Here is a 452512-nt window from a genome sequence, read left to right on the forward strand (position 1 = left end):
TATTCGGCCTCGACGAAGAAGCCAGCCCCGATGCCATCGAAATCTACGTGCATCGCCTTCGCAAGAAACTCGACGGTCAACCGGTGGCGATCGTGACATTCCGTGGTCTCGGCTATCTGCTGGAAAGTCGCGATGCATAAGCCCAGCAGCCTGCGCTGGCGGTTGCTGTGGAACCTCGCGTTGCTGCTGGTGGTGCTGATGCTCGCCAGTGGCTTGAGTGCTTACTGGAATGGACGCGAGGCGGCCGACACGGCGTATGACCGTACCTTGCTGGCGTCGGCGCGAACCATCGCTGCCGGTCTGTCGCAACGTGACGGCAGCCTCAGTGCCGACGTGCCTTACGTGGCCCTCGATACCTTCGCCTACGACAGCGCCGGGCGGATCTATTACCAGGTCAACGACATCCACCAGAAGCTGATTTCCGGCTACGAAAACCTCCCCGGCCCACCGCCCGGCACCCCCAGGACTGATGACTACCCGGCCTTGGCGCGCTTTTATAACGCGACTTATCGCGGACAAAACGTGCGTGTGGTCAGCCTGCTCAAAGCCGTGACCGAACCCAACATGAACGGCATGGCGGAAATCCGCGTCGCCGAGACCGATGAAGCCCGGGTCAGCATGGCCCGCAGTCTGGCCGCCGACACCTTGTTGCGTTTGGGCATGTTGGCGATCGGCGCGTTGCTGTTGGTCTGGTTCGCGGTCAGCGCAGCGTTGCGACCGCTGGAGCGTTTGCGCACCGCCGTCGAAGAGCGCCAACCCGACGACTTGCGGCCATTGCCGCTGGTAGAAGTGCAGCATGAGTTGTGGCCGCTGGTGCGCGGGCTCAACCATTTCACCGAGCGCCTGCGTGGTCAGTTCGAGCGACAGGCACAGTTCATCGCCGACGCCGCGCATGAATTGCGCACACCCTTGGCGGCGTTGAAGGCGCGACTTGAATTGGGCTTGCGTTCAAATGACCCGCAGGTCTGGCGCACGACGCTGGAATCTTCCGCGCAGGGCACCGATCGCCTGACCCATCTGGCCAATCAATTGCTCTCGCTGGCGCGTGTCGAGAACGGCGCGCGGGCGATTGCCGAGGGCGGGGCGCAATTGCTCGATCTGAGTCAGTTGGCCCGGGAACTGGGCATGGCCATGGCGCCACTGGCCCACGCCCGTGGTGTTGCGCTGGCGCTGGAGGCGGATGAACCGGTGTGGTTGCGCGGCGAGCCGACGTTGCTCAATGAGTTGCTGAGCAACCTGGTGGACAACGCACTGGCGCACACGCCACCGGGCGGCAACGTGATTTTGCGCGTGACGGCGCCGGCGGTGCTTGAGGTTGAAGACGACGGACCGGGGATTCCTCTGGAAGAGCGTGATCGGGTATTCGAGCGCTTTTACCGACGTAATCAGCAGGTCGCCGGTTCGGGGTTGGGGCTGGCGATTGTCGGTGAGATCTGCCGGGCGCATCTGGCGCAGATCACGTTGCATGACGGTGAGCAGGCGGGGTTGAAGGTGCGGGTCAGTTTTATTGCTGGCTAAATTGGCGAGGGCCTTTGTGGCGAGGGGATTTATCCCCGATCGGCGACCGAGCAGTCGCAGTTCGGAAAGTACGGTCTGTCGGGAAAAATCGGATTGCATATTTTGGGGTCGCTTCGCGACCCATCGGGGATAAATCCCCTCACCACAGCGATCAGTAAAACATCGTCCGCGATTCTTCCAGATCCTCGCACAACGCCTTGTTCTCCGGGTCGATCCCAAGCTTTCTGAATGCCGGAACCGTGAGTGGGTCAATCCGCGCAAACGGATGATCACTGCCCTTGTGGCAATACAGGCTCGCCACTTGCACCAGATCGACGTAATCGATCTCTGCCGAGTCGCGCTTGAAGTCCTGATACAACCCCGGCAACTCCACCAGCCGCTCCGGAAACTCCCAGACGCGCAGCAGTTTGTCGCCCAGCAATGGGTGAAGCTGGTCGATCACATGGTTGAGGCTGACCGGGTCCGACAGCAATTCGTAGTGATCTTCGGCGTAGGTCAGAATCGGCAGCACACCGATCTGATGCACCAGACCGCCCAGTGCTGCCTGATCGGGTTTGAGCTGAGTGTAGCGACGGCACAGCGCGTAGCTGACCCCGGCGATTTCCAGGCTCTTGCGCCAGACTTCACGCATCTTCTGTTCCACCACATCGGAACTGGCGTGGAAAATCTGCTCCATCACCAGGCCGATTGCCAGGTTGCTGCTGTAGTTGATGCCCAGGCGAGTGATGGCGGTGTGCAGGTCGGTGACTTCCTGCGCCGCGCGCAGCAGTGGACTGTTGACCACCTTGATCAGGCGCGCAGAAAGCGCAGTGTCACGGCCAATGACTTTGCTCAGGTCGCTGACGCTGATTTCCGGGTCTTCAGCGGCCTTGCGAATTTGCAGGGCCACTTCCGGCAGTGTTGGCAGAACCAGGTCATCGTTATCGATGGCCTCAACCAAATCCTGTTGGATCTTATCCGCCAGTTCGTTCATTTATGCTCTCTAGGGTGTTGCAACAAATGCTGCGATCAGCGCTGGATTTCGCGGTCGCGATCCAGTTCGTAGGGCAAATCGAGCAAGTGCAGCGCTGGCCCCTCAAGGCTGCCCACATGCAGATCGCCCGCTTCGGCAGCTTCGGCCTGCAACACCGCCAGCAGTTCAATGTTTTTCCCGGCATTGGCAGCCAGTACGACTTCACCGATCGAGCTGTTGTGGCTCGGCGCGAACAACGGGGTGCCCGGTTCCGGCAATTCGGCGGCGTCCAGGCTCACGCGATACAGACGACGCTTGAGCTTGCCCAGGTATTGCATGCGCGCGACGATTTCCTGGCCGGTGTAGCAACCTTTCTTGAAACTCACGCCGCCAACGGCTTGCAGGTTGAGCATCTGCGGGATGAACAACTCGCGGGTGCTCGGCATGACCTGACCGATACCGGCGCGGATCTGGCCCAGCAGCCACTGGTTCAGCTCGCCTTCAGGCAGGACGGCGGACAGCCTGGCTTTGATGGATTCAGCTTGATCGACGGGTACCCAGAGTTCGGCACGCTGCGGCGAAACGCGGATCGCGATCAGGCCTTCGTTACGCGCGACACTGTCGGTTTCGGCGGACAGATCCAGGCCGAGCCTGGCCAGTACGGCGTCGCCATGCTCCAGGCCGAAGCGCACCCATGAGCCACTTTCGTCAGTCAGTTTGGATTTGGAGAACACTGCGTACTTTTTCAGGTCCGCCAGTTGCGGTTCGAGCAGTTCGCTGGCCATCGCCAGCAGCACGCCGTCACCTTCGAGCAGAATGCGGAAACTCGACTGCATCCGGCCTTTTTGCGTGCAGCGCGCGCCGAGGCTGGCCCGGGTGTCGCTCAGGTAATTGATATTGCAGGTCAGCTGGCCTTGCAGGAATTTTCCGGCATCCGCGCCGCGAACCGCGAGAACGCCTTCATGAGACAGGGTGCAGAAAAAAGCAGAATCGGCCATGGGTCATCGCAGGGTAAATAGACTGGGGCACATCATAAGGGCGCGTTGTTGAAATGGGTAGTTGATAAAGGATCGGTGGTGCCCGACCAAAGCCGACTGTGCGACTTGCGCACGGGCTGTATACTTGCCGCCAAATTTGAGGAGGGCCCCATGGCCGAAGTCGAACAAGTTGAACTGAATCGCCTCTTTTGGCACAGCCGTCGCGGCATGCTTGAGCTTGACGTATTGCTGGTGCCGTTCGTGCAGGAGGTCTACGCGACGTTGAACCAGGTGGATCGCGATCTGTATGTGCGTCTGCTGACGTGCGAGGATCAGGACATGTTCGGCTGGTTCATGGAGCGCAGCGAGTCTGAAGATCCTGAGCTGCAACGCATGGTTCGCATGATCCTGGATCGTGTCCAGCCCAAGTAATTCGTTCGAATGCCGCTGGCATGCCTCACGGCAGTTGCTGGCGGCGTATCTGTTGGCCCAGGCGTTCGCTTTGGGTTCGTTGTTTCTGCTTTCGATTCCACTCTGGGCCAGTCTCCTTGGCGCTTTCGCTTGCCTGCTTCACGCCTTTTACGTGATGCCACGGCAGATTCTGTTGAGTCATCCCAGTGCTTTTTGTCGCCTGCGTCGGGATGCCGATGGCTGGCAACTGTGGAATCAGGCTGATGGCTGGCAAGCGGTGCAACTGCGACCGGACAGCCTGGCGCTGCCGCTGATCGTGGTGCTGCGTTTTCGCTTGCGCGGAGAATGGCGGGTCAGATCGATCTGCGTACCACGCGACTCGCAGGCGGCGGATCTGCACCGGCGCCTGCGGGTTCGGCTCAAGTTCAGCCGGCGTAGGTGGGCGGCACCAGAATAGTGTCGAGCGCCTCGGGCAGCAGGTCCGGATAGTCGAGGGTGTAATGCAGGCCGCGACTTTCCTTGCGCTCCATGGCTGAGCTGATCATCAGTTCAGCAACTTGCGCGAGGTTGCGCAGTTCGATCAGATCGCGACTGACTTTATAGTTGCTGTAGAACTCGTCAATCTCGTCCAGCAGCAGGCGCACGCGGTGTTGAGCCCGTTGCAGGCGCTTGTTGGTCCGCACGATGCCGACGTAGTCCCACATGAATCGCCGCAACTCATCCCAGTTGTGCGCAATGATCACGTCTTCGTCAGAGTCGGTCACCTGGCTGGCGTCCCAGACGGGCAGGGCGTCCGGCGCGGTAACAGCGTCCAGTTGCGCAAGAATGTCCGCCGCCGCCGAGCGGGCGTAGACGAAGCACTCCAGTAGCGAATTGCTGGCCATGCGGTTGGCGCCGTGCAGGCCGGTGAAGCTGGTTTCGCCAATAGCGTACAGCCCTGGCACATCGGTGCGGCCATGTTGATCGACCATCACGCCGCCACAGGTGTAGTGCGCTGCCGGTACGACCGGGATCGGCTGTTTGGTGATATCGATGCCAAAGCCCAGGCAGCGCTCATAAACAGTCGGGAAGTGAGTCTTGATGAAGGCTTCGGGCTTGTGGCTGATGTCGAGGTAAACGCAATCCACGCCCAGACGTTTCATTTCGTGGTCGATGGCACGGGCGACGATATCGCGGGGTGCCAGTTCGGCGCGTTTGTCGAAGCGGTACATGAAGCGTTCGCCGTTCGGCAACTTCAAGTGCGCGCCTTCGCCACGCAAGGCTTCAGTAATCAGGAAACTCTTGGCCTGCGGGTGATAGAGGCAAGTGGGGTGGAACTGGTTGAACTCCAGATTCGCTACCCGACAGCCAGAGCGCCAGGCCATGGCGATGCCATCACCGCAGGCGCCGTCGGGGTTGCTGGTATAGAGGTAGACCTTGGCTGCACCACCGGAAGCGAGAATCACGAAGCGCGCGCCGTAGGTGTCGACTTCGCCAGTGGCGCGGTTCAGCACGTAGGCGCCGAGGCAGCGTTCGCCGTCCAGGCCCAGGCGTCGTTCGGTGATCAGATCGACCGCCACCCGCTGTTCCAGCAGTTCGATGTTCGAACGTTCTTTGGCCTGGGCCAATAGAGTTCTGAAAATTGCGGCGCCGGTGGCATCCGCCGCGTGGATGATGCGCCGATGACTGTGGCCGCCTTCGCGAGTCAGGTGGAATTCGAATCCACCGTCTTCAGTGCCCGATTGTTCGTCGCGGGTGAACGGTACGCCTTGGTCGATCAGCCACTGGATGGCTTCACGGCTGTGCTCGACGGTGAAGCGCACGGCGTCTTCATGGCACAGGCCCCCGCCCGCATTAAGGGTGTCATCGACGTGGGATTCGACAGTATCCGTATCGTCGAGCACGGCGGCGACGCCACCTTGCGCCCAGAATGTCGAACCGTTGGCGAGATCGCCCTTGCTCAATACGGCAATGCGCAAATGACCCGGCAGGGTCAGCGCGAGACTCAAACCGGCAGCACCGCTGCCTATGACCAGAACATCATGTTGGAATTGTTGGCTCATTACAGGATTCCGCTCAAAGCGACCCGGGTCGGGGTTGGCGCAAGACAGCTGGATCGGCGAGTCAAGACAGCCACACAGCCCACTAGTATATAGAGGGGTGGGGCGGCACAATAGCCGAGCCTATATGGCATTGTGAAACTACTGTGACGGGAAAAATCGGGTGCTTCGTCGGAAGATTTTTCCGCAGGTTTTGGGAAAAGACGACTGTATCGGCGGTGAAACACGCTTTTTCCGTTCAGGGTCGCCCAATGTGCAGTGGGTACGGCTATAAATAATTGGAACTTTTGCCAAAGGCCCAAGATCAATAGTCGGTGCCAGAAACAAGGGACAGTGTCGGCTTCAGTGCGGAATCTGTGGTTGGGGTTCCTGCCGGCGAAACCGATGACAAGATTATTCGCGCAGCCGGTTTATCCCGAGCTGCGTTTTTCGTGCGTGCCAAATCAGAGCCCGCAGGAAACTTGCTTGGAGGGGGAGAACTTTTGCGAAAAGCCCGAGTCTATGTTTGCAAGTCTGGTCGTTTAGTTATGCAAGTCTCCTTCGGGCTTATCGAGGAGTGTTCATGCTAACCCAGGAAGAGGATCAGCAGCTGGTCGAACGCGTTCAGCGTGGCGATAAGCGAGCTTTCGATCTGCTGGTGCTGAAATATCAGCACAAAATTCTCGGGTTGATCGTGCGTTTTGTGCACGACACCCATGAAGCCCAGGACGTGGCTCAGGAAGCCTTTATCAAGGCGTATCGAGCACTTGGAAACTTTCGCGGCGACAGTGCGTTTTATACGTGGCTGTACCGTATTGCCATTAACACGGCAAAGAATTACCTGGTTTCTCGCGGCCGTCGGCCGCCAGATAGTGATGTAAGTTCCGAAGACGCAGAGTTCTACGATGGCGATCATGGCCTCAAGGATCTCGAGTCACCAGAACGTGCATTGCTGCGGGATGAGATCGAAGGCACCGTCCATCGAACCATCCAGCAACTGCCAGAGGATTTGCGTACGGCTTTAACTTTACGTGAGTTCGATGGTCTGAGTTACGAGGACATTGCGAGCGTCATGCAGTGTCCGGTGGGTACCGTGCGCTCCCGGATTTTCCGCGCCCGGGAGGCCATCGATAAAGCCCTGCAGCCGTTGTTGCAGGAAAACTGAGACAGCGGCGACAGCCAAGAGAGGAACGCCATGAGTCGTGAAGCCCTGCAGGAATCGCTGTCCGCAGTGATGGATAACGAAGCGGACGAACTGGAATTGCGTCGAGTGCTCAATGCACTGGACGACGTCGATACCCGTGAGACCTGGGCTCGTTACCAGATCGCTCGGGCAGCTATGCACAAGGATCTGCTGCTGCCACGTCTGGACATTGCTGCGGCAGTATCTGCTGCACTGGAAGACGAGACGGCTCCGGCCAAAGTATCTCGCAGCCCATGGCGCAACCTCGGCCGTCTGGCTGTTGCAGCCTCGGTGACTGTTGCCGTTCTGGCGGGTGTTCGTCTGTACAACCAGGACGAAATCGCTGGTGTCGAACTGGCACAGCAATCCAATCAGCCAACCCTGGCCACCCCACAGGTCAAAGGTCCGGCTGTTCTGGCAGGCTATAGTGAGAGTTCGGAAGCCACTGGCCCAATGGCCAACGGCGTATTGCAAGGTCAACCAGGCTGGCACGATCAGCGTCTGCCAGGCTACCTGCGTCAGCACGCCCAACAGGCAGCGCTGAAAGGTACTGAAAGTGCATTGCCGTATGCACGTGCAGCAAGCCTGGAAAACCGTTAAGGAGGATCATGCGCGCCATACCTCTACTTTCGCTTCTGCTCAGTGGCTGGTTCATCGTTCCAGCCCACGCCGATGAGGCCCAGGATTGGCTGACCCGACTGGGCCAGGCCGAGCAGCAGCAAAGCTTCCACGGCACCTTTGTTTATGAGCGTAACGGTAGTTTTTCTACCCATAACATCTGGCATCGCGTCCAGAATGGCCAAGTCCGCGAGCGTTTACTCCAGCTCGACGGCTCGGCTCAGGAAGTCGTGCGCATTGATGGGCATACTCAATGCGTCAGCGGCACCCTGATTGCCGGACTGGGGGATTCTCCCAACTCGGCCGCTCGTCCTCTCGATCCGCAAAAGCTGAAAAACTGGTATGACCTTGCCGTCATTGGCAAGTCGCGCGTGGCCGGGCGAGACGCAGTGATCGTATCGCTGACGCCTCGTGACCAGCACCGTTACGGGTTCGAGTTGCATCTGGACAAAAGGACCGGTCTGCCATTGAAGTCGCTGCTGTTGAACGACAAAGGGCAGTTGCTCGAACGATTCCAGTTCACCAGCCTCGATACCGATGATGTACCGTCGGATAAAGATCTTTTGGCTGCCGCTGATTGCAAGCCGATTACCCTCGACAGCGACAAGGCCTCTGCCGTAAAGACTGCTCAGGTATGGCATTCGGACTGGCTGCCGCCGGGCTTCGAGCTGACCAGCAGCACCTCGCACAAAGATCCTGAAACCAAGACTCAGGTCAACAGCCTGATGTATGACGACGGATTGGCTCGCTTTTCGGTTTTCCTTGAGCCATTGAATGGCGCTATGGTCACCGATACCCGTACTCAACTCGGTCCGACCGTCGCTGTATCCCGTCGCCTGACCACGCCAGAAGGCGAAATGATGGTCACCGTGGTAGGCGAGATTCCGATCGGCACTGCCGAACGAATTGCTCTATCGATGCGTAATACTGATGGCGCTGCAACCAGCAAGCAGTGAGCTGATTTCAGTCATTACCATTTCTTCGTCGAGACGGAGATGAAATGTTTGCTGAGCATTTTCATTTGCAAATAACCCGAAAGTTTTTTATAGGTCAGAGCCTCACGGCTCTGGCCTTGTTTGTTGTTCCTGGAATAAAAGTCCCGGCCAGTGGTTGCCGGTGATTTTTGTTCCATATCGCTTAAACCTGCTCGTCGTAACGGGAGCTGTATGTCGATACCTAGCTTGAAGTCTTATCTCTCCATTTTCGCCACCGTGCTGGTGCTCGGTCAGGCGGTCCCGGCTGCGCAAGCGGCCGATTTGCCTGATTTCACTCAGTTGGTTGAACAGGCCTCGCCTGCCGTGGTGAACATCAGTACCACGCAGAAACTGCCCGATCGCAAAGTGAACCAGCAGATGCCTGATCTCGAAGGCCTGCCGCCGATGCTGCGCGAGTTCTTCGAGCGCGGCATGCCGCCTCAGCAGCGTTCGCCAGGTGGTGGTCGCCAGCGTGAAGCGCAATCGTTGGGCTCGGGCTTCATCATCTCTTCTGATGGTTACATCCTGACCAACAACCACGTGATTGCCGATGCCGACGAAATCCTCGTGCGTCTGGCTGATCGCAGCGAAATGAAAGCCAAGCTGATCGGCACCGACCCGCGCTCCGACGTGGCGTTGTTGAAAATCGAAGGCAAGGATCTGCCAGTGCTCAAGCTCGGCAAGTCCCAAGACCTGAAGGCGGGCCAGTGGGTCGTGGCAATCGGTTCGCCTTTCGGCTTCGACCACACCGTGACCCAAGGTATCGTCAGCGCCGTGGGTCGAAGCCTGCCGAACGAAAACTATGTGCCGTTCATCCAGACCGACGTACCGATCAATCCGGGCAACTCCGGTGGCCCGCTGTTCAACCTGAACGGTGAAGTGGTCGGGATCAATTCGCAGATCTACACCCGTTCCGGCGGCTTCATGGGTGTGTCGTTCGCGATCCCTATTGACGTGGCGATGGACGTTTCCAATCAGCTGAAGAGCGGTGGCAAGGTCAGTCGCGGCTGGCTGGGTGTGGTCATCCAGGAAGTGAACAAGGATCTGGCCGAGTCGTTCGGTCTTGAGAAACCGGCCGGCGCGCTGGTAGCGCAGATCCAGGATGACGGCCCGGCGGCCAAGGGCGGTCTGCAAGTGGGCGACGTGATCCTCAGCATGAACGGTCAGCCGATCATCATGTCTGCTGATCTGCCGCATCTGGTCGGCGCGCTGAAGGCGGGGGCGAAAGCCAATCTGGAAGTGATCCGTGAAGGTAAGCGCAAAAACGTCGAGCTGACGGTTGGCGCGATTCCTGACGAAGACAAAGAGCTGGATGCGCTGCCGAAGTCCGGTGCTGAAACCAACAGCAACCGCCTTGGTGTCTCTGTTGGCGAACTGACCGCCGAACAGAAGAAAACCTACGACCTCAAAGGTGGCGTGGTCATCAAGGAAGTGCAGGACGGTCCCGCGGCCCTGATCGGTCTGCAACCGGGTGATGTCATCACTCACCTGAACAATCAGGCCATCAGCTCCAGCAAGGAGTTCGCCGAGATCGCCAAGGCATTGCCGAAGAATCGTTCGGTGTCGATGCGGGTCCTGCGCCAAGGGCGTGCGAGCTTCATCACGTTCAAACTGGCTGAATAACCGCTGGTAGATAAAAAGAAACCGCCTCGAAAGAGGCGGTTTTTTTATGCCTGAAGCTTTTGTGCTGACGGGTAATGATCAGCCCATCATGTCCTTGATCATCCGCTCCTGCTCCATCAGCTCGCGCTGACGTGCGTCGATGCGCGACGACAGCGGGAAGTTGCTGCCCGCCTTGCGCTTGGCAAAATCGAGCTGTTGAATCGCCTGACGATAGTCGCCGACGAGTGCAAAGTATTCGGCACGCGCCTGATGCAAACCGATGATGTTGCCCGACAACCCACGGGTTTCGGCGACCTGATACCAGACATCCGGATCATCCGGGCGTGTTTTGAGCAAGCCTTCGAGCGCCTTCTCGGCATCGGCGGCGCGGTTCTGTTTGAGTAGAAGATCCACGCGAACCTGATTCAGCGGATAGTTGCCGGGATATTGCGTGAGCATCCGCTCGACCCGCGACTGTGCATCGGGCAATCGATTGTTGGTGATGTCCAGGTCGACTTGCGCCAGGTTGTAGATGATTTCGTTCGGCGATGTCGCCAGCAATTGCTTGAGATTCTCGCGTGCCTCATTCAACTGACCGCCCTTGATCTGCGCAATTGCCAGACCGTAGCGTGCCACGTCGTTTTTCGGGTTTTCGTCCAGCTGCGCGCGAAAACGCTTGGCGCCCAATCCTGGGGTTTCTTCGTAGATCAGTTGCACGCGTGCGCGGATCAACTGATAGCGCTTGGAGTCTTCAATGCCGCCCGGTTTGGCTTGCTCGGCGCGGTTGCGGGTGTCGGCAATACGCGATTCGGTAACCGGGTGAGTCAGGAGAAACTCCGGTGGCTTGGCGTCAAAACGATATTGGCGCATCAAGCGTTCAAACATGGTCGGCATCGAACGCGGGTCGTAACCGGCCTTTTCCAGATTGAGGATGCCGATGCGGTCAGCTTCCTGTTCATTCTGGCGAGAGAAGGTGCGTTGCGATTGAATCGCTGCCGCTTGAGTGCCGGCGATGGTCGCGATGCCAGCATCACCGCCACCCGCCGCTGCGATCACAATACCGGCCAGCAGCGCGGCCATCATCGGCACCTGCATCCGCTGCGAGGCTTCGACGCCGCGGGCAAAATGGCGTTGCGACAAGTGAGCCAGTTCGTGCGCCAGTACCGAAGCGTATTCGCCCTCGGTCTGCGCGTTCAGAAACAAACCACCGTTGACCCCGACCACCCCGCCCGGCGCTGCGAAGGCGTTGAGCTGCGGGCTGTTGATCAGGATGAATTCGAGGCGCCGGTCGGTGACCTGACTGGTCTCAACCAGCTTGTAAACGCTGGATTCGACGTAGTCCTTGAGCTGCGGATCGTTGAGCTGTGAAACCTGGCTGCGCAACATGGCCAGCCAGGCGCGACCGAGCTGATATTCCTGTTGTGGCGAGACAATGGCAGAACTGGCGTCGCCGAGTGACGGCAGATCGTCGGCAAAGCCCGGTGAGGCGAGCAGGCAAGCGAGCGTCAGCAGGGTAGGGCGCAGAAAAGTCATGCACAAAGCCTTAGAAGACAAAGACCTTACTGTAGCCGGACACCGAAGCTGCGACCAGATATTCTAGGCAGCTCGACTGACCTGATCCGGAGTGACGCAATGACTGACGCTGTAGCCCATGACGTGGAACTGGACGCCAGTGGCCTGAATTGTCCGTTGCCGTTGCTCAAGGCAAAAATGGAACTCAACAAGCTCCAGAGCGGCGCCGTACTCAAGGTGATCGCCACGGATGCGGGTTCGCAGCGCGACTTCCGCACCTTTGCCCGATTGGCCGGTCATACGCTGCTGCGCGAAGAAGACGAGGCGGGCGTCTACCGTTACTGGTTGAAAAAAGCCTGAAACCGACAGCGTAAAAGACCTAAGGATTATTGATGTTCAAAGTGTTACGCGACTGGATTCAGCGCTATTTCTCCGATGAGGAAGCCGTGGTGCTGGCCGTTCTGCTGGTGCTGGCCTTTACCGCCGTGCTCACCCTCGGTGGCATGCTGGCGCCGGTATTGGCGGGGATGGTGCTGGCGTATCTGATGCAGGGGCTGGTGGTCACGCTGGAGCGTCTGCGGGTCCCGGGTGGTGCGGCGGTGGGATTGGTGTTTGCGCTCTTTATGGGCGTGCTGATGCTATTCATCGTCGTGGTGCTGCCGCTGCTCTGGCATCAGTTGATCACGCTGTTCAACGAACTGCCGGGCATGCTCGCCAAATGGCAATCGCTGCTGTTGCTGCTGCCGGAGCGTTACCCGCATCTGGTGTCCGATGAGCAAGTGCTACAGGCGATCGAAGCGGCGCGCGGCGAAATCGGCAAGTTTGGCCAGTGGGCGCTGACCTTCTCGCTGTCGAGCTTGCCGCTGTTGGTCAACATCATGATCTATCTGGTGCTGGTGCCGATCCTGGTGTTTTTCTTCCTCAAGGACCGGGCAATGATCGGTGAGTGGGTGCGCGGCTATTTACCCCGTGAGCGGGCGCTGATCACTCGGGTCGCGCAGGAAATGAATCGGCAGATCGCCAATTACATTCGCGGCAAAGTCATCGAGATCGTGATTTGCGGTGGCGTGACTTACATCGCGTTCGTTGCGCTCGGGCTTAATTATGCTGCGCTGCTGGCGTTGTTGGTCGGTGTGTCAGTGGTGGTACCGTACGTCGGCGCGGTGGTGGTGACCGTGCCAGTGTTGCTGATTGCGCTGTTCCAGTGGGGCTGGAGCGATCAGTTCATTTATCTGATGGCGGCCTACGGAATCATCCAGACGCTGGATGGCAACGTGCTGGTGCCGCTGCTGTTCTCGGAGGCGGTCAACCTGCACCCCGTGGCGATCATCTGCGCGGTGCTGTTGTTCGGCGGGTTGTGGGGATTCTGGGGGGTGTTCTTTGCAATTCCGCTGGCGACGCTGTTCAAGGCTGTGCTGGATGCGTGGCCGCGCAAGGAGCCGGTAGTGGCGCCGCTGCTTTAAAGCGTTTCTTTGGTGAGGCTTTTGGCCTCATCGCTGGCAAGCCAGCTCCCACAGATTTCGTGTGTGCCGGAAACCCTGTGGGAGCTGGCTTGCCAGCGATGGCGTCAGTGATAACGCCACAAAAACATCAGGCTTTATCCAGGTCCTGAGCCGCAGCCAACACCGCATCCACATGCCCCGGCACTTTCACGCCGCGCCATTCCTGACGCAGCACACCGTCCTTATCAATCAGGAAGGTGCTGCGATCAACGCCCAGATATTCCTTGCCATACAGCTTCTTCAACTTGATCACGTCGAACAATTGGCACACGGCCTCGTCCTTGTCGCTGATCAACTCGAACGGAAACTCCTGCTTGCACTTGAAGTTCTCGTGCGACTTCAGGCTGTCGCGGGAAATGCCGAAGATTTCCGTGTTGGCAGCCTGGAACGCTGCGTACTGATCACGAAAGCCCTGACCTTCGGTGGTGCAACCGGGGGTGCTGTCCTTCGGATAGAAGTAGATCACCACTTGCTTGCCTTTCAAGGCAGACAGGCTGACGGTTTGCCCGCTGGTGGCAGGTGCTTCGAAATCCGTAACCGGTTGGTCGATGACAACGGCCATGAAAGCTTCCTTACATTGGGTTTTGTGGGCGCCAAGGCTCGATCAGTGCGTCGAGGTTCATCGCGTCGGCGAAATCGAGGAACTGGTCGCGCAGCCAACTGATCTGGGTGCCGGCCGGCAGGGTCACGGTGAACGTGGCGTTGAGCATGGTGCCACCGGTCTGCGGTGCCTGATACGTGTCGCAGGTCAGGTTTTCCAGCTCGACGTTGTGGTCCATGAAGAACTGGCACAACTCATTGATGATGTCCGGGCGATAAGCCGAGCTGACGTAAGCCACGTATGGCAGCGCCTGTGGCCGATTTTCCAGCGCCGCGCTGCGCACCACGTTGACGGTGAAGGCGTGCTTCTTGGCGAGCCCCGACAGGCTGCCTTCCAGGCGCGCAAGGGCGTCCCAGCTGCCAGAGATCTCGAGGATCAGCGCGCTGCACTCGCCGTGGCGGGTCAGGCGTGAAGTAACCACGGCGCAGCGATTTTCATGGCTGGCGCGGCACAGGACGTTAGTCAGCTCCATGGGGTTGGCGCCGAGGGCACTGATGACAAGGAATTGTTCGCGGACTGTGGGGGTGGACATGCAGCATTCCTAAAGCGATGAGCGGTCGGTAGGTTACGGACGTTGGGCGCCGGGCTGCGCCAGTGTGTGCCGATTCGGGCGGTCCGTTCAAAATGCCCCGGCATGCGCTCGCGGCTCGCTCCACTATAGCGGGAGCGCGTCGATGCGACGCAGGAACGGGGTCTGGGAGGCCGAAAAGGGAGGCTGGAACCCGGCGTACAAGCTGATCAGTACCGATCAAAGTCTGAAGGGTAGCGAAAAGCGACGCCAAGGGGAATGGCGGCAGCGCAGTACTTCGCTTGTGCAAGCATCTTGGCGCCAGTACCATTACCGCTCTCTTTTTCCGGCAGGAGCGGTTTCATGATTGCGGGCAGTATGGTGGCACTGGTCACTCCCATGGATGCACAAGGGCGTCTTGACTGGGACAGCCTCAGCAAACTCGTGGACTTCCATCTCAAGAACGGCACCCATGCCATTGTCGCGGTCGGTACTACCGGCGAGTCGGCAACCCTTGATGTAGAAGAACACATCGCCGTCATCAAAGCCGTGGTCAAACAGGTTGCCGGGCGCATCCCGGTCATTGCCGGCACCGGCGCCAACTCGACCCGTGAAGCCGTCGAGCTGACCCGCAACGCCAAAGAAGCCGGCGCCGATGCCTGCCTGCTGGTTGTTCCGTACTACAACAAGCCGACCCAGGAAGGCCTGTACCAGCACTTCAAGCACATCGCTGAAGCGGTCGACATTCCACAGATTCTCTACAACGTGCCTGGCCGCACGTCTTGCGACATGCAGGCCGAGACCGTGATTCGCCTGTCCACCGTGCCGAACATCATCGGCATCAAGGAAGCCACCGGCGACCTGAAACGTGCCAAGGCGATCATCGACGGCGTGAGCAAGGACTTCATCGTGCTGTCCGGCGATGATCCGACCGCAGTCGAGCTGATCCTGCTGGGTGGCAAGGGCAACATCTCTGTTACAGCCAACGTCGCCCCGCGCGAAATGGCTGATCTGTGCGAGGCCGCGCTCAAGGGCGATGCCGACACCGCACGGGCCATCAACGAAAAACTGATGCCGCTGCACAAGGACCTGTTCATCGAAGCCAACCCGATTCCGGTGAAGTGGGCTTTGGTTGAAATGGGCCTGATGCACGAAGGCATCCGCCTGCCGCTGACCTGGCTGAGCGCACCTTGTCATGAAACGCTTCGCACGGCCCTGCGCCAGTGCAGCGTCCTGGTTTAATTGAGGAAGTACAACGCATGAAGCGAATGGCCGGACTTTCCGCACTTGCCTTGATTATCTCCAGCACCAGTGGCTGTGGATGGGTCTGGGGGCCGGAAGGTTATTTCCGCGACCGTGGTAGCGATTACCTGCAAGCGCAACAGACTGCACCGATGCAACTGCCACCGGATGTCAGCACCTCCAAGCGTCTGGATCCGCTGCTGCCGATCCCGCGTAACGTCGCTGACGACACCGCCCAGGGCGAATACATCGTTCCACGTCCACAGCCGTTGTCGGCCATCGCCGATGCGACCGACTACTCGCTGCAGAAGAGTGGCGATTCGCGTTGGGTCATGGCCCAGCATCCACCGGCTGAAGTCTGGCCAGTGGCGGTGCAGTTCTTCCAGGACAACGGTTTCCGTCTGGATGAACAGCGCCCGCAAACCGGCGAATTCACCACCACTTGGCAGCATTCCGATGAACTGTCCGCCGCCATGGCCAAGCGCCTGAGCGCGGCGGGTGTCGCCAGCGACAGCGAAACCCGCGTTCGTGTGCGTATCGAACCGGGCGTGCAGCGCAACACCAGTGAAATCTACGTGGTCAGCGCCGAGCGTCCTGCCGGCAGCACCGCCGACGTCGCCTTCACCAATCGTTCGGTCAATACTGGCCTGGACGCAGCGCTGGTCGACGACATGCTCGCGAGCATGAGCCGTATCGCCGAGAAGGGCGGTTCGGTATCGATGCTGGCGTCGCGTGATTTCGATACACCGAGCCGTGTCAGCCTCAGCGAAGACGGCAGCGGTAACCCGGTATTGAACGTCGGTACCGATCTGGACCGTGCCTGGTCGAGTGTTGGCCGCGCGCTGGAACAGGGCGAATGGCGCGTTGAAGACATCAACCGCAGCCTGGGCCTGTACTACATCAACCTGGCCGAAAAAGCCGAGAAGAAAGACGACAAGCCTGGTTTCTTCAGCAGCCTGTTCGGCAGCGCGCCGAGCAAGGAAGAAGTCGAAGCCCGTGCCGAGCGTTATCAGGTTCGTCTGAGCAAGGTTGGCGAGAACATTCAGGTGACCGTCGAGAAAAACATCAACACCGTCGCGCCGGCTGAAGTGGCGCGTAAAGTGTTGAGCGTGATTCAGGACAACTTGGGCTGATCAACCATGCGTTTTGCCGTTCTCGGCAGCGGTAGCCAAGGGAACGGCACGCTGATCGCCAGTGCTGATACGTATGTGCTGGTGGATTGTGGTTTTTCCCTGCGGGAAACCGAAAAACGCCTGTTGCGCCTGGGGGTGAACCCGGCGCAACTGAGCGCGATACTCGTAACCCACGAACATGCCGACCACGTGCATGGCGTGGGTTTACTGTCTCGGCGCTACAATCTACCGGTCTACCTCAGTCGCGGCACACTGCGCGGGATGCGCAAACCGATTGAACCCGCAGGCTTTCTGGCCGGCGGCGAGCAACTGCAGATCGGTGCGCTGAATATCGGGGTCATTGCCGTGGCCCATGATGCGCAGGAACCGACCCAGTATGTATTCAGTGATAACGAGCAGCGGCGCTTCGGCCTGCTGACCGACCTGGGTTCCTACTGCGAGCGGGTGCTGGACGGTTATCGGGATCTCGATGCGTTGATGATCGAATCCAACCATTGCCGCGACATGCTGGCCCGCGGTCACTATCCGTACTTTCTCAAGCAACGGGTGGGCGGCGAGCTGGGACATTTGAACAATCATCAGGCGGCATTCCTGGTGTCCGAGTTGGGTTGGCAGGGCTTGCAACACCTGGTCCTGGCCCACCTGAGCAGCAAGAACAACTTGCCGCAGCTGGCCCGGCAATGTTTTGTCGACACCCTCGGGTGCGACCCGGACTGGCTGCAACTGGCCGATCAAGATTCAGGGCTCGACTGGCGCCACATCGCCTAGCCCACCTACTTAGCAAGCGGAGCCCATCATGGAAAAACGTGAAGAACTCTACCGCGGCAAAGCCAAATCGGTTTACAAGACCGACGACGCTGACCGCTTGATCCTGCTGTTTCGCAACGACACCTCGGCGTTCGACGGCAAGCGCATCGAGCAGCTCGACCGCAAAGGCATGGTGAACAACAAGTTCAACGCCTTCATCATGCAGAAACTCGAAGCGGCCGGTATTCCGACCCAGTTCGACAAATTGCTGGCCGACAACGAAGTCCTCGTGAAGAAACTCGACATGATCCCGGTTGAGTGCGTCGTGCGTAACTACGCCGCCGGCAGCCTGGTAAAGCGCCTGGGCGTCGAAGAGGGCATGAAGCTCAACCCGTACACCTTCGAGCTGTTCCTGAAGGACGACGCCAAGGGCGACCCGTTCATCAACGAATCCCACGTCGTGGCATTCGGTTGGGGTACCGCCGAGCAACTGGTTCGCATGAAAGAACTGTCGCTCAAGGTCAACGAAGTCCTGACCAAGCTGTTCGACGACGCCGGCCTGCTGCTGGTCGACTTCAAGCTTGAATTCGGTGTGTTCAGTGACGGCTCCATCGTCCTGGGCGACGAGTTCAGCCCGGACGGCTGCCGTCTGTGGGACAAGGACACCAAGAAGAAGATGGACAAGGACCGCTTCCGCCAGGGCCTCGGTGACGTCATCGAAGCCTACGAAGAAGTCGCCAATCGTCTGGGTGTACCGCTTTAATCGACGCAAGCATCTGATAGCACGAAGAAATTTTCGAAAGAGGGTTTGCTTTCGGTAAAAGTGTTGTTATGATGCGCGCCGTTGGAGAGATGCCAGAGTGGCCGAATGGGACGGATTCGAAATCCGTTGTACCTTCACCGGTACCTAGGGTTCGAATCCCTATCTCTCCGCCATTACATAGAAAAAGCCCCGTAGCTGAAAAGCTACGGGGCTTTTTTGTTTTCGGTGCCTTGGAAAAGCCCCACAGAATTTACTCTGTGGGGCTTTTCCATGTCTGCAGGGTCTAAAACTCCCCGCAATCAATCACTCACGGCTGCGAGTGCCCCAGCTTCCGTTTGATCAATTCATACACATCCTTATGCGTCGAGTTGTGCAGCGTCTTGTCCTTGCATGCCGAGCTAAGGAAGGTTTTCACTTCGTCCTTGGCATGTGGGTAGAGGCCGGCGACATAGTCCGCTTCGTGTTCTTGCGAGCAGTTGAAGTGCTTGTCGTCTTTCGCTTTGTCTCTAGCCATTTTTACGGCTCCTTTCGAGTTCGATTGATCAGGTGGAACAGGGCCGGATTGCCCCATACGACGGTCAGCGTAGAGGCGTTGGGATAACTAGCCACTGGTTCGAACAAAAAAGGAAAGGGCTGTAGGACGCAGTCGTGCATTGGCTCTCGCGGTTAAATCTCCTTGACCGGCGTCTCTCCCGTTGCACCCTTGATCAGCGCGATCACATGCAAACAATCCGCCTTGTTCACATACGACTCGCCGCTGGCGATGGTCTCGTGATTGCCCGCGCGCAGCCTCCAGCGCCATTGGCCTTTGCCGGTGCTTGGGGTGCCTCTGGATTGCCTGTAAATCTCGAAATACATTCAGTTCGCTCCATGCGATTTGTGCGTGCGACAGCCTGTGTGGCGCATCGACGCAAGCCTAGCGCAGGCGGGTGTTTTGGCTATCGGACATTTGTTTCCAATCGTTCGCGGATGTTTCTGAGGAGTGCGGACTAGAGCGCCGGGTCAGGCCTCTGGTTTGGCCGAAATGACGCCGTTTGACCCTTGCAACGCCGTCGACGCTACTGCTTAATACGGGACGGCTCATGGCGTCGAAAATCTTTCGTCGACCGACAAACACTATAAAAAGAGCACTCCTTTGACTGAGCACGGAACGCAACAGGCCGTTCGGGTGACGTTATCGCTGGTTGTCCCCGTTTTTAACGAGGAGGACAGTCTCGACACGTTTCTCCTGCGCATAGATGAGGTCTTTCAGACCCAGCCGTCAATTGACCTTGAAATGGTGTTCGTCAATGACGGCAGCACTGATACCACGTTGCAGCGTTTACTTGAGCGCCAGCAGCGAGACTCGCGCCTGCGCATCGTCGATCTGAGTCGCAACTTCGGCAAAGAGGCGGCGTTGTCTGCCGGTTTGCAAATGGCGACGGGGCAGATCGTGGTGCCGATCGATGCCGATCTGCAGGATCCGCCTGAAGTGATCCTGCAAATGATCGAGCGCTGGCGGGAAGGCTACGAAGTGGTGCTGGGCCATCGCATCAGTCGCCGCAGCGATACCTGGGCCAAGCAGACCTCGGCGCACTGGTTCTATCGCCTGCACAATAAAATCGCCGAACAGCCATTGCCGGAGAACGTCGGCGACTTCCGCCTGATGGATCGTTGTGTGGTCGATGCGTTGCTGACCTTGCCGGAGTCCCGACGCTTCATGAAAGGCTTGTTCGCCTGGGTCGGATTTCGCACCACTCACGTCGATTACGAGCGCCCCGAGCGCGTGGCCGGGCACAGCAAGTTCAACGGCTGGCGACTGTGGAATTTTGCCCTGGAAGGCATCACCAGTTTCAGCACCGAACCGTTGCGGATCTGGACGTACATCGGGGCACTTGTGTCGCTGGTGTCGTTTGCCTTCGCCATTTTTATCGTGGTGCGTACGCTGGTCCACGGTGTCGACATGCCTGGTTACGCCTCGCTGATGGTCGCGGTCACGTTCCTTGGCGGCCTGCAATTGATTGGCATCGGTGTGCTCGGCGAGTACCTGGGCCGCACTTATATCGAATCCAAACGCCGGCCGGTTTATCTGGTGCGTCGCGTCTACGACCCCAAGGACTGACACATGGATCTCAAGGAAACCGACATCCTCGGCGACAGCATCGGCGAGCATTGGTATTACTGTTCCAAAGCGGCAGCCACCCGTCGCTTGCTCGGCGATGCGCCGATCAAGCGGATTCTCGATGTGGGCGCCGGTTCCGGGTTTTTCTCCCATCATCTGTTGAGCCAGACCGATGCGCGTGAGGCCTGGTGCGTGGATATCAGCTACCCCGTTGATTCAGATGCAACCACCACCGGCAAACCGGTGCATTACCGGCGCGGCATCGAAACCATTGACGCCGATCTCGTGCTGCTGATGGATGTCCTTGAACACGTCGATGACGACCTCGGTCTGCTCAAGGAATACGTCGACAAAGTGCCGTCCGGCAGCCGTTTTCTGATGACGGTGCCGGCGTTCCAGTTTCTCTGGAGCGGTCACGACGACTTTCTTGAACACAAGCGCCGCTACACCCTGGCACAGTTCGAGACACTGGCTCGCGATGCCGGCCTGACGGTGCAGCGCGGTGCCTATTATTTCGGCGCGGTGTTCCCGATTGCGGCGGCACTGCGTTTGCTGCCACAGGGCCCGCAGACTGCAACGCCACGCTCGCAGCTCAAGCGTCATCACCCGCTGGTGAACTCGGTGCTCAAGGCCCTTTGCAGCCTGGAGCTGCCATTGATGCGCACCAATCGCCTCGCCGGTTTGAGCGTTTTTGTGCTGGCGCAAAAACCGTGACCTCAGCGGAAAAATCCCTGTTGATCCAGCGCGGTTTGCGTTTTGCCTTGACCGGGATTTTCGTCACTGGCTTGCATGCCCTGGTCGCGGTGCTGTTCATCAATTTCATCGCCCCTCAGCCACCGCTTGCCAACGGCGTGGCTTTTGCCGTCGCGACCGTCGTTTCCTACGTGATCAACACCACCTGGAGTTTCTCGGCCCGGCTGCATGGCAGAACCCTGATGCGTTTTCTGCTGGTATCGCTGGGTGGGTTTTTATTGGCGATGTTGGTTGCCTGGGCTGCGCAAATGGCCGGGCTCCACTATCTGTTGGGCATCGGTGCGGTGGCGCTGACGATTCCGGCATTCACTTTTGTGCTGCATAACTTCTGGACGTATCGATGAAGGTTTCGAACACCCATCCGGCCCTCGCGTTGCTACCGATCCTGCTGGGCGTGCTGGTGTTCTTCCTGGTGATCGGTCCACAGGCGCTGGATCCGCAGAACATCGCTTGGTTGAAGGACGGTGATCCGGCAACGCATTACCTGGGCTGGGTGAATTTCCGTCATTCGCCCTGGACGTTTCCGCTCGGGCTCAACCCGTCGTATGGGTTGGAGCTGGGCAGCGCGATCATCTTTTCTGACTCCAATCCACTGATGGCGCTGCTGTTCAAACCGTTCAGTGGCTGGTTGCCGGACACCTTTCAGTATTTCGGAATCTGGTTGCTGGCCTGTTTCGTTTTGCAGGCCTGGTTTGCCTGGCAATTGCTCGGGTTGATGACTGATAACCCCGTGCTTCGACTGCTGGGCGCGGGGCTGTTGGTGTTTTCTCCGCCGATGTTTCTTCGTACCGGAGGGCACTTGTCCCTGGCCGGACACTTCCTGATTCTGGCGGCCCTTTACCTGGCGCTGCAGCCGATGCTCCAACGGCGGCGCCTGGCATGGGGCACATTGCTGGCCGCCACGGCACTGGTGCATGCGTATCTATTGGTGATGGTGGCGCTGATCTGGGTGGCGGATGTGCTTGGCAAACTTTGGGTCGGCAAACTGACCCGACGTCAGGGCCTGATCGAGTTCGCCAGTCTGTTTGCCCTGGTCGGCGTGTGCTGCTGGCAAGCCGGGTATTTCAGCATTGTCGACGGCGCGGGCGGTGGCGGGTTTGGCTGGTATCGAATGAATCTGCTGTCCCTGGTCGATTCGGATGGCTGGTCATATGTTCTGCCAAACCTTGCCAACGGCGGCGGCGATTATGAAGGCTTCAATTATCTGGGCCTCGGGGTTCTGTTATTGCTGTCATTGGCGAGCATCGCCTGGTTCAGAAGCGGCATTTCCTTGAAGGCGTTGCTGCGCAGCCGGCCCTGGTTGGTGTTGGCGATGCTGGGATTGACCCTGTTCGCACTGTCGAACCAGATCGGTTGGGGCACGCACACGTTCAGCTATCCGCTACCCAAAATCCTAGAGCGTCTGGCGAGTATTTTTCGCGCCTCGGGTCGCATGTTCTGGCCGGTGTTTTACGCCATCGTCGTGCTGCTGGTGTTCTTCGTCGTGCGTGGTTATCGCGCGCGCACCGCCATCGGTTTGCTAGCACTGGCGCTGGTGGTGCAAGTGGTGGATACCCGCATTGCCTGGGCGAGTTTGCGGGCGGCGAAAATGCTGCCACCGACATCCACCTGGGCCAGCCCCATGCATGATCCTTTCTGGGACAGCGCCGCGGCTCATTACAAGAATATCCGCGCGATGATCCCGAAAAATCAGCCCGATCAGTGGCAGGCCATCGCCGATTTCGCCGCTGCTCATCGATTGCAGACCGATGCCGTGTACATGGGGCGCATGAGTCCTTCTGTCCTCGAACGCACCCAGCTCGATGCGCAGCGCAGGCTGGCGACGGGCGATTACGAGGCCGACTCGCTGTACATCATTGATGATGAGGCGTTGGACGCGGCCATCAACAGTGTGCACAGCGACACTGACCTGCTGACCCGCGTAGACGATTTTGTTGTATTGGCACCGGGCTGGAAACACTGCAATCAATGCCTGGCGATGGTTGATGAGGGGCGGGCAATGTCCTCGATTCCGTCCAGCCAGTCAGGGCTGGTGCAGACATTCAATCGTAAAAGCCGACAGCTGACCAAGGGCTGGGCGGCGCCTGAAACCTGGGGTACCTGGAGCGAAGGGACGGAGGCTGAAATCACCCTGCGGGTGAAGCCGGATACCCAAGTGATCGTGCTGGAGGCACTGGCATTCGTGATGCCGCCAGGTCTTACCCAGCGGGTCATCGTCAGCATCAATGGTGAACAGGTGTTGTCGACGCGTCTGACGCAGGTGCAAGACAACCGGCTGGAAATTCCGCTCAGTACGGCCATCCGCGAGACGTTGGGCAAGGAGGGGCTGCTGAAACTTCAGTTGCATCTGCCCGATGCCGTCAGCCCGCAACAGCTGGGCTTGAATGATGATGCGCGGGTCATGGGGCTGGGGTTGAAAACGCTGACCGTCCACTAAGCGCTGAAACACTGTGTGGATGCTGATGGACGCCAGGCCCAAGGACTTTCTACACTGCCTCCAGTCTGGGGATCAGGGGAGCAATGGATGAATCGAAATGAACTGCGCAAGGCTGACATCAACCTGATGGTGGTGTTCGAGACCTTGATGCTCGAACGCAATGTGACCCGGGCGGCGGAAAAGCTTTTTCTCGGCCAGCCGACCATCAGCTCGGCGCTCAATCGCTTGCGCTCGATGTTCAACGATCCATTGTTTATCCGCGTCGGCCATCGCATGGAGCCTACGGCCCGTGCCGAAGAACTGTTTCGTCATCTCTCGCCGGCGCTCGATTCGCTGTCCGTCGCGCTGAGCCTGACGCACAATTTCGATCCTGCTGTCAGCAACATGACCTTTCGCATCGGCTTGTCCGATGACGTCGAGTTCGGCCTGTTGCCACCCTTGCTGCGCGCCCTGCGCCAGGAAGCGCCGAAAGTCGTGTTTGTGGTGCAACACGTCGATTACTGGCGGATTCCCGACTTGCTCGCAGCGGGTGATATCACCGTGGGCATCAGCCAGACCCGTGGTTTGCCGGCGAATGCCAAACGCAAACTGCTGCGGCATATCCAGCCGAGTATCCTGCGTGCCGATGCATCCGACTCACCGTTGACCCTCGATGAATACTGCTCGCGCCCCCATGTGCTGGTTTCCCACACGGCGAACATCAGTGGTTACGCTGACGAGTGGCTCGCCGAACTCGGTCGCACCCGGCAGGTCGTGTTGTCAGTGCCGCAATACAGCGCATTGCCTGCCTTGTTGGCCGGGACGGATCTGATTGCCAGTCTGCCGGATTACACCGCCGAGGCCATGGCTGCGTCCGGATTGCTGTTCAAAGAGCCGTTTCCTTTCAAGACGCCGATGCTCGATCTATCGATGGTCTGGCTCAGTCACGTCGACAGCGACCCGGCCGAACGCTGGTTACGTTCGCGGCTGGAAGCGTTCATGAGCGAGCGCCCCCTCACCGCGCCTTGAAATCACTGCAGTCAGGCGCGACAGCGCCTGCAGGGATTTGCAAAACCGGCATTGGTGAAGCTTCAGGCGACTTCCAGTTCGCTGCACACCTTGATCACTTGCTCGCGCAGCCAGATGTTGGCGCTGTCATGGTCGGCGTGCTGGCTCCATTGCATGTCGAGGGTGAACCCCGGCAGGCCATTCGGCGCCTCACAGTGATTGAAGATGGCTTCTTTGGTCAGTAAACGCTGGATGCGCCGGGGCAGGGTGAGGATGAAATCGGTGCCGGTAATCATTTTCAGTGCGGCGCTATAGCTGTTGGAGCGTGCCACGATCTGACGTTTCTGCGCCTGCCGTGCCAGCCAGCCATCGACCATGTTGGTGGTGGACGTCCAGGGTGTCGGAAAGACATGCCGGCGTTCGGTGAAGGCTTGCAGGCTCAGACGTGGTTCCAGTGGTGTGGCACGTTTATCGAAGACGCAGACCAGATCATCTTCAAGCAGCATCCGCGACTTCAGGTCAGTGTGATTGCGGTGAAAGTTCGGGCCGAAACTGATCACCAGGTCGAGACTGCCGTCACGCAGTTCATCGGCCGGCACGTCGGTTTCGAACTTGTGCATGTTGACCATCACCGGCAAGTCATCGTAGTCGAAACGCTTCAACAGACGCGGCAGGATCAGTTGCTCGAAGTACTCCGGGGCGCAGATGTTGAAGGTGACGGCTTGCCGGCTCGGATCGAATGCCGGGGCACCGGCGTGGCACAGGTTGATACTTTCGAGGATTTTCTGCACATGGCCGTACATGCTGCAGGCCTTGTAGGTCGGGCGCATGCCGGTACGGGTGTTGATGAACAGCTCGTCTTCGAAACTGGTACGCAGTTTTTTCAGGCAATAACTGACGGTGGATTGACTGACGAACAGCGTTTCCGACACATCGGTGACGCTGCTCTGCTCATACACGGCGATAAACACCATGAGGTCCTGCATGTCGAGCTTTCGAAGCAAGTTACTGTTCAGCATCCGTACTGTCTCGCTGTGCTCCTTGCGCTGAATCCGCGCAAACGTGTGCGAACGATCCTAACGGAACGATAGTGCTAGGAGAAACCCCTGTAGGACATTTCACGGACAGTTGTGGGACAGAAAGTTTTAGCAACACGACGTCGCTGAATAATCCGCGCAAAGATGGCCAGAGGCCTCTAGCTCATGGGCTTCTGCGATCATCGAATATGCTGCGTGTAATGTCGCGGATCAAAGCGCAGCACCATCAGCAGCATGACCACCATCACCGCCGTCAGCGACCACCACGCCCATTCGAAGCTGCCGAGTTGATCACGAACCATCCCCGCCAGAAGAGGGGAGAGGCCGGCAATCAGATAACCAATGCCTTGCACGAAAGCGGTAAGGCCGCCGGCACGCTGTGGATTGTCGAGGTGGTCAAGCGAGACGATCAGGCTCATCGGAAACAGTCCGCCAATACCCAGCCCCAGCAGACAGGGCCACAGCAGGCTGAGATGGTCTGGGCTGAGGATCAACCCGCAGAAGCCGACGATGATCAATCCGAGCAGCGCCATCAACACCACGCGCCGGTCACGACTGCGATTGGCGATGGCCGGAACCACCAGGCCGGAAATCACCTCCATGGCCGTCAGAAAACCCAACAGCAGACCGGCGTTCTGTTCACTCCAGCCTTTTTCAACGTAGTACGGCGCCAACCAGGCGAGCACACAGGTGTAGGACGCCGTCCCCAGACCGAAGAAGACCGCGAGTAACCAGGCGCGGGAATTGGCGAAAAACGATTCTTTCTTCGCGGCAGCGCTGACGGCGTTTGGCAGATGGGTGCGTTGTGACCACCAGAACAGCAAGGCGAACAACGCCAGCGCTGCCCAAATGGCCAATCCGAGGCGCCAGCTTCCGGTTTGCACCATCACCAGTGGGGCGAACGAGGCGGCAATGGCCGCGCCGCCCATGATCGAGGTCACGTACAAGCCCATGCACAGCGCCACGTTGTCCGGGAAACGTGCTTTTATCAGCGCCGGCATCAACGCCTGAATCAGCGCGATGCCGATTCCCGCCAGCACCGCGCTGATAATCAGCTCCGCCGCAGAATCGACAAACAGCCGCGCCAGTGTTGCCAACCCGATGATCAGCAGCGACAGCAGCACTGTGCGCTGCTCACCCAGACGCTGACTGATGCCGATGCCGAAAAACATCGCCATGCCCATGGCCATCACCGGCAGCATGGTCAGCAGCGACGCGAGGCTGTAACTCAACGGGATATCGCCGCGAATGGCCGAGAGCAATGGCCCGACCGCGGCCATCGATGGACGCAGATTAAGTGCGACCAGAATGATGGCGAGCATCAGCCAGAGAGCGGGGCGGGCGGTGGTGCGGACGTTTTCCATCTTCAGACCTATGAGCGAGAGGCTGACAATTAGGCGCCCGGCTGTCGCACCGGACAAACCAGAAAATCCCGAGCAGTATTTAAAAAGTCGATAACACTTCTCTCCTTGTGGGAGGGGGCTTGCTCCCGAAAGCGGTGGGGCGGTCACCCTCAGTGCGGAATGTGCCGACCTCTTCGCGAGCAAGCCCGCTCCCACAGAAAAGTGTCTGGTCCAAAACTTAACCAGAACTGAATCATTCTCAAATACTTCACAAGTTCGCGTTATAGCCACCTGCCAACTAATCGTTGGCGTCTTTTTCACAAAAAATTGATGGTTGCCTGCCTAAAGTTTGTTATGCCTCGGTTAATGAATTTTTCACAATTAACCCAGGCGCTTCTTTTCAGGAATTGCCCACCTCTATGTTGAAGTTAAAAACCGTGCGCCCGGAATGGGTAACGTTGATTGCCAGTGCCTTTCTTTTGCTCGGTTTCAACTTTGTGCTCTGGCAGCATTTGTTCGAGATTACTGCGGCGGATGGCAAAGGCATCGCCATGCGCGTGGCTTTCGCCGTGATGATCTTTGCCGCGTTCAACATCGTGCTGACTTTTCTGGCCTTTCGTCCGCTGCTTAAACCCATCCTGACTTTGATGTTCTTGATCAGCGCCGGCGTGGCTTATTTCATGAGCCAGTATGGCGTGATGATTGATGCGGGCATGTTTCGAAACTTCGCTGAAACCAATGTCACGGAAGTGCGTGACTTGTTGTCGCTGAAGTTGTTTATGTATGTCTTGTTGTTAGGCGTTTTACCGTCGTGGTTGTTATGGAAAGTTCCAGTCACCTATCGTCGCTGGCATCACGAACTGCTCAGTAAAGTTGTCGTCAGTGTGGCGTCGGTGGCGGTCATCGGTGGTGTGGCGCTGGCCAACTATCAGGGATTGTCTTCGCTGTTTCGTAATCACCATGAACTGCGCCTGATGCTCGTGCCGAGCAACTACATTGGCGCGTCGGCCGGTTACCTGCGGGAGCAGGTCGTCTCGGCGCAGCAACCGTTCGTGAAAATTGGCGAAGACGCACAACGCAACCCGGATCTGAAAGTCCAGCCGCGCAAATCCCTGACCGTACTGGTGGTGGGGGAAAGTGCCCGCGCAGAGAACTTCGGCATCCTCGGTTATGGCCGTGACACCACGCCGAAACTGGACAAGGAAGCCGGGCTGATCGCTTTCACCGATGTGCATTCCTGCGGCACTGAAACCGCGGTCTCGGTGCCGTGCATGTTTTCCAACATGGGCCGCAAGGATTACGACGCGAGTAAGGCGAAGAACGAAGAAGGCCTGCTCGACGTGCTCAAGCGTGCCGGCATCGACGTGATCTGGCGCGATAACCAGTCCGGCTGCAAAGGCACCTGTGATCGAGTCACCGTGCAGGATGTCAGCAACTTGAAGGATCCGGCGCTGTGCGCCAACAGTGAGTGCCGCGACGAAATCCTGCTGCAAGGTCTGCAAGGCTTTATCGATCATCTGGACAAGGACACCGTGCTGGTCCTGCATCAGATGGGTAGTCACGGCCCGGAATACTTCAAGCGTTATCCAAAGGAATACGAGCACTTCACGCCGGTCTGTGAAAGTAACGCGCTGAACAATTGCAGCCGCGAAAGTATCGTCAACGGTTACGACAACACCCTGGTCTATACCGATCATGTGCTGTCGAGCCTGATCGATGTGTTGCGCAACAATCAGGACAAAGTCGATACGGCGATGTTGTATCTGTCTGATCACGGTGAGTCGCTGGGCGAGTACAACTTGTTCCTGCATGGCACGCCTTACATGCTGGCACCCGAGCAACAAAAGCATGTGGCGATGCTCGCGTGGTTCTCCGACAACTATCAAAAGGCTTATTCGGTCGACACCCATTGCCTGCAAATGAGTCGTGACAAACCGTTGAGTCAGGACAATCTGTTCCACTCGATGCTTGGCCTGCTGGAGGTGCGCAGCAAGGTCTATCAGCCGGATCTGGACCTGTTTGCCGGATGCCGTGGCGCGGTGATTGACGGCGTGCTGGCCAAGGACTGAGCCGTTTAGGGCCCGTCGTTCTGACCCGACGGGCCTGTCCGTTTCCTCTGTCAGACTATTCTTGCTCTTTGGCAGGACATTTCGTTACAGCTCTTGCCCTTCGCAGGCGCGTAAATCGCCAGTGGCGATATATACTGCGCGCCATTCTTCAAGGGAGAGCCGTGTGGCCATCGATATTCACTGGATTCGCGACAACGAAAGCCTCGCGCAATTTTGCGCCGAGTGGCAGCAGCTGCCTTTCGTGGCCCTCGACACCGAATTCATGCGGGTCGACACCTTTTACCCGATTGCCGGCCTGTTGCAGGTCGGCGACGGCAAACGCGCCTACCTGATAGATCCGCTGACCATCAATGCCTGGCAACCGCTGGCCGCATTGCTGGAAAACCCGGCAGTGCTCAAAGTCCTGCACGCGTGCAGCGAAGACCTCGAAGTCCTGTTGCGCCTGACCGGCAGTCTGCCGGCGCCGATGTTCGACACGCAACTGGCCGCTGCCTATCTGAACCTAGGGTTCTCGATGGGCTATTCGCGACTGGTGCAGGAAGTGCTCGGTATCGAACTGCCGAAAGGCGAAACCCGCTCCGACTGGCTGCAGCGTCCGTTGTCCGACACGCAAATCAGCTACGCCGCTGAAGATGCCGTGCATCTGGCGGAGGTTTTCGTCCAGCTGCGGCCGAAACTGTCTGACGACAAATTCGCCTGGGTGTTGGAAGACGGCGCCGAACTGGTCGCCAACCTGCGTCGCGAAACCGACCCCTACGAGGTCTATCGCGAAGCCAAACTGGCGTGGAAACTGTCTCGCGCGCAACTGGCTGTGCTGCGTGAGCTGTGCGCCTGGCGTGAAAAAGAAGCCCGTGCCCGCGATCTGCCACGCAACCGCATCGTTCGTGAACACTCGCTGTGGCCGCTGGCGCGTACCCAACCGGACAACCTCGCCGCGCTGGGCAAGATCGAAGACATGCACCCGCGTACCGTGCGTCAGGACGGTCAATTTCTGCTTGATCTGATCAAGCGCTCTGGCAGTGTGGGGCCTGATCAATGGCCGCCTGCTGTAGCAGAGCCATTGCCGATCGAAGCGGCAGCGTTGATCAAACAACTGCGCGCATTGGGCCAGGCTGAGGCCGAGCGTCTGGGCATTGCCCCAGAGCTGATGCTGCGCAAGAAAACCCTCGAAGCGCTGGTCAAAAGCGGCTACCCCGAGGGTCCTTACCAATTGCCTGAGTCGTTGCGTGGCTGGCGCCGCGAACTCATGGGCCAGAAGCTGCTCGACAGCCTGGCCACCGCCGGAGAACAGCCTTGAAACGTATTTGCTCTATTTACCAAAGCTCGAAGCGCAAAGGCATGTACCTCTATGTGCTCAAGAGCGATGAATTGGAACGCGTGCCCGAGGCGTTGATGGCGGCTTTCGGCAAAGCCATATTTTCCTTCAGTCTGGTGTTGACGCCTGAGCGCAAACTGGCCAGTGAGGACATCGTCGTGGTCCTGGAAAACCTCGACAAGCAGGGCTATCACCTGCAAATGCCACCGGCCGAGGACGAGTACATCGAGCACTTGCCCGAAGAGTTGCTGCGCCGCAACGACCCGGTCTGATCGGCGAGGCCCTGTTCTGGGCCTCTGTTAACCCTGGAACTGTTTTTACCGCGATGGCCGCCCTGAAAGCGGCGGCTGTCTGCACGGTTTGCGAAAGGTTTGAAGATGCGCGTTCTGATTGCTGAACACGACCACGCGATATACGCCCGGCTGCTGCGTCAGGCAGCGCCGGAGCTTGAAGTATTGACCAGCGGCGACTCCGCTGAACTGGCCCGTCAGGCCGCCGATTGCCCGGTGTGGCTGGGGCAACCGGATCTGCTCGCGACCCTGTTGCGCCAGGGCCATCAACCGCAATGGCTGCAATCGACCTGGGCCGGCATCACGCCGCTGCTCGCTGATGGCTTGCGTCGGGATTACCGCTTGACCCGCGCGGTGGGGATTTTCGGCCAGGTGATGGCCGAATACGTGCTGACCTACATGCTCGGCCACGAACGCGAAGTGCTGGCGCGGCTGGTCAGCCAGGTCGAGCGCAAATGGGACAACCGCACCGGCCAGAGCCTGGTCGGACGCAAGGTGCTGATCGTCGGCACCGGTGACATCGGCCAGAGCGTTGCGCAGTTCCTGTTGCCGTTCGGCGTCGAACTGTACGGTATCGCCAGCAGCGCCCGTGAGCAGGCACCGTTCGTTGAAGTCGGCTCGATGGCGGATCTGCCGCGTCTGGTGGGCGAGGTCGATTACGTGGTCAACCTGCTGCCGAACACCGAACACACCCACGATATCTACGACGCGGCGCTGTTCAAGCAATTCAAGCCGACCGGGTTGTTCATCAACGTCGGGCGCGGTGTGGCGGTGGTTGATGCGGATCTGGTGGAGGCCTTGAAGGAAGGGCATCTGGCGGGCGCGGTGATCGACGTCTGCCGTCAGGAACCGTTGCCGCAACGTCATCCGTTCTGGACGGCCTGGGGTTTGCTGTTGACCGGTCACAGCTCGGCACCGACTTCACCGGCGTTGATGGTGCAGTTGTTTGTCGAGAATCTGCGGGCGTATCAGGCGGGTGAAGCGTTGCGCGGGGAAGTGGATTTCAACCGCGGTTACTGATTCACGCAAACAATGCAGGAGTGAGCCTGCTCGCGATAGCGGTGTGTCAGACAACATTAATGTCGACTGACACGGCCTCATCGCGAGCAGGCTCACTCCTACAGTTGTTTTGCGTTGTGGCTTAGAGGGTGAAGTCGCCTTCTGCCGCGAGTTCGCTCAACGGGCGACGCGGGCTCGGCTCTTCACGCGCTTGCAGGTAATCCGCCAGCGTCGATTTGTCGCCAAGTTTGCCGACGGCCACTGCCGCATGCAGCGCATAACCCTCAGGAATGTTCAGCTCTTTGCGCGTCAGCTCCTGATCGAAGCCGGCCATGCCATGGGTATGCCAGCCGCTGATGCTGGCTTGCAGCGCCAGATGACCCCACGCCGAACCGGTGTCGAAGGTGCTCCACAGCGCCGGCGTTTCTTCAGTGGCGCCCGGCACGGCGAAGGTGGTTTTCGAGATCACGATCACCAGCGCCGAAGCGTGCTGCGCCCAGCCACGGTTGAATTCGTTCAGCAGACCGAGAAAACGCTCCCAGTTCGGCGTATCGCGACGTGCGTACAGAAAGCGCCACGGCTGCGAGTTGTAGGCCGATGGCGCCCAGCGCGCCGCTTCGAAAAAGCTCAGCAGGGTTTCTTCCGGGATCGCTTCACCGGTAAAGGCGCGGGGCGACCAGCGGTCGGTGAACTGTGGGTGAATGGCGTATTCGGCAACGCGAGGGTTGGCACTCATCAAGAAATTCCTTGCTACGTTTGAGTAAAAGATTCGAACGAAAACCCGGCGGGATCAGTTGCGCTGAACGATGGGGTTTTCCGAGCCGTGTCAGTTCACCGGGATGCAACGTGGTCGAGCGTTAATGGCTCCCGGGCAAGGCTCCTGCGACTGGCAAAGCTACGCGCCGTCACAAAAACTGACAAGTGCTGCGCAACCGGCAGTCGCCAGCGCTTGGCCCGCAAGGCCTGGGGCACTAGACTGGCGGCCTTTTCACCACCTGATGTTGATGCTTGAGCCATGGTCGCCAAAGTCGAACCGTTCTGGAAACGCAAAACCCTCGATCAACTGGATCTGGAGGAATGGGAATCGCTGTGCGACGGCTGTGGTCTGTGCTGCCTGCAAAAACTCGAGGATGAAGAGGACAACAGCGTTTATTACACGCGCATCGCCTGCAAACTGCTCGATCTGAAAACCTGCCAGTGCAGCGATTACCCGAACCGCATCAAGTTTGTCCCGGATTGCATCCAGCTCACCCCGGGCCAGGCCGAAGAGTTCAAATGGTTGCCGCCGACCTGCGGCTATCGTCTGGTCAGCGAAGGCAAGGACCTGCCACTCTGGCATCACCTGGTCTGCGGCGACCGCGACGCGGTGCACCACGAGCGGATTTCGCAGTCCGGGCGCATGCTCGCCGAGGGCAGCGTGCCGGAGGATGACTGGGAAGATCACCTGATTTTCCGGGCGGGTTAAACGCTCGCAAATCCAGATTTCAACAAGGAGTGGGTATGGCTGTGGGATTGCAGCGGGCGTTGATGGTTGCGCTGTTGGCGCTCAGCGCGCCGGCATGGGCGGCGAAGAAAGTCGATCTGGATTACCACGTACGCCTGTTGCCACAGAGCGATCAGGCTGAAGTGCGCCTGACCCTGGCCAAAGGTGAAGCGGTGCGCAGCCTTGATTTCGACCTCGGCGACGGCAGTCATTACAGCGACTTCAAGGCGGACGGCCAATGGCTGCTGACGCCCGGCAAACAGGCCCGTGGCGTCTGGCGTCCGACCAGCGACAAGGCCAGCCTGACCTATCGCGTGCGCATCAGCCACGGCCGCAAGAGCGGCAGTTTCGACACCCGTATGACGTCAACCTGGGCGTTGATGCGCGGCGACGAACTGGTGCCGTCGGCCAAGCTCGATCAACAGGACGGCACCGAACTGGTCTCGCGCCTGCAATTCGAACTGCCCGAGGGCTGGAAAAGCGTCGAAACCGCCTGGCCACGCATCGGCAAGAACAAATTCCGCATCGACAATCCCTCTCGTCTGTTCGATCGCCCGACGGGCTGGATGCTTGCCGGCCATCTCGGCAGCCGGCGCACGCGCCTGGGTGAAACCGAGGTCACCGTGGCGTCGCCGCAAGGGCAGGGCATGCGGCGGATGGACGTGCTGACGTTGTTGACGTTTGTCTGGCCGCAGGTACAAGCGCTGTATCCGCGTCATCCGACCAAGTTGCTGATCGTCGGCGCCAATGACCCGATGTGGCGCGGCAGCCTCGGCGCACACGAGTCGATCTATCTAAATACGCGCCTGCCGCTGGTCAGTGAAAGCGGCAGCAGTGCCTTGGTGCGTGAGTTGGCGCAGGTGTTCGGCCGGATCAATGATGAGCAGCGCAGCGACTGGATCAGCGAAGGGTTTGCCGAGTATTACGCGATCGAACTGGTGCGCCGTGCCGGTGGTATGAGCGATGAGCGTTATCAGGCGTTACAGGCGAAATTGGCCAAGGACAGCCAGAAGGTTACAACCTTGCGCGGCGAGCAGATCAGCGCGGCGCAGGTGGCGAAAGCGGTGGTGGTGTTGCAGGAACTGGATGGCGAGATTCGTTTGAAGACACGCAACAAGCGCTCGCTGGATGATGTGCTGCGTGGGGCGATGCATTTGGGGACGGTGAGTACCAAGGAATTTGTGCAACTGGCCGAGAGTGTTCTCGGCGAGTCTTCCAAAGTCCTCGATACCGCGTTACTTCAGTAACGCCGCCATCGCTGGCAAGCCAGCTCCCACAGTGTTTTAGGTCGGACACAAAATATGTGATCACCACAAGACCTGTGGGAGCTGGCTTGCCAGCGATGGGGTCATCAGCCCCAAAGCAAATTCTGGATCAAACCCCGGCTTTCGGCGATTTCACAGAATCATTGCCGGTAACGGTGGCGGTACTGGTCGCTGCTTCGGCATTGGCCTTCAGCTTGCTCAGTTCTTCCCCGGCTCGCTCGATCTTCGCCCGCACGTTATTCATGTCCTGACGGCTTTTCTCGTACAGGCTTTTCACCGAACTGTGTCCGGTAATCCCACGAGCCATGGCCACGCCGCCAATCGCCACCTGAATCAACCCGAACACCCCGCCACGGCGCAGGCCCTTGCCGACCATGATCACGCCGCCTGCCAAGGATCCGATGCGCTCCCAGCCTTCCACGTTCTGCTCGGAACGGCTCTGGAACGGGGTGGATTCGATACGCTCGACACGTTTGAGTTCGCTCATGATCTTTCTCCAGGCAATGAGTAATGGATAAACAAGCTGACTGCCAGAGCGGTCCGCTTGTTCCATCGGATGTGCGACGCTTCAGCGGAATTTCGGCCCGGAGCGGGTATTCAGGCCCTTGGCCATGCGGTCGTAGAGCACGACGTTGACCGTGGCGGCGAGGTTCATGCAGCCCGTGGTCGGGATGTACACGACGTCTTCGCACCAGTCGCGAATCTCTTTGTCCAGCGAGCCGTCTTCGGGGCCGAAGATGTATAGGGCGCGATCAGGGTGGGTGTATTCCGGCAACGGACGGGCGCCTTCGACCAGTTCCACGGCGACGGGAACGCAGTTTAGCGGGAGGATCTTTTTCAGATCATCGATGCCGATCAACGGGATGTCGTAGTGCACGCGTTTGGTATCGGTGACGAAATCGGCGGCGCGTTCATAGCGCTTGCCGGTGTAGAACACCGACGCCACGCCGTAACAGCCTGCGGCGCGCATCACCGAACCGACGTTCTCCGGTGACTTGGGGTTGTACAAACCAATGCAGCTGTAACGTTTGTCTGCCACGAGCGGGGTGCCTTCGGGAAAAAGAGCGCGATTATACGGGGATTGGGGGAGGGCGGGCAGATTCAGGATTTGCGCTGTCTGCTCTGACCTCATCGCTGGCAAGCCAGCTCCCACAGGTATCTCGGGTGTACACAAAATTTGTGAGCGACCAAAATCATTGTGGGAGCTGGCTTGCCAGCGATGAGGCCAATTCAGGCGATGAAGATCAGTCTTCTTTCTTCATCAACCCGGCCAGCGCGGCGAACGGGTTGTGCGTTGCCTTGGCGATTTTCGGCGTGCTCAGCGAGCCTTCGCTGAAATACTGCTGGTCGGTGTAGCGCGAGTGCTCGTTGTCGTGGCAGTACAGGCACAACAGCTCCCAGTTCGAGCCGTCCTGCGGGTTGTTGTCGTGATTGTGGTCGCGGTGATGCACGGTCAGTTCGCTCAGGCGCTTGCCGGAAAACTCGCGGGTGCAGCGGCCACAGACGTGCGGATACATCTTCAGGGCCTTGTCGCGGTAGCCCATTTCCTTGTCGCGCTGGTTGTCGGCGAGGATGCGATCCAGCTTCGACGTGTTGGTTGGGGTGGACGAACTCATGGGTTCACCTTTGTAAAAGACTAATGACGGTTATGTGCAGAGTTTAGCTCAGCCCTTGAGTTTCTCGGCAATCCAGATCGTGTGGCGGGTGCCCTTGTTGCCGTGGGCGAACACCTGCACTTCCTCAGCCTTGAAACCGGCCTTCTTCAATTTGTCGGAAAACAGCCGATCGGCGCTGGCCGACCATACGGCGAGTACGCCTTTGGGACGCAGGGCCTTGGCACAGGCATTCAGACCAGCGGCGGAATACAGCCAGCTGTTGGCCTTTTGGGTCAGGCCTTCGGGGCCGTTGTCGACGTCGAGCATGATCGCGTCGAAGCCGTTCGGCTCGCTTTGCAGCACCTTGGCCACATCGTCCTGACGGATCACCGTGCGCGGATCAAGCAATGGCCGCCCGGACTTTTCGCCGAGCGGGCCACGGTTCCACTCGACCACGCCGGGCACCAGCTCAGCGACCACCACTTCGGCGGTTCTACCCAGATGCTTGAGCGCCGAGGCGAGGGTGAAACCCATGCCGAGCCCACCGATCAGCACCCGCGAGTTCGGCCGGCCAGCCACCTTGCGACAAGGAATCTCGGCCAGCGCATCTTCGGAACCGTGCATACGCGTGTTCATCAATTGCCCGCCGTCGCCGCCCTGGATCTTGATGACGAAATCCTCGCCATACTCGAACAGGCACAGGGCACCGCCGCTTTCAGGGATCGGGGTGGTGTCGAGCAGAACGAAACGTTTCATGGAAATCTCTACAAGGGGGAAGGCAAGCAGGCCCGTTGGGAGTAGCCTGAGCGCAGACTAAGGCCAACGGAGCCCTTGATGAAGCGCACCATTCTAACGGTCATTGCCCTGGCCGCGCTCTCGATTACTGCCGTGCAGGCACAGCAGGTTGTTCCGGTCAGCCCGGCGCCGCAGCCTGGCTCGCCTGGAACCGCGACACCGACACCGTATCCGCAGATCACGCCGATCAACATTCCCAAGTCGGGCGCCGGCAGTGGCAGCCCGCCGCTGGTGCCGATCGAAATGCCCAGTCCGCCGAGCAAGGATCAAGCGGTGCCGGGCATTGAACCGAGCGGCACCAAGGCCAAATCCCCGGGCGGTTAAATCTGCTGCGCCGCCAATTGGCCGTCGGCCATGCGCAGGCGTTTGGAGAGAGAGACGGCGAGGGCGCGGATGATCTTGGCGGCGATCTTCGGCGCGTCGTTGAGCATTTTTTCCAGCGAGTCCTTGCCCAGGTTCAACAGTTGGCAATTGCTCGCTGCCACGCACGTCGCAGAACGCCTTTCGCCGTCCAGCACGGCCATTTCGCCGAACGCCCGACCGCTGCGCAGGGTGGCCATGGTGATGACCTGGCCGTCGGCGCCGGTTTTCTGCACGGCGACCTGGCCGGTGTGGAGGATGCACATGAAGCTGCCGGCATCGCCCTCGCGGAAAATCGCTTCGCCTTCAGCCACGGTGCTGATGCTGAAGTAGCCGGATGCCGCTGCGAAATCGGCCAGTTGCAATTGATCGAACAGGCCGCAATCCATCAGCCAGTCGCGAATTTCGTTGTTGAGTAAGGTGGGTTCTGACATGTCGTGGCAATCTTTTTGTTTTCACATTTTCGAGGCTGTACACGGATCCCGTGGGAACCCTTTTTGTGGTGAGGGGATCGGTTTTCACGGAGATCTGTGAGGTATCGGCCTCTTGGGTCTGGAGTTAAGACCCAAGTGACCGACGGAGTTCCTCAGACGATGCCCAAAACCTTGAACACAAATGCGTATTCGAGCGCTACGTCACGTAATCCCTGATAACGCCCGCTCATTCCGCCATGGCCGGCGCCCAATTCAGTCTTGAGCAGCAGCACATTGTCGTCGGTCTTCGTCGCGCGCAATTTTGCCACCCACTTGGCCGCTTCCCAGTACTGCACGCGGCTGTCGTTGTAGCCGGCGATCACCAGCGTTGCCGGATACGCCTGAGCGCTGACGTTTTCGTACGGTGCATAGGCCTTGATCCGATCATAGACTTCCGGTTCCTGCGGGTTGCCCCACTCGTCGTATTCAGTGACGGTCAGCGGCAGCTCCGGGTCGAGCATGGTGTTGAGCACGTCGACGAACGGCACTTCGGCAATCGCCACACCGAACAGATCCGGGCGCTGGTTGAGCACCGCGCCGATCAACAGACCACCGGCGCTGCCACCGCTGATCGCCAGTTTTTCCGCCGTGGTGATGCCGTTGAGGATCAAAAACTCGGCGCAGGCGATGAAGTCGCTGAAAGTATTGTGTTTGTGTTCCTGCTTGCCTGCGCGATACCAGGCTTCACCCAGTTCACCGCCACCGCGTACGTGGGCGATGGCGAAGGCCATACCACGATCGAGCAGACTCAGACGTGCGTGGGAAAACCACGGGTCTAGGCTCGAACCGTAAGCGCCATAACCATAGAGATACAGCGGCACCGGTTTGCCGACCATTTCGCGTTTCATCACCAGGCTGATCGGCACCAGCGTACCGTCCGGCGCGCTCGCCCACAGGCGTTGGCTGACGTAAGCGTCGGCATCGAACGGGCCGAGCACCGGGGTTTCTTTCAGGACGGTCTGTTCGCCGCTGGCCAGTATCAATTGGCGGACCTGAGCCGGGCGATTCAACGCCTCATAGCGCAGGCGAATGCGGTCGCTATCGAATTCCAGGCTGTTTTGCACGTAGAGGCTGTAGGCCGCGTCCGGCAATTGCACGCGATAAGGCGCCACGCCGTGTGGGTGAACTTCGATGATTGGCAAGCCACCTTCGCGCAGGCTCAGGGTCATGGCCTCGCTGTTGAGGCTCACACCGTCGAGCATCACTGTGTCGCTGTGGGCGATCAGCTGTTGCCAATCGGCCTCCGTCGGCACCACGCCAGTGTCTGGCGCCTGATACAGGGCGTAGTTGATGCCATCGCGGTTGGTGCGGATAAACCATGTCCATACGCCATCGAGCAGGCCATGGTCGACGTCGTATTCGTGATCCTCGACCCGTGGCGCCAGGCAAGCGAATGGCAACTGCGGCTGGTTGGCGTCCAGCGCCCAGACTTCGCTGGTGGTCTTGCTGCCCAGGGACAGCAGCAACTGCTGTTCGGAGCTTGCCCGGTAGCAGTGCAGGAAGAAACGCCCGTCCGGCTCGTGGAAAACTTCTTCGGCAGCGGTACCGTCGAGGCGGTAGCGGAACAGTTTGTGCGGGCGATGGGTGTCGTCGAGCACGCCGAAGAACAGCGTCAGGCTGTCGTTGGCCCAGGTCATGCTGCCGTCGCAGTCTTCGAACTCCAGTTCGCTGACTTTGTCGTTGGCCAGTTCTTTGACGAACAGCGTGTAGATCTCATCGCCCGAGGCATCAACGCTGTAGGCCAGACGCTGGTGATCGGGGCTGATGCTGAACGCGCCCAGCGAGAAGAAACCGCCATTGGCCAGCACGTTCGGGTCGAGCAACAGTTGCTCGCGGCTTTCATCGAGGGTCAGGCTGTCGTCCGCCGGACGCGGGCAGCGGTAGTGCCGGGCGTATTCGTCACCGGCAGTGGTGCGCGTGTAATACAGATACGGGCCCCACGGCGAGGGCAGGGACAGGTCGGTTTCAAGAATCCGGCCCTTGATCTCTTCGAACAGGCTTTCGCGCAGCTCGGCCTGATCGGCGGTTTGCGCTTCCTGGTAAGCGTTTTCGGCCTTGAGGTAGTCGAGCACCGCGTCGGTGTCACGCTCCTGCAGCCAGGCATACGGGTCGGCGCCGGGTGCCTTGTGGGCAATCGGGGCACTGATGACGTTGGCGGATACGGGCATGGAAGGCTCTCGGACAATGTTCGGAATAGGGTTTTTCGCGAATCCGGGTATCACCGCAAACCCTGTGGGAGCGAGCCTGCTCGCGAAAGCGGTGGGTCAGACAACAATGTTTCAACTGACAGTCCGTATTCGCGAGCAGGCTCGCTCCCACAGGTCGTGTGTCTATTGGGACAAGCCTGACGGGCGAAAAGTCGTTACTATAAGCGCCTCTTTGCCTGCCTTGCCATGGACACCATGACCGAGAACGACTATCTGATCGCCTGGGGCCTCTACGCCTTTGCCGCTGTAGGCTGCCTGTTGGTATGGATGCGCCTGACCACCTGGATGTGGCGCTGGCTGCGCGAACCGTTGCGCGTGTTGATGGCGGTGTTGCTGTTCAGCCCGACCATCATTGATCCGGTGAAGGAAAAGGTTGCGCCGGCCATCGCCATCACCGCATTGGATCTGGCCTTCAAGGTCGGTAACAACGCCTGGCGCGCAATCTCCGATCTGTTCATGTACGGCATGATCGCTTTTGGCATTTACCTGATCTTCGTGTTGATCCGCTTCCCGATCGAGCGCGCTTCCAGAGCTCGCCGCGAACAGGCTGAAGCCGCCAAGGCAGCGGCCCGGTCAGAGGATCGAGACGACGATCAACCGTTCGGTGGTGCCGGTGATGATCGTTATGGTCGCCCGCCAGTGCCGAACAATCCGCAGCGCATGCGGGTCGAGCCGCGTCTGTAATCCGAGAGTCCGCACATGTGTGAATTACTGGGCATGAGTGCCAACGTGCCGACCGATATCGTGTTCAGCTTCACCGGCCTGATGCAGCGCGGCGGTCGCACCGGCCCGCACCGCGACGGTTGGGGCATCGCTTTCTATGAAGGCCGTGGCCTGCGGCTGTTTCAGGATCCGGCGGCGAGTTGCGAATCGGAAGTCGCCAACCTGGTGCAGCGTTACCCGATCAAGAGCGAAGTGGTCATCGGCCACATTCGTCAGGCCAACGTCGGCAAGGTCTGCCTGTCCAACACTCACCCGTTCGTCCGTGAACTTTGGGGGCGCAACTGGTGCTTCGCGCACAACGGCCAGCTCGCCGATTTCACCCCGATCAAAAGTTTCTACCGCCCGGTCGGCGATACCGACAGCGAGGCGGCGTTCTGCGATTTGCTCAATCGTGTGCGTGCAGCATTCCCGGAACCGGTCGATATAGAAGTGCTGCTGCCGGATCTGGTCGCCGCGTGCGCCGAATACCGCAGCAAAGGCGTGTTCAACTGCCTGCTCAGCGATGGCGACTGGCTGTTCTGCTATTGCTCGACCAAACTGGCGCAGATCACCCGACGTGCACCGTTTGGCCCGGCACGCCTGAAGGACGTCGATGTGATCGTCGACTTCCAGGCGGAAACCACGCCCAACGACGTGGTCACGGTGATCGCCACCGAACCTCTGACCGAAAACGAAACCTGGACCCGCTACGAACCGGGCCAATGGAGCCTGTGGCGACGCGGCGAATGCGTCAGCCAAGGCAAGACCGAATAAGGATTGCACCCCATGTTGCTCAGTTATCTACGGCTGGTGTTGTTTGCGGCGGGCCTGTTGATCGGTGTCCAGGTGCCGGGGTTCATCAGCGATTATGCGAAACGCGTCGAGGCGCATCTGATCGAAGCGCAGACCGGCCTGCGCGGGTTTCAGGGCACTGCCGAGCAGTTTTTCAAAGGCGACTTGCAGGCGCTGGTTGCGCATTACCGCGCCAGCGAAGATCCGGTATTTCGCAGCGACGCCGACAGCCTGAGCACCTTGCTCAATCGTCAGCTGGCGCTGGACAAGCAATACCAGGCGATGCAGGGCCCGTGGTACATCCGCTTCCTGCAAGTGGTGCTGGCCGCTGATCCGGACATCCGCAAGGAAACCTGGAATGGCTACAGCTACCAGATTCTGCTGACGCCAGAGGCGATGATCTGGGGCATGAGTGGCGCGCTGCTGCTGTCGTTCGGGATTGAATGTCTGTTCCGTCTGATTGACTGGGTGGTGCTGGGCGGCAAGCGTCTGCGCCAGAGCCGGCCGATCGAAGATCGCGACGTGCGCGGTCTCTGATGATCGTTCCCACGCTCTGCGTGGTAACGCCTCAACGGACGCTCCGCGTTCGGCTTTCGAGGGACGCGGAGCGTCCCGGGCTGCATTCCCACGCGGAGCGTAGGAACGATCAATCAGTCAGTGAGGGAGGGTGATGTAGTTTTCACCCACTTTGTCCGCATACCCCGCCAACACCTGCTGACACAACGTCACAATCTCCTCGACCCACTCCACCCCCACTCGCCACGACACCACCACCTGCAAGTCCGGCGGCCGCTGATCAATGGCCAACAATGTCAGTTCCCCCCGCGCCAATTCCTCCGCCACCAGCACGGGCGGTAACACGCCAATACCAAATCCATCACGCAACAACCGCGTAATCGCCGATACCGAATTCACACAATTCAATCGCGGCGCCAGCACGCCATTTGCCTGCATCAACGCCAGAATGTCCTGATGCGGCCGCGAGTTTTTCGAATAGGTGATGATCCGTTCCTGCGCCAGTTCGGCCAGATCGGCGTACTCGCGGTTGTAGATCGAATTGCTGGCGACAATCCAGCCCAGCGGATGGCTGGCCAGCTCCAGGCTGCGCACGCTTTCATGGCGCACCAGATCGGTTTGCAGGATCAGATCGAGAAAGCCTTTTTGCAGCTGATCGCAGAGGTTCAGCGAGGTATCCGCCACCAGCTCGATTTCCACGCGTGGATAGAGATCGGTCATCTGCGCCACCAACGGGCTCAGCCAAGTGTGGATCACCGTGTCCATCACCCCGATACGCACCCGGCCGACCTTGCTTGAACGGGTTTCGATCGATTGCTTGAGCGCACTCATGGTGTCGAGCATCTGCTCGGCATAGTCCAGCACTTTCAAGCCTTCGGGCGTCAGGCTGACCCCGCGAGAATCACGTAAAAACAGCTTCACCCCCAGCTCACCTTCGAGCACCGCGATACGGCTGGAAATCGACGCCTGGGTGGTGAACAGCTTGTCGGCGGTCAGGCGAAAACTCTTCAGCCGGGCGACCCAGACAAAGGTCTCGAGAAACTTCAGGTTCATGGCAAAGGCTCGGGTGACAAATTTTTCTTATGCCTAAGGCGGGTTTTTATTCGTTGGACGCAGCAGGGCGGCGCGCCCAAAAATCGGCGCATCCGGTTCCCACGATAGGCGTCGCGGGATCTGCGAACAAGACCAATAAAAACCTGCGGAGATTTGCCATGAGTGCTCCCGACACCATTGATTTACCCAAGGCAGCGGCGCGTCCGGGGCCGTTCGACTGGTACCGCAACATCAATCAACAGGAGCGCCGCACGTTCTGGAGCTGCAAGATCGGTTACGGTCTGGACGGCATGGACACGCAGATGCTCAGCTTCGTGGTGCCAACGCTGATTGCGATGTGGGGCATCACCACCGGTGAAGCCGGGCTGATCCACACCAGCACCTTGATCGCCTCGGCCATCGGCGGCTGGGTTGCCGGCATCCTTTCCGACCGCATCGGTCGCGTGCGCACCCTGCAACTGACCGTGTTGTGGTTTGCCTTCTTCACCTTCCTCTGCGGCTTCGCCCAGAACTACGAACAATTGTTGATCGCCCGCACCCTGATGGGCTTCGGTTTCGGTGGCGAATGGACCGCCGGTGCGGTGCTGATCGGTGAAGTGATCCGCGCCAAGGATCGCGGCAAAGCGGTGGGCATGGTGCAATCCGGTTGGGCTTTGGGTTGGGGGCTGACGGCGATTCTGTATGCGCTGTTGTTCTCGGTGCTACCGCCGGAAGACGCCTGGCGCGCGCTGTTCATTCTCGGCATCGTCCCGGCGATTTTCGTGATTTTCGTCCGTCGACTGGTGAAAGATCCGGAGATTTACCGCGAAGCCAAGGCTGCACAAACACCCGACAACCCGGCGAAGTTCTACGAGATTTTTGCCCCCGGCATGCTCTTCACCACATTCCGTGCCTCGCTGCTGACCACCGGTGCGCTAGGTGGTTACTACGCAATCACCTCGTGGCTGCCGACCTTCCTGAAAAATGAACGCGGCTTGAGCGTGCTCGGCACCGGCGGCTATCTGGCCATGGTGATCGTCGGTTCCTACGTCGGGTATGTGATCAGCGCCTATCTGACCGATCTGCTGGGGCGCAAAAAGAACTTCGTCCTGTTCTCGGTGGGCTCGTTCACCATCGTTCTGCTGTACACGCAAATGCCGGTCAGCAACGCTGTGATGTTATGGCTGGGCTTTCCGTTGGGCTTTTTTGCTTCAGGGATCTTCAGCGGCATGGGCGCGTTTCTCACCGAGCTGTTTCCAACGCGGATTCGTGGTTCCGGGCAAGGCTTCTGCTACAACATCGGCCGCGCGCTGGCCGCATTGTTTCCGCTGCTGATCGGTTTGCTCAGCCAGAAAGTGCCATTGAGCATGGGCATTGGTGCGTTCGCTGCAGTGTCCTACGGCGTGGTGATTCTCGCGGCCTTTAGCCTGCCGGAGACTCGCGGCAAGCAACTCGATGCACAGTAACTGCTAACCTGCGAGGCACTGCCCGGCGGGCAATGTCCTACGGATAGAAAGACAAAAAGCTACAGGAGTGTTTACCGTGAGCCGCCTGTTATTGAACTGCGACATTGGCGAGAGTTTCGGCAGCTGGACCATGGGTCTGGATGCCGAAGTCATGCCCTTCATCGATTGCGCCAACGTCGCCTGCGGCTTCCATGCCGGCGACCCGAGCATCATGCGCAAAACCGTCAGCCTGGCCCTGAGTCACGGCGTGCAGATCGGCGCCCATCCTGCCTATCAGGATCTGGTCGGCTTCGGCCGCCGTTCGATGGCGTACTCCGCGCAGGAACTGCAAGACATCCTGCATTACCAGATCGGCGCCCTCGACGGCATTTGCCGCGCCCAGGGCGGGCGAGTCAGTTACGTCAAACCCCACGGTGCGATGTACAACGACATGATGGCGAACCCGGCGCAATTGCGCGCGGTGATTCAGGCCGTGGCGGCTTACGACCGCAGTCTGCCGCTGATGCTGATGGCCACTCGCGACAATCGCGCTGCGCAGCAGATCGGTGATGAGTACGGCCTCACGCTATGGTTCGAGGCCTTCGCTGATCGCGCCTATGACAGCGCCGGCAAACTGGTTTCACGGCAACTGCCGGGCGCGGTGCATCACGATCCCGAGATCATCATCGAACAAGCGCTGAAGATTGCCCGTGGTGACAATCTGATCGCCAACGATGGCAGCGCCTTGCGCCTGCAAGCCAACACCCTCTGCGTACACGGCGACAACGCCAGTTCGGTCGCCGCCGTGCAACGCATTCGCGAGGCCCTGAATCAGCAGGATGCGCAATGAACCCAAGGATTGAAGTGGTGGCACTGGATTGCCTGATGCTGCGTCTGTTCGATGAAATTGCCGAGGCCAACATGCCGTGGATGCTGGCGGCCAGCGAGCGGTTGCGTCAGGCTTTCGGCACGCAGTTGATTGATCTGGTGCCGTCCTATACGACGTTGATGGTGCATTACGACCTGACTTCATTGAATCCGAATCAGGCGCGGGAGTTGATTGCGCAGGCGCTGGTCGACCTGTCGCCGAATGCGCGAACCGGCGGCCAGTGCCATGTGCTGCCGGTCTGGTACGACCTGAGTGTCGGACCGGAACTGAGCTTGCTCGCCGAGCGCAGCGGTCTGGCGCTGGAGGAGGTGATTCGCCGTCACAGCGCCAGGGAATATCAGGTGTTCGCGCTCGGCTTTGCGCCGGGTTTCGCTTTCATGGGGTTGGTCGAAGAGATTCTGGCGGCGCCACGGCTGAGCACTCCACGGAAAAAAGTCGCGGCCGGCAGCGTCGGGATCGCCGAACGCCAGACCGCCGCCTATCCCGTGGTCTCCCCCGGCGGCTGGAACCTGATTGGCCGCACGCCCGCAAAGCTGTTTGACCGCAACCGCGATGGCTACAGCCTGATGCAACCCGGCGACACCGTGCGTTTCGAAGCGGTGAGCCATGCCGAATTCATCCGTTTGGGCGGCGATGACACGCCTCTGGAGGCGCAGGCATGAGCCGACTGAAGATTGAAGCGAGCACGCCGCTGTGCCTGTTGCAGGACGCCGGACGCTTTGGCGTGCGGCATCTGGGCGTGACCCAGGGCGGCGCGGCGGACGGGTGTTCGATGAGTTGGGCCAATTGGCTGCTGGGCAATGGGCTGGACGTGCCGGTGGTCGAAATTACCCTTGGCGGGTTTGCCGTGGTGGCTGAGGAGGACTGCTTGCTGGCATTGGCCGGAGCCGATCTCGGCGCGCAGATCGACGGGCAGCCAGTGGCGCCGTGGCGCAGTTTCAAACTGGCCCGAGGGCAGAAGTTGCAGTTCACTCAGCCGCTGCTCGGCGCCCGTGCTTATCTTGCCGCACCCGGTGGATTCGACGCGCCGAAGGTGTTGGGCAGCAGTGCTACGGTGGTGCGCGAAGAACTCGGCGGTCTGGATGGCATGGGCTTGCCGTTGGCCAAAGGTGCGACGCTGACTTATCAGGGGCACGCCTTGCTGGTTCGTGAGGTGCCGATGGAATATCGTCCGGATCTACGGCTGAATACGCCGCTGGATCTGGTGCTCGGTGCACAGATCGGCGAGTTCAGCGGGCAGAGTCTGTTTGATCTGTTCAACAGCGCGTGGACGCTCGACAGTCGCGCCGATCGCATGGGCATTCGCTTGCTCGGCAAGGCGTTGCAGTATCACGGCCAGCCGATGATTTCCGAGGGTATTCCGTTGGGGGCCGTGCAGGTGCCGCCGGATGGGCAACCGATTGTGCTGCTCAACGATCGGCAGACCATTGGCGGCTATCCGCGATTGGGGGCGCTGACGCCGTTGGCGTTGGCGCGGCTGGCGCAGTGTTTGCCGGGGGCCAAGGTGAGGTTGAGGCCGGTGGTGCAGGACGTCGCGCACCGGGAGCATGTCGAGTATTTGCAGCGCTTTATCAATCGCTAAAAGCATCGCGGGCAAGCCCGCTCCCACAGTGTCCGAGTTGTACTCGAAATTTATGTACACCACCGATACCTGTGGGAGCGGGCTTGCCCGCGATGGCGCCAGTCCAGACAACAACAATTATTTGGACAGAAACCGCATCCCTTCCTCAAGCCCACGCAGGGTCAGCGGATACATTTGATCCTCGATCAAATCGCGCACGATATTGGTCGACGAGGTATAGCCCCACGTATCTTTCGGATACGGATTGATCCAGATGAGCTTCTTGTACTTCTCCATGAAGCGCTGCATCCACAGGTAGCCCGGCTCTTCGTTCCAGTGCTCGACGCTGCCGCCTGCCTGGGTGATTTCATAAGGTGCCATGGCCGCGTCGCCAATGAAGATCACTTTGTAGTCGGCGCCGTACTTGTGCAGTAGATCCTGAGTCGAGAAACGCTCGGAAGTGCGGCGCATGTTGTTCTTCCACACCGATTCATAAATGAAGTTGTGGAAGTAGAAGTACTCCAGATGCTTGAACTCGGTCTTGCAGGCCGAGAACAGTTCTTCGCAGATCTTCACGTGCGCATCCATCGAGCCGCCGATGTCGAACAGCAACAGCAGCTTCACTGTGTTGCGCCGTTCCGGGCGCATCTGGATGTTGAGCAGGCCGGCGTCCTTGGCGGTGTGGTCGATGGTGCCGTCGATGTCCAGTTCTTCCGCCGCGCCCTGGCGAGCAAATTTACGCAGACGGCGCAGGGCTACCTTGATGTTGCGCGTGCCCAGTTCCACCGAGTCGTCGAGGTTCTTGTACTCGCGCTGATCCCAGACTTTGACTGCTTTGCCTTGGCGTTTGCCGGCATCGCCGACCCGAATGCCTTCCGGGTTGAAACCGCCGGAACCGAATGGGCTGGTGCCCCCGGTGCCGATCCATTTATTACCGCCGGCGTGGCGCTCCTTCTGTTCTTCCAGGCGCTTCTTGAACTCTTCGATCAGTTTGTCCAGGCCGCCGAGGGACTGGATCTGCGCGCGTTCTTCGTCAGTCAGCGAGCGCTCGAACTCCTTGCGCAACCAGTCTTCGGGAATCAGCGCCTGCAAGTGATCGTCGAGTTTTTCCAGACCATTGAAGTAGGCGCCGAACGCGCGGTCGAACTTGTCGAAATGCCGCTCGTCCTTCACCAGAATCGCCCGCGACAAGTAGTAAAACTCGTCCATGTCGGCGAAGGTTACGCGCTGTTTCAGCGCGTTGATTAGGTCGAGCAGCTCGCGCACCGACACCGGTACCTTGGCTGCACGCATTTCATTGAACAGGTTGAGCAACATGGCATCAGCCTCTTAGCGGGTGCCGCGACGGCTCATGAACGCCAGACGCTCAAGCAGTTGCACGTCCTGTTCGTTCTTCACCAAGGCACCGGCCAGTGGCGGAATCGCTTTGGTTGGATCGCGTTCACGCAGCACGGCTTCGCCGATGTTGTCGGCCATCAGCAGTTTCAGCCAGTCGACCAGTTCCGAGGTCGACGGCTTCTTCTTCAGACCGGGAACCTTGCGCACGTCGAAGAACACGTCCAGCGCTTCGCTGACCAGATCCTTCTTGATGTCGGGGTAATGCACGTCGACGATTTTCTGCAGGGTGGTGCGGTCGGGGAAGGCGATGTAGTGGAAGAAGCAGCGGCGCAGGAAGGCGTCCGGCAGCTCTTTCTCGTTGTTCGAGGTAATGATGATGATCGGGCGCTTCTTGGCCTTGATGGTCTCGTCGATCTCGTAAACGTAGAACTCCATCTTGTCGAGTTCTTGCAACAGGTCATTCGGGAACTCGATGTCGGCTTTGTCGATCTCGTCGATCAGCAGAATGACCCGCTCTTCGGACTCGAAAGCCTCCCAGAGTTTGCCTTTCTTCAGGTAGTTGCGCACGTCATGGACTTTTTCATTGCCCAGCTGCGAGTCGCGCAGACGGCTCACCGCGTCGTACTCGTACAGGCCCTGATGAGCCTTGGTGGTCGACTTGATGTGCCAGGTGATCAACTTGGCGCCGAACGATTCGGCCAGTTGCTCGGCGAGCATGGTCTTGCCGGTGCCCGGTTCGCCCTTGACCAGCAGCGGCCGCTCCAGGGTGATGGCGGCGTTGACCGCCAGCTTCAGGTCATCGGTGGCGACGTAGGCCTGGGTGCCTTCGAACTTCATCTGCTAATCCTCGAACGGTAACGCCGACCTGACGGGCAGGGCGGGGGCGAAATAATCGGATGCCCCGACTATAACGCGCAGCCCGGTCGACTGTGAACGCAGACGGCTTATTCAGTCTCTGAATGGGGCGTCACATGTTGACTCAGTCTCGGCGCTTGGCCAGTATTTTTACTCCGTCGATTTGGCGATAGCCTCTGGGCACAGCGTATTACCCGCTACATGAGGGCATTCTGTGGCGAGGGAGCTTGCTCCCGCTGGGCTGCGAAGCAGACCCACCGCGTCCATTCCAGGGTTTTAATATATGTCACCCATAAAACGCCCCCGCTTGTCAGCTGTCACTGCACATCCAGGTTTCCTACTGGCACTGACCTTTATCAATGGCCAACGAGTGACAGTCGATCTGAATCGGGATATCCATACTTATCCAGGTCTAGATCCATTACTCGATCCGGAAGTCTTTGCGACCGCTCGTATGGACGATGATGGCTGGTCTGTTGAATGGCTAGCCCCGGATATTCAAATCGGTGCAGACACTCTTTATATCGATGCATTTTCAGCTTCAAACCCTAACCCGCATCCGGCTTAGGCCGCTCATACCGGGCATTAAATGCCTGAACGAAACCGTTGCGTAAAATCTGCAAAAACGCCTCGAACGCGCTGATATTTTGCTGATGCACGTTGCCGCTGAGTTCGACCTTGGTAGCGAACTGGTTCTTTGCCTGATTCTTCAGCACAGTCTCGGTGCCGCCGACGATTGCCTCCCACACCGAGCGGAAGATGCTTTTGTTCTTGTTTTCGACGTCCTGCTGCCAGTTGAACACTTCGACATCGCGCAGCAGTGGCTTGATGTAGCCGCTGACCTGGGCTTTTTTGGCCTGGGCTTCGATGACCACGTCACCGTGGCCGGCGTTGAAGTCGAACTTGCCGTAGGCCGAGGCGAAGTCGTTCATGCTTTTGAGTTCGATATCTTTGGCGCGCAGGCGGAATTCAAAGTCTTCGAAGTTGCTCAACGGGTCGAAGGTGGCGGTAGTCTCCAGCGGCGCGTGGCCGAGCAGTTTGGCCTTGCCTTCGAAGCGGGCATCGCGTTTGCCTTCTTTGTCGACCACGTTGGTCAGGTTGTAAATGCTGGCGTCGACATTGGTGGCATTCATGTTCACCGGTGGCTTGGAGTTGAAGTTGCGGAAGCTGATTTTGCCGTCGTGAATCTGCACTTCGTCGAGGGTGATCGGCAGCAACTTGCCCAGTTGCGCGCGCCAGTCGGTACCCTGACCGGTCTGGGAGTTCTGCTTGTTGGCGCCACCGTCGACAAAGTTGATTTCGGGATTGAAGAATTTCACCTGCGCCACCACCGCATGGTCGTACCACAGCGAATGCCAGCTCACGGCCAGATCGATCAGCGGCGCGTTAACGAAGGGCACCGGAACCTTGCCGTCGACCTTGACGATTTTCAGACCGTTGATCTTGTAGGCGCCGCGCCATAGCGCCAGGTCTACGTCGGTGATCTGGCCACGGTAATCGCCCATGTTCGCCAACTTGTCGTTGAGGTAATCGCGTACGACATAAGGCAGAGCGATGTGCAGGGCAATCAACAACACGACGATGACGGCGATAATCCCTAATGGCCAGCTGTAACGACGTTTCATGACGGCAATTCCCGAACGATGTAAGCGATTGACTGTTGCCGGCCGCAGACGTTCGACCCGACTGGACTGCAATGGGCAACAGGCATACCGTGGGCGCTGAATTCAACGCTGCATAAGGACCCAGCCATGAGCCGTATTTTTGCTGACAACGCCCATTCCATCGGTAATACGCCGCTGGTGCAGATCAACCGCATCGCGCCACGTGGCGTGACCATCCTGGCCAAGATCGAGGGGCGCAACCCCGGTTATTCGGTGAAGTGCCGGATCGGCGCCAACATGATCTGGGACGCCGAAAGCAGCGGCAAACTCAAGCCGGGCATGACCATCGTCGAGCCAACGTCGGGCAACACCGGCATCGGTCTGGCCTTCGTCGCCGCCGCCCGTGGTTACAAACTGATGTTGACCATGCCGGCGTCAATGAGCATCGAGCGGCGCAAGGTCCTCAAGGCTTTGGGTGCCGAGCTGGTGCTGACCGAACCGACCAAAGGCATGAAAGGCGCGATCGAGAAGGCTGCCGAGATTGTTGCCAGCGATACCGGCAAATACTTCATGCCGGCGCAGTTCGACAATCCGGCCAACCCGGCCATCCACGAAAAAACCACCGGCCCGGAAATCTGGAACGACACCGATGGCGCCGTCGATGTGCTGGTGGCTGGCGTCGGCACGGGCGGAACGATTACCGGTGTTTCGCGGTATATCAAGAATACCCAGGGCAAACCGATTCTGTCGGTGGCGGTGGAGCCGGTGTTGTCGCCGGTGATCACCCAGACGCTGGCGGGTGAAGAGGCCAAACCGCTGGCACCGCACAAGATTCAAGGCATCGGTGCCGGTTTCGTACCGAAGAATCTGGATCTGGCCATGGTCGACCGGGTCGAGCAGGTCACCGACGAGGAGTCGAAGGCGATGGCCCTGCGCTTGATGCTGGAAGAAGGCATCTTGTGCGGTATCTCCTGCGGTGCAGCGATGGCGGTTGCCGTGCGCCTGGCGGAAACCCCGGAAATGCAGGGCAAGACCATTGTCGTGATCCTGCCGGACTCCGGTGAGCGTTATCTGTCGAGCATGTTGTTCAGCGATCTGTTCACCGAGCAGGAGAACCAGCAGTAACCCGGTAAAGCAAAGGACCGCAGTACAGGCTGCGATCTTTTGATCTTTGACTCAGGTCAGCCACCGTTCAGGACCGTTATGTTAATAAATGCTTTATTGCGCAATTCTTAATACTGAATATTAGGTTTAACGGGTTTTTCCCCAGGCCGGTAGTGTTTATCATGGCCGGCTGCCATGCCGGGTAAAGGGCGTGCGCAGTGTTGTCTTTATTCAAGGAGTCGTTGATGACCTTTTCGTTAGCCGCCAAGGTGTTGGTGTTGCTGCTGTTTGTGGGCAGCATCCTTTACGTGCATTTGCGCGGCAAGGCGCGCCTGCCGGTGCTGCGCCAGTTCGTCAACCACTCGGCGCTGTTCGCGCCGTATAACGCCCTCATGTATCTGTTTTCCGGCGTGCCGTCCAAGCCGTATCTGGACCGCAGCAAGTTCCCGGAACTGGATGTGCTGCGCGATAACTGGGAAACCATTCGCGACGAAGCCATGCACCTGTTCGACGAGGGTTACATCCGTGCGGCGGAGAAGAACAACGATGCCGGTTTCGGTTCGTTCTTCAAGAAGGGCTGGAAGCGTTTTTACCTCAAGTGGTACGACAAACCGCTGCCGTCGGCAGAAACCCTGTGCCCGAAAACCGTCGCGCTGGTCAGTGCCATTCCGAACGTCAAGGGCGCCATGTTCGCGCTGTTGCCGGGCGGTAGCCACCTCAACCCGCATCGCGATCCGTTTGCCGGCTCCCTGCGTTATCACCTCGGTTTGTCGACGCCAAACTCCGACGACTGCCGCATCTTCGTCGATGGTCAGGTCTACGCCTGGCGCGATGGCGAGGACGTGATGTTCGACGAAACCTACGTACACTGGGTCAAGAACGAAACCGACAAGACCCGCGTCATCCTCTTCTGCGACATCGAGCGGCCGCTGAGCAACCGCCTCATGACCCGCATCAACCGCTTCATCAGTGGCTGGCTCGGCCGCGCGACCGCACCGCAGAACCTCGACGACGAACGCGTCGGCGGTATCAATCAGGCTTACGCCTGGAGCAAGAACTTCAGTGACAAGTTCAGCGGCGTGGTCAAGCAGTGGAAGCGCCGTAACCCTAAGGCCTACCGCGTTTTACGGCCGGTGCTGGCAGTGGTGGTGTTGACGTTGCTCGGGTATTGGCTGTTTGGATAAAAGCCGCCGGCAATAAAAAACCGCTCCTTGTGAGCGGTTTTTTATTGCCTGCAAGTCAGCGCCGTCCGGCGAGGACGTCGGGTTCGTTGTCGATCCCTGTAATCAGTAGCTGAAGAAAGCGCTGCTGATTGGCTGATAGCTCGGAGGAGTCAAGCTTTTCGTCCGTTTTGGTTGATCGTTTCTTAATGGGGGATTTTTTCACAGATTTACGCATGCTCCCGCCCTCGTTGATCATTACTTGAACAGTTTTCACGATACTTTACTCTCCACTGTGAGGACAAGGCGGCCTTCCAAATCAAATTTGAAGCCGAGTTTTGTATAAACAGGAATTGCTCCTTGTATCGGTTCCTGGACTTCAATGCACTTACTGCCGATTATTTGCGCAAACTCATCGATGGCCATCATCGCCAAAACCGCAATACGCTTTTTAAGTGGGTGCGCGCCGGGTCGCCCCTCCAATCGCACGATTCGAATTCGCTGACGGCTTTTGTTTGGATTGACGAAACAAAGTCCGCATAGCTGTTCTTCAAACCAGATCGCGATATCCAGGGACAAGGGCTCTCGTGACTTCCATGCGGCAATCTCTCGCCAGCAAAAATGCGGATTCTCCCAAAGCTCAAACGCGCTCAGTGCTAGGGCATCGATAGGTTCGAAGCGTATCTTCGAAAAGTCTTGTCCTGCTGAAAGTTGTAATAGAGCAGTGGCGATACTTGCCTGCCTCCTGGCGAGCGACCGATACAACTGATAGCGCAGATAACTCCGTTCCCTTGGCATATGACTTCGAGCATTCCATGTCTCCCCATCGATAGGTGTTGCGGTTGCTCCACAGCCTATTCAGCCGTCATCCATTCGTCGTTACCGGCCCTTTGCCCAAATCATTGCAATCCATGTCCCACGCTGGTTATAGTCGGCGCTCGCGAGAGTCATCACTCTCGTTTCCATCCTCGGAAAAAGATCAGCCCCAATGCCTGCATCCCTCATCAACGCGGTAGTCGATTCAGCGGTCAACGCTGGCGTCGTGCCGTGCGGGAATCAGCAGCCAAAGCAGATCAGTCATTACCCCCCACCTGTCAGTAGCACGCCGGTGTGCGCAGTCGTATCACCGCCGGGCGTTGGCGTTTCGGGCTGATCGGCAGTTTCTGCTGACCCCTGTGCCCGCCTGAAAAAACCTACTGAATTTCAGCTTCGGCTGAGTTGGCTTTTTGCCTGACTACAGGTGGTATTCATGTTTGTCCTTTCGAAAAAAACCGCGCTCGCGGCGGCGTCCACGAGCCTGTTCGTTCTGTTATGGAGCAGCGGTGCGATCTTCTCCAAATGGGGCCTGGCCCACGCGTCGCCCTTTGCCTTTCTGCTGATCCGTTTCGTCATTGCCCTGTGCGGGCTGGTGCTGCTGGCGCCGTTGCTCAAGTTGAAACTACCCAAGGGCGGCAGGCCGATGCTGTATGCAATGGCCACGGGCATGGTGTTGTTGGGCGCTTATCAGATTTTCTATCTGCTGGCGCTGAACACCAAAGTCACACCGGGGGTAATGGCGACGATCATGGGCGTGCAGCCGATTCTCACGGTGGTATTGATGGAGCGGCAGCGTTCGGCGAGCCGGATGTTTGGTCTGGCGTTGGGGTTGGCCGGGTTGATCATGGTGGTTTACCAAGGCATTGGTTTGGCCGGGATGTCGTGGGCGGGGATGCTGTTTGGCTTGCTGGCGCTGGCGAGTATGACGCTGGGGTCGATCATGCAAAAAAGCATCACCGACAATCCCCTCGGAACGTTGCCGGTGCAGTATCTGGCGGGCCTGTTGCTCTGCGGGATCTTTGTGCCGTTCCAGCCGTTTCACTTCGAACACAGCGCCGGTTTCATCGTGCCGGTGCTGTGGATGGGGCTGGTGGTGTCGGTGCTGGCGACGCTGTTGCTGTATCGCCTGATCGCACGGGGCAATCTGGTGAATGTCACCAGTCTGTTCTATCTGGTGCCGGCGGTGACGGCGGTGATGGACTATCTGATTTTCGGCAATCGCCTGGCTGCGTTGAGCGTGCTGGGGATGCTGTTGATCATCGTCGGTCTGGCGTTCGTGTTCCGTAAAACCGGCTGACCTGTAGGGTGATGGCGGCCGAACAGCCGCCATCGCGGGCAAGCCCGCTCCCACAGGGTTTTGTGTTGAACACCCATGATGTGGACGACATCAATCACTGTGGGAGCGGGCTTGCCCGCGAAGACTGAATCAGCAACGCCGCAAAATCATCGGGCTGGCGCTGCAGAAGACTTCACCACCGCCGGCTTCAACACCAGCCACAACGCCAGCGCAATCAACACCCCGCCATACAGATGCGCCATCGACAGCGGCTCATCGAGCAGCAACGCACCCCACAACACGCCGAACGCCGGAATCATGAAGGTCACGGTCATTGACTTCACCGGGCCGATGGAGCTGAGCAGCCGGAAGTAAATGATGTAGGCAAACGCCGTGCAGCCGAGGCCCAGGCCCAGCAGCGACAGCCAGACACTCCAGCCGCCCCAGCTTGACGGTGGTGCGGTGATCACGCTGTAGCTGAACAACGGCAGGAGAAACAGTGAAGCACCGAGCATGCTGCCGACCGCCGAGAGTCGACTGTCTAGCCCACCACTCTGATCCAGCCAGCGCCGGGTGAGGAAGCCAGCGAAACCGTAGCAGGTGGTAGCGAGCAGGCAGGCGAGGGCGCCCATCAGCAGTTCCAGATCGAAGGCCACCGGACCTGCGCGCGTGAGCACGCCGACGCCGAACAGGCCGAGGAACACGCCGGTCAATTTCGCGACGGTCAGTTTTTCACTGAAGAACAAGCCGCCGATCAGCACGCCCATCAGCGGTGTGGTGGCGTTGAAAATCGCCGAGTAACCGGCCGGCAACACTTGGGCCGCCACCGAATACAGCGTCGCCGGAATCCCCGAGTTGATCACCCCGAGCAACATCACGGTTTTCAGCTTGCCTTTGAAATCCCAACTGATGCGCATCAACCCGAGGATCACCAGCAGGCCGACGGCAGCGATCGACACACGGAAAAACGCCGTCGGAATCGTGCCGATCACCGGCGCAATAATGCGCATGAACAGAAAACTCGCGCCCCAGATGGCCGCCAGCGACAACATACGGAAAATATCGACTGGGCTCACGACGGGCCTCCTTCCTAGATCGGGACGAGAGTGTTGCCGAGCACCTTGCCAATGGCAACCGCCAATCGGGCAATTAATTTTTCCCGACCACTGCCCGGCGAAAAAACGCACTGACGTACGCCTGTGCTTCAGTTTTGGCAGAAATTGCACTTCTCCTCAGGTCTGTTCCGTGGCTAAGCTCAAGCCTTCCGAATGCACGTTGAGGTCTTATCTATGCCGCAGCCATGGCCCGCCACCGACATCGCCCGCATGATCCTCGACGGCTTTGACGACTACCGCGAGCATTTTCGCCGGATCACCGACGGTGCCCGGGAGCGTTTCGAGCAGGCGCGCTGGCAGGAGACCCAAACCGCGTCGGCGGCGCGGATCAACCTCTACGAAGAAAAGGTCAGCGAAACCATCGCCCGCCTGCGCGAGTATTTCGATGACGAAGCGCTGATGAATGTCAGTTGCTGGCCGCTGGTGAAAAGCGCCTACATCAGCGTCATCGACCTGCGCTTCGACGATGAACTGTCCGAGACCTGGTACAACTCGATTTTCTGCGGGCTGTTCAGCCATGACCTGATCAGCGACGGCTGCATGTTCATCCACACCACGCGCCCGAGCCTGCGGCGTGCCCGGGCCGCGCAAACCCGCACCTACAAACCCCAGGGCCAGTTGTCGGGGATGCTCGCGAGCATTTTTGCCGACTACCGCTTCAGTGAGGATTACGCCGACCTGCCGGGCGACCTGCGCCGCCTCGAAGCGCAACTGCGCGAGAACCTGCCGGACTGGGTGTGCAAGGACCCGGAACTGAGCGTCGAGCTGTTTTCCTCGGTGCTGTACCGCAACAAAGGCGCGTACCTGGTCGGGCGCATCTATACCCGCGACGAGCAGTGGCCGCTGGTGATTCCGCTGCTGCACCGCGAGGGACGCGGGATTCAGATCGACGCGCTGATCACCGACGAAGCCGATGTGTCGATCATCTTCTCCTTCACTCGTTCGTATTTCATGGTCGATGTGCCGGTGCCGGCGGAGTTCATCGGTTTCCTGCGGCGCATCCTGCCGGGCAAGCACATCGCCGAGCTGTACACCTCGATCGGCTTCTACAAACACGGCAAGTCCGAGTTCTATCGGGCGCTGATCAACCACCTGGCCAACACCGACGACCAATTCATCATGGCTCCCGGTGTGCGCGGCATGGTCATGAGTGTGTTCACCCTGCCGGGCTTCAACACCGTGTTCAAGATCATCAAGGACCGTTTTTCGCCGTCAAAAAACGTCGACCGCGCCACGGTGATCGAGAAGTACCGACTAGTGAAGAGTGTCGACCGGGTAGGGCGCATGGCCGATACCCAAGAGTTTGCCGATTTCCGTTTTCCGCTGAGCAAGTTCGATCCGGCGTGCCTTGAGGAATTGCTCGAAGTCGCACCGTCTACGGTCTCGGTGGAAGGCGATACCGTGCTGATTCGCCACTGCTGGACTGAGCGGCGGATGACGCCGCTCAACCTGTATCTGGAAAACGCCAACGAAGCGCAAGTGCGTGAGGCGCTGGAAGACTACGGTCTGGCGATCAAGCAATTGGCGGCGGCGAACATCTTTCCCGGCGACATGCTGCTGAAGAACTTCGGCGTCACGCGGCACGGGCGTGTGGTGTTTTATGACTACGACGAGATCTGCTTTCTGACCGAGGCCAACTTTCGCCACATTCCGGCACCGCGTACGCCGGAAGACGAAATGGCCTCGGAGCCGTGGTATTCGATCGGGCCGCTGGATGTGTTCCCTGAGGAGTTTCCGCCGTTTCTGTTTGCCGATTCGGGGCAGCGCAAGTTGTTCGATCAGCTGCATGGGGAGTTGTATAACGCCGATTACTGGAAGGGGTTGCAGGAGGCGATTCGGGCGGGAAAGGTCATCGACGTCTTTCCGTATCGGCGCAAGGGCCTGGATAACGAATAACTCCCCCTGAACACATTGTGGCGAGGGGATTTATCCCCGATGGGGTGCGAAGCCCCCCAAAAACCATTCAACTCAGACGCCCCAGATCGACTTTGATATCCAGTCGGCGACTGCTGCGAAGCCGATCGGGGATAAATCCCCTCGCCACAAGAGCACCTCGCAGTCGTGTTCAGTGCCGCAAATCTGCGACAATCCGCCCCCTGCACAAATAGACGACCGAATTGCGTACCCGATGACCGACGAATCGCCCTCCATCGACAAACTGCTGAAAAACCTCGATCACGCCATGCTCGCCGACCGCCACCGGCTGCGGCGGCAGTTGCTTGAGCTGCGCAAGAAACCTGACGAAGCCAAGCTGGCCCAGTGGGTGACGCGCATGCAGGCGTCCTGTGATCAAGTGCTGGCGCGCCGCGCCAGCCTGCCGGTGATTCGTTACGACGACAGCCTGCCGATTGCCGCCAAGCGCGACGAAATCAAAAAAGCGCTGGAACAGCACCAAGTGCTGATCATCGCCGGCGAAACCGGTTCGGGTAAAACCACCCAGTTGCCGAAAATCTGTCTGGAAATCGGTCGCGGCCAGCATGGCCTGATCGGTCATACCCAGCCACGGCGGATCGCTGCCCGCAGTGTCGCCAGCCGCGTTGCCGAAGAACTCGCCACGCCGCTCGGGGCGCTGGTCGGCTATCAGGTGCGTTTCGAGGATCAGAGCGATTCCAACACCCTGATCAAACTGATGACCGACGGCATTTTGCTCGCGGAAACCCAGAATGACCGGTATCTGGAACGCTACGACACGATCATCGTCGACGAAGCTCACGAACGCAGCCTCAACATCGATTTCCTCCTCGGTTACCTGAAAACCCTGCTGCCGCGTCGCCCGGACCTGAAAGTCATCATCACCTCGGCGACCATCGATCTGGAGCGCTTCTCCAAGCACTTCGACGATGCGCCGATTGTCGAAGTCTCCGGCCGCACCTTCCCGGTGGATACCTGGTATCGCCCGCTGACCCTTGAGCAGGACGAAGAGGGCAACCGCGTCGAAGACGACCTGACCGTGGATCAGGCGATCCTCGCCACCCTCGATGAAATCGCCGCTTACGAGCGCAGCGAACGCCGCAGCCCTGGCGATGTGCTGGTGTTCCTGCCCGGTGAGCGCGAGATCCGCGATGCAGCGGACATGCTGCGTAAAGCCCAGCTCAAACACACTGAAATTCTGCCGCTGTACGCACGCCTGTCGCCGGCCGAACAGCAGCGGATTTTCCAGTCGCACCCGGGCCGTCGTGTGGTGTTGGCGACCAACGTTGCTGAAACCTCGTTGACCGTGCCGGGCATCCGCTACGTGATCGACAGCGGCACTGCGCGCATCAGCCGTTACAGCTATCGCGCCAAAGTGCAGCGTTTGCCGATCGAAGCGATTTCCCAGGCCAGCGCCAACCAGCGTAAGGGTCGTTGCGGTCGGGTTGAGCCGGGCATCTGCATACGTTTGTACAGCGAAGAAGATTTCCTCGGCCGTCCGGAATTTACCGATCCGGAGATTCTGCGTACCAACCTTGCAGCCGTGATCTTGCAGATGCTCCATCTGCGCCTCGGCGAGATCACTGCATTCCCGTTTATCGAGCCGCCGGACGGCAAGGCGATCAGCGACGGTTTCAACCTGCTGCAAGAACTCTCGGCGGTGGATCGCAACAGTCAGCTGACGCCATTGGGCCGCCAACTGGCGCGTCTGCCGGTGGACCCGCGCATGGGCCGCATGCTGCTCGAAGCGGCGAAGCTCGGCAGCCTGCAGGAAGTGCTGATCGTCGCCAGTGCCATGTCGATTCAGGATCCGCGCGAGCGTCCGCCGGAGCGTCAGCAAGCTGCCGACCAGGCCCACGCGCAATGGAAAGACACTGATTCCGACTTCGCCGGACTGGTCAATTTGTGGCGCGGTTTTGAAGAACAGCGCCAGGCCCTTACCGCGAGCCCGCTGCGCAACTGGTGCCGGAAGAACTTCCTCAATTACCTGCGCCTGCGCGAGTGGCGCGATTCCCACCGCCAGTTGAGCCTGATTTGCCGCGACATGCAGCTGAGCCTCAATAAAGAGCCGGCGGATTACCCGAAACTGCACAAAGCGGTGCTGGTCGGCCTGCTCAGCCAGATTGGCCAGAAAACCGAGGACGGCGATTACCTCGGCGCCCGTCAGCGGCGCTTCTGGATTCATCCGTCGTCGGGCATCGGCAAGAAGCGTCCGCAGTGGCTGATGACCGCCGAGCTGGTGGAAACCACCAAGCTTTATGCGCGCATGGTCGCCAAGATCGACGCCGACTGGATCGAGCCGTTGGCCGGGCACCTGATCAAGAAAAACCACTTCGAACCGCACTGGGAGAAGAAGCGCGGTCAGGTCGTGGCGTTCGAGCAGATCACCCTGTTCGGGCTGATCGTGGTTGGCCGTCGACCGGTGCATTACGGCCCGGTCGATCCGGTGGTGTCGCGTGAACTGTTCATCCGTGAAGGTCTGGTGCGTGGCGAGATTCAGTCGAAAGCCAAGTGCCTGAGCGCCAACCAGCGATTGCTGGAGCAGCTCGACGAACTGGAAGCCAAGGCTCGTCGCCGCGATATTCTTGCCGACGAAGAAACCCTCTACGCGTTCTACGATGCGCGGCTGCCGGCAGAGATTCATCAGACGGCGACGTTCGACAGTTGGTATCGCATCAACAGCCAGAAAGATCCGCAGCTGTTGATCATGCGCGAAGAAGACGTACTGGCCCGTGAAGCCAGTGAAGTCACTGCGCGTGACTACCCGGACACCCTGCACATTGGCGATCTGGAACTGGCGCTGACCTATCACTTCGAACCCAACCACCCGCGTGACGGCGTAACCCTGCGCGTGCCGGCGCCGCTGCTGCCGATGCTGCCGCCGGAGCGTCTGGAATGGCTGGTGCCGGGAATGATCGAGGCCAAGTGCATCGCGCTGGTGCGCAACCTGCCGAAGGCGCTGCGCAAGAACTTCGTGCCGGTGCCGGACTTCATCAAGGCTGCGCTGCAACGCATGACCTTTGCCGACGGTTCATTGCCGCAGGCGCTCGGGCGTGAGCTGCTGCGCATGACCGGTGCGCGGGTCAGCGATGAGGCGTGGGCCGAAGCTGAGCAAGGCGTCGAAGGGCATCTGCGGATGAACCTGGAAATCGTCGATGGCCAAGGCAAATTCCTCGGCGAAGGACGTGATCTCGCTGAGCTGACCGCGCGTTTTGCCGAAGCCAGTCAGGCGGCGTTGGCAGTGCCGCAGAGTGCGAAAAGTCAGCAACCGGTGGAGGCGAAGGTCTTCGCGCCAGTGGCGGAAAAGACTCAACAGAAGATCGCCGGGCTGTCGATGACGGTCTATCCGGCGCTGGTGGAAGAGGGCGGCACGGTCAAGGAAGGGCGGTTCTCGACCCCGGCCGAAGCCGAGTTCCAGCATCGTCGTGCGTTGCAGCGTCTGTTGATGCAACAACTGGCCGAGCCGGCCAAGTTCCTGCGTGGCAAATTGCCGGGGCAGACTGAACTGGGCTTGCTCTATCGCGAGTTGGGCCGGGTCGATGCACTGGTCGAAGACATTCTGCTGGCCAGCCTCGACAGCTGCATTCTGGAGGGTGAAGACCCGTTGCCGCGAGATGGCGCCGGGTTGGCGGCACTGGCCGAACGCAAACGCGGCAGTTGGACCGAGCACGCCGAGCGTGTGGCGCGGTTGACCCTGGACATCCTGAAGATCTGGCACGGTCTGCAAAAACGCTTCAAAGGCAAGATCGATCTGGCGCAAGCCGTGGCGTTGAACGACATCAAGCAGCAGATCAGCCATCTGGTTTATCCGGGGTTTGTCCGGGAAACGCCGATGCAGTGGCTTAAAGAGCTGCCGCGTTACCTGAAGGCAGTCGAGCAGCGTTTCGAAAAACTCGGCGCGCAAGTGCAGAAGGATCGCGTCTGGAGTGGCGAACTCGCCGGGCTCTGGGCGCAATACCAGACTCGCGCGGCCAAGCATGCCCAGGAAGGCAAACGCGATCCGCAGCTTGAGCTGTATCGCTGGTGGCTGGAGGAATACCGGGTTTCGCTGTTCGCCCAGCAGTTGGGCACGAAAGTACCGATCTCCGACAAACGCCTGAACAAGCAGTGGACCCAGGTCGAACCGTGAAGCTGATCGTTCCCACGCTCTGCGTGAGAACGCCTCTGGGGACGCTCCGCGTCCAGTGACGCGGAGCGTCACGGGCTGCATTCCCACGCAGGAGCGTGGGAACGATCATCCGTGTTGATTTTGAGAAAGGCGCCAAAAGCCAACGTTTATGGCAAACTTCGCGACCATAAACGCCGGTTTCGCGACCCAGAGCCTTTGGCGCGGTCACGGAGCGGAATAAAGCGATGCCAGGTTTGCGTCCCCCCTGATGGGAATAGACCCTTTGTGTGTTGGTACGACGGTTCCAGCACTTTCTGCCTGAACAGATTAGAGAAACGACCATGCATAACGTCGTCATCAGCGGCACCGGCCTGTACACCCCGGCCAACAGCATCTCCAACGAAGAGCTGGTGCAGTCTTTCAATACCTACGTCGCGCAGTTCAACGCGGACAACGCCGACGCCATCGCCAGCGGCGAAATCCAGGCTCTGACCGAATCCAGCGCCGCGTTCATCGAAAAAGCCTCGGGCATCAAGAGCCGCTTTGTCATGGACAAGGACGGCATCCTTGACCCGCAGCGCATGGCCCCGCGTCTGCCGGAGCGCTCCAACGATGAATGGTCGGTACTCTGCCAAATGGCCATCGGCGCTGCCGAACAAGCCTTGCAGCGCGCCGGCAAAACCGCCGCTGACATCGACGGCGTCATCGTCGCCTGCTCCAACCTGCAACGCGCCTACCCGGCCATCGCCATCGAAGTCCAGGAAGCGCTGGGCATTCAAGGCTTCGGTTTCGACATGAACGTGGCCTGCTCGTCGGCCACTTTCGGTATCCAGCAAGCCGCCAACACCGTGCAACTGGGCCAGGCCCGGGCAATCCTGATGGTCAACCCGGAAGTCTGCACCGGTCACCTGAACTTCCGTGACCGCGACAGCCACTTCATCTTCGGCGACGCCGCGACTGCGGTGATCATCGAGCGCGCAGACACCGCGACCTCCAAACACCAGTTCGATGTGGTCAGCACCAAACTGCTGACCAAGTTCTCCAACAACATCCGCAACAACTTCGGTTTCCTCAACCGCGCGGCGGAAGAGGGCATCGGCGCCCGCGACAAGCTGTTCGTGCAGGAAGGTCGCAAGGTGTTCAAGGATGTCTGCCCGATGGTCGCCGAACTGATCGCTGCACATCTGGAGGAGAACAAGCTCAACGTCGGCGACGTCAAGCGTTTCTGGCTGCACCAGGCCAACCTGAGCATGAACCACCTGATCGTGCGCAAACTGCTCGGCCGCGAGGCTACCGAAGAAGAAGCACCGGTAATCCTCGACACCTACGCCAACACCAGCTCCGCAGGTTCTGTGATTGCTTTCCACAAGTATCAGGATGATCTGGCGAGCGGTTCGCTGGCGGTGCTGAGTTCGTTCGGTGCGGGTTACTCGATCGGCAGTGTGATTCTGCGCAAGCGTTGAAAAGCGGTTTAATTTCCGCTTAATCGCGCTGATCTTTCCTACATCCGAATCGGCTGCAACGCTGTAGTTTTCGGAAATCGCGGCAGGAGACGCTTTTGGCGAATCCTGCCGCAGTCATTTTCGACGTCGGAACAAGGAGATTGATGGATGGCGGCTGACGACACCCAACTGCTCGCACGTTTGCTGGCAGGCGAGCAAAAGGCTTTCAAGGAACTGGTCACGACGTATCAGAGCGCGATGCGCGCTGTCGCGTATGCGATTGTTGGCCAGCGTCACGTCGAAGAAGTGGTGCAGGATGCCTGGCTGTCGGTGGTGCGCCATATCGGCAGCTTCGAGGGCCGCTCCAGTCTCAAGACCTGGTTGCTGACCATCACCGCCAACTCGGCCAAGAGTCGTTACAAACTCAATCGCCGCGAAGTGCTGATGGATGACCTGCCGTCACCCCACGGCACCATTGACGACGACCGTTTCTCGCCCGGCGACGGCCATTGGCTGGTCGCACCATTTGCCTGGCACCAGGACACCCCCGAAGCGCTGCTGACCGAAGGCGAACTGCGCGAATGCCTGGAGCACACGCTGTTGAGCCTGTCGGAACTGCAAAGCAGTGTGTTGCTGCTGCGCGAACGTCAGGGTCTGGAGCTGGAAGAGATCTGTAATCTTCTGGAGATCTCGCTCTCCAATGTCCGCGTGCTGCTGCATCGGGCACGTTTGAAGGTCTTTGCGACCGTGGAGCATTTTGAGGAGACAGGAGAATGTTGACCTGCAAGGAGCAAGTGGCGCGTTCCAGCGATTATCTCGATGGCGAACTGAGTTTTCGGGAAAACCTGATGGTGCGCCATCACCTGATGTTTTGCCCGAACTGCCGGCGTTTCATTCGTCAGATGCGTTTGATGCAAGCCACGCTGAAGGCGATGCCGGAAAAAGCGCAAGAGGGTGTGGATGCCTTGGCCGAGCGCCTGGCTGAACAGCGCCGAAAAGACAAGCCCCTGTAGGAGGGCATTTGCATACTGCAAAAATAGCCCGGCGTGGGTGAAGCGAACGGATGATGGGGATCGCCCCACCCGCGCCAGACTACAGGGTGACGCGTTTTAGAACTTGGCCTCCGCATCCAGCTGCAGGGTGTTGGCCTCTGCGTCACGCTGAGTACGGCTGGCGAAGTCAGCCTTGGTCAGGAAGTAGGTAGCGCCGATGGCGAAGTTCTTGTCGATGTCGTAACCGACCTTGAACTTGTGACCGCGCGAACCAGTGGTGCCGTTGGCGAAGTCGGAGTCGGTGAAGGCGCCGACCACGGCGTTGCGCTGAACGTCACGATAGTTGTAATCGAGGTTCAGGCCGAAGACTTTCGACTTGGCACCCAACAGCCACGCGGTGTCCTGATCGGTCACCGCATCGTTGTTCTTCACGTATTGGCCGTAGAACGACAATGGCATCGGCAGACCACCGATGTCGACCTGGCTGAACCCTTCATACAGACGGAATTCGTTGTTGGCCGAGTTGCCGTTGACCGCCAGGGCGCACGGCGTGGAAGTGCCGGTGCAACGGCTGTCTTCATCGTTCTGGTAGGCGTAGATGCTGCCGCCCAAAGTCACTTTCAGGTTGTCGGTGATGTTGAAGCGGCTACCCAACTGACCGGAAGTCAGACGCAGGTCGTGACGGAATTGCACGCCATCGCCATCGACGTTGTCCTTGAGGTTGTAGTTACCCAGGCTGCCGAACAGTTCGGCGCTGCTGCCCAGCGGGTATTTGTAGGTAACGGCCAGACCTTCCGGGTTGATGTCGCTGTCCCAGATCACGTCGCCCATGCTGACCCACGGTTGCAGCATCTTGCCGCCGATGATGTGCAGGTTCTTGATCTGATCGGGGTGGTAGTCGATGTAACCGAGGTCGAGCCAGATCTGCTTCTTGTCGAAGTAGTTGTCCTGGTCCTGGTTGGTCGAACGGGCATCATCGCCGCCGCCGGTGGCGATACGGATACCGGTGTCGACTTGCGGGTTGATCTCGGTGTAGGCACCGAGGCGGGCACGGATACGCTGACGGTCCTTGTCGCGGCCACCGTTGTTCGGTTCGCCGTCGATCTTGATGGTTTCCTGACGGAAACGCACATCGCCCTTGAACTGGGTCTTGGCGGCCCAGGCCAGTTTCTGGTCGAAGGCGCTTTGTTCATTGGTCTTCTTCGCGACAGCCGCGACTTGTTCGTTGGTCTCTTGCTGCGCCTGCTGCGCGATTTGCTGAGCCTTCTGATCCTTGGCCAGTTCAGTTTGCAGTTCAATGTACTGCGCCTGGGAAATCGAACCGTTAGCCTTGAGCATGTCGAGCAGTTTGGCGTCGACTGCAGCACTGGCCGGAACACTCATGGCCAGCAACAGGCCACCGCACAGGGCCGCCGCAGTTTTCGTGGAAGCAAGACGCATAGCAATCTCCGAAGATGAGAGGGATGGCTGAACCATCCTGGGCACAACCGACGGTTGAAGGTCGGAAAACAGTGTCCGGGTAGAACCCGGCGCTCTAAAAACAGGCGCCAGTATCGCGATGGTTTATGACAGAGCAGTGGCACAGTGATGGCAGGTTGATGACGGTGCGCATTTGCCCTGAACTATTGATCTAGAGCGCTGTCGGCCGATTGCGGGTGTGCAATGCAGCGCAATCGGCGATACTCGCCGGGCGCTGAAACCCAGTTGTGGAGAGCTTGTCGATGCCGTTGCAATGCCTGCAAAACCTGTCTGAAATCGCTCCGGCGATGTGGGACGCGCTGGTGCCCGACACTCAGCCATTTCTGCGTCACGCCTTTCTCAGCGCTCTGGAAGACAGCGGTAGCGTGGGCCCCCACACCGGTTGGCAGCCCGAGCATTTGCTGCACATCGAAGACGGGCGATTGATCGCGGCGTTGCCCAGTTATCGCAAATGGCATTCCTATGGCGAGTATGTGTTCGATCATGGCTGGGCCGATGCCTGCGCGCGTGCCGGAATCGATTACTACCCCAAGCTGTTGACGGCGGTGCCGTTCAGTCCGGTCAGCGGGCCGCGGCTGTTGTCCGCCAACGTCGAGCACGGTTTCGAGTTGCTCAAGAGCCTGCCGGGTTATCTGGAAATCGAAGGGCTCTCCAGCGCGCACATCAATTTCACCGATCCGTTTACCGATGCCGCAATGGCCGAGCAGCCGGGCTGGCTGCAGCGCATCGGCTGTCAGTACCACTGGCAAAATCGCGGATATCGCGACTTCCAGGATTTTCTCGACGTGCTCAGTTCGCGCAAGCGCAAGCAAATGCGCAAAGAGCGTGAGCAGGTGGCGGGGCAGGGCTTTGAATTTGAATGGCTTGAGGGGCGTGAACTGGACGAGGCGCAATGGGATTTCGTCTACGCCTGCTACGCCAACACCTACGCGGTGCGGCGACAAACGCCTTACCTGACCCGGGAGTTTTTCAGTTTGCTGGCCGAACGCATGCCCGAGGCGATCCGTGTGGTGCTGGCCAGACAGGGCTCACGGCCGGTCGCGATGGCCTTCAGTCTGGTGGGGGGCGACAGCTTCTACGGGCGTTACTGGGGTTGTCTCGCCGAGTTTGATCGACTGCACTTCGAGACCTGTTTTTATCAAGGCATGGACTACGCGATCGCCAACGGTTTTCAGCGTTTCGACGCGGGCGCTCAGGGCGAGCACAAGTTGATTCGCGGTTTTGAACCGGTGATCACCCATTCGTGGCACTACCTGCGCCATCCGGGTTTGAAAGCGGCGGTGAAGGATTTCCTGCACCAAGAACGCGCTGGCGTGCTGGCCTATGCCGAAGAGGCCAGAGCAGCCTTGCCCTACCGCCAAACATAGATCCTTGTAGGAGTGAGCCTGCTCGCGATGGCGGTCTTTCAGTCACCTCATCACTGTCAGGCGGACCGCTATCGCGAGCAGGCTCACTCCTACAAAGGGATTTCCGTGTCTTCAGGACTCCTCTTTGCCCAACCAGCGATAGATCCCGCCACCGACTACCGCGCCAATCAGCGGCGCGACCCAGAACATCCACAACTGCGCGATCGCCCAGCCGCCGACAATCAGCGCCGGGCCAGTGCTGCGTGCCGGGTTGACCGAAGTGTTGGTCACAGGAATCGAGATCAGGTGAATGAGCGTCAGTGCCAGACCAATGGCAATCGGGGCCAGCCCCGCCGGAGCGCGTCTATCGGTGGCGCCGAGAATGATGATCACGAACATCGCGGTCATCACCAGTTCCGTGACGAAACCTGCGGCCATCGAATACTTGCCGGGGGAGTGTTCGCCATAACCGTTGGAGGCCAGACCGGCGGCGATGTCGAAGCCTTCCTTGCCGCTGGCGATGTGCGCGATCAGCGCTGCCGCGAGGATCGCCCCGAGTACCTGGGCAATGATGTAAGCAGGCAGTTCTTTGGCCGGAAACCGACCGCCGACCACCAGCCCGACCGAGACCGCCGGGTTGAGGTGGCATCCGCTGATGTGGCCAATGGCGAACGCCATGGTCAGTACCGTCAGACCAAACGCCAGGGCGACCCCCAGCACCCCGATTCCCAAAGGTGATGAAGCGGCGATCACGGCGCTGCCGCAACCTCCCAATACCAACCAGAATGTACCCAACAACTCAGTAACTGAACGTTTGAACAGAGACATGAGAGAGTCCTTGATAGACGTGCTATCGAGACCGCATCGAGTTGTGCATCCCTGCAGACTTACGACAGGTTCCGTGCTGGAGCCTTGGCTGAGTACAGCAGGGTTTTTATGGATTTCCAGCGGCCACAAAAAAACCGCCAGCGCCCGTGGTTAAAGGGCTGTGGCGGTTTTATCCAGTCGAGATTCGGCGAATCCCCTGTGATGATCGTTCCCACGCTCTGCGTGGTAACGCCTCAAGGGACGCTCTGCGTCCAGTGACGCGGAGCGTCACGGGCTGCATTCCCACGCGGAGCGTGGGAACGATCATGAGAAGATCAATCGATCCCGACAAACCCCCCGGTCTGGTGCGCCCACAGCCTGGCATACAAGCCGCGATGCGCCAGCAACTCGGCATGGGTGCCGCTTTCGGCAATCTTGCCGTTCTCCAGCACCACCAGCCGATCCATGCGCGCGATGGTCGAGAGGCGGTGGGCAATCGCGATCACGGTTTTGCCCTGCATCAGGGTTTCCAGGCTTTCCTGAATCGCCGCTTCGACCTCCGAGTCCAGTGCCGAGGTCGCTTCGTCCATGATCAGGATCGGCGCGTCCTTGAGCAGCACGCGGGCAATTGCGATGCGCTGACGCTGGCCGCCGGACAGCTTCACTCCGCGTTCGCCAACGTGCGCATCGAAACCGGTACGGCCTTCAGCGTCCGACAGCAACGGAATGAACTCATCGGCACGGGCTTTGTGCACTGCGTCCCAAAGCTCTGCATCCGTTGCGTCGGGTTTGCCGTAGAGCAAATTGTCGCGGATCGAACGGTGCAACAGCGAAGTGTCCTGAGTGATCATGCCGATGCGCGCGCGCAGGCTCTCCTGGCCGACTTCGGCGATATTCTGCCCATCGATCACAATGCGCCCGCCTTCGACGTCGTACAGGCGCAACAGCAGGTTGACCAAGGTCGATTTGCCGGCGCCGGACGGCCCGATCAGGCCGATTTTTTCGCCCGGTTTGATGGTCAGGTTGAGGTCGCCGATGATGCCTTTCTTCTTGCCGTAGTGAAAATCCACGTGCTCGAAACGCACTTCGCCACGGGCCACATCCAGCGGTTTGGCCTGTTCGTGATCAGTGACGCTGACCGGTTGCGAGATGGTCCGCAGACCGTCCTGCACCATGCCGATGTTCTCGAAAATGCCGGTGACCACCCACATGATCCAGCCGGACATGTTGACGATGCGGATCACCAGGCCGGTGGCCAGGGCAATCGCGCCAACGCTGATCAGCGACTGCGTCCACAACCACAGCGCCAGCGCAGTGGTGCCGACGATCAACAAGCCGTTCATGGCGGTGATCGCCACGTCCATGCTGGTGACCACGCGGCCGGCCATTTGCGCCTTGACCGTTTGTTCTTCGATGGCTTCCTTGGCGTAGTGCTGTTCGAAATTGGTGTGGGCGAACAGCTTCAGCGTGGCGATGTTGGTGTAGCCATCGACGATCCGGCCCATCAGTTTCGAGCGCGCGTCAGAGGCTTCCACCGAGCGATCCTTCACCCGTGGCACGAAGTAATACAACGCGCCGATGTACGCGGCGATCCACGTCAGCAACGGGATTATCAGGCGCCAGTCGGCCTCGGCGAACAACACCAGCGAACTGATCGCGTAAATCACCACATGCCACAGCGCATCCACCGCTTGCACCGCCGAGTCACGTAGCGAGTTGCCGGTCTGCATGATGCGTTGGGCGATGCGTCCGGCGAAGTCGTTCTGGAAGAAATTCAGGCTCTGCTTGAGCACGTAGCTGTGGTTCTGCCAGCGGATCATGCTGGTCATGCCCGGACTCAGGGTCTGATGTACCAACAGGTCGTGCAGGCCAAAGAAGATCGGCCGCAGCACCAGCGCAACCACCAGCATCCACGTCAGTTCGAGGGCGTGGTCGCTGAAGAAATTCGGGTTCGGTGTGCCTTGGGCCAGGTCGATGATGCGGCTCAGGTAACTGAACAGTGCCACTTCGATCAGCGCGGCGAACAGGCCGACGACGAGCAGGGCGGCAAAACTTGGCCAGACCTGCTTCAGGTAATAGGTGTAGAAGGGGAGAACGCGGTCCGGCGGAGACGCCGTCGGGGCTTCACGAAAAATGTCGATCAGTTGTTCAAAACGGCGATAGAGCATCAGATAACCGCCCGGAGCACGGGCTCTCCTTTTATCGGTGTGAGCGGCGCGGGATCAGGCCAGCGCCGCTCGATACGCCCTGCAGAGCTTAGTCGATGACTTTGGCCGACTTGATGATCACAGGGTCGACAGGCACGTTTTGCATGCCGCTTTTAGTGGTGGTCTGCGAGTTGACGATGATGTCGACCACGTCCATGCCCTTGACCACTTTGGCGAACACCGCGTAACCGGCATCACGACCCGGATCGAGGAAAGCATTGTCAGCCACGTTGATGAAGAACTGGCTGGTGGCCGAGTCAGGGTTGGAGGTGCGCGCCATCGACAAGGTGCCGCGAACGTTGTGCAGGCCGTTACTGGCTTCGTTCTTGATCGGTGCCTTGGTGTCTTTCTGCTGCATCTGCGGGGTGAAACCGCCACCCTGAGCCATGAAACCCGGGATCACACGGTGGAAAATCGTGTTGGTGTAAAAGCCGCTGTTGACGTAATCGAGAAAGTTTTTGGTACTGATCGGCGCCTTGACCGGGTCCAGCTCGATTTCGATCTGGCCGTTGGTGGTGTCCAGCAGCACGTGTGGTGCCTTGGCTGGCGTGGCCGCCATCAGGTTGGCAGCGAACAGCACGGTACCGGCGGCGAGGGCGAGTTTTTTCAGCATGGGTCAGTGATCCTGAGATTGAATATCGGCTGCGGCGAGAAACTCCAGCAGCGTTTGATTGAAACGTTCGGGTTGATCGAGCGGGGTGGCGTGGCGTGAATCGGCGATCACCACCAGCCGCGCATCGGGCAGCAGTTTTACATAGGTTTCTTTCAGTGCCACCGGTGTGTAGTCACGGTCGGCGCTGACGATGAGGGTTGGACAGGTCACTCGGGAAAGTCGTTCCTGAACCCCCCAGCCCACAATCGCATCGAAGCTGGCGAGATAAGCACGTTTGTCGTTTTTTGCCCAGCGTTCGGCCATTTTCTGCCGCAGATCGGCCTGTTCGGGTTTCGGGAAAAGTTTGCCGCCGAGGGCTTTGCCGATGGTCGCCAGGCTCAGCACGCGCATCAGGCTCCAGCGCTTGAACCACTGCCAGTAGTCGTCGCGGCTGCGCAGTTTCACCTCAGGCGCACTGTTGACGATGGTCAGGCTTTTGAGCAGTTGCGGCTGATCGACGCCGAACTGGAAGCCGATCATCCCGCCCATCGACAGCCCGACGTAGTGCACCGGGCCGAGGTTCAAGTGCTCGATCAGCGCCAGCATGTCGGCGCTGAAACCGGCGATGCTGTAGCGCTCGCGGGGCTTGTCGGAGCGGCCGTGGCCGCGCACGTCAGGGACGATCACCCGGTAGTGGGCGGCCAGCGCCGGGATCTGCATTTCCCAGTCCAGCGTGCTTGAACCGAGCCCGTGAACCAGTAGCAACGGTGTGCCGTGGCCATATTCCTCGTAGTGCAGATTGCAACCTTCATGCTCGAAATACGCCATCGGTGAACTCCGTGTCAGGCTTGTTCGGGGGCGGCGAACGGTGCGTCCAGCGGCAAGGTGTCGAAGGTACGCAGCAATTCAATGAGGATTTGCGTGGCCGGGCCCAGCGGTTTGTCCTTGTTCGAGTACAGATAGAAACTCGGGTTGCGGCTGCCGCCCTGATCCAACGGTAGCAGCTTGAGCGTGCCTTCTTTCAATTCCCGTTCGATCATGTGTCGCGGCAGCCAGGCGAAACCCAGGCCGCTGCTGACAAACGTCGCGGCGGTGGCGAGGCTGCCGACGGTCCAGCGCTGCTCGGCGCCGAGCCAGCCAACGTCCCGTGGTTGTTGGCGGCCGGAGTCGCGGATCACCACCTGCATCTGGGTTTCCAGGTCCTGGAAGCTCAGCTCGCGATTGAGCCGATGCAGGGCATGGTCGGGATGGGCCACGGCGATAAACTCGACGTCGCTCAATTCCGCGCCGAGGTAGCCGGGGATGCCCATGCCGGTGATGGCCAGATCGGCCACGCCTTCGAGCAGCACTTCCTCAACGCCGGACAATACTTCCTCGCGCAGACGCACGCGGCAGCCACGGCTCTGCGGCATGAACGCGGTCAACGCGCGGACGATGCGTGCGCTCGGGTAAGCCGCGTCGACCACCAGCCGCACTTCGGCCTCCCAGCCTTGTTCCATATGGTGGGCGAGGTCTTCCAGTTGGCTGGCCTGTTTCACCAGTTGCCGCGAGCGGCGCAGCAACACGCCGCCGGCTTCGGTGAGCACCGCTTTACGCCCGTCGATGCGCAGCAACGGCACACCAAGCTGATCCTGCATGCGGGCGACGGTATAGCTCACCGACGATTGCGAACGGTGCAGGGCCTCGGCGGCCTGCGCAAAGCCGCCGTGGTCGACCACGGCCTGCAATGTTCGCCATTGATCAAGGGTCACGCGGGGCGCTTTCATCAATAGCTCCTCTTGTCCTAAGCTGGCGGTCCCTCATGGAGACTGCCGAATGAAAAAATTCTGTTGTGTGTTGCTGGCGCTGCTGCCGCTGACGGCGTTTGCGTATCCGATCGATGTGCAGAAAAACCTCAACGGCATGAAGATCGATTACGAGTCCTTCGATACGGACAACGACATCGGCTCCATACGAGTGAGCAACTACGGTGATGTCGATGCGACCTGCAAAGCGGTGTTCAACAATGGCCCGGAGGCGCCGCGCACCCGCACCATCGATGTGCCTGCCGGCAAACATAAAAACGCCACGGCCAAGTTCACCCGAGAGATCATCAAGCTGCGCATCAACCTGACCTGCACCCCGAAATAACAGTCGATCTCTTGTAGGAGTGAGCCTGCTCGCGATAGCGGTGTGTCAGCTACATCGATATTGACTGATACACCGCTATCGTCGGAACGCCGCCCGGAGCCGGCTCACTCCTAAAGGTATGGTCAGCTTATAAACGAAATTATCGATGCTTTATAGCAATTATTTGCGCTTTTTCATCGATTCGACTCTGTTTAACCTTCACTCCATCGACCTACAACATTCTCGGATGGAGGCTACACAACATGTCCCGCGTTCTGATCATCGAAAGCAGCGCCCGCCAGCAAGACTCGGTATCCCGTCAACTGACCCAGACCTTCATCAGTCAGTGGAAAGCCGCGCACCCTGCCGATCAGATCACCGTACGTGACCTCGCCGTGAAGCCGGTGCCACATCTGGACATCAATCTGCTGGGCGGCTGGATGAAACCCGCCGAACAGCGCAACGCCAACGAACAATCCTCGCTCGACCGCTCCAACGAATTGACTGATGAATTGCTGGCCGCCGACGTACTGGTCATGGCCGCGCCGATGTACAACTTCGCCATCCCGAGCACCCTCAAGGCCTGGCTCGATCACGTATTGCGTGCCGGCGTGACCTTCAAGTACACCGAAACCGGTCCGCAAGGCTTGCTCAGCGGCAAACGTGCCTATGTGCTCACCGCACGGGGCGGCATCTACGCCGGTGGCCCGGCTGATCACCAGGAACCGTACCTGCGTCAGGTCATGGGTTTCATCGGCATCCACGACGTGACCTTCATTCACGCCGAAGGCATGAACCTTGGCGGCGACTTCCAGGAGAAAGGCTTGAATCAGGCCAACGCCAAGCTGTCCCAGGTCGCTTGATATGTTAATCGCCAGATAATCGCCGATTGTTTTAGTGACCTGGCGCAACCCCTTCAAGGCTCTACGCGCATCGAACCTCCCTTTGCACTTGTTGCTCCTGAGTGCTGTAGCCCGATTGAACGCCTTAGCGAGATCGGGCTTTTTTTTGTCCACGATTCAGTGAACGACGTAGAACCCCTGTAGGTGAGCCTGCTCGCGATGGCGGTCATTCAGACACATCAAATTGCCTGACACACCCTCATCGCGGGCAAGCTCGCTCCCACAGGGGATTTGTGTTGTTTGAGGGTTCGCGGTCTGGCGCAAAACCCGCTATCGTCGCCGCCATTCGAAACAGAGGCGACCATGGGCTATCTACTTTTTGTCACGCTGATCCAGGCGTTTTCCTTCAGCCTGATCGGCGAATACCTGGCTGGGCATGTCGACAGCTACTTCGCAGTGCTGGTGCGTGTGGTGCTGGCCGGGCTGGTGTTCATCCCGCTGACGCGCTGGCGCTCGGTGGAACCGGCGTTCATGCGCGGCATGCTGCTGATCGGCGCGTTGCAGTTCGGCGTGACCTACGTCTGCCTGTATCTGAGCTTCCGCGTGCTGACGGTGCCTGAGGTTTTGCTGTTCACCATCCTCACGCCGCTGCATGTGACGCTGATCGAAGACGCGCTGAACCGCCGCTTCAATCCGTGGGCGCTGATTGCGGCGCTGGTGGCGGTGGGCGGCGCGGCGGTAATTCGCTTCGACCGGATCAACCCTGACTTCTTCATGGGTTTCCTGCTGCTACAACTGGCCAACTTCACCTACGCCGCCGGGCAGGTGCTGTACAAACATCTGGTGGCGAAACACCCGAGCGATCTGCCGCATTACCGGCGCTTCGGTTTTTTCTACCTCGGTGCATTGGCGGTGGTCTTGCCGGCATTCCTGATGTTCGGCAAGGCCAACTTCCTGCCGGAAGCGCCGTTGCAATGGGGCGTGTTGCTGTTTCTCGGCCTGGTCTCGACGGCGCTCGGTTTGTACTGGTGGAACAAAGGCGCGTGCATGGTCAACGGCGGCACGCTGGCGGTGATGAACAACCTGCATGTGCCGGTGGGGCTTTTGCTCAACCTGCTGATCTGGAATCAGCATGAGGAACTGGGCAGGTTGTTCCTTGGCGGGAGTGTGATTCTGGCAGCGGTGTGGATCAGCCGGTTGGGTATCCGCAAATCTGCGGCCACCTCATAATCCCCTGTAGGAGTGAGCCTGCTCGCGATCGCGGTGTCTCAGTCAATATTGATTTGTCTGACACACCGCCATCGCGAGCAGGCTCACTCCTACAGTTTTGATCGGTGAAGTTACATCAGATGTTTTTCAGGTTCGGGAATGTGGCTTGCGCCCAACACCGCCGGCAGCAACCCGGTACGCAAATCCCCACCACTCGGCTGCTGATACAGGCTCAACCCAAACTCCGGCAGCACCGCCAGCAGATAATCAAAAATATCCCCCTGAATCCGCTCGTAATCGGCCCACACCGTGGTGGTGGTGAAGCAGTAGATCTCCAGCGGAATGCCCTGCGCCGTGGTCTGCATCTGCCGGACCATGCAGGTCATGTTCGGTTGCACCTCCGGGTGACTCTTCAAATACGCCAGCGCATAAGCGCGAAAGGTGCCGATGTTGGTCATGCGCCGGCGGTTGGCCGACATTGCCGCGACGTTGCCCTGCGCCTCGTTCCACGCCTTGAGCTCGGCTTTCTTGCGGCTCATGTAGCCGGTCAGCAGATGCACCTGGCTCAACTTCTCTTCTTCATCGTCACGGATGAAACGCACACCGCTGGCGTCGATGAACAGGCTGCGCTTGATCCGTCGCCCGCCGGACTGCTGCATGCCGCGCCAGTTTCTGAACGACTCGGACATCAGCCGCCAGGTCGGGATCGAGACGATGGTCTTGTCGAAGTTCTGCACCTTGACCGTGTGCAACGTGATGTCGACCACGTCACCATCGGCGCCGACTTGCGGCATCTCGATCCAGTCGCCGACCCGCAGCATGTCGTTGCTGGTCAGTTGCACGCTGGCAACGAACGACAGCAGAGTGTCCTTGTAGACCAACAGAATCACCGCCGACATCGCGCCAAGACCGGACAGCAGCAACAGCGGCGAGCGGTCGATCAACGTGGCGACGATGATGATCGCGCCAAACACGTACAAGACCATTTTTGCCAGTTGCACGTAGCCTTTGATCGAGCGGGTACGGGCGTGTTCGGTGCGCGCGTAGATGTCGAGCAAGGCATTGAGCAGGGCGCTGATCGACAGCAGCAGGAACAGAATGGTGAACGACAGCGCGACGTTGCCAAGGAACGTCATCGCGGTTTTGCTCAGTTCGGGCACCAGGTGCAGGCCGAACTGGATCACCAGCGACGGCGTCATCTGCGCCAGGCGCTGAAACACCTTGTTGTGGCGAAAGTCGTTGATCCAGTGCAGGGACGGCTGGCGACCGAGCATGCGACTGGTGTGCAGGATCAGATAACGCGCCACTCGTCCGAGTACCAGCGCGATCACCAGCAGCAAGGTCAAGGCGAGGCCGGCCTGCAGGAACGGATGCTGTTCGAGGGTGCCCCAGAGGTCCTGGGCTTTGAGCCAGAGCTGTTTGAAATCCATGAGAGAAACGATTCTTCTGTAAGACGCGATGGGCAATTAGAGCATTTAAGACGCTGTGTATTACCGTTAGAGACAAATCGAGCAACAAAAAAGCCACTGATTACGTCCGTTTGTATAAAGAAACTCGGCCTGAGCGCTCGAAACCGGTAACCTATGCAGCTGTTTTTTTGCATATCTTCGAGGTAGCACCCGTGTTTTCCCAATTCGCCCTGCACGAACGCCTGCTTAAAGCTGTGGCCGAGCTGAAATTTGTCGAGCCAACGCCTGTGCAAGCCGCGGCCATCCCGCTGGCGCTCCAAGGGCGTGATTTGCGGGTGACTGCGCAAACCGGTAGCGGCAAAACCGCCGCTTTCGTCCTGCCGATCCTCAATCGCCTGATCGGCCCGGCCAAGGTTCGCGTCAGCATCAAGACCCTGATCCTGCTGCCGACCCGCGAGCTGGCCCAGCAGACTTTGAAGGAAGTTGAACGCTTTTCGCAGTTCACCTTCATCAAGTCCGGCCTGATCACCGGCGGTGAAGACTTCAAGGTGCAGGCGGCGATGCTGCGCAAAGTGCCGGACATCCTCATCGGCACCCCGGGCCGGATGATCGAGCAACTCAACGCCGGCAACCTCGACCTCAAAGAAGTCGAAGTACTGGTGCTCGACGAAGCCGACCGCATGCTCGACATGGGTTTCGCCGAAGACGTCCAGCGTCTGGTCGACGAATGCCCGAACCGTCAGCAGACCATGCTGTTCTCCGCCACCACCGGCGGTTCCGGCCTGCGCGAGATGATCGCCAAGGTGCTGAACAACCCTGAGCACTTGCAGCTCAACGCGGTCAGCCAGCTGAACTCGACGACCCGTCAGCAGATCATCACCGCCGACCACAACCAGCACAAAGAACAGATCGTGAACTGGCTGCTGGCCAACGAGACCTATCAGAAGGCCATCGTCTTCACCAATACCCGCGCCATGGCCGACCGCATCTACGGGCGTCTGGTGGCTCAGGAATACAAGGCGTTCGTGCTGCACGGCGAAAAAGACCAGAAGGATCGCAAACTGGCGATCGATCGTCTGAAGCAGGGCGGCGTGAAGATTCTGGTCGCAACCGACGTCGCGGCCCGTGGTCTGGACGTTGATGGTCTGGACCTGGTGATCAACTTCGACATGCCACGCAGCGGCGACGAATACGTACACCGTATCGGTCGTACCGGCCGCGCCGGTAACGACGGTCTGGCGATCTCGTTGATCTGCCACGGCGACTGGAACCTGATGTCGAGCATCGAGCGTTATCTGAAGCAAAGCTTCGAGCGCCGCACCATCAAGGAAGTCAAAGGCACCTACGGCGGACCGAAAAAGGTCAAGGCCTCGGGCAAAGCTGTCGGCGTGAAGAAGAAAAAGACCGACGCCAAGGGCGACAAGAAGAAAACCGCCGCCAAGACGCCGACCAAGCGCAAGAGCGTCAACCGCCCGAAACCGGACTCTCTGGTGAGCAGCGACGGCATGGCCCCGCTCAAGCGCCGCAAGCCGGCAGAGCCTGCGGCTGAGTAAGTCGATTCAGGCACACAGAAAAAACCCGGACAATGTCCGGGTTTTTTTTCGTCCAGCGTTTGTCAGTTGCCCAGCAGGCCGCTGGTGTCGGCATCAAAGCGCTGTTTCGCCTGAGCAGCCGCCGGTTTCAATGCAGCGAGCAGGGCAGCCTCGCTGTACAACCGAGTGACGGCCAGGTCCCTGGGCGTCGGCTCGATCGGGATCAGCAGCTCTTCACCGTCAGCATGCAGCCAGATCGCCACAACGTTGAGCGCAGATACAAACAACAGCCGCAGCTCCACGGTTTTGCCCTGCAACTGCGGCGATTGCTCTGCCAGTTTCAGCGCACCCACCGTGGCGGCGGCGAGGTCGCCGTGGTTCAACGAGGCGAACTCGACATGCCCGCGCACTTCAGCCAATTGTGCATCGGCAATCGTTACGCCATCGGCAAACACCAGGTAATGCCAATCGCCGATTCGCGCGTTCTGCAGACCTTTGCCGTTGTTCAGGTCGTCCAGACTGAGCGAGTAGCCACGATAAGCCTCGCTGAGACTGATCTTCGCCGCAGCGGCGTTGGCGAATTGGCGGTTGACGCCAAAGCCCCGGGTTTGCAGGGCGGCTTGCAGTGCCGGACGCAAGGTCTGTACGCCGTTGGAAGGCGCCTTTGGATAAGTCAGTTGCATGATGTCGCCCTCCTAGTTTTTTACGGTGAAGTAAGTGTTGGTCCAGTTGCCGCCGCCGTTGTAGGAACGGGGGAAGGCATTCAGGGCGCGGGTCGAGTAGCCGTAGATCGAGTCTGCGACCAGCACGTAATCGCCATTGGTGCCGTAGATCGTCAGGAAATGCGCACCGCCGCCGTACCAGGCGCAACGCAGGCCGACCGGTCGGCCCATGCTGATCTGGTTCTGGATGGCCGGCATCTGCAGCGAGCCCTGATTCATGCCGTTGTAACTGCGGGTGATCCGCAGCGCGGTGTCCAGATAGCCATAGACGTTGCACGGCCCGGGTTGATTGCAGCAGTTGCGGTCCAGTGCCGAGCTGGCGACCCCGCACTGGGTCCAGTTTCCAGTGCCGTAATAGTTGCCGACCGAGGCGGAAACGGCGGCCCAGCACCAGTTGGTCTGGGTCTGCTTTTGCATGCTGAAGTTGAGACTGGCGGCCAGCGCGTTGACCTGTGCAGCGGCTTCGACTTCAACCAGTTGCGGGTCGAGAAGATGGCCGATCAGGCATCGTGGCAAAGTTTCGCCGGTAAATCGGGTTGCTTCTGTGGTTAACATTTTCAATCCTCCATGAGTGAAAACAAGCGTCCAGCTTGTATGGGTGTTGCGGTATTACAGAGCGATCGGTATTCAACGGTTGCCATCTCCGATGGCCGGTGCCGATCTCCTTGCTCGATGTAACCGTAGTCATGAATATGCATTTGTGCAAATAAATAAATGCATTGATGCATTTTCATGATCGAAAGATTGCAGCCTTCGGCAGCTTCTACAGGGTTCGGTGTAGGCGCTGCCGAAGGCTGCGATCTTTAGCTTTTTAGCTTTCGGTTTTCTTCTCTGCTGTATCCAGTTCTTTCAAGCGCTGATCAATCAACTGACACTTGTCCGGGAGATCCGCACTCGCCGTGCCCAGATCCATCTTCTGCAACTCAGCGTTGATTTCCTTGGCCTTGGCTGGATTCTGCTCGGTGAGCTTGGCGACTTCCTTGGCCAGTTGTTCGCGTTTGGCGGTGGCTTCTTCCGGCGTGCAGGCCCAGACGGGCAGGGCGCAGGCAAGAGTGGCGGCGAGGGTGAGCTTGATCAGGGTTTTCATCGTGGCAGGCCTCAGTTCCGGTTAAGGCGGGTTAACCGGTTGAGGCCTGGGTGGCGGGAAAAGTTCAGAATCTGTACTTGCCTTTCAGTCTCCATGGCAGCAACTGGACTTTGCTTTTGCCTCATACCGATCATGATGACGAACCCACTCCATGATCTCGTCCTCATTGCGGCCCTTGGGTGTGAGATCGAGGTAGTTGTAGGCGCCAACCAACATGTCCAGGCCACGGGCGTAGGTTGAATAGGTATGGAATATCTGGCCTTTATCGTTGCGATAAAAAACGCTTAGCCCCGGCATCTCTTCCTCGGCACTGTCGGTCTTTTCATAGTTGTACGTAGCCTTTCCTGCAGCCACATCCCCAGCCCGGGCACAAACACCGAAGTCATAGTTGAAGTCGCAGCCTTCTGAAGACACCCAGTCAAACTTCCAGCCCATCCGCCGTTTGAAATCCTGAAATTCGTTGAACGGCGCGTGGGAAACAGCAACGACAGCGATGTCGTGATGGGCCAGGTGCTGGTTGGCGCCATCAATGTGGTCGCTGAGGAATGAGCAGCCCTGGCAGCCTTCTTCCCAATCCTTGGCAAACATGAAGTGGTAAACCACCAACTGGCTGTGTTTACCGAACAGGTCCGCCAGTTTCAGTTCGTCGTTCGGGCCCTGAAAGTGGTACTCCTTGTCCATCTTCACCCAGGGCAAGGCGCGGCGTTCGGCGCTGAGCCGATCGCGTTCCCTGGTGAAGGCTTTTTCGTTGGCCAGGTGTTGTTTGCGGGCGGCGAGCCATTCTTCGCGCGACACCACCGGATGATTCTCAACGTTCATGATGATTTCTCCTGCGGGGTTGAAACCGTCTGTTTCAGACTAGTCGTTTAACCCTCGGGGAATTCGACAGACCGCCGGTCGGTCATCTCGCAAAACGCGGCTGAACGGCTGCGGCAGGCTCGGGTCACAACCTATGACAGCGCCATAAACCATGCGCACCGGAGGTTGAATCAGGATGACGACTTATAAGTGGGATTTGATTGAGCGTTTGCTGCACGAAGTGCAGAACAGCGCTGGCGAAAGTTTCGCGCCTCGAAAATACGCCGAGGACTATGCGGCGGAGAAAGCCAATTCAGGTGAACAGATCGAGAATCTGGATCATCTGAAAACGCTGGCCTGTGAGTATGAAGGTCTGCTGCTCGACCGCGGGTATATCGCGCCGCGCCCGGACCACGAAGGCAGTACCGGCAACAATTTCATTCTGACCCCGCGCGGATCCAGCCTGCTGAGCCTGATCGACAGCAGCATCCCCGGCAATGATCATCCGCGCCAGGTGCTGGATGAGCAGGATGATGCGCTGGATGAGGCGACATTTGATGAAGTGGCGTCCAAAGCCCAGATTGCCTGAGTTTACGCAGATCGCCCTGTAGGAGTGAGCCTGCTCGCGATCGAGGTGTGACAGCCACATAAACAGCGCCTGTCACACCGCGATCGCGAGCAGGCTCACTCCTACAATTGAAATACGTAATGCTCAGGGTTTTTGCTTGGCCTTCAGACACTTCAAGTCATTGAAATCCTTCCGTACACCCTCGATCTTCTTCAACAACCGCTGACGCTGCTGCGGCGTACTTACCGCCATCAAGTCCACCGCCAGTGCGCGTCCCTGCGCCTCGGTATCGGCAAAGGCTTTGCGATAATCCGCTGTCCATAAACTCTCGCGATTGACCAGAAGTGTTTCGATTCGTTGTGGGAACTCCGGGCTGTTACGCTGCGCGACGGCGGCGCTGAACTGCTTTTGCCAATGCGCACGATTGGCGATCCACTGGGTGTTCTGATCGCCCAGCGCCGTTGACCAGGCCATCACCCGTTGTTCCTGAGGCGCGCTCAAAGGGCCGAGCCAGTCGTTCAGGCGTTTATCCATGCGTGCAGCGCGTTCGGCGATCTGTTGGCTGAGCGGTGGCTTGAGGTATTCCTGCTGACGTTTGCGCAGATCCTTGGCAAACGCGTCGTTCATTTCCGCGACCTGCTTGTCATCCAGCCCCTGCAACAACTCGATTGCAGACGGAGTGATTTCTCGTGCGGTTTCAGCGATGGCCTGTTTGGCTTCCACGGTGCGCGACTGAAGTGCTGCGTCGGTGACCTGATTGGTTTCGACCATGGTCTGCAAGCGATCCAGCCAATCCAGATAGCCTGGCAATTGCGTGGTGCAGTGCCAACTCAGGTGTTCCTTGAGTCGCTCGTTGAACCAGTCTTTCTGCTCGCCGTTCATGTCCACATAGTCGCTGAGCGTCCACGGGATGATCACGTCGAGGTTGCGATAGGCCAGGCCGACGCGACTGCAGGCGCCGAGGGCGAGGGTGAATATCAACAGGGCGGCAATGTTTTTGAACCAGCGAGACATGGGCCAATCCTTGCATGAGCCTGGCTTCGAAAGTCTGATTCCTATGTGAACGCAGAAGGTGTGCGGCAGTTCAGCCGATCAATAGAACGCGCGTTCGGCCTTGAGCGTGACGAGGCCGTCGCACTCGCTGTTATGGCCGGAGTAGGCCGAGCAATCGCTGCCGCTGAGGCTGGAATTGCTGTAGATCAGGTCCAGATTGACGCCCATGATCGGACGCGAGAATTTCACCGACCAATCGGTGAAGCTGCTGACGTAGCCACCGTCCACAGCGACCGGTGTGTTCAGTTGGTGGGTGGTGTATTTCATGCTGACGCCAATGCCAAATGGCTGATTGCCGCCAAGGTCGGCGAACAGGGTGTTGTTCTGTTTGTCCGGATCGTTGCTCAAGGCGATGCCGAATCGGCTGCCGAGCAGGGTCAGGCCACCGAACAGTTCCTGGCTGTCGAGGGTATCCACCTTGGGATAGCTGTAGTGAATCATCCCGACTTCATAGCCAAGGGTGTTATCGAAGGGTTGTTTGAAGCCGACGTAGGAATCGATCTCGAGGTTTTTGCCCGGAGTGATGCCCATGCTCGGTGCGTACTGGCCAACATAGAGCCCACTGTTATGGCTCAGATCGAGGCCGCCGTGGAATGAACCGACCGCCGCGGGTTTGACCAGGCCTTGGGCCATGCTGCGGCTCGGAGTGGTGCCGAGTTTGAGGTCGAAATCGCCGAGCTCACGCTGGAAAATCTGCGCGTGCGCAGTCGTGCATGCCAGCAGGCCTACAAGCAATAAACAGGATGTTTTGCGCATGCGTCACTCCATGAACAGCGAGCGCTGGCCGGCGGGCCTGCTGAAACGCTTGATCTAGACGCGTGCAAGGATACCGGCGAATGATCGGCATTGAAGGCCGTTCGTCGATTTATACAAGTTTGATTAAACAGAGGGTGGGTGTGGCGAGGGTGCCAGTCCAGACGCTTCGAAGCTCAAAGCGCCTCAGGACGGGTGTATTACCGGTGTTACTTCTTGCCCAGGCTGATCTGCTTGGACGGGCCGAACGTCTGGCCGCTGACGCCTTTGGCAATTTGCTGAATCTCGCCGCCGGACTTGAGGAACGCTGCGATCTGATCGTTGATCGATTCGCTGGTTTCAACGGCTGGAGCTGGCTTTGCTTTGCTGGTGGATGCTTTTACACGCATGGCGGCCATTAACCTGTAGAAAAGTAACTCGGCCAGGCATCGTACAGGAATAACTTGACAATAGCTTGGTAAATATCCTTCGGAATAACCCAGTGCGTTGCTGCATTATTCTCGATTCAATACTCGAAATATCCGGCTAACCTGCTGTTTTAAATAAGAACATTGATGTTCCGTGGCGCCTTGATGCTCGATCGCGAGGCGCGAAATCAGACTGACGAGCGGCAGGTCGCCGGCCCGCGACCGAGGAAAATCAAGGCTTGTCACAGAATTTGCGGCCTCGCCGGTTTGCCCGCGAACGGACGCGGCAAAACCGGGTAGAATGCCGCCCACGCAATGAGGGTTCTGGAAAATGGCTTTAGTCGGGCGTTACAACAGTTTGCAAGTGGTTAAACACACTAACTTCGGTTTATATCTGGACGGCGGTGCCGACGGCGAAATTCTTTTGCCCAACCGTTATATCCCTAAAGATATTCCCAGCGAAGATGAAGACTGGCTCAACGTATTTATTTATCTGGACAGCGAAGACAAACTTCTCGCTACCACGGAAAAACCAAAAGTTCAGGTGGGCGAGTTTGCCAGTCTGAAAGTTGTTGAAGTCAACAGCATTGGCGTATTCCTCGATTGGGGTTTGCCGAAAGATCTGTTGCTGCCGTATTCCGAAGAGAAGCGGCAGATGACTGTCGGCGAGTACTGCGTGGTGCACGTCTACCTCGACAAGCACACCCGCCGCATCACCGCCACCGCGCGTCTGGATCGCTACCTCGACAAGACCCCGGCCACGTACAGCGCAGGCCAGGAAGTTGATCTGCTGGTCGCCGAAGCCACCGACATGGGCTTCAAGGCGATCATCAACAACAAGCATTGGGGTTTGATTCACAAGAATGAAATCTTCAAGTTCATGCGCTCCGGCATGCGTGAAAAGGGTTTCATCAAGGAAGTGCGCAGTGACGGCAAGATCAGCCTGAGCCTGCAACCGGTCGGCCAGGAAGCGGCCAGCAGCCTGTCGTCGAAGATCCTCGCCAAATTGCGCGAGAACGACGGCACGCTGGCGGTCAGCGACAAGAGCGATCCGGCACTGATCAGCAGCCTGTTCGGCGTCAGCAAGGGCAACTTCAAGAAGGCCATCGGTTCGCTGTACAAGGATGGCAAGATCGTCATTCACGCCGATCGCATTGAACTAACCTGAGCCTGGTGTGGCCCATGTTGCATGGGCTCACAGGAGGTCGGGTAAATGAAAAAAGCGTTGATTGCCTACGTCGCCACGTTGGTGACGTTTCTTTTGCTTGACGGCATCTGGCTCGGCCTGCTGATGGCACCGACCTATCGCGAACTGCTCGGTCCGCTGATGCTCGAAAAACCGCTGCTGGTTCCCGCAGCGGTTTTTTATTGCCTGTATGTTTTTGGTTGTATCCAGTTTGTGGTGTTGCCCGCGCTCAGTTGGCAGCACGCGGCGCGGATGGGAGCGTTGTTGGGGCTGGTGGCGTATGGGACGTATGACCTGACCAATTGGGCGACATTGCGCGGCTGGTCGGTGCAGGTGACGTTGCTGGATTGGGGGTGGGGAACGTTTGCCACGGCGGTGGCTTGTACGGTCGGGTTTTGTGTGGCTCGGCGGTTTGCTGTTTCGAAGCGTTGAGTTGTGCTGCTTCGACCGTCCTCATCGCTGGCAAGCCAGACTCCCACAGGGTTTTGTGCCGAACATAGAATCTGTAGACACTATGCAACCCTGTGGGAGCTCGCTTGCCAGCGATTGACGGCGCAGCCGACAGCCATTCACCGCTGACGCAACGGAAGAATTAAATGTCTTTTCCAGACGGCTTTTTCTGCCGCACTGGTGAATAATCGACGCCATCACTATTCGCCCCGGACATCGATCCGGGGCTTTGTTATGACCATTGGATGGCCTGCCATGTTGTGTGTGTACGAGGTGTTGCCGTGAGTATCGAGCGGCGCAATGCCGATAGTTTTGCCCTGCAAGTGATGATTGGCCTGTGCCTGATCTGGGGCGTGCAGCAAGTGATGATCAAGTGGGCGGCGCCCGACATTGCGCCGGTCATGCAAGCGGCGGCGCGCTCGGGCATTTCCGCATTGCTGGTAGGACTGCTCATCTGCTGGAAGGGCGGTTGGAATCAGGTCGGCAAGACCTGGCGCGGCGGCTTGTTGGCCGGTGCGCTGTTCGGCCTGGAGTTCTTTTTCATCGCCGAAGGCCTGCAACTGACCACGGCGGCGCACATGTCAGTGTTCCTCTACACCGCGCCAATCTTCACCGCGCTGGGCGTGCACTTCCTGTTGGCCAGCGAGCGTTTGCGGCCCTTGCAGTGGCTGGGGATTTTGCTCGCCTTCATCGGTATCGCGATTGCCTTCGCTGGCGGCGTGTCGTGGGACAACCTCGACCGGCGGATGCTGCTGGGGGACGCCTTTGGTGTCTTGGCTGGCGCCTGTTGGGGCGCGACGACGGTGGTGGTGCGCGCTTCGCGGTTGTCCGAGGCACCGGTAACGCTGACCCTGTTCTATCAATTGATCGTCGGCTTTCTCGGCCTGTTGCTGATCGCACTGTTCAGCGGCCAGATTACTCATGTCAGCCTGACTACAGTGGCAGTGGCCAGCGTGTTGTTTCAAGGCCTGGTGGTGTCGTTCTTCAGTTACCTGGTGTGGTTCTGGCTGCTGCGCCGTTATCTGGCCGCCAACCTCGCGGTGTTCTCGTTCATGACGCCGTTGTTCGGCGTCACCTTCGGCGTGTTGCTGCTCGGCGAACACCTGAGCCTGAACTTTGTCATCGGTGCGGTGCTGGTATTGCTCGGCATCACTTTTGTCAGCGCCGAGCAGTGGCTGCGTCGGCGTTTGCGCAAAGCGCTCGGCCAGCGCTAGTCGATTGCCGCGCCAGGCCACCGGCCATCAACAAGCCGCTGCCGGCGATCACCAGCGCAGGCTGCAAACCACCGCTGAAATGGCTGCTCAGCGCGGCCAGCAACGGGCCGCTGAGCTGGCCGACGGCAAAGCAAGCGGTCAACATGCCGGCATTGCGCTGGGTGGCATGCGGCGCCAGCTCCCGGGAGCGTTGCATGACCAACTGCATGCAGGCCAGAAACGGAGTGCCGCAAAGAACCACACCCAGTGCCAGACCCCAACCACTGCCCAACAGGCAGGCAAAAACCCCGGCGGCTTGCAGCCACAGCGTCGCAGTCAACCAGTGGCGCGTGGTCGCCGGATCATGCCGGCGCAGACTCACCAGCAGCACACCGATGGCCGCACCAAGGCCGAAGCACGGCCAGAACAGATCCGCTTGCCATTGCCCGTGAAACTGCGCGTTGGCCATCTGCGACAGAAACGTCGCCGGGATGATGTAGCCGATGCCGTACAACGCGTAAATCACGGCCAGACGGGCAATGCCGCGATTGGCTGGATTGATGGAAGTCGTTGCAACGATGGGCGCGGCGACCGGTTGCGGCAAAAAGCGCCAGACGCCGAGCATCATCACCAAGGCCGCCACGGCATAGATCAGCCACAACGTCGCCGACGTCTGCTGCAACAGATGTGAGACGAGTGCCAGCAATCCCGTCAGAAAAATTCCCAGACCTGGTCCGGCAAACACCAATGCGCCCAACCGAGGACGCCCTGCCGCCGCAGCCAATGGCTGGCTCAGTGATGTGATCATCACCAGAACCCAGGCACTCGCCACGCCGGTACCGAAGCGTAATACCAGATGCGACCAGAAACCGTTGGCCCAGAACGATGCCAGCGTCAGCAGCACGCACAGCCACAATCCGCCGTGCAGGCGACGCTGCACCTGCTCGGGACGGCGGGCGAACATTGCATCCACCGCACCCAGCAAATAACCGAGGTAGTTGGCCGCCGCAATCAGACCGGCGGCCGTCAGGTCAAACTGCCCTTCACTGAGCAGATGCGGCATTTGCGGTGTGAGAGCGAAACGGCCGATGCCCATGGCCATCATCAGAGCGACGAAGCAAGCGGATAAGCGAATCAGCGGCGACATGGTCTGGATTCCTTTAGAGGATCAATGACCGTCAGGCTAAGACTGATTGACTTTCTTTAAAATTGAATAATAGTGAGTAACTTGTTCTGTTCTGGAGAAAGGTCGTGGAATTCAGCCAACTGCGGATTTTTCAGGCCGTTGCGCAGGAAGGGTCGATCACCCGCGCCGCCGAACGCCTGCACCGAGTGCCGTCGAATCTGTCGACCCGGCTTAAACAGTTGGAGGAGCAACTCGGCGTAGAGCTTTTCGTCCGCGAACGTCAGCGTTTGCAGCTGTCGCCTGCGGGAAAAGTCTTGCTGGACTACACCGGCAAACTGTTTGCCCTGCGTGATCAGGCCACTGCGGCGGTGATGGGTGGGCAGCCGGCGGGGGATTTTGTTCTGGGTACGATGTACAGCACCGCAGCGATCCATTTGCCGGCGTTGCTGGCGCGCTATCACAAGCAGTACCCGGCGGTGAACCTGCAAGTGCAGTCGGCACCGAGCGGCGAACTGCTCGAAGGCTTGCTCACCGGTCGCCTCGATGCGGCTTTGGTGGACGGCCCGCTGGAGCTGGCCGGGCTCGATGGCGTGCCGCTGTGCGAAGAGCGCCTGGTGTTAATCACGGAAATCGATCATCCACCGGTTCGCAGCGCTGCGGATGTTGAAGGGCGCTCGGTGTTCACGTTCCGCCAGGGCTGCTCCTACCGTATGCGCCTGGAGGCGTGGTTTGCCCACGCCCATGCGGCGATGGGCCGGGCGATGGAAATCGAGTCCTATCAGGGCATGCTTGCTTGTGTGGTGGCGGGCAGTGGCGTGGCGCTGATGTCGGAGTCGATGCTGGCCAGTCTGCCGGGGCGCGAGAACGTTGCCGTGCATCCATTGGCCGAGCCGTTCGCGGGTGCGACAACGTGGCTCATGTGGCGCAGAGGCATGCTTGGCGCCAACCTCAACGCGTGGATTGAAGTGCAGCAAGCCGTCTATCCTGCGGCTCTGAATGAAAGCCGGGAAACGGCTTGAACGAATGGACAGGAATTCTGTTCAATTCAGTAACAGATCATTGCGGATTTCGCCGAGCATTGCGTAGGACTTCGGACTATTATCAGTGCGAAGCGGCCTCAGAATTCCGGCCGCTCAGCACCACCCTGAAGGGGGCATGACGATGAAAGAGAAAATTCAGAACTGGCTGCACGATTTAGGTGTTGCCCTCGGCTTGATCGAACCGCCTCTGCAACCCGTACCGATTCGCACAGACGACGAACAGCGTCGGCGCCAACCGCGTCGGCGCTAGGCAGACGTAAGCATCAAGTGAATGGGGTTATTTGTGGCGAGGGGATTTAGCGAAACGTCGCACCGCCCCGATGGGCTGCGAAGCAGCCCCATTTGCAGCAATCACATTCTTACAGGTCGAACCGGGTTTAATGGTTTTGGGGCTGCTTCGCAGCCCATCGGGGATAAATCCCCTCGCCACAGGGATCTCCAGCATCCTGACAGATGTATTTGGCAATCCCTCTCAATGCCGCCCGATCTCCAGTAAAAACCGGCTCAAGTCATTCGCGGTCTTTGCGGTCTTGAGCATCCGGTCTTCCTCCGCCGTAAACGCCGTCAGTCCGAATTCATCTTCCAGATGAAAGATCAGATCCTCGATATCAGCTTTCTCCAAACCCAGTTGCACCAGGCTGGTGTTGTCATTGAATTCGCGGGTTTCCAGCAGGCGCCGAATATATCGGTGCACGGCGGCACGCACGGCAGCTCTTCTCATGGCAGCTATTTCTGATTGTTGTTTTGCTTGATTACAGCAGGCGTCACGCGTGCCCGCGTAACCACTCGTCAATCATCGAACGCAAATGCTCGCCGGAGAAACTGCCGAAATGCCCGCCATGCACGGTGCGGATCGGCAATGCCTGCAAACGCCGCAGACTGGCCGCATAGTCATCCAGATTCGAATGGTAGGCGTCTTCGATCAACGGCCCGTCGTAGATGATGTCGCCACTGAACAGCGTTTGTGTCGCCGCTTCATACAGGCTGATCCCGCCCGGCGAATGCCCCGGCGTGTGCAGCACTTGCAGGCTGCGATCGCCCAGATCCAGCACATCGCCATCCTCGACAAACCCGGTCGCCGGCGCGGCTTTGACCCGGTACTCGGCGTAGCACAACGGGCAATCCGGATGCGCCTCGAACATGTCATCGCCGACGAAAGCGCGGCTCAGATCATTCTCGCCATCGGGCGCTGCCAGAATGTCCGCCTCGGCCGGATGCACCAGTCGTTCAGCGAATTCGTGATGCCCGGCGATGTGGTCGAAATGGCAATGACTGGCCACTGCCACCAACGGTCGCTCGGTAATCCATGGCAACTGTTCGCGCAGGCTGACAAGCCCTGAACCGCTATCGAGCAACAGGTCTTTGTCGCGGCCCTGCACATGCCACAGGTTGCAGCGGTAGAACGGTCGAATGTGCGGCTCATGAATCAACCGGATGCCGTCACTCAGGTGCTGCACTTCAAACCACTGATCGCGAGAAACAATCTTCATCAGCACATTCCTTCAGGCGTAAAAAAACGAGTGTGGCAACCGACGCCACACCCGTCGAAGAAAGCATCAAGTCGTTATGTTTCAGCTTAGATCGCGCTGGCCACGGTCGCCGGGCGAGGGGAGACCAGGCTGACCACCACGAAACTCACCAGACCGACAGCCAGGCTGTAGTAGATCGGCGTGTTGGCGTCCAGACCGTCCTTGAACATGAACAGCAGCGCGGTGGCAAAGCCCAGGCCCATGCTGGCGATGGCGCCGGCGGTGGTCGCGCGTTTCCAGAAAATCGCCCCGATCAACGGGATCAGCATGCCGCCGACCAACAGGTTGTAGGCGAGGGTCAGGGCGCTGATCACATCGTTCACCACCAGCGCGATACCGAGCACGACGATGCCGGTCAGCAGGGTGAACAATCGGTTGATGCCCAGGCTCGACTGTTTGCCGCCACGCAGTTTCGGCAACAGGTCTTCAGTCAGGGTGGTGGCAGCGGCGAGCAGGCCGGCGCTGGCGGTGGACATCATTGCCGCGAGTGCCGCAGCGATCACCAGACCACGGATGCCGTCCGGCAGCGACAGTTTGACGATGGCGGCGAAGGCGTTGTTGACGTTGTCCAGATCCGGGATCAGCACGTGCGCGGCCATGCCGATCAGCGCGCAGGCCAGGCCGTAGAGGATGCAGTAGATACCTGCAATGCTGCCGGCGTATTGCGCGACTTTGGCGGTCTTGACGGTGAACACCCGTTGCCAGATGTCCTGACCGATCAGGATGCCGAAGAAGTAGATCATGAAGTAGGTGATGATCGTGTCCCAGCCGATGGTGGTGAAGCTGAAGGCAGTGGCCGGCAGTTTCAGCACCAACTCATCCCAACCGCCGACGCGGTACAGGCAGATCGGCAACAGGATGAACATCAGGCCAACGGTCTTGATGATGAACTGGACGATGTCGGTCAGGGTCAGCGACCACATGCCGCCAATGGCCGAGTAGACCACCACCACACCACCGCCGAGCAACACCGAGATCCAGAACGGCAGGCCGAACAGCACTTGCAGCACGGTGCCGATGGCGAGGATCGAAGTCACGCCGATCATCAGCGCGTAGGCCAGCATGATCGCCGCGCTCGCCGAGCGGGCCATCGGGTTGTAGCGTTTTTCCAGGACCTGGGTAACGGTGTAGATCTTCAGTTTCAGCAGCGGTTTGGCGAGGAACAGGTTCAGCGCGACGATGCCGCAACCGAGTGCCGCGCACAGCCAGAAACCGGAGATGCCGTGCACGTAGCCCAGACGCACGGTGCCGACGGTGGATGCGCCACCGAGCACGGTCGCGGCCATGGTGCCCATATACAGGCTCGGGCCTAGGTTACGACCGGCCACGAGAAAGTCCTCGTTGGTCTTGGCCTTGCGCATGCCGAAGTAGCCGAGCAAGAGCATGCCGGCGGCGTAGATGAGGACGACGAATAAATCCAAAGCCATGATGGCGTGTCTCCGATTGTCTTTTTTATGGTGAAACAAATTTGGTTCAGTGGTGCTGCCCTTTGTAGGCCTTCGCCTGCTCGCGATAGCGGTCTGTCAGTCACATCTTTATTGGATGTGCTGCAGTTATCGCGAGCAGGCTCACCCCTACAGGGGATCTGCGTCAGGCAGCCTGGCGCAGTTCAGGTTTTTCCACGATTTGGCTACGCGCATCCGTCGGGCCGAACACTTCGCGCGGTTCCGGAAACAGGCTCAGCAGCGTCAGGTACACCACCGACGCCAGACCGAGGGTCACCGGCAGACTGATGTCGATGCCACCGGCCATTTCGCCCAGCGGGCCAACGAATTGCCCCGGCAGGTTGACGAAGCACAGGCCGACCGCCGCGCTCGGAATCCACGCGCCCAGACCACGCCAGTTCCAGCCGTGGCTGAACCAGTAGCGTCCGCCCTGTTCGCCACGGGTGAACACTTGCAGGTCATCCGGGCAGTAGAAGCCGCGACGTACCAGCAGGCCGATGATCATGATCACCATCCACGGGGTGGTGCAGGTGATGATCAGCACGGCGAAAGTCGACACGCTCTGCACCAGGTTTGCCGCAAAGCGCCCGATGAAGATGAAGGCAATCGACAGCACGCCGATCAGCAGCGTCGCCTTGACTCGCGACAGCACCCGTGGGAACACGCTGGACATGTCCAGCCCGGTGCCATACAGCGAGGTGGTGCCGGTGGACATGCCGCCGATCACCGCAATCAGGCACACCGGCAGGAAGAACCAGCTCGGCGACACCGCCAGCAGACCACCCACGTAGTTGTTCGCCGCGATGTAGTCCGGCGCCTTGATCGCAACGATGGTCGCGGTGGCCAGGCCGAACAGGAACGGGATGAACGTGGCGATCTGCGACAGCACAACCGCCGCCATGATCCGCTGCTTGGAGGTGTCACGCGGGATGTAGCGCGACCAATCGCCGAGGAACGCGCCGAAGGAAATCGGGTTGCTCATCGCTACCAGCGCGGCGCCGATGAACGCGGCCCAGAAACCCGGCTGACCGAGGCTCACCGTGCCGGCGTAGTTGACGTCGAAAGGACCGGCGAAGGCGAAGATGCCCAGCAGGAACAACAGGCTGGCGCTCCACACCGCGATCTTGTTCACCCACAGCAAGAAGCGGAAGCCGTAGATGCACACGGTCAGCACCAGAATCGCGAACAGACCGTAGGCCAGGCCCAGAGTCAGGTCGGTTTCCGGCAGACCGATCAGGCGTTTCGCACCACCGATCAGCGCATCCCCCGAACTCCACACCGAGAGCGAGAAAAACGCGATAGCGGTCAACAGTGACAGGAACGAACCGACGATCCGCCCGTGCACGCCGAAGTGCGCACCGGACGACACGGCATTGTTGGTGCCGTTGAGCGGGCCGAACAGGCCCATCGGTGCGAGGATCAGCGAGCCGAGCAGCACGCCCGCAACAATCGCCCAGATGCCGGCCTGAAACGACAGGCCGAACAGCACCGGGAAACTGCCGAGCACGGCGGTGGCAAAGGTATTCGAACCGCCGAAGATCATCCGGAACAAGTCCGTCGGGCCTGCGCTGCGTTCGTGGTCCGGGATCTGTTCGACCCCGTGGGTTTCAATCTGCGTAAGGCTTTGGTCGTTGTTGTTGTTATTCATGATCTGCTCCGATCATAAAGGCGCGTTCATCGTGCGTGAACGTCACCTGTCTTGGCTAAGGGGATGGCAGCCCTTCCGGCATTGCGGACAAATGTTCGTGGCAGGCCAGCCAATGGCCTTGTTGTTCTAGGCTCGACGCTTGTTTCGTGAAAACAATCGTCTCGCGCTCCTGGCTGAAGTGTTGCTCCCCTTGCATGCGCAGCTCGGTGGCCACGTCATGGATGAAAATCGCCACGTCACCTTGCAGGCTGACGAAGGCGTTGCTCGAAGTGCACGACAGCACTTCAAAGCCATCCTCGGCGCGCCAGCTGTCCCACAAGGCCTGATAGGCATCGCGCGACAGCAAAGGCTGTTCGAGGGTGTAGAAGACGAAACTTGCGTCGGCGCTGAACGCGCCGAAGTAAGCTTCGCGATCGTTGCGGGCGAACGCGGCCACCAGATCGGCGGCCGCTTGCAAAACCTGATCACGTTCGTTCATGACCCGATCCTCAGCGATGGACCACGCCAGGCAGTACGCAGAGCATTTCGTACAGCAGGTTGGCGGCCAGCAGCGAGGTGTTGCCGGTGGTGTCATAAGCGGGCGAGACTTCTACCAGATCGCAACCGATCAGGTCGAGGCCTTGGCAGCCGCGCACGATTTCAATCGCCTGAATGGTCGTCAGGCCACCGATTTCCGGGGTGCCGGTGCCTGGCGCCCAGGCCGGGTCGATGCCGTCGATGTCGAAGCTCAGGTACACCGGACCGCCGCCGACTTTCTCGCGCACTTCGGCCATCAGCGGGGCCAACGACTTGTGCCAGCATTCTTCGGCTTGTACGACGCGGAAGCCCTGATCGCGGCTCCAGTTGAAGTCGTCAGCGGTGTAACCCTGCGCACGCAAACCAATTTGCACCACACGGTCGCAGTCCAGAAGGCCTTCTTCGACGGCGCGACGGAAGGTCGTACCGTGGGCGATCTTCTCGCCGAACATGTGATCGTTGACGTCAGCGTGGGCGTCGATGTGTACCAGACCGACCTTGCCGTGCTTTTTATGAATCGCCCGCAGGATCGGCAGGGTGATGGTGTGGTCGCCACCCAGGGTCATCGGGATCACGTTGTGCTCGAGGATATTGTCGTAGGCTTCTTCGATGATGCGCACGGCGTCGAGCAGGTTGAAGGTGTTGATCGCCACGTCACCGATGTCGGCCACCGACAGCGAATCGAACGGCGCAGCGCCGGTGGCCATGTTGTACGGGCGGATCATCACCGATTCGGTGCGAATGTCGCGTGGCCCGAAGCGGGTCCCGGGGCGTAGCGAAGTACCGATGTCCAGTGGCACGCCAACAAAGGCAGCGTCCAGACCGGCAGCGGTAGGTAGGTGTGGGAGTCGGAGCATGGTGGCGATGCCGCCGAAGCGCGGCATTTCGTTGCCGCCCAGTGGTTGGTGAAGAATCTTGTCCACGGGTAGGGCCTCATCGTCTTTGTTTTATTTATGTCGGCGCGCCGTTCACGGGAGGTCGGGCGCCGCTGTGGGGCCGATTCTGCGAAATGTAGTGGAGGGGAAGAATCGCTACGGGCAAATACTTAGTTCAGATTTTTCTAAACTAATGCCAGACTTCCCCACCTGCTCGTTCCCATGCTCCGCGTGGGAATGCATCCACGGACGCTCCGCGTCCAGCCGTACTCGCAGGTGACGCAGAGCGTCACGGGCTGCATTCCCACGCAGAGCGTGGGAACGATCCTTGGAGTAGACATGGCCAACGCTTTACCCGACCTGAAACTGTTGCGCATTTTCGTCAGCGTCGTGCGCCATCAGGGTTTCGCCAACGCGCAACAGGAACTCAACCTGTCGACCTCGGCGATCAGCACCTACATGAGCCAGCTCGAAGCCGCGCTCGGTCTGGTGCTGTGCCATCGCGGGCGTGGCGGGTTCAGCCTGACCAGTAAAGGTGAGCTGTTCCATCAGGAAACACTGCGCCTGCTCGCCGAACTCGAAGGTTTCGAGCAATACGCCGCCGCGCTCAAGGGTGAACTGCGCGGCACGCTCAATCTCGGGGTCATCGACTCCACCGTCAGTGACAAGGCCTTGCCGTTCGCCGAAGCCATCGGCGCCTACAGTCAGGAACATCCGGCGGTGCATTTGCATCTGTCGGTGATGAGCCCGTATGAACTGCAACTCGGCGTGCAGGACAACCGCCTCGATCTGGCCATCGGTGCGTTTTCCACGCGCATGAGCGGTCTGGTCTACATGCCGCTGTACCGCGAGCAGCACTGGCTGTATTGCAGCAGCCGGCACCCGTTGTTCAACGAGCGGCGCATCCCTGAGCAGGTCATCACCCAGCAACGCATGGTCGGACGCGGTTACTGGAGTCAGGCGGAATTGGCCCGGCACGGCTTCAAACACAGTGCGGCGACCGTGGAAAGTATGGAAGCGCAGCTGATTCTGGTGCTGTCCGGCGCCTACATCGGTTACCTGCCGGAGCACTACGCTCAAGCCTGGGCGGACAAGGGTGATTTGCGTGTGTTGCTGCCGGCGACCTTCGGTTATCAGGCACCGTTTTCGATGATCATGCGCCGGGGCCGCAGCCGTGAACCGCTGATTCAGACCTTCCGTGATTTGCTCAAAGCCCAGCTCAATCAGGCCTAGCTTGTAGGAACAAGAAGTATGTCCAGACCTCAATGCCCGCGCTGCCTGCGCCCCGAAACCCATTGCCTGTGCGCGCTGATCCCCCGTCTCGACAGCCGCACCCGGGTGTTGCTGTTGCAGCATCCGAGCGAGGTCAGTCATGCGCTCAATACCGCGCGTTTGGCGGCGCTGGGTTTGACCAATGCCGAACTGATTGTCGGTGAGGTGTTCGAGGATTTGCCGGCGTTGCTGAACCGGCCGGGGTATCAGGCGCGGTTGTTGTTTCCGGCGGATGATGCGCTGCCGATGCAGGCGTATGGCGAGTCTGATGAACCGTTGCTGCTGGTGGTGCCCGACGGCACCTGGCGCAAGGCGCGCAAGATGTTGCACCTCAATCCGCTGCTGGCGGCGTTGCCACGGGTGACGCTGGCGCAGGGCGGTGTGTCGCGCTATCGATTGCGCAAGGCGCCGGGGCCGGGGGCGTTGTCGACGATCGAGGCGATTGTGCAGGCGCTTGAAACTCTCGAAGCACCGACTACGTTTGCGCCGTTGCTGAGGCCGTTCGAGGCGTTGATCGAGGGGCAGATTGCGGCGATGGGGGAGGAGGTTTTTCAGCGCAATCATGCTGAAAAATGATCAGTGCCTTTGCTGGCCTCATCGCTGGCAAGCCAGCTCCCACAGGTCCTGAGGTGTTCACAGATTTTGTGTTTGACCCGGATACTGTGGGAGCTGGCTTGCCAGCGATGAGGCCATTCAATTCACCACAAAATCCGGATATCTCTACCGTTCACGCATCGCCTCGGTCCGCGCCTTCAGCACCGGTTTCAGCAGATAATCCAGCACACTTTTCTCCCCGGTAATAATGTCCACCGTCGCTACCATTCCCGGAATGATCAGCAGCGGTTTCACATCCCCGCCCAAATGGTTTTTATCGGTTCTCACCTGAATCAGATAGAAGCTGTTGCCCTTGTCATCGGTGATCGTGTCCGCACCGATCAACTCAAGCTTGGCACTCAACCCGCCGTAAATCGTGTAGTCGTAAGCACTGAACTTGACCATGGCTTTCTGGCCCGGATGCAGGAACGCCACATCCTGCGGCCGCACCTTGGCCTCGATCAGCAGGTTGTCTTCAAGCGGCACGATTTCGACCATGTCGCTGCCCGGCTGGACCACGCCGCCGATGGTGTTGACCTTGAGTTGCTTGATCACCCCGTGTACCGGCGAGGTCACGGTGGTGCGGCTGACACGGTCGTCGATGGCGATGCTGCTGGCAGTGATTTTCGACAGGTCCGTGCGTTTCTCATTCAGCTCTTTGGCGGCCTCGGAGCGGAAGGTCTGCTCGGACTCGTCGATCTTGCTGCGGATCTCGGCGATCGCCGATTCGGCCCGGGGAATCGCCAGGGTTGTCGCGTTCAAGGACCCGCGAATTTCTACCGCGCTACGCTTGAGCCGGAGGATTTCCACCGGGGACACCGCGCCGGTTTTCACCAATGGCTCGGACATGTTCATCTCTTGCTGCAGCAGCGCCAGACTTGAGCTGAACTGGCCTTGCTTGGAGCGGAATTCAGCCAGTTCCTGAGTCTTCTGGCGCAATTGTTCGCTCAAGGTGCGCTGTTCGCTGGCCAGACGCCGTTGCCGTTGCTCGTAAAGCGAGCGCTCGTCTTCTGCCACTTGCGGTGCTTTGGCGATCACTTCATCAGAGAGTTTGAACGGCCGGCCCTCGGCTTCCGCTGACAGCCGTTCGACCTGGGCCGTCAGTGCATAACGATCCGCTTCGCTTTCGCCCTTGTTCGAGCGAAACCGGGTGTCATCCAGGCGCAGCAGGGTGTCGCCCTTGTTCACCATTTGCCCCTCGCGGACAAAGATTTCAGTGACGATCCCGCCCTCAAGGTTCTGGATCACCTGGACCTTGCTCGACGGAATCGCCTTGCCTTCGCCCATGGTCACTTCTTCAAGCACCGCGAATTTGGCCCAGACCAGCGCCGAGATCAGCAATCCCGCCGCCAGCCACACGGTAATCCGCGACCAGCGTGGCGAATCCTGCAACGAGGCGCCGGCGGTTTCCGGCATGAACTCGGCCTCGGCGCTTTTGCCGAAACTGTCGAAGTAGCCGCGTGATTTGCCATCGGATGCAGCAGACATGGCTTACTCCTAGACTGCCGCCGAGCCGACACGGCCCTTGCGCAGTGCATCGATGACTGCTTCTTTCGGACCGTCAGCGACGACCCGGCCGTTGTCCAGCACCAGCAAGCGATCCACCAGGCTCAGCATCGAGGTGCGATGGGTGACCAGCAGCAGCGTCTTGCCTTGCACCCATTCGTGCAGCTTCTGGCGTAACTGGTCTTCGCTGCTGTTATCCATGGCGCTGGTGGGTTCGTCGAGCAGCATGATTGGCGGGTCGAGCAACAGGGCTCGCGCCAGCAACACGGCTTGACGCTGACCACCGGAGAGCAATTGCCCGCGCTCGCCGACGGGGCGGTCAAAGCCTTGCGGGTGCTGACGGGCGAGTTCGGTGACGCCGGTCAGTTCGGCAACTTCGAGCATGCGTGAGTCGCTGATGTAGCGCGCGCCGAGGGTCAGGTTGTCGCGCAGACTGCCGGCCAACAGTGGCAGATCGTGGGCGACGTAACCGATCTGCTGGCGCAGGTCGGCGACGTCCAGTTGCCGCAGGTCGAGGCCGTCGAGCAGCAATTGGCCTTCTTCCGGTTCATAGAAGCCCATCACCAGCCGCGCCAAAGTACTTTTGCCGGAACCGCTGCGACCGATGATGCCGACCCGTTCGCCAGGTTTCAGACTGAAACTGACATTGCTCAGGGCCGGCGCATTCTGCCCGTTGTAATGAAAGGTCACGCCGTTGACGTCGAGCGCGCCTTGCAGTTGCGTACGTTCCAGCGGCCGCTGTTTGCCGTCGCGTTCTTGCGGCAGAGCCATCAGCGCGTCGGTGCTCTTCATGGTCAGTTGCGCTTGCTGATAACGGGTGATGAGCCCGGCGATCTGCCCCAGCGGCGCGAGCACGCGACTGCCGAGCATGTATGTCGCCACCAGCGCGCCGACGCTGAGGTTGCCGGCGATGATGCTGTAGACCCCGGCAACAATCGTCGCCATCCCGGAAAACTGCTGGATGAACAGCGTGCCGTTGGTGGCCAGCGCCGATAGATTGCGCGCGTGGCTGTCGAGGCGGGTGAGGGCGCCGTGGGTGCTTTCCCATTTGTGCTGGCGCTCGCTTTCGGCGCTGCAAGCCTTGAGGGTTTCCAGACCGCCGAGGGTTTCGATCAGCAAAGCCTGGCGTTCGGCGCCGAGGCTCAAACTCTTCTGCACGGTGTCGCGCAGACGCACCTGAATGGCCAGGGCAAACATGATCGTGATCGGAAACGCCAGCAGCGGAATCACCACCAGCCAGCCGCCGAGCAGGCCGATCACTACCAGCATCAACACCACGAAGGGCAGGTCGATCAGACTGGTCAGGGTCACCGCCGTGAGGAATTCGCGCAGGCCCTGGAAGTCATGAATGCTCTGGGCGAAACCACCGATGGTCGCCGGCCGCGCCTTCATCGACATGCCGGTGATGCGCTCGAACAATGTCGCGGATAGGATCACATCGGTTTTCTTGCCGGCGGTGTCCAGCAAGTGCGCGCGCACCACCCGCAACACCAGTTCGAAACCGGTGCCGATCAGCAGCCCGATCGACAGCACCCACAGGGTCGAGGTGGCCTGATTCGGCACCACGCGGTCGTAGGTCTGCATGACGAACAGCGGCACCATCAGGCCCAGAAGGTTGATCAGGAAACTGGCAAGGATCGCGTCGCTGTAGAGCCATTTCGACAGCTTCAAAGTGTCGCGAAACCACGCATGCACTCGCGGCACCAGGGGCGAGCGCAGGTCTTCAAGTTCGTGGCGGGGCCGGGCGAACAAGGCCTGGCCACTGTAGTGTTCGCTGAGTTCTTCGCGGCTGACCCATTGCTCGCCGCCATCGGCTTCGCTGGGCAAAATCAGGGCTTTGCCGTCATCGCCAAAACGCCGCAACACGGCGGTGCGGCCGTCGTTGAGCAGTAACAGGATCGGCAGGTTCAGTGGCGAGATATCTTTCAGATCACGACGCAGCAAACGCGCCTGCAACCCGGCCCGGGCGGCGGCGCGGGGCAACAGATCGAGGCTCAGGCGTTGTTTGTTCAGGGGCAGCCCGGCACTCAGGCTGGCGCGACTGACCGTCGCGCCATGGAGTTTGCAGAGGATCAACAGACCGTCGAGTAACGGATCATCGAAGCTCAGCCGCGGATCGACCCCGGAATGGCCGGGTTCCATGCTGGTCATATTGATCGCCTCTGTTGAACGGGCACGGGAATCCACACATTGATCGTTCCCACGCTCTGCGTGGGAATGCCTCTAGGGACGCTCTGCGTCCATTGACGCGGAGCGTCACGGGCTGCATTCCCACGCGGAGCGTGGGAACGATCAGATCGCAGCCTTCGGCAGCGCTTGCATAAAGGGTTATTTCAGCTCGGGCAGACGTGCCTCGTTTTTCACCTCGGTCGCGGCGATCGCATCGGCAGGCAGCACCACCCGTTGTTTGCTCAGCAACTGGCCCATGTTCGCCAGCACGCGGTACATCGAATATTCCTCGGTGTAGCGGATTTCGGTGTAGCGGCGGTTGGCGTTGTAGAGCTCGTTTTCGCTGTCGAGCAAATCGAGCAGGGTGCGTTGGCCAAGGCCGAACTGATCCTGATAGGCGGCGCGTACACGCTTGGTGGTTTCAGCGTATTCGCGGGCGGTCGGGGTCTGTTTCTTCGCGTTGAGCATGGCGTTCCAGGCCAGGTGAATGTTCTCGTTCAACTGACGCAAGGCGTTGTTGCGGATGTCCATCGCCTGATTGATCTGGTGCGCATCGGAGGCCAGTCGCGCCTTGTCGCTGCCGCCACGGAACAGGTTGTAGTTCATCACCACACCCACACGCCATTCGTTGTCGTGACCCTCATCGCCTTGCACGTTGTTGTTCGCGCCCACCGCAGCTTCTGCGTCGAAGCGTGGATAGAAAGGTGACTTGGCGACTTCGTACTGGCTCTCGGCCGATTGCACGTCGGCCTGTGCGGATTTCAGATACGGGTTGTTCTCGACCATGCTCTGCTGGGCTTCCGGCAGGGAGGTGGGTAACTCGCCACGGGTCGAGGCCGGGGTTTCCAGCTCATCGGGCATGCGCCCGACCACGCTGTAGAAGTTTGATTCGGCATCGGCCAGATCGACTTCGGCGGTGTCGAGGTTGTTCTGTGCCAACGCTTTACGAGCGACCGACTGATCGGAGTCAGCGGTGCTGCCGACGCCGCGCTCGGTGCGCAGGCCGATCTGATCGTTGACCCGCAAGTGCGCCTGCAGGTTGTTCCGGGCCAGCGTCACCAGTTCGCGGCGCTTGAGCACTTCGAGGTAGACCTCGATGGTGCGCAGGGCCAGATCCTGGGCGGTGCCTTGCGCGTAGTACGCGCGCGAATTGGACACGCCTTTGGTCCGTTCGACCTCGTTGGCGGTGTTGAAACCGTCGAAGAGCATTTGCCGCAGACGCAGCTCAGACTGGGTGTAATTGAGGATCTCCGTGTGGTGATTACCGAAGGCCCGGGTGTTGGTGTTGTCGCTGTAGCCGCGACCATAGGCGGCGTTCAAATCGACGGACGGGTAGAAGCCGCCCTTGGCAACTTTGACTTGTTCATCAGCCGACAGGCGTGCGTCCACGCGCGAAGCCAGTTCCGGGTGGGTCGCAATCGTGCTTTGGATCGCCTCGGTGAGGTTCATGGCCTGGGCTTGAGAAGTGCAAGCCATGGCCAGCAAAACCGCGCTGCAGAGGGGGGTTAGAACGCGCATGGGTGCATCTCCCTGAGTCCTGATGGTGTGTAACTGTCGCCAAATATTTGACGATATTTTTAGGTGTAGGCGTTTCACTCTTGTAACAACAGAGCTAAGAACATCCTGAAGCGTAGCTAAGAAAAAATTTTCATAAGGCTTATGCCGAAAAAAACTTATGCGCTTTGTAAAAAGCGGCACATTGTTCAGCACGAAAGCCTTTGTTTTATGCGCTTTAGGGAGTGCAAAAAGGCTTGAGGAAAGTTCCACTCACTTTGCGACATACGGCGAAGTACTGCTGAAGGGGAGGGACGCGTAGCGACGGATGAGCGACATTTTTTTGTCACTCGGGTGATTCACCATCGTTACGTAGCGTTAGTGGGCGTGCTGCCTTGAACAGGGTTCGGAAGTGCTTGATAGCACTGAAGTTTCCGTAAGGTGCTACCTGCGAAACGAACTGTCGAGGGTGCGAGCGTCGCCCCCGACAACCCGATTGAGCCATGGGCTGCTTCGCTTACCAGTGCCGACGGTGGTCGGCAGCGGAGGATTTCACATGGCAACGCTCATCGGTACGGTTACTAAAGTCATTGGCCAGGTTTTCGCTCAGTCAGCCGACGGTACAAAACGCGCACTGGTTGAAGGGGATCGCTTGTTTGCGGGCGATCAACTGATCACCGGGGCGGAAGGCGCCGTTGCCGTTCATCTGCAAAATGGCCAGGAATTGACCCTGGGCCGCGACAGCAGCCTGACCATGACCAGCCAGTTGCTGGCCGATCAGGCGGCGCATGTCAACGCGCCCGAAGTGCTGACCCCGAGCGAGGCGCAACTGACCGACGTCGAGCAGATCCAGAAAGCCATCGCCGCCGGTGACGACCCGACCAAATCCGCTGAAGCCACTGCAGCCGGCCCCAATGCACCGGGCGGCGCGCCGGGTGAATTGGGCGGCGGGCACAGTTTCGTTTTACTGACCGAAGTCGGCGGGCGGGTCGATCCGATCATCGGTTTCCCGACTGCCGGGTTCGGCGGTATCCCCGAGTTTCCCGAAGAACGCCACAACGCGGTCATCGACAACGGTGACAACACCGTGCCGGTGGTGCCACCGCCACCGGTCAACAATCTGGTCACCCTCAGCGGCCTTGCCGTGCCCGGCGGCGAGTTGACCCTCAATGAAGCCAATCTGCCTGATGGTTCGGCCGCCAATCCCGGCGCGCTGACCCAGAGCGGCAGCTTCACCGTGTCGGCGCCAGACGGGTTGAGCAGCCTGAGCGTGGGCGGCATCAGCCTGATCAACGCGGGCGTGGCTGTCGGCTTTCCACAATCGATCACCACGCAACTGGGAAACACGCTGACCATCACCGGATACAACCCGGCGACCGGCGTGGTCACTTACAGCTACACCCTCAACGGCAACGAAACCCATGCCGCCGGCGACGGCACGAACAACCTCAGCGAACAGTTCACGGTGATTGCCGGCGACAGCAACGGCGACAGCGCCACTGGCACGCTCGACGTCAACATCACCGACGACGTACCGAAAGCGGTGGATGACAGCAACACCTCGACAGCCTCGGAAACCTTGCTGACGCTGACCGGTAATGTCCTGACCAACGATGTACAAGGCGCCGACCGTGTGGCCACCGGCCCGGTTACGCCCGGTACGTTCACCGGGACTTACGGCACTTTGGTGTTGAACGCCAACGGCACTTACACCTACACGCTGAACACCAGCGACGCGGATTTCAAAGCCTTGCACGGTGGTGGCAACGGCACGGAAACCTTCGCCTACACGATCACCGATTCCGACGGCGACACCAGCACCGCGAACCTGGTTTTGCAGATTCACAACAACGATGATCCGGTGGTCATCAACGGCTTGAACGTCGAGGGCGGGGAGCTGACGGTTTACGAAAAAAATCTCAGCGACGGCAGCGCGCATGATGCAACCGCACTGACGCAAAACGGCACGTTCACCATCACGGCACTGGACGGTGTCGCCACCCTGACGGTGGGCGGCATTGCCGTGGTCACCAACGGCGTGGCAGCAGGCTTCCCGCAATCGGTCACCACACCGCTGGGCAGCACGCTGACCATCACCGGTTTCAACGAAGCGACCGGTGTTGTCAGCTACAGCTACACCCTGGTCGACAACGAAGCGCACCCGACCGCCAACGGCGCCAATACACTGCCTGAGCAGTTCGCCGTCACCGTGGTTGATGACAACGGCACCACCGCCAATGCCACCCTCGATGTAAACATCATCGATGACCTGCCAAAAGCCGTGGACGACAGCAACACCACCACTGCTTCGGAAACTCAACTGACACTGACCGGCAACGTCCTGACCAACGACGTGCAAGGCGCCGACCGTGTGCCGACGGGTGAAAATGCCGGGCCGATCACGGCAGGTACTTTTACCGGCACGTACGGCACGCTGGTGCTGAACGCCAACGGCACTTACACCTACACGCTGAACCCGACCGACGCTGACTTCAAAAACCTGCATGGCGGTGGCAACGGGACCGAAACCTTTACCTACACCATCACCGATTCCGACGGCGACACCAGCACCGCGAATCTCGTCTTGCAGATCCACAACAACGACGATCCGGTGGTCATCAGCGGTCTCGATGTGAATGGCGGCGAACTGACGGTTTACGAGAAAAATCTCAGTGACGGCAGCGCGCCTGATGCAACCGCACTGACCCAAAACGGCACGTTTACCATCACCGCGCTCGATGGCGTCACCACGCTGACCGTCGGCGGCATTGCCGTCGTCACCAACGGCGTCGCCGCAGGCTTCCCGCAATCAGTCACCACACCGCTGGGCAGCACGCTGACCATCACCGGTTTCAACGCAGCAACCGGCGTGGTCAGCTACAGCTACACCCTGGTCGACAACGAAGCGCACCCAACCGCCAACGGCGCGAACAACCTGCCTGAGCAGTTCGCCGTCACCGTGGTCGACGACAACGGCACAACCGCCAACGCGACCCTCGATGTGAACATCATCGATGACCTGCCAAAAGCCGTGGACGACAACAACACCACCACCGCTTCGGAAAGCCAACTGACACTGACCGGCAACGTATTGACCAACGACGTGCAAGGCGCCGACCGTGTAACTACCGGGCCGGTCACCGCCGGCACTTTCACCGGGACCTACGGCACCTTGCAACTCAATGCCAACGGCACTTACACCTACACGCTGAACACCAACGACGCCGACTTCAAAAATCTGCACGGCGGTGGCAACGGTACTGAAACCTTCACCTACACCCTCACCGATTCCGACGGCGACACCAGCACCGCCAACCTCGTCTTGCAGATCCACAACAACGACGATCCGGTACTGCTCAATGGTCTCGATGTGAACGGTGGCGAGCTGACGGTCTACGAGAAAAACCTCAGCGACGGCACCAGTCCCGATGCGCCGGCATTGACCCAGAGCGGCACCTTCACCGTGACCGCCCTCGATGGCCTGCAAACCCTCACCGTGGGCGGTATCGCCGTGGTGACCGGCGGCGTCGCCGCAGGCTTCCCGCAATCGATCGTCACGCCACTCGGCAGCACGTTGACCATCACCGGTTACAACGCAACCACCGGTGTGGTCAGCTACAGCTACACCCTGGTCGACAACGAAACCCATCCGAACGCCAACGGTGCCAACAGCATTACCGAGAACTTCAATGTCGTCGCCACGGACACCGACGGCAGCACGGCCAGCGGCCAGATCAACGTCAATATCGTCGATGACCTGCCCAGCGCTCATCCCGACGCAGCCTCGGTGGCGGAGGGCGGTACGGTCAGCGGCAACGTGCTCGAAAATGACATCGGCGGCGCTGACGGCCCGGCCGCGACTGGCGCAGTAGTGGGCGTACGCGTCGGTGCCGACACTTCGACTTCTGCCATCGGAGGCCTGAACGCGCAAATCAACGGCACCTACGGCTACCTGACCCTCGATGCCAACGGCAACGCTGTTTATCACAGCAATCCGAACACCGTGAACGGCCCGGGCGCGGTGGACGTGTTCACCTACACCGTGCGCGATTCCGACGGTGATGAAAGCACCACCACCATCACCATCGATGTCGCCAACAGCAAGCTTTACGCGACCAGCGACACCGACGTCACCGTCTACGAAAAAGCGCTCGACCTGACCAAGGACGGCGCCGATCTGGCCCCCGGTACGGTCACCGGCAGCGATCCGAGCAATACCGGCGAAACCGCGTCCGGCACGCTGGTCGGCTCGGTCACCGGCGCCGTCGGTGCGATCAGTTATGCGCTGGTCGGCAGTGCCACCGGCAACTATGGGCAGATCGTCCTCGACCCCAACGGCACCTACACCTACACTCTGACATCGCCGGCGACCACCACGCCGCACGCCGACGACGGGGCCAACACCCTGACCGAAACCTTTACCTATCAGGCCACCGATTCGCTGGGCAACGTCGTCACCAGCACCATCGTCGTCAGCATCGTCGATGACGTGCCGAAAGCGGTAAACGACAGCAACGCCAACACCGCCTCGGAAAGCCAACTGACGCTGACCGGCAACGTGCTGACCAACGACGTGCAAGGCGCCGATGTCGTCGCGACCGGGCCGAATGCCGGTCCGATCACGCCCGCCACGATCGTCGGGACCTACGGCACCCTGGTACTCAACGCCAACGGCACTTACACCTACACGCTGGATACCAGCGACGCCGACTTCAGAAATCTGCACGGCGGTGGCAACGGCACCGAGACCTTCACCTACACCCTGACGGATGCCGACGGCGACACCAGCACCGCCAATCTGGTGCTGAACATCCACAACAACGACGATCCGGTGGTGCTCAACGGCCTTGACGTCAATGGCGGCGAACTCACCGTTTACGAGAAAAACCTCAGCGACGGCACCAGCCCCAACGCACCGGCCCTGACCCAGAGCGGCATCTTTACCGTCACCGCGCTCGATGGTCTGCAAACCCTCACCGTTGGTGGCATTGCCGTGGTCACCAACGGCCTGGCCGCAGGCTTCCCGCAATCGGTCGTCTCGCCGCTGGGCAGCACGTTCACCATCACCGGTTACAACCCGGCGACCGGCGTGGTCAGCTACAGCTACACATTGGTGGATAACGAAACCCACCCGAACGCCAACGGTGCCAACAGCCTCACCGAGAACTTCAACGTGGTGGCGACCGACACCGACGGAAGCACCGCCAGCGGCCAGATCAACGTCAACATCATCGATGATCTCCCCACCGCCAAAGCCGACACCGGCTCGGTGGCGGAGGGTGGCACGGTCAACATCAGCGTGCTCGGCAACGACGTCACCGGCGCCGATGGTGCTGCGGCGGGCGGTGCCGTGGTGGGCGTGCGCGCCGGCAGCAACACCGCGACGTCGGCAATCGGCGGCCTCAACAGCAACATCAACGGCGCCTTCGGATACCTGACCCTCGATGCGGCGGGCAACGCCGTCTACCACAGCAACCCGAACTCGGTGAGCCCACCCGGCGCCACCGATACATTCACCTACACCATCCGCGACAGTGACGGCGATGAAAGCACCACCACCATCACCATCAATGTCGCCGACAGCAAACTGGTGGCCTCGGTCGATCAGGACGTGACGGTCTACGAAAAAGCCCTCGACCTGACCAAGGACGGCGCGGATCTGGCCCCCGGCACGGTCACCGGCAGCGACCCGACCAACACCGGCGAAACCGCCACCGGTACCCTGGTCGGCGCGGTCACCGGCGGCACGGGCGCGATCACCTATACGCTGGTCGGCAGCGCCACCGGCACTTACGGACAGATCCAGCTCAACGCTGACGGCACCTACACCTACACGCTGACCTCGGCACCGAAAACCACGCCGAATGCCAACGACGGGGCGAACACCCTGAGCGAAAGCTTCACCTACAAAGCCACCGATGCGTTGGGCAACAGCACTACCAGCACCCTTGTCGTCAACATCGTCGACGACGTGCCCAAAGCCGTGGCGTCGGATCGTTCGGTGGCGGCGGTGGAGATCGATTCCAACCTGCTGATCGTTCTCGACATCTCGGGCAGTATGGCCGACGCCTCTGGCGTGCCCGGCTTGTCGCGGCTGGCGCTGGCCAAGCAGGCGATCAGTGCCTTGCTCGACAAGTACGATGATCTTGGCGATGTGAAAGTGCAGCTCGTTACCTTCAGCAGCAACGCTACCGACCGCACCTCGGTGTGGGTCGATGTGGCCACGGCGAAAACCATTCTCGCCGGCCTCACGGCGGGCGGCGGCACCAACTACGACGCGGCCGTGGCGGTGATGCAGACCGCGTTCAACACCTCGGGCAAACTCACCGGGGCGCAGAACGTCGGCTACTTCTTCTCCGACGGCAAACCCAACGAGGGCGACATCAACGCTGCCGACGAAGCGGCGCTGAAAAACTTCCTCGATGCCAACAACATCAAGAACTACGCGATCGGCCTGGGCAGTGGCGTGAGCAACGCCAACCTCGATCCGCTGGCGTATGACGGCATCACCCACACCAATACCAACGCGGTGGTGGTGACGGATCTCAACCAGCTCAACTCGGTGCTGTCCGGCACCGTGGAAGGCGCGCCGGTTACCGGTTCGTTGCTGGGAGAGGGCGGTACGTTCGGCGCCGATGGCGGCTTCATCAAATCCATCGTCATTGACGGCACCACGTACACCTACGATCCAAAAGCCAATGGCGGACAGGGCTCGCTGGTCGCCAGCGGCGGCACCAACCATGGCACCTTCAACACCGTGAACAACACGCTGAGCATCGCCACCAACAACAGCGGGACGCTGGTGATCAACCTCGACACCGGTGAATACAGCTACACCTCGCAGAAAACCACCGCGGTGGTGATCACCGAAAACATCGGTTTCACCCTCAGCGACAACGACGGCGACCTCGCCAGCTCGACGCTGACGGTGAAAGTGATCCCCAACGCGCCTCCGGTGGCGGCGGACGACCACGTCATCACTAACGTGCTGTCGAGCAACATCGTGGTGCCGGGCGAGTTGTTGCTGGCCAACGACACTGATCCGAATGGCGACACGCTCAACGCCACGCCAACCAGTTTCAATACCGGTTGGGCGGCGAAGGGCGCGGACTTCACCGGCAGCGGTGCGATCACCTTCAACGGCACCGGGAATACGGCGGCCAACCAGAGCCTGGCGGATGTGCGCAATGCGTTTGCCGCCAACACCGCAGCGATGACCGCCGTGCTGGTGGTCAGCGGTTACCTCGGCGCGGTGACCAACGCCAATGCCAACGATGAAGACCTGATCACCGTCAAACTGAAACAGGGCGAAACTCTCAACCTCGATCACAACCTGGCGGCCGGGCACATCACCATGGAGTACTCGCTCAACGGCGGCGCGTTCGTCGGCATCGCCGATGGCGGCACCATCACCGCCAGCGCCGACGGCACGTATCAGATCCACGTGACCAACATCACCAACACCAGCGGCAGTAACACCAACGCTGCGGAAAACTACCAACTGACCATGACGGTCAACTACGCCGGGGCCCACGACATCACCCCGGACTTCAACGGTACCTACACCGCCAACGACAACCACGGCGGCAGCGATACCGCTGCTGTGACCATTACCTATCAGGATGGCCACACCCTCACGGGCACTGCCGGGGATGACATTCTGGTGGCCGGCACCGGCGACAACATCCTCAACGGTGGCGATGGCAATGACGTGCTCACCGCAGGCTCGGGCAACAACGAAATGCATGGCGGCGCTGGGAATGACTTGCTCTACAGCGGCCCGGGCAACGACTTGCTTGACGGTGGCACGGGGATCGACACCGCAAGCTACGCCCACGCCACGGCCGGCGTGACGGTCAACCTCGGCCTGCTCGGCGCGCAAAACACCGTCGGCGCAGGGACGGACACCCTGACCGCTATCGAAAATCTCGTCGGTTCGAACTTCAACGACACCCTGACCGGCGACAACAATAACAACGTGATCAACGGCGGCCTGGGCAACGACATCCTCAACGGTGGCGGCGGCGATGACCTGCTGATCGGCGGCATGGGCAACAACACGATGACGGGCGGCGCAGGGGCCGACACCTTCCAGTGGCTCAAAGGCAACAGCGGCCACGACCTGATCACCGACTTCACCCCCGGCACCGACAAGCTCGACCTGTCGCAACTGCTGCAAGGTGAAAACGGCACCACGGCGTCGCTGGATGACTACCTGCACTTCACCGTCACCGGCAGCGGCGCGTCGGTGCTCACCAGCATCGATGTCAGCGCCATGGCCGGTGCCACGCCGAACCAGACCATCGATCTGGCCGGCGTCAACCTCGCCAGCCACTACGGCGTCACGCCGGGAGCGGGTGGCGTGGTTGCCGGTGGCCATGACACGGCGACGATCATCAGCGGCATGTTGAATGATCATTCGTTGAAGGTGGACACCGTCTGATCGAGGCCTGAAACGACAAAACCCGCCGCCCCTATTGAAGGGGCGGCGGGTTTTTTTCGCCTGATGGAATTGCGTTGCTTACTGGCCAGTCTTCGCGAAAAAGCTCGCTCCCACAGGTTCGGTGGTGTGACAGAGGTTTGTGATCGACACAGATAGCTGTTGGCGGAGGGCTTGCTCCCGAGAGCTTCAGCAACCACGGTCGAGGGCGCGATCGGTTAAACGCTGTCGTTTATCGGGTGTAGGCCTGCTAATCGGGATTTTCTCCGACGAACGGTAGCAATACCTGTAATTTCTGACAGTTGTCGCTTTTGAGTGATGCGCGCTAAATGAAGCCATTCAACACACGCCTGCCGCAGTTCGACAATGTGCGCAACGCGGGCTTCAACATTCGTCAGGGATTACGTGCGATGTCTGCCACCAATACGCCGAACGATCAAATCACTCCTCAGGGCGAGCCGCTCGCCGATATTCCAGCACCCAAAGTACCTTCGGTGCTGGACCCGGATGATCCTGCGGGACTTCTTCCTCTGCGTGCGCTGGGGCAGCCTCTGCAGGTCACGTTCGAAGGCGTGGATTTCACGACGGTTCCCAATCGTACCGACAAAGTGGAACTGGGCTTCAGAACGCGCGGCGCAGCCTTTGTTCCGGTGGATTTTCGCGAGTACCCATCCAATGTCCCGGTGCAGCAGCCGCAGACTCTTAGCGTACCGAAAGATCTTTTAAGCCATGGGGTCTATGACGTATCCATTCGCTTTTACCCCAGCGGATCTGAGGCCAACGCTTCGGAATCCTTAAAAAAACAGATCACCATCGACACCTACAAGCCCAATTTCGGCAACCAGCCCGATGCGGTCATTTTTCCTGACGAGCTGAACGGTGTCATCACAGAAAGCTATTTGACGCAGCACGGGCAGGTCATCGTCGAAGTACCGTTTTACACCGATGTAGCACCGGGCGATCGAGCAGTCTATTTCTGGACGGACAAGGAAGATCCGCTCGACAGCGACGTCGAGATCCGCGAACAGGAGTTCAGCGCTCAGGACATTATCGACAAACGTCTGTTGATCACTGTGTATGCCGACGAGATCCGCCCTTGGGGGCACGGTGATCGTTTTATGTATTACCGGCTCAGGGATCTTGCGGGCAATATCGGGCCCAACGCCAGGCGAGCGAAAATCTTTGTCGATCTGTCGCCGCTGCCAGGTAAGCTGCCTCCTCCTCGCGTGATATTGACGCGTAATCTGCTTGATCGGCAGCAGGCTCGTGAAAGCGTCCAGGTACTGATAGATCCTTATGATTTTCCGGATGCTGCCCATCGGGTTGCTATCGACTGGGACGGAACAACGCTGGCAGAAATTCCGGTCGATCCGACGGACTTCCCGCTGCAAACCACTGTTCCGTGGACGGCGCTGCATGCGCGTGGCGATGGTCCGTCACGGCCCAAAGTGAGTTATCGCATTCGTCTGGCAGATGGCAGCTACACTGCGCCTTCCTCCGACATTTCTGTCGCGTTGAATTTGACCATTGCCGGTCAGGATCATGTACACGCCCCGGCGTTGCTCAATGAAACCCTGGCTAAAGTGGAAATTCGCGGGCAGAAGTCTGATCTTCCCGACAAGCTACGCAGTATTGATTTCGGCTTGCCGGCGCGAGCGATATTGACGCTCTACGACAATCCTCAGCCCTTTGAGGAAATAGACGTGTACTGGGGGCAGATTCCGACGCCGGTTGCCACGTACACGGTGCAAGCCAGTGATGGCGCCGGCACGCCCATCGAGGTGGAGATTCCTTGGCAGTACATTCAGCCAGACCTGCAGAATCCGAAGTTACCGGTTTACTACGTTACCCGTAATGGGGTGAATGACCAGCATGCTCGAAAGACTGAGGTAGAGGTGGCGATCGTCGTCATCGAAAATCTCGACGAGCCGACATTCCCCCATGCCGGAAAACAAGTCGAATTGCACTGTTGCTCCAAACCTCGTTTGTGGGAAGGCGTCACCGTACATATTCCGGCCAACCCTCTCTTTGCAGAGAAGGATGAAGTTATTGTGCATTGGCAGGGCTGTCTGGGACCGAACGGGACTAATCCTATAGTCGATGCCTATGACGAATTGCCAAAACAAATCGAGTTGGCGGATATCCAAAATGGCTTTGATCTGGTCGTCACTGATTACGAACGGCTTATAGCACCCATGGTGAATAATGCTTCCGCACTTGTTTACTATGTGTTGTATAAACAGGACGGCACGATTGGCAGGTCACGACCTGAATTTGTAATTATCAATAGAACCATGCCTAGCGGCATAGTCTGTTCGCCGATGAATGAGGTTTATTGCCCGGAATAAGTTTTTTCGTGCAAATAAAGCAGTAAATAAATGACAGGCAGTAACGGGTCGAAGTTTCGATTCGGAGGTCATGTTGTGTCGAAAAATAGAGTTCAAATATCTGCTTTAATATCAGGAGAGTGACAAAATGACTGTCCATGAAAAAAATACCCAAGGCGAGCCCGGCAGGGCGGCAATGAAGGCCATCCGCGCAACCCGGGCGTCACGCGCTCCAACGCCACCGAAACTACAGGGTTTGCTGGATAATGTATCAGGTGACGATGACAACAAACTACCGAAGGCTCGGCAGGGTTTTCCTAACGAAGTTATTATCGAAAACGTTCTGGATATCAATCCTGTCCCTCCACCTAATCGCGACGTAAAGTTGCAACTATTGTGGAATGGCATGGAAGTGGGCGATCCCATCATAGCGAAGACTCCGGTAACTACTCAGCAGAAACTGGTATTGCCGGGTCTTGAGACGAGTGCAGAAGGTCGGTTTGCATTGAGCTATAGATTGACCTATGTCAGGGATGTATATGATTTTCCAGTTCCGGAATTTATTCTGATTGATAAGGAGCCGCCGAATAAAAATATCGCTGGTGAGCCAATTGAATTACCGACTCCGTACGAGGACGGTCGTATAACAATAGAGCGATTGGCAACCGACCCTGATCTTGAGTTGACGATCCCGCTGCATCCCGATCGACGAACCGGGGATACTGCCCGTGTCTATATGGGCGAGAGCTTTCCGGGCACGATCGTCGACACCTATATTGCCCCCGACGACGGTAGCGCTGCTATGACGGTCACACTGACGAAGGCCCGGATCGAAGCCGGGGGTGAGGGGAAACGAATCATTTATTACCAATGGCAGGATCGCGTTGGCAATGAAGGACCGCCTTCACATGAGCTGGACGTTCTGGTTCTGCTGACGCAGCAGCCCACTAACCTGAAGCCTCTTGAAGTGCCTGAGGCGCCGGGTCCCGATAACCTCATCACTATCAAGGATGCGTACCCTGATGTGGGCGTTATCATCCGCGCGTATGACAATGTTGGCGCGATGGATGAGGTAGCGCTGACGTGGGATGGCATTCCACAGCCACGCAAAAGGTCCGTTGATGGTTTTCCGATGATCTTCGACGTTCCTTACGACCATGTGAAACTCAAAGGACTCGGGGAAAGGCCTGTCAGCGTCACCTACTCGATATGGCGTAGCACGCAGGAATATCCTGAAAACACGGTTGTGCCGGTGAAGGTCGACCTTCGGCGTCCTGGTACCCCGCCACCTGATCCAGAAGATCCGGAAACAGGCAACCCGAACTTGAGCGTGGTAAGGGTTCAAGCGGCAGTCACTGGCGATCCCAATAAATTTGAGCTCGTCGATGCAGGGATTGACGGCACGGCGAGTACAGTCATTGATAAAGTTCGAGAAGTTGGTGACGTCTATCAACTCTACTGGGGGGACGTAGCTGTTCCCGGTCCTGGAGGGGTGTATACCGTGACCGGTAGTGAAAATGACGACGATCCGGTTCCGTTTACCATTCCACACGCATTTATTACTGCACAGGGTAATGGTCAGGCAATTCCCGTACATTACAAGATTACCAATCCCGCATTGCCCGACAATAATCCAAACCCGTCACTTCGACAGCCAGTGAGCGTTTACGTCGTGCCCGTCACCTTGCCAGAGCCAAAGATCAACTTTACTTTCATGATTGGAAGTAGCGAATACTTGGACTGTGGGTCGCTGAGAAATATTGCCGGACAGGGACATGTAGCCGTTGTGACGGTTCCGGGCGGAGCGCCTTTGGAGTTGGGCATGGACTTGGAGTTTACCTGGACTGGCGTGGGCTGGGATGGAACAGATCCTGTTCCAATCACACCTTATGAATTTACCAAAAAACTTGCCAACGAAGAACATCGAGACGGATTCACTGTGTATTTACCTTACGACACCGTCTTGAAACCGATCATAGACGGCAGTGGGAGCATTGAATATTCAGCTTTAGTACAGGGTCGGTCTGAGACTTCTGATAAGCACGAAGTTCAAGTGATTGCACGCACAGGCGACGGAGGTATGTGCCCGATCCCGACTGTTCGTTAATCGGTGTAACGAAAAAGGAAGATGCAAATCTTCCTTTTTCATTTGTGCTACAGGTTTTTATGATGTGGGGTTTCGCAATGGAAGCGATGTGCGGATTCGGCGCGAGCGCGGGATAAAACCTCATGCAATATGAGACTTTTCCTACATTTTGTGGGTGGCACTTCCTATTACTCTGCTTACATCAAAGAATCTGTTTTTTAACACTCATACCATCGGAGAGAATTATGAGTTGTAAAAAGTCGAGAGGGCATTTTCTGTGCGCCGGCCGAGTAACCCTTCTGATGTTTTCACCTTTGTTTTTTGTCAGCTCGCCCCTGATGGCATTGACCATCGTGGGGGCGGGGGAAAGTCGAAGCATAGACAACGCCACGCCAACTGATAATTACCTGGTGAACAGCGGCGGTATCCTGAACGCCCATAATGCTGGTACTTATGAAGTTCTCGTTCAGTCCGGTTCGACAATAAATGCGACAGGGGGCACTTTCGCCGGTCGCAATGGCAATAGTGGTATTACCCTCTCGAACAGTCAGGCAACGTTGATCGGAGTAACGCTCACCAGTGATGACGCCGCACTGACGCTGAGGCGCCAGGTGGGAACGCTTACCGGTTCTGCTGCCGTAGTGACAGACAGCGTCCTGCGCGGTGGAATAGCGGGTGTTGCGATTACAGGATTGAGTACCCTCGAACTTAATGGCGGTGAAGTCACGGGTACCCTTGCGGACAGCGTCGGCATCGAATTTTTTGCAGGTACGGTTCGGGCGAACGGCACAATTATCAGTGGTGACGCCAACGGTGTGCGGATGGCCCTGAGTGGTCAAGGGTTGGCAGAGACCGATCTGACGCTTGATGGCGCAACACTTGAAGGGCGGTTATCGTCAGCCATTCTTGTCGAGGAAGGGGTGCAGGCGGATATTCATGTTCTGAACAACTCGAAATTGCTCGCTGGCAATAACATCCTGCTCGATGTGCAAGGTGCTTCAACGGTTACCATGGCAGTTGCCAACAGCACGTTGCAAGGCAACATCAACATTGCGGACGGCAGCACCGCCAACCTCACTTTCGACCAGGGCCAGATGACCGGCGACGTGCTGGTCGATGGCAGTTCCTCAGCCAGCGTGACCTTGCAAAACCAATCACAGTTCACCGGTCGCCTGGACAAGGTCGCCAGCGTCAACATCGACAGCCATTCGAACTGGACGCTAACAGGCAACGACTCGATCGGCGCCCTGGGCATGAATGGCGGCAGTGTCACCTTTGGCGCCGCTGATGCGCCCGCCACCTATTACCAATTGAATGTCGGCGCGCTGTCTGGCAATGGCACCTTTGTCATGAAGGGGGATTTTGCTACGGGAGAGCATGACTTCCTGAATGTGGTCGGCGCATCAGCGGGTGACTTTGCTCTCGCGGTGGCGGCGTCGGGCCTGGATGCGGTGTCGCCTCAGCAATTGACGCTGGCACGCACCAGCAGTACCAATGGTGCGCAGTTTGCACTGGCGGGCAACAGTGTGGTCGACGTCGGCACCTGGTCTTACAGCCTGGCCAATCGGGAAAACGGCGAAGGCGGCAGGGACTGGTTTCTTGACCCTACCACCGCCGTGATCAGCCCTGGCGCGCGTTCAGTGCTGGCACTGTTCAATACCGCGCCCACCGTGTGGTACGGCGAGTTGAGCTCGTTGCGCAGCCGCATGGGTGAGCTGCGTTTCAACGGCGGTCAGGCCGGTGGCTGGATCCGTACCTACGGCAACAAATACAACGTGGCCGACGGTTCGGGAACCGGTTATCAGCAACAGCAGCAGGGCCTGTCCCTTGGCGCCGACGCCCGGATAGGTGAAAGCCAGGTGTTGGTCGGTGTGCTGGCGGGCACGAGCCAGTCTGATCTGGATTTGAATCGTGGCACCTCGGGCACGGTGAAAAGCTATTACGTCGGCCCGTACGTGACCTGGCTCGACAGCGACACCGGTTACTACGTTGATGGCGTGCTCAAGTTCAACCGCTTTCGCAACGAATCGAAGGTCAACCTGAGCGACGGCAGTCGTACCAAGGGCGATTACGACAACTGGGGTGTGGGCGGTTCGGCGGAATTCGGTCGGCATATCAAACTGGCTGACGGTTACTTCATCGAGCCTTTCACGCAATTGTCGGCGGTGCAGATACAGGGCAAACGCTACACGCTGGACAACGACATGGACGCCGACGGCGATCGCATGCGTTCACTGCTCGGCAAGGCCGGTGCCACGTTCGGGCGTAACTTCGGTTTCGGTAACGGCGCTGTCGCGCAGCCTTACGTGCGCGCGGCGATTGCTCATGAGTTCGCCTCGAACAACGAAGTGAAGGTCAACAACAACGTGTTCAACAATGACTTGTCGGGTTCCCGGGCCGAGTTCGGAGCGGGGGTGGCGGTGGCCATGTCTGCGCAGTGGCAAGTGCATGCCGATTTTGACTACTCGAAAGGCGAGCACATCGAGCAGCCCTGGGGGGCCAATGTCGGGGTGAGGTATAGCTGGTAGGTCTGACAGCGCTAGCGAGGCGACGGTGTGATCTTCAGAACATCGTCAAGGAGTAAAAAAAGCCGCTTCTCTGTAACAGAGCAAGCGGCTTTTTCGAATAAACCTGCCAGCCTTTACAGGTGAGGAAGGTTGGGCTGTAAGTACAAAATGAGTAGGTTTGGCCGACCAAAAATCGGAATGATTGACTGAATGACAGCCCCGAGTGACCTGAAGTGGCCGTGGTGTCGAGCCCGCGCGGGTGAGTCCGCAGATTCAGTCTTTTTCCAGGGTCTTCTGCCGCAAGATATAAACCGTCACCAACACCGCACTGGTCAACATGAACCCCCGCGCCCACGGTAGCGGCACCAGGTAGCAGGAAAACAGAATGCTCGCCCACATCAGCCCGATCGCGTAGACCTTGCCCTTGAGCGGAATGCCGTTGCCATTAAGGTAGTCGCGAATCCACGGCCCGAGTTTCGGATGCTCGACCAGCCAATGATAGAAACGCGGAGAGCTGCGGGCGAAACACGCGGCGGCGAGTAACAGGAAGGGAGTGGTGGGGAGGACGGGCAGGAAAATCCCGATCACCCCCAATGCCACGCTGAGCCAGCCGATGGCCAGCAGGCAGTAGCGCAACATCAGGGGGCGGTTGCCTATGGGATTGTCCATAGGCCGGATCTTAGTGGTGACGTGGCTTGAGGATCGCCGGTTTTTCGTCGGGCGCCTGGCACAGCAGGTACAGCGCCGTCAGGGCTTCCGGGATCTGCACGATCATGTCGTCCATCAGGTTCGCATCCTTGGCGATGTCTTCGAACTCTGGCTGTTCGTCGAACAGGCCCGAACCGACCATGATCGGCAGGAGCATTTCACTGACTTCTTCTTCGGCGGTTTCGAACCAGGCCGCTTCACGCAGGAACACGCCTTCCATGAAGCCGATGCACCAGCCGCGCAGTTCGGAATCGTCCGGCTCTTCGCCCAGATCCAGTTCGCAGGGCAGCTCGAATTCTTCGTCGGAAGCGAGTTGACGGGCGATGTGCGCCTTGAGGCCGATCAGGGTGGCTTCGATCTCTTCGCGCTGGGCGTCGCTGCTGTAATGCGGCTCTTCAGCGAACAGGGCGTCGATCCATTCACGCTCCGGTACGTCTTCGGCGCAGATCGACAGCGCGGTCAGGTAGCCGTGAGCGGCCACGTAATCCAGTGCCTCGTCGTGCAGCTCGTCGGCATCGAGGAAGACTTGCAGGCGGGTCAGTTGCTCAGCGAAGGACATTACGGGGCTACCTTGGGGGAATAAACAATGCGGGAATTCTAGGCCTTCTTGAGCGCTCAAGCCAGCCGCATGGCAGATTTGCCGCAATTGCCGGCCGGCCTACAAACTGAAGGTGGGCAACGAATCCTGTGGGAGCGGGCTTGCCCGCGATAGCGGTGTATTTGTCGATGAAGAAGTTTGCCGTGCCGGCCATCGCGGGCGAGCCCGCTCCCACGGGGTTTCGTATTGGTGACTAGCGGAGTCTTATCAGCGGCACCCTGTGCCGGGGAACGCTCGGGTATACTGCCGCGTTTTGCGATCCCTGCCCGTAAGGCGGCCGCCATGCAACGCGTCCTTACGTTTTGTTTAAGCAGCCCTGGCTGTCTTGAACCAGCCTGAGCAGGGATGTATCAGTAGATTTTTGGAGTTTTTATGCTCGAACAGGCTCAACGCGTCCTCAAGGACATCTTCGGCTACGACAGTTTCCGTGGCCGTCAGGGTGCAATCATTGAGCGCGTGGCCAGCGGCGGTGATGCGCTGGTGCTGATGCCTACCGGTGGCGGCAAATCCCTGTGCTTCCAGGTGCCGGCGTTGCTGCGCGATGGCTTGGCGGTAGTGGTGTCGCCGCTGATCGCCTTGATGGACGACCAAGTTGCCACCCTCGAAGAGCTGGGCGTGGCCGCCGCCGCGCTGAACTCCACGTTGAGCGCCGAGCAGCAGCGTGATCTGGCCGCGCGGATCAAGCGCGGCGAAGTGAAAATGCTCTATCTGGCGCCGGAACGTCTGGTGCAGCCGCGCATGTTGTCTTTCCTGCAAGGGCTGAACATCGCCCTGTTCGCCATCGACGAGGCGCACTGTGTTTCGCAGTGGGGGCACGACTTCCGTCCGGAATACCTGCAACTGGGTCAGTTGGCGGAGATGTTCCCCGATGTGCCGCGCATCGCCCTGACCGCCACCGCCGACAAGCGTACCCGCGAAGAAATCGTCACCCGCCTGCATTTGCAGAATGCCGAGCGCTTTCTGTCGAGTTTCGACCGGCCCAACATCTTCTATCGCATCGTGCCGAAGGAGCAGCCGCGCAAGCAGTTGCTGGCGTTTCTCGCCGAGCGCCGCAGTGACGCCGGCATCGTTTATTGCCTGTCGCGCAAGAAAGTCGAGGAAGTGGCGGCGTTTCTCAGCGAGCAAGGCTTCCCGGCGCTGCCGTATCACGCCGGCCTGCCCAACGATCTGCGCGCCTATCACCAGAAACGCTTCCTCAACGAGGAAGGCCTGATCATGGTCGCCACCGTGGCGTTCGGCATGGGTATCGACAAACCCAACGTGCGTTTCGTCGCCCACCTCGACCTGCCGAAATCCCTTGAGGCGTATTACCAGGAAACCGGGCGCGGCGGCCGTGACGGTCTGCCGGCGGACGCGTGGATGGCGTACGGTCTGCAAGACGTGGTGATGCTCAAGCAGATGCTGCAAAACTCCGAAGGCGACGAGCGCCACAAGCGCCTGGAGCAGCACAAGCTCGATGCAATGCTCTCGCTGTGCGAAGAGACCCGTTGCCGCCGACAGACGCTGCTGGCGTATTTCGATGAAGAGATGGCGGAGCCTTGCGGCCATTGCGACAACTGCGTTGATGGCGTGCAGACCTGGGACGCCACGGAGCCTGCTCGTCAGGCGTTGTCGGCGATCTATCGCACCGGTCAGCGTTACGGCGTCGGCCATCTGGTCGATGTGCTGCTGGGCAAGGACAACGAAAAAGTTCGCAGCTTTGGCCATCAGCATCTGTCGGTGTATGGCGTAGGCAAGGCGCTGAGTGAAAGCGAATGGCGCTCGTTGTTCCGCCAGTTGGTGGCGCGTGGCCTGGCCGATGTCGATCATGAAGGCTATGGCGGCTTGCGCCTGAGCGACACCTGCCGGCCATTGCTCAAGGGCGAAGTGACCCTGGAATTGCGCCGTGACCTGAAACCGCAAGTCACCGCCAAAACCGCCAGCAAGAGCCCGGCCAGCCAACTGGTGCGCGGCGAGGAACGCGAACAGTGGGAAGCCTTGCGCGCCCTGCGGCGCAAACTCGCCGAAGAGCATGGCGTGCCGCCGTACGTCATCTTCCCCGATTCGACCCTACTGGAAATGCTCCGCAGCCAGCCAACCTCGCTGGCGGACATGGCCCGGGTCAGCGGCGTCGGTGCGCGCAAGCTGGAGCGTTACGGCGATGCTTTCCTCGAAGTGCTTGGTGGCGAGGCCGAGGCGCCGAAAGTGGTGGCCGACGTGCGTCACGAGTTGATCACCCTGGCTCGCGCCGGCATGACGCCGATGCAGATCGCCGGGCAATTGCAGTGCTCGGAAAAGAACGTTTACACCATGCTCGCCGAAGCGATTGGCAAGCAGCAGTTGTCGCTGGAGCAGGCCCTGGATTTGCCTGAAGAACTGATGGGCGAAGTGCAGGACGCGTTCCTCGATGGCGAGGGCGAGTTGCCGTCGGTCGCCGAGATCGCCGAGTTGTTTGCCGGCCGCGTGCCGGAGGGCGTGCTGTACTGCGTGCGGGCTGCGCTGCAATCTGAATTTGAGATGTGAGATGGCGTTTGCGCCAAGCGCTATACAGTTGTAACGATTCAGTACAGACCGCCACTTGCCTATAGCTGCAGCTCATGCTTAGCTGACTAATAATTAGTTTTTCTCTATTACTTCAGTCTAATCATGAGTGTTTTATGCCGTTAACCGATCAACACCGCTTTGGCATGCAACTGGCCCAGATGTCCCGCGGCTGGCGTGCCGAGCTGGACCGGCGCCTGGCCGGCCTCGGCCTGTCTCAGGCGCGCTGGCTGGTGCTGCTGCATCTGGCGCGTTTCGAAGAAGCACCCACCCAACGCGAGCTGGCGCAAAGCGTCGGCGTCGAAGGTCCGACGCTCGCCCGCTTGCTCGATAGTCTGGAAAGCCAGGGTCTGGTGCAACGCCAGTCCGTGATGGAAGACCGCCGGGCGAAAAAAATCGTCCTGTGCGCACCCGCCCTGCCGCTCATCGAACAGATCGAAACCATTGCCACGCAACTGCGCCATGAATTGTTCGATGGCGTGGATGAGGTGGATTTAAAGGTGTGCATGCGTGTTCACGGGCACATTCTGGCCAATCTGGAAAAATCTTGAGGCATAACCGCGTGCCGGTTTTTTGAGAGATCGGGCTGGGCAGACTATAAGAACTACTGGGCAATATCGTGTTCGTACCGGATGTGCGAACGCATAGAAGTCGGTTTTGCTTATTTAAGGGATGCTCATGCTCGCAAGTTGGCACGTGGTACTGCGCGTTAGCGCCAAAGCGCTGTTGGTCGCTGGCGCCGTCGGCTATTCAACCCTGTCGCTGGCCCTGGGGCTGGGTGACATCACGGTTCATTCCGCGCTCAATCAGCCACTAAAGGCCGATATCGCGCTGCTCGATGTCGGTGGTCTGACGCAGAACGATCTGTCGGTGAGCCTGGCCACGGCAGACGAGTTCGGCCGTGCCGGGGTCGAGCGGGTGTTCTTTCTCAGCGACCTGAAATTCACGCCAATCCTGCATGGCAATCGCCAGATGATCCGGGTGACCTCCAGCAAACCGGTCAACGAACCCTTTCTGAATTTCCTTGTGCAACTCAATCAGCCCAACGGCCGTCTGCTGCGCGAGTACACGGTGCTGATCGATCCACCGGGCTCGCCGGGTATCGTGCCGGCCACCGATGAGCCGGATCCCCGCGCACAGTCCTCGGCGTTTCCTACCGTCGAACCCGTCACTGCGCCGCCACAGGGGGCGCAGGGCAAACGCGACACACCGGCTGCGCCACCGCCCGTAACGACGCCGGCCAACGACGCGCTGGCCGAACAATTGGCCGCCAGCGTGCTGCTGAACCAGCAGTTGCAAAAAACGCTCGACGAACTTAACGCGAAACTGCAGGCGCAGGATGTGCAGATTGCCGACGGCAAGAAGCAGGTCAGTGATTTGCAAACGCGCCTGGCCGAACAGCAAAAGCCCCCGCCAGCGCCCGTCGTCACACCGACGCCAACGCCAGTTGCTGCACCCGTCGAATCCACGGATGAAGGTTTGAGCTGGCCGTTGTTGGGTGGTCTGCTGCTTTTGCTGGGCGTGTTGGCCGCTTTGTTTGTTCACCGCCGACGCCAGCAACAGCTGCAAGGCGTTGCACCGCTGCCGCTGTTGCCACTGCGCAATGAGCCGGATGTTGATGAAACCGAAGATAGCCGTCCCGTCACGGCTCACGCTGTAGCTGAACAGCGAGAAGAACCGGCGGCAGGTGATGTGCTGGAAGCGGTGGGGATCTACTTGGCCTATGGGCGACTTGGCGAGGCGGCCGGGTTGTTGCGCGATGCCCTGCATAAGGAACCCGAGCGTGTCGATCTGGGTCTGCAATTGCTGGAAGTGCTGGGACGTCAGGGTGATAGCGCGGCGTTCGAGCAACAGGAAAGTCATTTGCGAGCGCTTGGCGTGGACGCGCAGTCCTTACAGGAAATCCGCGTCCGGTATCCGAAACTGGCGAACAGCGCGCCGTTGGCGGCAGTTGCCCCTGTGGTCGCCAGCGTAGTTCCCGCCGTCGTCGCTGTTCCTGAGCCCGCACCACCCGAGGATGATTTCGAGTTGAATCTCGACGAGTTGTCGATGGATGCCAGTTGGGATCTGGAGGACAGCCGTTCGGCGCCGGTTCAGCCATCCGCTGCAGAGTCCGCTTTCAGTTCCAGCCTGCAAGTGTTGCCGCAGGGCTTTGAACTGCCGGAGACCTCGGTCAGCGAGGACGCCGAACTTGAGTGGATTCCCGAGCCGGATACGCAAGCGCTGGACGATGATTTTCTCGATGAGTTTGCTGATCCAGCGCCAGCGCCATCGCTCACGCTGGAGCCGTTGGCGTTGCAAATGTCGGAGGCGGAGGAGGCAGCGGGTGCCGGGAAGCTCGAACAGGCACAAACCTGCATTGATGACGGAGACATCGACAGCGCGATTGCCTTGCTCAATGAATTGCTCAAGGAAGGCGATGAGCCATTGAAGCAAACCGCCCGAACCCTTCTGGCGGGCATTCGCTGATCCAGACGTTCATTGACTGATGTGGTGTTCTTGACGACGCCATCGCGGGCAAGCCCGCTCCCACAGGTTGTTTGCTGTGTCCCATTTCTCGACAACACAACAAATCCCTGTGGGAGCGGCAATAGAACAGGCACCGCCCATTCTGAATCCTGATCAGAACGTCTGCCCCAGATTCAGATAAACCGCCTGCTCATTTGCATCATTCAATCCATAACTGAAATTCAACGGCCCCAGCGGCGTATCGAAACCGATAAACACACTCGCTGCATTGATGTAGCCACTGTCGAACTCATTGTCGTTGTTCCACGCCCGTCCACGTTCCAGCGAAGCTCCGGCATACAGCGGGAAGTCCAGCGGCAGGTACGAGCGCGGTGTCAGTCGACGGTAATAAACGGCGCGCATCAAACTGACGTTCTGCCCGGAAATCGCATCCTCGCGGAACCCCGACAATTGCCGTGCGCCGCCGAGCAGGAAACTCGACGTCACCACGTTGGTGTCGTCGAGGGTACGGCCATAACGCCCACCGAGAATCAGTGTGTCTGGCCCGCGGCTCATCGCCTTGTCGAGTTTGAACTCCCACTGTCGATAGCGCGTATCCGAACCCAGGCTTGGCTCGAATTGCAGGAACGTCAGGCTGATGTCCTTGCCTTCATGGGGGTAGTAAACGTTGTCCAGCGAATCGTAGGAGTACTTCAGCGAGTAGAAACCTTCGTTGAAGTTTTCGCTGGGCAGATCCTGATCGCCGATCCGCACGTCAGCCTTGCCCCAGGCCTCGCCGACACCGAAACGCACTTCACCGTTGTTGCCGATTTGCCGGCCGACATTCAGCGCTATGCCGTAGCGCTCGACGCGGTACTGGGCGATCGGATCATTGTCGAGCACGGCGTCGACGTTCTGTGCTTCGAACACCACCGAGGGCGCAATGAAGTAGCGCGAACCGACGTCCAGTGGCTGATAGAACTCGCTGTACAGTTCCTGTTTGTCGCCAAGCTGCGCCCGGGTCAGCCATTCCGCACCGAGGCGATTGATACCGTTGATGCGGTAACTGGCGCCGAGGTTGAAGGCGCTGTCGCCGCGCATGTCGTCCGACAGGTTCAAGCCGACGCGCAGATAATCGGTACCGCTGCGCTTGCCCCGGGCGCTGATCACCAAGGTGTGATCCTGGCCCTTGTGCACCACGCGATACTGCACCTGCTCGAAGTAGTCGAGGCCGTACAAGGTGCCCATGTCTGAATGCAATCGGCCCAGATCCAGCGGCTCTCCGATGTGTTGACGGATGTAGTAGCGGATCACATCGTCGTCGACCTTCGAGTCGTTCTCGACCTTGATCGCGGTGATGATGGGCGTGCGTTGACCGGGTGCGCGGGCGGCGTTGAGTTCGGCGTCCTGAGACTCGCTCGGCTTGAGTCGGGCGAGGCGGGCGTCGAGGATTCGGGTGGCACGATAACCGGCATCAATCATCTCCTGGGCGCGGCCGAAATCGGTGACGCCGAAGCTGGCCAATGCCGGTTGGATCAACACGTCAGTCGGTTTGAGGGCGGCCAGTTGTTCTTCGGAATTGCGCCGGGTCATCAGGGTGATCGACTGGTTAAGCACATCGACCACGGTGGTCAGTTGCTTGCGATTGCGCAGCGGTGTGCCGATGTCGACCACGATGGCGATATCGACGCCCATTTCCCGCGCCACATCCAGCGGGATGTTGTCGGTCATGCCGCCGTCCACCAACAGCCGACCATCGAGTTCGACCGGGGCGAAAACCGCCGGGATCGACATGCTGGCGCGGATCACCTGAGGCAGGTGGCCTTTGCGGAACACCACTTTCTCGCCGTTGGCGATGTCGGTGGCCACGGCGCGGAACGGGATCGGCAGTTTGTCGAAATCCCGGGTGTCACTGGTGTGGGCCAGCAGGCTTTCCAGCAGCAGCGCGAGGTTCTGGCCCTGAATCACCCCCAGTGGCAGGCCGAGGCTGCCGTCGTCGCGAAAACTGAGTTTCTGTTTCACCAGAAAATCGCGGTCATCCTGCTTGCGCCGGAATGGCACGTCCTCGCGGGGCGGCGCATCGGACAGCGCCTGTTGCCAGTCGATACCCAAGGCGAGTTTTTCCAGTTCATCGATCTTGTAGCCCGAGGCATACAGACCGCCGACCACTGCGCCCATGCTGGTGCCGGCGATCGCATCGATCTTGATGCCTTGTTCTTCCAATGCCTTGAGCACGCCAATGTGCGCGAGCCCGCGAGCGGCACCGCCGGACAGCACCAGGCCAACTTTCGGCCGTGGCGCTTCAGCGGCGCAAAGCAACATTGGAAGGAAACCAAGCAGCAGGCAGAACAGCAGACGGCGCATTGTGAGTCTCGGGGCAAGCGATAAAGCCGGCTATTATAGCGGCGCCCTCTGTCTCAGGAGTTTCAATGAACATGTCTGCCGCAAAAGCCGAAGTCGTCATTACCTATTGCACCCAATGCCAGTGGCTGTTGCGCGCCGCGTGGCTGGCGCAGGAACTGCTCAGCACCTTTGGCGATGACCTCGGCAAGGTGTCACTGGTGCCCGGTACTGGTGGGGTGTTTCACATCACGGTCGATGGCGTGCAGATCTGGGAACGCAAGGCTGACGGCGGTTTCCCTGAGGCGAAAGTGCTGAAGCAGCGGGTGCGCGATCAGATCGATCCTGACCGCGACCTCGGCCACAACGACCGCACTCAGTGAGACGCGGCCTCGGCGGCAACAGTTTTCTTGTCGGTGCTGCCGGACATCCGCGCGGACACGACGATGGCGACGATGATCAGCGCGCCGCCCATCAACATCCGTAGCGTCGGATTTTCGTTGAACAACAGCCAGGCGACGGTGATGCCGTAGACCGGCTCCATGGCGAACACCACTGCGGCGGTGCGCGCCTTGATCACCGCCAGGCTGGCAACGAACAGGCTATGGGCGACGCCGGTGCAAAACACGCCGAGCAGGGCGATCCACAACCAGTCCAGCGCGCGCACCTCACTGAGTTGCGGTGCCGCAACCGGCAGCAGACACAGCGCCACCACCACGTTCTGACACAGCGCCGCCTGCACCGCCGGAATGCGCCCGGAGCTGGCGCGGTTGGTCAGCGACAGCAGCGCGAACAACAGGCCCGACAACACCGCCCAGAGCAAACCCGTGGTCGCGCCGCTGGCCAGATCGAACGCCGGGGTCACGAGGATCAGGCCGACGCTGACCAGTACCACCAGCACGATTTCATTGGCGCGGATGCGCTCGCGGAAAATCAGCCCTTCCAGAATCACCGTGAATGCCGGAAAACTGGCAAAACCCAGAGTGGCGATAGCTACGCCGGCCACCTTCACCGCGATGAAAAAGCTCACCCAGTGCCCGGCCAGTAAAACGCCGCTCAGGGCGAGACGGCGCCAGTCCACGGCTTGCAGTTTTTGCCAGCCGTGCTGACTGGCGAAACGGGCGAAAAATCCCAGGGCAAGCACAGCGAAAGCGGCTCGTCCGAACACGATAACAGCGGGGGAAGCGGCGGCGAGTTTGCCGAACACACCGGTCAGGCCGAACATCAGGGCACCGATATGCAGGGCGCCAAGGGCGGTACGCGGAGTCATTGCAATCCTTCTACTAACGCAAATTCAACCTACATTGAACCGTTGATCGTTCCCACGCTCTGCGTGGGTATGCCTCTAGGGACGCTCTGCGTCCAGTGACGCGGAGCGTCACGGGCTGCATTCCCACGCAGAGCGTGGGAACGATCAACCCGTAGGCTCATTGAAGCGCGTTCAGGCCAATAAGTCTGTCGGCAGACTATCGTCTTTTGTCGCAGGAATCGCGCCGAAGCTGGCCGGGTGATGAGCCGAACTCACGTAGGACAGCGGCTGAAAAGGCACTCTGCGAGCTGTAACCGACGCGACTGGCGATTTCACCTATCGGCAATGCGGTGTCGCGCAGCAGTTGCACTGCCAGATGCAGCCGTCGACTGCGAATGTAATCCATCGGCGTCTGCCCGCATTCGGCCATGAAACGGGCATGCAGACGCGCGCTGGACAACCCGGCAACCCGCGCCAGATCTGCGACCTGCAATGGGTAAGCGGCGTTCTGTTCGATGTGCGCATCCAGTGCCGCATAGGGCAGGCGCCGGGCGGCGAATTCGACCGGTTGCGCATGATTGAGGCTGGCCAGCAGCAACACCGCACCTTGCTGGGCAATCAGCGGGTCGCTGACCGGACTGTGCGCCAGCCAACTGACCAATTGGCTTTGCCCGCCATCCAGCGACAGACGAGCAGGAGTGTCGAGCAAGCGGCGGCTGGCCTCGGCATGATCACCGAGTGAATCGGCAAGCCATTGCCCGTCAGGAATATCCAGCACCAGACAGCGACTGCCCTGCGGACTGCCGCAGGCGTGATGGGCGCCGGAAGGGATGACCACGAAACTCTGCTGCCGCACCTGGCTGCCGCAGCCCTCGACCTCGAAATCCAGCGCACCGGACAGACCGAACACCAATTGGGCATGCTCGTGGCTGTGAACGATCAAGTCGTGGGTGTACTGACGCAGGGTGAGAATCGGTCGCATGGCAAGTCTCCGGGCAGGCAGCCAGTCTACACCGACGCAACCGGGATGCGCTGTCACAGGACTGACTCGCGCCTGTCATGGTCGATTAACCGGACGGGCGCACTCTGGCGAAAACATCGCAGAGGGTTGCCCATGACCAGCGCCGAGCTCGCCAGACCCAGTCGTAAACAACGGGTGCGCACCTTGTGGATTTCCGACGTGCACCTGGGCACGCGGGATTGCCAGGCCGAGCACTTGTCGCAATTTCTCAAGGGCTACCATGCCGACAAGATCTACCTGGTCGGCGACATCATTGACGGCTGGAAACTGCGCGGTGGCATGTATTGGCCGCAGGCGCACACCAACGTGATTCGCCGCTTGCTGACCATGAGCAAGCGCGGCACCGAGGTGATCTATGTCACTGGCAACCACGATGAATTCCTGCGCCGGTATTCGAAACTGATTCTGGGCAACATTCAGTTGGTCGACGAGGCGGTGCACGTCACGGCGGACGGTCGGCACTTGCTGGTGATTCACGGCGACCAGTTTGATGTGATCACCCGTTATCACCGCTGGCTGGCCTTTCTCGGCGACTCCGCCTACGAGTTCACCCTAACGCTCAATCGCTGGCTCAACCACTGGCGCGCCCGTTATGGCTACGGTTACTGGTCGTTGTCGGCGTATCTGAAGCACAAGGTGAAGACCGCGGTGAGTTTTATCAGCGATTTTGAAGAAGCCATCGCCCATGAATGCGTGAAGCGCGAACTGCACGGTGTGGTGTGCGGACACATTCACCATGCCGAGATTCGCAAGGTCGGTGAGGTGGATTACCTCAATTGCGGCGATTGGGTGGAGTCGTGCACGGCGCTGATCGAGCATTGGGATGGCACGATCGAGCTGTATCGGCTGGCGGATGCGCAGGCGCGTGAGGCGGAACTCAAGGCTGCCAAAGTCGTTGAGGTTGCCTGAATTCTCGAGTGTTTGAGAGGGCCCCATCGCTGGCAAGCCAGCTCCCACAGGTTTTATGAACGCCACAAACCCATGTGGGAGCTGGCTTGCCAGCGATGAGGCCGGAACAGGCAACATCAAGCTGGGCTGTGTTCTTCCATGGCAGCCTTGTAGATCGAGTTCTTCGGCTGCGCAAACAGCCTTTCCATCATCGGTTCAAAGAAGCTCAACGGCAGCGTGTCATACGCCGGGTCAAACGCCGCCGCGTCGTATTTGGCGCAAAACTCGGCGGTCGCCTGAAACTGCGGGTGCTCTTTGAACTGCTCGCGCAAGTGCCGATCCATGCCCAGATGATGAAAGAAGTAATAGCCCTGAAACACCCCGTGCTTCTCGACCATCCACAGATTCTCGGCACTGACGAACGGCTTGAGGATCGCCGCCGCAATGTCCGGATGGTTATACGAGCCCAAAGTGTCGCCAATGTCGTGCAGCAATGCACAGACCACGTATTCCTCGTCACGCCCGTCGCGAAAGGCGCGGGTGGCGGTTTGCAGCGAATGGGTCAGGCGGTCCACCGGGAAACCGCCGAAATCGCCTTCGAGCAATTTCAGGTGGGTCATGATCCGTGACGGCAATTGCTTGGCATAGGCACTGAAATCCGCAGCGATGATCGCCCAGTCTTCCTGGGTGCCATCCTGCATATGGGTGAAACGGGCGCTGGCGTTCATCGGCCATCCTCAGTGTTGTTTTTCAGAAGGCCACGCGACCGAGGATCATGTCGCGATACATGACGAAGTCGCCGAGCAGGCTGTACAGCGGATGCTGAAACGTCGCCGGACGGTTCTTTTCAAAGAAGAAATGCCCGACCCAGGCGAAGCTGTAACCGGCCAGCGGCAGGGCCAGCAACAGCAGCCAAGCGCCCTTGGCGATGGTCATGGCGAGAATGAAAATTACCAGTGTCGTGCCGATGAAATGCAATCGACGACAGGTACTGTTGCTGTGTTCGCTGAGGTAATACGGATAGAACTCGGCGAAGCTGTTGAAATGCTTGATGTTTTCCACGACCGCGATCTCTGTGGTTATTGTTCTGGCGACGAGTTGTTCTGCGGGTAGCTTATTTGAGTCTAGAGTGATCATTGGCGTGGGCCAGTGACAATCGGCGCCACTTTAGTATCCTTCGCAAATCAGGCCGTAGCATGCGGCCCCTCATGTAAAAGAATAACGCCATGAGCGAACGAACAACTTCTGCAAGCTGGGCGATGGGGATTGTCAAAGCACTGGAGATGGACGGCCTGGATTGCCGGGTACTGTTCAAGCAACTGGGGCTCGATTACGCCGCCCTGGATGATCCGGATGCGCGTTTCCCGCAAGATTCCATGACCCGACTCTGGCAACGGGCGGTCGAGTTGTCCGGCAACCCGGCGATCGGCCTGAACATGGGCAAAGTGGTGCGCCCGGCGTCGTTCCATGTCGCCGGTTATGCGCTGATGTCCAGCAACACCCTCGCCGAAGGTTTCCAGCGACTGGTGCGTTATCAGCGCATTATTGCCGAAAGCGCCGACCTGAGTTTTCGTCTGATCGAGGACGGTTACGCGCTGATCCTGACGGTGCACGGCGACCATCTGCCGCCGACCCGGCAAAGTGCCGAGGCTTCGCTGGCCTGCGCTTTGGGCCTGTGTGGCTGGTTGACCGGGCGCACGCTGCACCCGGTCAAAGTGCTGGTGCAAGGCGATGAACCGGAAGATCTGCAACCTTACAAACAGGCTTTCCATGCACCGCTGATGTTCAATGCGCCGTACGACGCGTTGATCTTCGAGCGCGCCGACATGGAAGCGCCGCTGCCCACGGCCAATGAGGCGATGGCGTTGCTGCATGACCGGTTTGCCGGGGAGTACCTGGCGCGGTTTTCCGAAAGTCGCGTGACCCACAAAGCGCGGCAGGTGCTGTGCCGTTTACTGCCTCAGGGCGAACCCAAGCGCGACACCGTTGCGCAGACTTTGCACCTGTCGCAGCGCACCTTGCAGCGCCGGTTGCAGGAGGAGGGCACAAGCTTTCAGCAACTGCTCGATGACACCCGCCGCGAACTGGCCGAGCAGTATCTGGCGCAACCGAGCATGACGTTGCTGGAAATCGCCTATCTGTTGGGTTTTGCCGATCCGAGCAACTTCTTCCGCGCCTTCCGTCGCTGGTTCGACACCACGCCCGGCGATTACCGGGCGCGGCTGTTGCAGGCGCCGAATGTGATCAGTGACGCCAAAAGGCCGGAATACACAGCACAAACACCGTAATGATCTCCAGTCGGCCAAGCAGCATGCCGAACGACAGGATCCACTTGGCCGCGTCCGGCAGGGTGGCAAAGTTGCCCGCCGGACCGATGGTTTCGCCCAGACCCGGGCCGACGCCGGACACGGTACTGGCAGCGCCGGTCAGTGCGGTCATCCAGTCGACGCCGAGCAGCGACAGCAACAGGGCGATAACGCAGATGGTGATCGCAAAGAAAAACGAAAAAGTCAGAATCGAACGCACGATCTCTTCATCGAGGCGGTGACCGTTGTACTTCTGCTTGATCACCGCACGCGGGTGAATCAGTTGGTTAAGGTTGGCCTTGAGCAGGATGTACGCGACCTGGAAGCGGAAGATCTTGATCCCGCCCGCCGTCGAACCGGAGCAGCCGCCGACGAAGCCCAGATAGAAAAACAGCATCAGCGAGAAGTTGCCCCACAGGCTGTAGTCGCCGAGGGCGAAACCAGTGGTGGTGACGACTGACGTCACGTTCAGCGCCACATGCCGCAACGCATCCAGCCAATGCAGATTGGTCGTCCACCAATACCAGGTGCCGAGCACCAGCCAGGTCACCAGCAACATGCCGAGCAAGCCCTGCACTTGTTGATCCTTGATCAACGCCTTGCGGTTACCGCGCAACGTCGCCACGTAAAGGGTGAACGGCAGGCTGCCGAGAATCATCACCACCACCGCGACCCAGTGCACCGCCGGTTGTGTCCACTTGGCCAACGACTGGTCGGACGTCGAGAAACCACCGGTGGAAATCGCCGACATCGCGTGGTTGATCGCATCGAACGGGCTCATCCCGGCCCACCAGAACGCCAGGCTGCCGAGGATGGTTATGCCGACATACGCCGCCACGATCAGCCGCGCCACCATGTGCGAGCGGGGCATGACCTTTTCCGAACGGTCCGAGGATTCGGTCTGGAACAGGCGCATGCCACCGATGCGCAGCAGCGGCAGAATCGCCACCGCCATACCGATAAAGCCGATGCCACCGATCCAGTGCAGCAGCGAGCGCCACATCAGGATGCCGGGGGACATGGTGTCGAGGCCGTTGAGCACGGTCGAGCCGGTGGCGGTGATGCCGGACATGCTTTCGAAGAACGAATCGGTGTAGCTGATGTGCTGGGTCAGCAGAAACGGCAGCGCGGCGAAAATACACACCACCAGCCAACTGCTGACAGTCAGCAAATACATGTCACGCGGGCGCAGGTGAATGTGTTCGGGCCTGCCGGGAATCACCAGCGCAAGACCGGCGACGAAGGTAATCATGCTCGCCCAGAGGAACGATGGCAGGTCGCTGGTGCGCTCGAAAATCACCAGGGTGGCCATGGGCACAACCATGGCGACGGCCAGGGTGATCAGGAAGATGCCGATGATGAAACCAATGATCCGTAAGGTCGGCAACGCCATGAAGTCCGCTCGGGCTGATGTAAGAAGGGCGCCATTCTACCCGTGGGACAGGGCATGTAAACCGGCATCCCGTTGGCAGATGCAGCTAGAATAGCCGCACATTTTTCTCAGGAGGTGGCCGATGCAGGCTCTCGACGCTTTGCTCAACCGTGTTTCCGTTCCCCGCCTGGTCGAACCGGCCCCCACTGCCGAGCAGCGCGAAGCGCTGTTTGGCGCAGCGTTGCGCGCGCCGGATCACGGGCATTTGCAGCCGTATCGCTTCCTGACGGTCGAAGGCGCAGCGCGTGAGCAGATGGGCGAGTTGCTGGCTGAAGCTGCGCAAATGCAGGAAGGCGAAGTCACCGAAGCAATGATCGACAAGGCCCGCAACGGCCCGCTGCGTGCGCCGCTGGTGGTTGTGGTGATCGCCAGATTGCAGGAACACGTCAAGTATCCGAAGGCCGAGCAATTGCTCGCGGCCGGGTGTGCGGCGCACGGGATTTTGCTGGCGGCGTATGCGCAGGGGATTGGTGCGGTGTGGCGTACGGGTGATTTGGCTTATTCCAGGCATGTGGCGCAGGGTTTGGGCTTGACCGAGGGTGAAGAGGTGATTGCTTTCCTTTACCTCGGCACTCCGCAGAAAGAACCGCGTGTGGCGGAGAAAGTTGATCTGGCCGAGTTTGTCAGCGCCTGGCCTGGTAAAGCCTGAAGATCAAAAGCCCCTCATCGGAACGCCGCCCGCCTAACCCTCTCCCGGAGGGAGAGGGGATTGATTGGGGGGGCTCAAGAGGTACGCCGACGTGGGCGATCTTCGTGGAATCCAGAATCGACTTTGGTTTAAGTCGAATTCAAAGTTGATCAGGCCTCCGAATCCATAATCAACTCGGTTTTTCAGGTCGATGTATGACGCAAGACACTGCGGTCGGCTCCCTCTCCCTCCGGGAGAGGGTTGGGGTGAGGGCGGCTCTTAGGGTTGCACCACCGCGCCCGGCACCAGCGGCAATTCCAGGCTGGCAATAAACCCGCCCTGCGGATGATTGGCCAGCGTCAGACTGCCGCCATGCCGTTCCGCCGCCCTTCGCGCAATCGCCAATCCCAAACCATGCCCGGCGGCAGTCTGCCCCGGCGCCCGATAAAACGGTTCACCCAACTGCTTCAGATGCTCTTCCTGCACCCCGGGCCCATGGTCGCGCACGCTCACGATAATTTTTTCGCCTTGACGCGATGCCTGCATTTCAATGGCCTGGTCCTCAGGGTTGAAACGCTGAGCATTGCGCAGCAGGTTGTCGATGGCCCGCTCAATCATCGTCGGCCAGCCTTTGAGGTTCAGTTGCGGCTCGGCTTCCAGGCGTACCGTCTGCTCCGGCGAGCCAAGCTGCGCGTCTTTTTGCAGGGTACCCAGCAGCGCATTCAGATCCACTTCTTCAGCACTGGCATTGTCGGCATCGACCCGCGCCAGCACCAGAATTTCACTGATCAACGCTTCCAGCCGATCACACTCGCGGGTCAGGCGTGGCCAGAGTTTTTCCCGTTCTTCAGGGTTGGCGCGTTCGGCCAGCGCCAAGGCGATACGCAGCCGCGCCAGCGGCGAACGCAGTTCGTGTGAGACATCGCGCAATAGTTGGCGCTGACTGCCGATCAGGCTTTGCAGGCGCGCGCCCATACGGTTGAAATCGGTGGCCAGTACGCCGAACTCATCGCGACGGTTGGCCAGTTTCGCCAGGCTGTTTTGCTGATAAGTCGTCTGCCCCAGATCATGCACCGCGCCGCGCAAACGGCTGAGTGGGCGGGTGATGGAAAAGGTCACCAGCAGACTGAACAGGGTCAGCACCACCAACGCGATCCCCAACGCGCTCAACGGCCAAAGCAGGCTTTCGCGATGCCAGGCGTCGAGTTCCGGGTGCGGGATGCGGTAAATGAACAGGTAAGTGTCGCCGGTTTTGTCACTGGTGAACTCGTCGGTGAGGCGGCGCCATGGCAGGCGGCGGTCATCGTTGTTCTGGCGTGCTTCGAAGGCGGCGGCGCGGCGGGGGAAGGTGCCGCGTACCACCGGGTCGCCGCTTTCGTTGAGCACCTGAACGTCGATGTGATACTGGCGTTTGCGTTGTTCGAGGATGTCTTGGGCGGCTTCTTCGCCTTGCGCTTCGTAGGTCTGCGTCCACTCGGCGGCCAACGTGTTGAGGCCCGGATGGCGGCTGAGGATCCACGCGTCCTGATTGAGCATGTGCCCGAGCAGAATCGAAAGCCCTGCCACCAGAGCAATGGCCAGCCAGAAGCTTGCGAGAATACGCCAGAACAATGAACGCACAGAAAATCCTCAATCAAACACAGTCCATGTTGGAAGCCCTGTGGTGAGGGGATTTATCCCCGATGGGACGCGTAGCGGTCCCAAAACCTGCGAATGCGGATTGCCAGATACATTGCATCCGCTGATTTTGCGACTGCTTCGCAGCCGATCGGGGATAAATCCCCTCGCCACCAGGCCTCAACATTAGATCGAAAACAAAAGACCCAACGGATTTAACCGTCGGGCCTAGGTTAGAACATTATTGCGCCTTTTGCGGCTGCTGCGCTTTCCACGCCTTGAACTCGGCCCATTCGGCGCGGCGCTCGGCTTGTTTCTTCTGGATCTCGTCGAATTTCTTCTGTTGATCCGGTTTCAATACCGCACGCACATCGGCTTCGGCTTTCTTATGGTTAACGGCCATCTCGTCTTTCAGGGCTTTCTGATCGGCTGGCGAAAGTTTTTCCAGGTACTTGTCGACCACTTGCTTACGCTCGTGCATCTGCTCGCCCATGATCTTGCGGATCTGTTCACGCTGTTCGCGGGACAGGTCGAGTTGGCTGTACGGGCCTTTGCCGTGCATGCCGTGCATCTGACCGCCGTGGCGTGGGCCGTCGAGCGGGCCACCCATCGGGCCGCCATCCTGTGGCATGGCCATGGCGACGGTTGGCAGAGCGGCAGCGAACATCAAAGCGATAAGAGTCTTGCGCATGGTGTATCTCCTTGTCTCGTTCCCGGTACGTTCCGGATGTGTGCAGATTACGGAGATCAAGGTCAGCGGCGGTCAGCGCTGCGTAAAGCTTGGGTAAAGACGCTTTGCCATCAGCCTGACAAACCGCTGTGGCAAGGGAGCAAGCTCCCTCGCCACAGATGGGTATTTACAGGCTGTAGTAATAGCCGCGGCTGCGCAGGGCGACGATGCGCGGGCGACCGTCCGGGTGGGGGCCGATCTTTTTACGCAGGTTGCTGACGTGCATGTCGAGGCTGCGATCGTACAGGGTCAGTTTGCGGCCGAGGGCGAGTTGCGCCAGTTCCTGTTTGTCCAGCGGCTCGCCGGGCTGCTTGAGCAAGGCTTCGAGCAGACGGCTTTCGGAAACGGTCAGCGTCAGTTCTTTCTCATCGATGCTGACCACACCGCGCACCGGGCTGAAACTCAGGTCGCCCAACTCAAGTTGCGTCGACACCGCGGCCGGGTGACTGCGGCGCAACACGGCGCGCAATCGAGCGGTCAGTTCACGGGGATCGCAGGGTTTGGCCAGGTAATCGTCGGCGCCCAGTTCCAGGCCGAGGATACGATCCAGCGGTTCGCCGCGTGCCGACAGCATCAGCACCGGCAGATCGGCGTGATCGTTGCGCAGTTGCTTGAGCAGTTCCAGACCGCTGCCGTCGGGCAGCATCACGTCCAGCACCACCGCCGCCGGGGCGGTTTCCGCCAGTGCCTTGCGGGCGCTCTGACCATCGTGGCAAGCACGCACCTGAAAGCCTTCCTGGCTCAGCCAACTGCTCAGGAGTTCACACAACTCCTGGTCATCATCAATCAGTAACAGCTCGCTCATGACTCACTCAATTTAACCATTGCCGACGTTTTCGGCTTGCACCACTGGCAAAGATACCGCAGAGCAGCGCCAATAGCGCTACCCCGGCCCCGGTAACGAACCACTGCTGCTGATCGGTCAACAGGCGCGGCAGCGGGCTGGCCTGGGCTTCCTTGAGTTGCAGCTTGAGGCGCTGGTTCTCTTGGCGTAGCCGGGCGAGCTGAGCGCTTTCGCGTGTGTTGTCGGCATTTTGCAGTTGTTTGTTCAATTCTTCTCGCTGCTGCTCGCTGGCCTTGAGGCGCTGCTGCAACTCGGTGATCTGACTGCCGGCACTCAATGACAGCGGCGTGGAGTTACCGCCTTCGGTAGTTTCCTCACCATGGGCGGGCGCCATGATCGACAACGTGACCAACATCAGACACAACGGACCCTTGCGCATCGCGACACCTGCTTCCAAATGGATATTGGGCAGGTTGTCGGCAGGCAAACGAGAATAATGAGCGATTGAGAACGCGATGAACCGAGAAGGTTCATCGCGTGGGGAAAGCGTTACGGCAGGACTTGCTTGAACGGCTTGACGAGCACATTGGCGTAGACGCCAGCGGCGATGTACGGATCGGCGTCAGCCCATGCTTGCGCGGCGCTCAGGGAGTCGAATTCGGCGACGATCAGGCTGCCGGTGAAGCCCGCTGCGCCCGGATCATTGCTGTCGACGGCCGGATGCGGGCCGGCCAGGACGATGCGGCCTTCGCCCTTGAGCACTTGCAGACGTTCCAGATGCGCAGGGCGCGCAGCCAGGCGCGCTTCCAGCGAGTTGGCGACGTCGGTGGCAATGATTGCGTAGAGCATGTCAGTCCTCGGTTTTTGGTGTTGTGGTATCGGTGTCGTGCAGGTGACGGGACAGGTAAATGCCCTGTGCGACCAGGAACAGCACGGTCATGCCCAGGCTGCCGAACACCTTGAAATCGACCCAGTAACTCTGGAAGGTGAAGGCGACGAACAGGTTGGCGGCCCCGCAGAACAGGAAAAAGACGATCCAGGCAATGTTCAGGCGTGTCCAGACCGGATCCGGCAGGGTCAGCGCGTGGCCCATGATTCGTTTGATCAGCAGGCGGTCACCGATGAAGTGACTGCCGATGAAGGCAAGAGCGAACAGCCAGTTGACCACCGGGGCTTTCCATTTCAGGAAGGTCTCGCTGTGGAACGCGAGGGTCAGGCTGCCGAACACGAGGCAGGCGATCAGGGTCAGCCATTGGCTCTTTTCCAGCTTGCGCTGTTTGATGAACAGTGCGCCGTACACCACCAGAGAGCTGATGATCAGCATTGCGGTGGCGCTGTAAATACCGCCTACAGTCAACTCATGGCCGGCGACGTCGACGGTGCGGGGATCGAGTTTGTAGACGATGAAGAACAGCAGAAGCGGGATGAAATCGATGAATTGTTTCACAGTGAGAGCCAGATGCCGGATGTGGCGGCATAATAACAAACATATGGGCGCGCGATAGCGCCAGCTGATTTGAGGTTACAACTCCCCGTGAATGTTGATTTGCACTGCCATAGCACGGCCTCCGATGGCGCCCTGGCGCCTGCGGTTCTGGTTGCGCGAGCGTTCGAGAACGGCGTGCGAGTCCTGGCGTTGACCGACCACGACACCCTTGAAGGCCTCGCCGAAGCGCGCACGGCCGCCAACGAATTGGGCATGCAACTGGTCAATGGCGTGGAATTGTCCTGCACTTGGGGCGGCGCAACCATTCATGTGTTGGGCTACGGTTTCGACGTGAACGCCGCGCCGTTGGTCGAAGCGATTGCCAAATTGCACGATGGCCGCTGGCTGCGGTCGGAAGAGATAAGCCGCAAGCTCGCCCTCAAGGGCATGCCCGGCGCCCTCGACGGCGCCCGGAAGATCCAGCAGGAGCTGGGCGACAGCGGCAACGCGCCGGCCCGGCCGCATTTCGCCGACTGGATGGTGCGTGAAGGTTTTGTAAAGGATCGCGCCGAGGCGTTCCGCAAGTGGCTCGGCGCCGGCAAGCTGGGCGACGTCAAATTGCACTGGCCGACCCTGGAAGACACCGTTGGCACACTGCGCGCTGCTGGTGCCTGGGTCAGTCTGGCGCATCCGTGGCACTACGATTTCACCCGCAGCAAGCGCCGAAAGCTGATTGCCGACTATATTCAAGCAGGCGGGCATGCGATCGAGGTGGTCAATGGCCATCAGCCTGCGGAACAGGTCGGCAGCCTGGCAATCCTTGCCCGTGAGTTCGGTCTGCTGGTCAGCGCCGGCAGTGATTTCCATGGCCCTGGCGGCTGGTCCGAGATCGGCCAGTACCGGCCGGTTCCCGATGACCTTCCACCCCTGTGGGGTCGGTTCAAACATGACACAGTTATTGCCGCCGTCTGAACAGGTAGAGAATGTGAGTCAATTTTTCCAGATTCATCCGGAAAACCCGCAAGCGCGCCTGATCAAACAGGCGGTCGAGATCATCCGCAGGGGCGGGGTGGTGATTTATCCCACAGACTCTTCCTACGCCATCGGTTGCCAAATCGGCGACAAAACCGCGATCGAGCGCGTGCGACGCCTGCGTCAGCTCGATGAGAAGCACAACTTCGCCTTGATCTGCAGTGACCTTTCGCAACTGGGCAACTACGCCAAGATCGACACCGGCACCTTCCGCATTCTCAAAGCGCATTTGCCGGGGCCGTACACCTTTATTCTCAACGCCACCCGCGAAGTGCCTCGGCTGCTCCTGCATCCGAAGAAGCGCACCATCGGGCTACGCGTACCCAGCCAGCCGATCGCCCTGGCGCTGCTGGCCGAGTTGGGGGAGCCGCTGATGAGCGTAACGCTGATCATGCCCGGCGACGAAGATCCCTTGAGTGATCCGTACGAAATGCGCCAGTTGCTCGAACATCAGGTGGACCTGATCATCGACGGCGGTTTTGGCGGCATCAAGGCCTCCACCGTGATCGACCTGACCGGCGATGACCCGGAAGTGGTCCGTGTCGGTTGTGGCGATCCGACGCCGTTCATGGTCGAGGCCTGAATGTCCGCAGTGGAAACCGTTGTCGATCCCCAGGCCGGCGCTCAGCAGGAGCTGCCGTTTGCCATGGTCTATGGCCAGGCGGTCATGGAAATGCCGCTCGACCTGTACATCCCGCCGGATGCACTGGAAGTCTTCCTTGAAGCCTTCGAAGGCCCGCTCGACCTGCTGCTGTACCTGATCCGCAAACAGAACATCAACATCCTCGACATCCCGGTGGCGGAAATCACCCGTCAGTACATGGGGTATGTCGAGTTGATGCAGTCGGTGCGCCTGGAGCTGGCGGCCGAGTATCTGGTGATGGCCGCGATGCTCGCCGAGATCAAGTCGCGCATGCTCCTGCCACGGGCCGAAACCGTCGAAGACGAAGAAGACGACCCGCGCGCCGAATTGATCCGCCGCTTGCAGGAATACGAACGCTTCAAGGCTGCCGCCGAAGGCATCGATGGCCTGAGCCGGGTCGGCCGCGACGTCGTGGTGCCCAAGCTTGACGCCCCGGAAGCCCGCGCACGCAAGCTGTTGCCCGACGTCGCGCTGGAAGAGATTCTGATGTGCATGGCCGAAGTGCTGCGCCGAGGCGACATGTTTGAAAGCCACCAGGTCAGCCGCGAGGCGCTGTCCACCCGCGAACGCATGAGCGATGTGCTGGAACGGCTCAAGGGCGGCGGTTTCGTGCCGTTCGTCGAGCTGTTCACCGCCGAAGAAGGCCGCCTCGGTGTGGTGGTGACCTTTATGGCAATCCTTGAACTGGTCAAGGAATCCTTGGTCGAGCTGGTGCAGAATGAGCCGTTCGCCGCGATCCACGTGCGAGCCCGAGCCGAATAACGAGTCGAAACATGAACCTGACTGAACCCCGCGAGCTGGCACCCCTGCTTGAAGCCTTTCTGTTGGCCTCGGGAAAGCCGCAATCCCTTGAGCGCCTCTACGAACTGTTCGAAGAGGGCGAGCGGCCCGAACCGCCAGTCTTCAAGAAAGCCTTGGCGTTACTGGCCAAGTCCTGCGACGGCCGTGCGTTCGAGCTCAAAGAGGTGTCGTCCGGCTATCGCTTGCAGATCCGCGAGAAGTTTTCGCCGTGGGTTGGCCGACTCTGGGAAGAGCGCCCGCAGCGCTATTCTCGTGCCTTGCTGGAAACCATCGCGCTGATCGCCTATCGCCAGCCGATCACCCGTGGCGAGATCGAAGACGTGCGCGGTGTGGCGGTCAACAGCAACATCGTCAAAACCCTCATTGAACGCGAGTGGATCCGCATCGTCGGTTACCGCGACGTGCCCGGCAAACCGGCGATGTTTGCGACGACCAAGGCGTTTCTCGATCACTTCAATCTGAAGAATCTTGAAGATCTGCCACCGCTGGCCGAACTGCGCGAGATGGAAACCGATCCTGTGCTCGATTTCGATGACGCGCCGGTGCCGCAAGGCTTGCAGGAGCTGGCCGATGCCAGCGCCGAGCCGGAAGAGGAGAAGGAAGAAACCAGTTTCCATACCTTGCTGCTGGAACTGGACAGCATGGAGGAGGGGATCAAGACCGACTTCGACGATTTGCTGCGTGATGCCGCTGATGTTGCTGATGTTGAAGCATCGACGAGCGAACCCGAAGCTGAAATCACCGAGCCGGTTATCGAGGTTGAACTCGGGGCTGAGCCTGAAGCCGAACCTGAAGAGGACGTGCTTGGCGTCGCCGAAGCCCGGGAAAAACTTCTTGCTGCCGTCGCTGCCCTGGAGCAATCCGCACCAGAACCCGAGCTGAGCGAAGAAGAAGCCGAAGCCCGCGCCCTGGCTGAAGCGATCGAAGCCGAACGTCGCGAGTTCGAAGACTGACAGTCAAATTCTCTGAACACTGAAGAACCCTGTGGGAGCGGGCTTGCCCGCGATTGCGGTGGATCAGACAAAAATAGGCTGGCTGGCACTCCGTCATCGCGGGCAAGCCCGCTCCCACAGGGTTCAATGTGTTCTGGAGAAGGGTATGAGCTCAACCAAAGACCCCTGCATCAGCCTCTGCAAATTCACCGACGACATCTGCCTCGGCTGCGGCCGCAGCAAGCGCGAAATCAAGGCCTGGAAGAAACTCGACAAGGATGACAAGCGTACGGTGCTGGCCGAAGCCGCCCTGCGCCTGATCAAACTCGGCGGCGCCGGTCGGCGGAAAAAGAAATAACCTTGGCTTGATCAACTAGTCTCTGATGCGCGATGGCCCACATCCGCGTATGATTCGCGACCCTTCGCCGATCCCTTCGGCCAAGAACCCAGATTCCAATGCTTCAGGCGCTCACTTCGAGGCGACTGAACAGATCACACCGGGAGGTGCCCAGATGAGTGACATCAATCAGAAAGACGACCAGGAAATCGGCCCAGCAGGCGAAAAGCTGCAGAAAGTCCTCGCCCGTATCGGCGTCGGCTCGCGCCGTGACGTGGAATCCTGGATCAGCCAGGGCCGGATCAAGGTCAATGGCAAAGACGCCACCCTCGGTCTGCGCGTCGACATGCACGACGCCATCACCATTGATGGCAAGGTGATCAAGCGCGAAGAAGCGGCCGAATCGGTCCGCCGCGTGATCATGTACAACAAACCCGATGGCGAGATCTGCACCCGTGACGACCCGGAAGGCCGTCCGACCGTGTTCGACAAGCTGCCGCGTCCGAAAGAAGGGCGCTGGATCAACATCGGTCGTCTCGACATCAACACCACCGGTTTGCTGATGTTCACCACTGACGGTGAACTGGCCAACCGCCTGATGCACCCATCCTACGAGATGGACCGTGAGTACGCCGTGCGTGTACGCGGTGAAGTCGACGACGAAATGATCGAACGCCTGAAGGCCGGCGTTGTGCTGGAAGATGGCCCGGCCAAGTTCACCGACATCAAGCAGGCGCCAGGTGGCGAAGGCTTCAACCACTGGTATCACTGCGTGGTGATGGAAGGCCGTAACCGTGAGGTTCGTCGTCTGTGGGAATCGCAAGGTCTGGTGGTCAGCCGTCTGAAGCGCGTGCGTTTCGGTCCGGTGTTCCTCAACTCCGACCTGCCGATGGGCCGCTGGCGCGAAATGAGCCAGTACGAAGTCGACATCCTCAGCGCTGAGGTGGGCCTGACGCCGGTTGCCATGCCGCAACTGAACGCCAAGAGCAAAGACAAGCTGGAGCGTATGCAGCGCAAATCGTCGCGGCCGATGGCCAAGACCGAGCGCGTGCGCACCCTGCGTCCAGCCGCTGGCGCGCCGACCGGCCCACGTCCGGCCCGCGAGCCGCAGATCGAAGGCGAGCGTCCAGGTCGCAAGCCAGTCGCCCGTGACGGCGAGCGCGCTCCGCGTCCGGCCAACGGTCGCACTGAGCGTGGCGAGCGTGGCGAGCGTGGTGCGCCTGCCGGTCGCGGTACGCCAGTGGCAGATCGCCCGGCGGACACCACCAACAAGCGTCCTGCGAAACCCGCGCCGAAGCGTCCGGGGATCAAACTGGTCGACGGTGACAAGCCATCGGGCAAGCGTCGCGGTGCACCGGCCGGTTCCGGTCAGCGTCCGGGTTTCGGTCGCAAGAAGCCTGAGTAATCGGCTTTAGCACCGAATGAAAAAACGCCAACCGCAGGGTTGGCGTTTTTTTTCGTCTGGCGAAAGTCGGGTGGTGCTTTTGAGGGCCTCATCGCTGGCAAGCCAGCTCCCACAGGTTTCTATTGCGTTACATAAATCCTGTGAACACCGCAGCTCCCTGTGGGAGCTGGCTTGCCAGCGATGAGGCCCGAAGCAGCACCATCGTTTCCAGTCTTAGAACACAAACCGCCCATCAAACACTGGTTTGTCATCCAGCGCCAACACGCCACTGGAGAAGATTAGGTCAAGATGATGGCTACCCTTGGCGCCACCCCCAAGGCCAAGGTGCAATCCGCAATGCCGCTCCTCAAACCCGGCATTACGCGCATACAGATCCTTCACCCCTTCGTTGGTGCCAATCCCCAACTCCTCAATCCGCCGGTTCGACGGATTGGCGTCCAGATATTTGTTGAAATCATGCTCCAGCCCCGGCACATCGGTGGCGATGCGGCTGATGGTCGAGTTCTCGATCCACAGCTCCAACGGCGACTCCAGCACGCCATATTTGCGCGCAAACGGAATAGTGCTGAGGAAGGTGCCCTTGAACTTCACATGGCCGTTGATGGCTTCACTGTGAGTCGCGATTTCACCGGGCGCCAGGTCGAAGTTACCGACGCCATTGATGTCGGTCCACTTCTTGATGCTGCTCAAGGGGGTTTCAAACCGTGAGCCGTGCTCATCGGTAAAGCTCAGCGTGGTCGCCTGGGACATGCGCTGGATCAAGTGGCTGTTCAGCCCGGCAATCCGCTGTGGAGTGATGCTGAAGGTGTCATAGAAATAGTCGCCGTAATCCTTGAACAGCAGCGACTTCTTCCAGTTTTCCGCCATCACCGTTTGCAGCGCGCGGATAAATTCCGGACCGTCGGGGCGCGGGTTGGGCAGGGTGGAAGAGTCGTAGAAGAAAATGTACAGATCGCTTTCGGTAATCGCCGAGGTCAGCGCTGCGGTGCTTTCCAGCTCCAGGCGTCGGGCGCAGAAACTGAAACGCGGATGTTCGCCAGCCTGTTCGGCGATGGCGCCAGTCAGGGCTTCGTAATCCGCCGTGTGGCCGAGCAATATCTTCGCCGAGTCGAGCCCGGCGAGGGCAGGGTGATGTTCGAGGTAGTAAAGGAAATGCGAGATCGCGCGGGGCTTATCCATGAGTCCTCCCTGACTGACCGAGAAAAAAGTGGCAGGCACGACCGGCCGGATCATGCCTGCCCGGGATGTCTTACAGAGGCCACATCGCCGTGCCGAACGGAACGACCGCATCGGCTTGCATCATTTCCACAGCCGCCTCATGGGTCGGTGCTTCAAACCATTCGTCCAGTTGCAGTTCGGTATCCAAGTCTTTTTCCAGTGCTTGCATGGTCGATCTCCTAGATGACTTTCACGGTTGTGACTGGCCGGTCGAAGTGGCCGGCAAGACGTGAAGAACCTAGTTCAGGGATTTTTGTAATGCAAAAAATAATTTATTTAATTTTTAAATGGACTTTTTATTCTGTTTTTTAAGCGGCGTTTTCTTATTTAAAAACAAAAAACTAAGTGGTGGTTTTCATTAGCAAGCTAGCTACCGTCAATTTGCAGACGTCTGACGGAAATTTCTGAAATGGAAACTTCGCGTTACGCCCTGTAAACAAATGTTTACGAAAAACCCGGTAAAACCCAATGGAACACCGCGCACCGAGCCAGTGTAAGGAAAAGCTGCCGAAGCGCCGCTGGCCGGGCATGGCGCAAGGCTCTGGCGCGCTTGTTTCAGAGGCGTTTGAAGGGTGAGATGCGCCCCATGCCTGTCGTGCAGGTGCATAACAAGAAGGAGGCGCAATGAACGCCGTGACTGATCTCCACCTCTCTCCGTGGGACGGTTTTTCCATCGTCCCCGTCGATGGCCTGCAAAGGCCTGACTCAAATTTTGCAGCCGCTCGAGCGTCTCGAGGCGGACACACGCAATCCCGGCAACCGATACGCTGATCCAGCGGAGTCTGGCAGCAGGGGGTTAGCGGTGTACAATGCGCCGCGTTTTAACTGTGACCCTCTGCGTAATCGCGCAAACCTCAAGGCTATCCGCCTTGTTCACTCCGCCGCGTCACAAGCGTGTCGGGTTCGATTTCGTCACAGATAAAAACAAACAGGTGACGCATGACCGTTGTAAAAAAGCTGAACTCCTGGTGCCTGCGCTGGGGTTTGATCGGGGCTGCTTGAAATCGCAACCTTGCAGCAACGTCTACTGAACATCATCAAACCTTGCGTGAGACCTTTTTCATGAGTGGACAACCCTCGCAATCAGGCGAGCTGAAACGCGGCCTGAAAAATCGCCACATTCAACTGATCGCCCTCGGTGGCGCGATCGGTACCGGATTGTTCCTCGGCTCGGCCGGGGTCCTGAAATCCGCCGGCCCGTCGATGATTCTCGGCTATGCCATCTGCGGCTTCATTGCCTTCATGATCATGCGCCAGCTCGGCGAGATGATCGTCGAAGAGCCTGTGGCCGGTTCCTTCAGCCATTTCGCACACAAGTACTGGGGCGGCTTCGCCGGTTTCCTCTCGGGCTGGAACTGCTGGATCCTGTACATCCTGGTGGGCATGTCGGAGCTGACAGCGGTCGGCAAGTACATCCACTACTGGGCACCGCACATTCCGAGTTGGGTCACGGCGGCCGGCTTCTTCGTGCTGATCAATGTGATCAACCTGGCCAACGTCAAAGTCTTCGGTGAAGCCGAATTCTGGTTCGCGATCATCAAGGTCGTGGCCATCGTCGGCATGATTGCCCTCGGCAGCTACCTGTTGGTCAGTGGTCACGGCGGCCCGCAAGCCTCGGTCAGCAACCTGTGGTCCCACGGCGGTTTCTTCCCCAACGGCGTCAGCGGTCTGGTGATGGCCATGGCGATCATCATGTTCTCCTTTGGCGGTCTGGAAATGCTCGGTTTCACCGCCGCCGAAGCCGACAAGCCGAAGACCGTGATCCCGAAAGCGATCAACCAGGTGATCTACCGGATCCTGATTTTCTACATCGGCGCCCTGGTGATCCTGTTGTCGCTGACCCCATGGGACAGCCTGCTGGAAACCCTCAATGCCTCCGGCGATTCCTACAGCGGCAGCCCGTTCGTGCAAGTGTTCTCGATGCTGGGCAGTGACACCGCTGCGCACATCCTCAACTTTGTCGTGCTGACGGCGGCGCTGTCGGTCTATAACAGTGGTACCTACTGCAACAGCCGTATGCTGCTGGGCATGGCCGAGCAGGGCGATGCGCCAAAAGGCCTGGCGAAGATCGACAAACGTGGCGTGCCGGTGCGTTCGATTCTGGCTTCGGCGGCAGTGACGCTGATCGCTGTGCTGCTCAACTACCTGATCCCCCAGCATGCTCTGGAGCTGCTGATGTCGCTGGTCGTTGCGACCCTGGTGATCAACTGGGCGATGATCAGCTTCTCGCACTTCAAGTTCCGCCAACACATGAACAAGACCAACCAGACGCCGCTGTTCAAGGCACTGTGGTATCCGTACGGCAACTACGTCTGCCTGGCATTTGTGTTGTTCATCCTCGGCGTCATGCTGCTGATCCCGGGCATTCAGATCTCGGTGTACGCGATTCCGCTGTGGGTCGTGTTCATGTGGGTCTGCTACGTGATCAAGAACAAGCGTGGTGCGCAGCAGGCTCTGCACGCGTCGAGTTCTGTCGCGAAGTAAGCAAAGTGCAAAAACAACAAACCCGGCCAAGTGCCGGGTTTTTTGTGTTCGCCGTTATACGTAATCGGCGATGGGATAGATCGCGCACAACGCCTCGGCCTGTAACCGGAATTGCTCCTGTGAGGCCGGGTCCAGCGAGTATTCCCGCTCGCCTTGCGGCGTTAGCTTGTCGAGAATCTGGCACAGCAGACTGACAACTTCGCGGCATCCCTGCGGGTCGATGTGACGCTGCGCTATGGAGCCGGTGCCGATACGCAATCCGCTGGCGATAAGTGCCGGTCGAGTTTCGCCGGGGACGCGATGTTTGTTGACGATGATCCCGCAATGCTCCAGCGCCTTCTCGGCAATGGCGCCGGTGATGCCGCCACGCAAGCGGATCAGCACCGTGTGGTTTTCACTGCCGCCGCCCACAACCTCGTAATCATGGGCTTGAAACGCGCTGGCAAGCTCATCGGCAGTGCTGCGAATTCGCCCCATGTAAGCGTCGAACTGCGAAGACATCGCATAGCCCAGCGCCGCAGCCTTGGCGGCAATCATGTTGACGGCTGGCGCCCCCTGCATTTGCGGAAACACGGCTTGATCGAGGGCACGGCGGAAGGTTGTCCGCAAGCCGGGAACCTTGGTATTGGCGTCCCGGCCCGACAGGATCAGGCCGCCACGAGGGCCCATGAGTTGTTTATGTGTGCACGTCGTGGTGACGTGAGCCGCGTCGATCGGACTCGGATGTCGGCCTGTAGCGACCAGTCCGGCGATATGAGAAATGTCGGCGAGCAGGATCGCCCCGGCTTCATCGGCAATCTGGCGAAACCGCTCAAAGTCCACGGCCCGCGAATAGGCTGTGGCGCCGCACATGATGATGCGCGGGCGATGCGCAAGCGCCAGGCTGCGCACATTGTCGTAATCGATGACGCCGTCTGATGTCGTTCCGTACTGAATCGCCTTGTAGTAGGCGCCCGAGAAGGCTTTGGAGCTGCCATGGGTGAGGTCTCCGCCGTGTTCAACAGCCATGCCCAGCAGGGTGTCGCCCGGCTCAAGCAACGCAGTGAGCACCTGATAAGTGGCGTTCGAAGCCGAGTGTGACTGCACGTTGGCATATTGGGCACCGAACAACTCCCGCGCCCTTCGAATGGCAAGCGATTCGACCAGGTCAACGTTCTCGCAGCCGGCGTTATAGCGCCTGCCTGGCATCCCCTCGGCGGTCACGTTGACCAGTGCCGACGCAGAGGCGGCAAGCGTGCGGGGCATGACTGCGCAGGAGGAGGAGACCAATGACAGCACTCGGTGTTGTCGTGCGACCTCAGCGTCGAGAATCCCCGCCAACTCGGCATCTTCCGTACGAAGATCCGCCAGACCATTTCGCAGTAAGTCGGCCTGGTTCATCAGCGGTTCAGTTTTGACTGCCATGCTTCGTATTCCTTCCATGTTTGCTGCGTACTGCGAACAACAGCACGCCTTCCTTGGTTTCACGACTTTGCGTACATCCACTTGCCGATCGGTACAGGCGCATTCCGTGTTTTGCGGGCAATGCGCGCAAAACTAACGTCTGTACGAGCAACCACTGCTCTTGCGTTTCGCTCGCTGATCGGAGGAGGTGAGCTCGACGCATCATAGGTTTTTCAGTGAGGAACGCCAGAAAAATTAATCAGAAAAATGAACATTGTTCAAATAAAATGATTCTTTTTGCGTAAGCAAACGGTGTAAAACTGCAGTTCGGGAGGCGTTTGTCGAGTGATGACAGCCAAAACGGACGAGTCGGTACGCAGCATGAATCGACTCCGCAGAGCTGAGCATGTGGTTGTTGCGTCTGACTTTTGTACCGAAACCAAGGATGGAGAATGCTATGATCGCTGGCGGTTCCAATACCAGTACAACTATCTGCGTAGTGTTCCTGTGTCACCACTGAATGCTCATTCGTGGCGTGTTTTCTAATTGCCTTTATAAAAAGATGGTAAGTACTTTATGCACAGAAGAGAAAGATCGGAGAATCTGAAAAACAACATTAAATACTTGATAAAGAGTCGCGGGGAGACACAGTTGTCGTTGTGCAATTCCAGTGGATTGACCAGGACGACTATCTATAACATTCTTGAAGGCAAGGTGGTCAACGTACAGCACTCCACCGTGCGCAAGATTTCTGATTTCTTCGGTGTATCGTATGAAGAAATAGAGACCATTGATTTTGAAGAAAAGGAAATAATCGACAACAGCATCTCTCCGCAGGGAAATATGAATCCAGCGGCCGTTCCGGTGATAAAAGAGAGCTTGCTGCTTCAGAATCTTGATAAAAGAATTGGTGAGCTGGCTACCATCTATCCACTGACATACTACTTTGGTACGTCTTTCAATCTGATCGGTGTACTGCTGGAAAACGAGATCAGTGGAATGAATGAACCAGGTGATCTTTTGATCGTGCAGAAGGGGGCGTCCAGCAACGATAGGCAAAAGCTGGTGTATGACAAAGTCGGCAAAAAGTTATTCATAATGGATGAGGTTGACCCTGATACGGATCGTATTTGTGTGGTCGGGGATATAATCGAGGAACGATTTAATGGATTGCAGCGTTGAAACGGAAAACAGCAAATACAAGCTGCTAGGGTTTGAAAACGGTAAAAGTCTGGCCGTCATCATGGTGATAGCCACAGGCAAGATAATTAAAATAAAGCTCAGTGAAGTGTTGAATAGTGAGATTATGGATAATCTAAATAAAATAGAAGTAAAAAATCTCTATAAAAAGTTTTATTCTCAGGGTGGGGCACTCACTGCCTACGAGATCAATGACCGTCATGAGAGTTCCTGGATGATCTACATCATCCTGAACCTGATGCTGTTCACGCTGTACATTTTCACCAGTATTGCCGCAACGAAGCCGATTTATCTGGAATATTTCGATATTGTTGTAACGCCGGGCACCTTTCTTTATCCGCTGACGTTTCTGATCGTCGATTTGCTCAATGAGACATTTGGTCTCAGACTTGCGCGAAAGGCGATTCTTTTTGCCTTTATCAGTAATGCGGCCATTATTATTTTGCTGGCTATTACTACCCACTTGCCTGGGCTACCAGGCTGGAAACTGGACGGGCCTTACAACGACGTGATCAGTCAGTTGTCGTCGGTACTGGTAGCCTCATCCATCTCGTTCCTGGTCTCGGAAAACATAAACTCTTATTTGTTGTGCAAGATCAAGGAGCTGACGAACTCGAGATTCCTGTTTTTGCGGGTGTTCTTGAGTACGTTGTTTGCGGTGATTATCGACAGTTTCCTTTTCTGCTATATCGCCTTTTATGGAAAGATGGACAATAGTGCGATATTGAGCATGATCTATGTTCAGATCGCGATAAAAGTGGGTTTTGCCTTCTTTAACGTCTTGCCCGCGTATGGCGCAAGGTCACTGTTCAAGAAGTATTTGACAGGCGCTCAGACGCAATAAGATCAACAAGGCGCTCACTAGGGAAATCCCATCGTTAGTGAGCGCCTCGTTTGTGGTTTGAATTATTTCAAGTTCAATTTGTTTTTAAGATTGTGTGTAACCTGATCTTTGTTATTCAGGAATTCGTTCAGGCCTTTGGCGCGAAGATTACACGCATCGCAATCGGAACATCCGCTACCTTTGATGCCGTTGTAACAGGTTAGCGTTTCGTTACGAACCAGATCCAGTTGATGGTGGTAATCAGCCAGGGCCCAGGTTTCTGCCTTGTTCAGCCACATCAATGGGGTGTCCAGTTGCAACTTGTAATCCATGCCTAGCTCAAGGGCCTTGTTCAGGGCCTTGACGAACTCATCCCGGCAATCAGGGTAGCCAGAAAAGTCGGTTTCACACACGCCGGTAATGACAGTCCTGGCCTGGACTTGATAGGCGTAGATAGACGCCAGGGTCAAAAACAGAATGTTCCTTCCCGGGACGAATGTGCTTGGCAGGCTTTCGCCGGAGCTATTCACGGTCGGGACCGGAATGTTGTCGCGGGTCAGGCTGCTGATGGCCAGCTCATTGAGCAAGGACACGTCCATGGTTTTATGCACGGTCACGCCGAGCTTTTTGGCGAGGTGCTGAGCAACTTCGATTTCCGCGTGATGGCGCTGACCATAGTCAAACGTGATGCAGTGAATTTCATCGTAGTGGGTCAGGGCGTGGATCAAACAGGTGGTTGAGTCCTGCCCGCCGCTGAACACTATAACTGCTTTATTGGTCATGCTTATGCTTCCTGCATTGATTGGAGTAGAGCAACGCCCGAAAGGGTAACGCGAATGGCCCTCGGTATAAACGCTTCAGGCGCTGGATCTGTCAAAAAGCTCTATTGCCCGAAACATTCAGCAGATAAAACAACACAGTTTCAAAATCGTCATATCGACCGCTTGCCGTGACTCAGGCGTCTTGAATCTCAATCTGTCGACCAATAACGTAGAGGTCACCGTCCTGGCGTACTTCTTCCAGGGAAGACGGGTCTGCATCCAGCGCGTAATTCCCGTCGATATCAATGCACCAGAGATCGTTTAATTTCAATAAACGAACACCCGAGCAAATGGAGTTGAATTGATTGCCCATGACCCGTGCGCTCAATTCAGTTACACCTGTCAAGGTTATTCTTATTTTTTTCCAGACGTTGCCTTTGGCTCTGTGGTCTCTTCCATGCAGCACAACGGTTGCTGCCAGTGGCTCATTGGGTACGTAATAAAATTCGAAGGACAGTATCAAACCATCTTCAAACCGATTGAATGCCTGAGATATTTCATTGATGTCGTCGATCGAGAATGACATTTTTATTTATCCATAGCGTCTTATGCAGCAATCAAGGGTTCTGCTGAACCCCGTGACACTGTAATCAATAGAAAATTGCGCGGTAAAATCAGAGCTGATCAGTCTTATTTCGTCGCTGTCGGTACTGTCAAAATCAAACACTTCACAGAGTCGGACGCCGCTTTTTACCTTGTATGCCCCGCAGAATTTCCAGTCTTCATCCATCAACAAGTAGTATTCGCGATCATCCATTAGTGATGAGGTAAAGCGCAGGCACTCAGCGATCGAAGAGAACTCGGTGAACTCACATAAGATTTCTCGTCTTGATCTTAAATCACTAATTATCGAGTCCGTTGCCGGCAGGCTTAAGAGCAACCTCTCATCGAAAGGGTGTGCTAAAAGCAGGCTGGTTTTTTTACTGTATCGGCCCAGTACATTCTTATATTGTGCCTTTCGATACAATAACTCTCTCCTATAAGGATCATAAATCATGTTAAACATCCTTGTGTGTTGAATGGGCTACTGGGTCTAGGCAAGGTGACCTTCAATGCGAAAAACTTCATTCAGCCCCACCTCTTCAGCGGGATCGCCATCTTCAAGGCACCTAAAGCTTATGCCCGATAGTGCTTTGTGCAATAGCGCGCAGAGTTTTACAGGGTGGAAGTTTACTTGTAGCCAAAGAGAACTCAATTTACAGGCGAGGAAGAGCAATGTTGTTTCTGGAAAGAATTAAACAAATCATCTCGATAAATTTTATCGGATGCTCAGTTGGGGTGGAGTACATATCTACTAATCCGACTTCCACAGCGCAATCAACAATTGCGCGGAAGTCATCGATATCTTGTGATGAAATGCAGTGGAGGAGATCAGGCGGCATATTATCTCCCCTGCCATTCAGGGGCAGTGTCGCACCTTTTCTCTCCCAGTCAGTCAAGCCACCGCACTCCGGAAAGCTATCAAGGTGAGCTATCAATTTTTCGATAGCACCGTGTCGAATGAACTTTGCTTCGCAATAGGTATGCAGCAGTCTGGACGCATAGCGCTGTAAAGCAGCTGGGGGGAGGTTGGCAAGTGCTCGCGCTAACTCTTCTTGAATGATCATTGAATTTTGGTCCATTCAGCTATTTTTCTTTTTATTTCTTCCAGTGAGTTCACGTTGCCGATTACAACCAGTTCGCACCCCAGTTCCTTGTCTCGGTAGGAAACAAACTCATCAGTGTCCTGGTCGAGTATCACTCTGAGAATTTGCCCATTCGCTTCGTTTCTGGCAGAAAAAATGGGATTGCCTTCCATGAACGGCGTGCCATTTGAGAATGTCGTATTGTAATAAGGTGCTTTAAATCCCTTTATATCGATTTTGTTCGTCTGAGTCTCCAGGCGAAAAAACTCATAAAAGGATCGCTCCAGTCTGAAGTAGCAGTCCGGATTGTGCAGATAGTCATTGAACATTTCACTTGCTCCGCGAAAGCGCGATAGGTTTTTTCGTAGCCGTCAGCGGAAGTCAAAATACTCGATCATAAGTTCGGTCGGCTTCATGCCAGCACCCAGGAATCCGAGAACCTCCAGGAACCACGATAGATCATCTCCGAGTTCAGAGATATCCTCCCTCTCACTCATCAATAAACATAACGCCAGTCTTGCCATCAGATTTTTACGTTCACGAAAGTTGCGTATTGCCTCGTGCTCATCGATTTTCGCCCACCAAATAGATGACTCTGTTTTTAATATTTTGGTGGTGATTTTTCCATCAATGTATTCTTGAGCCAGATGCATAGGGTCATGCTTGCAATTGGCAAACTTGATGTTCAGGGCGTGCAATACCTTAAGAAAAAAGGTGAGTTGATGTTTGTGCGCAATTGAACTGTTGTTTGATCGAATGATGCCGTTCATGTTGTATTTTTTGAAGTCAATCTTGTTCAATTTGGTTTCCCTACCTGCCGCTATGGGCGGTGCATTGCAAAAAGGTTCTATTGGGTCGTTCGCTCAGTACGGCTTTCCAGTATTCCGATTCTTTAGCTGTCTGATTTTTACCGCTGAAAAGTAGGTCTTCTTGAAAATGGAATTTTAAGCAAGAATTCTCTGGTTTTTGGTGTGGGTGTCATGTCAGCGTCGGCTTGTTTCAAGGAGTTTGCAAGTTCTGAGAATTCAATAATCTGTTCCGGGAGGCCGTGGATCAGTATGCAGCGAGTATCGGAGAGATCCTCGACCTAGTTTCTCCGCAATAACACTACTGGATTCGAGTTCGGCAGCCAGTACTGCGTATACATTATATTGAAGAAAAATCGGTGCCAGAGGTTCGAAGATCAACTCGTGACGATATCCTGTAGCCAGATACCATATTGCATCACATGATTCATCAAGACTGATCCGCGCAGCCTTCGATGCATATATTGATCCTGTGTCTACGATGGCTTTCATAAAGAAACTCAAATGGCGGGCACGGCGCCGGGCGTGGCCAGCGCGACCTGTTCACCGGCTTTGCGCCCAAACACCAGGGTTTCCATGGCCTGGACGAAGGTTCGACCTTGTAGCCAGAAACCGTCATGAATCATGCTCAAGACATAGCAGCGCTGCTGCTCGTCCATCAATAGCGCAGCGTGACCGTGATCGATCTCGGCGATGCTTACCAAAGTGCTGCCCAGGCGTTGCTGCCAGGCCAGGAAGTCTTCGCTGTCATGCAGGTGTTCAAAGGTGCCAAAGGCGACATCGCTGGTAGCACAGTCTTCGCCTCTACCGCACTTCCCCACCTGCAGGCCGGCGAGTTGTCCGAGCAGTGCGGCGGCCGGGTGCTCGGGCGGGACGAAGTCCGGCAAAGGTTCTGCGAGAGTCGCGGGCCAGCCAGCGGCCAGGAACAGAGGGCGCAGAGTGTCAGGAAACTCGATCAGCGAAGGTCCGGGCTGGGCAATAAGTGTCATCGGTAAACCTGCTTCATGATAGATCTGACCCGCAATGCGTCATGCTTTTTTGATTTTTCCATTTGCAGAAACGCTGCCTCTTCCATAACCCTGATCAAGATGAGTTTTTCATGGGGCATGGTCAAAGTCAGTGTGCCGGCCTGCTGTATAAAATCCGTTGGATTTGCCTCATGACACCCGGATCTCGCTTCGAATGCCTTGCGAAAATGTCCAGCCCAAGTGCAATACCTTCTTTCCCCTCTGCTGTCGCTTGGTCAAAGACTGACTTAAATACCCTGATGACAGATGTGCGATCAAAGTGCCGCGCGAGCATATCGCCGACAGTCCAGCAGAATTCCATAACTGCATATCTGGAATAGTTGCTCCGAATGGCATCGAGCAATGCCTGCTTTTGAATTGCCGAGAGCCTGTTCATATCCGATGAAATCTTTATTATGAAAAAATCTGCGCCAGGCTTATTGAAAAATGCGTCTGTCGAGAGAATTTCAATAATGAAATTCAGACATTTCTCAGGAAAGATCTCATGACTCAGTGTCAGCCGATCGTAGTCATCAGCAAGCGCCATGACTCGCTTGCGCGCTCCTTTTCCTTCTGCGGCATATAACGACTTCCTTATCTCTTCCATGACCGGGTTTTCACTTTTGCGGGGGGGGCTGATGCTAGCCGCGTCAATTACGCTTCAATTTTTAACATGAATCAAGATTCATGCCAGCCATGATATGGCCATTACGGGGCATGGAGGGGCGCCGCTGGCCGAAGAGCTTGTTCAATTTTTGCTGTAGTAAACCGCATCAAAGTGCGCAAGAAGTTGCGTACTCTTGTAATGCGATCGCGTTCTGGCTATTCGCGGTATCCTGCGCGTTCTGAATACGGACGCTTTTCCATGCTGGTAATTTCCAATAACGTGCATCTGCCGGATGCCGAGATCGAATTGACGGCCATTCGCGCCCAGGGCGCCGGGGGGCAGAACGTCAACAAGGTCTCCAGCGCCGTGCACCTGCGCTTCGACATTCAGGCCTCGTCCTTGCCCGAGTTCTACAAGGAGCGGCTGCTGGCGCTGCGCGACAGTCGCATCACCAGCGATGGCGTGTTGATCATCAAGGCTCAGCAATACCGCACGCAGGAAGCCAATCGCGCCGATGCGCTGGAGCGTCTGGTCGAGCTGATTCTCAGCGCCACCAAAGTTGAAAAGAAACGCCGTCCGACCAAGCCGACCCTCGGTTCAAAAAAGCGTCGGCTTGAGTCGAAGACCAAGCGCGGCAGCATCAAGGCCGGGCGGGGCAAGGTGGATTTCTAGTCCTCGCGATACTTGGCGGTGTGTTTATACAGATACACGCTCAAGGCCAATCCACTCAGCGAGGCGAGGGCGGCGAAGAGGAAGATCGAAGCAAACCCGAATCCCGCCGCAATCGCCCCGGCCAGTGGCCCAGTGATCCCCAGCGACAAGTCGATGAACAGCGAGTACGCACCCACCGCCGCGCCACGGCTGGACGCCGGCACCAGATTCACCGCCTCCACGCCCAGCGCCGGGAACACCAGCGAGAAGCCAAAACCGCTCAACGCCGCACCGGCCAGTGCCCAATGCGCGTCCGGTGCCAGCCACAGCAGCAACAGTCCTAGGGTCTCCACTGACAGGCAGGCAATCGCCACGCGGAAGCCGCCGAGGCGGTTGATCAGGTTGCCGAACAGCAGTCGCGCACCGATGAAACTGGCGCCGAACAGGCTCAGGCACAACACCGCGTTGTCCCAGTGCCGAGTGGCGTAATACAGGGTGATGAAGGTCGCGATGGTACCGAAACCGATTGAGCCCAAGGCCAGCCCGCAACCGTGGGGGAGCACGCGTCCGAGCACATGCATGAATGGCAGGCGCTCACCGGCAACAATCGGTGCGGCGGTTTTTGGCCATGCCAGTAACAGGCCCAGCGCGGCCAGCAGGATGATGCTGACGCCCATGCTCCACAAACCCAGTTGGCCGACCAGCCACACCCCGAACGGTGCGCCGACCGCCAGTGCGCCATAGCTGGCGATGCCGTTCCACGAGATCACCTTGGCGGTGTTCGCCGCGCCCACACGGCCGATGCCCCAGCCGATCGAGCCGGAGCCGACGAGGCTTTCCGCGCTGCCCAGCACCAGTCGGCCGATCAACAGGCTGATCAAACTGAGCATCGGCATGTTCGGTGTCCACGCGGAAATCAGCATGAACACTCCGCTCAAACCGCAGCCGGCCAAACCATACATCACTGCGAGCTTGCTGCCCTTGTTGTCGATGATCTTGCCGGCGTACGGGCGGCTGAGCAGGGTCGCGAGGTATTGCACGCTGATCACCAGACCCGCGATTACCGCACCGAAGCCCAGGTCGCTGTGGACGTAACCCGGCAGAACCGCGAGGGGAATGCCGATGTTCAGGTAGCCGATGAAGGTGAAGAGGACGATGGAGACGACTTGCAGCGTGACCGCCAGGGGGCGCTGGGGCTCTGACTTAGAGAACGACATGGGTAACGATCCACGGGGAGAGCAGAATAGATAGGCTGCTCATGATACCGGCGCGAAACAATCTGAGGCGGGAAAAGTAAAACTATTTGTCGGGCGGCGGCTTCAGGATTTGGCCGGAGCGACCAGTTGTGTGGTGACCAGCGCGGCGAGGGCGTTTTCTTCACTGCCGAAGCGGGCGAGCAGAGCGGCTTGTTTCTCAGGAGAGAGGCGGGTCCAGATCTCGATCATTTTCTCGGTGGCGCCGATCAGGACGGCGGCTTGGCTTTCGGAGAATTCGTCGGTCATGGCAGGCTCGGTTTCAGGCAGTGTGGAAAGCGCATGTTAGCGCTTTCCACACGGTCTGTACGACGGGCCTTACTCTTCGTTGTCGGCCGGGCGGCTCTCAACGGCTTCTTGCGGCTCGGGCTGCCCCGCACCGGCTTGTTGCGTGGTCGTCTGCTCAGGTACGTGCAGGCTTGGGAAGGGGAGATTAGGAATCTCGTGCATGGTTGCGCTCCTCGCTAAGTCTGTTGATAGATCTGGTAGATCCGCGCTTCTGAAAAAGCCTGCGCAGGATACAGGAGGAAAAATGACAATCAGACTTTTAATTCAAATTAATGCGACAGATGGCCGCAGGGAGAGCGAAAAGCAAAAGACTGGGCCATAGCCGAAACCAAATGTGGGAGCGAGCCTGCTCGCGAAGGCAGTGTGTGTTGATCGTTCCCACGCTCTGCGTGGGAACGCCTCAAAGGACGCTCTGCGTCCGCTGTTGGGACGCAGAGCGTCCTGGGCTGCATTCCCACGCGGAGCGTGGGAACGATCAAATCAAAAGATCGCAGCCTGCGGCAATTCCTGCAGAGTATTGCGGTGTTACTTGCAGACGTTGGCGATGGCTTCGGCCAGCAGCGCCAGACGCGTGGCATCGATGCCGGCCACGTTGGCCCGACCCGAGCTGACCATGTACACGCTGTGATGCTCGCGCAGCTGTTTTACCTGCTCCGGCGACAGGCCGGTGTAGGAGAACATCCCGCGTTGCACGCCAATGTGCGCAAAACGTTCGCGCAAACCGTGTGGCTCCAGCGCTTCCACCAGACCACTGCGTAGCTGGGCGATGCGCAAACGCATGGCTTCGACTTCGTCGGCCCAGCGAGCTTTCAGTTCTGTATCGGCGAGGATGGTTGCAACGACAGCTGCACCGTGATCCGGTGGTGTCGACCACAGGTTGCGGGCAATGTTGGCCAGTTGGCTGCGGATGTCGATGAGCTTGTCGGCGGTTTTCGCGCAGACGATCAGCGCACCGGTGCGGTCGCGATAGAGGCCGAAGTTCTTCGAGCAGGAACTGGTGATCAGCAGCTCAGGTACCTCTGCCGCGAACAAGCGGGTCGACCACGCATCCTGCTCCAGACCATCGCCAAAACCCTGGTAGGCAAAGTCGATCAGCGGCAGCAGATTGCGGCTGCGCACCACGTCGAGTACGCGCTGCCAGTCGTCGTGGTTCAGGTCGAAACCGGTCGGGTTGTGGCAGCACGCGTGGAGCAGCACCACATCACCTTTCGGTACTTCATTGAGCACGGCAAGCATGGCATCGACGTCGAGGCGGTTGTCGCTGCCCACGTATGGGTAGTGACTGACCTTGACCCCGGCCGCCGCAAAAATGGTTTCGTGGATCGGCCAGGTCGGGTTGCTCAGCCATACGCCTTTGCCCGGCAGGCATTGGGCGATGAAGTCAGCGGCCAGACGCAGGGCACCGGTACCGCCCGGCGTCTGGGTAGCGCCGGCACGTTGTTCGGCGATCAACTTCGAGTCGGCGCCGAGCACCAACTCGTTGATGACTTTGCCGAACAGCGGATTGCCGTGGCCACCGATGTAAGTCTTGGTGTCCTGGCTTTCCACCAGCCGCGCTTCGGCGATTTTCACCGCTTCCGGGATCGGCGTCAGGCCTTGGGCATCCTTGTAGACGCCAACGCCGAGGTCGAACTTGCGCGGGTTGCTGTCCTGCGCATACGCCTCCATCAAACCGAGGATCGGGTCGCCGGGTACCCGGCCGATGGCGTCAAAGTGCATTACTTGCGTCCTTCTGCGGTCTTGGCCACTTCGTCAGTGCGCGCGGCCATGATGAAGTCGTTGCGGTGCAGGCCTTTGATCGAGTGGCTCCACCAGGTCACGGTGACTTTGCCCCACTCGGTCAGCAGGCCCGGGTGATGACCCTCGGCCTCGGAGATCTCGCCGACGGCGTTGGTGAAGGCCAGCGCGTGCTTGAAGTTCTTGAACAGGAAGACCTTCTCCAGCTGCATGATGCTGTCGCGTACTTCGATGTTCCAGTCAGGGATCTGCTTGATCAGGATCGGCAGTTCTTCGTCGCTGACTTGTGGCGCATCGGCGCGGCAGGCTTCGCAGTGGGCTTGGTTCAAAGTGGACATGGTTGGATTCCTGAGATCGGGTGTCTTTTTTATAAGAGCTGTTACGGACGTCAATGCCGTCACGCTAAACCAAAGCCGCGACGACTGACAGACTCACTTGTCACTAAAAGCGACGGTTCACGCCGCTTTCGGTTTCGGCGGAAATTTTGGCGCGTGCAGACCCAACTGCATGCCTTGCTTGACCATGGCCATGATGTCTTCATGAGCCACGTCGAACAGGCGCTTGAGATTCGGCAGGACAAAGTACAGCGGTTGCAGAATGTCGATGCGATACGGCGTGCGCATGGCTTCCAGCGGATCGAAGGCCTGATGCTCGGGCTCGTCCGACAGGGAATAAACAGTTTCCTTGGGGGAAGACAGGATGCCGCCGCCGTAGATGCGTTTGCCTTGCGGGGTGTCGACCAGACCGAATTCGATGGTCATCCAGTACAGCCGCGCCAGATACACGCGTTCATCCTTGGTCGCTTGCAGACCAAGTTTGCCGTAGGTGTGCGTGAATTCGGCGAACCACGGGTTGGTCAGCAGCGGGCAGTGACCAAAGATCTCGTGGAAAATATCCGGTTCTTGCAGGTAGTCCAGTTCTTCACGGGTGCGAATAAACGTGGCCACCGGAAATTGTTTGCTGGCGAGCAATTCAAAAAAAGTCTGGAACGGAATCAGCGCCGGGACACGGGCGACCTGCCAACCGGTGGTCTCGCCGAGCACCTTGTTGATCTCGCCGAGCTGCGGAATGCGGTCGTGGGGCAGACCGAGTTTTTCGATACCGTCCAGGTATTCCTGGCACGCACGACCCTCGATCACTTTCAGTTGACGGGTGATCAGCGTGTTCCACACCGCATGTTCTTCGGCGGGGTAGTCGATAAAACCTTGCGCATCGCGCTCGCGGGCCACGTATTGCGTCTGCTTCATACTGCTCTCCTGCTAGGGGAATTCGTTCTTGTTATGTCCAGCGATGGATTCAGAATTACCTGAGAGCGTGTTGATGTGCAGCAGGTTGAATGGCCTGCGCGTAGGAAATTTCTCTTTAATTCGTAAAGTTATCGTTACGGTTTGGCGGATATCTCGCGTTTGCGGTGATTCTCGGGTTTGAAAAGGCCAATGGCTGTCACATAATCTTGACAACTATCTGCGCCCCTCGACAGAAAAGTCCGGCGCCGTTCCCTTGTAGGAGTGAGCCTGCTCGCGATAGCGGTGTATCAGTCAGCATCAATATCAACTGACCCACCGCTATCGCGAGCAGGCTCACTCCTACAGGTATTACTGTCTTCACGGGTCATTTATATGCGCATCAAAGTCCACTGCCAGAACCGCATCGGCATCCTGCGCGACATCCTCAATCTGCTGGTGGCGTACGGGATCAACGTCGCGCGCGGCGAGGTCGGCGGTGAGCATGGCAACGCGATCTATCTGCATTGCCCGAACCTGATCAACATCCAGTTCCAGGCGCTACGGCCGAAGTTCGAAGCGATTGCCGGGGTGTTCGGCGTCAAGCGGGTAGGGCTGATGCCGAGCGAGCGTCGGCACATGGAGTTGAATGCGCTGCTCGGTGCGCTGGAATTCCCGGTGTTGTCGATCGACATGGGCGGCTCGATCGTTGCCGCCAACCGTGCGGCGGCGCAATTGCTCGGCGTGCGGGTCGATGAAGTGCCGGGGATTCCGCTGTCGCGCTATGCCGAGGATTTCGATTTGCCGGAGTTGGTGCGCGCCAATAAATCCCGAATCAACGGCATGCGGGTCAAGGTCAAGGGCGACATCTTTCTCGCTGACATCGCGCCGCTGCAATCCGAACACGACGACAGCGAAGCCATGGCCGGTGCAGTGCTGACCTTGCACCGCGCCGACCGCGTCGGTGAGCGCATCTATAACGTGCGCAAGCAGGAGTTGCGCGGCTTCGACAGCATCTTCCAGAGCTCGAAAGTCATGGCGGCGGTGGTGCGCGAAGCGCGGCGCATGGCGCCGCTGGATGCGCCGTTATTGATAGAAGGCGAAACCGGCACCGGCAAGGAGTTGTTGGCGCGTGCCTGTCACCTCGCCAGTCCGCGTGGGCAGTCGCCGTTGATGGCGCTCAACTGCGCAGGACTGCCGGAGTCGATGGCCGAGACCGAATTGTTCGGCTACGGCCCGGGTGCCTTCGAAGGTGCACGGGCGGAAGGCAAGCTCGGGCTACTGGAACTGACGGCGGGCGGCACGTTGTTTCTCGATGGCGTCGGTGAAATGAGTCCGCGCTTGCAGGTGAAATTGCTGCGCTTTCTGCAGGACGGTTGCTTCCGTCGTGTAGGCAGTGATGAAGAGGTTTATCTGGACGTACGGGTGATCTGCGCAACCCAGGTCGACTTGTCCGAGTTGTGCGCGCGTGGCGAGTTTCGCCAGGATCTGTATCACCGCTTGAATGTGCTTTCGCTGCATATTCCCCCGCTGCGCGAATGCCTCGACGGTTTGACGCCATTGGTCGAGCACTTTCTGGATCAGGCCAGCCGGCAGATCGGTTGTTCGCTGCCGAAACTCGCGCCGGCGGCGATGGATCGGCTCAGCCATTACCACTGGCCGGGCAATGTGCGGCAGTTGGAGAACGTGCTGTTTCAGGCGGTTTCGTTGTGTGATGGCGGCACGGTAAAGGCTGAGCATATCCGCCTGCCGGATTACGGCGTGCGTCAGCCGCTTGGCGATTTTTCGCTGGAGGGTGGGCTGGACGAGATTGTCGGGCGGTTTGAGAAAGCGGTGCTGGAGCGACTGTATTCAGAGCATCCGAGCAGTCGGCAACTGGGTAAGCGGCTGGGAGTTTCGCACACCACCATCGCCAACAAACTCCGCGAATATGAAGTGGGCAAAGATCCTGAAAGCTAAGTGGACCCCTGGGGGGGGGGGGGGGGGGGGGGGGGGGGGGGGGGGGGGGGGGGGGGGGGGGGGGGGGGGGGGGGGGNCATCGGGGATTTATCCCCGATGGGCTGCGAAGCAGCCCCAAGGCCGCTTAACTTGATGTATCAGCTGAACCGCATTCATCGGTATCGGGGCGGCTTAGCCACCCATCGGGGATAAATCCCCTCGCCACAGGGTTATTCGCCCAGCCCGAGATCGGGATTGCCGCCTAGCGGCATGACACCGCCGGTTTTTCGACTTCGATACATTTCCCCGATCCCCGCAAAATCCCCCAAGTCCTTTGTTTACCGGGTCGCGAGCCGCCAGAAAAAAGTTGGTCTGCAAATTGCTTATGGCTCAGCAGTACAGCGGTGGGCGGCAAACGTCCGGCATGCAGAGGAAAGAGTGTGGACAAGTACCTTTATGTGGCAATGACCGGCGCCAGCCAGAACGCGCTGGCGCAGAAGGCTCATGCCAACAACCTGGCGAACATCTCCACCAACGGTTTTCAGCGCGACCTGGAGCAGGCGCGTTCGATGCCGGTGTTCGGTGACAGCTTTCCGGCGCGCGCGTTTGCCATGAGCGAACGGCCCGCCACTGATTTCACTCCCGGCTCGCTGGTACAGACCGGGCGTGACCTCGACGTCGCGGTGACCGGCAACGGCTTCATCGCCGTGCAGAACCCCAACGGCGGCGAAAGCTACGTGCGCACCGGCAGCCTCAATATCGACGCCCTCGGCGTGTTGCGTGCCGGCAACGGCATGCCGGTGATGGGCAATGGCGGTCCGATCGCCGTGCCGCCCGAGCAGCAGGTCGAAGTCGGTGAAGACGGCACCATCAGTATTCGTGCGATGGGCGAAGGCCCGCGCGTCATGGCGGAAGTCGACCGGATCAAACTGGTCAACCCGGACATCAAGAACATGAACAAGGGCCTCGACGGCTCGATCTACACCAAGGACGGCCAGCCTGCGCCGGCCGATGCCAACGTCAAACTGGTGTCGGGTTTCCTGGAATCGAGCAACGTCAATGCCGTGGAAGAGATGACCTCGGTGCTGGCTCTGGCCAAGCAGTTCGAGTTGCACGTCAAGATGATGAACACCGCCAAAGACGACGACCAGGCCATGGCTCGGGTCTTGCAGATCAGCTAATTATCAGAACGTCGCGCCGTAAAACAGGCGCACGAGGAGAATCGAATGCTTCCGGCTCTATGGGTTGCCAAAACTGGTCTGTCCGCTCAGGACACCAACCTGACCACCATTTCCAACAACCTGGCGAACGTCTCGACCACGGGTTTCAAACGTGACCGCGCCGAGTTCCAGGACCTGCTGTATCAGATCAAACGTCAGCCAGGCGCCCAGTCGACCCAGGACAGCGAACTGCCGTCGGGTCTGCAAGTGGGTACTGGTGTGCGCATCGTCGGCACGCAGAAAAACTTCACCGCCGGCAGCCTGCAAACCACCGAGCAGCCGCTGGACATGGCCATCGACGGTCGCGGTTTCTTCCAGATCCTGCAACCGGACGGCACCACGTCCTACACCCGTGACGGTACTTTCCACCTCGACTCCAACGGCCAGATCGTCAACGCCAGCGGTTTCGCTCTGGAACCGGCCATCGTCATTCCGAACGATGCCCAGACCTTCACTGTGGGTCGCGACGGCACCGTGTCGATCTCCGTTGCCGGCAACCCTGCCGCCCAGGTGATCGGCAACCTGCAAACCGCCGACTTCATCAACCCGGCCGGTCTGCAAGCCGTGGGTAACAACCTGTTCCTCGAAACCGCTGCTTCCGGTGCGCCGCAAGTCGGTACTCCGGGCCTGAACGGTTTCGGCACCACGCTGCAGAACACCCTGGAAACCTCCAACGTCAGCACCGTTGAAGAGATGGTCAACATGATCACCACTCAGCGCGCTTACGAGATGAACTCCAAGGTGATTTCCACCGCCGACCAGATGCTCTCGTTCGTAACGCAGAATCTGTAATCAAGTCTATGAGGCGGCCATGAGGTCGCCTGCAACACCGTGAGGTAGGGTCATGAATCGCTTCGTATCTGTTCTGGCATTGAGTGGAGTCGTCTCGCTCGCGGGCTGCGTCGCTCCGACGCCCAAGCCCAATGACCCTTACTACGCCCCGGTGTTGCCGCGCACGCCGTTGCCGGCTGCGGCCAATAACGGCTCGATCTATCAGGCCGGGTTCGAACAGAACCTGTACAGCGACCGCAAGGCGTTCCGGGTCGGTGACATCATCACCATCACCCTGAACGAGAAGACCCAGGCGAGCAAAAACGCCAACTCGCAAGTGGCCAAGAACAGCAAGACCGGCATCGGCCTGACTTCGTTGTTCGGCGGCAGCGCGGTGACCAACAACCCGTTGGGTGGCAATGACCTGAGCCTGGACGTCGGCTACAGCGGCGACCGTGCGACCAAGGGTGACAGCAAGGCCGCGCAGGGCAACACCCTGACCGGTTCGATCACTGTGACCGTGGCTGACGTATTGCCCAACGGCATCATCGCCGTGCGCGGCGAGAAGTGGATGACCCTCAACACCGGTGATGAGCTGGTGCGCATTGCCGGTCTGGTGCGCGCGGATGACATCGCCACCGACAATACCGTGTCGTCGACCCGTGTCGCCGATGCACGCATCACCTACTCGGGCACCGGTTCGTTCGCCGATGCGAGTCAGCCAGGCTGGTTCGACCGTTTCTTCCTCAGCCCGCTGTTCCCTTTCTAGGTGGCTACGTTGAATTTCAAGAGCCTCATGCTGGCCGCCGTTATGTTGTCGGCGGCCTTCAATGCACAAGCCGAGCGGCTGAAAGATATCGCCAGCATTTCCGGCGTGCGCTCCAACCAGTTGATCGGTTACGGCCTGGTGGTCGGGCTTAACGGCACCGGTGACCAGACGACGCAAACTCCGTTCACCCTGCAGACCTTCAACAACATGCTCTCGCAGTTCGGCATCAAAGTACCGCCGGGCTCGGGCAACGTGCAGTTGAAAAACGTCGCGGCGGTGTCGGTGAGTGCCGATCTGCCGGCGTTCGCCAAACCGGGTCAGCAGGTCGATATCACCGTTTCCTCGATCGGTAACTCCAAGAGCCTGCGCGGCGGCACCCTGTTGCTGACCCCGCTCAAGGGTATCGACGGCAACGTCTACGCCATCGCTCAGGGCAACCTGGTGGTCGGCGGTTTCGATGCCGAGGGTCGTGACGGTTCGAAGATCACCGTTAACGTGCCGTCGGCCGGTCGTATCCCTGGCGGTGCCTCGGTGGAGCGTTCGGTGCCGAGCGGTTTCAACCAGGGCAACAGCCTGACGCTGAACCTCAACCGTTCCGACTTCACCACGGCCAAGCGCATCGTCGACAAGATCAACGACATGCTCGGTCCTGGCGTCGCGCAAGCCATCGACGGCGGATCGATCCGTGTGACTGCGCCGCTCGATCCGAGCCAGCGCGTCGACTATCTGTCGATCCTCGAAAACCTCGAAGTCGATCCGGGGCAGGCGGTGGCGAAAGTCATCATCAACTCGCGGACCGGCACCATTGTCATCGGCCAGAACGTGAAAGTGTCGCCGGCCGCCGTGACCCACGGCAGCCTGACCGTGACCATCACCGAAGACCCGATCGTCAGTCAGCCGGGCCCGTTGTCCAACGGCCAGACTGCGGTTGTGCCGCGCTCGCGGGTGAATGCCGAGCAGGAAGCCAAGCCGATGTTCAAGTTCGGCCCTGGCACCACACTCGACGAGATCGTCCGTGCGGTGAACCAGGTCGGCGCAGCACCGGGTGACCTGATGGCGATTCTTGAAGCATTGAAGCAGGCCGGCGCGTTGCAAGCCGACCTGATTGTGATCTGAGGCCGACCATCATGGATATGCGCAAGAGCGGTCTGGTCAGCAGCAGCGATTCGGGTTCTTACTCTGACCTCAATCGTCTGAACCAGCTCAAGGTTGGCGACAAGGACAGCGATGCGAACATGCGCAAGGTGGCGCAGGAGTTCGAATCGCTGTTTCTCGGCGAGATGCTCAAGTCGATGCGTTCGGCCACCGAAGCGCTGGGCCAGGACAATCCGCTGAACACGCCGGCGGCCAAGCAGTATCAGGAAATGTACGACCAGCAACTGGCCGTTTCCATGTCTCGCGAGGGCGGTGGTATCGGTCTGGCTGACGTGCTGATGCGGCAGATGTCGAAGAACAAGCCGATGGCGCCGGGCGAGGCAGCCGCAGCCTCCGCCGCCAAACAGGAAGAGGCCAAGGCCAAGGCGCTGGCCGTGGCCACGCCGGTTGCCGCAGGCACCGTCGCCACCAACGGCCCGTTGTCGCGCCTCAATGGCGAGCGCCCGTTGTGGGCGTCGCGCTCGGTCAATGCACCGAACACGCAACTGGCGCACCGCAACGACATGGAAATGATCAACCAGCGTCGACTGGCCTTGCCGCCGAAACTCGCCGATCGTTTGCTCGCAGGTCTGGTGCCGTCCGCGATGCCGACAGCCGCCAGCCAATTGCCGCAACGCGCCACGACGGCCGCCACCACTGGCGCCGGTCCGCTGTACAACGGCGACTGGCTGGCCCGCGCCGAGTCGGACAAGGCGGCTGGTGGGCAGATGCAGATTTACGGCCGGGCGATGGCGCAGATTCCGCTGGCGCCCGCGAAGAAAGCCTTCAGCTCCGCCGACGAATTCGTCAACACCATGTTGCCGATGGCCAAGGAAGCCGCCGCGCGTATCGGCGTCGATCCGCGTTACCTGGTGGCGCAGGCCGCGCTGGAAACCGGCTGGGGCAAATCGGTCATGCGCGCGCAGGATGGCAGCAGCAGCCACAACCTGTTCGGCATCAAGGCCAGCAGTAACTGGAAGGGCGATTCGGCCCGGGCAATCACCAGCGAGTTCCGCAATGGCGCGATGGTCAAGGAGACGGCCGAGTTCCGTTCCTACGCCTCGTACAAGGACAGTTTCCACGATCTGGTGACTTTGCTGCAGAGCAACAATCGCTATCAAGATGTCGTGAAGTCTGCCGATAACCCAGAACAGTTTGTACGCGAGTTGCAAAAGGCCGGTTACGCAACCGACCCGAACTACGCGACGAAGATTTCGCAGATAGCCAAGCAGATGAACAGTTTTGAAAACTACGCTGCGGCGGGCGTTTCCACCACGCCTTTATAAGGCACAAGGTATAAGGTCTGAACCATGAGTTTGCTCAATATCGGGATGTCGGGGCTGTCGGCTAGCCAGTCCTCTCTGGCTACGACAGGCAACAACATTGCCAACGTCGATACCGCCGGTTATTCACGCCAGCAAACCGTGCAAGGCACCAAGGCCTCGCAGCAAGTCGGCAACGTTTTCATCGGCACGGGGACCACCCTGGCCGACGTGCGCCGGGTCTACAACTCGTACCTGGAAACCCAGTTGCACACGGCGACCTCGCTCAACAGCGAAGCAGCGTCGTATCTGGCGCAAGCCAAGCCACTGGACGGCACGCTGTCGGACGTCAACACCGGCCTGACCGGTGTGCTGCAAAAATTCTTCACCTCGATGCAGAGCGTATCGACCTCGGCCACCGATGACACTTCCCGTCAAACGGTGCTGACCGGCGCACAGGCACTGACTGGCCGTTTCAACTCCATCGCCAAGCAGTTGAACGACCAGAACACCACCATCAACGGCAACCTGACCGACATGACGGCCCAGGTGAACAAGCTGGCCAACTCGATTGCCGGCCTGAACCAGAAGATCGGTGAGATTTCTACCAGTGGCGGTCAGCCGAACGATCTGCTCGACAGCCGTAACGAAGCCGTACGCCAGTTGTCCGAACTGACCGGCGCGCAGGTCGTTGAGCGTGGCACCAGTTTCGACGTGTATATCGGCACCGGCCAGCCGCTGGTGATCGGCAACACCACCAACACCCTGAGCACCGTTGCGAGCAAGGATGACCCGACGCGCATGGCGATCCAGATGGATCGCGGTTCGAGCGTCATCGATATCACCTCGGCGATGAGCGGTGGTGAAATCGGTGGTCTGCTGACCTATCGCAAAGAAGTCCTCGATCCGTCGCTGAACGAACTGGGGCGCGTGGCCCTGGTTATCGCCGATCAGATCAACAGCCAGCAAGCCCAGGGCATCGACAAGAACGGTGACTTCGGCGCGGCGATTTTCAACAACATCAACAGTGCGGCGCTGATCAGTCAGCGCAGTATCGCGCAGTCGGGCAACAGCGCAGGCTCGGGCAACCTTGACGTCACCATCAAGGACACCGGCAAGCTGACCACCAGCGATTATCAGGTCACGTTCACCAGCGCTACTGACTACACCGTCAAGCGCTCGGACGGCACCGCCATGGGCGCCTTCAGCACGACGACCAATCCGCCACCGGTGATCGACGGTTTCACGCTGGCACTCAAGGGCGGCGCGTTGAGCGCGGGCGACACCTTCAAGGTGACCCCGACCCGTAACGCCGCAGCGAGCATTCAGACCGTACTCACCGATCCGAAGAAAATCGCTGCAGCCGGTCCATTGACCGGTGTGGCCAGCGCTGCCGGTTTGGGCACCTACACCCAGCCGACGCTCAGCGACAGCATCAACATCTACAACCCGACTGCTCAGGCCGATATGCAGGCGGCGTTGAAGAATTCGACACCGGTAAAACTGGTGTTCGGCGATCCGAGCGGCGGCAGTCAGTCTTACAAGTTCGTCGACGCCAAGGGCGGAACCATCAGCTCCGGCACAATCGTTCCGGGGCAGGCCAACACCCTGAACCTGAAAGTAGGCATCGTCGATGCCAGCGGCAACCCGGTGCTGGACACGAGCGTCACGCCTAACGTGCAGAAAACCTTCACCGTGCAAACCACGGTTGGCGGTACGCCGAAACCGGGCGAAACCTTCACCATGAACCTGACCGGTGCGGCGTCTTCGGATAACCGCAACGCCCAGGCGCTGGTCGGCCTGCAAACCAAGCAGACCGTCGACACCGGCTCGGCGAGCAAGGGCATCAGCCTGACCGACGCCTACAACAAACTGGTGACCAATGTCGGCACCAAGACCGCGCAAGGCATCTCCGACGGTGAAGCCACCTCGGCAATCCTGAAGCAGGCCGCCGACTCGCGCGATTCGTTGTCCGGGGTCAACCTGGATGAAGAAACCGGCAACCTGGTCAAATACCAGCAGTACTACACAGCGTCTTCGCAGATCATCAAAGCTGCGCAGGAAACTTTCGCCACGCTGATCAACAGCCTTTAAGGAGTCGTAATTCATGCGCATTTCCACCGCTCAGTATTACGGAACGCAAGCTTCGGATTATCAGCGTAACTTCAATAAGGCGCTGGCCACTGCCAGCGAGGCGAGCAGCCTGCAACGCATCAACACCGCAGCCGATGATCCGGTGGGCGCCGGTCGCTTGCTGCAACTGGGTCAGCAGGCAGCGATGCTGGATCAGTACAAGACCAACGTCGACACCACCACAAATTCGTTGAATGTGCAGGAGTCCACGCTGGATTCCATCACCACCGCACTGGCGCGTGCCAAGGAACTCGCCCTGGCCGCCAACACCGGCACGCGCACCGACAAGGATCGCCAGGCTTACGCTTCGGAACTGAGTCAGATCCAGCAACAAGTGCTGGGCTTGATGAACTCCAAGGATGCCAACGGCAACTACATGTTCTCCGGTTCGAAGACCGATACCGCGCCGTACTCGCAGAATGCCGACGGCACTTACACCTACAACGGTGACCAGACCACGATCAACCTGGGCATCGGCGACGGTATGACGGTCGGCACCAACACCACCGGTTGGGATGCCTTTCAGCAGACCATCAACACCGGCCGCACCAGCACCAACATGACGGCTCCTGCAGTGGATGACGGCCGTGTCGTGCTGTCCAGCGGTACCGTTGGCAATGTTGCCACCTACAACTCCAAGTTCTCTGGTGGTCAGCCGTACACCGTCAGCTTCGTCAGCAGCACCCAACTGCAAATCACCGATGCGCTGGGTAACGACGTGACGGCCGAAGCCAGCCAGAACGGCGCGATCGTCAACACCACCGGCACCAACCAGTCGGTCAGTTTCCGTGGCGTCGACCTGAAGCTGAACATCAACCTGAAAGCGGGGGACACCAACCCGGACGCGGTCATTGCCGGGCACAGCTTCCAGCTGTCGACCCAGCCTGACTCGTTCACCACCGCGCGCAGCCCGGGTAACCCGTCTACTGCGGTGATTACCGGTTCGACCATCACCGACCAGTCGGCCTATACAAACGCCTTCCCGCAAGGCGGCGCGGTGCTCAAGTTCACCAGCGCCACGGCGTTCGATCTGTATGCGGCGCCAGTCACTGCGGACAGCAAACCCGTGTCGTCCGGCACCGTGGCTGGCGGCAACGCGACCGCTGCGGGCGTGACTTTCGCGCTGGGCAACACTCCGGCCGCTGGCGATCAGTTCTCGATCCAGCCGAACAATCACCAGACCCAGAACGTGCTCGACACGCTGGGCCAGATGATTACGGCATTGAATACGCCGATCGACGGTGATGATGTTGCCAAGCAGAAGTTTCAGGGTGTCATGGAGTCGGGTCTCGGCAACATCGACGCCGCTACCAACCAGATTGGCGCTTCTGTCACCACCATTGGTGCCCGTGGCCAAGCGCTGGAAATGCAAACCGCGACTAACCTGAGCCTGAGTACGGCGAACACCACGACCCAAGGCTCGATCCGCGATTCCGATCCGGCCGAAGTCATGACCCGTCTGACCTTGCAGCAGACCATGCTGCAGGCCGCGCAACTGGCGTTCAGCAAGATCAGCCAGTTGGGACTGTTCAACAAGATCTGATGATTAACGGGCGCGTGAGCGCCCGTTCGCTCTATCCCCAAGTAATGTTTTTTAGCGGTTTCAAGGGCTCGCTGTACCCGGCGGGCTTTTGCCGCCTGTGAGCCCGCCGTGAAGTCACTCCCTCTCGTCAGCCTTGTCATTCCCGCCTTCAATCCACGCTTTTTCGAGCGAGCTTTGCGTAGCGCTGTCGGCCAAGGTTATGGCCATCTGGAGATCATCGTTTGCGATGACAGTCGTGGCGTCGAGATCGAAAACATCGTCTCGACTGTCGGCGAGGAGACCGGCGTCGCCGTCCGTTATGTACGCAACCCGCGCACGTTGGGTCTGGTCGGCAACCTGAAAGCTTGCCTGGATCAGGCGCAGGGCGAGTTCATCAAGTTTCTGTGTGACGATGATTTGCTCTATTCCGCCTGTATCGAGCAGCAGGCGCACGAGATGCACCGTGCCGAGGTCAGCCTGGTGCTGGCGCAGCGACTGCTCTGGGACGCGAACGACATCATCCTGCCTGCGCGTCTGGAAAACACCTCGCTGTCGCCGGTCAGTGGCCTGTTCAAGGGCGACGATCTGCTGGCGATATTTGAAAAATTCCCGGTCAACGTTCTGGGCGGATTCAGCAACGCGCTGTTTCGCCGCGCGGACGTCGTCGAGCTGCTGCCGGCACTGACCGAGGAGGGCAGTTGCTTCGTCGCGTCCCTGGATTTCGCCTTGTATATCTGCCTGCTGCGACGCGGCAATCTGGCGGTGTCCAACAACGTGTTGAGCGCCGAGCGTCTTTATCCGGAGCGGCTGAGCGCGCAGCAACCGATGAAGGATGCGATGGACGTCGAGCGCGAGTGGCTTTCGCAAATGCTCAAGGCCCGCAACGGTGAGTCGGCGCCTGCGCCAGGCTGGGTGCGTTATATCCCGCTGGCAAAGGCTGATGAGTCACCCAGGATTTGGGAAGAGCTGCCGTTGAGCCGTACCCTGGGCTCCAGGCAGAGCCGTCAGGAGTGTGGCGTCGGGGTTGACAGCCTGAGTTTCGGCGAACTCTACGCGCAATGGCTGGAATGCCGGGTGCTTACCGAAGGACAGCGCAAGTTGCTCCCGGAAACCATCGCCGCTTGGTCACACCAGCCACGGATCGTGCCGATCATCATCGACGGCAAAGGCAGTCGCGACGGTGTGGAACGCACGCTGGAGGCCCTCGCCAATCAGGATTACCCGGCGGAACTGGTGCTGGTCCTGTCCGCGTCCTGTTCCGAAGCGGAGCTGGATGGCCGCGTGTTTCGCCTGCCGCTACAAGACGACGGGCTGGAGCAGCTCAACACCTTGCTGCCGCAACTGAAAGGCGCCGACTGGTTCTACCTGCTGCAACCCGGTGATCGCCCGGTGGCCACGGCGTTGCTGATCATGGCTGACCGGATTGCCCATTCGCGGTCTTTCACATGCCTGTACAGCGACGAAGGCAGTCTGCGCAATGGCGAGTCGGCAGAACCTGCGTTCAAGCCGGACTTCAACCTCGACCTCATGCGCAGCTATCCCTACGTCGGGCGGGCTCTGGCGTTCAAGCGCGAGCGGGTTCTGGCGTTGGGAGGCCTTGCGCCTGACTTCGCACAACTGGCGCCTCACGATCTGCTGTGGCGCATGGTCGAGAGTGACGGCACTCAGGTGATCGGGCATATCGCTGAAGTGTTGCTCGAATCGAAATTCGATCTGTCCCAGTGGCTCACCGACCCGGGTGTCCTGGAGCAGAATCCGCGGGTGCTCGATGCGCATCTGCAGCGCCTGGGGATTGCCTACGAGACCCGGCGTGAGGGCAGCGAGCTGCTCAATCGGGTCGATTATCGCCATGCCCGCCGCCCGTTGGTGTCGGTGATCATCGTCGCTCAGGATCAGACGGCTGCCTTGCAGCGGTGTGTCGAAACGCTGCTGGAAAAGACCGCTTACACCGCCTACGAAATTCTCTTGGTCGACAGCGGCAGCGAAAGCGCCGAGGCCCAGGCCTGGCTCGACGGTATGGGGCAGTTGGGCGGTGAGCGGATTCGTGTGTTGCGCTACCCGCAAAAGAACAACCTCGCTGCCATTCACAACTTTGCCGTTGGTCAGGCGCGCGGCGAGTATGTGGTACTGCTCAATGCTTTTGCGGTGATCACTCAAGCCGACTGGCTCGACGAACTGCTCAATCATGCGCAGCGTCCCGAAGTCGGGGTGGTCGGCGCCAAGTTGTACGACCCGGACGGCGGTGTGCTGCATGCCGGCCTGATTCTCGGTTTGCAAGGGCCGGCCGGGCTGCCGTTCTTTGGTCAGCCGATGCAGTCGGAGGGCTATATGTTCCGGTTGCAGGCGGTGCAGGATCTGAGTGCCGTCGGCGGTGACTGCCTGATGGTGCGCAAGTCGGTCTTCGAGGAGGTTGCGGGGCTCGACGAACAGGACTTGAAGGTCGCGTACAACGTCGTGGATCTGTGCCTGCGTGTCGGCCGCGAAGGTTATCTGGTGGTGTGGAATCCGCATGCCAGGCTGGCTGTGGGCGCCCGCCCGATTATCGAGGCCACGCGCGAAGATCAGCAACAGCACGAGCGCGAGCAGGATACGTTTTATCAGCGCTGGTTACCGCAGATCGCCCGCGATCCGGCATACAACGTCAACCTCGCCCTGCATGGCGTCGGTGCCAGCAACTTCAGCCTCGAACCGGGTCTGCTGACCGGCTGGACTGCGTTTTCCAAGTCGCAGCTGCCCAATGTACTGTCGGTGCCGATCAATGCTTCTGCCATTGGTCATTACCGCATGAGCCAGCCGATGATCGAGCTGGTGGCGGCCAATCGGGTCGAAGGGCGCATCTGCTACGGCTTGCCGTCGATCGTTGAAATCGAGCGTCAGGCCCCCGACGTGATCGTGCTGCAAGGGCGCTACTCGGAGCACGCCATCGATGAAATCCCGCCACTGAAGAAGTACTTCAGTGCCCGGCGGATCTTCGAACTGGATGACTATGTGATTGACGTTCCCCATCGCAACGCGCACATCCGCAACATGCCGAGCAAGCAGGACATGGAGCGCATGGTACGCCGGGCGATCGGCCTGTGTGATCGGGTGGTCGTGTCGACTCAACCCTTGGCCAATGCGCTCTCGGACATGCATCACGACATTCGTGTGGTGCCGAACATGCTTGCCAAGGACCTCTGGAGCAACCTGCGCGGCCGCCGCCGCACCTCGAAGAAACCCCGTGTCGGCTGGGGCGGCGGCACCAGTCACCACGGTGATCTGGCGGTGATCGCGGATGTCGTGCGCGAACTGGCCAACGAAGTCGACTGGGTGTTTTTCGGCATGTGCCCGGATGACCTGCGGCCGTACATGCATGAATTCCATGGTGTGATCGGCCTGGACGTGTATCCGGCCAAACTGGCCAGCCTCAACCTGGATCTGGCCCTTGCACCGCTGGAGTTCCACATCTTCAACGACTGCAAGAGCAACCTGCGTCTGCTGGAGTACGGCGCCTGCGGCTACCCGGTGATCTGCACCGACACCGAGGCCTATCGCGGCTACCTGCCGTGCACGCGGATCAAGACCAACACCACCGATGAGTGGCTGCAGGCGATTCGCATGCACCTGGCCGATCCTGATGCCAGCTACCGCATGGGCGACGAGTTGCGTGAGGTGGTGCTGCGCGATTACGTGCTGCGTGGCGATAACCTGCGCTACTGGGAAAATGGCTGGCTGGCGGACTGATCGGTTCGCGCAATACCCTCCCCAAAAAACAGGCGACTTTCGAGTCGCCTGTTTTTTTTTCGTCTGCAACAAATGTGAAGGCGTTGGTTTGACGTTCGGGAAGGGACTGATCCGGTTTGCATGAACCGGATCAGGCCGTTTTTTTGCGCTCGCCGATTGGCTCTGCGAGCTGGCGCGTTTCCTGCAAGTCCCCCTTAAATCGCCATAAAACGAGCGCTCGCGGTCATTGCCCCTGCGCCCGGCACGGCAGAAAGGTTTAGCCAGAAGGCCGCGACGCGCAAGAAAGCGACGCGCAGCCCTGTGACGAGCGAGAGGGGAGAGGATGAAGGCAGTAATTTTGGCGGGTGGTCTGGGCACACGCATCAGTGAAGAGTCGCACCTCAAGCCCAAGCCGATGATCGAGATTGGCGGCAAGCCAATTCTCTGGCACATCATGAAGCAGTACTCCGCCCACGGGATTCACGATTTCGTGATTTGCCTGGGCTACAAGGGGTACGCGATCAAGGACTTCTTCGCCAACTACTTCCTGCACACCTCCGATGTGACCTTCGACATGCGTGAAAACCGCATGGATGTTCACCAGAATTACAGCGAACCATGGCGTGTGACGCTTATCGATACCGGTGAAGAGACCATGACCGGTGGCCGCCTGGGGCGAGCCGCGCGCTATCTGGAAAATGAGGAAGCCTTCTGCTTCACCTATGGCGACGGCGTTTCCGATTTGAACATCGGCGCGTTGGTTGATTTCCACCTGACCCACGGCAAACTGGCCACCGTTACCGCCGTACAACCGCCGGGACGCTACGGTGCGCTGGATCGCGAAGGTGATCGGGTCTTGGGTTTCACCGAGAAGCCACGCGGCGACGGTGGCTGGATCAACGGCGGCTTTTTCGTGTTGTCGCCCAAAGTCCTGCCGCTGATCGAAGGCGATTCGACGTCGTGGGAGTCGGGTCCGCTGGACGGTCTGGCCGCACGCGGTGAGTTGATGGCGTTCCAGCACGACGGTTTCTGGCAGCCCATGGACACCCTGCGCGACAAGAATCATCTCGAAGCGCTGTGGCAGAGCGGGGAGGCCCCATGGAAACAATGGGACTGAGCGCGGATTTCTGGCGCGGCAAACGTGTACTGGTCACCGGCCACACCGGTTTCAAAGGCAGTTGGCTGACCCTGTGGCTGCAAAGCCTCGGCGCGCAAGTCAGCGGCTTTGCCCTGGAGCCGTCGACCGAGCCGAGCCTGTTCGAACTGGCGCGCGTGCACGAAGGCATCAATGATCAGCGCGGTGATCTGCGCGATCTCGGCGCTCTGCTGGAAATCATCGCCGACACCGAGCCTGAGATCGTTCTGCATCTGGCTGCACAACCGTTGGTGCGCGAAGGCTATCGCGATCCGCTCGGTACCTACTCCAGCAACGTCATGGGCACGTTGAACCTGCTTGAAGCGATTCGTCAGGTCGGCTGCGTGCGCGCCTGCGTGCTGGTGACCACCGACAAGGTCTACGCCAACAAAGAGTGGCTATGGCCCTACCGCGAAGACGAAGCCCTCGGTGGTCACGATCCTTACAGCAGCAGCAAAGCCTGCTGCGAGTTGCTTGCACAATCCTATGCCGCGTCGTTCTTTCCGGCGGACAAGTACGCCGAACACGGTCTGGCCCTGGCCACCGCGCGCGCCGGCAACGTCTTGGGCGGCGGCGATTTTGCACCGGAGCGACTGATTCCCGACGTGCTCAAAGCCTGGACGGCCGACGAGCCGGTGACCCTGCGCTATCCGCAAGCCGTGCGCCCATGGCAGCACGCGCTGGAGCCGCTGGCCGGTTATCTGCAACTGGCCGCCGGCCTTTACGAAGAGGGCCCGGAGTACGCCGGTGCCTGGAACTTCGGCCCGGGCGAGGCGGACATGTGCAGCGTTGGCGAGGTGGTCGAATTGCTCGCCAGCCGCTGGCCGCAGGCGCGTGGCTTGCGCATCGAACCGAGTGAATTGCACGAGGCCGGCCTGCTGCGTCTGGACAGCAGTCGCGCACGCCAGGTGCTCGGCTGGCAACCACGCTGGACCTTGCAGCAATGTCTGACCCAGACCCTCGACTGGCACCTGGCGTGGCAGAACGGCGATGACATGCGCAACGTGACACTCGGCCAATTGAACCTGTACCGAGGCGCGCTGTGAGCGAGTTTTCCCTGAAGGCATTGCCGCTGGCCGGCCTGTTCAGCGTCCAGCACAAACGTTTCGAAGACCAGCGCGGGCACTTCGCCCGGCTGTTCTGCGAAGGCAGTCTGAGTGCGTTCGGCAGCGAATTCCATATCCGCCAGATCAACCATTCCTGCACCCGCGAGAAGGGCAGCGTGCGCGGTCTGCATTATCAGAATGCCAATGCGCCGGAAGCCAAACTGATCACCTGCCTGCGTGGTGAAGTGTGGGATGTGGCGGTCGATCTGCGCCCCGATTCCGCAACCTTTTTGCACTGGCACGCCGAGCATCTCAAGGCCGGTGACGGTCGCAGCCTGTTGATCTCGGCCGGCTTCGCCCACGGTTTCCAGACGCTCACCGACGACGCCGAATTGCTCTACCTGCACAGCGCCGATTACGCGCCGGAGCATGAGGGCGGTCTGTCGGTGAACGATCCACGGCTGGCGATTGCCTGGCCGTTGCCTGTCAATAATTTGTCAGCGCGTGATTCCAGCCATCCCGCGCTCGATCAACACTTTGCTGGAGTGCGTCTATGAACTGCCGTGGGTGCGCCGCACCGCTGAGCCTGCCGCTGATCGACCTCGGCACCTCGCCGCCGTCCAACGCCTACGTGCATGCCGATCGCCTGGATCAGGCTGAGCAATGGGTGCCGTTGAAGGTCGCCGTGTGTCAGCAATGCTGGCTGGTGCAGACCGAGGATTACACCCGCGCCGACAGCTTGTTCGATGCCGAGTACGCTTACTTCAGTTCGTTTTCCAGCACCTGGCTCGCGCATGCCGAGCGTTATGTGGCAGAGATGGTCGAGCGTTTTGGCCTGACTGCCGACAGCCGCGTGGTTGAAGTCGCCGCCAACGACGGTTATCTGCTGCAGTACGTGGCTGCTCGCGGCATTGCGTGTCTTGGCGTTGAGCCGACGCGCAGTACCGCACAGGCAGCACGCGAGAAGGGCCTGGAAATCCGCGAACTGTTCTTCGGTCGCGACACCGCCTCGCAGTTGCACAGCGAAGGCTGGGGCGCTGACCTGATGGCGGCCAACAACGTGCTCGCGCATGTGCCGGACATCAACGATTTCCTCGCTGGTTTCGCCACTTTGCTCAAACCGGCCGGCGTCGCCACCTTCGAATTTCCACAACTGCTGACGCTGATGGCTGGCGCGCAGTTCGACACGCTGTACCACGAACATTATTCCTACCTGTCGCTGACCGCCGTGCAAGCCCTGTGCGAGCGCAATGGCCTCGAAGTGTTCGACGTCAGCCAATTGAGCACCCACGGTGGATCGCTGCGGGTGTTCGTGCAGCGCAAGGATGGCGAACGTCGTCCGGTGCAGGCAGCAGTGCAGCAACAGTTGCAGGCGGAACTCGAGGCCGGGGTGAAAACCACCGAGTACTACGCGACCCTCGCGCCCGCCGCTGAACGCATCAAGCATGAACTGCTGCGCTTTTTGTTACAGGCCAAGGCCGACGGCAAGCGTGTGGTTGGCTACGGTGCGGCAGCCAAGGGCAATACCTTGCTCAACTACGCCGGGGTCAAACCGGACCTGCTCGCTTGGGTGGCGGATGCCAATCCGCACAAGCAGGGCAAGTTCCTGCCGGGCAGCCGTATCCCGATTGTCGCGCCTGAGCGTATTGCCCAGGAGCAGCCTGACTACATTCTGGTTTTGCCGTGGAACCTGTTGAGCGAAGTGACGCAGCAACTGTCGGCGGCCAAGGCATGGGGCGCACGCTTTGTCGTCGCCGTTCCGGAGTTGATCATCCAATGAGCAGAATCCATTACACCAAACCCAGCGTTGGCGAACTTGAAGCGCAGTATGCCCTGGACGCCGTGCAGAACGGTTGGGGCGCACGTTGCTACGAATACCTGACACGTTTTGAGCACGGCTTTGCCGAGCATCTGGGCGCAACCTACGCCATCGCCACCTCCAGTTGCACTGGCGCGCTGCACATGGGCATGGCAGCCCTGGGCGTTGGCGCTGGCGACGAAGTGATCCTGGCCAACACCAACTGGATTGCCTCGGCGGCGCCGATCACTTACCTCGGTGCTACGCCGGTGTTTGTCGATGTGCTGGCCGACAGCTGGTGCCTGGATCCGCAACGGGTCAGAAGCGCGATCACCCCGCGCACCAAGGCGATTCTGGCAGTGCACTTGTACGGCAATCTGTGTGACATGGACGCGCTGCTCGCCATCGGTCGCGAATTCGGCATCCCGGTGATCGAAGACGCGGCGGAAGCCATCGGCTCGCAATGGCGCGGCAAGGCCGCCGGCTCGCTGGGGGCTTTCGGCGCTTTTTCGTTTCATGGCACCAAGACCATGACCACCGGTGAAGGTGGCATGTTCGTCACCTCGGACAAAGCCTTGTATGAGCGGGTCCTGACCCTGTCCAACCATGGTCGTGTGGCCGGTTGCACCAAGCAGTTCTGGCCGGAGTTTGTCGGCTTCAAATACAAGATGAGTAACCTGCAAGCGGCTGTCGGCTGTGCTCAGGTCGAGCGCATCGACGAGTTGATCGAGCGCAAACGGGCGATTTTTGCCAACTACGCGCGAGCGCTCGAAGGTGTGCCGGGGGTGTCGCTCAATCCCGAGCCAGACCATGGCCGCAATGGCTACTGGATGCCGACCGTGGTGTTCGATGCCGACACCGGCATCCACCGCGAGCAAATGATCGCTGCCTTCCAGGCCGCCGACATCGACGCCCGGGTGTTTTTCTGGCCGCTGTCGTCGCTGCCGATGTTCAGCGAATACGTGGTCGATACGCCGCTGGCGTTCGCACTCCCTGAGCGCGCCTTCAACCTGCCGAGCTATCACGACATGACCGACGCCGATCAGCAGCGGGTGGTGCAAGTGGTGCTCGATCTGCTGGCGCGCAGGCACGCATTGTGAAGATGTATCTGCTGGGGGCGGCCAACCCGGAAGCGGTGCGCATGCTGCACGCCGTCAAGCGCAGCACGCCGAACATCGAATTCGCTTTTCTGGACAACGATCCGCGCAAGCACGGCACGCTGTTTCACGGGGTGCCGGTGCTCGGCGGGTCCGAACTCGTCGGCGAACTTAATGGCGAGGACGTGAGCTTCGTCAATCTGATCACCGGCAGTACCCGGTTACGCTACGAAACCACCTGCCAGTTGGTCGACGCCGGTGCGCGACTCGGCCAGTTCGTTCATCCGGGTATCGACCTGAGCATGATCCGCATGGGGCAGGGCAGTTACCTGCAGGAAGGCGTGCTGATGCAGGCCGAAGTGACACTGGGCGACAACACCAGCATCAGCGCAGGCAGTGTCGTGGGGCATGAAGGGCAGATCGGCCACTCGGTGTTCATGGCGCCGGGCGTGTGTATCGCAGGTTGCGTGGAAATCGGTGACGGGACCTTTATCGGCACCAACGCCACGATCCTGCCGCGCTTGCGCATCGGGCGCTGGGTGACCATCGGTGCCGGTGCGGTCGTGACCAGGGATGTTCCGGATTTTTCGGTCGTGGTGGGCAATCCCGCCAGGATCATCAAGACCAACGCAGTGCCTTACCCGGACGCCAGGGTGTTCAGGTAAGCCGTTTCCCGAATTTTTGGAGAGTTGTAATGAATCCGCATGAACAGTTTCGCGAAGAAGTAAAAGCCAACATCGAAGGCCTGCAGCAAGACAAGGCCTTGCAGACCGAGTCCCTGGACTGGGTCGGCACCACGGCCAGACACAAGTACACCTACAACTTCAGCTGGATGGGCCGGCCGATCATTCAGTTCCCGCAGGACATGGTTGCGATGCAGGAAATCATCTGGAACCTGCGTCCGGACGTGATCGTCGAGACGGGCATCGCCCACGGCGGTTCGCTGGTGTTCTATGCCTCGATTCTGGAACTGATCGGGCATGGCGAAGTGTTGGGCATCGACATTGATATCCGCGAGCACAATCGCGAAGCGATCGAAGCGCACCCGATGTTCAAACGCATCAGCATGATCCAGGGTTCGAGCATCGACACCGCGATCGTCGATCAGGTGCGCGAGCGTGTGCAGGGCAAAAAAGTCCTGGTGGTGCTGGACTCCAACCACACCCACGAGCACGTCCTCGAAGAGCTGCGCCTGTATGCACCACTGGTTTCGGTGGGCAGTTATTGCGTGGTCATGGACACCGTGGTCGAAGACATGCCGGCCGATGCTTTCCCGGATCGTCCGTGGGGCAAGGGTGACAACCCGAAAACCGCAGTGTGGGCTTACCTGGAAGAAAACCGCGATTTCGAGATCGATCAGTCGATTCACAGCAAATTGCTGATCACAGTCGCGCCGGATGGTTATCTGCGTCGCGTGCGTTAATCGACAAACAACGATGAGTTTTCGGCGACTCGCCGCGTGTGGGGAATATATGCAAGGCAAGAACACTTCTGAAACCGGTCTGGCACTCAACGAACAGTTGACCATTGTGCTGATCTCTCACGAACGCCCGGCGTTTCTGCGTAGAGCCATTCGCTTCTACAGCAGCCTGCCGTGCAGGATTCTGGTGCTGGATTCGTCGGCGGTGGCGCTGGCGGGCATCCCTGCCGAATTCACCAACGTGGATTATCAGCACTTGCCGCAGTTCGGCTACTGGGGCATTCGCGCCAAGCTCGCCTACGGTGTCGAGCAGTTGCAGACGCCTTACATGGTGTTCGCCGCCGACGATGATTTCCTTGTGCATGACGCCCTGCATGAAGCCGTGGCGTTCATGGAAGCCAACCCCGATTACAGCCTGTGCCATGGCTACAGCATGATGTATCTGGCGTTGGCCAACAGCGTCAATTACTACCGCCGCGACAAGAAAGTCTGCGAGGACTACTCGGCCGATCAGGCCGAGGATCGCCTGCTCGATTACATGCATCAGTACCTGCCGCCGTTCTATGCGGTGCAGCGTACGGCGATCTTGCGCGACTGGTACAACGCGATGCCGCAAGACACGATCTTCCAGTGGCAGGAAGTCGGTCACACCTATTACATGCTGGCTCGGGGCAAGGCGCGGATTCTGCCGATTCCTTATGTCGTGCGCGAAATCAACTACGAACAGTCTGATCACAACACCGAGATCTATCACTCTCTGGCCTATATGGACGCCAAGAGCGTGGCCGGACGTGAAGCGTTTGCCGAGTTCCTTGCCGGGCTGCCGACCCAGCTTGGGCACCAGGATCCACAGCAGGGCAAACAGTTTGTTCTGAAGAGTTTTGCCACGCTCGCCGAAAGCCTGCAGACCAACCGGGCACTCACCGCCGAGCTCATCTTCGAGTCGACATGGATCGATATCGAGGCCGGGCCACAGCGTCGCTTCGGTCCCAAGCAATACGTTGAAATGCCGTTCTACAACCAGGTGTTTTTCGATCAACTGACTCAATTCGAGTTTCTGTTGCACGCGATGCCGGCCGGACGCGTTCAGCTCAAGGAGCTGGAGGGTATCTGGGCTCGCCAGCAGAGCCTGATGCTGGCACGCAACAATGACACCCCGGAAAGCGTGCTCGACCGCTTGTGGCAGGCGCACGACCTTAACGTGTTCAATCGCACGGTGATCAAGCAACTGATCGCGCAATTGCAACCGCTGGACGAGGAAGACGACGCGCCAGTGCTGCGTGACTGGGTTGCGCGCCTGGACGCAGCGTTGCTCGAAGGGCATCAGCCTGTATTCGAGAAAATGCTGACCGGCCGCCTGCTCAAGTGGCTCGCTGCGCGTACGCCGGATACCGAACAGGCTGCGGCGATTGCCCGGCACCTGGCCGACAATGGCGGTGGTCCGCAGTTCGGCATTTTCCTGCTCGATCTGGACGACGACCTCGACAAGTTGCAGATCTCCCTGGACAGCTTGCTCGAAGGCCACAGCAAAGCCTTCAAGGTCGTGGTCTTCACCACGGGTGAGCCGCCAGCTGCAACCACTGCACAAAATACGCTGCACTTTGTGCGAGTGACCCAAAGCAACTTCGTCGACAAGCTCAACCAGAGCGTCAATCAATCGACCAGCGACTGGCTGCTGCTGGCGGAGGCGGGTGAAGAGTTCACGGCTGCCGGCCTGTTGCGTGCCAGCCTGGAATTGATGGCGGCGCCAGGTGTGCGTGCGGTGGCCACGGATGAAATCCAGCGCCAGGAAAATGGTGCGCTGGTAAATATGTTCCGCCCGGGCTTCAACCTGGATCTGCTGCAGAGCGTTCCGTCACTGATGGCGCGGCACTGGTTGATTCGTCGCGAAGTGCTGACTGAACTCGGTGGTTATCAGGTCGATTTCAGCAAGGCGCTGGAACTCGATGTGCTGCTGCGCATCATCGAGCAGGGCGGCCTCGACGGCCTGGCCCATCTCGACGAACCGTTGCTGATCACCCGCGCGCCGGAACTGGCAGAAAATGCTCACGAGCGGCAGGCGCTGCTGCGCCATTTGGGTAATCGCGGTTACAAGGCTCAGGTCACCTCGACGCAGCCTGGCACCTGGCAGATCGACTATCGCCATGCCGAGCGGCCGCTGGTCTCGGTGATCGTGCCTGCCGGCGACGATCTTGGCGCCTTGCAACGCTGCCTGGATGGCGTGCTGCTCAGAACCCGTTACACCCGCTATGAGCTGTTGATTGCGGTCAACCCGAACCAGTCGGCCGAGATCAATGACTGGTTGGGAACGCTGCGCAACGCCAAAGTGCAGGTGCTGCATGCAGATCGCCCGCTTGATCAAGTGGCGCTGTACAACGCGGCCAGCCAGCAGGCGCAGGGCGAATATCTGGTGCTGCTGGCCACCGACAGTGAAGTGGTCAACCCGAACTGGATCGAGTCGTTGCTCAATCACGCCCAGCGTCCTGAGGTCGGCATCGTCGGTGCCAAACTGGTGGACCGCGACGGCAAGATCTCCCAGGCAGGTTTGATTCTCGGGTTGAACGGCGGGGTGGCTTCGGCCTTCATCGGCGAGAAACACGCGAGCGAAGGTTACATGCAGCGCCTGGCGGTCGAGCAGAACTATTCGGCGGTGTCGAAGGTGTGCCTGATGGTGCGCAAAGAATTGTTCAACGCACTGGGTGGCCTGGACGAAGTGACCTTCGCCGACGGCTTCAGCGATGTTGATCTGTGTCTCAAGGCCGGGCAGGCCGGTTACCTCACGGTGTGGACGCCGCTGGTGCAGGTATTGCACACCGGCGAGTTGCCGCAAGCCCCTGACGCATTGTCTGCATTGCGTGAGAAGTGGAGCGCGGCCTTTGAACAGGATCCGGCGTACAACGCCAACCTGGCGCTGACCGGCAAAGGTTTTACCCTGGGTGAAAGTGCCCCGATCAATTGGGCGCAATTGCTCGGCTAAGGCTGGCGAACAGGACACAGGAATTCAGATATGTTCAACGGCAAATCAATCTTCATCTCCGGCGGCACCGGCTCGTTCGGGCGCAAATTCATCGCCCGTCTGCTGGAGCAATACCAGCCCAAGCGCGTGGTGGTGTTCTCCCGTGACGAGTTGAAGCAGTACGAAATGCAGCAGACGTTCAACGCACCGTGCATGCGCTATTTCATTGGTGATGTGCGCGATGCCGAGCGTTTGCGTCAGGCCATGCGCGGCATCGACTACGTGGTACATGCCGCTGCGTTGAAGCAAGTGCCGGCGGCGGAATACAACCCGACCGAATGCATCCGCACCAACGTCAATGGCGCGGAGAACATCATTGCCGCCGCCATCGACAACGGCGTGAAAAAGGTTGTGGCGTTGTCTACCGACAAAGCGGCCAGCCCGATCAACCTGTACGGTGCGACCAAGTTGCTCTCGGACAAATTGTTCGTCGCCGCCAACAACATTGCCGGCGAGCAGGAAACCCGTTTTGCCGTTGTGCGCTATGGCAATGTGGCCGGCTCGCGGGGTTCGGTGGTGCCGTTCTTCAGCAAGCTGATCGCCGACGGCGCAGAGCATTTGCCGATCACTGACGAGCGCATGACGCGGTTCTGGATCACCCTCGACCACGGCGTGCAGTTCGTGCTCGACAGCTTCGCGCGGATGCACGGTGGTGAAGTGTTCGTGCCGAAGATCCCGTCGATCCGCATCGTCGATCTGGCGCACGGCATGGCTGAACATCTGCCGCACAAGAACGTCGGCATTCGTCCCGGCGAAAAACTCCATGAGTTGATGGTGCCGCTGGACGATGCACGGATGACCCTTGAGTTTGCGGATCACTACACCATCCAGCCATCGATTCGCTTTACCAGTGTCGATGTCGATTTTGCCGTCGACAAACTCGGCGAACGGGGTCATGCCGTGAGCGAAGATTTCGAATATCGCTCCGACACCAATCCGCATTTCCTCTCGGTCGGGCAGATCGCCGACCTGCACGCGAAGCTCTCGGCATGATCCCCTACGGTCGGCAAAGCCTCGATCAGGCAGACATCGATGCCGTCGTCGAAGTGCTGCAGTCGGACTGGCTGACCCAGGGGCCGAGCATCGAGCGTTTCGAGCAGGCCATGGCCGAGCGTTGCCAGGCCGATTACGCCGTCGCGGTGAGCAACGCCACGGCGGCTCTGCACATTGCCTGCCTGGCGGCTGGCCTGGGGCCGGGTGATCGGTTGTGGACGACGCCGAACACCTTTCTCGCGTCGGCCAATTGTGGGCGGTACTGCGGGGCTGAAGTTGATTTCGTCGACATCGATCCACTGACCTGGAACCTCGACGCTGTCGCCCTCCAGGCGAAGCTCGAGCAGGCCGAGCACGACGGCACATTACCGAAAGTCCTGATCGCGGTGGCGTTCTCCGGGCAGAGCTGCGATATGCGCAAGATTGCCGAACTGGCCGTGCGCTACAACTTCACCGTGATCGAGGATGCCTCGCACGCGGTGGGCGCCAGCTACGCCGGGCGTCCGGTGGGTTGCGGTGAATTTGCGGCGATGACCGTATTCAGTTTTCACCCGGTGAAGATCATCACCTCGGGTGAGGGCGGCATGGTGCTGACCAATCGTGCGCAGCTGGCCGAGCGCTTGCAGCGTCTGCGCAGCCACGGCATGACCCGTGATCCGCAGCAGATGACCGAGCCCAGCCACGGTCCCTGGTATTACCAGCAGATCGAGCTGGGTTTCAATTACCGGATCACCGATTTGCAGGCTGCGCTGGGCCTGTCGCAACTGGCCAAGCTGGACGACTTCATCGCGCGTCGTCGTGAACTGGCGGCGCGCTATGAGCGTTTGCTGGCCTATCTGCCGCTGACTTTGCCCAGTGCGCAGCCGGAGGCGGAGTCGGCGTGGCATCTGTACGTGGTGCGACTGCAGACCGAGCGCGTCGGCCTGACGCATCGGCAGGTATTCGAAGGTTTGCGTGCAGCCGGTATCGGAGTGAATCTTCACTATATTCCCGTGCATTTGCAGCCGTACTATCGCGACCTGGGTTTTGCCGAGGGCGACTTCCCCGAAGCCGAGCGTTATTACGCCGAGGCGATCAGCCTGCCGCTGTATCCGTTGCTCAGCGAGGAACAGCAGGACCATGTGATCGAGCAGTTACGTCGGCTGACCGAATAAATCCCGCTGCGGCGGTGGATGGGGCTGTGCAATGCGTGAGCTGAGTGAGCAGGAAAAATTCTGGCAGGGCGATTTCGGCAATCAGTACGTTGACCGCAACATCGGTAAGCCACTGGTGGCCGCCAATCTGGCGCTGTTCGACAGGGCTCTGAGCCGCGCCGCACGCATCGCCAGCGTGGTGGAACTGGGCACCAATGCCGGCAACAACCTGCAGGCGTTGCATCAATTGCTGCCGCAAAGTGAACTGTTCGGGGTCGAGATCAATGAATGCGCCTGCGCCCAGGCGCGGGCGTTGGACATTGCGCAGATCTGGCACGGCTCGCTGTTCGACTTTCCCCGCGAGCGCACCTACGACCTGAGCCTGAGCAAAGGCGTGCTGATCCATCTGGCGCCGGAGCTTTTGGCGAGCGCGTATGCGCAGTTGTATGCTCTGAGCCGGCGCTACATCCTGATCGCCGAGTATTACAGTCCGGTCCCGATGGAAGTGTCCTATCGCGGCAACAGCGGCAAACTTTTCAAACGCGATTTTGCTGGCGAAATGCTCGATCGCTATGCCGATCTGCAGTTGCTCGATTACGGCTTCGTGTATCACCGCGATGCGCAATTCCCGGCAGATGATGTCACCTGGTTTTTATTGGAAAAGCGCCCTTGAGCAACGTCGCAATCATCCCGGCCCGTGGCGGCAGCAAACGCATCCCGCGCAAGAATCTTGCGCTGTTTGACGGCGTGCCGATGATTGTCCGCTCGATCCGCACGGCACTGGATTCAGGCGTGTTCGATCAGGTCGTGGTCAGTACCGACGACGCGCAGATCGCCGATGTCGCGCGGGCGCATGGCGCGCAGGTGCCGTTCCTGCGCCCGGCGGAGTTGGCCGATGATTTCACCGGCACCGCAGCCGTGATCGTGCATGCCTTGCAGCAACTGCCAGCCTTCGATTACGCCTGTTGCGTGTACGCCACGGCGCCGCTGTTGCAGGCGTCTTATCTGCGCGAGGGATTCGAGTTGCTGAAGCTGCATCCGGACAAGTCCTTTGCCTTCTCGGTTTGCAGTTTCGGTTTTCCGGTGCAGCGAGCGTTGACGCTGGACGGGCAGGGCGCGCTCACGGCGTTGTACCCGGAGTTTCGCAACACCCGCTCGCAGGATTTGCCCGAAGCGTTTCAGGATGCCGGCCAGTTTTACTGGGGGCGCAGCGACGCCTGGTTGCGCAGCGAAGTGGTTTATTCGTCGGCGAGTCTTCCAGTGATTTTGCCGCGACATCTGGTGCAGGACATCGATACGCCTGAAGACTGGAAGCGCGCCGAATACCTTTACGCCGCGCTCAAGGCCGGCGGAGAGCTGCAATGAGAGTGCTGATTCGCGCCGACGCCTCGCCGACCATTGGCAGCGGCCACATTGCCCGGTGTCTGACCTTGGCTCGCGTGCTGCGCGAGCAGGGCAGTCATGTCGCGTTTGCTTGTCGGCGCTTGCCGGGGCATCGGCTCGACGTCCTGAGCGAGGAGGGTTTCGAGACCTTCGCGCTACCGGATTTCTACCCCGATGAAGACCCGCAACAAGCCATCGAATCGATGCTGCCGTGGCAGGCCGACATCGATGCATTGGGCGCGTTACTGCAAGGTCATGGCGAATTCGACTGGATCATCGTCGATCACTACGGTCTCGATCATCACTGGCAAACCGCCGCGCGTCGTTGGGCGCCGCACATCGCTGCGGTCGATGATCTCGCCACTCGGCGCTACAGCATTGATCTGCTGCTTAATCAGAATCTCTCGGGGCTCAGCGAAAACTACGCTGCGCTAGTGCCTGATGGCTGCCGCACCCTGCTCGGTCCGCGTTATGCGATGTTGCGTGAAGAGTTCAACGGCCCGGCGATCGAAATCAAAGCCAGGGCGCGACGGGTATTGGTCAATTTCGGTGGTTTCGACGCAGCGATGCAGACTCATCATGCGATGCTCGCGTTGGTGGGTTTTCCCGAGCTGGAAGTGGACTTTGTTGCCGGTGCCGACAATCCGGCGTGGGCGCAAATGCAAGCCCTGAGCGATACGCGACCGAATTGGCGTCTGCACAGCTTTGTCAGTGATTTCCATCAGCGCATGACCGAGGCCGACCTGTTTATCGGCGCTGGCGGCGGTACCAGTTGGGAGCGTGCGGCGCTGGGCCTGCCGACCATCTGTATCGCGGTGTCGAACAACCAGCAAGTCAATGGCGAAGTCATGGCGGCAGCCGGCGCCCATGTATTCATGGGCGCGCGGGAGCAGGTCAGTGTCGAGCAGTTGCGCGATGCGATTGGTTTCGTCGCGGGAAATCAGTATTTGCGGCAGAGCCTGGCAGAACGTTCGCGGCAACTGGTCGATGGGCGTGGAGCGTTGCGAGTCGCTGCGGCGTTGGCCGGCGCCGTGCTCAAGGTTCGTCCGGCGACGCAGGACGACACGCCGCTGCTGCTCGACGGAATGCGCGCCAGTCTGCGTAATCCGCAGCACTTGTTGTTGATCGCCGAGGCCGACGACGGCCCGGTCGGGGTGTTGCGTTACGACCTGCGCGGCTTCGAAGCCGACGTTTCGCTGCATCTGTTTGCAGGGCGAATCGGCCTTGGCTGGGGCAGGGCGCTGCTGGCGCGGGGCGAGTCATTTGTCCGGGCACACTGGCCGCAATTGACCGCCATTTCCGCCCAGGTGCAGCCGGATAATCACGCTTCATTGAATGTATTTCGCGACGCCGGCTTCAATCAAAATGCCTGCGCGTTCACCAAGGTTTTGAAGGAACACCACACATGAGCAGTTTCAAGATTGGCGACCGTCTGATCGGTGCCGATGCGCCGCCGTTCATCATTGCCGAGATGAGCGGCAACCATAATCAGTCGCTCGATGTGGCCCTGCAAATTGTCGAAGCCGCCGCCAAGGCCGGCGCGCATGCCTTGAAAATGCAAACCTATACCGCCGAAACGATGACGCTGGATCTGGCCGAAGGCGAGTTCTTCATCAAGGATCCGGGCAGTCTGTGGGCGGGGACTTCGCTCTACGATCTGTATGAGAAAGCCCATACGCCTTGGGAATGGCATGCGCCGATTTTCGCCCGGGCCAAAGAGCTGGGGATGCTCGCGTTCTCGACGCCGTTCGATGACACGGCCGTGGACTTTCTCGAAAGTCTCGACGTGCCGGCCTACAAGATCGCCAGTTTTGAAAACACCGACCTGCCGTTGATTCGCCGTGTCGCCGCCACCGGCAAACCGCTGATCATTTCCACCGGCATGGCCAGCATCGCCGAACTCGACGAAACCGTGCGCGCTGCCCGCGCGGCGGGCTGCAAGGATCTGGTGCTGCTCAAATGCACCAGCACGTATCCGGCGACACCGCTCAACAGCAACGTGCGCACGATCCCTCATCTGCGTGAATTGTTCGGTTGCGAGGTGGGACTGTCCGACCACTCGATGGGCGTCGGTGTGTCGGTGGCAGCCGTGGCGCTTGGCGCGACGGTGGTGGAAAAACACTTCACCCTTGACCGTTCGGCAGGTGGGGTTGATGCGAGTTTCTCGCTGGAACCTGCAGAAATGGCCAGTCTGGTGCTGGAAACCGAACGTGCCTGGCAGGCTTTGGGGCACGTGCAATACGGCGCCACCGAAGCTGAACTGAAATCGGTGGTCTATCGCCGTTCGCTGTACGTGACCGCCGACATGGCCGCGGGTGAGCCCTTTACTCGGGACAATCTGCGGGCCATTCGTCCCGGCCTCGGTCTGCCGCCCAAGCACACCGACGCCGTTCTCGGCCGCCGCGCTCGCACGCCGATCAAGCGCGGCACGCCGCTGGATTGGTCGTTGGTCGAATAAGCCGATCTGCACCGATTCGGCAAAATAGCGTGACCTGCGAGTCATAACGCGCATCTTCACTGTATTGTATTGATCGGGGAGATGGCGCCTGGCCCGTTTTCGGTTCCAGTGATAGCCCTTTGCGCTCCCCCTGGCCGCCCTTCGTGGCGGCCAATTTCTGTTTGTCGGCGCCCCTCGAATCCTTGCGAGCGGTGGTCTTGGGCTGTTTTTTATTGGGAAGCCGTAATGATTGGCATAAAAAGCATTGCGAGCTACGTTCCTGTAGCCGGCGTGGACAATTACGCACAAGGTGCAAAATTCGAGAAGGATGAAGAGTTCATCCTTGGCAAGATCGGTTCGGCATTTCTGCCGCGCAAAGACGCTGAACAAGAAACCTCCGATCTGTGCGTGGAAGCGGCCAATGCGCTGTTTGCCAGCAACCCTGATCTGAAGCGTGAATCGATTGACGCGTTGATTGTCGTCACCCAGAACGGTGATGAAGAAGGCCTGCCGCACACTGCCGCGATCGTGCAGGACAAGCTCGGTCTGCCGACCAACGTTGCGGCGTTCGACATTTCCCTGGGCTGCTCCGGTTATGTCTACGGCATCTACGCGATCAAGGGCTTCATGGAAGCCGCCGGGCTGAAGAACGGCCTGCTGATCACCGCTGATCCGTATTCGAAAATCGTTGATCCGGAAGACCGCAACACCACCATGCTGTTCGGCGATGCCGCCACCGCTACCTGGATGGGCGAAGATCCGAGCTGGGCGCTGGGCAAGGCCAAGTTCGGCACTGACGGCTCCGGCGCTCCGCACCTGAAAGTCACCGATGGCGTGTTCTTCATGAACGGTCGTCAGGTGTTCAACTTTGCGCTGCTGAAAGTTCCGGCGCACCTGCATGAGCTGCTCGATGATTCAGGCCTCAAGGCTGACGACATTGATGCGTTCTGCATTCACCAGGGCAGCGCGGCGATTGTCGACGCGGTGGCACGACGTTTCGAAGGCGAGCCGGAGAAGTTCATCAAGGACATGGTCGAGACCGGCAACACCGTGTCGTCGAGCATTCCGTTGCTGCTGGAAAAACACGTACTCGATTCCGATTGGCAGCGTATTGCGTTGAGCGGTTTTGGTGTCGGTCTGTCGTGGGGCTCGGCGATTATTTATCGTCCTTGAGCCGGATAAAAAACGGCGGATACAAAAATAGCGTTCAAGGTTAACCTTGAGCGCTATTTTTTTGCCTGAACGGAGCGCGAGCCGGCATGAGCGAGTTTTTCCAAGCCAACGCCCAGGTGATCCAGCTGCGCTGGCCGGCGTTGTTTGCACGATTGGTGGCTGAAGACAGTTCGGCCATTCAAGCCGAGCTGGTACAAGGCTTGGGCTCTACGCTGAGCGTGGACGGGATCCAGCTGACCAGTCGCCATGACCGGATTCACGAGGCCCGGGTCCAGGCAGCCAGCCTGCCGGAAAAACCGCGATTGCATGTCTATGGCACCGGCCTTGGCGACTTGCCAGCGGTTTTGCTGGAGCGTGCCGGGCTTGAACGCTTGTACGTGCACGTCCTTAACGGCGCCCTGTTTGCGCTGGTGTTGCAACTGCTCGATCAGCGGCAATGGCTTGAAGACCCCAGGGTGGAACTGATGTACGCCGGCGATCACGCCGATATCTTCACACCGTTTTTTGCCCTTCCCGCGGAAATGCTCCTGGCCGATGACTTCAATGCCAAGGTGCGTGATCGGCTGGTCAATGAAGTTCACCTGAGTTTCAACAATCGCGAGTTCGATCCGCAATTGCCGGCGATTCAGCAGCGCTTGCGCGATAGCCTGGAGGTGCTGCTTGCGGATGATGACGTGGCGCAACTGTTTGGCACTTGCATCGGCCGCGAAATCTATGTGATCGGCACCGGACCGAGCCTGGAAGGACATTTTGAACGGCTGGCGTCGGTGCGTGTCCAGGCCGAGCGGCCGCTGTTCATTTGTGTCGATACGGCTTATCGACCTTTGCGTCAGCACGGGATCATCCCCGATCTGGTGGTGACGATCGATCAGTTGATCAGCTTTCGGCATCTGCCTTTCGAGGAGTCCGACGGCATCCCGCTGGTGTATCTGCCCATGAGCTCCCCGACGGTGTTGAAGGCCTGGAGAGGCAAGCGCTATGGCGCTTATACCGCCAGCCCGGTCTACGCCACGTTGCGTCAGCAGCACCCTCGGGCCGAATTGCATGCCGGCGGCAGCGTGATTCACCCCGCCGTGGACCTGGCCGTGAAAATGGGCGGCACGCGCATCACGCTGTTCGGCGCCGACTTTGCCTTCCCGATGAACAAGACACATGCCGGATGGGACGATGGCGATCTGGGGCCTCCCGTGGAGCAGGCGCGACACTGGGTTCGTGACGGGTATGGCGAACGGGTCAGGACGCAGCTGAATTTTCGTGGCTACCTGTGCGTGCTGGAGCGGTATATCGCTCTGCACCCAGAGGTCAGCTTCCTTAACAGCAGTCGGGCAGGGGCGATGATCGTGGGCACGCAATTCAATCCGGAGTTTGTGCAATGAGTGCGCAGGTGATGTGCATCAGCGCATGTCGGCAATGCGCGGGATTGTTTCGTTTGGGCCGTGATGTCGAAGCGGCGCTGACCATGGTCGATGTATTCGACGAGGCACAGCGGTTTTTTGCGCTCGCCCCTGAGAATGTCCAGCAGTCGTGGGCGCAGGTACTGACACACATCCTGGCGTGTCAGGAGCGCCAGGACTGGTTGGGACTTGCCGATTTCATGGAGTATGAACTGATTGAATTGCTGGACAGTGCGTAGCGCTGACGGGGAACCGACGGCTCTGGCACGAGGGTTGGTGATGTGGGCAGTTTTATGGCGTCATTTTTTCGTGGGAGGGGGCGCGCTAAGCCCTTGTTTTCTCGGGGGTGGCAGGGTGATGGCAAATTTTTTTCAAAAAGCCCTCAAGCAACCTGATTACCCGACGATAACTATTACGAAGGTTCTCTAGGCCATACCCGGCGGTTGCCAGGGCCGGAAGCCGCAGTACCCAACCAACGAGGAATTCGTCATGGCTTTAACAGTAAACACCAACACCACGTCGTTGAACGTTCAGAAAAACCTGAACCGCGCTTCCGACGCTCTGTCGACTTCGATGCAGCGCCTGTCTTCCGGCCTGAAAATCAACAGCGCTAAAGACGACGCCGCTGGCCTGCAGATCGCTACCCGTATGACTTCCCAGATCCGTGGTGGCAACCAGGCGATCCAGAACGCCAACGACGGTATCTCCGTTGCTCAGACCGCTGAAGGCGCTCTGCAAGCTTCGACCGACATTCTGCAGCGTATGCGTGAACTGGCTGTTAAAGCCCGTACCGGTACCAACGGCAGCATCGACCAGAAAGCAACCAACGACGAATTCGCCCAGATGTCGGACGAACTGACTCGTATCTCTGCTTCCACCAACCTGAACGGCAAAAACCTGCTGGACGGTTCGGCTGGTACTGTGACCCTGCAAGTGGGCGCAAACACCGGTTCGGCTAACCACATCGACCTGGTACTGAGCTCCAAGTTCGACGCCGTCAGCCTGTCCGTAGGTAGCGGTACTGTAGTTCTGACCGGTGCAAGCGTATCGGGCGCTGCTGCCAACATCGACAACGCAATCACCGCGATCGACGCTGCAATTGCAACGATCAACAGCACTCGTTCGAGCCTGGGTGCTTCGCAAAACCGTCTGACCAGCACCATCTCCAACCTGCAAAACATCGTTGAGAACACCACTGCTGCACAGGGTCGTGTACAAGACACCGACTTCGCCGCAGAAACTGCTAACCTGACCAAGCAGCAAACTCTGCAGCAGGCTTCGACCTCCGTACTGGCTCAAGCCAACCAACTGCCTTCCGCTGTACTGAAGCTGCTTCAGTAATTTCGGAATGAGTTCGGGCGAGGGAGTGCGCTAGTCGCGCTCTCTCGCCTTTTTTCGTTAGGAGGTGATGAGCATGGACATGAGCGTCAAGCTTAACCAGTCTTATCCGGCTCCCAAGCCAGTAACGCCGGTTGCTGACAAACCGTCAGAGACGCCTAAGGTTGTGAAGGCTGAAGCTCCGGCCGCTGCCAAGAGTCAGGATACGGACGATGCCAAGTTGAAGCTGGCGGTGCAGGAGATCGAGAAGTTCGTTCAATCGATCAAGCGCAATCTGGAGTTCTCCATCGACGAACATTCCGGAAAGGTCATCGTCAAGGTGATCGCAAGCGAGACGGGTGAGGTTGTTCGACAGATTCCCTCCGCGGAAGCCCTCAAGCTGGCAGACAGTCTCGCGAACGCGAGTCACGTATTGTTCGACGCCAAAGTCTGATAGCTGGCATGAATAGTGTTTGTCCGTTCTCAGGACGCGTGTAACGGTCAAAAGAATGGCAACAATCTGAAGGGAGATGCACATGGCAAGTCCAATTCTACCGGGTTCCGGACTGGGTTCCGGCCTGGACATCGGTGCGATCGTCACTGCGCTGGTCAATGCCGACAAGGCGCCGAAGCAGACGCAGATCGATACCGCGACCAAAGTCAACACGCTGAAGATTTCCGGTGTCGGCTCGCTGAAGAGTGCATTGACCGCGTTCCAGACGGCGATGACCAACCTGGGCAGCAAGACCAATCCTGCATTTGCCGGTTTCACCGCGACTTCGAACAATGCCACTCTGAGCGCGACGTCCGACAGCACTGCTGTGACGGGCAATTACAACGTTGTTGTCAGTCAATTGGCCACTGGCTCGAAAATCGCCAGCGCCTCTTTCGCCGGCGGTGCCGCCAGTGCCATTCCGAGTGGTACCCTGAAAATCAGTCAGAATGGCACTGATTACAATGTCGACATTCCGGCAAATGCCACGTTGCAAACCACCCGCGACGCCATCAACAAGGCTCAGGGCGCCAACGGTATCTCCGCCAACATTGTGACCGACAGCTCTGGTGCTTCGCGCCTGGTGATCAGTTCGAGCAAGACCGGCGAAGGTTCTGACCTCAAAGTCAGCGGCATTGCCGGTCTGGAAATCGATGGCACCCAGAAGATGGGCCCTAGTCCGGCTGCAGGCGCTTCAGGCGCTGTCAACGACGTGGCGGGAAACGCCAAGCTGACCATCGATGGCCTTGCAGTCACCAGCAAAAGCAACACGGTGACCGGTGCAATCAGTGGCTTGACCCTGAACCTGACGACTGTCAGCCCTGTCACCGGTACCGTTGCGACTCCGACTGTTGTCACCGTGGATGCCAACACCAAAGGGTTGCAGACATCGATTCAGTCGTTCGTCGACGCTTACAACACGTTGAAGACGACCATCGACACGCTGTCCAAGGCGACGCCGGATGCGGATGGCAAGCTGACTGTGCAAGCAGCATTCACAGGTGACGCGATGCCGCGCTCGCTGATTGCCGATATTCGTGGTCAGTTGACTGCGGAAGGGGCCGGCGGTCCATTGGCGGTGCTGTCCCAGTTGGGTGTGATGACCGACCGCAACACCGGCAACCTGACGTTCGATACCAATGCCTTCAACAAAACCATGGCGCAGCCAGGCATGACCGGCCAGGTTCAGCAGTTGTTCAACGGCACCAACGACACCAATGGTTTGCTGGCGCGTATGAACAAGGCTGTTGATCCGTATCTCAAGCCACCGGCGGGAGAGCTCAAAGGTGTCAGTCTGCTTGATCAGCGCATGGCCATTCTCACCAAAAACACCCGAAACCTGACCGACCAGCAAGCGGCGCTGGACTTGCGTGTCGCCAACCTGACCAAGACGTTGACTGCCAAGTACAACGCCATGGACTTGCTGGTAGGGCAGATGAAGGCGACGGCGAGCAACATCACGTCGTTCTTCAGCTCGCTGACCGCTCAGCAGTCTGCGAAGTAACAGGCAGGCACGACAAAAACCCGGCTACGCTTTATCGGCGTGTGCCGGGTTTTTGTCTTTTGATCTAAAGTTCTCTGATTCGTTGGCGATACACTGGATATACGAGTCATTGTGGCAATGAGGTAGAACATGAATCCGATGTTAGCCCTTCGGCAATACCAGAAAGTCGGCGCGCATGCACAGACGTCCGAAGCGAGCCCGCACCGTTTGGTGCAAATGTTGATGGAAGGTGGCCTGGGGCGTATTGCCGAGGCCAAGGGCGCCATCGAGCGCAAGGATATTGCTGCCAAATGCACGGCCATCAGCAAGGCCGTGGGCATTATCGGTGGCCTGTGTGAAGGCCTGGATCTGGAAAACAGCGCGGATTCGGTAGGTGAGCTCAACCAGCTCTACATCTACATGATGAAGCGACTCGCCGAAGCCAACGCCAAGAGTGATCCACGGATTCTCGACGAAGTTGCCGGCCTGCTGCGCACCGTAAAAGAAGGCTGGGACGGCATTGCTCCACCAGGCCCGCAGTTTTAAGGAGAGCACCATGAGTCTTGTATTGCAGCGAATTGCCGATACCCGTGAAGCGTTGGTCGGTGCCTTGGCCGAGCGCAACTGGGAAGCCATTGGCGAGCTGGATCTGGCTTGCCGTTCCTGCATGGAAGACGTCATGGCCGAGGCCTCGCTGGACGAGGTCGCGTTGCGCGATAACCTTGAGGAGTTGCTCCATGTCTACAAGGAGCTTCTTGAGGCGGCCATGGGTGAGCGGCAAGCGATAGCCAACGAGATGTCGCAGATCACCCAAGCGCAAAAGGCGGCAAAGGTTTACCATCTGTTTGGTTAATTAACCTCCAGTTAATCCAGACATGTGCGCCATAAATTTGACTGTGCACGGTTTTTTGACTTAACTAGTGGCTGTTTTCAGATTTCAGGCGTCTACAGGCACAAGGTGTCCTGCAAGCGTCTCGCTTGCCCCATTTTTCGGGCATTGAGTTGACTAGGGAAGTTGCTATTGCATGTGGCGTGAAACCAAAATTCTGCTGATTGATGACGATAGCGTCCGCCGCCGCGACCTGGCGGTGATTCTAAATTTTCTCGGCGAAGAAAATTTACCCTGCGGCAGCCATGACTGGCAGCAGGCAGTCGGCTCTTTGTCGTCTAGTCGTGAGGTCATTTGCGTACTGATCGGGACGGTCAATGCTCCTGGTGCGCTTTTGGGCTTGCTAAAGACACTCTCAACCTGGGATGAGTTCCTTCCGGTTTTGCTGATGGGTGATAATTCTTCCGTCGACTTGCCCGAAGACCAGCGTCGCCGAGTGCTTTCGACCCTCGAAATGCCGCCCAGCTACAGCAAATTGCTCGACTCTCTGCACCGCGCCCAGGTCTATCGCGAAATGTATGACCAGGCCCGCGAACGCGGCCGTCATCGCGAACCCAATCTGTTCCGCAGCCTCGTCGGCACCAGCCGGGCGATCCAGCACGTGCGTCAGATGATGCAGCAAGTGGCCGACACCGACGCCAGCGTGCTGATCCTTGGCGAGTCCGGCACCGGCAAGGAAGTGGTCGCGCGTAACCTGCACTACCACTCCAAGCGTCGCGACGCGCCATTCGTGCCGGTCAACTGCGGGGCGATCCCGGCAGAGCTGCTCGAAAGCGAACTGTTCGGCCACGAGAAGGGCGCCTTCACCGGTGCAATCACCAGCCGTGCCGGGCGCTTCGAGCTGGCCAACGGCGGGACGCTGTTCCTCGATGAAATCGGCGACATGCCACTGCCGATGCAGGTCAAACTGCTGCGCGTGTTGCAGGAGCGCACCTTCGAACGCGTGGGCAGCAACAAGACCCAGAGCGTCGATGTGCGCATCATTGCTGCGACCCACAAGAATCTCGAAAGCATGATCGAGATCGGCACGTTCCGCGAAGATCTCTACTATCGCCTGAACGTGTTCCCGATCGAGATGGCGCCGCTGCGTGAGCGCGTCGAAGACATTCCGTTGCTGATGAACGAGCTGATCTCGCGCATGGAGCACGAGAAGCGCGGTTCGATCCGCTTCAACTCGGCAGCAATCATGTCGCTGTGCCGTCACGGCTGGCCGGGCAACGTCCGTGAGCTGGCCAACCTGGTGGAGCGCATGGCGATCATGCATCCGTACGGGGTGATTGGCGTCGTCGAGTTGCCGAAGAAATTCCGCTACGTCGATGACGAAGACGAGCAAATGGTCGACAGCCTGCGCAGCGATCTCGAAGAGCGCGTGGCCATCAATGGTCATACGCCGGACTTCACCGCCAATGCCATGCTGCCGCCGGAAGGTCTGGATCTGAAGGACTACCTCGGTGGTCTGGAGCAGGGCCTGATCCAGCAGGCGCTGGACGATGCCAATGGCATCGTTGCGCGTGCCGCCGAGCGTCTGCGCATTCGACGTACCACGCTGGTCGAGAAGATGCGCAAGTACGGCATGAGCCGGCGCGATGGAGACGAACAGGCGGAGGATTGACGCCTGTTTTTCAACTGCTTCATTTATAAGCAGTTTTTTTTAGGCACGGGTATTGCTACATCCCTCGCAACGTTCCGTTTAACTGACGGTCAGCCAAGCGAGAGAGCACAATGCCCCAAGCCGCCCAGATGTCTTCTGCCTCCAGTCCCGAGGGGCAACCGTCCTCCGTAGAGCAGGCAAGCCGACAGGGTCTTGAGCAGGCTTTCGAGCTGTTCAACCAGATGTCCAGTCAGTTGACTGACTCCTACAGCATGCTCGAAGCGCGGGTGACCGAACTCAAGGGTGAGCTGGCGGTGGTCAGTGCCCAGCGCATGCAGGAGCTGGCGGAAAAAGAACGTCTGGCCAACCGTCTGCAAAACCTTCTTGATCTGTTGCCCGGTGGCGTCATCGTGATTGACGGTCACGGCATCGTGCGCGAAGCCAACCCGGCCGCCATCGAACTGCTTGGTCTGCCGCTGGACGGCGAACTGTGGCGCCATGTCATCGCACGTTGCTTTGCGCCGCGTGAAGACGACGGCCACGAAATCTCCCTGAAAAACGGTCGACGCCTGTCGATTGCCACGCGCTCGCTGGATGCCGAGCCGGGGCAACTGGTGCTGCTCAACGACCTGACAGAAACCCGTCATCTGCAAGATCAACTGGCGCGCCACGAACGTCTGTCCTCGCTGGGGCGCATGGTCGCCTCGCTGGCGCATCAGATCCGCACGCCGTTGTCCGCCGCGTTGCTCTATGCCAGTCATTTGACCGAGCAGGAACTGCCTGTCGCCACCCAGCAGCGTTTCGCCGGACGCCTCAAGGAGCGTCTGCATGAGCTGGAGCATCAGGTGCGCGACATGCTGGTCTTCGCTCGCGGTGAACTGCCGCTGACCGATCGCATCACGCCCAATGCCTTGATGCAGTCACTGCAAGCTGCCGCGTTGACCCACGTGCAGGACCTGCCGATTCGCTGGCAGTGCGACAGCCACGCCGGCGAGTTGCTGTGCAATCGCGACACGCTGGTCGGCGCGCTTTTGAATCTGATCGAGAACGCGATTCAGGCCAGCGCCGGCGATGTACGTCTGAAAGTGCATTGCTACAGCCGAGACAACACGCTGCGGTTGTGCGTCAGCGATACCGGCAGCGGGATCGAACCGACCGTGCTGGCGCGCCTCGGCGAACCATTTTTTACCACCAAAGTCACCGGTACCGGCCTCGGCCTGACCGTGGTCAAGGCTGTGGCACGGGCACATCAGGGAGAATTGCAGCTGCGTTCGCGGGTCGGACGCGGCACGTGCGCGCAGGTGATCCTGCCGCTGTTTTGCGCTGGACAAGGAGCTGAGTGAACGTCATGGGCATCAAGGTTTTGCTGGTCGAGGATGACCGCTCGTTGCGTGAGGCGCTGGCCGATACGTTGCTGTTGGCCGGTCATGATTATCACGCGGTCGGCAGTGCTGAAGAGGCACTGACGGCGGTAGCGCGCGAAGCATTCAGCCTGGTGGTCAGCGACGTCAACATGCCCGGCATGGATGGTCATCAATTGCTCGCGTTGCTGCGTGCCCGTCAGCCGCAGTTGCCGGTGTTGCTCATGACCGCCCACGGTGCGGTCGAGCGTGCCGTCGATGCGATGCGCCAAGGTGCGGCGGACTATCTGGTCAAACCGTTTGAGCCCAAGGCCTTGCTGGATCTGGTGGCGCGGCATGCGCTGGGCAATATTGGCGCATGCGAAGCTGATGGCCCGATCGCGGTCGAGCCGGCCAGTGCCCAGCTTCTGGAGTTGGCAGCGCGTGTCGCCCGCAGTGATTCCACCGTGCTGATTTCTGGCGAGTCCGGTACCGGCAAGGAAGTGCTGGCGCGCTACATTCACCAGCAATCCCATCGTGCCAGTCAACCGTTCATTGCGATCAATTGCGCGGCCATCCCCGACAACATGCTCGAAGCGACGTTGTTCGGTCACGAGAAAGGCTCGTTCACTGGCGCCATTGCGGCGCAGGCGGGCAAGTTCGAACAGGCCGACGGCGGGACCATCCTGCTCGACGAAATTTCCGAAATGCCCCTCGGCCTGCAAGCCAAACTGCTGCGCGTGTTGCAGGAGCGCGAAGTCGAGCGGGTGGGGGCGCGCAAGCCGATCACCCTGGACATCCGCGTGGTCGCCACCACCAACCGCGACCTGGCCGGGGAAGTGGCGGCGGGGCGTTTTCGTGAAGATCTTTTTTACCGTCTGTCGGTTTTTCCCCTGGCCTGGCGTCCACTTCGCGAGCGCACTGCCGATATCTTGCCGCTGGCTGAGCGCTTGCTGGCCAAGCACGTCAATAAAATGAAGCATGCGGCGGCAAAACTTTCGCCAGAGGCGCAGGCGTGCCTGATCGGTTATCCATGGCCGGGCAATGTGCGCGAGCTGGATAACGCGATTCAGCGTGCGTTGATTTTGCAGCAGGGCGGCTTGATCCAGCCGCAGGATTTCTGTCTTGCCGGGCCGGTGATGTTCGCCACGTTGCCAGCGGTAGTGCCGGTGCCTGCCGTGATTCGTGAGGTGGAGATCGAAGCGGATTCGGCCGGCGCCCTGGGTGATGACCTGCGCCGCCGGGAGTTTCAGATGATCATCGACACCCTGCGCACCGAGCGTGGCCGGCGCAAGGAAGCAGCGGAAAAGCTCGGCATCAGTCCGCGCACCCTGCGTTACAAGTTGGCGCAAATGCGTGATGCCGGGATGGATGTCGAAGGCTACCTGTTCGCCACCTGAGTCGTGGCGCAAAGATTTGAAAATGCTTTTCTGAAAGGGGTGCCCATGAGCTGGCACCCTTGTTGCTAATACCTGTGTACCCGCCGAGTGAGTGTCAAAAAATTGCGGGCCGCCCAAGAGAGTAGACCATGAGCCAAGGTATTGAATTTAATCGGTTGATGACAGACATGAAGGCCATGAAGCTGGATGCCATGTCTGCGCCGAAATCGACTGCCGCTGTCCCTGAACTGGCAGGCAGCAGCTTTTCCGACATGCTCGGTCAGGCCATCAACAAAGTCAGCGATACCCAGCAGGCGTCGACTCAACTGGCCAACGCATTTGAAGTGGGCAAGAGCGGCGTCGATCTGACGGACGTGATGATCGCTTCGCAAAAAGCCAGCGTGTCGTTCCAGGCTCTGACCCAGGTGCGCAACAAGCTGGTTCAGGCTTATCAAGACATCATGCAGATGCCGGTTTAAGGACGAGATTGAGTCATGGCAGAAGCAGTCGCCGATAACGTTCCGGCCAAGGCCACCCCGATAGACGGCAAACCGCCGCTGTTCGGCCTGTCCTTCCTGGAAAACCTCTCCGAGATGACCGTGCTGCGTCAGGTGGGCCTGTTGGTCGGCCTGGCTGCGAGCGTGGCGATTGGCTTTGCCGTGGTGCTGTGGTCGCAGCAGCCGGATTACCGTCCGTTGTACGGCAGCCTTGCCGGCCTGGACGCCAAGCAGGTGATGGACACCCTGGCCTCCGCCGATATTCCTTACACCGTTGAACCGAATTCTGGCGCCTTGCTGGTCAAGGCCGATGACCTGTCCCGTGCGCGGATGAAACTCGCTGCTGCTGGTGTCACTCCCAGCGACGGCAACATCGGTTTCGAAATCCTCGACAAGGAACAGGGTCTGGGCACCAGCCAGTTCATGGAAGCGACCAATTATCGTCGCGGCCTCGAAGGTGAACTGGCCCGTACCATTTCCAGCCTGAACAACGTCAAGGGCGCTCGCGTGCACCTGGCGATTCCGAAGAGCTCGGTGTTCGTGCGTGATGAACGCAAGCCAAGCGCTTCGGTGCTGGTCGAGCTGTATTCCGGTCGTTCGCTGGAGCCGGGCCAGGTCGTGGCGATCATCAATCTGGTGGCCACCTCCGTTCCCGAGCTGAGCAAATCGCAGATCACCGTCGTCGACCAGAAGGGCAACCTGCTCTCTGATCAGGCGGAAAACTCCGAAATGACCATGGCCGGCAAGCAGTTCGATTACAGCCGCCGCATGGAAAGCATGCTGACTCAGCGCGTGCACAACATTCTGCAACCGGTGTTGGGTAACGACCGCTACAAGGCTGAAGTGTCGGCCGATATCGATTTCAATGCTGTCGAGTCCACCGCCGAGCAGTTCAACCCGGATCAACCGGCGCTGCGCAGTGAACAGTCGGTCAACGAACAACGTACCGCCAGCAATGGCCCGCAAGGTGTGCCGGGTGCCCTGAGCAACCAGCCACCGTCGCCAGCCTCGGCACCGCAAACCACCGGTGGCGCCGCAGCGCCTGCCAGCATGGTGCAGCCGGGTCAGCCATTGGTTGACGCCAACGGCCAGCAGATCATGGATCCGGCCACCGGCCAGCCGATGCTCGCGCCGTACCCGGCAGACAAGCGTCAACAATCCACCAAGAACTTCGAACTCGACCGTTCCATCAGCCACACCAAACAGCAGCAGGGTCGCCTGAATCGCCTGTCGGTGTCGGTGGTTGTCGATGATCAGGTCAAGGTCAATGCGGCTAACGGGGAAATCACCCGCGCGCCGTGGAGCGCCGACGAATTGTCGCGCTTCACCCGTCTGGTACAGGACGCGGTCGGCTTCGATGCCAGCCGTGGCGACAGTGTCAGCGTGATCAACATGCCGTTCTCCGCCGAGCGCGGCGAAGTGATTGCCGATATTCCGTTCTACTCCCAGCCATGGTTCTGGGACATCGTCAAACAAGTGCTGGGTGTGTTGTTCATCCTCGTGCTGGTGTTTGGTGTGCTGCGCCCGGTGTTGAACAACATCACCGGCGGTGGCAAAGGCAAGGAGCTGGCCGGTCTTGGCGGCGACGTGGAACTCGGTGGCATGGGCGGCCTGGACGGCGAACTTTCCAACGATCGCGTAAGCCTCGGTGGTCCGCAGAGCATTCTGTTGCCGAGCCCGAGTGAGGGTTATGACGCGCAACTGAATGCAATCAAGAGCCTTGTGGCTGAAGACCCGGGTCGTGTGGCTCAGGTCGTGAAAGAGTGGATTAACGCAGATGAGTGATAACCGAGCCGCCACCGTCAAACTGAACAAGGTCGACAAAGCCGCGATTCTGCTGCTGTCCCTGGGTTCGACCGATGCTGCGCAAGTGCTGCGCCACATGGGCCCGAAAGAGGTTCAGCGTGTCGGCGTGGCCATGGCGCAGATGGGTAACGTCCATCGCGAACAGGTCGAGCAGGTCATGAGCGAGTTCGTCGACATCGTCGGCGACCAGACCAGCCTCGGCGTCGGCTCCGACGACTACGTGCGCAAAATGCTCACCCAGGCCCTGGGTGAAGACAAAGCCAACGGCCTGATCGACCGTATCCTGCTCGGTGGCAACACCAGCGGCCTCGACAGCCTGAAATGGATGGAGCCACGCGCCGTAGCCGACGTGATCCGTTACGAACACCCGCAGATCCAGGCCATCGTGGTTGCGTACCTCGACCCGGATCAGGCCGGTGAAGTGCTCGGCAACTTTGACCACAAGGTGCGTCTGGACATCATCCTGCGCGTCTCGTCGTTGAACACCGTGCAGCCAGCGGCACTGAAAGAATTGAACCAGATTCTCGAGAAGCAGTTCTCCGGCAACTCGAACGCCTCGCGCACCACCCTGGGTGGCATCAAGCGTGCGGCAGACATCATGAACTTCCTCGACAGCTCGATCGAAGGCCAGCTCATGGACTCGATCCGCGAAGTCGACGAAGACCTGTCCGGTCAGATCGAAGACCTCATGTTCGTGTTCAACAACCTCGCCGATGTCGACGACCGTGGCATTCAGGCGCTGTTGCGCGAAGTGTCTTCCGACGTGCTGGTGCTGGCCCTCAAGGGTTCGGACGAAGGCGTCAAAGAAAAGATCTTCAAGAACATGTCCAAACGTGCGGCCGAACTGTTGCGCGACGATCTCGAGGCCAAAGGCCCGGTGCGCGTCAGCGACGTCGAAACCGCGCAGAAGGAAATCCTCACCATCGCCCGCCGTATGGCCGAAGCCGGAGAGATCGTGCTCGGTGGCAAGGGCGGCGAGGAAATGATCTAAGCCCATGGATAAGCACGATGACGATGTGACGGATCTGATCCGTGCCCGCGATGTCCGTGGCTTCGAGTCTTGGGCAATGCCAAGCTTCGATCCGCCGAAACCGGAACCCGAGCCGGAGCCGGAGCCCGAACCGCCGGAAATGGAAGAAGTGCCGCTGGAAGAAGTCCAGCCACTGACCCTGGAAGAACTCGAAAGCATCCGTCAGGAGGCTTACAACGAGGGCTTCGGCATCGGCGAAAAAGAAGGCTTCCACAGCGCTACGCTGAAGGTTCGTCAGGAAGCCGAAGTTGCGTTGGCGGCGAAACTGGCCAGCCTTGAGCAACTGATGACTCACCTGTTCGAGCCTATCGCCGAGCAAGACACCCAGATCGAAAAATCGCTGGTCGATCTCGTGCAACACATCACCAAACAGGTGATCAAGCGCGAGCTGGCCATCGATTCGTCGCAGATCGAACACGTCATGCGCGATGCGCTCAAGCTGTTGCCGCTGGGCGTGGAAAATGTGCGTCTGTACGTCAATCCGCAAGACTTCGAACAGGCCAAAGCCCTGCGCGAGCGTCACGAAGAAACCTGGCGCATCGTTGAAGACGAAGCGCTGATGCCGGGTGGTTGCCGGGTCGAGACGGCGCACAGCCGCATCGACGCGAGCATTGAAACCCGTGTCACTCAGGTCATGGACAAGCTGTTCGATCAATTGCACGAACAGGCTTTGCACCCGGCTGCCCCGGACTTGAGCCTGGATATTGCCGAAGACGTCAAACCGGCGGCCGAGCCAGACGAGCCGCTTGCGGACACCGCCGATGCGCCTTGAACGCACCAGTTTCGCCAAGCGCCTCAGCACCTATGCCGAAGCCACTGAAATTGCTGGCGCGCCGATTCTCGAAGGTCGCCTGTTGCGCATGGTTGGTCTCACGCTGGAAGCCGAAGGCTTGCGCGCAGCCATGGGCACGCGCTGCCTGGTAATCAATGACGACAGCTATCACCCGTCCCAGGTGGAAGCGGAAGTCATGGGATTCTCCGGTAGCAAAGTCTTTCTGATGCCGGTCGGCAGCGTCGCCGGTATCGCTCCCGGTGCCCGCGTGGTGCCGTTGGCTGAAACCGGTCGACTGCCGATGGGCATGAGCATGCTCGGCCGTGTGCTCGATGGCGCCGGTCGTGCGTTGGACGGCAAGGGTGGCATGAAAGCCGAAGACTGGGTGCCGATGGATGGCCCGACGATCAACCCGCTCAACCGCGACCCGATCAGCGTACCGCTGGACGTCGGCATCCGTTGCATCAACGGTTTGTTGACGGTGGGCCGTGGTCAGCGTCTGGGTCTGTTCGCCGGTACTGGTGTCGGTAAATCGGTATTGCTGGGCATGATGACCCGCTTCACCGAGGCCGACATTATCGTCGTCGGTCTGATCGGTGAGCGGGGTCGCGAAGTTAAAGAATTCATCGAGCACATCCTCGGTGAAGAAGGCCTCAAGCGTTCGGTGGTGGTGGCCTCGCCGGCGGACGATGCGCCGCTGATGCGTTTGCGCGCGGCGATGTACTGCACGCGGATTGCCGAGTATTTCCGCGACAAGGGCAAGAACGTCCTGTTGCTGATGGATTCGCTGACCCGTTTCGCCCAGGCGCAGCGGGAAATCGCTTTGGCCATCGGCGAGCCGCCAGCGACCAAGGGTTATCCGCCCTCGGTGTTCGCCAAACTGCCGAAATTGGTGGAGCGTGCCGGTAATGCCGAGAAGGGCGGGGGTTCGATCACCGCGTTCTACACGGTACTGTCCGAGGGCGATGACCAACAGGACCCGATTGCCGACTCGGCGCGGGGCGTACTTGATGGCCACATCGTGCTGTCGCGGCGTCTGGCAGAGGAAGGGCACTACCCGGCCATCGATATCGAAGCCTCGATCAGCCGGGTGATGCCGGCGGTGGTCTCGGCGGAACATATGCAGCGCGCGCAGTATTTCAAGCAATTGTGGTCGCGCTATCAGCAGAGTCGCGACCTCATCAGCGTCGGTGCGTACGTCGCTGGTGGCGATCGCGAGACCGATCTTGCGATTTCCCTGCAACCGCAATTGGTCAGGTACCAGCGTCAGGGCCTCAACGACAAAATCAACATGGGCGAAAGCCAGTCCTATCTCGAGACCCTGTTCGCCCCTGCGGCGGGCGGGTAACCGGCCATGGCCGTCAGCCGAGCCGCGCGTCTCGCTCCGGTGGTGGACATGGCCGAACAGGCCGAGAAAACCGCCGTGCAGCGCCTGGGTTATTTTCAGGGCCAGGTGAAGGTCGCCGAAAGCAAACTCGCCGACCTGCACGCCTTCCGTCTGGATTACTCGCAGCAATGGATCGTGCGCGGCAGCACTGGCGTCAGTGGGCAATGGCTGCTCGGCTTCCAGGGCTTTCTGGCGCAACTCGACACCGCCGTTGACCAGCAGCGGCAGAGCCTGGTCTGGCACCAGAACAAGCTCGACAAGGCTCGTGAGGAATGGCAACAGGCCTTCGCCAAGGTCGAGGGCCTGCGCAAACTGGTGCAGCGCTATCGCGAAGAGGCGCAACGCCTTGAAGACAAACGCGAGCAGAAGCTGCTCGATGAGTTGTCCCAGCGCTTGCCGCGGCGGGATGTTTTTTGATCTTGGCGCGGCGTGACTTATGAGCTCATTATTTTAAGACTTGAAACCTGAACGTTTCCGATCGGCCCAAGGGTACTGAATTGCGACTAACAGTGAAGTATGTTGTTACCTGCTGACCGATTAGCTGCCAATCATCTGCGCTATTAAATTTTGAGCCAACTTTCCCACTGCTCGCACCACCCGGGCTCACGTTGACGATTTTTTCGTACGATTTTCCGTCGTCCGTATTCAGCACGAAAGTGACCTGATCATTCAGGTCTGCGGCACACCACGCCATAAGCGCTGCTTTACCGCTCTCAAACTCAGCTCTGCTGACGATAATGGGCGAGCTGGTGCCATGCAGATGGGGGGCGGTAAAATTCGCGAGTGCATTGTTCATGATTGCGATCCTGTGGTTTTGTATGCAGCGATCTTGCTGCTCCACAATTGAATGATGTAGCTGGATCTGACGCTACTGTCAGATCTGACAGTAGCGACGAACGGTTTTCGAACCACGCAGCGAAGCAGGTGCTCGCATATCAAGCCATTTCTAAGTTGCTCGTGCTTGGATCTGGTGCTAAACCTTGTACAAGGTTGTTCATGACAAGGAAGCCAGTCAATGTCAGTCGTTACAGAATTATCCCCGGATGGTCAAAAACTGACGATTTTAGTCAAGGGTCGATTCGATTTCGCCAAGCATCAGGAATTTCGAGAGTCCTACGAGAATCTGCAGCCGAAACCCGAATCCTTTGAAGTGGATCTGAAAGACGCCACTTACCTCGACAGTTCGGCGCTCGGGATGTTGTTGCTGCTGCGCGATCATGCCGGCGGTGAGAGTGCCGAAATCACGCTGACCCACGCCAATGCCGATGTTCGCAAGATTCTTGCGATTTCAAATTTCGAACAAATCTTCGACGTGGCATAAGCGCAATGCAGGCTGATTCCGAGCCGCTGACAATTCTGATCGCCGAAGACAGCGCCGCCGACCGGTTGCTGTTGTCGACCATCGTTCGCCGTCAGGGCCATGAGGTGCTGACGGCGGCCAATGGTGCCGATGCTGTCGAGATCTTCCGCCGGCAGCAACCGCATCTTGTCCTGATGGACGCGATGATGCCGGTGATGGACGGTTTCGAGGCTGCGCGGCAGATCAAGGCGCTGGCCGGGGAAACCCTGGTGCCGATCATCTTCCTGACTTCGCTCACCGAAAGTGAGGCGTTGGCCCGCTGTCTGGAGGCCGGTGGTGACGACTTTCTGGCGAAGCCCTACAACCAGGTGATTCTTGCCGCCAAAATCAAGGCGATGGACCGCTTGCGCCGCTTGCAAGCCACGGTGCTGCAGCAGCGCGACCTGATCGCCAAACATCACGATTACCTGCTCAACGAGCAACGGGTCGCAAAAGCCGTGTTTGACAAGGTCGCGCACTCCGGTTGCCTGAGTGCGCCGAATATTCGTTATCTGCAATCACCCTATGCGCTGTTCAATGGCGACCTATTGCTGGCGGCGTATACGCCGGCGGGCGACATGCATGTGTTGCTGGGTGATTTCACCGGCCATGGCTTGCCGGCCGCCGTCGGTGCGATGCCGTTGGCCGAAGTGTTTTACGGCATGACGGCCAAGGGCTACGGCTTGGCGGAAACCCTGCGCGAGATGAACGCCAAGCTCAAGCGCATCCTGCCGGTGGACATGTTCTGTTGTGCGACGCTGCTGTGCCTGAGTTCTCAAAGGCGTTCGGTCGAAGTCTGGAACGGTGGCATGCCGGACGGCTATCTGCACCGGATTGCCAGCGGCGAGCGCGAGCCTCTGGCTGCGCGACATTTGCCGTTGGGGGTATTGAGCCCGCAGGCGTTCGATGACTGCACGCAGGTGCATCCGATGGCCGTCGGTGATCGGGTCTTCCTGTTGTCCGACGGGGTGATCGACACCAGTAACGCCAGTGATCAGTTGTTCGGCGTCGAGCGTTTGCAGCGAGTGTTCGCCAGCAATCGCGAGCCAGATCGACTGTTCGACGAGATCGAGCAGGCGCTGCGCGATTTTCGCGGTGAGGCTCGCGACGATGTGAGTATGGTCGAGGTCAGCCTGCTTGAGCCTGAGCAGGTGCACCCTGCGGTGCCGGTGTACTCCGACAGCGGTCAGTCGTGTCCGCTGGACTGGTCGGCGAGTTTCGAATTTCGTGGCGCCACGTTAAAGCGTTTCAATCCGTTGCCGTACCTGTTGCAGTTGCTCCAGGAGGTGCATGGGCTACGGGCGCAAAGCGGCGCGCTATACAGCGTGCTCGCCGAGTTGTATTCCAATGCACTGGAGCACGGGGTGTTGGGTCTGGACTCCAGCCTCAAGCGCGATGCCTCGGGATTCGCCCGCTACTATGAGCAGCGCAACGTGCGTCTGGAGAGTTTGCAGGATGGCTTTGTGCGTGTGCATTTGCAGGTGAAGCCGCAAGGCAAGGGCGGGTGTCTGCTTATCCGTGTCGACGACAGCGGTAAGGGTTTCGATGTCGCAAGGGTCATGGATCGGCCCCTGGACGGTGTCCGTCTGTCGGGACGCGGTGTCAGTCTGGTCCGGCAATTGGGGCGCAACGCGAGTTGGTCGGACGAAGGTCGTAGTGCCCACGTGGAGTTTTTCTGGGAGATTGAGGCATAATCGGCGCAATTCTTGATCAAGGAGTGAGCAAGTGACTGATAAACATATTGATCGCGAGGTGCTCAGCGTACTGCGCGAAGTCATGGAGGATGGTTATCCCGAATTGCTGGATACCTTTCTGGCGGATTCGGAAAACCGCCTGCTTGAGCTGCGCGAGACTGCCGATGCCAAGGTCTTGTCCGAAGTGGCTCATAGCTTCAAGGGCAGCGCCGGCAACATGGGCGCGGTTCGACTGGCCGAGCTTTGTCAGAGGCTTGAGTCGGACGCCAAAGACAAAAGCCCTGCACAAATCGCCAAACTGGTCGCCGAGATCAGTAGCGAATTCGCTCAGGTGCGGCCTGAATATGAGCATGAACGCCAGGACGCGCTAACCCAATAAAACGAGCCGTCCGGCGCTTTTCCAAAGCGTCGGACAAAACTGGCCCGGCACTTGCATTCATCTCCCGCAACTGTACCTACGATCCCAGTGCAGCGGAGACCGTTTCATGCCTGCGACCCCCAACATTCTTCTTCAGAACGCCGCCCAGGCCAAGGCGCAAGCCGCCTCTGCCAAACCGTCGGCAGTGGCCGCAGACGCCGGGGACAAGGCCTCAAGCTTCGCTCAGGTGTTTGCCAGTCAGGACTCGAGCAAGCCTGCCGTCACGGTTGACGCCCCGCTGAAATCGGCGCGCGACAAGGTCGCTGACACCGGCGGCAAGAAGGACGTCAGCAAGGATCAATCTGCCCCTGCGAAGCCGGCGGTTGCCGATAGCGGCAATGCCTTGCCTGCCGACAAACCGGTGGCGGCCGACGACAAGGTCGTCAGCAGCGACGAATCCGCGGATACCAACCAGACTCCGGTAGCCGATGCCACTCCAGTCGATCCGACGCTGGATCCTGCGTTGGCCGCCGTCGTGCAGCCGGCAGTGACGGCACCCGTCGTGCCGGTCCCGGTTGTCGAAGCGGCCACCCCGGCGAAAACCGAAACTCCGGCCGTGTCCCAATTGCCAGGTGTGGTCAAGGATCCGGCGGCGAGCACCGACAGCGATTTCGATCCTTCGGCCGACCCTCTCGATGCCTTGCCGGCCGTGCGCATGGCGATGGAGCAGGGTGGACATATCTCCGCCGCCAGCCAGGCACAACCGAAAGCGGCGCCCGCGCAGACTCAGGCTGACGGCGAATTGACCTCGGCGCAGAACTTTGCCGCCGGCATGGCCAGCATGCTTGATGTGCAGTCCGACAAGGACAGCACCAGTCAGGGCGGCGAGAAGGCTTTCAGCGGGCTGATCGATGACGGCCTGAAAGACCTGAAAACCGCCACCAGCGACACCCGCGTCGATGACTTCGCCAACCGCTTGGCGGCACTGACTCAGGCTGCCACGCCGAAAACTGCGAACGCAGTACCGGTCAATCAGCCGATCGCCATGCATCAAAGCGGCTGGACCGAAGAAGTGGTCAACCGCGTCATGTATCTGTCGAGCGCCAATCTGAAGGCGGCGGACATTCAGTTGCAGCCGGCCGAGCTGGGGCGTCTGGATATCCGCGTGAACATGGTCCCCGACCAGCAGACTCAGGTGACGTTCATGAGCGCGCACCCGAGTGTGCGTGAAGCGCTCGACGGGCAGATGCACCGGTTGCGTGAGATGTTCAACCAGCAGAGCATGGGCCAGGTCGACGTCAATGTGTCCGACCAGAGTCGCGGCTGGCAGGGGCAGCAAGGTCAGGAGCAGGCGCAGCAGGGCCAGAGTGGGCGCACCAGCGCTACCGGTGGTCGTCTGGATTCGGCGGATGAAGAGCTGGCACCCGCCGCTATTGCTGAAGCAGCCGCGCAAACCACCAGCGTGATCGGCACCAGCGCGGTCGACTATTACGCCTGACACACCGCTGTACCCTGTGGGAGCTGGCTTGCCAGCGATGGCGGCGGCACATTCGAAATCAATGTGTCAGACAAATCGCTATCGCTGGCAAGCCAGCTCCCACAGGGTCTTGCATCAGTCGATACATCCCTCTCGTCAATCCCTCCGACACTTCTGGCATAACACTTGCTCTTGCCTTGCCGTGCGACTGTGAAAACCCGATTAGTGACGGATTATTGGCATGGCGAAGAGCGAAACAGCAGCAGTGAAAGACCCAGCAACCAAAGGCAAACTCAAGCTGATCATCGTGATCGTGCTGGCGTTGCTGCTGGCCATTGGCGCGTCCGTGGGGGCGACCTGGTTCTTCATGCACAGCGCCCAAAGCAAGCCTGCCGAGGCCGCAGATGCAGCGCCCGTCGGCAAGCAGCCGGCGATTTTCGAGCCGATGGCGCCGGCCTTTGTCGCCAACTACAACCAGAACGGCCGTCAGCGCTACATGCAGGTGAGCATCACCATGCTGGCGCGTAACCAGGCCGATCTGGAAGCGCTGAAAGTGCACATGCCGGTGATCCGCAACAACCTGGTGATGCTCTTCTCCGGTCAGGATTTCGCCACTTTGGCGACGCCGGTCGGCCAGGAGATGTTGCGCCAGAAGGCCACAGCGAGCGTGCAGGAAGTGGCGCAGAAAGAGCTGGGCAAAGTGGTGATCGAACAGTTGCTTTTCACTAATTTCGTACTGCAGTAGGAACACGACATGGCCGTGCAGGATCTGCTGTCCCAGGATGAAATCGATGCGCTGTTGCATGGCGTCGACGATGGTCTGGTACAGACCGATAACGCTGCCGAACCCGGCAGTGTCAAAAGCTACGACCTGACCAGCCAGGATCGCATCGTCCGTGGACGCATGCCGACTCTGGAGATGATCAACGAGCGTTTTGCCCGTTACACCCGCATCAGCATGTTCAACATGCTGCGCCGCTCGGCGGACGTTGCCGTCGGTGGCGTACAGGTGATGAAGTTTGGCGAATACGTACACTCGCTGTACGTGCCGACCAGCCTCAACCTGGTCAAGATCAAACCCCTGCGCGGCACCGCGCTGTTCATCCTCGACGCCAAACTGGTGTTCAAACTGGTGGACAACTTCTTCGGCGGTGACGGTCGTCACGCGAAGATCGAAGGGCGTGAATTCACCCCGACCGAATTGCGCGTGGTGCGCATGGTGCTGGAGCAGGCCTTCGTCGATCTGAAAGAAGCCTGGCAGGCGATCATGGAAGTCAATTTCGAGTACATCAACTCGGAAGTGAACCCGGCCATGGCCAACATCGTCGGCCCGAGCGAAGCGATCGTGGTTTCCACCTTCCATATCGAACTCGATGGCGGTGGCGGCGACCTGCACGTGACCATGCCGTACTCGATGATCGAGCCGGTGCGCGAAATGCTCGACGCCGGTTTCCAGTCGGACCTCGACGATCAGGACGAGCGCTGGGTCAATGCCCTGCGCCAGGACGTGCTCGATGTCGACGTGCCGATCGGTGCCACCGTCGCCCGTCGCCAGTTGAAGCTGCGCGACATCCTGCACATGCAGCCGGGGGATGTGATCCCGGTGGAAATGCCGGAAGACATGATCATGCGCGCCAACGGCGTACCGGCCTTCAAGGTCAAGATGGGCTCGCACAAAGGCAACCTCGCGTTGCAAGTGATCGAGCCGATCGAGCGTCGCTGAAGCGCCGCTCTCACCCCCACACATTTAGCTGAATTGTTGCCCGCCGAGGACAAATGATGAACGACGATATGAACGCCCAGGACGATCAGGCACTGGCTGACGAATGGGCTGCTGCCCTGGAAGAAACTGGTGACGGCCAGGCTGACATCGATGCGCTGTTGGCTGCTGAAGCTGGCGCCGCCAGCTCCAACCGTCTGCCGATGGAAGAATTCGGCAGCGTGCCGAAGAACAACGATCCGGTAACGCTGGACGGTCCGAACCTGGACGTGATCCTCGACATCCCGGTGTCGATCTCGATGGAAGTGGGCAGCACCGACATCAACATTCGCAACCTGCTGCAACTCAACCAGGGTTCGGTCATCGAACTGGACCGCCTGGCGGGTGAGCCGCTGGACGTGCTGGTCAACGGCACGCTGATCGCTCACGGCGAAGTGGTCGTGGTCAACGAGAAGTTCGGCATCCGCCTGACCGACGTGATCAGCCCAAGCGAACGCATCAAGAAGCTGCGCTGAGTGAAAAGGTTTCTCTGGGCTCTGCTCGCGTTGCCGTTGAGCGTGCTGGCCGCTGAACCGGCGGCAACCCACGCTGCTGCTGCGCCGGTTGCCGCGACTGCGCCGATGGTCAACAGCGGCGTGGCCGGGCAATTGACGCAACTGGTATTCGGCTTGCTGCTGGTGCTGGGGCTGATCTTCTTCCTTGCCTGGCTGTTGCGTCGAGTGCAGCAGGCAGGCCCGGCAGGCAAGGGCCAGGTGATCGAGCTGATCGGTTCCCGTGCGCTCGGTCCGCGTGACCGTTTGATGCTGGTGCAGGTCGGCAATGAGCAGATTCTGCTCGGTCTGAGCCCCGGCACCATCACCGCGCTGCACGTGCTCAAAGAGCCGGTTGAAGTGCCAGGTACCAGCGAGAAAGCGACCCCGGAATTCGCTCAGCATCTGCTGAAGATTCTCGGCAAGGATCAGAAGGATAAGAAGTAATGGGTGCGCTACGCATCGTCTTGACGCTGGCCCTGTTGCTGGCCGCGCCGCTGGCGTTCGCCGCCGATCCGTTGTCGATCCCGGCGATCACGCTGGGCACCAACGCCGACGGCGCGCAGGAATATTCGGTCAGTCTGCAGATTCTGCTGATCATGACCGCGCTGAGTTTTATCCCGGCGGCGGTCATCCTGATGACCAGTTTCACGCGGATCATTATCGTCTTCTCGATCCTGCGTCAGGCCCTGGGCCTGCAACAGACACCGTCGAACCAGATCCTCACGGGCATGGCGCTGTTCCTGACCATGTTCATCATGGCGCCGGTGTTCGATCGGGTGAACAACGATGCGTTGCAACCGTATCTGGCCGAGAAACTCACCGCTCAGCAAGCGGTGGAAAAGGCTCAGGTGCCGATCAAGGACTTCATGCTCGCGCAGACCCGCACCAGTGATCTGGAGCTGTTCATGCGCCTGTCCAAGCGCACCGACATCGCCACCCCGGATCAGGCGCCGCTGACCATTCTGGTACCCGCGTTCGTCACGTCCGAGCTGAAAACCGCGTTCCAGATCGGCTTCATGATCTTCATTCCGTTCCTGATCATCGACCTCGTCGTGGCCAGTGTGCTGATGGCGATGGGTATGATGATGCTCTCGCCGCTGATCATCTCGCTGCCGTTCAAGATCATGCTGTTTGTGCTGGTGGATGGCTGGGCGCTGATCATCGGCACGCTGGCCAGCAGTTTTGGAGGTGTTTCGCCATGACGCCGGAAGTCGCGGTCGACATATTTCGTGAGGCGCTTTGGCTGACCACGTTGATGGTCGCGATTCTGGTGGTGCCGAGCCTGTTGGTCGGTTTGCTGGTGGCAATGTTCCAGGCGGCCACGCAGATCAACGAACAGACCCTGAGCTTCCTGCCGCGTCTGCTGGTGATGCTGGTCACGCTGATCGTCGCCGGCCCGTGGATCGTGCAGACGTTCATGGAGTACATCATTCAGTTGTACAAAAACATTCCGATGGTCATCGGCTAAGCCATGCAATCGCTGCTGCAGTTGACCGACACCCAGATCAGTTCCTGGGTGGCGACGTTCATGTTGCCGCTGTTTCGCGTCGCCTCGATGCTGATGGTCATGCCCGTGTTCGGCACAACCCTCATCCCCCGGCGTGTGCGCCTGTATTTCGCCGTGGCGATTACTGTGGTGATTGTGCCCGGCCTGCCGCCGATGCCGGCGGTCAGTCCGCTCGATCTCAGCGGGCTGCTGTTGATTGCCGAACAGATCCTGGTCGGCGCCGTACTCGGGTTTTCCTTGCAGCTGTTTTTCCAGGCCTTTGCTGTGGCCGGGCAGATTGTCGCGATCCAGATGGGTATGGGCTTCGCCTCGATGGTCGACCCGGCCAACGGTGTCTCGGTGGCGGTGATCGGACAATTCTTCACCATGCTGGTGACGCTGCTGTTCCTGTCGATGAATGGCCATCTCGTGGTGTTCGAGGTCCTCACCGAAAGCTTCACCACGTTGCCCGTGGGCAGTGGGTTGATGACCGCGCATTACTGGGAGTTGGCCGGCAAACTCGGCTGGGTGCTGGGCGCGGCGTTGTTGCTGGTATTGCCGGCGGTCACCGCGCTGCTGGTGGTCAATATCGCGTTCGGCGTGATGACCCGTGCCGCGCCGCAACTGAACATTTTCTCCATCGGTTTTCCACTGACCCTGGTGCTCGGCCTGTTCATTGTCTGGGTCGGCCTGGCGGACATTCTCAATCAGTACCAGCCGCTGGCTACCGAGGCCTTGCAGCTGTTACGCGAACTGGCACGGGCGCGCTGACTCATGGCCGAGAGCGAAAGCGGTCAGGACAAAACAGAAGACCCCACGGAGAAACGTAAAAAGGACTCCCGGGAGAAGGGTGAGATCGCCCGCTCGAAAGAGCTCAACACCCTCGCCGTGATGATGGCCGGTGCCAGCGCGCTGTTGATATTCGGCGGCATGCTCGCCGAAGACCTGATGGACCTGATGCGTATGAACTTCACGCTGTCGCGCGAAGTGATCATGAACCAGGGCTCCATGGGCACGTTCCTGATGCAGTCGGGCAAGCTCGCCCTGGTGGCGATTCAGCCGATCATGATCACCTTGTTGCTGGCCGCGTTGATCGGGCCGATTTCCCTCGGTGGCTGGCTGTTCGCGGCCGGCTCCCTGGCGCCCAAGTTCAGCCGGATGAACCCGGCAGCGGGCATCAAGCGGATGTTCTCGTTCAAGTCTGTGGTCGAACTGCTCAAGGCTTTGGCGAAGTTTCTGATCACCTTGGGTGTGGCGTTGGTGGTGCTGTCCGCCGACGTCGATGACTTTTTGCGCATCGCCCATGAACCGCTGGACCGGGCGATCATTCACAGCGTCACGCTGGTTGCCTGGAGTACGTTGTGGCTGGCTTGCGGGCTGATCATCATCGCTGCGGTCGACGTGCCGGTGCAGCTCTGGGAAGCCCACAAGAAACTGCTGATGACCAAGCAGGAAGTGCGCGACGAGCACAAGGATCAGGAAGGCCGGCCTGAAGTCAAGCAACGCATCCGTCAAACCCAGCGCGAGATGTCCCAGCGGCGGATGATGGCGGCGATTCCCGATGCCGACGTGGTCATCACCAACCCGACCCACTACGCGGTGGCGCTCAAGTACGATTCCGAGAAGGGTGGGGCACCCGTCCTGTTGGCCAAGGGCAGTGACTTCCTGGCGCTGAAGATCCGTGAAATCGCCGTGGCCAACAACGTCATGCTCCTCGAGTCGCCGGGGCTGGCGCGGTCGATCTACTACTCCACTGAGCTCGATCAGGAAATCCCCGGGGGCTTGTATCTTGCGGTTGCCCAGGTCCTGGCCTACGTCTACCAGATCCGCCAATTCCAGGCGGGCAAGGGCAAGCGCCCGGATCCGCTCAAGGACGATCTGCCGATTCCGCCGGACCTGCGTCGCGATTCCTGACGGTTACCGTCTGTCTGAAAGACCTCTGCACCTGTTATTTCTGACAGTAGCCAGTGAGCGCTCCTCAGCGATCTAATTGCCATGGGATTTCTCCCGGCATTTTCCCTGTATTGGTGGCTCTGATCATTCGATGCGAGTGCCAGGGATCGGCGTCTACGTCAGGTTTCAGAGGAAGCGATCATGGCAGCGAATCCGCTAAAAAAATTGGACGGCATGGAGATGGAGTTTGTCTCCGGTGTGTTGGAAAGGCGCCCTGATGAGCGCGCAATCGGTTACACCGTCACGTTCAAACTGATTCTGGATTTCACTCATTTCAAGCACATGGCCAACGCCTATAGTCCAAATTATCTGGAGGTGCCGACTAACTCGATTCGGCCTGAGGTGGAGGGGCTGGCGTACCACTCTAGCTACAATTTGATTGGCAAACCTGACGAAAAAATCGTCAACAGCGCGATGCTTTTCGAGCGATTCACCCATCTGGAGGACTACATGGATGGCTGGATCTACGATGAAATGGAAAGGCGCTACAGCAAACCGCAATTCACCATTGAAGGTGATGCTCTTTTCATTACGGCACGTCAGGACTTTCGCTGGTTGGATCCCGCGCGCCAGATCGAAATCAAAGACCTCGCCATCATCCCTTTCAAGTGGGGGCTAACCCTGATAGAGCAGCGCGTAAAAGTGTCCTGGGGGAAGCCAGACATTAGAACGCCTGAGGAGATAGTGACGTTTATGTACACGCAGACTGAGTTCGTCGACATCGAAGGGGTCTTCGTGCTCAAGGGTTCGCGCTACATCAATGGCAAGGCCCTCAGTTTCGGTGTGATTGCACCTGAGCAGGTTTTGACGGCGTAGTGATGGGCAGCATGGCCGCCACGTTGTTGCTGGACGACCGTGGAAACGGTTTGATCGAGAGCTGAAACGAAAAAACCGCCGTCCCGATTGAACCGGGCGGCGGTTTTTTCATGCCTGAAGACATGTGTTGGCTGTGCGTCAGTTTTCGCGAGCAAGCCTGCTCTCACAGGTTTGGTAACTGCTCACAGGCTTGTGATTAATGCATATCCCTGTGGGAGCGGGCTTGCCCGCGAAGACCTCAGCAACCACAGCACAGCACTCAAGCCTTGTCAGACAGTCCTGCTACTGCGGCACCTGCAGATTATCCAGCACCCGATTCACCGCCAATTCCCCGAGCATGATCAGCTGCGCAATCCCCAACAGCGTCCGGCGCTGCGACGCTGGCAAGAGGTGGGCAAAGTCACTGGCAATGGTTCTTGCCGAAGCAAGGGTCTCGAAGGCATCGGCCAGCATCTCCTCGTTTTTGAAGTCCGCAGTAACGGCGTACATCCTGCGGGTTCTGCGGGGCGGTGGTGTGGACCCGGGCGGGCAGAGATAGTGATCGAGGGCGCGGTCGGCGGCGTCGTTGAGCTTTTTCGAATCGAGGGATTCGTAGGGGGAGGTGAGATCGGTTTCGGGCGGGTTGGGTGTTGGTTTGAACATGGTGAGACTCCGTGGTTGATTTGGCCGCCACGGCTCATCGCTAAACAAGTAAAGGTGGCGGCTGTACGCAGGTTAGCGATCCGGGTCACAGAAACCCCGGGTAGACCCGAAGGTCTCCCACGCACAGCCACCATGACGCCAATTGCAGATAGACAAAAACTGCAATTGAGAATGGGCATGTTGCGTCTGTTAGATGCCGGATCGCTAAACCCGATCGCTGATTCGTCAGCGACCGCACCACAATAGAACCCGCCCCCTAGGCGCACAAGCCGGCGGATTCTGGCGTAGCTGTAGGCAATTACGCAAGGATGTGTAGCCTTTGAGGCGTGTCCTGAAGTGTCTTTTAAACACCGCGGTTTAAGAGGCACTTTGCGCTGGCTTCACGGGCGCCTTCGCGAGCAGGCTCGCTCCCACATTTGGAATGCATTCCAATCCCACATTCTGGTTTGTATTTCATTCCGCATTAGGAGTGCGGTTCCCTGTAGGAGCGAGCCTGCTCGCGAAAGGGCCAGCCCAATCAGCAAAAATTCCCCGCCAAGCCCCTCTATTTCATTCCCCGGCAAAAGTTGGAAAGCTTCTTGCAGTACCCGCCGTGCGTCCGCTCTGGGCGTCAAAAGTTTGCTTTAAAGGAACGGGGAAAACCGGTGGATCGCTCTCAGTTATTCAACACTGCTCGCTCGAATGTTGCCGACCTCAGTCGAGGCAATCTGGGCGTGCCGTTGTTGCTGCTGGTCATGCTGGCCATGATGATGCTGCCGGTGCCGCCGTTCCTGCTCGACGTGTTTTTCACCTTCAACATCGCGCTGTCGATTGTCGTCCTGCTGGTCTGCGTGTACGCGCTGCGGCCGCTGGATTTCGCGGTGTTCCCGACCATTCTGCTGGTCGCGACGTTACTGCGGCTGGCATTGAACGTGGCGTCGACGCGGGTGGTGATGCTTCACGGTCAGGACGGCCACGCTGCTGCCGGTAAGGTGATCCAGGCCTTCGGTGAAGTAGTGATCGGCGGTAACTACGTGGTCGGTATCGTGGTCTTCGCGATCCTGATGATCATTAACTTCGTCGTGGTGACCAAGGGTGCCGGGCGGATTTCCGAGGTGAGCGCGCGCTTCACCCTCGATGCGATGCCCGGCAAACAAATGGCGATCGACGCCGACCTCAACGCCGGTCTGATCGACCAGAACCAGGCCAAGGCGCGTCGTCAGGAAGTGGCGCAAGAGGCCGAGTTTTACGGTTCGATGGACGGTGCCAGCAAATTCGTTCGCGGTGACGCCATCGCCGGCCTGCTGATTCTGTTCATCAACCTTATCGGCGGCATGGCCGTCGGTATCTTCCAGCACAACATGAGCTTCGGCGACGCCGGCCGGGTTTACGCCTTGCTGACCATCGGTGACGGTTTGGTGGCGCAATTGCCATCACTGTTGTTATCGACAGCGGCGGCAATCATGGTGACCCGTGCTTCCGGCTCGGAAGACATGGGCAAGCAGATCAATCGCCAGATGTTCGCCTCGCCGAAAGCGCTGGCGGTGGCCGCAGGTTTGATGGCGGTCATGGGTCTGGTGCCGGGCATGCCGCACTTCTCGTTCCTGAGCATGGCGGCGCTGGCTGCTGGCGGCGCTTACCTGTTCTGGAAAAAGCAGAACGTTGCCAAGGTCGAAGCACTGCAAGAGGTCAAGCGCCAGCAGGAACTGCTGCCGTCGCCGGCCCGCGCCATGGAAACCAAGGAGCTTGGATGGGATGACGTGACCCCGATCGACATGATCGGCCTGGAAGTCGGTTATCGCCTGATTCCATTGGTAGACCGCAATCAGGGCGGGCAACTGCTGGCACGGATCAAGGGCGTGCGCAAGAAGCTCTCGCAGGATCTGGGCTTCCTGATGCCGACCGTGCACATCCGCGACAACCTCGATCTGGCGCCGAGCGCCTATCGCCTGACCCTGATGGGCGTGATTCTCGCCGAAGCGGAGATCTACCCGGATCGTGAACTGGCGATCAACCCGGGCCAGGTCTACGGCACGCTCAACGGTATCAACGCCAAAGATCCGGCTTTCGGCCTGGAGGCGGTGTGGATCGAAATCAGCCAGCGTGCCCAGGCACAATCCCTCGGTTACACGGTGGTGGATGCCAGTACCGTGGTCGCGACCCACTTGAACCAGATTTTGTACAAGCACTCCAGCGAGCTGATTGGCCACGAAGAAGTCCAGCAACTCATGCAATTGCTGGCCAAAAGCTCGCCGAAACTGGCCGAAGAGCTGGTGCCGGGCGTGGTCACGTTGTCGCAGTTGCTCAAAGTGCTGCAAGCGTTGCTGGCCGAACACGTGCCGGTGCGCGATATCCGCAGCATCGCCGAAGCCATCGCCAACAACGCCGCGAAGAGTCAAGATACCGCCGCGCTGGTGGCTGCCGTGCGGGTCGGCGTATCTCGCGCCATCGTCCAAAGCATTGTAGGCACTGACTCCGAGCTGCCTGTGATCACCTTGGAACCAAGGTTGGAACAAATATTGCTCAATAGTCTGCAGAAGGCAGGACAAGGCTCGGAAGAGGGCGTTCTGCTGGAGCCAAGCATGGCCGAGAAGCTGCAACGGTCGCTCATCGAAGCGGCGCAGCGTCAGGAAATGCAAGGTCAGCCGGTGATCCTGTTGGTAGCAGGCCCGATCCGCGCGATGCTTTCGCGTTTCGGCCGCCTCGCGGTCCCGGGGCTACACGTGCTGGCCTACCAGGAAATACCGGACAACAAGCAAGTGACCATCGTTGCGACAGTAGGGCCCAACGGCTGAGGTAGTGGTTTATGCAAGTTAAGCGTTTCTTTGCCGCCGATATGCGTCAGGCCATGAAGCTGGTTCGTGATGAGCTGGGCGCTGATGCCGCCATCATTGGCAATCGCCGCATTGCCGGCGGTGTCGAGTTGACGGCGGCACTGGATTACAAATTGTCGGCGCTGGCGCCACGGGTTCCGAATATGGAACTCGAAGACGAGCTGCGCAAGACCCAGTCGCGCATCGTTACCGCCCAGGCCGAACTGAGCCTGCGTGGCGAAGCCGATGGCAATAGCAATCGCCAGATTTTCGCCGGGCTGCCGTTGACCGCTGGCCTGCCGCTGACTGCCGCTGAGCCGCTGAGCGAGCCGACTTACGCCGCCCCGGCGCGTCCGGCCCCGGCGCCTGCGCAGTCCTCCGGCGGCGTGGATCCGCGTGCGCTGGATTCGATGCGTTTTGAATTGAACAGCCTGCGCGAGCTGATGGAAGTCCAGCTCGGCACGCTCGCCTGGAATCAGCTGCAAGGCAGCCGTCCGGCGCAAGCCAACCTGTATCGCCGTCTGCAGCGGATCGGCCTGTCCGGCCCGCTGTCGCGCGACCTGCTGGCGATGATCACCGATATTGAAGAACCTCGTCAGGCCTGGCGCATGTTGCTCGCGCATCTGGCGCGGATGATTGCCGTACCGGAAGTCGAGCCGCTGGAAGAGGGCGGTGTGATTGCCATGGTCGGCCCCGCCGGTATGGGCAAGACCACCACGCTGGCCAAACTGGCGGCCCGTTATGTGCTCAAGTACGGCGCGCAGAATGTGGCGCTGGTGAGCATGGACAGTTTCCGTATCGGCGCTCAGGAACAACTGAAGACCCTCGGTCGCATCCTCAATGTGCCGGTGACCCACGTCGATCCGGGCCAGTCGCTGGTGCAGGCGCTGGATCCTCTGCTGCGCAAACGCGTGGTGCTGATCGATACCGCCGGCCTGCAAGCCAGCGACCCAGCTCTGCGCATGCAGCTCGAAAGCCTGGCCGGGCGTGGCATCCGTGCAAAAAATTATCTCGTGCTGGCAACCACCAGCCAGAAACAGGTTCTAACCGCCGCTTATCACAGTTACAAGCGTTGCGGGCTCGCCGGCTGCATCCTGACTAAACTGGATGAAACGGCCAGCCTTGGCGAAGTGTTGAGCCTGGCGATCAGTCATGAATTGCCGGTCGCGTATCTGACCGATGGCCCACGGATTCCGGATGATCTGCATCTGCCGCGCCGTCATCAACTGGTCAGCCGCGCCGTCAGCGTGCAAATGCAGGAAGAACCCAGCGAAGAAGCCATGGCCGACATGTTCGCTGATATCTATCACAGCCCGACCAAGCAGGTTGGCTGAGGTAATCATGAACAGTTTTTGTACCTACATCGATGGTCTGCCATGCATTGTTCCGGTTGTGAACGCGCAGCCAGTAATGTGGCCTCCGTCTATGCAAGACAAGGTAAAGAAATAACATGGGCAGCATGCATCCCGTACAGGTGATCGCGGTGACCGGCGGCAAAGGTGGCGTCGGCAAGACTAACGTGTCAGTGAACTTGTCTCTGGCGCTGGCAGAGCTTGGCCGTCGGGTCATGCTGCTGGACGCCGATCTGGGGCTGGCGAACGTCGACGTTCTGCTGGGCCTGACGCCCAAACGTACCCTGGCCGACGTGATCGAAGGCCGCTGCGAATTGCGCGACGTGCTGTTGCAGGGGCCCGGCGGGATCCGCATCGTGCCGGCCGCGTCCGGCACCCAAAGCATGGTTCACCTGAGCCCGGCGCAACATGCCGGTCTGATTCAGGCCTTCAGTGACATCGGCGACAATCTCGATGTACTGGTGATCGACACCGCTGCGGGTATTGGTGACTCGGTAGTCAGTTTTGTTCGCGCAGCCCAGGAAGTGTTGCTGGTGGTTTGCGACGAGCCGACCTCGATCACTGATGCCTACGCACTGATCAAACTGCTCAACCGCGATTACGGCATGAACCGCTTCCGCGTCCTCGCCAACATGGCGCAGAGCCCGCAAGAAGGTCGCAACCTGTTCGCCAAGTTGACCAAGGTCACGGATCGCTTCCTTGATGTGGCCCTACAATACGTCGGCGCCGTGCCCTACGACGAAAGCGTGCGCAAGGCAGTGCAGAAGCAGCGAGCGGTCTATGAAGCTTTCCCGCGTTCCAAGTGCGCGCTGGCGTTCAAGGCGATCGCGCAGAAGGTCGATACCTGGCCACTGCCTGCCAACCCGCGCGGCCACCTTGAGTTTTTCGTCGAGCGCCTCGTGCAGCAAACGGCAGGGCCTGTGTTATGACCGCCAGCGGTATGAACTACTACAAGAAGTCGGCACGTGACGCGCAGTACGAGTTGATCGAGCGTTACGCGCCACTGGTCAAACGCATCGCCTACCACCTGCTGGCGCGATTGCCGGCCAGTGTGCAGGTCGAGGATCTGATTCAGGCCGGGATGATTGGCCTGCTCGAAGTCTCGACCAAATACGACGCCAGTAAAGGCGCCAGTTTCGAAACGTACGCGGGCATTCGAATCCGCGGCGCGATGCTCGACGAAGTGCGCAAAGGGGACTGGGCACCACGCTCGGTTCACCGCAACACCCGTATGGTCAGCGACGCAATTCGGGCAATTGAAGCTAAAACCGGCCGTGATGCTAAAGATCACGAGGTTGCGGCCGAACTCCAATTGAGTCTCGACGATTACTACGGGATTTTGAATGACACCCTGGGCAGCCGCTTGTTCAGTTTCGACGACCTCTTGCAGGACGGCGAACACGAAGGGCTGCACGAGGATGGCGCCAGTGCTCATCTTGAGCCGTCACGCGATCTGGAAGATGAACGCTTCCAGGCGGCGCTGGCGGACGCGATTGCCAATTTGCCGGAGCGTGAGCGACTGGTGTTGGCGCTGTACTACGACGAAGAGCTGAACCTCAAGGAGATCGGTGAAGTCCTTGGCGTCAGTGAATCGCGGGTCAGCCAGTTACACAGCCAGTGCGCGGCCCGTTTGCGGGGGCGTTTGGGGGAGTGGCGAGCGCGCTGAAGGCAGTGTGGGGACACTGCGAACGAGGCTGGTGCGGTGATGAACGGCACCGGTCTTGCTCTGTTGTGCTCCAGACAGTCTTCGAGTGCTGCGCCGATTGATTGAAGTGGCGCGCCCAGGTGCTGGGCGCGTTTAAGACTGCTTGGAGGTCGAATTGAACAAAGACATGAAAATCCTCATCGTTGATGACTTCTCAACGATGCGGCGGATCATCAAGAACCTGCTGCGCGATCTTGGGTTCACCAACACCGTCGAGGCCGACGATGGCACTACCGCCATTCCGGTGCTCAACAGCGGCAGCATCGACTTTCTGGTAACAGACTGGAACATGCCGGGCATGACCGGTATCGACCTGCTGCGCCACGTGCGTGCCGATGAAAAACTCAAGCATCTGCCCGTGCTGATGGTGACCGCTGAAGCCAAGCGCGAGCAAATCATCGAGGCCGCTCAGGCCGGTGTGAACGGCTACGTGGTCAAACCTTTCACGGCTCAGGCGTTGAAAGACAAAATCGAGAAGATTTTCGAACGCATCGGCTGATGACGCGCGGGGGAGCTATGGAGCATAACGAATCTTCACAGGGCGATTTCGAGTCGACCCTGAAAAAACACGCGGTCGAACTGGTCGAGAGCCTTGAAAAAGGCAGGTTCGGCGACGCTGTGCAACTGATCCATGAGCTCAATCAGACCCGTGACCGTGGCCTGTATCAGGAAGTCGGCAAGCTCACACGTGAACTGCACAGTGCGATCGTCAACTTCCAGATCGATCCGCACATGCCGCAGGCTGAGGAAGTGTCGCAAATCACCGACGCCACCGAACGCCTGGGCTATGTGGTCAAGCTGACAGAAGCCGCGGCCAACCGCACCATGGATCTGGTGGAAAGCGCCACGCCGGTGGTCAATGGTCTGGCTGAAGAAGCCCAGGCCTTGAGTACCGACTGGGGGCGTTTCATGCGTCGTGAAGTCGGAGCTGAAGAGTTCCGCGAACTGGCGCGCCGGGTCGACGGTTTTCTGTCACGCAGCAGCACGGACAACCGTGCGGTGTCGAGCAATCTGAACGACATCCTGCTGGCTCAGGATTACCAGGACCTTACCGGTCAAGTGATCAAGCGTGTGACCCAACTGGTCACCGAAGTCGAAAGCAATTTGCTCAAACTCGTGCTCATGGCCAGTCAGGTCGACCGCTTTGCGGGCATCGAACATGACCGTGCAGCGATGCTTGCAGAAAAAGATCCACAAAAACATCTCTCGCAGGGTGAAGGTCCGCAGATTCATGCCGATAAACGAGAAGACGTTGTGTCCGGTCAGGACGATGTGGACGATTTGTTATCCAGCCTCGGATTCTAGAGTTTTGGAATTTTAGGTTTTTTGGGTTTTTAGACCTGTAGGAGCACCCCATTAATGAGCTTCGGCGCCGATGAAGAGATCCTTCAGGATTTCCTGGTTGAGGCCGGCGAGATTCTTGAGCAACTGTCCGAGCAACTGGTCGAGCTGGAAAGCCGTCCGGATGACGCAGATTTGCTCAACGCAATTTTTCGCGGTTTCCACACTGTAAAAGGGGGCGCCGGCTTCCTTCAGCTCAACGAGCTGGTGGAGTGCTGTCACATCGCCGAAAACGTGTTCGACATCCTGCGTAAGGGTGAGCGTCGCGTTGATGCAGAACTGATGGACGTTGTCCTCGAAGCACTGGACGCGGTGAACAGCATGTTCAGCGAAGTCCGCGAGCGTGCACCGATCACCGCCGCCACGCCGGAACTGCTGGCAGCGCTGGCGCGTCTGGCCGAGCCGCAATCGGCGGATCAAGCCCCGGCTTCGCCAGTGGCCGAGATGATCGAAGAGCTGGTCGTCGAAGGCGACTCGGGCGACATCACCGATAACGAATTTGAACAGCTGCTGGACTCGCTGAACGCCGTCAAGGCCGAAGCCGAAGCCCCGGTGGCGGCTGCGCCTGCGCAAACTGCCGAAGAGGCAGCCAGCGATGAAATCACTGACGCCGAGTTCGAATCACTGCTCGATCAGTTGCACGGTAAAGGTCAATTTGCAGCTGACGCAGTCGCGCCGGCGGCAGCCAAACCTGCAGCGCCGGCAGCAGGCGACAGCTCGGACATCACCGACGACGAATTCGAAGCACTGCTTGATCAGTTGCACGGCAAAGGCAACTTCGCCGTCGAAGCGCTGGAGTCGGCGATTGCCTCGGCCCCTGCGCCTGCCGCACCGGCGGCCGCCGCTGCCGGTAGCGATCTGATCAGCGATCACGAATTCGAATCGCTGCTCGACGAATTGCACGGTAAAGGCAAGTTCACTGAAGTCGGCGCCGCTGCTGCCGGCTCCGCTTCGACAGTCGCCACGCCGCCTGCGAAAGCACCGGCTGCTGCTGCTGCGCCGAAGCCTGCCGCCAAGCCTGAACCGAAAGCCGAAGCGCCAAAACCGGCTGCCGCTGCTGCACCGGCTCCGGCCCGTGCTGCCGCTGCACCGCCACCGGAAAAACCGGCGAGCGAAGCCGAGACCACCGTGCGGGTCGACACCGCACGTCTCGACGAAATCATGAACATGGTCGGCGAGCTGGTACTGGTGCGTAACCGCCTGGTGCGCCTGGGTCTCAACAGCGGCGACGAAGCCATGCAAAAGGCCGTGTCGAACCTCGACGTGGTCACGGCTGACTTGCAGACCGCGGTGATGAAGACCCGGATGCAGCCGATCAAGAAGGTCTTCGGGCGCTTCCCGCGTCTGGTTCGCGACCTCGCGCGTCAGCTGAAGAAAGAGATCAATCTGGAGCTGGTGGGTGAAGAAACCGACCTCGACAAAAACCTTGTCGAGGCTCTGGCCGACCCGCTGGTCCACTTGGTGCGCAACGCCGTCGACCACGGTATCGAGTCGCCGGAAGAACGCGAAGCGTCGGGCAAGGCCCGTGGTGGTCGCGTGGTGCTGGCAGCCGAACAGGAAGGCGACCACATCCTGCTGTCGATCTCCGATGACGGCAAAGGCATGGACCCGAACGTCCTGCGTTCGATCGCGGTAAAACGCGGTGTGATGGACAAGGACGCGGCCGATCGCCTGAGCGATACCGAGTGCTACAACCTGATTTTCGCCCCGGGTTTCTCGACCAAGACCGAGATCTCCGACGTGTCCGGCCGTGGTGTCGGCATGGACGTGGTGAAGACCAAGATTTCCCAGCTCAACGGTTCGATCAACATCTACTCGACCAAGGGCCAGGGTTCGAAGATCGTCATCAAGGTGCCGCTGACGCTCGCGATCATGCCGACCCTGATGGTCATGCTCGGCAACCAGGCGTTTGCGTTCCCGTTGGTCAACGTCAACGAAATCTTCCACCTCGACCTGTCGACCACCAACGTCGTGGACGGCCAGGAAGTGGTGATCGTGCGGGACAAGGCCTTGCCTTTGTTCTACCTCAAGCGCTGGCTGGTCAGCTCCGCCGCTCATGAAGAACAGCGCGAAGGCCATGTGGTGATCCTGTCGGTGGGCACTCAGCGGATCGGCTTCGTCGTCGATCAACTGGTTGGCCAGGAAGAAGTGGTCATCAAGCCATTGGGCAAAATGCTGCAAGGGACTCCGGGCATGTCCGGCGCCACCATCACCGGTGACGGCCGCATTGCACTGATTCTCGATGTTCCAAGCATGCTCAAGCGTTACGCCGCACGGCGTATTTGAATCCGGGGCGGCGGGGCGACAACGTCCCGCTGCGCCTAATGGAGTGTTTATGGCAGTCAAAGTCCTGGTGGTGGACGATTCGGGTTTTTTCCGCCGCCGCGTCTCGGAAATTCTTTCAGCGGATCCGAGCATCCAGGTGGTCGGTACGGCCACCAACGGTAAAGAGGCGATTGATCAGGCCCTGGCCCTCAAGCCAGACGTGATCACCATGGACTACGAGATGCCGATGATGGACGGCATCACGGCCGTGCGGCACATCATGCAGCGCTGCCCGACCCCGGTGTTGATGTTCTCCTCGCTGACCCATGAAGGCGCTCGGGTAACCCTCGATGCGCTGGATGCCGGTGCGGTGGATTTCCTGCCGAAGAATTTTGAAGACATCTCGCGTAACCCGGAGAAGGTCAAGCAACTGCTGTGCGAGAAGGTGCATAGCATCTCGCGCAGTAACCGTCGTTTCAGTGCCTACAGTGCGCCTGCTCCGGTAGCTGCGCCTGCACCGACGCCTGCTCCGGCAGCATCGAGCTTCAGCAGCCACAGCACCAGCGCCCCGGTACGTCCGGCACCCGCTCCGACGCCAACGCGCGCGCCGGCTGCCAGCGCTTCGTCGCCGGCACCGAAACGCAAAGCCTACAAACTGGTTGCCATCGGTACCTCGACGGGCGGTCCGGTTGCCCTGCAACGCGTGTTGACGCAGTTGCCGGCCAACTTCCCGGCGCCGATCGTGCTGATCCAGCACATGCCGGCAGCGTTCACCAAGGCCTTCGCTGAACGTCTGGACAAGCTCTGCCGCATCAGTGTCAAGGAAGCCGAGGATGGCGACATCCTGCGTCCGGGCCTGGCGTTGCTGGCCCCGGGTGGCAAGCAAATGATGATCGACGGCCGTGGCGCGGTGAAAATCCTCCCGGGCGACGAGCGTCTGAACTACAAGCCGTGCGTGGACATCACGTTCGGTTCGGCGGCGAAATCCTACGGTGACAAAGTTCTGGCGGTCGTGTTGACCGGCATGGGCGCCGACGGTCGTGAAGGCGCACGCCTGCTCAAGCAGGGCGGCAGCTCGGTGTGGGCACAGGACGAAGCCAGCTGCGTGATCTACGGCATGCCGATGGCCATCGTCAAAGCCGACCTCGCGGATGCGGTGTACGGTCTGGACGACATCGGCAAGCACATCGTCGAGGCGTGTATCTGATGGATGTTCTAAGCCTTATCGGGATCATCATGGCGTTTGTCGCCATCATCGGCGGCAACTACCTGGAAGGTGGTCACCTCGGTGCGCTGGCCAACGGCCCGGCGGCACTGATTGTACTGGGCGGCACCATCGGTGCCGCGCTGCTGCAATCGCCGATGAGCGCGTTCAAACGCGCGATGCAGATCCTCGCCTGGATCTTCTTTCCGCCGCGAGTGGACCTGGCCGGCGGCATCGACCGCGTGGTCAACTGGAGTCTCACTGCACGCAAGGAAGGTTTGCTCGGTCTGGAAGGCGTGGCCGATGCCGAACCCGACAGCTACTCGCGCAAGGGCCTGCAACTGCTGGTCGACGGCGCCGAGCCGGAAGCGATCCGCAGCATCCTTGAAGTGGATTTCTACACCCAGGAAGCCCGCGACATCGAAGCGGCGAAAGTCTTTGAAAGCATGGGCGGCTACGCGCCGACCATCGGCATCATCGGTGCCGTGATGGGCCTGATTCATGTGATGGGCAACCTCGCCGACCCGACGCAATTGGGCAGCGGCATCGCCGTGGCGTTCGTCGCGACCATCTACGGCGTGGCCAGTGCCAACCTGATCCTGTTGCCGGTCGCGGCCAAACTGAAGTCAATCGCGTTGCGACAGTCGCGTTATCGCGAAATGTTGTTGGAAGGTATCTTGTCGATCGCCGAAGGTGAAAACCCGCGCTCTATCGAGTTGAAGCTTCAGGGCTTCATGGATTGATGGGGGTAATGGACTATGGCTCGTCGCAGGCATCAGGAAGAACACGTTAACCACGAGCGCTGGCTCGTGTCCTACGCCGACTTCATCACGCTGCTGTTCGCTTTCTTCGTGGTCATGTACTCGATCTCGTCGATCAACGAAGGCAAGTACAAGGTTATTTCCGAAGCGCTGATCGGCGTCTTTACCGACTCCGATCGCTCACTCAAACCGATCCCGATCGGCGAAGAGCGACCGAAGACCGTGACCCCGGCGAAGCCGCTGGTCAAGGATGCCGAGCAGGTCGACGCCGGTATCGCCGGCGCCAGCGATCCGCTGAAGAGCATTGCCGATGACATCAGCGCGGCGTTCGGCGATCTGATCAGCTCCAATCAGATGACCGTGCGTGGCAACGAGTTGTGGGTCGAAATCGAACTCAACTCCAGCCTGTTGTTCGGCAGCGGCGACGCCATGCCCAGCGACATCGCGTTCAACATCATCGACAAGGTTGCGGCGATCCTCAAACCGTTCGACAACCCGATCCACGTTGAAGGCTTCACCGACGATCAACCGATCCGCACCGCGCAGTACCCGACCAACTGGGAGCTGTCCTCGGCGCGTTCGGCGAGCATCGTGCGCATGCTGGCGATGCAGGGTGTGAACCCTGGCCGTCTGGCCTCGGTGGGCTACGGCGAGTTCCAGCCAGTGGCCAACAACGCCACGGCCGAAGGCCGGGCGAAAAACCGTCGGGTGGTGCTGGTGGTATCGCGCAACCTCGATGTGCGCCGCAGCCTAACGGGCACCGGAACCGCCAACGCGCAACCGGATGCCGCACTCAAGCGTGCTGGCACACAAACTGCACCGACCCCGGTCAAGACGCCGGGACGCGAGAGTGCCGTCAATTCTCCGTCACCCGCATTAACACGCTGAACCATGTCTCGGTCGAGCATCTCGACCGGGAGGAACGAACTGAATGAGAGTCTGGGCAGTCGCCAATCAAAAGGGTGGTGTTGGTAAAACCACTTCTTCCATCGCTTTAGCCGGTTTGCTGGCGGAGGCGGGCAAGCGCGTGGTTGTGGTCGATCTCGACCCGCACGGCTCGATGACCAGCTATTTCGGCTACGACCCCGACAGCCTGGAACACAGCAACTACGACCTGTTTCTGCACAAGGGCGCTGTGCCGCAAGGCTTGCCCGGGCAGTTGCTGTTGTCGACCAGCGACGAACGCATTTCCCTGCTGCCGTCGAGCACCGCTCTGGCCACCCTTGAGCGCCAGTCGCCGGGGCAGAGTGGCTTGGGTCTGGTGATCGCCAAGAGTCTGGCGCAGCTGTGGCAGGACTTCGATTACGCCGTCATCGACAGCCCGCCGTTGCTCGGCGTGCTGATGGTCAACGCCCTCGCGGCCAGCCAGCAGCTGGTGATCCCGGTGCAGACCGAACACCTGGCCGTCAAAGGCCTGGAGCGGATGGTCAACACCCTGGCGATGATCAACCGCTCGCGCAAACAGGCGCTGCCGTTCAGCATCGTGCCGACCCTGTTCGATCGCCGTACACAGGCATCGATGCATACCTTGCGCGTGCTGCGTGACAAATTCCCCGACGAGATCTGGCAGGGTTACATCCCGGTCGATACGCGTCTGCGCGACGCCAGCCGTGCCGGTGTCACGCCCTCGCAATTCGACGGCAAGAGCCGTGGCGTGCTGGCTTATCGCGCGCTGCTCAAGCATCTGTTGGCGCAACAACTTGTTCCGCAGGTGGCTTGAGCATGAATCGGCCGCTTAAGTTGACGTCGAAGCCGCAGTTGGCCTTGCAGTCGTATCTGGATGGCTTGTTGCAGGAGATTCCTGACGAGTTGCCAGCGGCATTCGTAGCGGAACCTGAAGAGGTGGAAAGTGCGGCGGCGCTGGATGAATTCCAGGCCGCGGTGCTGGAAGAGCAGGCGCGTGATGCGCAGCAGGCTGTGAAGCCGGTTGCTGCCCCCGCCGTTGCTCCTGCGGCCAAGGCGCCGGTGATGTTGATCGAAGAGGCAGCGCCGGTTCGCGCCCCCGTTTCGACATTGGCGCCACTGCTGCAAACCCAGCTTCTGAAAACCACGCCAGAACCGGTCGTGGCCGAGCCTGCGCCAGTCGTGCCCGCACCTGCGCCAGTGCTGCCCGAACCCGTCGAACAGACGCTGGTGCCGCCGCTGGTGGAAGTGCATTTGCCGCCGAGCAATACGCCACCGCCCGTGGAAACCGACGGCCGTCCAGCCTGGGCCTCCGAAGCGTTCGAATGCCTGCTGTTCGACGTGGCCGGGCTGACGTTGGCGGTGCCGCTGGTGTGCCTCGGCTCGATCTATTCGCTGGCCGGTCATGAACTGACGCCGCTGTTCGGCCAGCCGGAATGGTTCCTCGGCATCTTGCCGAGCCAGGCCGGCAACCTGAAAGTTCTGGACACCGCGCGCTGGGTCATGCCGGATCGCTATCGCGATGACTTCCGTCAGGGCTTGCAGTACGTGATTTCGGTACAAGGTTACGAGTGGGGCCTGGCGGTGCATCAGGTCAGTCGTTCGTTGCGTCTTGATCCGAATGAAATCAAATGGAGAAGTCATCGAGGTCAGCGGCCATGGCTCGCCGGCACGGTGATTGAACACATGTGCGCCTTGCTCGATGTCGCCGCACTGGCCGAGTTGATCGCCAGCGGCGGGGCAAAACACATGTCCGGCAGTAAGCCGAACCACAAACCGACATAACAGACAGTACCGGCATCGATATGCCGGAAACGAAACATAAACCGCCAGGCGCGGTACTTCGAGGGGCTAGGGTATGAACGACAAGGCGACGGCGGCAAAGGGTTCCGAAGATCCGATCCTGCAATGGGTGACCTTCAAGCTGGACAACGAAACCTACGGCATCAACGTGATGCGCGTTCAGGAAGTCCTGCGCTACACCGAGATCGCGCCGGTACCGGGTGCGCCAAGCTACGTGCTGGGCATCATCAACCTGCGCGGTAACGTTGTCACCGTGATCGACACCCGTCAGCGCTTCGGCCTGAGCACCGGCGAGATCAGCGACAACACCCGTATCGTCATCATCGAAGCCGACAAGCAAGTGGTCGGGATCATGGTCGACAGCGTGGCTGAAGTGGTTTACCTGCGTCAGTCGGAAATCGAGACCGCACCGAACGTCGGTAACGAAGAGTCGGCCAAGTTCATCCAGGGCGTGTGCAACAAGAACAACGAGTTGCTGATCCTGGTCGAGCTGGACAAGATGATGAGCGAAGAAGAATGGTCGGAACTGGAGAGCATCTGATTTGATTCTCGAGGTTGCGGTTATTGTCCTGTTCCTTTTCTGGGCAGGGACGCTGGCGATGTTTGTGTCGTACATCAAGGCGCAAAAAGTGATTGCCGCGCAACAGGCTCATGGCGATGCGCTGCGTGATCAGCGCATCAAGGACCTGGCCAAACGCGTTGACGACTACCAGAACGGCAACGTGCGCATGGGCGAAGCCCTGCACGAGTTGCGCGCGGTCGTCGGGCCGTTGCCTGACAAGATTGTTGCGCTGGAGCAGCGCGATCCATCGAGCCTGTCGTTCGCCCAAGCGGCGAAACTGGTGGGGATGGGCGCGAGCGTTGATGAACTGACTCAGTCCTGCGGTTTGACCCAGGCTGAGGCGGAGTTGATGCGCAAACTTCACAAGAACTGATTGTCGTACCGGGATCGTTCCCACGCTCTGCGTGGGAATGCATCTTGGGACGCTCCGCGTTCCGCTTGTGAAATGTGACGCGGAGCGTCACGGGCGGCATTCCCACGCAGAGCGTGGGAACGATCAGTAATCATCCCCACGTTCGGTGATGTCCTTCTCGACCATCGGCGCATCCGGATCCTGTCCCTCGGGGAATTTCCCCTTCAGATTCCACGCAAACGCGATGATCTCGGCGATGGTGCGATACAGCTCTTCGGGAATGCTGTCGCCCAGTTCCATGCGCGCCAACAGGCGCACCAGTTCGGCGTTTTCGTAGATCGGCACTTCACACTCGCGGGCAATCCGCAGGATTTCTTCGGCCAGTTCCTCGTCACCCTTGGCGGTGAGGGTCGGGGCGTGGTTGCCGTCGTATTTGAGGGCTATGGCCTGGCGTGGGGCGGTGGTGTCATTCATGCGGTTTCGTCAACCCAGCGGTGGTCGAGGCGGGTTTGGTTGCCTTGCGGCGGGGTGCCGTGGTGGCAGTCCAGATCGCCGACGTTCAGCCCGCGATCGAGCAGGCGCTGGCGCAGAGCGAACAGGTTGTTTTCGATCAGGTCGGCGGTGTACGGCCGTTCAGCCCAGAGCTGACTCGACAGGCTGCCGGCAATCAATTGCGCCTGAATCTGCATCGGCCCCAGCGGTTCCATGTCGAACGCCAGATCGACGCGCCACAATTGTTGTTTGGGCTCGCGTTCGTCGCGACGCTCATTCGGTTGGGGCTCTTTCTCCGGTGCTTCTTCACGCTGGAACTTGACCTGCAACGGCACGATGTCCTGCAGGTTACGCATGGGAATTTCCAGTTGCCAGGTGCTGAGCAGGCGCCCGTCATCGGTGACGCCGGTCTGTTCCAGGCTCGATAACTGATGGCTTTGCAGCCGGGAAACAGCGGCGGCGGCGAGGCGCAGCAAATGTTCCAGATCACCTTCGCCGTCCTGGCTTTGCAGCAGTCGGTCGGGCAGCGGGAAACTGTTTGGCAGCGGTTTGGCACTGACTTGACCGAGCATGCCGAGGGCGTTGCGTACGAAACTCGGCATGGCCTGCGCCAAGGTGTTGGCGGCAATGATCGCATTCAGATTGGTGTTGCCGGGCAGGCCGGGTGTGAGTTGCGCGATCAGCTTGAGCAGATCGGCTTTCATGTCCGGGGCCAGCGTCGGATTCTGGCCGGTCAGCAGTTTGGCTTCGAGGAACATGCCACTGTTGGCCAGCGCCATCGCCAGGCCTTTGGGCGTGCTCAGTTGCTGCACGTCAGGCAGGCCGGCCAGCAGTTTGTCGACCGCTGCGCGCAAATCTGCCGACGTTTGATCGGTATCGGCCGGCAGGTTTTGCAGCGCGTTGAGTAAACCGCTGAGCGATGCCTGGCGACTCTGCTGGCCGACCAGTTGCTGGCTCACCGCCAGTTGCTCCTGACGGCTGCTCAGCGGCAGGAATTTCAGGGTTTGCGAATCTTCCACCAGCGCCGAGAGCAGGGTGCCGATACGCAGCGGTTGCGGGCTGTCGATGCTCAGGGTGCTGCCGCTCAACGCGGTATTGAGCAGGCTGACCATCGAGCGGAACACCGTCGCTTGACCCGGTGGCTGCGCAACGACCTGCGAGGTCAGCACCTTGCCTTGCAACAAAGTACCGACCGGCAGTTGCGCGGTGTCGATGCGGGTGAGGGTGGCGACACTGCTGGCAATCGCCTGTTGCACAGTGATCGCCAGATTGCCTGCCGACGGCTGGGTGATCGCCAGGCTGGTGCCTTGCGGCAATGGCAGATTGCTGGTCGCTTGCACGGTGGTCTGCCGCCCGCTGTCCAGCGTCACCTTCAGCAATAATTGAAACGTCTGATCCGCCTGTTTGAGCGACAACACCTCGGCCTTGGCGCTCTGCCCGGCGCCGATCAAGCCTTCAACCGGCGTAAGTAGCTTGAGCAGCTCACCCACCTGCGGGCGAGCGGTCGCCGGGGTGGTGGGCGGGAGCGGGAGGATGTTCATTTCGCCTGTCATACGCGGACACAACCTGAGGAAATTGCACTCTTGAGAGTAAGGCACGACATGTATAATGCCGCCCGTCTTGCGCTTCGTTCAAAAAACATAACAATTGTTTGACGCAGCTCTCTAGAACGAGCCGTCAATGCATCTATGCTGCATCTCTTTAACGGCCGCACCCGAGCCGACTTGAACCGTATAAGGCCCGTGATCCCTTGACCAGTCCTGTCCTGCAAACCGTTGCCCTCGCGTGTGAACGTGACTTGAGGCTGCTCTTCGAAAATCTCGAATTGAGACTGGCCAGTGGCGATATGGTGCAAATCAGCGGTCCTAACGGCAGCGGCAAAACCAGTCTGTTGCGTCTGTTGGCCGGCCTGATGCAGCCGACCGACGGTCAAGTCCTGCTCAATGGCCAGCCGCTGACCGAACAGCGCAGCGAACTGGCGCGCAATCTGTTGTGGATCGGCCATGCCGCCGGGATCAAGGACCTGCTGACCCCGGAAGAAAACCTCTCCTGGCTGTGCGCCCTGCATCATCCCGCCGAACGCGATGCCATCTGGCAAGCGCTGGCAGCCGTAGGATTGCGCGGTTTCGAAGATGTTCCCTGCCACACGTTGTCCGCCGGTCAGCAGCGCCGTGTGGCACTGGCGCGTTTATATCTCGACAGCCCGCCGCTGTGGATTCTCGACGAGCCGTTCACCGCCCTCGACAAGCAAGGGGTGGCGCAACTTGAAGAACATCTGGCTGGTCATTGCGAGCGCGGCGGCCTGGTGGTATTGACCACGCACCACACCCTGAGCCGGATGCCGGCCGGTTATCGCGACATCGATCTGGGGAATTGGGCGGTATGAGTGTGTTCGGCCTGCTGGTTGCCCGTGAATCCCGACTGCTGTTTCGCCGCCCGGCGGAACTGGCCAATCCGCTGATTTTCTTCGCCATCGTCATCGCTTTGTTCCCGCTGGCCGTCGGCCCGGAAACGCAAGTGTTGCAAAACCTGTCCCCGGGGTTAGTCTGGGTGGCGGCGCTTTTGTCGGTCCTGCTCTCGCTGGACGGGCTTTTCCGCAGTGATTTTGAAGATGGCTCCCTGGAACAGTGGGTCCTTTCGTCGCACCCGCTGCCACTTCTGGTATTGGCCAAGGTGCTGGCACACTGGCTTTTTTCCGGGCTGGCACTGGTTTTACTCTCGCCCTTGCTGGCATTGATGCTCGGTTTACCGACCGCGTGTCTGCCGGTTCTGCTGCTTTCGTTGTTGCTGGGCACGCCGGTACTGAGCTTGCTCGGCGCGGTGGGCGCGGCGCTGACGGTGGGTTTGAAGCGCGGTGGCCTGTTGCTGGCGCTGCTGATTCTGCCGTTGTACATCCCGGTGTTGATCCTTGGCAGTGGCGCCCTGCAGGCGGCTTTGCAAGGCATGCCGGCGACCGGGTATCTGCTGTGGCTTGGTAGCCTGACCGCCCTGGCGATCACCCTGACACCTTTTGCAATAGCGGCTGGCCTGAAGATCAGCGTCGGCGAATAATGAGGTCTGGTTAAAATTTAACCAGCAAAGACCCTGAGACTGCTCACACCGATGAGCGGCACCCGTGATGGAAACAGTATGAACTGGACCTGGTTTCACAAGCTCGGCTCGCCCAAGTGGTTTTACGGCATCAGCAGCAAGTTCTTGCCGTGGTTGAGCATTGCAGCGTTGCTGCTGATTGGTGTCGGCGTCGTCTGGGGCCTGGCCTTCGCACCGCCGGATTATCAGCAAGGCAACAGCTTTCGCATCATCTATATCCACGTGCCCGCTGCGATGCTCGCTCAGTCGATCTACGTGATGCTGGCCGTGTGCGGCGTGGTCGGGTTGGTGTGGAAAATGAAACTGGCCGACGTCGCCCTGCAATGCGCCGCACCGATCGGCGCGTGGATGACCGCCGTGGCGCTGGTCACCGGGGCGATCTGGGGCAAACCGACGTGGGGCTCGTGGTGGGTCTGGGACGCGCGGCTGACCTCGATGCTGATTCTGCTGTTCCTGTATTTCGGCGTGATCGCGCTGGGCAACGCCATCAGCAACCGCGACAGTGCCGCCAAGGCCTGCGCCGTGCTGGCCATCGTCGGCGTGATCAACATTCCGATCATCAAATACTCGGTGGAGTGGTGGAACACCCTGCACCAGGGCGCGACCTTTACCCTCACTGAAAAACCGGCAATGCCTGCCGAGATGTGGCTGCCACTGCTGCTGACGGTTCTGGGTTTCTACTGCTTCTTCGGCGCCGTGCTGTTGCTGCGCATGCGCCTGGAAGTGCTCAAGCGCGAAGCCCGCGCCAGTTGGGTCAAAGAAGAAGTGCAGCACAGTCTGGAGGCCGCTCGATGAGTTTTGCTTCATTCGGCGACTTCCTCGCCATGGGCCATCATGGCCTGTATGTCTGGTCGGCCTACGGCATCTGTCTGGCGGTACTGGCCTTCAACGTGGCGGCGCCGATCGTGGCCCGCAAGCGGTATCTGCAACAAGAGGCGCGTCGTCTGCGCCGGGAGAACGGCAAGTGAATCCGCTGCGCAAAAAACGTTTGATCATCATTCTGGCGATTCTGGTCGGAGTCGGCGCTGCCGTCGGCCTGGCCCTCAGCGCCCTGCAGCAGAACATCAATCTGTTTTACACCCCGACCCAGATCGCCAACGGTGAAGCGCCGCACGACACGCGCATCCGTGCCGGTGGCATGGTCGAGAAGGGCTCGCTGGAGCGTTCTCCGGATTCGCTGGACGTCAAATTCGTCGTCACCGACTTCAACAAAGCCGTGACCATCACCTATCGCGGCATCCTCCCGGACCTGTTCCGCGAAGGGCAGGGCATCGTTGCCCTCGGCAAGATCAATGCGGACGGTGTGGTCGTCGCCGATGAAGTGCTGGCCAAGCACGACGAGAAATACATGCCGCCGGAAGTGACCAAAGCGTTGAAAGACAGCGGTCAATCCGCACCGACCCCAGCGAAGGAGGGTTGATCGATGACTTCCGCGATATTTATTCCTGAACTGGGCCATCTGGCGATGATTCTGGCGCTGTGTTTTGCGCTGGTGCAAGCCGTGGTGCCATTGGTCGGTGCATGGCGCGGCGACCGTTTCTGGATGAGTCTGGCCCAGCCGGCCGCATGGGGGCAGTTTGCCTTTTTGCTGTTTGCCTTCGGCTGCCTGACTTACGCCTTCATGACCGATGATTTCTCGGTCGGCTATGTGGCGATGAACTCCAACAGTGCCTTGCCGTGGTACTACAAGTTCAGCGCGGTGTGGGGCGCCCACGAAGGTTCGCTGCTGCTGTGGGCGTTGATCCTCGGTGGCTGGACCTTTGCCGTGTCGGTGTTCTCCCGCCAGTTGCCGCAAGTCATGCTCGCCCGTGTACTGGCGGTGATGGGCATGATCAGCACCGGTTTCCTGCTGTTCCTGATTCTCACGTCGAACCCGTTTTCGCGGATCCTGCCGCAGATTCCGGCGGACGGTCGCGACCTCAATCCTTTGCTGCAAGACATCGGCCTGATCGTCCATCCGCCGATGCTCTACATGGGGTATGTCGGTTTTTCCGTGGCCTTCGCGTTCGCCATTGCGGCACTGCTCGGTGGGCGTCTTGATGCGGCGTGGGCACGCTGGTCGCGGCCGTGGACCATCGTCGCCTGGGCCTTCCTCGGCATCGGCATCACCCTCGGTTCGTGGTGGGCTTACTACGAACTCGGCTGGGGTGGCTGGTGGTTCTGGGACCCGGTGGAAAACGCATCCTTCATGCCTTGGCTGGTTGGCACCGCGCTGATCCACTCGTTGGCGGTCACGGAAAAACGCGGCGTATTCAAGAGCTGGACGGTGCTGCTGGCAATTGCCGCGTTCTCGTTGAGCCTGCTCGGTACCTTCCTTGTACGTTCCGGCGTGCTGACCTCGGTGCACGCCTTTGCCTCCGACCCTGAGCGCGGTGTGTTCATCCTGATCTTCCTACTGTTCGTGGTCGGTGGATCGCTGACGTTGTTTGCCTTGCGTGCGCCGGTGGTGAAAAGTCAGGTCGGCTTCAATCTGTGGTCACGGGAAACCCTGCTGCTGGGCAACAACCTGGTGTTGGTGGTAGCGGCGTCGATGATTCTGCTCGGGACCCTGTACCCGTTGATTCTCGATGCGATCAGCGGAGCCAAACTGTCGGTCGGCCCGCCGTACTTCAATGCGCTGTTCATTCCGTTGATGGCGTTGCTGATGCTGGTGATGGCGGTCGGCGTGATCGTGCGCTGGAAAGACACCCCGGTGAAATGGCTGGTTGGCATGCTCACCCCGGTATTGCTCGGCAGTGTCGCGCTGGCAGTCGTGGCCGGCGTCGCCTACGGTGATTTCAACTGGGCGGTGATCGCGACCTTCCTGCTCGCCGCGTGGGTATTGCTCGCCGGCGTGCGCGACATTTTCGACAAGACCCGCCACAAAGGCCTGATCAAAGGCCTGCCGACCCTGACCCGCAGTTACTGGGGTATGCAGATCGCCCACCTCGGCATCGCCGTGTGTGCATTGGGCGTGGTGTTGTCGAGCCAGAACAGTGCCGAACGCGACCTGCGTCTGGCGCCGGGCGAGTCGATGGCGCTGGCCGGTTATCAGTTTGTCTTCGAAGGCGCGAAGCACTTCGAAGGGCCGAACTTCACCTCCGACAAGGGCACCATTCGGGTCATTCGCGACGGCAAGGAAATCAGCGTGCTGCACCCGGAAAAACGCCTGTACACCGTGCAGAGTTCGATGATGACCGAAGCCGGGATCGACGCCGGTTTCACCCGTGATCTCTACGTTGCCCTCGGCGAGCCGCTGGAAAACGGCGCGTGGGCGGTGCGCGTGCATGTCAAACCGTTTGTGCGCTGGATCTGGTTCGGCGGTTTGCTCACCGGTTTGGGTGGTTTGCTGGCGGCGCTGGATCGACGTTATCGGGTCAAGGTGAAATCCAAGGTGCGTGATGCGCTAGGCATGACGGGAGCGGCTGCATGAGACGTTGGTTGATGCTGGTGCCACTGGCGATTTTCCTGCTGGTGGCGGTATTCCTTTATCGCGGTCTGTACCTTGATCCGGCGGAGCTGCCGTCGGCCATGATCAACAAACCGTTCCCGGAGTTTTCGTTGCCGGCAGTGCAGGGCGACAAGACCCTGACCAAGGCTGACATTCTCGGTAAACCTGCCCTGGTAAACGTCTGGGGCACCTGGTGCATTTCCTGCCGGGTCGAACACCCGGTGCTGAACAAACTGGCCGAGCGCGGTGTGGTGATCTACGGGATCAACTACAAGGACACCAACGCCGATGCGCTGAAGTGGCTGGCCGAATTTCACAATCCTTATGCGCTGGACATCCGTGACGACGAAGGCTCGCTGGGCCTGAACCTCGGAGTCTACGGCGCGCCGGAAACCTTTTTCATCGACGCCAAAGGCATCATTCGTGACAAATACGTCGGCGTGATCGACGAGCAGGTCTGGCGCGAAAAACTCGCGGCCAAGTATCAGGCGCTGGTCGATGAGGCCAAGCCATGAAGCGTTATTTAGCCGCCGTGGTATTGGGCTTGAGTCTGGCCGGTGTGGCGCACGCCGCCATCGATACTTACGAGTTCGCCAAAGAAGGTGACCGCGAGCGTTTCCGCGAACTGACCAAGGAACTGCGCTGCCCCAAATGCCAGAACCAGGACATCGCCGATTCCAACGCGCCGATTGCCGCTGACCTGCGCAAAGAGATTTTTCGCATGCTCGGTGAGGGCAAGGACAACCAGCAGATCATCGACTTCATGGTCGATCGCTACGGGGATTTTGTTCGCTACAAACCTGCACTGAATGCCAAGACTGCCTTGCTGTGGTTCGGCCCGGCCGCGCTGCTGCTCGGTGGCTTTGTGGTGATCGCGGTGATCGTCCGCCGTCGTCGCGGGCAACGCGCCGAAACCCCGCAATCGCTTTCCGCCGATGAGCGTCAGCGCCTCGACCAACTGTTGGATAAAAACCAAGAATGATTGATTTCTGGCTTGCCGCAGGGCTGTTGCTTCTGGTCGCCCTGAGTTTTCTGCTGATCCCGGTTTTGCGTGAACGTCGCGCCCAGCGTGAAGAAGATCGCACTGCCCTGAACGTTGCGCTGTATCAGGAGCGCGTGGCCGAGTTGCAATCGCAACAGGCTGAAGGCGTGCTCGACGCCGCGCAAATGGACAGCGGTCGCGCTGAGGCTGCGCGTGAATTGCTGGCGGATACCGAAGGCGTTACAGCGCCGCGCGTGTCGAAGCTGGGCAAGCCGTTGCCGTTGCTGGCGGCGGTGCTTGTACCGGTGTTGGGACTAGGTCTGTACCTGCATTTCGGTGCTGCCGACAAAGTCGAACTGACCCGCGAATTCGCCCAGGCACCGCAGTCGATGGAAGAGATGACCCAACGTCTGGAGCGCGCGGTTGCCGCGCAGCCGGATTCGGCGGAAGGCCTGTACTTCCTCGGTCGCACTTACATGGCTCAGGAGCGTCCGGCGGACGCGGCGAAGATGTTCGAACGCGCCGCCAACCTCGCCGGCCGCCAGCCGGAGCTGCTCGGCCAGTGGGCGCAGGCGCAGTATTTTGCCGATGGCAAAAAGTGGTCGGACAAGATTCAAGCCCTGACCGATGAAGCGCTGAAGGCCGATCCGAAAGAAGTCACCAGCCTCGGTCTGCTGGGTATCGCCGCATTCGAAGGTGAGCGCTATCAGCAAGCCATCGATTACTGGAATCGTCTGCTGGCGCAATTGCCACCGGACGACAAGTCCCGCGAAGCGCTGCAAGGCGGGATCGAGCGTGCCGCCGAGCGCCTGCAAGCCAGCGGCGGCAAGGTCGCCGAGGCTCCAGCGGCCAAAACTGCCGCACTGCTCAAGGTTCGCGTCGATCTGGCCAGCGAACTCAAAGGCAGGGTGCAGCCGGGCGACAGCGTGTTCATCTTTGCCCGCGCCACGTCCGGGCCTCCAGCGCCGCTGGCGGCCAAACGCCTGACCGTGGCCGATCTGCCGGTGACCGTCGAACTGGGTGATGCCGACGCGATGATGCCGCAGTTGAAACTGTCGAACTTCCCTGAAGTCCAATTGGTTGCGCGCATCTCCCGGGCCGGTCAGCCGACCGCCGGGGAGTGGGTCGGTCGCAGCGGCCCTCTGGCCAGCAGCACCACTGCGCCACAAACACTGACCATCGACAGCCCGGACAAATAACCACCGGGAATAAAAACAGGAAAGCACCGCCATGCACACCATCGCCCGAATCACAGTCCTTACACTGGCCCTGGGCATGAGTGCATGTGCGGTGCAACGACCGGAACCGACCACCAACCTGCCGCCAATTCCTCCGTCGCAACCCAGCCCGACCCCGTCGACCTCACCGACACCGGGCAAAAGCATCCCCGCCAAACCGGCGAAACCGGTCCCGCGTACTTCGGCGAGCTTCGCTCCACCACCGGGTGGCAACAGCCATTGGGATCAGAAACTCGGCGTCTACGTCCTCGACGGCCAAACCAACACCTTCTACCGCCAACGTACTTACTTCCGCTGGAACAACGGCTGGAGCCGCTCCATCAACCCCAACGGCCCGTGGGAAGACACCGACATCCACGGCGTGCCGCCGGGGTTGGGCAAGCAGTTCGGACAGTAATGAAAACGGCGATCTTCGGATCGCCGTTTTGCTGTGTGCCTGTTGGGTGCCCACAGAAATTGCTCATGGAAGTGCTGCACAGTGCTCAAGGTTTAGCGGTTTCAATCACACGCTGTAAAACAACCGGGCGTCGCTCTGCGGATTTCTATGCTTGAGTAAAGATAACTCTAGAGTTACTTTTAACGGGCCGAGGCAAGGAGGCGGTTGGTGCAAAGCAGGTTATTGATCAAGGAGCTGGAGGAGGCAGGATGGACGCTGGACGGGATTACCGGCAGCCATCACATCTTCAGGCACCGTTACAACCCGTACACGATTCCCGTGCCTCATCCGAAAAAGGATTTACCGTTGGGGAAGGTCAAAAGTATCAGGAGGCGTGCCGGGCTGTACAACCCGCCAGCCAGTTTCGAAGGAGATCCATAATGCAATATCCCATCTGCATCGAGTGGGGTGATGAGAACACCGCCATCGGTATTCAGATCCCCGATATTCCCGGCGCTGTCACGGCGGGGGATAGCTTTGAAGATGCCTACAACGCAGCGGTTGAGATCGCACACATCATGCTGCAAGAGATCGCGGCGGACGGAGAGCCCATTCCGTTGCCAACTTCTGCGGCGGCACATCGCAACAATCCGGAATTCGCCGAGATGGGTTGGGGCATGCTGGAACTGGATATCTCGCCGTATCTGGGCAAGACCGAGAAGGTCAACGTGACGCTGCCCGGCTACGTGATCCAGCGAATTGATCGCTACGTGCGTGAGCACAACGTAAAAAGCCGCTCCTCATTTCTGGCGGATGCGGCGATGGAAAAACTGGTTCGGTATTGAGTGACAACGCTCCCGCAGGATCCATGAATAACCTGTGGGAGCGAGCTTGCTCGCGAAGCTTTTACGTCTTACGCCGTTGCCAATGAACCACGCTGCGAAACACTCAAAAACCGCAACAACGCCAACACCGGAAACGCGCTGCCGACAATCACGATCCACAACCAGCCGCCATGCTCGAATACCGCGCTGGCCACCGAAGAGCCGAAGGCGCCGCCGATGAAAATGCTGGTCATGTACAGCGCATTCAGGCGACCACGGCTTTTCGCGTCCAGCGAGTACACCGCGCGTTGGCCAAGGACCATGTTCATCTGCACGCAGAAGTCGAGCACCACGCCGGTCACGGCCAGACCAATGACGCTGTAGGCCGGGTGGATAAAGGCGGGCAGGAAGCTCAGGCTGGCGAACACCATGGCCAGCAGCGAAGCAATGCGGGTATGGCCGGCGTCGGCCAGGCGTCCGCTGATCGGCGCGGCGATGGCTCCAATGGCGCCGACCAGGGCGAAGATCGCGATCTCGCTTTGCGACAGGCCATGGTTGCGTGCCAGTTCCAGCGGCACTGCCGTCCAGAACAGGCTGAAGGTGGCGAACATGCAGCCCTGATAAAACGCCCGCTGACGCAGCACCGGTTGCTGACGCAGCAACGTCCACAGCGAGCCGATCAGTTGCGCGTAAGTGGCGCTGTGATCCGGTTGGCGCTTGGGCACGGTCAGGGCCAGCACCACGCTGATCGCCGCCATCAATGCCGCCGCGATCATGAACATCGCCCGCCAGCCGAAATGGTCGGCGACCACGCTCGACACTGGCCGCGCCAGCAGAATACCCAGCAGCAAGCCGCCCATGATCCCGCCGACGACACGTCCACGAGATTCTTCCGGCGCCAGATGTGCAGCCAGCGGAATCAGGATCTGCACCGACACCGAACTGAAGCCCACCAACAACGAGATCAGCAGAAACACATTGGGCTGATCGGTGAACGCAGCACCGAGCAGGCTGGCAATTGCCACCACCGTGGTGATGATCATCAACCGACGGTTTTCCAGCAGATCGCCCAGCGGCACCAGGAAGAACAGGCCCAGCGCGTAACCGATCTGGGTCAGCGAGACGATGAAGCTGGCCATGGTGTCGGTCAGGCCGATGTCCGGCGCAATCAGGCCGATGATCGGCTGCGCGTAGTAGATGTTGGCAACAATGGCGCCGCAGCAGAAAGCGAACAGCAGCACCATTCCCCGGGTCATTGCGTGAGTTGTGGCGGTCATAAGGTTTCTCGATCCAGCGAAAGGGAATGCGGTGAGGCTATGGGACAAGCCAGGCGGGCAGAAGGCGCCTTCGATTGATATCAGTTATTCCGTTGCGGAATGACGGGCTGTCATCGGTTCAATGTTATTCAGTGGACCTTGCGTCCGGCCGTTGACGGTCGATGATACATTCACTTACATCTTCTTCGATAGCGTGCTTATGTTTGCATCGACTTGTTGAACATTCATGACCGGAGGATTGCAATGTATCGTCAGATGCTTCGTTACACCGCAACCATAGCCATGCTCGGCTTGCTGGGCGCGAACAGCGTGCAAGCGGCCGACGCGCCGGGGATGCGCATCGGCGTGCGCGGCGAAATCACTGGCGTCAGCGCCGCCTCATTGAAAGTCCACGTCAACAGTGGCGAGAACGTGGTAATCCAGTTGACTCAGGACACCAAGGTCCGCGCCGTGACCCTCGCCAATATCGAAGACATCAAGCCCGGCAGCTACATTGGCTCGGCAGCCATGCCACAGGAAGACGGCACGCTCAAGGCGTTGGAGGTGCATGTGTTTCCGCCGGAGTTGGCTGGCAGCGGCGATGGACATCGGCCGTTTGATCTGGCCAAAGGCAGCAGCATGACCAATGGCAGTGTCGGTGATCTGGTAGTCAGCAATGGCCGGGTGTTGACGGTGAATTACAAGGGCGGCCAGCAGAAGATTCTGGTGCCGGAGGATGTGCCGATCGTTAATTTGATGCCGGGGGATCGCAGCTTGCTCAAGGTTGGGGTGAAGATCGTTTCGTTCGTGACGCAGAGTGCGGATGGCACGCTGACCGCGCAATCGATTTCCGCTGGAAAGGATGGTGTAACCCCGCCGATGTAACTGCCTAAACACAATTCCCTGTAGGAGTGAGCCTGCTCGCGATAGCGGTCTGTCAGCCCCCAAATGTGCTGAATGATAGAACGCTATCGCGAGCAGGCTCACTCCTACATTGGGTTTGTGTTGGATTCAGATGTGCACAAAAAAGGCGACCACTGAGGGTCGCCTTTTTCATGTCAGCCTAAACCTTACTGCCCGCTGTAAATCTGATCGAAAACCCCACCATCATTGAAGTGCGTCTTCTGCACGGTGCGCCAGTCACCAAAAGTCTTCTCCACCGAAAGGAAATCAACTTTCGGGAAGCGGTCGGTGTACTTGGCCAGTACCGCCGGATCACGCGGACGCAGGTAGTTAGCGGCTGCAATTTCCTGACCTTCCGGCGACCACAGGTACTTCAGGTACTCGTCGGCAGCAGCGCGTGAACCTTTCTTGTCGACGACTTTATCGACCACGGACACCGGTGGCTCGGCCTCAGCAGAAACACTTGGGTAGATCACCTCAAACTGATCACGACCAAACTCGCGAGCGATCATTTCCGCTTCGTTTTCAAAGGTCACCAGCACGTCGCCGATCTGGTTGGTCATGAACGTGGTGGTCGCGGCGCGGCCACCGGTGTCGAGTACTGGCGCCTGCTTGAACAGTTTGCCAACGAAGTCCTTGGCCTTGTTCTCGTCACCGCCGTTCTTCAGCACATAACCCCAGGCCGAGAGGTAGGTGTAGCGGCCGTTGCCCGAGGTTTTCGGGTTCGGCACGATGACCTGCACGCCGTCCTTGAGCAGGTCCGGCCAGTCTTTCAGGGCTTTCGGATTGCCTTTACGGACGATGAACACAGTGGCCGAGGTGAACGGCGCGCTGTTGTTCGGCAGACGGGTGACCCAGTCCTTCGGTACCAGTTGACCGTTGTCGGCGAGAGCATTGATGTCGGTGGCCATGTTCATGGTGATGACGTCAGCCGGCAGGCCATCGATCACCGAGCGCGCTTGTTTGCTCGAACCGCCGAAGGACATCTGTACGGTGATGTTTTCGTTGTGTTCGGCTTGCCAGTGTTTCTGGAACGCAGTGTTGTAGTCCTTGTAGAAATCGCGCATCACGTCGTAGGAAACGTTAAGCAGCGTCGGGGCTGCCTGAGCGATGTTGGCCAAGGCCAGGCCGGCGGCGAGAAGTGAGGCGCCAAAGAGTTTTTTCACTGCGCATTCCTTGTTTTATCTGTGTAGAAGCAGGGGTGATGTTCATTTGCCACTGACTATAACGGCGCCCGCATAGTCGTTTAAAGATTAAAAAGCTCTGTGCTTATTCCAGTTTCTTAAATAACGCATTGCCACAGCGCGAGCAGAACGCCGCGCCGTGTTCATGGCTGTTTTTCTTGCACACCGGGCAGTCGTGTTGCAGCTGTTCGCCGCGCATGGCGTTGGCCAGCTCGGCGGTGAAAATCCCCGTCGGCACGGCAATGATCGAATAACCGGTGATCATCACCAGCGATGAAATCACCTGGCCCAGCGGCGTCTTCGGCACGATGTCGCCGAAGCCCACCGTGGTCAGGGTCACGATAGCCCAATAGATGCCTTTGGGAATGCTGGTGAAGCCATGTTCCGGGCCTTCGATCACGTACATCAACGTGCCGAACACCGTCACCAGGGTGCAGACGCTGACCAGGAACACGACGATTTTCTGCTTGCTGCCGCGCAGCGCCGACATCAAATAGTTGGCCTGCTTGAGGTACGGACTGAGCTTGAGCACGCGGAAAATCCGCAGCATCCGAATGATCCGGATAATCAGCAGGTACTGCGCATCGCTGTAATACAGCGCGAGGATCCCCGGCACGATCGCCAGCAGGTCCACCAGTCCATAAAAACTGAAGGCATAGCGCAACGGTTTGGGCGAGCAATACAGACGCAGGATGTACTCGCCGAGAAAGATGATCGTGAAGCCCCACTCGATGTACGCCAGCACATCGGCGTAGTTGCGGTGAACGCTGTCGATACTGTCGAGCATCACGATCACCAGACTGGCGAGGATGATCAACAGCAAGATGCCGTCGAAGCGCCGCCCGGCGAGGGTGTCGCTCTGGAAAATCATGACGTAAAGCCGTTCACGCCAGTTGCTGCTGCTGTCCATGGAAAACGCCTGAATCAAAGATCAGCGCAGCCTAGGTTGATTCTCCCCGTGAGCGCAAGACGCACTGTCTACCGTGGCTTTGCCGAGCATTTGAATCCCGGCGCGAATCAGCCAGCAGGCGAGGATGAACGGCGCCGTCAATGTGGCCAAGCCGATGGCGGCAAACAGCGGCGTGACCAGCAGTGCGAGGACGATGCCGACCAGCGGCAACCACGGTTGTTGGCGTTGGCTACTGAAGGCGAGGGCGGCGAGTACGGCGTTATAGCTGCCGAGGCCGAAAAGCGCAGCGCTGGTTTCGTGGTGTAGCAGGCTGGAGCCCAGGCCGATGGCAGATGCGAGCAGCGCCCAGCAGAAGGCGCGGCGATCCGCGATCAACAAACCGGCGGCGATCAGCGCGCCTGCCAATGGATGGTCGAGAAACATCACCTGGCCCAAGCCTCGGAGCTCGGCCGCGAGCAGGTTCAGCGTATTCATCTCGATGTGAGCCATCGGCGCTGACGGTTCAGCGAACAGCAACAACGCCCAGCTCATGGCCACGAACGGCGAGGTGTAGGCCGGTATGGATCGGCTGCGGTACACATATTTGAGCCATTGCTGCGTGAGCATCGCGCTCAAGCCGCCGGCAGCGAGAATCAGCGGCGGCAGCATCGGCGACCAAGGGAAATACAGACTCAGCAACAGGCCGAGCAAAACGCCGTTGTAGCTGAACAGCCCGGCCTGGCGATCCGCCTTGGCGTAGTTGCGTCGTTGTGCGGTGAGCAACCCGGCGACAGCACCGAGCAGCGCACCGGCAAACAGCACGGGCGCAGTGAGCAGGATCGCCAAGAGGCACAGCAGGCCGCACAGCGGATGGCGCTGAAGGAATATTTGACTGAAACCGTTGAGCAAAGCCTCGGCCCAGTCGGGGCAGTGGGTGTTGAAATGATTGGCAGGCATGGCAGTTCTAAAAAGTCAGTGAAACCGAGTCGCCTGCTTCGCCAGCAGGCTGGCTCCCACATTGAATCTTTGTTCAGTCATTGATTTTGTGGTGCTCACAAATCAACTGTGGGAGCGAGCCTGCTCGCGAAGAGGCCAGTAAAAACAATGAATCTCTTTGTTATATGAATCTCTGTGGCGAGGGAGCTTGCTCCCGCTGGGTCGCGAAGCGGCCCCAACATGGGTTGATGCGGTTTTTCTGTGAAAACCGTCATGCCCTAAAAGCGACGACTGCTGTGCAGTCGAGCGGGACGGTGCGACGACTCGACGAGCTCCCTCGCCACAGGTTGTGTAGCTTTCTTTAGATCAACGTTTCGATACGCAGCGAGTTAGTCGATCCAGGCTGCCCGAACGGCACACCCGCCGTGATCAGCAACGTATCGCCACGCTCGGCCATGCCTTGTGCCTGGGCGATTTCCAGCGCCGTCGAGCAAACTTCATCAACCTGACGCAAACGATCGTTGACCACCGAGTGAATGCCCCACGCCACGCTCAAACGCCGCGCCGTCTGCAGGTTCGGCGTCAGGTTGAGGATTGGCGCTTTCGGCCGTTCCCGCGCCGCACGCAGGCTCGACGCGCCCGACTCGCTGTAGTTGACCAGCACCGCCACTGGCAGCACGTTGCTGATGCGACGGATCGCGCAGCTGATCGCATCGGAAACGGTCGCTTCAGCTTTCGGCCGACTCACGTCCAGTTGAGTCTGATAATCCGGGCCGTTTTCCACCTGACGGATGATCTTGCTCATCATCTGCACGGCTTCCAGCGGGTACTCGCCGGACGCGGTTTCCGCCGACAGCATCACCGCATCGGCACCTTCGGCCACGGCGTTGGCAACGTCAGTCACTTCAGCGCGGGTCGGGGCAGGGGAGAAGCGCATCGACTCCAGCATCTGCGTCGCCACCACCACCGGTTTACCCAGTTCGCGGCAGGTGGTGATGATGTTTTTCTGAATCTGCGGCACGCTTTCCGCCGGCACTTCAACGCCGAGGTCACCACGGGCCACCATGATCGCGTCGCTCAGTTCGGCGATCTCGCGCAGCTGTTCAACCGCCGACGGCTTCTCGATCTTAGCCATCAGGAACGCTTTGTCGCCGATCAGTTCGCGGGCTTCGAGGATGTCTTGCGGACGCTGCACGAACGACAGCGCCACCCAGTCCACACCCAGCTCCAGACCGAAACTCAAATCGCGACGATCCTTGGCGGTCAGTGGGCTCAGGTCGAGTACCGCTTGCGGCACATTGACGCCTTTGCGGTCCGACAACTCGCCACCGTTGAGCACGGTGGTGTCGATCGCGTCGTGGTATTTGGTCACCACGCGCAGACGCAGTTTGCCGTCGTCGAGCAGCAGATCCATGCCTGCTTCCAGTGCGGCGATGATTTCTGGATGCGGCAGATTCACCCGGCGTTCATCGCCCGGTATCGCGTCCAGATCGAGGCGGAATGCCTGACCGCGATGCAACTGCACCTTGCCGTCGGCGAACTTGCCGACGCGCAGTTTCGGCCCTTGCAAGTCCATCAGAATGCCCAGCGGGTAGTTGAGCTGGCGCTCGACTTCGCGGATCCACTGATAACGCTTGGCGTGGTCGGCGTGATCGCCGTGGCTGAAGTTGAGGCGGAAGATGTTGACCCCGGCCTCGACCAGCTCGCGGATGTCTTCGATGCCATCGACCGCAGGCCCGAGGGTGGCGAGGATTTTGACCTTTTTATCAGGCGTCATGATTTAGAACTCTCGAGGATCAGAATGGCGCGGAAGTCGTTGACGTTGGTGCGGGTCGGCTCGGTGACGATCAGCGCATCGAGCGCTGCGAAATAGCCGTAGCCGTTATTGTTATCCAGCTCATCGCTGGCGCTCAGACCGAGGGCGGCGGCGCGGGCGTAGCTGTCCGGGGTCATGATGGCTCCGGCGTTGTCTTCCGAGCCGTCGATGCCGTCGGTGTCACCGGCCAGGGCATAGACGCCGGGCTGGCCTTTGAGGCTGTCGGTCAGGCTGAGGAGGAATTCGGCGTTGCGCCCGCCACGGCCATTGCCGCGCACGGTCACGGTGGTTTCGCCGCCGGAAAGGATCACGCACGGCGCCGCCAGTGGCTGGCCGTGGTTGATGATCTGGCGGGCGATGCCGGCGTGGACTTTCGCCACTTCGCGCGACTCGCCTTCGAGGTCGCCGAGGATCAGCGTGCTGAAACCGGCCTGACGGCATTTCACCGCAGCGGCGTCCAGCGACTGCTGAGGACGGGCGATCAACTGGAAATGACTGCGCGCCAGGCTCGGATCGCCGGGTTTGACGGTTTCCGATTCCGGGCTTTGCAGCCAGTTGCGTACCGAGGCCGGGACTTCGATGGCATAGCGCTTGAGGATCGCCAGCGCTTCGGCCGAGGTGCTCGGGTCGGCCACGGTCGGGCCGGAAGCGATGACCGTGGCGAGGTCGCCCGGCACATCGGAAATGGCGTAGGTATAAACCGTCGCAGGCCAGCAGGCCTTGCCCAGGCGTCCGCCCTTGATCGCCGAGAGGTGCTTGCGCACGCAGTTCATCTCGCCGATGGTCGCACCGGATTTGAGCAGGGCCTTGTTGATCGATTGCTTGTCGGCGAGGGTGATGCCGGCGGCCGGCAAGGCGAGCAGGGCAGAGCCGCCGCCAGACAACAGGAAGATCACGCGGTCGTCTTCAGTCAGGTTGCTGACCAGCTCGAGCACGCGTTTGGCCACGGCCAGACCGGCAGCGTCCGGCACCGGATGCGCGGCTTCGACCACTTCGATTTTTTCGCACGGGGCGCCGTGACCGTAACGGGTCACTACCAGGCCAGACACTTCACCTTCCCAGCAGCGCTCGACCACTTGCGCCATGGCAGCGGCGGCTTTGCCGGCACCGATGACGATCACGCGGCCAGTGCGGTCGGCGGGCAGATGGGCTTCGAGGACTTGGTTCGGATGGGCCGCGTCGATGGCTGTGGCAAACAGCTCGCGCAGCAGTTGTTGCGGATCGACCGACATGGCGGGCTCCCGGAATTCTTGTTATTGGAGTGGAGCGACAACGGTGCAGCGACCCGGTCCCTGTGGGAGCTGGCTTGCCAGCGATTCAGGCGCTGCGGTCTTGCAGGCAGACCGCGTCGATGCCATCGCGGGCAAGCCCGCTCCCACAGGGAGCGAGCCAGAGGCGCAGATTATTTTTTGTCGCGAATCGAGAAGTTGGCCATGTGTTCCAGACCTTTGATCAGCGCCGAGTGGTCCCAGTTGCTGCCACCGATGGCCGCGCAGGTGCTGAACACTTGCTGGGCGTTGGCGGTGTTCGGCAGGTTGATGTTCAGCTCCTTGGCGCCTTGCAGGGCCAGGTTCAGGTCCTTCTGGTGCAGGCTGATGCGGAAGCCTGGATCGAAGGTGCCTTTGATCATGCGCTCGCCGTGCACTTCGAGGATCTTCGACGAAGCGAAACCGCCCATCAGCGCTTCACGCACCTTGGCTGGGTCGGCACCGTTTTTCGAAGCGAACAGCAGGGCTTCAGCGACGGCCTGAATGTTCAGCGCGACGATGATCTGGTTCGCGACTTTGGCAGTCTGACCGTCGCCATTGCCACCCACCAGGGTGATGTTCTTGCCCATGGCCTGGAACAGCGGCAGGGCGCGTTCGAAGGCATCGGCGTCGCCACCGACCATGATGCTCAGGGTCGCAGCTTTGGCGCCGACTTCACCGCCGGACACTGGTGCGTCGAGGTACTGCGCGCCTTTCTCGTTGATCTTCGCGGCGAACGCCTTGGTGGCGGTTGGCGAGATCGAGCTCATGTCGATGACGACTTTGCCTTTGCCAATGCCGGCCGCCACGCCGTCGGCGCGGAACAGCACGTCGTCGACCTGTGGGGTATCCGGGACCATGACGATGATGAATTCAGCTTCCTGCGCCACTTCGCGCGGGTTGGCCAAGGCGACGGCGCCAGCGGCAACCAGATCAGCCGGGGCGGCGTCGTGGTGCGCCGACAGGAACAGGCTGTGACCGGCTTTCTGCAGGTTCGCCGCCATTGGGTGGCCCATGATGCCGGTGCCGATAAATCCGATTTTAGCCATGAGAAAATCCTCTTGTTTTTGTCTTTCCCCCGGTGTGCAACCGATGGGCTTTTGTGGCGAGGGGATTTATCCCCGATGGGCAGCGAAGCTGCCCCAGTTTTTAGCGCCAATCAGTTCCAATCCCGGGTGCAGGTTTTACGACTGCTGCGCAGCCGGTCGGGGATAAATCCCCTCACCACAGGGGATCTGGTTTCAAGCCCAGATCCATGTTGAAAACTCGAACTCAGATTGCGTTGTGGGTCTTCAGCCAGCCAAGGCCCGCTTCAGTGGTGGTCAGCGGCTTGTACTCGCAACCCACCCAACCCTGATAATCGATGCGGTCGAGGTGTTCGAACAGGAAGCGGTAGTTGATTTCACCGGTGCCCGGCTCGTTGCGCCCCGGGTTGTCCGCGAGCTGCACATGGTTGATCTCGCCCAGGTGCGATTGCAGGGTGCGGGCCAGATCGCCTTCCATGATTTGCATGTGATAGATGTCGTATTGCAGGAACAGATTGGCGCTGCCGACCTGCTCGCGAATCGACAGGGCTTGCGCCGTGTTGTTCAGGTAGAAGCCCGGGATGTCGCGGGTGTTGATCGCTTCCATCACCAGTTTGATGCCCGCTGCCTGCAGCTTGTCGGCAGCGTATTTCAGGTTGGCGACGAAGGTCTTTTCTACCGTGGCATCGTCAACGCCTTGCGGACGGATACCGGCCAGGCAGTTGACCTGGGTATTGCCCAGTACTTGTGCGTAAGCGATGGCCAGATCGACCCCGGCGCGGAACTCTTCAACGCGATCCGGCAGGCAGGCGATACCGCGCTCGCCCTTGGCCCAGTCACCGGCCGGCAGGTTGAACAGCACTTGGGTCAGACCATTGGCGTCGAGCTTTGCCTTGATTTCGGCAGAGCTGAAGTCGTACGGGAACAGGTATTCAACGCCCGAGAAACCGGCCTTGGCGGCGGCGTCGAAACGGGCAAGGAAATCCTGTTCGGTGAACAGCATGGACAGGTTGGCTGCGAAACGCGGCATGGTGGTCTCCCGTAAATCTTGTGAGGTTCCCCATTTGGGAGCGGGCTTGTGTGGCGAGGGAGCTTGCTCCCGCTGGGCTGCGTAGCAGACCCAGGATTTCAGGGCCGCTTCGCGCCCCAGCGGGAGCAAGCTCCCTCGCCACATGGCCCGCTCCCACTGGGAGAGCGGTCAGCAGTTAGTCGAGCAGCGAAATCGCCGTTGGCGCATCGTTGCCGACCAGCGCCAGGTCTTCGAACTCGTTGACAGCGTTGATCTCGGTACCCATGGAGATGTTGGTCACACGCTCCAGAATGATCTCGACGATCACCGGCACCTTGAACTCTTCGATCATCTGTTCGGCCTTGCGCAGGGCAGGGGCGATGTCAGCCGGTTCGAACACACGCAGCGCCTTGCAGCCGAGGCCTTCAGCCACTGCAATGTGGTCAACCCCGTAACCGTTGAGTTCCGGCGCGTTCAGGTTATCGAAGGACAGCTGCACGCAGTAGTCCATTTCGAACCCGCGCTGGGCCTGACGGATCAGACCCAGGTACGAGTTGTTCACCACGACGTGGATGTAGGGCAGTTTGAACTGAGCGCCGACCGCCAGTTCTTCGATCATGAACTGGAAGTCATAGTCCCCCGACAGGGCCACGACTTTCCGGCTCGGATCGGCCTTGACCACGCCCAGCGCTGCCGGAATGGTCCAGCCCAACGGGCCTGCCTGGCCGCAGTTGATCCAGTGACGCGGCTTGTAGACGTGCAGGAACTGCGCGCCGGCAATCTGCGACAGACCAATGGTGCTGACGTAGCAGGTGTCTTTGCCGAATACTTGGTTCATCTCTTCATAAACGCGCTGCGGTTTGACCGGCACGTTGTCGAAGTGGGTCTTGCGGTGCAGGCTGGCTTTGCGCTGCTGACAGTCTTGCAACCAGGCACTGCGGTTTTTCAGTTTGCCGGCGGCTTGCCATTCACGGGCCACTTCGATGAACACGGTCAGTGCAGCAGCGGCGTCGGACACGATGCCCAGATCCGGCGTGAACACACGACCAATCTGCGTGCCTTCGATGTCGACGTGAATGAACTTGCGGCCTTCGGTGTAGACGTCAACCGAACCGGTGTGACGGTTGGCCCAACGGTTACCGATACCCAGCACCACGTCGGATTTGAGCATCGTGGCGTTGCCGTAACGGTGCGAAGTCTGCAGGCCGACCATGCCGACCATCAGCGGGTGATCGTCCGGGATGGTGCCCCAGCCCATCAGGGTCGGGATAACCGGGATACCGGTCAGCTCGGCGAACTCGACCAGCAGGTCGCTGGCGTCAGCGTTGATGATGCCGCCGCCGGCCACCAGCAGTGGGCGCTCAGCCTGATCGAGCAGAGCCAAGGCCTTCTCGACCTGAACGCGAGTCGCGGTCGGTTTGGCCAATGGCAGCGGCTGGTAAGCGTCGATGTCGAATTCGATTTCGGCCATCTGTACGTCGAACGGCAGATCGATCAGCACAGGGCCAGGGCGGCCGGAGCGCATTTCGTAGAAAGCTTTCTGGAACGCGTAAGGCACCTGGCCCGGTTCCAGAACAGTGGTCGCCCACTTGGTGACGGGCTTGACGATGCTGGTGATGTCGACCGCCTGGAAGTCTTCCTTGTGCATACGGGCGCGGGGTGCCTGGCCGGTAATGCAGAGGATTGGAATCGAGTCGGCCGAGGCGCTGTAGAGCCCGGTGACCATGTCGGTACCGGCAGGGCCGGAAGTACCGATGCACACGCCGATATTGCCGGCCTTGGTGCGGGTGTAGCCCTCGGCCATGTGCGAGGCGCCTTCAACGTGGCGAGCGAGGACGTGATCGATGCCACCGACTTTCTGCAAGGCGGAGTACAGCGGGTTGATGGCAGCGCCCGGGATGCCAAAAGCGGTATCAACCCCTTCACGGCGCATCACCAGAACGGCGGCTTCGATTGCTCTCATTTTGCTCATGGTTTTGTGCCTCTTTACGTTTTGTAATTGTATACAAGTGGCTTTGCGCAGAGTGTATTCACGGCGGACGGCGCAGGTCAATCCATTTTCTCAAGCGCCTGTTTCATTCGTCGGAAGCCTGTATGACTGTGGCTTTTCGTCGCATGTGGCGCTTTTCGAGAATTATTGTATACAAAAAAATAACTCATTGTGTTCTATTTGTTGCGTCCGGCTGCGGCAGAAAACCGCAGCCCCACGACTTTCCCAATAACAAAATGAGGACGGCACCATGAGCGCTTTAACCTTGAAAGTCGCAGTCAACCTGGTCAACCAGGCCATCAGTGCCGGGCGGGGCATCAACGCCGCGCCGCTGACCATCGCGGTACTCGATACCGGCGGGCACCTGATCACTCTGCAACGCGAAGACGGCGCCAGCCTGCTGCGCCCGCAGATCGCCATCGGCAAAGCCTGGGGCGCCATAGCACTGGGCAAGGGCTCACGCCTGTTGGCGCTCGACGCGCAACAACGTCCGGCGTTTATTGCCGCGCTGAACAGCATGGGCCAGGGCAGCGTCGTGCCGGCACCGGGTGGTGTGCTGATCCGCGATCAGGCGGGGAACGTGCTGGGTGCGATCGGCATCAGCGGCGATCTGTCGGACATCGATGAACAGGTCGCGATCAAAGCGGTGGAGGCGCTGGATTTGAAAGCGGACGCGGGAGTGGCTTCTTGATCTGAACGCAATCACCCCCGGTTGGCATTGAGGTGGTGACGAATCGGGGTGGCGTCGATAGACTGCCGCCCCGTTTTTGTATCAAGGAAGATCAGCGTGAAAACGCTCATTCGTATTTCTCTGGCCACGGCCATGACCCTCTGCACGACCTTTCTGCACGCCGCCGAACCGCTGGACGCCGAGGAAATCGCGTTCCAGGCGCTTAGCCCGGTGGTGTCCGCGTTGCTCAATGCCGACGATGTGCCCGAGTTGATGGAGCGGGCCGAGAAGCTCGAAGACACCGATGCGCTGCAGGCGATTGCGGTTTATCTGGCGGCCACCCGTGAAGATCCCAAGCAACTGAAGGCGCCTTACCAGGTCGCTGCACTGTTCGCCCGCCGTGGCGATGACAAGCTGGCCCTGCGCTTTCTTAAAGAGGCCGATGATCGCGGCCTGTGGTTCGGCCCGTTGCTGGCCGGTGACGAGGATTTCTCCGAGTTGCGCGACACCGCCACCTATAAATCCGTGCTGGCCAATGCTCAGGAGCGCTACAAGAAAATCGCCGTCGGCAAGGTCGGCGCGATTTCGGTGCTCAACCCGTCTGCCGGCATTCCCGCGCCCAAAGCGTGCCGTCCGGTCGTGGTGTGGCTGCACGGTTACGGCATCAACGGTGAACTGGATGAAAGTGATCAGCCGCTGGCAGATACCGGGGCAATCATTCTCGGCATCAATGGCACGGAAATGATCAATGCCACCAACAGTTTCCGCTGGATCGGCCCGGGTTTCGAAGGCACGCACAAGGTTGTACAGAAAGGCTTGAAAGAGCTGGAAGCGCAGCAGTGCATCGACCGCAAACGCGTCTACCTGATGGGCTTCTCCCAGGGTTCGCAGCACGCGGGTGCCTTGCTGGCCCAGCATCCGGAGGATTACGCGGGTGCGCTGCTGGTCTCACCCGGCGGCATGCAGCCGACCCCGACGGTGAGCAAGGCTCGTGGCAAAAGGGTGTTTGTGATCAACGGTAAAAAAGAAGGGCCGGGCAATCAGCAGATGACGGTCGATTTCCGCCAGCTGTTCAGTGACGGCAATGAGGTGAAGTCCCGTACCCATGAAGGTGGACACTTCTACCCGGATGACTGGAAAACGTCGTTCCCGCAAGCGTTGCGCTGGGTGATGGGTGAAGAGGGTTGAAACGAAAGATCGCCGCGGATGTGCAGTGAATGCATGTTCTCTGGCGTCTGATCGATAGCCATCGCTGGCAAGCCAGCTCCCACAGGTTTCTGTGTTGAACTTGGGTTTTGCGAACAACACAAACCAACTGCCACAGGTTTATGTGTTGAAAACAGATTCAGCGAGCAACACAAATCCCTGTGGGAGCTGGCTTGCCAGCGATGGCGGACTGACTGACACATCAAGATAAAAGACTGGCACAGCCAGATAGACCACTGAGGTCTAGCCTTCTGATGAACACATCATGAAGGGGCAATGGATTGCCTGATCTTCCCGCATCACATCGTCTGCGAACCGGCCGCTATGCCGAGCACCATCGAATCTACTTACTGACCACTAACACACTAGATCGCGAACCGATCTTTTCCGATTTCGCGTTGGGCCGATTGGTTGTTCGGCAGTTTCGTCGGGCGCAAGATCTTGGACTGGCAAAATCATTGGCGTGGGTTGTCATGCCTGACCATTTCCATTGGCTTGTCGAATTGGAGAATTGTTCTCTGCACAAGTTGATGCGCGAGACCAAGTCCCTGATTACGCGTGAAGTGAATCTTTCAAGTGGTAGAAGTGGGCCGCTTTGGCAGCAGGGTTTCCATGATCGCGCATTGAGGCGGGAAGATGATCTGGTGAAAATGGCGCGCTATGTAGTGGCCAACCCATTGCGGGCAGGCTTGGTGGAAAAGCTTGGCGACTATCCACTGTGGGATGCTATCTGGGTTTAATCCAGGACCGAGTCGCCGCCATCGCTGGCAAGCCAGCTCCCACAGGTTTCTGTGTTGAACCCAGATTCAGCAAACGGCACAAATCCATGTGGGAGCTGTGTTGAACACAGATTCAGTAAACAGCACAAATCCATGTGGGAGCTGTGTTGAACGCAGATTCAGTAAACAATACAAATCCCTGTGGGAGCTGGCTTGCCAGCGATAGCCGCACCACGGTCTATCAGTCCGGCTCACACCCTTTGAGCACCAATCGAATAATCGTCTGCGCTGCCGCCTCGTAATCCGCCTCGTCCAGCTTGTCCTTGCCGGTGACTGCAGAAATCTGCCAGTCGAAGTCGGCGTAGGTCTGGGTCGCGGCCCAGATGCTGAACATCAGATGATTGGGGTCGATCGGGGCGATCTGGCCGCGGTCGATCCAGCTCTGGATGCAGTTGATGTTGTGCTTGGCCTGGCCGTTGAGCTGCTCGACCAGATCGGCGCTCAGGTGCGGGGCGCCGTGCATGATTTCGCTGGCGAAGACCTTGGAGGCGAAGGGCAGGTCGCGGGAGATGCGGATCTTCGAGCGGATGTAGCCGCTGAGCACTTCGCTCGGCACGCCATCCGGGTTGAACGGTGTCGACGCTTGCAGAATCGGCACGATGATACTTTCCAGCACCTCGCGATAGAGGTTTTCCTTGGACTTGAAGTAGTAGTAGACGTTGGGCTTGGGCAATCCTGCCTTGGCGGCGATGTCGCTGGTTTTGGTCGCAGCGAAGCCCTTGTCGGCAAACTCCTCACTGGCGGCACGCAGGATCAGTTCTTTGTTGCGCTCGCGGATTGTGCTCATAAACCCGGTGGTTCCTTGCCTGTTCTGGCGGTTGCGCATGGTAGCACCGGCCTCGCGCGACGCTCAAGAATGCCCCGTGTGGTCTGTGGTCGCGTTATGCTTCGCAACATTCATTCATAGAAGGAAACAGGATTCATGGCAGGAAGCAGTTTGCTGGTGCTGGTCGACGATATTGCCACCGTGCTGGATGACGTGGCGTTGATGAGCAAAATGGCCGCCAAGAAGACCGCCGGGGTGCTCGGCGACGACTTGGCGCTGAATGCCCAGCAAGTCTCCGGCGTGCGCGCCGAGCGGGAAATTCCCGTGGTCTGGGCGGTGGCCAAGGGCTCGTTCGTCAACAAACTGATTCTGGTGCCGTCGGCGTTGGCGATCAGTGCGTTCGTGCCGTGGCTGGTGACACCGCTGTTGATGGTCGGTGGCGCGTACCTGTGTTTCGAAGGTTTCGAGAAGCTCGCGCACAAATTCCTGCACAGCAAGACTGAAGATGACGCCGAGCACGCGCAACTGACCGAGGCCGTAGCCGATCCGACCACTGATCTGGTGGCGTACGAGAAGGACAAGATCAAAGGCGCGATCCGCACCGACTTCATTCTTTCGGCAGAAATCATCGCGATCACACTGGGCACGGTGGCCGATGCCTCGCTGACTCAGCAGGTCATCGTGATGTCGGGCATCGCGATTGTCATGACCGTCGGCGTTTACGGTCTGGTGGCGGGCATCGTCAAGCTCGACGACCTCGGCTTGTGGCTGACGCAGAAGCCTGGGCAAGTGGCCAAAAAAATCGGCAGCGGTATTTTGACGGCGGCGCCGTACATGATGAAAACCCTGTCGGTGGTGGGCACGGCGGCGATGTTCCTGGTCGGCGGCGGCATCCTCACTCACGGCATTCCAGTGGTGCATCACTGGATTGAAAGCGTTGGCGCGGCGGCGGGAAGTGCCGGGTTTGTGGTGCCGGTGCTGCTCAACGGTGTAGCGGGGATTATTGCCGGTGCGGTGGTGTTGGCGGTTATCTCGGTCGTTGGCAAGATCTGGAAAGCAGTAAAGAACTAACCTACAACACAAAACCTTTGTAGGAGTGAGCCTGCTCGCGATAGCGGTGTGTCAGTCATGACCTGACACACCGCTATCGCGAGCAGGNCGATAGCGGTGTGTCAGTCATGACTGACACACCGCTATCGCGAGCAGGCTCACTCCTACAGTTTGATCTTTGTGGTGCCATGAAAAAGGGCCATTCGACTCGCATCGAATGGCCCTTTTTTGTTGCCGCCTACTTATTCGGCAATCTGCAACTTGCGCGATTCGGTGTACACGTAACGCACCTTCTCGTACTCGAACGGCGAGTTCAGCTGACCGTAACGGAAACTGGTCTGGTAGCGCTTGTCGACGGCGCGCAGGGCCCAGATTTCCGGGTGGTTGGAGCTGACTTCCGAAACGTTGAGGAAGTTGATCGCCGTTTCAGCGCTGTAATCCACAGCCAGACCGGCGGTGTCACGCAGGTTCGACGGGCCGAGGATCGGCAGGACGAAGTACGCGCCACCCGGTACGCCGTAGAAGCCCAGGGTCTGCCCGAAGTCTTCGCTCTGGCGCGGCAGGCCCATCGCAGTGGCCGGGTCCCACAGGCCGGCGATGCCGATCGTGGTGTTGAGCAGCAGGCGCGCGGTGGTTTCCATCGAGCGCTGGCCCTTGAACTGCAACAAGCTGTTGACCAGGTTCGGCACATCGCCAAGGTTGTTGAAGAAGTTGCTCACGCCCGTACGCACGAAGCTCGGCGTGATGTAGCGATAGCCATCGACCACGGGCAGGAACACCCATTGGTCGAAGCGGTAGTTGAAGTGGTAAACGCGACGGTTCCACTCTTCCAGCGGGTCATAGACGTTCAGCGCGTTGAGCGTCGACCGCTCGAATTCACGCTGATCCAGCCCCGCGTTGAACTTGAGTTTCGACAGCGGCTCCTTGAAACCGTCGCTGTCGACGACCACCGGTGCATTGGCTTTGCTGTTGTCGGCCTGGGCCACGCCTGCACAGAGTAACGCTGCAATCAGCAGGAGATATTTAGCCACGGAAGAACTCCAGCATGGCGTCGCTGTTGACGCGGTAGTTAAGGTTGCCGCAATGGCCGCCCAGTGGGTAAACGGTCAGGCGATCGCCAAAGGTCTTGCGCAGGAAGCCGAGGTCGCCCGGGCCGAGGATCACGTCGTCGGCGTTGTGCATCACGGCGATTTTCGGGCTGTCGTGCAGATAATCCTTCAGCGCGTACAGGCTGACCTGATCGATCAGTTGCAGCAGGCTGCCGCCGTCGGTACGGGCGCGCCACATCGGAATCACCTGTTCGGTCAGGTAGCAATCGAAGTCGCATTGCAGTGCACGCTTGAGGAACGGCGTGAGGCTGGTGCCTTCGGTGATCGGAAATTTCGGCGGCGTGATCAGGCCGCGACGGTTGATCAGGTCCGAAGTGAAGGCGATGTCGGCGGCCGAGAAGCGGAACGAGGTGCCGATCAGCATTGCCATCTGCTCATTGCTCAGATGCTGCTTGGACTGCTGGAAGTCATACAGCAGGGCGTCGTTGAGGTCGATGTAGCCTTTCTGCTGGAAGTAGCGGGTCAGTTTGCCCAGTACCAGTTCATAGAACGTGGTGCTGTTGTTGATGCCTTTGACTTCGGTCTGCACCAGCTTGTCGAGGTTGGTGATCGAGGTGTAGAGGTTGACCGGCGGGTTGAGCAGCAGGACTTTCTTGAAGTTGAAGCTGCGTCGGGTTTCGTCCAGGTGCGCAACGAATGCGGCATCCAGAGCGCCGAGGCTGTAACCGCTGAGGTAGTAGTCAGTGACCGGCACTTTCGGGTTTTGCGCCCGCACGGCCTGCATCACGCGGTACATGTCTTCGGCGTCTTCTTTGGTCACGCCTGGGGTGGCGAAGCGTGAAGCGGCGCTGATGAAGTCGAAACTGGTCGGCGACGACAGTTGCACGACGTGGTAGCCGGCCTTGTAGTAGAGCTTTTTCAGGTATTCGTTGAGCGTGCTGTCGTAGCGCGCACCGGTGCCGGCGATCAGGAAGATCAGCGGTGCCGGTTTGTCTTGCTCGGCGATGCGATAGGTGAGCTTTTTCACCGCCCAGAAGTTGTCCGGCAGGATGAACGCTCGCTCCGGACGCAGGGTGACGCTGCGATCCGACTGATTGATGTCATCATCCAGCGGCAGTTCCGGACGCAGGTCCGGCGGAGTCGTGGCGATGGTCGCCTCGAACGGGTTGGTCAGGGGGTAGCCATAGCTGGCGGCGTCGATATCCACCGCCAGTGCGGACGCACTCAGAATAAGGCCGCTGAACAGCGCGGCGAAGCGCAAGGAACGGAGCATGACTAGATCCCTTAGAGGAAGGTGCCGAATGAAGTTCGCAGGCTATGACCACCGGGTTTGCGCCAAAGTGCCATGCCGCGGCACCAAACAGGCAGAATTCGGAGTAATAGTAGCTGGACGATACACTTTGCACGGATTGGATGACTAGTTAACTGTTGTTAGTGCTTGCGTATGGATGGCGGCAGATTAAGCTGGCCGCCGATTTCCGAAGATTGGAGTGCTTCATGTCCCGCCGCTTGCCCGTGATTCTGCTGCTTGTTTTGCTGCCGCTTTGGCTAGCCGCCAGTTATGGCGCGCGCTATGGCTTTATGGAGGACGGGCAGTGGGTCGGCATCTGCGTTGATGAGGCGAGCCGATGGGAGTGTCAGCTGCGCTCGAACCTGGGGCTGATGATTCACTTCAAGGTATTGGGCTGGACGGCGTTGGGTGCGGCGTTGCTCGGTTTTGTCGTGCCGGGGCGGGCAGGGTGGTGGCTGGCGGTGCTGGCGCTGGTGGTCGGGTTGCCGGCACTGGCGTTGTACAACACGACACTGGCGGTGTTTGCGGTGGTGATTGCCGGGTTGCGGCTGGTCAGAGCTTCCCGTAGCGCCTGACAGTCAGCCATCGCTGGCAAGCCAGCTCCCACAGTTTTTTGGGTCGTGCACACATGTCGTGTTAACCCATACCTCTGTGGGAGCTGGCTTGCCAGCGATGAGGGCGGTACAGACACCGAAGATCAGCGGGTACGAACCCGCAAGCAACGCCACAGCGCAATCACCATCAACCCACTGACCAACGCCCAACCCCACGCCTGCTGATTCTGCAAACCTTCCTGATACAACTGCGGCGCAATGCCCGCACCGATGATAAAGGTCAGCAGAGCAACCTCACGACGCGGCACGCTCACCGGCCGGCACAGATAAACCAGCGCAGGCACCACAAACGCCATGCTCGCAAAACTGCGATAGCGCGCATCAAACACCATTTCCAGCATCATCACCGCCGCTGCAAAACCGGCTGCGGCCACCAGCCACCCGGCACGACGCTCCAGCAGGTTGAAGGCTTTTTCACGCCAGCCAGTACGAGCGCTCAATGTCAGCGCGGCATGTGCAAGCACCAATAGATTCAGTGCCGTCAACAACCCGACCCACAGCCACTCGCTGGTGAATCGTGTGGTGACTCGCGCCAGATCGCCCCAGGCGCCAATCGAACAAGCGGCGAGGGCGCCCAGCAGCGGCAAGATCAGTGCCGAGCGTGTCGTGCGAACCCGGCCGCCGAGGATCAGGGTGCCGAGGAAGATCAGTCCTCCGACCGCCAGCCATTCTTTCCAGTACGGCACATTGGTCACGGGACCGGCGAGTACGCCTTTATCCTGACGATCGGCGTCAAACAGCCCCCAATACCCGCCAACCGCGCCTTCGCTTGCCCGCTTCCATGGCTGGTCAAACGCCTCGATCAGGTTGTAATGCCAGCCTTCTTTCTCGGCCATTGCGACAAACCCGCGAATGAACTTGGCTTCGTTGACCCGGCTCGGCAGCGCGGTCTCACGCTGGCGACCTTCGCTCGGCCAACCGGTTTCGCCAATCATCACGTCCTTGGGTGCGAACTTGTTGCCGAACACCTGACGCACATCCGCGACATGTTGCAGGGCCGCGTCGATGTTCGACGGATCATCTTCCCAGTACGGCAGCAGGTGAATGGTCAAGAAGTCCACCGCCGGCGCGATTTCCGGATGCTTGAGCCAGAACTCCCAGACATCGGCGTAGGTAACCGGTTGCTTGACCTGGCTTTTGACCTTGTTGATCAGTCGGGCCAGTTGCGCGCCGGTGACTTCCTTGCGCAGCAACGCTTCGTTGCCGACGATCACCGCACTGACCACGTCCGGGTTGGCATTGGCCGATTTGATCAGCAGATCGACTTCCTTCTCGGTGTCTACCGGATTGCTGTTGACCCAGGCGCCGATCATCAACTTCAAGCCATGCTTGCGCGCCAGATCAGGCAACGCTTCGAGGCCGGTCATGGAATACGTGCGGATGCACTCAAAGCGCGTCGCCAGTAATGCAAGGTCAGCGTCCATGCGCTCCGGGCGCAGCTTGAACGGCACGTCGAACGGCGACTGGTCTTTATCGAAAGGGGTGTAGGAGGCGCATTGCAGCTTGTGCGTCGGCGTCGCGGCGTCTGGCAGAATCACCGGTTTACCCAAGCCGTACCAGAAGCCGCCAAGACCAAACAGGCCAAGCAGGCAGGCGAAGATATATGGAAGAAAAGGAAAGCGGGAGGTCGCGGACATGGTCAGGCCGAGTGGCTGCAAAGCGACGCATGTTACCTGCATTTAAGCGGGGGTTGGTGGCTCGCATGATTTTGACATGCAAAGTTCGGGCGGATTATTTGGCGTCATTTATATAGACGCGGTTAATGGCCTTCTGATGTCGTTTCTCGTTGCCTTGAGGTCGCTGACAGAGCAGGTCGCGACGGTCGTCAGGTTGATGATCGAAAGCGTCAGCACTCCACTGGCAGTAGAGCGAGTTTGCGGTCGGGCGTGATGGGGGCGCTGTGCACCATAACAATACGTTGACGTCGCCCGTCATCCGTCGGGCGCAGCATTTCGGGGAAGTAACGATGAAGATGCGACGACTTTTAGGCACAGGTGCCGCTCTGGTGCTTGCGATGAGTTCCACATTTGCCAGCGCTGAAAAACAGACCCTGAACATCGGTTACGTTGACGGCTGGTCCGACAGCGTCGCGACCACCCACGTAGCGGCCGAAGTGATCAAGCAGAAACTCGGCTACGACGTGAAACTGCAAGCCGTCGCCACCGGAATCATGTGGCAAGGTGTCGCCACCGGCAAACTCGACGCCATGCTCTCCGCCTGGCTGCCCGTGACCCACGGTGAATACTGGACGAAGAACAAGGATCTGGTCGTCGACTACGGCCCGAACTTCAAGGACGCGAAAATCGGCCTGATCGTGCCGGAGTATGTGAAAGCCAAGTCGATCGAAGACCTCAAAACCGATGACACCTTCAAGAACCGCATTGTCGGCATCGACGCCGGTTCAGGCGTGATGCTCAAGACTGATCAGGCGATCAAGGATTACGGCCTCGACAAGTACAACCTCAAGGCCAGTTCCGGCGCCGGCATGATCGCCGAGCTGACTCGTGCCGAGAAGAAGAACGAATCTATCGCTGTCACCGGTTGGGTACCGCACTGGATGTTCGCCAAGTGGAAACTGCGCTTCCTCGACGACCCGAAAGGCGTGTACGGCGCAGCTGAAACCGTCAACAGCATCGGTAGCAAAGAACTGGACGCCAAGGCGCCGGAAGTGGCCAAGTTCCTGAAGAACTTCCAGTGGGCGTCGAAAGACGAAATCGGCGAAGTCATGCTTGCCATTCAGGATGGTGCCAAACCTGAAGCAGCGGCCAAGGATTGGGTCGCCAAGCACCCGGATCGCGTGGCTGACTGGACTAAATAACCCGAAATAGCTTTTGTTCACCACCAATCCTGTGGGAGCGGGCTTGCCCGCGATAGCGGTCTGTCAGTTGACTAATAGTTGGCTGACACGACGTCATCGCTGGCAAGCCAGCTCCCACAGTTTTTTTTGTGCTTGAAATTGGCAAAAGGGTCATGGCGTTCTACTACTAAGGTCGTCTGTTACCGCGCTCGCAGCCGCATACATTAGCTATGTTCCAACAATAATCTGTGCTGCGAGGATAAAAACAATGAACGACAGCATTTACCTCTCGATTCAAAACAGTCCCCGATTCAAGGAGCTGGTGCGAAAAAGGGAAAAGTTCGCCTGGATACTCTCGGCGATCATGCTCGGGCTCTACTCCGGATTCATCCTTCTGATCGCTTACGGCCCGAAAGTGCTCGGGGCCAAGCTCAGTCCCGAGTCTTCAATCACCTGGGGCATCCCGATCGGTGTCGGCCTGATTGTCTCGGCTTTCATCCTGACCGCGATCTACGTGCGCCGCGCCAATGGCGAGTTCGACGACCTGAACAATGCGATTCTCAAGGAGGCTCAGCAATGATCCGGCGTCTACTGGCTTTATTGAGCATCGCAGCGTTCGCGCCCGCCGTCTGGGCCGCTGAAGCCCTGACGGGTGAAGTCCACAAACAACCGCTCAACGTCTCCGCGATCGCCATGTTTGTGGTGTTCGTCGGTGCCACGCTGTGCATCACCTACTGGGCCTCGAAGCGTAACAAGTCGGCCGCCGACTACTATGCGGCGGGCGGCAAGATCACCGGTTTCCAGAACGGTCTGGCGATTGCCGGTGACTACATGTCAGCGGCGTCCTTCCTGGGGATTTCCGCGCTGGTGTTCACTTCCGGCTACGATGGTCTGATCTACTCGATCGGGTTCCTGGTGGGCTGGCCGATCATTTTGTTTCTGATCGCCGAGCGTCTGCGTAACCTGGGTAAATACACCTTTGCCGACGTGGCGTCCTACCGCCTCGGGCAAACCCAGATCCGCACGCTGTCGGCCTGCGGTTCGCTGGTGGTGGTGGCGTTCTACCTGATCGCGCAAATGGTTGGCGCCGGCAAGCTGATCCAGTTGCTGTTCGGTCTCGACTATTACGTCGCGGTGATTCTGGTTGGCATCCTGATGTGCATGTACGTGCTTTTCGGCGGCATGCTGGCGACCACTTGGGTGCAGATCATCAAAGCGGTGCTGTTGCTGTCTGGTGCCTCGTTCATGGCGCTGATGGTGATGAAGCACGTCAACTTCGACTTCAACATGCTGTTCTCCGAGGCGATCAAGGTTCACCCCAAAGGTGAGGCGATCATGAGCCCGGGCGGTCTGGTGAAAGATCCGATTTCGGCGTTCTCGCTGGGTCTGGCACTGATGTTCGGTACCGCTGGCCTGCCGCACATCCTGATGCGCTTCTTCACTGTGAGTGACGCTAAAGAAGCCCGTAAGAGCGTGCTGTATGCGACTGGGTTCATTGGTTATTTCTACATCCTGACCTTCATCATCGGCTTCGGCGCGATCCTGCTGGTCAGCACCAATCCGGCCTTTAAAGATGCGGCGGGCGCTTTGCTCGGTGGCAACAATATGGCGGCGGTGCACCTGGCTGATGCGGTGGGCGGCAGTATCTTCCTTGGCTTCATCTCGGCGGTGGCGTTTGCGACCATTCTGGCGGTTGTGGCGGGTCTGACTCTGGCCGGTGCTTCGGCGGTATCGCACGATCTGTATGCCAGTGTGATCAAGAAGGGCAAGGCCAACGACAAGGATGAGATTCGCGTTTCGAAGATCACCACGATTGCGCTGGGGATTCTGGCCATTGGTCTGGGTATTCTGTTTGAAAGCCAGAACATTGCGTTCATGGTGGGTCTGGCGTTCTCGATCGCGGCCAGCTGCAACTTCCCGGTGTTGTTGCTTTCGATGTACTGGAAGAAGTTGACTACCCGTGGCGCGATGATTGGCGGGTGGTTGGGGTTGGTGAGTGCGGTCGGGCTGATGATTCTTGGTCCGACCATCTGGGTGCAGATTCTGCATCATGAGAAGGCGATCTTCCCTTACGAGTATCCGGCGCTGTTTTCGATGATCATTGCTTTTGCCGGGATCTGGTTCTTCTCGATTACTGACAAGTCGGCGGCTGCGGATAATGAGCGGGCGCTGTTTTTCCCGCAGTTCGTGCGTTCGCAGACGGGGTTGGGGGCGAGTGGGGCGGTTTCGCATTGATGGTTTGATGGTTTTGTAGTGTTGTGCTGAATGCCCCGGTTGAGAGATCGGGGCATTTTTTGTGGGCGGTTATCGGACTTTGGTGGGTTTTTTTGATTTTGGGTGTATATCCGTTTTTTTGGTGATGGCTGCTTAGGGTTCCGCCCTTACGGCGGGTCACTTTTTCCAGACGCCGAAAAAGTAACCAAAAAGGCTTTACCCTGACGTACGGCCCTCGCTGTGGCTCGGGTTCCTTCGCTGCGGGATCGATCCGGGGGTCATCGCCTCCGGTTTGCTTCGCTGCACCTCCTCTCGATGTGTTTGGCTGCGCCAAACGGTCGCTGCACCTCCTCTCGATGTGTTTGGCTGCGCCAAACGGTCGCTGCGCTCCCACCCCGGATCAACCCCTCCGCTCAGCCTTCCGACGGGCGTTGAGATCAAAAGCGGTACTCGAGCTAACGCTCATTGTGTTGAGTGGTGAAGATCAGGAGCGGTACTTGAGCTAACGCTCATTGTGTTGAGTGGTGAAGATCAAGAGCGGTACTTGAGCTAGCGCTCATTGTGTTGAGTGGTGAAGGTCAAGAGCGGTACTTGAGCTAACGCTCATTGTGTTGATTGGTGAAGGTCAAGAGCGGTACTTGAGCTGACGCTCATTGTGTTGAGTGGTGAGAAGCGTGTGGTCGGCTTTGGTTTTGTGTTGGGTTTGCCCCTCACCCCAGCCCTCTCCCCAAGGAGAGGGAGCCGATTTGTGAGCCTTTCGAATCCGAGTTCGACTCGGTATTTCATGTCGGCGTAGCTCTCTCAAACACCTCGGTCAGTCCCCTCTCCCTCCGGGAGAGGGCTAGGGTGAGGGGCTCTTGATCTGGCTCTTGATCTGGCTCTTGATCTGGCTTTTGATCCTGCTCTTGATCGTCAGGCCCATCGGCAGGCCGAGCGAAGGTGTTCATCCGGGGTAGGCGCGCAGCGCCGTTTGGCGAAGCCAAACACATCGAGAGGAGGTGCAGCGAAGCAAACCGGAGGCGATGCCCCCGGATGGACACCGTAGCGAGGGAACACTGAGCCTAGGCGAAGTGCCGTACGTCCGGGAGCAGCCCTTTTGGTTACTTTTGGGGCGTTTGCCAAAAGTGACCCGCCGTAAGGGCGGAACCCTAATCAGCCGTTACCGCAGCAACGGATATGCTCCCAAACCCCAAACCCCAAACCCAAAGACCCCAAGACCCCAAGACCCCAAGCAAATCGCAGANGGTTCCGCCCTTACGGCGGGTCACTTTTTCCAGACGCCGAAAAAGTAACCAAAAAGGCTTTACCCTGACGTACGGCCCTCGCTGTGGCTCGGGTTCCTTCGCTGCGTGATCGATCCGGGGGTCATCGCCTCCGGTTTGCTTCGCTGCACCTCCTCTCGATGTGTTTGGCTGCGCCAAACGGTCGCTGCGCTCCCACCCCGGATCAATCCCTCCGCTCAGCCTGCCGACGGGCGCTTAAGATCAAGAGCGGTACTCGAGCTAACGCTCATTGTGTTGAGTGGGGCGGCATGCGCCGCGTGCGGGGGTGTACTCATTTTTTTTGTGGGAGCTGGCTTGCCTGCGATGGCGGCCTGATAGCCGACCTGTTTATGTCGGTTGTACTCCACCTCTGTGGGAGCTTGCTTGCCAGTGATGGCGGCCTGATAGCCGACCTGTTTCTGTCGGTTGTACTCCACCCCTGTGGGAGCTGGCTTGCCAGCGATGGCGACCTGACAGCCGACCTGTTTCTGTCGGTTGTACTCCACTCCTGTGGGAGCTTGCTTGCCAGTGATGGCGGCCTGACAGCCGACCTGTTTCTGTCGGTTGTACTTCACCCCTGTGGGAGCTAGCTTGCCAGCGATGGCGACCTGACATTCGACCAAGCTCTGGCGGTTGTACTCATGCCTTGTAGGCACTGCCGAAGGCTGCAATCTTTTGATTGGCTTTGGCTTTGGCTTTGGCTTTGGCTTTGGCTGTTGATCCTGCTCTTGATCTTCAGGCCCATCGGCAGGCCGAGCGGAGGTGTTCATCCGGGGTAGGCGCGCAGCGCCGTGCGGCGAAGCCGCATTCATCGAGAGGAGGTGCAGCGAAGCAAACCGGAGGCGATGCCCCCGGATGGACACCGTAGCGAGGGAACACTGAGCCTAGGCGAAGTGCCGTACGTCCGGGAGCAGCCCTTTTGGTTACTTTTGGGGCGTTTGCCAAAAGTGACCCGCCGTAAGGGCGGAACCCTAAGCAGCCATCACCGCAGCAACGGATATGCTCACAATTCCCAAACCCCCAAACCCCCAAACCCCCAAACCCCCAGACAAACAAAAACGGCCTCCATATAAATAGAGGCCGTCCCCGTTACAAACTTAAGACGTCATCGCAAGACAAGTCTTATTTGCGGTCTTCCAGCTTGGTAATGTCACGCGACTCGTAACCAGTGTACAACTGGCGCGGACGGCCAATCTTGTACGGGCTGGAGAGCATTTCTTTCCAGTGGGAGATCCAGCCAACAGTACGCGCCAGCGCAAAGATCACGGTGAACATGCTGGTCGGAATGCCGATCGCCTTGAGGATGATCCCCGAGTAGAAGTCGACGTTCGGGTACAGCGAGCGTTCGATGAAGTACGGGTCGGTCAGCGCGATCTCTTCCAGGCGCATGGCCAGTTCGAGTTGCGGATCGTTGTTGATGCCCAGTTCCTTCAGTACTTCGTCGCAGGTCTGCTTCATTACAGTCGCGCGAGGGTCGCGGTTCTTGTAAACGCGGTGACCGAAGCCCATCAGTTTGAACGGATCGTTCTTGTCCTTGGCCTTGGCGATGAACTTGTCGATGTTCGAAACATCGCCAATCTCGTCAAGCATGGTCAGAACGGCTTCGTTTGCACCGCCGTGGGCAGGGCCCCACAGTGCGGCGATACCGGCGGCGATACAGGCGAACGGGTTGGCACCCGAAGAGCCGGCCAGACGCACGGTGGAAGTCGATGCGTTCTGCTCGTGGTCGGCATGGAGGATGAAGATCCGGTCCATAGCCTTGGCGAGTACCGGGCTGATCGGTTTGATCTCGCACGGGGTGTTGAACATCATGTGCAGGAAGTTTTCCGCGTACGTCAGGTCGTTGCGCGGGTACATCATGGGTTGGCCCATGGAGTACTTGTAAACCATCGCTGCCAGGGTCGGCATCTTGGCAACCAGGCGGATCGCGGAGATTTCGCGATGCTGCGGGTTATTGATGTCGAGGGAGTCGTGGTAGAAGGCCGAGAGGGCGCCGACTACGCCGCACATGACGGCCATCGGGTGGGCGTCGCGACGGAAGCCGTTGAAGAAGGTTTTCAGCTGCTCGTGAACCATGGTGTGGTTTTTCACGGTGCTGACGAACTGGGCCTTCTGTTCTGCTGTCGGCAGTTCGCCGTTGAGCAGCAGGTAGCAGGTTTCCAGGTAGTCCGACTTTTCAGCCAGCTGTTCGATCGGGTAGCCGCGGTGCAACAGAATGCCGTTGTCGCCGTCGATATAGGTGATCTTCGATTCGCACGAAGCGGTCGACATGAAACCAGGGTCGAAAGTGAAGCGGCCCGTGGCCGTCAGGCCCCGAACATCGATTACATCGGGACCAACGGTGCCGGTTAAAATGGGCAGCTCGACGGGGGCTGCGCCCTCGATGATCAACTGCGCTTTTTTGTCAGCCATGTGGCCTCCTATTTATGCTTGAACCATCAGACAGACCCCCCACGCAGGGCCCGCACCACTATAGTGAGATAAATTCGAATGTCAATTTGCCTAAAGTCTTGCTCCAGAAGGCTTTAAGCGTACTTTTTCCTCGAAATTGACTGCCATTTACGCCTTTTATACGACTTGTGCAATCAGCTATTTGGGGTAGGTGATTGCGTTGTCATTAGTAGCCTAACTGTCTATACTCGGCCACCGACCGCCAAGGGCTTTTGGGCCTGCTTTATTGGGGGTCGCATCCCTGGGTGGTGGTTACCTGACCAGTGCACTCCCCAACAACTTTGCCCTGATTGTTAGGGGCTCTTCAGTGTGAAAAAAAAGCCGTGAAAAGCCAACGACCTGTAAACCTAGACCTAAGGACCATCAAACTCCCCATCACCGGCGTTACGTCGTTTCTTCACCGTGTTTCCGGCATCATCCTCTTCCTGGGCCTTGGCTTCATGCTTTATGCATTGGGCAAATCCCTGGGTTCCGAGGAAGGCTTTGCCGAAGTGAAGGCATGCTTGACCAGCCCGCTGGCCAAGTTCGTAGCATGGGGCCTCCTGTCCGCTCTGCTGTATCACCTGGTAGCCGGTGTGCGCCACTTGATCATGGATATGGGCATCGGTGAGACGCTGGAAGGCGGCCGCCTGGGCTCGAAAATCATCATCGCCATTTCCGTGGTGCTGATCGTTCTGGCAGGAGTTTGGATATGGTAACCAGCGTTACGAACCTTTCGCGTTCGGGCCTCTATGACTGGATGGCGCAACGTGTGTCTGCGGTTGTTCTCGCGGCTTATTTCATCTTCCTGATCGGATACCTTGCAGCGAATCCGGGCATTGGCTACGACCAGTGGCACGGCCTGTTCGCTCACAACGGGATGCGTATCTTCAGTCTGCTGGCCCTCGTTGCCCTTGGCGCTCACGCCTGGGTCGGCATGTGGACCATCGCGACCGACTACCTGACGCCAATGGCGCTGGGCAAGTCCGCGACCGCAGTACGTTTCCTTTTCCAGGCAGTTTGCGGCATCGCGATGTTCGCTTACTTCGTCTGGGGTGTGCAGATTCTCTGGGGTATCTGATTCATGGCTAACATTCCAACGATTTCTTTCGACGCCATCATTATTGGTGGTGGCGGTGCCGGCATGCGCGCTGCGCTGCAACTGGCACAGGGTGGTCACAAGACTGCCGTGATCACCAAGGTTTTCCCGACCCGTTCGCACACTGTATCCGCCCAGGGCGGCATCACTTGCGCGATCGCGTCCGCTGACCCGAACGATGACTGGCGCTGGCACATGTACGATACCGTCAAGGGTTCCGACTACATCGGTGACCAGGACGCTATCGAGTACATGTGTCAGGAAGGCCCGGCTGCCGTTTTCGAGCTGGACCACATGGGTCTGCCGTTCTCGCGTACCGAGCAAGGCCGTATCTACCAGCGTCCATTCGGTGGTCAGTCCAAGGACTACGGTAAGGGCGGTCAGGCTGCACGTACCTGCGCAGCTTCCGACCGTACCGGTCACGCTCTGCTGCACACCCTTTATCAGGGCAACCTGAAAGCCGGTACCACGTTCCTGAACGAGTACTACGCTGTTGATCTGGTGAAAAACCAGGAAGGCGAATTCGTCGGTGTGATCGCAATCTGCATCGAAACCGGCGAAACCACCTACATCCGCGCCAAGGCCACCGTATTGGCTACCGGCGGTGCAGGTCGTATCTACGCTTCCACCACCAACGCCCTGATCAATACCGGTGACGGCGTCGGCATGGCTCTGCGTGCTGGCGTGCCGGTACAAGATATCGAAATGTGGCAGTTCCACCCGACCGGCATCGCCGGCGCCGGTGTTCTGGTAACTGAAGGTTGCCGTGGTGAAGGTGGTTACCTGATCAACAAGCACGGCGAGCGTTTCATGGAGCGTTATGCTCCGAACGCCAAAGACCTTGCCGGTCGTGACGTGGTTGCTCGCTCGATGGTTAAAGAAATCATCGCCGGCAACGGTTGCGGTCCGAATGGCGACCACGTAATGCTCAAACTCGACCACTTGGGCGAGGAAGTGTTGCACAGCCGTCTGCCAGGCATCTGCGAACTGTCGAAGACTTTCGCTCACGTTGACCCGGTGGTTGCTCCGGTTCCGGTTGTTCCGACTTGCCACTATATGATGGGCGGCGTTGCCACCAACATTCATGGCCAGGCGATCACCCAGAACGCCGAAGGCGTGGACCAGATCATTCCTGGTCTGTTCGCGGTAGGTGAAGTGGCTTGCGTATCGGTTCACGGTGCCAACCGTCTGGGCGGCAACTCGCTGCTCGACCTGGTGGTATTCGGCCGCGCTGCCGGCCTGCACCTGGAAAAAGCGCTGACCGACGGCATCGAATACGACGACGCTACCGAAGCCGACATCGAAGCTGCCCTGTCGCGTCTGAACGCGCTGAACAGCCGTACTGATGGCGAAGACGTGGCAACCCTGCGTCGCGAGCTGCAAAGCTGCATGCAGAACTACTTCGGCGTATTCCGTACCGGCGAATACATGCAGAAAGGTATCGCTCAGCTCGCAGATCTGCGTACCCGCATCGCCAACGTGAAGATCAACGATAAGTCGCAGGCGTTCAACACTGCCCGTATCGAAGCGCTGGAGCTGCAAAACCTGCTGGAAGTGGCTGAAGCTACCGCCATCGCTGCCGAAGTACGTAAAGAGTCCCGCGGCGCTCACGCCCGTGAAGACTTCGAAGATCGTGACGACGAAAACTGGTTGTGCCACACCCTGTACTTCCCGGGTGACAAGCGCGTCACCAAACGTGCCGTGAACTTCTCGCCGAAGACTGTTCCGACTTTCGAACCTAAAGTCCGGACTTATTAAGGGTGACCGCCATGTTGCAAGTCAGTGTTTATCGCTACAACCCTGATCAGGACGCTGCGCCGTTCATGCAGGAATTCCAGGTCGATACCGGTGGTAAAGACCTGATGGTGCTGGATGTGCTGGCGCTGATCAAAGAGCAGGACGAGGGTTTCTCCTATCGTCGCTCTTGCCGTGAAGGCGTCTGCGGCTCCGACGGCATGAACATCAACGGCAAGAACGGTCTGGCGTGCATCACGCCGCTGTCCGCCGTTGTAAAAGGTAACAAGTTGATCGTTCGTCCACTGCCAGGTTTGCCGGTTATCCGTGACCTGGTCGTCGATATGAGCATCTTCTACAAGCAATACGAGAAGGTGAAGCCTTACCTGCAGAACGACACGCCGGCTCCGGCCATCGAGCGTCTGCAGTCGCCAGAAGAGCGTGAAAAGCTCGACGGTCTGTACGAGTGCATTTTGTGCGCTTGCTGCTCGACCTCTTGCCCGTCCTTCTGGTGGAACCCGGACAAGTTCCTGGGTCCAGCTGCACTGCTGCAAGCCTACCGCTTCCTGGCAGACAGCCGTGACACCAAGACCAACGAGCGTCTGGCTTCGCTCGATGACCCGTTCAGCGTATTCCGCTGCCGGGGCATCATGAACTGCGTCAACGTATGTCCGAAAGGCCTGAACCCGACTAAGGCCATCGGTCACATCCGTAACATGCTGCTTTCGAGCGGCGTGTGATTCAGCTGCTGTAACCGTAGAACCGCTGTACCGAAGAGGCTGTGGCGCGGGCTTCAACCCGCGTCATGGCTATAACCAGAGCAGCAGCCATAAGCTGCGGCTCTTATTTTGAAGAAATGAGACAAGCAGGGGCATCCGGGCTGGTACCCGGACTATCAGCGTGATCCTAGGTGGCTTGTTTTGGTCGCTGCATTCGGACTTCTGCAAGTTTGCTCGGTGTCGACGCCGATGGTGTTCCCCTAACCGAGGGTGACCAAGCATGCAAGAAAGCGTGATGCAGCGCATGTGGAACAGCGCCTACCTTTCAGGTGGAAACGCTGCCTATGTGGAAGAGCTTTATGAGCTCTACCTGCACGACCCTAACGCTGTGCCAGAAGAGTGGCGCACCTACTTTCAGAAGTTGCCTGCCGACGGCAACTCTGCCACTGATGTTTCGCACTCCACAATTCGCGATCATTTTGTGCTGCTGGCAAAGAACCAGCGCCGCGCCCAACCGGTTTCCGCCGGCAGCGTGAGCAGTGAGCACGAGAAGAAGCAAGTTGAAGTGCTGCGATTGATCCAGGCCTACCGTATGCGTGGCCACCAGGCAGCCCAGCTTGACCCGCTGGGGCTGTGGCAGCGTCCTGCACCTGCAGACCTGTCGATCAATCATTACGGCTTGACCAATGCCGATCTTGATACGACCTTCCGTGCCGGCGACCTGTTCATCGGCAAAGAGGAAGCGAGCCTACGCGAAATTCACGAAGCGTTGCAGCAGACATATTGCCGCACCATCGGCGCTGAATTTACGCATATCACCGATTCCGAGCAGCGCCAGTGGTTCCAGCAGCGTCTGGAAAGCGTGCGTGGTCGTCCGACGTACTCCGCCGACATCAAGAGCCACCTGCTTGAGCGCGTGACTGCCGGTGAAGGCCTGGAAAAATACCTGGGCACCAAATACCCGGGCACCAAGCGTTTCGGTCTGGAAGGCGGTGAAAGCCTGATTCCGATGCTCGACGAACTGATCCAGCGTTCCGGTTCCTACGGCACCAAGGAAGTCGTCATCGGCATGGCCCACCGTGGCCGTCTGAACGTGCTGGTCAACACCTTCGGCAAGAACCCGCGCGAGCTGTTCGACGAGTTCGAAGGCAAGAAGAAGGTCGAGCTGGGTTCCGGTGACGTTAAATACCACCAGGGCTTCTCGTCCAACGTGATGACCACTGGCGGTGAAGTTCACCTGGCCATGGCGTTCAACCCGTCCCACCTGGAAATCGTTTCCCCGGTGGTCGAAGGTTCGGTTCGCGCCCGTCAGGATCGTCGTAACGACCAGACCGGTGAGAAGGTTCTGCCGATCTCCATCCACGGTGACGCTGCATTCGCAGGTCAGGGTGTGGTCATGGAAACCTTCCAGATGTCGCAGACCCGCGGTTTCAAAACCGGCGGCACCGTGCACATCGTGATCAACAACCAGGTGGGTTTCACCATCAGCAACCCGCTTGACTCGCGTTCCACCGAGTACGCCACCGACGTTGCGAAGATGATCCAGGCGCCGATTCTCCATGTGAATGGCGATGATCCGGAAGCCGTGTTGTTCGTGACCCAGCTGGCTATCGACTACCGCATGCAGTTCAAGCGTGACGTGGTGATCGACCTGGTCTGCTACCGTCGTCGCGGCCACAACGAGGCCGACGAGCCTAGCGGCACCCAGCCGCTGATGTATCAGCAGATCACCAAGCAGCGCACCACCCGTGAGCTGTACGCTGATCGTCTGACTCAGTCCGGTGTACTGGACGCTGAGCGTGTTCAGGCCAAGGTCGACGAGTATCGCAACGCGCTGGACAACGGTTTGCACGTTGTGAAATCGCTGGTCAAAGAGCCGAACAAAGAGCTGTTCGTGGACTGGCGTCCGTATCTGGGCCACGCCTGGACTGCGCGTCACGACACTCGCTTTGATCTGAAGACCCTGCAAGAACTGTCTGCCAAGCTGCTGGAAATTCCGGAAGGCTTCGTGGTTCAGCGTCAGGTTGCGAAGATCTACGAAGACCGTCAGAAGATGCAAGCCGGCGGCCTGCCGATCAACTGGGGTTACGCCGAAACCATGGCATACGCGACCCTGGCGTTCGAAGGTCACCCGATCCGCATGACGGGTCAGGACATCGGCCGCGGTACGTTCTCGCACCGTCACGCTGTTCTGCACAACCAGAAAGATGCCGGCACCTATATTCCGCTGCAGCACCTGTACGACGGTCAGCCACGTTTTGACCTGTACGACTCGTTCCTGTCGGAAGAAGCGGTATTGGCGTTCGAATACGGTTACTCGACCACCACGCCAAATGCGTTGGTGATCTGGGAAGCCCAGTTCGGCGACTTCGCCAACGGTGCACAGGTTGTTATCGACCAGTTCATCACCAGCGGCGAACACAAGTGGGGCCGTCTCTGTGGTCTGACCATGTTGCTGCCACACGGTTACGAAGGCCAGGGTCCCGAGCACTCCTCGGCACGTCTGGAGCGTTACCTGCAGCTGTGCGCCGAGCACAACATTCAGGTAGCCGTACCGACCACGCCGGCACAGATCTACCACTTGCTGCGTCGTCAGGTGATTCGCCCGCTGCGCAAGCCGCTGGTCGTGCTGACGCCGAAGTCGCTGCTGCGCCACAAGCTGGCCATCTCGACGCTGGAAGATCTGGCCGAAGGTTCGTTCCAGACCGTGATCCCGGAAATCGATGCCCTGGACCCGAAAAAGGTCGAGCGCGTTGTTCTGTGCAGCGGCAAGGTTTACTACGACCTGCTGGAAAAACGCCGTGCCGAAGGCCGCGAAGATATCGCCATCGTGCGTATCGAGCAGTTGTACCCATTCCCTGAGGACGACTTGAAAGAAGTCCTGGCTCCTTATACCAACGTCAAACATGCCGTTTGGTGTCAGGAAGAGCCGATGAACCAGGGCGCCTGGTACTGCAGCCAGCACCACTTGCGCCGCAGCATCAGCAACCTCAACAAATCTCTCGTACTTGAGTACGCGGGCCGTGAGGCTTCTGCTGCACCTGCTTGTGGTTACGCATCGATGCACGCCGAGCAGCAGGAAAAACTGCTGCAAGACGCGTTTACCGTTTAACGCCTTCGCGCACCTGAAACCGAATTTAAGGAACCACAGATAATGGCTATCGAGATCAAAGCCCCCACTTTCCCGGAATCGGTTGCCGATGGCACCGTTGCCACCTGGCACAAAAAACCGGGCGACGCTGTCAAGCGCGACGATCTGATCGTAGACATCGAAACTGACAAAGTCGTACTGGAAGTTCTGGCTACTGCCGACGGCGTGCTGGGCGCAATCGTCAAGAACGAAGGCGACACCGTTCTGTCCGACGAAGTCCTGGGCTCCATCGAAGCGGGCGGCGCTGCTGCCGCTGCTCCAGCCGCCGCTGCTGCTCCGGCCGCTGCTGCCGCTGCACCGGCTGCTGCCGAAGGCGAAGACGATCCTGTTGCTGCACCGGCTGCGCGCAAGCTGGCTGAAGAAAACGGCATCAACATCGCTTCCGTTGCCGGCACCGGCAAAGGCGGTCGTGTGACCAAGGAAGACGTGGTTGCAGCTGTTGCTGCCAAGAAAGCCGCTCCGGCTGCCGCGCCTGCCAAGGCTGCTGCTCCTTCGGCTGCCGCTCCTGTGTTCGCCGCTGGCGACCGCATCGAGAAGCGCGTACCGATGACCCGCGTGCGTGCCACCGTGGCCAAGCGTCTGGTTGAAGCTCAGTCGAACATGGCGATGCTGACCACTTTCAACGAAGTCGACATGACCGAAGTCATGGCTCTGCGTTCGAAGTACAAGGACCTGTTCGAGAAGTCCCACAACGGCGTACGCCTGGGCTTCATGTCGTTCTTCGTGAAAGCAGCTACCGAAGCGCTGAAACGCTTCCCGGCTGTCAACGCGTCGATCGACGGCGGCGACATCGTTTACCACGGCTACGCGGACATCGGCGTTGCCGTTTCCAGCGACCGTGGCCTGGTTGTTCCGGTTCTGCGTAACGCCGAACTGATGAGCCTGGCTGAAATCGAAGGCGGCATCGCCACTTTCGGCAAGAAAGCCCGTGACGGCAAACTGTCGATGGACGAGATGACCGGTGGTACCTTCACCATCACCAACGGTGGTACCTTCGGTTCGATGATGTCGACCCCGATCGTCAACCCGCCGCAGGCAGCGATTCTGGGCATGCACAACATCATCCAGCGTCCTATGGCCATCAACGGTCAGGTCGTTATCCGTCCGATGATGTACCTGGCACTGTCCTACGATCACCGTCTGATCGATGGCAAAGAAGCTGTAACCTTCCTGGTGACCATCAAGAACCTGCTGGAAGATCCGGCTCGTCTGTTGCTGGATATCTGATAGAAGCAGTCGCGGGCTTCAAGTTTCAAGCTGCAGGAAAGGGCAGCTTGGCTTGGAGCGCGCGGCTTGAAGCTTTTCGCTAAAGAGGATTTTTTGAATGTCGCAGAAATTTGACGTAGTAGTGATCGGTGCCGGCCCTGGCGGTTACGTAGCTGCCATCAAGGCCGCGCAGCTGGGTCTGACCACTGCCTGCATCGAGAAGTACACCGACGCCGAAGGCAAGCAAGCCTTGGGCGGTACCTGCCTGAACGTCGGCTGCATTCCTTCCAAGGCGCTGCTGGACAGCTCCTGGAAATACAAGGAAGCCAAAGAAAGCTTCAACGTTCACGGTATCTCGACTGGCGAAGTCAAAATGGACGTCGCTGCGATGGTTGGCCGCAAGGCTGGCATCGTCAAGAACCTGACCGGCGGCGTTGCCACTCTGTTCAAGGCCAACGGCGTTACTTCGATCCAGGGCCACGGCAAACTGCTGGCTGGCAAGAAAGTCGAAGTCACCAAGCCCGACGGCTCGGTTGAAGTCATCGAAGCTGAAAACGTGATCCTGGCTCCAGGCTCGCGTCCAATCGACATTCCACCGGCTCCGGTTGACCAGAAAGTCATCGTTGATTCGACTGGTGCACTGGAATTCCAGACCGTACCTAAACGTCTGGGCGTGATCGGCGCTGGCGTGATCGGCCTGGAACTGGGTTCGGTATGGTCGCGTCTGGGCTCCGAAGTGGTTGTCCTCGAAGCATTGGACACTTTCCTGATGGCAGCGGACACCGCTGTTTCCAAGGAAGCGCTGAAAACCCTGACCAAACAAGGTCTGGACATCAAGCTGGGCGCTCGCGTAACCGGTTCGAAAGTCAACGGCGACGAAGTCGTTGTCAACTACACCGACGCCAACGGCGAACAGACCATCACTTTCGACAAGCTGATCGTAGCCGTTGGTCGCCGTCCGGTGACCACTGATCTGCTGGCTGCCGACAGCGGCGTGACCCTCGACGAGCGCGGTTTCGTGCACGTTGATGATCACTGCGCCACCACCGTACCGGGCGTTTTCGCCATTGGTGACGTGGTTCGCGGCATGATGCTGGCTCACAAGGCATCCGAAGAAGGCATCATGGTTGTCGAGCGCATCAAGGGCCACAAAGCCCAGATGAACTATGACCTGATCCCTTCGGTTATTTATACTCACCCGGAAATCGCGTGGGTTGGCAAAACCGAGCAGGCCTTGAAAGCTGAAGGCGTTGAAGTTAACGTCGGCACCTTCCCGTTCGCCGCTTCCGGCCGTGCCATGGCCGCCAACGATACCGGTGGTTTCGTCAAGGTCATCGCTGATGCCAAGACTGACCGCGTATTGGGCGTGCACGTGATTGGCCCGAGCGCTGCAGAACTGGTTCAGCAGGGCGCGATCGGTATGGAATTCGGCACCAGCGCTGAAGATCTGGGCATGATGGTTTTCTCCCATCCGACCCTGTCTGAAGCCTTGCACGAAGCTGCTTTGGCTGTGAATGGCGGCGCCATCCACATTGCCAACCGCAAGAAGCGTTAAGACACAATAAGAAACCACGGCGGTAACGGCCCGTCGTGAGCCTTGCGAGCAAGTCTCACCGCGGAATGTCCGCTGGACGCAGTCTTGCGTAGCTGCACCGGGTATCCGGAAAGGCTACGCAAGCAGCAGTCACAGGTGGCGCGGCACTCAAATGAGCGCAGCGCCGAATGCGCAGTACCTAACGAAGACGGTAAAAAGCATGAATCTTCACGAGTATCAGGGTAAGCAGCTGTTCGCTGAATACGGCCTGCCAGTTTCCACTGGTTACGCAGTAGACACCCCGGAAGCAGCAGCAGAAGCTTGCGACAAAATCGGCGGCAGCGAGTGGGTTGTCAAAGCCCAGGTCCACGCCGGTGGTCGCGGTAAAGCGGGCGGCGTTAAGCTGGTTCGCAGCAAAGAAGACGCCAAAGCCTTCGCACAGCAGTGGCTGGGCAAGCGTCTGGTGACTTACCAGACTGACGCCAATGGCCAGCCAGTCACCAAGATCCTGGTTGAATCGTGCACTGATATCGCTAAAGAGCTGTACCTGGGCGCTGTCGTTGACCGTTCGAGCCGTCGCATCGTGTTCATGGCTTCCACCGAAGGTGGCGTGGACATCGAGAAAATCGCTCACGACACTCCAGAAAAAATTCTCAAGGCCACTATCGATCCACTGGTTGGCGCTCAGCCATTCCAGGGTCGCGAGCTGGCATTCCAGCTGGGTCTGGAAGGCAAGCAGGTTGCTCAGTTCGCCAAGATCTTCGTAGGTCTGGCCAAACTGTTCAAGGATCACGACCTGGCTCTGCTGGAAGTGAACCCGCTGGTGATCAAGGCTGACGGCGATCTGCACTGCCTGGACGCCAAGATCAACATCGACGCCAACGCAATGTACCGTCAGCCTAAGCTGAAGACTTTCCACGATCCGTCGCAAGACGATCCGCGCGAAGCGCACGCTGCCAAGTTCGAACTGAACTACGTAGCACTGGAAGGCAACATCGGCTGCATGGTCAACGGTGCTGGCCTGGCCATGGGTACCATGGACATCGTCAACCTGCATGGCGGCAAGCCAGCCAACTTCCTCGACGTAGGTGGTGGTGCTACCAAAGAACGCGTTACCGAAGCGTTCAAGATCATCCTGTCCGACACCAACGTCGCTGCAGTACTGGTCAACATCTTCGGCGGCATCGTTCGCTGCGACATGATTGCCGAAGGCATCATCGGCGCTGTGAAAGAAGTCGGCGTGAAAATCCCGGTTGTTGTTCGCCTTGAAGGCAACAACGCTGAGCTGGGCGCTAAAGTACTGGCAGAAAGCGGTTTGAACATCATCGCTGCTACCAGCCTGACCGACGCTGCTCAACAAGTTGTCAAAGCTGCGGAGGGCAAATAATGAGCGTCCTGATCAATAAAGACACCAAAGTTATCTGCCAGGGTATTACCGGTTCGCAAGGTAGTTTCCACACCCAGCAAGCCATCGAATACGGCACCAAGATGGTTGGTGGCGTAACTCCAGGCAAGGGCGGCACCGAGCACCTGGGTCTGCCAGTGTTCAACACCGTCAAAGACGCAGTAGCGGCCACTGGCGCTACCGCCAGCGTGATCTACGTTCCGGCTCCTTTCTGCAAAGATTCGATCCTGGAAGCTGCTTTCGGCGGCATCAAGCTGATCGTCTGCATCACCGAAGGCATTCCTACCCTGGACATGCTGGACGCTAAAGTTAAGTGCGACGAGCTGGGCGTAGTCCTGATCGGCCCTAACTGCCCAGGCGTGATCACCCCAGGCGAATGCAAGATCGGCATCATGCCAGGTCACATTCACTTGCCAGGCAAGGTCGGTATCGTTTCGCGTTCCGGCACCCTGACCTACGAAGCTGTGAAGCAGACCACTGACGCCGGTTTCGGTCAGTCGACTTGCGTCGGCATCGGTGGTGACCCGATCCCGGGTTCGAACTTCATCGACATCCTGAAGCTGTTCCAGGAAGACCCGAAGACCGAAGCGATCGTAATGATCGGCGAGATCGGCGGTTCGGCTGAAGAAGAAGCGGCTGCCTACATCAAGGCACACGTGACCAAGCCGGTTGTTTCCTACATCGCTGGTGTGACTGCTCCTCCGGGCAAGCGCATGGGCCATGCTGGCGCAATCATCTCTGGCGGCAAAGGCACTGCAGACGAGAAATTCGCTGCTCTGCAAGACGCAGGCGTAAAAACCGTGCGTTCGCTGGCAGACATCGGCAAGGCCCTGGCCGAGCTGACTGGTTGGGCTGTCAAGTAAGCCTCGTGCTTAGCTGACGCTTTACCAAACAAAGGCCACCTTCGGGTGGCCTTTGTCGTTTCTGGCATTTAGAGCGATAGAAGGGCTTCTGTGGCGAGGGGATTTATCCCCGATGGGCTGCGAAGCGGCTCCAAACCCGATGTATCCAGCCAATCGAAAAGCGCTAGAAGTTCTCAATCAGGGCTGCTTCGGCCCATCGGGGATAAATCCCCTCACTACAGGGTTCGTGCTCTACCTACAGAGTTCCATGTAGGAAAAATAGATACGTAAACGCGACAAAGACACGTCGCGTATCGGATAGTTCGCCCCCAAACAGTGCGTTTGTCAGACAAATTCGTTAGGCTAGCAGCCATTTTTGCGTCTGCCGCCCACAAGGCATGCAACGCGCTAAACGGGTTGATCCCATACGGATCGACAGCATTTCCCTAACCCCACAGGGAAATCCCCTCCTAAATTCCGATTCAGAGTGTGGTTTCCTTAATGAAAGTTTTGAAAGGTCAGGACATCCTGGCACTTGGTTTTATGACATTTGCCCTGTTCGTCGGGGCCGGTAACATCATCTTCCCGCCTATCGTCGGTTTGCAGGCCGGACCTCACGTCTGGATGGCGGCGCTCGGCTTCCTGATCACCGCTGTCGGCTTGCCGGTGATCACCGTCGTTGCACTGGCCAAGGTCGGTGGGGCGATGGATGCGCTGAGCAGCCCGATCGGCAAGATCGCTGGCGGCATTCTGGCTGCCGCGTGCTATCTGGCGGTCGGTCCGCTGTTCGCGACACCGCGTACCGCGACCGTGTCGTTCGAAGTGGGCCTGGCGCCGCTGACCGGCGAAAGCCCGCTGGCGCTGTTCCTCTACAGCTCGGTGTACTTCCTGCTGGTGTTCTTCATCTCGCTCTACCCGGGCCGTTTGCTGGACACCGTGGGGCGCTTCCTCGCGCCGCTGAAAATCATCGCCCTGGCGGTACTGGGCATTGCGGCATTCGCCTTGCCGGCCGGTGATATTGGTCAAGGCACAGCGGAATACGTGGCGGCACCGTTCTCCCAGGGTTTCATCAATGGTTACCTGACCATGGATACCCTCGGCGCCCTGGTGTTCGGTATCGTCATCGTTAACGCGATCCGCTCCCGTGGCGTCGAGTCGCCTGCGCTGATCACCCGTTACGCGATCATCGCCGGGTTGATTGCCGGTGTCGGTCTGGCGCTGGTGTATGTCAGCCTGTTCCGCCTCGGGTCCGGTAGCCACGAAGTGGCGGTCGGTGCTACCAACGGCGCGGCGGTATTGCACGCTTATGTGCAACACACCTTCGGTTCGCTGGGCAGCGGTTTCCTCGCGGTGCTGATCTCGCTGGCGTGCCTGGTGACGGCGGTTGGCCTGACCTGCGCCTGTGCCGAATACTTCAGCGGTGTGGTGCCGCTGTCTTACAAGACGCTGGTGATCATCCTGGCAGCGTTCTCGCTGCTGGTGTCCAACCTGGGCCTGACCAAGCTGATTGCGTTTTCGATCCCGGTGCTCACCGCGATCTATCCGCCATGCATCGTGCTGGTGGCACTGAGCTTCTGCAAAGACTTCTGGCATGAGCATGGCCGCATTCTCGGCCCGGTAATGCTGGTGTCCTTCCTGTTCGGCACCATCGATGCACTCAAGGGCGCCGGTCTCGCTGACTGGATGCCTTCGCAACTGTCCCACTTGCCGCTGAGCGAGCAGGGCCTGGCATGGCTGGTGCCGTGCGTGATGACCCTGGTGGTCGCGGTGGTTTGCGATCGTCTGCTGGGCAAGCGTAGCGAAGCCATTGCTTAAAGCTTCGTGATCCGCCACAAGCGGGTTTACAACGCTTAAACAGAAATGCCCCGTATCAATCGATACGGGGCATTTTTTATGGGCGTCAGGCAGTGTCTTTTTCCCTGAGCTAACGTCGAAGCACTGCACAGGTTTTACCTGGAACAGCTTCCATTCATCACAGGGACCCGCATGTCGTTCATCCACGCCAACCTGATCCACCTGCTCGCCGCACTCTGGTTTGTCATCTGCTGGGGCGGTTACACCCGCTACGCCAGCTGGAAGGCTCGCGACACCGCGTGTCTGGCCAGCGTGTTGCATCTCTACCGCGAAGACTGGATGCGCCGCATGTTGCTGCGCGACAACCGCATTGCCGACGCCAGCGTGATCGGCAATCTGGAGCGCAACGCCTCGTTCTTCGCGTCCAGCACCCTGATCATTCTTGCCGGTATTCTCACCGTGCTCGGTGCCTCCGAGCGGGCGGTGTCGTTGCTGGCTGACATCCCGATGGTGCAGCAGGCCTCACAGGGCATGTCGGAGATCAAGTTGCTGTGCCTGGCGCTGGTGTTCGTCTATGCGTTCTTCACGTTCAGTTGGTGCATGCGCCAGTACAACTTTGCCGCCGTGCTAGTCGGGTCGGCGCCGATGGTGGGTGAACGGCATGTGTCGGAGCAGGAGCGCAAGGCGTTTGCGTCAAGGGCGGCCCGTGTGATTTCGATGGCGGCCAACCAGTTCAACTTTGGTCTGCGTTCCTATTATTTCGGCATGACCATGCTGGCGTGGTTCGTCAGCCCGTGGCTGTTCATGCTGATGAGTGCTGGCGTTGTGCTGGTGTTGTATCGCCGCGAGTTTCATTCCGACGTTCTTGATGTAATGGTCTATACCCCTACAGAAGCGCCCATTCCCGAGGCAAACAAAGAGGTCGTTTGATGAGTATTCCGTTCTGGTGTGTGTTTATCAGTGCGCTGTTGATCTATATCGCGCGCCTGCCGGTGGGCAAGGCCATGAAAGAGCAGGGCGGCTACAACAACCATCTGCCACGCCAACAGCAGGCGCAACTCAGCGGTTATGGGGTCAGAGCGCTGGCGGCGCACCAGAACAGTATCGAAGCATTCATCTTGTTCGCAGTCGGTGTGCTGATGGCGCATACCACGCAAACCCAGGGATGGTTGATCGATGCCTTGGCGATCATCTTTGTGATCGCGAGGATCCTCTATTTGTGGTTCTACCTGGCTGATATTCCAAAGCTGCGCAGTCTGGTCTGGCTGGTGGGCCTGATTTGCTCTTTATTGTTGATGATTAGTCCGACTTTTAGAACTGTGCTGCTCTAAGCGGCATTAGCGACAAATGACAGGCAAAAGAAAACCCGCACTTGGCGGGTTTTCTTTTTTACACCGAAAAGCAAATTATTGCTTTTTGGCGGCTTCTTCTTGAGCAGCTTGATTCGATTCAGCCTGAGCTTTGGCAGCTTCGGCGTTTTCTTTTGCTGCGTCGTTCACTTTATCCTGAGCTTTGTTCATGTCTTGCTGAGCCTGCTCAGCATGTTGGTTGGCATCTTGAGCTTTGTCCTCGGATTTTTTATCGCAGGCAGCGAGACCGAGGGAAGCGGTCAACATCAAGGCAATAGCTAAAGTCTTACGCATGGGGTGTTTCTCCTTATGGAAAATAACTACTGGCCTTAAGAACGTTGCCCGCAACGTTAAGTTCCTCATTTCTTTCAGATATATAAGTTTGTTTTTACACGGAACTTTTGCTGTATTCCTTACTACTGGCAAAAGGCTCTAACGAGAGTAATTATCAAATGGCCGAAAACCCCGTTTTTGAGCGTGCGACGCGATTTCTGTCGGCGTTGCGTCACTGTCAGGTGTTGGGTTTAAAGGTGCACAGCGCCTCAGGCGAGGGGCTGACGGTGATCCTGCCGTACAGTCCGCAAATCGTCGGTAATCCGCAGACTGGTGTCATTCACGGCGGAGCGATCACCTCGTTGATGGACACTGCTTGCGGCATGTCCACCCTGTGCGTGCTGCCGGAATTCGAAGTCTGCCCGACCCTCGACTTGCGCATCGATTACATGCACGCCGCCGAGCCCAACAAGGATGTCTACGGCTTCGCCCAGTGCTATCGGGTCACGACCGATGTGATCTTCGCTCGCGGTTTCGCCTATCAGGATGATCCCGAGCAGCCGATTGCCCATGTCGTCGGCACCTTCATGCGCATGGGCAAAAATATAAAAGGAACAAAAGGTTTCGGCGGTGCCATCAAGAGGGGAGGCCAATGAGCAACGACCTCAAGGAACAACTGCTACAGGCTCATGCGCAGGGAGACTATGCGCCGTTGCTGAAACTGATCCCGTATGCCGGGCTGATTGGCATCGAATGCTCACGCGTCGGTGACGAGCTGCTGTTCAAGCTGCCGGCGAACAAGGACAACATTGGTAACCCTTTACTTCCAGCGATCCACGGTGGGGTGATTGCCGGGTTCATGGAGCTCGCAGCGGCGTTGCATCTATTGATCTTCACTGGTGCGCCGGGTGTGCCGAAGATCATCGACTTTTCCCTTGATTACCTGCGCGCCGGGCAGTTTCGCGACACCTGGGCCAAGTGTCAGGTGTGCCGCCAGGGGCGGCGGGTGGCCAACGTTGCCGTCACGGCCTGGCAAAGCACAGAAAGCGAACCGATTGCCACCGCCCGCGCGCACTTCAAAATTGAAGAGCCCTTGAAATCCTGAACACTGCCCCAAACTCAGATGACAACCCGCCGTAGACCATTTCGGGTCACGGCCACTGCCATCTGATTGGAGTTTGATGACCATGAGTGTGGAAACTCAAAAGGAAACCCTGGGCTTCCAGACCGAGGTAAAGCAGCTGCTGCACCTCATGATCCATTCGCTGTATTCCAACAAGGAAATCTTCCTTCGCGAATTGATCTCGAACGCCTCTGACGCTGTCGACAAGCTGCGCTTCGAAGCCCTGGCCAAGCCTGAGTTGCTCGAAGGTGGCGCAGATCTGAAAATCCGTGTGAGCTTCGACAAGGACGCCAAGACCGTCACTCTCGAAGACAACGGTATCGGCATGAACCGTGACGATGTGATCACCCACCTGGGGACCATCGCCAAGTCGGGCACCGCCGATTTCATGAAGAATCTCTCGGGCGATCAGAAGAAAGATTCGCACCTGATCGGTCAGTTCGGCGTGGGCTTCTACTCGGCGTTCATCGTTGCCGACCAGGTTGACGTGTACAGCCGTCGTGCCGGCACCCCGGCCAGCGAAGGCGTGCACTGGTCGTCGAAAGGCGAGGGCGAATTCGAAGTCGCCACCATCGAAAAACCTGAGCGCGGTACTCGCATCGTTCTGCACCTGAAAGCGGCTGAAGACGAGTTCGCTGATGGCTGGCGTCTGCGCAACATCATCAAGAAATACTCCGACCACATCGCTTTGCCAATCGAGCTGCCGAAAGAAGCGGCTGCTGCCGAAGGCGAAGAAGCCCCGGCCGTTGAATGGGAAACCGTCAACCGCGCCAGCGCCCTGTGGACCCGCCCTCGCACTGAAGTGAAGGACGAGGAATATCAGGAGTTCTACAAACACATCGCCCACGACTTTGAAAACCCGCTGGCCTGGAGCCACAACAAAGTCGAAGGCAAGCTCGAATACAGCTCGCTGCTTTACGTGCCGGCCCGTGCACCGTTCGACCTGTATCAGCGTGAAGCGCCGAAAGGCCTGAAGCTCTACGTGCAGCGCGTTTTCGTGATGGATCAGGCTGAGTCGTTCCTGCCGCTGTACCTGCGCTTCATCAAAGGCGTGGTCGATTCCAACGACCTGTCGCTGAACGTGTCGCGTGAGATCCTGCAGAAAGACCCGATCATCGATTCGATGAAGACCGCGCTGACCAAGCGTGTGTTGGACATGCTGGAAAAACTGGCGAAGAACGAGCCTGAGCAATACAAAGGCTTCTGGAAAAACTTCGGTCAGGTCATGAAAGAAGGCCCGGCAGAAGATTTCGCCAACAAGGAAAAAATCGCCGGTCTGCTGCGTTTCGCATCGACCAATGGCGACGACGGCGAGCAGATCGTCGGTCTGGCCGACTACCTGGCACGCGCCAAGGAAGGTCAGGACAAGATCTACTACCTCACCGGCGAAACCTACGCGCAGGTCAAGAACAGCCCGCACCTGGAAGTCTTCCGCAAGAAAGGCATCGAAGTGCTGCTGCTGACCGACCGCATCGACGAGTGGCTGATGAGCTACCTCAGCGAGTTTGACGGCAAGACTTTTGTCGACGTGGCACGCGGTGACCTCGATCTGGGCAACCTGGACTCGGAAGAGGACAAGAAAGCCGCAGAAGAAGTCGCGAAATCCAAAGAAGGTCTGGTCGAGCGTCTGAAAACCGCGCTGGGCGATTCCGTGGCTGAAGTGCGCGTTTCCCATCGTCTGACCGATTCGCCGGCCATTCTGGCCATTGGCGAGCAGGACCTGGGTCTGCAAATGCGTCAGATCCTCGAAGCCAGCGGTCAGAAGGTGCCGGATTCGAAGCCGATCTTCGAATTCAACCCGAGCCACCCGCTGATCGAGAAACTCGATGGCGAGCAGAGCGAAGAGCGTTTTGGCGACCTGTCGCACATCCTCTTCGATCAGGCAGCCCTCGCGGCTGGCGACAGCTTGAAAGATCCGGCCGCTTATGTGCGCCGCCTGAACAAGCTGCTGGTTGAACTGTCGGTTTGATCACGTTGTAGGAAAAACCCGCTTCGGCGGGTTTTTTCATTCTGGTGTTTAACGAATCAGGAGTCAGAAATGAGCCAAGTCACTGTACGTTCCGTGGTCTATCAGATTGATGGCCAGCCGTATGAAGGTCGTCTGGCGTTCGACGCCGAACATAAAGACGCGCGCCCGGGTCTGTTGATGGCGCCGAACTGGATGGGTGTCAGCGCCGGTGCCGAAGAAATCGCCAAGTCGGTGGCGGCCAAGGGTTACGTGGTGTTGATCGCTGACGTTTACGGCCAGGCTGTGCGTCCGCAGAACGCTGATCAGGCCGGTGCGGCGATGATGCCGCTGAAGGATGACCGCGCATTGCTGCGCAAGCGTATGCAGGCGGCTTTCGAGCAGTTGCAGAAGCAGGGTGAGGCGGCAGTCGATACCTCGAAACTGGCGGTGTTCGGTTTCTGCTTTGGCGGTTGCTGTGCGCTGGATCTGGCGCGCACTGGCGCGGCGGTGAAAGCGGCGGTGTCGTTCCACGGCACACTGGATTCGCCGAACCCGGCCGATGCGAAAAACATCAAAGGCTCGGTGCTGGTGCTGCACGGCGCTTCCGATCCGTTGGTGCCGAAAGAGCAGTTGCCGGCGTTTGAAGATGAGATGAACGCAGCGAACGTCGATTGGCAGTTGCTGAGCTACGGCGGTGCGGTGCATTCGTTCACTGATCCGCATGCGAATGTGCCGGGCAAGATGATGTACGACGCGAAGACTGCCAAGCGCGCTTTCAAGTCGATGCATGATTTGCTGGATGAAGTGTTCAAGGGCTGATTCTGGTGACATCACTCACTTTTGTGATGCCTGACAGGGCCCCATCGCTGGCAAGCCAGCTCCCACAGTTTTCGAGTCGTTTGCAGAATATCTTCTCGACGCGAAAACCTGTGGGAGCTGGCTTGCCAGCGATGACTGACTCACAGGCGACACAGAACTAAGGCAATTCAATCCGCTCAACTTCCCCCGGCACCGTCGGCCAATCCCCGGCCGCCCACTTGCGCCGCGCCTCATCAATTGCCGCCGGATCACTCGCCACAAAATTCCAGTTGATCCGCCGAGGCCCGTCCAGCGGTGCGCCGCCGAATATCACTGCATGTAAATCGCTGTCGGCAAACAGGCTCATCTCTGCCCCGGACGGCAACACCACCAGCGCGTACGGCTCAATCGTTTCGCCATTCAACTGCGCATCACCGCTCAATACATATACCGCCCGTTCCTCATGCTCCGTCGGAATCAGCAGCGTGGTCGCCGTCTGCATCTTCACTTCGGCATACAGCGTAGGAGAAAGCACCGGCACCGGTGATTCCAGGCAAAAGCCTGACCCGGCAATCATGCGAATCTGCACGCCGAGGTTATCGCTGACCGGCAAGGTCGCTGCCGGGTGATGGCTGTAATGTCCGGGGCCCTGCTCGTGATCCTTGGGCGAGGCCAGCCAGATTTGCAGGCCGTGCATCGTGAAGCTCTGCTCCCACAGCGGCTCAGGTGAGCGTTCAACATGAGCGATGGCGCTGCCGGCAGTCATCCAGCTGACATCGCCAGCGCTGACCACCTGATCGGAGCCGAGGCTGTCCTTGTGCTGGATCTGCCCTTCAAACAGATACGTGAGGGTCGACAGACCAATGTGCGGGTGCTGTCGGATGTTCATGCCTTTGCCGGTCGGATACACGGTTTCGAGCATGTGATCAAAAAACACGAAAGGCCCGACGCTACGGCATTTGGCTGACGGCAACGGGCGCAGAATCGGCTGGCCTTCGACGTCTTCGGCGCGCGGGCGGATGATCAGAGGTTGCGTGTCCATGGTGCATTCCAGGCTGAGCGGGTGATGCCAGAAGCATAACCCGCCGCTGGCGCTGTAGTGATTACTGGCTGTCAAAGCCTTGTGGGGCGTGGGTTTCGATGGTCACTTCGCTGGTGGTCATCAGCTTGTGGAGCGGGCAGCGGTCGGCGACGCGCAGCAATTCTTCACGCTGGGCATCGGTCAGCACGCCTTTGAGGGTGAGGGTGACGTGCAGGGCGTATTTGCCTTTCTGCTCCTCACTGTTGTCGCGTTTCACTTCAACACCGACGCCGGTCAACGGGATGTCTTTTTTCTTCGCGTACATCTTCAGGGTCAGCGCTTTGCAGGCACCGAGGGCGGCATCGAAGTAGTCGTGCGGCTCAGGTGCCGAGCCTTCGCCACCGGCGGATTTCGGTACGTCGGCAAACAGTTCGTGGTCATCAATCTGTACGGTGTGACGAAAACCTTCAGCGGAGACGGTATTGACGGTAACGGTCATGGGAACCTCGCAAGCAGTAGGAAAAAGTCGTTCGATCAAAAAAGACCTTGCAGTTATAGAGCATTCCCACCGGTACGCGTTCCACTTTCCTGCGGGATGAACCCTTGTCATCAGGGCGGGGTCTAGGCTATGCCTACTTGTCGGAGATTAATTGTGTCTTTGTTTCGTTTGAGTCTCGCCTGCCTCCTGGTGTTCGCCGGTACTGCCAGCGCCCGCGAATACACCTACAGCGATGCACACCTGCACTTCGTGGATTTTTTCCAGGAAACCGCCGGCATGGCGAAACTGCTGACGGCGATGAAGGAAAACTCCATCGAGCATGTGATGATTTCCGGCATCCCTGTAGCGAAGAAGTGGCACGAAGACGAACCCAAACGCCCACGTTATTACGCCGGCGATGATGCTGATGCCTATTGGTACAGCGCCACCGACGTGATCGTCGCCGACGCCGTACAGAAACTGACACCTGAGCAGCGTCCGTACTTTCATCCATTCCTTTCCGGCTTCAACCCCAACGACAAAAACTCCGCCGCGCACATTCAGCGCATGCTCGATCTGTATCCGGGGTTATGGCAGGGCATTGGCGAAGTATTTACCCGACATGACGATCTTACGGCGCTGACTTCCGGTGACACGCCGCGCGCCAACAATGAGGCCATGACCAAGATTTATCACCTGGCGGCGGAAAACGATTTACCGGTGATGGTGCACTCCAACATCACCTCCAAGCGTGAGAAGAATCCGCTGTACCTGAAGGAAGTCGAGGAGCCGCTGCGTAATCACCCGCACACACGGTTCATCTGGGCCCACGCCGGTACCAGCGCCGAGATTCATCGACACCAGACGCAACTGGATTTTCTCCTGCCCACCCTCACGCGCATGCTTGAGGCTTACCCCAATCTGTTTATCGACTTGTCGTGGAGCATGCTCACGCCCTATCTGCTGGACGAACAGGGCAAGCCGCGACCGGAATGGCTGGCGCTGGTGGAGAAATATTCGGAGCGCTTCATGCTCGGTTCAGACGTCGTAGGGCGTTTCAACAAACTTGGTCAGGAAATGCATAGCTTCAGGCCATTCCTCGACGCATTGCCGGAAGACGTTGCCCGCAAAGTGGCGCGAGATAACTTTTTGGCGATCTTGCCGCGAACGGAGTTCAAGTCCGGCAAAACCGCGCTGAATCGTTAATGCCGAGCGTTCGAAGTATTAAGGCCTTTTGATATCACTTTTTCGTCTTACGCAAATTCTCGCCGGGCCGATACCTTCTACAGCAACCAGCTGCAGGGTTGATGCAGCGCTTTTGGAAGGAACCAGAGCAATGAGTATTCGTAGTCTCAATATTGCCCCGCGCGCCGGACTGGGTTTTGGCCTGTTGGCCCTGATGGTATTTGCCCTCGGCGCGTTCGCCCTGCTGCAAATGTCGAACATGCGCGCACAGTCTGATGAGGTCGATAACAACTGGCTGCCCAGCGTGATGGCCGTCGGCGAGATGAGTCAGGACATGCTGCGCCTGCGCGCACTGACCATGCGCCTGCTGCTCAATCGTGATCCGCAGGCGCTGCAGCAGAATGTCGCCAAGCTCAACGAGCTGCGCGGTGTGCTGAGTGAAGCCCAGCAGCGTTATGACGTGCTGATCGTGTTGCCCGAGGAGCGCAAGCTGTTTGATCGCTTCAAAGTCGCCGAGCACAAGTATCTGGAGTTCCAGGCGCAGGTGATGCAGTTGTCTGCTCAGGATCGAGTCGAGGAGGCTGCTGCGATTCTCAATGGCGAGATGAGTCCATTGGCCGACGACATGGCGGTCACCCTTCGTGAACTGGTTGAGCTCAATAAGCACAATGCGAATCTCGCGACCGAGGCTGCACGACTGGTTTTCATCAATTCGCGGGTGTGGGTCGGTGTCATGATCGCTGTCACTGCACTGATCACCATCGGGCTGGCGCTGCTGTTGACCCGCAGCATCGTGCTGCCGCTGGCACAATCGTTGGGTGTCGCGGAAGTGGTAGCGGGCGGCGATCTGACTGGCGACATCACGATCTCCGGCAAGGATGAACCGGCGCGGCTGCTGCATGCGCTGAAAAGCATGCAGCATAATCTGCGTGACACGATCCGGCAAATCTCGGAGTCCTCTAGCCAGTTGGCCTCGGCCTCGGAAGAGCTGAGTTGCGTCACCGAAGACGCCACGCGCGGATTGCATCAACAGAGTCTGGAGATCGAGCAAGCGGCCACGGCGGTGAATCAGATGACCGCAGCGGTGGAGGAGGTGGCCAGCAACGCGGTGGCGACTTCCGAGGCCTCGCGTGAGTCCGATCGGATTGCCCAGCACGGTCGCGAGCAGGTGCAGCAGACGGTGTCGTCGATTGAGTTTCTGGCTGAGGATGTGACCAGCAATGCCAGTCAGGTGGAAGACCTGGCACAGAAGGTTCATGGCATCAGCAAGGTATTGGACGTGATTCGGTCGATTGCCGAGCAGACTAACCTGCTGGCGCTGAACGCGGCAATTGAGGCGGCGCGAGCTGGTGATGCCGGGCGCGGGTTTGCGGTTGTGGCGGACGAAGTGCGGGCACTGGCGCATCGCACGCAGCAATCGACACAGGAAATAGAGCAGATGATTGGCGGGATCCAGCAAGGCACGGATTCGGCGGTCAGTTCGATGCAGCAGAGCAATGTTCGGGCGCGCTCGACGCTGGAACTGGCCAAGGCTGCCGGGACTGCGCTGGAGGAGATCGCTTCGGCGTTCACGCTGATCAATGAACGCAATCTGGTGATCGCCAGTGCATCGGAGGAGCAGGCGGCGGTGGCGCGGGAGGTGGATCGCAATCTGATGAATATTCGCGATCTGGCCATGCAGACGTCGGCGGGGGCGAATCAGACCAGTGCGGCGAGTCAGGAGTTGTCACGGTTGGCGGTGGATTTGAACAACATGGTGGCCAAATTCTCGGTTTGAATAAGCACTGAATCCTGTGGGAGCGAGCCTGCTCGCGAAGGCGTCCGTTCGGTCAAATTTTTCAGTGACTGGCACTCCGCTTTCGCGAGCAGGCTCGCTCCCACAGGGTATTGGTGTCGTTGCAGAAATCGCAGGCAATAAAAAGCCCCGCATCTGCGGGGCTTTTTACATCCATCGGATCAGCTACCTTTGACAGCCTTGCCGTTGACCGTACCGTCCTGGAGCATGATGTTGTACTCCTTGCCGTCGGTTTCAACCTGTTGCAGGCGGACCAGCAGGTAATCCCAATCCTTGGCGAACCACAGGACGGTGATGCGCTTGCTTTGTGTCGGGTCGCGTACGCGCTCGACCTTGATCGCATCGATCTTGCCAGCCTTGGTCTCGACTTTTTCCGAGCCCAGTACGCGGAAGTCGTAGGTATCGACTTCGCCGTCATCGACCACTTGATAGCTCATGGTCTTCTTGCCGGCAGCCACGTCATGTTGCAGTGCCAGTTGATAGGTCGACTTGTCGACCATGCCACGGTTCAGCGGGATTTTTACCGCATCGCCACGGTCGGTGCCGGTGACCATTTTGCTGTTCCAGTCGAAATCCAGATCAGCTTTCTTGGCTTTGCCCAGACCGCCACGTTCGAAGTGATAGGACTGCGGCAGCAAGGTGTCCTTGTCCAGGGTCAGGGTGCTTTGTTCGGTCAGGCTGGCGATCATCATCGAGGCCTTGAAACTGAGCGTCCAGACGCCGTTGGCACCTTTGGTCAGGCTGCGTTCGGCAGTGCCGCTCATGGGCAGCTGCTTCCAGTCGGCGGTGTAGCTGGCGGAGAACGGTTGAAGGTCTGCCGCCTGCGCAAAAGGCAGGGCGAGCAGTGCGCAAGCGAAGAGCAGGGCGCGACGCATAATATCTCCTAGTGTCGAATCAAGTGGCCGCTGGCCGCGAGTAACTGGCCATCCAGTAAAGCACCTTGCTCACCGAGTGCCAGTCGCCCTTCGGCAAACCAGCGTACCGCCATCGGATAGATCAGGTGTTCCTGAACATGCACTCGCTGCGCCAGACTCTGCGGCGTGTCGTGCAACTCTACCGGTAATACTGCCTGTACGACCAGTGGTCCGCCATCGAGTTCCTCGGTGACGAAGTGTACGGAGCAGCCGTGTTCCGTATCGCCGGCCTCCAGCGCGCGCTGATGAGTGTGTAACCCTTTGTATTTGGGCAGCAGCGACGGATGGATATTGAGCAGGCGACCCTGATAGTGGCGAACGAAATCAGCGCTGAGAATGCGCATGAAACCGGCCAGCACCACGAGCTTCGGATTGAATTCGTCGATCAGTTCGACCAAGGCAGCGTCGAAGGCCTCACGGCCTTCGAATGCCTTGTGATCCAGCGAGCGGGTGGCAATACCCGCGTCACTGGCGCGTTGCAGGCCGTAGGCGTCGGCACGGTTGGAAATCACCGCAGCGATGCGAACCGGGCTGTCGCCGGTCCGCGTGCTGTCGATCAAAGCCTGCAAGTTACTGCCGGTGCCGGACAACAGCACCACGACATCACAGGTTGCGGACATTAATGAGCCTTAAGGTTCTTCAGTTCGACCTGAGCAGCGCCTTCGGCAGCTACAGCGATCTGACCGATGACCCAAGGCTGCTCGCCAGCGTCACGCAGGGTGTTCAGAGCGACTTCAACGTGCTCCTGAGCCACGCAGATGACCATGCCGACGCCGCAGTTCAGGACGCGGTGCATTTCGGTCTCGTCAACGTTGCCTTGCTCTTGCAGCCAGTCGAAGACGGCCGGGCGAGTCCAGCTGGCAACGTCAACCACGGCCTGAGCGCCTTTTGGCAGAACGCGCGGGATGTTGTCGAGCAGGCCGCCACCGGTGATGTGGGCCATGGCTTTGACGGCGCCGGTGTCTTTGATCAGCTTGAGCAGCGGCTTCACGTAGATGCGGGTCGGAGCCATCAGCAGGTCGGTCAGCGGTTTGCCGTCGAGCTGGATGGTTTCGATGTCGGCGCCGGACACTTCGATGATCTTGCGGATCAGCGAGTAGCCGTTGGAGTGCGGGCCGGACGATGGCAGCGCGATCAGTGCGTCACCGGTGGCGACTTTCGAGCCGTCGATGATTTCGGCTTTTTCCACGACGCCGACGCAGAAACCGGCCAGGTCGTAGTCTTCGCCTTCGTACATGCCTGGCATTTCAGCGGTTTCGCCGCCGACCAGCGAGCAGCCGGACAGTTCGCAGCCAGCGCCGATGCCGGTAACAACCTGAGCAGCGGTGTCGACGTTGAGTTTGCCGGTGGCGTAGTAGTCGAGGAAGAACAGTGGCTCAGCGCCGCAAACGACGAGGTCGTTCACGCACATCGCAACCAGGTCGATACCGATGCTGTCGTGCTTGTTCAGGTTCAGCGCCAGACGCAGCTTGGTGCCGACGCCGTCGGTGCCGGAAACCAGTACAGGCTGCTTGTAGCCGGCCGGGATTTCGCAGAGGGCGCCGAAACCGCCCAGGCCGCCCATGACTTCCGGGCGCGCAGTGCGCTTGGCGACGCTCTTGATGCGTTCGACCAATGCTTCACCGGCGTCGATGTCTACACCGGCGTCCTTGTAGCTCAGGGAGGGTTGCTTGCTCATGATCCAGGCCTTTAGGGGAGGGGATTCAGGGGTAACGACCGAGTTCAGCGGGAACATCGAAATCGAGGGGGCGATGGCCTCACGCGAGTTTCGAGGTGCCCGGCTGTTGCCGGTCTGCGAAGGCGCGCGATTTTATCAGGCTTGAGGGGCAGCGGCCATCCTCGCACCGACGGGCAGGGCCATATCGGCGGAAATTTTTTGCAATTGAGGCGTACGGGTGCCTGTATAAGGTGTGGCAATTAACCGTCTATCGTTATCACTGTGCAAAAACTTACCGCCGCCGTGTGAATGTTTTGCAACGGCCGAGGGTCACAGCCTTGCTCAACCGGTTCACGCGGCCTGTTCCAGCCGCTCCTGTCGACGGGAATTTTCCATGCGTTTTTGTAAATTGTTGTTTGTGGGCTGTTTGTCTGTGGTCAGCCTGGCGAGTCATGCCGAAAACCTCAAAGGCCTCTATCAAGTACGTGAGCCGGTCCACGGCCAGGCACCGGAAGAACGTGATCGCGCGACTCAGGCTGCGCTGGATACGCTGGTCCTGCGCCTGACCGGCGACCCAAAAGCCCCGCAGAATCCAGGGCTGGCGGCGATTCGCAAAGATCCGCAGCAGATCATCAGCCAGTTCGGTTTTGATGCCGGGCCGCCGGAGGTGCTGAAGGTCGACTTCGATCCGGCGACCACCGAGCAGGCCCTGCGCCGTGCCGGGTTGTCCTTGTGGGGCGCCAGTCGACCTTCGATTCTGAGCTGGTGGCTGAACGACTCCACCGAAGGTTCGAGTCTGGTCGGTGACGGGCAGGCCGCGGCCGCGCCGTTGCGTACGGCTGCTCAGCACCGTGGTTTGCCGCTGCGTTTGCCGCTGGCCGATCTGAGTGAGCAGCTGGTTGCCACGGCACCTGCTTTGGAAGGAAGCGATCCGGCGCCGTTGCGCGGGGCTTCGGAGCGCTACAACGCGGATGCCCTGCTGGCGGTGCATGCCCGCGAGGAGGGCGGGCAGTGGCAAGCCAAGTGGCACTTGTGGCTGGGCGATCAAAAAGAAGCGGGCAGTGTGCAGGGCGCCGATCAGGCCGCCGTGGCCGATGCGGTGATGCTGGCGGTGGCCGAGCGCCTGGCGCCACGCTTTGTTGCCAAGCCCGGGGCGTCGGGGCAGCAGACCCTGGAAGTGCAGGGCATGAATCTTGAGCATTACGCCACGCTGTTGCGGTTACTCGAACCGTTCGGCGTGCGTCTGCAAAGTGTCGATGGCGATCGCATCGTCTATCGGGTCAATGGCAGTGCCGATCAGATGCGTGCGCAGTTGTCGCTGGCAAAGTTGCAGGAACTGCCCGCCGAAGCGCCCGTGCCAGTTGCAGCGCCACAGCCAGCAGTAGCAGGTGCTCCGCCCGTTGTGGCTCCGGCCCCGACACCGGCGGCACCGTCGTTGCGGTTTCGCTGGTAAGTCTTTCCTTATATAGAAGCAACAGGAGTGGTACATGGCCGATACGCGGCGTTGGTTCTGGCTCGGTGGGGTAGTCCTGCTTTGCGCGTTTGTATGGTTGTTGCATCCGATCCTCACGCCGTTTCTGGTGGCGTTGCTGCTGGCGTATCTGTTCGATCCGCTGGTGGATCGTCTGGAGCGCCTCGGTCTGTCGCGCACCTGGGGCGTGATCGCCGTGTTTGCCTTGTTCACCCTGATTGTCACGGCGCTGTTGCTGGTGCTGGTGCCGATGCTCGCCAAACAATTGCTGCGCTTGTACGAACTGGCGCCGCAGATGCTCGACTGGTTGCAGCACACGGCGTTGCCGTGGGCGCAGGCGAAGCTCGGGCTGTCGGATGGCTTCTGGAAGTTCGACAAGGTCAAGGCGGCGATCAGCGAGCACATGGGTCAGACCACTGACATTGTCAGTGTGGTGCTGAGTCAGGCAACGGCGTCGAGCCTGGCGCTGATCGGCTGGCTGGCCAATCTGGTACTGATCCCGGTGGTGAGCTTTTACCTGCTGCGCGACTGGGACGTGATGATGGCCAAGATCCGCAGCCTGCTGCCGCGCGATCGTGAAGCAACCATCGTGTCGCTGGCGGGCGAATGTCATGAAGTGCTCGGGGCATTTGTGCGCGGTCAGTTGTTGGTGATGGTGGCGCTGGGTGTGATCTACGCGGCGGGACTGATGATCGTCGGGCTCGAGTTGGGGCTGTTGATCGGCCTGATCGCGGGCCTAGCGGCGATCGTGCCGTACATGGGCTTCGTGATCGGCATCGGCGCGGCGCTGATTGCCGGGTTGTTCCAGTTCGGCGGTGATCTTTACCCGATGATCGGGATTGTTGCGGTGTTCATGGTCGGCCAAGCGTTGGAAGGCATGGTGCTGACGCCTTTGCTGGTGGGCGACCGCATTGGTCTGCACCCGGTGGCGGTGATCTTTGCGATTCTGGCCGGTGGCGAGTTGTTCGGGTTTACCGGGGTACTGCTGGCGTTGCCAGTGGCGGCGGTGATCATGGTGCTGGTGCGCCACGTACACGACTTGTACAAGGACTCCGACATCTATAGCGGGGCGGACGAGCCCGAGTTGTAGTGGCAGTGACGGCCACCCGGCAAATCGCCGGGTTGGCCCGTGTCATGCAGGTGTTGGCGTCAGAGAATCTGTCATAAAACCAGTGTGTTAACGCAAACCTTTGATTTGGCTGGACTCTGTTGCATTGTGCGCTCAGCTTCACGGGTATAAACTTCGCAAACTTTACACAGAGGCCACTAACGGTTCCTTGGGAACTGTTCAGTCAGCATGAAACCGATTCAGCTGCCCCTAGGTGTGCGTCTGCGTGACGACGCCACCTTCATCAACTATTACCCAGGCGCCAATGCCGCTGCACTCGGCTATGTCGAGCGCCTATGCGAAGCCGACGCCGGCTGGACAGAAAGCCTGATCTACCTGTGGGGCAAACACGGCGTAGGGCGTACGCATCTGTTGCAGGCCGCGTGTCTGCGTTTCGAGCAGATGGGCGAGCCGGCGGTGTATCTGCCGTTGGCCGAGTTGATGGATCGCGGTATCGAAATTCTCGACAATCTTGAGCAGTACGAACTGGTCTGCCTGGACGACTTGCAGGTAATTGCCGGCAAGGCGGACTGGGAAGAGGCGATGTTTCATCTGTTCAACCGTCTACGTGACAGCGGTCGGCGCCTGCTGATTGCTGCCTCGACCTCGCCGCGTGAACTGCCGGTCAAACTGGCTGACCTGAAATCGCGTCTGACCCTGGCGCTGATCTTTCAGATGCGCCCACTCTCCGATGAAGACAAATTGCGTGCTTTGCAATTGCGCGCATCGCGTCGTGGTTTGCACCTGACTGACGAAGTCGGGCATTTTATTTTGACTCGCGGCACCCGCAGCATGAGTGCGCTGTTCGACCTGCTTGAACAGCTCGATCAGGCCTCGTTGCAGGCGCAACGCAAGCTCACCATTCCCTTCCTCAAAGAAACCCTCGGCTGGTAGCCATCCCTTTGGTTCTGCGGCTTTCAGCGTGTTTCGGCATATTTCAGGCGCCAGAAAATCCGCGTTCCTGCACCGATTGCAGGTCGCGTATTCGTTCAAATGGGCTTAAGCGCTTAGATGTAAACGAGAAACCGAGAAGTCACAAAAAGATCGATTGAATTTGCAAATGAGGTCGATAGCGGGCATAGTCTCGGCTTCTTTACAACTATCAGCCACGGTCGTGCCCATGCTAAAGCGCTTCGCACCCCTCGTGCCTCTCGCACTCGTCACCCTGTTGTACGGTTGCGCTGCTCATTCTCCAGTTCAAGAGCAGCCACAACAGGTTAAAAATTCTGCCACTGCCCAGTCTTCCGTTATTTACCAGGAAGAGCTGGACACCGAAAAAGAACTGTCGGACTTCAACGGCAACAAGCCTTACCAGCTTCCAGTTCTGGCCGACAGCATCCTCGAACGCGGCATGTCCCTGATCGGTACCCGTTACCGTTTCGGTGGTACCTCTGAAGCCGGTTTCGATTGCAGCGGTTTCATCGGCTATCTGTTCCGCGAAGAGGCCGGCATGAACCTGCCACGCTCCACTCGCGAAATGATCAACGTGGATGCGCCGCTGGTATCGCGTAGCAACCTCGAGCCGGGCGATCTGCTGTTCTTCGCCACCAACGGTCGTCGCGGTCGTGTCAGCCACGCCGGGATCTACCTCGGTGACAACCAGTTCATCCATTCCAGCAGTCGTCGCAGCGGCGGTGTTCGCATCGACAGCCTGGGTGACAGCTACTGGAGCAAGACCTTCATCGAAGCCAAGCGTGCACTCGCCATGGCCCCGACCGTGGTCACCGCGCGCAAGTAATTCCCCGGTTGTCGCCACGTCCGTGGCGACAACAAAGCTTCCCGGCAACGGAGTAGACCTAGACTTTACAAGGTGAAGTTAAAGTCTTACTTGAAGTTTGCCGCGTAGCCGCTAGAATCCTGAATCTATATTGATGGCAAACCGCCTGCGTGCTGCGCAGGCGGTTTTGTTTTCTGTCCATCCGGCAGAGAAAGCCGCAGCCAGATCAGGATGTTCTGCTTATGACCATGTCGGCCCGCCTCGCATTGATCTTCTTCGCAGCGCTGCTCAGCGCCTGCGCCAGTCGTACTCCGCCGCCTGCGCCTGTAGTTCGCGCTCCGGTCGTGTTCGGCCCCTCGCAATCTTTCTCGCCCGCTGCTGAAGACGTGTTGTTCCGCGCGCTTGGCCTGGTAGGCACGCCTTATCGCTGGGGTGGCAACACGCCGGATTCAGGGTTTGATTGCAGCGGGCTCATAGGTTTTGTCTACCGTGATGCGGCGGGTATCTCTCTGCCGCGCTCGACTCGCGAACTGATTGTGATGCAGGCGCCGAATGTCGGTAAGGAAGGCTTGCAGACGGGGGATCTGATCTTCTTCGCCACCAATGGCGGTTCGCAGGTCAGCCATGCGGGGATTTACGTCGGGGAAGGGCGCTTTGTGCATGCACCGGCCACTGGCGGTACGGTGAAGCTCGACAGCCTTTCGAAGGCGTATTGGCAGAAGGCGTATCTGAGTGCGAAGCGGGTGTTGCAGCCTGAGCATCTGGCGCATAACCCGTAATTCAATTCTTTGAAGAACCCTTATGGGAGCGGGCTTGTGTGGCGAGGGGATTTATCCCCGATGGGTGGCGAAGCCGCCCCAAAACCACCCTCTCAGTCCACCCGTTGTACCGAGTGTGATGGTTTGGCGACTGCTTCGCAGCCGATCGGGGATAAATCCCCTCGCCACACAAGCCCACTCCCGCAGGTATTGCGTACAGCGGTTAGAACTCTACTTCGCTGAAGAAACCCGCCAAACCTTGTTCCCCACATCATCCGCCACCAGCAAGCCGCCTTGCTGATCGATCACCACGCCTACCGGGCGGCCAAGCGCGTTCTCGTCCTTGTCGAGGAAACCGGTCAGTACATCCACCGGTGTGCCGCTCGGTTTGCCGCCGGTAAACGGCACGAAAATCACTTTATAGCCACTGTGCGGCTTGCGGTTCCAAGAGCCGTGCTGGCCAATGAACGCACCTTCCTTGAACTGCGCCGGCAGCGTATTGCCCTCGGCGAAGGTCAGGCCCAGCGACGCGGTATGCGGGCCGACCGCGTAATCCGGAGCAATGGCCTTGGCCACCAGATCGAGATTCTGCGGATTCACCCGCACATCAACATGCTGCCCGTAATAGCTGAACGGCCACCCGTAAAACGCGCCGTCCTTGACCGAAGTGATGTAGTCCGGCACCAGGTCGCTGCCGATTTCGTCACGCTCGTTGACTGCCGTCCACAACGCACCGCTGGTAGGTTCCCAGGCCAGACCGTTGGGATTGCGAATGCCCGAGGCGAAAATCCGGTGATTGCCGGTCGCCCGATCCACTTCCCAGATCGCGGCGCGACCTTCCTCTTTATCCAGGCCGTTTTCGCCGACGTTGCTGTTCGAGCCGACCGTGACGTACAGCTTGCTGCCGTCCTTGCTGGCAATGACGTTCTTGGTCCAATGGTGATTCAGCGTGCCGCCGGGCAGATCCGTGACTTTGATCGGTTGCGACTTGATCTCGGTCGCGCCAGCTTCGTAATGGAAGCGCAGCAGGCGATCGGTATCCGCCACATACAGATCATTGCCGACCAGGGTCATGCCAAACGGCGAGTTGAGATTCTGCAGAAACACCGTGCGTGTCTCGGCCACGCCATCGTGATCGGCATCGCGCAGCAAAGTGATGCGATTCGGGCTCGGCACGCCGGCGCCAGCCTTGCCCATGACTTTCTTCATCACCCAGCCACGAACGCCGCTGCTGTCGTCAGGTTTCGGCGGGGCATTGGTTTCGGCCACCAGCACATCACCATTGGGCAACACGTAGAGCCAGCGCGGATGATCGAGGCCTTCGGCGAACGCGGCGACCTGGGTGCCTGCCGCTGCTGTCGGTTTGCCGCCCTCGGGCCAGCCGACCGCCGGAGCAATATTCACCGTCGGGATCAGGGTCTTGTTGGGTTCGGGCAGCTTCGGTGAAGGGCCGGTGCCGTCGGAAACTTGCAGGCTGGAGGATTCACCGCAGGCGGTGAGCCCTCCGGCGAGGGCGATGACGAAAACGAGCTGGGACTTGCGCATTACTGATCTTCCCTATGAATGCATTCCTAATCATAGAGGAGCGCGCAAGCCCGATGGTTCAACTGCTCAACTGCGGGCCTCTTTGAACAGCACGGCAATGCCCGGGTGATAGTTGCCGGCTTCGTTGCGCAGCTTGCGATAGGCGTAAGGGAAATACCAGGCGACGGCGCAGGTGTGTTCCTTTTGCAGGTCGTCGACCATGTCTTGCAGTTCTTCGGGGCTGGCGCTGTGCTGGGCTTTTTGTGGGGCGACAAACAGGCAGCCGAGTTTGAGGTCGCTGGCAAAGCTGATGCGTTTGGCGTCGCTGGTGATCTCCTGCAGGGCTTGGGTCAGGTTGAGGTTGTTGACCCGCGGCCAGCGTTGCGTGGCCTGGATGTATGCGCGGTCTTCGCTGCCGGCGAGAAACAGGTCGGCACGGGCATTGCGCTCACCGTCTTCGTTTTGCTTGCGGGTGGCCGTCTGTTCCAGCGTCACCAGCTCGGCCATCCATGCCGCCGCCGAGAGCAGGCCGAGATTGGCTTTCTCGTCATGCCAGTAGGGCGTGTCGCTGTCGCCGCGCACGGCGTTGTAGCGGTCGATACAGTCAAACCAGCGTTCAAGCACCGGGCGCAGGAATTCCAGGCGCGGATTGCTGATGATCATGCCTTGCATCGTAATCATCCTTATTGTTGTGATGGCTTTTTCGACAAAAGCATGGCTCTTTGATATCACTTGTCTGAGCATGGCACAAGATTGGCGCCAGTTAATTGATCGACGGCAGTTATTCGCCCGACGGCCCCCTCTTTAATTGACGCTCCACCCCCAACCCTCTAACCTTCGCGGCTTGTTTCAGGTGCTCTGTGACCTGCGTCGACAGAGTGAAACAGGGAAGCCGGTGAGGGTTGTCTTCGAGCGAAGAGCGACCACGATCCCGGCGCTGCCCCCGCAACGGTAAATGAGTGAAAACTGCGTCGAATGCCACTGCTCAAAGCGGGAAGGCGCGCAGTCAGGCGAACGCCGCTCATGAGCCCGGAGACCGGCCTGATCCATCCAGCGGCATCACGGTGGGCGATGCCAGGCTTTTTGCCGTCTATTCTTGTGCCTGCCCGCCGTTATCCAGCCTCAACGGAGAGCTCCCCATGACTGATTTCCCCGAGCGTGACGAACGCCATCTGGCGCGTATGCAGCGCAAAAAAGCCGTGATCGATGAACGCATCGCCAACTCGCCCGACGAATGCGGTCTGGTGCTGGTGCTGACCGGCAATGGCAAAGGCAAAAGCAGCTCGGCATTCGGCATGCTCGCCCGCGCCATGGGCCACGGCATGCAGTGCGGCGTGGTGCAGTTCATCAAGGGCCGTAATAGCACTGGCGAAGAGTTGTTCTTCCGCCGCTTCCCGGAGCAAGTGCGTTTCCACGTGATGGGCGAGGGTTTCACCTGGGAGACCCAAGACCGTCAGCGCGATATCGCCGCCGCCGAAGCTGCATGGGCCGTGTCCCGCGAACTGCTGCGCGATGCGTCGATCGGTCTGGTGGTGCTCGACGAACTGAACATCGCCCTCAAGCACGGCTACCTCGATCTCGATCAGGTACTCAGCGACTTGCAGGCGCGTCCACCGATGCAGCACGTGATCGTCACCGGGCGTGCGGCCAAGCCGGAAATGATCGAGATGGGCGACACGGTCACCGAAATGGGCATGCTCAAACACGCCTTCCAGGCCGGTATCAAAGCGCAGAAAGGCGTCGAACTTTGAATCAACCACGTCACTGCCCGGCGGTCCTCATCGCCGCGCCGGCCTCCGGTCAGGGCAAGACCACCGTCACCGCAGCACTCGCCCGTCTGCATCGCAATCAGGGGCGCAAGGTCCGCGTGTTCAAATGCGGCCCGGATTTTCTCGACCCGATGATTCTCGAGCGCGCCAGCGGTGCGCCGGTTTATCAATTGGACATGTGGATGGTCGGCGAGCAGGAAAGCCGTCGCCTGTTATGGGAAGCCGCTGCTGAAGCCGATCTGATTCTGATCGAAGGCGTGATGGGGTTGTTTGACGGCACGCCGTCGAGCGCTGATCTGGCGCGGCATTTTGGTGTGCCGGTCCTCGGTGTGATCGACGGCACGGCGATGGCGCAGACCTTTGGTGCGTTGGCGCTTGGATTGGCGCGCTATCAGCCGGACTTGCCGTTTGCCGGCGTGCTGGCCAACCGCGTCGGCACCCTGCGCCATGCGCAATTGCTCGAAGGCAGCCTCACCGAAGGTTTGCGCTGGTACGGCGCGTTGTCTCGCGAAACCGGCATCGAACTGCCGAGCCGCCATCTCGGCCTCGTGCAGGCCAGCGAACTGAATGATCTCGACGTGCGCCTCGATGCGGCCGCCGCAGCGCTTGCCAGCAGTTGCGAGGTAGCGCTGCCACCGGCCGTGGAGTTCGCCGCGCCTGACGTGATCGCCGCCGAGCCATTGCTCGAAGGCGTGCGCATTGCCGTTGCTCGCGATGAAGCCTTTGCCTTCACCTATGGCGCGAGCCTCGACCTGTTGCGCGCAATGGGTGCCGAATTGAGCTTCTTCTCGCCGATCCGCGATACGCAATTACCCGAGGCGGACAGCCTGTATCTGCCCGGTGGTTATCCGGAATTGCATCATGTTGCGCTGTCGCAGAACACCGCGATGCTCGACGCGATCCGTGCGCATCACGCGGCTGGCAAACCGTTACTCGCCGAGTGCGGCGGCATGCTGTATCTGCTCGATTCCTTGACTGACGTTGAAGGCACTCGCGCTGAACTGGTCGGTTTGCTGGCGGGCGATGCGGTGATGCAAAAGCGTCTGGCGGCGTTGGCCCTGCAAGCGGTGGATCTGCCGGAGGGTTCGCTGCGCGGTCACACCTATCATCATTCCCTGACCACCACCGAGCTGACGCCGATTGCCCGGGGCCTGAGTCCGAATGGCGGGCGCGGGGCCGAGGCGGTTTATCGGGAAGGGCGGATGACGGCTTCGTACGTGCATTTTTATTTTCCGTCGAATCCGACTGCGATTGCCGCGCTGTTTGCGCCAGATCTCAAGGCCGCCATCGCTGGCAAGCCAGCTCCCACAGTGGGCGGTGTAAAGCCTGAAGAAATGCGATCGCCATTAGGGACTGGTAATCCAGCTTCTGTGGTGGGTGATGCAATGTCTGAAGAAACCCAATCCCCTGTGGGAGCTGGCTTGCCAGCGATGGGGCCATGACCGACAACGCATTCTCCGAAGCCGAGCGCGCAGCGGTTTATCGAGCCATCGCTGAACGCCGCGACATGCGTCACTTCACCGGTGGCACGGTCGCGCCCGAACTGCTGGGGCGACTGCTCGAGGCCGCGCATCAGGCCCCCAGCGTCGGCCTGATGCAGCCCTGGCGCTTCATCCGTATCAGCGACCGAGCCCTGCGCGGGCAGATCCAGAATCTGGTGGAAGAAGAACGCATCCGCACCGCCGAAGCGCTCGGCGAGCGCAGTGACGAGTTCATGAAACTCAAGGTCGAAGGCATCAACGACTGCGCCGAAGTGCTGGTCGCCGCATTGATGGATGATCGCGAGAAACACATTTTCGGTCGGCGCACGCTGCCGGAAATGGACATGGCTTCGTTGTCCTGCGCGATCCAGAATCTGTGGCTGGCCTCCCGGGCTGAAGGCTTGGGCATGGGCTGGGTCTCGCTGTTCGAGCCGCAAGCGTTGGCGGATCTGCTGAAGCTGCCCGAAGGTGCCAAACCGCTGGCGGTTTTGTGTCTGGGCCCGGTCAAGGAATTCTATCCGGCGCCGATGCTGGTACTCGAAGGGTGGGCGCAGGCGCGTCCGCTCAATGAGTTGCTGTTTGAGAATTATTGGGGAGTGAGTCAATGAGTGTGGCGTTGTTGAGTGTCGCCGCGGTCGCGCTGGATGCGCTGCTGGGTGAACCGAAACGCTGGCATCCGCTGGTGGCGTTCGGCAATTTTGCCGGGCGCATCGAGCAACGTTTCAACGCCGGCGGACGTGGCTGGCGCAGCCATGGCGTCACCGCGTGGGTGATCGCGGTGCTGCCGCTGACGTTGCTCGCCACCGCGTTTTCCTGGGCGCCGTACGTGGGCTGGCTCGTCGAAATTCTTGCGCTGTATTGCGCCCTCGGTATGCGCAGCCTCGGTGAGCACGTCGCGCCGGTTGCCGCGGCGTTGCGCGCCGATGATCTGGAGGAAGCGCGCAAGCGTGTCGGTTATCTGGTCAGCCGCCAGACCAGCGAACTCGACAGCACTGCGGTCGCCCGCGCCGCTACTGAATCGGTGCTGGAGAACGGCAGCGATGCAGTGTTCGCCGCGCTGTTCTGGTTTGTCGTGGCCGGTGCACCCGGCGTGGTGCTGTATCGCTTGAGCAATACGCTCGACGCGATGTGGGGCTATCGCAACGAACGCTTCGAGCGCTTCGGCTGGTGCGCGGCAAAAATCGACGACGTGCTCAACTACATTCCTGCACGCCTTGTTGCTTTGACCTACGCAGTGCTGGGCAAAACCCGACTCGCGTTGCAGTGCTGGCGTACTCAAGCGCCAAAATGGGACAGCCCCAACGCCGGCCCGGTGATGGCGGCAGGGGCTGGTGCGCTCGGCGTCGAGTTGGGTGGTCCGGCGATCTATCACGGCGAACTGCATGAGCGTCCGCAACTCGGCGAAGGCCCAGCGGCCGATGCCGATTCCATCGACCGTGGCTGGCAATTGGTCCAGCGCGGCGTATGGTTATGGCTGCTGATTCTCTGCGTGGGGGCTGAATTCTATGCTTGAGCACGGTGGCCGGCTGCGCAAGGCTGCACACGATTACGGCATCGCCGAGGCTGACTGGCTCGACCTGTCCAGTGGACTGGCGCCGTGGCCGTTTCCAGTCCCGGAGATTCCGCTGCGCGCCTGGGCGCGATTGCCGGAAACCGATGATGGTCTCGAGCAGGCGGCATGCGATTACTACGGCGCGGCGCAGGTGTTGCCGGTGGCCGGTTCGCAGATGGCCATCCAGTTGCTGCCGCGTTTGCGTCGTGCCGGCAAGGTCGGCGTGCTGTCGCCGTGTTATGCCGAGCATGCCGAGGCCTGGCGGCGCAGCGGCTACATCGTGCGCGAAGTGCTGGAACAGGAAGTCGAATTCTTTCTCGACAGCCTCGATGTGCTGGTGGTGGTCAACCCGAACAACCCGACCGGCCTGAGCCTGACCCCGGCGCGCCTGCTCGACTGGCATGCGCGGCTCGCTCAGCGCGGTGGCTGGCTGGTGGTCGATGAAGCATTTATGGACAACACGCCGCAACTGAGCCTGGCCGCGCATACCCATTTGGTCGGGCTGATTGTGTTGCGCTCGTTCGGCAAGTTTTTTGGCCTGGCCGGAGTGCGGTTGGGCTTTGTGCTGGCCGAGCGCAAGTTGCTCAAGCTGCTCGCCGAACAGGTCGGGCCTTGGGTCGTGAGCGGACCGACGCGGGTGCTTGGTCAAGCCTGTCTGCAAGACACCGAAGGTCACACCCGTCAGCGCATTCGCAGCGATGAAGCGAGCGAGCGGCTGGCGCTGTTGCTGGAACGCTATGGCTTCAAACCGCACGGCGGTTGCGCGCTGTTTCAGTGGCTGATCACCGAGCAGGCGCAAGCGCTGCACGAATTCATGGCCCGACGCGGCATCCTCCTGCGCATCTTCACTCACAACAGCAGTCTGCGTTTCGGCCTGCCTGCCGATGCAGCTGAAGAGGCGCGCCTCGAACAGGCGCTGCAAGCTTTCGCCAAGGAACCCCGATGACAACCCTGATGGTGCAAGGCACCACCTCCGACGCCGGCAAAAGCACCTTGGTGACGGCGCTATGCCGCTGGGCGACCCGCCAAGGCATCGCCGTGGTGCCGTTCAAACCACAGAACATGGCGCTCAACAGCGCGGTGACCGCTGACGGCGGTGAGATTGGTCGCGCGCAAGCGGTGCAGGCACAAGCGGCGAATCTTGAACCACACACCGACATGAATCCAGTCTTGCTCAAACCCAACAGTGACACCGGCGCGCAAGTGATCATCCATGGCCGTGCCGTCACCAGCATGAACGCCGTGGCGTATCACGATTACAAAGCCATCGCGATGCAAGCCGTACTGGCCTCGCACCAACGGCTCAGCGCGGCGTATCCGCTGGTCATGGTCGAGGGCGCGGGGTCGCCGGCGGAGATCAATCTGCGTGCCGGCGACATCGCCAACATGGGCTTTGCCGAAGCGGTGGATTGTCCGGTGTTGCTGATCGCCGACATCAATCGCGGCGGGGTTTTCGCCCACTTGGTCGGCACGCTGGAACTGCTCTCGCCGAGCGAACAGGCGCGGGTCAAAGGCTTCATCATCAACCGTTTTCGTGGCGACATCGCCTTGCTGCAACCGGGCCTCGACTGGCTTGAGCAGCGCACCGGCAAACCGGTGGTGGGCGTGCTGCCGTACGTGATGGACCTGCATCTTGAAGCCGAGGACGGTATCGATCAGCGCCAGACCGACAAGGCCGACCAGGTATTGAAAGTGGTGGTGCCGGTGTTGCCACGGATCAGCAACCACACCGATTTCGATCCGCTGCGTCTGCATCCGCAAGTCGATCTGCAATTTGTCGGTCCGGGCCAGGCGATTCCGCCGGCGGATCTGATCATCCTGCCGGGTTCGAAAAGCGTGCGCAGTGATCTCGCGTATCTGCGCGCCAACGGTTGGGAAGCGGCGATCAGCCGTCACCTGCGTTACGGCGGCAAAGTCTTGGGGATTTGCGGCGGTCTGCAGATGCTCGGTGAGCAGGTGCATGACCCGCTGGGCCTGGAAGGCGCGCCGGGTTCCAGCGCCGGTCTGGGTTTGCTGGCGTTTGCAACGACGCTGGAGGCCGAGAAGCAACTGCGCAATGTGCGCGGGCGTCTGGCGCTGGAAGAGGCTGAGGTCAGCGGCTATGAGATTCATGCCGGTGTGACCAGCGGGCCGGCGCTGGAGCATGCGGCGGTGCGTCTGGATGATGGTCGTTGCGACGGTGCGCAAAGTCTTGACGGGCAGGTGTTCGGCACCTATTTGCATGGCTTGTTCGAATCGCCGGCAGCCAGCGCGGCGCTGTTGCGCTGGGCGGGGCTGAACGATGTGCAGGAGGTGGATTACCACGGCTTGCGCGAGCGCGATATCGAGCGCTTGGCGGATCTGGTGGAGAAGCATCTGGATACCGATTTGTTGCGCCAGCTTTGTGGGATTTGAGTTGCCTGTGCTGGCCTCATCGCTGGCAAGCCAGCTCCCACAAGTATTGATGTCGGCTGCAAATTTTGTGAACACCTTTGAACCCTTTGGGAGCTGGCTTGCCAGCGAAGAGGCCGGTTGGCTCACTACACATTTTTCTGGATGACCCATGCTCCAACTGATCCTCGGCGGCGCCCGCTCCGGCAAAAGTCGCCTGGCAGAAAAACTCGCCAGCGACACTCAACTGGCCGTGACCTACATCGCCACCAGCCAGCCGCTGGACGGTGAAATGAGCGACCGCGTCGCCCATCATCGTGCCCGCCGCCCCGCTGAATGGGCGCTCATCGAAGAACCGCTGGAGCTTGCTCGCGTATTGCGCGAAAACGCCAGTGCCGAGCGCTGCCTGCTGATCGATTGCCTGACCCTGTGGATGACCAATCTGCTGATGCTCGACGATGCCGAACGCCTCGCCGCCGAACGCGAAGCCCTGCTCGAATGCCTGGCGTCACTGCCGGGGGAAATCATTTTTGTCAGCAACGAGACCGGAATGGGTGTCGTGCCGCTGGGCGAATTGACTCGCCGCTACGTCGATGAAGCCGGTTGGCTGCATCAAGCTCTGGCCGAGCGTTGTCAGCGTGTTGTCCTGACCGTCGCCGGCCTGCCCCTGACCCTGAAAGGATCTGCGTTATGACCCAAACCTGGTGGCTGAATCCGTGCAAACCGGTGCACGCCGATATCGTTGAGCAAGCGGCGGCACGGCAACAGCAATTGACCAAACCGGCCGGATCCCTGGGGCGCCTCGAGTCCGTGGCGGTGCAATTGGCCGGTCTGCAAGGGCAGGTCAAACCGACGCTTGAGCAGATCTGGATTGCGATTTTTGCTGGCGATCACGGCGTGGTCGCTGAAGGCGTTTCCGCGTTTCCACAGGAAGTCACCGGGCAGATGCTGCTCAACTTCGTCAGTGGCGGGGCGGCGATCAGCGTGTTGGCGCGCCAGCTCAATGCGCAACTGGAAGTGGTGGATCTGGGCACGGTGACGCCGTCGCTGAATCTGCCGGGCGTGCGTCACTTGAACATCGGCGCGGGTACGGCGAATTTCGTTCAGGGCGCCGCGATGACTCAGGCGCAAGGCGAACTCGCGTTGCAGGCCGGTCGCGACAGCGTACTGCGGGCGAAAGCGGCAGGCGCGCAGTTGTTCATCGGCGGCGAAATGGGCATTGGCAATACCACCGCTGCGAGCGCGCTGGCGTGTGCGTTGCTCGACTGCCCGGTGGTGCATCTGACCGGTCCCGGGACTGGTTTGAATGCCGAAGGCGTCAGCCGTAAAGCGCAAGTGATCGAGCGTGCTTTGGCCTTGCACGCGGCGCAACGGGGTGATGCGTTGCAGACGCTGTTCAATCTGGGTGGTTTCGAGATTGCGGCGCTGGTCGGCGCGTATCTGGCAGCGGCGCAGGAGGGTCTCGCGGTGCTCGTCGATGGCTTTATCTGCACCGTCGCTGCGCTGGTAGCTGTACGCCTGAATCCGGCCTGCCGCGAGTGGCTGCTGTTTGGTCACCGTGGCGCGGAACCGGGTCACCGGCATGTGCTGGAAACGTTGAACGCCGAACCATTGCTGGAACTCGGTCTGCGCCTGGGCGAAGGCAGCGGAGCGGCGTTGGCGGTGCCGCTGTTGCGTCTGGCCTGTGATCTGCACGGGCAGATGGCGACGTTCGCCGAAGCGGCGGTGGCGGATCGTTCGGCATGACTTTGCGTCTGGATCTGCTGCGCCACGGTGAGACGGAACTGGGTGGTGGCTTGCGCGGCAGCCTCGACGATGCGCTCACTGAGAAGGGCTGGGCGCAGATGCGTGCGGCGGTCATCGCGGGCGGGCCGTGGGATCGTCTGGTCAGTTCGCCGTTGCAGCGTTGTGCGCGCTTTGCCGCTGAGTTGGGCGAGCAATTGAATCTGCCGGTGCAACTGGACAAGGATCTGCAGGAACTGCATTTCGGTGCGTGGGAAGGGCGGAGCGCGGTGGCGTTGATGGAAACCGATGCTGAGGCGTTGGGGCTGTTTTGGGCGGATCCCTATTCATTTACGCCGCCGCAAGGGGAGCCAGTCGGCGATTTTTCCGCTCGCGTGCTGTCGGCGGTCGCGCAGTTACACGCAGCGTACGCGGGTGAGCGGGTGCTGCTGATCAGTCATGGCGGAGTGATGCGCCTGTTGCTGGCGCGGGCGCGAGGGTTGCCTCGTGAGCAACTGCTTAATGTCGAAGTCACTCATGGGGCATTGTTCTCCCTGACCGTCGACGCAGATGGCTCGCTCAAGGAAGGTCGCTGACATGTTGCCGCTGTGGATCGCCCTGCAATTTCTCAGCAGTCTGCCGATTCGTTTGCCGGGGATGCCGGAGCCTGAACAGCTTGGGCGTTCGCTGCTGTTTTATCCGCTGGTCGGGCTGCTGTTCGGTGTGATGCTCTGGTCGCTGAATCTGGCATTGGCTGGCACGCCGCTGTTGCTGCACGGGGCGTTGTTGTTGACGGTTTGGGTGTTGCTCAGCGGGGCATTGCATCTTGATGGGCTCGCCGACAGCGCCGATGCCTGGCTCGGCGGCTTTGGTGATCGTGAGCGTACGCTGACGATCATGAAGGATCCACGCAGCGGGCCGATTGCGGTGGTGACGCTGGTGTTGGTGTTGTTGCTCAAGTTTGCGGCGTTGCTGGCGTTGATCGAACAGCAGCAGACGCTCGCGCTGATCATCGTGCCGGTGCTTGGGCGCGCGGCGCTGCTCGGGTTGTTTCTGACCACGCCGTATGTGCGGGCCGGTGGCCTGGGGCAAGCGTTGGCCGATCATCTGCCGCGCAGAGCGGGTTGGTGGGTTGTTGCGGTGAGCGCGTTGGCGTGTGTGCTGATTGCCGGGTTCAAGGCTGTTGTTGCGCTGCTGGTGGCGGTTGTCGTGTTCGTCTGGCTGCGGCGAGTGATGGTGCGGCGGTTGGGCGGTACGACAGGAGACACGGCGGGGGCGTTGCTGGAGTTGCTGGAGATGGCGGTGCTGGTTGGGCTGGTTTTGGTCTGACAGATTTCTGTTGAATCTGCTGGCCTCATCGCTGGCAAGCCAGCTCCCACAGGTATTGGGGTGGTTTGCCGATTTTGGGCAATGTCATTTCCTGTATAAATTTTATGTTGAATCTGCTGGCAAGCCAGCTCCCACAGGTATTGGGGTGGTTTGCCGATTTTTGGGCAATGTCATTTCCTGTAGAAATTTTATGTTGAATCTGCTGGCAAGCCAGCACCCACAGGTATTGGGGGGATTTGCAGATTTTGTGGGCAATATCATTCTCTGTGGGAGCTGGCTTGCCAGCGATAGCAATCTTTCAGGCACCAAAAATGTTATGGATGAACTCATCTGTAACTTGATTTAACACAGTCGCGGGTATATACACGCATCATGCTTCCTTCTCAGTGTTTGTGCACTAACCTGCGTCGCGCCGCTCGTGGCGTCAGCAGGCATTACGACGGCGCTCTCGACGGCTTCGGGATCAACGTTGCCCAGTATTCTTTGCTGTGCAATCTGCAGCGTCTGGATCAACCGAGCATCTCCGAACTTGCCGAAGCCATGGGCCTGGATCGCAGCACCCTGGGGCGCAATCTGCGCGTGCTGGAAGGCGAAGGGCTGGTGACGCTGGCCGAGGGCGCGGACATGCGTAACCGGATTGTCCGGCTCACCGAAACCGGCGCGCAGCGTTTGGCAGCAGCGCTGCCGGCGTGGGAAGCGGCGCAGCAGCGATTGATTGATCGCCTGGGTGCCGAGAAGCGTGAAACCTTGCTCAAATTGCTTGATGAACTGGCTTGATGCCAGTTTTTTCGGATTCAAGCGGGTATATACCCGCGACTGGAGAATAACAATGACATCGATGTGGCGGACGTGCGGTTGGGTGTTGCTGGGAAGTGCGCTGATTCTCGCGTTGTCATTGGGCGTGCGTCACGGCTTCGGCCTGTTCCTGTCGCCGATGAGTGCGCAGTTCGGCTGGGGCCGCGAGGTGTTTGCCTTCGCGATCGCCTTGCAGAATCTGATCTGGGGTCTGGCGCAGCCGTTTACCGGCGCGCTGGCTGACCGTTTCGGCGCGGCGAAAGTGGTCCTCGTCGGTGGAGTGCTCTACGCGGCGGGTCTGGTGTGCATGGGGCTGTCTGATTCGGCGGTGACGTTGTCACTGAGCGCCGGCCTGCTGATCGGTATCGGTCTTTCCGGCACCTCGTTCTCGGTCATCCTCGGCGTCGTGGGGCGTGCCGTGCCACCAGAGAAACGCAGTATGGGCATGGGCATCGCCAGTGCCGCCGGCTCTTTCGGCCAGTTCGCCATGTTGCCGGGGACATTAGGGCTGATTGGCTGGCTCGGCTGGTCTGCCGCACTGCTGGTGCTGGGCCTGCTGGTGGCGATGATCGTGCCACTGGTGAGCATGCTCAAGGACAAACCGCTGCCGGTGCTCGGTCACGAGCAGACGCTGTCCGAGGCGCTACGCGAAGCCTGTTCACACTCGGGGTTCTGGCTGTTGGCGTTCGGCTTTTTCGTCTGCGGTTTTCAAGTGGTTTTCATCGGCGTGCATCTGCCGGCGTACCTGGTCGATCAGCACTTGCCGGCCACGGTCGGCACCACGGTGCTGGCGCTGATCGGGCTGTTCAACATCTTCGGTACCTACACCGCCGGGTGGCTCGGCGGGCGCATGTCGAAACCGCGTCTGCTCACCGCGTTGTACCTGTTGCGTGCGGTGGTGATCGTGCTGTTCCTGTGGCTGCCGGTGACAACCACGTCGGCCTACCTGTTCGGCATGGCCATGGGTTTCCTGTGGTTGTCGACGGTGCCGTTGACCAACGGCACGGTGGCGACCTTGTTTGGTGTGCGCAATCTGTCCATGCTCGGTGGCATTGTGTTCCTGTTCCATCAGCTCGGATCGTTCCTCGGCGGCTGGCTGGGCGGGGTGGTGTATGACCGTACCGGGAGTTACGACTTGATCTGGCAAGTGGCGATTCTTCTCAGCCTGTTGGCGGCTGCATTGAACTGGCCGGTGCGCGAGCGTCCGGTGGCGCGCCTGCAAGCCGCTGCGAGCGCCGCATGAGCCGATTCTGGCCACGACTCGCCATCACCGCACTCGGCGCCGCTTTGCTGGCGCTGGTGTGGTGGGGCTGGCATCAAGGCGGGCTGGCATTGATGCAATTGGGCATGAGTATTTGCTAGAAGGCTGTCCGGCGAGTAACGTCGAAGTCTGACGACTGCTCAAGGATGTACGACATGCTGATGCGCTGGTGTGCTGTTCCCGCGTTGCTGGTGGCGTTGACTGGCCTGGCCCAGGCGGCGGATTGCCCGGAAGTGTTGCAGGGTTCGCTGCCCAAGCTGCGAGCCAAGGAATCCATCGATCTGTGCAAGCAGTACGCCGATAAGCCGCTGGTGGTGGTCAATACCGCCAGTTTCTGTGGTTTTGCGCCGCAGTTCGAAGGCCTTGAAGCGCTGCATAAACGCTACGAAGGGCAAGGGTTGCAAATGCTCGGCGTGCCTTCCAATGACTTCAAGCAAGAGTCCAAGGACAGCACCGAGACCGCCAAGGTCTGCTACGCCAACTATGGCGTGACGTTCGCCATGACCGAACCGCAGAAAGTCCGTGGTGGCGATGCCACCCATCTGTTCCAGGTGCTCGCTGCCCAAAGCAGTGCGCCGAAATGGAATTTCTACAAATACGTGATCGATCGTCAGGGCAAGGTCATCGCGAATTTCTCCAGCCTGACCAAGCCCGATGATCCGGAATTTATCGCCGCAATCGAGAAAGCCATCGCCTCGAAACCCCTGAAGAACTGAGCTCTTGTGGGAGCGAGCCTGCTCGTTTCTGAGGGCGAACGCCAGGCACAAAAAAGCCCCGCTTCTGCAAAGAGAGCGGGGCTTTTTTGTGGGCGAGGGGTTAGCCTCGCCGTGCAGCATCAGAAACGGTAAGTCGCGCCGACACCGAAGCCGTTTGCCGAGTTTTCATACTTGGCGTTGTAGCTCTGGCCACGATCGTTTTCGTTGCGGATCTTGACCGACTCTTCCTTCAGGTACGAGTAAGCAACGTCGATGGTCAGGTCTTCGGTCGGGCTCCAGCCGGCACCGATGCTGAAGATGGTCCGGTCGCCGGTAGGAATGCGTGGCGAACGGTCGACGTTGTTGGTCGGCGACTGGTCGAAGGTCAGACCGGTGCGCAGTACCCATTCCTTGTTCAGCTGATACGAAGTACCCACGGCGTAAGCCCAGGAATCGTGCCAGTTCTGGTCTTCGGTGATCTCGCCGAACTGACCGGCCAGCAGCGGCTGCACACCGGAGTTCTTGACGGTGATCTTTTCCAGCTGGCTCCAGCGGGTCCAGGTCGAACCGGCGTAGACGTTCCAGCGGTCGTTGATCGCTTGAGTGACCGAGAAGTCGATCGATTCAGGCGTGGTGATCTTCAACGAAGCATCGTACTTCTGGTTGGCGCCCAGACCGACTGCACCGAGCACACCGTAGTTGACCTTGGTGTTGCCTTCCAGCTTGTAGTCGACTTTCGAGTGGTAAGTCAGACCCAGACGAGTGGTATCAGTGGCTTGTACCAGCACGCCGATGTTGTAGCCCAGCGCGGTGTCGTCACCCTTGATCTTGACCTTGCCATCCGGCGCGGCCTGAGTGATCGACAGGTTGGATTCCAGCGTACCGTCGATGCGGTTGATGGTCGGACCGAAACCGATCGATACCTTGTCGTTGAAGGCGTAGCTGACAGTCGGCTGGAAGGTGATGACTTGTACTTCCGACTTGCTGCCGAAGTAGCGGCCGGCAAAGTTTTTCTCGTAGTCAGTAATCAGGCCGAACGGCACGTATACACCGAGACCGAATGCCCAATGGTCGTCAATCGGTTTGACGTAGAAGCCCATAGGTACGGAGGTGAAGGGCACCATGTCGCCTTTGTTGCTACCGCGGTTAGGGCTGGAGCTGGCGTCGCTGATATCGGTTTTTGCGTCGAGGAATGCAACACCGCCCGTGACTTGTTCGCGCTTGATGCGCGACATGCCGGCAGGGTTGCCATAAACAGTGCTTGCGTCGTCGGCAGAAGAAGATCGCCCGGCGTACCCAGTCCCCATCCCGCTGATGCTGTGTTCGTTGATGGCAAAGCCAGCTGCGAAGATCTGGGTGGATGCCACGGTTACGGCAAGGCTAAGGGTGGTTTTGAGCATTACTTTTTTCATTATTAGAACTCCTGGTGATCACCGGGGCGAAAATTACCAACATTTTCGTCTCGGCGCTATAGTCCGTATGCCTTGAGTTAGAGCGGTTTTGTAGGACAATCCGACCAAAATCACTGCCTGTTGTGCGATCTTGTGAAACTGCTTGGTCAGCAAGCGACCTGATTCAGCGGTGAAACACAGGTTTGCCAGGCGTAGGTGAAGTCACGCAGACGACCCTGAGGTTGAAAGGTCTGACGCCAGATACGCGCCATGCCGAGCAAGTCATTCGGGTCGGGGAGGGTAGGGTTTTGTTCTTCCACCAGCAGCCAGGCGATCGCTGTGGCGTAACGCAGGTTGACGGTCAATTCCAGGTGCGGGCCGCTGAGAAAGGCATGCTGGCTGGCGAGACCGCGCACCAGGCTTGCACGCTCCGGATCGAGCGCCAGGTAGTGATCCCAAAGCGCCTGATGGCGATGCTCGGCGATGCGGTAGAGGCCGTGGCCACGGCGGTCATGCAGGGCGGACCCGAGGGCAGACTGGCTGGCGGCGATGCCCAGCAGCAGGGATTCGGCAGTCGCGCAGTGACGTCCCAGATAAATCAGCGTAGGACGGATCACATAGCGACACAGTTCGCTGGCAGCGATACCCATAAATCCCTCGGATCTTGTTATTGGGCGGCGATACCTGAAGGGGCCTTGGCAGCGGTGGATCGACTCAGGCTCGCCGGAAGCGGATCACGCCGCTTGAGTTGAAGTGTAGTGTCATATTCGCGACGTAAAGGCCTGTTTTTAAAATATTTCCGCCGACCCGTTATAACCGTTATATCGGAAGGTGCTTAAGCGCTGACCGCGCAAAGTGAAACATCAGGCAATAAAAAGCCCCGCGTTTTAAGCGGGGCTTTTGCTTTTTGCAGCCTTTTCGGCTTTCAGGCAACCAGTGCCTGACGGGTACGATCGATCACGGCCTGCAGCGGTTCGGCGCTGGAGTATTGATCGGGGTACAGACGCTCGCTGTGGCGGGCGATCCCGTGTTCATTGACTACGGTGAAGCTGAAGCAGCCTTTGCGAGCGGCCATGATCAGGCAGTTCATTGGTGCAAAAGCGTTGGTTAGGGTGCGAATGGCATCCTGAGTATGGATTTGAGTAGACATAGTTATTAGGTGTTCCTACAAATGACACGGATAAGAACCGTGCAACGTTAAAACGTTCCAGTAATGTCGACCACCATTGGTCGAACAAAGAACCCGACTGGAACAAAGCAGCCAGTTTGAAGCGCTGATAAATTGGCGCGCTTGGGCTGGCAGGTAGGTACTTAGGAGGACAGGCATCACATCAAGGGCAAAGGTTCTGGGCCCGGGGTGAAGATCCTGATCAATTTGCAGGCTGGTTCGGTCAGAGTAAGTGGTCTTCGCAACACCCTTTGCATTATTCAAAGGCCGTGTCGCGGAAAGATTTACCTGGAAACCATCGAGGGGTCGTTCCCGCTTTTTTCGGTAAGGGCTTCTTGGAAGAAGGCTGACCGTGGGGATATGTTCGACCGGAATTGACTTTCAGCTTGGTACTAACGCCGCGGATAGTAATGGATCATTTTTGTTAAAGCAAACCTTTGTTGAAAAATAATTGAAATCTCTGGCCAAGTCTGCTTTGCATTCCATTGAATCGCCTCGAATCGGCTCACATATCGACCACCGGTCAGTGAATGTTTTTTCATCAAGCCGCGTTTTAGAGCCGCTTATCCCCAGGCAGACAGCTAAAACGACCCGAAAAAGCGCATCGATATAACCGGGTAACAGGTACTTGTGCACATTAGTTGCGCGAGCTGTAACGACGCTGTCACATCAATCCTGACCCCGACGGCTGCCTGTAACGAAAGTTTAAGTCAATGAAAAACATCGCTTTTTTTTGTTGGTGAAAAAATCGTCAGTTTGACTGCGAGCCCCATTCCACAAGGCTTTGCGAGGGTTGAAGGGCGGTTGTCCACTGAGTTATCCACAGCTTCTGTGGATTGTCCCGAGCGCTTGCTCTAGGACGGGCGTGCCGGGTTGTTTTTCGGCTTTACCTGTAAGAAAAAGAGAGTAGAGTGGCGCGCCTTCCGATCTGTCCCACAGTGTTTTATGAAGTTTCGCTCAGTATCAGACTCTGTTACCTCAGAACCTCCTCGTGTTACCTCGCCAAAGCGATTTTCCGTGCGTGTGGCCGAATGGCTGCTCGACAGCCCGCGCCTGAGCGACAGTCACAATGCCAAGCACCTTGCCGGTCGCTTGCTCAAGCAACCGGCGCGCGAAGGCGTGGTCGCCGCGCAAAGCCGTCTCGGACAGTTGATGTGTCGTGAATGCGGGAGTGCCCGTGATCGCCGCATCGGTCACGATCTGTTGCGTCAGGCCGCGCGCGCCGGCGACCTTCGTGCGCAACAGGAACTCGGTCTCATCGAAGACTGAGCTGTCCAAGTTCTGACACCTTGGTTAACCTTCAGGCTTTATCGGATCGGCAGGAATCGCTATGGCTATGGACTTGACCAGCTTATTGCTGGGGCTCGCAGCGGCAGGGCTGCCGTTGCTGGCACTGGCCTGGCAGCTGCAGCGCCGGGCGAGCAGCGGGCAAGCCGAAGTGGCCTTGCTCGAAGAGCGACTGGCCATGGCGCAACTGGCACAGGACGGGCTCAACGCTCAACTGGAGGCCAGTCGCGACGAAGTCGCTGACCTCGGCCAGGCCAACGCGGCCAAACAAGCTGAATTGGCAGCCCTGCGTCGCGAAGTCGAGTTGTTGCAGATCGAGCGCGATGACGCCCGTGACGCTTCCCACGCCTGGAACATCGAGCGCGCCAACAAAGAAGCCGAACTGCGTCGCCTCGACGCTCAGGCGGCATCGCTGAACGCCGAATTGCGCGAGCAGCAGGAAAGCCATCAACAACGCCTCAATGACCTGCAAGGCTCGCGTGATGAATTGCGTGCGCAATTCGCCGAGCTGGCGGGCAAGATCTTCGACGAGCGCGAACAGCGTTTTGCCGAGACCAGTCAACAACGTCTCGGCCAGTTGCTCGATCCGTTGAAAGAGCGCATCCAGTCTTTCGAAAAACGCGTGGAAGAAAGCTATCAGGCCGAGGCTCGCGAGCGCTTCTCGCTGGCCAAGGAACTGGAGCGTTTGCAAGCGCTCAATCTGCGCTTGAGCGATGAAGCCACCAACTTGACCCGCGCCTTGAAAGGCCAGAAAACCCAAGGTAACTGGGGTGAGTTGATACTCGAACGCGTGCTGGAACATGCCGGCCTGGAGAAGGGCCGCGAGTACCAGACGCAGGTCAACCTCAAGGGCCCGGACGGCGAGCGCTTCCAGCCCGACGTGATCATTTACCTGCCAGGCGACAAACAGGTGGTGGTCGACTCCAAGGTCAGCCTGACCGCCTATCAACAGTACGTTGCCGCCGAAGACGACACGCTCGGGCAGATCGCGATCAAACAGCACGTGCTGTCCCTGCGCAATCACGTCAAGGGCTTGTCGGGCAAGGACTACAAACGTCTGGAGGGCCTGCACAGCCTCGATTTCGTTCTGCTGTTCGTGCCCATCGAAGCGGCTTTTTCGGCGGCATTACAGGCTGAGCCGACGCTGTTTCAGGACGCGTTCGACCGTAACATCGTGATCGTCAGTCCGACCACGTTGCTAGCGACGTTGCGGGTCATCGACAGCCTGTGGAAACAGGAACGCCAGAGCCAGAACGCCCGGGAAATCGCCGAGCGGGCCGGCTGGCTGTACGACAAGTTCGTGTTGTTCATTCAGGATCTGGACGAGGTCGGCAATCGCCTGCAGCAACTGGACAAAGCCTACAGCTCGGCGCGCAACAAGCTGACAGAAGGACGCGGCAACCTGGTCAGCCGCAGTGAGCAGCTCAAACTGCTCGGTGCGCGGGCGAGCAAAAGCTTGCCGGCGGATCTGCTGGAACGAGCGATGACGGATGTCGACGGCTTGGTCGAGTTGCCTGAGTAAACCCGATTTTTGTGGCGAGGGAGCTTGCTCCCGCTGGGGGGCGAAGCACCCCCGAAAACCCCGATTCCGATTTATCTGAAACACCGCGTTGAATGGATTGGCGCCTGCTGCGCAGCCGAGCGGGAGCAAGCTCCCTCGCCACAGGTCTTGCGCTGTCTTGGCATTACAGCGGTAAATAGCGACTCAACAACGCCCGCAGGGCCGCCGGTTTCACCGGTTTGGCCAGATAATCCAGCCCTGCCGCATGCACCTGCGCAACCATCTCCGGCCGCCCGTCGGCACTGATGACCACGCCTGGCACCGGCTCACCCAGACTCGTGCGTAACCATGCCATCAACTCGGTCCCGGTATCGCCGTGATCGAGGTGGTAGTCGACCAGCGCCACTTGCGGCCGCACCCCGTCGCTGAGCAACGCTGCACATTCCTCACGATTGCGCGCCGTCCAGACCTGACAACCCCAACGGCTCAACAGGCTGTTCATGCCAATCAGAATGCTGTCTTCGTTATCGACGCACAGCACCTGCGCGCCGCTCAGCATCTTGCCGTTTATCTCGACAGCAGCGCTGGCCGGCACGGTCTGCGTGCGAGCCAGCGGCACACTGACGCTAAACACACTGCCGCGCCCCGGCCACGAGCGCACACGCAATGTATGACCGAGTACGCGACACAAGCCGTCGGCGATCGCCAGCCCGAGGCCGAGACCTTTTTCGGCGCGGGTCTGATGACTGTCGAGGCGTTTGAATTCCTCGAAAATCACCTGCTGCTTGTCTTCCGGAATGCCCGGCCCGCGATCCCACACTTCAAGGCACAACTCGCCGGCGCGGCGCCGTACGCCCAGCAGCACCGGGCCTTTGGCGTAGCGGAACGCGTTGGTGAGGAAGTTCTGCAGGATTCGTCGCAGCAACTTGATGTCGCTGTCGATGCGCAAATGGCTGCCGCGTACGCGGAAGGTCAAACCTTGTTCCTGAGCCTGCGCCTTGAACTCGGCGCCGAGCGTGTCGAACAGCTCATTGACCGCAAAAGGCTTGCGATCCGGGTTGATCTTGCCGTTTTCCAGGCGGGAAATGTCCAGCAGATCGCTGATCAGGTCTTCGGCCGAACGCAACGAACTGTCGAGGTGCTGCACCAGTTTCTGCGCCTCGCTGCTCAAACCGTCATCCTGGTGGGAGAGGGCGGCGGAGAAAAGGCGAGCGGCGTTCAAGGGCTGCATCAAGTCATGGCTGACGGCGGCGAGGAAGCGGGTTTTCGACTGGTTGGCGGCCTCGGCGGTGCCCTTGGCTTCGGTCAGCGCGACGTTGAGTTGCGACAGCTCCTGAGTCCGTTCGCTGACCCGTTGCTCCAGGCCTTCGTTGGCTTCGGTCAAGGCCTGCTCGGCCTCGCGGAACGCGGTAATGTCGGTAAAACTCATGACAAAACCGCCGCCCGGCATCGGGTTGCCGATCAGCTCGATCACCCGACCGTTGGGGAACAGCCGTTCAGAGGTGTGCGCGCGACCCTGACGCATCCAGTGCAAACGCCGGGCGACGTGGACTTCCGCCTCGCCGGGACCGCACAAGCCACGCTCGGCGTTGTAGCGAATGATGTCGGCAATCGGCCGGCCGACGCTGATCAGTCCGTCGGGGTAGTTGAACAGTTCCAGGTAACGCCGGTTCCACGCCACCAGTTTCAACGACTGGTCGACCACGCTGATGCCTTGGGTGATGTTCTCGATGGCGCCTTGCAGCAGGGCGCGGTTGAACTGCAACACCTCGGAAGCTTCGTCGGCAATTCGCACGACGTCCTCCAGCTGCATTTCCCGACCTTCGATGGCGGCTTTTACTACCGCTCGCGTCGAAGAGGCGCCCAGCACGCCGGCCAGCAAACGTTCGGTATGGGCAATCCATTCACCGTCGGCGTTCTGATTGGGGTTGAAGGCTTTTCCTTGGCGGTAGGCAAATCGAATGAAGCTCTGGCGGGCACGTTCTTCACCGACAAAGCGCGCGGCCAGTTGCAACAGATCGTCGATCTGTACCGCCAGCATCGAGCGCGCACTCGGGCGGGCGCTGATTTCCTGACCGATGAAGCGCCCGGCCTGCCAGTGCTCCGAAACCCGCGTGCGGGACAGCACCGAGACCCAAGCGAACAAGGTGAAGTTGCCCGCCAGCGACAGCACCACGCCTTGGGTCAATGGCGTGATCGGCAAGTTCAGCGGGTTGCTGTGCAGCCACGCCAGACCGGGGAAGGTGTCCAGCGACCAGCCGAGACTGCGCGCGGCAATCGGCAGGATCAGCGTGTAAAACCATAGGAATGTGCCGGCGGCGAGGCCGGCAAACACGCCACGCCGGTTGGCCTGTTTCCAGTACAGCGCGCCGAGCATCGCCGGCGCCAGTTGCGTCACGGCGGCGAAGGCGATCTGGCCGATGGTCGCCAGACTCGCCGTGGAACCGAGCAATCGATAGCTGACATAAGCCAGCAGCAGAATCAGCACGATGCTCACTCGGCGTACCGACAACATCCACTGACGAAATACCTCGAACGGACGCTCGGCATTGTTGCGCCGCAGCAACCACGGCAACAGCATGTCGTTGGAAACCATGGTCGACAGCGCCACGCTGGCGACGATGACCATGCCGGTGGCGGCTGAAGCGCCGCCGATAAACGCCAGCATGGCCAGCGCCGGGTGGGCCTGGGCCAGTGGCAGGCTGATCACGAATGAATCAGGCAGCACGTTGCTCGGGAGCAGCATCTGACCGGCGAGGGCGATTGGCACTACAAACAGCGCGGCCAGCGCGAGGTACGCCGGGAACACCCATTTGGCCAGGCGCAGATCCTGCGGATCGATGTTCTCCACCACGGTGACGTGAAACTGCCGTGGCAGGCAGATGATCGCCATCATGGCCACGCCGGTCTGCACCACCATCGACGGCCAGTTGATGGTTTCTTTCCAGTATTCCTCCAGGCGCGGGGCGAGCATCGCCTGATTGAACAGGTCGTCGAAACCGTCATACAGGCCATAAGTGACGAAGGCGCCGACGGCGAGAAAGGCGAACAGCTTGACCAGCGACTCGAACGCAATCGCCAGCACCATGCCCCGGTGGTGTTCGGTGGCGTCGAGGTTGCGCGTGCCGAAAACAATGGTGAACAGCGCCAGCACCAGCGACACGATCAACGCGGTGTCCTGGGCGCGGGTGCCCATTGCATCGGCCCCGGCGCCTATCAGCAGGTTCACGCCGAGGACGATGCCTTTGAGTTGCAGAGCGATGTAGGGCAGAACGCCGACCAGACAAATCAGCGCCACGACCACCGCCAGCGATTGTGATTTGCCGTAGCGCGCGGCAATGAAGTCAGCGATGGAGGTGATGTTCTCCTGTTTGCTGATCATCACCATTTTTTGCAGGACCCACGGTGCACAGACCAGCAGCAGGATCGGCCCGAGGTAAATCGGCAGGAATGACCACAACTGTTCAGCGGCTTGACCGACCGCGCCGAAAAACGTCCAGCTGGTGCAATAAACCGCCAGCGACAAGCTGTACACCCAGGCACGCATCCGTGGTGGCAGCGGCGTGCTGCGACGGTCGCCGTAGAAGGCGATGGCGAACATGATGGCCATATAGGCCAGGGCGACGGCGGCGATCAGCCCGGTGGACAACGACATGCAACACTCCCGACAGAAGACTCCCCGGCACTCCTGCCCGGGCGGACAGTCTCGCATGAGTGCGGCGGTTAGTCAGTGTCGACCAAGGTCGTGGCGTGGCGGGGTGTCGCAGGTGTGGAACCGGGTGGTTTGAGAGTGACTGGGCGGCCTCATCGCTGGCAAGCCAGCTCCCACAGTTTTCAGGGCGTATACAAAATTTGCATTCGCTGGAGATCCCTGTGGGAGCTGGCTTGCCAGCGATGGCGTCAGTCCTGTTTCAGCGCGATATCAATCAACCGGTGCAATTCCTCCACCTGCAGCGCCGCCGCGGAAAACAGAATGCGAAACACCACCGGCGCCACCACCAGATTGATCAAATGATCAACGCTCGGTGCCGGCTCATCCGGATGCCGCTCAATGATCGTCTGCAACTGCGCGCCGATAATCTTCACGCAATACCCCGGCGTGGCACTCGCCTGCACGTCGCGCATCATGTTGCGTCCGGGCTCGGAACTCATCTCGTCGAGATACTGCTCGGCCCACGCGCGGATATCGCTGCGCAAACTGCCGGTTTCTGCCGGTTCGCTGTCAGGACGCATGCGGGCGAGGGCGACGTCGGCCAGTAAGGCCGCCAGATCACCCCAGCGTCGATAAATCGTCGACGGCGTAACGCCTGCGCGTGCGGCGATTTGCGGGACGGTCACGGTCGAACGCTCCTGTTCTTGCAGGAGCGCGCGGACTGCCGAATGAATCGACTCTTGCACCCGGGCACTGCGACCACCCGGGCGTAAACCTTCTTTAATAGCCATGCGGCAGACCTTAACACAAAGAATTTGCTTTAAGCACAGGCCGAGAGCACACTCCGCAAAAGCAAAAAATTAGCTTTTGCGGAGTGTGCACATGAACAGCCTTGCTTCCAATCGTCCCAGCCTGTGGTTTCTGGCGATCACCTTACTGAGTTTTCTCGCCGCTTCCACGGCGCCGACGCCGTTGTATCACCTGTATCAGGATCAGCTGCATTTCTCGGCAGCCATGCTGACGTTGATTTTCGGCGTCTACGCCCTGAGTTTGCTGGCGGCGCTGTTAACCGTCGGATCGCTGTCCGATCATCTCGGGCGTAAACCGGTGATCTTCGCTGCCGTTCTGCTCAATGCGCTGGCGATGCTGTTGTTCATCAGCGCCGACAGCGTCACCTGGCTGATCAGTGCGCGGGTGCTGCAAGGCTTCGCGACCGGCATGGCCACTGCCGTATTAAGTGCAACATTGCTCGACACCGACCGCCAGCAAGGACCGCTGATCAACAGTGTTGCGCCGTTGCTGGGTATGGCGTTGGGAGCCATGGGCTGTGGCCTGCTGGCCGAGTTCGCTCCGGCGCCGTTGCAACTGACGTACTGGCTGCTGCTCGCGCTGTTTGTGCTGCAAGCACTGTATGTCTGGCGCCTGCCGGAAAGTGTCAGCCCGCAGGCTGGGGCCTGGGCGTCGTTGCGGCCGACGCTGCATGTCCCGGCTCAGGCGCGTTCAACGTTGTGGCGAGTGCTGCCGCTGAACACCGCGACCTGGGCGCTCGGCGGTTTCTACGCATCACTGGCGCCGTCGCTGGTGCGCACGGCCACCGGTTCCACTTCCAATCTGATCGGCGGCGCAACCGTCGCGGCACTGACCGTCACCGGCGCCCTGATGATCTTCACCCTGCGCAATCGTCCCGCCACGCGCGCGTCGCAACTCGGCGCAAGCTTGCTGCCAAGTGGTCTGGTGCTGATTCTGCTCGGTGTGCACAGCGCCAGTCTGTCGCTGTTTTTCCTCGGCACGCTGGTCGCCGGGTGTGGTTTCGGCTCAGGCTTTCTCGGCGCGGTGCGCAACCTGGTGCCGCTGGCGTTACCGCATGAGCGGGCCGGGTTGATGTCGGCGTTTTACGTGCTGAGTTACCTGGCGTTTTGCTTGCCTGCCTTGTTAGCCGGGCACTTCACCCACCAACTCGGATTGCTGGCCACGACTGATGTGTATGGCGGGGTGCTGATCGTGTTGGCCGTGGCAGCGTTGTTGCTCAGTCTGCGTCCTCGATCTGCCAAGGTGTGCAGCGCTCCATAAGCACAGCGGTTTCGGTTAGCCTTGCCCGGCCACTCTTCTCACGGATCGATTCATGAAGATTATTCGCAGCAAGACCTTCACCGCCGACCGCGCCTGGGGCGCGCTCGATATCGCCAACATGAACGGCATCACCACGCGCCTGCACTGGACCGATCAGCCGTACAAGTGGCACGTCAATGACGGTGAGGAAGTGTTTGTGGTGCTCGACGGCAAAGTGTCGATGCATTACCGCGAGGAAGGTGAAGAAAAACAGGTGCAGTTGGCGGTTGGCGATATCTTCTACGCCTCGGTCGGTACCGAACATGTCGCGCATCCGCAGGGCGTCGCACGGATTCTGGTCATCGAAAGCGAAGGCAGTGTTTGACTGCTTATCTATAGAACAGATAACAGTTAGAGAAATTACCCGTTATATAGATATTCGATTCGGATCTACCATGGACTCAACCTCACCTGAGGACAGGAGTTCATGATGATTTGCCCTAACAGCGCCAAACCCGGCATCAAGCCGCTCAGCCAACTTCAGCATCCGCGTGAAGTGATCCGTCAGTTCACTCCGAACTGGTTCGCCGCAACCATGGGTACTGGTGTGCTGGCGCTGGCACTGGCGAATTTGCCGGTGGCGATTCCCGGGATGCATGCCGTGGCCGAAGGGCTGTGGCTTTTCAACATCCTGTTGTTCACATTGTTTACCGCTGCATACGCCGCACGCTGGATCCTGTTTTTCGACGAGGCGCGGCGGATTTTCGGCCATTCCACCGTGTCGATGTTCTTCGGCACCATTCCCATGGGCCTGGCAACGATCATCAACGGCTTTCTGTTGTTTGGTCTGCCGCGTTGGGGCGAGGGTGTCATCCAGTTGGCCGAAGTGCTGTGGTGGGTTGATGTGGCGATGTCTCTGGCGTGTGGCGTACTGATTCCCTACATGATGTTTACCCGTCAGGAACACAGCATCGATCAGATGACGGCGGTTTGGCTGTTACCGGTGGTGGCTGCGGAAGTCGCCGCCGCCAGTGGTGGGCTGCTCGCGCCACATCTGACCGATGCCCACTCGCAACTGGTGGTGTTGACCACAAGCTACGTGCTCTGGGCGTTTTCCCTACCGGTAGCGTTCAGCATTCTCACAATCCTGTTGCTGCGCATGGCCCTGCACAAACTGCCTCACGAGAATATGGCTGCATCGAGCTGGCTGGCCCTCGGCCCGATTGGCACTGGTGCGCTGGGCATGTTGCTGCTGGGGGCCGATGCGCCGGCCATCTTCGCCGCCAACGGCCTGCCGGGCATTGGCGAAATCGCTTCCGGCATTGGCCTGGTGGCGGGGATCACACTGTGGGGCTTTGGTCTGTGGTGGATGCTGATGGCACTGCTGATCACCGTGCGTTATCTGCGCGACGGAATTCCGTTCAACCTCGGTTGGTGGGGGTTCACCTTTCCTTTGGGCGTGTATTCGCTGGCAACGCTCAAGCTTGCCAGTACGCTGAACCTCGGGTTTTTCAGTGTGGTTGGTTGCGTGCTGGTGGCCCTGTTGGCCTTGATGTGGCTGATTGTCGGCAAGCGCACCGTGCAAGGGGCATGGCGTGGTGAGCTGTTTGTTTCGCCGTGCATTGCAGGTTTGAAGAAATAACCTGAAAAGTTTAGGTAATGTGTGGCCTGGATCGCGGTTCGAGATTCCAATACAAGAACCCAGGCCTCTCTACCCAACATCAGGAAAACACGGAAGATGAGTCACCCCTCACAGTTCAACCTGCTGCGCACCCGGCGCTTCCTGCCGTTTTTCATCACGCAGTCGCTCGGTGCGTTCAACGACAACGTGTTTAAACAGTCGCTGATCCTCGCCATTCTCTACCGGCTGACCATCGAGGGTGATCGCTCGATCTGGGTCAACCTGTGTGCGCTGCTGTTTATTCTGCCGTTCTTCCTGTTTTCGGCGCTGGCCGGGCAGTTCGGCGAGAAGTTCGCCAAGGACGCGCTGATCCGTCTGATCAAACTCGCGGAAATCGCGATCATGGCGGTGGGCTCGGTCGGCTTCCTCTTCGATCACTTGTCGCTGATGCTGGTGGCGCTGTTCGCGATGGGCACCCATTCGGCGCTGTTCGGGCCGGTGAAGTATTCGATCCTGCCGCAGGCCTTGCGTGAAGAGGAATTGGTTGGCGGTAACGGTCTGGTGGAGATGGGCACGTTCCTCGCGATTCTTGCAGGGACCATCGGTGCCGGGGTCATCATGTCCTCGACCCACTACGCGCCGCTGGTGTCGACCGCCATCGTCGGCATCGCCGTGCTGGGTTATCTGGCCAGCCGCAGCATTCCCCGCGCGGCGGCCTCGTCACCGGAAATGCGTCTGAACTGGAACATCTTCAGCCAATCCTGGGCCACGCTGAAACTGGGGCTGGGCCAGACGCCCGCAGTATCGCGCTCGATTGTCGGCAACTCGTGGTTCTGGTTTGTCGGGGCGATTTACCTGACGCAGATCCCGGCCTACGCCAAGGAGTGGATGCACGGCGATGAAACCGTGGTCACGCTGATTCTCACCGTGTTCTCGGTGGGTATCGCGCTGGGTTCGATGCTCTGCGAAAAGCTCTCCGGGCGCAAAGTCGAGATCGGTCTGGTGCCGTTTGGCTCATTCGGTCTGACGGTGTTCGGCTTGCTGCTTTGGTGGCATTCCGGTGGGATTCCCGACAGTGTCACTGGCCACAGCTGGACCGAAGTCCTGGGCTTTGCGCACACCTGGGCAGTGTTGGTGGACATTCTCGGCCTCGGCATTTTCGGCGGCTTCTACATCGTGCCGCTGTACGCATTGATCCAGTCGCGCACGGCCGAGAACGAGCGGGCGCGAGTGATTGCCGCCAACAACATTCTCAACGCGCTATTCATGGTGGTGTCGGCGATTGTCTCGATCGTGTTGTTGAGCGTGGTCAAACTGTCGATCCCGCAACTGTTCCTCGTGGTGTCGCTGCTGAACATCGGCGTCAACGCTTACATCTTCAAGATCGTTCCCGAGTTCAGCATGCGTTTCATGATCTGGCTGCTCAGCCATTCCATGTACCGCGTCGAGCATCGCAACCTTGAAGCTATTCCGGATGAAGGCGCGGCGTTGCTGGTGTGCAACCACGTGTCGTTTGTCGACGCCTTGCTGATCGGCGGCGCGGTGCGTCGGCCGATTCGCTTTGTCATGTACTACAAGATCTACAACTTGCCGGTGCTGAACTTTATCTTTCGTACGGCGGGGACGATTCCGATTGCCGGACGCAATGAAGACATTCAGATCTACGAAAAAGCCTTCAGCCGCATTGCCCAATATTTGAAGGACGGTGAGCTGGTGTGCATCTTCCCTGAGGGCAAGTTGACCGCCGATGGCGAGATCAATGAGTTCAAGGGTGGGCTGACGCGGATTATCGAGGAAACGCCGGTGCCGGTGATTCCGCTGGCGTTGCAGGGCTTGTGGGGGAGTTTCTTCAGTCGCGACCCGAACAAGGGTGTGTTCCGCCGGTTGTGGTCGCGGGTGACATTGGTGGCGGGTGCGCCTGTGGACGTCGAGGCAGCGCAGCCAGAGAAGTTGCAGACGTTGGTGGGCGATTTGCGGGGCGCCGTTAGATAGTTGGTGAAGGGACTGCCCCCATCGCTGGCAAGCCAGCTCCCACAGGTTTCCTGGGTGTACACAGCATTTGTGTTCACCGGAAATCCTTGTGGGAGCTGGCTTGCCAGCGATTGGGCCAGTGGCCTAAGCGCTAACTTTAAGCCCGATCAAACCAGTGATGATCAACGCCACACTGGCCAGCCGAATCAACGCCATCGACTCGCCAAACAGAATGATTCCGGCAATCACCGTGCCCACAGCGCCGACCCCGGTCCAGATCGCATAAGCCGTGCCCAGCGGCAATTCCTTCATCGCCAGACCCAGGAGGCCAAGGCTGATGGCCATGGCCGCAACGGTCAATACGGTGGGGAGCGGGCGGGTGAAGCCATCGGTGTATTTCAGGCCGACGGCCCAGCCGACTTCAAACAGGCCGGCGAAAAACAGAATGATCCAGGACATGAGAGACCTCCATCGATTGACGGGGTCGTCCCCAGATAAAAAACTCGATCGAGCCGCAGGGTCGTCCCCGCGTTGCGCGACATATTGCCGAGCCTTGATCCGGGGATCAAGTTTCAGCTCAGTCGACGGCCTGTTGCGCCAACGCTTCGCGATCTTCCTTCTCACTCATGCGCCGGAAATAGGTTGAGAGGAGTGCCCCGGAAATGTTGTGCCAGACACTGAACAATGCACTTGGTACCGCCGCCAGTGGCGAGAAGTGTGCACTGGCCAAAGCGGCGCCCAATCCCGAGTTCTGCATGCCGACCTCCAGCGCCAGCGACTTGCGCTGCGCCAGCGGCAATTTGAACAGGCGACCGGTGAAGTAACCCAGCAAGTAGCCGAAACTGTTGTGCAGCATCACCACTGCCATGATCAGCAGACCCGATTCGGCGATTTTCGCCTGACTGGCCGCCACTACAGCGGTGACGATGATCACGATGCTGACCACCGACACCAGCGGCAACACCTCCACCGCATGGCGGACCTTGTCACCGAGCAGGCGTTGCGCAACCACACCGAGAATGATCGGCAGCAGCACCACTTGCAGGATCGACCAGAACAACTCCATGAACGACACCGGCAACCACGCCGAAGCCAACAGCCAGATCAACGCCGGGGTCAGCAGCGGGGCGAGGAGGGTGGTGACGGCGGCAATGGCCACCGACAACGCCAGATCGCCACGGGCCAGCCAGGTCATCACGTTGGACGAGGTGCCGCTCGGGCAGCAACCAACCAGGATCACTCCGACGGCGATTTCCGGCGGCAGGTGAAATACCTGGCAGAGCAACCACGCCACTCCGGGCATGATCACGAAATGCGCGACTACGCCCAGCGCGACACGCCACGGGTGGCGGGCGACAGCGGCGAAATCATCAAGTTTGAGGGTCAGGCCCATGCCGAACATCACCAGGCCCAGCAGCGGCACGATCGCGCTTTTGAGGCCGAGGAACCATGCCGGTTGCAGGAACGCGATGACCGCGAAAACCAGAACCCAGTAAGCGAAGGTATTGCCGACAAAGCGGCTGAGTGCAGCCAGTGCGCGCATGGCTTGTTCCTTATTATTGAGTGAACACCACATAACATTGTGGGAGCTGGCTTGCCAGCGATGGCGGTGTGTCAGACGGCATATGAGCTATCTGTAACACCGCTATCGCTGGCAAGCCAGCTCCCACAGTAGACCCCGGTTTCTTCAGTTGAAACCGGTTATGTTCAGATCCCCTGCGGAGTCTCTTCGCCACCCAACGCTTCCACCAGCGCCGGCAGGAAATCACCGAACGTCAGCATCATCAGGGTGAAGCTGGCGTCCAGTTGACCCAGGGCTTCGTCGCCGCCGTCCTGTTCCGCCTGATCCTGCAACAGATCTTCGAACTTCAGGCGTTTGACGGTCATCTTGTCGTCGAGCATGAACGACAGCTTGTCCTGCCAGGCCAACGACAGCTGAGTGACGACTTTGCCGGTGCTCAGGTGCAACTGGATTTCTTCGCTGGTCAGGTCCTGACGCTTGCAGCGCACGATGCCGCCGTCTTCGTGGGTGTCGCGCAGTTCGCACTCGTCCAGCACATAGAAGTCGTCGGCGGCTTTCTGCGTGGTCACCCAATCGGTCATGACTGCGGTCGGCGCCATTTTCACGGTCAGCGGACGAACGGGCAGGGTGCCGATCACTTCACGAATGGTCGAAAGCAGATCTTCGGCACGTTTCGGGCTGGCCGAGTTGACCAGGATCAGGCCTTGTTTCGGCGCGATGGCGGCGAAGGTCGACGAACGACGGATAAAGGCGCGCGGCAGGAACGCCTGGATGATTTCATCCTTGATCTGGTCGCGTTCCTTCTTATAGACCTTGCGCATCTGCTCGGCTTCGATCTCTTCGACCTTTTCCTTGACCGCATCGCGTACGACGCTGCCCGGCAGAATGCGTTCTTCTTTACGTGCAGCGATCAGCAGGAAATCACCGCTGACGTGCACCAATGGAGCATCTTCGCCTTTGCCGAACGGCGCGACGAAACCGTAGGTGGTCAACTCCTGGCTTGCACATGGACGCGCCAGTTTGGTGGCCAGTGCAGTTTCCAGCGCCTCGGCATCGACAGGCAGGTCTTGGGTCAGGCGATAGATAAGCAGGTTTTTGAACCACATGGGGTGAGTCTCTCCTTTATACAAAGGGGGGCATTATTGTCTTCGCCGTGGCATAGGCCAACCCTTCTCTAAGCCTTTGGAAGGCCTGAGAAAATTATTTAAAAAAGTGCTTGCCAGAGGTGGGGTCGCTCCGTAGAATGCGCGCCACACCGAAGCGAAGGGTGATTAGCTCAGCTGGGAGAGCGTCTGCCTTACAAGCAGAATGTCGGCGGTTCGATCCCGTCATCACCCACCATTCGTTTCAAGTGTTTAGCGCAGCGGTAGTTCAGTCGGTTAGAATACCGGCCTGTCACGCCGGGGGTCGCGGGTTCGAGTCCCGTCCGCTGCGCCATATTCGGTAACCTGGAACACTGAACGCCAGGTCACCACGGAAAAACCCGCCAAGGCGGGTTTTTTTCTGCCTCGAGTTGTACCTTCGAGATGTGTCGTTTCACCGGTTTTCGGATTTATTTGAAAAAAACTTCAATTAAATCAACACTTTACGAAAACTTGTGGCATAATGCGTCCCGTAACGAAGCGAAGGGTGATTAGCTCAGCTGGGAGAGCGTCTGCCTTACAAGCAGAATGTCGGCGGTTCGATCCCGTCATCACCCACCATTCGTTTCAAGCGTTTCGCGCAGCGGTAGTTCAGTCGGTTAGAATACCGGCCTGTCACGCCGGGGGTCGCGGGTTCGAGTCCCGTCCGCTGCGCCATATTCGGAATCTGGAACACTGAACGCCAGATTCCACAGAAAGCCCGCCTAGTGCGGGCTTTTTGCTGTCTGGCGTTTGGGTTTTCTTCACGGCCTATATCTATGTAGTGCCTGCCAGTCGCATCGTTTTCGGACAATGGACCTTGTTTTCCATGACCTCATCAGGTCATGGCGCCGATTCCATTGCCTGCCGAGAGCCCGACCGCATGCCCCCAACTCCCTCTGCAACCGCTACCGTTTCTGCCGACGACACGAATGCGCTGTCATTCATGGCAGACAAACCTGCATTTCTCTCGAGCGATGATGCCGCAGCGTGTCTGCACGGCCTGCTGAAACCGCCGCGAAGTACCGAGTTGCACTGGTTCATTCTGAAAAGCGCGGACGAGCGCTTCTATTGCGTTCAGCGGATCGAGGCTAAAGCCAGCGGGGTCGAGGAAAAACTCCCTGATCCAGCCAAGGATCCGCGTCGAGAGTGGGCAGTGACTGCCGGTGCGAATGGCCAGTTGATCATTCCCAGAGGTTTTTCCCTCGAAGCGAGTTTCCATGCGCACCCGGCCAAGGTTCAAGGCGCCGACGAAGCCACCACGGAATGGGTTCAGCGCAATCGCTTCTTCACCATTGCCGATTTGTCTGCAGTGATGAATCCGCATCGAAAATACTCGAAATGTTATCTGAGTGCCGGTAACGGCGGACTTCTCTCGTACACGTCGACCAATCTGCCGTTTGAACAGGAACTGTCGCCGCGCCTTGCGCCGAACCCGGATGGCGATTCGCGACGTTTTCAGACCCTGTATGAAGAGGGCTCGATTCCCAGCAGCCTGTGGATCCTGTTGGCGGTGGCGGCTGGAAAGGTAACCGTTGTGGTTCCCGGGGATCTTTGGCGGCACCGTGGCCGGCTCAAAGCCAGTTGGCGGTCGGACATTCTGCAGGCACCACCGGCGCTTAAAACCATGCCGATCTTTGGTCCGATCTGTCGAAATGCAAAAGAAGCAGCCGTCTATCTGCGAAAACAATTACCCGCGTTGCCGTCGGCAAATCCCAATGTCGGTTTTATTCTCAAACATAACGTCAGTGATTTTCTGATCGTCACCGAGCCGGTCTCCCGCCAATACGCGAGCTTTGACCGCAGTGCGCTGTTTCCCGGGAATCAACAGGGTCAGCCGCGCATCCCCCGAGCCTTTCGCGTGCTTGGTATTTATCACTCGATTCAACCATCGCCAACATCGGGCGGGACCGATCTTTCGCGCAATTTTTTCTCTACCGCCGACCTCAAAGTCAGTCTGGCACGGGTCAGTGAGGCGCCTCATCAACGCATTTTTGCAATCACCCCCGACGGCGCTGTCTTGCGTTTCGCCAAACCGATACTGCCCAAGGTTCGCGAGTTGATCGCCGAACTCACCCAAGACCTTGAGCAAAAAATCAACTCCGGCGACATCCGTGCGCAGATGTTGATCGACAAAGTCGCCAGCGCCGGAATTCTCAGCGTCCTGCTCCCCAGTGCTGCATGGCCCCAGGCTGGAAGAGTCATGGCGTCATCTGCCGCACAGCAAGAGCCGTGATCAACCGCCATTGCGCTGATGACGATAGTCGCTGACCGCCTCGTACACCGCTTTGCGCAGGCGATTGATCCCGCCAATCGGGCGGTGCGCTTCAATGCCGAACCAGGGGTTGAAAGACAGGTTGTCGCAATCGAGGTTCTGCTGCGGTGTATCGAAATCCTGAGGTGGCACGGTGATACGGGCCACGGTTTCGAACGGCGAATCCTGCTCGCGCCACTCGATGCTGGTGTCCTCGATCGGCATGTATTTGTTGGCATCCTGGCGCTGAATCTGCAGCAGGAAACAGGCCGGTACGCGATCCGTTGAGAGTTGCTGATTCAGGGCGTTGCGCAGGAAGTTCGGCAGATCCTGGTTTTGTCGGGGCAGGGTGTAGGCCGGGCAATTGTCGGGATCCGGCGTTACCCGGAACTTGGCGTTCGACTCGCCGAACTTGTACGGCGAGACCGAGAAATACGTGGTGCCCGTCGGGCTTTCCGGCGCAGGCGACAAGGTCGCCAGGGCAATAAACAGATGCCGGACTTGCCAGGTGCGCGGATCCCAACCGGGGAAAAACGCCATGACCTTTTTGCCGTCAGCCTGCGCCGCCACATTCTGACGATACTCGGCGACATCACTGACAAAGAAGTTCGGATGACTGAACATCACGAAGTCTTGCTCATGCTGTTGCTGGCGGTTGTCGAGCAAGGGTTTGCCGGGTACGTCGAGCAGTTTGATCGCCATGCCCCGGGCATCGCGGATGCTGTCGAACTGCGGATAGGCGTTGCCGTTGGACAGGCGAATCAGCGCTTGCCAGGTTTTCCCCGGCTCGCTGAACACGCCCCGCTGCAACGACTGGGCAAGTTGCGGCAGAACCAGCACCTGCGCTTTCACGCAGCCATGCGCCTTGGCGTGAGCGTCGCGCAGATAGCGCGTCGGCTCGCGGTGCTGATCAACAATGCGCACGGCGGTCTGAATCACCTCTTGAGTCATGGCCGACTCGCCCGGCGGAATCTGCTCCAGCGCGGAAACCGGGCCACGGTGCTGCCAGGCAAACCAGGCCCAGGCAACGGCCCCGCCGAGCAGGCCGATGGCGAGTAACAACAGCAGGGTTTTGCCCAGCAGGCGCCCCAGCCACAACCAGATCCGGGCCAGCGGCGGGAGGTCTTTCTTGAAGGTCGAGATCATGGCAATTGCGCCTCCAGTGGACCGCCGAGGACTTTCAGGTATTCCAGCAACGCCCAACGTTCTTCGGGCTGCAACCAGCGGCCGATGACACCATTGCCGCGTTCACCCGCACGGAATTCATGACCGCTGTTGTGGTTGCCGGTGATCCGCGTGTCGAACAGGAAGCCATTGGTAAAAGCTTCGGTGCGATAGCCCAGATGACGCGGATCGTATTCGAAGCTGCCTTTATAGAAAGTGGTGGCGCGCTCATCCTGCGGCGACAGCAACTGATAAAGGCTCGGCACCGAACCGTTGTGCAGAAACGGCGCAGTGGCCCAGACGCCGGCCAGTGGGCGAGCCTTGTAGGCGACTTTTTCGCGCACACCGATCGGCAGGCCGAAACCGTCGAGTCGCGGTTTCTCTTGCGCAGTGACGTTGGCTTCGCGATAAGCGCGGTTTTCGACGAATGCGGTGACGTACGCCAGGCCTTTGGCCACGGACAACTGGCTCAGATCCAGCGGCTCCTCGGGGGACGGGTGCAGTTTCACGTCCATTTTTTCCAGCTCTTTCAGATCCCATTGCAGGGCCGTGAGGTCGAAACGATGGCTGGCGATGTTGTTGGCAGCATTCGGATCGGTGCCGATCACCTCCACTGGCAACAGGTGCAAATGTTGCACCCAGCGTTCGCCTTCCTGAGTCTTGCGCGGAACGTGGCAGCCGGCGCAGTTTTCGGTAAACAGTGCGCGCCCCCTGGCCGCCAGCGCTTTATCGACGACGCCAAACACGTCTTCCGGCCACGCGGGTGGTTGCAGGCGCTGCAGGGTTTCTTCGATTTTGTGCAGATCACGCACACGGACGCTGGAGGCATAGCGTTCATCACCTTGCAGCGGTTGGCCATTGGCGTCGAAGAAGTTCAGGGTGGCGCCGACACCCAGTGCCTCGCCGATGTTGCGCGCCATCGGCTGTTGCGCAGAACCGTTCCACTGCACCCAGTCGAACGTCCACATGTCCCACAACTGCGGGTAGTCCACCGGCGCGTTGGCGACGCGATAGTTGGCAGGAGAAATGGCATCACCGAACGTCGCGTTGGCAATCCGCCCAAATGCATCGGTGCGTCCCGGGCCTTCTTCGGTGGGGTAGAGGCCACGGTGGGTGTCGTTCCAGGCGACTTTCAGAAAAGTGTTCAGCGAGTTTTTGAAGTCTTTGCGCAACTGCTCGCGACGTGCGTCGTAGTCATTGCCCAGTACCGCGCGCGCGAAGCGTTCGAATTTCCATGGGTTGTAGTAAGTCGAGGTCAGACTGGCGACCAAGGCTTGTCCGAAACTGCCGCCGCGCAGCGTAGGAACACTGGAAGGCAATACGTGTTGCGCCGAGCCGCCATCAATACGCACGGCTTGGCCGTTAAAGCGCAATTCGCCGGTATGGCAAGCGGCGCAAGTTATGTCCAGATATTGCTCGGTGCTTCCGGGATTCTGGTGCCGCGCAAAGCCGACAGGAAGATTGCCAGGGTTGTTTGGCGTGGCTTTCTGTTGTGGATCAATCAGAAAGCCAAATCGTGCGAGGTATTCGGGCGAGGCGAAACGCTGTTGCGAAAAGGGCAACTCCAGCGCCTGGAACCACTCGTAACGCAATCCTTTGACCTGAGTGCCCTGTGGCGTGAAGTAGTAGGTCTGGCGTTCTGCCTGCGACCACTGATTCAGGTAATGCACCTGCTGCACGGGGGTGTAGAAGGGTAATTTCGGATTGGCGACGTAATACAACACCACCGCAAGGACGAGTCCAAGCAGCACGACGATCAGGGTCAGCACACGGAATAAGAGGCGCAAGATAAACATCCTTGTCGAATTGTTGCGCTGTTATGCCTGAGCTTGACCCGGTGCGGCAAGTGGCCATTACGCCAAGTCATGAGGATGGGTGAGTCGCTCGCGCTCAGGATCAGATGACAGAAGCTTCATCATCCGTTTGCCCAAATGCGTTTTGGTCCCTGAACTTATCGCAGGTTTACTGCTCTCATGCCGGTAGCCATTGGTCGTGGCGGCCTGATAAGCTCGCGGCTTTACTCGATTGCCCTTTCGGCGCATGAACAAGGAAATAGCATGAAACAGCATCGGTTGGCGGCGGCGGTAGCCCTGGTTAGCCTGGTCCTCGCGGGTTGTGATTCGCAGACCAGCGTAGAGCTGAAAACCCCGGCGCAAAAAGCTTCCTACGGTATCGGCCTGAACATGGGCAAGAGCCTGGCTCAGGAAGGCATGGATGACCTGGACTCCAAAGCGGTAGCCCAGGGCATCGAAGATGCCGTCGGCAAGAAAGAACAGAAGCTGAAAGATGAAGAACTGGTCGAAGCTTTCGCTGCGCTGCAAAAGCGTGCCGAAGAGCGCATGGCCAAGATGAGCGAAGAGTCGGCAGCTGCCGGCAAGAAGTTCCTCGAAGAAAACGGCAAGAAGGCTGGCGTGACTACCACCGCCTCGGGCTTGCAGTACGAAGTGGTCAAGAAAGCTGACGGCCCACAGCCTAAGCCTACCGACGTAGTGACCGTTCACTACACCGGCAAGCTGACCAACGGCACCGTTTTCGACAGCTCCGTCGAGCGCGGCAGCCCGATCGATCTGCCGGTGAGCGGCGTGATCCCGGGTTGGGTTGAAGGTCTGCAACTGATGCACGTTGGCGAGAAGTACAAACTGTACATCCCTAGCGATCTGGCTTACGGCGCACAATCGCCAAGCCCGGCAATCCCGGCCAACTCGGTTCTGGTTTTCGACCTGGAACTGCTGGCCATCAAGGATCCAGCCAAAGAAGACGCTGCTGCCGCCAAGTAATCGGCCAGGGCTTCAACAACAACGCCTCGCTTATGCGGGGCGTTGTTGCATCTGGACCTTGGCAAAGGTAAACAGAGCGAACCGATGCCGGTCAGAAGAGTCATAGCCTTTGAGGTTGCTGCGCTAGACGCCCTGAGCCGCCAAGTCAATGAAATATTGGGGTTTTTTATGTGAGTAAAAAACGCCCGATCTGAGCGCAGCCCTTATGAAACGGGGCTCTCAGCGCTGAAATGCAGCTCTGTTCACAAGGTTATCCACAATTTGTGTGGATAACATTTCAACGGGAGGAAAAGATGAAAGCTCCGTGGAATTTCGCTCGATTCCTGCCCTTGGCTGGCCGGCTGCTCGCTCGCGGTCGCCTGCCGACGTTGCTGTTTGCGGTAGCCAGCAAAGGCGCTGCGCAGGGTAATCGTCTCGGAAAACTGAAGGATGATCTGCGTTTGCTCCAGGCGCTATGCCTGGCCTACTGGCGCGGCGAGTATCGCGCTATCAGTCCCAAAGCGTTGATCTCGGTGGTCGCGGGGCTGATGTATTTCCTCAGTCCGGTCGATGCAATCCCGGATTTCATCCCGGTATTCGGCATGCTTGATGACATCGCCGTCCTCGCCTGGCTGATGAAAACCCTCGACGATGAACTCAGCGCCTTCAGACTTTGGCGCAATCGCCAGCAGCCGGAAAAACTGGCGGTCGTCGAGCGCCTGCCTGATACCCCCGCGCAACTGCAACTTCAGGGCCCGAAAAAGCCCTGATTCACCCAACCCGCCAACAGATAGATACCCCCCGCGACCTTGGCCGCTGTTAGGATTACACTTCTAGGGAAAAGTGCCGACTCGCTAAGTGTTGTTGTCCTACGGGGTAGTCATGGATATTCAGATAATTGCACGCGATGGCGAACCCGAATACGCGGTTTTGCCATGGGCTCAGTATCAGGCTCTACTGAAAGCAGCAGGCATCAACGAAGCACCGTCGCGGCAGGCTCCAGAGCCAGTCGCGGCATCACCGGACCCGATTCTTCCAGGTCTGGATCAATTACGCAGTTTGCGCGAAGGGAAGGGCATCGCCATCGAGGCGCTGGCCCGCACGGTAGGCATCAGCCCGTCTTACCTGGCCATGATTGAAAGTGGTGAGCGTCTGCCTGACGCCGCGATTCGCCGCAGCCTGGCCTGGGAACTGACGGTGCCAGGGTGGAGGGAAGAATCGTGAGCGTACGCATCAGTCGACAACATTGGGACGGATTGCTGGGGGAGCTGGATCAGGCACGCAGGCAGCGCCATCTGCTGACGTATCGGGCGCTGCTCGAACGTTTGCAATTGCCGACGCCGGCGATGCAGACCCTGACCGCCGCGCTTGAGCATCTGGCGGCACTCGACGCCAAGGCCGAACAGCCGTTGCGCAGCTCGTTGGTAATCAGTCAGGGCGCGAGTCGTCTGCCGCGCACCGGCTTTTTCGAGTGCGTTGAGCGTCTGGGGCGTTTTTCCGGGCCGTCCGATGGTGTTGCAGCGGCTTCCTGGCATGCTTCGGAAGTGGTCAGAGTCTTCGAATACGAGTACCCGGAATCGGCGGAGGCCTGAGTGTTTTTACGACTCAAGGCGCAGGCCAGCTACTGGTTGGCGCGCCGGCTGTTTCACTGGTCGTGGTTTGTCCGTCAGCCGCGCGGCTGGCGTTGGCTGGAGGGCCAATTCGCACGCATGGCCAACCTCGGCGATGTCGGCGCGCAAAGCTTCTACGGACACATCCTGACCTTTCGCGGTGTCGGGCTGGGGGCGCGAGAAGAAGGCGTGCGCCTGTTGCGGTTGGCGGCCCTGGCCGGTGATGGCAAAGCGGCCTATCAGGTCGGTGTGATCAGCCTGGCAGGCACACCGAGCAAAGCGCCGGATCCTGTCGAAGCCGCCCGCTGGTGGAATATGGCGGCCAAGGCCGGGCATCCGTTGGCCGAGCTTAAATTGAAAGAACTGGGGACTGGAGGTTCAACGCAGTAACTTCAAATATGTCTGCCCAATAAACGTGGCGTGAGGGAAACCTCACGCCACGTTTGCGTTTATGCCGGTCTGTTTATTTTTTTTGATGTTTTACAGACTAGTCCTACATCCATTGCCTACTTGCCTGACTTCTTTCCTGATTGATCCCCCGCACAGTTCCCGCGCCTAATTTTTGCGCGAGGGAACGTTCATGCTCGACCCGGTCATTCAGTCCACTCCGTACGCCAGCGTACGTTGATGGAAGCCATCACCCGTATCGAGCAAGAGCTCGACAGCTTCCCCGAGACCCTCAGCCTCTACCGCGAACAGCTCAAACATTGGGCCAGCCGTGCAGCCGATACCGTCAGCCACGCCGCCGATCTGCCGTCGCTGATGGGCATGGAGCGGTTGATCCGCTTCGGTGAAAACACTAGCGCCGTCAGCAGTAGCGACGACCAGTTTTTCTCCCGCGTCGTCCAGTGCCCGAAGGGCGGATTGATGCTGATCGAGAGCAAGTTCGAATCGGTCTATGACATCCCGCTGGGCAACATCGTGGTTGATGTCGTGGCGGTAGATGGTGGCAAAACAGTACCCGTGACCCTTGATGCCCAAGGCCTGGGCGAATTTCGCGGCGAAGAGGGCAAGTTCTATCGGGTGCATGTGCACAGCGCTGTCACCCCGAAACAAGTTGAAGATCTTTTCGAATCCTACGATGGCCTGACCGTTGAGCTGGATGATTGGCTGCGCAGCGAGTGGCAGGGATTCAAGCCGCAGTGGTCGCAGTCGGTGGCGACGGCGGCGGGCAACGGCATGCTCGCCGGGAGCTGGGCGGCGATCGAAGGGGTGTGGGACAGCATTGGAATGCTGTCGGACATTCTCAGAGATCCCGGCGCTTTTGTGGAGCGATTGGGCAGTGGCGCGGCGGATCTGATCGATTTGGCAGCGAACGCTCCCGAGCTCATGGAAAAGCTGCAGTTGCTGGTCAGTGACGAGGCCGCGCTGTGTTTGCTGTTGCGAACGGCCAGCCTTTGGCTGGAGATGCTGCCGCCCAGTGAGGTCTTCGGCAAAACCGCTGAAGCGGTGTCGCTGGTCATCGTGCAATTGTTGATTGATGTGCTGATTGCCGTTGTTCTGACGTTTGCCAGTGGCGGCGCGGGCATCGCTTATCTGACGCTGCGTATGGCGGATCGCGCGGTTCAACTTCTGTCGGCGGTGATGCGGTTGGTGAAGGCGTTGTTCGGCATCGTCAGTGGCTTCATCAAGTACGTTGATAAATACAAGACCGTTGCCGCGCGCGGGATTGCGGCCAGTGTGAAAAAAGGCCGGATGCAATTGCGCTGGAATGCCAAGCGCAACGCTTTGCTGAAGAAAAACGAACACCACGACGACGCGCCGGATCAGGCGAAAAACCCCAACGGTGACAGCGCCGATTGTGTGCCAGGTACGTGCACCAACGGCTGCCCGGTGTCGATGGTCACTGGCGAGGAACTGCTGACCCTCACCGATGGCGTGCTGGATGGGGTGCTGCCGTTCGAGTTCACCCGTTTGTATCGCACCAGCGCGGCCGAGATCGATGTCGGGCTGGGGTTTGGCTGGAGTCATTCGCTGGCGCATCGGCTGGAGTTTGATGGCGATTTTGTGGTCTGGGTTGACCATGAGAACCGGCGTACGCGGTTTCCGTTGCCTAGCGTTGCGCGGCCGGCGATTCACAACAGTTTGTCGCGGGCGGCGATTTTTCTCGGGGATGAGCCGGAGGAGTTGATCCTCGCGCTGGCGGGGGACGCGGCGCGGTTTTATCACTTTCGGGCTGGAAGGCTGGCGGCAGTTAGTGATGGGTATGGCAACCGTCTGACTGTACAACGGGATCGGTCCGACAGGGTTCAGCGACTGGATAACGGTGCGGGTCGGGCGTTGTTGTTGCGCTACGATCGGGCTCATCTGGTTGCGGTGGATTACCAGCGCTTTGATCCGACGCAGAATCTTGCTGAGCCTTGGCACACCGAGCAGACCCTCGTCAGTTACGGCTATGACGCCTATCAGCACCTGATCGAAGCGCGTAACGCCGTCGGCGACAGCGAGCGTTACGACTACGACGATCAGCACGTCATTCTGCAGCGCCAGTTGACCGGTGGCGCGAGCTTCTTCTGGGAGTGGGAGCGCGCTGGCAAGGCTGCCCGCTGCGTGCGGCACTGGGCCTCGTTCTCGCAGATGGACACCCGTTACGTCTGGGACGACGACGGCAGCGTGGCGGTGCATTACGTCGATGGCACCGAAGAAACCTACGTCCACGACGACCGTGCACGCCTGGTGCGCAAGGTCGAAGCCGACGGCGGCGAGCATCTCAAGGCTTACGACGACGCGGGACGTTTGATCGCCGAGCAGGACCCTTTAGGCGCCGTTACCGAATACCGCTACGACGACGTCGGACGGCTGATCGCGCTGCTTCCGCCGGACGATGAGCCGACGTCCTACGAGTACCGCAACGGTTTCCTGCACAGCCGCTGCCGTGGCGAGGCGGTGTGGACCTACCGGCGCAATGCCCAGGGCGATGTCACCGAAGCGGTTGATCCCGACGGGCAGGTCAGCCATTACCACTACGACGCTCGCGGGCAGTTGCTGTCGATCCGTTATCCGGACACCAGTCGGCATGTTTTCGTCTGGAACACGCTCGGTCAATTGACGGAAGAAACCCTGCCCGATGGCGGCGTGCGGCGTTTTTCCTACGACGCGCTGGGGCGACGGACGACCACTGTTGATGAACACGGCGCGATCACGCGGCAGCACTGGGACGCGGTTGGCCGACTGATCCAGACGACTTCTCCTACAGGTTCCACCCGTGCCTATAGCTACGGCGCCTATGGTCAAGTCACCGCCGAACGCGACGAACTCGGGCGCATCACCCGCTACGAGTATGACGATGACCTGCACCTGGTCTCGCGCAAGATCAACCCCGATGGCACGCGGGTGCAGTATCGCTACGACCATGCGCAGCTGCTGCTCACCGAAATCGAGAACGAGTCCGGCGAAAAGTACCAACTGGACTACACGCCGACCGGACTGATCCGACAGGAAACCGGCTTCGACGGCCGACGCACGGCCTACGCCTACGACCTCAATGGCCATCTGCTGGAAAAGACCGAGTTCGGCGATGACGGCTCTGTTTTGCTCACCGCTTACGAGCGCGATGCCGCCGGGCGCCTGCTGATCAAGACCCTGCCGGACGGGGTCAAGGTCGAATACCGCTACGACCGCCTCGGCCGACTGACCGGCGTCGACGACGGCCAGAAACACCCGCTGGCCTTTGAATACGACCTGCAGGATCGGCTGATCACCGAGCATCAGGGCTGGGGCACCTTGCGTTATACCTACGACGCCTGCGGCCAACTCAAGCGCCAGCGTCTGCCGGACAACAGCAAGCTCGACTACCACTACGCCAAGGGCGGCGCGCTCACCGCAATCCACCTCAACGGCGCGCCCCTGACTTCGCATCGCTATGAGTCCGGTCGTGAACAACAACGCCAGCAAGGCCTGCTGCTCAGCAAATATGCCTACGACGATCAGGGCCGCTTGCTCGCCCACGCCGTAGGCCATGAGCACGCTTCGCTGTACCGCCGCGATTATGCCTACAGCGCCAACGGCAACCTGGAGCACATCGCCGACACCCGCCACGGCCAGCGCACCTACGGCTACGACGCCCTCGACCGCCTGATCCGCGTGCGTCACTCACGCGACGAACTGCCGGAATCCTTCGCCCACGATCCGGCTGGCAACCTGCTGATGCAGGACCGTCCCGGCCCGACACAGATCAAGGGCAACCGCCTGCTGCTGCAGGGTGATCGCCACTACGACTACGACGCCTTCGGCAACCTGATCCGCGAACGCCGCGGCACCGCGCAGAAACTCGTCACCGAATACAGCTACGACTGCCAGCATCGCCTCATCGGCCTGACCCGTCCCGACGGCAAAACCGCGTCCTACCAGTACGACGCCTTCAACCGGCGCATCAGCAAAACCATCGACGGCGCGACCACCGAGTTTTTCTGGCAAGGCGACCACCTCGTCGCCGAAAGCAGCAAGACCCACCACCGCAGCTACGTCTACGAACCCGGCACCTTCCGCCCGCTGGCGCTGCTCGACGGCAAAGGCCCGAAACGCGCCTGCCCGTTCTACTACCAACTCGACCATCTCGGCACCCCGCAGGAACTCACCGACTACAGCGGCGAAATCGTCTGGTCGGCGCAATACGACGCCTACGGCAAAGTCGCCACGATCACCCTGGCCGGCGAGGAATACCTGGACCAGCCGCTGCGCTTTCAGGGGCAGTATTTCGATGGGGAAAGCGGGCTGCACTACAACCGCCATCGGTATTACGACCCGAGGTTGGGACGGTATCTGACGCCGGATCCGATCAAGTTGGCCGGTGGGTTGAATCAGTACCAGTACGTGCCGAACCCGACGGGGTGGGTGGATCCGTTGGGGTTGACGTCCAACTGCCCGCCGCCGAATAAGCCGGGTTGTGAGGTGCCCGGAGGTAAGGTTGATGACGGTGAGCCAGCGCTGCCGAAGATGACGGCGCAGGAGCGGCGGGCGAGGATTGATGAGTTGGCGGAGGCGAATGCTTATCGACGTTTGGATGAAATGGAAAAAAACACGAGAGACGCACACTTCTTAGAGAAACATGGCAAACAGACTACGCTGGCTTCTCAGCAGGAACGTTCAATTACAGGACGAAACCCAACTACTGGAAACATTGAGGTCTACACCAACGGTAGAAGAGCAGGACAGCCCAAGATACCTAGTGCGGCCACTCATTTTTTTAGTTATCGAGACCAACTGAATGCCATACATCGTGCGCAACTTATTTTTAGGAGAAATGGGCAAATGGCGTCGAGGGAGCCGATGAATATGGGCAAAATTATTGGTGAGGGCTATAAGAGAGGGGGCGTAGATTATGGGCAACAAACACATGCAATAGTAATCCTTGATAGAGCAGGTAAGCCGATAACTTCTTATGCGGAATTTATGCCATGAAACGTAAGCCTGAATATTTTGTCTTGCGTAGTCTGCTTTTTCTATTTGATATAGATAATACTCACGACGACGCACGTGAAAAAATCATTGTTTCAAAGGATGTTAATGATAAAGAGGAGCTTGCTGAGCTTTTTGATATTCTTATGAAGCCTGAGTTTCTTTCTTATAGTGAGCGTGAGCGCGAGTGGTGTATCGAAACGTTGATATACTATTTGGAAATTGATGATAATTTTGATGCGATCTTCACAAAAATCACAACATACTTTGATGACGATGTAGAGGATCAGCGCCAATTCATGCAGGTTTTACTTGAATGCTTAGCGAGATATCAGCATGAACATTTAAAGGATGATAAAGCCTGATGATTGAGGTCATTGAGGTCATTGAGGGTAGGTGGTCATTCGACGATTTTAAGCGATGGACTCGCGGAGAGTCAGATGCTGAGCTGTTTGGTGACCAGTACCGTGAGGATCCTGAGGCAGTGGAACAGAATATTTTCGGCGAATGCGGAGACGCAGGTTTACTGGAGTTAATCTCAAATCCAGATTGCAGGGAGCGTTTGTATTTTGCAAGTCTTCTAGTTCTTAGTCTTTGTAATGTCTTTAGGTCGGGTCGAAGTTTGCCTTTTCATTTTTCCAGATTTCTCGGTCTTGAAAATCGCGAGGTATATTTTGAGAACGTGGTGGTAGATGCAGTGCGGGTATACGAAAAGTGTGAAGTGATTAATTCTATGAGTAACTCCAATGATCCGGCTATAACGTCATTTTATAAGCAAGTAATGGATTTTCGACATGACGAGGTCAGTCTTGTGAGTGACTTCTATCTTGATTGCACAGCGCGATTTGATTTGAAACTGTTTGATGATTCTCGAGGCGGTTTTCAAAAAATTGTCAGTAGCGATATAAAGGCTGTTTGAACAGACCCCTTCGCGGGCAAGCCCGCTCCCAAAGGAATTTTTGGTGTTTGGGGCATCAGCGTTGGCCGATTAGTTGCGGTTTATGCAGTTCAGGGGCAGTGAGGCTATCAAGCAAATGCACGCTATACCCCGGAACATTCTTCGCATGATGCTTCGCCTGCGAGGCCATCTCCGCGAGTTGGCTCGCATCAAGTTGTGCGCAGGCTTCGGGATGCAGGTGGACGACGCCGATAGACAGTGACAGCAGCGGAAATTCCTGCCGCACGCCTTGGCGATTCGGCGCAATGAAGCAACCTGCTTCAAGATGTTCGGGGCGGTAAAAGCGGCGGCATTGGCTTTGGAAGTCATCAAGCAACTGGTTGAGGCGTTTGCGCCAGTCCTCGGGGCCGAGAACGAGTAGGAAGTCATCGCCGCCGATGTGGCCGACGAAGTCGCGCGACGGGTCGACGCGTTCGTTGAGGCATTGCGCCAGGCACAGCAGGACTTCGTCGCCGCGGCCGTAGCCGTAGATGTCGTTGAAGGGTTTGAAGCTGTCGATGTCGACGTAGCAGATGATCGATTCGCGGCCTTGTTGCAACAAGCGCGTCAGGCATTGCTGAATGGGGACGTTGCCCGGTAGCAGGGTCAGTGGGTTGGCGTAGCGGGCTTGCTGGATTTTCAGTTCGGTGATCAGTTTGAGTACGTCGATCACGCGCCCGAGGCCGAGGTAGCTGCCGTTGAGTGTGATGATGAAGTCTTCTTCGATGCGTTGGCGGGCGCGGCTGGTGATCAGGCGGCTGACCTGCTGTAGCGACTGGCTCATTTCCACGGCGAGGAAGTCGTCGTTCATCAAGCGGCTGATGGGTTTGCGGGCGAACAGGTCGGTGGCGAAGGGTTTGAGCAGGGCATCCGATAGGGAGTGGCGGTGAACGATGCCGCATGGCTGGCCTTGTTCGTCGAGGACGGCCAGTGAGTTGAGGTTGGCCTGGCGGCGGAAGGCTTCCAGCACAGTGGCGGTCGGCGTGTCGCGATGCACGGCGGGTTGGTCATTGAGCAGAGCGCTGAGATCGCTGCCTTCGTCGTTCAACGCTACGGCGCTGCTGTCGTGTTTCGGCATCAAGGCCCGGGCGTCGCGGGGCGGATGTTCCTGCGGTCGGCCGAGCAGGTAACCCTGTACCAGATCGACACCCATCTCGGTCAGCACCGCCAACTCTTCGGGCAGTTCGATACCTTCGGCAATGACTTGCGCTCGCGAGGCCTTGGCGATTTGCAGAATCGATCCAACAAACTCTCGCTTCAACGCATCCTGATGAATGCCGTCGATGAAGTGCCGGTCGATCTTCACGTAATCCGGACGCAGTTCCGACCACAGGCGCAGGCTGGAATACCCGGCACCGAGGTCATCCAGAGCAATTGAGAAGCCCATGGCGCGATAGTGATGCAGCGCAGTTTGCAGCAATTGGAAGTCGTCGATCGGCGTCTGTTCGGTCAGTTCGATGACTACCTGGCTTGGCGGAATGCCGAAGTCCTGCAGCAATTGCAACGTACGCCCCGGTTGGTGCGCAGCTTCGAGCAAGGACTCCGGCGAGACGTTAAGAAACAGCTTCCCCGGCAGTTGCTGCTCGTTGAAACGGCGGCAGGCAGACTGGCGGCAGGCGATTTCCAGCTCACTCAGACGGCCAGCCTGACGTGCCACGGCGAACAGCGCGATGGGCGAGTGCAGGGGGCTGTTGGACGGGCCACGGGTGAGGGCTTCGTAACCGAGGATGCGTCGTTCGGAGAGACAGATGATCGGCTGGAACAGGCTGTGTAATCCGCTTTGAGTCAGGATCGAGCTCAAGGCACTCAGCTGTTCGGTCGTGGTCATGGCAATCTCTGGCGATAAAAAAGGACTGGGAGCGCTCTCGATGAAGAGAGTGGCTCCCAGTCCTTTATTGCACGACAGAATGATGACTGTTTGATGACGATCCGGGGATCGTCAGCATTAAATTGCCATCACTTTACTTCTTGGCCACCTGATTGCTCAGCTTCAGGTAATCCAGCAGCACGCGCCCGGTTTCGCTCAGGTAGGCATCGTCTTCCGGTTTGACCTTGTCCGGCTCAGCGGCGGCGAGGGCGTCTTCGTCCTCTTTCTTCAGCTCTTTGAGCGGCTCTTCGCCTTTGGCCTTGCGACGGATGTTTTCCATCGTCAGCTGTTTGGCGTCGATGTCGGCGTGCTGGGCACGACGATCGGCCTCGTTGAGGCTGACGGTTTTTTCTTCCATCAGTTTCTGCGCCAGCGCCAGCTTGTCACGGATGAAGACGAACTCGGCATCCTTGGCGGTGCGCGTGTCGTGCTCGGACTTGAGCTGTGCCAGGTACGGTTTGAACGGATCGGCTGCCGGTTTGATCGCCGCGCGGATGGTATCCCACGGCATGGCTTCCGGCAGGGCGCTCTCGCCGATTTCCTTGGTGTCGATCAGCGACGGGTAGTCGATGTCCGGCAGGACGCCCTGATGCTGGGTGCTTTGACCGGAGACCCGGTAGAACTTGGCCAAGGTCAGTTTCAGTTCACCATGGTTCAGCGGCTGAATGGTCTGCACGGTGCCTTTACCGAAGGTCTGGCCACCGATGATCAGCGCGCGGTGATAGTCCTGCATGGCGCCCGCGAAGATCTCCGAAGCCGAGGCAGACAGGCGGTTGACCAGCAGCGCCATCGGGCCTTTGTAGAACGCACCCGGGTTTTCATCTTCCAGCACATCGACACGGCCATCGGCGTTACGCACGAGGACGGTCGGGCCCTTGTCGATGAACAGGCTGGTCAGTTCGGTGGCTTCCTGCAAGGAGCCGCCGCCATTGTTGCGCAGGTCGATGACCACGCCGTCGACCTTGTCTTTCTGCAGTTCGGTCAGCAGTTTCTTGACGTCGCGGGTGGTGCTCTTGTAGTCCGGATCACCGGCACGGAATGCCTTGAAATCGAGGTAGAAAGCCGGGATCTCGATGACGCCGAGTTTGTAGTCCTTGCCGTCCTGTTTCAGGTTGAGGATGGACTTCTTCACGGCCTGGTCTTCGAGCTTCACCGCTTCACGGGTGATCGGCACGATCTTGGTGGTCTGGTCGTTCGGCGCGTTGCTCGCCGGAATCACTTCCAGACGTACGACGGTACCCTTCGGACCACGGATCAGCTTGACCACTTCGTCCAGACGCCAGCCGACCACGTCGACCATCTCTTTGTTGCCTTGGGCAACACCGATGATCTTGTCGGCCGGAGCGACCTGCTTGGTCTTGTCAGCCGGGCCTGCCGGCACCAGGCGCACGACTTTCACCTGGTCGTTGTCGCTCTGCAACACGGCGCCGATGCCCTCGAGGGACAGGCTCATGTTGATGTCGAAGTTTTCCGCGTTATCCGGCGACAGATAGTTGGTGTGCGGATCGTAAGACATGGCGAAGGTGTTGATGTACGCCTGGAAGATGTCTTCCGGACGGGTCTGGTCCAGGCGCGACAACTGGTTCTTGTAACGCTTGGTCAGGGTTTCCTGGATCTGCTTCGGCTCTTTGCCGGCAATCTTCATCCGCAGCACTTCGTCCTTGACGCGTTTGCGCCACAGGTCGTCGAGTTCAGCGGTGGATTTGAGCCAAGGGGCGTCCTTGCGATCGATCAGCAAGGTTTCCCTGGTGGTGAAGTCCATCTTGTCGACGCCTTTGTTCAGCTCGGCAAGGGCGAAGTCCAGACGCGCCTTGACGCGGTCCAGATAGCGCTTGTAGATGGTGAACCCGGCGTTGAGGTCGCCGCTTTTGAGAAAGTCGTCAAACTGGGTTTTCCACTTGTCGAATTCGGCGATGTCGCTGGCCATGAAGTAGCTGCGCGACGGGTCCAGCAGCTTGAGGTAGCTGTCGTAGATGATCACCGAGCGCGCATCGTCGAGTGGCGGCTTGCTGTAGTGGTGACGCTTGAGCAACTCGACGACGTTCAGGCTGGCGATGACTTCATCGCGATCAGGCTGCAACTTGTCCCAGCTGTTGGCTGCGAATGTGGTGCCCGACACCGGCAACAGGCCGATACCGATAAAAAGAGCGAGGGCGGTGCTGGGGAGCAAATGCTTCATGCTGATTCGACGCGGGGACAATTGATAACGCATATTAGGCCGTCTTTGAAGTCGCCGGTTCTACGAGAGCCGGTCGCATAATGCAAAAAGCCCGGCGCTACAGCTTCGGGCTCAGTCCAGACTCACTATGGAGGCACTGTGAAGGCATTGCAAGGCGTGGAAGGTCAAGTGGCATGGGTTGAAGAGCCGAGTCCTACGTGTGATGTAGGACAAGTCCGCATTCGAGTGGCGGCAGCCGGCCTCAATCGCGCTGATTTATTACAGAAGGCAGGGCTTTATCCGCCCCCGCCCGGCGCCAGCCAAGTGCTCGGTCTTGAGTGTTCCGGGGTGATCAGCGAGGTCGGTGCTGGCAGTTCGTGGCAGGTGGGCGACCGGGTCTGCGCCTTGCTGGCCGGGGGCGGCATGGCCGAAGAGGTGGTGGTCGACGGACGGCACGTGCTGCCGGTGCCCGAAGGTGTATCGCTGATCGAAGCGGCGGCATTACCCGAGGTTTACGCAACAGTCTGGCTGAATGTGTTTCAACTTGCGGCACTCAAACCCGGTGAGAAAGTTCTCCTGCACGCCGGGGCAAGTGGAATCGGTTCAGCCGCCATTCAGTTGTGCAAGGCGTTCGGCAACCCATGTTGGGTCAGCGTCGGGTCAACCGAGCGTTTGGCTTACTGTGAAGCGCTGGGAGCCCAGGGCGGGGTGGTGCGTACCGATGACCTGGAAAGCCTGCGCGACTTCGGGCCGTTTGATGTGATTCTCGATCCGGTCGGTGGCAGTTATTCGCCGCTCAATCTCAAGCTGATGGCGCTGGATGGACGTTGGGTGTTGATCGGTTTGATGGGCGGCCGCGAGGCCAAGCTGGATCTGGCGCAGGTGCTGGCCAAGCGTGTGCAATTGCTGGGTTCGACGCTGCGCAGTCGTGACGATCAGTTCAAGGCCGATCTGTTCAGTGATCTGAGCCAGCATGTGTGGCCGTTGTTTGCCGAAGGACGGTTGAGTCCGCAGTTGGCCAAGGCTTTTGCGGTGAAAGACGCCGAGGCGGCGTTTGCCGAGCTGGCGAGCAATACGGTTTCGGGGAAACTGGTGTTGGTGATTGACGACAGCCTGAGCTGAGAACGCAAACCCTGTAGGAGTGAGCCTGCTCGCGATGGCGGTCTGTCAGTCAGCATTGATGTTGGCTGACAGATCGCCATCGCGAGCAGGCTCACTCCTACATTTGATCTCCGTTATTTCCAGAGATGGATTGGCCAGCCGGCCTTTTCGGCGTGTTCAAGCAGCACCGGATCCGGATTCACCACATGCGGGAAATCCACCTTCAGCAACAACGGCAGATCATTGCGCGAGTCGGAATAGAAACTCGCGCCTTCCAGGTTTTCTTCCTCGGCATCCAGCCATTCCAGCAACCGGGTAATCTTGCCTTCGCGATAGGTCAGGGTGCCCACGGTGTGGCCGCTGTACACGCCATGCGCGACTTCCAGTTCGATGCCCAGCACCTCGTCGATGCCCAGGCGATCGGCAATCGGTTTGACCAGATGTGTACCCGACGCCGAGATCACCAGAATCCGGTCGCCGGCCTTGCGGTGGGCGGCGATGGTTTTGGTCGCGTCGCTGAAGATGATCGGCTCGATGAAGTCTTCGACCCACGGGCCGACAAGGTGCTCGACCTCTTCCGGCGTGCGGCCGATCAAGGGTTCGAGGCTGAACTCCATGTAGTCTTCCATGCGCAATTTGCCATGGCTGTAGGCGTCCATCAGCTCATTGTTTTTGCGCATGAACGACTCGGGATCGACCCAGCCCAGGCGCCCCATCTGCTCGCTCCAGAGGGTGGCGCAGTCGCCGTGGATCAGGGTTTCGTCCAGATCAAAAATTGCCAGGGCCATCAGTTCTCTCCGAGAACAGCTGCGAGCTACAAGCTTCGAGCTGCAAGAATTGGAATCAGCTGCGCCGCAGTCTACAACTTGAAGCTTGTAGCTCGAAGCTTGCAACTGCTTTTAAGCTACCTCACACAGGGCAGTCGGATCGATGGAAAGTGCCAGGCGCTGACCGTCGGGGTGCAGATCGGCGGCCGAGCGGTTAAGCACATCCACCACCAGTTCCACGCCACGCGCCTCAATCCGGTAGCGGATGACGTTACCGAGCAGGCTGTGGCTGCGAATCTGCGCGTCGAGTTCGCCGTTGAGGCTCAGTTCGATGGCTTCCGGGCGAATGGCAATGCGGTGGTTGATCGGGCGCTGCAACAGCTTCGACGCGTCGTCGGCATCGAGCAGGTTGTAGTTGCCGATGAAGCCGGCGGCGAACACATCGACCGGCGCGGTGTACAGGGTTTCGGCATCGCCACTTTGCACGATCTTCCCCTGATTCATCAGGAAAATCCGATCAGACATGGTCAGCGCTTCTTCCTGGTCGTGGGTGACGAAGATTGTCGTAAGGCCGAGTTCGCGCTGGATCTGACGGATCTGTTCGCGCAGGTGTTTACGAATCCGCGCATCAAGTGCCGACAGCGGTTCATCCAGCAACAACAGACGCGGGCGGGTGACCAGCGAACGGGCGAGGGCGACACGCTGGCACTGGCCACCGGATAACTGATGCGGATAGCGGCTGGCGAAGTCGTTCAGTTCAACCAGTTTCAACACTTCGGCAACGCGCTTTTGGCTGTCGTCGGCGTTGACCTTTTGCATGCGCAAACCGAAGGCGACGTTCTGTTCCACGGTCATGTTCGGGAACAGCGCGTAGCTCTGGAACACCATGCCGATACCGCGTTTCTGCGGGCTCAACGGCACGATATCGACACCATCCAGCAGGATCTTGCCGCCATCCACTGGGGTCAGGCCGGCGATGCAACGCAGCAGGGTGGATTTGCCGCAACCGGACGGGCCGAGCAGGGTGACGAATTCGCCCTTGTTGATTTCGCAGTTGATGTCGCTGAACACCGTGGTGCCCGCGTAGTTTTTCTGCAGGTGTTGGACGCTGACATAGCTCATTCGCTTTTGTCCTTGTTCAAGATGTTGGCGATCCAGGTCAGGACCAGCACGAAAAAGAAATACGAGATGACCAGCGCACTGGTGAAATGCCCGCTGCTATTGCGCATGTTGTTCAGGTAAACCTGCAGGGTTTCGTAGCGGGTGCCGACGAGGATGTTGGCGAAGACGAACTCACCGAACAGGAACGAGAACGACAGCAGCAGCGCGACCATCAGGCCTTTACGCAAATTCGGCAGCACCACCAGAAACGCCGCTTGAAAGGTGCTGGCGCCGAGCAGTTGCGCGGCGTCCATCAGGTCGCGCAGGTTGATCGCTTGCAGGTTGTTGGTGATCGCCCGGTACATGAACGGTAGCGCCACGGTGAAGTAGCAACCGATCAGAATCCAAGGCGTACCGACCATCGCCATCGGCCCGGAACCATACAGTTGCAACAGGCCCACCGACGACACCACTGGTGGCACCGCGAAGGGCAGCAGGATCAGGATGTTCATCAGCGCATCGAGTTTCGGGAAGTGGTAATGCACCACGAACAGCAGCGGCAGGATCAGCACCACCGACAGCACCAGCGCGCCGACGCAAACGAGCAGCGACTGGCCAAAGGCGTGGAGAAAGCGCGGGTCGCTCCACAACTGGATGTACCACTTGAAGGTGAAGCCGCTGGGCAGAATGGTCGCCGACCAACTGCTGGCGATCGAATAGACCAGCGTGCCGGCCAGTGGCAACAGGAGGATGGCGAACAGCAGGTAGACCACGACGCGGTGGTAGACACCGGCCGGGCCGGATTCAGCGCGAGACATGGTAGCTCCTCTTCAACAGCAGTTGATGCACAACCGTCACGATGGTCATCAGCGCCACCAGTACCACAGCCAGCGCACTGGCCAGATTCGGATCGAGGGAAATATCCCCGGAGACCATCGCCGCAATACGGATTGGCAGCACGTTGAAGTTGCCGGTGGTCAGTGCGTACACCGTGGCGTAGGCGCCGAGGGCGTTGGCCAGTAGGATCACGAACGTGCCGAGCAGCGCCGGGGTCAACACCGGCAGGCCGATGTGTCGCCAGAACTGCCAGCCATTGGCGCCGAGCAGCGCTGCGGACTCGCGCCAGTCTTCGCGCAAGGCGTCGAAGGCCGGGTAGAGCAGCAGCACGCCGAGCGGAATCTGGAAGTAGGTGTAGAGAATGATCAGGCCGGTTTTCGAGTACAGGTTGAAGTCCTGAATGATCCCGGCCTGCTTGAGCATGATGGTGAAGCTGCCGTTGAAACCGAGCAGGATGATGAACGCGAAGGCCAGAGGCACGCCGGCAAAGTTGCTGGTCATGTTGGCGAAGGCATTGACGAAATTGCGCAGTTTGGAGTCGACCCGGCGCAGCGAATACGCACCGAGTACGGCGATGATGATGCCGAATACACTCGACCAGAAACTGATCTCGAGGCTGTACTGGATCGCTTGCAGATAGAACTTCGAGCTAAAGATCCTGGTGAAGTTTTCCAGTCCCCAACCGAATTCCTCCGATTGCAGGCTGTTGATCATCACCCAGATCAGCGGAGCGATTTCGAAGACGATAAAGAACAGGGCGAAGGGCACCAGACACAGGGCCGCCAGCCATTTGCCGCGAGTCATGGCATTCACTTGAGCAACTCCCGGCACACAGGTTTGTCGTGGGGTACGCCGAGCAGTTCGCAGACCGTGCCGCAAATTTCCGTCTGTTTCGGTGTGGCGTTTGCGTCGAGGCTGAAGGCGTCACCGAGGACGAACAACGGCACCTGACGTTCTTCGGGAAGCAGGCCGTTGTGCGAGCGGTCGTTGTTCATGCCGTGGTCGGCAGTCACCAGCACCTGATAACCGGCGTCGAGCCAGCCCTGTACATAGTCGGCGAGATAAATGTCGGCGAAACGCGCGCTGTTGCGGTATTGCGCGGTGTCGAGGCCGTGCTTGTGGCCGGCGTCGTCGATGTTCATCGGGTGGATCAGCAAAAAGTCCGGCGCGTGGCGCAGGCGCAGGTGTTCCGCGTCGGCGAACAGGTGCGAATCCGGGTAGTGATCCTGCCAGTAGAAATGGCCGTGCTGGATCGGCAGCGTCGGATCGTCGGTGTGACGGTCGCGGGCGGCCACGAATGGCGAGCGGTTGTACAACTCGCTGACCCAGTGATAGGCGGCAGCGGCGGTTTTCAGCCCGGCGTCGCGCGCGTAGTGATAGATGCTGCGCTGGTTGGACAGGCGCGAGACGTTGTTGTGGACGATGCCGCTGTCAATCGGCGGTACGCCGGTGAGGATGCACTCGTAAAGCGGTCGGGACAGGGCCGGCAACTCGCACTCCAACTGGTAGAGCGCGGCGCGTCCTGCGCCAACGTAAGCCTGCAGATGCCCCATGGCGTGACGCGCGACTTCATAGTTGAGGCCGTCGAGCACGACAAGGATGACGTTGTGCTTCATAGGGGCAAAAACTCCGCGAAACAATAAATTGCAGATTCAACCTGGACCCCCTGTAGGAGTGAGCCTGCTCGCGATAGCGGTGGATCAGTCAACACTGTTGTTGAATGTTCGACCGCTATCGCGAGCAGGCTCACTCCTACATGGGGATTTGTTTCAGATCACAAAGTGGTGATCAGCCGCGTTACTTCATCTCTACGATGACTTCTTCGTTCCACTTCTGCGGCAGGGCCTTGGAAGTTTTTTCCCACGCATCGGCGTCTTTGATCGGCGTGACCTTTTTGTACTGCTCGTTCGGCAGCAGTTTGGCTTTCACGTCTTCCGGCAGTTGCAGGTGCTCGGCGCGGATCGGACGGGCGTTGCCGCGGGCGAGGTTGGTCTGGCCGGCGTCGCTGAAGATGTATTCGCGGGTCAGCTTGGCGGCGTTAGGGTTTTTCGCGTATTTGTTGATGATCGTGGTGTAGCCGGAAATCACCGAGCCATCGGACGGAATCAGCACCACATAGTCATCCGGGTTGGCCATCTTTGCCTTGTAGCTCAGGCCATTGAAGTCCCAGACCACACCGACTTCGATCTCGCCTTTTTCCATGGTGGCGATGGTCGGGTTGGCCATCGACAGGCGACCTTGCTTGGCGATGTCGGCGAACAGCAGCAGCGCAGGCTGGATGTTTTTCTCGTCGCCACCGTTGGCCAGTGCAGCGGCGAGTACACCGTTGGCGGCTTGTGCGGCGGTGCTCACGTCACCAATGGAGACCTTGTATTTGCCGCCCTTGAGGTCAGCCCATTTGGTCGGTACTTCGGAACCGTGCAGCAGTTTTTTGTTGACGATGAAGGCGATGGTGCCGGTGTAGGCCAGCGCCCAGTTGCCGTCCTTGTCCTTGGCCCAGTCCGGGACTTGATCCCAGGTGCTTGGCTTGTACGGCTGCACCACACCTTGCTTGACCGCGATCGGGCCGAAGGCTGCACCGACGTCGCCGATGTCGGCGCTGGCGTTGTCTTTTTCGGCAGCGAACTTGGCGATTTCCTGAGCCGAGCTCATGTCGGTGTCGATGTGTTTCAGGCCGTAGGTCTTGGCCAGGTCTTCCCAGGTGCCTTTCCAGTTGGCCCAGTCATCGGGCATGCCGACACTGTTGACGGCGCCTTCCGCTTTCGCAGCGGCTTCGAGGGTTTTCAGATCGGTGCCTGCCGCCATGGCGGAGGTGCACATTGCAATGGTCGAGCCTAACAGTGTTGCCAGGAAAAGCTGTTTCATTCCGAAGCTCCTTGGTCGTGTTCAACGCTGCGATTGCGGTTTGTGTTGGTCTAGGTCAGCAATACCTGAGCCAATTTAAGGGGGCTGGATGACACTTTGATGTCGGTGGTCGCCGGACAAGCCTTTTATTTGCCCGGTTTCGACGGCTGCCCGCTAAGCGTAGACCATGCTCAAAGCCCCGGAGAGCAAGGGACTTGGCCGATGTATTGCAAGTCGTTTAGCCGACCGTTCAGCAGGTTTGTCATCTCTCGGTCATCTGCACTGCCTAGGCTTGCAACACACGAATGCGGTGAGATCGCCGTGCGGTTTTGCCCCGAAACAGTGCTGGTCTAGTCCAGATAGGTAACGTTGATGCGCGATGAGGCAACAAAAGCGGTGACAGCGATTGGCCAGGTGTTGCAGGAGCAACTTGACCACGGGCTATTGGCGCCTGGCAGTAAGTTGCCGGCCGAGCGCAAGCTCAGTGAGTTGTTCGGCACGACGCGGATTACTGTGCGCGAGGCGTTGTTGCAACTGGAGGCGCAAGGGCAGATTTATCGTGAGGAGCGGCGGGGCTGGTTCGTTTCGCCGCCGCGTCTGGCTTATAACTTGATGCAGCGCAGTCACTTTCACGCGATGGTCAGTGCGCAGGGGCGGGTGCCGTCGACCGAGGTGATTTCGGCTCGACTGCAACCGGCGTCGGCGGCGGTCTGTGCCTGGCTGCAGTTGCCGGCGCTGTCGAGTGTGATTCAGATTTGTCGGTCGCGGCGGATTGATGGGCGGCTGGTGCTTTATGTGGAGCATTATCTGAATCCGCAGTTTTTTCCGGGGATTCTGGATTTTGATTTGAATCAGTCGATTACCGAGTTGTATGCGCGGCATTACGATTTGCACTACGGGCGGGTGCGCTTTGAGATTGTGCCTACGTCGTTGTCGGTGGATGCGGCGGCGGCTTTACGGGTGTCGGTGGGGAGTCCGGGGTTGCGGATTGCTCGGGTCAATTATGATCAGCATGAGCGGTTGATTGATTGTGATCTGGAGTTTTGGCGGCATGATGCGATTCATGTTGGGGTTGATGTGGTTTGATCGCTTGGTGTGAATATCCGTTGCTGCGGGTGTTGCTGATTAGGGTTCCGCCCTTACGGCGGGTCACTTTGGCAAACGCCCCAAAGTAACCAAAGGTCTGTGCCCTGACGTTCGGCCCTCGCTGTGGCTCGGGTTCCTTCGCTCCGGGATTGATCCGGGGGGCATCGCCTCCGGTTTGCTGCGCTGCACCTCCTCTCGATGTGCTTGGCTTCGCCAAGCGGTCGCTGCGCTCCCACCCCCGGATCAATCCCTCCACTCAGCCTTCCGACGGGCGCTCTAGATCAAAAGCGGTACTCGAGCTAACGCTCATTGTGTTGAGTGGTGGAGATCAAAAGCGGTACTCGAGCTAACGCTCATTGTGTTGAGTGGGGCGGCATGCGCCGCGTTTCGGGTGTACTCATTTTCTTGTGGGAGCTGGCTTGCCAGCGATGGCGGCCTGACAGCCGACCTGTTTCTTGCGGATGTACTCGATCCCTTGTAGGAGTGAGCCTGCTCGCGATGGCGGCCTGAGAGCCGACCAATTTCTGGCAGACTGCACACGGTCCAAATGTGGGAGCGAGCTTGCTCGCGAAGGCACTCCCACAGTTACCTCATCTCTACTTACCCGCCCCCGCATTGGCATACAAATAATCCGTCGCCAGCGACGCCAATGTCCTCACGCCCACCACCAACGCCGACTCATCCACAAAGAACCCCGGATTATGATTCGGTGCTGCCTTGCTCATGTCCTGATCCCGTGGCGTCACGCCCAGAAACACAAACAACCCCGGCACTTCCTTGGCATAGAACGAAAAGTCTTCCGCGCCCCCCACCAGCGGTGCATTCACCACATCATCCTTGGCTGCCCACTTCAACGTCGGCAGCATTTTTTCTGTCAGTGCCGGGTTGTTAATCGTGGGGTCGTATTTTTCGATGATGGTGACATCAGCTTTCGCGCCGCCGCTCTCGGCGATTTTCTCGACGGTCTGGCGCACGTCCGCATGCAGTTTCTGGCGAATGCCGTAGTCGTAAGAGCGGATGGTCCCGGTCATGTCGACGGATTCGGGAATGATGTTGTAGCGGGTGCCGCCGTTGATGGTGCCGATGCTGACCACTGAGGGGTAAGACGAGATGTCGGTACGACGGCTGACCACGGTTTGCAGGCCGACGATGGTTTGGGCGCCGACGGTGATCGGGTCGATGCCGTCCCAGGGACGGCCGGCGTGGGTTTGTTTGCCGAGGATTTTGATGCGCAGGTCGTCGGAGCTGGCGAGGGTGGCGCCGGGGCGATAGGCGATCTGGCCGGCGGGGATGCCGGCCCAGACGTGCAGGCCGAAGACAGCGTCGGGTTTGGGTGACTTCATTACGCCTTCTTCGACCATCATTTTCGCGCCCCAGGTGTTTTTGCCGTCGGGGATGAAGTCGCTAGGGCCTTCTTCGGCGGGCTGGAAATAGAACACCACGGTGCCGGGCAGGGTGTCGCGCAGGCCGGTGAGGATTTTTGCCGTGCTGAGCAGGATGGCGGTGTGGGCGTCGTGGCCGCAGGCGTGCATGACATCTACCTCTTTGTCGAGGTAGGTGCCTTTGGCTTTCGAGGCGAACGGCAGGTCGGAAACTTCCTTGACCGGCAGGGCGTCCATGTCGGCGCGCAGGGCTACGGTCGGGCCGGGCAGGGCGCCTTTGAGGACGGCGACCACGCCGGTGCGGGCGACGCCGGTTTTGACTTCCAGGCCCATGGCTTTCAATTGTTTGGCGACCAGTTCCGACGTGCGTTTTTCGCTGTTGCCGAGTTCCGGGTGGGCGTGGATGTCGCGGCGGGTTTCCAGCAGTTCGGGTTCAAGCTGTTTGGCTTGCGCGGCGATCTGTTCGCGGCTGCTGTCCATTGTCGCCGCGACGGCGTTACTGGCGATCAGGGTGAGCAGAAGGGCTTGGGCAATGCGTGTCAGCTGCATCGGGTTTCTCCATGGTTATTGTTTTTCTGGCTTCTCTGCCTGTGACCCGAACGTCCTGCCTAAGTGCTATTCCTTCGGCTGGCCACCACCGGCAGTGATCACTTGCACACTCATTCTCGGCGTCGCCAGATCCAGTCCTGCCTCGTCCAGATGCCGCTTGAGCGACAGGTTGAAGGCCCGGGAAACTTCCCATTGTTTGATCGGCGCGGTCTTGAAGCGGGCGCGCAGGATCGCGCTGCCGGACTCGAAACTCTCGACACCCTGAATCTCCAGCGGCGACCAGATGTTGCGCCGTTGCAGTGGATCGGTGCGCATCTTCTGGCCGACTTCGCGCATCAGTTTGATCGCGTCGTCGATTTCCATGTTGTATGGCACAGCTACGCGGAAGATCGCGTAGCCGAATTCCCGCGAGTAGTTCTTGATGCTTTTGATTTCGCTGAACGGGATCGTGTGGACGATGCCGTCGATGTCGCGCAGGCGCACGGTACGGATGGTCAGGCCTTCGACGGTGCCGAGGTGGCCGCCGACGTCGACGTAATCATCGATGGCCAGCGAGTCTTCGATGATGATGAACAGGCCGGTGATCAGGTCCGCGACCAGTGACTGCGCGCCGAAACCGATGGCCAGACCGATGACACCGGCACCGGCCAGCAGTGGCGTGACGTTCATGCCCATGTTCGCCAGGGCGACGATCAGCGCAATGATGAAAATCGCCACGAACAGCACGTTGCGGATCAGCGGCATCATCGTCTGCGCGCGGGCGTTGGCCAAGCCTTTGCGCGAGCGGGTGAGGGCGTGATGCACAGCGGTGTCGGCGAGAATCCAGATCAGCCAGGAGAAGATCAGTGTGCCGATCAGGCTGAACAGTTTGACGCTGACGTCATGGCCTTCGCCTTCGGCAAAACCGATCAGCGACTGGCCCCACACCCGCAGGCCGAGTTCGATGAACACCAGCCATACCAGCAGATGCGCGAGTGTGTAAAAGAAGCTTTTCAGGCGCTCGGAGTAGAGCGCGTGGCGTTTCGCTCCGCGTTGCGGTTTGAGCGAATGCCGGCGTACCAATCCATTGATGACCATGCACAACACCAGCAGCACGGTGCAGATCAGCGACTGGCGCAGCGCGGTGCTGGTGTCGCCAGCGGAAACAAACGTGGCGAACAGCGAAATGCCGACCAGTACCAGCGCCGGCACGTACCAGAAGGTCCCGAGGATTTCGATGGTGTCGCTGAGGGCGCGGCGGGTCAGGCGCCGGGATAGCGGCTGATTGCGGATCAGGTGCGCGATCGGCCGGCGGAAACGCAGGATGAACAACCCGGTTGACAGCGCGGCGAGAACATTCGCGACGGTCGCGGCGGTGTGTGCCAAGTGCACGCCGAGGCTCTCGATCAGACGCGGGTCGTTCAGCGCTTCACCAAACGCAGCAAAACTGCCGATCAGCCACAATGGCCGGAACGCCTGATGGCGCAGGATGTAGAGCGCGCGATGGCGGTGCGGGCCGTCGAGCAGGGAAAACGCGATCACGCAGATCGCCGAGAAACAGGTGCCGACCACCAGCGCATAGGCCAGCACCATCGCCAGGCTTTTGCCCAGTGACGAGGGAAGGGCGTAGCTCATGTAAACGGTCATCACCAAAGCGATCAACCACGGCCCGAGTTTGCGCAACGCGAAGCGCAGCATATCCAGAGCCTTGGGGTGTTGCGGCAGTTCTTCGGTGAGACCAAAGCGCATGCGCACCCGGTGGCCGAGCCAGATCAGCGCGGCGGCGAGCAGGCTCCAGACCATCAGAATCACCGCGAAGCCGAAGATGATCGGCAGCCATTCACTGGCCGGGAGCAGCATGGCTTTCAGCTCATCTTTGGCCAGATCGAACTCGTTGGACCAGCGATTGAGCGGGCTGTCGGCGCCGGAGAATTGTTTTTCGAAACTGGCCAGCGTGCCGCCGATCAGGCCGAGAACGCCTTCTTCCGGTGAGGCCTGAGCCTTTTTCGTGGCGTCGCGCAGCTTTTTCAGATCGGTCAGCAACTGCGCACGTTGCTTGTCGTTTTCCAGCGACTTGATGACTTCATCGAGGGATTGCCCCAACGGTTCCTGGGCTTCGGGCTGCGTCTTGGTGGTGTTGAGCAGGCCCGGCAGACCGACCGCGTGGGCAGGCGCCACGGGCAGCAGCGTCATCAGGCAGACGAGGAACAGGCAGGGTAGAGCAAACAGACGAGCAAACACTAGGCGGTCAACCTCGCAAGGGGCGGATTCGCTGGAGTGTACGAGCCCGCCTGATTCAATGCGAGCCGGGCGCGGATTTATTCGTTGAGTTTGGCGAGGATCTTGTAGACCACGGTGGCGAGGATCATCAGCATGCCGATCCACATGGCGAACACCCCGGCGTTCTTGTCGCGGAAGTTGAAACCGATGGCCAGCAGGATCATTCCGCACAGGATCGGAATGAGCATGGCGTGGAAGGAGGACATCGAGATCATGGTGACTGCCTTGTCGGGAGGGATGATTTAAGTCTAGGTCGGTTTCTGACGCGGGTGGTGATGTGTGTCAGCAATGAACCGCTCTTTGCTCGATGTTGTGGCGAGGGAGCTTGCTCGCGCTCGGCGGCGCAGCCGTCGTAAATTCTGAGCACACGATCATGCTGACTCAACGCGTGCTCAGGTTTTAGGGCCGCTTCGCAACCCGGCGGGAGCAAGCTCCCTCGCCACAAATACTGCTTACGGCAATTCGCGGCAGGCGTAGAACGCGCTCAGCACTTTCACCAGGTGCGCCAGGTCATGGCTGCCGCACAACTCCCGAATCGAGTGCATGGCGAAGGTCGGCAGACCGATATCGACGGTGCGCACGCCCAGGTGGCTGGCGGTGATCGGGCCGATGGTCGAGCCGCAGCCCATGTCACTGCGCACCACGAAGCTTTGCACCGGCACTTCTTCGGCCATGCACAGATGACGGAAGAACCCGGCGGTTTCGCTGTTGGTGGCGTAGCGCTGGTTGCTGTTGACCTTGATCACCGGACCGGCGTTGAGTTTCGGGCCGTGGTTGGCGTCGTGCTTCTCGGCATAGTTCGGGTGTACGCCGTGGGCGTTGTCGGCCGAAACCAGCAGGGATTTCTGGATGGTGCGGACGAACTCGTCACCTTCCGGAAGCAGGCGGCGCAGGGTCTGCTCGAGCATCGGGCCGTCGGCACCGCAGGCCGAGCAGGAGCCGACTTCTTCGTGATCGTTGCACACCAGCACGCAGGTTTCGTCGGTCTCGGCAGTGAGCAAGGCTTGCAGGCCGGCGTAGCACGACAACAGGTTGTCGAGACGCGCGCCAGCGATGAAGTCGCCGTTCAGGCCAATCACTGCAGCACTTTGCGTGTCGTAGAAACTCAGCTCGTAATCGAGTACGACGTCGGCGTTCAAGCCATGTTCGCGGGCCAGTTGATCGGTGAGTACGGCGCGGAAGTCGACGCGCTCGTCACCGGCAAATTGCGCGAGAATCGGCGGCAGTTCGGTCTGCGCGTTGATTGCCCAGCCTTGATTGGCTTCACGGTTGAGGTGAATGGCCAGGTTCGGAATGATCGCGATCGGCGCCTTGAAGTCGATCAACTGGCTTTCGACCTTGCCGTCGCGGCGGAAGGTCACGCGGCCGGCCAGCGAAAGATCGCGGTCGAACCACGGGGCCAACAGCGCACCGCCGTAGACTTCGACGCCCAGTTGCCAGAAGCCCTGACGCTGCAGCTCCGGTTGCGGCTTGACCCGCAGGCACGGGCTGTCGGTGTGCGCGCCCACCAGGCGGATACCGCCGTGCAGTGGCGAAGTGCGGCCCATTTTGATCGCGACGATCGAGGAGTCGTTACGGGTGACGTAATAGCGGCCGTTAGGCTCGGTGGTCCATGGCTCGCGCTCGTCGAGGCGCACGAAACCGGCGGCCTCCAAACGTTGAACAAGGCTGGCAGTGGCGTGGAACGGGGTAGGGGAGGCCTTGAGAAAGTCGATCAGGCCTTGGTTCAACTCTTCGCGCATAAGAAACTCCAGACAGCAATGGGCGGGAGTTTAACGCATCGGCCGGGGAATTGAATCTGCACCGGATCCCTGTAGGAGTGAGCCTGCTCGCGATAGCGGTGTGTCATTCAAATAATTCTGGTCTGACACACCGCTATCGCGAGCAGGCTCACCCCTACAGGGTTTCTGCGCAAGCCGTCAGAAGGGGGCGGGGCACTCGAAGCGCAGGCGTTCACCGGTTTGCGGATGGGTGAAGCTGAGCATGCTCGCGTGCAGGCACAGGCGCGGCCAGGCAGCGAGGGCTTGTTCGTGTGCGTAGAGGCCATCGCCAAGCAACGGATGCCCGATCGACAGCATGTGTACACGCAACTGGTGCGAGCGGCCGGTGATCGGCGTCAGCTCGACGCGGCACCAGTCGCCGCAACGTTCCAGCACGCGCCAGAAGGTCAGAGCATGTTTGCCGAATTCATGATCCACCACATGACGTGGCTTGGTCGGCGGGTCGTAGCGCAACGGCAAATCGATACTGCCGCTGTCCAGCTCCGGCTGACCCCAGGCCAACGCGGTGTAGGCCTTTTCGGTTTCGCGGTCATGAAACTGACGCGACAGTTCGCGATGGGTGTCGGCGTCACGGGCCAGCAGAATGATGCCGGAGGTTTCCCAGTCCAGACGATGGACGATGCGCGCTTCCGGGTAGCCGTTTTCCTGCAAGCGGGTTATCAGGCAATCCTTGTTGTCGTCGGCGCGACCGGGCACCGAAAGCAGCAGGGTCGGTTTGTCGACCACCAGTACGGCGGCGTCCTGATGGATGATGCGGATGTTGGACAACGGCATTAAAACAGCCTCGTAACAAATGCCAACGGCGGCTCAGGGCCATTCCGGTATGGGAATGGCCCTGAGCCGCCGTCGTTCCTGCCGGATCGACTCAGCGATCTGGCAGGGTGATGTTGAGTTCCAGAATCGAGCAACTGCCCTGGCTTTCCAGTGCAACATGTACGTCGTCGTTGCCGATGTTGACGTACTTGCGGATCACGTCGACCAGTTCCTTCTGCAAGGCTGGCAGGTAATCCGGCGTGCTGCGCTGGCCGCGCTCATGCGCCACGATGATCTGTAGACGCTCTTTCGCTACCGAGGCGGTACTTGGCTTTTTGTTGGCACGAAAGAAGTCAAAAAGGTTCATTACCTACCTCCAAACAGGCGCTCGAAGAATCCCTTCTTCTCGACATCGAGGAAACGGTGGGCTTTTTCTTTGCCCAGCAAACGGTCGACGGTATCGCTGTAAGCCTGACCGGCATCGCTCTGGTCGTCGAGAATCACCGGTACGCCCTGGTTGGATGCCTTGAGCACCGCCTGGGATTCCGGGATCACGCCGAGCAGGGTTACCGAGAGGATTTCCTTGACGTCTTCAACGCCAAGCATCTCGCCCTTTTCAACACGCTCCGGGTGGTAGCGGGTGATCAGCAGGTGTTCCTTGATCGGGTCTTCGCCACGTTCGGCGCGACGCGACTTGCTGGCCAGCAGGCCGAGCATGCGGTCCGAGTCGCGTACCGAGGACACTTCCGGGTTGGTCACGACGATCGCTTCGTCAGCGAAGTACATGGCCAGGTGCGCACCTTTTTCGATGCCGGCCGGGGAGTCGCAGACCACGAACTCGAATTGTTCCTTGAGCTCCATCAGAACCTTTTCCACGCCTTCGACAGTCAGCGCGTCTTTGTCGCGGGTCTGACTGGCGGCCAGTACGTAGAGGTTTTCCAGACGCTTGTCTTTGATCAGCGCCTGTTGCAGGTTGGCTTCGCCGTTGACCACGTTGACGAAGTCATACACCACGCGGCGCTCGCAACCCATGATCAGGTCAAGGTTACGCAAGCCCACGTCGAAGTCGACGATCACTGTTTTGTGGCCGCGCAGAGCGAGGCCGGTACCGATAGCGGCGCTGGTGGTGGTCTTACCCACACCACCCTTGCCGGATGTAACCACGAGAATCTTGGCCAAGGTGTTTCACCCCTAAGGAAGAAGGACTGTTCAGCCCCTGAAAAACATCTCTTGAAAACTACTGCAGTCGGACAGCCTTGGCTGGAATTTGGCTTTAGGCCTTTTTCCTACTTCGTTTGAGCCGTTTTCGCTACGTTTTAGAGATGCTTGGAAAATGCGGCAGTATCCGTTAAAGCCGAATGATGTTCAACACGTCGCCCGACAGGCTGACCTGTACGCCCGAGCCCCACATCGGATCGCGACGCAAGTCTTCGGAAACCTTGTAGTGGCCTGCGATAGAGATCAGTTCAGCGCTCAATTGCTGACAGAAAATCCGCGCCTTGGTGTCACCCTTGACCCCGGCCAGCGCACGACCGCGCATCGGGCCGTATACATGGATGTTGCCATCGGCAAGAAGTTCCGCCCCCGGACTGACCGAGGAAACCACGACCAGATCGCCACCCTGGGCATATATCTGTTGGCCACCACGCACTGGCGTAGTGATGACACGGGTGGGTTTTACGGTCGGCTCCGGTGGTTTTTCCGGTTTCTTTTTGACTTCGGCTTCCGGGGTTTCCAGCGGCCGTTCACGGGCGCCGGACGGCGGCAACACCGGAATGTCGATGGCGATGGCGGCGGCGATGTCTTCGATGCGGCTGGCGCGAATCGCCAGGGTGCGCAGGCCATGCTGGCGGCACACGCGCATCAGGCCCGGCAGATCGACCGCGCCTTCGCTCGGCGGCAATTTGTCCAGCGCCAGAACCAGCGGCGCGTTGCTGAAGAAGTTCGGCGCCTGGGCGACTTTGGCGGCCAATTGCCGATCGAGGCTTTCGAGGTCGTTACGGGCCAGTTCCAGCACAGTAATGGCCAGCATGCTGCCCTTGAGCTGGAATACGGGATCTTGGTCTAACGGTTCGGTTTGGCTCATGTCGGCATACAACGGCTTGTCACTAAAAGTGCCGAGACTTATAACGAGAACGCCCGCGAGCCGCAAGCCGGGTCGAACGATGTAGAATGCGCGGCCACTGTATTTACGGAAGCTTTAATGGATCGCCCGCGTTTTCGAAGAGCATTTCTTGCTCCACGCTTCTGGCCGCTCTGGTGCGGTCTGGGGCTTTTATGGCTGATCGTGCAGTTGCCGTATCCGGCATTGCTGACCATCGGTCGAGTTTTGGGCGCGCTGATGTATCGCGTGGCCGGCGACCGGCGGCGCATCGCCAAGCGCAACCTTGAACTGTGCTTCCCGGAAAAATCCGCCGCCGAGCGCAAACGCCTGCTCAAGGAAAACTTTGCCTCGACCGGCATCGCGTTTTTCGAGATGGCGATGAGCTGGTGGTGGTCCCGCGAGCGCCTGGCCAAACTGGCCCACGTCGAAGGTCTGGAGCATTTGCAAAAAGCCCGGCGCGAAGGCAAAGGCGTGATTCTCATGGCGGCGCATTTCACCACGCTGGAAATCGGCGCGGCATTGCTCGGTCAGCAGCACACCATCGATGGCATGTACCGCGAACACAAGAACCCACTGTTCGATTTCATCCAGCGTCAGGGCCGCGAACGGCACAACCTCGATTCGCTGGCGGTGGAGCGCGACGACGTGCGCGGCATGCTCAAGTTACTGCGTTCGGGTCGGGCGATCTGGTATGCGCCGGATCAGGACTACGGTGCCAAGCAAAGCATTTTCGTGCCGCTGTTCGGCATTCAGGCAGCGACCGTGACCGCGACCACCAAATTCGCCCGGTTGGGCAAAGCGCTGGTGGTGCCATTCACTCAGGAGCGTCTGGCGGACGGCAGCGGTTATCGCCTGACGATTCATGCGCCGCTGGAGGACTTCCCCGGCGAGACCGAAGAGGCCGATTGCATCCGCATCAATCAGTGGGTCGAAAGCGCTTTGCGAGCCTGCCCCGAGCAATACCTGTGGGCGCATCGCCGCTTCAAGAGCCGTCCACCGGGCGAGCCGAAGCTGTACGCCAAACGCGGTTGATTCACCCATCCCTTTGAGCACCATGGAGTGTTGCGATGAGCCCAGCTGAACCGGTCACAGGTTTGATTCTTTCCGGCGGCGGGGCTCGGGCGGCGTATCAGGTGGGGGTGTTGGCGGCGATTGCCGAGTTGTTGCCATTGGGCGCCGACAATCCGTTTCCGGTGATCGTCGGCACCTCGGCCGGGGCGATCAACGCCGTGAGCCTGGCCAGCGGCGCCACGGATTTTCGCGCCGCCATCGAACGCCTCACGCTGTTCTGGCAGGGCTTTCGCAGCCATCGCGTATTGCGCAGTGACTGGCCGGGAGTGATCCGCCAAGCCAGTCGTTTTGTCAGCCACAGTTTGCTCGGCATGGGCCGACACCTGCCGGTGGCGCTGCTCAACAGTTCGCCGCTGCGCGATCTGCTCAATGAAAAACTGCACATGCCCGGCATCGCCGAATCCATCGCACGCAAGCAATTGCACGCGGTGGCGGTGACTGCGTTCGGCTATGAGTCGGGGCAGGCGGTGACGTTCTATCAGGGCGGCGGCAAGATTGATTCCTGGCTGCGGCATCGGCGCATCGGCGTGCCGACGCAATTGTCGGTGGAGCATCTGCTGGCCAGTTCGGCGATTCCGTTGTTGTTCGCTCCGGTGAAACTGGGCGATGAATATTTTGGCGACGGCGCAGTGCGGCAATCGGCGCCGATCAGTCCGGCCCTGCATCTGGGCGCCAGTCGCGTGCTGGTGGTCGGTGTCAGTGGCAACCCGCGCGGGTTTGATCCGCAGCAGCCGCTGGAGCGCACCTACACCGGGCAACAGCCGACGCTGGCGCAGATTGGCGGACACATGCTCAACAGCACGTTCATCGACAGCCTGGAAAGCGACATCGAGTTGCTGCAGCGTCTCAACCAGTTCAGCCACCTGATGCCCGCCGGCACGCCGACTCGCGAATTGGGTGTGGCGCCGGTGGAGGTGCTGGTGATTTCGCCGAGTCAGCCGATTGATGAAATCGCGGCACGCCATCGTCAGGAATTGCCGGCGGCGTTGCGCTTGTTCTTGCGTGGGCCGGGAGCGACCAAGACGAGCGGGGCGGGAGTGTTGAGTTATCTGCTGTTCGAGGCGGGGTATTGCAGCGAGTTGATCGATCTGGGGCGACGGGATGCGTTGGCCAAGCGTGAGGAGCTTTGCCGGTTTTTGGGGCTGTCCGAAGCGGTGGTTCCAGCCTGAGATCGGTGGTGCGGCAATCGCTGGCAAGCCAGCTCCCACAGGGCTTTGCGTCGTAAACAGATTTTGTCTACACCAAAGAACTTGTGGGAGCTGGCTTGCCAGCGATGGCGTCCTCGCAGACGCCACTTACACCGGCATTAGAAGTGGAACTTCACCAGGAAGCTGGTCACGTTCTGATTGGTGGTGAAGGCACGGGTGTCGTCGATCCCGTACTTGTCTTTCCAGTAGTCGTACTCAACACCGACGTACAACTGCTTCTCGCCGAAATTCAGCGCCTTGCCCAAGTCGTATTTGACCTGTGGGTTGAAGTGCAGGTTGGCGTGGTATTCGCCACGGTTGTTGACGTCGTTGTCGACGACCCAGTCCATGTAGCCGTCGATCAGCACGTTCGAGTCGCCGACCGGAATGGTGTAGGACCACACTGGAGTGATCTGCCAGACGTTGTCACCCGGGCGCGAGCCTTCGGTGTGGCGCTGGTAGAAGTTCAACTGGAAGTAGTCGAAGCCCGGGATGGCCAGGTCGAAGCCCGGACCGATCAGGTAGGACTCGGTGTCACCCTCGCCGAACTCGTATGTCATCGCCAGCAGGACGTCTTTGATCGGGCCGAATTCGATCTTCTGGTCGAGCACCTTGCCCAGCGAGATGCGCGGGCTGAACTCGCCGTAGTAGGTGTTCGGGCCGTTGTTGAAGTCCTTGTCACCGTTGTAGAAGATCTTGTCGACGAACAGGAAGTTGTCCCCATACTTCCAGGCGTCGGCGTGCTCGAAGGTGACGGTCTGCTGAATCGCAGGGTTGACCTTGAAGTCTTTGCCGTAAAGGTAGGTCAGGCTGTTGTTCTGCCATTGCAACAGGCCATCGGCCATGGCCTGGCCGCCGGCCAGCATCGATCCCGCGAGCATCAGGCTGGTGCACATACGTTTCATTCGGTTGCTCCCAAAGTAGGTGTTCCACGTTTATTTTTTTAAGATCGGCGCTCTGGTGTGGCGCCTTTTTTCGTTGCTGCAAAAGTCATCCGATTGGTCAGCTTTCATGCTGTTAGCAAGAGCTGGGCCAAGGCTTTCGAAAAGCAAAAAAACGCCCGGTCGGCTGCTGAAAAACAGTCGACAGAGCGTGTTTTCGGGATGCCTCGGTACTGACCGGGGCCGGGATAAGTTGGCCTGTCGGTCAGGAATTAAATCCGGGCTTTTTTTTAGACCGAATTCATGAGGCCGCGGAGAATACTGACTCCTTGGCCAGCTCTCAAGTGCCCCGCAACAGAGCACCGACGACAGGTATGGGGCACGGTTGCGGGTCATCTTAAAAGTGCACCTTCACCAGCAGGCTGGCGGTGTTCTGATTGGTGTCGAGGTTGTGGCTGCTTTCGACCCCGTATTTATTTTTCCAATAACTGTATTCGGTGCCGACATACAGCTGCTTCTGACTCCAGCCCAGCGCTTTGCCCAAGTCGTATTTGATCTGCGGATTGATGTGCAGGTTGGCGTGGTAGGTGCCGCGCGAGTTCTCGTCGTTGTCGACGACCCAATCCAGATAACCGTCGATCAGCAGGTCGGAATTGCCCACAGGGATGCTGTACGACCAGCCCGGGGTGATCTGCCAGACACCGTCGCCGGGGCGCGGGCCTTCGGTCTGGCGGCGGAAGATGTTCAGGGTGACGTAGTTGAAGCCCGGCACCTTGAGGTCGAACCCGGGGCCGATCAGATAGGCCTCGCTCTCACCTTCGCCGTACTCGTAGGTCATCGCCAGCAGCACGTCCTTGATCGGGCCGAATTCGAGCTTCTGGTCGAAGATCTTGCCGAACGAGAAACGCGGGGTGAATTCGCCGTAGAAGGTGTGCGGGCCTTTGTTGCGGTCTTCCTGGCCGTTGTAGAAGATCTTGTCGACGAACAGGAAGTTGTCGCCGTACTTCCATTTGTCGGCGTGCTCGAACGTCACCGTCTGCTGGATCGACGGATTGATCGCGAAATTCTTGCCGTACAGATAGCTCAGGCTGTTGGTCTGCCACAGCAATAAATCGCCGGCCATGGCTTGGGATGCGGCCAGCAGGCCACCGCTCAACAGCAGGTTGGTTTGCGTGCGAATCATCTGTTGCTCCCTCTTGTTTTTATTGTTTGAGGCGCAGAGCTGTTGCGTGCCTTTGTAGGAGTGAGCCTGCTCGCGATAGCGGTGAATCAGTCAACATTGATGTCGGTGTTGATGACGCAATCGCGAGCAGGCTCACTCCTGCAGAGGACATTGGTGATGCTGTTTTTAGTGCTGATGCGCGTGGCAGTCGTTGATCGCCGCGCGCTCGGCACCGCCGAGAATGTTGAACAGCAGGTTCAGCGTCAACGCACTCAGCGTGGCCATGGCGATGCCGCTGTGGGTGATCGGGCTCATCCACAACGGCAGGTGGGCGAAGAACTCCGGACGCACCACCGGGATCAGACCCATGCCGATGCTCACCGCCACCAGCAACTGGTTGCGACGGTCACCGATGTCGGCTTCCTGCAGAATCTTGATGCCGGTCGCGGCAACCATGCCGAACATCGCGATCGCCGCACCGCCCAATACCGCCGGTGGAATCGACGCCACCAGGAACGCCGCTTTCGGCAGCAGGCTGAGGACGATCAGCAAGCCACCGGCGACGATGGTCACCGAACGGCAACGCACGCCGGTCATCTGCACCAGGCCGATGTTCTGCGCGAAAGAGGAGTGGGTGAATGTATTGAAGAAACCGGCCACGAATGAAGCGCCGGCATCGCACAACAAGCCGCGACGCAGCATGCGTGGGCAGACTTCCTGGCCGGTGATCTTGCCCAGCGCGAGAAACATCCCGGTGGACTCGACGAAGATGATCACCACCACCAGGCACATCGACAGGATCGGCGCGAGTTCGAATTTCGGCATGCCGAAATGCAGTGGGGTGACGAATTGCACCCATGGCGCGTTGGCCATGCCGCTCAGGTCGACCATGCCGATCGCGCCGCACAGCAGGTAGCCAAAGCACATGCCGATCAGGACGGAAATGTTCACCCAGAAACCGCGCATGAAGCGGTGGATCAACAGAATGGTGCCCAACACCAGAGCGGCGATGGCCAGATAAATCGGTGAGCCGAATTGCGCAGCGGCGGCACCGCCACCAGCCCAATTCACGGCTACGGGGAATAGCGACAAGCCGATCGAGGTGATGACTGTGCCGGTCACCAGCGGCGGGAAGAAACGTACGACCTTGGACATGAACGGCGCGATGATCATGCCGAAGAAACCGGCAGCAATGGTGGCGCCGAAGATCCCTTGCAGGCCGATACCGGGCATGCCGGCCATGGCGACCATGCTGCCGACGGCGGCAAAACTGGCGCCCATCATCACCGGCATGCGAATGCCCATCGGGCCGATGCCCAAGGACTGCACGATGGTGGCGATACCGGCGACCAGCAGGTCGGCGTTGATCAGGAAGGCGATTTCTTCACGACTCAGGCCAGCGGCCTGTCCAATGATCAGCGGCACCGCGATGGCACCACCGTACATCAGCAGAACATGTTGCAAACCGACCAGGATCAGTTGCAAAAGGGGCAATCGCTGAATGGCGGGTGCGTCGGGGATGCGCGCTTTGGACAGCTCGGACATGCAACACCTCGGATCTTTTTTATTCTTGTGATTGAACAGCTGCCGGGTTGCTCACAGCTGTTTCTGTGCATCAGGTAAACCGCGTTGCGGCCAATCGCTGGCAAGCCAGCTCCCACACAGGCAGTGCAAAACCCTGTGGGAGCTGGCTTGCCAGCGATGCTTTTGTGGCTTAGTTGGTCTGCGCTCCCTGGGCGATCCATGCACCGATCAGGTCACGTTCCTGCTGGGTCATCTGGGTGATGTTGCCCAGTGGCATGATCTGCGTGGTGATGGCTTGCGCCTGGATGCGCGCCGCGTTCTGGCGGATCTGCTCGGGGGTGTCGAACATCACACCGGCAGGGGCCGCACTGAACAATGGGCTGGTCGGTTTGGCCGAGTGGCAAACCGCGCAACGTTCTTGAATCACGTTGTGCACTTTGTCGAAGGCCGGACCTGCATTGGAGGCTTGCGCCGGTGCTGCTGCAGGCGCTGCTGCGGGTGCTGCCGCTTCAGCCGGTTTCGCGCCACCGCCCAGTGCCGTTTCCGGCAGCGGCTGGTACTCGATTTTTGCCGGAGCCTTGGCCACTTCCGGAGCGGTCGACATCGGTACAGGACCGGTGACGTACGCCAGAGTGATCATGCCCACCGCCGCAACCGGCAGAGTCCAGGCAAACTTGTGGCTGTCGTGACGGGTGTTGAAGTAGTGACGCACCAACACCGCCAACACTGCGATCCCGGCCAGGATCAACCAGTTGTACTGGCTGCCATAGGTGCTCGGGAAGTGGTTGCTGATCATGATGAACAGCACCGGCAGGGTGAAGTAGTTGTTGTGACGCGAACGCAGCAAACCTTTGGCCGGCAGCGCCGGATCAGGCGTGCGGTTTTCGGCAATCGCCGCCACCAGTGCACGCTGAGCCGGCATGATGATGCGGAACACGTTACCGACCATGATGGTGCCGATGATCGCGCCGACGTGCAGGTACGCACCACGACCGCTGAACACCTTGCTGAAGCCATACGCCGCGCCGATGATCAGCACGAACAGGATGAAGCCGAGCAGGGCAGGGCGTTTGCCCAAAGCGGAGTCGCAGAGGAAGGAGTAGATGAACCAGCCGAGGAACAGCGAGCCGATACCGATGGCCACGCCTTCAGGGCCGCTCAGTGTGCTGCCCGGAGCCAGCAGGTAGAGCGTTGGATTGGAGTAGAACACCACGCACAGCAGCGCAATACCCGACATCCAGGTGAAGTAGGCTTCCCATTTGAACCAGTGCAGGTTCTCCGGCATCGACGGTGGGGCCAGTTTGTATTTTTCCAGGTGATAGATACCGCCACCGTGGATCGCCCACAGATCACCGGCAAGACCGGTTTTCGGGTTGACGCGGTTGAGGTTGTTCTCCAGCCAGACGAAGTAGAACGACGCGCCGATCCAGGCCACGCCAGTGATCATGTGAACCCAGCGCACGCTCAGGTTCAGCCATTCCAACAGATGTGCTTCCACAGTCTTTACCTCTCGCCTGTCACTCTTGTTGTCGAGTGATCAGACCTTCTCTTATTGGTGGGGGGCGAGGATCAAACGCTCATCCTCTTTGAAAAAATGCTCATCGCAGTTATTGCCTGTGCCACTGCGATCAACCACCAGGAAGTCATCCCGCTTTTCGATCGTCAGCACCGGGTGGTGCCAGACGCCGCGATGGTAATTAATGCCCTGCCTGCCGTTGGTGACGAAGGCGCGGACCAAGCCTGATACAGGTTCATCGCCAAGTGGCGCGACCACGATCAGAAAGGGGTTGCCGAGCAGCGGAATGAAAGCCTGGCTGCCCAGCGGATGGCGTTCCAGCATGCTCACGGTCAGCGGCATGTCCTGCGCGTCAGCGCGGAAGATGCTGATGATCGCGTTGTCCTCAGGCGTCGCGGTTTCGACCGTCGCCAGTTTGTGGAAGCGCATGGTCGAACCGTTGTTGATCATGAAGTGATCGCTGCCGTCGGTTTCGATCACGTCACCGAAAGGGGCGAAGGCTTCTTTGGTCAGCGGTTCAATCTGTAGTGTGCGCATGCTGTTCTTATCCGAATTCTGTGTTGTTAGAACTATCGCCATCGTCGGAACGCCGCCCGGGGCAAGCCCGCTCCCACAGTGGACTGTGGCGTTCACAAAACCTGTGGGAGCTGGCTTGCCAGCGATTGGGTTCAACCTTATTTAGCGACCTTGCCGAGAACGCGCAGGCGGCTCACACCACCATCCGGGAACACATTCAAACGGATGTGGGTGATCGGCCCCAGTGCCTTGATCTGCTCGACGAAGGTGTGTTCGGCGTGCATTTCCAGCTTCTGGCTTGGCAGCAGTTCGCGCCAGAACAGCGATTGGGTTTCGATCTGGCTGTCGGTGCCGCCCTTGACGAAAGCGCCCTGGATCGAGCAAGTGTCCGGGTAGTTGCCCTTGAAGTGCAGGGTGTCGACGACGATCTTCTCGATCTCGCCCGGGTGGCCCAGCGCGACGATCACCCAGTCATTGCCTGGCGTGCGACGACGTGCTGTTTCCCAGCCGTCGCCCATGTTGATGCCACGGCCCGGGTTGAGGATGTTGCTCATGCGACCGAAGTGTTCGTCGGAGCAGGCGAGGGCGCGGCCACCGTTGAGGGCTGCTGCCAGATCGACCTGTTCGTTGTCGCCAACAGCGGACCAGTCGCGGAACGGAATGCCGTACACGCGCAGACGGGCGACACCGCCATCCGGGTAGATGTTGAAGCGCAGGTGGCTGAAGGCCTTGTCGTTGCTGATTTCGTGGTAGTGGTGGCTGTTGCCCTGCAGCTCGACGGCCGACAGCACTTCAGTCCACTGGGTGTTTTCATCAGGCTCGCCCGAGGCCAGGAAGCACGCTTCCAGAGACGCCGATGGCGGGAAGTTGCCGGTGAAGAATGAAGTGTCGATGTCCACGCCTTTGATCGAGCCCGGAACGCCCAGGCGGATTACGGCGCTGTCGAAGCCTTCGAAGCGCTTGCGGCGCGATTCCCAGCCGTCCATCCACTTGCCGTTGTCATCGAACACACCCTCCTTCCACACGGCCGGGGTTGGCTGAAACAGACGATTGGCGTCTGCGAACCAGTCATCGGTGACCGAGATGATTTTGGTGCCCAGACGGGCATCGGCCAGGTTGACGAACTTCTCGAAAGGTACGGCGTAAGCTTTCATTCTTCTTGTCTGCCTTTAATAAGTTGGCTGGGGATGCTTGCAAGACCCTGGGTACTCTCCGCGTTTGATGTACTCGGGTCAGGCTTGCTAAAGAGTCAGTAAACGGAACAGGGCGATCTTGTTGATCTCCGCCAGCGCGCATTTGAACTCGGTGTCGACCGAATTGTGAATGCGCGTTTCGAACGCCGCGAGGATCTGATGCCGGTTGCTGCCTTTTACCGCCATGATGAAGGGAAACTTGAACTTGGCTTTGTAGGCGTCGTTCAGCTCGGTGAAGCGAGAAAACTCTTCGGCCGTGCATTGGTGAATACCGGCGCCAGCCTGTTCATTGGTGCTGGCTTCGGTCAATTGGCCCTGGACGGCAGCTTTGCCGGCCAGGTCCGGGTGAGCGTTGATCAACGCGAGTTGACTGGCGTGATCGGCGCTCAACAGGATGTCGCTCATGCGCTGGTGCAGGGTTTCGATCTCGTCGATCGATGCGTCTGCGCCCAGGTCGTAGGCCTTCTCGGCCACCCATGGCGAATGTTCGTAGATGTCGGCAAAGGCTTTGACGAAGGCGTCGCGGCTCAGGGTCGATGGTTGCAGGGTTTGAAAGCGGCTCATTTGGCGGCCCCTTGGTACGGCTGGGTTTCGTGCCAGTGACGCGCGATGTCGACGCGACGGCTGAACCACACCTGTTCATGACTTTTGGCGTATTCGATGAAGCGCTTGAGCGAAGCGAGGCGACCCGGGCGGCCGATCAGGCGGCAGTGCAGACCGATCGAGAGCATTTTCGGCGCTTCGGCACCTTCGGCGTAGAGCACGTCGAACGCGTCTTTGAGGTATTCGAAGAAATCGTCACCCTTGTTGAAACCCTGCACTTGCGTGAAGCGCATGTCGTTGGTGTCGAGGGTGTACGGGATCACCAGATGCGGCTTGCCGGTCGGGTTGTTCGGTTCCCAGTAGGGCAGGTCGTCGTCGTAGGTGTCGCAGTCGTATAGGAAACCACCTTCTTCCATTACCAGGCGACGGGTGTTCGGACCGGTGCGACCGGTGTACCAGCCCAGCGGACGCTCACCGGTGAGTTCGGTGAGGATGCGGATCGCTTCGAGCATGTGCTCGCGTTCCTGCGCTTCGTCCATGTACTGATAGTCGATCCAGCGATAGCCGTGGCTGCAGATCTCGTGGCCGGCGTCGACCATTGCGCGGATCACATCCGGGTGGTGCTGAGCGGCCATGGCGACGGCGAAGATGGTCAGCGGAATGTCGAATTCCTTGAACAGTTTGAGGATCCGCCAGACGCCGGCGCGGCTGCCATACTCGTAAAGCGATTCCATGCTCATGTTGCGCGCGCCTTGCAGCGGCTGAGCGGCAACCATCTCGGACAGAAAGGCTTCGGATTCTTTGTCGCCGTGCAAAATGTTGCGCTCGCCGCCTTCTTCGTAATTGAGTACGAAGGACAGGGCGATGCGGGCATTGCCCGGCCAGTGTGGGTGAGGAGGGTTACTGCCGTAACCGATCAGGTCGCGTGGGTAGTCAGCGCTCACTGCAGTCTTCCTTCTTATTCGTTGACAGGTTGTGTAACGGCCCGGCGGTGAGTGTGCAGGCTGGCGTCACAGCGATGGGCTGATTGTATACAACTTTATTCTCAATTTGTAAGCCTGAATTTTCGCAAATTTCACCGACTGTCATCTTTTGCTGTTAGTGGCGTGAGCCTGCAAGAAACCTGCCTGACCAGTCAGCTAATGGATAGGAGGTTCAATGATCAGGCGCTTTGCTGGCAGAACGCGGGGAAAGTCCCGGATGGCGGGGGTGATGTGAAAAATGTCGTTTTTATTGTGTACAATTTTTTTGAAAAGTGTCTTAATCAGTCGCTCGCCGCAACTTTTCGTGCTTCGAAACGGTGCGGTCTCCTTTTTATCTGACTTCGGGAGGCGCGAGGTCTGACTGCTCTTTGCGGCCAGGCGCGCAGAATCAATGGGACGTTTGACTACACACGTTTTGGACGCTGCACACGGTTGCCCGGGCAGTTCGATCAAGGTCGAGCTGTACCGCGTTGAAGGTTCGCAACTGGAATTGGTCGCCAGTGCCGTGACCAACAGCGATGGCCGGGTCGATGCACCGCTGCTGCAAGGTGATGACTATCGTACCGGCGTTTATCAGGTTCAGTTCCATGCGGGCGATTACTACCGCGCCCGTGGCGTGCAACTGCCGGAACCGGCGTTTCTGGACGTGGTGGTGCTGCGTTTCGGCATCTCTGCCGAACAGGATCACTACCACGTGCCATTGCTGATCTCGCCTTACAGCTATTCCACGTATCGGGGCAGCTGACCCCCAAGCAGCTGCCCCCACCGGGAAGCGACTGCGCATATAGCTTCTTTGGTCTTTCGCCCGCTCACACTGCGGGCTTTTTTTCGTCTGTTGAATGGGGGCCGGGGTGACTCTCTATTGGATTTTCGTGAGATTTATGTGGCTGGGCGATCACCGCTGAACGTATCCGGATGATGATCCGATAAGGTCTCGCTTTCGCCGGCGAGACGCGGGCGCTTGCCTGGGCCTGACTCGTCTGCCTGCGATTCCTCGGCCAGTCGTCGATTATTCGTCGGCGTATGCTCGGCAGCGCTTGTGGCGTCCGCTACTTTGCGGCGCCAGCGATTTGTTCCGGGAATCTGTTCAACCCGTTCGCCGGAAGGTTTCAGTTCGCTGGCAAAAGTCTGCTGATACTCACCCTCGGCGTTTTTGCCGACCATGACGGTGCCTTCAGCCGTATCGACATAGGTTTTGCGGTGCTTGTCATAGCGGATACCCTGCGCTGACGCCGCCGGGTCTGATAGCCGCGCGGCGAGATGAGGCGCGAGAGCGCTGGGTGTTTTCGCGGATGCGCGCGCGGTGATGGCCGCAGGAGAAAGGCTTGCTGGCGAGTCCGCCGAAAGCCAGGCCGGCAGTTCAAAGCGCCACGATGACTGACCGCTGATCTTATGCAAAAAAGGTCCGGGCAAGTCCGGTGTGAAGTCGAAAGGCACTTGATAGCGGCCATCCTGTTGGCGTTCAACCAGAAAATGGCCCTCGTTTTCGATATAGGCATACGTCTTGCCATCCGGACTGATGAACAGATCGCTATCGGTCGTCAGTGCCCGCAACAGATGCACTTGATCCGCCGGCCAGGTAATCGATCGCCGAGCGTTATCCGGCGTTGGCCACGACGTTGGGGGCCTATTGCTGACGGAAACCGCCGAGACCGGGTTGTTTTCGTCTGTACTTTCGCGAACGCGTGCAAAGGGCTGATCTGCTGCGGGAAAGACGGAGTCAGTGCTGCCGGCAATTCTGTGAGTGCCGTCAAGCGTCTCAGTCACAGGCCGCGCAGGGGGCGTGGACGAGTCAGGTGAAACGGTGCCAGGGAGTTTTTTCTGTGTTTTGGCCATTCTTTTTCGCTCGATATTCGTGATTGGTCCGGGTTACGCACTGCACGTCGCAGTGCGCCTGAAACAGGTGTGCCTGCCGCTGAACGTCAGCCCTCTCTCACAATGAAGAGCAACGTCTGTTGTGCAGAGACTGGCTGCGTACCGCCGACCAGATAGACGACCTTGCCGGGCTCGAGCATCTGCCGCCATTTCGAGGTCTCGAGCCTTTTCCTGAACCCTTCGCCGTTCAGTTCCGAAGCCGGATCCACCGCTCGATAAAGGGTGCCGTCGGCCGCACTGGGGCGAAATCTGAGGACGAATACGGCATCCAGGTTTTCCCGCTTGAAGATCAATGCGTCCTCGCTGAACATGCGGCTGGTGCGATCGACCGTATAACCGCTGTGTTCGAGGAGGTCGCTGAACATCGCGCGCAAACTGGCGCCCGGCGTGTCCAGCGCGTCGCGCCATTGCTGGTGAAATCGGCTGGTATCGAAATCGAGTCGCTGGAAGGCTTCGCCGGACGGCAGCGGGAGCACAAGGTTGTGCCCCAGCAGATCGACGCTGGGCTGTGCCGGCAGGATGGGCAGCAGCAACAATGGGTCGGCCAGTTCAGGCCTCGGTGCGGTCGAGGTGGTTCTGTTTTCCCAGTGATACAGCGTGTCGAAGACAATGCGCAGGCCATCACCGTTGATGACTTCGGATTGATTCGCCTGATTGAACACGGTTCTGGCGATAGCATTCGACGACTGCTGCGACAAATCCAGAAAGGTTTTACCGACATACCCGGTCAGCGATCCCTCAAACGGGCGTTGCTCCACGATTGCCCAGGCATCATTGGTCTTAACCGCCCATTTTGGTTGCAGAGACAGGTCGGTCTGCAACATTTGCTCGAAGGCGTCGTATCGGCCAGGGGTGAAGAGCGGGTTTTCCAGATAGACGAGCAGCGTATCGGCCTGCATCCGCTGCGGCACGATCACATAGTACAGACCGTCTATTTCGATAGAGTCATTCCACTCCGGTTTGCTGGTTTTGCCCCAGCTTCTCCAGGCTCCGGTCGAGGGCTGTGCATCAGGTGTAAGGCCGGACGACGGACGTGCCAGCGTGGGTTGTTGAGGGGCGGACAGGCGCGCACGTTTGCTGGGCCCCGGCAACTGCTCGTCGTCCGGTCGGGTTCGCCAGCGTTTGCTTCCTGGAATCTGCTCGACCCGCGCGCCGAGCGAGTTGCGCTCATGGGCGGAGGCTTGCTGATAGCCGCCCTCCGGATGTTTGCGCACCATAAAGGTTGTGCCGTCTTCCATGTCGACATAGGTGGCTTTGCGTTTGTCATAGCGCATGCCGTCCCAAGTGGTTTGCGCGTTGGTCAGCCAGGCCGCCTGATCGGCGGGCAAAGGGCGTGGCGGCGAAGGATTTGCCGCTGTCTCGACACTCACCGCCGCGGGCACGGGCCGAGCGGATGGCGCGGGGCGCCAGTAGGCTTGGCCCTCGACTTGCGTGAGCAGCGGACCCGCTTCGCCGAGGCCCTCTGGCCAGTGCATGCGGTAGCGGCCATCGGCTTGACGGTCGACGCGAAAGTAGCCTTCGTCGGCGATGTGGGCATAGGTATCGCCGTCCGGGCTTTCGTACAACCCGCGGGGATTGCTGATTGCGCGCAACAAGTGAGCGTTTTTGGCCGGCCAGGTGATTGCGCGCATATTGGCTTCCAGCAACGCGGCGACAGTCTCGGGCAAATTGCTGATGGTGACCCCTGGCGGCTGCTGGTTTGCGTTTGGCGAAGGATTCCCGGCGTCAGAGTGAGGGGCGCGAATGATCGAACCTATCGGGTCGGAACCGCCGGTATGCGGAAGATGCCCGGCAGGCTCATGAGTAACGATTCGGGTAACCTCCACAGACGTGTCGGGTGCAGAGGTGATAGGAATTTTTTTCGGTGGTTTGGCCATACAGGTTTTCTCTTCAATTGGACTGCTGCAGCGCAGTGGGCGAGTGAGGCAGTGGACGCTCGGTCTACGGTCATCCCTCTCTCACCATGAACAGCGTCGGTTTGCCCGGGGCGATCTCTTGCGTGCCGCCCACCAGGTATACGATCTGGTTCTGCGCCAGATGGGTGGTCAATGTCTGTCGGGACACGTGGCTGAGTTTTGCCAGGAAGGCCGGGCTGGACATTTCCGCGCCGGGCACGCTGTAACGGGCAATCGTGCTGCCAGTGACGCGTGGCAGTTTCAGGACGAATATCGCGGCGACGCCTTCGCGGTGAAACAGCAAGGCGCCTTCGCTCATCGCCCGCGGGGTCGTATTGATGACGTAACCGTTCTGCCGCAGGACTGTGCTGAATAACGTGCGCAGGCTGGCACCCGTCGGGGCCGCTGCGTAGGTGCCCCATTCGAGAGGGAACTGTTGCGGGTCAAAGTCGATTCGCTGCAAAAAACGGGGAGAGGGCGCGGGCAAAGAAAGCACGCCTCCCGGCACCATGGTGAACGGCTGAACAGGCAGGGGCGGTAGCATCAGCAGCGGATCCATGAGCCCGCGCATAGGCGCTTCGTTGTTGATGCGATCCATCCAGTGGCGAAAGGTCAGGGTCATCACCGAAAGGCCATGCCCGGTCACCGTGCCCAAGGGGTGACTCTGGTCGAACACGGCGCGCGCCAGGTTGCTCTGCGAGTGATCGGAGAGGTATTTGAACGAATTGGCGACGTACTGCTTGAGAGGCATTTCAAACGGGAAATGGTTCTCCAGCACCCTCCATTGGCCATCGCGGTGTAGCGCCCATTTCGGCTGGCGCGAGGGCTCAAGGCGAAGCATCTGTTCAAACGCGTCGTAGCGCCCGGGCGCAAAGCCTGGGTGTTGCAAATAGACCAGGCCCGTAACGGGGTGGATGCCTTGATCCACGATTGGGTAATGTGCACCCTCTATTTCGATGGAGGCGCCCGATTCCGGAGGGGTGTTTTTGCCCCAGTTGCGCCATTGCCCGGCCGACAGATCCAGTGCATCCGGTTGCCGGGACAGAAGACTTTCCACGAGTATCCCGGCTTCTTCTGCCGCGCTGGTTTGCTCGTCCAGACGTGGTCGTTTGCTGGGACCTGGCGTAGGTTCATTCGCCTCGACGAGCACCGGATCAGCGTCCACAGGCGAACGGTTCGGCGCTACCTGGCGCCAGCGTTTCGACCCCGGAATCTGTTCGACCCGTTCGCCGGTCGGGCTCAATTCGCCGGGATGGGTTTGCTGATAACTGCCATCCGGGTGTTTGCGTACCATCACCGTGCCGTGCTCCAGATCGACATAGGTTTTTTTGTGCTTGTCGTAACGGATCCCCTCCGCCGAGCTGTCGGCACTGGTCAGCAGAGCTGCCAGTGCCGGATCGATGAACGTGGCGGGACGCAGATCCGTTCCGATGGCTGAGTCGATGGCAGGTGTCGCCTGGCTGGCGTCCGGATGGCGTGGGTCGCCCTCTGCAGACGCCCGCCGTGCAGGCACGTGAGGTTCGGGTTCAGGCATCTGGCTGATGATGACGCTCGAGTGCCGGCCGGGTACGTCGGCCCCGCTTCCTGTCGAGGTCCCGGGTGTCGGCTCGGTGCCGGTCAGCGCCGGCACCGAGTGCCGGGTATCGCCGTGGCTGCCACCCGGTGGCTCGGTCACGGGTCGGGTGGGGTTCGCAGTGTTATCGGGCTGAGGTGAAAGCGGAATTTTCTTGGGCGATTTCGCCATTGCGATGCTCCTGTGAAGTACGGGTTCTTCAAAGGGCTAATGCTGGGGAATCGGGGGAGGTGGCGTGCGGTATATATGTCTTGCACTGACGGCAAATGATGCAAGTCGTTACGAAGTGAACGCCTTGATGCGCCAAGGCAGAGGCTGCCCTCGCCGACAGAGCGGCGAGGGCAACTGTGGCTGTCAGCGCTCTCTGAGGATAAAGACCGCCTCCGGGTTCGATTCGACTTTCATCACCCCGCCAATCAGCCAGACAACCTTGCCTTTTACCGCAGCGGTGCTCAGGGCGGTATAGGCCTCGCTGCCGATTCGGGCAGATAAACCCGGATCAGCCAGCTCGTTGCCAGGCGTATGGGACAGACCGATATGCTCGACCGTGCCCAGTTTCAGAAAAAACACCTCGTCATGATTGCTCCGCCTGAAGACCAGCGTCGGCTTGCGATGGTCGTGGGTCAGGGGAAAAACGTCATAGCTGCTGCGAATCAGCAAGGCGCCGACCAGACGCCTGAGGTTCAGATCGGTCGGCTCCTTCTTGTAGTTCTTCCATTCGAATGGAAAATGCTGCGGGTCAAACATCAGTCGCTGCAGATCGCCTTCGACCTGCGGGTGCAACGGAATGACTTTTTTTCCCGAGACCTCGATGGAGTTCGCCACCGGCAGCATGTTCAGCGGGTCGGCAAACGCCGGTGTTGTGGGGAAGGGCTTCTGGTTCCATTGACTCAAGACATTCTGAATGTTGCTCAGTCCGGTGCCGGTGACGGTGGGTGAATCATCCGACAGTTCGAACAGTCGGCGGGCGACGGCTCTTGCCGTGAAATCGGAGAAGTCGATAAAGGTCTCGGCGACGGACTGGGTCAACGGCTTCTCGAAAAGGCGCTTGCCGGGGCGAACTTCTCCCGGCTCGGTGCCGATGCGGAAAGTGGCGACCGGCTGGAGTTCCGGGGCCGTTTGCAGCATCCGCTCAAAGCCAGCGAAGTGTGTGGGCGCAAATTCCGGGTGCTGCAAGTAGTACACCTTGGGCAGGCGATGGGGTGCGGACCCGACAGGTACGATTGAATAGTGCAGCCAGCCGAGCTGGATGGATTCGCCAGTGGTGGGCTGATGCAGATGGCCCCATGGCAACCAGAAGTAAGGCGTTTGCTCAGCCATGATGGCGCTGTTTGCGGCTGTCGGAGCCTCAGGTTCTTGCGGGTCGTCAAGCCGTGCACGCTTGCTCGGGCCAGGCGTCGGTTCGTCAGCGGTGCGAGTGGGTTCGGCAGTGTCCAGGGCCTTGCGTCGCCAGAGTTTCGTTCCGGCAACGGCTTCAAGTTCGGGGCCGGAAGGAGAGAGTTCGCTGGCGGACGTCTCGCGGTAGGCGCCATCGCTGTTCTTGCGCACCATTACCGTGCCGTCTGCCGTGTCGACATAGGTTTTCTTGTGCTTGTCGTAGCGGACTCCGTCGGATGACAGGTCGGCCTTGGTCAATGCCGCTGCCAAATGAGGGGCTAAGTAGGTCGGCGGTTTTGGCGTTATGGAAACCGCTGCTGTCGGCGACGATTGCCAGCCCGGCCGCTCGATGCGCCAGCGTGGCTGACCTTCAACTTTGGTCAAAATCGGGCCGGGCACTCCGGGTGCAAAGGACAGAGGCACGTGGTAAACACCGCGTTCATTGAGCTCAACCAGAAAGCGGCCTTCGTTGCCTATTTCCGCATAGGTGCGCAGGTCTGGTCCTCTGAACAGTCCGGTCTCTGCTCCCAGAGCGACCAATTCGTTGTAGCGACTTTGTGGCCAGGCAATTTCACTGCGGGCGAATCCATAGGTATCAATGCTGTGACCGGGCAGATTGCTCACGATAACGTTAGGCTGTTCAACCACCGGGATCTGTGACTGACGCGCTGAATGGCCTGGTGTCGGGTCACCGTCAGGCAGATGCAGATCCGGGAATCGGTGACCGGAGGGAAGATCAACGCCAGTTCGGGTGGTGGGCGTCGACGCGTCGCCTGCGGAAGATTTCGGAATTTTTTTGGGCGATTTGGCCATGAACGGATACTCCATTTGATGAACGTTTCATCACATTTTTGACGCGCACTTGAGTGCAGCCCCGACAGGGTCGGGGCTGGGAAAGTTGAAAAGCTGTTGGTTTGTCAGAGTGCGCTGGATTTACACAGTTGTAAGTCGAGCGGGTTAAGAGACAGGCACCGAATCAAAGGCGATTATTGATTCTTGAAGCGGTGTCAGTTGTGGTTTGGGTAGCTGATGATTACACCGGCCGGAAATATCGAGATGTGATCTGTTAATGATGTTGGTTATATAGGGCTTGGTGGCCCAACGTCGTTTTGGAAAGCTGTAGCTCAGTTCAAAGGTCGGGTAATTTTTGAGGGTGGCATTTCTCACCGGCAGTTCCAGTTCAGCCACTTGAGAATAAACTCCCGAGAGCGCCACGGAAGGTCCTGGTGGTTCAACGAAGTATCGAGCGTCGACGCCTGTGATGGTAATCAGGTCGAATGACAGGTCGACCGTTTTAATGATCCCGTTTTCGACAATGACATGCACGGTGTCGATTATGTCTTCACTGCCGTATTCCGGAAGATGGATTGTGCAAGTGCCGATACGGAGTTTGTTGTTTTCAAGTTTGATCTCGACATTGCCCAACGCTGTGGCATCCAGTTCCCAGGTGGACGAATGCGGCAATCTGACACTCGCACTGGCCAAACCACCTGGTGTCGCGATTTTGAGGTTCATGTTGGCAGCGAGGTGAAGAATGTAGGTCCCGCCTTGACCTTCCAGACATTCCAACGCGGTTTGCTCGGAAAGGGGGGAGAAATTGATGCAGGCACCCCGGGAACTTAATGTGTAAGCCTCGTTTTCGGGCAGATCGAGAGGCGGCCAGCTCGCACGGTAGTTTGACGGGAAAGGTTGCAGGAGTTTCCATCGCGCATAGCCGTCCGTAGAGTAGTCATCCTTAGTGGGCGGTATGATTTTTGCGATTCGGGGACTGGTCATCAAGCCATCATTGAATACGAGCACGTACTTCTGCTGGACGCCCTCGGCAAGTACTTCGAGGAAGCGTTCCATCTTGTCGGTGCCGTACAAAGCAACGTCAAAACTCGAAAACGTAGAGAACGTCAGCTTTTTTTCGCCGAAGTGATAGGTCAGATTGGTCAAGCCATGAAGGCAGTTGGTCTTGACCCCCATTCCGCAAGCGAGCTCTACGTTGGTAATTTCGTTGCTGGCGTAGTCCAGATAGATTTTTATACTTTCCTCTGTGCGTTTGATTGATTCAAAGAAAACAGGGTGTTCATTGCGCGGGATGTAATAAGTCGCATAGTTTTTGTGTTTGATTTTGCAAACGCCGGAATAGACGAAGATCGGTTGTAAAGGAGTGCCATGCTTTAAGATAGTCGCTTCCAGAGTCACATATCCAAGTCTGTGTACCGACTCAGGAAAGTCAGGCACGAGGTAGAATTGGTCCTTGGTAAAAAAAGTTATTTTTTTGTTTTTTATACGAAGTTCGCCGTCTTTTTGTTCGTAGACGTTCGCAATGACTAACTTGGTTTTCTCATAGCTGTCAGCGTTTAGCATCAATATCAGTGAGCCGTCCTCCATCACGATAAAGTGGTCGATCAACTCCATTCTGAAATTCAGCACAATCACACTGTCCTCTTCTCCGTCTTCGAAGATAGAAAGTGTGCCCGGTACTTTGTCAATAAAATATTCATCCACACCGGCTGCGCCCCAGGCTGACGCACCCGCTTGCAGCAAATGAATCTGATCGTTGCCAGCCCCCGCCCGGATGATGTCGTTGCCTCGCGCCTTGATGACATTGCGCTCATCGGTCCCGGTCACTGTGCTGGATGTACCGGCGACGGTTTCGACATTCTCGATGCTCTCGAGGGTACTGTGCGCACTACGCTTCAACTCTTTTCCGGTGGCTCGATCCAAAACGATTGCTTCGATCGTGCCGGCGGCTAAATCAATGTTGTAGCGGGCCACAGGTTTGTACCAATGACGGTTTTTCTGTTCAACCTTGCCCAGAATCAGCGAATCGTTGCCCGCACCACCCCGTAATGTCCAGCGATCAGCCAGTTCCTCTTCCGGATCGCTGACAACTGCACCCTGGAATACGAAGTGGTCGTCCTTCTCGCCGCCGGTCAGTTGTTTTTTCCCCGCATTGAAATAGAAAGCGTTCGGTTTTTTTTCCACCCCTTGTATGGCGTCATCACCGCCGCCCATGAACCACACGACACCTTTGTTTTCTCCCGCGGTGCCTATTTCTGCGCCGGGGGTCTTGTCCGTTACGCCTTCGCGGGCGTCAATGGTGTCGTTTCCGTCTTTTATCTTTGGTGAAGAAACGCTGTCCCAGTGCCATTCCTTGGTCCACCAATTCTGCTTCTGGATGGGTGTTGTCTCCAGTTCCACATCGAAGCTGCCATTTACAATGGCCTCGGTGGTGTCCTTCAATTGCCCCTCCAGCAATTTTTTCGCCGTTTCCTTCAATTGCTTGCCGTGATCGATTTTGGCTTTGGCGAGCAGAAACCGATTCTGAACGTCGGTCGCTGGTCCTTGCAGGCAGAACGCGAGAAATCCGGTCTCCCAACGCTCGGCAATGGAGAGTTCGATGTAATCATCGATGTCATCCACCGCACGTACCGCGCCATACACCTGAGACCCGATTGCCAGCATGACCCCCGCTATAAGACCCACCGGGCCAGCGGAGGAGAAACCGGCCATTGCTGCGGCGCCAAGGATCACGGTCATGGCGGCACTGGTGATGCTCAGAGCACCACTGACGTAGTGATCCAGGGCTTGCTTGCCAGTGGTGTTTTCAGCTGCGGTGAAGGATCTGATCGCCGTGAAGATATCGAACGGCAACGTCAGCGCTCCCCCGATCAGACCTCCGGAACGGCTCAGCCTGACGGCGAATCGGGTCTTGGCGAAATCCTTGAAAGCATGTTGCCCGGCCTTGATCATGCGCGAGGCCTCATGCGTAACGGTCACGTCAACAGCAATGGAGCCGACTTCGCTTACTATCCCCGTGCCATTGATAACCGCTTCATGGACGTTATCGGCTTTGATAGCCTCGTATACGCCCCGTATGCCCATGAATATCCCGAAGCTCTGAATCCCTACACTGGAGCCGAGTGCGGAATAGCTTTTTACCTTCTGAACCCAGACCGGGGTGTTTTTTGGCAAGGAGGCGTGACGCAAATCCAGCTTGTGCGCTGCATTCAACAGCTTCTCGAGTTTTCCGCGCAGGCTGGCCGCATCTTCCGTGGCTTGAAGATTCTCCCTGATCATGCGCGGAGACGTTAATGGTCGCCGACTGGCGATGTCGAACAGCAGATTTGGCAGCAGATAACTGTCTCTGCCACTGGCCGCTTTCATATGGGTTTCGATGTCGGTCAAACTGAATTGCAAAGAATTGACGAAAGAGCGCTTGGGTACTCGAAAGAAGGTGTTGTCACCGTTCAGGGGCTGGCCGTCGATTCTTGCACCCAGCGCATCGAGAGCTACCCGAGTCACCGAAACCTGGCCAATTTCAAGTGGCCCGAAAAGCTTGTCGTTGAGATTCAGTTGGCTGGTGTAGGTTTTACTTGATGTATCGGTAGCGTTATTTCTCGCTGTTTTCAGATCGAGAGTGGACTCCGTGCGCGCATTGGCAGGCTGAGGGCCAATATCGTTAATGACAACGGAGTCGTGCTGTATTTCAGGCTCTTGTATAAGAGTGGCCATTTGAACATCCTTGTTCGGCGAAATATATATTGAGTGGCGTGGCTATACTACTGTTGATTTTTGACTGGTGTATATCGCCGGGTTGTTGCGATGTATTGCATTTGTAAGAATCAATCGGTAAGTGGAAGTAACAATAAGGTGTGAGATAAGTTTCAGGGTTCTCTTGCCGTGACAAGGCCAGGCTGCGAGTTTTGCCTTTGTTTCCTGGTCTCGATCGGGTAAGAGACCGTATTGCGAAGCGGAGGGGTGGATGTTGTTGCTTGTATTCGTGGCTTGGGCAACATATCACTGCACAAAGTTTTGTTGCGCTGGTGACTTATAATAAGGTTTTTCGAAGTGTTCCTGGTAGTCGCCAAGCGCCACTGTTCGCCAAAGTGTACGGAGTGATAAAAATAGCCATGCCGGCTGCAATTGTTTTGCAATCAGAATGGCTATTTAACAACATCATCAGTAAGTTTGCCGTAACTTGTCAGTGGCTGCTAATCAAAGAAGCGGCTCCCGCTCCCCCGAACAATCCGGCACTGATGCGATTGAACCAGCTCTGGCCTTTACCGCTGCGCAGATAGCGCGCTGCACCATGGGCGCCGAGGCCGTAGGCGAGTTTGCATAGCAGGTCCAGCACGGTCCAGGTCGCGATCATCACCAACAGTTGCGGCAGTAAGGGTTGTTCGGCGCTAAGGAATTGCGGCAGGAATGCAGCGAAGAACAGGATGTCCTTCGGATTGCTCGCGCCAAGCACAAAAGCACGGCCAAACAGCGCGCGGAAACGCGGTACCGGCGCTGCTTGCGGCACTTCAGCGCCTGTGGAGGGCTGACGCGATTGCTGCCAGCTCTGCCAGGCGAGGTAGAACAGATAGAGCGCACCGACAATTTTCAGCGCGCTGAAGAGTTTTTCCGAGGCGAGGAGCAGGGCGCCCAGACCCAGCGCGGAGGCGCTGAGCAAACAGATCGAGGCAAAGACACCGCCGAGAAACGCCGGGTATGAACGACGCAGACCGTAATTCAGACTGTTGCTGATCATCAGCAATGACAGTGGCCCCGGAATGAGGATCACCACCAGTGCAGCGCCGCTGAACAGCAGCCAGGTTTCCAGACTCATCACTTTGCTCCTTCTTTTTGTGGGTATTACGAGTGCGCAAAAGCCCCACCCGCGAGGGTGAGGCTGATTTGAAGCGGAACCGCGTAGCGCTTACAGGAAGATGAACTTGGCGATGAAGATCGCGCAGAGCACCCACAAGCTCACGGAAATCTCTTTGTACTTACCGGTGCCGGCTTTCAGCGCCACGTAAGTAATGAAGCCCAGCGCGATGCCGTCGGCGACCGAGAAGGTCAGCGGCATCATGATTGCGGTGACGATGGCCGGAATGGCGTCGGTGGCTTCATCCCATTCGATATGGGCCATGCCGCCCATCATCAGCATCGCAACGTAGATCAATGCACCGGCGGTGGCGTAAGCCGGAATCATGCCGGCCAGCGGTGCGAAAAACATTGCCGCTATAAATAGCACACCTACGGTGACTGCGGTAAGACCAGTCCGACCACCAGCGGCCACGCCGGCAGCACTTTCCACATAGCTGGTTACTGGCGGAACGCCCACCACCGCGCCGAATACGCTGGATGCGCTGTCGGCTTTCATCGCGCGGGACAGGTTTTCGATACGGCCGTCAGCGTTGACCAGATTGGCGCGCTGGGCCACGCCCATCAGGGTCCCGGCGGTGTCGAACATGTGCACAAAGAGGAAGGCCAGCACCACGCTGATCATGCTGACGTTGAATACACCGGCCACGTTCATGGCCATGAAGGTCGGCGCCAGACTAGGCGGGGTCGACATGATCCCTTCGTAATGCACGATGCCCAGGCCCCAACCGGCGAGGGTCACGGTGATGATGCTGATGAGGATCGCGCCGAACACCTTGTGGTAGCTGAGGATTGCGATCATCAGGAAGCAGATCGCGGCGAGCAGTGGGCCGGGTTCGCGTAGAGAGCCGAGTTTGATCAGCGTGGCCGGGCTGTCGACGACAATGCCGGCGGTTTTCAGGCCGATCAGTCCGAGGAACAGGCCGACACCGGCACCCATCGCGAAGCGCAGACTGACCGGAATACTGTTGAGCAACCATTCGCGAATCCGCGAGAAGGTCAGGATCATGAACAACACACCGGAAACGAACACCGCACCGAGCGCGGTTTCCCAGTTATAGCCCATGGTGCCGACCACGGTGTAAGTAAAGAACGCGTTGAGGCCCATGCCCGGTGCCAGACCCACCGGCCAGTTGGCGTACAGGCCCATCAACAGGCAGCCCAGCGCGGCGGCGATACAGGTGGCGACGAAGGCCGCACCGTGGTCAATCCCGGCATCGGCCATGATGTTCGGGTTGACGAAGATGATGTAGGCCATGGTGATGAAGGTTGTCAGACCGGCAATCAGCTCGGTCTTCACCGTGGTGCCATGCAAGCTGAGTTTGAAGATGCGCTCCAGCAGGCCATTGCGTAACGGCGGCGAGAGGTCCAGCGTCGATGCTTCGGATTTGCGGCTTTCCACAGCGAGTACTCCTCAAGAGTTTTATTGTTATTTCCAGGGCCGGACCCATGAGGGGTGGCAGCGGCCCTTTGAGGCATACGCGAATTTGTTGACCATGCGGTCAGGAACTCGCACGCTGTGGATTATGCTTTTGTGTACAAATAAAGCAAATATTGTTTTTGGTTTTGTTTACGAAAGGTCCGTCGATAGGGATATATCGCCTTCGAGGGCCTCATCGCTGGCAAGCCAGCTCCCACAAATTTGAGTCGTTCTGCACATCTGATTGCATCGCCAACCATTGTGGGAACTGACTTGCCAGCGATGAGGCCAGATCAATCAGTCGAGAACCGTCTGACTGTTCCCCAGCGCCAGATTCACCGCCAGCCAGCCATTCACCGCCGCCTCCCCAGCCTCGGTAAATACCCGCTCCAGCAACTTCACCTGCTCACGCCGCAACGCCTGTTCAAACTTCGCTCCTTCGGCCGTTAATTCCAGCAGGCGCTTACGCTTGTCAGCCTGCGATGCCACGCTGTCGACCAGATGCATTTCCTGCAACTGGCGCAGCGGCATGTTCAGCGCTTGCTTGCTCACCCCGAGCAAAGCCAGCAACTCCTTGACGCTCAAATTCGGATAACGGGCGATGAAAAACACGATCCGCTGATGCACTCGTGACAAGCCGCGGCGCTCAAGCATTTCATCAGCCTTGGCGGTGAAGGCCTGATAGCCGAAGAAAAACGCTTCCATGGCCTGTTGCTGACTACTGGGACTTTTAAGGTCAAGCATGTTGACGTACTCGCTCAAGTTGTCGTAATTTAAGTCAACCAGTTTGACTTATTTCTCATTCGCCTCGCTACCGGTGACCGCCATGGCTTTTTCCGAACGTGTCTCGCGCCTTAAAAGTTCTTTGATCCGTGAAATCCTCGCCGCGGCCCAGCGTCCGGAGGTGATGTCATTCGCTGGCGGTCTGCCCGCTGAGGTCATGCTGCCGAAAGTCGAATGGGCCGACATGCCGCTGTCCCTCGGTCAGTACGGCATGAGTGAGGGCGAACCGGCATTGCGCGAGGCGCTGGCAGCGCAGGCGAGGGCGCTTGGGCTGGACTGTCAGGCGAGTCAGGTGCTGGTGGTCAGCGGTTCGCAGCAGACCCTCGATCTGGCGGCCAAGTTGTACATCGACCAAGGCACGGAAATCCTCCTCGAAGCGCCGACCTATCTCGCCGCGCTGCAGATTTTCCAGCTGTTCGGTGCTGATTGCCTGACCGTGCCGCAAGAGTCCGATGGCCCGAACCTGGCGCAATTGCGCAGTCGTCTGGAGCAGCATCGCCCGGCGTTCATCTACCTGATTCCGACCTTCCAGAACCCGTCAGCTGTGCGCTACAGCGAAGCCAAACGCGCCGCCGTTGCAGCATTGCTCGACGAGTTCGGCGTGACCCTGATCGAAGACGAGCCCTACCGCGAACTGACTTTCGACGGCGGCAGCGCCAAACCGATTGCCGGGCGCCTGAAAAAATCCAGCTGGATCTACACCGGTACGGTCTCGAAAACCTTGCTGCCCGGTTTGCGTGTCGGTTACCTGATTGCCAGCCCTGACCTGTTTCCGCACCTGCTAAAGCTCAAGCAATCAGCGGATCTGCACACCAATCGCATCGGTCAGTGGCAGGCCTTACAGTGGATTGGCGGTGAGAAATATCAGCAGCATTTGAGTCAATTGCGCGGTTTCTACCGTGAGCGGCGCGACGGGTTTCAGGCGGCATTGGAAACGCATTTTGCCGATCTGGCCGATTGGAATGTGCCGCAGGGTGGGCTGTTTTTCTGGCTGACGTTGAAGCAGCCGCTGGATACGCGGACATTGCTCAACGAAGCGTTGGCCAATGATGTGGCGTTCATGCCGGGCGAGCCGTTCTTTCCCGATCCGGATAAAAACCTCGGGCATCTGCGTTTGAATTTCAGCCATATCGACCCGGCGCGACTGGATGAGGGGCTCAAACGACTGGCGGCGGTGGTGCGCCAGGCGCAGGCGGCCGAGGCGGCCTGAAAAAAATAAACCGGCTCAAGGGCCGGTTTATTTTTGTCTGGGATTTGCAGAGCCTGTGCGGGCTCCATCGCTGGCAAGCCAGCTCCCACAGGTTTTGTGAACGCCACAGATCACAGTGGGAGCTGGCTTGCCAGCGATGGGGGCATCAGCAACACAACATCAACATCAGACCGCCGCGAACCGCTTATCCAGATACTCAATGATCACCTTGGACTCATACATCCAGGTCGTCTGCCCATTCTCTTCAATACGCAGGCAAGGCACCTTGATCCGGCCGCCCTGTTCCAGCAGGGTCTGACGATCCTGCTCATTGTTCTTCGCATCCTTCAGCGCCACTGGCACATTCAAACGACGCAGGGTCCGGCGGGTTTTCACGCAGAACGGGCAGGCGTGGAACTGATAAAGGGTCAGATCCTTTGCCGCAGCGTCTACTTGAGCCTGAGCAGCGGCGGGGCGGTTTTTCTTACCGGGACGGGTGATGAAGTCGACGAAAATGATCAGTTGGCCAAGGCCGACACGAAGCGCTTTTACGAACACGTTGAAAGCCTCACGGTACACATTGAGAAAGGCGCGCAGCTTACCCGATTTTTCGCAGACGAAAAAAAACCGGCGATCAACGCCGGTTTTTTTCTGTAGCAAGTTACTTGATGAGGCTGAGGAACTCGCTGCGAGTCGCTGCGTTTTCACGGAACTCACCGAGCATCACCGAGGTGATCATCGACGAATTCTGTTTCTCGACACCGCGCATCATCATGCACATGTGCTTGGCCTCGATCACTACGGCAACGCCCAGCGCGCCGGTAACCTGCTGAACCGCGTCGGCGATCTGGCGGCTGAGGTTTTCCTGAATCTGCAGGCGACGGGCGTACATGTCGACGATCCGCGCGACCTTCGACAGGCCCAGCACTTTGCCGCTCGGGATATACGCAACGTGGGCCTTGCCGATGAACGGCAGCAGGTGGTGTTCGCACAACGAGTACAGCTCGATGTCCTTGACCAGCACCATTTCGCTGTTGTCGGAGCTGAACAGGGCACCGTTGGTGACCTCTTCGAGCGTCTGTTCATAACCGCGGCAGAGGTACTGCATGGCTTTGGCGGCACGCTTTGGCGTGTCGAGCAGGCCCTCGCGGGAGACGTCCTCGCCCAGTTGGCCGAGAATCGCGGTGTAATTCTGTTCCAGGGACATGAAACTACCTGTGGGGATTTTCGCAAAGGGCAAGGGTACGGTGGCGAACACGACCCTGCAAGTTCGGCGTAACGCGATTATTCGTCGCGACCTTCCATCATGGTGCGTTTAAGCATCACGTAAACCGCCCCCGCACCACCATGTTTCGCTTGGCACGAGCAGAAACCGAGTACCTGCGCGTGCTGGCGCAACCAGGTGTTAACGTGGCTTTTGATCATCGGCCGCTTGCCGTCCAGCCGCACAGCCTTGCCGTGGGTGACGCGTACGCAGCGAATTTCGAACTTGGTCGCTTCAGCGAGAAAAGCCCAAAGCGTTTCCCGGGCCTTTTCGACACTCATGCCGTGCAAATCGAGGCTGCCTTCGAACGGGATCTGCCCGATCTTGAGCTTGCGCATCTGACTTTCCTGCACCCCGTCGCGGGCCCACATCAACTCGTCTTCCGGGCCGACGTCGATCACGAACTGATCGGACAGACCGTCAACGGTGGTGGCATCGGTGCGCACGGTGGCGGATTGACGCAGCTTGGCGATCTGTGCGCGGTCAGCCTTGGGTTTGCCGGTGTCGGCGCGGTCGTGCTTGATCGGCTTGACGCCTTGGATCGCACTTTTGAACAGGGAAAAATCGTCGTCTTGCATGTCAGCCTCCGCGAAGGGCGGCCAGTTTACCCAAGTCGAAACGAAACGGCCCGGCAAAAAGCCAGGCCGGTGATTCAGTCGTGTTTTTTCATCAGATGCGGGGACATGTTCAGTTCCCGCGATTGCCGTGCGCGACGGCGGCAGCGACGCCACAGGGCGACACCGAAATACAGAAACAGCAAACCGACTGCCAGGATGATTGCCGAGCCCATTGGCGTGGCATTCAAGTCGCCGAGTGCCGGCGGGTGCCCGAGCAGGCTGGCGGCTCCGGCCAGTGCCAGCAGCACGCCGAACGTCGCCAGAATGGCCGCGATCGCCGCGCCGAAACGAAAACGCCAGTTGCTTTGGCCTTTGGGCCGCAAGCGGCGTGCGTCAAATCCATCGGATAACTTCATTCCGACCTTCCTCAATGGGTATCGGCCCTTCGACCGGGAGTTGACCGGGTTGTTCCTGAGGCTATGGCATTTGCGGCAAATGAGAGGACTTTGCGGATGAGCGGCGCTGTGAGCCGCTCATCAGAGCGTGATCTGAGCGGATCAGATCAGATCTTGAGTCAGTGCGAGGGTGGCAAAGTTGTCGGCCATGATCGCCATTTCGGCTTCCTGCACGAGTTCGGCGCTGAGCACGCGGCCCTTGAACGGCAGGTCGCGGGTGGCACAGGCGTCTTCAACCAGAGTGCAACGGAAACCGAGATTCTTCGCCGCGCGCACGGTGGTGCTGACGCTGGAGTGGCTCATGAAGCCGCAGACGATCAGGTCCAGCGAGCCAAGGTTCTGTAGACGATCGAGCAGCTCGGTGCCATGAAAAGCGCTCGGCAGCAATTTGCCGATGATGGTTTCATCGCCCTGCGGTTCGAGGCCAGGGATGAACTCGCCGCGTTCACCCTGCGGGTCGAACAGGCCCCCGACGGTGCCGAGGTGACGCACATGCACGATCGGCCGACCGGCTGCACGGGCGGCGGCAACCACTTGTTTGATGTTCGCGACAGCCGCGTCCATACCGCTCAGGGCCAGTGGGCCGCTGAGATATTCTTTCTGGGCATCGATGATGACCACGGTGGCATGGCTCAACGTGGCCGCTGCGTAACCGCGACCGCTGAGTTGAAACATCGTTTTTGGAACGGACATTCTGGGGCTCCTTGGGGTGGGGCTTTTGCGACATTGTCCTCTGGCTGAGCGCTTCTGTGAATCGCTACCATCGTAGGCACCGTCGTTACTGGCCTGCAGCCTTGTCAAGTTACACGTTCTGTTCAATAGCTGTCGCATAAAACAGAAAACTCCTACCGTCGCGCCGGTATTTTTCCTTCGTCGTCGTGGCGCGTTTTGGCTGGTAGAATCGCCAGTCGTTTTTTCTGGAGTTTTGCCCCGTGATCACTTCCCGACTTCGTACCCTGCGCGACCACATCCGTTGGGCCGTCAGCCGCTTCCATGGGGAGGATCTGTTTTTCGGCCATGGCACCGACAATGCCTGGGACGAAGCCCGGCAGTTGGTGCTCGGTGCCTTGCACCTGCCGTGGGAAATCGCCGACAGCTATCTCGACTGCGCGCTGGAAGACGACGAACTGGTCAACCTGCAACGCCTGCTCAAGCGCCGCATCGAAGAGCGCATTCCAACCGCTTACCTGTTGGGCGAAGCGTGGTTCTGCGGCATGTCGTTCATCGTCGACGAGCGCGTGTTGATTCCGCGTTCGCCGATTGGCGAGCTGATCGAAAACCGCTTTGCGCCGTGGATTGGCAACGAGCCTGCGCGAATTCTTGATCTGTGCACCGGCTCAGGCTGTATCGGTATCGCCTGCGCCTACGAGTTTCAGAACGCCGAAGTGGTGCTGGCCGATCTGTCATTCGAAGCTCTGGAAGTGGCCAATCAGAACATCGAGCGCCACGGTGTCGATGAGCGCGTGTACACCGTGCAGGGCGATGGCTTTGATGGTCTGCCGGGTCAGCGTTTCGATCTGATCGTGTCGAACCCGCCCTACGTCGATGCGGAAGATTTCGCCGACATGCCGGACGAATATCAACACGAACCGGAGCTTGGTCTGGCCTGCGGTGACGATGGTCTGAACCTGGTGCGGCGGATGCTCGCTGAAGCGGCGGATCACCTGACCGAGAAGGGTTTGTTGATTGTTGAGGTGGGCAACAGCCAGGTGCACGTTGACGCCTTGTACCCTGAGGTCGACTTCGCCTGGCTCGAATTCGAGCGTGGCGGGCATGGCGTGTTCATGCTGACGGCGGAACAGTGCCGCAATCATCAAGCGCTGTTCGCTTCCCGCGTCTGACCGATACTGATCGTTCCCACGCGGAGCGTGGGAACGATCAACAAAACCTGTGGGAGCGTGGCTTGCCCGCGATGGGGACACCTCGGTCTCAATGTGTTACCGGTGCGTAGCAATCCAGATCAGCAAACCAGCCTGAAACACCGCAAACGCCACCAGACAAGTAATGGTAAAGCGCAGCCCAGCGTCTTCACGCTTGAACTTGCTGACTTTCTCATCCTGCTTCTTCAGCTTCACTTCCTGTTCAGCCAGATTCTGTTCAGCCTGCTGGAGCATCTGCGCCGCTTCAAGAATCTCGACGATCTGCAGCTTCTCGCTGTTCCAGTCACCGAGCAGATCACCGACCTGCACGTCCTTGATGCTGCCCTTCAAATGCTGGGCATCGGCGTACACCACATCAAACCCATGCACGCGCAAAAAATGATCGCGGCGCAGACGGGTGTCTTCGTTCAGCGCGTCCTTGTTGTTCAAGTCCATGCCGTCGACGGTATAGGTCGGCCAGCGCTTCTTCGCCCAGTTGATACCTTGCGCGGCGACGAAACGGCCGATGCCACGGTTCAACGGTTCGATCTGCAAGCCGCTGTCCGGGCCGAAATGCACACGTTTGGTGGTGTGATCGGCCCACACATCGAGATGGTTCTGTTCTTTGCGCACCCGCTGGCTCGGCAATTTGATCGCCATGCGCATCAGGCTGTGTTCTTTGCTGTGGCGCTCGGCGTAACCGAATTCGACAAAACGCAGCGGCCGGCCACCGGTGTGGCGATCGGTCTGCAGCGGAGCCAGGCGGAGCATTTTGTGGTGCTCGACGTGGACATCCGCCCACGGCAGCTCGACCGCTGGCGGTGCGTCTTTTTCAGCGGTGGTGTCGGGTGAAGTCTGGGTATCAGTCATAACGGCGAGATCCTGTCCAAGCCCTGCTTGTCGCCAGCCGATACGCTGGCGACAAAGGCTTATCGGCCGCTTCTTTCAGGACTAGAGGGTAAACAGCGTTTAACGGGTGCGAAGTCCGTCAATAAACTCGATGATTTTCGAACCTAACTCGGCTGCCAACGGCAAATTCGGGTCCTTATAGGAGGCCAATTGCCGCTTCATGTCGTTGTGCACGATGCGCATCACATGGTTCATGCCTTCGATCACCACCAGTTCGGCGTCCGGTTTGGCAGCCTTGAGCAGTCTTGCGTCTTCGGTGCCGACCTGAATGTCGTTACTGCCTTGAACGATCAGCGCCGGCATCTTCAGTTGTGCGAAAGCCTTTGCCGGGTCCTGACGGAATAATGAAATCAGATACGGCTGGACGCTCGGGCGGAAAATCACTTGCAGCGGTTGCGGGACATTGTCATCGGTGTGGCCGGCCTTGAGGCTATCGAGCAATTCATTACTGCGCAGCATCAACGGTGGCGGCAGGCTGCGCGCCAGTTGCTCGCGAATTACCTGATCGACCGGCCGGGCGCTGCCCGACAGGGAAATCACTGCTGCCGCATCGACTTTCGGCGCGGCGAGGCTGGCGATCAGTGCGCCTTCACTGTGGCCAAGCAGAATCAGTTTGCCGAAACGCGGATCAGCCTTGAGCTTTTGCCCCCAGGCCACCGCGTCGGCCGCATAGGCTTCGACCGACAAATTGCGCTCATCCGGTGTCGCCGCCAGGCTGGCGGCCACGCCGCGCTTGTCGTAACGCACGGTGGCGATGTTGTGTTTGGCCAGCACCCACGCCAGCCGTTTCAGGCTGTCATTGCGCCCGCCGTCGGGGTTGTTTCCGTCACGATCCGTAGGACCGGAGCCAGAAATAATCAGGACAACCGGCACCGGGTTGTCGGATTTTGGCAGCAACAGCGAACCGAAAAGTTCGCCCGTGCCGGTATCCAGAGATACCGGCCGCTGTAGGACTGTCGCCTGGGCAAAGCCAGTAAAGAGGGTAAGACTCAAGATCAAAACTCGCAGCATCATCACGCCATCATTCGCCAAGGTGCCGGTTGGACTCGCCAGCACCACTAAGGTTCGAGGATGAACTACTCGGTTAGCCTGCGTATACTGGCGCGCATCACGAATTTGGGTTTGATTTCACGGAGCGTCCTGAATGTCCGGCAATACCTACGGCAAGTTGTTCACTGTCACCACCGCTGGCGAGAGCCATGGTCCGGCGTTGGTCGCCATTGTCGACGGCTGCCCGCCGGGCCTGGAGATTTCCCTCGAAGACCTGCAGCGCGACCTTGATCGCCGCAAGCCGGGCACCAGCCGCCACACCACCCAGCGCCAGGAAGCCGACGAAGTCGAAATCCTCTCCGGCGTGTTCGAGGGGCGCACCACCGGTTGCTCGATCGGGCTGTTGATCCGCAACACCGACCAGAAGTCCAAGGACTACTCGGCAATCAAGGATCTGTTCCGCCCGGCCCACGCCGACTACACCTATCACCACAAATATGGCGAGCGTGACTACCGTGGCGGCGGCCGTAGCTCGGCGCGCGAAACTGCGATGCGTGTGGCGGCCGGTGCGATTGCCAAGAAATATCTGGCGAGCCAAGGCATCGTCATTCGCGGCTACATGAGCCAGCTCGGCCCGATCGAAATCCCGTTCAAGACCTGGGATTCGGTCGAAGAAAACGCTTTCTTCAGCCCTGATCCGGACAAGGTCCCGGAGCTGGAAGCCTACATGGATCAGTTGCGTCGTGATCAGGACTCGGTCGGAGCGAAGATCACCGTGGTCGCCGAAGGCGTGATGCCAGGCCTTGGCGAGCCGATTTTCGACCGTCTCGATGCCGAACTGGCCCATGCGCTGATGAGCATCAATGCGGTCAAAGGCGTGGAAATCGGCGCCGGTTTCGCCTGCGTTGCTCAGCGCGGCACCGAGCATCGCGATGAGCTGACCCCGCAAGGTTTCCTCAGCAACAACGCCGGCGGCATCCTCGGTGGCATCTCGTCCGGCCAGCCGATCGTTGCCCATCTGGCGTTGAAGCCAACGTCGAGCATCACCACCCCGGGCCGCTCGATTGATGTTGAAGGCAACCCGGTCGACGTGATCACCAAGGGTCGTCACGACCCATGCGTCGGTATCCGCGCCACGCCGATTGCCGAAGCGATGATGGCCATCGTGCTGATGGATCATCTGCTGCGTCACCGTGGCCAGAACGCAGATGTGCGCGTGAGCACGCCGGTGCTGGGTCAGCTTTGATGGCGGGCCTCAAAGCCGTCACGGCGTAACCGGCGTGGCGGCGCTCCCTTACTGGCGACTGTCCAGTTTCTATTTGTTCTATTTCGCCTTGCTCGGTTCGACAGCGCCGTTTCTGGCGCTGTACTTCGATCACCTCGGATTCAGCGCCGCGCGCATTGGTGAACTGGTCGCAATCCCGATGTTGATGCGCTGCGTGGCGCCGAACATCTGGGGCTGGCTCGGCGACTACACCGGCAAACGCCTGGCCATCGTGCGCTTCGGCGCAGTGTGTACGTTGCTGACCTTCTCGCTGATTTTCGTCAGCAAGACCTACGCCTGGCTGGCCATGGTCATGGCGCTGCACGCGTTCTTCTGGCACGCAGTGCTGCCACAGTTCGAAGTCATTACCCTGGCGCATTTGCAGGGGCAGACCTCGCGTTACAGTCAAATTCGCCTGTGGGGTTCGATCGGTTTCATCATCACCGTGGTCGCGCTGGGCCGGCTGTTCGAATGGCTCAGCCTCGACATCTACCCTGCGGCGTTGGTGCTGATCATGGCCGGTATCGTCCTCAGCAGCCTGTGGGTGCCGAATGCGCAACCGCCGCAAGGCAATCGGCCGAGCGGCGAGGGTTTCCTCAAGCAACTGCGCAACCCCGGCGTGCTGGCGTTTTACGGCTGCGTTGCGTTGATGCAAATGAGCCACGGCCCGTATTACACCTTTCTGACCTTGCACCTTGAGCGACTCGGCTACACGCGCGGCACCATCGGCATGCTCTGGGCCGTGGGTGTCGTCGCCGAGGTGTTGATGTTCATGGCGATGAGCCGGATTCTTGCGCGGTTTTCCCTGCGCCGGGTGTTGATGGCGAGTTTTCTGCTGGCGGCGCTGCGCTGGTTGCTGCTAGGTTCGTTCGCCGAGTTCCTGTGGGTACTGTTGTTCGCGCAGGTTATGCACGCGGCGACCTTCGGCAGTTTTCACGCCGCTGCCATCGCCTTCGTGCAACGTAGTTTCGGCGCACGCCAGCAAGGTCAGGGCCAGGCGCTGTACGCAGCCTTGGCTGGCACCGGCGGCGCGCTCGGGGCGTTGTATTCCGGCTACAGCTGGAATGCCCTCGGTGCGACATTGACCTTTAGTATTGCCAGTCTCGCGGCGCTCGCTGCTGCCGTTATCATTGCCACACGTATGCAAGAGGACAGGCCATGAGCCTTACGCGTGAACAACTCGCCCAGCAAATCGTCGACGCCGGGCGTTTTCTCTACGGTCGCGGCTGGTCGCCGGCCACCAGCAGCAACTACTCGACGCGCCTGTCGGCCAGCGAAGCGTTGCTGACCGTGTCCGGCAAGCACAAGGGCCAGTTGGGTCTGGACGATGTGCTCGCTACCGATCTGTCGGGTAACAGCCTGGAGCCGGGCAAAAAACCGTCCGCCGAAACCCTGCTGCACACCCAACTGTACAGCTGGCGCCCAGAGATTGGTGCGGTGCTGCACACCCATTCGGTGAATGCGACGGTGCTGTCGCGCCTCACCCCAGAAGACTTTATCGAGTTCGAAGACTACGAACTGCAAAAAGCCTTCAGCGGTATTTCGACCCATGAATCGCGGGTGCGCGTGCCGATTTTCGACAACGATCAGGACATTGCGCGCCTTGCCGCCAAGGTGCAGCCTTGGCTCGACGCCCATCCCGATTGCGTCGGTTACCTGATTCGCGGCCACGGCCTCTATACCTGGGGCGCGCAGATGAACGACGCCCTGCGCCAGATCGAGGCTTTCGAATTTTTGTTTGAGTGCGAGTTGAAAACCCGCAGCGTCATGAACCGCCAAGGCTGACTTTACAAGAAGTAGCCCATTTGCCTGATGAAATGCTGTGCCCGACCGGTCTGCAAGAACCGGACGGCAAGGCCGATACCGAGGAATTGCCCCAATGAGCAGCCTGTCCGTCTATCACGTTTCCAGCCCTGACATTCCGAACAAGGTGCTGACCCATTTCGAAGACATCGCCTCGACCCTGGCCGAGCAGGGCGTGCGCTTCGACCGATGGCAAGCCGCTGCGAAAATCCAGCCCGGCGCAACCCAGGAAGAAGTGATCAGCGCCTATAAAGAGCAGATCGACAAATTGATGACCGAGCGCGGTTACATCACCGTCGACGTCATCAGCCTCAACAGCGACCACCCGCAAAAAGCCGAATTGCGCGCCAAGTTCCTTGAGGAACACCGGCATGGCGAAGACGAAGTACGCTTTTTCGTCGCCGGCCGTGGGCTGTTTACCCTGCACATCGACGACTACGTCTACGCCGTGCTCTGCGAAAAGAACGACCTGATCTCTGTACCTGCCGGCACCAAGCACTGGTTCGACATGGGCGAGCATCCGCATTTCGTTGCGATCCGTCTGTTCAACAACCCGGAAGGCTGGGTTGCCAACTTCACCGGCGAAGACATCGCCGGTCGTTTCCCGCGTCTGGAGGACTGATTCGATGTCGATCAAAGCCATTGTTACTGACATCGAAGGCACTACCAGCGCGGTGAGTTTTGTCTTCGACGTGCTGTTTCCCTATGCGGCCAAACACCTGCCGGATTTCGTCCGGCAGAATGCCACGCGTGCCGATGTCGCCGAGCAGCTCGACGCCGTGCGCCGTGACAGCAATGCGCCGCAGGCCGATGTTGAACGCGTCGTCGAGATTCTGTTGAGCTGGATTGCCGAAGACCGCAAAGCCACGCCGCTCAAGGCCTTGCAGGGCATGGTCTGGGCGCAGGGTTATCACGCCGGGCAGTTGAAGGGGCATGTTTACCCGGATGCTGTTGAAGCGCTGAAACGCTGGCATCAGGCGGGTTATCAACTGTTTGTGTATTCCTCGGGTTCCATTCAGGCGCAGAAGCTGATTTTCGGCTGTTCCGAGGCAGGTGATCTGACGCCTTTGTTCAGCGGTTACTTCGACACTACGTCGGGAGCCAAGCGTGAGGCTCAGTCCTACACGAATATTCAACAGGCGATCGGTGTTGAAGCGGAGGAGATCCTGTTCCTGTCGGACATCGTCGAAGAGCTCGATGCCGCGCAATCGGCAGGCTTGCAAACCTGTGGTCTGGCCCGTGAAGGCGGGGAGCTGGGTGGGCATGTCACCGTTGACAGCTTCACCGGGATCGAACCGGAAGCCTTCTAGCTTCACTCGATCAAATGTTGGAGCGAGCCTGCTCGCGAAAGCGTCCGTTCAGCCAACCTTATCAGTGGCTGATACACCTCCTTCGCGAGCAGGCTCGCTCCCACAGGGTTTTTTGTTAACCGCAAAATATAAACAGGCCGTGAAGCGCATGCTCCACGGCCTGTTCTGTTTAAAGCGTTAAAAGCTTACAGCGAGTGATACGTCGGCAGGGCAAAACGCTGCTGGCTTTGCAGCATGGCAATTTGCGGCAATTCACTGGCCTGTTCGGCCAGGTCACGACGAATCGCGCTGATCGCCCACGACAGTTGGTCGCCGGCATGCAGTTGCTGATACGTGAGTGCGCGTTTGAACACTTTGCCGTCGGCGCTGCGCAGGGTCAGCAGAATCCCGCCATCGGGACGTGGCGCGGTGGTGACGTCGAAGTTGGAGAACAGGGAGGTAAATTTTTCTTGGATCAGGCTCATGTTTTTCAGCTCCGTATGCACTTGAATGGCAAGCATGCAGAGGAGGTTGCAGCGATTGTGCCAGCATTTGAAAAAAATAAAATCGTTGTAAATCAACAACTTAAAAACCATCGGAATTCAGGGTGTCGTGCAATCTGCATGAATGGCCATCGTGCATCCTGCATTTTGCGGGATCGTCGACGAATAAACGGAACCAATTGATCAAGCCAGGATCCTCGCCGTCGCCGCTCAGCCTGCGGATACAAAACATTGCAAAAACCGCGTGTACAGCCCGAGAAGCGCTGACGTATTTTCGGACTCGACCCTCGCTCATCGAGCGTCGGTAGTTTCAGCCCGACAATAAAAAAACCGGCCACACGTCAAGGTCGAACGGGGAGCTTCCATGAGTCACGCGCCAAGCGACACGATTACCTGGGGCATGATGCTCCGCAAACTGCCGATGATTGCCAAAGCCATCCCGCGGGTGGTCAAAGGCATGAAGGTGGCCAACGTCACGGATCCGACCCAAAGCTGTGGCCTTGGCTGGACGTTCGAACAAGCGACCCTGCGCAATCCCCAAGGCCCGGCGTTATTGCAGGGCGATGTGCTGCTGACCTATTCGCAGGTCAATCAGTGGGCCAACCGTATTGCCCACTATCTGAGCGGACAGGGCATCGGCAAGGGCGACGTGGTGGCGGTGTTTATCGAGAACCGGCCGGAGTTGCTGGTGACGATTCTGGCGCTGGCCAAGGTCGGAGCGGTCAGCGCCTTGCTCAACACCTCGCAGACGCGCGACACGCTGATCCACAGTGTGAATCTGGTGGCGCCGGTAGCGATTGTCGTTGGCGAAGAATTGTTGCCCGCGTTTGCCGCAGTGCGCGAGCAAGTGTCGATTGCCGCGCAACGTACCTGGTTCGTGGCCGATCAGGACACTTACAGCCATCCGGGCATTGCGCCCGACGGCTACGTCAATCTGATCAGCGCCAGTGGCGACGCCTCCAGCGACAACCCGCCGAGCAGCCAGCAAGTGTTCTTCGACGACCCGTGTTTCTACATTTACACCTCGGGCACCACGGGCCTGCCGAAGGCCGGCGTGTTCAAGCACGGCCGCTGGATGCGCAGTTCCGCCAGCTTCGGCATGATCGCGCTCAACATGGGCCCCGACGACGTCGTCTATTGCACTTTGCCGCTGTACCACGCCACCGGTCTTTGCGTGTGCTGGGGCTCGGCGATCAACGGCGCGTCAGGTTTCGCGATCCGCCGTAAATTCAGCGCCAGCCAGTTCTGGAACGACGTGCGCCGCTACCGCGCCACCACCATCGGTTACGTCGGCGAGCTATGCCGTTACCTGGTCGATCAACCTGCCAGCGCCGATGACAGCCGTCACGACGTGCGCAAGATGATTGGCAACGGTCTGCGCCCCGGTGCCTGGGCCGAGTTCAAGACGCGCTTCGCCGTTGACCACATTTGTGAGCTGTACGCGGCGAGCGACGGCAACATCGGTTTCACCAACATACTCAATTTCGACAACACCATCGGTTTCTCATTGATGGCCTGGGAGTTGGTGGCCTATGACCATGACAGTGGCGAGCCGCTGCGCAGCGACGACGGTTTCATGCGCAAGGTCGGCAAGGGTGAGCAGGGCCTGTTGCTGGCGCGAATCGATGAAAAAGCGCCACTGGATGGCTACACCGATCCGCAGAAAACCGCCAAAGTCGTGTTGCACGACGTGTTTACCAAAGGGGATCGCTTTTTCAACACTGGCGACTTGTTGCGCAACATCGGTTTCGGCCACGCGCAATTTGTTGATCGACTCGGTGACACCTACCGCTGGAAGGGTGAAAACGTCTCGACCACTGAAGTCGAAAACCTCTTGTTGCAACACCCGCACATCTCCGAGGCGGTGGCCTATGGAGTAGAAATTCGCAATACCAATGGCCGGGCGGGGATGGCGGCGATCACACCGGCGGAATCCCTCGCGACGCTGGATTTTGCCGAGTTGCTGACGTTTATTCGTGAACGCATGCCGGCGTATGCCGTGCCGTTGTTCCTGCGGGTGAAGGTGAAAATGGAAACCACCGGCACCTTCAAATACCAGAAAACGCGCCTGAAAAACGAAGGCTTCGACCCCGGCCAGACAGGCGATGATCCGATTTACGCATGGCTGCCCGGCACTCACACCTACGTACGTGTAACAGATGAAGTATTGGCGGAAATCGATCAAGGCAAACATCGTTATTGATTCTGGCTATAGGCGTTCTTGAGAAAAAGGGGGTGACAGCTTTAGTTTCGCTCGGGAAACTGTCGGCTTTCCGATTGACCGAAAGTGGAGTTGCCCCATGTCCGACCAAAGCCGCCAGATGACCCCTGAAGAAGCTGCCGAATTCACCGAGCAGGTTTTCAACAAGGCGCGTGACGGTGATGCCGAGATGCTTGATCGCCTGGTCACGGCCGGTTTGCCGGTGAACTTGAAGAACAGCAAGGGCGACACGTTGCTGATGTTGGCCAGCTATTACGGCCATGTGGATGCGGTCCAGGTGCTGCTTAAACACAAGGCCGATCCGGAAATGCGCAACGGCAACGGCCAGAGCCCGATCGCCGGTGCGGCGTTCAAGGGCGACCTGGCAGTGGTCAAGGCGCTGGTCGAGGCGGGTGCCGAGATCGAAGGTTCGTCATTTGATGGTCGAACCGCGCTGATGATGGCGGCGATGTTCAACCGAGTGGCAATCGTTGATTACCTGATCAGCAAAGGTGCAGATCCAAAGGCCAAGGACGCCAATGGCGTGACGGCATTGGATGCGGCACGGACCATGGGCGCAGTCGACACTACTGCGCAACTGGAAAAACTCCTCGCCTGAGATTGTGATCCCCTGTGGTGAGGGAGCTTGCTCCCGCTCCAGTGCGCAGCGCTGGCAAGCTTTTTTGCGGCCGCTACGCAGCCCAGCGGGAGCATGCTCCCTCGCTACAGGTGTCGGGTGTGCTGAAGAATGCGCTATCCTTCGCGCCCTCGAAATTCACCTTCGCCACAGGATCCGCCCTCATGAAAGCCGCACTCGTTGAACTCATCAGCAAAATCAGCTCCGGCTGCATGGGCGAGGACGAGATCCTGAAAGTGGCCGACGAAGCCGCACAAGCTTACGCCGATGCCGACGCTTTTCTGACAGCCAACCCGGATATCAACTACGACGACACCTTCCCGATCCCGTTGGGCGAGTGGGTAGTGGTCGGTAGCCTGCCGGAAACCGTGCTGTTCCAGGCTGACACCTACGTCGACCTGTTCGCGCAGATCGTTGCCTCGTTCGGTCCGACCGTCGACTTCAACCTCAAGCCCAAGCAACTGGCCAAGACCGAAGCACTGACCGCACTCAACCGCATCCAGGTGCAGATGAGCAGCCTGAACAAGGAAAACGGCGGCTACACGCTGATGAACTTCAGTCAGTTGCTCGACGATGAGCTGCAAGTGGTGCTGGTCTATGGCAACGACGTGCCTCGGGTGCTGGAACTCTGCGCCGAAGTCGGCATCGCCGCTGCGCCATCGCTGGAAGCTTTGAAAATTGCCGTTCACGTCTGAGCGCAATAAAAGGGAACCCTGCGCGCGACCGTCTATCCTAAAAGTGCATGCCACTATTCTGGAGCGACACCATGGGTTCCACGTTCAACGGTCTGATCGGCCTGATCATCCTCGCCCTCGACATCTGGGCCATCATCAATGTGCTGAAAAGCGGCGCGACCACCGGGATGAAAATCGTCTGGGTGCTGCTGATCATCCTCCTGCCAGTGCTGGGTCTGATCATCTGGGCGATTGCCGGACCGCGGGGCAACGTCCGAATCTGATCGCGATTTCGAGACTGACCACAAAACCTGTGGGAGCTGGCTTGCCAGCGATAGCATCACCGCGGTGTCACTGAGAGACCGGGGCGACTGCATCGCTGGCAAGCCAGCTCGCACAAGGTTATGTGGTATGCCGATGAAGTGAGGTTCGACCTGTCATCTTCGGCAACGTAGAATGCGCGCCTTTCCCGGGCAATCGTCGTCACGATCGACGCCCGCGCATTCATCGGAGCACTTGACCATGACCGTCACCAAGACCAGCGAGTACCTGGAAACCCTCTACGAAGGCTACGGCCAGCGTTTTCGCATGGAAAAACTGCTGCACGAAGTGCGCACCGAACACCAGCACCTGGTGATTTTCCAGAACCCGCGCATGGGCCGTGTGATGGCGCTGGACGGCGTGATCCAGACCACTGAAGCCGACGAATTCATCTACCACGAAATGCTCACCCACGTACCGATCCTCGCTCACGGCACCGCCAAGCGCGTGCTGATCATCGGTGGCGGCGACGGCGGCATGTTGCGCGAAGTGACCAAGCACGCGGGCGTCGAACACATCACCATGGTCGAGATTGACGGCACTGTGGTCGACATGTGCAAGGAATTCCTGCCGAACCACTCCAAGGGCGCCTACGACGACCCGCGTCTGAACCTGGTAATCGACGACGGCATGCGTTTCGTCGCCACCACCACGGAAAAATTCGACGTGATCATCTCCGACTCCACCGACCCGATCGGCCCGGGTGAGGTGCTGTTCTCGGAAAACTTCTACCAGGCCTGCCACCGTTGCCTGAACGAAGGCGGCATCCTCGTGACGCAGAACGGCACGCCGTTCATGCAGATCGACGAAGTCAAAACCACGGCCGGTCGTCTGCGCAGCCTGTTCCCGGACTGGCACTTCTACCAGGCCGCCGTACCGACCTACATTGGTGGTTCGATGACGTTTGCCTGGGGTTCGACCAATCCGGCCTACCGCAAACTGAGCCGTGAAGTCCTGCAACAGCGCTTCATTGGCAGCGGCATCGTCACTCGCTACTACAACCCGGAAATCCATATCGGTGCGTTCGCGTTGCCGCAGTACGTGCTGCAAGCGATCAACAAACCAAGCAACGACTGATCACACCATTTTTCATTTGTGTATGGATCCCCTGTGGTGAGGGGATTTATCCCCGACCGGCTGCGCAGCAGTCGTAAATCCAGCAAGCGCGGTCTGCCTGATCACCGCGTTGGCTGGTTTTGGGGGACGCTTCGCATCCCATCGGTGATAAATCCCCTCGCCACAATGGTTGTGTGCAAATTCGCGGCGCATCTCCAGGATGATGTTTTTTTCATCTTTGCCCGCTGTAATCCTTTTGAACCAACTTTCGGCGTACCAGTCGATTTAGGTGTAAGCCCATTTGCGGGTTTGATCGAGGAGGCACCGATGCAAAAGTGGAAAGTCACTTTCGTGGATGATCACGGTGAAATTGTCGATGAGGTCTTCGAGCGAGCCGAGTGCCCGAGCGACGATGAGGCCGCGCGACTGATCAAGGAGCGGCTCCTGCCTGTGGCCGCCGAACTGGATCTGAACGATCTGGAAGGGCGCACCGCCGATGCCGGCGTGAAAAACCTGAAAACCCAGAACAGCATCGAAATCCGCAGCATCACTCCAATCTGAAATTCTTCCTGTCACTTGAAGCACCAGGCCTTGGCAGCGGCTCTATCTTGGGGCTACTCTGCAAGCGAGATCAGCGAACGGATCGCTAAGGTCTGGTCTTGTCAGCTACATGCTTGTTTCCCGCGCGCAACCACGTTGCCGTAGTACTTTGGCCAAAGGCCCGGGGCGGGAATACGGAAAGTCTATCCATCTATCCGAGGGGGACGATTCATGAGCACAGCCTATCAAGAAGACATCAGCAGCAATGTTCTGCGCCGCATGAAAGAAGGCGGTTTCGATTTTTCCCGCTTCCATCCCATTGAGTTCTACGCCATTTTCCCGGACGAGGAGCGGGCGCGCAGGGCGGCAGGCAAGTTTCGCGGTGAATCCATCAATGCCCAGGTCAGCGTGCGCGACGACGGCGCGTGGTCTCTGGAGTTGAGCAAAGTGATGTACGCGACATATGACGATATCGGCGATTTCGAGCAGGGGTTTTCTGCCGTGGTCGAACCGCTGGGTGGCATTATCGAGGGCTGGGGCGTCAAGCAGGAGGTGCGCAATCGCTACCGTCTGAACTGATCTCTTGCAGTAACTATTAAGCAACGGCTGACCTTTGGGTTGGCCGTTGTCGTTTCCGGCGTTCGAAAACCGCTGCGGCAAAACCCTGAAACAAGAATCCGAGGCAAAAAAAAGCCACCGGAGAGGGTGGCTAAAAGGGAAGACCGATAAGGAGAGGAAACCGGTCAGGGTTACAGCGGGGCGGGCTGCGACGGCAGCCCAGAGCAGTTGAGCCGGGCACTTCCCGGCGCGGTGGCCGATGAAGTTTTGCAGCGAATGCGCGGATTATCCGCAGCCGTCGCCGAGCAGTGAAATCAACTCTGACTATGCTGGTGATAGGCGATGCAGTGCGTCGCAATGAAGCGGGGGCAATCAGGTTGGGGCATTTGCCGCACAGGAATGGTGCGACGCCTGCGACGTGAATATCCAACCGATTGAAATCAAAGCGTTTATGCCGATGGCACGGGCCTTGCGAAGGCCTGTAGGTCCGGGTGACAAGGAGTACGGCATGATCCGCACCTATTTTGATGAGATGTACGATGCCGGCGGCCAGGTTCGCCCGCATTACCGGGAGTTCGCCCGATGGCTGGCCGACACGCCTGACGAGCTGCTGGCTCAACGGCGGCGCGAGGCCGATTTGCTGTTCCATCGCGCCGGCATCACGTTCACGCTCTACGGCGATGAGCAGGGCACCGAGCGCCTGATTCCTTTCGACACCATTCCGCGGAGCATTCCCGCCAGCGAGTGGCGGATCGTCGAACGCGGCTGCATCCAGCGGGTCAAGGCGCTGAACATGTTTCTCGCCGACCTTTATCACGAGCAACGCATCATCAAGGCCGGGATCATTCCCGCCGAACAGGTCCTGGCCAACGAGCAATACCAGTTGGCGATGCAAGGCCTGGACCTGCACCGCGATATCTACTCGCATATTTCCGGCGTTGATCTGGTGCGCGACGGCGACGGCACCTATTACGTGCTCGAAGACAATCTGCGCACGCCTAGCGGCGTCAGCTACATGCTCGAAGACCGCAAGATGATGATGCGCCTGTTCCCTGAGCTGTTCGCCGCCCAGCGCATCGCGCCCATCGACCATTACCCGAACCTGTTGCTCGACACACTGAAAAGCTCCAGCCCTATCGACGATCCGAGCGTGGTGGTACTGACGCCGGGACGTTTCAACAGCGCGTTCTTCGAACACGCGTTTCTGGCGCGGGAAATGGGTGTGGAACTGGTGGAGGGCGCCGATCTGTTCGTGCGTGACGACAAAGTGTTCATGCGCACCACTGACGGCCCGAAAGCGGTGGACGTCATCTATCGCCGTCTCGACGATGCGTTTCTCGATCCGCTGGCCTTCAACTCCGACTCGATGCTCGGCGTACCGGGGCTGCTATCGTCCTACCGCTCCGGCAATGTGGTGTTGGCTAACGCTATCGGTACCGGCGTGGCGGACGATAAGTCGGTGTATCCGTTTGTCACCGACATGATCCGCTTCTACCTCGACGAAGAGCCGATCCTGAAGAACGTGCCGACCTGGCAATGCCGCAACCCGTCTGAACTTTCCCATGTGCTGGCCAATCTTCCAGATCTGGTGGTCAAGGAAACCCAGGGCTCCGGTGGTTACGGGATGCTCGTCGGGCCGGCGGCAACGACGGCGGAAATCGATGCGTTCCGCGAGCGGATCAAAGCCAAGCCGCATGCCTACATCGCGCAACCGACGCTGTCGCTGTCGACCTGTCCGACCTTTGTCGAAAACGGCATTGCGCCGCGCCACATCGACTTGCGCCCGTTCGTATTGTCCGGTCGCGAAACCCGGATGGTGCCCGGCGGTTTGACCCGTGTCGCCCTGCGCGAAGGCTCCCTGGTGGTGAATTCCTCCCAAGGTGGCGGAACCAAGGACACCTGGGTGGTCGAGGATTGAAGGAAGCTTGCCATGTTAAGTAGAACTGCCTCGGATCTGTATTGGATGTCGCGTTACCTGGAGCGGGCGGAAAACCTCGCACGGATGCTCGACGTCAGTTATTCGCTGTCGCTGATGCCGCAGGACGGTCGCGGCGATGGTCTGCACGAATTGGCCATGCCGTTGTTGATCACCGGCACCCTCGACGATTACCTGGAGCGCCACGGCGATCTGCACGCCGAACGTCTGCTGCATTTCTTCGCTCTGGATGCGGCCAATCCGGCGAGCATCTACAGTTGCCTCGGCGCGGCGCGGGCCAGTGCTCACGCGGTGCGTGGCCGGATCACCGCAGATATGTGGGAAAACATCAACGCCACGTGGCTGGAGATTCGCGGCATCGCCGAACAGGGGCTGAGCCGCTATGGCATGAGTCGTTTCTGTGAATGGATCAAGGAACGCTCACACCTGTTCCGTGGTGCCTCTTACGGCACGATCATGCGCAACGATGCGTTTCGCTTCATTCGCCTCGGCACTTTTATCGAACGTGCGGACAACACGCTGCGGTTGCTCGATGCCCGTTACGAGATGGCGGGCGATCAGGCCGAAGCGGTCAGCGACGGCACCGCTCATGCGTATTACCAGTGGAGTGCCTTGCTGCGGGCCTTGTCATCATTCGAGGCCTACACCGAGATTTATCGCGATGCGCCCGGCGCCCGACATGTGGCGGAGCTGCTGCTGTTGCGCGCCGATGTGCCGCGCTCCTTGCGCGCCTGCACCGAGGAGATCGACCAGATCCTAGCGCAGCTGCCGGGGGCCAACGGTCGGCCGGCACAGCGACTGGCGGCAGAAATGGATGCACGCCTGCGCTACACCGGCATTCACGAAATTCTCGAAGAAGGCCTGCACGCCTGGCTCACCGAATTCATCCCGCTGGTACGCCAGTTGGGCAACGCCATTCACAGTTCATACCTGGAGGCTGCATGAGACTTTCCATAAGCCACGAGACCACCTATCACTATGAAGATCAGGTGCGGGCGAGCATCCAGTATCTGCGACTGACACCTCACGACAGCGAGCGTCAGCACGTGCTGAGCTGGCAGCTGGACCTGCCACGCCCGGTGCGCGCGCAGCTCGATCCGTTCGGCAACATCCTGCATGTGCTGACCATGGATGAACCGCATGAAGAGATCATCATTGGCGCCCGGGGGCAGGTCGATATCGACGAGTTGCGCGAGGCCGAGCATGAGAGTCAGTCGGCGCTGCCGTTCCTGCGTTTCACCCGGCTGACCGAAGCAGACGAAGCTCTGCGCGCGTTTGCGGCGAAATCCTGCAAGCAACGGCGTGACCGCACGGCGCTGATCGATTTGATGCACGGCTTGAATCAACACATGACCTACACGCCGGGCTCGACCGAAGTCGACACCAGCGCGGCCGAGGCTTTTGCCGGACGCTCGGGTGTTTGCCAGGACCACGCCCACGCGTTTCTGGCCTGCGCGCGCAGTCTGGGGATTCCATCGCGTTATGTGTCGGGGTATCTGTACAGCGAAGATTGCGAACATCTGGCCAGCCATGCCTGGGCGGAAGCGTGGCTGGATGACGCCTGGTACAGCTTTGACGTGACCAATGAACTGGCGCGGCCGGAACGGCATTTGAAACTGGCGGTGGGTCTGGATTATCTCGACGCCTGCCCGGTACGCGGCATGCGCCGGGGCGGCGGGTGTGAGCAGATGCATGCAAAGGTGTTCGTTTCGCCGACACCTGCGCCGGTCATCTCCGTGCAGCAGCAATAAGATTCGGGACGCCGCAATCGCTGGCAAGCCAGCTCCCACAGATCACCGCTGATTCAAAATCGGCGCTTACCCTGTGGGAGCTGGCTTGCCAGCGATGAGGCCAGTGATAACGATCAGGGCTTAACCTTGCGCCCGGCCATGTGTTTCAAATAACCCACTAACATCTGCAGATCCCGATCCGGCAACACCTGCGCCGAAAAGCCCGGCATTTTCGCCTGCGGCCACTGCCGCAAACTCTGCGGGTCACGAATGTAACGCTTGAGGAAATCAGCGCCGAAATACTCGGTCGGGTTATACGGAATATTCAGATCCGGCCCGAATTGCGCATCTCCCGCGCCATTCAATCGATGACACGCCAGGCAGTTTTTCTGAAACAACGCGAATCCCAGATTCACCGGGTCATCAGCCTTTAACGCCGGATCGGGCAGCAGAGCAGGGAAGCGCTCGGCCACTGGTGCCATGCGCTTGATGCTGGCGACTTCGAACGGCCACTGCTCCGGGCTGATCTTGCCGATCTGTGGATCGGTCCACACCAGATAAAACGGCCCGGCGCTGTGTTTGCCTTCCGACAGCGGCGGCCATGGCCTGGCCGGATCTTCAAGCGCCAGCCACGCACGCGAGCCTTGGGTGTTGAGCAGCGGCGCAGCACTCAATTCGGCGGCGAAACCATCCAGCGCCACGGCCTGCAGATGATCTTCGGGATTGACTCCATCCAGTAACGCCGCCAGCGGCACGGCGCGATAAGTCATGTCCTTCTTGTAGGACACGTCGTTCTTGATCGTGAGGGTTTGCACCTGAGGATGCTTGAGCAGCTCCTCGGTCTGCCAGGTGCGACTCTTTGCGCCCAACTGCAAATCCAGCTGCGCGGCAGACAGGGGCATGCTCAGCAGCAAGGCCCCGAATACAATAAGCGCTTTCAAATGATCGCCGTCCATGTCGTGGAAGTGCGCAAAGATTGGCACAGCCATGCTGGCCCGGGTAGCGGGCCAGTTACATTTTCAATGGCGATAAACAGCACCTGCCGCTTGTACTCAGCCGATGACCTTAGTCAGGTTCGGCAAAATCAACAACAGCGTCGTGGCGAAAAGAATGAGTCCTGCTTGACGAACTTTCGGTTGTTTGAACATGGCTTGACCGCCTTTATTGTTATTTCCTGATGCTTGCCTGCATATCCATGACGGCAAGCGCTGCACTTCCTGTTAAAGAACGCCTGCCTCGGCAAAACCCGACGACCATGACGTACATGTTCTACCTTAGGGCCCGCGTCACGCTTGGCTTAGATCCATTTCATATGGAGTCGTTGTCAATCGCGATAAAAAAGGCATGAGGCGTATTGCCAGCTTCTTTGCCGCCCGCTTGCTAGACAACTCGCCGACCTGAACCGGTTCACCCAGCCGCGGATGACCGTCCGTCTGAGCGTGTGCGTCAACAGCATTGAGCACTGTGGTCATTGAATCCATGGCCGCTCAGGCGAAGAGTGGAGTCACAAGAAATCACTCACCGCACAGGTTCGAGGACGTCATGACCCAAGCTTTGATTTTCGATGCATTACGCACGCCCCGTGGTAAAGGCAAGGCCGATGGCGCCTTGCACAGCGTCAAACCGGTGAATCTGGTTGCCGGCCTGTTGACCGCGCTGCAGCAGCGCACCTCGCTGGACACCAGTCAGGTCGATGACGTGGTGCTCGGCTGCGTCACGCCGATTGGCGATCAAGGATCGGACATTGCCAAGACCGCCGTACAAGTCGCCGATTGGGACGTCAGCGTCGCGGGTGTGCAAATCAACCGGTTCTGCGCCTCGGGTCTGGAAGCGGTGAACCTCGGCGCGATGAAAGTGCGCTCAGGCTTCGAAGATCTCATAGTGGTCGGCGGTGTCGAGTCGATGTCGCGGGTGCCGATGGGCAGCGACGGCGGCGCCTGGGCACTGGATCCGCAGACCAACCTGCACAGCCACTTCACCCCGCAGGGCGTCGGTGCGGACCTGATCGCCACAATCGAAGGTTTCAGCCGTCAAGATGTCGATGCCTACGCGCTGCACTCGCAGCAGAAAGCGGCGCGGGCGCGGGCCGATGGCTCGTTCAACAGGTCGCTGGTGCCGGTACGGGATCAGAACGGCATCATCCTGCTCGATCACGATGAGTTCATTCGTGCCGAGTCGACGCTGGAAGGTCTGGGCAAGCTCAAACCGAGCTTCGAAATGATCGGCCAGATGGGCTTCGATGCGACGGCGTTGCGGGTTTACAGCCATGTCGAGCGCATCAACCATGTGCACACACCGGGCAACAGTTCCGGCATCGTCGACGGTGCGGCGCTGATGTTGATCGGCTCTGAGGCCAAGGGGCGAGCATTGGGCCTGCAACCGCGGGCGCGCATTGTTGCCACGGCAGTCACCAGTACCGATCCGACGATCATGCTCACCGGTCCGGCGCCGGCTACCCGCAAAGCGCTGGCGAAGGCCGGTCTGCGGGTGGAAGACATCGACCTGTTCGAGGTCAACGAGGCGTTTGCTTCAGTGGTGCTGAAATTCATCAAAGACATGGCGGTCGACCCGGACAAGGTCAACGTCAACGGCGGCTCGATCGCCATGGGCCACCCGCTGGGCGCGACCGGTTGCGCGATCCTCGGCACCTTGCTCGATGAACTGGAAACCCGGCGCCTGCGTTATGGCCTGGCGACGCTGTGCGTCGGCGGCGGCATGGGCATTGCCACCATCATCGAACGTCTCTGAGCCCCGAATTCAAGGAACCTTGTTATGAACGAAGTCATTCGTTACGAAAAAGGCCAGGACGCCATCGTCGTCCTGACTATCGACATGCCGGGCCAGAGCGCCAATACCATGAACGCCGTGTATCGCGAGGCGATGGCGGCCTGTGTTGCCCGGCTTGTCAGTGAAAAAGACAGCATCGCCGGGGTCATCATTACCTCGGCGAAGAAAACCTTCTTTGCCGGCGGCGACCTGAATGAATTGATCAAGGTCGGCAAGCCCGAGGCCAAGGCCTTCTATGACATGGTGCTGACCCTCAAGGGGCAATTGCGCACTCTGGAAACCCTCGGCAAACCGGTGGTCGCGGCCATTAACGGCGCGGCGTTGGGCGGGGGCTGGGAAATCTGTCTCGCGTGTCATCACCGCGTGGCGCTGGACGATTCGTCAGTGCAACTGGGTCTGCCGGAAGTCACTCTGGGCCTGCTGCCGGGCGGCGGCGGGGTAGTGCGTATGGTGCGCATGCTCGGTATCGAAAAGGCGCTGCCGTATCTGCTCGAAGGCAAAAAGGTCCGTCCGCAACAGGCGTTGCAGGCCGGTTTGATCGACGAGCTGGCGACGGATCGCGATGAGTTACTGGCCAAGGCGCGCGCGTGGATCATTGCCAATCCGACGGCGGTGCAGCGTTGGGACGTGAAAGGCTATCAGATTCCCGGCGGCACACCGTCGAATCCGAAAGTCGCGCAAATGCTCGCGATTGCACCGTCGATCCTGCGCACCAAAACTCAAGGCACGTTGCCTGCGCCAGAGAAAATTCTCTGCGCGGCCGTCGAAGGCGCGCAGGTGGATTTCGACACTGCACACCTGATCGAAACCCGCTACTTCACCGAGTTGACTACCGGGCAGATCTCGAAAAACCTGATTGGTACCTTCTGGTTTCAACTCAACGAGATCAATGCCGGTGGTTCGCGTCCGCAAGGTTTTACGCCGTTCGTCACGCGCAAGGTCGGTGTGCTCGGCGCCGGGATGATGGGCGCCGGAATCGCTTTTGTCAGCGCCTCGGCCGGTATCGAGGTGGTGCTCAAGGACGTCAATCTTGCCGCAGCAGAGAAGGGCAAAGCCCATTCGGCAGCGCTGCTGGACAAGAAAGTGGCGCGCGGTCAGATGGATGCTGCGCAGCGGGAAGCGGTGCTGGCGCGGATCCAGACCAGTGAAAACGATGGCGATCTGGCCGGGTGTGATCTGATCATTGAGGCAGTGTTTGAAGATCGCGAACTGAAGGGCAAAGTCTCGGCAGCCGCGCAGAAAGTCGTCGGCGCTGAGGCTGTCATTGCCTCTAACACTTCGACCTTGCCGATCACCGGTCTGGCGACCGCCGTGCCCGATCAAAGCAAATTCATCGGCCTGCATTTCTTCAGCCCGGTGGAGAAAATGCCGCTGGTGGAGATCATCAAAGGCGCGCAGACCAGCGACGAAACCCTGGCGCGCGGGTTCGATTTCGTCCTGCAAATCAAGAAAACCCCGATCGTGGTCAACGACAGTCGCGGTTTCTTCACCTCACGGGTGTTCGGCACCTTCACCAATGAAGGCATCGCCATGCTCGGCGAAGGCGTGAGCGCGCCGATGATCGAGACCGAAGCGCGCAAGGCCGGGATGCCGGTCGGGCCTCTGGCGATCTCCGACGAAGTTTCCCTCAGCCTGATGAGCCATATCCGCAAGCAAACTGCCAAGGACCTACAAGCTGAAGGGAAACCGCTGATTGAGCACCCGGCGTTCGCCGTGATTGACTTGCTGCTCAACGAATACAAGCGTCCAGGCAAGGCCGCAGGTGGCGGTTTCTACGAATACCCGGTCGGTGGCCAGAAACATTTGTGGCCAGAACTGAAGACCCGTTTTGAGAAGGCCGACGGGCAAATCTCGCCGAAGGACGTGCGCGACCGGTTGCTGTTCGTGCAAGCCATCGAGACCGTGCGTTGCGTGGAGGAGGGCGTACTCACCTCGACGGCGGACGCCAACGTCGGTTCGATCTTCGGCATCGGTTTTGCGGCATGGACCGGTGGGGCATTGCAGTTCATCAACCAGTACGGCGTTAAGGATTTCGTTGCGCGCGCGCAGTATCTGGCGGAGCAATATGGCGAGCGTTTTGCGCCACCTGCGCTGTTGCTGGAAAAAGCGGCGAAAGGAGAGCTGTTCTAGGCGATAGGGAATACATTCCGGGGCTTGCCTTGCCAGGGTGTTTCAAGGCAGGCTCTGGGGTGTTCATTATTCCCATCACGTGTCAGGTATTTTTTATGTCGCTACGCATCTGCATTCTGGAAACCGACATCCTGCGTCCGGAACTGGTCGATCAATATCAGGGTTATGGGCAGATGTTTCAGCGCCTGTTCTCGCAGCAACCGATTGCCGCCGAGTTCACGGTCTACAACGTGATGCAGGGCGAATACCCGAGCGACGAACAGACCTTCGATGCGTACCTGGTCACCGGCAGCAAGGCCGATTCGTTTGGCACTGATCCGTGGATTCAGACCCTCAAGGAATACCTGCTGAACCGTTACGAGCGTGGCGACAAACTGCTTGGCGTATGTTTCGGCCATCAACTGCTGGCGCTATTGCTCGGTGGCAAGAGCGAACGCGCAACCCAGGGTTGGGGCGTCGGTACCCACAACTACAAACTCGCGGCCAAGGCGCCGTGGATGAACCCTGTGCGTGAAGAGCTGACGTTGCTGATCAGCCACCAGGATCAGGTCACTGCGCTACCGGAAAACGCTACGGTCATTGCTTCCAGTGATTTCTGCCCGTTTGCGGCGTATCACATCAACGATCAGGTGCTGTGTTTCCAGGGGCATCCGGAATTCATTCACGATTATTCGCGTGCGCTACTGGACCTGCGTCAGGAAGCACTGGGTTCGCAGATTTACAGCAAAGGCGTGGCCAGCCTGGAGCAGGAGCACCATGGCACCACGGTGGCCGAGTGGATGATGCGTTTTGTGGCGCACAAGCCTGAGGCTAAAGCCGTTTAAAGCCGGATACGGACCCTGTGGCGAGGGAGCTTGCTCCCTCGCCACAGATCTACAACCACCCCGAGCGCTTGAAACTCGCCCACAAACTCACACACCCCACTGTAATAAAGCCCAACACGGCGAAGTATCCGTAATGCCAGCTCAACTCCGGCATGTTCTGGAAGTTCATCCCGTAAATCCCCGCCACCGCTGTCGGAAACGCCAGAATCGCCGCCCACGCGGCAAACTTGCGCTGCACCACGCTCTGCCGTGACGCTTCCAGCAACACACCAATTTCGATGGTCTGGCTGGCAATGTCGGCCAGCGTTGTCAGGTCTTCCATCTGCCGCGTCACATGGATCTGCACATCGCGAAAGTAGGGGCGCATGTTCTTGTCGATGAAGGGAAAGCTGAGCTTCTGTAGCTCCTCGCTGATTTCCACCATCGGCGCTGCGTATCGGCGCAAGCGAACAACATCACGGCGCAAGCCGTGCAGCTTCTGGATGTCGTGTTCGTTCAATGCACTGCACAACACGTTACGTTCAAGCTCATCAATCTCGGCATGAATCGCTTCGCCCACAGGCTGATAGTTCTCGATGACGAAATCGAGCAGCGCATAAAGTACGAAATCTTCCCCATGCTCCAGCAACAGCGGACGCGCCTCACAACGTTGACGGACATGGGCGTAGGACGCCGAGTGGCCGTTGCGCGCGGTAATGATGTAGCCCTTGCCCGCGAAAATGTGGGTTTCGATGAACTGCAGGATCCCGTGTTCGCGGATGGGCGAGTAGGTGACGATAAACAAAGCGTCGCCAAAGGTTTCCAGCTTCGGCCGACTGTGTTTCTCCAAGGCATCTTCGATGGCCAGTTCGTGCAGGTTGAACTGTCGCTGCAGGTTGGCCAGCTCTTGCGCGTCCGGCTCTTCAAGACCGATCCACACAAAGTGACCGGTTTTTGCGGCCCAGGCGGCGCCTTCATCAAGGGAAATATTGGTGACTTTCTTACCCGCGCTGTACACCGCAGCGGCAACAACTCGACCCATGGTGGTGGTTCACTTCTTCTTGGCAGTGGCAGGGAATACAAGGCTTTAGCTTAGCCGTGTCGCTGCTTGAGAGTCAGTGAAATCTGCACAGTTCAGCGGGCAAAGAAAAACCCGCACAGGGCGGGTTTGTTTTTCACGCGGCTTGCAGTTGTCGATCCATCGATGCGATGCACTCGCGCATCTGTTCGCGGCACTGCTGGATGAGCATGGGCATGTCGTCCATGGTCATTCCGGCGGTAGGAATGGCCGGCAGCGAGCGTATGAGAATTTTCCCGCTGCGCCAGCGATTCAGGCGCATGTGCTTGATATAACTGCTGACACACACCGGAACGATCGGCACCCCGGCGGCAATCGCCATCTGGAACGCGCCTTTCTTGAATGGCAGCAGCTCTTCGCCGAGGTTGCGTGTGCCTTCCGGAAATACCCAGATCGACGTGTCTTCGTTCTGCAAAGTATTCGTCGTGGTGAGCATCGACTGGCGCGCCTTGTGCGCATTCCCACGGTCGATCAACACGTTGCCGGCCAGCCAGAACAGTTGCCCGAATAGCGGCACCCATTTCAGGCTCTTCTTGCCAATGCAGACAGTCCGGCGCGGAACGACATTACCGAACACGAACAGATCATAGTTGGATTGATGGTTGGCGATGATCACGCAACTGTCGGGCTTGTTCATCAAGCCGCTGACATCGGTCTTCACTCGCAGGCGCAGAATGCACATGGCCGGTAATGCGTAGAGGCGCGCACACAGACGGCTGTTGTCCGGGTTGAATGGACGGCACACCCCGAGAATCACCCCGAGTACACCCGCCACCATAAAGTGCAGGCCCATCAATAACATACGAAACACGAACAGCATTTTCAGGCCCCACCGGGACAAAAGGTGGCGCAGTGTACGGATGTGCACTGTTTTCGGCAATTGCCGCTATAGAGTCCGGAGATAGGCGATGTTTAAGCGCATGTTTCCGACTGGGTTGTCAGACGCATCCTAGAGCTATTGAGGTTTTGTAAACCGTGCATGCAAGAAAAAGCCCGACACGACGGTCGGGCTGTTCTTTATGGCGGGAACCGGGTGATTAACCCAAATGTTCCTGATCCTGGATGATCGCGTTGTCCAGGGTTTCCAGCAGGGCTTTGCGCACTTTCAGCTTGGTGTTTTTGTGCGCAGTCATGTTGATCTTTTTCAACTGACGCGCAGCAGCGAGGGCGGCGCCTTGCAGTTCCTCGGCGGCAACTACCTTGTCGAGGAAGCCAGCATCCACAGCACTTTGCGGATCGAACATCTCGCCATTGATCACCGAGCGGTGAAACGCCGAGCGACGCAGGCGATCACGGGCCAGCTCGATACCGGCATGGTGCATGGTCATACCGATCTGCACTTCGTTCAGACCAATGCTGAACGGGCCATCGACACCGATGCGGTAATCGGCGGACAACAGAATAAAGGCACCTTTGGCCACGGCGTGCCCCGGGCACGCAACAATCACCGGGAAGGGGTGAGAGAGTAAGCGACGAGCCAGCGTCGAGCCGGCGGTCACCAGCGAAACCGCTTCTTTAGGGCCGGCAGTCATGACTTTCAGGTCGTACCCGCCGGACAGAATCCCTGGCTGGCCGGTAATGATCACGATGGCACGATCAGCAACCGCCTGATCCAGCGCCGCGTTGAACGCCGCAATCACGTCCGGGGAAATGGCATTGACCTTGCCGTTGCTCAGGGTCAGGGTCGCGATACCGTCTTCGAGGTGGTAGGAAATCAACTCACTCATGACGCTATTCCTTGTAAGAAAGATGGGCAGACGTTACCCACCACCGTAGGCCAGGTAAAGCGCCGTGACTGACCCGCCGGTCACCGATTACCGGCTCAACCGGCGTACCGCGCCGTTCTGCTTCTATATAGAAGGGCCATGCCCACCGAAGATTGGCCGGTTTGCCATGACTCATCGGCGGGGCAAAACGACTTTTTCTCTTAACCGCATGAAAATTCTGAAAAAAAGTTTGCCATCGGAAAAGCTTTCGACTACATTAGCGCGCCTCGACAGACAGAACATGTTTGAAGAGATACGGTGAAGTGTCCGAGTGGCTTAAGGAGCACGCCTGGAAAGTGTGTATACAGGAAACTGTATCGAGAGTTCGAATCTCTCCTTCACCGCCACATTCAGTACACAAAACCCCTGATTTCGAAAGAAGTCAGGGGTTTTGTGGTTTCTGGCGTCTGGATTTTATCGGACGCGCCGCCGAAGTCCGCCTCACCTTTGGCAGGGATTACAATTGCGCATTTATTTACCAGTAAAAGGACGATTTCATGATCATTTCCACCACTCACGCCATTGAAGGCCGTCAGATCACTGCGTATCTGGACATTGTCAGCGCCGAGTCGGTGCAGGGCGTCAATGTGATCCGTGACATGTTCGCTGGCATGCGCGATTTTTTTGGTGGTCGTTCGCAGACGCTGGAACGGGCTTTGAAGGAGGCGCGGATTCAGGCGACTGAAGAAATCAAGGAGCGGGCGCGTGCTCTGCAAGCCGATGCGGTGGTCGGGTTGGACTTTGAGATCAGCATGCCTGGCGGTAAGGGTGGGATGGTTGTGGTGTTCGCAACCGGTACCGCAGTGAAGTTGCGCTGAATTTTGATCCCAGGCCATGTGAGCCCATCCAGGTCGATGGCGACAAGGTGGGGCGTATCGGAGGGGTGATTCGGTGTAGGCCATTCGTCGGGCATCAGTTCATCTGAATAACAAGTCCAGGAATGACCGACTAGTCTCAAAAGTCTTGGAGGTCGATATTTTTTCAGGCAAAAGCGCTTTGCCGGTGTCGACCCGATTTGAAGGGGCGAAGGTATGACTGATCCGTATATCGAAGACGATGGCGCTGAATTTTCCTTCAACAACTGCGTACGGTGCGGCCAGACCGAGTACCAGTCTGGTTTTGGCGAGGACCCGGTGCAGACCGGCAAGATCAAGTCCACGGCACCGAAAGGGCCGAAGGCGAAATTTCTACCCAAGGTCGCGATCCGCGCCCGCAAATAATCCGGCTGCTAACAACCCCGTCAACGAACGGGGTTTTTTACGTGTGGCAAACGAGCTGGGAAATGTCCTACGTGGTTTTTTAGGTTTTCACAAACTTTTCACGTTCGCCAAAGTAGGGTGAAGCCATCCGTTAGAAAGCAAGTCTCCAGCCCGTCTCCCCAGCGGGCTTTTTTTTGCCTGTCATAAAACCTTTTCCAGAATCGCTGTCCAATCGGCGCCGAGTACGCGCAGCGCTCCGATTTCGTCTGGACTTTTGCGCTCCGACGGCATTAAATCCCGGCCCTTTTTGTCATCCCAATTTTTGAGGTTTCCGTCATGCGTTTAACTCTGCCTGCTTTGGTTCTGGGGCTTTTCGTTGCTCAAGGTGCGATGGCTGCCGGTGACGGTACCGCGGCGCTGGGTGGTGGTCTGGGTGGCGCGTTGGGTAACGTTGTCGGCCAGAAAATGGGCGGCAGCACCGGTGCCGCGATTGGCGCTGGCGTTGCGGGCGCAGCGGGTAGTGCGATGGCGGCGCGTAAAGGCAGTCGCACCAAAGCAGCCATCGGCGGCGGTGTCGGTGCAGCTGGCGGTTCGGTAATCGGCAACAGCCTCGGCGGCAGGACCGGCGCGACCATTGGTGCCGGCCTGGGCGGCGCGGCGGGCGGTGCGGTAGGCAGCAACCTGTCGAAAGGTCACAAGCGTCACTGATCCAAAACGCTTGTCAGAAAAAGCCCGGCTCAATGCCGGGCTTTTTCATGGCTGAACGTTTTTCCCGCCGAAGTCTCCAATCTCACATAGGCCCTTGTGTGGGCGAACTGTCCCGATTCGGGAACTGTGAGGTTCATATGCGTTTGTCATTATCTGCACTGTTTTTCGGATTGCTGGTGGCTCAGGGCGCGATGGCCGCCGGTGATGGTTCGGCAGCCGTTGGTGGAGGGCTGGGTGGCGTGCTGGGCAATGTCGTCGGCGGACAACTCGGTGGTAGCACCGGTGCGGCGGTCGGCGCCGGTGTAGGTGGCGCGGCTGGCGGTGCCGTCGGGGCGAATAAACGCAATCGCACCGAGGCCGCCATTGGTGGCGGCCTCGGTGCGGCGGGCGGTTCAGTGATCGGCAACAGTCTTGGCGGCTCAACCGGATCGGCTGTCGGTGCAGGATTGGGAGGCGCGGCGGGTGGTGCGGTCGGCAACAACCTGGGCGACGATGGCGGGAAGTCTCATTCCGGTGGTGGTCACAAGCATAAGAACAAACATAAGAACCGCCATCGTTGATGGATGGTTAAACAAAAACCCGGTCGTGAGCCGGGTTTTTCGTTTCTGCAGTAGGGGGGAACGATTGGCTGTTGGGCTTTTCGAAAGTGATACACACCCCGAATTATGAGGTTTGCCATGACTCCCGAAACCGAAGGCAAGGAAGAAAAAGGCCCGAGTGGGCTGCCGTTTATCAATGATCCGGGGAATGAGGATCCGGGGTCGCTGATGGATGACGCGACGGTGCCGTTGAACGATGCTGATGAGGCGGATATGGAAGACGAAGAGGATGAAGATGAGCAGTGACCGAATTCCCGATGGCTTCTAAATGCCGATGGCGTAAAGTTTGAATCTTCAGGGCCTGTGGTTGTGCAGGCCCTCATCGCCGCAGAGAACATTGCCCGTTGCTCAATGTCCATTGCGCTCGTTATGCTGCTGAACCCTTTAATCAGATCCGCGCAGCGGCGCCAGTCGTCGCCCGGGATGTCTTTGAAAACGGATCCGATGATGAATGCACCGCTGAAGGCGTTCGGCCCGATCAAGGCCGTGATTTTCGATATGGACGGGTTGCTGCTGGACACCGAGGGCATTTACACCGAGGTCACCTCGCTGATTGCCGGGCGCTACGGGCGTACCTTCGACTGGAGCATCAAGCAGAACATCATTGGCCGTGGGGCCAACGATCTGGCGAATTATGTTGTGCAGGCGCTGGATTTGCCGATCACTGCCGAAGAGTTTCTGGTGATTCGCGAGCCGCTGATGCGCGAGCGTTTCCCCACTGCACAAGCGATGCCCGGGGCGGAAGAGCTGATTCGCCACCTCAAGGCGCACAACATTCCGATCGCAGTGGGCACCAGTTCGTCGCGGCAGTCGTTCGGCCAGAAAACCACGTTGCACCGTGACTGGTTTGCGCTGTTCGATTTCATCGTTACGGCAGACGATCCGGAAGTCGGCGCAGCCAAGCCGGCGCCGGATATTTTCCTGACCGCCGCCCGCCGTCTGGGTGTCGCGCCCGAGGATTGTCTGGTGTTCGAGGATTCGCCGTTTGGCGTCACTGCAGCGAAAGCGGCAGGCATGACCGCCATCGCCATTCCCGACGCCGCCATGGCCGATGAAAAATACGCACACGCCGACGGGATTCTTCGGTCGTTGAAAGGGTTTGTCCCGAGCGCCTGTGGCTTGCCAGCGCTGGAATGGGCCTGAACGCAGCATGAAAAAACGCCGCCCCTCTGTTGAAAGAGGGGCGGCGTTTTTCTTAAAGACGAATCAGAGGATCAGGCGCCGAAACCACCGTCAATGGTCAGGCTTGCACCGGTGATGTAACCCGCTTCCGGCCCCACCAGATAAGCGACGAAACCGGCGATTTCATCGGCTGTACCGTAGCGACCCACCGCCATCAGCGGAATAAGGCTTTCGGCGAAGTCACCGTGCGCCGGGTTCATGTCGGTGTCGACCGGGCCGGGTTGCACGTTGTTGATGGTGATGCCACGTGGGCCGAGATCCCGCGCCAGACCTTTGGTCAAACCCACCAGTGCCGATTTGCTCATTGCGTAGACACCGCCGCCGCCGAAGGGCATGCGGTCAGCATTGGTGCTGCCAATGTTGACGATGCGCGAGCCTTCGCCCATGTGTTTGGCGGCTTCCTGCGAAGCGATGAACACGCTGCGTACGTTGATCGCCAAGGTCTGATCAAAATCTTCCAGCTTGAAATCTTCCAGCGGAGCGATGGCCAGCACCCCGGCGTTGTTGACCAGAATGTCGAGGCGGCCAAAGGCTTCGACGGTGGCGCTGACCGCATGGCGAATGGCTGCGGCGTCAGCACTGTCAGCCTTGATCGCCAGGGCCTTGCCGCCGTTGGCAGTGATGCTGTTTTGCAACTCTTCAGCCTTGGCGGTTGAGCTGACGTAGGTGAAGGCAACAGCAGCGCCTTCAGCGGCCAGACGTTTGACGATGGCAGCGCCGATGCCGCGGGAACCGCCTTGAATCAGAGCGACTTTGCCGCTGAGGTGTTGAGTGGTCATGTTCGATCTCCAGATGTTTCAAGGCGGGGTGCCTTGTTGTTGGAGCCGAGTATCGGCCGCGCATCGACAACCGTGTAGACCCTGATTGCTATAGTCTGTGTAAACCAGAAGTTTATAGTGGCGATCATGGAAACCTTCAGCAGTATCGAATGCTTCGTGCGTAGCGCCGAAGTCGGCAGCTTTGCCGAGGCCGCCCGGCGCTTGAGCCTGACGCCGGCAGCCGTCGGCAAGAGCGTGGCGAAGCTTGAAGTGCGGCTCGGTGTACGGCTGTTCCAGCGTAGTACACGCAGCTTGACCCTGACCGAGGCTGGTCAGCTGTTTTTGAGTCAGGTCAGTGCCAGTCTCACGACCATCCAGAATGCCGTGGCCAATTTGGCCAGTGTCGAAGGCCTGCCAGCGGGGACATTGAAAGTCAGTATGGGCACGGTGTTCGGACGTTTGTACGTCGTGCCGTTGCTGGAAGAGTTTTTACGTCGGTTCCCGGCGATCAACCCTGACTGGCATTTTGATAACCGTCAGGTCGATTTAATTGGCCAGGGTTTCGATGCGGCGATTGGTGGCGGATTTGAACTGCCCCAAGGTGTCGTTGCACGCAAATTGGCCCCCGCGCATCGCGTGTTGGTGGCGTCTGCTGACTATCTGCAAAAGCACGCGGCGATCGCCGAGCCGGATGACCTGCAACATCACGATGGCATTCTGATTCGTTCGCCGCAAACCGGTCGAGTACGCTCTTGGCAGTTGATCAGTAGCGGCAGTCAGCTTTGTCGACCATTGACCCTCAAGTCGCGAATGACCATGAGCGATTCCGAGGCGGCGTGTGCAACGGCGGCGCAGGGCTTGGGCATTGCGCTGGTGAGCATGCCGTTTACGGTGGGATATCTGCAGGCGGGAACATTGCAGCGGGTATTGCCGGACTGGTTTGTCGATGACGGCAACATTTCGATCTACTACGCCGAGCACAAATTGTTGCCGGGCAAGACTCGGGCTTTTGTGGATTTTGTGATTGAACAGTTTGCGCAGCAGGGGTTGGCTCAGCGGTTCAGTGCTATCTGAGTGAGGCTTGAGACCGAGTCAACCCGTTCGCGAGCAGGCTCGCTCCCACAGGGGAACTGCATTCCAAATGTGGGAGCGAGCCTGCTCGCGAATGGGGCGACCCGATTTCCGCTGATGACTCAGCGGGCAAACCGACCCGGCCAGCCAATGATGTTTTTCGGCCGCGGCGTCGCGTACGTCCGTACCTTGGACGTCGACAACCCCAGGCGCACCAGCGATTCCGCAATGGTCACCGCGGCCGTCACCCCGTCCACTACCGGTACCCCGGTACGCCGGCGAATCTGCTCATCCAGCCCGGCCATTCCGCCGCAACCCAGGCATATCACTTCGGCCTTGTCCTGCGTCACCGCCAACTCCGCCTGATGCACGATGGCTTCCAGTGCGCGGTGCGGCTCGTGTTCCAGCTCCAGAACCGCCAGACCACTGGCCCGCACCGAAGCGCAACGATCCCACAGACCGGACAACTTCAAACGATCCTCGATCAGCGGCACCGTGCGATCCAGCGTGGTGACCACCGAGTACGCGTGGCCAAGAAACATCGCTGTACTGGCCGCCGCATCGGTGATGTCCACCACCGGTACGTTGAGCAGCTCCTGCAAACCTTCGCGACCATGTTCGCCATAACCGGCCTGAATCACCGCATCGAACGGCTGATCGTAAGACATCACCCGATCCATCACCGCGATGGCGGCTAGATAGCTTTCGAAATTGCCTTCAATCGAATCGGCGCCGAAGTACGGCGTCAAACCGACGATTTCCGTACCGGGTGAGGCGACGGCCTGCGCCGAGCGAGCGATGGCCTGAGTGATGGATTCGGTGGTGTTGACGTTGACCACGAGAATTCGCATGGGAAGTCCTTATAGCGGGCAGTTCTGCGGCCCGAAGTCCGGGCCGCGAAGAAGTTAGTGGCAGACGTTGTCGACAGCGATGGACTCGCCATTGACGTCGGCGTAGTGCGGCTGACGTTTGGCGATGATCAGGTAGAGCATTCCGGCGATTCCCGCACCGATCAGCCAGGAAAACGGCGAAACACTGTGGAAACCGGGAACCAGCGCCAGGACGATGGCGATCAATGCCGCAGGAATAAACGCCGCCACCGCACGGAAATTGACCCCGTGGCTGTAGTAATAGGCGCCGTTGGGATCTTCGCTGTAGAGCTGCGGAACGTTGATCCGACCTTTGCGGATCAGCCAGTAGTCGACCATGATCACGCCGTACAACGGGCCTAGCAGGGCGCCGAGTCCGGAGAGGAAATACACGATCACCAGCGGGCTGTTGTAGAGGTTCCACGGCAGGATCAGCACGGCGATGGTCGCGCTGATCAGCCCGGCACGGCGGAAGGTCAGGTATTTCGGCGCCAGATTGCTGAGGACAAACGCCGGGGCGACGAAGTTGGCCATGATGTTCACCGCCACGGTGACAATCAGGAACGCCAGGCAACCGAGGACCAGGAAGAACGTATTGGGAATCGAGGCGATGATTTCTGTAGGACTTTCGATGATCCGGCCGTTGATCTGGAATTGCGCGCCACACAGCAGAACAGTAATCGCGGCGAACACCAGAATGTTCACCGGCAAACCCCAGAAATTTCCGACCTTGATGGTTTTGCGGCACGGCGAGGAGCGGGCGAAGTCGCAGAAGTTGAGGATCAACGTGCCGTAAATCGCCAGCCACAATGCGCCGCCGGCAAAAATATTGCGCCACATCTCACCGCCGGTCAGTGGTTCGCGGATCGACCAGGCGATGGTTGCGTTGGCCTGGAAGTACATCCATGCGGCGAGAGCGGCGACGGTGAGCAAAATCACCGGGCCGGCGAACGCCTCGTAACGGCGGACCATTTCCATGCCGTAGGCGAGGATTGCCAGTTGCACGAACCAGATCGCCACGAAACACACCCAGCCCAACGTCGACAGGCCGAGGATCGAGTTGTGGTCGTATTCAGCAAAGCCCGGATGGACCGCCGTGAGCAACACCCGGAAAACCACTGACGCCAGATACGTCTGAATCCCGAACCAGGCGATGGCGATAACCGCCCGAATCAGCGCAGGAATTTGCGCGCCGTGAATACCGAAACTGATCCGGCTGATCACCGGAAACGGCACCCCGGTTTTCTGCCCCATGTAACCGGACAGGTTCATGAAAAAGTAGACCAGTGCCGCGCCTATCCCCAGCGACAGCAGAATCTGCCAACCGCCCAGCCCCAGGGCATACAAGCCGATAGCAAACGAGTAGTTGGCGATGTTATGCACGTCATTGGTCCACAGGGCGAAAATGCTGTACTTGCCCCAGCGCCGACCTTCGGCTTTGGTCGGCGCCAGATCACTGTTGTGCAGACGGGGGCTCAGTTGCAACGGCTCGACCAGACCGTCGTACGGCAAGGGCTGATCGAGTGCGGAGGAGGGCAGATTCAGCGCGATGTTGTTGGAGAGACTTGTACGCATTCCGGCAGGCTCCTGATGGGCGGGCCGCGATGACTGTGCATGAGCCCGGGGCTCGACAAATCTTCGTCGCGGCCAGCAAACATCACTGGTTACGGGGCATCTGCAGCCTGTACGGGATAGGGCGCTTCAGGCTTGCGGATCGAAAGTGTTTAGTCATGTTTTGCAGTTTTGTATACAAAACATGTATGCACCAAAGCCAGATCTGTGCCAGTTATCGATCTATGCGCAGCCATCATCATTTCGAAAAGTTATCAAGCAACGCTAAGTGATTGAAAATAGTTGGTTATAAATTGACCGATTGAACAGGTATTTATTTTTTGCGGGGGATTTTGCGGAGGTGGCAAAGCGGAGAGGCGTTCAGAAGTGATGTAACTTTTCAGGGCGTGAAAACAAAAAGTGCACACATAAATGGCACCGATGGTGACATTCCTGTGTACACATTTTTTTGAGTCGCTAGAGGCCAGTGTAGGAGTGAGCCTGCTCGCGATAGCGGCGTATCAGTCGATGAATTTTTTGCCTGATACACCGCTATTGCGAGCAGGCTCACTTCTACAAGGGGAAATCATCGTGGCAGGGGGTTACGACTTGCTGATGATATTTCCCGCATGGAGCCCGCATTCTTTCTGCGTGGCTTCTTCCCACCACCAACGGCCTTCGCGCTCGTGCTGATTCGGTAGGACAGGGCGGGTGCACGGTTCGCAGCCAATGCTGATAAAGCCGCGTTCATGCAGGCTGTTGTACGGCAGCTCAAGCATGCGGATGTAACCCCAGATCTCTTCGCTGGTCATCTGCGCCAACGGATTGAACTTGTACAGGGTGCGCTCAGGCGTAGAGAACGCGGTGTCGATTTCCAGCACCGCCACGGCGCTGCGCGTGCCAGGGCTCTGGTCGCGGCGCTGGCCGGTGGCCCAGGCTTTGACGCTGGACAACTTGCGTCGCAGCGGCTCGATCTTGCGGATCCCGCAGCATTCACCGTGGCCGTCCTTGTAGAAACTGAACAGGCCTTTTTCCTTCACGAACGGTTCCAGTTTCGTGTAGTCCGGCGACACCAGTTCGATGTCGATCTTGTAGTGCTCGCGCACCTGATCGATGAATCGGTAGGTTTCCGGGTGCAGGCGACCGGTGTCGAGACTGAACACCTTGACGTTCTTGTTGAGCTTCCAGGCCATGTCCACCAGCACCACATCCTCGGCGCCGCTGAAAGATATCCACAGCTCATCACCGAACTCGGCAAAGGCGAGTTTGAGGATGTCTTGCGCGGATTTGTTGGCATAGGTCGTGGCGAGTTCCACGACATCGAACGTTGCACTCATCAGGGCGGCTTCCTACAGGTCGGTGGCGCTGGGCGCTCTATATGGCGGCGATGGTAACAAAAAGCTGCGTCTGGCGGGGCGTGCTGTGCGTTGCGCGGGCGTGGGGGAGTCGCTAGAGTTCGGGCTCGCTCGACTCAATAATCAATACAAACGGGAGTGTCTTGTGGAAATTGCTTGCCTGGATCTTGAAGGGGTACTGGTACCGGAAATCTGGATCGCCTTCGCCGAAAAAACCGGAATCGAATCCCTCAAAGCCACCACCCGGGACATTCCCGATTACGACGTGCTGATGAAACAGCGTCTGCGCATCCTCGATGAACATGGCTTGAAGCTGTCGGATATTCGGGAAGTGATCGCCAGCCTGAAACCGCTGGACGGCGCGGTGGAGTTCGTCAACTGGCTGCGCGAGCGCTTTCAGGTGGTGATCCTGTCGGACACCTTCTATGAGTTTTCCCAGCCGTTGATGCGTCAATTGGGCTTCCCGACGCTGCTTTGCCATCGCCTGATTACCGATGAAAACGGGCGGGTGACCAGCTATCAGTTGCGTCAGAAAGATCCGAAGCGCCAGTCGGTGCTGGCCTTCAAGAGCCTGTACTACCGGGTGATTGCGGCGGGTGATTCGTACAACGACACCACGATGCTCGGTGAGGCGGACGCGGGGATTCTGTTCCATGCGCCGGAGAATGTGATTCGCGAGTTTCCGCAGTTTCCGGCGGTGCACACGTTTGCCGAGCTGAAGCAGGAATTCCTCAAAGCCTCAAACCGCGACCTCAGCCTGTAAGCATGGCTCCCTGATGATCGTTCCCACGCTCCGCGTGGGAATGCTTCAACGGACGCTCCGCGTTCGGCTTTGGATGGGACGCAGAGCGCCCCGGACTGCATTCCCACGCAGAGCGTGGGAACGATCTTTACTCAGAGGTTTTGCAGGGTTTCCAGGAGGATTCTGACTTTAGTAATCGACTCCTGATACTCCGCCTGCCAGTCCGAATCGGCGACGATCCCGCCACCGCCCCAGCAGCACACCTGCCCATCCTTGACCAACAGACTGCGAATCGCGATGGAGCTGTCCATCTCGCCGCGCACGTCCAGATACAACAACGACCCGCAATACAAACCGCGCCGGGTCGGCTCCAGTTCGTCAATGATCTGCATGGCACGAATCTTTGGCGCGCCGGTGATCGAACCGCCGGGGAAGCTGCCGGCGATCAGATCGAGTGCATCGCGGTCATCCGCCAGTTCACCGGTCACGCTGCTGACCAAATGATGCACGTTCGGATAGCTTTCCAGGCTGAACAACTCCGGCACGCGCACCGAGCCAGTGCTGCAGGTGCGTCCGAGGTCGTTGCGCAGCAGGTCGACGATCATCAGGTTTTCCGCGCGATCCTTCGGGCTGGCCAGCAGTTCAGCGGCGTTGGCCGCGTCTTCGGCGGGGGTCAGGCCTCGAGGGCGGGTGCCTTTGATCGGGCGGGTTTCCACTTGGCGCTGGCTGACCTTGACGAAGCGCTCCGGCGACAGGCTCAGCACCGCGCCGCCATCGGGCAAGCTCTGGAAGCCGGAAAACGGTGTCGGGCAGGCTTTGCGCAATTCGCAGTAAGCCAACCATGGGTCACCCTGGCATGAGGCACGGAAACGCTGGGCAAAGTTGACCTGATAGCAGTCACCGGCCTGAATGTAATGCTGAATGCGCTCGAAGGCCTGGTGGTAGTCGTCAGCCGAAAGATCGGCGGTCATCGGTTGGTTCAGCTTGAACGGCGCCAGCGATTCAACAACCGGTTGAGTGAACAGACCGATCAGCCGCTGCTTTTCACTGTCGACAATCGACGGATGAAACACCAGTTGACTGGTGCCAGCCTGGTGATCGCTGACCAATGCCCAGTCATACAACCCAAACTGGGCATCCGGCAGTTGCAGATCATCTCGTGCATGACTCGGCAGGTTTTCCAGGTGCCGACCAAAGTCATAGCTCAGATAACCGATCAATCCGCCAGCGAACGGCAGTTCATAAGTGGCAGGCAGTTGTGCCTCGCCCAAACGGTTCAGATTGTCACGCAGGCGTTGCAGGAAATGGCTGCCGCTTTCATCCCGCAACACCGCCAGTTGTTCCAGCGGCCAGGCACTGAGCAAGTCATAACGGCCACGGTCGGCACTTGGCCGGCCGCTGTCGAGCAGCACGGCGCCGGGCGCGTGGCGGATGGCCGCAAAGTAGTCGGCGGGATTGGCGCGGTAGGGAAGTGGATGTACGGAGCAGGTCAACATGGGCGGGGCAGATCGGCCGTTGAAGCGGGGTGGGGATTGTAGTCCTCTCCGATCCCAGATCAAAGTCAAAAGCCTACCCCCTCACCCCAGCCCTTTCCCCCAAGGGGGACGAGGGGGAAAGGGAGCAGATCTTCATGCTTTTCAAAGCCTCGGTTCGACTCGATATTTCGGGGAGGGGAGCAGATCTGGGCTTTTCAAGTCCTGAGTTCGATTCAAGACTGTCAAGTCGGCGTAGCTCCAACATCCACCTCGGTCAGTCCCCTCGCCCTCCGGGAGAGGGTTAGGGTGAGGGGCTCTTCAGCTTTTAGCCCTCGACCGCAGGAATATGCCCAAACATTTCCTGAGTAAACGCCACCCGCTCTTCAACCGACTCGGTCACCCCACGCGCCTTCAGCTCTTCCAGTCGCGCTTCAACCGCGTGGGTACGCAAGGTCAGCCCGCAGTCATTGGCGATCTGAATATTCAGCCCCGGCCGCGCATTCAGCTCAAGAATCAGCGGGCCTTTTTCCTGATCGAGGACCATGTCCACACCGATATACCCCAACCCACACAGCTCATAGCAGCCGGCAGCGAGTTTCATGAAACCGTCCCAGTAGGGCAGTTGCACGCCGTCCACCGCGTTGGTGGTGTCCGGGTGTTTGGTGATGATGTTGTTAAGCCAGGTGCCGCGCAGGGTCAAACCGGTCGCCAGATCAACACCGACACCGATGGCGCCCTGGTGCAGGTTGGCCTTGCCGCCGGACTGGCGGGTCGGCAAGCGCAACATCGCCATCACCGGGTAACCCATGAGCACGATGATGCGGATGTCCGGCACGCCTTCGTAGCTGATGCTCTTGAAGATCTGATCCGGGGTCACGCGGTATTCGATCAGCGCCCGATCACGGTGGCCGCCCAGCGAATACAGGCCAGTGAGGATGCTCGAGATGTGGTGCTCAAGTTCTTCGTGGGCAATGATCTTGCCCGACACCGTGCGATAGCGACCCTCGAAACGGTCGGCGACGACGATGATGCCGTCACCGCCGGCGCCTTGCGCCGGTTTGATCACGAAGTCGCTGCGCCCGCCGATGATCTCGCCGAGCTTGTCGATTTCCTTCTCGGTGGAAATCACGCCATACAGCTCCGGCACGTGAATGCCGGCCTTGATCGCGCGTTCCTTGGTGATGATCTTGTCATCGACGATCGGGTACAGGCTGCGCTTGTTGTACTTGAGCACGTAGTCGGCGTTACGCCGGTTGATGCCCATGATGCCCCGGGCCTCCAGGGCCTTCCAGGTCTTCCAGAAACCGAACATCAGGCGTCAGCCTTCTTCAGGAAAGCCTTGAAACGCACCAGTTCGGTCAGGCGGTAACCGCGATAACGACCCATCGCCAGCATGAAGCCGACCAGAATCAGCAGGATCGCCGGGAAAGTGAACACGAAGTAGACCAACTCCGGCACGGTCATGATCAAGTGCGCCAGGGACGCCGCGAACAGCGTGCCAATCGCCACTTTCATCGCATGGCTGGCACCGCGCTCTTCCCAGGTGATCGACAGGCGTTCGATGGTCATGGTCAGAATCACCATCGGGAACAGCGCTACCGACAAGCCGCGTTCCAGACCGAGCTTATGACTGAACAGGCTGATCGCCGCGATCAACACCACGACAAAGGTCAGCACCACCGAGAGTCGCGGCAGCATTTGCAGCTTCAAGTGTTCCAGATATGAGCGTAATGACAGCCCAAGCGCCGTGATCACGGTAAACAGCAGGATGCCGAAGCCCAACTGAGTTTCACGGAAGGCGAGGGCGATCAGCACTGGGGTAAATGTGCCCAAGGTCTGCAGGCCGATCAGGTTGCGCAGGATCAGAATCACCAGCACGCCGATCGGGATCATCACCATGATCATGAATGTCTGCTGGGTTTGCAGCGGCAGGCCGTACAACGAGTATTCGAGGAAATTGGCATCGGTGTTTTCGTCGGTCAGCTTGGCCAGACGAATCGCGTTCATCTCGCTGTTGTTCAGGCTGAAGGTCACGTTGGCCTTCTTGCCGCCGTCGACGGTGATCAGGTTTTCATCGCCAGTCCACCACAGCAGGCGGTCGGTCGGCAGGCCCTGCTCGCCGGTTTCCGGGTTGAAGTACAGCCAGTCGTTGCCATTGAAGCTGCGCAGCCACAGTTCCGGCATTTGCGGTTGGTCGGCGACGAGGCGGATGGTGTGGACTTTTTCCACCGGTACGTGAGCGATCGACAGCAGCAGTTCGACGATTTTGGCTTTGTGTGGCGTCGACGGGTCGCCGGCCAGCAGCAGTTTCACGTTGTCGTCGTTGACGTTGTTGACCCGTTTGATCGCCTCGCCAATAAAGGTTTCGACGTCGGCCGAGTGCTGGCGAATCGGCGCGAGCAGGGCTTCAGCGGCGATTTTTTCCGGGCCTTCGATGGCGATGCTGTCGCGGAAGGTCGGGCCTTTGATCTTGGTCTTTTCCGCGGTGTAACGCTTGGTCAGCACCAGGCGGTAATAGAGGGTCTGATTGCCCTTGGCCCGGCGCGCCGACCAGGTCACCTTGCGGTTACCGTCGACGCGGTTCACCGCCACGCCGTAATTATTGGAGATGAAGCTTTCGTTGAGGCTGACGTAGTCGCGGCTCAACGGCGGCACGAACATCTGGATCTTCACCGGATCCTTGGTGCTGGCGACGAACTCGACCTTGGCGTCGATGTTCCACAAGTCGTCGGTCGCATCTTCGGTCACCGGGATGCCGAGTACGAAAATCTGATAGGCCGTAACCGAAACGCCCAGCAGCACCAGAATGGTGATCAGGATTTTCAGGTGGAAGGTTAGAGAACGCATGAAAATTACTCGGCGGTATGAGCGGCGATGGTGCAGGCGGGTTTGCCGGCAGCGTATTTAAGACTGGGGTCGACCAGCGCGTCGAAGCGTTTCAGCGCTTCGGAGCCAATCAAAAGCGGATATTGGAACGCACTTCGGTCGGTCAGGTTCACTTCGATGCTGCGCAAAGCCGAACCCATGCAGATATCCAGCTCGATCACCGGACGGGCGGTGTACTTCTTGCCTTCTTCCGGGTCGTAGTCGCCAGCGCGACGCTTGATCTTGCTGACCCGGGCCAGCGGCCGTTCGATCGGGTGCGAATGCGCGGCATCGATGGCCAGATAAAAGCGCACCCAGGACTCGCCGTTGCGTTTGAAGCGTTTGATGTCGCGGGCGCTCAGCGAGGCAGTTTTCGCCCCGGTGTCGAGTTTGGCCGCGACTTCGAGATTGATGCCATCAAGCGATGCATATTCGTTGAGGCCGTACACGGTTTTTTCCCCCGCAGCGGCGAGGCCGGGCAGGCAAAAAAGGGCAAAAAATGTCGGGAAAGGCTTGAGTCTCATAAATCCTGGTGCGCAGCGTTCCGTTGTCGGTTCAGGTCCCTGGCAAAACTTGCGCAAGGCCCTTCGTGTGCCTATCAGCTTTTTATGACAAGCCGTACAAATGGCCAGCAAATGCGGGCGGCATTCTAGCACGGTGGTTTTATGGCGCCAGCGCCAGGGCCGGTCTATAACCCCATGGGCTATTGATGAGGCTTATTAGACGATTGTCGACAATGTCGATTTATCCTTTGACTGATGCAGGCTAATTGGCTAGTTTTTGCCGCATTGGATTTGAAGGTGTCGACAATATGCTGGATCAACTCGATCCCCCGGTCATCAGCGGCGACGATTCCGAGACACTTTCGGAAAACGTCTTCCGGCGCATTCAGGCGGCCATCGTCAAAGGCGAGATCGCCCCGGGCAGCAAGATCTCCGAGCCGGAACTGGCGCGCACCTACGGCATCAGCCGAGGGCCACTGCGCGAAGCCATTCATCGGCTGGAAGGCCAGCGCTTGCTGGTGCGCGTGCCGCATGTCGGTGCGCGGGTGGTCTCACTGAGCCACGCCGAATTGCTTGAACTCTACGAAATCCGCGAATCCCTTGAGGGCATGGCCTGCCGGCTGGCGGCCGAGCGCATGAGCGTCGAAGAAATCGACGAACTGCGCCGCGTATTGGAAACTCACGAACGCGACGCGGCGTTTCAGGCGGGCGTTGGCTACTACCAGCAGGAAGGCGATTTCGACTTCCACTACCGGATCATCCAGGGCAGCGGCAACCGCACCCTCACGCAAATGCTCTGCGGCGAGCTGTACCAACTGGTGCGCATGTACCGCATCCAGTTTTCCACCACGCCGAACCGCCCACGCCAAGCCTTCGCCGAACACCACCGGATTCTCGATGCCATTGCCGACCGTGACGGCGAGCTCGCGGAATTGTTGATGCGCCGTCACATCGGCGCCTCGAAACGCAACATCGCCCGTCATTACCAGGACGGCGCCCACAATAAGACAGCCACTGAACGAGGTGAGTCATGAGTTCCAAGCACAGCACTCCAGGCCAGCGTTTCCGCGATGCCGTCGCCAGCGAGCACCCATTGCAAGTGGTCGGCGCGATCAACGCCAACCACGCGTTGCTGGCCAAACGCGCCGGTTTCAAGGCGATCTACCTGTCCGGTGGCGGGGTGGCCGCAGGCTCGCTCGGCGTGCCGGACTTGGGTATCACCGGGCTGGATGACGTGCTGACCGATGTGCGCCGCATTACCGACGTCTGCGATCTGCCGCTGTTGGTGGACGTCGATACCGGTTTCGGCTCCTCGGCGTTCAACGTCGCGCGCACGGTCAAGTCGATGATCAAGTTCGGCGCGGCGGCGATTCACATCGAAGATCAGGTTGGCGCCAAGCGCTGCGGCCATCGCCCGAATAAAGAGATCGTCAGCCAGCAGGAAATGGTCGACCGCATCAAAGCCGCCGTCGATGCCCGCACCGATGACAGCTTCGTGATCATGGCGCGCACTGATGCGTTGGCGGTGGAAGGTCTGGAATCGGCGCTGGATCGCGCAGCAGCGTGCATCGAGGCCGGCGCCGACATGATCTTCCCGGAAGCCATCACCGAGCTGGAAATGTACAAGCTGTTCGCCAACCGCGTGAAAGCGCCGATTCTGGCCAACATCACCGAGTTCGGTTCGACGCCGCTGTACACCACTGAGCAATTGGCTGGCGCCGACGTGTCGCTGGTGCTCTACCCGCTGTCGGCGTTCCGCGCGATGAACAAGGCTGCGGAAAACGTCTACACCGCGATCCGTCGCGACGGCACTCAGCAGAATGTCATCGACACCATGCAGACTCGCATGGAGCTTTACGATCGCATCGATTACCACACCTTCGAGCAGAAGCTCGATGCGTTGTTTGCACAAAAGAAAGGCTGATTCAAACCCAGTGGGAACGAGCCTGCTCGCGAAGGACGCCAACGATAACGCCGTGTCCCTGATGCACCGAGGTGTTGCGACCACCTTCGCGAGCAGGCGCGCTCCCACAAGTTTCCCCTACAAATTCAAGAAGATTGGAGACAGCAATGGCCGAAGCAAAAGTACTCAGTGGCGCCGGGCTCCGTGGCCAGGTTGCCGGGCAAACCGCACTGTCCACCGTGGGCCAGGCCGGTGCCGGGCTGACCTATCGCGGCTACGACGTACGCGAACTGGCAGCCGATGCACAATTTGAAGAAGTGGCGTACCTGCTGCTTTACGGCGAGCTGCCGACCCAGGCGCAACTCGACGAATACCAAGGCAAACTGAGCAAGCTGCGCGAACTGCCGCAAGCGCTGAAAGAAGTGCTTGAACGCATCCCCGCCGACGCCCACCCGATGGACGTGATGCGCACCGGTTGCTCGTTCCTCGGCAACCTCGAACCGGAGAAAGACTTCTCCGAGCAGCGCGACAAGACTGACCGCCTGCTGGCCGCGTTCCCGGCAATCATGTGCTACTGGTATCGCTTCAGCCACGATGGCAAACGCATCAATTGCGTGAGCGACGAACCGACCATCGGCGGCCACTTCCTGCACCTGCTGCATGACAAGAAGCCGAGCGAACTGCACGTCAAAGTCATGAACGTCTCGCTGATCCTTTACGCCGAGCACGAATTCAACGCCTCGACCTTCACTGCTCGCGTGTGTGCTTCGACCCTGTCCGATCTGTATTCCTGCGTAACGGCGGCCATCGGTTCGCTGCGTGGCCCGTTGCACGGCGGCGCCAACGAAGCCGCGATGGAAATGATCGAGCGCTTCTCCTCGCCGGAGGATGCGATCAAAGGCACCCTCGGCATGCTCGAGCGCAAGGACAAGATCATGGGCTTCGGCCACGCGATCTATAAGGACAGCGATCCGCGCAACGAGGTGATCAAGGGCTGGTCGAAAAAACTCGCGGACGAAGTCGGTGACAAGGTGCTGTTTGCGGTTTCCGAAGCCATCGACAAGACCATGTGGGAACAGAAGAAGCTGTTCCCCAACGCCGACTTCTACCATGCCTCGGCGTACCACTTCATGGGCATCCCGACCAAGCTGTTCACGCCGATCTTCGTCTGCTCGCGCCTGACCGGCTGGGCCGCGCACGTGTTCGAACAGCGTGCCAACAACCGCATCATCCGCCCGAGCGCCGAGTACGTCGGCGTCGAACAGCGCAAGTTCGTGCCAATCGAACGTCGCTGAATGGTGGGCGCCGAACACTGATCCGAGATTCACCGAAGACCCTGTGGGAGCTGGCTTGCCAGCGATGACTGAGTCACATCCAACATTGATGTCGACTGACCCACCGCTATCGCTGGCAAGCCAGCTCCCACAGGGTTCGGTGTGAAGTTCAAGATCGGCGACCGGCCCCACCTCTTGAAACTACCGTGACCCGAGTCCTGACCCGATGAACACAGAATTTCGCAAGAACCTGCCCGGCACGCCGCTGGACTACTTCGATGTCCGCACCGCGGTTGAAGCGATCCAGCCCGGCAGCTACGACACCCTGCCGTACACCTCCCGCGTGCTCGCAGAAAACCTCGTGCGTCGCTGCGACCCGGCCACGCTCACCGATTCCCTCAAGCAATTGATCGAGCGCAAACGCGACCTCGACTTCCCGTGGTTCCCGGCGCGTGTGGTCTGCCACGACATTCTCGGACAGACCGCGCTGGTCGACCTCGCCGGTCTGCGCGACGCAATCGCCTTGCAGGGCGGTGATCCGGCGCAGGTCAACCCGGTGGTGCCGACGCAACTGATCGTCGACCACTCGCTGGCGGTGGAGGCGGGCGGCTTTGACAAGCAGGCATTCGAGAAAAACCGCGCCATCGAAGACCGTCGCAACGAAGACCGTTTCCACTTCATCAACTGGACCAAAAAAGCCTTCAAAAACGTTGATGTGATCCCGCCGGGCAACGGCATCATGCACCAGATCAACCTGGAGAAAATGTCTCCGGTGATCCAGGTGCGTGACGGCGTGGCGTTCCCTGACACCTGCGTCGGCACCGACAGCCACACCCCGCACGTCGATGCGCTGGGCGTGATCGCCATCGGCGTCGGCGGCCTCGAAGCCGAGAGCGTAATGCTCGGTCGCGCCTCATGGATGCGTCTGCCGGAAAGTGTCGGCGTCGAACTGACTGGCAAGCTGCAACCGGGCATCACCGCCACCGACATGGTGCTGGCGCTGACCGAATACCTGCGCAAACAGAAAGTCGTCGGCGCCTGGCTGGAGTTCTTCGGCGAGGGCGCAGCCAACCTGACCCTCGGCGACCGCGCGACCATCTCCAACATGGCCCCGGAATACGGCGCCACGGCGGCGATGTTCTACATCGACCAGCAGACCATCGATTATCTGAAACTGACCGGCCGTGAAGACCAGCAAGTGCAGTTGGTCGAGCACTACGCCAAGACCACCGGCCTGTGGGCCGACAGTCTGAAAGGCGCGCAGTACGAACGCGGTCTGACCTTCGACCTGTCCTCGGTAGTGCGCAACATGGCCGGCCCGAGCAACCCACACGCCCGCGTTGCAGTGTCCGATCTGGCCGCCAAAGGCATTTCCGGGCAGTGGGATGACGTGCCGGGGCAAATGCCCGACGGTGCGGTGATCATCGCCGCCATCACCAGTTGCACCAACACCAGTAACCCGCGCAACGTGATTGCTGCCGGCCTGCTCGCACGCAATGCCAACAAGCTCGGCCTGACCCGCAAGCCATGGGTGAAATCCTCGCTGGCGCCGGGCTCGAAAACCGTGGCGCTGTACCTCGATGAAGCGGGGCTGACCACGGAGCTGGAGCAACTCGGTTTCGGCGTCGTCGCCTTCGCTTGCACCACCTGCAACGGCATGTCCGGCGCCCTCGATCCGGTGATCCAGCAAGAGATCATCGACCGCGATCTCTACGCCACCGCTGTGCTTTCCGGCAACCGCAACTTCGACGGCCGCATCCATCCGTATGCCAAGCAGGCGTTTCTCGCATCGCCGCCACTGGTGGTCGCGTATGCCATCGCCGGCACCATCCGTTTCGATATCGAAAAAGATGTTCTCGGCGTTGTGGATGGCAAGGAAATCCGCCTGAAAGACATCTGGCCGAGCGACGAAGAAATCGACGCTGTGGTGAAGTCTTCGGTCAAGCCCGAGCAGTTCCGTCAGGTCTACATTCCGATGTTCGCTGTCCATGAAGACACCGGCCCGAAAGTCACGCCGTTGTACGACTGGCGCGAAATGAGCACCTACATCCGCCGACCGCCGTACTGGGAAGGCGCGCTGGCCGGTGCGCGTCCGCTCAAGGGCATGCGCCCGCTGGCAGTGCTGCCGGACAACATCACCACCGATCACTTGTCGCCCTCGAACGCGATCATGCTCGACAGCGCTGCCGGCGAATACCTGGCGAAAATGGGCCTGCCGGAAGAGGACTTCAACTCTTACGCAACCCACCGTGGCGACCACCTGACCGCGCAGCGCGCAACGTTTGCCAACCCGAAACTGTTCAACGAAATGGTCGTGGAAAACGGCAAGGTCAAACAGGGTTCGCTGGCGCGGGTCGAGCCGGAAGGCAAGGTCATGCGCATGTGGGAAGCCATCGAAACCTACATGGAACGCAAGCAGCCGCTGATCATCATTGCCGGCGCCGACTATGGCCAGGGTTCGTCCCGCGACTGGGCGGCCAAAGGCGTGCGTCTGGCCGGTGTCGAAGCGATCGTCGCCGAAGGTTTCGAGCGCATTCACCGCACCAATCTGGTGGGCATGGGCGTGTTGCCGCTGGAGTTCAAAGCGGGCACCGACCGCCACACCCTGGCCATCGATGGCAGCGAAACCTACGACGTGATCGGCGCCCGTACACCGCGTGCCGACCTGACGCTGGTGATCCATCGCAAAAACGGCGAGCGCGTCGAAGTGTCCGTGACCTGCCGTCTGGATACCGCTGAAGAAGTATCGATCTACGAGGCCGGCGGCGTGTTGCAACGCTTCGCTCAAGACTTCCTCGAAGAGTCGGCGGTTGCCGTTTAAATCAACTGATGTGGGCATGGGACTTCAAGTCCCATGTCTTCGTTAAGGAGCACCATGGCTCACGCACCACAAATCAAGATCCCCGCCACCTACATGCGTGGCGGCACCAGCAAAGGCGTGTTCTTCAGCCTCAGGGATCTGCCCGAAGCGGCACAGATCCCCGGCCCGGCTCGCGACGCCTTGCTGCTGCGCGTGATCGGCAGCCCCGACCCGTACGACAAGCAGATCGACGGCATGGGCGGCGCCACGTCCAGCACCAGCAAAACCGTGATTCTGTCGAAAAGCATCAAGGCCGATCATGACGTCGATTACCTGTTCGGTCAGGTCTCCATCGACAAGCCGTTCGTCGACTGGAGCGGCAACTGCGGCAACCTCTCGGCAGCCGTTGGTTCGTTCGCCATCAGCAACGGTCTGGTCGATGCCAGCCGCATTCCGCACAACGGTGTGGCGGTGGTGCGCGTATGGCAGGCCAACATCGGCAAGACCATCATCGCCCACGTGCCGATCACCAATGGTGAAGTGCAAGAGACCGGTGATTTCGAACTCGACGGCGTGACCTTTCCGGCCGCCGAAGTGCAAGTCGAATTCATGGACCCGGCGGCGGAAGAAGAGGGCGGCGGTGGTTCGATGTTCCCCACCGGCAACCTGATCGATGAGCTGGAAGTGCCGGGGGTTGGTACCTTCAAGGCAACCATGATCAATGCCGGGATTCCGACGATTTTCGTCAACGCTGAAGACATCGGCTACAAAGGCACCGAGTTGCAAAGCGCGATCAATAGCGATGCGAAAGCCTTGCAGATGTTCGAAACCATCCGTGCCTATGGCGCGTTGCGCATGGGTCTGATCTCAAATCTGGATGAGGCAGCCACGCGTCAACACACGCCGAAAGTCGCGTTCGTGGCCAAGCCATCGGATTACGTGGCCTCCAGCGGCAAAACCGTGGCGGCTGGCGATGTTGATTTGCTGGTGCGCGCGTTGTCGATGGGCAAGTTGCACCACGCGATGATGGGCACGGCGGCGGTGGCGATTGGTACCGCAGCAGCCATTTCCGGGACCTTGGTCAACCTTGCCGCGGGCGGTGTTGAACGCAACGCCGTGCGCTTCGGTCACCCGTCCGGGACCTTGCGCGTCGGCGCCGAGGCCAGCCTTGAAAACGGTGAGTGGGTCGTGAAAAAAGCCATCATGAGCCGCAGTGCGCGGGTGTTGATGGAAGGTTACGTCCGGATCCCCGGCGATTCTTTCTGACCCGGCACCGAACAAAACTGTAGGAGTGAGCCTGCTCGCGATAGCGCACTGACATTCAGCATCAATGTTGCCTGACACGCCGCCATCGCGAGCAGGCTCACTCCTACAGTTATCTGCATTTCAACCATAAGAAATCGTTAGCCCTGAACCGAGGTCCCATCAACGAACCACTTCAAGAGTGAATCGAACATGAGCGCCAACGTCGACCTGAACAACCGCCCCGACTACGACCGTGTCCTGCAGGACATCGCAGACTATGTCCTCACCTTCAAAGTCGAATCTGCCGAAGCCCTGAACACCGCCCGCAACTGCCTGATGGACACGCTCGGCTGTGGTTTGCTGGCCCTGCGTTTCCCCGAATGCACCAAACACCTGGGCCCCCTCGTCGAAGGCACCGTCGTGCCGTTTGGCGCACGGGTCCCCGGCACCAGTTATCGTCTCGATCCGGTCAAAGCCGCCTGGGACATTGGCTGCATCGTGCGCTGGCTCGACTACAACGACACCTGGCTCGCTGCCGAGTGGGGGCATCCGTCGGATAACCTCGGCGGGATTCTCGCGGTGGCCGATCATCTGTCGCAAAAACGTCTGGCCAACGGTGAAGCGCCGCTGACAATCCGCGATGTGCTGGAAGCGATGATCATGGCCCACGAGATTCAAGGCGTGATTGCCCTGGAAAACTCCTTCAACCGCGTAGGACTCGATCACGTCATCCTGGTGAAGGTTGCCTCGACGGCAGTCACCGCCAAACTCATGGGCGCCAATCGCGAGCAACTGCTATCGGCACTGTCCCACGCCTTCGCCGATGGCCAGGCGCTGCGTACTTATCGGCATGCACCGAATGCCGGATCGCGGAAATCCTGGGCGGCGGGGGATGCGTCCAGCCGCGGCGTGCGTCTGGCCGACATCGCCATGCGCGGCGAGATGGGTATTCCGGGTGTGCTCAGTGCCAGGAAGTGGGGTTTCTATGACGTGTTGTTCAGCCACACCAACAACGATCTGGCGTTAAAGCCCGAAAACAAGCGCGCCTTCAGTTTCTCGCGACCGTTCGGCAGTTACGTGATGGAAAACGTCCTGTTCAAAATCAGCTTCCCCGCCGAATTCCACGCGCAAACGGCCTGCGAGGCCGCCGTGACACTGCATCCACAAGTGCGCAATCGCCTGCACGAGATCGACAGAATCGTCATCACCACCCATGAATCGGCGATTCGCATCATTTCCAAGGTCGGGCCGCTGGCCAACGCGGCCGACCGCGATCACTGCATCCAGTACATGACCGCTGTGCCGCTGGCCTTCGGCAATCTGGTGGCCGAGCAATACGAAGACGACTTCCACAAGGCGCATCCGATCATCGATGTGCTGCGCGAGAAAATGGTCATCGTCGAAGAGCCGCGCTTCACCCGCGAGTATCTGGAGGCCGACAAACGCTCGATTGCCAACGCCGTGCAGGTGTTTTTCAAGGACGGTTCAAGTACCGAGAACGTGATCGTGGAGTACCCGATCGGCCATCGTCGACGTCGCGCCGAAGGAGTGCCGTTGCTCGAAGACAAGTTCAAGGCAAACCTCGCCACCCGTTTCACGGGGCAACGCTGCGCCGAGATCTTCGCGTTGTGCAAGGATCAGACGCAGCTTGAAGCGACCGCGGTGAACCGCTTTGTCGACCTGTTGGTGATCTGAGGTCGGCGCAGGCGTCGTCATTCGAATCGCAGGATCACCCGTCGATTGTTCCTGCTTTTCTTTTCGATTTTTTCGCAAAACACTCGGCCGATTTCCCGGGTGTTTTGCACATGGGTGCCGCCACAGGGCTGGATATCGATGCCGATGACTTCGACCATCCGCAGGTCGCCCTGAATCACTGGCGGTTTCGCGGTTTTGCTGCCGGCGCTTTGCAGTAGTGCGGGGTATTCCGAGGCCGGCATCGACAAAGTGCTGACTGGAATGGCCTGCTCAATCAGCGCGTTGAGTTCGTCAGTGATGCACTCTTTGTCGAGGGTCATTTCCGGCAGGTCGAAATCCAGGCGTCCCTTGTCGGCGCTGATGCTGCACCCGGTTACCGGCGCATTGATGATCGAACCCAGCAGGTGCAGGCAGGTGTGCATCTTCATGTGTTGATAGCGCCGCTGCCAATCGAGGCTGGCATTGAGCAGGGCGCCCGTGCACAGGTGCGGCGGGCATTGCTCTACCTGATGCCAGATGATCGACGGCAGCAAGGGATCGCGCACCGTGCCCGTGACGTTGATCCGCGTGCCATCCGGCAGGCTGAAATACCCGGTATCCCCGGGTTGCCCACCTCCGGTTGGATAAAAGAGGGTGTGTTCCAGCACGACGGCTTGATCAACCACCGCGATGACCCGCGCACTGAAGTCGCGCTGGTAGGGAGCATTGTTAAACAGGCTGAGGGTTTCCATGGTGTGTACCGACATTTGAACCTCCAATGTTCAAAGTGAGTTCTGCTGCGAATCGACAAGTGTTTTTCAGCGCTTGACGGGCAGTTTGGTGATGGCGAAACCGGCGAGCAGGGTCGCCGAATAGAGCATCAGGTCGCGAGAAATTTGCGTGCCTTCGTACCAGGCGCCGATGATCACGGCGAACACCGGAAAGATGATGAAGACGAACGACAGAAGCACCGGACTCAAACGTTTGAGCAGGATGAAATAGACGATAAAGCCGCCGACCGACGCCACAAGTCCGAGGTAGAGCAGGGCGCCCCACGAGCGCGGGGTGATCGAGGCGAATGTCGGGCTTTCCAGACCCAGGCCTACCACCAGCAGCATCAAACCGGCGATGCCGATGGGCAGGGTGTTGTAAGTGATTACGCTGATCGCGCTGCCATGCTTTTTGGTCACCACGTAGCACAGGGCATGCAGGATCGCCGCGCCGAGAATCGCCAGCACGCCAAGCCATTCGGCCTGATCCAGATGCAAGCCCTGGCTGCGGATAATCATGAACAGACTGCCGAAGCCGATGGCGATGCCGAGCATCTGCGCGGGGTGGATTTGCTCGCGCAGAAACATCGCGGAAAAAATCAGGATGAACACCGGCATGCCACTGAATAACAGGGCAGTCAGGCCGGAGGAGACATGCATCTCGCCGTAGTTGAGCAAGTAGTACGGCAGGCTGAAGTACGACAAGGTGACGAACACGAAAAACCAGCGACTTTCCCGGGGAAACAACAAAGGCTCCCTGCGTAATACGGCGAAACCCAGGAACAGCGGGAAGGCAATCAGAAAACGCAGGCCGGCGGCCGTCAGGGGCGGCACGCTTTCCACGGCAATCTTTATCCCCAGCCACGTGGTGCCCCAGCTCAGACAGACGATGAGAAACAGCAGGCTGGTGACTAACCCGCCGAGCCACGGCTTGCTGATGTTCAACGGTGTGCTGATAGCGGTCGACATGCTGGGTGCTCCGGACGGCAGAATTGACCTCGTCACTGAAAAGGTCTATCCCTGATTGAACCTGTTTTCCTTACGCTATTCGGGGCGAGAATGAGTGTCAAAGTAAGTATTGCCATGGTGTCAATCCTCCGTGACGGCCTCGCCCATGGCGTCGGTGTGAAGTACAAGCGGCTCGCGGATGCGGTCGAAAAAGCCATCGGTGCCGGGGTCATCGAACCCGGTAGCAAGCTGCCGCCTCACCGACTGTTGGCCGACAGTCTTGGCGTCACCATCGGCACCATCAGTCGTGCTTACGGCGAATTGGAGCGTGTAGGACTGGTGGTGGCGCGCGTAGGCGATGGCACTTATGTGCGTCAGCGCGGGATGGAACGTCCGCAGGACAAGGGCTTTCGCAATGTCAGCGATGAACCGCAAGCCTGCCTGGACATGAGCCGGAATCAGCCGATCCCCGGGCAGGAAACGGCCTTGATGAGCCAAGCCCTGCACACCCTGGCGAGTGATTCGCGACGCTTGCAGCAATTGACGGGGTACACCCCCGAAGGTGGGCTGCCAAGGCATCGCGCGGCGGGAGCTGATTGGCTGCGTCACGGGGATTTCGCGCCTCACGCCGATCATGTGCTGTGCGTCAACGGCGGGCAGCATGGCCTGTTGTGCGCGTTGATGGGGTTGCTCAAGGCCGGCGACACCGTGGTCACCGAGCATTTGTCCTACCCCGGATTGATCAGCGTCGCACGTCAGCTCGGGATAAAACTGATTGGTGCGGGGATGGATGACGAAGGACTGTTGCCTTCATCTCTGCAGGACATTTGCCGTCAGCACCGCGTCTCGGCGCTGTATTGCACGCCGACGATCCAGAATCCTACGGCTGCGATCATGTCCGTCTCGCGGCGCGAGGCGATTGCCGAGGTCTGTCGTGAACACAATCTACTGATCATTGAAGATGAAGCCCATGCGGTGCTGGATCGCCAGCGTCCGCTACCCCTGAGTTATTACGCCGCGGAGCGTTCGGTGTTGATCGGCAGTTTGAGCAAGGCTGTTTCAGCAGGGTTGCGCATCGGCTATCTGCATGCACCGCAGGCATTGATCGGTCGCCTGAGTGCTGCGATTCGTGGCACCTGCTGGATGGCCAACCCACTGGCGATGGAAGTGGCGAGCCAGTGGATCGAAAACGGCATGGCCGAGCGTTTGCTGGATGAGCAGATCAACGAGATCACCCGGCGCAAGGCGTTGGTTGCGGGGGCGCTGGAAGGGCTGAGCTACAAGACGCACAGCCACAGTCCGCATTTCTGGGTGGAAGTGCCTGAGTTGTGGCGCGCGTCGCAGATCGCCGCTGAACTGAAGGAGCGCAACTACCTGGTTGCCACAGCCGAGGCGTTTGCGGTGGGGCATGCAGCGGTGCCGCAGTTTATTCGGGTGAGTGTGTGTAACTCGGTAGGGGATGACGGCTTGTTGCTGGCGGGGTTTGAGGCTTTAAATCGCGCACTGACAGAGACCGTGTGATCGTTCATCGCGGGCAAGCCCGCTCCCACAGGTTTCTCTAGTGTTTGCAAATTTCGCATTCACTACAAAACCCTGTGGGAGCTGGCTTGCCCGCGATGGCGTCAGCCCGGACACCGCAAAATTATTTGAAGCGCCGCTCCACGCCTTTCTCCACCAAAATCTTCGCCGAAATCTCTTCCACCGAAAAATGCGTGGAGTTGATGTTCGGGATGTTCTCGCGGCGGAACAGATTTTCCACTTCGCGCACTTCGAATTCGCACTGGGCGTAGCTCGAATAGCGGCTGTTGGGTTTGCGCTCGTTACGGATCGCGGTGAGGCGGTCCGGGTCGATGGTCAGGCCGAACAGCTTGTGCTGGTGGGCGCGCAGGGCGGACGGCAGGGTCAGGCGCTCCATGTCGTCTTCGGTCAGCGGATAGTTCGCTGCGCGGATGCCGAATT

429 protein-coding genes, 6 tRNA genes and 1 riboswitch (2 of these 436 only partly in view) are annotated in these 452512 nt (G+C 59.2%); of the genes, 264 read left to right on the forward strand and 171 right to left on the reverse strand.

Annotated elements, in window-relative coordinates:
- Positions 1 to 140 carry the final stretch of a response regulator gene (locus tag ACVVH8_RS07255; protein WP_475229261.1) on the forward strand. It extends 532 nt beyond the left edge of the window, so only the last 140 of its 672 coding nucleotides appear in the window; its start codon lies beyond the left edge, outside the window; the stop codon is at positions 138 to 140.
- Positions 133 to 1518, forward strand: coding sequence for a sensor histidine kinase (locus ACVVH8_RS07260; RefSeq protein ID WP_213027837.1), 1386 nt, complete (start codon positions 133 to 135; stop codon positions 1516 to 1518). The genes ACVVH8_RS07255 and ACVVH8_RS07260 overlap by 8 nt, the downstream gene beginning before the upstream one ends.
- Before the next feature lie 151 nt (positions 1519 to 1669).
- On the opposite strand, the gene ACVVH8_RS07265 is transcribed toward ACVVH8_RS07260, so the two are convergent.
- On the reverse strand, positions 1670 to 2491 hold the full coding sequence (locus ACVVH8_RS07265) for an HDOD domain-containing protein (RefSeq protein WP_475229264.1): 822 nt from the start codon (positions 2489 to 2491) through the stop codon (positions 1670 to 1672).
- A gap of 35 nt (positions 2492 to 2526) precedes the next feature.
- Positions 2527 to 3468 (reverse strand): CAF17-like 4Fe-4S cluster assembly/insertion protein YgfZ, encoded by a 942-nt coding sequence (ygfZ, locus tag ACVVH8_RS07270; protein WP_475229267.1) that lies wholly within the window; start codon positions 3466 to 3468, stop codon positions 2527 to 2529.
- 150 nt (positions 3469 to 3618) lie between these two features.
- On the opposite strand from ygfZ, the gene ACVVH8_RS07275 reads away from it, so the two are divergent.
- Positions 3619 to 3879, forward strand: coding sequence for an FAD assembly factor SdhE (locus ACVVH8_RS07275; RefSeq protein ID WP_103305596.1), 261 nt, complete (start codon positions 3619 to 3621; stop codon positions 3877 to 3879).
- Complete coding sequence (locus ACVVH8_RS07280; protein ID WP_475229270.1) at positions 3863 to 4315, forward strand: protein YgfX; 453 nt, start codon at positions 3863 to 3865, stop codon at positions 4313 to 4315. The genes ACVVH8_RS07275 and ACVVH8_RS07280 overlap by 17 nt, the downstream gene beginning before the upstream one ends.
- Here ACVVH8_RS07280 and nadB read toward each other — a convergent pair.
- On the reverse strand, positions 4284 to 5900 hold the full coding sequence (gene nadB, locus ACVVH8_RS07285) for an L-aspartate oxidase (RefSeq protein ID WP_401297836.1): 1617 nt from the start codon (positions 5898 to 5900) through the stop codon (positions 4284 to 4286). The genes ACVVH8_RS07280 and nadB overlap by 32 nt on opposite strands.
- 559 nt (positions 5901 to 6459) lie before the next feature.
- Here nadB and rpoE point away from each other — a divergent pair.
- From rpoE to ACVVH8_RS07305, 4 genes are all read left to right on the forward strand, one after another.
- Positions 6460 to 7041 carry an RNA polymerase sigma factor RpoE/AlgU gene (gene rpoE / locus ACVVH8_RS07290; RefSeq protein ID WP_003172477.1) on the forward strand — a complete coding sequence of 194 codons (582 nt, stop codon included), beginning with the start codon at positions 6460 to 6462 and terminating at the stop codon, positions 7039 to 7041.
- 30 nt (positions 7042 to 7071) lie between these two features.
- Positions 7072 to 7659, forward strand: coding sequence for a sigma-E factor negative regulatory protein (locus ACVVH8_RS07295; RefSeq protein ID WP_034153146.1), 588 nt, complete (start codon positions 7072 to 7074; stop codon positions 7657 to 7659).
- Between the two features lie 8 nt (positions 7660 to 7667).
- Positions 7668 to 8633 carry a MucB/RseB C-terminal domain-containing protein gene (locus tag ACVVH8_RS07300; protein WP_475229272.1) on the forward strand — a complete coding sequence of 322 codons (966 nt, stop codon included), beginning with the start codon at positions 7668 to 7670 and terminating at the stop codon, positions 8631 to 8633.
- A gap of 210 nt (positions 8634 to 8843) precedes the next feature.
- Positions 8844 to 10274, forward strand: a complete 1431-nt coding sequence (locus ACVVH8_RS07305; RefSeq protein ID WP_475229274.1) for a DegQ family serine endoprotease — start codon at positions 8844 to 8846, stop codon at positions 10272 to 10274.
- 78 nt (positions 10275 to 10352) lie between these two features.
- Here ACVVH8_RS07305 and ACVVH8_RS07310 read toward each other — a convergent pair whose 3' ends face one another.
- A complete protein-coding gene (locus tag ACVVH8_RS07310; protein ID WP_213027842.1) occupies positions 10353 to 11786 on the reverse strand; it encodes a M48 family metalloprotease in 1434 nt (477 codons plus the stop codon).
- Positions 11787 to 11885: 99 nt separating this feature from the next.
- Between ACVVH8_RS07310 and ACVVH8_RS07315 the strand changes: the two genes are divergently transcribed.
- A complete protein-coding gene (locus ACVVH8_RS07315; protein ID WP_038358357.1) occupies positions 11886 to 12125 on the forward strand; it encodes a sulfurtransferase TusA family protein in 240 nt (79 codons plus the stop codon).
- A gap of 32 nt (positions 12126 to 12157) precedes the next feature.
- Positions 12158 to 13228: an AI-2E family transporter gene (locus ACVVH8_RS07320; RefSeq protein WP_103305602.1), complete on the forward strand. Its 1071-nt coding sequence runs from the start codon at positions 12158 to 12160 to the stop codon at positions 13226 to 13228.
- Positions 13229 to 13355: 127 nt separating this feature from the next.
- Here ACVVH8_RS07320 and ACVVH8_RS07325 read toward each other — a convergent pair whose 3' ends face one another.
- Complete coding sequence (locus ACVVH8_RS07325) at positions 13356 to 13829, reverse strand: peroxiredoxin (RefSeq protein WP_475229277.1); 474 nt, start codon at positions 13827 to 13829, stop codon at positions 13356 to 13358.
- Positions 13830 to 13839: 10 nt separating this feature from the next.
- Entirely contained in the window at positions 13840 to 14400 is a 561-nt protein-coding gene (locus tag ACVVH8_RS07330; RefSeq protein ID WP_016984694.1) for a glycine cleavage system transcriptional repressor, read from the reverse strand.
- Between the two features lie 339 nt (positions 14401 to 14739).
- Here ACVVH8_RS07330 and dapA point away from each other — a divergent pair, with 339 nt between their 5' ends.
- The 5 genes from dapA (at position 14740) to ACVVH8_RS07355 (ending at position 18434) form a co-directional block, all read left to right on the forward strand.
- Complete coding sequence (gene dapA / locus ACVVH8_RS07335; RefSeq protein WP_047292292.1) at positions 14740 to 15618, forward strand: 4-hydroxy-tetrahydrodipicolinate synthase; 879 nt, start codon at positions 14740 to 14742, stop codon at positions 15616 to 15618.
- 17 nt (positions 15619 to 15635) lie between these two features.
- Positions 15636 to 16751, forward strand: coding sequence for an outer membrane protein assembly factor BamC (gene bamC / locus ACVVH8_RS07340; protein ID WP_103305605.1), 1116 nt, complete (start codon positions 15636 to 15638; stop codon positions 16749 to 16751).
- A 6-nt stretch (positions 16752 to 16757) separates the two neighbouring features.
- Entirely contained in the window at positions 16758 to 17519 is a 762-nt protein-coding gene (locus tag ACVVH8_RS07345; RefSeq protein ID WP_103305606.1) for an MBL fold metallo-hydrolase, read from the forward strand.
- A gap of 28 nt (positions 17520 to 17547) precedes the next feature.
- Positions 17548 to 18261: a phosphoribosylaminoimidazolesuccinocarboxamide synthase gene (gene purC, locus ACVVH8_RS07350; RefSeq protein WP_103305607.1), complete on the forward strand. Its 714-nt coding sequence runs from the start codon at positions 17548 to 17550 to the stop codon at positions 18259 to 18261.
- Positions 18262 to 18344: 83 nt separating this feature from the next.
- Positions 18345 to 18434, forward strand: a tRNA-Ser gene (locus ACVVH8_RS07355).
- A 134-nt stretch (positions 18435 to 18568) separates the two neighbouring features.
- On the opposite strand, the gene ACVVH8_RS07360 is transcribed toward ACVVH8_RS07355, so the two are convergent.
- Together ACVVH8_RS07360 and ACVVH8_RS07365 are read right to left on the reverse strand one after the other, a co-directional pair.
- A complete protein-coding gene (locus ACVVH8_RS07360; RefSeq protein WP_103307076.1) occupies positions 18569 to 18775 on the reverse strand; it encodes a hypothetical protein in 207 nt (68 codons plus the stop codon).
- 152 nt (positions 18776 to 18927) lie between these two features.
- Positions 18928 to 19119 (reverse strand): YegP family protein, encoded by a 192-nt coding sequence (locus tag ACVVH8_RS07365; RefSeq protein WP_103307075.1) that lies wholly within the window; start codon positions 19117 to 19119, stop codon positions 18928 to 18930.
- 277 nt (positions 19120 to 19396) lie between these two features.
- Between ACVVH8_RS07365 and ACVVH8_RS07370 the strand changes: the two genes are divergently transcribed.
- The 5 genes from ACVVH8_RS07370 (at position 19397) to ACVVH8_RS07390 (ending at position 24560) form a co-directional block, all read left to right on the forward strand.
- Positions 19397 to 20362 (forward strand): glycosyltransferase family 2 protein, encoded by a 966-nt coding sequence (locus ACVVH8_RS07370; RefSeq protein ID WP_475229279.1) that lies wholly within the window; start codon positions 19397 to 19399, stop codon positions 20360 to 20362.
- A 3-nt stretch (positions 20363 to 20365) separates the two neighbouring features.
- Positions 20366 to 21076: a class I SAM-dependent methyltransferase gene (locus ACVVH8_RS07375; protein ID WP_401297774.1), complete on the forward strand. Its 711-nt coding sequence runs from the start codon at positions 20366 to 20368 to the stop codon at positions 21074 to 21076.
- The gene (locus ACVVH8_RS07380) at positions 21073 to 21459 is read left to right on the forward strand and encodes a GtrA family protein (RefSeq protein WP_103307069.1); all 387 of its coding nucleotides are present in this window, start codon (positions 21073 to 21075) and stop codon (positions 21457 to 21459) included. Before ACVVH8_RS07375 ends, ACVVH8_RS07380 begins: the two co-directional genes overlap by 4 nt.
- Positions 21456 to 23552 (forward strand): DUF6311 domain-containing protein, encoded by a 2097-nt coding sequence (locus tag ACVVH8_RS07385; protein WP_475229281.1) that lies wholly within the window; start codon positions 21456 to 21458, stop codon positions 23550 to 23552. The genes ACVVH8_RS07380 and ACVVH8_RS07385 overlap by 4 nt, the downstream gene beginning before the upstream one ends.
- Positions 23553 to 23639: 87 nt before the next feature.
- Positions 23640 to 24560 (forward strand): LysR substrate-binding domain-containing protein, encoded by a 921-nt coding sequence (locus tag ACVVH8_RS07390; protein ID WP_103307067.1) that lies wholly within the window; start codon positions 23640 to 23642, stop codon positions 24558 to 24560.
- Positions 24561 to 24622: 62 nt separating this feature from the next.
- On the opposite strand, the gene ACVVH8_RS07395 is transcribed toward ACVVH8_RS07390, so the two are convergent.
- The gene (locus ACVVH8_RS07395) at positions 24623 to 25558 is read right to left on the reverse strand and encodes a LysR family transcriptional regulator (RefSeq protein ID WP_475229284.1); all 936 of its coding nucleotides are present in this window, start codon (positions 25556 to 25558) and stop codon (positions 24623 to 24625) included.
- A 197-nt stretch (positions 25559 to 25755) separates the two neighbouring features.
- The gene (locus ACVVH8_RS07400; protein WP_475229286.1) at positions 25756 to 26940 is read right to left on the reverse strand and encodes a cyanate transporter; all 1185 of its coding nucleotides are present in this window, start codon (positions 26938 to 26940) and stop codon (positions 25756 to 25758) included.
- A 398-nt stretch (positions 26941 to 27338) separates the two neighbouring features.
- On the opposite strand from ACVVH8_RS07400, the gene ACVVH8_RS07405 reads away from it, so the two are divergent.
- The 4 genes from ACVVH8_RS07405 to ACVVH8_RS07420 all read left to right on the forward strand — a co-directional run bounded on the left by ACVVH8_RS07405 (position 27339) and on the right by ACVVH8_RS07420 (position 31613).
- Positions 27339 to 28988 (forward strand): phosphoethanolamine transferase, encoded by a 1650-nt coding sequence (locus ACVVH8_RS07405; RefSeq protein ID WP_475229288.1) that lies wholly within the window; start codon positions 27339 to 27341, stop codon positions 28986 to 28988.
- A gap of 163 nt (positions 28989 to 29151) precedes the next feature.
- The gene (gene rnd, locus ACVVH8_RS07410) at positions 29152 to 30285 is read left to right on the forward strand and encodes a ribonuclease D (RefSeq protein ID WP_077571546.1); all 1134 of its coding nucleotides are present in this window, start codon (positions 29152 to 29154) and stop codon (positions 30283 to 30285) included.
- Entirely contained in the window at positions 30282 to 30575 is a 294-nt protein-coding gene (locus ACVVH8_RS07415) for a YcgL domain-containing protein (protein WP_103307060.1), read from the forward strand. The genes rnd and ACVVH8_RS07415 overlap by 4 nt, the downstream gene beginning before the upstream one ends.
- Positions 30576 to 30680: 105 nt before the next feature.
- Positions 30681 to 31613: a D-2-hydroxyacid dehydrogenase gene (locus ACVVH8_RS07420; RefSeq protein WP_103307058.1), complete on the forward strand. Its 933-nt coding sequence runs from the start codon at positions 30681 to 30683 to the stop codon at positions 31611 to 31613.
- Between the two features lie 121 nt (positions 31614 to 31734).
- On the opposite strand, the gene ACVVH8_RS07425 is transcribed toward ACVVH8_RS07420, so the two are convergent.
- A complete protein-coding gene (locus tag ACVVH8_RS07425) occupies positions 31735 to 32328 on the reverse strand; it encodes a nitroreductase family protein (protein WP_315447028.1) in 594 nt (197 codons plus the stop codon).
- A 279-nt stretch (positions 32329 to 32607) separates the two neighbouring features.
- On the opposite strand from ACVVH8_RS07425, the gene ACVVH8_RS07430 reads away from it, so the two are divergent.
- Positions 32608 to 33057: a YcgN family cysteine cluster protein gene (locus tag ACVVH8_RS07430; protein WP_213027851.1), complete on the forward strand. Its 450-nt coding sequence runs from the start codon at positions 32608 to 32610 to the stop codon at positions 33055 to 33057.
- Between the two features lie 35 nt (positions 33058 to 33092).
- Positions 33093 to 34322: a hypothetical protein gene (locus ACVVH8_RS07435; protein ID WP_475229291.1), complete on the forward strand. Its 1230-nt coding sequence runs from the start codon at positions 33093 to 33095 to the stop codon at positions 34320 to 34322.
- A gap of 127 nt (positions 34323 to 34449) precedes the next feature.
- Here the strand turns inward: ACVVH8_RS07435 and ACVVH8_RS07440 are convergent, their stop codons facing one another.
- From ACVVH8_RS07440 to ACVVH8_RS07455, 4 genes are all read right to left on the reverse strand, one after another.
- Positions 34450 to 34827, reverse strand: coding sequence for a YgaP family membrane protein (locus ACVVH8_RS07440; protein ID WP_103307052.1), 378 nt, complete (start codon positions 34825 to 34827; stop codon positions 34450 to 34452).
- Positions 34828 to 34908: 81 nt separating this feature from the next.
- On the reverse strand, positions 34909 to 35379 hold the full coding sequence (locus tag ACVVH8_RS07445; RefSeq protein ID WP_007911337.1) for an RNA methyltransferase: 471 nt from the start codon (positions 35377 to 35379) through the stop codon (positions 34909 to 34911).
- A 205-nt stretch (positions 35380 to 35584) separates the two neighbouring features.
- A complete protein-coding gene (locus ACVVH8_RS07450) occupies positions 35585 to 35956 on the reverse strand; it encodes a YajD family HNH nuclease (RefSeq protein ID WP_007911336.1) in 372 nt (123 codons plus the stop codon).
- Between the two features lie 48 nt (positions 35957 to 36004).
- On the reverse strand, positions 36005 to 36691 hold the full coding sequence (locus ACVVH8_RS07455) for a spermidine synthase (protein WP_475229294.1): 687 nt from the start codon (positions 36689 to 36691) through the stop codon (positions 36005 to 36007).
- A gap of 78 nt (positions 36692 to 36769) precedes the next feature.
- Between ACVVH8_RS07455 and ACVVH8_RS07460 the strand changes: the two genes are divergently transcribed.
- Positions 36770 to 37054: a superantigen-like protein SSL4 gene (locus ACVVH8_RS07460; protein WP_103306146.1), complete on the forward strand. Its 285-nt coding sequence runs from the start codon at positions 36770 to 36772 to the stop codon at positions 37052 to 37054.
- Here ACVVH8_RS07460 and ACVVH8_RS07465 read toward each other — a convergent pair.
- Complete coding sequence (locus tag ACVVH8_RS07465) at positions 37051 to 37524, reverse strand: cyclic nucleotide-binding domain-containing protein (RefSeq protein WP_103306147.1); 474 nt, start codon at positions 37522 to 37524, stop codon at positions 37051 to 37053. The genes ACVVH8_RS07460 and ACVVH8_RS07465 overlap by 4 nt on opposite strands.
- A 152-nt stretch (positions 37525 to 37676) precedes the next feature.
- Positions 37677 to 39731 carry a S9 family peptidase gene (locus ACVVH8_RS07470; RefSeq protein ID WP_213027854.1) on the reverse strand — a complete coding sequence of 685 codons (2055 nt, stop codon included), beginning with the start codon at positions 39729 to 39731 and terminating at the stop codon, positions 37677 to 37679.
- Between the two features lie 225 nt (positions 39732 to 39956).
- On the opposite strand from ACVVH8_RS07470, the gene ACVVH8_RS07475 reads away from it, so the two are divergent.
- The 3 genes from ACVVH8_RS07475 to ACVVH8_RS07485 are packed head-to-tail and all read left to right on the forward strand — an operon-like array spanning position 39957 to position 41801.
- Positions 39957 to 40454 (forward strand): MFS transporter, encoded by a 498-nt coding sequence (locus ACVVH8_RS07475; protein ID WP_213027855.1) that lies wholly within the window; start codon positions 39957 to 39959, stop codon positions 40452 to 40454.
- Between the two features lie 15 nt (positions 40455 to 40469).
- Positions 40470 to 41246, forward strand: coding sequence for a class II glutamine amidotransferase (locus tag ACVVH8_RS07480; protein ID WP_100847538.1), 777 nt, complete (start codon positions 40470 to 40472; stop codon positions 41244 to 41246).
- A 12-nt stretch (positions 41247 to 41258) separates the two neighbouring features.
- Positions 41259 to 41801, forward strand: a complete 543-nt coding sequence (locus tag ACVVH8_RS07485; protein ID WP_103306150.1) for a DUF2937 family protein — start codon at positions 41259 to 41261, stop codon at positions 41799 to 41801.
- Positions 41802 to 41918: 117 nt separating this feature from the next.
- Here the strand turns inward: ACVVH8_RS07485 and ACVVH8_RS07490 are convergent, their stop codons facing one another.
- Positions 41919 to 42833, reverse strand: coding sequence for a LysR family transcriptional regulator (locus ACVVH8_RS07490; RefSeq protein ID WP_475229296.1), 915 nt, complete (start codon positions 42831 to 42833; stop codon positions 41919 to 41921).
- 158 nt (positions 42834 to 42991) lie between these two features.
- On the opposite strand from ACVVH8_RS07490, the gene ACVVH8_RS07495 reads away from it, so the two are divergent.
- The 4 genes from ACVVH8_RS07495 to ACVVH8_RS07510 all read left to right on the forward strand — a co-directional run bounded on the left by ACVVH8_RS07495 (position 42992) and on the right by ACVVH8_RS07510 (position 46728).
- Positions 42992 to 44278: an MFS transporter gene (locus ACVVH8_RS07495; protein WP_475229298.1), complete on the forward strand. Its 1287-nt coding sequence runs from the start codon at positions 42992 to 42994 to the stop codon at positions 44276 to 44278.
- Between the two features lie 76 nt (positions 44279 to 44354).
- A complete protein-coding gene (locus ACVVH8_RS07500) occupies positions 44355 to 45107 on the forward strand; it encodes a 5-oxoprolinase subunit PxpA (RefSeq protein WP_213027858.1) in 753 nt (250 codons plus the stop codon).
- Complete coding sequence (pxpB, locus tag ACVVH8_RS07505; protein ID WP_475229300.1) at positions 45104 to 45808, forward strand: 5-oxoprolinase subunit PxpB; 705 nt, start codon at positions 45104 to 45106, stop codon at positions 45806 to 45808. Before ACVVH8_RS07500 ends, pxpB begins: the two co-directional genes overlap by 4 nt.
- Positions 45805 to 46728, forward strand: coding sequence for a 5-oxoprolinase subunit C family protein (locus ACVVH8_RS07510; protein ID WP_475229303.1), 924 nt, complete (start codon positions 45805 to 45807; stop codon positions 46726 to 46728). Before pxpB ends, ACVVH8_RS07510 begins: the two co-directional genes overlap by 4 nt.
- A 117-nt stretch (positions 46729 to 46845) precedes the next feature.
- Here the strand turns inward: ACVVH8_RS07510 and ACVVH8_RS07515 are convergent, their stop codons facing one another.
- Both ACVVH8_RS07515 and ACVVH8_RS07520 read right to left on the reverse strand, forming a co-directional pair.
- Positions 46846 to 48024 carry a vWA domain-containing protein gene (locus tag ACVVH8_RS07515; protein ID WP_027614532.1) on the reverse strand — a complete coding sequence of 393 codons (1179 nt, stop codon included), beginning with the start codon at positions 48022 to 48024 and terminating at the stop codon, positions 46846 to 46848.
- A 12-nt stretch (positions 48025 to 48036) separates the two neighbouring features.
- Positions 48037 to 48882 carry an AAA family ATPase gene (locus tag ACVVH8_RS07520; protein ID WP_007911294.1) on the reverse strand — a complete coding sequence of 282 codons (846 nt, stop codon included), beginning with the start codon at positions 48880 to 48882 and terminating at the stop codon, positions 48037 to 48039.
- 301 nt (positions 48883 to 49183) lie between these two features.
- Here ACVVH8_RS07520 and ACVVH8_RS07525 point away from each other — a divergent pair, with 301 nt between their 5' ends.
- Positions 49184 to 49468 (forward strand): DUF2442 domain-containing protein, encoded by a 285-nt coding sequence (locus tag ACVVH8_RS07525; protein ID WP_103306156.1) that lies wholly within the window; start codon positions 49184 to 49186, stop codon positions 49466 to 49468.
- On the opposite strand, the gene ACVVH8_RS07530 is transcribed toward ACVVH8_RS07525, so the two are convergent.
- A complete protein-coding gene (locus tag ACVVH8_RS07530; RefSeq protein WP_103306157.1) occupies positions 49449 to 50525 on the reverse strand; it encodes a DUF748 domain-containing protein in 1077 nt (358 codons plus the stop codon). The two genes, ACVVH8_RS07525 and ACVVH8_RS07530, sit on opposite strands and share 20 nt — an antisense overlap.
- 126 nt (positions 50526 to 50651) lie before the next feature.
- On the opposite strand from ACVVH8_RS07530, the gene cysK reads away from it, so the two are divergent.
- A complete protein-coding gene (gene cysK / locus ACVVH8_RS07535) occupies positions 50652 to 51629 on the forward strand; it encodes a cysteine synthase A (protein WP_103306158.1) in 978 nt (325 codons plus the stop codon).
- 224 nt (positions 51630 to 51853) lie between these two features.
- Positions 51854 to 52792, forward strand: a complete 939-nt coding sequence (locus tag ACVVH8_RS07540) for an aspartyl/asparaginyl beta-hydroxylase domain-containing protein (RefSeq protein WP_213027863.1) — start codon at positions 51854 to 51856, stop codon at positions 52790 to 52792.
- A gap of 55 nt (positions 52793 to 52847) precedes the next feature.
- Here the strand turns inward: ACVVH8_RS07540 and ACVVH8_RS07545 are convergent, their stop codons facing one another.
- The gene (locus ACVVH8_RS07545; protein ID WP_213028861.1) at positions 52848 to 53045 is read right to left on the reverse strand and encodes a hypothetical protein; all 198 of its coding nucleotides are present in this window, start codon (positions 53043 to 53045) and stop codon (positions 52848 to 52850) included.
- Complete coding sequence (locus ACVVH8_RS07550) at positions 53042 to 53566, reverse strand: hypothetical protein (RefSeq protein WP_213027864.1); 525 nt, start codon at positions 53564 to 53566, stop codon at positions 53042 to 53044. Before ACVVH8_RS07550 ends, ACVVH8_RS07545 begins: the two co-directional genes overlap by 4 nt.
- 451 nt (positions 53567 to 54017) lie before the next feature.
- Between ACVVH8_RS07550 and ACVVH8_RS07555 the strand changes: the two genes are divergently transcribed.
- A complete protein-coding gene (locus ACVVH8_RS07555) occupies positions 54018 to 54881 on the forward strand; it encodes a DMT family transporter (RefSeq protein ID WP_475229305.1) in 864 nt (287 codons plus the stop codon).
- Between the two features lie 146 nt (positions 54882 to 55027).
- Here ACVVH8_RS07555 and ACVVH8_RS07560 read toward each other — a convergent pair whose 3' ends face one another.
- On the reverse strand, positions 55028 to 55936 hold the full coding sequence (locus ACVVH8_RS07560) for a DMT family transporter (protein ID WP_475229308.1): 909 nt from the start codon (positions 55934 to 55936) through the stop codon (positions 55028 to 55030).
- Positions 55937 to 56149: 213 nt separating this feature from the next.
- Here ACVVH8_RS07560 and aceK point away from each other — a divergent pair, with 213 nt between their 5' ends.
- From aceK to ACVVH8_RS07585, 5 genes are all read left to right on the forward strand, one after another.
- Positions 56150 to 57871 carry a bifunctional isocitrate dehydrogenase kinase/phosphatase gene (gene aceK / locus ACVVH8_RS07565; protein ID WP_103306163.1) on the forward strand — a complete coding sequence of 574 codons (1722 nt, stop codon included), beginning with the start codon at positions 56150 to 56152 and terminating at the stop codon, positions 57869 to 57871.
- A gap of 232 nt (positions 57872 to 58103) precedes the next feature.
- Positions 58104 to 62015: an ATP-dependent RNA helicase HrpA gene (gene hrpA / locus ACVVH8_RS07570; RefSeq protein WP_475229311.1), complete on the forward strand. Its 3912-nt coding sequence runs from the start codon at positions 58104 to 58106 to the stop codon at positions 62013 to 62015.
- 320 nt (positions 62016 to 62335) lie between these two features.
- Positions 62336 to 63457: a beta-ketoacyl-ACP synthase III gene (locus tag ACVVH8_RS07575; protein ID WP_213027868.1), complete on the forward strand. Its 1122-nt coding sequence runs from the start codon at positions 62336 to 62338 to the stop codon at positions 63455 to 63457.
- 147 nt (positions 63458 to 63604) lie between these two features.
- Positions 63605 to 64216, forward strand: a complete 612-nt coding sequence (locus ACVVH8_RS07580) for a sigma-70 family RNA polymerase sigma factor (RefSeq protein WP_315447064.1) — start codon at positions 63605 to 63607, stop codon at positions 64214 to 64216.
- A complete protein-coding gene (locus tag ACVVH8_RS07585; RefSeq protein ID WP_103306167.1) occupies positions 64210 to 64449 on the forward strand; it encodes an anti-sigma factor family protein in 240 nt (79 codons plus the stop codon). The genes ACVVH8_RS07580 and ACVVH8_RS07585 overlap by 7 nt, the downstream gene beginning before the upstream one ends.
- A gap of 96 nt (positions 64450 to 64545) precedes the next feature.
- On the opposite strand, the gene ACVVH8_RS07590 is transcribed toward ACVVH8_RS07585, so the two are convergent.
- Entirely contained in the window at positions 64546 to 65868 is a 1323-nt protein-coding gene (locus ACVVH8_RS07590) for a putative porin (RefSeq protein ID WP_475229314.1), read from the reverse strand.
- A gap of 281 nt (positions 65869 to 66149) precedes the next feature.
- Between ACVVH8_RS07590 and ACVVH8_RS07595 the strand changes: the two genes are divergently transcribed.
- Positions 66150 to 67274, forward strand: a complete 1125-nt coding sequence (locus ACVVH8_RS07595) for a GNAT family N-acetyltransferase (protein WP_475229317.1) — start codon at positions 66150 to 66152, stop codon at positions 67272 to 67274.
- A gap of 111 nt (positions 67275 to 67385) precedes the next feature.
- Here the strand turns inward: ACVVH8_RS07595 and aqpZ are convergent, their stop codons facing one another.
- The 5 genes from aqpZ to ACVVH8_RS07620 all read right to left on the reverse strand — a co-directional run bounded on the left by aqpZ (position 67386) and on the right by ACVVH8_RS07620 (position 72625).
- Positions 67386 to 68081 (reverse strand): aquaporin Z, encoded by a 696-nt coding sequence (aqpZ, locus tag ACVVH8_RS07600; RefSeq protein ID WP_103306170.1) that lies wholly within the window; start codon positions 68079 to 68081, stop codon positions 67386 to 67388.
- 314 nt (positions 68082 to 68395) lie between these two features.
- Entirely contained in the window at positions 68396 to 70228 is a 1833-nt protein-coding gene (locus tag ACVVH8_RS07605; protein ID WP_213027872.1) for an ABC transporter ATP-binding protein, read from the reverse strand.
- An 88-nt stretch (positions 70229 to 70316) separates the two neighbouring features.
- Positions 70317 to 70880, reverse strand: a complete 564-nt coding sequence (locus tag ACVVH8_RS07610) for a peptidylprolyl isomerase (RefSeq protein WP_103306172.1) — start codon at positions 70878 to 70880, stop codon at positions 70317 to 70319.
- Between the two features lie 3 nt (positions 70881 to 70883).
- Positions 70884 to 71687, reverse strand: a complete 804-nt coding sequence (locus ACVVH8_RS07615; protein WP_103306173.1) for an alpha/beta fold hydrolase — start codon at positions 71685 to 71687, stop codon at positions 70884 to 70886.
- A gap of 14 nt (positions 71688 to 71701) precedes the next feature.
- Positions 71702 to 72625, reverse strand: a complete 924-nt coding sequence (locus ACVVH8_RS07620; RefSeq protein WP_213027873.1) for a PA3225 family LysR-type transcriptional regulator — start codon at positions 72623 to 72625, stop codon at positions 71702 to 71704.
- A 49-nt stretch (positions 72626 to 72674) separates the two neighbouring features.
- Here ACVVH8_RS07620 and ACVVH8_RS07625 point away from each other — a divergent pair, with 49 nt between their 5' ends.
- The 3 genes from ACVVH8_RS07625 (at position 72675) to ACVVH8_RS07635 (ending at position 75040) form a co-directional block, all read left to right on the forward strand.
- On the forward strand, positions 72675 to 72989 hold the full coding sequence (locus ACVVH8_RS07625) for a 3-phosphoglycerate kinase (protein WP_103306175.1): 315 nt from the start codon (positions 72675 to 72677) through the stop codon (positions 72987 to 72989).
- A gap of 242 nt (positions 72990 to 73231) precedes the next feature.
- The gene (locus ACVVH8_RS07630; RefSeq protein WP_213027874.1) at positions 73232 to 73831 is read left to right on the forward strand and encodes an FMN-dependent NADH-azoreductase; all 600 of its coding nucleotides are present in this window, start codon (positions 73232 to 73234) and stop codon (positions 73829 to 73831) included.
- Positions 73832 to 74173: 342 nt separating this feature from the next.
- Positions 74174 to 75040 (forward strand): carboxylate/amino acid/amine transporter, encoded by an 867-nt coding sequence (locus tag ACVVH8_RS07635; RefSeq protein WP_475229320.1) that lies wholly within the window; start codon positions 74174 to 74176, stop codon positions 75038 to 75040.
- 110 nt (positions 75041 to 75150) lie between these two features.
- Here the strand turns inward: ACVVH8_RS07635 and ACVVH8_RS07640 are convergent, their stop codons facing one another.
- Positions 75151 to 76449 (reverse strand): mechanosensitive ion channel family protein, encoded by a 1299-nt coding sequence (locus ACVVH8_RS07640; protein ID WP_475229322.1) that lies wholly within the window; start codon positions 76447 to 76449, stop codon positions 75151 to 75153.
- 191 nt (positions 76450 to 76640) lie between these two features.
- Here ACVVH8_RS07640 and ACVVH8_RS07645 point away from each other — a divergent pair, with 191 nt between their 5' ends.
- Positions 76641 to 77981 (forward strand): DEAD/DEAH box helicase, encoded by a 1341-nt coding sequence (locus ACVVH8_RS07645; protein WP_103306179.1) that lies wholly within the window; start codon positions 76641 to 76643, stop codon positions 77979 to 77981.
- A gap of 62 nt (positions 77982 to 78043) precedes the next feature.
- Here ACVVH8_RS07645 and ACVVH8_RS07650 read toward each other — a convergent pair whose 3' ends face one another.
- From ACVVH8_RS07650 to ACVVH8_RS07665, 4 genes are all read right to left on the reverse strand, one after another.
- Positions 78044 to 78643 carry a hypothetical protein gene (locus tag ACVVH8_RS07650; protein ID WP_475229325.1) on the reverse strand — a complete coding sequence of 200 codons (600 nt, stop codon included), beginning with the start codon at positions 78641 to 78643 and terminating at the stop codon, positions 78044 to 78046.
- A gap of 12 nt (positions 78644 to 78655) precedes the next feature.
- Positions 78656 to 79237 carry a papain-like cysteine protease family protein gene (locus ACVVH8_RS07655; RefSeq protein ID WP_475229328.1) on the reverse strand — a complete coding sequence of 194 codons (582 nt, stop codon included), beginning with the start codon at positions 79235 to 79237 and terminating at the stop codon, positions 78656 to 78658.
- Positions 79238 to 79493: 256 nt separating this feature from the next.
- Positions 79494 to 79769, reverse strand: a complete 276-nt coding sequence (locus ACVVH8_RS07660) for a hypothetical protein (protein ID WP_401297677.1) — start codon at positions 79767 to 79769, stop codon at positions 79494 to 79496.
- 84 nt (positions 79770 to 79853) lie between these two features.
- Positions 79854 to 80588 (reverse strand): DUF899 domain-containing protein, encoded by a 735-nt coding sequence (locus tag ACVVH8_RS07665; protein WP_475229331.1) that lies wholly within the window; start codon positions 80586 to 80588, stop codon positions 79854 to 79856.
- Positions 80589 to 80763: 175 nt separating this feature from the next.
- Here ACVVH8_RS07665 and ACVVH8_RS07670 point away from each other — a divergent pair, with 175 nt between their 5' ends.
- Positions 80764 to 81156, forward strand: a complete 393-nt coding sequence (locus tag ACVVH8_RS07670; protein WP_315447084.1) for a transcriptional regulator — start codon at positions 80764 to 80766, stop codon at positions 81154 to 81156.
- A gap of 123 nt (positions 81157 to 81279) precedes the next feature.
- Here ACVVH8_RS07670 and ACVVH8_RS07675 read toward each other — a convergent pair whose 3' ends face one another.
- The 3 genes from ACVVH8_RS07675 to ACVVH8_RS07685 form a co-directional block, all read right to left on the reverse strand.
- Positions 81280 to 82149, reverse strand: a complete 870-nt coding sequence (locus ACVVH8_RS07675) for a DUF6279 family lipoprotein (protein WP_103306185.1) — start codon at positions 82147 to 82149, stop codon at positions 81280 to 81282.
- A 78-nt stretch (positions 82150 to 82227) separates the two neighbouring features.
- Positions 82228 to 82944, reverse strand: a complete 717-nt coding sequence (locus tag ACVVH8_RS07680; RefSeq protein WP_103306186.1) for a TorF family putative porin — start codon at positions 82942 to 82944, stop codon at positions 82228 to 82230.
- Positions 82945 to 83150: 206 nt separating this feature from the next.
- Positions 83151 to 83339: a hypothetical protein gene (locus tag ACVVH8_RS07685; RefSeq protein ID WP_016985943.1), complete on the reverse strand. Its 189-nt coding sequence runs from the start codon at positions 83337 to 83339 to the stop codon at positions 83151 to 83153.
- 340 nt (positions 83340 to 83679) lie between these two features.
- Between ACVVH8_RS07685 and ACVVH8_RS07690 the strand changes: the two genes are divergently transcribed.
- The 3 genes from ACVVH8_RS07690 (at position 83680) to ACVVH8_RS07700 (ending at position 86198) form a co-directional block, all read left to right on the forward strand.
- Positions 83680 to 84516 (forward strand): CvfB family protein, encoded by an 837-nt coding sequence (locus tag ACVVH8_RS07690; RefSeq protein ID WP_475229334.1) that lies wholly within the window; start codon positions 83680 to 83682, stop codon positions 84514 to 84516.
- 45 nt (positions 84517 to 84561) lie between these two features.
- On the forward strand, positions 84562 to 84966 hold the full coding sequence (locus ACVVH8_RS07695) for a DUF2177 family protein (RefSeq protein WP_475229337.1): 405 nt from the start codon (positions 84562 to 84564) through the stop codon (positions 84964 to 84966).
- A gap of 299 nt (positions 84967 to 85265) precedes the next feature.
- The gene (locus tag ACVVH8_RS07700; protein WP_103306189.1) at positions 85266 to 86198 is read left to right on the forward strand and encodes a DMT family transporter; all 933 of its coding nucleotides are present in this window, start codon (positions 85266 to 85268) and stop codon (positions 86196 to 86198) included.
- Here ACVVH8_RS07700 and ACVVH8_RS07705 read toward each other — a convergent pair.
- Positions 86143 to 87324, reverse strand: coding sequence for an MFS transporter (locus tag ACVVH8_RS07705; RefSeq protein WP_103306190.1), 1182 nt, complete (start codon positions 87322 to 87324; stop codon positions 86143 to 86145). The two genes, ACVVH8_RS07700 and ACVVH8_RS07705, sit on opposite strands and share 56 nt — an antisense overlap.
- 104 nt (positions 87325 to 87428) lie before the next feature.
- Between ACVVH8_RS07705 and ptrR the strand changes: the two genes are divergently transcribed.
- Positions 87429 to 88322 (forward strand): putrescine utilization regulator PtrR, encoded by an 894-nt coding sequence (ptrR, locus tag ACVVH8_RS07710; RefSeq protein WP_475229340.1) that lies wholly within the window; start codon positions 87429 to 87431, stop codon positions 88320 to 88322.
- Between the two features lie 142 nt (positions 88323 to 88464).
- Positions 88465 to 88593, forward strand: a complete 129-nt coding sequence (locus ACVVH8_RS07715; protein WP_003184145.1) for a PA1414 family protein — start codon at positions 88465 to 88467, stop codon at positions 88591 to 88593.
- Positions 88594 to 88815: 222 nt separating this feature from the next.
- On the opposite strand, the gene ACVVH8_RS07720 is transcribed toward ACVVH8_RS07715, so the two are convergent.
- The 6 genes from ACVVH8_RS07720 to speB all read right to left on the reverse strand — a co-directional run bounded on the left by ACVVH8_RS07720 (position 88816) and on the right by speB (position 94404).
- On the reverse strand, positions 88816 to 89064 hold the full coding sequence (locus ACVVH8_RS07720; protein WP_034153223.1) for a phosphopantetheine-containing protein: 249 nt from the start codon (positions 89062 to 89064) through the stop codon (positions 88816 to 88818).
- Between the two features lie 43 nt (positions 89065 to 89107).
- Complete coding sequence (locus ACVVH8_RS07725; RefSeq protein WP_213027886.1) at positions 89108 to 89833, reverse strand: MBL fold metallo-hydrolase; 726 nt, start codon at positions 89831 to 89833, stop codon at positions 89108 to 89110.
- A gap of 86 nt (positions 89834 to 89919) precedes the next feature.
- Positions 89920 to 91299, reverse strand: a complete 1380-nt coding sequence (locus ACVVH8_RS07730) for a sodium:solute symporter family protein (protein WP_103306194.1) — start codon at positions 91297 to 91299, stop codon at positions 89920 to 89922.
- Positions 91300 to 91462: 163 nt separating this feature from the next.
- Entirely contained in the window at positions 91463 to 92965 is a 1503-nt protein-coding gene (locus tag ACVVH8_RS07735) for a purine-cytosine permease family protein (RefSeq protein WP_475229343.1), read from the reverse strand.
- Positions 92966 to 93020: 55 nt separating this feature from the next.
- Complete coding sequence (locus ACVVH8_RS07740) at positions 93021 to 93443, reverse strand: YybH family protein (RefSeq protein WP_475229345.1); 423 nt, start codon at positions 93441 to 93443, stop codon at positions 93021 to 93023.
- A gap of 10 nt (positions 93444 to 93453) precedes the next feature.
- A complete protein-coding gene (gene speB, locus ACVVH8_RS07745; RefSeq protein WP_103306197.1) occupies positions 93454 to 94404 on the reverse strand; it encodes an agmatinase in 951 nt (316 codons plus the stop codon).
- Positions 94405 to 94695: 291 nt separating this feature from the next.
- Between speB and ACVVH8_RS07750 the strand changes: the two genes are divergently transcribed.
- Together ACVVH8_RS07750 and ACVVH8_RS07755 are read left to right on the forward strand one after the other, a co-directional pair.
- The gene (locus ACVVH8_RS07750) at positions 94696 to 95589 is read left to right on the forward strand and encodes a LysR family transcriptional regulator (RefSeq protein WP_007956593.1); all 894 of its coding nucleotides are present in this window, start codon (positions 94696 to 94698) and stop codon (positions 95587 to 95589) included.
- 18 nt (positions 95590 to 95607) lie between these two features.
- The gene (locus tag ACVVH8_RS07755; RefSeq protein ID WP_315447102.1) at positions 95608 to 96204 is read left to right on the forward strand and encodes a tRNA-uridine aminocarboxypropyltransferase; all 597 of its coding nucleotides are present in this window, start codon (positions 95608 to 95610) and stop codon (positions 96202 to 96204) included.
- Between the two features lie 144 nt (positions 96205 to 96348).
- Here the strand turns inward: ACVVH8_RS07755 and ACVVH8_RS07760 are convergent, their stop codons facing one another.
- The 3 genes from ACVVH8_RS07760 to ACVVH8_RS07770 all read right to left on the reverse strand — a co-directional run bounded on the left by ACVVH8_RS07760 (position 96349) and on the right by ACVVH8_RS07770 (position 101415).
- Positions 96349 to 97710 carry an HlyD family type I secretion periplasmic adaptor subunit gene (locus ACVVH8_RS07760; RefSeq protein WP_315447104.1) on the reverse strand — a complete coding sequence of 454 codons (1362 nt, stop codon included), beginning with the start codon at positions 97708 to 97710 and terminating at the stop codon, positions 96349 to 96351.
- Positions 97711 to 97719: 9 nt separating this feature from the next.
- Positions 97720 to 99879, reverse strand: a complete 2160-nt coding sequence (locus ACVVH8_RS07765) for a type I secretion system permease/ATPase (RefSeq protein ID WP_475229347.1) — start codon at positions 99877 to 99879, stop codon at positions 97720 to 97722.
- Between the two features lie 177 nt (positions 99880 to 100056).
- The gene (locus ACVVH8_RS07770; protein ID WP_105708539.1) at positions 100057 to 101415 is read right to left on the reverse strand and encodes a TolC family outer membrane protein; all 1359 of its coding nucleotides are present in this window, start codon (positions 101413 to 101415) and stop codon (positions 100057 to 100059) included.
- Between the two features lie 532 nt (positions 101416 to 101947).
- On the opposite strand from ACVVH8_RS07770, the gene ACVVH8_RS07775 reads away from it, so the two are divergent.
- The 4 genes from ACVVH8_RS07775 to ACVVH8_RS07790 all read left to right on the forward strand — a co-directional run bounded on the left by ACVVH8_RS07775 (position 101948) and on the right by ACVVH8_RS07790 (position 116772).
- The gene (locus ACVVH8_RS07775; RefSeq protein WP_475229350.1) at positions 101948 to 109834 is read left to right on the forward strand and encodes a retention module-containing protein; all 7887 of its coding nucleotides are present in this window, start codon (positions 101948 to 101950) and stop codon (positions 109832 to 109834) included.
- 326 nt (positions 109835 to 110160) lie between these two features.
- Entirely contained in the window at positions 110161 to 112179 is a 2019-nt protein-coding gene (locus ACVVH8_RS07780) for a hypothetical protein (RefSeq protein WP_475229352.1), read from the forward strand.
- 127 nt (positions 112180 to 112306) lie between these two features.
- Positions 112307 to 114265, forward strand: coding sequence for a hypothetical protein (locus tag ACVVH8_RS07785; RefSeq protein WP_475229354.1), 1959 nt, complete (start codon positions 112307 to 112309; stop codon positions 114263 to 114265).
- Positions 114266 to 114936: 671 nt separating this feature from the next.
- Complete coding sequence (locus ACVVH8_RS07790; protein ID WP_475229357.1) at positions 114937 to 116772, forward strand: autotransporter outer membrane beta-barrel domain-containing protein; 1836 nt, start codon at positions 114937 to 114939, stop codon at positions 116770 to 116772.
- 252 nt (positions 116773 to 117024) lie between these two features.
- On the opposite strand, the gene ACVVH8_RS07795 is transcribed toward ACVVH8_RS07790, so the two are convergent.
- Together ACVVH8_RS07795 and ACVVH8_RS07800 are read right to left on the reverse strand one after the other, a co-directional pair.
- On the reverse strand, positions 117025 to 117420 hold the full coding sequence (locus ACVVH8_RS07795; RefSeq protein WP_401297637.1) for a YbaN family protein: 396 nt from the start codon (positions 117418 to 117420) through the stop codon (positions 117025 to 117027).
- Positions 117421 to 117430: 10 nt separating this feature from the next.
- Positions 117431 to 118018, reverse strand: coding sequence for a UPF0149 family protein (locus ACVVH8_RS07800; RefSeq protein ID WP_007919726.1), 588 nt, complete (start codon positions 118016 to 118018; stop codon positions 117431 to 117433).
- A gap of 411 nt (positions 118019 to 118429) precedes the next feature.
- Between ACVVH8_RS07800 and recQ the strand changes: the two genes are divergently transcribed.
- The 3 genes from recQ to ACVVH8_RS07815 all read left to right on the forward strand — a co-directional run bounded on the left by recQ (position 118430) and on the right by ACVVH8_RS07815 (position 123046).
- A complete protein-coding gene (gene recQ, locus ACVVH8_RS07805) occupies positions 118430 to 120559 on the forward strand; it encodes a DNA helicase RecQ (RefSeq protein ID WP_103305300.1) in 2130 nt (709 codons plus the stop codon).
- Positions 120560 to 120693: 134 nt separating this feature from the next.
- On the forward strand, positions 120694 to 121128 hold the full coding sequence (locus tag ACVVH8_RS07810; protein WP_475229360.1) for a MarR family transcriptional regulator: 435 nt from the start codon (positions 120694 to 120696) through the stop codon (positions 121126 to 121128).
- Between the two features lie 127 nt (positions 121129 to 121255).
- The gene (locus ACVVH8_RS07815; RefSeq protein ID WP_475229362.1) at positions 121256 to 123046 is read left to right on the forward strand and encodes a motility hub landmark protein FimV; all 1791 of its coding nucleotides are present in this window, start codon (positions 121256 to 121258) and stop codon (positions 123044 to 123046) included.
- 153 nt (positions 123047 to 123199) lie between these two features.
- Here ACVVH8_RS07815 and ACVVH8_RS07820 read toward each other — a convergent pair whose 3' ends face one another.
- On the reverse strand, positions 123200 to 125389 hold the full coding sequence (locus tag ACVVH8_RS07820; RefSeq protein WP_475229365.1) for a patatin-like phospholipase family protein: 2190 nt from the start codon (positions 125387 to 125389) through the stop codon (positions 123200 to 123202).
- Positions 125390 to 125460: 71 nt separating this feature from the next.
- On the opposite strand from ACVVH8_RS07820, the gene ACVVH8_RS07825 reads away from it, so the two are divergent.
- A complete protein-coding gene (locus tag ACVVH8_RS07825; protein WP_315446233.1) occupies positions 125461 to 125748 on the forward strand; it encodes a SelT/SelW/SelH family protein in 288 nt (95 codons plus the stop codon).
- Here ACVVH8_RS07825 and ACVVH8_RS07830 read toward each other — a convergent pair.
- Both ACVVH8_RS07830 and ACVVH8_RS07835 read right to left on the reverse strand, forming a co-directional pair.
- Positions 125742 to 126635 (reverse strand): EamA family transporter, encoded by an 894-nt coding sequence (locus ACVVH8_RS07830; protein WP_315446234.1) that lies wholly within the window; start codon positions 126633 to 126635, stop codon positions 125742 to 125744. The two genes, ACVVH8_RS07825 and ACVVH8_RS07830, sit on opposite strands and share 7 nt — an antisense overlap.
- Positions 126636 to 126831: 196 nt before the next feature.
- Positions 126832 to 127596, reverse strand: coding sequence for a helix-turn-helix transcriptional regulator (locus ACVVH8_RS07835; protein WP_401297623.1), 765 nt, complete (start codon positions 127594 to 127596; stop codon positions 126832 to 126834).
- A 132-nt stretch (positions 127597 to 127728) separates the two neighbouring features.
- Here ACVVH8_RS07835 and ACVVH8_RS07840 point away from each other — a divergent pair, with 132 nt between their 5' ends.
- On the forward strand, positions 127729 to 128544 hold the full coding sequence (locus ACVVH8_RS07840; RefSeq protein WP_103305305.1) for a UDP-2,3-diacylglucosamine diphosphatase: 816 nt from the start codon (positions 127729 to 127731) through the stop codon (positions 128542 to 128544).
- A gap of 116 nt (positions 128545 to 128660) precedes the next feature.
- On the opposite strand, the gene ACVVH8_RS07845 is transcribed toward ACVVH8_RS07840, so the two are convergent.
- Complete coding sequence (locus ACVVH8_RS07845; protein WP_475229368.1) at positions 128661 to 129251, reverse strand: HD domain-containing protein; 591 nt, start codon at positions 129249 to 129251, stop codon at positions 128661 to 128663.
- 22 nt (positions 129252 to 129273) lie between these two features.
- Entirely contained in the window at positions 129274 to 129585 is a 312-nt protein-coding gene (locus ACVVH8_RS07850) for an Mpo1-like protein (RefSeq protein ID WP_095187810.1), read from the reverse strand.
- A 164-nt stretch (positions 129586 to 129749) separates the two neighbouring features.
- Between ACVVH8_RS07850 and ACVVH8_RS07855 the strand changes: the two genes are divergently transcribed.
- Positions 129750 to 130811 (forward strand): AraC family transcriptional regulator, encoded by a 1062-nt coding sequence (locus tag ACVVH8_RS07855; protein WP_475229370.1) that lies wholly within the window; start codon positions 129750 to 129752, stop codon positions 130809 to 130811.
- On the opposite strand, the gene ACVVH8_RS07860 is transcribed toward ACVVH8_RS07855, so the two are convergent.
- A complete protein-coding gene (locus ACVVH8_RS07860; RefSeq protein WP_103305308.1) occupies positions 130768 to 132222 on the reverse strand; it encodes a TrkH family potassium uptake protein in 1455 nt (484 codons plus the stop codon). The two genes, ACVVH8_RS07855 and ACVVH8_RS07860, sit on opposite strands and share 44 nt — an antisense overlap.
- A gap of 121 nt (positions 132223 to 132343) precedes the next feature.
- Between ACVVH8_RS07860 and ACVVH8_RS07865 the strand changes: the two genes are divergently transcribed.
- Complete coding sequence (locus ACVVH8_RS07865; protein WP_103305309.1) at positions 132344 to 132910, forward strand: nitroreductase family protein; 567 nt, start codon at positions 132344 to 132346, stop codon at positions 132908 to 132910.
- 258 nt (positions 132911 to 133168) lie between these two features.
- On the opposite strand, the gene ACVVH8_RS07870 is transcribed toward ACVVH8_RS07865, so the two are convergent.
- The 6 genes from ACVVH8_RS07870 to ACVVH8_RS07895 form a co-directional block, all read right to left on the reverse strand.
- Complete coding sequence (locus tag ACVVH8_RS07870; RefSeq protein WP_103305310.1) at positions 133169 to 134509, reverse strand: sensor histidine kinase; 1341 nt, start codon at positions 134507 to 134509, stop codon at positions 133169 to 133171.
- A gap of 238 nt (positions 134510 to 134747) precedes the next feature.
- Positions 134748 to 135197, reverse strand: a complete 450-nt coding sequence (locus tag ACVVH8_RS07875; RefSeq protein WP_475229372.1) for a Spy/CpxP family protein refolding chaperone — start codon at positions 135195 to 135197, stop codon at positions 134748 to 134750.
- 166 nt (positions 135198 to 135363) lie between these two features.
- Positions 135364 to 136041, reverse strand: a complete 678-nt coding sequence (locus tag ACVVH8_RS07880) for a response regulator transcription factor (RefSeq protein ID WP_016771129.1) — start codon at positions 136039 to 136041, stop codon at positions 135364 to 135366.
- A 7-nt stretch (positions 136042 to 136048) separates the two neighbouring features.
- Positions 136049 to 136459 (reverse strand): SH3 domain-containing protein, encoded by a 411-nt coding sequence (locus tag ACVVH8_RS07885; RefSeq protein ID WP_103305312.1) that lies wholly within the window; start codon positions 136457 to 136459, stop codon positions 136049 to 136051.
- Positions 136460 to 136569: 110 nt separating this feature from the next.
- Positions 136570 to 136869 (reverse strand): YciI family protein, encoded by a 300-nt coding sequence (locus tag ACVVH8_RS07890; RefSeq protein WP_007984134.1) that lies wholly within the window; start codon positions 136867 to 136869, stop codon positions 136570 to 136572.
- Position 136870: 1 nt separating this feature from the next.
- Positions 136871 to 137467, reverse strand: a complete 597-nt coding sequence (locus ACVVH8_RS07895) for a septation protein A (protein ID WP_103305314.1) — start codon at positions 137465 to 137467, stop codon at positions 136871 to 136873.
- Positions 137468 to 137554: 87 nt separating this feature from the next.
- Between ACVVH8_RS07895 and ACVVH8_RS07900 the strand changes: the two genes are divergently transcribed.
- From ACVVH8_RS07900 to rluB, 6 genes are all read left to right on the forward strand, one after another.
- Positions 137555 to 138418: a PHP domain-containing protein gene (locus ACVVH8_RS07900; protein WP_475229375.1), complete on the forward strand. Its 864-nt coding sequence runs from the start codon at positions 137555 to 137557 to the stop codon at positions 138416 to 138418.
- Between the two features lie 13 nt (positions 138419 to 138431).
- Entirely contained in the window at positions 138432 to 139061 is a 630-nt protein-coding gene (locus tag ACVVH8_RS07905) for an L-threonylcarbamoyladenylate synthase (protein WP_103305316.1), read from the forward strand.
- 123 nt (positions 139062 to 139184) lie between these two features.
- Complete coding sequence (locus ACVVH8_RS07910) at positions 139185 to 139883, forward strand: segregation and condensation protein A (protein ID WP_177431432.1); 699 nt, start codon at positions 139185 to 139187, stop codon at positions 139881 to 139883.
- A gap of 11 nt (positions 139884 to 139894) precedes the next feature.
- Positions 139895 to 140875 (forward strand): SMC-Scp complex subunit ScpB, encoded by a 981-nt coding sequence (scpB, locus tag ACVVH8_RS07915; RefSeq protein ID WP_475229377.1) that lies wholly within the window; start codon positions 139895 to 139897, stop codon positions 140873 to 140875.
- Between the two features lie 145 nt (positions 140876 to 141020).
- Entirely contained in the window at positions 141021 to 141212 is a 192-nt protein-coding gene (locus ACVVH8_RS07920; protein WP_007919669.1) for a DUF1289 domain-containing protein, read from the forward strand.
- Positions 141213 to 141366: 154 nt separating this feature from the next.
- Entirely contained in the window at positions 141367 to 142596 is a 1230-nt protein-coding gene (gene rluB, locus ACVVH8_RS07925) for a 23S rRNA pseudouridine(2605) synthase RluB (protein WP_475229379.1), read from the forward strand.
- A 213-nt stretch (positions 142597 to 142809) separates the two neighbouring features.
- Here the strand turns inward: rluB and ACVVH8_RS07930 are convergent, their stop codons facing one another.
- Together ACVVH8_RS07930 and ACVVH8_RS07935 are read right to left on the reverse strand one after the other, a co-directional pair.
- Positions 142810 to 143775: a M29 family metallopeptidase gene (locus tag ACVVH8_RS07930; RefSeq protein WP_475229382.1), complete on the reverse strand. Its 966-nt coding sequence runs from the start codon at positions 143773 to 143775 to the stop codon at positions 142810 to 142812.
- A gap of 70 nt (positions 143776 to 143845) precedes the next feature.
- Positions 143846 to 143983, reverse strand: coding sequence for a hypothetical protein (locus ACVVH8_RS07935; protein ID WP_003222780.1), 138 nt, complete (start codon positions 143981 to 143983; stop codon positions 143846 to 143848).
- An 893-nt stretch (positions 143984 to 144876) separates the two neighbouring features.
- Between ACVVH8_RS07935 and ACVVH8_RS07940 the strand changes: the two genes are divergently transcribed.
- Positions 144877 to 146298, forward strand: coding sequence for an amino acid permease (locus ACVVH8_RS07940; RefSeq protein ID WP_103305320.1), 1422 nt, complete (start codon positions 144877 to 144879; stop codon positions 146296 to 146298).
- A gap of 54 nt (positions 146299 to 146352) precedes the next feature.
- On the opposite strand, the gene ACVVH8_RS07945 is transcribed toward ACVVH8_RS07940, so the two are convergent.
- Positions 146353 to 147702 (reverse strand): serine hydroxymethyltransferase, encoded by a 1350-nt coding sequence (locus tag ACVVH8_RS07945; protein WP_475229384.1) that lies wholly within the window; start codon positions 147700 to 147702, stop codon positions 146353 to 146355.
- Between the two features lie 555 nt (positions 147703 to 148257).
- Between ACVVH8_RS07945 and ACVVH8_RS07950 the strand changes: the two genes are divergently transcribed.
- Positions 148258 to 148863 (forward strand): helix-turn-helix transcriptional regulator, encoded by a 606-nt coding sequence (locus ACVVH8_RS07950; RefSeq protein WP_103305322.1) that lies wholly within the window; start codon positions 148258 to 148260, stop codon positions 148861 to 148863.
- Positions 148847 to 149725, forward strand: coding sequence for a queuosine precursor transporter (locus tag ACVVH8_RS07955; RefSeq protein WP_103305323.1), 879 nt, complete (start codon positions 148847 to 148849; stop codon positions 149723 to 149725). Before ACVVH8_RS07950 ends, ACVVH8_RS07955 begins: the two co-directional genes overlap by 17 nt.
- Positions 149726 to 149787: 62 nt before the next feature.
- On the opposite strand, the gene queC is transcribed toward ACVVH8_RS07955, so the two are convergent.
- The 8 genes from queC to ACVVH8_RS07995 form a co-directional block, all read right to left on the reverse strand.
- Positions 149788 to 150486 (reverse strand): 7-cyano-7-deazaguanine synthase QueC, encoded by a 699-nt coding sequence (gene queC / locus ACVVH8_RS07960; protein ID WP_475229387.1) that lies wholly within the window; start codon positions 150484 to 150486, stop codon positions 149788 to 149790.
- Positions 150487 to 150658: 172 nt separating this feature from the next.
- On the reverse strand, positions 150659 to 151051 hold the full coding sequence (locus ACVVH8_RS07965) for a hypothetical protein (RefSeq protein WP_103305325.1): 393 nt from the start codon (positions 151049 to 151051) through the stop codon (positions 150659 to 150661).
- Positions 151052 to 151057: 6 nt separating this feature from the next.
- Entirely contained in the window at positions 151058 to 151522 is a 465-nt protein-coding gene (locus tag ACVVH8_RS07970) for a hypothetical protein (protein ID WP_475229389.1), read from the reverse strand.
- Positions 151523 to 151721: 199 nt separating this feature from the next.
- Positions 151722 to 152132: a hypothetical protein gene (locus ACVVH8_RS07975; RefSeq protein WP_475229392.1), complete on the reverse strand. Its 411-nt coding sequence runs from the start codon at positions 152130 to 152132 to the stop codon at positions 151722 to 151724.
- Positions 152129 to 152479 (reverse strand): hypothetical protein, encoded by a 351-nt coding sequence (locus ACVVH8_RS07980; protein ID WP_475229395.1) that lies wholly within the window; start codon positions 152477 to 152479, stop codon positions 152129 to 152131. Before ACVVH8_RS07980 ends, ACVVH8_RS07975 begins: the two co-directional genes overlap by 4 nt.
- A gap of 42 nt (positions 152480 to 152521) precedes the next feature.
- Entirely contained in the window at positions 152522 to 152950 is a 429-nt protein-coding gene (locus ACVVH8_RS07985) for a hypothetical protein (RefSeq protein ID WP_213027914.1), read from the reverse strand.
- 506 nt (positions 152951 to 153456) lie between these two features.
- Positions 153457 to 153945, reverse strand: a complete 489-nt coding sequence (locus ACVVH8_RS07990) for an SUKH-3 domain-containing protein (RefSeq protein ID WP_475229398.1) — start codon at positions 153943 to 153945, stop codon at positions 153457 to 153459.
- A gap of 127 nt (positions 153946 to 154072) precedes the next feature.
- Positions 154073 to 154570, reverse strand: a complete 498-nt coding sequence (locus ACVVH8_RS07995; RefSeq protein WP_475229400.1) for a hypothetical protein — start codon at positions 154568 to 154570, stop codon at positions 154073 to 154075.
- 258 nt (positions 154571 to 154828) lie between these two features.
- Here ACVVH8_RS07995 and arfB point away from each other — a divergent pair, with 258 nt between their 5' ends.
- On the forward strand, positions 154829 to 155242 hold the full coding sequence (gene arfB / locus ACVVH8_RS08000; protein ID WP_475229402.1) for an alternative ribosome rescue aminoacyl-tRNA hydrolase ArfB: 414 nt from the start codon (positions 154829 to 154831) through the stop codon (positions 155240 to 155242).
- Here the strand turns inward: arfB and ACVVH8_RS08005 are convergent.
- From ACVVH8_RS08005 to phhA, 6 genes are all read right to left on the reverse strand, one after another.
- On the reverse strand, positions 155239 to 156438 hold the full coding sequence (locus ACVVH8_RS08005; protein WP_475229405.1) for an MFS transporter: 1200 nt from the start codon (positions 156436 to 156438) through the stop codon (positions 155239 to 155241). The genes arfB and ACVVH8_RS08005 overlap by 4 nt on opposite strands.
- 102 nt (positions 156439 to 156540) lie before the next feature.
- On the reverse strand, positions 156541 to 156723 hold the full coding sequence (locus ACVVH8_RS08010) for a hypothetical protein (RefSeq protein ID WP_315446249.1): 183 nt from the start codon (positions 156721 to 156723) through the stop codon (positions 156541 to 156543).
- Between the two features lie 69 nt (positions 156724 to 156792).
- Positions 156793 to 156924, reverse strand: coding sequence for a hypothetical protein (locus ACVVH8_RS08015; RefSeq protein ID WP_256583563.1), 132 nt, complete (start codon positions 156922 to 156924; stop codon positions 156793 to 156795).
- 363 nt (positions 156925 to 157287) lie between these two features.
- Complete coding sequence (locus ACVVH8_RS08020; protein ID WP_475229407.1) at positions 157288 to 158481, reverse strand: amino acid aminotransferase; 1194 nt, start codon at positions 158479 to 158481, stop codon at positions 157288 to 157290.
- Positions 158481 to 158837 carry a 4a-hydroxytetrahydrobiopterin dehydratase gene (locus ACVVH8_RS08025; RefSeq protein ID WP_003222798.1) on the reverse strand — a complete coding sequence of 119 codons (357 nt, stop codon included), beginning with the start codon at positions 158835 to 158837 and terminating at the stop codon, positions 158481 to 158483. Before ACVVH8_RS08025 ends, ACVVH8_RS08020 begins: the two co-directional genes overlap by 1 nt.
- Positions 158838 to 158954: 117 nt before the next feature.
- Positions 158955 to 159746 (reverse strand): phenylalanine 4-monooxygenase, encoded by a 792-nt coding sequence (gene phhA, locus ACVVH8_RS08030; RefSeq protein WP_475229409.1) that lies wholly within the window; start codon positions 159744 to 159746, stop codon positions 158955 to 158957.
- 372 nt (positions 159747 to 160118) lie between these two features.
- Between phhA and ACVVH8_RS08035 the strand changes: the two genes are divergently transcribed.
- The 40 genes from ACVVH8_RS08035 (at position 160119) to fliJ (ending at position 206599) form a co-directional block, all read left to right on the forward strand.
- Positions 160119 to 161681: a sigma-54-dependent phenylalanine hydroxylase transcriptional regulator PhhR gene (locus ACVVH8_RS08035; protein WP_008085977.1), complete on the forward strand. Its 1563-nt coding sequence runs from the start codon at positions 160119 to 160121 to the stop codon at positions 161679 to 161681.
- A 419-nt stretch (positions 161682 to 162100) separates the two neighbouring features.
- Complete coding sequence (locus ACVVH8_RS08040; RefSeq protein ID WP_103305337.1) at positions 162101 to 162841, forward strand: flagellar basal body rod protein FlgF; 741 nt, start codon at positions 162101 to 162103, stop codon at positions 162839 to 162841.
- A 45-nt stretch (positions 162842 to 162886) separates the two neighbouring features.
- Complete coding sequence (gene flgG, locus ACVVH8_RS08045; protein ID WP_103305338.1) at positions 162887 to 163672, forward strand: flagellar basal-body rod protein FlgG; 786 nt, start codon at positions 162887 to 162889, stop codon at positions 163670 to 163672.
- Between the two features lie 52 nt (positions 163673 to 163724).
- Positions 163725 to 164420: a flagellar basal body L-ring protein FlgH gene (gene flgH, locus ACVVH8_RS08050; RefSeq protein WP_213027923.1), complete on the forward strand. Its 696-nt coding sequence runs from the start codon at positions 163725 to 163727 to the stop codon at positions 164418 to 164420.
- Between the two features lie 27 nt (positions 164421 to 164447).
- Positions 164448 to 165536 carry a flagellar basal body P-ring protein FlgI gene (locus tag ACVVH8_RS08055; protein WP_103305340.1) on the forward strand — a complete coding sequence of 363 codons (1089 nt, stop codon included), beginning with the start codon at positions 164448 to 164450 and terminating at the stop codon, positions 165534 to 165536.
- Between the two features lie 11 nt (positions 165537 to 165547).
- On the forward strand, positions 165548 to 166840 hold the full coding sequence (flgJ, locus tag ACVVH8_RS08060) for a flagellar assembly peptidoglycan hydrolase FlgJ (protein ID WP_213027924.1): 1293 nt from the start codon (positions 165548 to 165550) through the stop codon (positions 166838 to 166840).
- A 24-nt stretch (positions 166841 to 166864) separates the two neighbouring features.
- Positions 166865 to 168910, forward strand: coding sequence for a flagellar hook-associated protein FlgK (gene flgK / locus ACVVH8_RS08065; RefSeq protein ID WP_103305342.1), 2046 nt, complete (start codon positions 166865 to 166867; stop codon positions 168908 to 168910).
- 13 nt (positions 168911 to 168923) lie between these two features.
- The gene (locus ACVVH8_RS08070) at positions 168924 to 170492 is read left to right on the forward strand and encodes a flagellar hook-associated protein 3 (RefSeq protein ID WP_103305343.1); all 1569 of its coding nucleotides are present in this window, start codon (positions 168924 to 168926) and stop codon (positions 170490 to 170492) included.
- A gap of 108 nt (positions 170493 to 170600) precedes the next feature.
- Positions 170601 to 174194 (forward strand): glycosyltransferase, encoded by a 3594-nt coding sequence (locus ACVVH8_RS08075; RefSeq protein ID WP_475229411.1) that lies wholly within the window; start codon positions 170601 to 170603, stop codon positions 174192 to 174194.
- Positions 174195 to 174516: 322 nt separating this feature from the next.
- Entirely contained in the window at positions 174517 to 175290 is a 774-nt protein-coding gene (gene rfbF / locus ACVVH8_RS08080; RefSeq protein WP_103305345.1) for a glucose-1-phosphate cytidylyltransferase, read from the forward strand.
- Positions 175272 to 176354 (forward strand): CDP-glucose 4,6-dehydratase, encoded by a 1083-nt coding sequence (gene rfbG / locus ACVVH8_RS08085; RefSeq protein ID WP_213027930.1) that lies wholly within the window; start codon positions 175272 to 175274, stop codon positions 176352 to 176354. The genes rfbF and rfbG overlap by 19 nt, the downstream gene beginning before the upstream one ends.
- The gene (locus ACVVH8_RS08090; RefSeq protein ID WP_475229413.1) at positions 176351 to 176911 is read left to right on the forward strand and encodes a dTDP-4-dehydrorhamnose 3,5-epimerase family protein; all 561 of its coding nucleotides are present in this window, start codon (positions 176351 to 176353) and stop codon (positions 176909 to 176911) included. Before rfbG ends, ACVVH8_RS08090 begins: the two co-directional genes overlap by 4 nt.
- Positions 176908 to 178134: a class I SAM-dependent methyltransferase gene (locus tag ACVVH8_RS08095; RefSeq protein WP_213027932.1), complete on the forward strand. Its 1227-nt coding sequence runs from the start codon at positions 176908 to 176910 to the stop codon at positions 178132 to 178134. The genes ACVVH8_RS08090 and ACVVH8_RS08095 overlap by 4 nt, the downstream gene beginning before the upstream one ends.
- On the forward strand, positions 178131 to 179252 hold the full coding sequence (locus ACVVH8_RS08100; protein ID WP_103305349.1) for a DegT/DnrJ/EryC1/StrS family aminotransferase: 1122 nt from the start codon (positions 178131 to 178133) through the stop codon (positions 179250 to 179252). Before ACVVH8_RS08095 ends, ACVVH8_RS08100 begins: the two co-directional genes overlap by 4 nt.
- Positions 179249 to 179914 carry an acetyltransferase gene (locus ACVVH8_RS08105; protein ID WP_475229416.1) on the forward strand — a complete coding sequence of 222 codons (666 nt, stop codon included), beginning with the start codon at positions 179249 to 179251 and terminating at the stop codon, positions 179912 to 179914. The genes ACVVH8_RS08100 and ACVVH8_RS08105 overlap by 4 nt, the downstream gene beginning before the upstream one ends.
- A gap of 29 nt (positions 179915 to 179943) precedes the next feature.
- Positions 179944 to 180672 carry a cephalosporin hydroxylase family protein gene (locus tag ACVVH8_RS08110; RefSeq protein ID WP_213027934.1) on the forward strand — a complete coding sequence of 243 codons (729 nt, stop codon included), beginning with the start codon at positions 179944 to 179946 and terminating at the stop codon, positions 180670 to 180672.
- Between the two features lie 49 nt (positions 180673 to 180721).
- Positions 180722 to 183646 (forward strand): TIGR00180 family glycosyltransferase, encoded by a 2925-nt coding sequence (locus ACVVH8_RS08115; protein ID WP_475229419.1) that lies wholly within the window; start codon positions 180722 to 180724, stop codon positions 183644 to 183646.
- A 30-nt stretch (positions 183647 to 183676) separates the two neighbouring features.
- Positions 183677 to 184678: a UDP-N-acetylglucosamine 4,6-dehydratase (inverting) gene (gene pseB, locus ACVVH8_RS08120; protein ID WP_103305353.1), complete on the forward strand. Its 1002-nt coding sequence runs from the start codon at positions 183677 to 183679 to the stop codon at positions 184676 to 184678.
- Positions 184675 to 185832 (forward strand): UDP-4-amino-4,6-dideoxy-N-acetyl-beta-L-altrosamine transaminase, encoded by a 1158-nt coding sequence (gene pseC, locus ACVVH8_RS08125; RefSeq protein ID WP_475229422.1) that lies wholly within the window; start codon positions 184675 to 184677, stop codon positions 185830 to 185832. Before pseB ends, pseC begins: the two co-directional genes overlap by 4 nt.
- 31 nt (positions 185833 to 185863) lie before the next feature.
- The gene (locus ACVVH8_RS08130) at positions 185864 to 186484 is read left to right on the forward strand and encodes a pseudaminic acid biosynthesis-associated methylase (RefSeq protein WP_103305355.1); all 621 of its coding nucleotides are present in this window, start codon (positions 185864 to 185866) and stop codon (positions 186482 to 186484) included.
- Positions 186481 to 187176 (forward strand): pseudaminic acid cytidylyltransferase, encoded by a 696-nt coding sequence (pseF, locus tag ACVVH8_RS08135; RefSeq protein WP_475229424.1) that lies wholly within the window; start codon positions 186481 to 186483, stop codon positions 187174 to 187176. The genes ACVVH8_RS08130 and pseF overlap by 4 nt, the downstream gene beginning before the upstream one ends.
- The gene (pseG, locus tag ACVVH8_RS08140) at positions 187173 to 188603 is read left to right on the forward strand and encodes a UDP-2,4-diacetamido-2,4,6-trideoxy-beta-L-altropyranose hydrolase (protein ID WP_475229426.1); all 1431 of its coding nucleotides are present in this window, start codon (positions 187173 to 187175) and stop codon (positions 188601 to 188603) included. Before pseF ends, pseG begins: the two co-directional genes overlap by 4 nt.
- Positions 188600 to 189652, forward strand: a complete 1053-nt coding sequence (gene pseI / locus ACVVH8_RS08145) for a pseudaminic acid synthase (protein ID WP_475229429.1) — start codon at positions 188600 to 188602, stop codon at positions 189650 to 189652. Before pseG ends, pseI begins: the two co-directional genes overlap by 4 nt.
- Positions 189653 to 189877: 225 nt before the next feature.
- Entirely contained in the window at positions 189878 to 190804 is a 927-nt protein-coding gene (locus tag ACVVH8_RS08150; RefSeq protein ID WP_064119546.1) for a ketoacyl-ACP synthase III, read from the forward strand.
- An 86-nt stretch (positions 190805 to 190890) separates the two neighbouring features.
- Positions 190891 to 192180, forward strand: a complete 1290-nt coding sequence (locus ACVVH8_RS08155) for a motility associated factor glycosyltransferase family protein (protein ID WP_475229432.1) — start codon at positions 190891 to 190893, stop codon at positions 192178 to 192180.
- Positions 192177 to 192437, forward strand: coding sequence for a hypothetical protein (locus ACVVH8_RS08160; protein ID WP_475229434.1), 261 nt, complete (start codon positions 192177 to 192179; stop codon positions 192435 to 192437). Before ACVVH8_RS08155 ends, ACVVH8_RS08160 begins: the two co-directional genes overlap by 4 nt.
- 250 nt (positions 192438 to 192687) lie before the next feature.
- Positions 192688 to 193539: a flagellin domain-containing protein gene (locus ACVVH8_RS08165; protein WP_016984295.1), complete on the forward strand. Its 852-nt coding sequence runs from the start codon at positions 192688 to 192690 to the stop codon at positions 193537 to 193539.
- Positions 193540 to 193612: 73 nt separating this feature from the next.
- A complete protein-coding gene (locus ACVVH8_RS08170; protein ID WP_103305361.1) occupies positions 193613 to 193969 on the forward strand; it encodes a flagellar protein FlaG in 357 nt (118 codons plus the stop codon).
- An 82-nt stretch (positions 193970 to 194051) separates the two neighbouring features.
- Positions 194052 to 195512 carry a flagellar filament capping protein FliD gene (gene fliD, locus ACVVH8_RS08175; protein ID WP_475229436.1) on the forward strand — a complete coding sequence of 487 codons (1461 nt, stop codon included), beginning with the start codon at positions 194052 to 194054 and terminating at the stop codon, positions 195510 to 195512.
- A 129-nt stretch (positions 195513 to 195641) separates the two neighbouring features.
- A complete protein-coding gene (fliS, locus tag ACVVH8_RS08180) occupies positions 195642 to 196037 on the forward strand; it encodes a flagellar export chaperone FliS (RefSeq protein WP_103305363.1) in 396 nt (131 codons plus the stop codon).
- A 10-nt stretch (positions 196038 to 196047) separates the two neighbouring features.
- Complete coding sequence (gene fliT / locus ACVVH8_RS08185) at positions 196048 to 196344, forward strand: flagellar protein FliT (protein ID WP_103305364.1); 297 nt, start codon at positions 196048 to 196050, stop codon at positions 196342 to 196344.
- A gap of 172 nt (positions 196345 to 196516) precedes the next feature.
- A complete protein-coding gene (locus tag ACVVH8_RS08190; protein ID WP_007920053.1) occupies positions 196517 to 197992 on the forward strand; it encodes a sigma-54 dependent transcriptional regulator in 1476 nt (491 codons plus the stop codon).
- Between the two features lie 128 nt (positions 197993 to 198120).
- On the forward strand, positions 198121 to 199314 hold the full coding sequence (locus ACVVH8_RS08195; RefSeq protein WP_213028756.1) for a sensor histidine kinase: 1194 nt from the start codon (positions 198121 to 198123) through the stop codon (positions 199312 to 199314).
- 5 nt (positions 199315 to 199319) lie between these two features.
- The gene (fleR, locus tag ACVVH8_RS08200; RefSeq protein ID WP_475231144.1) at positions 199320 to 200711 is read left to right on the forward strand and encodes a sigma-54-dependent response regulator transcription factor FleR; all 1392 of its coding nucleotides are present in this window, start codon (positions 199320 to 199322) and stop codon (positions 200709 to 200711) included.
- 128 nt (positions 200712 to 200839) lie between these two features.
- Entirely contained in the window at positions 200840 to 201169 is a 330-nt protein-coding gene (gene fliE, locus ACVVH8_RS08205; RefSeq protein WP_103305367.1) for a flagellar hook-basal body complex protein FliE, read from the forward strand.
- Between the two features lie 15 nt (positions 201170 to 201184).
- Positions 201185 to 202972 carry a flagellar basal-body MS-ring/collar protein FliF gene (fliF, locus tag ACVVH8_RS08210; protein WP_103305368.1) on the forward strand — a complete coding sequence of 596 codons (1788 nt, stop codon included), beginning with the start codon at positions 201185 to 201187 and terminating at the stop codon, positions 202970 to 202972.
- Positions 202965 to 203984 (forward strand): flagellar motor switch protein FliG, encoded by a 1020-nt coding sequence (gene fliG / locus ACVVH8_RS08215; RefSeq protein WP_007920042.1) that lies wholly within the window; start codon positions 202965 to 202967, stop codon positions 203982 to 203984. Before fliF ends, fliG begins: the two co-directional genes overlap by 8 nt.
- A gap of 4 nt (positions 203985 to 203988) precedes the next feature.
- Positions 203989 to 204795 (forward strand): flagellar assembly protein FliH, encoded by an 807-nt coding sequence (gene fliH / locus ACVVH8_RS08220; protein WP_103305369.1) that lies wholly within the window; start codon positions 203989 to 203991, stop codon positions 204793 to 204795.
- Positions 204785 to 206143, forward strand: a complete 1359-nt coding sequence (gene fliI, locus ACVVH8_RS08225) for a flagellar protein export ATPase FliI (RefSeq protein ID WP_475229439.1) — start codon at positions 204785 to 204787, stop codon at positions 206141 to 206143. Before fliH ends, fliI begins: the two co-directional genes overlap by 11 nt.
- 6 nt (positions 206144 to 206149) lie before the next feature.
- Positions 206150 to 206599, forward strand: coding sequence for a flagellar export protein FliJ (gene fliJ / locus ACVVH8_RS08230; protein WP_103305371.1), 450 nt, complete (start codon positions 206150 to 206152; stop codon positions 206597 to 206599).
- A 28-nt stretch (positions 206600 to 206627) separates the two neighbouring features.
- Here the strand turns inward: fliJ and ACVVH8_RS08235 are convergent, their stop codons facing one another.
- On the reverse strand, positions 206628 to 206978 hold the full coding sequence (locus ACVVH8_RS08235; protein ID WP_103305372.1) for a hypothetical protein: 351 nt from the start codon (positions 206976 to 206978) through the stop codon (positions 206628 to 206630).
- A 219-nt stretch (positions 206979 to 207197) separates the two neighbouring features.
- On the opposite strand from ACVVH8_RS08235, the gene ACVVH8_RS08240 reads away from it, so the two are divergent.
- The 13 genes from ACVVH8_RS08240 to ACVVH8_RS08300 all read left to right on the forward strand — a co-directional run bounded on the left by ACVVH8_RS08240 (position 207198) and on the right by ACVVH8_RS08300 (position 217558).
- The gene (locus tag ACVVH8_RS08240; protein ID WP_103305373.1) at positions 207198 to 207503 is read left to right on the forward strand and encodes an STAS domain-containing protein; all 306 of its coding nucleotides are present in this window, start codon (positions 207198 to 207200) and stop codon (positions 207501 to 207503) included.
- A 5-nt stretch (positions 207504 to 207508) separates the two neighbouring features.
- Entirely contained in the window at positions 207509 to 209215 is a 1707-nt protein-coding gene (locus tag ACVVH8_RS08245; protein WP_401303988.1) for an ATP-binding SpoIIE family protein phosphatase, read from the forward strand.
- A 31-nt stretch (positions 209216 to 209246) separates the two neighbouring features.
- Positions 209247 to 209594: an Hpt domain-containing protein gene (locus tag ACVVH8_RS08250; protein WP_475229441.1), complete on the forward strand. Its 348-nt coding sequence runs from the start codon at positions 209247 to 209249 to the stop codon at positions 209592 to 209594.
- Positions 209595 to 209700: 106 nt separating this feature from the next.
- Positions 209701 to 211071 carry a flagellar hook-length control protein FliK gene (locus ACVVH8_RS08255; protein ID WP_475229444.1) on the forward strand — a complete coding sequence of 457 codons (1371 nt, stop codon included), beginning with the start codon at positions 209701 to 209703 and terminating at the stop codon, positions 211069 to 211071.
- 220 nt (positions 211072 to 211291) lie between these two features.
- On the forward strand, positions 211292 to 211795 hold the full coding sequence (gene fliL, locus ACVVH8_RS08260) for a flagellar basal body-associated protein FliL (RefSeq protein ID WP_007920033.1): 504 nt from the start codon (positions 211292 to 211294) through the stop codon (positions 211793 to 211795).
- A 9-nt stretch (positions 211796 to 211804) separates the two neighbouring features.
- Positions 211805 to 212773 carry a flagellar motor switch protein FliM gene (gene fliM / locus ACVVH8_RS08265; protein WP_003222890.1) on the forward strand — a complete coding sequence of 323 codons (969 nt, stop codon included), beginning with the start codon at positions 211805 to 211807 and terminating at the stop codon, positions 212771 to 212773.
- Positions 212774 to 212829: 56 nt separating this feature from the next.
- The gene (gene fliN, locus ACVVH8_RS08270) at positions 212830 to 213285 is read left to right on the forward strand and encodes a flagellar motor switch protein FliN (protein ID WP_475229447.1); all 456 of its coding nucleotides are present in this window, start codon (positions 212830 to 212832) and stop codon (positions 213283 to 213285) included.
- Positions 213286 to 213747 (forward strand): flagellar biosynthetic protein FliO, encoded by a 462-nt coding sequence (gene fliO, locus ACVVH8_RS08275; protein WP_315446268.1) that lies wholly within the window; start codon positions 213286 to 213288, stop codon positions 213745 to 213747.
- Complete coding sequence (fliP, locus tag ACVVH8_RS08280; protein WP_064121002.1) at positions 213747 to 214505, forward strand: flagellar type III secretion system pore protein FliP; 759 nt, start codon at positions 213747 to 213749, stop codon at positions 214503 to 214505. Before fliO ends, fliP begins: the two co-directional genes overlap by 1 nt.
- A complete protein-coding gene (fliQ, locus tag ACVVH8_RS08285; protein ID WP_007920026.1) occupies positions 214502 to 214771 on the forward strand; it encodes a flagellar biosynthesis protein FliQ in 270 nt (89 codons plus the stop codon). Before fliP ends, fliQ begins: the two co-directional genes overlap by 4 nt.
- A 3-nt stretch (positions 214772 to 214774) precedes the next feature.
- Complete coding sequence (fliR, locus tag ACVVH8_RS08290) at positions 214775 to 215560, forward strand: flagellar biosynthetic protein FliR (RefSeq protein ID WP_103305378.1); 786 nt, start codon at positions 214775 to 214777, stop codon at positions 215558 to 215560.
- Positions 215561 to 215563: 3 nt separating this feature from the next.
- Positions 215564 to 216703 carry a flagellar biosynthesis protein FlhB gene (flhB, locus tag ACVVH8_RS08295; RefSeq protein WP_103305379.1) on the forward strand — a complete coding sequence of 380 codons (1140 nt, stop codon included), beginning with the start codon at positions 215564 to 215566 and terminating at the stop codon, positions 216701 to 216703.
- A gap of 180 nt (positions 216704 to 216883) precedes the next feature.
- Complete coding sequence (locus tag ACVVH8_RS08300; RefSeq protein ID WP_475229449.1) at positions 216884 to 217558, forward strand: hypothetical protein; 675 nt, start codon at positions 216884 to 216886, stop codon at positions 217556 to 217558.
- Between the two features lie 282 nt (positions 217559 to 217840).
- On the opposite strand, the gene ACVVH8_RS08305 is transcribed toward ACVVH8_RS08300, so the two are convergent.
- Positions 217841 to 218200, reverse strand: a complete 360-nt coding sequence (locus tag ACVVH8_RS08305; RefSeq protein WP_213027949.1) for a DUF6124 family protein — start codon at positions 218198 to 218200, stop codon at positions 217841 to 217843.
- A gap of 644 nt (positions 218201 to 218844) precedes the next feature.
- On the opposite strand from ACVVH8_RS08305, the gene flhA reads away from it, so the two are divergent.
- From flhA to ACVVH8_RS08375, 14 genes are all read left to right on the forward strand, one after another.
- Positions 218845 to 220974 carry a flagellar biosynthesis protein FlhA gene (flhA, locus tag ACVVH8_RS08310; RefSeq protein ID WP_213027951.1) on the forward strand — a complete coding sequence of 710 codons (2130 nt, stop codon included), beginning with the start codon at positions 218845 to 218847 and terminating at the stop codon, positions 220972 to 220974.
- 11 nt (positions 220975 to 220985) lie between these two features.
- On the forward strand, positions 220986 to 222326 hold the full coding sequence (gene flhF / locus ACVVH8_RS08315; RefSeq protein ID WP_103306839.1) for a flagellar biosynthesis protein FlhF: 1341 nt from the start codon (positions 220986 to 220988) through the stop codon (positions 222324 to 222326).
- Between the two features lie 116 nt (positions 222327 to 222442).
- Positions 222443 to 223273 carry a flagellar synthesis regulator FleN gene (gene fleN, locus ACVVH8_RS08320; RefSeq protein ID WP_003222917.1) on the forward strand — a complete coding sequence of 277 codons (831 nt, stop codon included), beginning with the start codon at positions 222443 to 222445 and terminating at the stop codon, positions 223271 to 223273.
- A complete protein-coding gene (fliA, locus tag ACVVH8_RS08325; protein ID WP_003222919.1) occupies positions 223270 to 224010 on the forward strand; it encodes an RNA polymerase sigma factor FliA in 741 nt (246 codons plus the stop codon). Before fleN ends, fliA begins: the two co-directional genes overlap by 4 nt.
- A gap of 166 nt (positions 224011 to 224176) precedes the next feature.
- On the forward strand, positions 224177 to 224548 hold the full coding sequence (locus tag ACVVH8_RS08330; protein WP_024012118.1) for a chemotaxis response regulator CheY: 372 nt from the start codon (positions 224177 to 224179) through the stop codon (positions 224546 to 224548).
- 17 nt (positions 224549 to 224565) lie between these two features.
- Positions 224566 to 225354 (forward strand): protein phosphatase CheZ, encoded by a 789-nt coding sequence (locus tag ACVVH8_RS08335; RefSeq protein ID WP_027613919.1) that lies wholly within the window; start codon positions 224566 to 224568, stop codon positions 225352 to 225354.
- 54 nt (positions 225355 to 225408) lie between these two features.
- Entirely contained in the window at positions 225409 to 227676 is a 2268-nt protein-coding gene (locus ACVVH8_RS08340; RefSeq protein ID WP_475229452.1) for a chemotaxis protein CheA, read from the forward strand.
- 49 nt (positions 227677 to 227725) lie between these two features.
- Positions 227726 to 228862: a chemotaxis-specific protein-glutamate methyltransferase CheB gene (locus ACVVH8_RS08345; RefSeq protein ID WP_315446274.1), complete on the forward strand. Its 1137-nt coding sequence runs from the start codon at positions 227726 to 227728 to the stop codon at positions 228860 to 228862.
- Positions 228862 to 229602 carry a flagellar motor protein gene (locus ACVVH8_RS08350; protein ID WP_095190692.1) on the forward strand — a complete coding sequence of 247 codons (741 nt, stop codon included), beginning with the start codon at positions 228862 to 228864 and terminating at the stop codon, positions 229600 to 229602. The genes ACVVH8_RS08345 and ACVVH8_RS08350 overlap by 1 nt, the downstream gene beginning before the upstream one ends.
- Before the next feature lie 15 nt (positions 229603 to 229617).
- Positions 229618 to 230508, forward strand: a complete 891-nt coding sequence (gene motD / locus ACVVH8_RS08355) for a flagellar motor protein MotD (protein ID WP_064120990.1) — start codon at positions 229618 to 229620, stop codon at positions 230506 to 230508.
- Between the two features lie 43 nt (positions 230509 to 230551).
- Entirely contained in the window at positions 230552 to 231340 is a 789-nt protein-coding gene (locus tag ACVVH8_RS08360; protein WP_475229454.1) for a ParA family protein, read from the forward strand.
- 2 nt (positions 231341 to 231342) lie between these two features.
- Positions 231343 to 232308 carry a CheW domain-containing protein gene (locus ACVVH8_RS08365; RefSeq protein WP_475229457.1) on the forward strand — a complete coding sequence of 322 codons (966 nt, stop codon included), beginning with the start codon at positions 231343 to 231345 and terminating at the stop codon, positions 232306 to 232308.
- 73 nt (positions 232309 to 232381) lie between these two features.
- Positions 232382 to 232867: a chemotaxis protein CheW gene (locus ACVVH8_RS08370; RefSeq protein WP_025111919.1), complete on the forward strand. Its 486-nt coding sequence runs from the start codon at positions 232382 to 232384 to the stop codon at positions 232865 to 232867.
- Between the two features lies 1 nt (position 232868).
- Complete coding sequence (locus tag ACVVH8_RS08375; protein WP_103306834.1) at positions 232869 to 233261, forward strand: DUF2802 domain-containing protein; 393 nt, start codon at positions 232869 to 232871, stop codon at positions 233259 to 233261.
- A 123-nt stretch (positions 233262 to 233384) separates the two neighbouring features.
- Here ACVVH8_RS08375 and ACVVH8_RS08380 read toward each other — a convergent pair whose 3' ends face one another.
- Complete coding sequence (locus ACVVH8_RS08380) at positions 233385 to 233714, reverse strand: EscU/YscU/HrcU family type III secretion system export apparatus switch protein (RefSeq protein WP_103306833.1); 330 nt, start codon at positions 233712 to 233714, stop codon at positions 233385 to 233387.
- A complete protein-coding gene (gene fliK / locus ACVVH8_RS08385) occupies positions 233711 to 235285 on the reverse strand; it encodes a flagellar hook-length control protein FliK (RefSeq protein ID WP_475229460.1) in 1575 nt (524 codons plus the stop codon). The genes ACVVH8_RS08380 and fliK overlap by 4 nt, the downstream gene beginning before the upstream one ends.
- Positions 235286 to 235482: 197 nt before the next feature.
- Between fliK and ccmA the strand changes: the two genes are divergently transcribed.
- The 12 genes from ccmA (at position 235483) to ACVVH8_RS08445 (ending at position 243693) form a co-directional block, all read left to right on the forward strand.
- Positions 235483 to 236118, forward strand: coding sequence for a cytochrome c biogenesis heme-transporting ATPase CcmA (gene ccmA / locus ACVVH8_RS08390; RefSeq protein ID WP_213027961.1), 636 nt, complete (start codon positions 235483 to 235485; stop codon positions 236116 to 236118).
- Positions 236115 to 236783 (forward strand): heme exporter protein CcmB, encoded by a 669-nt coding sequence (ccmB, locus tag ACVVH8_RS08395; RefSeq protein ID WP_103306830.1) that lies wholly within the window; start codon positions 236115 to 236117, stop codon positions 236781 to 236783. Before ccmA ends, ccmB begins: the two co-directional genes overlap by 4 nt.
- Before the next feature lie 78 nt (positions 236784 to 236861).
- Positions 236862 to 237617: a heme ABC transporter permease gene (locus ACVVH8_RS08400; protein WP_016987487.1), complete on the forward strand. Its 756-nt coding sequence runs from the start codon at positions 236862 to 236864 to the stop codon at positions 237615 to 237617.
- Positions 237614 to 237790 (forward strand): heme exporter protein CcmD, encoded by a 177-nt coding sequence (gene ccmD / locus ACVVH8_RS08405; RefSeq protein ID WP_103306829.1) that lies wholly within the window; start codon positions 237614 to 237616, stop codon positions 237788 to 237790. The genes ACVVH8_RS08400 and ccmD overlap by 4 nt, the downstream gene beginning before the upstream one ends.
- On the forward strand, positions 237787 to 238242 hold the full coding sequence (gene ccmE, locus ACVVH8_RS08410) for a cytochrome c maturation protein CcmE (protein ID WP_475229463.1): 456 nt from the start codon (positions 237787 to 237789) through the stop codon (positions 238240 to 238242). The genes ccmD and ccmE overlap by 4 nt, the downstream gene beginning before the upstream one ends.
- Before the next feature lie 3 nt (positions 238243 to 238245).
- The gene (locus ACVVH8_RS08415; RefSeq protein WP_103306827.1) at positions 238246 to 240234 is read left to right on the forward strand and encodes a heme lyase CcmF/NrfE family subunit; all 1989 of its coding nucleotides are present in this window, start codon (positions 238246 to 238248) and stop codon (positions 240232 to 240234) included.
- Positions 240231 to 240767 (forward strand): DsbE family thiol:disulfide interchange protein, encoded by a 537-nt coding sequence (locus ACVVH8_RS08420; RefSeq protein WP_099758373.1) that lies wholly within the window; start codon positions 240231 to 240233, stop codon positions 240765 to 240767. Before ACVVH8_RS08415 ends, ACVVH8_RS08420 begins: the two co-directional genes overlap by 4 nt.
- Positions 240764 to 241234, forward strand: a complete 471-nt coding sequence (locus tag ACVVH8_RS08425; protein WP_401303289.1) for a cytochrome c-type biogenesis protein — start codon at positions 240764 to 240766, stop codon at positions 241232 to 241234. Before ACVVH8_RS08420 ends, ACVVH8_RS08425 begins: the two co-directional genes overlap by 4 nt.
- Entirely contained in the window at positions 241231 to 242433 is a 1203-nt protein-coding gene (gene ccmI, locus ACVVH8_RS08430; RefSeq protein WP_103306825.1) for a c-type cytochrome biogenesis protein CcmI, read from the forward strand. The genes ACVVH8_RS08425 and ccmI overlap by 4 nt, the downstream gene beginning before the upstream one ends.
- Before the next feature lie 31 nt (positions 242434 to 242464).
- Positions 242465 to 242869 carry a hypothetical protein gene (locus ACVVH8_RS08435; protein ID WP_475229466.1) on the forward strand — a complete coding sequence of 135 codons (405 nt, stop codon included), beginning with the start codon at positions 242465 to 242467 and terminating at the stop codon, positions 242867 to 242869.
- A gap of 207 nt (positions 242870 to 243076) precedes the next feature.
- Positions 243077 to 243289, forward strand: coding sequence for a type II toxin-antitoxin system HicA family toxin (locus ACVVH8_RS08440; RefSeq protein ID WP_475229469.1), 213 nt, complete (start codon positions 243077 to 243079; stop codon positions 243287 to 243289).
- Positions 243289 to 243693 carry a type II toxin-antitoxin system HicB family antitoxin gene (locus ACVVH8_RS08445; protein ID WP_103306822.1) on the forward strand — a complete coding sequence of 135 codons (405 nt, stop codon included), beginning with the start codon at positions 243289 to 243291 and terminating at the stop codon, positions 243691 to 243693. The genes ACVVH8_RS08440 and ACVVH8_RS08445 overlap by 1 nt, the downstream gene beginning before the upstream one ends.
- A 68-nt stretch (positions 243694 to 243761) precedes the next feature.
- Here ACVVH8_RS08445 and ACVVH8_RS08450 read toward each other — a convergent pair whose 3' ends face one another.
- Positions 243762 to 244949: an MFS transporter gene (locus ACVVH8_RS08450; protein ID WP_475229472.1), complete on the reverse strand. Its 1188-nt coding sequence runs from the start codon at positions 244947 to 244949 to the stop codon at positions 243762 to 243764.
- 243 nt (positions 244950 to 245192) lie between these two features.
- On the opposite strand from ACVVH8_RS08450, the gene ACVVH8_RS08455 reads away from it, so the two are divergent.
- Positions 245193 to 245813: a DUF5666 domain-containing protein gene (locus ACVVH8_RS08455; protein WP_103306820.1), complete on the forward strand. Its 621-nt coding sequence runs from the start codon at positions 245193 to 245195 to the stop codon at positions 245811 to 245813.
- 185 nt (positions 245814 to 245998) lie between these two features.
- Here the strand turns inward: ACVVH8_RS08455 and ACVVH8_RS08460 are convergent, their stop codons facing one another.
- The 8 genes from ACVVH8_RS08460 to gcl all read right to left on the reverse strand — a co-directional run bounded on the left by ACVVH8_RS08460 (position 245999) and on the right by gcl (position 255909).
- Positions 245999 to 246997: a sulfate ABC transporter substrate-binding protein gene (locus ACVVH8_RS08460; RefSeq protein WP_103306819.1), complete on the reverse strand. Its 999-nt coding sequence runs from the start codon at positions 246995 to 246997 to the stop codon at positions 245999 to 246001.
- A 103-nt stretch (positions 246998 to 247100) separates the two neighbouring features.
- Positions 247101 to 247925, reverse strand: coding sequence for an ion transporter (locus ACVVH8_RS08465; RefSeq protein ID WP_103306818.1), 825 nt, complete (start codon positions 247923 to 247925; stop codon positions 247101 to 247103).
- Positions 247926 to 247946: 21 nt separating this feature from the next.
- Complete coding sequence (locus ACVVH8_RS08470; RefSeq protein ID WP_213027970.1) at positions 247947 to 248861, reverse strand: urea transporter; 915 nt, start codon at positions 248859 to 248861, stop codon at positions 247947 to 247949.
- A gap of 340 nt (positions 248862 to 249201) precedes the next feature.
- Positions 249202 to 250617 carry a pyruvate kinase gene (gene pyk / locus ACVVH8_RS08475; protein ID WP_475229474.1) on the reverse strand — a complete coding sequence of 472 codons (1416 nt, stop codon included), beginning with the start codon at positions 250615 to 250617 and terminating at the stop codon, positions 249202 to 249204.
- On the reverse strand, positions 250614 to 251888 hold the full coding sequence (locus tag ACVVH8_RS08480) for a glycerate kinase type-2 family protein (protein ID WP_401303298.1): 1275 nt from the start codon (positions 251886 to 251888) through the stop codon (positions 250614 to 250616). The genes pyk and ACVVH8_RS08480 overlap by 4 nt, the downstream gene beginning before the upstream one ends.
- A gap of 170 nt (positions 251889 to 252058) precedes the next feature.
- The gene (locus ACVVH8_RS08485) at positions 252059 to 252952 is read right to left on the reverse strand and encodes a 2-hydroxy-3-oxopropionate reductase (RefSeq protein ID WP_064594449.1); all 894 of its coding nucleotides are present in this window, start codon (positions 252950 to 252952) and stop codon (positions 252059 to 252061) included.
- A 223-nt stretch (positions 252953 to 253175) separates the two neighbouring features.
- Positions 253176 to 253958 (reverse strand): hydroxypyruvate isomerase, encoded by a 783-nt coding sequence (gene hyi, locus ACVVH8_RS08490; protein ID WP_475229476.1) that lies wholly within the window; start codon positions 253956 to 253958, stop codon positions 253176 to 253178.
- 175 nt (positions 253959 to 254133) lie between these two features.
- Positions 254134 to 255909, reverse strand: coding sequence for a glyoxylate carboligase (gene gcl / locus ACVVH8_RS08495; protein WP_475229478.1), 1776 nt, complete (start codon positions 255907 to 255909; stop codon positions 254134 to 254136).
- A 268-nt stretch (positions 255910 to 256177) separates the two neighbouring features.
- Between gcl and ACVVH8_RS08500 the strand changes: the two genes are divergently transcribed.
- From ACVVH8_RS08500 to ACVVH8_RS08510, 3 genes are all read left to right on the forward strand, one after another.
- Entirely contained in the window at positions 256178 to 256618 is a 441-nt protein-coding gene (locus ACVVH8_RS08500; protein WP_103306812.1) for a GlcG/HbpS family heme-binding protein, read from the forward strand.
- 96 nt (positions 256619 to 256714) lie between these two features.
- A complete protein-coding gene (locus ACVVH8_RS08505; protein WP_475229481.1) occupies positions 256715 to 257785 on the forward strand; it encodes a hypothetical protein in 1071 nt (356 codons plus the stop codon).
- A gap of 299 nt (positions 257786 to 258084) precedes the next feature.
- A complete protein-coding gene (locus tag ACVVH8_RS08510; protein ID WP_103306810.1) occupies positions 258085 to 258543 on the forward strand; it encodes an REP-associated tyrosine transposase in 459 nt (152 codons plus the stop codon).
- Positions 258544 to 258763: 220 nt separating this feature from the next.
- Here the strand turns inward: ACVVH8_RS08510 and ACVVH8_RS08515 are convergent, their stop codons facing one another.
- Positions 258764 to 259369, reverse strand: a complete 606-nt coding sequence (locus tag ACVVH8_RS08515; protein WP_141130011.1) for a TetR/AcrR family transcriptional regulator — start codon at positions 259367 to 259369, stop codon at positions 258764 to 258766.
- Positions 259370 to 259504: 135 nt separating this feature from the next.
- Here ACVVH8_RS08515 and ACVVH8_RS08520 point away from each other — a divergent pair, with 135 nt between their 5' ends.
- Positions 259505 to 260419, forward strand: coding sequence for a DUF808 domain-containing protein (locus ACVVH8_RS08520; protein WP_475229483.1), 915 nt, complete (start codon positions 259505 to 259507; stop codon positions 260417 to 260419).
- A 221-nt stretch (positions 260420 to 260640) separates the two neighbouring features.
- Here the strand turns inward: ACVVH8_RS08520 and ACVVH8_RS08525 are convergent, their stop codons facing one another.
- Together ACVVH8_RS08525 and ACVVH8_RS08530 are read right to left on the reverse strand one after the other, a co-directional pair.
- On the reverse strand, positions 260641 to 261429 hold the full coding sequence (locus ACVVH8_RS08525; protein WP_213027974.1) for an MlaA family lipoprotein: 789 nt from the start codon (positions 261427 to 261429) through the stop codon (positions 260641 to 260643).
- Positions 261422 to 262720 carry a serine/threonine protein kinase gene (locus ACVVH8_RS08530; protein ID WP_103307413.1) on the reverse strand — a complete coding sequence of 433 codons (1299 nt, stop codon included), beginning with the start codon at positions 262718 to 262720 and terminating at the stop codon, positions 261422 to 261424. Before ACVVH8_RS08530 ends, ACVVH8_RS08525 begins: the two co-directional genes overlap by 8 nt.
- Positions 262721 to 262944: 224 nt before the next feature.
- On the opposite strand from ACVVH8_RS08530, the gene ACVVH8_RS08535 reads away from it, so the two are divergent.
- Positions 262945 to 263313: a hypothetical protein gene (locus ACVVH8_RS08535; protein WP_103307414.1), complete on the forward strand. Its 369-nt coding sequence runs from the start codon at positions 262945 to 262947 to the stop codon at positions 263311 to 263313.
- 122 nt (positions 263314 to 263435) lie between these two features.
- Here the strand turns inward: ACVVH8_RS08535 and ACVVH8_RS08540 are convergent, their stop codons facing one another.
- Entirely contained in the window at positions 263436 to 265031 is a 1596-nt protein-coding gene (locus ACVVH8_RS08540) for a glycoside hydrolase family 17 protein (protein WP_475229486.1), read from the reverse strand.
- A 287-nt stretch (positions 265032 to 265318) separates the two neighbouring features.
- Between ACVVH8_RS08540 and ACVVH8_RS08545 the strand changes: the two genes are divergently transcribed.
- The 3 genes from ACVVH8_RS08545 to ACVVH8_RS08555 all read left to right on the forward strand — a co-directional run bounded on the left by ACVVH8_RS08545 (position 265319) and on the right by ACVVH8_RS08555 (position 268384).
- A complete protein-coding gene (locus tag ACVVH8_RS08545) occupies positions 265319 to 266170 on the forward strand; it encodes a glycine betaine ABC transporter substrate-binding protein (RefSeq protein WP_103307416.1) in 852 nt (283 codons plus the stop codon).
- Positions 266171 to 266417: 247 nt separating this feature from the next.
- The gene (locus ACVVH8_RS08550) at positions 266418 to 266729 is read left to right on the forward strand and encodes a DUF485 domain-containing protein (protein ID WP_103307417.1); all 312 of its coding nucleotides are present in this window, start codon (positions 266418 to 266420) and stop codon (positions 266727 to 266729) included.
- Positions 266726 to 268384, forward strand: coding sequence for a cation acetate symporter (locus ACVVH8_RS08555; protein ID WP_475229489.1), 1659 nt, complete (start codon positions 266726 to 266728; stop codon positions 268382 to 268384). The genes ACVVH8_RS08550 and ACVVH8_RS08555 overlap by 4 nt, the downstream gene beginning before the upstream one ends.
- A gap of 1438 nt (positions 268385 to 269822) precedes the next feature.
- On the opposite strand, the gene ACVVH8_RS08560 is transcribed toward ACVVH8_RS08555, so the two are convergent.
- Positions 269823 to 270395: a hypothetical protein gene (locus tag ACVVH8_RS08560; RefSeq protein WP_475229492.1), complete on the reverse strand. Its 573-nt coding sequence runs from the start codon at positions 270393 to 270395 to the stop codon at positions 269823 to 269825.
- A gap of 352 nt (positions 270396 to 270747) precedes the next feature.
- Positions 270748 to 272037 carry a citrate synthase gene (gene gltA, locus ACVVH8_RS08565; RefSeq protein WP_003222994.1) on the reverse strand — a complete coding sequence of 430 codons (1290 nt, stop codon included), beginning with the start codon at positions 272035 to 272037 and terminating at the stop codon, positions 270748 to 270750.
- 362 nt (positions 272038 to 272399) lie between these two features.
- Between gltA and sdhC the strand changes: the two genes are divergently transcribed.
- The 12 genes from sdhC (at position 272400) to ACVVH8_RS08625 (ending at position 286870) form a co-directional block, all read left to right on the forward strand.
- Positions 272400 to 272774: a succinate dehydrogenase, cytochrome b556 subunit gene (sdhC, locus tag ACVVH8_RS08570; protein ID WP_045122948.1), complete on the forward strand. Its 375-nt coding sequence runs from the start codon at positions 272400 to 272402 to the stop codon at positions 272772 to 272774.
- Complete coding sequence (gene sdhD, locus ACVVH8_RS08575) at positions 272768 to 273136, forward strand: succinate dehydrogenase, hydrophobic membrane anchor protein (protein ID WP_007919900.1); 369 nt, start codon at positions 272768 to 272770, stop codon at positions 273134 to 273136. The genes sdhC and sdhD overlap by 7 nt, the downstream gene beginning before the upstream one ends.
- Positions 273137 to 273139: 3 nt before the next feature.
- The gene (gene sdhA, locus ACVVH8_RS08580; RefSeq protein WP_007919889.1) at positions 273140 to 274912 is read left to right on the forward strand and encodes a succinate dehydrogenase flavoprotein subunit; all 1773 of its coding nucleotides are present in this window, start codon (positions 273140 to 273142) and stop codon (positions 274910 to 274912) included.
- Positions 274913 to 274923: 11 nt separating this feature from the next.
- Positions 274924 to 275628 carry a succinate dehydrogenase iron-sulfur subunit gene (locus tag ACVVH8_RS08585; RefSeq protein ID WP_038364054.1) on the forward strand — a complete coding sequence of 235 codons (705 nt, stop codon included), beginning with the start codon at positions 274924 to 274926 and terminating at the stop codon, positions 275626 to 275628.
- A 259-nt stretch (positions 275629 to 275887) separates the two neighbouring features.
- Positions 275888 to 278719 (forward strand): 2-oxoglutarate dehydrogenase E1 component, encoded by a 2832-nt coding sequence (locus ACVVH8_RS08590; protein ID WP_103307283.1) that lies wholly within the window; start codon positions 275888 to 275890, stop codon positions 278717 to 278719.
- A gap of 42 nt (positions 278720 to 278761) precedes the next feature.
- Complete coding sequence (gene odhB / locus ACVVH8_RS08595) at positions 278762 to 279985, forward strand: 2-oxoglutarate dehydrogenase complex dihydrolipoyllysine-residue succinyltransferase (RefSeq protein ID WP_103307282.1); 1224 nt, start codon at positions 278762 to 278764, stop codon at positions 279983 to 279985.
- 97 nt (positions 279986 to 280082) lie between these two features.
- Positions 280083 to 281519 carry a dihydrolipoyl dehydrogenase gene (lpdA, locus tag ACVVH8_RS08600; protein ID WP_102356807.1) on the forward strand — a complete coding sequence of 479 codons (1437 nt, stop codon included), beginning with the start codon at positions 280083 to 280085 and terminating at the stop codon, positions 281517 to 281519.
- A 199-nt stretch (positions 281520 to 281718) separates the two neighbouring features.
- Positions 281719 to 282885, forward strand: a complete 1167-nt coding sequence (gene sucC, locus ACVVH8_RS08605; protein ID WP_007919879.1) for an ADP-forming succinate--CoA ligase subunit beta — start codon at positions 281719 to 281721, stop codon at positions 282883 to 282885.
- Positions 282885 to 283766: a succinate--CoA ligase subunit alpha gene (gene sucD / locus ACVVH8_RS08610; RefSeq protein ID WP_007919877.1), complete on the forward strand. Its 882-nt coding sequence runs from the start codon at positions 282885 to 282887 to the stop codon at positions 283764 to 283766. Before sucC ends, sucD begins: the two co-directional genes overlap by 1 nt.
- Before the next feature lie 480 nt (positions 283767 to 284246).
- A complete protein-coding gene (gene brnQ / locus ACVVH8_RS08615; protein ID WP_103307281.1) occupies positions 284247 to 285560 on the forward strand; it encodes a branched-chain amino acid transport system II carrier protein in 1314 nt (437 codons plus the stop codon).
- A 171-nt stretch (positions 285561 to 285731) separates the two neighbouring features.
- Positions 285732 to 286469 carry a DUF599 domain-containing protein gene (locus tag ACVVH8_RS08620; RefSeq protein ID WP_103307280.1) on the forward strand — a complete coding sequence of 246 codons (738 nt, stop codon included), beginning with the start codon at positions 285732 to 285734 and terminating at the stop codon, positions 286467 to 286469.
- Positions 286469 to 286870: an MAPEG family protein gene (locus tag ACVVH8_RS08625; RefSeq protein ID WP_475229495.1), complete on the forward strand. Its 402-nt coding sequence runs from the start codon at positions 286469 to 286471 to the stop codon at positions 286868 to 286870. Before ACVVH8_RS08620 ends, ACVVH8_RS08625 begins: the two co-directional genes overlap by 1 nt.
- 75 nt (positions 286871 to 286945) lie before the next feature.
- Here ACVVH8_RS08625 and ACVVH8_RS08630 read toward each other — a convergent pair whose 3' ends face one another.
- Complete coding sequence (locus tag ACVVH8_RS08630; protein ID WP_007962865.1) at positions 286946 to 287182, reverse strand: hypothetical protein; 237 nt, start codon at positions 287180 to 287182, stop codon at positions 286946 to 286948.
- A gap of 158 nt (positions 287183 to 287340) precedes the next feature.
- On the opposite strand from ACVVH8_RS08630, the gene ACVVH8_RS08635 reads away from it, so the two are divergent.
- From ACVVH8_RS08635 to ACVVH8_RS08650, 4 genes are all read left to right on the forward strand, one after another.
- Positions 287341 to 287817 (forward strand): PaaI family thioesterase, encoded by a 477-nt coding sequence (locus tag ACVVH8_RS08635; protein ID WP_103307278.1) that lies wholly within the window; start codon positions 287341 to 287343, stop codon positions 287815 to 287817.
- Positions 287814 to 288266, forward strand: a complete 453-nt coding sequence (locus ACVVH8_RS08640) for a PaaI family thioesterase (protein ID WP_103307277.1) — start codon at positions 287814 to 287816, stop codon at positions 288264 to 288266. Before ACVVH8_RS08635 ends, ACVVH8_RS08640 begins: the two co-directional genes overlap by 4 nt.
- Before the next feature lie 82 nt (positions 288267 to 288348).
- Positions 288349 to 290253, forward strand: a complete 1905-nt coding sequence (gene htpG, locus ACVVH8_RS08645) for a molecular chaperone HtpG (RefSeq protein ID WP_026000821.1) — start codon at positions 288349 to 288351, stop codon at positions 290251 to 290253.
- Between the two features lie 69 nt (positions 290254 to 290322).
- Positions 290323 to 291051: a dienelactone hydrolase family protein gene (locus ACVVH8_RS08650; RefSeq protein ID WP_213027979.1), complete on the forward strand. Its 729-nt coding sequence runs from the start codon at positions 290323 to 290325 to the stop codon at positions 291049 to 291051.
- Positions 291052 to 291208: 157 nt separating this feature from the next.
- Here ACVVH8_RS08650 and ACVVH8_RS08655 read toward each other — a convergent pair whose 3' ends face one another.
- Together ACVVH8_RS08655 and ACVVH8_RS08660 are read right to left on the reverse strand one after the other, a co-directional pair.
- The gene (locus ACVVH8_RS08655; protein WP_475229498.1) at positions 291209 to 292072 is read right to left on the reverse strand and encodes a pirin family protein; all 864 of its coding nucleotides are present in this window, start codon (positions 292070 to 292072) and stop codon (positions 291209 to 291211) included.
- 61 nt (positions 292073 to 292133) lie between these two features.
- On the reverse strand, positions 292134 to 292550 hold the full coding sequence (locus ACVVH8_RS08660; RefSeq protein ID WP_475229500.1) for an OsmC family protein: 417 nt from the start codon (positions 292548 to 292550) through the stop codon (positions 292134 to 292136).
- Between the two features lie 129 nt (positions 292551 to 292679).
- On the opposite strand from ACVVH8_RS08660, the gene ACVVH8_RS08665 reads away from it, so the two are divergent.
- On the forward strand, positions 292680 to 293735 hold the full coding sequence (locus ACVVH8_RS08665; RefSeq protein WP_475229503.1) for an amidohydrolase family protein: 1056 nt from the start codon (positions 292680 to 292682) through the stop codon (positions 293733 to 293735).
- 130 nt (positions 293736 to 293865) lie between these two features.
- Positions 293866 to 295491 carry a methyl-accepting chemotaxis protein gene (locus ACVVH8_RS08670; RefSeq protein WP_475229506.1) on the forward strand — a complete coding sequence of 542 codons (1626 nt, stop codon included), beginning with the start codon at positions 293866 to 293868 and terminating at the stop codon, positions 295489 to 295491.
- A gap of 179 nt (positions 295492 to 295670) precedes the next feature.
- Here ACVVH8_RS08670 and ACVVH8_RS08675 read toward each other — a convergent pair whose 3' ends face one another.
- Genes ACVVH8_RS08675 through purM form a run of 3 tightly spaced genes read right to left on the reverse strand, consistent with a single transcriptional unit; the run spans position 295671 to position 298101 of the window.
- Positions 295671 to 296384, reverse strand: coding sequence for a DUF3108 domain-containing protein (locus ACVVH8_RS08675; RefSeq protein WP_103306609.1), 714 nt, complete (start codon positions 296382 to 296384; stop codon positions 295671 to 295673).
- 8 nt (positions 296385 to 296392) lie between these two features.
- Positions 296393 to 297043 carry a phosphoribosylglycinamide formyltransferase gene (gene purN / locus ACVVH8_RS08680; RefSeq protein ID WP_103306610.1) on the reverse strand — a complete coding sequence of 217 codons (651 nt, stop codon included), beginning with the start codon at positions 297041 to 297043 and terminating at the stop codon, positions 296393 to 296395.
- Complete coding sequence (purM, locus tag ACVVH8_RS08685) at positions 297043 to 298101, reverse strand: phosphoribosylformylglycinamidine cyclo-ligase (RefSeq protein ID WP_103306611.1); 1059 nt, start codon at positions 298099 to 298101, stop codon at positions 297043 to 297045. The genes purN and purM overlap by 1 nt, the downstream gene beginning before the upstream one ends.
- Before the next feature lie 373 nt (positions 298102 to 298474).
- Here purM and ACVVH8_RS08690 point away from each other — a divergent pair, with 373 nt between their 5' ends.
- The 5 genes from ACVVH8_RS08690 (at position 298475) to ACVVH8_RS08710 (ending at position 303155) form a co-directional block, all read left to right on the forward strand.
- Entirely contained in the window at positions 298475 to 299533 is a 1059-nt protein-coding gene (locus ACVVH8_RS08690; protein ID WP_475229508.1) for a DUF2066 domain-containing protein, read from the forward strand.
- Between the two features lie 34 nt (positions 299534 to 299567).
- Positions 299568 to 300641 (forward strand): AI-2E family transporter, encoded by a 1074-nt coding sequence (locus ACVVH8_RS08695; RefSeq protein ID WP_315448508.1) that lies wholly within the window; start codon positions 299568 to 299570, stop codon positions 300639 to 300641.
- A 207-nt stretch (positions 300642 to 300848) separates the two neighbouring features.
- Complete coding sequence (gene hda / locus ACVVH8_RS08700; protein ID WP_003223042.1) at positions 300849 to 301553, forward strand: DnaA regulatory inactivator Hda; 705 nt, start codon at positions 300849 to 300851, stop codon at positions 301551 to 301553.
- Positions 301554 to 301779: 226 nt separating this feature from the next.
- On the forward strand, positions 301780 to 302397 hold the full coding sequence (locus ACVVH8_RS08705; protein ID WP_201239329.1) for a C40 family peptidase: 618 nt from the start codon (positions 301780 to 301782) through the stop codon (positions 302395 to 302397).
- Between the two features lie 221 nt (positions 302398 to 302618).
- Complete coding sequence (locus tag ACVVH8_RS08710; RefSeq protein WP_103306924.1) at positions 302619 to 303155, forward strand: C40 family peptidase; 537 nt, start codon at positions 302619 to 302621, stop codon at positions 303153 to 303155.
- Between the two features lie 210 nt (positions 303156 to 303365).
- On the opposite strand, the gene ACVVH8_RS08715 is transcribed toward ACVVH8_RS08710, so the two are convergent.
- Both ACVVH8_RS08715 and ACVVH8_RS08720 read right to left on the reverse strand, forming a co-directional pair.
- Entirely contained in the window at positions 303366 to 304679 is a 1314-nt protein-coding gene (locus tag ACVVH8_RS08715) for a PQQ-dependent sugar dehydrogenase (protein WP_475229511.1), read from the reverse strand.
- Between the two features lie 66 nt (positions 304680 to 304745).
- Entirely contained in the window at positions 304746 to 305330 is a 585-nt protein-coding gene (locus ACVVH8_RS08720; RefSeq protein WP_315448515.1) for a hypothetical protein, read from the reverse strand.
- Positions 305331 to 305492: 162 nt separating this feature from the next.
- A riboswitch (cobalamin riboswitch) is annotated at positions 305493 to 305717 on the forward strand.
- An 80-nt stretch (positions 305718 to 305797) separates the two neighbouring features.
- Between ACVVH8_RS08720 and cobO the strand changes: the two genes are divergently transcribed.
- From cobO to ACVVH8_RS08795, 15 genes are all read left to right on the forward strand, one after another.
- A complete protein-coding gene (cobO, locus tag ACVVH8_RS08725; protein WP_475229514.1) occupies positions 305798 to 306409 on the forward strand; it encodes a cob(I)yrinic acid a,c-diamide adenosyltransferase in 612 nt (203 codons plus the stop codon).
- Positions 306406 to 307869 carry a cobyrinate a,c-diamide synthase gene (locus ACVVH8_RS08730; protein ID WP_213027993.1) on the forward strand — a complete coding sequence of 488 codons (1464 nt, stop codon included), beginning with the start codon at positions 306406 to 306408 and terminating at the stop codon, positions 307867 to 307869. Before cobO ends, ACVVH8_RS08730 begins: the two co-directional genes overlap by 4 nt.
- The gene (bluB, locus tag ACVVH8_RS08735; RefSeq protein ID WP_103306928.1) at positions 307866 to 308516 is read left to right on the forward strand and encodes a 5,6-dimethylbenzimidazole synthase; all 651 of its coding nucleotides are present in this window, start codon (positions 307866 to 307868) and stop codon (positions 308514 to 308516) included. The genes ACVVH8_RS08730 and bluB overlap by 4 nt, the downstream gene beginning before the upstream one ends.
- Positions 308513 to 309421, forward strand: a complete 909-nt coding sequence (cbiB, locus tag ACVVH8_RS08740; protein ID WP_103306929.1) for an adenosylcobinamide-phosphate synthase CbiB — start codon at positions 308513 to 308515, stop codon at positions 309419 to 309421. Before bluB ends, cbiB begins: the two co-directional genes overlap by 4 nt.
- A complete protein-coding gene (gene cobD, locus ACVVH8_RS08745; RefSeq protein ID WP_315448519.1) occupies positions 309414 to 310406 on the forward strand; it encodes a threonine-phosphate decarboxylase CobD in 993 nt (330 codons plus the stop codon). Before cbiB ends, cobD begins: the two co-directional genes overlap by 8 nt.
- On the forward strand, positions 310403 to 311854 hold the full coding sequence (locus ACVVH8_RS08750) for a cobyric acid synthase (RefSeq protein ID WP_475229516.1): 1452 nt from the start codon (positions 310403 to 310405) through the stop codon (positions 311852 to 311854). Before cobD ends, ACVVH8_RS08750 begins: the two co-directional genes overlap by 4 nt.
- Before the next feature lie 148 nt (positions 311855 to 312002).
- On the forward strand, positions 312003 to 312524 hold the full coding sequence (gene cobU, locus ACVVH8_RS08755; protein ID WP_475229518.1) for a bifunctional adenosylcobinamide kinase/adenosylcobinamide-phosphate guanylyltransferase: 522 nt from the start codon (positions 312003 to 312005) through the stop codon (positions 312522 to 312524).
- Positions 312521 to 313576 carry a nicotinate-nucleotide--dimethylbenzimidazole phosphoribosyltransferase gene (gene cobT / locus ACVVH8_RS08760; protein WP_475229521.1) on the forward strand — a complete coding sequence of 352 codons (1056 nt, stop codon included), beginning with the start codon at positions 312521 to 312523 and terminating at the stop codon, positions 313574 to 313576. The genes cobU and cobT overlap by 4 nt, the downstream gene beginning before the upstream one ends.
- Positions 313573 to 314148: an alpha-ribazole phosphatase family protein gene (gene cobC / locus ACVVH8_RS08765; RefSeq protein WP_475229523.1), complete on the forward strand. Its 576-nt coding sequence runs from the start codon at positions 313573 to 313575 to the stop codon at positions 314146 to 314148. The genes cobT and cobC overlap by 4 nt, the downstream gene beginning before the upstream one ends.
- A 1-nt stretch (position 314149) precedes the next feature.
- The gene (locus tag ACVVH8_RS08770; RefSeq protein ID WP_475229526.1) at positions 314150 to 314881 is read left to right on the forward strand and encodes an adenosylcobinamide-GDP ribazoletransferase; all 732 of its coding nucleotides are present in this window, start codon (positions 314150 to 314152) and stop codon (positions 314879 to 314881) included.
- 10 nt (positions 314882 to 314891) lie between these two features.
- Complete coding sequence (locus ACVVH8_RS08775) at positions 314892 to 315227, forward strand: hypothetical protein (protein ID WP_475229529.1); 336 nt, start codon at positions 314892 to 314894, stop codon at positions 315225 to 315227.
- 26 nt (positions 315228 to 315253) lie between these two features.
- The gene (locus tag ACVVH8_RS08780) at positions 315254 to 315658 is read left to right on the forward strand and encodes a MarR family winged helix-turn-helix transcriptional regulator (protein ID WP_103306936.1); all 405 of its coding nucleotides are present in this window, start codon (positions 315254 to 315256) and stop codon (positions 315656 to 315658) included.
- A gap of 52 nt (positions 315659 to 315710) precedes the next feature.
- Complete coding sequence (locus ACVVH8_RS08785) at positions 315711 to 316919, forward strand: MFS transporter (RefSeq protein WP_475229532.1); 1209 nt, start codon at positions 315711 to 315713, stop codon at positions 316917 to 316919.
- Entirely contained in the window at positions 316916 to 317038 is a 123-nt protein-coding gene (locus tag ACVVH8_RS08790; RefSeq protein ID WP_007919790.1) for a hypothetical protein, read from the forward strand. The genes ACVVH8_RS08785 and ACVVH8_RS08790 overlap by 4 nt, the downstream gene beginning before the upstream one ends.
- Positions 317039 to 317092: 54 nt before the next feature.
- Positions 317093 to 317653, forward strand: a complete 561-nt coding sequence (locus ACVVH8_RS08795) for a glutathione peroxidase (protein ID WP_475229534.1) — start codon at positions 317093 to 317095, stop codon at positions 317651 to 317653.
- A gap of 119 nt (positions 317654 to 317772) precedes the next feature.
- Here the strand turns inward: ACVVH8_RS08795 and ACVVH8_RS08800 are convergent, their stop codons facing one another.
- The 3 genes from ACVVH8_RS08800 to ACVVH8_RS08810 form a co-directional block, all read right to left on the reverse strand.
- The gene (locus tag ACVVH8_RS08800; RefSeq protein WP_213028003.1) at positions 317773 to 319044 is read right to left on the reverse strand and encodes an OmpP1/FadL family transporter; all 1272 of its coding nucleotides are present in this window, start codon (positions 319042 to 319044) and stop codon (positions 317773 to 317775) included.
- Positions 319045 to 319190: 146 nt separating this feature from the next.
- Entirely contained in the window at positions 319191 to 319673 is a 483-nt protein-coding gene (locus tag ACVVH8_RS08805) for a hypothetical protein (RefSeq protein ID WP_475229537.1), read from the reverse strand.
- A 275-nt stretch (positions 319674 to 319948) separates the two neighbouring features.
- Positions 319949 to 320173 carry a hypothetical protein gene (locus tag ACVVH8_RS08810; RefSeq protein ID WP_064586664.1) on the reverse strand — a complete coding sequence of 75 codons (225 nt, stop codon included), beginning with the start codon at positions 320171 to 320173 and terminating at the stop codon, positions 319949 to 319951.
- A gap of 963 nt (positions 320174 to 321136) precedes the next feature.
- Between ACVVH8_RS08810 and ACVVH8_RS08815 the strand changes: the two genes are divergently transcribed.
- Both ACVVH8_RS08815 and ACVVH8_RS08820 read left to right on the forward strand, forming a co-directional pair.
- The gene (locus ACVVH8_RS08815; protein WP_475229539.1) at positions 321137 to 321460 is read left to right on the forward strand and encodes a sel1 repeat family protein; all 324 of its coding nucleotides are present in this window, start codon (positions 321137 to 321139) and stop codon (positions 321458 to 321460) included.
- Positions 321461 to 321635: 175 nt separating this feature from the next.
- Positions 321636 to 323000, forward strand: a complete 1365-nt coding sequence (locus tag ACVVH8_RS08820; protein WP_213028759.1) for a DNA recombination protein RmuC — start codon at positions 321636 to 321638, stop codon at positions 322998 to 323000.
- A 163-nt stretch (positions 323001 to 323163) separates the two neighbouring features.
- Here the strand turns inward: ACVVH8_RS08820 and ACVVH8_RS08825 are convergent, their stop codons facing one another.
- Positions 323164 to 326634, reverse strand: coding sequence for a hybrid sensor histidine kinase/response regulator (locus tag ACVVH8_RS08825; protein WP_401302705.1), 3471 nt, complete (start codon positions 326632 to 326634; stop codon positions 323164 to 323166).
- Between the two features lie 245 nt (positions 326635 to 326879).
- The gene (locus ACVVH8_RS08830) at positions 326880 to 327422 is read right to left on the reverse strand and encodes a TetR/AcrR family transcriptional regulator C-terminal ligand-binding domain-containing protein (protein ID WP_315448542.1); all 543 of its coding nucleotides are present in this window, start codon (positions 327420 to 327422) and stop codon (positions 326880 to 326882) included.
- Positions 327423 to 327513: 91 nt separating this feature from the next.
- Here ACVVH8_RS08830 and ACVVH8_RS08835 point away from each other — a divergent pair, with 91 nt between their 5' ends.
- The 4 genes from ACVVH8_RS08835 to ACVVH8_RS08850 all read left to right on the forward strand — a co-directional run bounded on the left by ACVVH8_RS08835 (position 327514) and on the right by ACVVH8_RS08850 (position 332293).
- The gene (locus ACVVH8_RS08835) at positions 327514 to 328701 is read left to right on the forward strand and encodes an MFS transporter (RefSeq protein ID WP_475229541.1); all 1188 of its coding nucleotides are present in this window, start codon (positions 327514 to 327516) and stop codon (positions 328699 to 328701) included.
- Positions 328702 to 328753: 52 nt separating this feature from the next.
- Complete coding sequence (locus tag ACVVH8_RS08840) at positions 328754 to 329065, forward strand: cupin domain-containing protein (protein ID WP_103306946.1); 312 nt, start codon at positions 328754 to 328756, stop codon at positions 329063 to 329065.
- 105 nt (positions 329066 to 329170) lie between these two features.
- Positions 329171 to 330322, forward strand: coding sequence for a TDT family transporter (locus ACVVH8_RS08845; protein WP_475229544.1), 1152 nt, complete (start codon positions 329171 to 329173; stop codon positions 330320 to 330322).
- Between the two features lie 96 nt (positions 330323 to 330418).
- Complete coding sequence (locus ACVVH8_RS08850) at positions 330419 to 332293, forward strand: MFS transporter (protein WP_103306948.1); 1875 nt, start codon at positions 330419 to 330421, stop codon at positions 332291 to 332293.
- Between the two features lie 123 nt (positions 332294 to 332416).
- On the opposite strand, the gene sugE is transcribed toward ACVVH8_RS08850, so the two are convergent.
- The 3 genes from sugE to rdgC form a co-directional block, all read right to left on the reverse strand.
- The gene (gene sugE, locus ACVVH8_RS08855) at positions 332417 to 332731 is read right to left on the reverse strand and encodes a quaternary ammonium compound efflux SMR transporter SugE (RefSeq protein ID WP_003223093.1); all 315 of its coding nucleotides are present in this window, start codon (positions 332729 to 332731) and stop codon (positions 332417 to 332419) included.
- Positions 332732 to 332849: 118 nt separating this feature from the next.
- Complete coding sequence (locus tag ACVVH8_RS08860) at positions 332850 to 333815, reverse strand: bile acid:sodium symporter family protein (RefSeq protein WP_475229547.1); 966 nt, start codon at positions 333813 to 333815, stop codon at positions 332850 to 332852.
- Between the two features lie 164 nt (positions 333816 to 333979).
- Positions 333980 to 334900 carry a recombination-associated protein RdgC gene (rdgC, locus tag ACVVH8_RS08865; protein WP_103306951.1) on the reverse strand — a complete coding sequence of 307 codons (921 nt, stop codon included), beginning with the start codon at positions 334898 to 334900 and terminating at the stop codon, positions 333980 to 333982.
- A 159-nt stretch (positions 334901 to 335059) separates the two neighbouring features.
- Between rdgC and ACVVH8_RS08870 the strand changes: the two genes are divergently transcribed.
- From ACVVH8_RS08870 to ACVVH8_RS08890, 5 genes are all read left to right on the forward strand, one after another.
- Positions 335060 to 335135 (forward strand) — tRNA-Val (locus ACVVH8_RS08870).
- Between the two features lie 19 nt (positions 335136 to 335154).
- Positions 335155 to 335231, forward strand: a tRNA-Asp gene (locus tag ACVVH8_RS08875).
- A 190-nt stretch (positions 335232 to 335421) separates the two neighbouring features.
- Positions 335422 to 335497 (forward strand) — tRNA-Val (locus tag ACVVH8_RS08880).
- A 19-nt stretch (positions 335498 to 335516) separates the two neighbouring features.
- Positions 335517 to 335593: transfer RNA gene (locus tag ACVVH8_RS08885), tRNA-Asp, on the forward strand.
- A gap of 142 nt (positions 335594 to 335735) precedes the next feature.
- Positions 335736 to 337151 carry a hypothetical protein gene (locus tag ACVVH8_RS08890; protein ID WP_475229550.1) on the forward strand — a complete coding sequence of 472 codons (1416 nt, stop codon included), beginning with the start codon at positions 335736 to 335738 and terminating at the stop codon, positions 337149 to 337151.
- Here the strand turns inward: ACVVH8_RS08890 and ACVVH8_RS08895 are convergent, their stop codons facing one another.
- Together ACVVH8_RS08895 and ACVVH8_RS08900 are read right to left on the reverse strand one after the other, a co-directional pair.
- Positions 337152 to 338315 carry a catalase family protein gene (locus tag ACVVH8_RS08895; RefSeq protein ID WP_475229553.1) on the reverse strand — a complete coding sequence of 388 codons (1164 nt, stop codon included), beginning with the start codon at positions 338313 to 338315 and terminating at the stop codon, positions 337152 to 337154.
- Positions 338312 to 340120 carry a di-heme-cytochrome C peroxidase gene (locus tag ACVVH8_RS08900; RefSeq protein WP_475229557.1) on the reverse strand — a complete coding sequence of 603 codons (1809 nt, stop codon included), beginning with the start codon at positions 340118 to 340120 and terminating at the stop codon, positions 338312 to 338314. The genes ACVVH8_RS08895 and ACVVH8_RS08900 overlap by 4 nt, the downstream gene beginning before the upstream one ends.
- Positions 340121 to 340390: 270 nt before the next feature.
- On the opposite strand from ACVVH8_RS08900, the gene ACVVH8_RS08905 reads away from it, so the two are divergent.
- The 8 genes from ACVVH8_RS08905 (at position 340391) to ACVVH8_RS08940 (ending at position 349015) form a co-directional block, all read left to right on the forward strand.
- The gene (locus tag ACVVH8_RS08905; RefSeq protein WP_103306955.1) at positions 340391 to 341110 is read left to right on the forward strand and encodes an FKBP-type peptidyl-prolyl cis-trans isomerase; all 720 of its coding nucleotides are present in this window, start codon (positions 340391 to 340393) and stop codon (positions 341108 to 341110) included.
- A gap of 293 nt (positions 341111 to 341403) precedes the next feature.
- The gene (locus tag ACVVH8_RS08910; RefSeq protein WP_213028011.1) at positions 341404 to 341859 is read left to right on the forward strand and encodes a YkvA family protein; all 456 of its coding nucleotides are present in this window, start codon (positions 341404 to 341406) and stop codon (positions 341857 to 341859) included.
- A gap of 112 nt (positions 341860 to 341971) precedes the next feature.
- Positions 341972 to 342313 carry a helix-turn-helix domain-containing protein gene (locus ACVVH8_RS08915; protein ID WP_103307432.1) on the forward strand — a complete coding sequence of 114 codons (342 nt, stop codon included), beginning with the start codon at positions 341972 to 341974 and terminating at the stop codon, positions 342311 to 342313.
- Positions 342310 to 342681 carry a hypothetical protein gene (locus tag ACVVH8_RS08920; RefSeq protein WP_003223109.1) on the forward strand — a complete coding sequence of 124 codons (372 nt, stop codon included), beginning with the start codon at positions 342310 to 342312 and terminating at the stop codon, positions 342679 to 342681. Before ACVVH8_RS08915 ends, ACVVH8_RS08920 begins: the two co-directional genes overlap by 4 nt.
- On the forward strand, positions 342682 to 343089 hold the full coding sequence (locus tag ACVVH8_RS08925) for an SEL1-like repeat protein (protein ID WP_103307431.1): 408 nt from the start codon (positions 342682 to 342684) through the stop codon (positions 343087 to 343089).
- 237 nt (positions 343090 to 343326) lie between these two features.
- The gene (locus ACVVH8_RS08930; protein ID WP_475229560.1) at positions 343327 to 348099 is read left to right on the forward strand and encodes an RHS repeat-associated core domain-containing protein; all 4773 of its coding nucleotides are present in this window, start codon (positions 343327 to 343329) and stop codon (positions 348097 to 348099) included.
- Complete coding sequence (locus ACVVH8_RS08935) at positions 348096 to 348461, forward strand: hypothetical protein (RefSeq protein ID WP_103307254.1); 366 nt, start codon at positions 348096 to 348098, stop codon at positions 348459 to 348461. The genes ACVVH8_RS08930 and ACVVH8_RS08935 overlap by 4 nt, the downstream gene beginning before the upstream one ends.
- Complete coding sequence (locus ACVVH8_RS08940) at positions 348461 to 349015, forward strand: hypothetical protein (protein ID WP_475229563.1); 555 nt, start codon at positions 348461 to 348463, stop codon at positions 349013 to 349015. Before ACVVH8_RS08935 ends, ACVVH8_RS08940 begins: the two co-directional genes overlap by 1 nt.
- A gap of 55 nt (positions 349016 to 349070) precedes the next feature.
- Here the strand turns inward: ACVVH8_RS08940 and ACVVH8_RS08945 are convergent, their stop codons facing one another.
- Both ACVVH8_RS08945 and ACVVH8_RS08950 read right to left on the reverse strand, forming a co-directional pair.
- The gene (locus ACVVH8_RS08945; RefSeq protein ID WP_103307252.1) at positions 349071 to 350861 is read right to left on the reverse strand and encodes a bifunctional diguanylate cyclase/phosphodiesterase; all 1791 of its coding nucleotides are present in this window, start codon (positions 350859 to 350861) and stop codon (positions 349071 to 349073) included.
- Between the two features lie 133 nt (positions 350862 to 350994).
- Positions 350995 to 353079: a carboxy terminal-processing peptidase gene (locus ACVVH8_RS08950; protein WP_213028016.1), complete on the reverse strand. Its 2085-nt coding sequence runs from the start codon at positions 353077 to 353079 to the stop codon at positions 350995 to 350997.
- 138 nt (positions 353080 to 353217) lie between these two features.
- Between ACVVH8_RS08950 and ACVVH8_RS08955 the strand changes: the two genes are divergently transcribed.
- The gene (locus ACVVH8_RS08955) at positions 353218 to 354180 is read left to right on the forward strand and encodes a zinc-binding dehydrogenase (protein ID WP_103307250.1); all 963 of its coding nucleotides are present in this window, start codon (positions 353218 to 353220) and stop codon (positions 354178 to 354180) included.
- Positions 354181 to 354293: 113 nt separating this feature from the next.
- Here the strand turns inward: ACVVH8_RS08955 and ACVVH8_RS08960 are convergent, their stop codons facing one another.
- From ACVVH8_RS08960 to ACVVH8_RS08985, 6 genes are all read right to left on the reverse strand, one after another.
- On the reverse strand, positions 354294 to 354947 hold the full coding sequence (locus tag ACVVH8_RS08960; protein ID WP_213028018.1) for an HAD family hydrolase: 654 nt from the start codon (positions 354945 to 354947) through the stop codon (positions 354294 to 354296).
- Between the two features lie 111 nt (positions 354948 to 355058).
- Positions 355059 to 356048 (reverse strand): ABC transporter ATP-binding protein, encoded by a 990-nt coding sequence (locus ACVVH8_RS08965; RefSeq protein ID WP_213028019.1) that lies wholly within the window; start codon positions 356046 to 356048, stop codon positions 355059 to 355061.
- Positions 356045 to 356845 carry an ABC transporter permease gene (locus ACVVH8_RS08970; protein WP_103307247.1) on the reverse strand — a complete coding sequence of 267 codons (801 nt, stop codon included), beginning with the start codon at positions 356843 to 356845 and terminating at the stop codon, positions 356045 to 356047. Before ACVVH8_RS08970 ends, ACVVH8_RS08965 begins: the two co-directional genes overlap by 4 nt.
- The gene (locus tag ACVVH8_RS08975; protein WP_177431477.1) at positions 356832 to 357668 is read right to left on the reverse strand and encodes an ABC transporter permease; all 837 of its coding nucleotides are present in this window, start codon (positions 357666 to 357668) and stop codon (positions 356832 to 356834) included. The genes ACVVH8_RS08970 and ACVVH8_RS08975 overlap by 14 nt, the downstream gene beginning before the upstream one ends.
- Before the next feature lie 5 nt (positions 357669 to 357673).
- A complete protein-coding gene (locus ACVVH8_RS08980) occupies positions 357674 to 358480 on the reverse strand; it encodes an alkaline phosphatase family protein (protein ID WP_103307245.1) in 807 nt (268 codons plus the stop codon).
- Positions 358481 to 358661: 181 nt separating this feature from the next.
- Positions 358662 to 359729 carry an ABC transporter substrate-binding protein gene (locus ACVVH8_RS08985; RefSeq protein WP_103307244.1) on the reverse strand — a complete coding sequence of 356 codons (1068 nt, stop codon included), beginning with the start codon at positions 359727 to 359729 and terminating at the stop codon, positions 358662 to 358664.
- A 351-nt stretch (positions 359730 to 360080) separates the two neighbouring features.
- Here ACVVH8_RS08985 and ACVVH8_RS08990 point away from each other — a divergent pair, with 351 nt between their 5' ends.
- Positions 360081 to 360794 (forward strand): UTRA domain-containing protein, encoded by a 714-nt coding sequence (locus tag ACVVH8_RS08990; protein WP_103307243.1) that lies wholly within the window; start codon positions 360081 to 360083, stop codon positions 360792 to 360794.
- 596 nt (positions 360795 to 361390) lie between these two features.
- Here the strand turns inward: ACVVH8_RS08990 and ACVVH8_RS08995 are convergent.
- From ACVVH8_RS08995 to minC, 8 genes are all read right to left on the reverse strand, one after another.
- Entirely contained in the window at positions 361391 to 362725 is a 1335-nt protein-coding gene (locus tag ACVVH8_RS08995; RefSeq protein WP_475229565.1) for an amidohydrolase, read from the reverse strand.
- Between the two features lie 66 nt (positions 362726 to 362791).
- Positions 362792 to 364945, reverse strand: coding sequence for a mechanosensitive ion channel family protein (locus ACVVH8_RS09000; protein ID WP_475229568.1), 2154 nt, complete (start codon positions 364943 to 364945; stop codon positions 362792 to 362794).
- A 77-nt stretch (positions 364946 to 365022) separates the two neighbouring features.
- Positions 365023 to 365199 (reverse strand): hypothetical protein, encoded by a 177-nt coding sequence (locus tag ACVVH8_RS09005; RefSeq protein WP_177431475.1) that lies wholly within the window; start codon positions 365197 to 365199, stop codon positions 365023 to 365025.
- 237 nt (positions 365200 to 365436) lie between these two features.
- Positions 365437 to 366726, reverse strand: coding sequence for a M18 family aminopeptidase (locus ACVVH8_RS09010; RefSeq protein ID WP_007919200.1), 1290 nt, complete (start codon positions 366724 to 366726; stop codon positions 365437 to 365439).
- Between the two features lie 177 nt (positions 366727 to 366903).
- Positions 366904 to 367539 (reverse strand): RluA family pseudouridine synthase, encoded by a 636-nt coding sequence (locus ACVVH8_RS09015; protein WP_007960625.1) that lies wholly within the window; start codon positions 367537 to 367539, stop codon positions 366904 to 366906.
- A 91-nt stretch (positions 367540 to 367630) separates the two neighbouring features.
- Positions 367631 to 367885: a cell division topological specificity factor MinE gene (gene minE, locus ACVVH8_RS09020; RefSeq protein WP_003223146.1), complete on the reverse strand. Its 255-nt coding sequence runs from the start codon at positions 367883 to 367885 to the stop codon at positions 367631 to 367633.
- A complete protein-coding gene (minD, locus tag ACVVH8_RS09025) occupies positions 367885 to 368697 on the reverse strand; it encodes a septum site-determining protein MinD (RefSeq protein WP_007913953.1) in 813 nt (270 codons plus the stop codon). The genes minE and minD overlap by 1 nt, the downstream gene beginning before the upstream one ends.
- A 169-nt stretch (positions 368698 to 368866) precedes the next feature.
- Entirely contained in the window at positions 368867 to 369604 is a 738-nt protein-coding gene (gene minC / locus ACVVH8_RS09030) for a septum site-determining protein MinC (RefSeq protein ID WP_026000431.1), read from the reverse strand.
- A gap of 117 nt (positions 369605 to 369721) precedes the next feature.
- On the opposite strand from minC, the gene ACVVH8_RS09035 reads away from it, so the two are divergent.
- Complete coding sequence (locus tag ACVVH8_RS09035; RefSeq protein ID WP_103303779.1) at positions 369722 to 370654, forward strand: lipid A biosynthesis lauroyl acyltransferase; 933 nt, start codon at positions 369722 to 369724, stop codon at positions 370652 to 370654.
- Between the two features lie 35 nt (positions 370655 to 370689).
- Positions 370690 to 371862, forward strand: coding sequence for a patatin-like phospholipase family protein (locus ACVVH8_RS09040; RefSeq protein ID WP_475229571.1), 1173 nt, complete (start codon positions 370690 to 370692; stop codon positions 371860 to 371862).
- Positions 371863 to 371999: 137 nt separating this feature from the next.
- Here the strand turns inward: ACVVH8_RS09040 and ACVVH8_RS09045 are convergent, their stop codons facing one another.
- The 8 genes from ACVVH8_RS09045 to puuE form a co-directional block, all read right to left on the reverse strand.
- Positions 372000 to 372785, reverse strand: a complete 786-nt coding sequence (locus tag ACVVH8_RS09045; RefSeq protein WP_064118621.1) for an outer membrane protein OmpK — start codon at positions 372783 to 372785, stop codon at positions 372000 to 372002.
- Between the two features lie 373 nt (positions 372786 to 373158).
- Positions 373159 to 373944, reverse strand: coding sequence for an outer membrane protein OmpK (locus ACVVH8_RS09050; RefSeq protein ID WP_213028024.1), 786 nt, complete (start codon positions 373942 to 373944; stop codon positions 373159 to 373161).
- Positions 373945 to 374109: 165 nt separating this feature from the next.
- Positions 374110 to 375468, reverse strand: a complete 1359-nt coding sequence (locus tag ACVVH8_RS09055) for a nucleobase:cation symporter-2 family protein (protein WP_213028025.1) — start codon at positions 375466 to 375468, stop codon at positions 374110 to 374112.
- A 169-nt stretch (positions 375469 to 375637) separates the two neighbouring features.
- A complete protein-coding gene (locus ACVVH8_RS09060; RefSeq protein WP_475229573.1) occupies positions 375638 to 376945 on the reverse strand; it encodes a urate hydroxylase PuuD in 1308 nt (435 codons plus the stop codon).
- Positions 376946 to 376996: 51 nt separating this feature from the next.
- Positions 376997 to 377500, reverse strand: a complete 504-nt coding sequence (locus ACVVH8_RS09065; protein WP_007960648.1) for an ureidoglycolate lyase — start codon at positions 377498 to 377500, stop codon at positions 376997 to 376999.
- A 137-nt stretch (positions 377501 to 377637) separates the two neighbouring features.
- Positions 377638 to 378633, reverse strand: coding sequence for an allantoicase (gene alc / locus ACVVH8_RS09070; RefSeq protein WP_095191513.1), 996 nt, complete (start codon positions 378631 to 378633; stop codon positions 377638 to 377640).
- A gap of 87 nt (positions 378634 to 378720) precedes the next feature.
- Positions 378721 to 379236, reverse strand: a complete 516-nt coding sequence (gene uraD, locus ACVVH8_RS09075) for a 2-oxo-4-hydroxy-4-carboxy-5-ureidoimidazoline decarboxylase (protein WP_103303785.1) — start codon at positions 379234 to 379236, stop codon at positions 378721 to 378723.
- Positions 379233 to 380159, reverse strand: a complete 927-nt coding sequence (gene puuE / locus ACVVH8_RS09080) for an allantoinase PuuE (protein ID WP_475229576.1) — start codon at positions 380157 to 380159, stop codon at positions 379233 to 379235. Before puuE ends, uraD begins: the two co-directional genes overlap by 4 nt.
- A gap of 430 nt (positions 380160 to 380589) precedes the next feature.
- On the opposite strand from puuE, the gene uraH reads away from it, so the two are divergent.
- A complete protein-coding gene (uraH, locus tag ACVVH8_RS09085; RefSeq protein ID WP_008080901.1) occupies positions 380590 to 380943 on the forward strand; it encodes a hydroxyisourate hydrolase in 354 nt (117 codons plus the stop codon).
- Between the two features lie 134 nt (positions 380944 to 381077).
- On the opposite strand, the gene ACVVH8_RS09090 is transcribed toward uraH, so the two are convergent.
- The 8 genes from ACVVH8_RS09090 to ACVVH8_RS09125 all read right to left on the reverse strand — a co-directional run bounded on the left by ACVVH8_RS09090 (position 381078) and on the right by ACVVH8_RS09125 (position 394725).
- Positions 381078 to 382034 (reverse strand): hypothetical protein, encoded by a 957-nt coding sequence (locus tag ACVVH8_RS09090; RefSeq protein ID WP_475229579.1) that lies wholly within the window; start codon positions 382032 to 382034, stop codon positions 381078 to 381080.
- An 86-nt stretch (positions 382035 to 382120) separates the two neighbouring features.
- The gene (locus ACVVH8_RS09095; RefSeq protein WP_475229582.1) at positions 382121 to 383950 is read right to left on the reverse strand and encodes a hypothetical protein; all 1830 of its coding nucleotides are present in this window, start codon (positions 383948 to 383950) and stop codon (positions 382121 to 382123) included.
- Between the two features lie 70 nt (positions 383951 to 384020).
- Complete coding sequence (locus tag ACVVH8_RS09100) at positions 384021 to 385712, reverse strand: hypothetical protein (protein ID WP_475229584.1); 1692 nt, start codon at positions 385710 to 385712, stop codon at positions 384021 to 384023.
- A gap of 183 nt (positions 385713 to 385895) precedes the next feature.
- Positions 385896 to 387731, reverse strand: coding sequence for a hypothetical protein (locus ACVVH8_RS09105; protein ID WP_475229587.1), 1836 nt, complete (start codon positions 387729 to 387731; stop codon positions 385896 to 385898).
- A 144-nt stretch (positions 387732 to 387875) separates the two neighbouring features.
- Entirely contained in the window at positions 387876 to 391424 is a 3549-nt protein-coding gene (locus tag ACVVH8_RS09110; RefSeq protein WP_475229589.1) for a calcium-binding protein, read from the reverse strand.
- 469 nt (positions 391425 to 391893) lie between these two features.
- Positions 391894 to 392523 carry a LysE family translocator gene (locus tag ACVVH8_RS09115; protein ID WP_475229591.1) on the reverse strand — a complete coding sequence of 210 codons (630 nt, stop codon included), beginning with the start codon at positions 392521 to 392523 and terminating at the stop codon, positions 391894 to 391896.
- A 90-nt stretch (positions 392524 to 392613) separates the two neighbouring features.
- Positions 392614 to 393963, reverse strand: a complete 1350-nt coding sequence (locus tag ACVVH8_RS09120; RefSeq protein ID WP_475229594.1) for an NCS2 family permease — start codon at positions 393961 to 393963, stop codon at positions 392614 to 392616.
- A gap of 315 nt (positions 393964 to 394278) precedes the next feature.
- Entirely contained in the window at positions 394279 to 394725 is a 447-nt protein-coding gene (locus ACVVH8_RS09125) for a MarR family winged helix-turn-helix transcriptional regulator (protein WP_475229597.1), read from the reverse strand.
- Between the two features lie 82 nt (positions 394726 to 394807).
- On the opposite strand from ACVVH8_RS09125, the gene ACVVH8_RS09130 reads away from it, so the two are divergent.
- Entirely contained in the window at positions 394808 to 395974 is a 1167-nt protein-coding gene (locus ACVVH8_RS09130; RefSeq protein WP_475229600.1) for an aminotransferase-like domain-containing protein, read from the forward strand.
- 165 nt (positions 395975 to 396139) lie between these two features.
- Here the strand turns inward: ACVVH8_RS09130 and ACVVH8_RS09135 are convergent, their stop codons facing one another.
- From ACVVH8_RS09135 to ACVVH8_RS09155, 5 genes are all read right to left on the reverse strand, one after another.
- The gene (locus tag ACVVH8_RS09135; protein ID WP_213028036.1) at positions 396140 to 396511 is read right to left on the reverse strand and encodes a glutaredoxin family protein; all 372 of its coding nucleotides are present in this window, start codon (positions 396509 to 396511) and stop codon (positions 396140 to 396142) included.
- A gap of 103 nt (positions 396512 to 396614) precedes the next feature.
- A complete protein-coding gene (folE, locus tag ACVVH8_RS09140; RefSeq protein WP_003204506.1) occupies positions 396615 to 397160 on the reverse strand; it encodes a GTP cyclohydrolase I FolE in 546 nt (181 codons plus the stop codon).
- A gap of 77 nt (positions 397161 to 397237) precedes the next feature.
- A complete protein-coding gene (locus ACVVH8_RS09145) occupies positions 397238 to 397795 on the reverse strand; it encodes a Smr/MutS family protein (protein WP_103303797.1) in 558 nt (185 codons plus the stop codon).
- 74 nt (positions 397796 to 397869) lie between these two features.
- The gene (locus tag ACVVH8_RS09150) at positions 397870 to 398190 is read right to left on the reverse strand and encodes a hypothetical protein (RefSeq protein ID WP_096822944.1); all 321 of its coding nucleotides are present in this window, start codon (positions 398188 to 398190) and stop codon (positions 397870 to 397872) included.
- Between the two features lie 141 nt (positions 398191 to 398331).
- Positions 398332 to 398922, reverse strand: coding sequence for a cysteine hydrolase family protein (locus ACVVH8_RS09155; protein WP_053118675.1), 591 nt, complete (start codon positions 398920 to 398922; stop codon positions 398332 to 398334).
- Positions 398923 to 399161: 239 nt separating this feature from the next.
- Between ACVVH8_RS09155 and prmB the strand changes: the two genes are divergently transcribed.
- A complete protein-coding gene (prmB, locus tag ACVVH8_RS09160) occupies positions 399162 to 400070 on the forward strand; it encodes a 50S ribosomal protein L3 N(5)-glutamine methyltransferase (protein ID WP_103303798.1) in 909 nt (302 codons plus the stop codon).
- A gap of 96 nt (positions 400071 to 400166) precedes the next feature.
- Here the strand turns inward: prmB and ACVVH8_RS09165 are convergent, their stop codons facing one another.
- Positions 400167 to 400958, reverse strand: a complete 792-nt coding sequence (locus ACVVH8_RS09165; RefSeq protein ID WP_103303799.1) for a hypothetical protein — start codon at positions 400956 to 400958, stop codon at positions 400167 to 400169.
- Positions 400959 to 401057: 99 nt separating this feature from the next.
- Positions 401058 to 402011 (reverse strand): alpha/beta hydrolase, encoded by a 954-nt coding sequence (locus tag ACVVH8_RS09170; protein ID WP_475229602.1) that lies wholly within the window; start codon positions 402009 to 402011, stop codon positions 401058 to 401060.
- Positions 402012 to 402141: 130 nt separating this feature from the next.
- On the opposite strand from ACVVH8_RS09170, the gene aroC reads away from it, so the two are divergent.
- The 5 genes from aroC to mtnC all read left to right on the forward strand — a co-directional run bounded on the left by aroC (position 402142) and on the right by mtnC (position 406364).
- Entirely contained in the window at positions 402142 to 403233 is a 1092-nt protein-coding gene (gene aroC, locus ACVVH8_RS09175) for a chorismate synthase (protein WP_213028039.1), read from the forward strand.
- 34 nt (positions 403234 to 403267) lie between these two features.
- Positions 403268 to 404413: an MFS transporter gene (locus tag ACVVH8_RS09180; protein ID WP_475229605.1), complete on the forward strand. Its 1146-nt coding sequence runs from the start codon at positions 403268 to 403270 to the stop codon at positions 404411 to 404413.
- The gene (locus tag ACVVH8_RS09185; protein ID WP_103303802.1) at positions 404410 to 405036 is read left to right on the forward strand and encodes a methylthioribulose 1-phosphate dehydratase; all 627 of its coding nucleotides are present in this window, start codon (positions 404410 to 404412) and stop codon (positions 405034 to 405036) included. The genes ACVVH8_RS09180 and ACVVH8_RS09185 overlap by 4 nt, the downstream gene beginning before the upstream one ends.
- Before the next feature lie 94 nt (positions 405037 to 405130).
- Positions 405131 to 405676, forward strand: coding sequence for a 1,2-dihydroxy-3-keto-5-methylthiopentene dioxygenase (locus ACVVH8_RS09190; protein ID WP_007914042.1), 546 nt, complete (start codon positions 405131 to 405133; stop codon positions 405674 to 405676).
- 4 nt (positions 405677 to 405680) lie between these two features.
- Complete coding sequence (gene mtnC / locus ACVVH8_RS09195; protein WP_475229608.1) at positions 405681 to 406364, forward strand: acireductone synthase; 684 nt, start codon at positions 405681 to 405683, stop codon at positions 406362 to 406364.
- A gap of 185 nt (positions 406365 to 406549) precedes the next feature.
- Here the strand turns inward: mtnC and ACVVH8_RS09200 are convergent, their stop codons facing one another.
- A complete protein-coding gene (locus tag ACVVH8_RS09200) occupies positions 406550 to 406828 on the reverse strand; it encodes a DUF3509 domain-containing protein (protein ID WP_095191301.1) in 279 nt (92 codons plus the stop codon).
- Between the two features lie 382 nt (positions 406829 to 407210).
- Between ACVVH8_RS09200 and ACVVH8_RS09205 the strand changes: the two genes are divergently transcribed.
- The 10 genes from ACVVH8_RS09205 to ACVVH8_RS09250 all read left to right on the forward strand — a co-directional run bounded on the left by ACVVH8_RS09205 (position 407211) and on the right by ACVVH8_RS09250 (position 416519).
- On the forward strand, positions 407211 to 409049 hold the full coding sequence (locus ACVVH8_RS09205) for a long-chain-acyl-CoA synthetase (RefSeq protein ID WP_475229611.1): 1839 nt from the start codon (positions 407211 to 407213) through the stop codon (positions 409047 to 409049).
- Positions 409050 to 409146: 97 nt separating this feature from the next.
- Positions 409147 to 409665 (forward strand): ankyrin repeat domain-containing protein, encoded by a 519-nt coding sequence (locus ACVVH8_RS09210; RefSeq protein ID WP_103303806.1) that lies wholly within the window; start codon positions 409147 to 409149, stop codon positions 409663 to 409665.
- A gap of 182 nt (positions 409666 to 409847) precedes the next feature.
- Entirely contained in the window at positions 409848 to 410378 is a 531-nt protein-coding gene (locus ACVVH8_RS09215; protein WP_475229613.1) for a hypothetical protein, read from the forward strand.
- A gap of 71 nt (positions 410379 to 410449) precedes the next feature.
- The gene (locus tag ACVVH8_RS09220; protein WP_007914053.1) at positions 410450 to 410641 is read left to right on the forward strand and encodes a PLDc N-terminal domain-containing protein; all 192 of its coding nucleotides are present in this window, start codon (positions 410450 to 410452) and stop codon (positions 410639 to 410641) included.
- A gap of 238 nt (positions 410642 to 410879) precedes the next feature.
- Positions 410880 to 411755: a polyamine aminopropyltransferase gene (gene speE / locus ACVVH8_RS09225; protein WP_103303808.1), complete on the forward strand. Its 876-nt coding sequence runs from the start codon at positions 410880 to 410882 to the stop codon at positions 411753 to 411755.
- 306 nt (positions 411756 to 412061) lie between these two features.
- Positions 412062 to 412295: a hypothetical protein gene (locus ACVVH8_RS09230; protein ID WP_103303809.1), complete on the forward strand. Its 234-nt coding sequence runs from the start codon at positions 412062 to 412064 to the stop codon at positions 412293 to 412295.
- A gap of 210 nt (positions 412296 to 412505) precedes the next feature.
- Positions 412506 to 412853, forward strand: coding sequence for a ribonuclease E inhibitor RraB (locus ACVVH8_RS09235; RefSeq protein ID WP_213028044.1), 348 nt, complete (start codon positions 412506 to 412508; stop codon positions 412851 to 412853).
- A 487-nt stretch (positions 412854 to 413340) separates the two neighbouring features.
- On the forward strand, positions 413341 to 414750 hold the full coding sequence (locus tag ACVVH8_RS09240; protein ID WP_475229615.1) for a circularly permuted type 2 ATP-grasp protein: 1410 nt from the start codon (positions 413341 to 413343) through the stop codon (positions 414748 to 414750).
- A 12-nt stretch (positions 414751 to 414762) separates the two neighbouring features.
- The gene (locus tag ACVVH8_RS09245) at positions 414763 to 415713 is read left to right on the forward strand and encodes an alpha-E domain-containing protein (RefSeq protein WP_103303812.1); all 951 of its coding nucleotides are present in this window, start codon (positions 414763 to 414765) and stop codon (positions 415711 to 415713) included.
- The gene (locus ACVVH8_RS09250) at positions 415710 to 416519 is read left to right on the forward strand and encodes a transglutaminase family protein (protein WP_103303813.1); all 810 of its coding nucleotides are present in this window, start codon (positions 415710 to 415712) and stop codon (positions 416517 to 416519) included. Before ACVVH8_RS09245 ends, ACVVH8_RS09250 begins: the two co-directional genes overlap by 4 nt.
- A gap of 113 nt (positions 416520 to 416632) precedes the next feature.
- Here the strand turns inward: ACVVH8_RS09250 and ACVVH8_RS09255 are convergent, their stop codons facing one another.
- On the reverse strand, positions 416633 to 417454 hold the full coding sequence (locus ACVVH8_RS09255) for a c-type cytochrome (protein ID WP_475231146.1): 822 nt from the start codon (positions 417452 to 417454) through the stop codon (positions 416633 to 416635).
- A 586-nt stretch (positions 417455 to 418040) separates the two neighbouring features.
- On the opposite strand from ACVVH8_RS09255, the gene ACVVH8_RS09260 reads away from it, so the two are divergent.
- The 3 genes from ACVVH8_RS09260 (at position 418041) to ACVVH8_RS09270 (ending at position 422239) form a co-directional block, all read left to right on the forward strand.
- Complete coding sequence (locus ACVVH8_RS09260; RefSeq protein ID WP_475229617.1) at positions 418041 to 419246, forward strand: acetyl-CoA C-acetyltransferase; 1206 nt, start codon at positions 418041 to 418043, stop codon at positions 419244 to 419246.
- 24 nt (positions 419247 to 419270) lie between these two features.
- Positions 419271 to 421415 carry a 3-hydroxyacyl-CoA dehydrogenase NAD-binding domain-containing protein gene (locus ACVVH8_RS09265; protein ID WP_475229620.1) on the forward strand — a complete coding sequence of 715 codons (2145 nt, stop codon included), beginning with the start codon at positions 419271 to 419273 and terminating at the stop codon, positions 421413 to 421415.
- 95 nt (positions 421416 to 421510) lie between these two features.
- Positions 421511 to 422239: an amidotransferase gene (locus ACVVH8_RS09270; RefSeq protein WP_103303816.1), complete on the forward strand. Its 729-nt coding sequence runs from the start codon at positions 421511 to 421513 to the stop codon at positions 422237 to 422239.
- Between the two features lie 49 nt (positions 422240 to 422288).
- Here the strand turns inward: ACVVH8_RS09270 and ACVVH8_RS09275 are convergent, their stop codons facing one another.
- The 3 genes from ACVVH8_RS09275 to ACVVH8_RS09285 form a co-directional block, all read right to left on the reverse strand.
- The gene (locus tag ACVVH8_RS09275; RefSeq protein WP_100848073.1) at positions 422289 to 423260 is read right to left on the reverse strand and encodes a magnesium and cobalt transport protein CorA; all 972 of its coding nucleotides are present in this window, start codon (positions 423258 to 423260) and stop codon (positions 422289 to 422291) included.
- Positions 423261 to 423393: 133 nt separating this feature from the next.
- On the reverse strand, positions 423394 to 424116 hold the full coding sequence (locus ACVVH8_RS09280; RefSeq protein ID WP_213028047.1) for a lysophospholipid acyltransferase family protein: 723 nt from the start codon (positions 424114 to 424116) through the stop codon (positions 423394 to 423396).
- A 217-nt stretch (positions 424117 to 424333) separates the two neighbouring features.
- The gene (locus ACVVH8_RS09285) at positions 424334 to 425023 is read right to left on the reverse strand and encodes a crotonase/enoyl-CoA hydratase family protein (RefSeq protein WP_315448875.1); all 690 of its coding nucleotides are present in this window, start codon (positions 425021 to 425023) and stop codon (positions 424334 to 424336) included.
- 64 nt (positions 425024 to 425087) lie between these two features.
- Between ACVVH8_RS09285 and ACVVH8_RS09290 the strand changes: the two genes are divergently transcribed.
- The 8 genes from ACVVH8_RS09290 to ACVVH8_RS09325 all read left to right on the forward strand — a co-directional run bounded on the left by ACVVH8_RS09290 (position 425088) and on the right by ACVVH8_RS09325 (position 428711).
- Entirely contained in the window at positions 425088 to 425324 is a 237-nt protein-coding gene (locus tag ACVVH8_RS09290) for a hypothetical protein (RefSeq protein WP_213028048.1), read from the forward strand.
- Positions 425320 to 425409: transfer RNA gene (locus ACVVH8_RS09295), tRNA-Ser, on the forward strand. The genes ACVVH8_RS09290 and ACVVH8_RS09295 overlap by 5 nt, the downstream gene beginning before the upstream one ends.
- A 150-nt stretch (positions 425410 to 425559) precedes the next feature.
- Complete coding sequence (locus ACVVH8_RS09300) at positions 425560 to 425880, forward strand: YbjQ family protein (RefSeq protein WP_103303855.1); 321 nt, start codon at positions 425560 to 425562, stop codon at positions 425878 to 425880.
- A 213-nt stretch (positions 425881 to 426093) separates the two neighbouring features.
- On the forward strand, positions 426094 to 426282 hold the full coding sequence (locus tag ACVVH8_RS09305) for a hypothetical protein (RefSeq protein WP_401301798.1): 189 nt from the start codon (positions 426094 to 426096) through the stop codon (positions 426280 to 426282).
- 315 nt (positions 426283 to 426597) lie between these two features.
- Entirely contained in the window at positions 426598 to 426969 is a 372-nt protein-coding gene (locus ACVVH8_RS09310; RefSeq protein ID WP_103303857.1) for a glycine zipper domain-containing protein, read from the forward strand.
- Between the two features lie 137 nt (positions 426970 to 427106).
- On the forward strand, positions 427107 to 427529 hold the full coding sequence (locus ACVVH8_RS09315; RefSeq protein ID WP_103303858.1) for a glycine zipper domain-containing protein: 423 nt from the start codon (positions 427107 to 427109) through the stop codon (positions 427527 to 427529).
- A 117-nt stretch (positions 427530 to 427646) separates the two neighbouring features.
- Entirely contained in the window at positions 427647 to 427814 is a 168-nt protein-coding gene (locus ACVVH8_RS09320; protein WP_177431394.1) for a hypothetical protein, read from the forward strand.
- Between the two features lie 201 nt (positions 427815 to 428015).
- A complete protein-coding gene (locus ACVVH8_RS09325; protein WP_103303859.1) occupies positions 428016 to 428711 on the forward strand; it encodes an HAD-IA family hydrolase in 696 nt (231 codons plus the stop codon).
- A gap of 71 nt (positions 428712 to 428782) precedes the next feature.
- On the opposite strand, the gene ACVVH8_RS09330 is transcribed toward ACVVH8_RS09325, so the two are convergent.
- On the reverse strand, positions 428783 to 429529 hold the full coding sequence (locus ACVVH8_RS09330; protein ID WP_103303860.1) for a 3-oxoacyl-ACP reductase family protein: 747 nt from the start codon (positions 429527 to 429529) through the stop codon (positions 428783 to 428785).
- A gap of 126 nt (positions 429530 to 429655) precedes the next feature.
- Between ACVVH8_RS09330 and ACVVH8_RS09335 the strand changes: the two genes are divergently transcribed.
- The gene (locus ACVVH8_RS09335) at positions 429656 to 430582 is read left to right on the forward strand and encodes a LysR family transcriptional regulator (RefSeq protein ID WP_475229623.1); all 927 of its coding nucleotides are present in this window, start codon (positions 429656 to 429658) and stop codon (positions 430580 to 430582) included.
- A gap of 119 nt (positions 430583 to 430701) precedes the next feature.
- On the opposite strand, the gene ACVVH8_RS09340 is transcribed toward ACVVH8_RS09335, so the two are convergent.
- The 3 genes from ACVVH8_RS09340 to ACVVH8_RS09350 all read right to left on the reverse strand — a co-directional run bounded on the left by ACVVH8_RS09340 (position 430702) and on the right by ACVVH8_RS09350 (position 434336).
- Positions 430702 to 431430, reverse strand: a complete 729-nt coding sequence (locus ACVVH8_RS09340) for an aspartate/glutamate racemase family protein (protein ID WP_103303861.1) — start codon at positions 431428 to 431430, stop codon at positions 430702 to 430704.
- 54 nt (positions 431431 to 431484) lie between these two features.
- Complete coding sequence (locus tag ACVVH8_RS09345) at positions 431485 to 433023, reverse strand: NCS1 family nucleobase:cation symporter-1 (protein WP_475229626.1); 1539 nt, start codon at positions 433021 to 433023, stop codon at positions 431485 to 431487.
- Positions 433024 to 433601: 578 nt separating this feature from the next.
- Complete coding sequence (locus ACVVH8_RS09350) at positions 433602 to 434336, reverse strand: phosphoadenylyl-sulfate reductase (protein ID WP_475229628.1); 735 nt, start codon at positions 434334 to 434336, stop codon at positions 433602 to 433604.
- Positions 434337 to 434499: 163 nt separating this feature from the next.
- Between ACVVH8_RS09350 and thrH the strand changes: the two genes are divergently transcribed.
- Positions 434500 to 435117 (forward strand): bifunctional phosphoserine phosphatase/homoserine phosphotransferase ThrH, encoded by a 618-nt coding sequence (gene thrH, locus ACVVH8_RS09355; protein WP_475229631.1) that lies wholly within the window; start codon positions 434500 to 434502, stop codon positions 435115 to 435117.
- 131 nt (positions 435118 to 435248) lie between these two features.
- Here thrH and pabB read toward each other — a convergent pair whose 3' ends face one another.
- From pabB to rloA, 4 genes are all read right to left on the reverse strand, one after another.
- A complete protein-coding gene (gene pabB / locus ACVVH8_RS09360) occupies positions 435249 to 436592 on the reverse strand; it encodes an aminodeoxychorismate synthase component I (protein WP_475229633.1) in 1344 nt (447 codons plus the stop codon).
- Positions 436593 to 436896: 304 nt separating this feature from the next.
- Positions 436897 to 437883: an alpha-L-glutamate ligase-like protein gene (locus ACVVH8_RS09365; RefSeq protein WP_103303866.1), complete on the reverse strand. Its 987-nt coding sequence runs from the start codon at positions 437881 to 437883 to the stop codon at positions 436897 to 436899.
- Complete coding sequence (rloB, locus tag ACVVH8_RS09370) at positions 437883 to 439418, reverse strand: osmotic stress tolerance membrane protein RloB (protein ID WP_150730486.1); 1536 nt, start codon at positions 439416 to 439418, stop codon at positions 437883 to 437885. The genes ACVVH8_RS09365 and rloB overlap by 1 nt, the downstream gene beginning before the upstream one ends.
- Before the next feature lie 5 nt (positions 439419 to 439423).
- Positions 439424 to 439960: a retropepsin-like aspartic peptidase RloA gene (rloA, locus tag ACVVH8_RS09375; protein ID WP_007916436.1), complete on the reverse strand. Its 537-nt coding sequence runs from the start codon at positions 439958 to 439960 to the stop codon at positions 439424 to 439426.
- Between the two features lie 290 nt (positions 439961 to 440250).
- Here rloA and ACVVH8_RS09380 point away from each other — a divergent pair, with 290 nt between their 5' ends.
- The 6 genes from ACVVH8_RS09380 (at position 440251) to prpD (ending at position 448856) form a co-directional block, all read left to right on the forward strand.
- Positions 440251 to 440973: a GntR family transcriptional regulator gene (locus ACVVH8_RS09380; protein ID WP_172828118.1), complete on the forward strand. Its 723-nt coding sequence runs from the start codon at positions 440251 to 440253 to the stop codon at positions 440971 to 440973.
- Positions 440970 to 441863 carry a methylisocitrate lyase gene (gene prpB, locus ACVVH8_RS09385; RefSeq protein ID WP_103303868.1) on the forward strand — a complete coding sequence of 298 codons (894 nt, stop codon included), beginning with the start codon at positions 440970 to 440972 and terminating at the stop codon, positions 441861 to 441863. Before ACVVH8_RS09380 ends, prpB begins: the two co-directional genes overlap by 4 nt.
- A gap of 146 nt (positions 441864 to 442009) precedes the next feature.
- Positions 442010 to 443137: a bifunctional 2-methylcitrate synthase/citrate synthase gene (gene prpC / locus ACVVH8_RS09390; protein ID WP_475229636.1), complete on the forward strand. Its 1128-nt coding sequence runs from the start codon at positions 442010 to 442012 to the stop codon at positions 443135 to 443137.
- 205 nt (positions 443138 to 443342) lie between these two features.
- Positions 443343 to 445937 carry a Fe/S-dependent 2-methylisocitrate dehydratase AcnD gene (acnD, locus tag ACVVH8_RS09395; RefSeq protein ID WP_475229638.1) on the forward strand — a complete coding sequence of 865 codons (2595 nt, stop codon included), beginning with the start codon at positions 443343 to 443345 and terminating at the stop codon, positions 445935 to 445937.
- Between the two features lie 54 nt (positions 445938 to 445991).
- Positions 445992 to 447182, forward strand: coding sequence for a 2-methylaconitate cis-trans isomerase PrpF (gene prpF / locus ACVVH8_RS09400; RefSeq protein ID WP_475229640.1), 1191 nt, complete (start codon positions 445992 to 445994; stop codon positions 447180 to 447182).
- Positions 447183 to 447371: 189 nt separating this feature from the next.
- Positions 447372 to 448856, forward strand: coding sequence for a 2-methylcitrate dehydratase (gene prpD, locus ACVVH8_RS09405; protein WP_475229643.1), 1485 nt, complete (start codon positions 447372 to 447374; stop codon positions 448854 to 448856).
- A gap of 17 nt (positions 448857 to 448873) precedes the next feature.
- Here prpD and ACVVH8_RS09410 read toward each other — a convergent pair whose 3' ends face one another.
- Together ACVVH8_RS09410 and ACVVH8_RS09415 are read right to left on the reverse strand one after the other, a co-directional pair.
- Complete coding sequence (locus tag ACVVH8_RS09410) at positions 448874 to 449602, reverse strand: alanyl-tRNA editing protein (protein WP_475229646.1); 729 nt, start codon at positions 449600 to 449602, stop codon at positions 448874 to 448876.
- Positions 449603 to 449653: 51 nt separating this feature from the next.
- Positions 449654 to 450574, reverse strand: coding sequence for a DMT family transporter (locus ACVVH8_RS09415; RefSeq protein ID WP_475229648.1), 921 nt, complete (start codon positions 450572 to 450574; stop codon positions 449654 to 449656).
- A gap of 90 nt (positions 450575 to 450664) precedes the next feature.
- Between ACVVH8_RS09415 and ACVVH8_RS09420 the strand changes: the two genes are divergently transcribed.
- Complete coding sequence (locus tag ACVVH8_RS09420; protein ID WP_475229651.1) at positions 450665 to 452074, forward strand: aminotransferase-like domain-containing protein; 1410 nt, start codon at positions 450665 to 450667, stop codon at positions 452072 to 452074.
- Between the two features lie 121 nt (positions 452075 to 452195).
- Here the strand turns inward: ACVVH8_RS09420 and ppsR are convergent, their stop codons facing one another.
- Positions 452196 to 452512, reverse strand: the 3' portion of a protein-coding gene (ppsR, locus tag ACVVH8_RS09425; RefSeq protein WP_064116928.1) for a posphoenolpyruvate synthetase regulatory kinase/phosphorylase PpsR. 502 nt of this gene lie beyond the right edge of the window; 317 of the gene's 819 nt are visible here — the last part of the coding sequence; the start codon falls outside the window, past its right edge; the stop codon is at positions 452196 to 452198.

Source organism: Pseudomonas trutticola BRTCR10, assembly GCF_056155105.1.

Bases quoted from the DNA above. Each gene is read 5' to 3' on its own strand.
- ACVVH8_RS07260 (WP_213027837.1), top strand. From the start codon at position 133: ATGCATAAGCCCAGCAGCCTGCGCTGGCGGTTGCTGTGGAACCTCGCG.
- ACVVH8_RS07265 (WP_475229264.1), bottom strand. From the start codon at position 2,491: ATGAACGAACTGGCGGATAAGATCCAACAGGATTTGGTTGAGGCCATC.
- ygfZ (WP_475229267.1), bottom strand. From the start codon at position 3,468: ATGGCCGATTCTGCTTTTTTCTGCACCCTGTCTCATGAAGGCGTTCTC.
- ACVVH8_RS07275 (WP_103305596.1), top strand. From the start codon at position 3,619: ATGGCCGAAGTCGAACAAGTTGAACTGAATCGCCTCTTTTGGCACAGC.
- nadB (WP_401297836.1), bottom strand. From the start codon at position 5,900: ATGAGCCAACAATTCCAACATGATGTTCTGGTCATAGGCAGCGGTGCT.
- rpoE (WP_003172477.1), top strand. From the start codon at position 6,460: ATGCTAACCCAGGAAGAGGATCAGCAGCTGGTCGAACGCGTTCAGCGT.
- ACVVH8_RS07295 (WP_034153146.1), top strand. From the start codon at position 7,072: ATGAGTCGTGAAGCCCTGCAGGAATCGCTGTCCGCAGTGATGGATAAC.
- ACVVH8_RS07300 (WP_475229272.1), top strand. From the start codon at position 7,668: ATGCGCGCCATACCTCTACTTTCGCTTCTGCTCAGTGGCTGGTTCATC.
- ACVVH8_RS07305 (WP_475229274.1), top strand. From the start codon at position 8,844: ATGTCGATACCTAGCTTGAAGTCTTATCTCTCCATTTTCGCCACCGTG.
- ACVVH8_RS07310 (WP_213027842.1), bottom strand. From the start codon at position 11,786: ATGACTTTTCTGCGCCCTACCCTGCTGACGCTCGCTTGCCTGCTCGCC.
- ACVVH8_RS07315 (WP_038358357.1), top strand. From the start codon at position 11,886: ATGACTGACGCTGTAGCCCATGACGTGGAACTGGACGCCAGTGGCCTG.
- ACVVH8_RS07320 (WP_103305602.1), top strand. From the start codon at position 12,158: ATGTTCAAAGTGTTACGCGACTGGATTCAGCGCTATTTCTCCGATGAG.
- ACVVH8_RS07325 (WP_475229277.1), bottom strand. From the start codon at position 13,829: ATGGCCGTTGTCATCGACCAACCGGTTACGGATTTCGAAGCACCTGCC.
- ACVVH8_RS07330 (WP_016984694.1), bottom strand. From the start codon at position 14,400: ATGTCCACCCCCACAGTCCGCGAACAATTCCTTGTCATCAGTGCCCTC.
- dapA (WP_047292292.1), top strand. From the start codon at position 14,740: ATGATTGCGGGCAGTATGGTGGCACTGGTCACTCCCATGGATGCACAA.
- bamC (WP_103305605.1), top strand. From the start codon at position 15,636: ATGAAGCGAATGGCCGGACTTTCCGCACTTGCCTTGATTATCTCCAGC.
- ACVVH8_RS07345 (WP_103305606.1), top strand. From the start codon at position 16,758: ATGCGTTTTGCCGTTCTCGGCAGCGGTAGCCAAGGGAACGGCACGCTG.
- purC (WP_103305607.1), top strand. From the start codon at position 17,548: ATGGAAAAACGTGAAGAACTCTACCGCGGCAAAGCCAAATCGGTTTAC.
- ACVVH8_RS07360 (WP_103307076.1), bottom strand. From the start codon at position 18,775: ATGGCTAGAGACAAAGCGAAAGACGACAAGCACTTCAACTGCTCGCAA.
- ACVVH8_RS07365 (WP_103307075.1), bottom strand. From the start codon at position 19,119: ATGTATTTCGAGATTTACAGGCAATCCAGAGGCACCCCAAGCACCGGC.
- ACVVH8_RS07375 (WP_401297774.1), top strand. From the start codon at position 20,366: ATGGATCTCAAGGAAACCGACATCCTCGGCGACAGCATCGGCGAGCAT.
- ACVVH8_RS07385 (WP_475229281.1), top strand. From the start codon at position 21,456: ATGAAGGTTTCGAACACCCATCCGGCCCTCGCGTTGCTACCGATCCTG.
- ACVVH8_RS07390 (WP_103307067.1), top strand. From the start codon at position 23,640: ATGAATCGAAATGAACTGCGCAAGGCTGACATCAACCTGATGGTGGTG.
- ACVVH8_RS07395 (WP_475229284.1), bottom strand. From the start codon at position 25,558: ATGCTGAACAGTAACTTGCTTCGAAAGCTCGACATGCAGGACCTCATG.
- ACVVH8_RS07400 (WP_475229286.1), bottom strand. From the start codon at position 26,940: ATGGAAAACGTCCGCACCACCGCCCGCCCCGCTCTCTGGCTGATGCTC.
- ACVVH8_RS07405 (WP_475229288.1), top strand. From the start codon at position 27,339: ATGTTGAAGTTAAAAACCGTGCGCCCGGAATGGGTAACGTTGATTGCC.
- ACVVH8_RS07420 (WP_103307058.1), top strand. From the start codon at position 30,681: ATGCGCGTTCTGATTGCTGAACACGACCACGCGATATACGCCCGGCTG.
- ACVVH8_RS07425 (WP_315447028.1), bottom strand. From the start codon at position 32,328: ATGAGTGCCAACCCTCGCGTTGCCGAATACGCCATTCACCCACAGTTC.
- ACVVH8_RS07430 (WP_213027851.1), top strand. From the start codon at position 32,608: ATGGTCGCCAAAGTCGAACCGTTCTGGAAACGCAAAACCCTCGATCAA.
- ACVVH8_RS07435 (WP_475229291.1), top strand. From the start codon at position 33,093: ATGGCTGTGGGATTGCAGCGGGCGTTGATGGTTGCGCTGTTGGCGCTC.
- ACVVH8_RS07440 (WP_103307052.1), bottom strand. From the start codon at position 34,827: ATGAGCGAACTCAAACGTGTCGAGCGTATCGAATCCACCCCGTTCCAG.
- ACVVH8_RS07450 (WP_007911336.1), bottom strand. From the start codon at position 35,956: ATGAGTTCGTCCACCCCAACCAACACGTCGAAGCTGGATCGCATCCTC.
- ACVVH8_RS07455 (WP_475229294.1), bottom strand. From the start codon at position 36,691: ATGAAACGTTTCGTTCTGCTCGACACCACCCCGATCCCTGAAAGCGGC.
- ACVVH8_RS07460 (WP_103306146.1), top strand. From the start codon at position 36,770: ATGAAGCGCACCATTCTAACGGTCATTGCCCTGGCCGCGCTCTCGATT.
- ACVVH8_RS07465 (WP_103306147.1), bottom strand. From the start codon at position 37,524: ATGTCAGAACCCACCTTACTCAACAACGAAATTCGCGACTGGCTGATG.
- ACVVH8_RS07470 (WP_213027854.1), bottom strand. From the start codon at position 39,731: ATGCCCGTATCCGCCAACGTCATCAGTGCCCCGATTGCCCACAAGGCA.
- ACVVH8_RS07475 (WP_213027855.1), top strand. From the start codon at position 39,957: ATGGACACCATGACCGAGAACGACTATCTGATCGCCTGGGGCCTCTAC.
- ACVVH8_RS07480 (WP_100847538.1), top strand. From the start codon at position 40,470: ATGTGTGAATTACTGGGCATGAGTGCCAACGTGCCGACCGATATCGTG.
- ACVVH8_RS07485 (WP_103306150.1), top strand. From the start codon at position 41,259: ATGTTGCTCAGTTATCTACGGCTGGTGTTGTTTGCGGCGGGCCTGTTG.
- ACVVH8_RS07490 (WP_475229296.1), bottom strand. From the start codon at position 42,833: ATGAACCTGAAGTTTCTCGAGACCTTTGTCTGGGTCGCCCGGCTGAAG.
- ACVVH8_RS07495 (WP_475229298.1), top strand. From the start codon at position 42,992: ATGAGTGCTCCCGACACCATTGATTTACCCAAGGCAGCGGCGCGTCCG.
- pxpB (WP_475229300.1), top strand. From the start codon at position 45,104: ATGAACCCAAGGATTGAAGTGGTGGCACTGGATTGCCTGATGCTGCGT.
- ACVVH8_RS07510 (WP_475229303.1), top strand. From the start codon at position 45,805: ATGAGCCGACTGAAGATTGAAGCGAGCACGCCGCTGTGCCTGTTGCAG.
- ACVVH8_RS07515 (WP_027614532.1), bottom strand. From the start codon at position 48,024: ATGTTGCTCAACCTGTTCAATGAAATGCGTGCAGCCAAGGTACCGGTG.
- ACVVH8_RS07520 (WP_007911294.1), bottom strand. From the start codon at position 48,882: ATGAAGTTCGAAGGCACCCAGGCCTACGTCGCCACCGATGACCTGAAG.
- ACVVH8_RS07525 (WP_103306156.1), top strand. From the start codon at position 49,184: ATGTCACCCATAAAACGCCCCCGCTTGTCAGCTGTCACTGCACATCCA.
- ACVVH8_RS07530 (WP_103306157.1), bottom strand. From the start codon at position 50,525: ATGAAACGTCGTTACAGCTGGCCATTAGGGATTATCGCCGTCATCGTC.
- cysK (WP_103306158.1), top strand. From the start codon at position 50,652: ATGAGCCGTATTTTTGCTGACAACGCCCATTCCATCGGTAATACGCCG.
- ACVVH8_RS07540 (WP_213027863.1), top strand. From the start codon at position 51,854: ATGACCTTTTCGTTAGCCGCCAAGGTGTTGGTGTTGCTGCTGTTTGTG.
- ACVVH8_RS07550 (WP_213027864.1), bottom strand. From the start codon at position 53,566: ATGCCAAGGGAACGGAGTTATCTGCGCTATCAGTTGTATCGGTCGCTC.
- ACVVH8_RS07555 (WP_475229305.1), top strand. From the start codon at position 54,018: ATGTTTGTCCTTTCGAAAAAAACCGCGCTCGCGGCGGCGTCCACGAGC.
- aceK (WP_103306163.1), top strand. From the start codon at position 56,150: ATGCCGCAGCCATGGCCCGCCACCGACATCGCCCGCATGATCCTCGAC.
- hrpA (WP_475229311.1), top strand. From the start codon at position 58,104: ATGACCGACGAATCGCCCTCCATCGACAAACTGCTGAAAAACCTCGAT.
- ACVVH8_RS07575 (WP_213027868.1), top strand. From the start codon at position 62,336: ATGCATAACGTCGTCATCAGCGGCACCGGCCTGTACACCCCGGCCAAC.
- ACVVH8_RS07580 (WP_315447064.1), top strand. From the start codon at position 63,605: ATGGCGGCTGACGACACCCAACTGCTCGCACGTTTGCTGGCAGGCGAG.
- ACVVH8_RS07585 (WP_103306167.1), top strand. From the start codon at position 64,210: ATGTTGACCTGCAAGGAGCAAGTGGCGCGTTCCAGCGATTATCTCGAT.
- ACVVH8_RS07590 (WP_475229314.1), bottom strand. From the start codon at position 65,868: ATGCGTCTTGCTTCCACGAAAACTGCGGCGGCCCTGTGCGGTGGCCTG.
- ACVVH8_RS07595 (WP_475229317.1), top strand. From the start codon at position 66,150: ATGCCGTTGCAATGCCTGCAAAACCTGTCTGAAATCGCTCCGGCGATG.
- aqpZ (WP_103306170.1), bottom strand. From the start codon at position 68,081: ATGTCTCTGTTCAAACGTTCAGTTACTGAGTTGTTGGGTACATTCTGG.
- ACVVH8_RS07605 (WP_213027872.1), bottom strand. From the start codon at position 70,228: ATGCTCTATCGCCGTTTTGAACAACTGATCGACATTTTTCGTGAAGCC.
- ACVVH8_RS07610 (WP_103306172.1), bottom strand. From the start codon at position 70,880: ATGCTGAAAAAACTCGCCCTCGCCGCCGGTACCGTGCTGTTCGCTGCC.
- ACVVH8_RS07615 (WP_103306173.1), bottom strand. From the start codon at position 71,687: ATGGCGTATTTCGAGCATGAAGGTTGCAATCTGCACTACGAGGAATAT.
- ACVVH8_RS07620 (WP_213027873.1), bottom strand. From the start codon at position 72,625: ATGAAAGCGCCCCGCGTGACCCTTGATCAATGGCGAACATTGCAGGCC.
- ACVVH8_RS07625 (WP_103306175.1), top strand. From the start codon at position 72,675: ATGAAAAAATTCTGTTGTGTGTTGCTGGCGCTGCTGCCGCTGACGGCG.
- ACVVH8_RS07630 (WP_213027874.1), top strand. From the start codon at position 73,232: ATGTCCCGCGTTCTGATCATCGAAAGCAGCGCCCGCCAGCAAGACTCG.
- ACVVH8_RS07635 (WP_475229320.1), top strand. From the start codon at position 74,174: ATGGGCTATCTACTTTTTGTCACGCTGATCCAGGCGTTTTCCTTCAGC.
- ACVVH8_RS07640 (WP_475229322.1), bottom strand. From the start codon at position 76,449: ATGGATTTCAAACAGCTCTGGCTCAAAGCCCAGGACCTCTGGGGCACC.
- ACVVH8_RS07650 (WP_475229325.1), bottom strand. From the start codon at position 78,643: ATGCAACTGACTTATCCAAAGGCGCCTTCCAACGGCGTACAGACCTTG.
- ACVVH8_RS07655 (WP_475229328.1), bottom strand. From the start codon at position 79,237: ATGTTAACCACAGAAGCAACCCGATTTACCGGCGAAACTTTGCCACGA.
- ACVVH8_RS07660 (WP_401297677.1), bottom strand. From the start codon at position 79,769: ATGAAAACCCTGATCAAGCTCACCCTCGCCGCCACTCTTGCCTGCGCC.
- ACVVH8_RS07665 (WP_475229331.1), bottom strand. From the start codon at position 80,588: ATGAACGTTGAGAATCATCCGGTGGTGTCGCGCGAAGAATGGCTCGCC.
- ACVVH8_RS07670 (WP_315447084.1), top strand. From the start codon at position 80,764: ATGACGACTTATAAGTGGGATTTGATTGAGCGTTTGCTGCACGAAGTG.
- ACVVH8_RS07675 (WP_103306185.1), bottom strand. From the start codon at position 82,149: ATGTCTCGCTGGTTCAAAAACATTGCCGCCCTGTTGATATTCACCCTC.
- ACVVH8_RS07680 (WP_103306186.1), bottom strand. From the start codon at position 82,944: ATGCGCAAAACATCCTGTTTATTGCTTGTAGGCCTGCTGGCATGCACG.
- ACVVH8_RS07685 (WP_016985943.1), bottom strand. From the start codon at position 83,339: ATGGCCGCCATGCGTGTAAAAGCATCCACCAGCAAAGCAAAGCCAGCT.
- ACVVH8_RS07690 (WP_475229334.1), top strand. From the start codon at position 83,680: ATGGCTTTAGTCGGGCGTTACAACAGTTTGCAAGTGGTTAAACACACT.
- ACVVH8_RS07695 (WP_475229337.1), top strand. From the start codon at position 84,562: ATGAAAAAAGCGTTGATTGCCTACGTCGCCACGTTGGTGACGTTTCTT.
- ACVVH8_RS07705 (WP_103306190.1), bottom strand. From the start codon at position 87,324: ATGTCGCCGCTGATTCGCTTATCCGCTTGCTTCGTCGCTCTGATGATG.
- ACVVH8_RS07715 (WP_003184145.1), top strand. From the start codon at position 88,465: ATGAAAGAGAAAATTCAGAACTGGCTGCACGATTTAGGTGTTGCCCTC.
- ACVVH8_RS07720 (WP_034153223.1), bottom strand. From the start codon at position 89,064: ATGAGAAGAGCTGCCGTGCGTGCCGCCGTGCACCGATATATTCGGCGC.
- ACVVH8_RS07725 (WP_213027886.1), bottom strand. From the start codon at position 89,833: ATGAAGATTGTTTCTCGCGATCAGTGGTTTGAAGTGCAGCACCTGAGT.
- ACVVH8_RS07730 (WP_103306194.1), bottom strand. From the start codon at position 91,299: ATGGCTTTGGATTTATTCGTCGTCCTCATCTACGCCGCCGGCATGCTC.
- ACVVH8_RS07735 (WP_475229343.1), bottom strand. From the start codon at position 92,965: ATGAATAACAACAACAACGACCAAAGCCTTACGCAGATTGAAACCCAC.
- ACVVH8_RS07740 (WP_475229345.1), bottom strand. From the start codon at position 93,443: ATGAACGAACGTGATCAGGTTTTGCAAGCGGCCGCCGATCTGGTGGCC.
- ACVVH8_RS07750 (WP_007956593.1), top strand. From the start codon at position 94,696: ATGGCCAACGCTTTACCCGACCTGAAACTGTTGCGCATTTTCGTCAGC.
- ACVVH8_RS07755 (WP_315447102.1), top strand. From the start codon at position 95,608: ATGTCCAGACCTCAATGCCCGCGCTGCCTGCGCCCCGAAACCCATTGC.
- ACVVH8_RS07760 (WP_315447104.1), bottom strand. From the start codon at position 97,710: ATGTCTGCTGCATCCGATGGCAAATCACGCGGCTACTTCGACAGTTTC.
- ACVVH8_RS07765 (WP_475229347.1), bottom strand. From the start codon at position 99,879: ATGACCAGCATGGAACCCGGCCATTCCGGGGTCGATCCGCGGCTGAGC.
- ACVVH8_RS07770 (WP_105708539.1), bottom strand. From the start codon at position 101,415: ATGCGCGTTCTAACCCCCCTCTGCAGCGCGGTTTTGCTGGCCATGGCT.
- ACVVH8_RS07775 (WP_475229350.1), top strand. From the start codon at position 101,948: ATGGCAACGCTCATCGGTACGGTTACTAAAGTCATTGGCCAGGTTTTC.
- ACVVH8_RS07780 (WP_475229352.1), top strand. From the start codon at position 110,161: ATGAAGCCATTCAACACACGCCTGCCGCAGTTCGACAATGTGCGCAAC.
- ACVVH8_RS07785 (WP_475229354.1), top strand. From the start codon at position 112,307: ATGACTGTCCATGAAAAAAATACCCAAGGCGAGCCCGGCAGGGCGGCA.
- ACVVH8_RS07795 (WP_401297637.1), bottom strand. From the start codon at position 117,420: ATGGACAATCCCATAGGCAACCGCCCCCTGATGTTGCGCTACTGCCTG.
- ACVVH8_RS07800 (WP_007919726.1), bottom strand. From the start codon at position 118,018: ATGTCCTTCGCTGAGCAACTGACCCGCCTGCAAGTCTTCCTCGATGCC.
- recQ (WP_103305300.1), top strand. From the start codon at position 118,430: ATGCTCGAACAGGCTCAACGCGTCCTCAAGGACATCTTCGGCTACGAC.
- ACVVH8_RS07810 (WP_475229360.1), top strand. From the start codon at position 120,694: ATGCCGTTAACCGATCAACACCGCTTTGGCATGCAACTGGCCCAGATG.
- ACVVH8_RS07815 (WP_475229362.1), top strand. From the start codon at position 121,256: ATGCTCGCAAGTTGGCACGTGGTACTGCGCGTTAGCGCCAAAGCGCTG.
- ACVVH8_RS07820 (WP_475229365.1), bottom strand. From the start codon at position 125,389: ATGCGCCGTCTGCTGTTCTGCCTGCTGCTTGGTTTCCTTCCAATGTTG.
- ACVVH8_RS07825 (WP_315446233.1), top strand. From the start codon at position 125,461: ATGTCTGCCGCAAAAGCCGAAGTCGTCATTACCTATTGCACCCAATGC.
- ACVVH8_RS07830 (WP_315446234.1), bottom strand. From the start codon at position 126,635: ATGACTCCGCGTACCGCCCTTGGCGCCCTGCATATCGGTGCCCTGATG.
- ACVVH8_RS07835 (WP_401297623.1), bottom strand. From the start codon at position 127,596: ATGCGACCGATTCTCACCCTGCGTCAGTACACCCACGACTTGATCGTT.
- ACVVH8_RS07840 (WP_103305305.1), top strand. From the start codon at position 127,729: ATGACCAGCGCCGAGCTCGCCAGACCCAGTCGTAAACAACGGGTGCGC.
- ACVVH8_RS07845 (WP_475229368.1), bottom strand. From the start codon at position 129,251: ATGAACGCCAGCGCCCGTTTCACCCATATGCAGGATGGCACCCAGGAA.
- ACVVH8_RS07855 (WP_475229370.1), top strand. From the start codon at position 129,750: ATGAGCGAACGAACAACTTCTGCAAGCTGGGCGATGGGGATTGTCAAA.
- ACVVH8_RS07860 (WP_103305308.1), bottom strand. From the start codon at position 132,222: ATGGCGTTGCCGACCTTACGGATCATTGGTTTCATCATCGGCATCTTC.
- ACVVH8_RS07865 (WP_103305309.1), top strand. From the start codon at position 132,344: ATGCAGGCTCTCGACGCTTTGCTCAACCGTGTTTCCGTTCCCCGCCTG.
- ACVVH8_RS07875 (WP_475229372.1), bottom strand. From the start codon at position 135,197: ATGCGCAAGACTCTTATCGCTTTGATGTTCGCTGCCGCTCTGCCAACC.
- ACVVH8_RS07880 (WP_016771129.1), bottom strand. From the start codon at position 136,041: ATGAGCGAGCTGTTACTGATTGATGATGACCAGGAGTTGTGTGAACTC.
- ACVVH8_RS07885 (WP_103305312.1), bottom strand. From the start codon at position 136,459: ATGCGCAAGGGTCCGTTGTGTCTGATGTTGGTCACGTTGTCGATCATG.
- ACVVH8_RS07890 (WP_007984134.1), bottom strand. From the start codon at position 136,869: ATGCTCTACGCAATCATTGCCACCGACGTCGCCAACTCGCTGGAAGCG.
- scpB (WP_475229377.1), top strand. From the start codon at position 139,895: ATGAACCTGACTGAACCCCGCGAGCTGGCACCCCTGCTTGAAGCCTTT.
- ACVVH8_RS07920 (WP_007919669.1), top strand. From the start codon at position 141,021: ATGAGCTCAACCAAAGACCCCTGCATCAGCCTCTGCAAATTCACCGAC.
- rluB (WP_475229379.1), top strand. From the start codon at position 141,367: ATGAGTGACATCAATCAGAAAGACGACCAGGAAATCGGCCCAGCAGGC.
- ACVVH8_RS07930 (WP_475229382.1), bottom strand. From the start codon at position 143,775: ATGGATAAGCCCCGCGCGATCTCGCATTTCCTTTACTACCTCGAACAT.
- ACVVH8_RS07935 (WP_003222780.1), bottom strand. From the start codon at position 143,983: ATGCAAGCACTGGAAAAAGACTTGGATACCGAACTGCAACTGGACGAA.
- ACVVH8_RS07940 (WP_103305320.1), top strand. From the start codon at position 144,877: ATGAGTGGACAACCCTCGCAATCAGGCGAGCTGAAACGCGGCCTGAAA.
- ACVVH8_RS07945 (WP_475229384.1), bottom strand. From the start codon at position 147,702: ATGGCAGTCAAAACTGAACCGCTGATGAACCAGGCCGACTTACTGCGA.
- ACVVH8_RS07950 (WP_103305322.1), top strand. From the start codon at position 148,258: ATGCACAGAAGAGAAAGATCGGAGAATCTGAAAAACAACATTAAATAC.
- ACVVH8_RS07955 (WP_103305323.1), top strand. From the start codon at position 148,847: ATGGATTGCAGCGTTGAAACGGAAAACAGCAAATACAAGCTGCTAGGG.
- queC (WP_475229387.1), bottom strand. From the start codon at position 150,486: ATGACCAATAAAGCAGTTATAGTGTTCAGCGGCGGGCAGGACTCAACC.
- ACVVH8_RS07965 (WP_103305325.1), bottom strand. From the start codon at position 151,051: ATGTCATTCTCGATCGACGACATCAATGAAATATCTCAGGCATTCAAT.
- ACVVH8_RS07970 (WP_475229389.1), bottom strand. From the start codon at position 151,522: ATGATTTATGATCCTTATAGGAGAGAGTTATTGTATCGAAAGGCACAA.
- ACVVH8_RS07975 (WP_475229392.1), bottom strand. From the start codon at position 152,132: ATGATCATTCAAGAAGAGTTAGCGCGAGCACTTGCCAACCTCCCCCCA.
- ACVVH8_RS07980 (WP_475229395.1), bottom strand. From the start codon at position 152,479: ATGTTCAATGACTATCTGCACAATCCGGACTGCTACTTCAGACTGGAG.
- ACVVH8_RS07990 (WP_475229398.1), bottom strand. From the start codon at position 153,945: ATGACACTTATTGCCCAGCCCGGACCTTCGCTGATCGAGTTTCCTGAC.
- ACVVH8_RS07995 (WP_475229400.1), bottom strand. From the start codon at position 154,570: ATGGAAGAGATAAGGAAGTCGTTATATGCCGCAGAAGGAAAAGGAGCG.
- arfB (WP_475229402.1), top strand. From the start codon at position 154,829: ATGCTGGTAATTTCCAATAACGTGCATCTGCCGGATGCCGAGATCGAA.
- ACVVH8_RS08005 (WP_475229405.1), bottom strand. From the start codon at position 156,438: ATGTCGTTCTCTAAGTCAGAGCCCCAGCGCCCCCTGGCGGTCACGCTG.
- ACVVH8_RS08010 (WP_315446249.1), bottom strand. From the start codon at position 156,723: ATGACCGACGAATTCTCCGAAAGCCAAGCCGCCGTCCTGATCGGCGCC.
- ACVVH8_RS08015 (WP_256583563.1), bottom strand. From the start codon at position 156,924: ATGCACGAGATTCCTAATCTCCCCTTCCCAAGCCTGCACGTACCTGAG.
- ACVVH8_RS08020 (WP_475229407.1), bottom strand. From the start codon at position 158,481: ATGCACTTTGACGCCATCGGCCGGGTACCCGGCGACCCGATCCTCGGT.
- ACVVH8_RS08025 (WP_003222798.1), bottom strand. From the start codon at position 158,837: ATGTCCACTTTGAACCAAGCCCACTGCGAAGCCTGCCGCGCCGATGCG.
- phhA (WP_475229409.1), bottom strand. From the start codon at position 159,746: ATGAAGCAGACGCAATACGTGGCCCGCGAGCGCGATGCGCAAGGTTTT.
- ACVVH8_RS08035 (WP_008085977.1), top strand. From the start codon at position 160,119: ATGCGCATCAAAGTCCACTGCCAGAACCGCATCGGCATCCTGCGCGAC.
- flgG (WP_103305338.1), top strand. From the start codon at position 162,887: ATGCTTCCGGCTCTATGGGTTGCCAAAACTGGTCTGTCCGCTCAGGAC.
- flgH (WP_213027923.1), top strand. From the start codon at position 163,725: ATGAATCGCTTCGTATCTGTTCTGGCATTGAGTGGAGTCGTCTCGCTC.
- ACVVH8_RS08055 (WP_103305340.1), top strand. From the start codon at position 164,448: ATGCTGGCCGCCGTTATGTTGTCGGCGGCCTTCAATGCACAAGCCGAG.
- flgJ (WP_213027924.1), top strand. From the start codon at position 165,548: ATGGATATGCGCAAGAGCGGTCTGGTCAGCAGCAGCGATTCGGGTTCT.
- flgK (WP_103305342.1), top strand. From the start codon at position 166,865: ATGAGTTTGCTCAATATCGGGATGTCGGGGCTGTCGGCTAGCCAGTCC.
- ACVVH8_RS08070 (WP_103305343.1), top strand. From the start codon at position 168,924: ATGCGCATTTCCACCGCTCAGTATTACGGAACGCAAGCTTCGGATTAT.
- rfbF (WP_103305345.1), top strand. From the start codon at position 174,517: ATGAAGGCAGTAATTTTGGCGGGTGGTCTGGGCACACGCATCAGTGAA.
- rfbG (WP_213027930.1), top strand. From the start codon at position 175,272: ATGGAAACAATGGGACTGAGCGCGGATTTCTGGCGCGGCAAACGTGTA.
- ACVVH8_RS08095 (WP_213027932.1), top strand. From the start codon at position 176,908: ATGAACTGCCGTGGGTGCGCCGCACCGCTGAGCCTGCCGCTGATCGAC.
- ACVVH8_RS08100 (WP_103305349.1), top strand. From the start codon at position 178,131: ATGAGCAGAATCCATTACACCAAACCCAGCGTTGGCGAACTTGAAGCG.
- ACVVH8_RS08110 (WP_213027934.1), top strand. From the start codon at position 179,944: ATGAATCCGCATGAACAGTTTCGCGAAGAAGTAAAAGCCAACATCGAA.
- ACVVH8_RS08115 (WP_475229419.1), top strand. From the start codon at position 180,722: ATGCAAGGCAAGAACACTTCTGAAACCGGTCTGGCACTCAACGAACAG.
- pseB (WP_103305353.1), top strand. From the start codon at position 183,677: ATGTTCAACGGCAAATCAATCTTCATCTCCGGCGGCACCGGCTCGTTC.
- pseC (WP_475229422.1), top strand. From the start codon at position 184,675: ATGATCCCCTACGGTCGGCAAAGCCTCGATCAGGCAGACATCGATGCC.
- ACVVH8_RS08130 (WP_103305355.1), top strand. From the start codon at position 185,864: ATGCGTGAGCTGAGTGAGCAGGAAAAATTCTGGCAGGGCGATTTCGGC.
- pseG (WP_475229426.1), top strand. From the start codon at position 187,173: ATGAGAGTGCTGATTCGCGCCGACGCCTCGCCGACCATTGGCAGCGGC.
- pseI (WP_475229429.1), top strand. From the start codon at position 188,600: ATGAGCAGTTTCAAGATTGGCGACCGTCTGATCGGTGCCGATGCGCCG.
- ACVVH8_RS08150 (WP_064119546.1), top strand. From the start codon at position 189,878: ATGATTGGCATAAAAAGCATTGCGAGCTACGTTCCTGTAGCCGGCGTG.
- ACVVH8_RS08155 (WP_475229432.1), top strand. From the start codon at position 190,891: ATGAGCGAGTTTTTCCAAGCCAACGCCCAGGTGATCCAGCTGCGCTGG.
- ACVVH8_RS08160 (WP_475229434.1), top strand. From the start codon at position 192,177: ATGAGTGCGCAGGTGATGTGCATCAGCGCATGTCGGCAATGCGCGGGA.
- ACVVH8_RS08165 (WP_016984295.1), top strand. From the start codon at position 192,688: ATGGCTTTAACAGTAAACACCAACACCACGTCGTTGAACGTTCAGAAA.
- ACVVH8_RS08170 (WP_103305361.1), top strand. From the start codon at position 193,613: ATGGACATGAGCGTCAAGCTTAACCAGTCTTATCCGGCTCCCAAGCCA.
- fliD (WP_475229436.1), top strand. From the start codon at position 194,052: ATGGCAAGTCCAATTCTACCGGGTTCCGGACTGGGTTCCGGCCTGGAC.
- fliS (WP_103305363.1), top strand. From the start codon at position 195,642: ATGAATCCGATGTTAGCCCTTCGGCAATACCAGAAAGTCGGCGCGCAT.
- fliT (WP_103305364.1), top strand. From the start codon at position 196,048: ATGAGTCTTGTATTGCAGCGAATTGCCGATACCCGTGAAGCGTTGGTC.
- ACVVH8_RS08190 (WP_007920053.1), top strand. From the start codon at position 196,517: ATGTGGCGTGAAACCAAAATTCTGCTGATTGATGACGATAGCGTCCGC.
- ACVVH8_RS08195 (WP_213028756.1), top strand. From the start codon at position 198,121: ATGTCTTCTGCCTCCAGTCCCGAGGGGCAACCGTCCTCCGTAGAGCAG.
- fleR (WP_475231144.1), top strand. From the start codon at position 199,320: ATGGGCATCAAGGTTTTGCTGGTCGAGGATGACCGCTCGTTGCGTGAG.
- fliE (WP_103305367.1), top strand. From the start codon at position 200,840: ATGAGCCAAGGTATTGAATTTAATCGGTTGATGACAGACATGAAGGCC.
- fliF (WP_103305368.1), top strand. From the start codon at position 201,185: ATGGCAGAAGCAGTCGCCGATAACGTTCCGGCCAAGGCCACCCCGATA.
- fliG (WP_007920042.1), top strand. From the start codon at position 202,965: ATGAGTGATAACCGAGCCGCCACCGTCAAACTGAACAAGGTCGACAAA.
- fliH (WP_103305369.1), top strand. From the start codon at position 203,989: ATGGATAAGCACGATGACGATGTGACGGATCTGATCCGTGCCCGCGAT.
- fliI (WP_475229439.1), top strand. From the start codon at position 204,785: ATGCGCCTTGAACGCACCAGTTTCGCCAAGCGCCTCAGCACCTATGCC.
- fliJ (WP_103305371.1), top strand. From the start codon at position 206,150: ATGGCCGTCAGCCGAGCCGCGCGTCTCGCTCCGGTGGTGGACATGGCC.
- ACVVH8_RS08235 (WP_103305372.1), bottom strand. From the start codon at position 206,978: ATGAACAATGCACTCGCGAATTTTACCGCCCCCCATCTGCATGGCACC.
- ACVVH8_RS08240 (WP_103305373.1), top strand. From the start codon at position 207,198: ATGTCAGTCGTTACAGAATTATCCCCGGATGGTCAAAAACTGACGATT.
- ACVVH8_RS08245 (WP_401303988.1), top strand. From the start codon at position 207,509: ATGCAGGCTGATTCCGAGCCGCTGACAATTCTGATCGCCGAAGACAGC.
- ACVVH8_RS08255 (WP_475229444.1), top strand. From the start codon at position 209,701: ATGCCTGCGACCCCCAACATTCTTCTTCAGAACGCCGCCCAGGCCAAG.
- fliL (WP_007920033.1), top strand. From the start codon at position 211,292: ATGGCGAAGAGCGAAACAGCAGCAGTGAAAGACCCAGCAACCAAAGGC.
- fliM (WP_003222890.1), top strand. From the start codon at position 211,805: ATGGCCGTGCAGGATCTGCTGTCCCAGGATGAAATCGATGCGCTGTTG.
- fliN (WP_475229447.1), top strand. From the start codon at position 212,830: ATGAACGACGATATGAACGCCCAGGACGATCAGGCACTGGCTGACGAA.
- fliP (WP_064121002.1), top strand. From the start codon at position 213,747: ATGGGTGCGCTACGCATCGTCTTGACGCTGGCCCTGTTGCTGGCCGCG.
- fliQ (WP_007920026.1), top strand. From the start codon at position 214,502: ATGACGCCGGAAGTCGCGGTCGACATATTTCGTGAGGCGCTTTGGCTG.
- fliR (WP_103305378.1), top strand. From the start codon at position 214,775: ATGCAATCGCTGCTGCAGTTGACCGACACCCAGATCAGTTCCTGGGTG.
- flhB (WP_103305379.1), top strand. From the start codon at position 215,564: ATGGCCGAGAGCGAAAGCGGTCAGGACAAAACAGAAGACCCCACGGAG.
- ACVVH8_RS08300 (WP_475229449.1), top strand. From the start codon at position 216,884: ATGGCAGCGAATCCGCTAAAAAAATTGGACGGCATGGAGATGGAGTTT.
- ACVVH8_RS08305 (WP_213027949.1), bottom strand. From the start codon at position 218,200: ATGTTCAAACCAACACCCAACCCGCCCGAAACCGATCTCACCTCCCCC.
- flhF (WP_103306839.1), top strand. From the start codon at position 220,986: ATGCAAGTTAAGCGTTTCTTTGCCGCCGATATGCGTCAGGCCATGAAG.
- fleN (WP_003222917.1), top strand. From the start codon at position 222,443: ATGGGCAGCATGCATCCCGTACAGGTGATCGCGGTGACCGGCGGCAAA.
- fliA (WP_003222919.1), top strand. From the start codon at position 223,270: ATGACCGCCAGCGGTATGAACTACTACAAGAAGTCGGCACGTGACGCG.
- ACVVH8_RS08330 (WP_024012118.1), top strand. From the start codon at position 224,177: ATGAAAATCCTCATCGTTGATGACTTCTCAACGATGCGGCGGATCATC.
- ACVVH8_RS08335 (WP_027613919.1), top strand. From the start codon at position 224,566: ATGGAGCATAACGAATCTTCACAGGGCGATTTCGAGTCGACCCTGAAA.
- ACVVH8_RS08340 (WP_475229452.1), top strand. From the start codon at position 225,409: ATGAGCTTCGGCGCCGATGAAGAGATCCTTCAGGATTTCCTGGTTGAG.
- ACVVH8_RS08345 (WP_315446274.1), top strand. From the start codon at position 227,726: ATGGCAGTCAAAGTCCTGGTGGTGGACGATTCGGGTTTTTTCCGCCGC.
- ACVVH8_RS08350 (WP_095190692.1), top strand. From the start codon at position 228,862: ATGGATGTTCTAAGCCTTATCGGGATCATCATGGCGTTTGTCGCCATC.
- motD (WP_064120990.1), top strand. From the start codon at position 229,618: ATGGCTCGTCGCAGGCATCAGGAAGAACACGTTAACCACGAGCGCTGG.
- ACVVH8_RS08360 (WP_475229454.1), top strand. From the start codon at position 230,552: ATGAGAGTCTGGGCAGTCGCCAATCAAAAGGGTGGTGTTGGTAAAACC.
- ACVVH8_RS08365 (WP_475229457.1), top strand. From the start codon at position 231,343: ATGAATCGGCCGCTTAAGTTGACGTCGAAGCCGCAGTTGGCCTTGCAG.
- ACVVH8_RS08370 (WP_025111919.1), top strand. From the start codon at position 232,382: ATGAACGACAAGGCGACGGCGGCAAAGGGTTCCGAAGATCCGATCCTG.
- ACVVH8_RS08380 (WP_103306833.1), bottom strand. From the start codon at position 233,714: ATGAATGACACCACCGCCCCACGCCAGGCCATAGCCCTCAAATACGAC.
- fliK (WP_475229460.1), bottom strand. From the start codon at position 235,285: ATGACAGGCGAAATGAACATCCTCCCGCTCCCGCCCACCACCCCGGCG.
- ccmB (WP_103306830.1), top strand. From the start codon at position 236,115: ATGAGTGTGTTCGGCCTGCTGGTTGCCCGTGAATCCCGACTGCTGTTT.
- ACVVH8_RS08400 (WP_016987487.1), top strand. From the start codon at position 236,862: ATGAACTGGACCTGGTTTCACAAGCTCGGCTCGCCCAAGTGGTTTTAC.
- ccmD (WP_103306829.1), top strand. From the start codon at position 237,614: ATGAGTTTTGCTTCATTCGGCGACTTCCTCGCCATGGGCCATCATGGC.
- ACVVH8_RS08415 (WP_103306827.1), top strand. From the start codon at position 238,246: ATGACTTCCGCGATATTTATTCCTGAACTGGGCCATCTGGCGATGATT.
- ACVVH8_RS08420 (WP_099758373.1), top strand. From the start codon at position 240,231: ATGAGACGTTGGTTGATGCTGGTGCCACTGGCGATTTTCCTGCTGGTG.
- ACVVH8_RS08425 (WP_401303289.1), top strand. From the start codon at position 240,764: ATGAAGCGTTATTTAGCCGCCGTGGTATTGGGCTTGAGTCTGGCCGGT.
- ccmI (WP_103306825.1), top strand. From the start codon at position 241,231: ATGATTGATTTCTGGCTTGCCGCAGGGCTGTTGCTTCTGGTCGCCCTG.
- ACVVH8_RS08435 (WP_475229466.1), top strand. From the start codon at position 242,465: ATGCACACCATCGCCCGAATCACAGTCCTTACACTGGCCCTGGGCATG.
- ACVVH8_RS08445 (WP_103306822.1), top strand. From the start codon at position 243,289: ATGCAATATCCCATCTGCATCGAGTGGGGTGATGAGAACACCGCCATC.
- ACVVH8_RS08450 (WP_475229472.1), bottom strand. From the start codon at position 244,949: ATGACCGCCACAACTCACGCAATGACCCGGGGAATGGTGCTGCTGTTC.
- ACVVH8_RS08455 (WP_103306820.1), top strand. From the start codon at position 245,193: ATGTATCGTCAGATGCTTCGTTACACCGCAACCATAGCCATGCTCGGC.
- ACVVH8_RS08465 (WP_103306818.1), bottom strand. From the start codon at position 247,925: ATGGACAGCAGCAGCAACTGGCGTGAACGGCTTTACGTCATGATTTTC.
- ACVVH8_RS08470 (WP_213027970.1), bottom strand. From the start codon at position 248,861: ATGCCTGCCAATCATTTCAACACCCACTGCCCCGACTGGGCCGAGGCT.
- pyk (WP_475229474.1), bottom strand. From the start codon at position 250,617: ATGACGCCTGATAAAAAGGTCAAAATCCTCGCCACCCTCGGGCCTGCG.
- ACVVH8_RS08480 (WP_401303298.1), bottom strand. From the start codon at position 251,888: ATGTCGGTCGATCCGCAACAACTGCTGCGCGAGCTGTTTGCCACAGCC.
- ACVVH8_RS08485 (WP_064594449.1), bottom strand. From the start codon at position 252,952: ATGGCTAAAATCGGATTTATCGGCACCGGCATCATGGGCCACCCAATG.
- hyi (WP_475229476.1), bottom strand. From the start codon at position 253,958: ATGCCGCGTTTCGCAGCCAACCTGTCCATGCTGTTCACCGAACAGGAT.
- gcl (WP_475229478.1), bottom strand. From the start codon at position 255,909: ATGAGCAAAATGAGAGCAATCGAAGCCGCCGTTCTGGTGATGCGCCGT.
- ACVVH8_RS08500 (WP_103306812.1), top strand. From the start codon at position 256,178: ATGAGCGCTTTAACCTTGAAAGTCGCAGTCAACCTGGTCAACCAGGCC.
- ACVVH8_RS08515 (WP_141130011.1), bottom strand. From the start codon at position 259,369: ATGAGCACAATCCGCGAGCGCAACAAAGAACTGATCCTGCGTGCCGCC.
- ACVVH8_RS08520 (WP_475229483.1), top strand. From the start codon at position 259,505: ATGGCAGGAAGCAGTTTGCTGGTGCTGGTCGACGATATTGCCACCGTG.
- ACVVH8_RS08530 (WP_103307413.1), bottom strand. From the start codon at position 262,720: ATGCTCCGTTCCTTGCGCTTCGCCGCGCTGTTCAGCGGCCTTATTCTG.
- ACVVH8_RS08535 (WP_103307414.1), top strand. From the start codon at position 262,945: ATGTCCCGCCGCTTGCCCGTGATTCTGCTGCTTGTTTTGCTGCCGCTT.
- ACVVH8_RS08540 (WP_475229486.1), bottom strand. From the start codon at position 265,031: ATGCAGGTAACATGCGTCGCTTTGCAGCCACTCGGCCTGACCATGTCC.
- ACVVH8_RS08545 (WP_103307416.1), top strand. From the start codon at position 265,319: ATGAAGATGCGACGACTTTTAGGCACAGGTGCCGCTCTGGTGCTTGCG.
- ACVVH8_RS08550 (WP_103307417.1), top strand. From the start codon at position 266,418: ATGAACGACAGCATTTACCTCTCGATTCAAAACAGTCCCCGATTCAAG.
- ACVVH8_RS08555 (WP_475229489.1), top strand. From the start codon at position 266,726: ATGATCCGGCGTCTACTGGCTTTATTGAGCATCGCAGCGTTCGCGCCC.
- ACVVH8_RS08560 (WP_475229492.1), bottom strand. From the start codon at position 270,395: ATGAACACCTCCGCTCGGCCTGCCGATGGGCCTGAAGATCAAGAGCAG.
- gltA (WP_003222994.1), bottom strand. From the start codon at position 272,037: ATGGCTGACAAAAAAGCGCAGTTGATCATCGAGGGCGCAGCCCCCGTC.
- sdhD (WP_007919900.1), top strand. From the start codon at position 272,768: ATGGTAACCAGCGTTACGAACCTTTCGCGTTCGGGCCTCTATGACTGG.
- sdhA (WP_007919889.1), top strand. From the start codon at position 273,140: ATGGCTAACATTCCAACGATTTCTTTCGACGCCATCATTATTGGTGGT.
- ACVVH8_RS08585 (WP_038364054.1), top strand. From the start codon at position 274,924: ATGTTGCAAGTCAGTGTTTATCGCTACAACCCTGATCAGGACGCTGCG.
- ACVVH8_RS08590 (WP_103307283.1), top strand. From the start codon at position 275,888: ATGCAAGAAAGCGTGATGCAGCGCATGTGGAACAGCGCCTACCTTTCA.
- odhB (WP_103307282.1), top strand. From the start codon at position 278,762: ATGGCTATCGAGATCAAAGCCCCCACTTTCCCGGAATCGGTTGCCGAT.
- lpdA (WP_102356807.1), top strand. From the start codon at position 280,083: ATGTCGCAGAAATTTGACGTAGTAGTGATCGGTGCCGGCCCTGGCGGT.
- sucC (WP_007919879.1), top strand. From the start codon at position 281,719: ATGAATCTTCACGAGTATCAGGGTAAGCAGCTGTTCGCTGAATACGGC.
- sucD (WP_007919877.1), top strand. From the start codon at position 282,885: ATGAGCGTCCTGATCAATAAAGACACCAAAGTTATCTGCCAGGGTATT.
- brnQ (WP_103307281.1), top strand. From the start codon at position 284,247: ATGAAAGTTTTGAAAGGTCAGGACATCCTGGCACTTGGTTTTATGACA.
- ACVVH8_RS08620 (WP_103307280.1), top strand. From the start codon at position 285,732: ATGTCGTTCATCCACGCCAACCTGATCCACCTGCTCGCCGCACTCTGG.
- ACVVH8_RS08625 (WP_475229495.1), top strand. From the start codon at position 286,469: ATGAGTATTCCGTTCTGGTGTGTGTTTATCAGTGCGCTGTTGATCTAT.
- ACVVH8_RS08630 (WP_007962865.1), bottom strand. From the start codon at position 287,182: ATGCGTAAGACTTTAGCTATTGCCTTGATGTTGACCGCTTCCCTCGGT.
- ACVVH8_RS08635 (WP_103307278.1), top strand. From the start codon at position 287,341: ATGGCCGAAAACCCCGTTTTTGAGCGTGCGACGCGATTTCTGTCGGCG.
- ACVVH8_RS08640 (WP_103307277.1), top strand. From the start codon at position 287,814: ATGAGCAACGACCTCAAGGAACAACTGCTACAGGCTCATGCGCAGGGA.
- htpG (WP_026000821.1), top strand. From the start codon at position 288,349: ATGAGTGTGGAAACTCAAAAGGAAACCCTGGGCTTCCAGACCGAGGTA.
- ACVVH8_RS08650 (WP_213027979.1), top strand. From the start codon at position 290,323: ATGAGCCAAGTCACTGTACGTTCCGTGGTCTATCAGATTGATGGCCAG.
- ACVVH8_RS08655 (WP_475229498.1), bottom strand. From the start codon at position 292,072: ATGGACACGCAACCTCTGATCATCCGCCCGCGCGCCGAAGACGTCGAA.
- ACVVH8_RS08660 (WP_475229500.1), bottom strand. From the start codon at position 292,550: ATGACCGTTACCGTCAATACCGTCTCCGCTGAAGGTTTTCGTCACACC.
- ACVVH8_RS08665 (WP_475229503.1), top strand. From the start codon at position 292,680: ATGCCTACTTGTCGGAGATTAATTGTGTCTTTGTTTCGTTTGAGTCTC.
- ACVVH8_RS08670 (WP_475229506.1), top strand. From the start codon at position 293,866: ATGAGTATTCGTAGTCTCAATATTGCCCCGCGCGCCGGACTGGGTTTT.
- ACVVH8_RS08675 (WP_103306609.1), bottom strand. From the start codon at position 296,384: ATGCGTCGCGCCCTGCTCTTCGCTTGCGCACTGCTCGCCCTGCCTTTT.
- purN (WP_103306610.1), bottom strand. From the start codon at position 297,043: ATGTCCGCAACCTGTGATGTCGTGGTGCTGTTGTCCGGCACCGGCAGT.
- purM (WP_103306611.1), bottom strand. From the start codon at position 298,101: ATGAGCAAGCAACCCTCCCTGAGCTACAAGGACGCCGGTGTAGACATC.
- ACVVH8_RS08690 (WP_475229508.1), top strand. From the start codon at position 298,475: ATGCGTTTTTGTAAATTGTTGTTTGTGGGCTGTTTGTCTGTGGTCAGC.
- ACVVH8_RS08695 (WP_315448508.1), top strand. From the start codon at position 299,568: ATGGCCGATACGCGGCGTTGGTTCTGGCTCGGTGGGGTAGTCCTGCTT.
- hda (WP_003223042.1), top strand. From the start codon at position 300,849: ATGAAACCGATTCAGCTGCCCCTAGGTGTGCGTCTGCGTGACGACGCC.
- ACVVH8_RS08705 (WP_201239329.1), top strand. From the start codon at position 301,780: ATGCTAAAGCGCTTCGCACCCCTCGTGCCTCTCGCACTCGTCACCCTG.
- ACVVH8_RS08710 (WP_103306924.1), top strand. From the start codon at position 302,619: ATGACCATGTCGGCCCGCCTCGCATTGATCTTCTTCGCAGCGCTGCTC.
- ACVVH8_RS08715 (WP_475229511.1), bottom strand. From the start codon at position 304,679: ATGCGCAAGTCCCAGCTCGTTTTCGTCATCGCCCTCGCCGGAGGGCTC.
- ACVVH8_RS08720 (WP_315448515.1), bottom strand. From the start codon at position 305,330: ATGCAAGGCATGATCATCAGCAATCCGCGCCTGGAATTCCTGCGCCCG.
- cobO (WP_475229514.1), top strand. From the start codon at position 305,798: ATGACTGATTTCCCCGAGCGTGACGAACGCCATCTGGCGCGTATGCAG.
- bluB (WP_103306928.1), top strand. From the start codon at position 307,866: ATGACCGACAACGCATTCTCCGAAGCCGAGCGCGCAGCGGTTTATCGA.
- cbiB (WP_103306929.1), top strand. From the start codon at position 308,513: ATGAGTGTGGCGTTGTTGAGTGTCGCCGCGGTCGCGCTGGATGCGCTG.
- cobD (WP_315448519.1), top strand. From the start codon at position 309,414: ATGCTTGAGCACGGTGGCCGGCTGCGCAAGGCTGCACACGATTACGGC.
- ACVVH8_RS08750 (WP_475229516.1), top strand. From the start codon at position 310,403: ATGACAACCCTGATGGTGCAAGGCACCACCTCCGACGCCGGCAAAAGC.
- cobU (WP_475229518.1), top strand. From the start codon at position 312,003: ATGCTCCAACTGATCCTCGGCGGCGCCCGCTCCGGCAAAAGTCGCCTG.
- cobT (WP_475229521.1), top strand. From the start codon at position 312,521: ATGACCCAAACCTGGTGGCTGAATCCGTGCAAACCGGTGCACGCCGAT.
- cobC (WP_475229523.1), top strand. From the start codon at position 313,573: ATGACTTTGCGTCTGGATCTGCTGCGCCACGGTGAGACGGAACTGGGT.
- ACVVH8_RS08770 (WP_475229526.1), top strand. From the start codon at position 314,150: ATGTTGCCGCTGTGGATCGCCCTGCAATTTCTCAGCAGTCTGCCGATT.
- ACVVH8_RS08780 (WP_103306936.1), top strand. From the start codon at position 315,254: ATGCTTCCTTCTCAGTGTTTGTGCACTAACCTGCGTCGCGCCGCTCGT.
- ACVVH8_RS08785 (WP_475229532.1), top strand. From the start codon at position 315,711: ATGACATCGATGTGGCGGACGTGCGGTTGGGTGTTGCTGGGAAGTGCG.
- ACVVH8_RS08790 (WP_007919790.1), top strand. From the start codon at position 316,916: ATGAGCCGATTCTGGCCACGACTCGCCATCACCGCACTCGGCGCCGCT.
- ACVVH8_RS08795 (WP_475229534.1), top strand. From the start codon at position 317,093: ATGCTGATGCGCTGGTGTGCTGTTCCCGCGTTGCTGGTGGCGTTGACT.
- ACVVH8_RS08800 (WP_213028003.1), bottom strand. From the start codon at position 319,044: ATGAAAAAAGTAATGCTCAAAACCACCCTTAGCCTTGCCGTAACCGTG.
- ACVVH8_RS08805 (WP_475229537.1), bottom strand. From the start codon at position 319,673: ATGGGTATCGCTGCCAGCGAACTGTGTCGCTATGTGATCCGTCCTACG.
- ACVVH8_RS08810 (WP_064586664.1), bottom strand. From the start codon at position 320,173: ATGTCTACTCAAATCCATACTCAGGATGCCATTCGCACCCTAACCAAC.
- ACVVH8_RS08815 (WP_475229539.1), top strand. From the start codon at position 321,137: ATGAAGTTTCGCTCAGTATCAGACTCTGTTACCTCAGAACCTCCTCGT.
- ACVVH8_RS08825 (WP_401302705.1), bottom strand. From the start codon at position 326,634: ATGTCGTTGTCCACCGGGCTGATCGCCGCCGTCGCCCTGGCCTATATG.
- ACVVH8_RS08830 (WP_315448542.1), bottom strand. From the start codon at position 327,422: ATGGCTATTAAAGAAGGTTTACGCCCGGGTGGTCGCAGTGCCCGGGTG.
- ACVVH8_RS08835 (WP_475229541.1), top strand. From the start codon at position 327,514: ATGAACAGCCTTGCTTCCAATCGTCCCAGCCTGTGGTTTCTGGCGATC.
- ACVVH8_RS08840 (WP_103306946.1), top strand. From the start codon at position 328,754: ATGAAGATTATTCGCAGCAAGACCTTCACCGCCGACCGCGCCTGGGGC.
- ACVVH8_RS08845 (WP_475229544.1), top strand. From the start codon at position 329,171: ATGATTTGCCCTAACAGCGCCAAACCCGGCATCAAGCCGCTCAGCCAA.
- ACVVH8_RS08850 (WP_103306948.1), top strand. From the start codon at position 330,419: ATGAGTCACCCCTCACAGTTCAACCTGCTGCGCACCCGGCGCTTCCTG.
- sugE (WP_003223093.1), bottom strand. From the start codon at position 332,731: ATGTCCTGGATCATTCTGTTTTTCGCCGGCCTGTTTGAAGTCGGCTGG.
- ACVVH8_RS08860 (WP_475229547.1), bottom strand. From the start codon at position 333,815: ATGCGCGCACTGGCTGCACTCAGCCGCTTTGTCGGCAATACCTTCGCT.
- rdgC (WP_103306951.1), bottom strand. From the start codon at position 334,900: ATGTGGTTCAAAAACCTGCTTATCTATCGCCTGACCCAAGACCTGCCT.
- ACVVH8_RS08895 (WP_475229553.1), bottom strand. From the start codon at position 338,315: ATGATCTCGACCTTCAAGAAAGACCTCCCGCCGCTGGCCCGGATCTGG.
- ACVVH8_RS08905 (WP_103306955.1), top strand. From the start codon at position 340,391: ATGAAACAGCATCGGTTGGCGGCGGCGGTAGCCCTGGTTAGCCTGGTC.
- ACVVH8_RS08910 (WP_213028011.1), top strand. From the start codon at position 341,404: ATGAAAGCTCCGTGGAATTTCGCTCGATTCCTGCCCTTGGCTGGCCGG.
- ACVVH8_RS08915 (WP_103307432.1), top strand. From the start codon at position 341,972: ATGGATATTCAGATAATTGCACGCGATGGCGAACCCGAATACGCGGTT.
- ACVVH8_RS08930 (WP_475229560.1), top strand. From the start codon at position 343,327: ATGGAAGCCATCACCCGTATCGAGCAAGAGCTCGACAGCTTCCCCGAG.
- ACVVH8_RS08935 (WP_103307254.1), top strand. From the start codon at position 348,096: ATGAAACGTAAGCCTGAATATTTTGTCTTGCGTAGTCTGCTTTTTCTA.
- ACVVH8_RS08940 (WP_475229563.1), top strand. From the start codon at position 348,461: ATGATTGAGGTCATTGAGGTCATTGAGGGTAGGTGGTCATTCGACGAT.
- ACVVH8_RS08945 (WP_103307252.1), bottom strand. From the start codon at position 350,861: ATGACCACGACCGAACAGCTGAGTGCCTTGAGCTCGATCCTGACTCAA.
- ACVVH8_RS08950 (WP_213028016.1), bottom strand. From the start codon at position 353,079: ATGAAGCATTTGCTCCCCAGCACCGCCCTCGCTCTTTTTATCGGTATC.
- ACVVH8_RS08960 (WP_213028018.1), bottom strand. From the start codon at position 354,947: ATGGCCCTGGCAATTTTTGATCTGGACGAAACCCTGATCCACGGCGAC.
- ACVVH8_RS08965 (WP_213028019.1), bottom strand. From the start codon at position 356,048: ATGAGCTATGTCAGCGTCCAACACCTGCAGAAAAACTACGCGGGCACC.
- ACVVH8_RS08970 (WP_103307247.1), bottom strand. From the start codon at position 356,845: ATGTCTCGCGCTGAATCCGGCCCGGCCGGTGTCTACCACCGCGTCGTG.
- ACVVH8_RS08975 (WP_177431477.1), bottom strand. From the start codon at position 357,668: ATGACTCGCGGCAAATGGCTGGCGGCCCTGTGTCTGGTGCCCTTCGCC.
- ACVVH8_RS08980 (WP_103307245.1), bottom strand. From the start codon at position 358,480: ATGAAGCACAACGTCATCCTTGTCGTGCTCGACGGCCTCAACTATGAA.
- ACVVH8_RS08985 (WP_103307244.1), bottom strand. From the start codon at position 359,729: ATGAAACAGCTTTTCCTGGCAACACTGTTAGGCTCGACCATTGCAATG.
- ACVVH8_RS08990 (WP_103307243.1), top strand. From the start codon at position 360,081: ATGCGCGATGAGGCAACAAAAGCGGTGACAGCGATTGGCCAGGTGTTG.
- ACVVH8_RS08995 (WP_475229565.1), bottom strand. From the start codon at position 362,725: ATGCAGCTGACACGCATTGCCCAAGCCCTTCTGCTCACCCTGATCGCC.
- ACVVH8_RS09005 (WP_177431475.1), bottom strand. From the start codon at position 365,199: ATGATCTCGATGTCCTCCTTCCACGCCATGCTCATTCCGATCCTGTGC.
- ACVVH8_RS09010 (WP_007919200.1), bottom strand. From the start codon at position 366,726: ATGCGCGAAGAGTTGAACCAAGGCCTGATCGACTTTCTCAAGGCCTCC.
- ACVVH8_RS09015 (WP_007960625.1), bottom strand. From the start codon at position 367,539: ATGCCGTTGTCCAACATCCGCATCATCCATCAGGACGCCGCCGTACTG.
- minE (WP_003223146.1), bottom strand. From the start codon at position 367,885: ATGAACCTTTTTGACTTCTTTCGTGCCAACAAAAAGCCAAGTACCGCC.
- minC (WP_026000431.1), bottom strand. From the start codon at position 369,604: ATGAGCCAAACCGAACCGTTAGACCAAGATCCCGTATTCCAGCTCAAG.
- ACVVH8_RS09035 (WP_103303779.1), top strand. From the start codon at position 369,722: ATGGATCGCCCGCGTTTTCGAAGAGCATTTCTTGCTCCACGCTTCTGG.
- ACVVH8_RS09040 (WP_475229571.1), top strand. From the start codon at position 370,690: ATGAGCCCAGCTGAACCGGTCACAGGTTTGATTCTTTCCGGCGGCGGG.
- ACVVH8_RS09045 (WP_064118621.1), bottom strand. From the start codon at position 372,785: ATGAAACGTATGTGCACCAGCCTGATGCTCGCGGGATCGATGCTGGCC.
- ACVVH8_RS09050 (WP_213028024.1), bottom strand. From the start codon at position 373,944: ATGATTCGCACGCAAACCAACCTGCTGTTGAGCGGTGGCCTGCTGGCC.
- ACVVH8_RS09055 (WP_213028025.1), bottom strand. From the start codon at position 375,468: ATGTCCGAGCTGTCCAAAGCGCGCATCCCCGACGCACCCGCCATTCAG.
- ACVVH8_RS09065 (WP_007960648.1), bottom strand. From the start codon at position 377,500: ATGCGCACACTACAGATTGAACCGCTGACCAAAGAAGCCTTCGCCCCT.
- alc (WP_095191513.1), bottom strand. From the start codon at position 378,633: ATGAAAGCTTACGCCGTACCTTTCGAGAAGTTCGTCAACCTGGCCGAT.
- uraD (WP_103303785.1), bottom strand. From the start codon at position 379,236: ATGAGCCGCTTTCAAACCCTGCAACCATCGACCCTGAGCCGCGACGCC.
- uraH (WP_008080901.1), top strand. From the start codon at position 380,590: ATGGGACGTTTGACTACACACGTTTTGGACGCTGCACACGGTTGCCCG.
- ACVVH8_RS09090 (WP_475229579.1), bottom strand. From the start codon at position 382,034: ATGGCCAAAACACAGAAAAAACTCCCTGGCACCGTTTCACCTGACTCG.
- ACVVH8_RS09095 (WP_475229582.1), bottom strand. From the start codon at position 383,950: ATGGCCAAACCACCGAAAAAAATTCCTATCACCTCTGCACCCGACACG.
- ACVVH8_RS09100 (WP_475229584.1), bottom strand. From the start codon at position 385,712: ATGGCGAAATCGCCCAAGAAAATTCCGCTTTCACCTCAGCCCGATAAC.
- ACVVH8_RS09105 (WP_475229587.1), bottom strand. From the start codon at position 387,731: ATGGCCAAATCGCCCAAAAAAATTCCGAAATCTTCCGCAGGCGACGCG.
- ACVVH8_RS09110 (WP_475229589.1), bottom strand. From the start codon at position 391,424: ATGGCCACTCTTATACAAGAGCCTGAAATACAGCACGACTCCGTTGTC.
- ACVVH8_RS09115 (WP_475229591.1), bottom strand. From the start codon at position 392,523: ATGAGTCTGGAAACCTGGCTGCTGTTCAGCGGCGCTGCACTGGTGGTG.
- ACVVH8_RS09125 (WP_475229597.1), bottom strand. From the start codon at position 394,725: ATGCTTGACCTTAAAAGTCCCAGTAGTCAGCAACAGGCCATGGAAGCG.
- ACVVH8_RS09130 (WP_475229600.1), top strand. From the start codon at position 394,808: ATGGCTTTTTCCGAACGTGTCTCGCGCCTTAAAAGTTCTTTGATCCGT.
- folE (WP_003204506.1), bottom strand. From the start codon at position 397,160: ATGTCCCTGGAACAGAATTACACCGCGATTCTCGGCCAACTGGGCGAG.
- ACVVH8_RS09145 (WP_103303797.1), bottom strand. From the start codon at position 397,795: ATGCAAGACGACGATTTTTCCCTGTTCAAAAGTGCGATCCAAGGCGTC.
- ACVVH8_RS09150 (WP_096822944.1), bottom strand. From the start codon at position 398,190: ATGAAGTTATCCGATGGATTTGACGCACGCCGCTTGCGGCCCAAAGGC.
- ACVVH8_RS09155 (WP_053118675.1), bottom strand. From the start codon at position 398,922: ATGTCCGTTCCAAAAACGATGTTTCAACTCAGCGGTCGCGGTTACGCA.
- ACVVH8_RS09165 (WP_103303799.1), bottom strand. From the start codon at position 400,958: ATGACTGATACCCAGACTTCACCCGACACCACCGCTGAAAAAGACGCA.
- ACVVH8_RS09170 (WP_475229602.1), bottom strand. From the start codon at position 402,011: ATGATGCTGCGAGTTTTGATCTTGAGTCTTACCCTCTTTACTGGCTTT.
- aroC (WP_213028039.1), top strand. From the start codon at position 402,142: ATGTCCGGCAATACCTACGGCAAGTTGTTCACTGTCACCACCGCTGGC.
- ACVVH8_RS09185 (WP_103303802.1), top strand. From the start codon at position 404,410: ATGAGCCTTACGCGTGAACAACTCGCCCAGCAAATCGTCGACGCCGGG.
- ACVVH8_RS09190 (WP_007914042.1), top strand. From the start codon at position 405,131: ATGAGCAGCCTGTCCGTCTATCACGTTTCCAGCCCTGACATTCCGAAC.
- mtnC (WP_475229608.1), top strand. From the start codon at position 405,681: ATGTCGATCAAAGCCATTGTTACTGACATCGAAGGCACTACCAGCGCG.
- ACVVH8_RS09200 (WP_095191301.1), bottom strand. From the start codon at position 406,828: ATGAGCCTGATCCAAGAAAAATTTACCTCCCTGTTCTCCAACTTCGAC.
- ACVVH8_RS09205 (WP_475229611.1), top strand. From the start codon at position 407,211: ATGAGTCACGCGCCAAGCGACACGATTACCTGGGGCATGATGCTCCGC.
- ACVVH8_RS09210 (WP_103303806.1), top strand. From the start codon at position 409,147: ATGTCCGACCAAAGCCGCCAGATGACCCCTGAAGAAGCTGCCGAATTC.
- ACVVH8_RS09215 (WP_475229613.1), top strand. From the start codon at position 409,848: ATGAAAGCCGCACTCGTTGAACTCATCAGCAAAATCAGCTCCGGCTGC.
- ACVVH8_RS09220 (WP_007914053.1), top strand. From the start codon at position 410,450: ATGGGTTCCACGTTCAACGGTCTGATCGGCCTGATCATCCTCGCCCTC.
- speE (WP_103303808.1), top strand. From the start codon at position 410,880: ATGACCGTCACCAAGACCAGCGAGTACCTGGAAACCCTCTACGAAGGC.
- ACVVH8_RS09230 (WP_103303809.1), top strand. From the start codon at position 412,062: ATGCAAAAGTGGAAAGTCACTTTCGTGGATGATCACGGTGAAATTGTC.
- ACVVH8_RS09235 (WP_213028044.1), top strand. From the start codon at position 412,506: ATGAGCACAGCCTATCAAGAAGACATCAGCAGCAATGTTCTGCGCCGC.
- ACVVH8_RS09240 (WP_475229615.1), top strand. From the start codon at position 413,341: ATGATCCGCACCTATTTTGATGAGATGTACGATGCCGGCGGCCAGGTT.
- ACVVH8_RS09245 (WP_103303812.1), top strand. From the start codon at position 414,763: ATGTTAAGTAGAACTGCCTCGGATCTGTATTGGATGTCGCGTTACCTG.
- ACVVH8_RS09250 (WP_103303813.1), top strand. From the start codon at position 415,710: ATGAGACTTTCCATAAGCCACGAGACCACCTATCACTATGAAGATCAG.
- ACVVH8_RS09255 (WP_475231146.1), bottom strand. From the start codon at position 417,454: ATGGACGGCGATCATTTGAAAGCGCTTATTGTATTCGGGGCCTTGCTG.
- ACVVH8_RS09260 (WP_475229617.1), top strand. From the start codon at position 418,041: ATGACCCAAGCTTTGATTTTCGATGCATTACGCACGCCCCGTGGTAAA.
- ACVVH8_RS09265 (WP_475229620.1), top strand. From the start codon at position 419,271: ATGAACGAAGTCATTCGTTACGAAAAAGGCCAGGACGCCATCGTCGTC.
- ACVVH8_RS09270 (WP_103303816.1), top strand. From the start codon at position 421,511: ATGTCGCTACGCATCTGCATTCTGGAAACCGACATCCTGCGTCCGGAA.
- ACVVH8_RS09275 (WP_100848073.1), bottom strand. From the start codon at position 423,260: ATGGGTCGAGTTGTTGCCGCTGCGGTGTACAGCGCGGGTAAGAAAGTC.
- ACVVH8_RS09280 (WP_213028047.1), bottom strand. From the start codon at position 424,116: ATGCTGTTCGTGTTTCGTATGTTATTGATGGGCCTGCACTTTATGGTG.
- ACVVH8_RS09285 (WP_315448875.1), bottom strand. From the start codon at position 425,023: ATGAGTGAGTTGATTTCCTACCACCTCGAAGACGGTATCGCGACCCTG.
- ACVVH8_RS09300 (WP_103303855.1), top strand. From the start codon at position 425,560: ATGATCATTTCCACCACTCACGCCATTGAAGGCCGTCAGATCACTGCG.
- ACVVH8_RS09305 (WP_401301798.1), top strand. From the start codon at position 426,094: ATGACTGATCCGTATATCGAAGACGATGGCGCTGAATTTTCCTTCAAC.
- ACVVH8_RS09310 (WP_103303857.1), top strand. From the start codon at position 426,598: ATGCGTTTAACTCTGCCTGCTTTGGTTCTGGGGCTTTTCGTTGCTCAA.
- ACVVH8_RS09315 (WP_103303858.1), top strand. From the start codon at position 427,107: ATGCGTTTGTCATTATCTGCACTGTTTTTCGGATTGCTGGTGGCTCAG.
- ACVVH8_RS09320 (WP_177431394.1), top strand. From the start codon at position 427,647: ATGACTCCCGAAACCGAAGGCAAGGAAGAAAAAGGCCCGAGTGGGCTG.
- ACVVH8_RS09325 (WP_103303859.1), top strand. From the start codon at position 428,016: ATGAATGCACCGCTGAAGGCGTTCGGCCCGATCAAGGCCGTGATTTTC.
- ACVVH8_RS09330 (WP_103303860.1), bottom strand. From the start codon at position 429,529: ATGACCACTCAACACCTCAGCGGCAAAGTCGCTCTGATTCAAGGCGGT.
- ACVVH8_RS09335 (WP_475229623.1), top strand. From the start codon at position 429,656: ATGGAAACCTTCAGCAGTATCGAATGCTTCGTGCGTAGCGCCGAAGTC.
- ACVVH8_RS09340 (WP_103303861.1), bottom strand. From the start codon at position 431,430: ATGCGAATTCTCGTGGTCAACGTCAACACCACCGAATCCATCACTCAG.
- ACVVH8_RS09345 (WP_475229626.1), bottom strand. From the start codon at position 433,023: ATGCGTACAAGTCTCTCCAACAACATCGCGCTGAATCTGCCCTCCTCC.
- ACVVH8_RS09350 (WP_475229628.1), bottom strand. From the start codon at position 434,336: ATGAGTGCAACGTTCGATGTCGTGGAACTCGCCACGACCTATGCCAAC.
- pabB (WP_475229633.1), bottom strand. From the start codon at position 436,592: ATGTTGACCTGCTCCGTACATCCACTTCCCTACCGCGCCAATCCCGCC.
- ACVVH8_RS09365 (WP_103303866.1), bottom strand. From the start codon at position 437,883: ATGTTCGGTTTCTGGAAGACCTGGAAGGCCCTGGAGGCCCGGGGCATC.
- rloB (WP_150730486.1), bottom strand. From the start codon at position 439,418: ATGCGTTCTCTAACCTTCCACCTGAAAATCCTGATCACCATTCTGGTG.
- rloA (WP_007916436.1), bottom strand. From the start codon at position 439,960: ATGAGACTCAAGCCTTTCCCGACATTTTTTGCCCTTTTTTGCCTGCCC.
- prpB (WP_103303868.1), top strand. From the start codon at position 440,970: ATGAGTTCCAAGCACAGCACTCCAGGCCAGCGTTTCCGCGATGCCGTC.
- prpC (WP_475229636.1), top strand. From the start codon at position 442,010: ATGGCCGAAGCAAAAGTACTCAGTGGCGCCGGGCTCCGTGGCCAGGTT.
- acnD (WP_475229638.1), top strand. From the start codon at position 443,343: ATGAACACAGAATTTCGCAAGAACCTGCCCGGCACGCCGCTGGACTAC.
- prpF (WP_475229640.1), top strand. From the start codon at position 445,992: ATGGCTCACGCACCACAAATCAAGATCCCCGCCACCTACATGCGTGGC.
- prpD (WP_475229643.1), top strand. From the start codon at position 447,372: ATGAGCGCCAACGTCGACCTGAACAACCGCCCCGACTACGACCGTGTC.
- ACVVH8_RS09410 (WP_475229646.1), bottom strand. From the start codon at position 449,602: ATGTCGGTACACACCATGGAAACCCTCAGCCTGTTTAACAATGCTCCC.
- ACVVH8_RS09415 (WP_475229648.1), bottom strand. From the start codon at position 450,574: ATGTCGACCGCTATCAGCACACCGTTGAACATCAGCAAGCCGTGGCTC.
- ACVVH8_RS09420 (WP_475229651.1), top strand. From the start codon at position 450,665: ATGAGTGTCAAAGTAAGTATTGCCATGGTGTCAATCCTCCGTGACGGC.